The organism is Enterococcus cecorum DSM 20682 = ATCC 43198 (genome assembly GCF_000407565.1).
GTDB lineage: Bacteria > Bacillota > Bacilli > Lactobacillales > Enterococcaceae > Enterococcus_E > Enterococcus_E cecorum.
In genome coordinates this window covers 390001-851373 of record NZ_ASWI01000004.1, presented here as the reverse complement: position 1 = coordinate 851373, position 461373 = coordinate 390001, and the positions used below count along the sequence as shown (strand labels likewise).

At 35.8% G+C, this 461373-nt stretch carries 454 protein-coding genes, 13 tRNA genes, 13 pseudogenes, 1 riboswitch and 2 other annotated features (2 of these 483 cut by a window edge); of the genes and pseudogenes, 70 read left to right on the top strand and 410 right to left on the bottom strand.

Translation table 11 applies throughout. The features are described from left to right. From nrdR to nagA, 59 genes and pseudogenes are all read right to left on the bottom strand, one after another. On the bottom strand, positions 1 to 242 hold the 5' portion of the coding sequence (gene nrdR, locus I567_RS10200) for a transcriptional regulator NrdR (protein WP_016252140.1). The gene continues 232 nt to the left of window position 1, outside the view; the window shows 242 of its 474 coding nt (coding positions 1-242); its start codon is at positions 240 to 242; its stop codon lies beyond the left edge, outside the window. 116 nt (positions 243 to 358) lie between these two features. Next, entirely contained in the window at positions 359 to 1093 is a 735-nt protein-coding gene (locus tag I567_RS10195; RefSeq protein ID WP_016252139.1) for an NADPH-dependent oxidoreductase, read from the bottom strand. 16 nt (positions 1094 to 1109) lie between these two features. After that, the gene (gene coaE, locus I567_RS10190; RefSeq protein ID WP_016252138.1) at positions 1110 to 1706 is read right to left on the bottom strand and encodes a dephospho-CoA kinase; all 597 of its coding nucleotides are present in this window, start codon (positions 1704 to 1706) and stop codon (positions 1110 to 1112) included. Next, positions 1706 to 2539 carry a DNA-formamidopyrimidine glycosylase gene (gene mutM / locus I567_RS10185; protein ID WP_016252137.1) on the bottom strand — a complete coding sequence of 278 codons (834 nt, stop codon included), beginning with the start codon at positions 2537 to 2539 and terminating at the stop codon, positions 1706 to 1708. Before mutM ends, coaE begins: the two co-directional genes overlap by 1 nt. 8 nt (positions 2540 to 2547) lie before the next feature. Beyond that, the gene (gene polA, locus I567_RS10180; RefSeq protein ID WP_016252136.1) at positions 2548 to 5193 is read right to left on the bottom strand and encodes a DNA polymerase I; all 2646 of its coding nucleotides are present in this window, start codon (positions 5191 to 5193) and stop codon (positions 2548 to 2550) included. Between the two features lie 80 nt (positions 5194 to 5273). After that, entirely contained in the window at positions 5274 to 5648 is a 375-nt protein-coding gene (locus tag I567_RS10175; protein WP_016252135.1) for a MarR family winged helix-turn-helix transcriptional regulator, read from the bottom strand. Between the two features lie 358 nt (positions 5649 to 6006). Further along, the gene (locus I567_RS10170; RefSeq protein ID WP_197711235.1) at positions 6007 to 7800 is read right to left on the bottom strand and encodes an oleate hydratase; all 1794 of its coding nucleotides are present in this window, start codon (positions 7798 to 7800) and stop codon (positions 6007 to 6009) included. A 328-nt stretch (positions 7801 to 8128) separates the two neighbouring features. Further along, positions 8129 to 8683, bottom strand: coding sequence for a TetR-like C-terminal domain-containing protein (locus I567_RS10165; protein WP_016252133.1), 555 nt, complete (start codon positions 8681 to 8683; stop codon positions 8129 to 8131). 68 nt (positions 8684 to 8751) lie between these two features. Then, positions 8752 to 9423 (bottom strand): Bax inhibitor-1/YccA family protein, encoded by a 672-nt coding sequence (locus tag I567_RS10160; RefSeq protein WP_016252132.1) that lies wholly within the window; start codon positions 9421 to 9423, stop codon positions 8752 to 8754. Between the two features lie 25 nt (positions 9424 to 9448). Next, a complete protein-coding gene (locus tag I567_RS10155; protein WP_016252131.1) occupies positions 9449 to 9931 on the bottom strand; it encodes a MaoC/PaaZ C-terminal domain-containing protein in 483 nt (160 codons plus the stop codon). 206 nt (positions 9932 to 10137) lie between these two features. Then, entirely contained in the window at positions 10138 to 13056 is a 2919-nt protein-coding gene (locus I567_RS10150) for a Tn3 family transposase (protein ID WP_001240982.1), read from the bottom strand. 3 nt (positions 13057 to 13059) lie between these two features. Continuing rightward, positions 13060 to 13614 (bottom strand): recombinase family protein, encoded by a 555-nt coding sequence (locus I567_RS10145; protein ID WP_000576156.1) that lies wholly within the window; start codon positions 13612 to 13614, stop codon positions 13060 to 13062. Positions 13615 to 13968: 354 nt separating this feature from the next. Next, entirely contained in the window at positions 13969 to 14706 is a 738-nt protein-coding gene (erm(B), locus tag I567_RS10140; protein ID WP_001038795.1) for a 23S rRNA (adenine(2058)-N(6))-methyltransferase Erm(B), read from the bottom strand. Positions 14707 to 14830: 124 nt separating this feature from the next. Further along, positions 14831 to 14914, bottom strand: coding sequence for a 23S rRNA methyltransferase attenuation leader peptide (locus tag I567_RS10135; RefSeq protein ID WP_001814874.1), 84 nt, complete (start codon positions 14912 to 14914; stop codon positions 14831 to 14833). Between the two features lie 48 nt (positions 14915 to 14962). Continuing rightward, positions 14963 to 15046, bottom strand: a pseudogene (locus I567_RS13055) (MLS leader peptide); the annotation flags it as partial. Positions 15047 to 15330: 284 nt separating this feature from the next. Then, positions 15331 to 16665, bottom strand: a complete 1335-nt coding sequence (gene murC / locus I567_RS10130; RefSeq protein ID WP_016252130.1) for a UDP-N-acetylmuramate--L-alanine ligase — start codon at positions 16663 to 16665, stop codon at positions 15331 to 15333. A gap of 152 nt (positions 16666 to 16817) precedes the next feature. After that, complete coding sequence (locus I567_RS10125; protein ID WP_018345352.1) at positions 16818 to 17255, bottom strand: SprT family protein; 438 nt, start codon at positions 17253 to 17255, stop codon at positions 16818 to 16820. Then, a pseudogene (locus I567_RS10120) lies at positions 17248 to 18939 on the bottom strand (helix-hairpin-helix domain-containing protein); the annotation flags it as partial. The pseudogene I567_RS10120 and the gene I567_RS10125, both read right to left, overlap by 8 nt. Before the next feature lie 95 nt (positions 18940 to 19034). Beyond that, positions 19035 to 19416, bottom strand: a pseudogene (locus I567_RS13135) (Tex-like N-terminal domain-containing protein); the annotation flags it as partial. Positions 19417 to 19500: 84 nt separating this feature from the next. Beyond that, complete coding sequence (locus tag I567_RS10115; RefSeq protein WP_016252127.1) at positions 19501 to 19875, bottom strand: VOC family protein; 375 nt, start codon at positions 19873 to 19875, stop codon at positions 19501 to 19503. A 2-nt stretch (positions 19876 to 19877) separates the two neighbouring features. Continuing rightward, a complete protein-coding gene (locus I567_RS10110) occupies positions 19878 to 20279 on the bottom strand; it encodes a DUF1149 family protein (protein WP_016252126.1) in 402 nt (133 codons plus the stop codon). Between the two features lie 9 nt (positions 20280 to 20288). Then, positions 20289 to 21305, bottom strand: coding sequence for a SepM family pheromone-processing serine protease (locus I567_RS10105; RefSeq protein WP_016252125.1), 1017 nt, complete (start codon positions 21303 to 21305; stop codon positions 20289 to 20291). Beyond that, positions 21295 to 21786, bottom strand: coding sequence for a pantetheine-phosphate adenylyltransferase (coaD, locus tag I567_RS10100; RefSeq protein WP_016252124.1), 492 nt, complete (start codon positions 21784 to 21786; stop codon positions 21295 to 21297). The genes I567_RS10105 and coaD overlap by 11 nt, the downstream gene beginning before the upstream one ends. Continuing rightward, entirely contained in the window at positions 21779 to 22342 is a 564-nt protein-coding gene (rsmD, locus tag I567_RS10095; protein ID WP_016252123.1) for a 16S rRNA (guanine(966)-N(2))-methyltransferase RsmD, read from the bottom strand. The genes coaD and rsmD overlap by 8 nt, the downstream gene beginning before the upstream one ends. Before the next feature lie 8 nt (positions 22343 to 22350). Continuing rightward, on the bottom strand, positions 22351 to 22698 hold the full coding sequence (locus tag I567_RS10090) for a YlbG family protein (protein WP_016252122.1): 348 nt from the start codon (positions 22696 to 22698) through the stop codon (positions 22351 to 22353). Next, a complete protein-coding gene (locus I567_RS10085; protein WP_016252121.1) occupies positions 22691 to 23119 on the bottom strand; it encodes a YlbF family regulator in 429 nt (142 codons plus the stop codon). The genes I567_RS10090 and I567_RS10085 overlap by 8 nt, the downstream gene beginning before the upstream one ends. 22 nt (positions 23120 to 23141) lie before the next feature. Then, on the bottom strand, positions 23142 to 24230 hold the full coding sequence (locus I567_RS10080) for a CAP-associated domain-containing protein (RefSeq protein ID WP_016252120.1): 1089 nt from the start codon (positions 24228 to 24230) through the stop codon (positions 23142 to 23144). A 21-nt stretch (positions 24231 to 24251) separates the two neighbouring features. Further along, positions 24252 to 27677: a pyruvate carboxylase gene (locus tag I567_RS10075; protein WP_016252119.1), complete on the bottom strand. Its 3426-nt coding sequence runs from the start codon at positions 27675 to 27677 to the stop codon at positions 24252 to 24254. A gap of 25 nt (positions 27678 to 27702) precedes the next feature. After that, the gene (locus I567_RS10070; protein WP_016252118.1) at positions 27703 to 28863 is read right to left on the bottom strand and encodes an FtsW/RodA/SpoVE family cell cycle protein; all 1161 of its coding nucleotides are present in this window, start codon (positions 28861 to 28863) and stop codon (positions 27703 to 27705) included. A gap of 104 nt (positions 28864 to 28967) precedes the next feature. Then, positions 28968 to 29279, bottom strand: a complete 312-nt coding sequence (locus I567_RS10065; RefSeq protein WP_016252117.1) for a DUF1507 family protein — start codon at positions 29277 to 29279, stop codon at positions 28968 to 28970. A gap of 89 nt (positions 29280 to 29368) precedes the next feature. After that, positions 29369 to 30400, bottom strand: coding sequence for a M42 family metallopeptidase (locus I567_RS10060; protein ID WP_016252116.1), 1032 nt, complete (start codon positions 30398 to 30400; stop codon positions 29369 to 29371). Positions 30401 to 30477: 77 nt separating this feature from the next. Beyond that, positions 30478 to 32319: a translational GTPase TypA gene (gene typA, locus I567_RS10055; RefSeq protein WP_016252115.1), complete on the bottom strand. Its 1842-nt coding sequence runs from the start codon at positions 32317 to 32319 to the stop codon at positions 30478 to 30480. A gap of 100 nt (positions 32320 to 32419) precedes the next feature. Next, a complete protein-coding gene (locus I567_RS10050; protein ID WP_016252114.1) occupies positions 32420 to 33190 on the bottom strand; it encodes an inositol monophosphatase family protein in 771 nt (256 codons plus the stop codon). 9 nt (positions 33191 to 33199) lie between these two features. Further along, positions 33200 to 33469, bottom strand: coding sequence for a UPF0223 family protein (locus I567_RS10045; protein ID WP_016252113.1), 270 nt, complete (start codon positions 33467 to 33469; stop codon positions 33200 to 33202). A gap of 101 nt (positions 33470 to 33570) precedes the next feature. After that, positions 33571 to 33999 (bottom strand): hypothetical protein, encoded by a 429-nt coding sequence (locus I567_RS10040; RefSeq protein ID WP_016252112.1) that lies wholly within the window; start codon positions 33997 to 33999, stop codon positions 33571 to 33573. A 108-nt stretch (positions 34000 to 34107) separates the two neighbouring features. Then, positions 34108 to 35514, bottom strand: coding sequence for a dihydrolipoyl dehydrogenase (gene lpdA / locus I567_RS10035; protein WP_016252111.1), 1407 nt, complete (start codon positions 35512 to 35514; stop codon positions 34108 to 34110). 7 nt (positions 35515 to 35521) lie between these two features. Further along, a complete protein-coding gene (locus I567_RS10030; protein WP_016252110.1) occupies positions 35522 to 37129 on the bottom strand; it encodes a dihydrolipoyllysine-residue acetyltransferase in 1608 nt (535 codons plus the stop codon). A gap of 68 nt (positions 37130 to 37197) precedes the next feature. Then, the gene (locus I567_RS10025) at positions 37198 to 38175 is read right to left on the bottom strand and encodes an alpha-ketoacid dehydrogenase subunit beta (RefSeq protein WP_016252109.1); all 978 of its coding nucleotides are present in this window, start codon (positions 38173 to 38175) and stop codon (positions 37198 to 37200) included. 2 nt (positions 38176 to 38177) lie between these two features. Then, positions 38178 to 39284 carry a pyruvate dehydrogenase (acetyl-transferring) E1 component subunit alpha gene (pdhA, locus tag I567_RS10020; RefSeq protein ID WP_016252108.1) on the bottom strand — a complete coding sequence of 369 codons (1107 nt, stop codon included), beginning with the start codon at positions 39282 to 39284 and terminating at the stop codon, positions 38178 to 38180. Between the two features lie 450 nt (positions 39285 to 39734). Next, positions 39735 to 40712: a GMP reductase gene (guaC, locus tag I567_RS10015; RefSeq protein WP_026209961.1), complete on the bottom strand. Its 978-nt coding sequence runs from the start codon at positions 40710 to 40712 to the stop codon at positions 39735 to 39737. Between the two features lie 169 nt (positions 40713 to 40881). Next, on the bottom strand, positions 40882 to 41796 hold the full coding sequence (locus I567_RS10010; protein ID WP_018345351.1) for an aldo/keto reductase: 915 nt from the start codon (positions 41794 to 41796) through the stop codon (positions 40882 to 40884). Positions 41797 to 41911: 115 nt separating this feature from the next. Then, positions 41912 to 43168, bottom strand: coding sequence for a phosphoribosylamine--glycine ligase (purD, locus tag I567_RS10005; protein ID WP_016252105.1), 1257 nt, complete (start codon positions 43166 to 43168; stop codon positions 41912 to 41914). Between the two features lie 15 nt (positions 43169 to 43183). After that, a complete protein-coding gene (purH, locus tag I567_RS10000; protein ID WP_016252104.1) occupies positions 43184 to 44725 on the bottom strand; it encodes a bifunctional phosphoribosylaminoimidazolecarboxamide formyltransferase/IMP cyclohydrolase in 1542 nt (513 codons plus the stop codon). A gap of 7 nt (positions 44726 to 44732) precedes the next feature. Beyond that, a complete protein-coding gene (gene purN, locus I567_RS09995; RefSeq protein ID WP_016252103.1) occupies positions 44733 to 45323 on the bottom strand; it encodes a phosphoribosylglycinamide formyltransferase in 591 nt (196 codons plus the stop codon). Then, positions 45320 to 46363 (bottom strand): phosphoribosylformylglycinamidine cyclo-ligase, encoded by a 1044-nt coding sequence (gene purM, locus I567_RS09990; protein ID WP_016252102.1) that lies wholly within the window; start codon positions 46361 to 46363, stop codon positions 45320 to 45322. The genes purN and purM overlap by 4 nt, the downstream gene beginning before the upstream one ends. Before the next feature lie 11 nt (positions 46364 to 46374). Next, positions 46375 to 47820, bottom strand: coding sequence for an amidophosphoribosyltransferase (gene purF, locus I567_RS09985; RefSeq protein WP_016252101.1), 1446 nt, complete (start codon positions 47818 to 47820; stop codon positions 46375 to 46377). Next, on the bottom strand, positions 47805 to 50024 hold the full coding sequence (gene purL, locus I567_RS09980; protein ID WP_016252100.1) for a phosphoribosylformylglycinamidine synthase subunit PurL: 2220 nt from the start codon (positions 50022 to 50024) through the stop codon (positions 47805 to 47807). Before purL ends, purF begins: the two co-directional genes overlap by 16 nt. Next, positions 50024 to 50701, bottom strand: a complete 678-nt coding sequence (gene purQ, locus I567_RS09975; protein ID WP_016252099.1) for a phosphoribosylformylglycinamidine synthase subunit PurQ — start codon at positions 50699 to 50701, stop codon at positions 50024 to 50026. The genes purL and purQ overlap by 1 nt, the downstream gene beginning before the upstream one ends. A gap of 1 nt (position 50702) precedes the next feature. Further along, positions 50703 to 50957, bottom strand: coding sequence for a phosphoribosylformylglycinamidine synthase subunit PurS (purS, locus tag I567_RS09970; protein WP_016252098.1), 255 nt, complete (start codon positions 50955 to 50957; stop codon positions 50703 to 50705). A gap of 15 nt (positions 50958 to 50972) precedes the next feature. Continuing rightward, positions 50973 to 51683, bottom strand: a complete 711-nt coding sequence (gene purC, locus I567_RS09965) for a phosphoribosylaminoimidazolesuccinocarboxamide synthase (protein ID WP_016252097.1) — start codon at positions 51681 to 51683, stop codon at positions 50973 to 50975. A 211-nt stretch (positions 51684 to 51894) separates the two neighbouring features. Then, positions 51895 to 53193: an adenylosuccinate lyase gene (gene purB / locus I567_RS09960; protein WP_016252096.1), complete on the bottom strand. Its 1299-nt coding sequence runs from the start codon at positions 53191 to 53193 to the stop codon at positions 51895 to 51897. A gap of 12 nt (positions 53194 to 53205) precedes the next feature. Next, the gene (purK, locus tag I567_RS09955) at positions 53206 to 54333 is read right to left on the bottom strand and encodes a 5-(carboxyamino)imidazole ribonucleotide synthase (protein ID WP_026209960.1); all 1128 of its coding nucleotides are present in this window, start codon (positions 54331 to 54333) and stop codon (positions 53206 to 53208) included. After that, positions 54317 to 54805, bottom strand: coding sequence for a 5-(carboxyamino)imidazole ribonucleotide mutase (purE, locus tag I567_RS09950; RefSeq protein ID WP_016252094.1), 489 nt, complete (start codon positions 54803 to 54805; stop codon positions 54317 to 54319). The genes purK and purE overlap by 17 nt, the downstream gene beginning before the upstream one ends. Before the next feature lie 148 nt (positions 54806 to 54953). Then, entirely contained in the window at positions 54954 to 56231 is a 1278-nt protein-coding gene (locus I567_RS09945; protein WP_016252093.1) for a nucleobase:cation symporter-2 family protein, read from the bottom strand. 4 nt (positions 56232 to 56235) lie between these two features. Next, entirely contained in the window at positions 56236 to 56817 is a 582-nt protein-coding gene (locus I567_RS09940; protein WP_016252092.1) for a xanthine phosphoribosyltransferase, read from the bottom strand. A 99-nt stretch (positions 56818 to 56916) separates the two neighbouring features. After that, a riboswitch (purine riboswitch) is annotated at positions 56917 to 57014 on the bottom strand. A gap of 149 nt (positions 57015 to 57163) precedes the next feature. Further along, positions 57164 to 57775 (bottom strand): glycoside hydrolase family 73 protein, encoded by a 612-nt coding sequence (locus I567_RS09935; RefSeq protein WP_026209959.1) that lies wholly within the window; start codon positions 57773 to 57775, stop codon positions 57164 to 57166. A 10-nt stretch (positions 57776 to 57785) separates the two neighbouring features. Beyond that, positions 57786 to 58289: a hypothetical protein gene (locus tag I567_RS09930; RefSeq protein ID WP_016252090.1), complete on the bottom strand. Its 504-nt coding sequence runs from the start codon at positions 58287 to 58289 to the stop codon at positions 57786 to 57788. Between the two features lie 76 nt (positions 58290 to 58365). Beyond that, positions 58366 to 59322 carry an aromatic acid exporter family protein gene (locus I567_RS09925; protein ID WP_016252089.1) on the bottom strand — a complete coding sequence of 319 codons (957 nt, stop codon included), beginning with the start codon at positions 59320 to 59322 and terminating at the stop codon, positions 58366 to 58368. A 110-nt stretch (positions 59323 to 59432) separates the two neighbouring features. Beyond that, on the bottom strand, positions 59433 to 60578 hold the full coding sequence (gene nagA, locus I567_RS09920) for an N-acetylglucosamine-6-phosphate deacetylase (protein ID WP_016252088.1): 1146 nt from the start codon (positions 60576 to 60578) through the stop codon (positions 59433 to 59435). A 156-nt stretch (positions 60579 to 60734) separates the two neighbouring features. Here nagA and proC point away from each other — a divergent pair, with 156 nt between their 5' ends. Further along, on the top strand, positions 60735 to 61550 hold the full coding sequence (gene proC / locus I567_RS09915; RefSeq protein WP_016252087.1) for a pyrroline-5-carboxylate reductase: 816 nt from the start codon (positions 60735 to 60737) through the stop codon (positions 61548 to 61550). 63 nt (positions 61551 to 61613) lie between these two features. Here proC and I567_RS09910 read toward each other — a convergent pair. The 31 genes and pseudogenes from I567_RS09910 to I567_RS09755 form a co-directional block, all read right to left on the bottom strand. Continuing rightward, positions 61614 to 61696: transfer RNA gene (locus I567_RS09910), tRNA-Leu, on the bottom strand. A gap of 125 nt (positions 61697 to 61821) precedes the next feature. After that, positions 61822 to 63147, bottom strand: coding sequence for a C1 family peptidase (locus tag I567_RS09905; protein ID WP_016252086.1), 1326 nt, complete (start codon positions 63145 to 63147; stop codon positions 61822 to 61824). Positions 63148 to 63242: 95 nt separating this feature from the next. Beyond that, complete coding sequence (locus I567_RS09900; RefSeq protein WP_016252085.1) at positions 63243 to 64256, bottom strand: YdgA family protein; 1014 nt, start codon at positions 64254 to 64256, stop codon at positions 63243 to 63245. A 225-nt stretch (positions 64257 to 64481) separates the two neighbouring features. Next, positions 64482 to 65699, bottom strand: coding sequence for a pyridoxal phosphate-dependent aminotransferase (locus I567_RS09895; protein WP_016252084.1), 1218 nt, complete (start codon positions 65697 to 65699; stop codon positions 64482 to 64484). A 142-nt stretch (positions 65700 to 65841) separates the two neighbouring features. Next, positions 65842 to 66588: a hypothetical protein gene (locus tag I567_RS09890; RefSeq protein WP_016252083.1), complete on the bottom strand. Its 747-nt coding sequence runs from the start codon at positions 66586 to 66588 to the stop codon at positions 65842 to 65844. 122 nt (positions 66589 to 66710) lie between these two features. Then, positions 66711 to 67265 (bottom strand): annotated as a pseudogene (locus I567_RS12970) (cysteine hydrolase family protein). A 253-nt stretch (positions 67266 to 67518) separates the two neighbouring features. Further along, complete coding sequence (locus I567_RS09875; RefSeq protein WP_016252081.1) at positions 67519 to 68103, bottom strand: DJ-1/PfpI family protein; 585 nt, start codon at positions 68101 to 68103, stop codon at positions 67519 to 67521. A gap of 116 nt (positions 68104 to 68219) precedes the next feature. Further along, complete coding sequence (locus I567_RS09870) at positions 68220 to 68711, bottom strand: P-loop NTPase family protein (protein WP_016252080.1); 492 nt, start codon at positions 68709 to 68711, stop codon at positions 68220 to 68222. Positions 68712 to 68800: 89 nt separating this feature from the next. Beyond that, positions 68801 to 69259, bottom strand: a complete 459-nt coding sequence (locus I567_RS09865) for an HIT family protein (protein ID WP_016252079.1) — start codon at positions 69257 to 69259, stop codon at positions 68801 to 68803. Further along, positions 69250 to 69714: a DUF3791 domain-containing protein gene (locus tag I567_RS09860; RefSeq protein WP_016252078.1), complete on the bottom strand. Its 465-nt coding sequence runs from the start codon at positions 69712 to 69714 to the stop codon at positions 69250 to 69252. Before I567_RS09860 ends, I567_RS09865 begins: the two co-directional genes overlap by 10 nt. Before the next feature lie 26 nt (positions 69715 to 69740). Continuing rightward, positions 69741 to 70634 (bottom strand): PfkB family carbohydrate kinase, encoded by an 894-nt coding sequence (locus I567_RS09855; protein WP_016252077.1) that lies wholly within the window; start codon positions 70632 to 70634, stop codon positions 69741 to 69743. A 127-nt stretch (positions 70635 to 70761) separates the two neighbouring features. After that, a complete protein-coding gene (locus I567_RS09850) occupies positions 70762 to 71271 on the bottom strand; it encodes a GNAT family N-acetyltransferase (RefSeq protein ID WP_018345345.1) in 510 nt (169 codons plus the stop codon). A gap of 146 nt (positions 71272 to 71417) precedes the next feature. Then, a complete protein-coding gene (locus I567_RS09845; RefSeq protein ID WP_016252075.1) occupies positions 71418 to 72041 on the bottom strand; it encodes a GNAT family N-acetyltransferase in 624 nt (207 codons plus the stop codon). Positions 72042 to 72124: 83 nt separating this feature from the next. Then, positions 72125 to 73687, bottom strand: coding sequence for a cardiolipin synthase (gene cls / locus I567_RS09840; protein ID WP_016252074.1), 1563 nt, complete (start codon positions 73685 to 73687; stop codon positions 72125 to 72127). A 59-nt stretch (positions 73688 to 73746) separates the two neighbouring features. Beyond that, positions 73747 to 74199, bottom strand: coding sequence for an ASCH domain-containing protein (locus I567_RS09835; RefSeq protein WP_016252073.1), 453 nt, complete (start codon positions 74197 to 74199; stop codon positions 73747 to 73749). A 24-nt stretch (positions 74200 to 74223) separates the two neighbouring features. Continuing rightward, positions 74224 to 74982: an ATP-grasp domain-containing protein gene (locus I567_RS09830; RefSeq protein ID WP_016252072.1), complete on the bottom strand. Its 759-nt coding sequence runs from the start codon at positions 74980 to 74982 to the stop codon at positions 74224 to 74226. Positions 74983 to 75033: 51 nt separating this feature from the next. Beyond that, positions 75034 to 75222 carry a hypothetical protein gene (locus I567_RS09825; RefSeq protein WP_016252071.1) on the bottom strand — a complete coding sequence of 63 codons (189 nt, stop codon included), beginning with the start codon at positions 75220 to 75222 and terminating at the stop codon, positions 75034 to 75036. Between the two features lie 89 nt (positions 75223 to 75311). Next, complete coding sequence (locus tag I567_RS09820) at positions 75312 to 75938, bottom strand: DUF3885 domain-containing protein (protein WP_016252070.1); 627 nt, start codon at positions 75936 to 75938, stop codon at positions 75312 to 75314. Between the two features lie 12 nt (positions 75939 to 75950). Continuing rightward, positions 75951 to 76337, bottom strand: coding sequence for an 8-oxo-dGTP diphosphatase MutT (mutT, locus tag I567_RS09815; RefSeq protein WP_016252069.1), 387 nt, complete (start codon positions 76335 to 76337; stop codon positions 75951 to 75953). Positions 76338 to 76343: 6 nt separating this feature from the next. Further along, complete coding sequence (locus I567_RS09810; protein WP_231940230.1) at positions 76344 to 79400, bottom strand: DUF3427 domain-containing protein; 3057 nt, start codon at positions 79398 to 79400, stop codon at positions 76344 to 76346. Positions 79401 to 79444: 44 nt separating this feature from the next. Beyond that, complete coding sequence (locus tag I567_RS09805) at positions 79445 to 79912, bottom strand: hypothetical protein (protein WP_016252067.1); 468 nt, start codon at positions 79910 to 79912, stop codon at positions 79445 to 79447. A gap of 15 nt (positions 79913 to 79927) precedes the next feature. Continuing rightward, entirely contained in the window at positions 79928 to 80230 is a 303-nt protein-coding gene (locus tag I567_RS09800; protein ID WP_026209958.1) for a DUF7226 domain-containing protein, read from the bottom strand. A gap of 16 nt (positions 80231 to 80246) precedes the next feature. Next, the gene (locus I567_RS09795; RefSeq protein WP_248622582.1) at positions 80247 to 80942 is read right to left on the bottom strand and encodes an ATP-grasp domain-containing protein; all 696 of its coding nucleotides are present in this window, start codon (positions 80940 to 80942) and stop codon (positions 80247 to 80249) included. A 143-nt stretch (positions 80943 to 81085) separates the two neighbouring features. Next, positions 81086 to 81280, bottom strand: coding sequence for a hypothetical protein (locus tag I567_RS09790; protein WP_016252065.1), 195 nt, complete (start codon positions 81278 to 81280; stop codon positions 81086 to 81088). A 1-nt stretch (position 81281) separates the two neighbouring features. Then, positions 81282 to 81830 (bottom strand): GNAT family N-acetyltransferase, encoded by a 549-nt coding sequence (locus I567_RS09785; RefSeq protein ID WP_016252064.1) that lies wholly within the window; start codon positions 81828 to 81830, stop codon positions 81282 to 81284. A gap of 175 nt (positions 81831 to 82005) precedes the next feature. Then, complete coding sequence (locus tag I567_RS09780; protein ID WP_016252063.1) at positions 82006 to 82242, bottom strand: hypothetical protein; 237 nt, start codon at positions 82240 to 82242, stop codon at positions 82006 to 82008. Positions 82243 to 82258: 16 nt separating this feature from the next. Then, on the bottom strand, positions 82259 to 82750 hold the full coding sequence (locus tag I567_RS09775; protein WP_016252062.1) for a hypothetical protein: 492 nt from the start codon (positions 82748 to 82750) through the stop codon (positions 82259 to 82261). A gap of 23 nt (positions 82751 to 82773) precedes the next feature. Next, positions 82774 to 84276, bottom strand: coding sequence for a tetratricopeptide repeat protein (locus I567_RS09770; protein WP_016252061.1), 1503 nt, complete (start codon positions 84274 to 84276; stop codon positions 82774 to 82776). Positions 84277 to 84368: 92 nt separating this feature from the next. Beyond that, complete coding sequence (locus tag I567_RS09765) at positions 84369 to 86357, bottom strand: hypothetical protein (RefSeq protein ID WP_016252060.1); 1989 nt, start codon at positions 86355 to 86357, stop codon at positions 84369 to 84371. Beyond that, positions 86338 to 88413 carry a hypothetical protein gene (locus I567_RS09760; RefSeq protein ID WP_114975558.1) on the bottom strand — a complete coding sequence of 692 codons (2076 nt, stop codon included), beginning with the start codon at positions 88411 to 88413 and terminating at the stop codon, positions 86338 to 86340. Before I567_RS09760 ends, I567_RS09765 begins: the two co-directional genes overlap by 20 nt. Before the next feature lie 405 nt (positions 88414 to 88818). Further along, on the bottom strand, positions 88819 to 89883 hold the full coding sequence (locus I567_RS09755) for an IS30 family transposase (RefSeq protein ID WP_016252058.1): 1065 nt from the start codon (positions 89881 to 89883) through the stop codon (positions 88819 to 88821). Positions 89884 to 89949: 66 nt separating this feature from the next. On the opposite strand from I567_RS09755, the gene I567_RS12500 reads away from it, so the two are divergent. Further along, positions 89950 to 91370 (top strand): IS3 family transposase gene (locus I567_RS12500; RefSeq protein WP_155237647.1). Its coding sequence is split into 2 segments (ribosomal slippage): positions 89950 to 90517 and positions 90517 to 91370, totalling 1422 coding nucleotides; the frame shifts between segments, so codons are not numbered across the junction. Between the two features lie 964 nt (positions 91371 to 92334). Here the strand turns inward: I567_RS12500 and I567_RS12495 are convergent. From I567_RS12495 to I567_RS09675, 15 genes and pseudogenes are all read right to left on the bottom strand, one after another. Next, positions 92335 to 92574: pseudogene (locus I567_RS12495) on the bottom strand (hypothetical protein). Between the two features lie 23 nt (positions 92575 to 92597). Continuing rightward, positions 92598 to 94121, bottom strand: a complete 1524-nt coding sequence (locus tag I567_RS09740) for a zinc ABC transporter substrate-binding protein AdcA (protein WP_016252056.1) — start codon at positions 94119 to 94121, stop codon at positions 92598 to 92600. A gap of 17 nt (positions 94122 to 94138) precedes the next feature. Further along, positions 94139 to 94261 (bottom strand): putative metal homeostasis protein, encoded by a 123-nt coding sequence (locus tag I567_RS12680; RefSeq protein WP_111736139.1) that lies wholly within the window; start codon positions 94259 to 94261, stop codon positions 94139 to 94141. A 29-nt stretch (positions 94262 to 94290) separates the two neighbouring features. Beyond that, the gene (locus I567_RS09735) at positions 94291 to 95274 is read right to left on the bottom strand and encodes a CobW family GTP-binding protein (protein ID WP_016252055.1); all 984 of its coding nucleotides are present in this window, start codon (positions 95272 to 95274) and stop codon (positions 94291 to 94293) included. 23 nt (positions 95275 to 95297) lie between these two features. Further along, positions 95298 to 95447, bottom strand: a complete 150-nt coding sequence (gene rpmG / locus I567_RS09730; RefSeq protein ID WP_002297320.1) for a 50S ribosomal protein L33 — start codon at positions 95445 to 95447, stop codon at positions 95298 to 95300. A gap of 41 nt (positions 95448 to 95488) precedes the next feature. Continuing rightward, positions 95489 to 95845 (bottom strand): hypothetical protein, encoded by a 357-nt coding sequence (locus I567_RS09725; protein WP_016252054.1) that lies wholly within the window; start codon positions 95843 to 95845, stop codon positions 95489 to 95491. Positions 95846 to 95876: 31 nt separating this feature from the next. Beyond that, positions 95877 to 96056: a 50S ribosomal protein L32 gene (gene rpmF, locus I567_RS09720; RefSeq protein ID WP_002297318.1), complete on the bottom strand. Its 180-nt coding sequence runs from the start codon at positions 96054 to 96056 to the stop codon at positions 95877 to 95879. A gap of 14 nt (positions 96057 to 96070) precedes the next feature. After that, positions 96071 to 96340 carry a 30S ribosomal protein S14 gene (gene rpsN, locus I567_RS09715; RefSeq protein ID WP_034863808.1) on the bottom strand — a complete coding sequence of 90 codons (270 nt, stop codon included), beginning with the start codon at positions 96338 to 96340 and terminating at the stop codon, positions 96071 to 96073. Positions 96341 to 96610: 270 nt separating this feature from the next. Next, positions 96611 to 97966: pseudogene (locus I567_RS09710) on the bottom strand (IS66-like element short variant transposase). Continuing rightward, complete coding sequence (locus I567_RS09705) at positions 97923 to 98150, bottom strand: IS66 family transposase (RefSeq protein WP_016183445.1); 228 nt, start codon at positions 98148 to 98150, stop codon at positions 97923 to 97925. Before I567_RS09705 ends, I567_RS09710 begins: the two are co-directional and overlap by 44 nt. Positions 98151 to 98204: 54 nt before the next feature. Beyond that, positions 98205 to 98543: an IS66 family insertion sequence element accessory protein TnpB gene (tnpB, locus tag I567_RS09700; protein WP_231940229.1), complete on the bottom strand. Its 339-nt coding sequence runs from the start codon at positions 98541 to 98543 to the stop codon at positions 98205 to 98207. Next, positions 98536 to 98730 carry a hypothetical protein gene (locus I567_RS09695; RefSeq protein WP_016252049.1) on the bottom strand — a complete coding sequence of 65 codons (195 nt, stop codon included), beginning with the start codon at positions 98728 to 98730 and terminating at the stop codon, positions 98536 to 98538. Before I567_RS09695 ends, tnpB (I567_RS09700) begins: the two co-directional genes overlap by 8 nt. 198 nt (positions 98731 to 98928) lie before the next feature. After that, the gene (ltrA, locus tag I567_RS09690) at positions 98929 to 100317 is read right to left on the bottom strand and encodes a group II intron reverse transcriptase/maturase (RefSeq protein WP_016252048.1); all 1389 of its coding nucleotides are present in this window, start codon (positions 100315 to 100317) and stop codon (positions 98929 to 98931) included. A 677-nt stretch (positions 100318 to 100994) separates the two neighbouring features. Next, positions 100995 to 104450: an LPXTG cell wall anchor domain-containing protein gene (locus I567_RS12965; RefSeq protein ID WP_016252047.1), complete on the bottom strand. Its 3456-nt coding sequence runs from the start codon at positions 104448 to 104450 to the stop codon at positions 100995 to 100997. Between the two features lie 288 nt (positions 104451 to 104738). Continuing rightward, positions 104739 to 105711 (bottom strand): annotated as a pseudogene (locus I567_RS09675) (IS30 family transposase). A gap of 150 nt (positions 105712 to 105861) precedes the next feature. On the opposite strand from I567_RS09675, the gene I567_RS09670 reads away from it, so the two are divergent. Next, entirely contained in the window at positions 105862 to 106884 is a 1023-nt protein-coding gene (locus I567_RS09670; protein ID WP_016252045.1) for a hypothetical protein, read from the top strand. Between the two features lie 70 nt (positions 106885 to 106954). On the opposite strand, the gene I567_RS09665 is transcribed toward I567_RS09670, so the two are convergent. The 8 genes from I567_RS09665 to I567_RS09630 all read right to left on the bottom strand — a co-directional run bounded on the left by I567_RS09665 (position 106955) and on the right by I567_RS09630 (position 112572). Then, positions 106955 to 107410: an 8-oxo-dGTP diphosphatase gene (locus tag I567_RS09665; RefSeq protein ID WP_016252044.1), complete on the bottom strand. Its 456-nt coding sequence runs from the start codon at positions 107408 to 107410 to the stop codon at positions 106955 to 106957. Next, positions 107403 to 107615: a hypothetical protein gene (locus tag I567_RS09660; protein WP_016252043.1), complete on the bottom strand. Its 213-nt coding sequence runs from the start codon at positions 107613 to 107615 to the stop codon at positions 107403 to 107405. Before I567_RS09660 ends, I567_RS09665 begins: the two co-directional genes overlap by 8 nt. A gap of 1 nt (position 107616) precedes the next feature. Further along, positions 107617 to 108243, bottom strand: a complete 627-nt coding sequence (locus tag I567_RS09655; RefSeq protein WP_016252042.1) for a DUF3267 domain-containing protein — start codon at positions 108241 to 108243, stop codon at positions 107617 to 107619. A 96-nt stretch (positions 108244 to 108339) separates the two neighbouring features. After that, complete coding sequence (locus I567_RS09650; RefSeq protein ID WP_016252041.1) at positions 108340 to 109080, bottom strand: arginase family protein; 741 nt, start codon at positions 109078 to 109080, stop codon at positions 108340 to 108342. 60 nt (positions 109081 to 109140) lie between these two features. Continuing rightward, positions 109141 to 110100, bottom strand: a complete 960-nt coding sequence (gene mmuM / locus I567_RS09645; protein ID WP_016252040.1) for a homocysteine S-methyltransferase — start codon at positions 110098 to 110100, stop codon at positions 109141 to 109143. Between the two features lie 11 nt (positions 110101 to 110111). Then, positions 110112 to 111488 carry an amino acid permease gene (locus tag I567_RS09640; protein WP_016252039.1) on the bottom strand — a complete coding sequence of 459 codons (1377 nt, stop codon included), beginning with the start codon at positions 111486 to 111488 and terminating at the stop codon, positions 110112 to 110114. Between the two features lie 111 nt (positions 111489 to 111599). Continuing rightward, complete coding sequence (locus tag I567_RS09635) at positions 111600 to 112226, bottom strand: hypothetical protein (RefSeq protein ID WP_016252038.1); 627 nt, start codon at positions 112224 to 112226, stop codon at positions 111600 to 111602. After that, positions 112219 to 112572: an HIRAN domain-containing protein gene (locus I567_RS09630; RefSeq protein WP_016252037.1), complete on the bottom strand. Its 354-nt coding sequence runs from the start codon at positions 112570 to 112572 to the stop codon at positions 112219 to 112221. Before I567_RS09630 ends, I567_RS09635 begins: the two co-directional genes overlap by 8 nt. Positions 112573 to 113050: 478 nt before the next feature. Here I567_RS09630 and I567_RS09620 point away from each other — a divergent pair, with 478 nt between their 5' ends. Beyond that, positions 113051 to 113446: a MerR family transcriptional regulator gene (locus I567_RS09620; protein ID WP_016252036.1), complete on the top strand. Its 396-nt coding sequence runs from the start codon at positions 113051 to 113053 to the stop codon at positions 113444 to 113446. A 50-nt stretch (positions 113447 to 113496) separates the two neighbouring features. On the opposite strand, the gene I567_RS09615 is transcribed toward I567_RS09620, so the two are convergent. The 5 genes from I567_RS09615 to I567_RS09600 all read right to left on the bottom strand — a co-directional run bounded on the left by I567_RS09615 (position 113497) and on the right by I567_RS09600 (position 116990). After that, the gene (locus I567_RS09615; RefSeq protein WP_016252035.1) at positions 113497 to 114138 is read right to left on the bottom strand and encodes an alpha/beta fold hydrolase; all 642 of its coding nucleotides are present in this window, start codon (positions 114136 to 114138) and stop codon (positions 113497 to 113499) included. Continuing rightward, the gene (gene arr / locus I567_RS12960) at positions 114138 to 114557 is read right to left on the bottom strand and encodes an NAD(+)--rifampin ADP-ribosyltransferase (RefSeq protein WP_373994579.1); all 420 of its coding nucleotides are present in this window, start codon (positions 114555 to 114557) and stop codon (positions 114138 to 114140) included. Before arr ends, I567_RS09615 begins: the two co-directional genes overlap by 1 nt. A gap of 658 nt (positions 114558 to 115215) precedes the next feature. Next, positions 115216 to 115365, bottom strand: a complete 150-nt coding sequence (locus I567_RS12675; RefSeq protein WP_016252033.1) for a helix-turn-helix domain-containing protein — start codon at positions 115363 to 115365, stop codon at positions 115216 to 115218. 27 nt (positions 115366 to 115392) lie between these two features. Further along, positions 115393 to 116196: a Cof-type HAD-IIB family hydrolase gene (locus I567_RS09605; RefSeq protein ID WP_016252032.1), complete on the bottom strand. Its 804-nt coding sequence runs from the start codon at positions 116194 to 116196 to the stop codon at positions 115393 to 115395. A gap of 14 nt (positions 116197 to 116210) precedes the next feature. Next, positions 116211 to 116990: an HAD family hydrolase gene (locus I567_RS09600; RefSeq protein WP_016252031.1), complete on the bottom strand. Its 780-nt coding sequence runs from the start codon at positions 116988 to 116990 to the stop codon at positions 116211 to 116213. Between the two features lie 292 nt (positions 116991 to 117282). Between I567_RS09600 and I567_RS09595 the strand changes: the two genes are divergently transcribed. Then, positions 117283 to 117861, top strand: coding sequence for a GDSL-type esterase/lipase family protein (locus I567_RS09595; protein ID WP_016252030.1), 579 nt, complete (start codon positions 117283 to 117285; stop codon positions 117859 to 117861). Positions 117862 to 117895: 34 nt separating this feature from the next. Here I567_RS09595 and I567_RS09590 read toward each other — a convergent pair whose 3' ends face one another. Together I567_RS09590 and I567_RS09585 are read right to left on the bottom strand one after the other, a co-directional pair. Beyond that, positions 117896 to 118954 carry a hypothetical protein gene (locus I567_RS09590; protein WP_016252029.1) on the bottom strand — a complete coding sequence of 353 codons (1059 nt, stop codon included), beginning with the start codon at positions 118952 to 118954 and terminating at the stop codon, positions 117896 to 117898. Positions 118955 to 118978: 24 nt separating this feature from the next. Then, complete coding sequence (locus I567_RS09585) at positions 118979 to 119422, bottom strand: hypothetical protein (protein ID WP_016252028.1); 444 nt, start codon at positions 119420 to 119422, stop codon at positions 118979 to 118981. 133 nt (positions 119423 to 119555) lie between these two features. Between I567_RS09585 and I567_RS09580 the strand changes: the two genes are divergently transcribed. Further along, positions 119556 to 120182: a ribonuclease H1 domain-containing protein gene (locus I567_RS09580; protein ID WP_034863643.1), complete on the top strand. Its 627-nt coding sequence runs from the start codon at positions 119556 to 119558 to the stop codon at positions 120180 to 120182. Between the two features lie 51 nt (positions 120183 to 120233). On the opposite strand, the gene I567_RS09575 is transcribed toward I567_RS09580, so the two are convergent. The 23 genes from I567_RS09575 to I567_RS09465 form a co-directional block, all read right to left on the bottom strand. Next, complete coding sequence (locus tag I567_RS09575; RefSeq protein ID WP_016252026.1) at positions 120234 to 120674, bottom strand: OsmC family protein; 441 nt, start codon at positions 120672 to 120674, stop codon at positions 120234 to 120236. Positions 120675 to 121041: 367 nt separating this feature from the next. Next, a complete protein-coding gene (locus I567_RS09570) occupies positions 121042 to 121488 on the bottom strand; it encodes a GNAT family N-acetyltransferase (protein ID WP_016252025.1) in 447 nt (148 codons plus the stop codon). 34 nt (positions 121489 to 121522) lie between these two features. Further along, on the bottom strand, positions 121523 to 121936 hold the full coding sequence (locus I567_RS09565; RefSeq protein WP_016252024.1) for an acyl-CoA thioesterase: 414 nt from the start codon (positions 121934 to 121936) through the stop codon (positions 121523 to 121525). Further along, the gene (locus I567_RS09560) at positions 121933 to 122262 is read right to left on the bottom strand and encodes a YunG family protein (RefSeq protein ID WP_114975563.1); all 330 of its coding nucleotides are present in this window, start codon (positions 122260 to 122262) and stop codon (positions 121933 to 121935) included. The genes I567_RS09565 and I567_RS09560 overlap by 4 nt, the downstream gene beginning before the upstream one ends. A gap of 5 nt (positions 122263 to 122267) precedes the next feature. After that, positions 122268 to 122840: a hypothetical protein gene (locus tag I567_RS09555; protein WP_016252022.1), complete on the bottom strand. Its 573-nt coding sequence runs from the start codon at positions 122838 to 122840 to the stop codon at positions 122268 to 122270. Between the two features lie 8 nt (positions 122841 to 122848). After that, positions 122849 to 123352 carry a kinase gene (locus I567_RS09550; RefSeq protein WP_016252021.1) on the bottom strand — a complete coding sequence of 168 codons (504 nt, stop codon included), beginning with the start codon at positions 123350 to 123352 and terminating at the stop codon, positions 122849 to 122851. A gap of 102 nt (positions 123353 to 123454) precedes the next feature. After that, the gene (locus tag I567_RS09545) at positions 123455 to 123679 is read right to left on the bottom strand and encodes a VOC family protein (RefSeq protein WP_016252020.1); all 225 of its coding nucleotides are present in this window, start codon (positions 123677 to 123679) and stop codon (positions 123455 to 123457) included. 135 nt (positions 123680 to 123814) lie between these two features. Further along, positions 123815 to 123994 carry a hypothetical protein gene (locus I567_RS09540; RefSeq protein WP_026209901.1) on the bottom strand — a complete coding sequence of 60 codons (180 nt, stop codon included), beginning with the start codon at positions 123992 to 123994 and terminating at the stop codon, positions 123815 to 123817. Positions 123995 to 124064: 70 nt separating this feature from the next. Further along, positions 124065 to 124580: an NUDIX hydrolase gene (locus tag I567_RS09535; protein WP_231940227.1), complete on the bottom strand. Its 516-nt coding sequence runs from the start codon at positions 124578 to 124580 to the stop codon at positions 124065 to 124067. Further along, positions 124577 to 125239 carry a DNA alkylation repair protein gene (locus tag I567_RS09530; RefSeq protein WP_016252018.1) on the bottom strand — a complete coding sequence of 221 codons (663 nt, stop codon included), beginning with the start codon at positions 125237 to 125239 and terminating at the stop codon, positions 124577 to 124579. The genes I567_RS09535 and I567_RS09530 overlap by 4 nt, the downstream gene beginning before the upstream one ends. Next, complete coding sequence (locus I567_RS09525) at positions 125239 to 125700, bottom strand: GNAT family N-acetyltransferase (RefSeq protein WP_016252017.1); 462 nt, start codon at positions 125698 to 125700, stop codon at positions 125239 to 125241. The genes I567_RS09530 and I567_RS09525 overlap by 1 nt, the downstream gene beginning before the upstream one ends. Before the next feature lie 237 nt (positions 125701 to 125937). After that, entirely contained in the window at positions 125938 to 126324 is a 387-nt protein-coding gene (locus I567_RS09520) for a hypothetical protein (RefSeq protein WP_016252016.1), read from the bottom strand. Between the two features lie 89 nt (positions 126325 to 126413). Further along, on the bottom strand, positions 126414 to 127205 hold the full coding sequence (locus tag I567_RS09515) for a nucleotidyltransferase domain-containing protein (RefSeq protein WP_016252015.1): 792 nt from the start codon (positions 127203 to 127205) through the stop codon (positions 126414 to 126416). A gap of 82 nt (positions 127206 to 127287) precedes the next feature. Beyond that, positions 127288 to 127896, bottom strand: a complete 609-nt coding sequence (locus I567_RS09510; RefSeq protein WP_016252014.1) for a DUF1349 domain-containing protein — start codon at positions 127894 to 127896, stop codon at positions 127288 to 127290. A 38-nt stretch (positions 127897 to 127934) separates the two neighbouring features. Beyond that, positions 127935 to 128279, bottom strand: coding sequence for a hypothetical protein (locus tag I567_RS09505; RefSeq protein ID WP_016252013.1), 345 nt, complete (start codon positions 128277 to 128279; stop codon positions 127935 to 127937). Positions 128280 to 128288: 9 nt separating this feature from the next. Further along, entirely contained in the window at positions 128289 to 128489 is a 201-nt protein-coding gene (locus I567_RS09500) for a hypothetical protein (RefSeq protein ID WP_018345219.1), read from the bottom strand. Positions 128490 to 128580: 91 nt separating this feature from the next. Next, positions 128581 to 129048, bottom strand: coding sequence for a Mov34/MPN/PAD-1 family protein (locus I567_RS09495; RefSeq protein WP_016252011.1), 468 nt, complete (start codon positions 129046 to 129048; stop codon positions 128581 to 128583). A 1-nt stretch (position 129049) separates the two neighbouring features. After that, positions 129050 to 130870: a HesA/MoeB/ThiF family protein gene (locus I567_RS09490; protein ID WP_016252010.1), complete on the bottom strand. Its 1821-nt coding sequence runs from the start codon at positions 130868 to 130870 to the stop codon at positions 129050 to 129052. After that, positions 130871 to 131980, bottom strand: coding sequence for an SMODS domain-containing nucleotidyltransferase (locus I567_RS09485; protein ID WP_016252009.1), 1110 nt, complete (start codon positions 131978 to 131980; stop codon positions 130871 to 130873). Positions 131981 to 131993: 13 nt separating this feature from the next. After that, positions 131994 to 133385, bottom strand: coding sequence for an SAVED domain-containing protein (locus I567_RS09480; RefSeq protein WP_016252008.1), 1392 nt, complete (start codon positions 133383 to 133385; stop codon positions 131994 to 131996). 68 nt (positions 133386 to 133453) lie between these two features. Beyond that, positions 133454 to 133663: a hypothetical protein gene (locus I567_RS12840; protein WP_018345220.1), complete on the bottom strand. Its 210-nt coding sequence runs from the start codon at positions 133661 to 133663 to the stop codon at positions 133454 to 133456. 217 nt (positions 133664 to 133880) lie between these two features. Further along, positions 133881 to 134648 carry a hypothetical protein gene (locus I567_RS09470; protein ID WP_016252007.1) on the bottom strand — a complete coding sequence of 256 codons (768 nt, stop codon included), beginning with the start codon at positions 134646 to 134648 and terminating at the stop codon, positions 133881 to 133883. Positions 134649 to 134738: 90 nt separating this feature from the next. After that, positions 134739 to 136310 carry a recombinase family protein gene (locus I567_RS09465; protein ID WP_016252006.1) on the bottom strand — a complete coding sequence of 524 codons (1572 nt, stop codon included), beginning with the start codon at positions 136308 to 136310 and terminating at the stop codon, positions 134739 to 134741. Positions 136311 to 136476: 166 nt separating this feature from the next. Between I567_RS09465 and I567_RS09460 the strand changes: the two genes are divergently transcribed. Together I567_RS09460 and I567_RS09455 are read left to right on the top strand one after the other, a co-directional pair. After that, positions 136477 to 136881 (top strand): hypothetical protein, encoded by a 405-nt coding sequence (locus I567_RS09460; RefSeq protein ID WP_016252005.1) that lies wholly within the window; start codon positions 136477 to 136479, stop codon positions 136879 to 136881. Positions 136882 to 136887: 6 nt separating this feature from the next. Beyond that, a complete protein-coding gene (locus I567_RS09455) occupies positions 136888 to 137157 on the top strand; it encodes a DUF2326 domain-containing protein (protein ID WP_016252004.1) in 270 nt (89 codons plus the stop codon). On the opposite strand, the gene tnpB (I567_RS09450) is transcribed toward I567_RS09455, so the two are convergent. Further along, a complete protein-coding gene (tnpB, locus tag I567_RS09450; protein ID WP_016252003.1) occupies positions 137152 to 137520 on the bottom strand; it encodes an IS66 family insertion sequence element accessory protein TnpB in 369 nt (122 codons plus the stop codon). The genes I567_RS09455 and tnpB (I567_RS09450) overlap by 6 nt on opposite strands. Then, positions 137501 to 137695, bottom strand: coding sequence for a hypothetical protein (locus tag I567_RS09445; protein ID WP_016252002.1), 195 nt, complete (start codon positions 137693 to 137695; stop codon positions 137501 to 137503). Before I567_RS09445 ends, tnpB (I567_RS09450) begins: the two co-directional genes overlap by 20 nt. A 158-nt stretch (positions 137696 to 137853) precedes the next feature. Between I567_RS09445 and I567_RS09440 the strand changes: the two are divergent. Further along, positions 137854 to 138114: pseudogene (locus I567_RS09440) on the top strand (transposase domain-containing protein); the annotation flags it as partial. A gap of 143 nt (positions 138115 to 138257) precedes the next feature. Here I567_RS09440 and I567_RS09435 read toward each other — a convergent pair. From I567_RS09435 to I567_RS09335, 22 genes and pseudogenes are all read right to left on the bottom strand, one after another. Further along, positions 138258 to 139391 (bottom strand): GIY-YIG nuclease family protein, encoded by a 1134-nt coding sequence (locus I567_RS09435; protein WP_016252000.1) that lies wholly within the window; start codon positions 139389 to 139391, stop codon positions 138258 to 138260. Further along, on the bottom strand, positions 139381 to 141336 hold the full coding sequence (locus I567_RS09430; RefSeq protein ID WP_016251999.1) for a DEAD/DEAH box helicase: 1956 nt from the start codon (positions 141334 to 141336) through the stop codon (positions 139381 to 139383). Before I567_RS09430 ends, I567_RS09435 begins: the two co-directional genes overlap by 11 nt. Then, positions 141329 to 142033 carry a hypothetical protein gene (locus I567_RS09425; RefSeq protein ID WP_016251998.1) on the bottom strand — a complete coding sequence of 235 codons (705 nt, stop codon included), beginning with the start codon at positions 142031 to 142033 and terminating at the stop codon, positions 141329 to 141331. The genes I567_RS09430 and I567_RS09425 overlap by 8 nt, the downstream gene beginning before the upstream one ends. Further along, positions 142030 to 144747 (bottom strand): class I SAM-dependent DNA methyltransferase, encoded by a 2718-nt coding sequence (locus I567_RS12955; protein WP_016251997.1) that lies wholly within the window; start codon positions 144745 to 144747, stop codon positions 142030 to 142032. The genes I567_RS09425 and I567_RS12955 overlap by 4 nt, the downstream gene beginning before the upstream one ends. Continuing rightward, a complete protein-coding gene (locus I567_RS09415) occupies positions 144748 to 144969 on the bottom strand; it encodes a helix-turn-helix domain-containing protein (RefSeq protein WP_016251996.1) in 222 nt (73 codons plus the stop codon). It abuts the gene before it with no gap. A gap of 148 nt (positions 144970 to 145117) precedes the next feature. Then, positions 145118 to 145953: pseudogene (locus I567_RS09410) on the bottom strand (GIY-YIG nuclease family protein). A 383-nt stretch (positions 145954 to 146336) separates the two neighbouring features. Further along, positions 146337 to 146993, bottom strand: coding sequence for a hypothetical protein (locus I567_RS09405; RefSeq protein WP_016251993.1), 657 nt, complete (start codon positions 146991 to 146993; stop codon positions 146337 to 146339). 34 nt (positions 146994 to 147027) lie between these two features. Continuing rightward, complete coding sequence (locus I567_RS09400; RefSeq protein WP_016251992.1) at positions 147028 to 148137, bottom strand: hypothetical protein; 1110 nt, start codon at positions 148135 to 148137, stop codon at positions 147028 to 147030. After that, positions 148138 to 149601 (bottom strand): hypothetical protein, encoded by a 1464-nt coding sequence (locus tag I567_RS09395; RefSeq protein ID WP_016251991.1) that lies wholly within the window; start codon positions 149599 to 149601, stop codon positions 148138 to 148140. Positions 149602 to 149805: 204 nt separating this feature from the next. Further along, the gene (gene rlmD / locus I567_RS09390) at positions 149806 to 151179 is read right to left on the bottom strand and encodes a 23S rRNA (uracil(1939)-C(5))-methyltransferase RlmD (protein ID WP_016251990.1); all 1374 of its coding nucleotides are present in this window, start codon (positions 151177 to 151179) and stop codon (positions 149806 to 149808) included. 15 nt (positions 151180 to 151194) lie between these two features. Then, positions 151195 to 151950, bottom strand: coding sequence for a hypothetical protein (locus I567_RS09385; protein WP_231940226.1), 756 nt, complete (start codon positions 151948 to 151950; stop codon positions 151195 to 151197). A gap of 37 nt (positions 151951 to 151987) precedes the next feature. Continuing rightward, on the bottom strand, positions 151988 to 152641 hold the full coding sequence (locus I567_RS09380) for a GntR family transcriptional regulator (RefSeq protein ID WP_016251988.1): 654 nt from the start codon (positions 152639 to 152641) through the stop codon (positions 151988 to 151990). 168 nt (positions 152642 to 152809) lie between these two features. Then, positions 152810 to 153835 (bottom strand): diacylglycerol kinase, encoded by a 1026-nt coding sequence (locus I567_RS09375; protein ID WP_016251987.1) that lies wholly within the window; start codon positions 153833 to 153835, stop codon positions 152810 to 152812. Positions 153836 to 153845: 10 nt separating this feature from the next. Beyond that, complete coding sequence (gene gatB / locus I567_RS09370) at positions 153846 to 155276, bottom strand: Asp-tRNA(Asn)/Glu-tRNA(Gln) amidotransferase subunit GatB (RefSeq protein ID WP_016251986.1); 1431 nt, start codon at positions 155274 to 155276, stop codon at positions 153846 to 153848. Further along, entirely contained in the window at positions 155276 to 156745 is a 1470-nt protein-coding gene (gene gatA, locus I567_RS09365; RefSeq protein ID WP_016251985.1) for an Asp-tRNA(Asn)/Glu-tRNA(Gln) amidotransferase subunit GatA, read from the bottom strand. Before gatA ends, gatB begins: the two co-directional genes overlap by 1 nt. After that, complete coding sequence (gene gatC / locus I567_RS09360) at positions 156745 to 157050, bottom strand: Asp-tRNA(Asn)/Glu-tRNA(Gln) amidotransferase subunit GatC (RefSeq protein WP_016251984.1); 306 nt, start codon at positions 157048 to 157050, stop codon at positions 156745 to 156747. Before gatC ends, gatA begins: the two co-directional genes overlap by 1 nt. Before the next feature lie 181 nt (positions 157051 to 157231). Further along, a complete protein-coding gene (gene ligA / locus I567_RS09355) occupies positions 157232 to 159241 on the bottom strand; it encodes an NAD-dependent DNA ligase LigA (RefSeq protein WP_016251983.1) in 2010 nt (669 codons plus the stop codon). 15 nt (positions 159242 to 159256) lie between these two features. After that, positions 159257 to 161617, bottom strand: a complete 2361-nt coding sequence (gene pcrA, locus I567_RS09350) for a DNA helicase PcrA (protein WP_016251982.1) — start codon at positions 161615 to 161617, stop codon at positions 159257 to 159259. A gap of 325 nt (positions 161618 to 161942) precedes the next feature. Further along, the gene (locus I567_RS13050; protein ID WP_016251981.1) at positions 161943 to 162077 is read right to left on the bottom strand and encodes a hypothetical protein; all 135 of its coding nucleotides are present in this window, start codon (positions 162075 to 162077) and stop codon (positions 161943 to 161945) included. Between the two features lie 128 nt (positions 162078 to 162205). After that, positions 162206 to 164152, bottom strand: coding sequence for a PTS fructose transporter subunit IIABC (locus I567_RS09345; RefSeq protein ID WP_016251980.1), 1947 nt, complete (start codon positions 164150 to 164152; stop codon positions 162206 to 162208). A gap of 25 nt (positions 164153 to 164177) precedes the next feature. Further along, positions 164178 to 165089 (bottom strand): 1-phosphofructokinase, encoded by a 912-nt coding sequence (gene pfkB, locus I567_RS09340; protein WP_016251979.1) that lies wholly within the window; start codon positions 165087 to 165089, stop codon positions 164178 to 164180. Further along, positions 165086 to 165841 carry a DeoR/GlpR family DNA-binding transcription regulator gene (locus I567_RS09335; protein ID WP_016251978.1) on the bottom strand — a complete coding sequence of 252 codons (756 nt, stop codon included), beginning with the start codon at positions 165839 to 165841 and terminating at the stop codon, positions 165086 to 165088. The genes pfkB and I567_RS09335 overlap by 4 nt, the downstream gene beginning before the upstream one ends. Before the next feature lie 240 nt (positions 165842 to 166081). Here I567_RS09335 and I567_RS09330 point away from each other — a divergent pair, with 240 nt between their 5' ends. Then, a complete protein-coding gene (locus tag I567_RS09330) occupies positions 166082 to 166990 on the top strand; it encodes a magnesium transporter CorA family protein (RefSeq protein ID WP_016251977.1) in 909 nt (302 codons plus the stop codon). Positions 166991 to 167044: 54 nt separating this feature from the next. Beyond that, positions 167045 to 167203, top strand: a complete 159-nt coding sequence (locus I567_RS12790) for an SPJ_0845 family protein (RefSeq protein WP_016251976.1) — start codon at positions 167045 to 167047, stop codon at positions 167201 to 167203. Positions 167204 to 167561: 358 nt separating this feature from the next. Here the strand turns inward: I567_RS12790 and yihA are convergent, their stop codons facing one another. The 8 genes from yihA to I567_RS09290 form a co-directional block, all read right to left on the bottom strand. Beyond that, positions 167562 to 168155 carry a ribosome biogenesis GTP-binding protein YihA/YsxC gene (gene yihA, locus I567_RS09325; RefSeq protein ID WP_016251974.1) on the bottom strand — a complete coding sequence of 198 codons (594 nt, stop codon included), beginning with the start codon at positions 168153 to 168155 and terminating at the stop codon, positions 167562 to 167564. Between the two features lie 72 nt (positions 168156 to 168227). Next, positions 168228 to 169469, bottom strand: coding sequence for an ATP-dependent Clp protease ATP-binding subunit ClpX (clpX, locus tag I567_RS09320; protein WP_016251973.1), 1242 nt, complete (start codon positions 169467 to 169469; stop codon positions 168228 to 168230). A gap of 131 nt (positions 169470 to 169600) precedes the next feature. Beyond that, positions 169601 to 170104 (bottom strand): COG2426 family protein, encoded by a 504-nt coding sequence (locus tag I567_RS09315; protein ID WP_016251972.1) that lies wholly within the window; start codon positions 170102 to 170104, stop codon positions 169601 to 169603. A 160-nt stretch (positions 170105 to 170264) separates the two neighbouring features. Next, positions 170265 to 171545, bottom strand: a complete 1281-nt coding sequence (gene tig / locus I567_RS09310; protein ID WP_016251971.1) for a trigger factor — start codon at positions 171543 to 171545, stop codon at positions 170265 to 170267. Between the two features lie 133 nt (positions 171546 to 171678). Then, on the bottom strand, positions 171679 to 172611 hold the full coding sequence (locus I567_RS09305) for a hypothetical protein (RefSeq protein WP_016251970.1): 933 nt from the start codon (positions 172609 to 172611) through the stop codon (positions 171679 to 171681). Further along, the gene (locus I567_RS09300; RefSeq protein ID WP_016251969.1) at positions 172592 to 173143 is read right to left on the bottom strand and encodes an RDD family protein; all 552 of its coding nucleotides are present in this window, start codon (positions 173141 to 173143) and stop codon (positions 172592 to 172594) included. The genes I567_RS09305 and I567_RS09300 overlap by 20 nt, the downstream gene beginning before the upstream one ends. Before the next feature lie 8 nt (positions 173144 to 173151). Then, a complete protein-coding gene (sppA, locus tag I567_RS09295) occupies positions 173152 to 174168 on the bottom strand; it encodes a signal peptide peptidase SppA (RefSeq protein WP_016251968.1) in 1017 nt (338 codons plus the stop codon). Positions 174169 to 174177: 9 nt separating this feature from the next. After that, entirely contained in the window at positions 174178 to 174432 is a 255-nt protein-coding gene (locus tag I567_RS09290) for a hypothetical protein (protein ID WP_016251967.1), read from the bottom strand. A gap of 237 nt (positions 174433 to 174669) precedes the next feature. Here I567_RS09290 and glmS point away from each other — a divergent pair, with 237 nt between their 5' ends. Further along, positions 174670 to 176481 carry a glutamine--fructose-6-phosphate transaminase (isomerizing) gene (glmS, locus tag I567_RS09285; RefSeq protein ID WP_016251966.1) on the top strand — a complete coding sequence of 604 codons (1812 nt, stop codon included), beginning with the start codon at positions 174670 to 174672 and terminating at the stop codon, positions 176479 to 176481. 48 nt (positions 176482 to 176529) lie between these two features. On the opposite strand, the gene I567_RS09280 is transcribed toward glmS, so the two are convergent. The 5 genes from I567_RS09280 to nifJ all read right to left on the bottom strand — a co-directional run bounded on the left by I567_RS09280 (position 176530) and on the right by nifJ (position 184505). Then, entirely contained in the window at positions 176530 to 177249 is a 720-nt protein-coding gene (locus I567_RS09280; protein WP_407644017.1) for a lipoate--protein ligase, read from the bottom strand. Between the two features lie 12 nt (positions 177250 to 177261). Further along, the gene (gene glmM, locus I567_RS09275; RefSeq protein ID WP_016251964.1) at positions 177262 to 178623 is read right to left on the bottom strand and encodes a phosphoglucosamine mutase; all 1362 of its coding nucleotides are present in this window, start codon (positions 178621 to 178623) and stop codon (positions 177262 to 177264) included. 26 nt (positions 178624 to 178649) lie between these two features. Then, positions 178650 to 179765, bottom strand: a complete 1116-nt coding sequence (locus tag I567_RS09270; RefSeq protein ID WP_016251963.1) for a CdaR family protein — start codon at positions 179763 to 179765, stop codon at positions 178650 to 178652. After that, the gene (gene cdaA / locus I567_RS09265; RefSeq protein ID WP_016251962.1) at positions 179766 to 180659 is read right to left on the bottom strand and encodes a diadenylate cyclase CdaA; all 894 of its coding nucleotides are present in this window, start codon (positions 180657 to 180659) and stop codon (positions 179766 to 179768) included. Positions 180660 to 180812: 153 nt separating this feature from the next. Continuing rightward, a complete protein-coding gene (gene nifJ, locus I567_RS09260; protein ID WP_016251961.1) occupies positions 180813 to 184505 on the bottom strand; it encodes a pyruvate:ferredoxin (flavodoxin) oxidoreductase in 3693 nt (1230 codons plus the stop codon). 213 nt (positions 184506 to 184718) lie between these two features. Here nifJ and I567_RS09255 point away from each other — a divergent pair, with 213 nt between their 5' ends. Then, positions 184719 to 185216 carry a thioredoxin domain-containing protein gene (locus I567_RS09255; RefSeq protein WP_016251960.1) on the top strand — a complete coding sequence of 166 codons (498 nt, stop codon included), beginning with the start codon at positions 184719 to 184721 and terminating at the stop codon, positions 185214 to 185216. A gap of 47 nt (positions 185217 to 185263) precedes the next feature. Here the strand turns inward: I567_RS09255 and whiA are convergent, their stop codons facing one another. From whiA to uvrB, 7 genes are all read right to left on the bottom strand, one after another. Next, on the bottom strand, positions 185264 to 186196 hold the full coding sequence (whiA, locus tag I567_RS09250) for a DNA-binding protein WhiA (protein WP_016251959.1): 933 nt from the start codon (positions 186194 to 186196) through the stop codon (positions 185264 to 185266). Positions 186197 to 186198: 2 nt separating this feature from the next. Further along, positions 186199 to 187209: a gluconeogenesis factor YvcK family protein gene (locus I567_RS09245; protein ID WP_016251958.1), complete on the bottom strand. Its 1011-nt coding sequence runs from the start codon at positions 187207 to 187209 to the stop codon at positions 186199 to 186201. After that, positions 187206 to 188093, bottom strand: coding sequence for an RNase adapter RapZ (gene rapZ / locus I567_RS09240; RefSeq protein WP_016251957.1), 888 nt, complete (start codon positions 188091 to 188093; stop codon positions 187206 to 187208). The genes I567_RS09245 and rapZ overlap by 4 nt, the downstream gene beginning before the upstream one ends. A gap of 131 nt (positions 188094 to 188224) precedes the next feature. Beyond that, entirely contained in the window at positions 188225 to 188932 is a 708-nt protein-coding gene (locus I567_RS09235) for an amino acid racemase (protein WP_016251956.1), read from the bottom strand. A gap of 2 nt (positions 188933 to 188934) precedes the next feature. Beyond that, a complete protein-coding gene (locus I567_RS09230) occupies positions 188935 to 190188 on the bottom strand; it encodes a carboxylate--amine ligase (protein ID WP_016251955.1) in 1254 nt (417 codons plus the stop codon). 142 nt (positions 190189 to 190330) lie between these two features. After that, complete coding sequence (uvrA, locus tag I567_RS09225; RefSeq protein WP_016251954.1) at positions 190331 to 193153, bottom strand: excinuclease ABC subunit UvrA; 2823 nt, start codon at positions 193151 to 193153, stop codon at positions 190331 to 190333. 17 nt (positions 193154 to 193170) lie between these two features. Beyond that, positions 193171 to 195162, bottom strand: coding sequence for an excinuclease ABC subunit UvrB (gene uvrB, locus I567_RS09220; protein WP_016251953.1), 1992 nt, complete (start codon positions 195160 to 195162; stop codon positions 193171 to 193173). A 238-nt stretch (positions 195163 to 195400) separates the two neighbouring features. Between uvrB and I567_RS09215 the strand changes: the two genes are divergently transcribed. The 3 genes from I567_RS09215 (at position 195401) to I567_RS09205 (ending at position 198928) form a co-directional block, all read left to right on the top strand. After that, the gene (locus I567_RS09215) at positions 195401 to 197560 is read left to right on the top strand and encodes an amino acid ABC transporter substrate-binding protein/permease (RefSeq protein ID WP_016251952.1); all 2160 of its coding nucleotides are present in this window, start codon (positions 195401 to 195403) and stop codon (positions 197558 to 197560) included. A 3-nt stretch (positions 197561 to 197563) separates the two neighbouring features. Next, positions 197564 to 198301: an amino acid ABC transporter ATP-binding protein gene (locus I567_RS09210; protein ID WP_016251951.1), complete on the top strand. Its 738-nt coding sequence runs from the start codon at positions 197564 to 197566 to the stop codon at positions 198299 to 198301. Between the two features lie 105 nt (positions 198302 to 198406). Continuing rightward, a complete protein-coding gene (locus tag I567_RS09205; protein WP_016251950.1) occupies positions 198407 to 198928 on the top strand; it encodes a hypothetical protein in 522 nt (173 codons plus the stop codon). 24 nt (positions 198929 to 198952) lie between these two features. On the opposite strand, the gene I567_RS09200 is transcribed toward I567_RS09205, so the two are convergent. Beyond that, positions 198953 to 200134, bottom strand: a complete 1182-nt coding sequence (locus tag I567_RS09200) for an MFS transporter (protein ID WP_016251949.1) — start codon at positions 200132 to 200134, stop codon at positions 198953 to 198955. Positions 200135 to 200279: 145 nt separating this feature from the next. Here I567_RS09200 and I567_RS09195 point away from each other — a divergent pair, with 145 nt between their 5' ends. Continuing rightward, a complete protein-coding gene (locus I567_RS09195; RefSeq protein ID WP_016251948.1) occupies positions 200280 to 201491 on the top strand; it encodes a YdcF family protein in 1212 nt (403 codons plus the stop codon). Positions 201492 to 201534: 43 nt separating this feature from the next. On the opposite strand, the gene ppc is transcribed toward I567_RS09195, so the two are convergent. Continuing rightward, a complete protein-coding gene (ppc, locus tag I567_RS09190) occupies positions 201535 to 204228 on the bottom strand; it encodes a phosphoenolpyruvate carboxylase (RefSeq protein WP_016251947.1) in 2694 nt (897 codons plus the stop codon). Positions 204229 to 204806: 578 nt separating this feature from the next. Between ppc and I567_RS09185 the strand changes: the two genes are divergently transcribed. From I567_RS09185 to I567_RS09180, 3 genes and pseudogenes are all read left to right on the top strand, one after another. Next, positions 204807 to 205085 carry a helix-turn-helix domain-containing protein gene (locus tag I567_RS09185; RefSeq protein ID WP_018345223.1) on the top strand — a complete coding sequence of 93 codons (279 nt, stop codon included), beginning with the start codon at positions 204807 to 204809 and terminating at the stop codon, positions 205083 to 205085. 15 nt (positions 205086 to 205100) lie between these two features. Next, a pseudogene (locus tag I567_RS13130) lies at positions 205101 to 205271 on the top strand (helix-turn-helix domain-containing protein); the annotation flags it as partial. A gap of 156 nt (positions 205272 to 205427) precedes the next feature. Further along, the gene (locus I567_RS09180; protein WP_147278245.1) at positions 205428 to 206306 is read left to right on the top strand and encodes a hypothetical protein; all 879 of its coding nucleotides are present in this window, start codon (positions 205428 to 205430) and stop codon (positions 206304 to 206306) included. Between the two features lie 72 nt (positions 206307 to 206378). Here I567_RS09180 and dnaJ read toward each other — a convergent pair whose 3' ends face one another. From dnaJ to I567_RS09085, 19 genes and pseudogenes are all read right to left on the bottom strand, one after another. Continuing rightward, positions 206379 to 207530 carry a molecular chaperone DnaJ gene (dnaJ, locus tag I567_RS09175; protein ID WP_016251944.1) on the bottom strand — a complete coding sequence of 384 codons (1152 nt, stop codon included), beginning with the start codon at positions 207528 to 207530 and terminating at the stop codon, positions 206379 to 206381. 102 nt (positions 207531 to 207632) lie between these two features. Then, positions 207633 to 209468, bottom strand: a complete 1836-nt coding sequence (gene dnaK / locus I567_RS09170; RefSeq protein WP_016251943.1) for a molecular chaperone DnaK — start codon at positions 209466 to 209468, stop codon at positions 207633 to 207635. Between the two features lie 28 nt (positions 209469 to 209496). After that, the gene (grpE, locus tag I567_RS09165) at positions 209497 to 210057 is read right to left on the bottom strand and encodes a nucleotide exchange factor GrpE (protein WP_016251942.1); all 561 of its coding nucleotides are present in this window, start codon (positions 210055 to 210057) and stop codon (positions 209497 to 209499) included. A gap of 29 nt (positions 210058 to 210086) precedes the next feature. After that, complete coding sequence (hrcA, locus tag I567_RS09160) at positions 210087 to 211127, bottom strand: heat-inducible transcriptional repressor HrcA (RefSeq protein WP_016251941.1); 1041 nt, start codon at positions 211125 to 211127, stop codon at positions 210087 to 210089. Positions 211128 to 211271: 144 nt separating this feature from the next. After that, a pseudogene (locus tag I567_RS12945) lies at positions 211272 to 211457 on the bottom strand (DUF6506 family protein); the annotation flags it as partial. 131 nt (positions 211458 to 211588) lie between these two features. Continuing rightward, positions 211589 to 212788, bottom strand: a complete 1200-nt coding sequence (locus I567_RS09150) for a dihydrolipoamide acetyltransferase family protein (RefSeq protein WP_016251940.1) — start codon at positions 212786 to 212788, stop codon at positions 211589 to 211591. Positions 212789 to 212802: 14 nt separating this feature from the next. Next, entirely contained in the window at positions 212803 to 213834 is a 1032-nt protein-coding gene (locus I567_RS09145) for an alpha-ketoacid dehydrogenase subunit beta (protein ID WP_016251939.1), read from the bottom strand. A gap of 19 nt (positions 213835 to 213853) precedes the next feature. After that, positions 213854 to 214822 carry a thiamine pyrophosphate-dependent dehydrogenase E1 component subunit alpha gene (locus I567_RS09140; RefSeq protein ID WP_016251938.1) on the bottom strand — a complete coding sequence of 323 codons (969 nt, stop codon included), beginning with the start codon at positions 214820 to 214822 and terminating at the stop codon, positions 213854 to 213856. 28 nt (positions 214823 to 214850) lie between these two features. Next, positions 214851 to 216179, bottom strand: coding sequence for a dihydrolipoyl dehydrogenase (lpdA, locus tag I567_RS09135; protein WP_016251937.1), 1329 nt, complete (start codon positions 216177 to 216179; stop codon positions 214851 to 214853). Between the two features lie 323 nt (positions 216180 to 216502). Then, entirely contained in the window at positions 216503 to 218272 is a 1770-nt protein-coding gene (locus tag I567_RS09130) for a sigma-54-dependent Fis family transcriptional regulator (protein ID WP_016251936.1), read from the bottom strand. A 127-nt stretch (positions 218273 to 218399) separates the two neighbouring features. After that, positions 218400 to 218801: a YolD-like family protein gene (locus tag I567_RS09125; RefSeq protein ID WP_016251935.1), complete on the bottom strand. Its 402-nt coding sequence runs from the start codon at positions 218799 to 218801 to the stop codon at positions 218400 to 218402. After that, positions 218798 to 220249, bottom strand: coding sequence for a Y-family DNA polymerase (locus I567_RS09120; RefSeq protein ID WP_016251934.1), 1452 nt, complete (start codon positions 220247 to 220249; stop codon positions 218798 to 218800). The genes I567_RS09125 and I567_RS09120 overlap by 4 nt, the downstream gene beginning before the upstream one ends. Before the next feature lie 146 nt (positions 220250 to 220395). Further along, positions 220396 to 220941: a signal peptidase I gene (gene lepB, locus I567_RS09115; protein ID WP_016251933.1), complete on the bottom strand. Its 546-nt coding sequence runs from the start codon at positions 220939 to 220941 to the stop codon at positions 220396 to 220398. Next, positions 220928 to 222340, bottom strand: a complete 1413-nt coding sequence (locus I567_RS09110; protein WP_016251932.1) for a S41 family peptidase — start codon at positions 222338 to 222340, stop codon at positions 220928 to 220930. Before I567_RS09110 ends, lepB begins: the two co-directional genes overlap by 14 nt. A 90-nt stretch (positions 222341 to 222430) precedes the next feature. Continuing rightward, entirely contained in the window at positions 222431 to 222652 is a 222-nt protein-coding gene (locus I567_RS09105; protein ID WP_016251931.1) for a YozE family protein, read from the bottom strand. Continuing rightward, positions 222645 to 223157: a peptide-methionine (S)-S-oxide reductase MsrA gene (gene msrA / locus I567_RS09100; RefSeq protein ID WP_016251930.1), complete on the bottom strand. Its 513-nt coding sequence runs from the start codon at positions 223155 to 223157 to the stop codon at positions 222645 to 222647. The genes I567_RS09105 and msrA overlap by 8 nt, the downstream gene beginning before the upstream one ends. A 62-nt stretch (positions 223158 to 223219) precedes the next feature. Beyond that, positions 223220 to 223834: a YpmS family protein gene (locus I567_RS09095; RefSeq protein WP_016251929.1), complete on the bottom strand. Its 615-nt coding sequence runs from the start codon at positions 223832 to 223834 to the stop codon at positions 223220 to 223222. Position 223835: 1 nt separating this feature from the next. Next, on the bottom strand, positions 223836 to 224747 hold the full coding sequence (locus I567_RS09090; RefSeq protein ID WP_016251928.1) for an SGNH/GDSL hydrolase family protein: 912 nt from the start codon (positions 224745 to 224747) through the stop codon (positions 223836 to 223838). Positions 224748 to 224808: 61 nt separating this feature from the next. Next, positions 224809 to 225651: a DegV family protein gene (locus tag I567_RS09085; protein WP_016251927.1), complete on the bottom strand. Its 843-nt coding sequence runs from the start codon at positions 225649 to 225651 to the stop codon at positions 224809 to 224811. Between the two features lie 131 nt (positions 225652 to 225782). On the opposite strand from I567_RS09085, the gene trhA reads away from it, so the two are divergent. Beyond that, positions 225783 to 226436 (top strand): PAQR family membrane homeostasis protein TrhA, encoded by a 654-nt coding sequence (gene trhA, locus I567_RS09080; RefSeq protein WP_016251926.1) that lies wholly within the window; start codon positions 225783 to 225785, stop codon positions 226434 to 226436. 32 nt (positions 226437 to 226468) lie between these two features. On the opposite strand, the gene I567_RS09075 is transcribed toward trhA, so the two are convergent. The 7 genes from I567_RS09075 to I567_RS09045 form a co-directional block, all read right to left on the bottom strand. Next, complete coding sequence (locus I567_RS09075) at positions 226469 to 227413, bottom strand: thymidylate synthase (RefSeq protein WP_016251925.1); 945 nt, start codon at positions 227411 to 227413, stop codon at positions 226469 to 226471. 12 nt (positions 227414 to 227425) lie between these two features. Beyond that, positions 227426 to 229321, bottom strand: coding sequence for an ABC-F family ATP-binding cassette domain-containing protein (locus I567_RS09070; protein WP_016251924.1), 1896 nt, complete (start codon positions 229319 to 229321; stop codon positions 227426 to 227428). 10 nt (positions 229322 to 229331) lie between these two features. Beyond that, positions 229332 to 231395, bottom strand: a complete 2064-nt coding sequence (locus I567_RS09065; protein WP_016251923.1) for a peptidoglycan D,D-transpeptidase FtsI family protein — start codon at positions 231393 to 231395, stop codon at positions 229332 to 229334. A gap of 233 nt (positions 231396 to 231628) precedes the next feature. Then, positions 231629 to 232786, bottom strand: a complete 1158-nt coding sequence (locus I567_RS09060) for an LCP family glycopolymer transferase (protein WP_016251922.1) — start codon at positions 232784 to 232786, stop codon at positions 231629 to 231631. Positions 232787 to 233063: 277 nt separating this feature from the next. Continuing rightward, positions 233064 to 233264, bottom strand: a complete 201-nt coding sequence (locus tag I567_RS09055; protein WP_016251921.1) for a cold-shock protein — start codon at positions 233262 to 233264, stop codon at positions 233064 to 233066. Positions 233265 to 233350: 86 nt separating this feature from the next. Then, positions 233351 to 234850, bottom strand: a complete 1500-nt coding sequence (locus I567_RS09050; protein WP_016251920.1) for a phosphohexomutase domain-containing protein — start codon at positions 234848 to 234850, stop codon at positions 233351 to 233353. A gap of 159 nt (positions 234851 to 235009) precedes the next feature. Further along, positions 235010 to 235618: a superoxide dismutase gene (locus I567_RS09045; protein WP_016251919.1), complete on the bottom strand. Its 609-nt coding sequence runs from the start codon at positions 235616 to 235618 to the stop codon at positions 235010 to 235012. 185 nt (positions 235619 to 235803) lie between these two features. On the opposite strand from I567_RS09045, the gene I567_RS09040 reads away from it, so the two are divergent. After that, positions 235804 to 236607, top strand: coding sequence for a DUF1189 family protein (locus I567_RS09040; protein WP_016251918.1), 804 nt, complete (start codon positions 235804 to 235806; stop codon positions 236605 to 236607). Between the two features lie 46 nt (positions 236608 to 236653). Here the strand turns inward: I567_RS09040 and I567_RS09035 are convergent, their stop codons facing one another. The 13 genes from I567_RS09035 to I567_RS08975 all read right to left on the bottom strand — a co-directional run bounded on the left by I567_RS09035 (position 236654) and on the right by I567_RS08975 (position 248512). Further along, complete coding sequence (locus I567_RS09035) at positions 236654 to 236944, bottom strand: HesB/YadR/YfhF family protein (RefSeq protein WP_016251917.1); 291 nt, start codon at positions 236942 to 236944, stop codon at positions 236654 to 236656. Positions 236945 to 236955: 11 nt separating this feature from the next. Further along, on the bottom strand, positions 236956 to 237621 hold the full coding sequence (locus I567_RS09030; RefSeq protein ID WP_016251916.1) for a potassium channel family protein: 666 nt from the start codon (positions 237619 to 237621) through the stop codon (positions 236956 to 236958). 19 nt (positions 237622 to 237640) lie between these two features. Next, positions 237641 to 238270, bottom strand: a complete 630-nt coding sequence (locus I567_RS09025; RefSeq protein ID WP_016251915.1) for a response regulator transcription factor — start codon at positions 238268 to 238270, stop codon at positions 237641 to 237643. Next, positions 238267 to 239343: a sensor histidine kinase gene (locus tag I567_RS09020; protein ID WP_016251914.1), complete on the bottom strand. Its 1077-nt coding sequence runs from the start codon at positions 239341 to 239343 to the stop codon at positions 238267 to 238269. Before I567_RS09020 ends, I567_RS09025 begins: the two co-directional genes overlap by 4 nt. Further along, positions 239340 to 240080 (bottom strand): cell wall-active antibiotics response protein LiaF, encoded by a 741-nt coding sequence (gene liaF / locus I567_RS09015; RefSeq protein WP_034863642.1) that lies wholly within the window; start codon positions 240078 to 240080, stop codon positions 239340 to 239342. The genes I567_RS09020 and liaF overlap by 4 nt, the downstream gene beginning before the upstream one ends. A 57-nt stretch (positions 240081 to 240137) precedes the next feature. After that, positions 240138 to 240611: a transcription elongation factor GreA gene (gene greA, locus I567_RS09010; protein ID WP_016251912.1), complete on the bottom strand. Its 474-nt coding sequence runs from the start codon at positions 240609 to 240611 to the stop codon at positions 240138 to 240140. A 36-nt stretch (positions 240612 to 240647) separates the two neighbouring features. Then, a complete protein-coding gene (mltG, locus tag I567_RS09005; protein ID WP_026209907.1) occupies positions 240648 to 241778 on the bottom strand; it encodes an endolytic transglycosylase MltG in 1131 nt (376 codons plus the stop codon). 135 nt (positions 241779 to 241913) lie between these two features. Continuing rightward, positions 241914 to 242345 carry a GtrA family protein gene (locus I567_RS09000; RefSeq protein WP_016251910.1) on the bottom strand — a complete coding sequence of 144 codons (432 nt, stop codon included), beginning with the start codon at positions 242343 to 242345 and terminating at the stop codon, positions 241914 to 241916. A 140-nt stretch (positions 242346 to 242485) separates the two neighbouring features. Continuing rightward, on the bottom strand, positions 242486 to 243784 hold the full coding sequence (gene asnS / locus I567_RS08995) for an asparagine--tRNA ligase (RefSeq protein WP_016251909.1): 1299 nt from the start codon (positions 243782 to 243784) through the stop codon (positions 242486 to 242488). Between the two features lie 43 nt (positions 243785 to 243827). After that, positions 243828 to 245015: a pyridoxal phosphate-dependent aminotransferase gene (locus I567_RS08990; protein ID WP_016251908.1), complete on the bottom strand. Its 1188-nt coding sequence runs from the start codon at positions 245013 to 245015 to the stop codon at positions 243828 to 243830. A 48-nt stretch (positions 245016 to 245063) separates the two neighbouring features. Beyond that, complete coding sequence (locus tag I567_RS08985; RefSeq protein WP_016251907.1) at positions 245064 to 245546, bottom strand: cell wall elongation regulator TseB-like domain-containing protein; 483 nt, start codon at positions 245544 to 245546, stop codon at positions 245064 to 245066. 95 nt (positions 245547 to 245641) lie between these two features. Then, the gene (locus I567_RS08980) at positions 245642 to 248182 is read right to left on the bottom strand and encodes an exonuclease domain-containing protein (RefSeq protein ID WP_016251906.1); all 2541 of its coding nucleotides are present in this window, start codon (positions 248180 to 248182) and stop codon (positions 245642 to 245644) included. Positions 248183 to 248311: 129 nt separating this feature from the next. Then, complete coding sequence (locus I567_RS08975) at positions 248312 to 248512, bottom strand: cold-shock protein (RefSeq protein ID WP_016251905.1); 201 nt, start codon at positions 248510 to 248512, stop codon at positions 248312 to 248314. Between the two features lie 377 nt (positions 248513 to 248889). Here I567_RS08975 and I567_RS08970 point away from each other — a divergent pair. Next, positions 248890 to 248963 (top strand) — tRNA-Arg (locus I567_RS08970). Positions 248964 to 249004: 41 nt separating this feature from the next. On the opposite strand, the gene I567_RS08965 is transcribed toward I567_RS08970, so the two are convergent. Continuing rightward, on the bottom strand, positions 249005 to 250129 hold the full coding sequence (locus I567_RS08965) for a DEAD/DEAH box helicase (RefSeq protein WP_016251904.1): 1125 nt from the start codon (positions 250127 to 250129) through the stop codon (positions 249005 to 249007). Between the two features lie 130 nt (positions 250130 to 250259). Between I567_RS08965 and I567_RS08960 the strand changes: the two genes are divergently transcribed. Further along, entirely contained in the window at positions 250260 to 251591 is a 1332-nt protein-coding gene (locus I567_RS08960) for a serine hydrolase (protein WP_016251903.1), read from the top strand. Between the two features lie 65 nt (positions 251592 to 251656). Here the strand turns inward: I567_RS08960 and I567_RS08955 are convergent, their stop codons facing one another. The 3 genes from I567_RS08955 to I567_RS08945 all read right to left on the bottom strand — a co-directional run bounded on the left by I567_RS08955 (position 251657) and on the right by I567_RS08945 (position 253829). Next, positions 251657 to 252349, bottom strand: coding sequence for a DUF5105 domain-containing protein (locus tag I567_RS08955; protein WP_016251902.1), 693 nt, complete (start codon positions 252347 to 252349; stop codon positions 251657 to 251659). A 128-nt stretch (positions 252350 to 252477) separates the two neighbouring features. Then, a complete protein-coding gene (locus I567_RS08950) occupies positions 252478 to 252972 on the bottom strand; it encodes an HD domain-containing protein (RefSeq protein ID WP_016251901.1) in 495 nt (164 codons plus the stop codon). An 89-nt stretch (positions 252973 to 253061) separates the two neighbouring features. After that, positions 253062 to 253829, bottom strand: coding sequence for a TrmH family RNA methyltransferase (locus tag I567_RS08945; protein WP_016251900.1), 768 nt, complete (start codon positions 253827 to 253829; stop codon positions 253062 to 253064). 102 nt (positions 253830 to 253931) lie between these two features. On the opposite strand from I567_RS08945, the gene I567_RS08940 reads away from it, so the two are divergent. The 4 genes from I567_RS08940 to I567_RS08925 all read left to right on the top strand — a co-directional run bounded on the left by I567_RS08940 (position 253932) and on the right by I567_RS08925 (position 257057). Further along, positions 253932 to 254219, top strand: a complete 288-nt coding sequence (locus tag I567_RS08940) for an acylphosphatase (protein WP_016251899.1) — start codon at positions 253932 to 253934, stop codon at positions 254217 to 254219. 85 nt (positions 254220 to 254304) lie between these two features. After that, on the top strand, positions 254305 to 255267 hold the full coding sequence (yidC, locus tag I567_RS08935) for a membrane protein insertase YidC (protein WP_016251898.1): 963 nt from the start codon (positions 254305 to 254307) through the stop codon (positions 255265 to 255267). A gap of 98 nt (positions 255268 to 255365) precedes the next feature. Then, on the top strand, positions 255366 to 256313 hold the full coding sequence (locus tag I567_RS08930; protein WP_016251897.1) for an AEC family transporter: 948 nt from the start codon (positions 255366 to 255368) through the stop codon (positions 256311 to 256313). Positions 256314 to 256367: 54 nt separating this feature from the next. Beyond that, positions 256368 to 257057, top strand: coding sequence for a metal-dependent hydrolase (locus tag I567_RS08925; protein WP_018345228.1), 690 nt, complete (start codon positions 256368 to 256370; stop codon positions 257055 to 257057). Between the two features lie 240 nt (positions 257058 to 257297). On the opposite strand, the gene glyS is transcribed toward I567_RS08925, so the two are convergent. The 19 genes from glyS to I567_RS08830 form a co-directional block, all read right to left on the bottom strand. After that, the gene (glyS, locus tag I567_RS08920; protein WP_016251895.1) at positions 257298 to 259364 is read right to left on the bottom strand and encodes a glycine--tRNA ligase subunit beta; all 2067 of its coding nucleotides are present in this window, start codon (positions 259362 to 259364) and stop codon (positions 257298 to 257300) included. A gap of 4 nt (positions 259365 to 259368) precedes the next feature. Beyond that, on the bottom strand, positions 259369 to 260277 hold the full coding sequence (glyQ, locus tag I567_RS08915) for a glycine--tRNA ligase subunit alpha (RefSeq protein WP_016251894.1): 909 nt from the start codon (positions 260275 to 260277) through the stop codon (positions 259369 to 259371). A gap of 793 nt (positions 260278 to 261070) precedes the next feature. Further along, positions 261071 to 261709: a bifunctional phosphoribosyl-AMP cyclohydrolase/phosphoribosyl-ATP diphosphatase HisIE gene (hisIE, locus tag I567_RS08910; protein WP_174362043.1), complete on the bottom strand. Its 639-nt coding sequence runs from the start codon at positions 261707 to 261709 to the stop codon at positions 261071 to 261073. Between the two features lie 12 nt (positions 261710 to 261721). Then, on the bottom strand, positions 261722 to 262480 hold the full coding sequence (gene hisF, locus I567_RS08905) for an imidazole glycerol phosphate synthase subunit HisF (protein WP_016251892.1): 759 nt from the start codon (positions 262478 to 262480) through the stop codon (positions 261722 to 261724). Continuing rightward, positions 262477 to 263193, bottom strand: coding sequence for a 1-(5-phosphoribosyl)-5-[(5-phosphoribosylamino)methylideneamino]imidazole-4-carboxamide isomerase (hisA, locus tag I567_RS08900; RefSeq protein ID WP_016251891.1), 717 nt, complete (start codon positions 263191 to 263193; stop codon positions 262477 to 262479). Before hisA ends, hisF begins: the two co-directional genes overlap by 4 nt. Then, on the bottom strand, positions 263190 to 263813 hold the full coding sequence (gene hisH / locus I567_RS08895; RefSeq protein WP_016251890.1) for an imidazole glycerol phosphate synthase subunit HisH: 624 nt from the start codon (positions 263811 to 263813) through the stop codon (positions 263190 to 263192). The genes hisA and hisH overlap by 4 nt, the downstream gene beginning before the upstream one ends. A gap of 15 nt (positions 263814 to 263828) precedes the next feature. Next, on the bottom strand, positions 263829 to 264422 hold the full coding sequence (gene hisB / locus I567_RS08890; RefSeq protein WP_016251889.1) for an imidazoleglycerol-phosphate dehydratase HisB: 594 nt from the start codon (positions 264420 to 264422) through the stop codon (positions 263829 to 263831). Next, complete coding sequence (hisC, locus tag I567_RS08885; RefSeq protein ID WP_016251888.1) at positions 264423 to 265478, bottom strand: histidinol-phosphate transaminase; 1056 nt, start codon at positions 265476 to 265478, stop codon at positions 264423 to 264425. 1 nt (position 265479) lies between these two features. Then, positions 265480 to 266748: a histidinol dehydrogenase gene (gene hisD / locus I567_RS08880; RefSeq protein WP_026209909.1), complete on the bottom strand. Its 1269-nt coding sequence runs from the start codon at positions 266746 to 266748 to the stop codon at positions 265480 to 265482. After that, positions 266748 to 268286: an ATP phosphoribosyltransferase gene (gene hisG / locus I567_RS08875; protein ID WP_016251886.1), complete on the bottom strand. Its 1539-nt coding sequence runs from the start codon at positions 268284 to 268286 to the stop codon at positions 266748 to 266750. The genes hisD and hisG overlap by 1 nt, the downstream gene beginning before the upstream one ends. A gap of 128 nt (positions 268287 to 268414) precedes the next feature. Continuing rightward, complete coding sequence (recO, locus tag I567_RS08870) at positions 268415 to 269212, bottom strand: DNA repair protein RecO (protein ID WP_016251885.1); 798 nt, start codon at positions 269210 to 269212, stop codon at positions 268415 to 268417. A gap of 12 nt (positions 269213 to 269224) precedes the next feature. Then, the gene (gene era, locus I567_RS08865; protein WP_016251884.1) at positions 269225 to 270124 is read right to left on the bottom strand and encodes a GTPase Era; all 900 of its coding nucleotides are present in this window, start codon (positions 270122 to 270124) and stop codon (positions 269225 to 269227) included. An 18-nt stretch (positions 270125 to 270142) separates the two neighbouring features. Then, on the bottom strand, positions 270143 to 270553 hold the full coding sequence (locus I567_RS08860) for a diacylglycerol kinase family protein (RefSeq protein ID WP_016251883.1): 411 nt from the start codon (positions 270551 to 270553) through the stop codon (positions 270143 to 270145). Further along, the gene (gene ybeY / locus I567_RS08855) at positions 270537 to 271016 is read right to left on the bottom strand and encodes an rRNA maturation RNase YbeY (RefSeq protein ID WP_016251882.1); all 480 of its coding nucleotides are present in this window, start codon (positions 271014 to 271016) and stop codon (positions 270537 to 270539) included. Before ybeY ends, I567_RS08860 begins: the two co-directional genes overlap by 17 nt. Then, positions 271016 to 273217, bottom strand: coding sequence for an HD family phosphohydrolase (locus I567_RS08850; protein ID WP_016251881.1), 2202 nt, complete (start codon positions 273215 to 273217; stop codon positions 271016 to 271018). The genes ybeY and I567_RS08850 overlap by 1 nt, the downstream gene beginning before the upstream one ends. A gap of 29 nt (positions 273218 to 273246) precedes the next feature. Next, a complete protein-coding gene (locus I567_RS08845; protein ID WP_016251880.1) occupies positions 273247 to 274203 on the bottom strand; it encodes a PhoH family protein in 957 nt (318 codons plus the stop codon). Positions 274204 to 274353: 150 nt separating this feature from the next. Next, the gene (locus I567_RS08840; protein ID WP_016251879.1) at positions 274354 to 274800 is read right to left on the bottom strand and encodes a GatB/YqeY domain-containing protein; all 447 of its coding nucleotides are present in this window, start codon (positions 274798 to 274800) and stop codon (positions 274354 to 274356) included. A gap of 29 nt (positions 274801 to 274829) precedes the next feature. Next, on the bottom strand, positions 274830 to 275006 hold the full coding sequence (rpsU, locus tag I567_RS08835; protein WP_016251878.1) for a 30S ribosomal protein S21: 177 nt from the start codon (positions 275004 to 275006) through the stop codon (positions 274830 to 274832). A gap of 143 nt (positions 275007 to 275149) precedes the next feature. Next, on the bottom strand, positions 275150 to 275608 hold the full coding sequence (locus tag I567_RS08830) for a Fur family transcriptional regulator (protein WP_016251877.1): 459 nt from the start codon (positions 275606 to 275608) through the stop codon (positions 275150 to 275152). Between the two features lie 152 nt (positions 275609 to 275760). Here I567_RS08830 and I567_RS08825 point away from each other — a divergent pair, with 152 nt between their 5' ends. Next, positions 275761 to 276627, top strand: a complete 867-nt coding sequence (locus tag I567_RS08825) for a pyruvate, water dikinase regulatory protein (RefSeq protein WP_016251876.1) — start codon at positions 275761 to 275763, stop codon at positions 276625 to 276627. 47 nt (positions 276628 to 276674) lie between these two features. Here I567_RS08825 and I567_RS08820 read toward each other — a convergent pair whose 3' ends face one another. From I567_RS08820 to trxB, 6 genes are all read right to left on the bottom strand, one after another. After that, the gene (locus I567_RS08820; protein WP_016251875.1) at positions 276675 to 277607 is read right to left on the bottom strand and encodes a homoserine O-succinyltransferase; all 933 of its coding nucleotides are present in this window, start codon (positions 277605 to 277607) and stop codon (positions 276675 to 276677) included. A 50-nt stretch (positions 277608 to 277657) separates the two neighbouring features. Then, positions 277658 to 278527: a homoserine kinase gene (thrB, locus tag I567_RS08815; protein ID WP_016251874.1), complete on the bottom strand. Its 870-nt coding sequence runs from the start codon at positions 278525 to 278527 to the stop codon at positions 277658 to 277660. After that, a complete protein-coding gene (thrC, locus tag I567_RS08810) occupies positions 278524 to 279588 on the bottom strand; it encodes a threonine synthase (RefSeq protein ID WP_016251873.1) in 1065 nt (354 codons plus the stop codon). The genes thrB and thrC overlap by 4 nt, the downstream gene beginning before the upstream one ends. Before the next feature lie 21 nt (positions 279589 to 279609). Next, complete coding sequence (locus I567_RS08805) at positions 279610 to 280863, bottom strand: homoserine dehydrogenase (protein ID WP_016251872.1); 1254 nt, start codon at positions 280861 to 280863, stop codon at positions 279610 to 279612. 164 nt (positions 280864 to 281027) lie between these two features. Then, positions 281028 to 282752 carry a phospho-sugar mutase gene (locus I567_RS08800; RefSeq protein ID WP_016251871.1) on the bottom strand — a complete coding sequence of 575 codons (1725 nt, stop codon included), beginning with the start codon at positions 282750 to 282752 and terminating at the stop codon, positions 281028 to 281030. A 176-nt stretch (positions 282753 to 282928) separates the two neighbouring features. Then, entirely contained in the window at positions 282929 to 283846 is a 918-nt protein-coding gene (trxB, locus tag I567_RS08795; RefSeq protein WP_016251870.1) for a thioredoxin-disulfide reductase, read from the bottom strand. A gap of 91 nt (positions 283847 to 283937) precedes the next feature. Here trxB and I567_RS08790 point away from each other — a divergent pair, with 91 nt between their 5' ends. Further along, on the top strand, positions 283938 to 285290 hold the full coding sequence (locus I567_RS08790; RefSeq protein WP_016251869.1) for an MATE family efflux transporter: 1353 nt from the start codon (positions 283938 to 283940) through the stop codon (positions 285288 to 285290). Between the two features lie 86 nt (positions 285291 to 285376). Here I567_RS08790 and I567_RS08785 read toward each other — a convergent pair. Then, a pseudogene (locus tag I567_RS08785) lies at positions 285377 to 286804 on the bottom strand (6-phospho-beta-glucosidase). A gap of 172 nt (positions 286805 to 286976) precedes the next feature. Here I567_RS08785 and I567_RS08780 point away from each other — a divergent pair. Further along, on the top strand, positions 286977 to 287897 hold the full coding sequence (locus I567_RS08780) for a MurR/RpiR family transcriptional regulator (protein ID WP_016251867.1): 921 nt from the start codon (positions 286977 to 286979) through the stop codon (positions 287895 to 287897). Positions 287898 to 287966: 69 nt separating this feature from the next. Here the strand turns inward: I567_RS08780 and I567_RS08775 are convergent, their stop codons facing one another. From I567_RS08775 to tyrS, 8 genes are all read right to left on the bottom strand, one after another. Then, on the bottom strand, positions 287967 to 289751 hold the full coding sequence (locus I567_RS08775) for an ABC transporter ATP-binding protein (RefSeq protein WP_016251866.1): 1785 nt from the start codon (positions 289749 to 289751) through the stop codon (positions 287967 to 287969). Continuing rightward, entirely contained in the window at positions 289751 to 291505 is a 1755-nt protein-coding gene (locus I567_RS08770; RefSeq protein ID WP_016251865.1) for an ABC transporter ATP-binding protein, read from the bottom strand. Before I567_RS08770 ends, I567_RS08775 begins: the two co-directional genes overlap by 1 nt. Positions 291506 to 291823: 318 nt before the next feature. Continuing rightward, positions 291824 to 292045 carry a YneF family protein gene (locus tag I567_RS08765; RefSeq protein WP_016251863.1) on the bottom strand — a complete coding sequence of 74 codons (222 nt, stop codon included), beginning with the start codon at positions 292043 to 292045 and terminating at the stop codon, positions 291824 to 291826. 84 nt (positions 292046 to 292129) lie between these two features. Beyond that, a complete protein-coding gene (locus I567_RS08760) occupies positions 292130 to 293014 on the bottom strand; it encodes a deoxyribonuclease IV (protein WP_018345230.1) in 885 nt (294 codons plus the stop codon). Between the two features lie 71 nt (positions 293015 to 293085). Then, the gene (locus I567_RS08755; RefSeq protein ID WP_016251861.1) at positions 293086 to 293991 is read right to left on the bottom strand and encodes an AEC family transporter; all 906 of its coding nucleotides are present in this window, start codon (positions 293989 to 293991) and stop codon (positions 293086 to 293088) included. A 73-nt stretch (positions 293992 to 294064) separates the two neighbouring features. Continuing rightward, positions 294065 to 294592, bottom strand: coding sequence for a hypothetical protein (locus tag I567_RS08750; RefSeq protein WP_016251860.1), 528 nt, complete (start codon positions 294590 to 294592; stop codon positions 294065 to 294067). 215 nt (positions 294593 to 294807) lie between these two features. Continuing rightward, a protein-coding gene (locus I567_RS12480) for an IS3 family transposase (protein WP_111736135.1) occupies positions 294808 to 296228 on the bottom strand; the annotation gives its coding sequence in 2 pieces (ribosomal slippage) (positions 294808 to 295661 and positions 295661 to 296228; 1422 coding nt in all). 78 nt (positions 296229 to 296306) lie between these two features. After that, positions 296307 to 297566, bottom strand: a complete 1260-nt coding sequence (gene tyrS / locus I567_RS08735; protein ID WP_016251859.1) for a tyrosine--tRNA ligase — start codon at positions 297564 to 297566, stop codon at positions 296307 to 296309. Positions 297567 to 297786: 220 nt separating this feature from the next. Here tyrS and I567_RS08730 point away from each other — a divergent pair, with 220 nt between their 5' ends. Further along, entirely contained in the window at positions 297787 to 300228 is a 2442-nt protein-coding gene (locus I567_RS08730; protein ID WP_016251858.1) for a transglycosylase domain-containing protein, read from the top strand. A gap of 53 nt (positions 300229 to 300281) precedes the next feature. Here I567_RS08730 and ccpA read toward each other — a convergent pair whose 3' ends face one another. Next, positions 300282 to 301283, bottom strand: a complete 1002-nt coding sequence (gene ccpA / locus I567_RS08725) for a catabolite control protein A (protein ID WP_016251857.1) — start codon at positions 301281 to 301283, stop codon at positions 300282 to 300284. Between the two features lie 181 nt (positions 301284 to 301464). Between ccpA and I567_RS08720 the strand changes: the two genes are divergently transcribed. After that, on the top strand, positions 301465 to 302562 hold the full coding sequence (locus I567_RS08720; RefSeq protein ID WP_016251856.1) for a M24 family metallopeptidase: 1098 nt from the start codon (positions 301465 to 301467) through the stop codon (positions 302560 to 302562). 37 nt (positions 302563 to 302599) lie between these two features. On the opposite strand, the gene I567_RS08715 is transcribed toward I567_RS08720, so the two are convergent. From I567_RS08715 to I567_RS08605, 23 genes are all read right to left on the bottom strand, one after another. Then, on the bottom strand, positions 302600 to 303202 hold the full coding sequence (locus tag I567_RS08715; RefSeq protein WP_016251855.1) for a YtxH domain-containing protein: 603 nt from the start codon (positions 303200 to 303202) through the stop codon (positions 302600 to 302602). 2 nt (positions 303203 to 303204) lie between these two features. Continuing rightward, a complete protein-coding gene (locus I567_RS08710; RefSeq protein ID WP_016251854.1) occupies positions 303205 to 303636 on the bottom strand; it encodes a DUF948 domain-containing protein in 432 nt (143 codons plus the stop codon). A 13-nt stretch (positions 303637 to 303649) separates the two neighbouring features. Continuing rightward, the gene (galU, locus tag I567_RS08705; protein WP_016251853.1) at positions 303650 to 304540 is read right to left on the bottom strand and encodes a UTP--glucose-1-phosphate uridylyltransferase GalU; all 891 of its coding nucleotides are present in this window, start codon (positions 304538 to 304540) and stop codon (positions 303650 to 303652) included. A gap of 8 nt (positions 304541 to 304548) precedes the next feature. Then, a complete protein-coding gene (locus tag I567_RS08700) occupies positions 304549 to 305577 on the bottom strand; it encodes an NAD(P)H-dependent glycerol-3-phosphate dehydrogenase (RefSeq protein ID WP_016251852.1) in 1029 nt (342 codons plus the stop codon). A 14-nt stretch (positions 305578 to 305591) separates the two neighbouring features. Next, positions 305592 to 306422 carry a prolipoprotein diacylglyceryl transferase gene (gene lgt / locus I567_RS08695; RefSeq protein WP_026209982.1) on the bottom strand — a complete coding sequence of 277 codons (831 nt, stop codon included), beginning with the start codon at positions 306420 to 306422 and terminating at the stop codon, positions 305592 to 305594. 13 nt (positions 306423 to 306435) lie between these two features. Next, positions 306436 to 307371 carry an HPr(Ser) kinase/phosphatase gene (hprK, locus tag I567_RS08690; RefSeq protein ID WP_016251850.1) on the bottom strand — a complete coding sequence of 312 codons (936 nt, stop codon included), beginning with the start codon at positions 307369 to 307371 and terminating at the stop codon, positions 306436 to 306438. Positions 307372 to 307543: 172 nt separating this feature from the next. Then, positions 307544 to 307891, bottom strand: coding sequence for a phage holin family protein (locus I567_RS08685; protein WP_016251849.1), 348 nt, complete (start codon positions 307889 to 307891; stop codon positions 307544 to 307546). After that, positions 307891 to 308187, bottom strand: coding sequence for a PspC domain-containing protein (locus tag I567_RS08680; protein WP_016251848.1), 297 nt, complete (start codon positions 308185 to 308187; stop codon positions 307891 to 307893). The genes I567_RS08685 and I567_RS08680 overlap by 1 nt, the downstream gene beginning before the upstream one ends. 21 nt (positions 308188 to 308208) lie before the next feature. Further along, entirely contained in the window at positions 308209 to 309606 is a 1398-nt protein-coding gene (gene liaX, locus I567_RS08675; RefSeq protein WP_016251847.1) for a daptomycin-sensing surface protein LiaX, read from the bottom strand. Positions 309607 to 309754: 148 nt separating this feature from the next. Beyond that, on the bottom strand, positions 309755 to 310429 hold the full coding sequence (gene phoU / locus I567_RS08670; RefSeq protein WP_016251846.1) for a phosphate signaling complex protein PhoU: 675 nt from the start codon (positions 310427 to 310429) through the stop codon (positions 309755 to 309757). A 21-nt stretch (positions 310430 to 310450) separates the two neighbouring features. Then, on the bottom strand, positions 310451 to 311209 hold the full coding sequence (gene pstB / locus I567_RS08665) for a phosphate ABC transporter ATP-binding protein PstB (protein WP_016251845.1): 759 nt from the start codon (positions 311207 to 311209) through the stop codon (positions 310451 to 310453). A 17-nt stretch (positions 311210 to 311226) separates the two neighbouring features. Then, a complete protein-coding gene (pstB, locus tag I567_RS08660) occupies positions 311227 to 312033 on the bottom strand; it encodes a phosphate ABC transporter ATP-binding protein PstB (RefSeq protein WP_016251844.1) in 807 nt (268 codons plus the stop codon). Between the two features lie 13 nt (positions 312034 to 312046). Then, the gene (pstA, locus tag I567_RS08655; RefSeq protein WP_016251843.1) at positions 312047 to 312931 is read right to left on the bottom strand and encodes a phosphate ABC transporter permease PstA; all 885 of its coding nucleotides are present in this window, start codon (positions 312929 to 312931) and stop codon (positions 312047 to 312049) included. A 1-nt stretch (position 312932) separates the two neighbouring features. Beyond that, the gene (gene pstC / locus I567_RS08650) at positions 312933 to 313853 is read right to left on the bottom strand and encodes a phosphate ABC transporter permease subunit PstC (RefSeq protein WP_018345394.1); all 921 of its coding nucleotides are present in this window, start codon (positions 313851 to 313853) and stop codon (positions 312933 to 312935) included. 108 nt (positions 313854 to 313961) lie between these two features. Next, the gene (locus I567_RS08645) at positions 313962 to 314816 is read right to left on the bottom strand and encodes a phosphate ABC transporter substrate-binding protein PstS (protein WP_016251841.1); all 855 of its coding nucleotides are present in this window, start codon (positions 314814 to 314816) and stop codon (positions 313962 to 313964) included. Positions 314817 to 314982: 166 nt separating this feature from the next. Beyond that, entirely contained in the window at positions 314983 to 315870 is an 888-nt protein-coding gene (gene ftsX, locus I567_RS08640) for a permease-like cell division protein FtsX (protein WP_016251840.1), read from the bottom strand. Continuing rightward, on the bottom strand, positions 315863 to 316549 hold the full coding sequence (gene ftsE, locus I567_RS08635; protein WP_016251839.1) for a cell division ATP-binding protein FtsE: 687 nt from the start codon (positions 316547 to 316549) through the stop codon (positions 315863 to 315865). The genes ftsX and ftsE overlap by 8 nt, the downstream gene beginning before the upstream one ends. A 100-nt stretch (positions 316550 to 316649) precedes the next feature. Next, positions 316650 to 317763 (bottom strand): peptide chain release factor 2 gene (prfB, locus tag I567_RS08630; protein ID WP_111736137.1). Its coding sequence is split into 2 segments (ribosomal slippage): positions 316650 to 317690 and positions 317692 to 317763, totalling 1113 coding nucleotides; the frame shifts between segments, so codons are not numbered across the junction. A gap of 75 nt (positions 317764 to 317838) precedes the next feature. Beyond that, positions 317839 to 320355, bottom strand: a complete 2517-nt coding sequence (gene secA, locus I567_RS08625) for a preprotein translocase subunit SecA (protein WP_016251837.1) — start codon at positions 320353 to 320355, stop codon at positions 317839 to 317841. A 215-nt stretch (positions 320356 to 320570) separates the two neighbouring features. Then, positions 320571 to 321119: a ribosome hibernation-promoting factor, HPF/YfiA family gene (gene hpf, locus I567_RS08620; protein ID WP_016251836.1), complete on the bottom strand. Its 549-nt coding sequence runs from the start codon at positions 321117 to 321119 to the stop codon at positions 320571 to 320573. Between the two features lie 144 nt (positions 321120 to 321263). After that, positions 321264 to 321941 (bottom strand): ComF family protein, encoded by a 678-nt coding sequence (locus I567_RS08615; protein WP_016251835.1) that lies wholly within the window; start codon positions 321939 to 321941, stop codon positions 321264 to 321266. Then, positions 321931 to 323238, bottom strand: coding sequence for a DEAD/DEAH box helicase family protein (locus tag I567_RS08610; protein WP_016251834.1), 1308 nt, complete (start codon positions 323236 to 323238; stop codon positions 321931 to 321933). The genes I567_RS08615 and I567_RS08610 overlap by 11 nt, the downstream gene beginning before the upstream one ends. Before the next feature lie 80 nt (positions 323239 to 323318). Beyond that, positions 323319 to 323645 carry a PTS sugar transporter subunit IIB gene (locus I567_RS08605; protein WP_216365281.1) on the bottom strand — a complete coding sequence of 109 codons (327 nt, stop codon included), beginning with the start codon at positions 323643 to 323645 and terminating at the stop codon, positions 323319 to 323321. A gap of 149 nt (positions 323646 to 323794) precedes the next feature. On the opposite strand from I567_RS08605, the gene I567_RS08600 reads away from it, so the two are divergent. After that, positions 323795 to 324427: a YigZ family protein gene (locus I567_RS08600; protein WP_016251832.1), complete on the top strand. Its 633-nt coding sequence runs from the start codon at positions 323795 to 323797 to the stop codon at positions 324425 to 324427. 43 nt (positions 324428 to 324470) lie between these two features. Here I567_RS08600 and I567_RS08595 read toward each other — a convergent pair whose 3' ends face one another. From I567_RS08595 to I567_RS08515, 18 genes are all read right to left on the bottom strand, one after another. Beyond that, positions 324471 to 325178: a GntR family transcriptional regulator gene (locus I567_RS08595; protein ID WP_016251831.1), complete on the bottom strand. Its 708-nt coding sequence runs from the start codon at positions 325176 to 325178 to the stop codon at positions 324471 to 324473. Between the two features lie 122 nt (positions 325179 to 325300). Next, positions 325301 to 325372: transfer RNA gene (locus I567_RS08590), tRNA-Gln, on the bottom strand. A 7-nt stretch (positions 325373 to 325379) separates the two neighbouring features. Continuing rightward, positions 325380 to 325460, bottom strand: a tRNA-Tyr gene (locus tag I567_RS08585). A 23-nt stretch (positions 325461 to 325483) separates the two neighbouring features. After that, positions 325484 to 325555 (bottom strand) — tRNA-Gln (locus I567_RS08580). Between the two features lie 6 nt (positions 325556 to 325561). Further along, positions 325562 to 325642, bottom strand: a tRNA-Tyr gene (locus I567_RS08575). Between the two features lie 23 nt (positions 325643 to 325665). After that, positions 325666 to 325737: transfer RNA gene (locus I567_RS08570), tRNA-Gln, on the bottom strand. 7 nt (positions 325738 to 325744) lie between these two features. Beyond that, a tRNA-Tyr gene (locus I567_RS08565) sits at positions 325745 to 325825 on the bottom strand. 97 nt (positions 325826 to 325922) lie between these two features. Further along, complete coding sequence (locus I567_RS08560; protein WP_016251830.1) at positions 325923 to 326153, bottom strand: DUF2969 domain-containing protein; 231 nt, start codon at positions 326151 to 326153, stop codon at positions 325923 to 325925. Between the two features lie 108 nt (positions 326154 to 326261). After that, entirely contained in the window at positions 326262 to 326912 is a 651-nt protein-coding gene (locus I567_RS08555) for a CBS domain-containing protein (RefSeq protein WP_016251829.1), read from the bottom strand. A gap of 3 nt (positions 326913 to 326915) precedes the next feature. Continuing rightward, a complete protein-coding gene (locus I567_RS08550) occupies positions 326916 to 327617 on the bottom strand; it encodes an ABC transporter ATP-binding protein (RefSeq protein ID WP_016251828.1) in 702 nt (233 codons plus the stop codon). Then, complete coding sequence (locus I567_RS08545) at positions 327617 to 328393, bottom strand: ABC transporter ATP-binding protein (protein WP_016251827.1); 777 nt, start codon at positions 328391 to 328393, stop codon at positions 327617 to 327619. The genes I567_RS08550 and I567_RS08545 overlap by 1 nt, the downstream gene beginning before the upstream one ends. Continuing rightward, positions 328374 to 329351: a branched-chain amino acid ABC transporter permease gene (locus I567_RS08540; protein ID WP_016251826.1), complete on the bottom strand. Its 978-nt coding sequence runs from the start codon at positions 329349 to 329351 to the stop codon at positions 328374 to 328376. The genes I567_RS08545 and I567_RS08540 overlap by 20 nt, the downstream gene beginning before the upstream one ends. Before the next feature lie 9 nt (positions 329352 to 329360). Further along, positions 329361 to 330239: a branched-chain amino acid ABC transporter permease gene (locus tag I567_RS08535; RefSeq protein WP_016251825.1), complete on the bottom strand. Its 879-nt coding sequence runs from the start codon at positions 330237 to 330239 to the stop codon at positions 329361 to 329363. Between the two features lie 69 nt (positions 330240 to 330308). Continuing rightward, entirely contained in the window at positions 330309 to 331490 is a 1182-nt protein-coding gene (locus I567_RS08530) for an ABC transporter substrate-binding protein (RefSeq protein ID WP_016251824.1), read from the bottom strand. Positions 331491 to 331656: 166 nt separating this feature from the next. Further along, positions 331657 to 331923: a membrane protein insertion efficiency factor YidD gene (gene yidD, locus I567_RS08525; RefSeq protein ID WP_016251823.1), complete on the bottom strand. Its 267-nt coding sequence runs from the start codon at positions 331921 to 331923 to the stop codon at positions 331657 to 331659. A gap of 62 nt (positions 331924 to 331985) precedes the next feature. Further along, entirely contained in the window at positions 331986 to 332162 is a 177-nt protein-coding gene (locus I567_RS12475) for a DNA-directed RNA polymerase subunit beta (RefSeq protein ID WP_016251822.1), read from the bottom strand. 12 nt (positions 332163 to 332174) lie between these two features. Next, on the bottom strand, positions 332175 to 333473 hold the full coding sequence (gene murA / locus I567_RS08520) for a UDP-N-acetylglucosamine 1-carboxyvinyltransferase (protein ID WP_016251821.1): 1299 nt from the start codon (positions 333471 to 333473) through the stop codon (positions 332175 to 332177). A 32-nt stretch (positions 333474 to 333505) separates the two neighbouring features. Then, positions 333506 to 333742, bottom strand: coding sequence for a DUF1146 family protein (locus tag I567_RS08515; RefSeq protein WP_016251820.1), 237 nt, complete (start codon positions 333740 to 333742; stop codon positions 333506 to 333508). 215 nt (positions 333743 to 333957) lie between these two features. Here I567_RS08515 and I567_RS08510 point away from each other — a divergent pair, with 215 nt between their 5' ends. Next, positions 333958 to 334302, top strand: coding sequence for a metal-sulfur cluster assembly factor (locus tag I567_RS08510; RefSeq protein WP_016251819.1), 345 nt, complete (start codon positions 333958 to 333960; stop codon positions 334300 to 334302). Positions 334303 to 334354: 52 nt separating this feature from the next. Here the strand turns inward: I567_RS08510 and I567_RS08505 are convergent, their stop codons facing one another. From I567_RS08505 to rpoN, 18 genes are all read right to left on the bottom strand, one after another. Then, a complete protein-coding gene (locus I567_RS08505; protein ID WP_016251818.1) occupies positions 334355 to 334777 on the bottom strand; it encodes a F0F1 ATP synthase subunit epsilon in 423 nt (140 codons plus the stop codon). 13 nt (positions 334778 to 334790) lie between these two features. Next, positions 334791 to 336197 (bottom strand): F0F1 ATP synthase subunit beta, encoded by a 1407-nt coding sequence (gene atpD / locus I567_RS08500; protein WP_016251817.1) that lies wholly within the window; start codon positions 336195 to 336197, stop codon positions 334791 to 334793. A gap of 26 nt (positions 336198 to 336223) precedes the next feature. Next, positions 336224 to 337126: a F0F1 ATP synthase subunit gamma gene (locus tag I567_RS08495; protein ID WP_016251816.1), complete on the bottom strand. Its 903-nt coding sequence runs from the start codon at positions 337124 to 337126 to the stop codon at positions 336224 to 336226. An 11-nt stretch (positions 337127 to 337137) separates the two neighbouring features. After that, positions 337138 to 338703, bottom strand: a complete 1566-nt coding sequence (gene atpA / locus I567_RS08490) for a F0F1 ATP synthase subunit alpha (RefSeq protein WP_016251815.1) — start codon at positions 338701 to 338703, stop codon at positions 337138 to 337140. Between the two features lie 23 nt (positions 338704 to 338726). After that, on the bottom strand, positions 338727 to 339266 hold the full coding sequence (locus I567_RS08485) for a F0F1 ATP synthase subunit delta (RefSeq protein ID WP_016251814.1): 540 nt from the start codon (positions 339264 to 339266) through the stop codon (positions 338727 to 338729). After that, positions 339253 to 339780, bottom strand: coding sequence for a F0F1 ATP synthase subunit B (atpF, locus tag I567_RS08480; RefSeq protein WP_016251813.1), 528 nt, complete (start codon positions 339778 to 339780; stop codon positions 339253 to 339255). The genes I567_RS08485 and atpF overlap by 14 nt, the downstream gene beginning before the upstream one ends. 49 nt (positions 339781 to 339829) lie before the next feature. Further along, positions 339830 to 340042 carry an ATP synthase F0 subunit C gene (gene atpE, locus I567_RS08475; RefSeq protein ID WP_016251812.1) on the bottom strand — a complete coding sequence of 71 codons (213 nt, stop codon included), beginning with the start codon at positions 340040 to 340042 and terminating at the stop codon, positions 339830 to 339832. 32 nt (positions 340043 to 340074) lie between these two features. Then, complete coding sequence (gene atpB, locus I567_RS08470) at positions 340075 to 340803, bottom strand: F0F1 ATP synthase subunit A (protein WP_016251811.1); 729 nt, start codon at positions 340801 to 340803, stop codon at positions 340075 to 340077. A gap of 276 nt (positions 340804 to 341079) precedes the next feature. Continuing rightward, entirely contained in the window at positions 341080 to 341541 is a 462-nt protein-coding gene (smpB, locus tag I567_RS08465; RefSeq protein WP_016251810.1) for an SsrA-binding protein SmpB, read from the bottom strand. A 21-nt stretch (positions 341542 to 341562) separates the two neighbouring features. Further along, entirely contained in the window at positions 341563 to 343893 is a 2331-nt protein-coding gene (gene rnr, locus I567_RS08460; protein WP_016251809.1) for a ribonuclease R, read from the bottom strand. After that, positions 343894 to 344655 (bottom strand): alpha/beta hydrolase, encoded by a 762-nt coding sequence (locus I567_RS08455; RefSeq protein WP_016251808.1) that lies wholly within the window; start codon positions 344653 to 344655, stop codon positions 343894 to 343896. 111 nt (positions 344656 to 344766) lie between these two features. Next, positions 344767 to 345003, bottom strand: coding sequence for a preprotein translocase subunit SecG (secG, locus tag I567_RS08450; protein ID WP_018345396.1), 237 nt, complete (start codon positions 345001 to 345003; stop codon positions 344767 to 344769). 168 nt (positions 345004 to 345171) lie between these two features. Further along, the gene (gene eno, locus I567_RS08445; protein WP_016251806.1) at positions 345172 to 346470 is read right to left on the bottom strand and encodes a surface-displayed alpha-enolase; all 1299 of its coding nucleotides are present in this window, start codon (positions 346468 to 346470) and stop codon (positions 345172 to 345174) included. 117 nt (positions 346471 to 346587) lie between these two features. Further along, positions 346588 to 347343 (bottom strand): triose-phosphate isomerase, encoded by a 756-nt coding sequence (tpiA, locus tag I567_RS08440; RefSeq protein WP_016251805.1) that lies wholly within the window; start codon positions 347341 to 347343, stop codon positions 346588 to 346590. Positions 347344 to 347411: 68 nt separating this feature from the next. Continuing rightward, positions 347412 to 348602, bottom strand: coding sequence for a phosphoglycerate kinase (locus tag I567_RS08435; protein ID WP_016251804.1), 1191 nt, complete (start codon positions 348600 to 348602; stop codon positions 347412 to 347414). A gap of 90 nt (positions 348603 to 348692) precedes the next feature. Next, positions 348693 to 349694: a type I glyceraldehyde-3-phosphate dehydrogenase gene (gap, locus tag I567_RS08430; protein WP_016251803.1), complete on the bottom strand. Its 1002-nt coding sequence runs from the start codon at positions 349692 to 349694 to the stop codon at positions 348693 to 348695. A gap of 40 nt (positions 349695 to 349734) precedes the next feature. After that, positions 349735 to 350772 (bottom strand): sugar-binding transcriptional regulator, encoded by a 1038-nt coding sequence (locus tag I567_RS08425; protein WP_016251802.1) that lies wholly within the window; start codon positions 350770 to 350772, stop codon positions 349735 to 349737. Between the two features lie 218 nt (positions 350773 to 350990). Continuing rightward, positions 350991 to 352304 (bottom strand): RNA polymerase factor sigma-54, encoded by a 1314-nt coding sequence (gene rpoN / locus I567_RS08420; protein WP_016251801.1) that lies wholly within the window; start codon positions 352302 to 352304, stop codon positions 350991 to 350993. 50 nt (positions 352305 to 352354) lie between these two features. On the opposite strand from rpoN, the gene I567_RS08415 reads away from it, so the two are divergent. After that, a tRNA-Arg gene (locus tag I567_RS08415) sits at positions 352355 to 352426 on the top strand. 238 nt (positions 352427 to 352664) lie between these two features. Continuing rightward, positions 352665 to 353810 (top strand): cobalamin-independent methionine synthase II family protein, encoded by a 1146-nt coding sequence (locus I567_RS08410; RefSeq protein ID WP_016251800.1) that lies wholly within the window; start codon positions 352665 to 352667, stop codon positions 353808 to 353810. An 81-nt stretch (positions 353811 to 353891) separates the two neighbouring features. Here the strand turns inward: I567_RS08410 and rpoE are convergent, their stop codons facing one another. Both rpoE and I567_RS08400 read right to left on the bottom strand, forming a co-directional pair. Beyond that, a complete protein-coding gene (gene rpoE, locus I567_RS08405) occupies positions 353892 to 354494 on the bottom strand; it encodes a DNA-directed RNA polymerase subunit delta (RefSeq protein WP_016251799.1) in 603 nt (200 codons plus the stop codon). A 91-nt stretch (positions 354495 to 354585) separates the two neighbouring features. Beyond that, positions 354586 to 355029: a YwiB family protein gene (locus tag I567_RS08400; protein WP_016251798.1), complete on the bottom strand. Its 444-nt coding sequence runs from the start codon at positions 355027 to 355029 to the stop codon at positions 354586 to 354588. A gap of 117 nt (positions 355030 to 355146) precedes the next feature. Here I567_RS08400 and I567_RS08395 point away from each other — a divergent pair, with 117 nt between their 5' ends. From I567_RS08395 to yidA, 3 genes are read left to right on the top strand one after another with little or no spacing between them, the layout of a single operon-like run. After that, positions 355147 to 355950, top strand: a complete 804-nt coding sequence (locus I567_RS08395; protein WP_016251797.1) for a lipoate--protein ligase family protein — start codon at positions 355147 to 355149, stop codon at positions 355948 to 355950. After that, entirely contained in the window at positions 355947 to 357308 is a 1362-nt protein-coding gene (locus tag I567_RS08390; protein WP_016251796.1) for an HD domain-containing protein, read from the top strand. Before I567_RS08395 ends, I567_RS08390 begins: the two co-directional genes overlap by 4 nt. A gap of 20 nt (positions 357309 to 357328) precedes the next feature. Then, positions 357329 to 358141, top strand: a complete 813-nt coding sequence (gene yidA / locus I567_RS08385) for a sugar-phosphatase (RefSeq protein ID WP_016251795.1) — start codon at positions 357329 to 357331, stop codon at positions 358139 to 358141. 42 nt (positions 358142 to 358183) lie between these two features. Here the strand turns inward: yidA and I567_RS08380 are convergent, their stop codons facing one another. Further along, a complete protein-coding gene (locus I567_RS08380) occupies positions 358184 to 358630 on the bottom strand; it encodes an NUDIX hydrolase (protein WP_016251794.1) in 447 nt (148 codons plus the stop codon). Between the two features lie 195 nt (positions 358631 to 358825). Between I567_RS08380 and gloA the strand changes: the two genes are divergently transcribed. Beyond that, positions 358826 to 359197, top strand: a complete 372-nt coding sequence (gene gloA / locus I567_RS08375; protein ID WP_016251793.1) for a lactoylglutathione lyase — start codon at positions 358826 to 358828, stop codon at positions 359195 to 359197. Positions 359198 to 359225: 28 nt separating this feature from the next. Here gloA and uvrC read toward each other — a convergent pair whose 3' ends face one another. From uvrC to I567_RS08335, 8 genes are all read right to left on the bottom strand, one after another. Next, a complete protein-coding gene (gene uvrC / locus I567_RS08370) occupies positions 359226 to 361010 on the bottom strand; it encodes an excinuclease ABC subunit UvrC (protein ID WP_016251792.1) in 1785 nt (594 codons plus the stop codon). A 46-nt stretch (positions 361011 to 361056) separates the two neighbouring features. Continuing rightward, positions 361057 to 361371 (bottom strand): thioredoxin, encoded by a 315-nt coding sequence (gene trxA, locus I567_RS08365; protein WP_016251791.1) that lies wholly within the window; start codon positions 361369 to 361371, stop codon positions 361057 to 361059. Positions 361372 to 361444: 73 nt separating this feature from the next. Further along, a complete protein-coding gene (locus I567_RS08360) occupies positions 361445 to 363808 on the bottom strand; it encodes an endonuclease MutS2 (RefSeq protein ID WP_016251790.1) in 2364 nt (787 codons plus the stop codon). 71 nt (positions 363809 to 363879) lie between these two features. Next, positions 363880 to 364416, bottom strand: a complete 537-nt coding sequence (locus I567_RS08355) for a CvpA family protein (protein ID WP_016251789.1) — start codon at positions 364414 to 364416, stop codon at positions 363880 to 363882. A 3-nt stretch (positions 364417 to 364419) separates the two neighbouring features. Next, positions 364420 to 364869, bottom strand: coding sequence for a cell division protein ZapA (locus I567_RS08350; RefSeq protein ID WP_016251788.1), 450 nt, complete (start codon positions 364867 to 364869; stop codon positions 364420 to 364422). Positions 364870 to 365048: 179 nt separating this feature from the next. Further along, a complete protein-coding gene (locus I567_RS08345) occupies positions 365049 to 365897 on the bottom strand; it encodes a MetQ/NlpA family ABC transporter substrate-binding protein (RefSeq protein ID WP_016251787.1) in 849 nt (282 codons plus the stop codon). Positions 365898 to 365909: 12 nt separating this feature from the next. Beyond that, the gene (locus tag I567_RS08340) at positions 365910 to 366572 is read right to left on the bottom strand and encodes a methionine ABC transporter permease (protein ID WP_016251786.1); all 663 of its coding nucleotides are present in this window, start codon (positions 366570 to 366572) and stop codon (positions 365910 to 365912) included. Then, positions 366544 to 367557, bottom strand: coding sequence for a methionine ABC transporter ATP-binding protein (locus I567_RS08335; RefSeq protein ID WP_016251785.1), 1014 nt, complete (start codon positions 367555 to 367557; stop codon positions 366544 to 366546). The genes I567_RS08340 and I567_RS08335 overlap by 29 nt, the downstream gene beginning before the upstream one ends. Before the next feature lie 84 nt (positions 367558 to 367641). Next, positions 367642 to 367875: a binding site (T-box leader), on the bottom strand. A 175-nt stretch (positions 367876 to 368050) separates the two neighbouring features. On the opposite strand from I567_RS08335, the gene I567_RS08330 reads away from it, so the two are divergent. Next, a complete protein-coding gene (locus tag I567_RS08330) occupies positions 368051 to 368809 on the top strand; it encodes an epoxyqueuosine reductase QueH (RefSeq protein ID WP_016251784.1) in 759 nt (252 codons plus the stop codon). Positions 368810 to 368954: 145 nt separating this feature from the next. Continuing rightward, the gene (locus tag I567_RS12665; RefSeq protein ID WP_154647262.1) at positions 368955 to 369131 is read left to right on the top strand and encodes a hypothetical protein; all 177 of its coding nucleotides are present in this window, start codon (positions 368955 to 368957) and stop codon (positions 369129 to 369131) included. 29 nt (positions 369132 to 369160) lie between these two features. Here the strand turns inward: I567_RS12665 and I567_RS08320 are convergent, their stop codons facing one another. The 12 genes from I567_RS08320 to I567_RS08270 all read right to left on the bottom strand — a co-directional run bounded on the left by I567_RS08320 (position 369161) and on the right by I567_RS08270 (position 375404). Beyond that, positions 369161 to 369346, bottom strand: coding sequence for a hypothetical protein (locus I567_RS08320; RefSeq protein ID WP_016251783.1), 186 nt, complete (start codon positions 369344 to 369346; stop codon positions 369161 to 369163). Between the two features lie 13 nt (positions 369347 to 369359). Beyond that, entirely contained in the window at positions 369360 to 370238 is an 879-nt protein-coding gene (locus tag I567_RS08315; RefSeq protein ID WP_016251782.1) for a DMT family transporter, read from the bottom strand. A 155-nt stretch (positions 370239 to 370393) separates the two neighbouring features. Beyond that, positions 370394 to 370702, bottom strand: a complete 309-nt coding sequence (locus tag I567_RS08310; protein WP_016251781.1) for a DUF1292 domain-containing protein — start codon at positions 370700 to 370702, stop codon at positions 370394 to 370396. A gap of 26 nt (positions 370703 to 370728) precedes the next feature. Continuing rightward, entirely contained in the window at positions 370729 to 371157 is a 429-nt protein-coding gene (ruvX, locus tag I567_RS08305; RefSeq protein WP_016251780.1) for a Holliday junction resolvase RuvX, read from the bottom strand. Further along, positions 371154 to 371423: an IreB family regulatory phosphoprotein gene (locus I567_RS08300; protein ID WP_016251779.1), complete on the bottom strand. Its 270-nt coding sequence runs from the start codon at positions 371421 to 371423 to the stop codon at positions 371154 to 371156. Before I567_RS08300 ends, ruvX begins: the two co-directional genes overlap by 4 nt. Before the next feature lie 104 nt (positions 371424 to 371527). Continuing rightward, positions 371528 to 372361 carry a TIGR03943 family putative permease subunit gene (locus I567_RS08295; protein WP_016251778.1) on the bottom strand — a complete coding sequence of 278 codons (834 nt, stop codon included), beginning with the start codon at positions 372359 to 372361 and terminating at the stop codon, positions 371528 to 371530. A 2-nt stretch (positions 372362 to 372363) separates the two neighbouring features. After that, positions 372364 to 373272, bottom strand: a complete 909-nt coding sequence (locus I567_RS08290) for a permease (RefSeq protein WP_016251777.1) — start codon at positions 373270 to 373272, stop codon at positions 372364 to 372366. Positions 373273 to 373369: 97 nt separating this feature from the next. Continuing rightward, on the bottom strand, positions 373370 to 373771 hold the full coding sequence (locus I567_RS08285; protein WP_016251776.1) for a NusG domain II-containing protein: 402 nt from the start codon (positions 373769 to 373771) through the stop codon (positions 373370 to 373372). A gap of 126 nt (positions 373772 to 373897) precedes the next feature. Then, positions 373898 to 374020 (bottom strand): putative metal homeostasis protein, encoded by a 123-nt coding sequence (locus tag I567_RS12660; protein WP_087214932.1) that lies wholly within the window; start codon positions 374018 to 374020, stop codon positions 373898 to 373900. 50 nt (positions 374021 to 374070) lie between these two features. Continuing rightward, complete coding sequence (rpmG, locus tag I567_RS08280; protein WP_016251775.1) at positions 374071 to 374220, bottom strand: 50S ribosomal protein L33; 150 nt, start codon at positions 374218 to 374220, stop codon at positions 374071 to 374073. 116 nt (positions 374221 to 374336) lie between these two features. Continuing rightward, on the bottom strand, positions 374337 to 374606 hold the full coding sequence (rpsN, locus tag I567_RS08275; protein WP_016251774.1) for a 30S ribosomal protein S14: 270 nt from the start codon (positions 374604 to 374606) through the stop codon (positions 374337 to 374339). Between the two features lie 141 nt (positions 374607 to 374747). Continuing rightward, complete coding sequence (locus tag I567_RS08270) at positions 374748 to 375404, bottom strand: redox-sensing transcriptional repressor Rex (RefSeq protein ID WP_016251773.1); 657 nt, start codon at positions 375402 to 375404, stop codon at positions 374748 to 374750. A gap of 255 nt (positions 375405 to 375659) precedes the next feature. Here I567_RS08270 and I567_RS08265 point away from each other — a divergent pair, with 255 nt between their 5' ends. The 3 genes from I567_RS08265 to I567_RS08255 all read left to right on the top strand — a co-directional run bounded on the left by I567_RS08265 (position 375660) and on the right by I567_RS08255 (position 378978). After that, positions 375660 to 377597, top strand: a complete 1938-nt coding sequence (locus I567_RS08265; RefSeq protein ID WP_016251772.1) for an ABC-F family ATP-binding cassette domain-containing protein — start codon at positions 375660 to 375662, stop codon at positions 377595 to 377597. Beyond that, positions 377598 to 378101, top strand: a complete 504-nt coding sequence (locus I567_RS08260; RefSeq protein ID WP_016251771.1) for a methylated-DNA--[protein]-cysteine S-methyltransferase — start codon at positions 377598 to 377600, stop codon at positions 378099 to 378101. A gap of 76 nt (positions 378102 to 378177) precedes the next feature. After that, positions 378178 to 378978, top strand: a complete 801-nt coding sequence (locus tag I567_RS08255) for an alpha/beta hydrolase (protein WP_016251770.1) — start codon at positions 378178 to 378180, stop codon at positions 378976 to 378978. A 53-nt stretch (positions 378979 to 379031) separates the two neighbouring features. Here I567_RS08255 and I567_RS08250 read toward each other — a convergent pair whose 3' ends face one another. Genes I567_RS08250 through I567_RS08235 form a run of 4 tightly spaced genes read right to left on the bottom strand, consistent with a single transcriptional unit; the run spans position 379032 to position 382863 of the window. Then, on the bottom strand, positions 379032 to 380105 hold the full coding sequence (locus I567_RS08250) for an ABC transporter substrate-binding protein (RefSeq protein ID WP_016251769.1): 1074 nt from the start codon (positions 380103 to 380105) through the stop codon (positions 379032 to 379034). Beyond that, on the bottom strand, positions 380102 to 380941 hold the full coding sequence (locus tag I567_RS08245) for an ABC transporter permease (protein WP_016251768.1): 840 nt from the start codon (positions 380939 to 380941) through the stop codon (positions 380102 to 380104). Before I567_RS08245 ends, I567_RS08250 begins: the two co-directional genes overlap by 4 nt. Beyond that, complete coding sequence (locus tag I567_RS08240; RefSeq protein WP_016251767.1) at positions 380938 to 381747, bottom strand: ABC transporter permease; 810 nt, start codon at positions 381745 to 381747, stop codon at positions 380938 to 380940. The genes I567_RS08245 and I567_RS08240 overlap by 4 nt, the downstream gene beginning before the upstream one ends. A 12-nt stretch (positions 381748 to 381759) precedes the next feature. Next, complete coding sequence (locus tag I567_RS08235; RefSeq protein ID WP_034863641.1) at positions 381760 to 382863, bottom strand: ABC transporter ATP-binding protein; 1104 nt, start codon at positions 382861 to 382863, stop codon at positions 381760 to 381762. Between the two features lie 239 nt (positions 382864 to 383102). On the opposite strand from I567_RS08235, the gene I567_RS08230 reads away from it, so the two are divergent. The 5 genes from I567_RS08230 (at position 383103) to I567_RS08210 (ending at position 386907) form a co-directional block, all read left to right on the top strand. Continuing rightward, positions 383103 to 384092: an acrylyl-CoA reductase family protein gene (locus I567_RS08230; protein WP_016251765.1), complete on the top strand. Its 990-nt coding sequence runs from the start codon at positions 383103 to 383105 to the stop codon at positions 384090 to 384092. Beyond that, the gene (coaB, locus tag I567_RS08225; RefSeq protein ID WP_016251764.1) at positions 384093 to 384851 is read left to right on the top strand and encodes a phosphopantothenate--cysteine ligase; all 759 of its coding nucleotides are present in this window, start codon (positions 384093 to 384095) and stop codon (positions 384849 to 384851) included. It abuts the gene before it with no gap. A 3-nt stretch (positions 384852 to 384854) separates the two neighbouring features. After that, positions 384855 to 385400 (top strand): phosphopantothenoylcysteine decarboxylase, encoded by a 546-nt coding sequence (gene coaC / locus I567_RS08220; RefSeq protein ID WP_016251763.1) that lies wholly within the window; start codon positions 384855 to 384857, stop codon positions 385398 to 385400. A gap of 23 nt (positions 385401 to 385423) precedes the next feature. Then, entirely contained in the window at positions 385424 to 386056 is a 633-nt protein-coding gene (locus I567_RS08215; RefSeq protein ID WP_016251762.1) for an ECF transporter S component, read from the top strand. 206 nt (positions 386057 to 386262) lie between these two features. Beyond that, positions 386263 to 386907, top strand: a complete 645-nt coding sequence (locus I567_RS08210) for a FusB/FusC family EF-G-binding protein (protein ID WP_016251761.1) — start codon at positions 386263 to 386265, stop codon at positions 386905 to 386907. Between the two features lie 51 nt (positions 386908 to 386958). Here I567_RS08210 and murB read toward each other — a convergent pair whose 3' ends face one another. Then, on the bottom strand, positions 386959 to 387858 hold the full coding sequence (gene murB, locus I567_RS08205; RefSeq protein ID WP_026209984.1) for a UDP-N-acetylmuramate dehydrogenase: 900 nt from the start codon (positions 387856 to 387858) through the stop codon (positions 386959 to 386961). A 74-nt stretch (positions 387859 to 387932) separates the two neighbouring features. Beyond that, positions 387933 to 388841: a Gfo/Idh/MocA family protein gene (locus tag I567_RS08200; RefSeq protein WP_016251759.1), complete on the bottom strand. Its 909-nt coding sequence runs from the start codon at positions 388839 to 388841 to the stop codon at positions 387933 to 387935. Between the two features lie 84 nt (positions 388842 to 388925). On the opposite strand from I567_RS08200, the gene I567_RS08195 reads away from it, so the two are divergent. Next, positions 388926 to 389678, top strand: coding sequence for an exodeoxyribonuclease III (locus I567_RS08195; protein ID WP_016251758.1), 753 nt, complete (start codon positions 388926 to 388928; stop codon positions 389676 to 389678). Positions 389679 to 389724: 46 nt separating this feature from the next. Here I567_RS08195 and I567_RS08190 read toward each other — a convergent pair whose 3' ends face one another. The 9 genes from I567_RS08190 to I567_RS08150 all read right to left on the bottom strand — a co-directional run bounded on the left by I567_RS08190 (position 389725) and on the right by I567_RS08150 (position 398209). Continuing rightward, the gene (locus tag I567_RS08190) at positions 389725 to 391758 is read right to left on the bottom strand and encodes an ABC transporter permease (protein WP_016251757.1); all 2034 of its coding nucleotides are present in this window, start codon (positions 391756 to 391758) and stop codon (positions 389725 to 389727) included. After that, on the bottom strand, positions 391745 to 392512 hold the full coding sequence (locus tag I567_RS08185; RefSeq protein ID WP_016251756.1) for an ABC transporter ATP-binding protein: 768 nt from the start codon (positions 392510 to 392512) through the stop codon (positions 391745 to 391747). Before I567_RS08185 ends, I567_RS08190 begins: the two co-directional genes overlap by 14 nt. A gap of 137 nt (positions 392513 to 392649) precedes the next feature. Next, a complete protein-coding gene (locus I567_RS08180; RefSeq protein WP_016251755.1) occupies positions 392650 to 393687 on the bottom strand; it encodes a sensor histidine kinase in 1038 nt (345 codons plus the stop codon). Between the two features lie 3 nt (positions 393688 to 393690). Beyond that, positions 393691 to 394359, bottom strand: coding sequence for a response regulator transcription factor (locus tag I567_RS08175; protein ID WP_016251754.1), 669 nt, complete (start codon positions 394357 to 394359; stop codon positions 393691 to 393693). After that, a complete protein-coding gene (locus I567_RS08170; protein ID WP_016251753.1) occupies positions 394360 to 394893 on the bottom strand; it encodes a GNAT family N-acetyltransferase in 534 nt (177 codons plus the stop codon). It lies immediately after the preceding gene. Next, complete coding sequence (tsaE, locus tag I567_RS08165; protein ID WP_231940239.1) at positions 394886 to 395326, bottom strand: tRNA (adenosine(37)-N6)-threonylcarbamoyltransferase complex ATPase subunit type 1 TsaE; 441 nt, start codon at positions 395324 to 395326, stop codon at positions 394886 to 394888. Before tsaE ends, I567_RS08170 begins: the two co-directional genes overlap by 8 nt. 189 nt (positions 395327 to 395515) lie before the next feature. Further along, positions 395516 to 396379 carry a DMT family transporter gene (locus I567_RS08160; protein ID WP_016251751.1) on the bottom strand — a complete coding sequence of 288 codons (864 nt, stop codon included), beginning with the start codon at positions 396377 to 396379 and terminating at the stop codon, positions 395516 to 395518. Positions 396380 to 396386: 7 nt separating this feature from the next. Further along, entirely contained in the window at positions 396387 to 397367 is a 981-nt protein-coding gene (gene pta / locus I567_RS08155) for a phosphate acetyltransferase (protein ID WP_016251750.1), read from the bottom strand. A 146-nt stretch (positions 397368 to 397513) separates the two neighbouring features. Then, entirely contained in the window at positions 397514 to 398209 is a 696-nt protein-coding gene (locus tag I567_RS08150) for a uracil-DNA glycosylase (protein ID WP_018345401.1), read from the bottom strand. A 153-nt stretch (positions 398210 to 398362) separates the two neighbouring features. On the opposite strand from I567_RS08150, the gene I567_RS08145 reads away from it, so the two are divergent. The 4 genes from I567_RS08145 to I567_RS08130 all read left to right on the top strand — a co-directional run bounded on the left by I567_RS08145 (position 398363) and on the right by I567_RS08130 (position 401172). Further along, complete coding sequence (locus tag I567_RS08145; RefSeq protein ID WP_016251748.1) at positions 398363 to 399235, top strand: Cof-type HAD-IIB family hydrolase; 873 nt, start codon at positions 398363 to 398365, stop codon at positions 399233 to 399235. A 12-nt stretch (positions 399236 to 399247) separates the two neighbouring features. After that, complete coding sequence (locus tag I567_RS08140) at positions 399248 to 399775, top strand: LURP-one-related/scramblase family protein (protein WP_016251747.1); 528 nt, start codon at positions 399248 to 399250, stop codon at positions 399773 to 399775. A 94-nt stretch (positions 399776 to 399869) separates the two neighbouring features. Next, complete coding sequence (nrdI, locus tag I567_RS08135; RefSeq protein ID WP_016251746.1) at positions 399870 to 400319, top strand: class Ib ribonucleoside-diphosphate reductase assembly flavoprotein NrdI; 450 nt, start codon at positions 399870 to 399872, stop codon at positions 400317 to 400319. 31 nt (positions 400320 to 400350) lie between these two features. Further along, the gene (locus I567_RS08130) at positions 400351 to 401172 is read left to right on the top strand and encodes a LysR family transcriptional regulator (protein WP_016251745.1); all 822 of its coding nucleotides are present in this window, start codon (positions 400351 to 400353) and stop codon (positions 401170 to 401172) included. Between the two features lie 58 nt (positions 401173 to 401230). Here the strand turns inward: I567_RS08130 and nadE are convergent, their stop codons facing one another. The 3 genes from nadE to I567_RS08115 form a co-directional block, all read right to left on the bottom strand. After that, the gene (gene nadE / locus I567_RS08125; RefSeq protein ID WP_016251744.1) at positions 401231 to 402055 is read right to left on the bottom strand and encodes an ammonia-dependent NAD(+) synthetase; all 825 of its coding nucleotides are present in this window, start codon (positions 402053 to 402055) and stop codon (positions 401231 to 401233) included. A 13-nt stretch (positions 402056 to 402068) separates the two neighbouring features. Beyond that, complete coding sequence (locus I567_RS08120) at positions 402069 to 403544, bottom strand: nicotinate phosphoribosyltransferase (RefSeq protein ID WP_016251743.1); 1476 nt, start codon at positions 403542 to 403544, stop codon at positions 402069 to 402071. A 133-nt stretch (positions 403545 to 403677) separates the two neighbouring features. After that, complete coding sequence (locus I567_RS08115) at positions 403678 to 404550, bottom strand: CPBP family intramembrane glutamic endopeptidase (protein WP_016251742.1); 873 nt, start codon at positions 404548 to 404550, stop codon at positions 403678 to 403680. 200 nt (positions 404551 to 404750) lie between these two features. On the opposite strand from I567_RS08115, the gene I567_RS08110 reads away from it, so the two are divergent. Next, complete coding sequence (locus tag I567_RS08110; RefSeq protein WP_016251741.1) at positions 404751 to 405515, top strand: MerR family transcriptional regulator; 765 nt, start codon at positions 404751 to 404753, stop codon at positions 405513 to 405515. An 89-nt stretch (positions 405516 to 405604) separates the two neighbouring features. Here I567_RS08110 and groL read toward each other — a convergent pair whose 3' ends face one another. The 8 genes from groL to I567_RS08070 all read right to left on the bottom strand — a co-directional run bounded on the left by groL (position 405605) and on the right by I567_RS08070 (position 413549). After that, complete coding sequence (gene groL, locus I567_RS08105) at positions 405605 to 407236, bottom strand: chaperonin GroEL (RefSeq protein ID WP_016251740.1); 1632 nt, start codon at positions 407234 to 407236, stop codon at positions 405605 to 405607. 17 nt (positions 407237 to 407253) lie between these two features. Next, entirely contained in the window at positions 407254 to 407538 is a 285-nt protein-coding gene (gene groES / locus I567_RS08100; protein ID WP_016251739.1) for a co-chaperone GroES, read from the bottom strand. A gap of 178 nt (positions 407539 to 407716) precedes the next feature. Further along, a complete protein-coding gene (locus I567_RS08095; RefSeq protein WP_016251738.1) occupies positions 407717 to 408523 on the bottom strand; it encodes an MBL fold metallo-hydrolase in 807 nt (268 codons plus the stop codon). A 42-nt stretch (positions 408524 to 408565) separates the two neighbouring features. Next, positions 408566 to 409426 (bottom strand): two-component system regulatory protein YycI, encoded by an 861-nt coding sequence (locus I567_RS08090; protein ID WP_016251737.1) that lies wholly within the window; start codon positions 409424 to 409426, stop codon positions 408566 to 408568. 3 nt (positions 409427 to 409429) lie between these two features. Next, entirely contained in the window at positions 409430 to 410740 is a 1311-nt protein-coding gene (locus I567_RS08085; RefSeq protein WP_111736136.1) for a YycH family regulatory protein, read from the bottom strand. Continuing rightward, positions 410728 to 412560 carry a cell wall metabolism sensor histidine kinase WalK gene (gene walK / locus I567_RS08080; RefSeq protein WP_016251735.1) on the bottom strand — a complete coding sequence of 611 codons (1833 nt, stop codon included), beginning with the start codon at positions 412558 to 412560 and terminating at the stop codon, positions 410728 to 410730. The genes I567_RS08085 and walK overlap by 13 nt, the downstream gene beginning before the upstream one ends. Before the next feature lie 3 nt (positions 412561 to 412563). After that, positions 412564 to 413268: a response regulator YycF gene (yycF, locus tag I567_RS08075; protein WP_016251734.1), complete on the bottom strand. Its 705-nt coding sequence runs from the start codon at positions 413266 to 413268 to the stop codon at positions 412564 to 412566. Between the two features lie 208 nt (positions 413269 to 413476). After that, positions 413477 to 413549: transfer RNA gene (locus I567_RS08070), tRNA-Lys, on the bottom strand. A gap of 194 nt (positions 413550 to 413743) precedes the next feature. Here I567_RS08070 and I567_RS08065 point away from each other — a divergent pair. Then, positions 413744 to 414307, top strand: a complete 564-nt coding sequence (locus I567_RS08065; protein ID WP_016251733.1) for a DUF1836 domain-containing protein — start codon at positions 413744 to 413746, stop codon at positions 414305 to 414307. Then, on the top strand, positions 414297 to 415157 hold the full coding sequence (locus I567_RS08060) for a DegV family protein (protein ID WP_016251732.1): 861 nt from the start codon (positions 414297 to 414299) through the stop codon (positions 415155 to 415157). Before I567_RS08065 ends, I567_RS08060 begins: the two co-directional genes overlap by 11 nt. Positions 415158 to 415240: 83 nt before the next feature. Here the strand turns inward: I567_RS08060 and I567_RS12470 are convergent. From I567_RS12470 to I567_RS08040, 4 genes are all read right to left on the bottom strand, one after another. After that, positions 415241 to 416661 (bottom strand): IS3 family transposase gene (locus I567_RS12470; RefSeq protein ID WP_111736135.1). Its coding sequence is split into 2 segments (ribosomal slippage): positions 415241 to 416094 and positions 416094 to 416661, totalling 1422 coding nucleotides; the frame shifts between segments, so codons are not numbered across the junction. A 106-nt stretch (positions 416662 to 416767) separates the two neighbouring features. Then, complete coding sequence (locus I567_RS12655; protein WP_016251731.1) at positions 416768 to 416923, bottom strand: hypothetical protein; 156 nt, start codon at positions 416921 to 416923, stop codon at positions 416768 to 416770. After that, positions 416920 to 419070: a ferrous iron transport protein B gene (gene feoB / locus I567_RS08045; protein ID WP_016251730.1), complete on the bottom strand. Its 2151-nt coding sequence runs from the start codon at positions 419068 to 419070 to the stop codon at positions 416920 to 416922. The genes I567_RS12655 and feoB overlap by 4 nt, the downstream gene beginning before the upstream one ends. Beyond that, the gene (locus I567_RS08040) at positions 419063 to 419536 is read right to left on the bottom strand and encodes a FeoA family protein (protein WP_016251729.1); all 474 of its coding nucleotides are present in this window, start codon (positions 419534 to 419536) and stop codon (positions 419063 to 419065) included. Before I567_RS08040 ends, feoB begins: the two co-directional genes overlap by 8 nt. 217 nt (positions 419537 to 419753) lie before the next feature. Here I567_RS08040 and I567_RS12940 point away from each other — a divergent pair. From I567_RS12940 to I567_RS08015, 6 genes and pseudogenes are all read left to right on the top strand, one after another. Beyond that, a pseudogene (locus I567_RS12940) lies at positions 419754 to 419962 on the top strand (TMEM175 family protein); the annotation flags it as partial. 45 nt (positions 419963 to 420007) lie between these two features. Continuing rightward, positions 420008 to 420193 (top strand): hypothetical protein, encoded by a 186-nt coding sequence (locus I567_RS12930; RefSeq protein ID WP_018345364.1) that lies wholly within the window; start codon positions 420008 to 420010, stop codon positions 420191 to 420193. Between the two features lie 619 nt (positions 420194 to 420812). Then, on the top strand, positions 420813 to 421034 hold the full coding sequence (nrdH, locus tag I567_RS08030) for a glutaredoxin-like protein NrdH (RefSeq protein WP_016251727.1): 222 nt from the start codon (positions 420813 to 420815) through the stop codon (positions 421032 to 421034). A 115-nt stretch (positions 421035 to 421149) separates the two neighbouring features. Next, complete coding sequence (nrdE, locus tag I567_RS08025) at positions 421150 to 423309, top strand: class 1b ribonucleoside-diphosphate reductase subunit alpha (RefSeq protein WP_016251726.1); 2160 nt, start codon at positions 421150 to 421152, stop codon at positions 423307 to 423309. 15 nt (positions 423310 to 423324) lie between these two features. Further along, the gene (gene nrdF / locus I567_RS08020; RefSeq protein WP_016251725.1) at positions 423325 to 424287 is read left to right on the top strand and encodes a class 1b ribonucleoside-diphosphate reductase subunit beta; all 963 of its coding nucleotides are present in this window, start codon (positions 423325 to 423327) and stop codon (positions 424285 to 424287) included. Between the two features lie 128 nt (positions 424288 to 424415). After that, a complete protein-coding gene (locus I567_RS08015) occupies positions 424416 to 424796 on the top strand; it encodes a PH domain-containing protein (RefSeq protein WP_016251724.1) in 381 nt (126 codons plus the stop codon). Between the two features lie 53 nt (positions 424797 to 424849). On the opposite strand, the gene I567_RS08010 is transcribed toward I567_RS08015, so the two are convergent. Continuing rightward, positions 424850 to 425194 (bottom strand): hypothetical protein, encoded by a 345-nt coding sequence (locus tag I567_RS08010; protein WP_016251723.1) that lies wholly within the window; start codon positions 425192 to 425194, stop codon positions 424850 to 424852. A gap of 197 nt (positions 425195 to 425391) precedes the next feature. On the opposite strand from I567_RS08010, the gene I567_RS08005 reads away from it, so the two are divergent. Continuing rightward, complete coding sequence (locus tag I567_RS08005) at positions 425392 to 425694, top strand: DUF898 family protein (protein WP_016251722.1); 303 nt, start codon at positions 425392 to 425394, stop codon at positions 425692 to 425694. A gap of 352 nt (positions 425695 to 426046) precedes the next feature. On the opposite strand, the gene tnpB (I567_RS08000) is transcribed toward I567_RS08005, so the two are convergent. The 13 genes from tnpB (I567_RS08000) to I567_RS07935 all read right to left on the bottom strand — a co-directional run bounded on the left by tnpB (I567_RS08000) (position 426047) and on the right by I567_RS07935 (position 440216). Beyond that, positions 426047 to 427189, bottom strand: a complete 1143-nt coding sequence (tnpB, locus tag I567_RS08000; protein ID WP_016251721.1) for an IS200/IS605 family element RNA-guided endonuclease TnpB — start codon at positions 427187 to 427189, stop codon at positions 426047 to 426049. Between the two features lie 16 nt (positions 427190 to 427205). Continuing rightward, positions 427206 to 427592, bottom strand: coding sequence for an IS200/IS605 family transposase (gene tnpA / locus I567_RS07995; protein ID WP_034863639.1), 387 nt, complete (start codon positions 427590 to 427592; stop codon positions 427206 to 427208). Between the two features lie 594 nt (positions 427593 to 428186). After that, the gene (locus tag I567_RS07985; protein ID WP_016251719.1) at positions 428187 to 428435 is read right to left on the bottom strand and encodes a type B 50S ribosomal protein L31; all 249 of its coding nucleotides are present in this window, start codon (positions 428433 to 428435) and stop codon (positions 428187 to 428189) included. A 107-nt stretch (positions 428436 to 428542) separates the two neighbouring features. Continuing rightward, the gene (rho, locus tag I567_RS07980) at positions 428543 to 429856 is read right to left on the bottom strand and encodes a transcription termination factor Rho (RefSeq protein ID WP_016251718.1); all 1314 of its coding nucleotides are present in this window, start codon (positions 429854 to 429856) and stop codon (positions 428543 to 428545) included. Between the two features lie 7 nt (positions 429857 to 429863). After that, positions 429864 to 431123: a UDP-N-acetylglucosamine 1-carboxyvinyltransferase gene (locus I567_RS07975; protein ID WP_016251717.1), complete on the bottom strand. Its 1260-nt coding sequence runs from the start codon at positions 431121 to 431123 to the stop codon at positions 429864 to 429866. 183 nt (positions 431124 to 431306) lie between these two features. Continuing rightward, positions 431307 to 432029, bottom strand: a complete 723-nt coding sequence (locus tag I567_RS07970; RefSeq protein WP_016251716.1) for a GntR family transcriptional regulator — start codon at positions 432027 to 432029, stop codon at positions 431307 to 431309. A 224-nt stretch (positions 432030 to 432253) separates the two neighbouring features. Next, positions 432254 to 433123 (bottom strand): class II fructose-bisphosphate aldolase, encoded by an 870-nt coding sequence (locus I567_RS07965; protein WP_016251715.1) that lies wholly within the window; start codon positions 433121 to 433123, stop codon positions 432254 to 432256. A gap of 215 nt (positions 433124 to 433338) precedes the next feature. Further along, a complete protein-coding gene (locus I567_RS07960; RefSeq protein ID WP_016251714.1) occupies positions 433339 to 434943 on the bottom strand; it encodes a CTP synthase in 1605 nt (534 codons plus the stop codon). 521 nt (positions 434944 to 435464) lie between these two features. After that, complete coding sequence (glnA, locus tag I567_RS07955) at positions 435465 to 436805, bottom strand: type I glutamate--ammonia ligase (RefSeq protein WP_016251713.1); 1341 nt, start codon at positions 436803 to 436805, stop codon at positions 435465 to 435467. A gap of 43 nt (positions 436806 to 436848) precedes the next feature. Then, complete coding sequence (locus I567_RS07950; RefSeq protein WP_016251712.1) at positions 436849 to 437229, bottom strand: MerR family transcriptional regulator; 381 nt, start codon at positions 437227 to 437229, stop codon at positions 436849 to 436851. Between the two features lie 292 nt (positions 437230 to 437521). Further along, positions 437522 to 438736, bottom strand: coding sequence for a GTPase HflX (gene hflX, locus I567_RS07945; protein WP_016251711.1), 1215 nt, complete (start codon positions 438734 to 438736; stop codon positions 437522 to 437524). Between the two features lie 23 nt (positions 438737 to 438759). Then, positions 438760 to 439671: a tRNA (adenosine(37)-N6)-dimethylallyltransferase MiaA gene (gene miaA, locus I567_RS07940; RefSeq protein ID WP_016251710.1), complete on the bottom strand. Its 912-nt coding sequence runs from the start codon at positions 439669 to 439671 to the stop codon at positions 438760 to 438762. 11 nt (positions 439672 to 439682) lie between these two features. After that, positions 439683 to 440216, bottom strand: coding sequence for a hypothetical protein (locus tag I567_RS07935; RefSeq protein ID WP_016251709.1), 534 nt, complete (start codon positions 440214 to 440216; stop codon positions 439683 to 439685). A 179-nt stretch (positions 440217 to 440395) separates the two neighbouring features. Between I567_RS07935 and clpP the strand changes: the two genes are divergently transcribed. The 3 genes from clpP to rnjA all read left to right on the top strand — a co-directional run bounded on the left by clpP (position 440396) and on the right by rnjA (position 443169). Next, positions 440396 to 441007 carry an ATP-dependent Clp endopeptidase proteolytic subunit ClpP gene (gene clpP / locus I567_RS07930; RefSeq protein WP_256998668.1) on the top strand — a complete coding sequence of 204 codons (612 nt, stop codon included), beginning with the start codon at positions 440396 to 440398 and terminating at the stop codon, positions 441005 to 441007. A gap of 268 nt (positions 441008 to 441275) precedes the next feature. Further along, positions 441276 to 441488, top strand: a complete 213-nt coding sequence (locus I567_RS07925; RefSeq protein WP_016251707.1) for a DNA-directed RNA polymerase subunit epsilon — start codon at positions 441276 to 441278, stop codon at positions 441486 to 441488. A 1-nt stretch (position 441489) separates the two neighbouring features. Then, positions 441490 to 443169 carry a ribonuclease J1 gene (rnjA, locus tag I567_RS07920; protein ID WP_016251706.1) on the top strand — a complete coding sequence of 560 codons (1680 nt, stop codon included), beginning with the start codon at positions 441490 to 441492 and terminating at the stop codon, positions 443167 to 443169. Between the two features lie 83 nt (positions 443170 to 443252). Here the strand turns inward: rnjA and I567_RS12455 are convergent. From I567_RS12455 to I567_RS07865, 10 genes are all read right to left on the bottom strand, one after another. Beyond that, positions 443253 to 444673, bottom strand: a protein-coding gene (locus tag I567_RS12455; protein WP_111736134.1) for an IS3 family transposase whose coding sequence is annotated in 2 segments (ribosomal slippage) — positions 443253 to 444106 and positions 444106 to 444673 — 1422 coding nt in all. Because the reading frame shifts where the segments join, the coding sequence is not laid out codon by codon here. Between the two features lie 73 nt (positions 444674 to 444746). After that, positions 444747 to 445415, bottom strand: a complete 669-nt coding sequence (gene radC / locus I567_RS07905; protein ID WP_016251704.1) for a RadC family protein — start codon at positions 445413 to 445415, stop codon at positions 444747 to 444749. A gap of 109 nt (positions 445416 to 445524) precedes the next feature. Then, on the bottom strand, positions 445525 to 446181 hold the full coding sequence (locus I567_RS07900) for an HAD family hydrolase (RefSeq protein WP_016251703.1): 657 nt from the start codon (positions 446179 to 446181) through the stop codon (positions 445525 to 445527). Between the two features lie 9 nt (positions 446182 to 446190). Then, the gene (locus I567_RS07895) at positions 446191 to 447495 is read right to left on the bottom strand and encodes a bifunctional folylpolyglutamate synthase/dihydrofolate synthase (protein WP_016251702.1); all 1305 of its coding nucleotides are present in this window, start codon (positions 447493 to 447495) and stop codon (positions 446191 to 446193) included. A gap of 71 nt (positions 447496 to 447566) precedes the next feature. Continuing rightward, positions 447567 to 450209: a valine--tRNA ligase gene (locus I567_RS07890; protein WP_174362042.1), complete on the bottom strand. Its 2643-nt coding sequence runs from the start codon at positions 450207 to 450209 to the stop codon at positions 447567 to 447569. 271 nt (positions 450210 to 450480) lie between these two features. Further along, positions 450481 to 450694: a binding site (T-box leader), on the bottom strand. 41 nt (positions 450695 to 450735) lie between these two features. After that, positions 450736 to 451224, bottom strand: a complete 489-nt coding sequence (tpx, locus tag I567_RS07885) for a thiol peroxidase (protein WP_018345337.1) — start codon at positions 451222 to 451224, stop codon at positions 450736 to 450738. Between the two features lie 68 nt (positions 451225 to 451292). Further along, positions 451293 to 451928, bottom strand: coding sequence for a redox-sensing transcriptional repressor Rex (locus I567_RS07880; RefSeq protein WP_016251699.1), 636 nt, complete (start codon positions 451926 to 451928; stop codon positions 451293 to 451295). Between the two features lie 174 nt (positions 451929 to 452102). Further along, a complete protein-coding gene (gene thiI / locus I567_RS07875) occupies positions 452103 to 453311 on the bottom strand; it encodes a tRNA uracil 4-sulfurtransferase ThiI (RefSeq protein ID WP_016251698.1) in 1209 nt (402 codons plus the stop codon). Between the two features lie 15 nt (positions 453312 to 453326). Next, the gene (locus I567_RS07870; protein WP_016251697.1) at positions 453327 to 454469 is read right to left on the bottom strand and encodes a cysteine desulfurase family protein; all 1143 of its coding nucleotides are present in this window, start codon (positions 454467 to 454469) and stop codon (positions 453327 to 453329) included. Positions 454470 to 454598: 129 nt separating this feature from the next. Then, a complete protein-coding gene (locus I567_RS07865) occupies positions 454599 to 456320 on the bottom strand; it encodes a septation ring formation regulator EzrA (protein WP_016251696.1) in 1722 nt (573 codons plus the stop codon). A gap of 383 nt (positions 456321 to 456703) precedes the next feature. Between I567_RS07865 and I567_RS07860 the strand changes: the two genes are divergently transcribed. Next, positions 456704 to 458053, top strand: coding sequence for an aspartate kinase (locus tag I567_RS07860; RefSeq protein ID WP_016251695.1), 1350 nt, complete (start codon positions 456704 to 456706; stop codon positions 458051 to 458053). A 59-nt stretch (positions 458054 to 458112) separates the two neighbouring features. Here the strand turns inward: I567_RS07860 and I567_RS07855 are convergent, their stop codons facing one another. The 7 genes from I567_RS07855 to I567_RS07825 all read right to left on the bottom strand — a co-directional run. Beyond that, on the bottom strand, positions 458113 to 458622 hold the full coding sequence (locus tag I567_RS07855) for a pyrophosphohydrolase domain-containing protein (RefSeq protein ID WP_018345338.1): 510 nt from the start codon (positions 458620 to 458622) through the stop codon (positions 458113 to 458115). A 15-nt stretch (positions 458623 to 458637) separates the two neighbouring features. Continuing rightward, entirely contained in the window at positions 458638 to 459477 is an 840-nt protein-coding gene (locus I567_RS07850; protein ID WP_016251693.1) for a Cof-type HAD-IIB family hydrolase, read from the bottom strand. Positions 459478 to 459591: 114 nt separating this feature from the next. Next, positions 459592 to 460344, bottom strand: coding sequence for an acyl-[acyl-carrier-protein] thioesterase (locus I567_RS07845; protein ID WP_016251692.1), 753 nt, complete (start codon positions 460342 to 460344; stop codon positions 459592 to 459594). 106 nt (positions 460345 to 460450) lie between these two features. After that, positions 460451 to 460524 (bottom strand) — tRNA-Asn (locus I567_RS07840). A gap of 32 nt (positions 460525 to 460556) precedes the next feature. Next, positions 460557 to 460630, bottom strand: a tRNA-Asn gene (locus I567_RS07835). A 71-nt stretch (positions 460631 to 460701) separates the two neighbouring features. After that, positions 460702 to 460774: transfer RNA gene (locus tag I567_RS07830), tRNA-Thr, on the bottom strand. A 164-nt stretch (positions 460775 to 460938) separates the two neighbouring features. After that, positions 460939 to 461373 carry the 3' portion of an HAD hydrolase-like protein gene (locus I567_RS07825; protein ID WP_016251691.1) on the bottom strand. Its footprint extends 213 nt past the window's final position, so only the last 435 of its 648 coding nucleotides appear in the window; the start codon falls outside the window, past its right edge — the gene reads right to left on this strand; the stop codon is at positions 460939 to 460941.

Genomic DNA, 461373 nt, shown 5'->3' with positions numbered 1-461373 from the left:
ATGCCTACTGGTCGCTTTTCAGCCGAACGAATAATTCCTCTTAATATTTTTTCACGGTTAAATTCTTCACGTACCCCATTTTTTTTGATGACTAATAAAGGTGCTTCTTCTATTCTTTCAAAAGTGGTAAAACGTTGATCACAATTTTCACATTCTCTTCTACGTCGAATCGCCCGACCATCATCAGCTTGACGACTATCAACAACTCGGGAATTTTGGTGATGACATTTTGGACATTGCATATTATTCACCTCATCTATTTTCTGATTTGATTAAATTATAACATGTTTCGCTTAAAAAGTGTGTAAAAAAAGCAATCTAATAAACGGAATTCTCGCTTATTAGATTGCAAATAAGTTTATTTTAAAGTAAAACCTTGGTCTAGTAAAAATTGCGCAAATTCTGGTCGTCTAACTATGCTGAAGAAGTCGACATTTTTTTGCGTCCATGTCGTATCAGCCTGTTGATTATTACGATTTTGGTAATAACTACGGATTTGTTCATCATAATTAGTTAGATCAGTCAGTGATGTTTGATAAGTATCTGTAGCGAGCACATTTTCTAGTGGCATACATGGTTTCATATCATTTTTACTTGCAGGGTAACCAATTGTCATCGCAAATAACGGAACAGTTAATTCAGGAAGATGCAATAATTCCTTCACGCGATATAAATCATTGCGAATGCCACCAATATAGCAAATACCTAAATCAAAACTTTCAGCAGCAATGGCCATATTTTGAGCAGCCAAAGTCGCATCAACCATTGAAACAACCATTGATTCCATATTTCTTAAACCATCTAAAGGAACATCATTTTTCTTTAATTGAACAGCGTGACGATAAAGGTCAGCTACAAAAACATAAACCACCGGCGCATTTGCCAAATGTCCTGAAAACTGCGTGATTTCAGCCAATTCATCCTTCACTTTTGGATCTTTCATTTCGATGATAGAATAAGCTTGGACGAAATTTGAAGTAGAAGCACTCTGGGCACTTTTCACTAATTCATTTTTAATTTCTTCACTGACTAAACGATTCGCATAATCTCTAACAGAAACATGATTTTGCAGTAATTCTATCATTTCATTCACTAAATTTTCCTCTTTTTCAAATATATTTTCGATTGCTTAACCAAGTATCCACTTGTTGTATCGTTTGTGTTAAATCATTGGAATTATCAAATACGACTTCAGCCAATAATTTTTTCATTTCTATGGGTAGTTGACTATCAATACGCTGTTTCGCTTCTTTTTCTGTCAATTGGTTCCTTTGCATCAGACGTTTTAATTGCTGATTCGGTGTACAGTAAACCACAGCAACTTGATCCATCCATTCATCATACCCTTTTTCATACATCAAGGGCACATCAACGATTACTAAATTTTGGTTTTGGCTTGCTTGTTTGATTGCTGCAAGGATACTTTCTTGCAAAAAGGGCGCCATTAATTCATCTAGTTGCTTTAATTTATCTGGATGATTGAAAACAAGCGCGCCTAATGCTTGACGGTTAATTTCGCCATTTTCTTGTAAGATTTCTGAGCCAAATACATTCACTACCTCATTGTAGGCTTGTTCATTTTGATCTAATAGATGACGCGCAATAATATCAGCATCAACTACAGGAAAGCCAAGATCGATAAAATGTTGAACGACACTACTTTTTCCCGTAGCAATACCGCCAGTGATTCCTAATACAAAAGCCATTATTTTCCTCTTTTCTTTTGACACTTTGGACAAAAATGCGTGCCACGTTGCGCAACTTTTATTTTTTGAATGGGCGAGCCACATCGCGGACAGGGTAATCCTTCTTGACCATAGGCATTTAATTCAACTTGGAAATTCCCAGCATCGCCTAAAGCATTGACATAGCTGCGAATCGTTGTCCCTCCCGCTTGAATAGCCTTATCTAACACTTCAATAATCGCTCGGTGCAACTCTTTTATTTCTTTAGGCTTCAATTCATTAGCGGGGGTTTCGGGATGAATTTTTGCTTGCCAAAGTGCTTCATCTACATATATATTTCCCAATCCTGTTACTAATTTTTGATCAAGTAACAGGGGCTTTATCGCTTTGCTAGATTTTTTTAACTGTTGTTGAAATGTTTTCAAGTCAAAAGTTTCGTTAAATGGTTCTGGACCCAATTTGGCAATTCCAGGATATTCTTCCACGTGATTTTTATGATACGCACACATACGACCAAATTTACGCACATCTTGATAATGTAATTGACTACCATCTGAAAAGGTGAATACTACATGGACATGCTTATTTGGCTTTGTTACCTCTGGAAAATAATGATACTTACCTTCCATGCGTAAATGTGAAATAATGACATCTTGATCCAAACAAAAAATTAAAAACTTCCCTCTGCGTTTGATTTCATGAATGGTCTGATTGCTAACACGGTGATTGAAATCGCTTGGAGATAATTGTTCAATAATTTTTGGCCAAAAGACTTCTACCTTGGATATCGTTTTGCCAATTACTAATTGACTTAACCCTTTACGAACGGTTTCTACTTCTGGTAATTCTGGCATATTCTCACCTACTTTGCATCATACCAAGTGTCTCCCCAACTACTATCCGTAATCAAGGGTACATGAAGGTCTACCACGTGTTCCATCACTTCTTTTACTAAGGCGTCTAGTTGCTCGACTTGATCTCTTTTCACTTCAAATACCAATTCATCGTGGACTTGAAGGAGCATATTCGTTTGGATATTACTTGCTTGCAATCGTTTATCTAGTTCAATCATTGCCATCTTTAGAATATCCGCTGCCGTTCCTTGAATTGGGGAATTAATGGCAGTTCTTTCAGCAAATGAACGCACATTAAAGTTTTTAGCATGGATATCAGGTAAATAACGACGACGATGATATAATGTTTCAACATAACCATCTTCTTTAGCCTTTGCGACGATATCTTGCATATATTTTTTAACATTCGGATAGCGTTCAAAATACGTATCAATATATTTTTTCGCAGCTTGTCTCGAAATACCCAAGTTTTGAGATAGGCCAAAATCAGAAATACCATAGACAATACCAAAGTTTACCGCTTTAGCATCCCGGCGCATATTGCTTGTTACTTTACTAGGATCATCAATACCAAAAACCCGCATAGCAGTAGAAGTATGAATATCTTGACCATGGATAAATGCCTCTTTTAAGTGTTCATCATCAGAAATATGTGCGAGTACACGTAATTCAATTTGTGAATAATCGGATGAATACATAACCCAATCTTCATGACTAGGTACAAAGGCTTGACGTATTTTTCGCCCTTCTTCTAAGCGGATTGGAATATTTTGTAGATTAGGATCGACGGAACTTAAGCGACCTGTTTGCGTTAAAGTCTGAATATAGCGCGTATGAATCTTTCCGTCTAATTGAATCACTTTAAGCAAACCTTCAATATAAGTTGATTGTAATTTAGCTAATTGTCGATAACTTAATATTTGCTCGATTATGGGATGCGCTGATTTTAACTGTTCCAACACATCGACAGCCGTAGAATAACCAGTCTTCGTTTTCTTAATGACCGGTAAACTTAATTCTTCAAATAAAATCACGCCTAATTGTTTTGGAGAATTAATATTAAATTCTTTACCTGCATAGTCATAAATTTTTTGTTCAATTTCAGCTAAACGAACAGCAAAATCTTGTTTCATTTGCTGTAATCTTAAAGGGTCGACACTGATACCGGTCATTTCCATTTTGGCTAAAACATCGGCTAATGGCATCTCCATATCGGTGAATAGTTGCCATTGATTTTTATTTTCCAACTCTTTCGTTAAAATAGGCACTAAACGATGTAAGGTGTCGATTTTACGAGCTAAATGTTCATAAAATTCATCTGGATGAGTAGGCAGTCCTTTTTTCGCACCTTTACCATAAACTTGCTCATCACTTAAAATTTCTGTCAAACCATAATTATGGGCCACACTGCTAATATCACTACTATTATCGGTGGTATCCAATAAATAGGCAGCCAATAAAGTATCAAAAGTAAACGAAACATTCTTTGCCCCAAATCGTGATAGCGCAATTTTTTGGCACTTCATGTCAAAAGTAATCAATTGCTCAGCCTTTTGCACATAATCAATAAATTCTGGGCTACTTAAAATATCAAGATTATCACTCACATAGATTTTTTCTGAAGTACCAAAGGCAAATCCCACAATATCTTCTAAATGATAATTTTCCCCAAGCATTTCAACATATAATGCTAACTTTTCAGCTTCTGGTAAATCATTTGGCCATTCTTGAATGTATTCATAAGTGATTTCTTCCATTTCATGATCATCCATGACCACATTCATCTTATCTAAAAATGATTGAAAATTTAATTTTCGATAGAGTTCAATTAACTCGTTTTCATTCATACCTTGATAAGCTAAATCTGCCAAAGTAATCTCAACCGGTGCTTGCACATTAATGGTCGCTAATTGTTTAGACATGAAGGCTTGTTCTTTATCATTGATCAAGTTTTCCTTCATCTTACTTGGCTTAAATTCGTCAATATGTTCATAAATGCCTTCAATAGACTCATATTGTTTTAATAATTTAATCGCTGTTTTTTCACCAACTTTAGTAACACCAGGTAAGTTATCGGATTTATCACCTGCTAGCCCCTTTAAGTCAATAATTTGCTTTGGTGTAAGGCCATCATATTTTTCGGCGATAAAAGCGGGGGTACAAATTTCTAACTCTGTCATTCCTTTGACGGTAATGTACACCGTAATCTTGTCACTTGCTAACTGTGTTAAGTCACGATCTCCAGAAACAACAATGACATCAAATCCTTCATGACTAGCTTTTGTCGCTAAGGTGCCGATAATATCATCCGCTTCATAGTTAGGAAGCTCGTATTCTTTGACACCAAATCCATGAATTAGCTGTCTAATGAAAGGCATTTGTTCTCTAAATTCACTTGGCGTTTTGGCACGTCCAGCTTTATAATCTTTAAAAATCTCCGTTCGAAATGTCGTCTTGCCAGCGTCAAAAGCCACTAAAGCATGGGTTGGTTGTTCTTGTAATAAGATCTTTTCAAACATGTTTTTGAAAGTAAAAATTGCATTTGTATATAAGCCATCTGCATTTTTAAAATTATCCATGACATTATATAGCGCATAAAATGCTCGAAATGCCACACTATTGCCATCGACTAAAAGAATTTTTTTCTGACTCACAATCACACCTCTTTTAATTGTTATTCATTTCTTCCTTTCCTATTGTAGCAGAAAATGAAATTCTTGTAGTGTGATTTTACTTATTTTTCGATAATTATTTCCATTTTATTTAATTGATAATGTGATAAGACGTCTTCAATTAGGCTAACTCCTTCACTTAATAAATCTTTGCCTTTATCAGTCAAGATAACCTGTACTTCTCGTTTATCTTCGCCTGCTTTTCGCTCAATTACGCGACAACTTTCTTCAAATTTCACGAGCATTCTGGAAGTTGCACTAATACTTAAACCAATTTTCTTACTTAAATCACTCACTGTTAAACTTTGACCTTGAGATTGATTCAAAAAATATAATTCGTCCAATAAGATGGCTTCAGGAATCGTCTTTAAGGCTTGAGATAATTCTTGATTGATTTCTCTTTGAATTGCTTGTAATTTCATCCATTGCTCAATCATTGCTTTGCCTCCATTAATAAAAGGATGGTTTTGCATAATGGATATTTGGTCGCCCTACTCCAAATCCTTTACGTGTATACTTTTCTTGATTTTCGTCAGTGACAATATCATAAATTGCTTAAACCACAGCCTCACGTGAAACTTCAGCATCTTTAAAACTTTCTAAAAGTAACTTAGTTGTTAGTTTTCGAGCGATTTGTCCAGCAGCTCCTAAAATTAAAATATGATGATATTTAATTGTTGATACCTCTCTCAGGTTATATTTGTTTGCGCGAACAAATGAATGATAAGGTTAACTTTTTGCAAATGAAACAAAAAAGCTTGGAGATATTTCCCCAAGCTTTTTTGTTTATACTATTTATTCGAGCATATCCTTTCGCAATACACCGTATTTAAGGAATAGGTCTTCCAAAATGGTCCCTTGAACTTTCTTAATTATCGGTTTCTTCAAAGCGTTTAATCCAAATGGTAATTCAATATCAAGTGGTGATTTACCATCCATTAAGCAGACACTGCTATTTAATAGCGCACGAACATCATAGACACTACCCCAAACCTCAGGGACACCTCGTTCAATAGCAAATAAACCATAGACAGCTTCCATTGCCGTACGAACAGAGTATTCTGTAGTAAAGATTGTATCACGTGGTGTTTGAGCAAATTGACCTAAGAAAGCAAAGTTTACACAGCCATCAGGAATGACATCAGGACGGTCCCCTTTGGCACGTGGCATGAAGAATGCTGTAATATAAGGCATCATTGTTGGTACACAGACTGCATGATTGGTTGCTAATTCATTAATCATTTCAATAGGCACACCTAAATGATATAGCCATTCTTCTGTAATTTCTTTACCAGTACATTCTTTCATTGGTTTTTGGATATAATCACCTTTCACATCAGTAAATAAGCTATATACCCAAACACAGACTTCATCTTTTGGTTGATCTTTGAATTGACCTTGACGATTAATGGTCCAGCTTAACAACCACGAAGAATCTTTACAGCTGACAATACCACCAGTTACCACTTTTCCTGTTCGTGGATCGCGTTTACAAATATTGGTAATATAAGGAATAATACGATCATCTTTTAATGTAATCGTAGCGGACTCCCAATTGGTTTTAGAGATATCTGAGCAGAATTTTTCTGGATGGCCAAAACTAGGATCTTGTTTCGCAATATTTTTCCATAATTGCCAACAACCACTTTCACGAATTTCAGCGTCTCCTGTTGGTACTTGATCTTGACTACCATAAATCGTGCTTTCTGTACAGCTTCCATTCGTTACAAATACATAATCATCTGTTGTAAGTTCAATTGTTTGAGCTTCATCATTTACTAAACATTCAATACGTGAAGCAATCTTTTGACCATTTTCAAATTTGAAGACGACATTAGTTACCTTCGTATTGAATTGGAAAGTCACCCCATGATCTTCCAAGTATTTTTGCATTGGTAAAATTAAAGATTCATATTGATTGTATTTCGTAAATTTTAAAGCAGAAAAATCAGGTAAACCAGCAATGTGATGAATGAAACGTTGGAAGTATAATTTCATTTCTAAAGCTGAATGCCAATTTTCAAACGCAAACATCGTACGCCAATATAACCAGAAATTAGAGTTAAAGACTTCATCATCAAAGACTTCATCAATTCGTTTGTCATATAAATCTTCGTCTTTTGTGAAGAAGAGCTTCATAATTTGCATAATGCCTTCTTGACTTAGCTTAAACTTACCATCTGTATGTGCATCTTGGCCACGATTTTCTGTTGCACGGCACAAAGAATAGTTTGGATCTTCTTTGTTTAAGCGATAATATTCATCCAATACAGATAATCCTGGTTTTTCAAGCGATGGAACACTTCTAAATAAATCCCATAAACATTCAAAGTGATTTTCCATTTCACGTCCACCACGCATAATATAACCGCGTGTGGAATCTAAAATACCGTCACAAGCACCACCAGCAATATCCATTGCTTCTAAAATATGGATATTTTCGCCAGGCATTTGGGCATCGCGTACCAAGAAACAAGCAGCGGCTAACGAGGCAAGTCCACTACCAACTAGATAAGCATGTTTTTCTTCGATGCCTTTTGGTTTTTCAGGAGTGACGAAAGCTTCATAGTTCCCACTTGTATAATAAATACCCTTGCTGTTGCGTCCATCTAGCCCTCTTTCAGTATTACGATATTCAGCTAGTCGTTTGGCTTCAGCTTTTTTGGCATCAGCATTTTTTGTCACGTTTGTTTGTCTTTTTTTGGCTAACTGATAAGCTGCCACACTACTTCCTGCAATTAAGGCACTAGTAAGACCAAGTTTGAATTTTTTTGACATATCCATGACCTCTTTTCTAATCATTTCACAAGTTCATTATAACGCGATTAAAAAAGAGAAACCATTTACAATTTAGCTTGAATGATAAAATTTTTTGAACTAAATAGTTTACAATATAACAAGATTGATAAAATTTTTGCTATTTTTCAAATTTGTTGATGGCTGTATCGATGGCCCCTTCCATTAAGGTAATCATTTTTTCAGCTAAGGGACGATAATCTGCAGTCATTCCCTGATTAATCCATTCAAGAACTAAACCAACAAAACTATATTTGTAAAATTGGGCGATGAATTCTTGATCACTTTTTGAAATTTGATGATCTTTCACTTGTGACTCGACAACATCATAAAGTAATTCAAATGTACGCTGATATAGAAACGTTTCTAATTGCTCGCGATTAATGGAGTGGTAAGCATTCATGATAAACGGCTTATTTTCATAAATCGTAGCAAAGATATCTAGTAGGCCTGCTTGCCAAGTATCTTTCGTTTTCTTCCCGTTAAGCGCACGTTTGGCATCTTCTATACAAGCCCATTCTACTAAATCATAAATATCTTTAAAGTGATAATAAAAAGCCATGCGACTAATCCCGCATTCTTCGGTTAAATCATGAATGGTAATTTTATCTAATGGCTTCTTTAATAAATATTTTTTTAAGGCAGCTTCTAACTGGTATTTAGTTGAAGTCGTCATCCTATCCCTCCAAAAAAAAAGCATCAAAACAAATTGTCTTGATGCTTAAATTTTTTATTGACTAAATATTAATCCCTAGCAAAAATGCGAATAAATGCTAAGAATAAATTGATGAAGTCAAGATATAGATTTAATGCCATAAAAGTAGCAATACCAAAATCATTTTCCATTTGATAGCTAAAATAAGCTTCACGAATACGTTGATTATCATAAGCAGTCAAACCACTAAAGATAATGACAAGTACAAAAGAAATAAAATAGTCAACGGCACTACTTTGCATAAAAATATTGACTAAGATGACCACCAATGCACCAATTAAAAAAGAATATAACGCACGTGCAATGCCGGATAAATCTCTCTTAGTAAAGATACCAAAGACAGCCATTGTAATAAAGGTTAAAGAACTAGCTGCAAATGCCGACGTCACTGTACCAAAGTCATACACCAATAAAGTAACAGAGAGCGTCACTCCATTTAATAGTGAATAAACAATAAAACCGGCTAACGTCAAAGCTGGATTTTTAAAAGCTTGACGACCAATTACTAAGACCAAGACAATTTCAAAAACCCAAAATAAGATAAAAGTCATTTGGTTGACAGTAGCTAGAAACTGATTGACAAAAACAGTTGAACAAAGATAAGCAGCAAGTGCACTAATGGCAAGTCCTACACCAAAAATGCCATATACTTTTGCAAAAAATCGATTTAATCCAGTAGTTGTAGTAAATTCCTGATTCATAATTTCACCCTCATTTCATAAATTATTATTCATTAACCATTTCCGCTTGATTTTCTAGATCTGGATGAATAATCAATGGCGGCTGAACCATAACGACTGAATCGAGTACGCGATTACCTTCTTGATTATTTCCTTCAACAGAAATGGTTACGACATTTTTCATCTTGTCCACCTTGATTACCTCAAAATTAAAGGTCAAAGTTTCATAATGATAAATAGGCTCGATTAAATTCATTGAGAAATTCACAATATGTGATCCCGGACCAGGCAAATGCTTAGAAATCGCACTCGCAATAATGCCGCTTAACATCACCATAGGCACGATTGGTCTTTCAAATTCCGTTTGTTGTGCATAGTCATGTTGAATAAACAATGGATTCGCATCATTTGTAAGTCCTAAGTATAGTAAGAGTTGCTGGTCTTCGATAGATTCGGTTAATGATAACGAATCGCCCTCTTCTATCTCCTCAATTGTTTTACCAAGCTTTCTAGGTTTACCAATATTCAAATTTCATTCCTCCAAATATTTCATTACAATTATTTTAATCAAATCTAGAGAAAAGTGCAAGTTTGATACTTGAATTTAAAATAAAAAATACCAGCTCAAAATCAAACTCAAGCTGGTAAAAATTTTTCTTATAGGGGTCCCGAGCGCTTAGTGGGAATTTGTATCGATAAGGGGTACAAATTCCCACTAAACCAATGTTTCAAGGCCTATTTATTTTTTATATTCAATTCTCTTAAGTGTTTAGGAATAGATAACAAGTCAAATTTATACTCTCCAAGAAAAGTGATATGCTCCCAATTAATAGGAGATACATGCTTCATATACTTAGTTACTTCGGGATCTATTTTGACGAGATAATTATAAGCTGCTTGTAAGTAGACGGCGTTCCATATACTTATTGCATTTATTAACACATTAAGCGCACTAGCACTTTGAAGTTGTCGGCGAATATCGCGCTCCATAAATTTTCCGCGTCGCCCAAAAAATAGTTCTCTAGCTAAAGCATTAATCGCTTCTGTCTTATTTAGTCCATGAGTGATCCTTCGCCGTAGCTCACTATCTGTAATATAATCTATCATAAAAATGCTCTTTTCAATGCGACCTAGTTCTCTCAGTGCAAGAGCTACTCTATTCTTACGTGCGTATGAGCCTAGCTTTCCTAATAGTAAAGAACTAGATACTTTTCCTGTTTGAATCGAATAGGCGATTCGTTTAATTTCATCATAGTTTTCTTCAATAATTTTTACATTGATTTTTCCGCTTATATCTTCTGATAAGTTAGGGTAGTAGGAAGGTGATTTGATAGAAAATAATTGTGATTTTTTTATATTTCTGATGCGAGGTTCAAAATCAAAGCCTAGTAATGCGGTCATTCCAAACACCTGATCAGAATACCCATTTGTATCAGTAAAATGTTCCTCAATATCTAGATCTGTTTCATGATAAAGTAGGCCATCAAGGGTATGAGTAGCTTCCCTTGTATTAGTTGAAGCAACCTCGATATGATGAGTCGTATGCCTATCATTTATTGATCGAATCATTGTAGCTCCTTTTTCCATACTTTTGTAATGTGGATTAACATCGGATTTTAGAGCTGAGACGCCCACTGGGACGCGCATTCCGTCTGAAGCAGTGGTTTTTCCTTCACCCCAAAAGTCTGCAACAGGAAGCTTTAACTGATAATTAACCAAAACAGATTGAGCACGAGTCAGAGCTTCTTTATAAAAGCGCCATTGTTTGGCATTGGCTAACTGAGAATAAGAAATTCCAGGAGTTGATTGGGCCATTTTTTCAAGACCAATATTCATCCCTAAACCCAGCAAAGCAGCAAAAATAATTTTTCTTTCTTGTTCACTCGGCGGTTTCCCTGTAGAATCATGACTAAATTCTTGTGAAAAGTTGGTCCAACTGTCCACCTCAATTAAAAGATCACTAAGCCTTATCTTAGGAATTATTGAATAAAGTTTTTTTCTATATATTTCTGCTTCGCTAGGTGTAACTTTTTCCAACTTTTTAAGGTTTGCTCTTGAAATTCTCTTATCAACTGTCGAATAAAATTGAAGCTGTAAATCTAAAATTATTTCCCGATCCTTTAAATAGTCCTCAAACGTGTCTGGAATAGTTTCTGAATCAATACAAGCAGATAAATCAACTAAGTAATCATCAATATTTCGATGGATCATACTTCCTTCAACTGAAATATCTCCTGATCGAATATTGTTCTTTAGCTCGGTGAAAGCTACTAACTCATAGTAAGACCGATCTATTTTCCCCTCTTCTGGCCGAACAAGGCTTTTCCATTTTTTACTCACAAAATCAGTAGAAGTATCTGCCGGTATTTTTCTTTTACCACTATTGTGTAAATCAGTTAGTTGAGTTAGGGCCATGAGGACTGGATTTGCTGCCGGAGTTGCTTTGAACGAAAGGGTCCTCAATAACATTGGCGTGTATCTTCGGAGGTAATTAGCTTTATTTCGAACCATTTCTAAATAGCCATGATTTTTATTACCTGTAATTTTTTTAGCTTCTTCTCCATCTTGTACTAAATCTTCCCAAGGCATGATTCGTTCAATTTCGTCAAAAGGATTACTATCATTATCTTTTGCAAAGTGAAGAGCATCAATTAAAGAAGCATAATGTTCCAATTTTTTAGTAGCCAATTTTCCTTTTTCTTTTAACTGTTCTTGTGAATCACGTGTCCCTTTGCGTTTAATACTTGCTAAAATGCGGTCATTAATCTCAATCAGTTGATCGATCAGATATTGATGATGATTGACTAAAAAAGCAATAAGTAAAGAGTATCTTTTTTCAAGCTCAAAACGGGAGAAGTCATATGCATCATAATTTTCCCCTAGTCTAGCTAGCTGAAGAAACCTGTTCCGATTAATATGGGAGACATTAATTGTCCCGAGTCCCATGGAAGCAATCACTTCCACTTTTTTACAAATACTCATAAAGCTTTCTGGATTTGCCTTACCTGGAATGTCTTTTAGCCAAGCGAGTTTAGTTATTTTCGTCTCTTCATAAATTTGAAACAAACTCTCTAGTTTTTCAATTTGTATATCTGTTAATGAACAGAGCAATATTGAAAATAAGTTGTTTTCTGCTTTATCTCGACAGCGGCTTATAATGTCTTCAAGTGTAGCTATAGATGGAAAAATAATTCTTTTTCGAGTTAAGAAATCAATTGTTTTTTTCATTAGATAGATAGAGTCATCATTTTCTAAAGCTAGTTCAATTAAATATTCTATTAACTGTTTTTGTGTATTAGCACTACCGAATCGATGATAGTTGAATACTTCTAAGATCTCGTTGAAGTGATTTGCACGTGTATTTCTATGATCATATGAATTTAAATCAATTGCATCAAGATGGAGCTGTCGACTCACATAAGAAGTTAGTCTGGTTGATTTAATCGGCCAATTACTTAAAGAACACCCAGGATACCGGGCCAAACAAAGTTGTATCGCAAATCCTAGTTTATTGACCTTTCCACGGTGTTGATTAATAACCTCCAGATCATAATCAGAAAAACTAAAATACGCTTTAAAATCCTCTTCTGATAAGTGGTCTACAGAAAGAAGTTGTTCACGCTGTGAAGTAGTTAAAATTCTTTTCATAGCCATATCTTAAGCATTCCTTTTATTGAGGTAACGGTAAAAGGTTGTTTTGCTTAATTTAGAGGCATCAAGAATTTGACGAATAGAATACTCTTTGCTGTCATACATTTTTAAAGCTAAATCAATTGATAGCTTACCTTTACTTGGACGGCCCCCTTTTTTTCCTCGGACTCTGGCTGCCTTAAGACCAGAGTTAGTTCGTTCAATAATAATATCCCGTTCCAGTTCTGCTAAACTAGCCATAACTCGGAAAAAGAATCTTCCCATAGACGTTGAAGTATCTACGTTATCTTGAATAGATATAAAATTGACACTAAGTTCTTCAAATAATTCAGAAAGTTCAATCAAATGTTTAGTTGATCGTGAAATTCGATCTAACTTGTAAATGACAACAGAATCTCCTTCACGTAGTAGGTTGATCATTTCTTCTAATTGCGGTCGGTCTTTTTTCGCACCAGTTACTTTTTCTTGAAATAATTTATCAATTCCATAATGAGTAAGTGCATCAATTTGTAAACTAAGATTTTGATCATCCGTACTCACTCGAGCATAGCCAAAAATCATAAAAAAACCTCCTTAATTTTATAATTTAAATGTACCATAACTCATTAAGTATAACTATATAGGAACTATGAAAAAGGAACGGATTTTGGTACTTGATTTACTTAAAAAACATTTAGAAAAAGCAGGAAAATGAAAAGGTACCATAAACGGTCGTTTATGGTACCATTCAAATTTATCCTTATTGTACAAAATAACAGCGAAATTTTTAAATCTATTCCTTATCGATACAAATTCCCCGTAGGCGCTAGGGACCTCTTTAGCTCCTTGGAAGCTGTCAGTAGTATACCTAATAATTTATCTACATTCCCTTTAGTAACGTGTAACTTTCCAAATTTAAAAAAGCGACTCATAGAATTATTTCCTCCCGTTAAATAATAGATAACTATTAAAAATAGACAATACTTGCTCATAAGTAATGGTACTTAAATTGTTTACTTTGGCGTGTTTCATTGCTTGATGAAACTGATTTTTAGTAAACAGTTGACGATATTCTCGATTGACCCATTTTGAAACAAAGTACGTATATAGCTTCCAATATTTATCTGGAACATCTGTGGTATGGCGGGTAAGTTTTATTAAGACACTGTTTACTTTTGGTTTAGGATGAAAGCATTCCGCTGGCAGCTTAAGCAATTGCTGAATCGAGACTTGAGTGTGCAAGAGCAACCCTAGTGTTCGGTGAATATCCAAGGTACGCTTGTAGAATCCTTCTTCAACAATCAGATAGATGTCAGACGCACGGCTTTCAAAAACCACTTTTTTAATAATTTGTGTGCTTAAATGGTAAGGAATATTCCCAACAATTTTATACCTCTGTTTGTTAGGGAATTGAAACTGTAGAATATCTTGGTGAATTAAAGTGACACGAGTATTCAGTTTTAATTTTTCTGACGATAAGTTGAATAGATGACTGTCTAATTCAATAGACGTTACCTGTTTACTTATTTTAGCCAGTTTCGTCGTTAAATGCCCTTTACCTGTTCCAATTTCGTAAACGGTATCGGTTTCTTTTAAATTCAATTGTTTTATTATTTGGTTGAGTACTTTTTCACTCGTTAAAAAGTTTTGAGAATATTTTATATTTTTGTTCATGTAATCTCTCCTGAAGTGATTACATCTATAAACAAATACAGAAGTTAAACGATTTGTTTGTAATTTTAGTTATCTGTTTAAAAAGTCATAAGATTAGTCACTGGTAGGAATTAATCTAACGTATTTATTTATCTGCGTAATCACTGTTTTTAGTCTGTTTCAAAACGGTAGATGTTTTATCTACATTACGCATTTGGAATACCAACATGACGAATCCCTCCTTCTTAATTACAAATTTTTAGCATCTAATTTAACTTCAATTCCTATTATACAAAATTTTAAGATAATGCACTATCAACACACTCTTAAGTTTGCTTCTAAGTCTTATTTCCATAACTTTAGGGTTAACCATACGCAAGACCAATCACTCTCGGACAATACTCATGATTTTAATGATAAAATCCATGTTAAACCCATAGATAAGAAATACACCTGCAATAACCGTTACCTGTTTGTGCCAATTTAAAAATGCACCACTTTTTTATAATTAAAACGGTTGAAAACTGTACCACTAATAACTTACAATAGAGAGATGTCACCGTCAAGTTAAATGTACAAAATAACAGCGAAATTTTTAAATCTATTTCTTATCGATACAAATTCCTCGTAGGCGCTCGGGACCCCTTATAAAACATTTCTCGTTGTTTTGCTTAATAGGTTTTCATAGGCGATTTCAAATTTTTGTACATCGCCTGCGCCCATAAAGATAATGACGCTATCTTCATGATTTAATAAAGGGGACATATTTTCTTCTTTTAAGACTGTTCCACCTTTTTTCACTTTTGCAGATAAGTCTTCAATACTTACTTGACCTGATTTTTCACGTGCTGAACCAAAGATATCACATAGGTAAACTTCATCAGCTAAATCAAGTGCTTGAGCAAATTCGTCAAGTAAAGCAATTGTACGTGTAAAAGTATGTGGTTGGAAGACAGCGACAATTTGCTTATCTGGATATTTTTGACGCGCGCCATCAATCGTAGCTGCAATTTCTGCTGGATGATGCGCATAATCATCCACGATTGTCATATCCGCCACTTTCTTCTCACTAAAACGTCTTTTGACACCTGCAAATGATTTTAACTCATCAGCAATTAATTTCATATCAAAACCTTCAACAAAACATACTGCAATAACACCTAACGCATTTTTAATATTATGTTCACCAAAAGCAGGAATAGCAAAATGACCAACAAATTCAGTACCGTGATACACATCAAATTGTGAACCAGTCGTTGTGCGTTCAATATTTTTAGCTTGGAAATCATCGGTATCTTTAAGACCATAGTAATAAATTGGTACTTCAGCTTGTAATTTCCGTAAATAGACATCATCACCATAAGCGAAAATCGCTTTTTTAACTTGATGAGCTAAACTTTGGAAAGCCGTAAACACATCTTCAATACTTTCATAATAGTCTGGATGATCAAAATCAATATTCGTCATAATCGCATAATCAGGTGAATAGGCTAAGAAATGACGTCGATATTCACAGGCTTCAAAAACAAAATGAGTAGCATCGGGTTCACCATGGCCAGTACCATCACCAATTAAATAGCTTGTAGGTACCACACCAGACATTGCATGAGCAAGTAACCCAGTTGTGCTTGTTTTTCCATGAGATCCCGTAATGGCAATACTTGTAAATTGTTCAATAAATTTACCGATAAAATCATGATAACGAATCACAGTAGCACCAATTTCTTTAGCACGTGCGATTTCAGGATGAGTATCAGGAAATGCGTTCCCAGCAATCACAATATATTCTTTTTTTACATTATCAGCGTTGAATGGCAAAATTAAAATGTTTGCTTTTTCTAAATCACGTTGGGTAAAGAAATATTGCTCCACGTCAGAACCTTGGACATGATAGCCTTTTTGATGAAGAACTAAAGCTAAAGAGCTCATTCCAGAACCTTTAAGCCCAACAAAGTGATAAATTTGATCTTTATTAATCATTCAGTTGCCTCTTTTCGTATTTTCAATATAGGAATTTTATAATCTTTCACGTGTTTTTTGTCAAATAATTGATATTACAAGGGAAAAGACAATTCATTATCTAACAAAACACATGAAATATCAATTCTTTTCACAGCACTTTAAAAAGCTTTTTAATAGTCTTTTGCTAATTTCAAACGACCAGCACACTTCCCACATGCATATTTACGCACATCCAAACATCTTATTCGGAAATAATCTTGCTGACAAACTATGCATTGATAGTGGAATTTTGGCTGTTGTAACCTTGGTGTATAGCGTAATCCACCTACTGCTTGTAATAGCTTTTTAAAGTCTTGATCTGCATGGCGATAACCTTTGCCTTCTAAATGCAGATGATAATGACACAATTCATGTTTAATGACACCATATAATATTGCTTTATCTACATTTAAAAGTAAAGGATTGATATCAATATGATGATCGTTCAAGTGATAGCGTCCACCTGTTGTTTTCAATCTTTTATTAAATAGCACGCAATGCAGGAAAGGTCTTTTAAAAAACTCAAGCGAAATTTGTTGAACAAGATGCGTTAATTCTTGATTATTCATGTCCGTCACTCGCAAGCATAGATAAGCCGATACGACCTTTTTGGGTATCAACACTGGTAATCCATACTTGAACAATATCTCCTACTGCAACGACTTCACTTGGATGTTTAACAAAACGATCACTTAGTTTAGAAATATGCACTAAGCCATCTTGTTTCACACCAATATCGACAAATGCTCCAAAATCTATCACATTACGCACAGTACCTTGAAGCTTCATCCCAACTTTTAAATCCTCAATTGATAACACATCCGAACGTAAAATAGGCGCTGTCATATCTTCCCGCAAATCGCGACCTGGTTTAAGCAAGGAATCTATAATATCCTGTAAGGTTTCACGACCAATGGATAATTTTTCCGATAATTGTTTGATATCTATTTTTTGTAATTGACTCTTTGCTTCCGGTGTATCAAGCATAGTAAGATTAATATTCAAAGCATCAAGCAAATCCTTAGTTGCCTGGTAGCTTTCTGGGTGAATTGGTGTATTATCAAGAATATTTTTCCCATTTGGAATACGTAAAAATCCAATTGCTTGTTCAAAAGCTTTAGGACCCAAACGTGGCACTTTCTTCAATTGATTTCTTTGACTAAATGCGCCATTTTCTTCCCGATAATTGACAATATTTTGTGCCGTTTTCTTATTTAGACCAGCGATTCTTGCAAGCAATTGGCTAGAAGCGGTATTGACATTGACACCGACTTGGTTAACGACGGTCTCAACTACAAAGTCTAATTGCTGCGCTAGTTGTTTTTGGGATACATCATGCTGATATTGACCAACTCCCACCGCCTTTGGATCGATTTTCACTAATTCTGCTAATGGATCTTGTAAACGACGACCAATACTTACAGCACTTCTTTGCTCAACTTGTAAATCTGGAAATTCTGCTCGGGCAACTTCACTGGCTGAATAAACGGAGGCCCCTGCTTCATTTACGATGATGTAATAGACTTTACGATTGATTTTTTTCAATTGTTCAGCAACAAATTGTTCAGATTCTCTTGAGGCTGTTCCATTCCCGATTGCTACCATTTCTACTTGATAGTCCTCAATTAATTGAATGAACTTTTTAGCTGCTTCTTTTAATTGCTTTTCTGAGCCCATCGTAGCATAAATCACATCAATAGCTAAGACCTTACCAGTTGGGTCCATAATGGCTAATTTACAACCGGTTCGATAAGCAGGATCAAATCCCATGACAACTTTTCCTTTTAATGGCGATTGTAGTAATAGATTTCTAAGATTTTCACCAAAGACTTCAATCGCTTGTTCATCCGCTTTGGCTGTCAGTTCATTTCTGATTTCTCGTTCAATAGCAGGCTGAATAAAACGCTTATAGGCATCTTCATAAGCAGTGGTTAATTTTTCAACAACCCATTCATTGGCCTTTTTCGGAATAATATGTTTAGCCAGATATTCATGGATTTTATTTGTATCTACTTCTAGATTAACTTTTAAGACGCCTTCTTTTTCACCGCGATTGGTCGCTAAGATACGATGTGAAACCATAGATTTGATTGGTTGGGTAAATTCATAATAGATTTCATATACTTTTCTTTCATCTAATGACTCATCTTTTACTTGGCAGGTATACTGACCATTTTTATAGGTAAAGTTGCGAATCCATTCACGATATTTTGCTTCATCCGCAATTTTTTCAGCCAAAATTTCATGTACACCGTTCCACACATCATCTAGCGTAGGTACTGCTTCATTCGTGCTTAATTGCGCCATCTTTTCCAAAACAGCCTGATCTTGATTTTGAAATACTGCTTCTGATAATGGTTCTAACCCATTTTCTTTAGCAATGGTCGCTTTTGTTCTTTTCTTTTGTTTGTAAGGACGATATAAGTCTTCAAGTTTTTGTAAAACATTAGCAGCTAATATTTCTGCGCGCAATTCTTCTGTTAGTTTTCCTTGATTTGAAATATTTTCAATGATTTCTTCTTTACGTTTTTGTAGATTTTCTAAATATTGATAGCGGTCTTGAATATTTTTGATTTGCACCTCATCTAGACTGCCCGTTTTTTCTTTTCGATAGCGTGCAATAAAAGGAATTGTTGCACCATCAGCCAATAGATTTAAAACAGCTTCAATCTGTACCTTAGTAATTGGTGCAAGTTCTGTCACTAATTGTTGAATAATAAATTGCTCCATTTTTATACTCCTTTAATATCGTTTTAAATAAAAAGAGTGAACCACAAAACTGTGCTCACTCTTGAAAGGATTAGCAAGCGCAAATTAATTGCCAGTGACTGCAAAATAATTGCCTTCTAAATCGACAAAATTAAAGATATAACGATTTTCATCTAGTTGCATTAATTGTCCGACTTCCACCTGATTTTCTTGCATCTTTTGATATAATTTTACAATATCTTCTGCAAAAAACATAATTTGCGGTGCATTTGTATTCACTTGATGCGCATGTTCTTCCACAAATTGGCGATCATACAAACTGAAGGTCAATGGACTACCCTTGCAAGGCGTAATTTCAGCAACTAAACTGCCATCCATTTCTTCAATTGTCAAAATCTCAAAGCCAACTGACTGCCAAAAATCTGCAGCCTTTTTCACATCAGAAACATACAAAACAAATTGTGCTTGATTGGTAAACATTATTACTCTCCTTGTTGTCTGTCACTTTCAAACTCAGAATTAAATTCAAGGTTGATACCAGGTTCATCAGTGATAATTTCTGTTACTTCATAAGTTAAACGTCGTAAAACATCAAATATTGGTTCAACTAATTCTTCAGATTCCTCATGCGATAAATCATCAGGAGACGTAATTTTACGATCTTTAATATGATTAACCTGACGAATTTGACCTGAAATTTTAAATGAACCTAGCACAAGTTTATATTGCACTTGAGCACCTAATAGCGTATTATTTTCTGTAAATTCTGGGTTGTTAGCTGCTAGTGGAACAAAAGCAACTTGGATTTGTGTTTGTTCCCCTTCTTCTACATTATTATCAAAGTGGTAAGCATCCACAATCGGTAATTCTCTCATAATTTCCATTTTGATTCCTCATTTCTGATTTTTTAAGTAAGTCAGTGCCTCATTAAAGGTAGCAACAGGCACAATCTTCATCTTTGTATGAATTTGTTTCGCTACTTTTTTGGCGATTTTTTCATTGTCATCTTCTTTTTGTTGATCTTTTGGTACGAAGAAAAGTTCAACACCAGCCTTATCAGCACTCACTATTTTTTTATCTATACCACCAATTTGGCCAACATTGCCGAGTTCATCCATCGTACCAGTTCCGGCGATTTTTTGACCATGGCGAATATTTTCTTTGGTTAATTGTTCATAAATTTCGAGCGTAAACATTAAACCTGCAGAAGGTCCACCAAACCCTTCTGCATCAAATGCGACTTTTTGACTTGTTTTCAAATCAATATCACTACCAATAATAATTCCTAACTTCGCTTGATTTTGGTCATCTTTCATTAACGTGATGTCCATAGTTAATGTTTTATTTCCTCTTTTAACAGTTAGTTTTAGTTGATTGCCAGGTTTTTCGTTCTTTAAAAATTGAAATAAAGTAAGACTGTTCTCAAGTTTTTGACCATTAACATGAGTGATGATATCGCCCACTTTTAGTTGTTTTTTTGCCTTTGAGCCATCCACGAAATCTAAGACGTATAACCCCTTAAATTGAATCGTTGCTTTTTCGTTGGCAGCTTTAAAGGCATTATATACCGCCATTTGTTGGGCATTCTCAAAATAATAGTTTTGTAAAAAATCATAGCTTTCTTGATTCGTTGAGCCACCCAGCACTTGTTCATAAGATAAAACATCCCAGTATGGTTCAAAATGTGATCTGAGTAATTGATAGCAGCTCGCTTGTTGGAAAGTCACATAAGTCAGTGAAAATGAACCTTTTTCTTTATCTTTATGATTATTAATTTTGACTAGCGTACTCAAATCTACAATACCACCGGGTTTTTCCACATAACGATTGACAGGATAAAAGAAGAAAGCTAACAAAAGAATTAGAAAAACGAGTATACTGACAATCTTTTTCAATCTTTTAGCTTTCATTTTGTTTCCTCCGAATCGCCTCATCAATATTTTTAGGTAAATAATCAGAGACATCGCCACCAAAATAAACGACTTCTTTAATTAAACTAGAGCTGATATGGGTGTACTTAGACTTTGCTAAAAAGAAAACTGTTTCAATTGTATCATCCAGATGATAGTTCATTTCCATGATTTCATGTTCGTATTCATAATCTTTCATATTACGAATGCCACGTACCAGATATTTTGCTCCTAATTCCTGAGCAATATTAACAGTTAAATCAGCCTGTTTAGCAATAACTCGTACGTTTGGAAGATAGGCGCATGCTTCACGAATTAAGTCAACCTTTTCTTCGATTGTAAAAAAAGATTGTTTTGAAGTATTCGTAAATATACCTACAATCACTTCATCAAATAAATGACTCGCCCTTTCAATTGTATCCAGGTGTCCTAATGTTAATGGATCAAAACTACCTGGAAACAAGGCAATTTTCTTAGTCATGATTATTGTCCATTTCAAAAATAGTTACTTTACAAATGCCATAACTTTGTTTACGAACTTGTTTTAGTTGACCAATTTCATCGGCTAATTCAACCTGATGATCCGTTTCGCAAACGATGATGGCATCCTTGCTTAAAAGCGTATATTCTTGAAGCCTTTCTAATTGTTTTTCAATTTCTTGTTTTGCATAAGGTGGATCTAAAAAAACATAATCAAATTGAAGTCCTTCTTGTCTAAAACGTTCAATCGCTTTATTGGCATCAGCTTTAATCACCGAAAATAATTCTGTTTCTTTCGTGAGAGCAATATTTTCTTTAATAATTTTGATTGCTGAAAAATTTCGATCCACACAATAAGCATGTGAACACCCTCGAGAGATTGCCTCAATCGCTAATGCACCACTGCCAGAAAATAAATCTAAAACGACGCCCCCTTCAAAGTATGGTCCAATCATATTAAACATGGATTCTTTTACTTTGTCGGTAGTTGGTCGAGTATTATCACCACTCAAACTTTTTAATCTTCTTGAGCGGTATTTTCCAGAAATAACTCGCATAACTCCCCCTAAAACACCTCATCTGCTAAACGAATGGTTGTATTTAACTCTTCTACTTCATAACCATCGTCATCGACTTGATACGCTTTTTGGGTACCAATTCGTTCGGCAAAATTCATTTCAATATCCGGACGATAAGAAGGTTCAACATGACGTACAAAATGTAGCTTCTCAATTCTTTTTATCACTTCTTCTACCTTCTCTTCGTTTACATAAAGACAAACATATTTCGATTTTTTAGAAATATAATGAACTAACCCAAAACGTTTTAAGCTTTTTAATTGTCTAAGTGAGTAAACCCAGACAATAATCCCCCGTCTTTTGGTTATTTCAAATGCTGATTCATTTTCAGACATGACAACTTCCTCCACACCCATGATGATTTTGACGAATAAAAAAAGGATTTCCTGCGTCAACTTTAATATCATTAGAAATAACTGTACTCATTTCAAGACAAATTTCATCTAATATTCCTTGCAAAGCTGTTTCAGACTGACGATAAGCAATCATTTGAGGTTGCATATCCATCTTGCGCTTGGCACGTTGTAATTCTCGACGGATTTGTTTATATTCTGGCAAATAAGTACCAAAACGTTCCACTTCTTCAAAGTGATTTTTTTTATGCTGAAATTCAAGAATATCCTTTTGTAAATCGTTATCTTGATTTAAGGCATCTTGTGCTTTGATATATTGCTGAAAGGTATCAGAATGTACAATATTAGCGAGCAATTCATCGACTTTTTCATCTAATGCGATTAATTCCTCATTAATAATCACACAAAATTCCCCCTTTACTTTATCATTCATCCAGTATTAAGACTAACATATCTTGTTTATGAAATGCAATACTTAATACTTTTGACTGATTATTTATTAATTTGTTATGTAAGATAGGATTGGTTTGTAATTGCATAGCGACATCCATACAATCAATACTTGGTGCCAAAAAGATACCGCGAACATTTTCCGATTGAAGTGAATCTGTTAAATGTTTCATCTCATCCGTTGTAAACGTAAAAAATGGCTCCGTTCTTTGTGTGCGTATCTCTTTTAACTGAAGTATCCTTGCAGTACTTAATATTTTTTCAGGACTTTGCTCAAACTGTGCTAATGCTTCATTGGCAACACTCGCTGACTCAGAATCATCTATTTGATATTTCTTTTCATCAAGACGACTGAATAAAGTCAAGAAATAATTCGCTTTTTGAACACTTAACGCTTCCCAATTTGCTAGTCGATTTTCATTATCATAAGTTTCATACTGACCTTTTATAAGTTGGTAAGGAGCTACTTTTAACAGATAATGTGCGTCTAGGTATCGAATAGCAAACAATTTCCCAGTAATTGGATGAAAATAGCAGATAGCATAGACTTGATTATTGTAGCTAATAAAGGGCCGATAATTCATATCTTCTTCTGATAATTCGAATTGGTATTCTTTATCTTGCATTTTAATGGACAAAGAACTAGAGATGACAGCTTGCGATATTAAGTCTTCTAAGTCCATCCCCAAATGAAAATGATTTCCTACTTTCCCTTTGTTACCGAAGACTGTTAATTCTTGAATTTTACCATTATGATTCGTTAATAAATCAAAATTTTGATGTTGATTGGCAAATAAATATTCAGTATACCCATAGCCTGTATCAACATTTTGTAATTCTTTTGGTAATTTTTCACGTATTGTGTTAATATCTTGACCAATCATCTGAGCATAAATATCAGCTGCAATGTTTTCAGCATTTTGTTGCGGCCTAGGCTGTTTGAGTTTAATTGTATTGGATTGAGAGTTTATTTCCGTCTTAATCGGATAAAAAATCGGCTGCAAATATACAGCAAGAAGGACTGAAATAAAAATAATCATAAATGATAATTTACGATATTTCATTTCAATCCCTCCCGTTTCATTCTATTTTAATTCGATAAGCAAATCACCTGATTGAATGATTTCACCAGGTTGAACATATAAATGATCGACTACCCCATCAAAACGTGCTTCAATGGCTGTTTCCATTTTCATCGCTTCAGTAATCATCAAGACATCGCCTTTTTTCACATGATCGCCTTTTTTCACTAATACTTGTAATACAGAGCCAGACATTGTCGCACCATATTGATTTTTATCTGTTGGTTCAGCTTTTTTACGATGAACAATGGTACTTTGAATAGATTTATCATTTACCACAATTTCACGTCTTTGACCATTTAAGTTAAAGAACAAAATACGATTGCCTTCTTCGTCTGCTTCACCAATTTCATCTAACCGAATAATTAATACTTTTCCTTTTTCGATTTCAACATTAATTTTTTCGCCTAAACGCATACCATAAAAGAAGGTTGGTGTATCTAATAGCTTGACTTCACCAAATTGATCATAGGCTTTACAGTAATCTAAAAAGACCTGTGGATACATCAAGTAACTCAAAACTTGTTCGTCTTTAGGAGTAAAGCCAACTTTTTCAGCTAATTCATTACGTACCTTTTCAAAATCAACAGCAGGTGCTAACTGGCCGGGACGCACAGTTATAGCTGGACGGCCTTTCAAAATAATTTTTTGTAGTTTTTCAGGGAAACCGCCAACTGGTTGTCCAAGCTGTCCTTCAAAGAAAGAAACCACTGAATCAGGGAAACTTAAAGTATCGCCTTTTTCGTAAAGATCCTCTTCAGTTAATTGATTTTGAACCATAAATAAGGCCATATCCCCTACCACTTTAGAAGAAGGTGTCACTTTCACAATGTCCCCAAACATCATGTTCACTTTACGATACATTTGCTTGACTTCATCCCATTTATCACTTAGGCCAACCGCTTTTGCTTGTTGTTGTAAATTAGAATATTGCCCACCAGGCATTTCATGTAAATAGACTTCAGTTTGAGGCGCGTTCATGCCATTTTCAAAACTTTGATAATATGGGCGCACATCTTCCCAATAATGATTCAATGCTTGGGCTTTTTGAATATCCATTTGTGGTGCGCGTTTATCCCCTAATAAAGCATAGTATAGACTTGACATGCTTGGTTGACTCGTATGGGCACTCATTGCAGAAATAGCCACATCGACAATATCTACACCTGCTTGAATTGCTTTTTCATAAGTCATAATCGCATTACCGGAAGTATCATGCGTATGAAGATGAATTGGCACATCCACAGTATCCTTCAATTCAGAAATTAAACGATAAGCAGCTTGTGGTTTTAATAAGCCTGCCATATCTTTAATCGCGATAATATGCGCACCTAAACTTTCCAAATCTTTAGCCATTTGTTTATAGTAATGTATATCATATTTACTACGAAGCGGATCATTAATATCACCTGTGTAACAAATCGCCGCTTCAGCAATTTTACCAGTATCTAAGACTGCTTGAATACTTGGTTCCATTTGAGCAGTCCAATTCAAACTATCAAAAATACGGAATACATCAATACCCTGCTTGGCTGACTCTTTAATAAAAGCTTGAATTACATTATCAGGATAATTCGAATATCCCACCGCATTGGATCCTCTAAATAACATTTGCATCAAAGTATTCGGCATTTGTTGACGAATTTTACGTAATCTTTCCCACGGATCTTCATTCAAGAATCGATACGCCACATCAAAAGTTGCCCCTCCCCACATTTCACTTGAGAACAACTGTGGAATGGCTAGTTGCGTTTGAGCTGCAATTTTTTCAATATCATGTGTTCGGACTCGAGTAGCTAGTAAACTTTGATGCGCATCACGGAAAGTCGTATCTGTTAAAAGTACAGACTGTTGTTGCTGAACCCATTTGGAAACAGCTTTTGGTCCTTCTTTATCTAAAATATCTTTCGCTGTGACAATTTTTTGATTCGATCTTTCTATTTTGTTTGGTACACGAGGCACTTCAAAGAATGGTTTTTCTTTTTTATCAATTCCAGGGAAGCCGTTAATCGTAATTTCACCAATATATTTCATGGTTTTATTTCCACGATCTCGCGTACTAGAAAACTCAAATAAACTTGGTGTGTTGTCAATAAAGGTAGTCTTGGCATTTCCTGATTGGAAGACTTCATTATGAATGACATTTTGCATAAATGGGATGTTTGTCTTTACCCCACGAATTCTAAACTCTTTTAAGCAACGTTGCATCTTTTGAACTGCTGCTTGGAAAGTTGCACCATGCGTACAAACTTTTACTAATAAAGAGTCAAAATAAGGAGTAACAACGGCGCCAGCATAAGCATTACCTACATCTAAGCGGACACCAAAGCCACCAGGTGAACGATAGGTATCGATTTTACCAGTATCAGGCATGAAATTATTCAATGGATCTTCGGTTGTAATGCGACATTGAATTGCTGCGCCTTTAAGATAAATATTTTCTTGATGTGGAATATGAATATCTTTATGTAAATCTTTACCTTGAGCGATTAAAAGTTGACTAGTCACAATGTCAATATCTGTAATTAATTCAGTAATCGTATGTTCTACTTGTACACGTGGATTCACTTCAATAAAGTAGAAATCATCGCCACTAACTAAAAACTCTACAGTTCCAGCATTAACATATCCGACATGTTTCATTAATTGAACAGCCGCACCACAGATTTTTTCACGTAATTCAGTTGATAATGATACACAAGGTGCAACTTCAACTACTTTCTGATGACGTCTTTGTACTGAGCAATCACGTTCAAATAAATGTACAACATTGCCATGCATATCACCTAAAATCTGCACTTCAATATGTTTTGGATCAGCAATATATTTTTCTACATAGACTTCATCACTACCAAATGCAGCTTTAGCTTCACTCTTTGCACGGTTGTAGCCTTCTAAAGCTTGAGCATCATCAAAGGCTACACGCATCCCACGACCACCACCGCCAAGAGCGGCTTTAATCATAATTGGATAACCATAATCTTTTGCAAAATCAAGCACTTCATCTACTGAGTCTACTGGACCGTCACTTCCTGGAATAGATTGAATCCCTGCTTTCACGGCCGCTTCTTTTGCTTTAATCTTATCACCAAAAATATCTAGATGTTCAAGTTTTGGTCCGATGAATGTCAGGCCTTCTTCTTGACAACGTTTTGCAAACTGTAAATTTTCAGATAAAAATCCATAACCTGGGTGAATCGCATCTGCACCAGCTTCTTTGGCGACTTGAATGATTCCTTCAATATCCAAATACGCTTCAATTGGCTTTTTACCTTCACCGATTAAGTAGGCTTCATCTGCTTTAAAACGGTGAACAGAATATTCATCTTCAGCTGCATAAATACCGACTGTTGCAATTCCTAATTCCGCACATGCACGAAAAACACGTATTGCGATTTCACCACGATTTGCGACTAATACTTTTTTCATCGAACCACTCCTTAAATTTATTTATTCAATACAACATCAATTTTTTCTTCTTTTCATCAGCACTTATATTTAAAACTAAACCAACGCAGGCTGATAAAACAATCAAACTGGAACCACCTTGACTAAAGAATGGAAAAGTAATCCCTGTTAATGGAATCAAACCAGTAATTCCACCTAAATTGATGAAGATTTGAATCAAAAATAATGAACCGACGCCTAAACAAATCATTGAATTAAAAGCATCATTTGAACGAATACCAATTAAAATAATTCGTCCAACTAAAAACAACAATAAACCTAAAATGAAAATAGCACCAATTAATCCTAATTCTTCTACAACAATCGCAAAAATAAAGTCTGTTGAAGCAGCAAAACTCAGGAAGCCTTTCTTCTGAATACTATTACCTAAACCTAAACCAAATAATCGACCATTAAACATTGCATAATAGCCATTTACCAATTGATGACCGTTGCCAAATTCATCTTTAAATGGATTTAGGAATACTGCGAAACGAGAGGCAACGTGAGAAGGTAAAAAACTACCATTAGTGATACGAATAATAAACATCGTAAGGATACTAAATGCAAAAGTGCCAAACGCTATGATATAACCATAAAGATAATTGATCCCACTAATCATCAACATTACGATTAGCAGTAAGGCAATAATCGCTGCGTTCCCAAAATCGGGATATAATGCTAGAATTCCCATAGACAACGTACAAAGCCCTACAGGAACTTTTACAGCATCAACCATCTTATCAGGTATCAATACTTGTCGATCTGAAATTTGTGCAGCCAACATCCAAATCATCACAAACTTCCAAAACTCAACTGGCTGAATCGTTCCCAGTCCAGGAATTTGAATCCAACCATGGGCACCATTAACAGTTTTAAAAGCAAACGCAATCACCATCAAACCTAGTACAAGTGCGACAAATATCCGCACAAACTTCAAATTTTTCATCATGCTAAGCTTCATTTTATATAAGATACCCATTAAAATAATACTTAAAAATAAAAAGATAGCTTGCTTGACCATATCGGTTATGGGATTTTTCCCTTGTGATATAAGTGAGTATGATGATGCACTATATACCATCATCAAACCAATAACGTTCAAAATTAAATAGGGAATTAAAATACTATAATCTAATAAATGTCTTTTCTTAACTTTCTTTGACAATGGATCATCCTTGGGTCGCCCCATTTCCTTTCTAATTACATAAACTATGAATAAAAAAGGGAATAACTCACAAAGCTATTTCGTTATCCCCCCATTATATTTAACTACTTTAAAGTTATATCTTCATCTTTTTGTTCTGCAACATGCTGTTCTTTATAAACTTCTTGATACAATAAATCTAAGTTTTTTTCTAAGTCACTTAAAATTTGTTGACCTTCTGTACTATCTAAAATACCTAACTGAATCGCATAAGCAACTTGTCGTGATAAACCATACATTTGTGTATCCACCACTTCTTCAAAAGCTTTACAATGTGCGACACATAAACTATTCTTTTGATTTGCTATTAAGCGGCGAATGCGTTGGGCTTCATTTTGTAATAACTCTACAGCATGTTCTCTAGAAACCTCTTTCATCTTACTCACTCCAATTTTGTCATGGTATGTTTTATTATAGCACAATTTTTAAGTAAAAAAACAGCTTGAATCAATTTTGTAGAGAATCTTTAAACTAATGGGCTAAATAAATAAGCATGTACTAATTGCTCCGTCGCTTGTACAGATTCAATGTGGGTACGTTCATAGGCATGACTAGATTCAATTCCTGCTCCGAATAAGGCGTGTTTAACTTCGGCACCAGCTGAAAGCGCCGCAGATGCATCACTGGCATAATACGGATAGATATCAAGCTTATAATCAATCGCATTTTCTTTACATAATTGTACTAAATGTTGACGGAAAGCAAAATGATACGGACCTGAACCATCTTTCACACAAATAGAAACACTATATTCATCTGTCTGTTGATCATCGCCCATCGCCCCCATGTCCACTGCTAAATATTCAACCACTTCACTTGGAATATTGCTGTTCATGCCATGTCCGACTTCTTCAAATGTACTAAAAGCGAAATGTGTAGTAAAAGGCAGTGTTAAACCATCTTCTTTGATTTGACGCAATTGGTTCATTAAAATAGCTGCAGAAACTTTATCATCTAAATGACGACTCTTAATAAATCCTAAATCAGTAACTTGTGTGCGGGCATCAAAAGAAATAAAATCTCCTACTTCGATACCTAATTGACGGACATCTTCTTCATTAAAGACTTTCGCATCCAAGCGTACTTCCATATTCTCTTGGTTTCTTTCAGCTGTACGTGCATCCTTATACACATGAACACTAGTTTGGTGCATTAAAATCGTACCTGAAATCGTTCGCTCGCTTCCGGAAAGGTGAACCAAACAGTTTTCACCTTCAATGGATGAATAACCAAAACCACCGATTAAATCAATTTTTAAACGTCCATTTGGTTTGATGGCACGCACCATGGCCCCAAGTGTATCTACATGGGCTGTGACAAATCGTTGTTGCTTATCATTTTCACCCTTCACTGTAACTAATAAACCACCTTTAGCAGTGATTTGTGGCTTATAACCAAATGATTGCAGCGTTTCATTTACATATTGAATCACTTTTTGTGTATAGCCTGTTGGTGATGGAATTGCTGTTAATTTTTGGATATATTCGACTGTTTGCATCTCAGTCAGTCCTTTCTAGTAATTACTATTATAATAAAAGGCGAAAACCTATTGATTAGTTCTCGCCTTAAAATTAACTACGCTTGTTCAGCCATTTTACGTTTTTTAGCGGCTTTTTCACGTTCATTTTTATTTAAGATTTGTTTACGTAGACGAATACTTTCAGGTGTCACTTCACAATATTCATCATCATTTAAAAATTCTAATGATTCTTCAAGCGTTAGAATTTTTGGCTTTTTAATAACTGCGGTTTGGTCTTTTGTAGCAGAACGGACATTGGTCATTTGTTTTGCTTTAGTGATATTTACGGTCAAATCATTATCGCGTGAATTTTCACCAACAATCATCCCTTCATAAACTTCAGTCCCTGGTTCAACAAAGACAGTCCCACGCTCTTCAATACTCATAATTGAATAAGTCGTTGCCTTGCCTGTATCAATAGAAACTAAAGCGCCATGGTGACGGCCACCAATTTGGCCTTGAATCATTGGTAGATACTGATCAAAGGTGTGGTGCATAATACCATAACCTCGAGTCATAGATAAGAATTCTGTAGTATAACCAATCAAACCACGAGCAGGTGCTAAGAAGATAATACGAACTTGACCATTTCCAGTATTAATCATATCTTGCATTTCAGCTTTACGCATACCTAATGACTCGATAACTGCACCCATATATTCTTCTGGTGTATCAATTTGGACACGCTCAAACGGTTCACACTTCACACCATCAATTTCGCGCTCGATAACTTCTGGACGAGACACTTGCAATTCGTAACCTTCACGACGCATATTTTCAATTAAGATGGATAAGTGTAATTCCCCACGACCTGAAACAATCCATGAATCCGGACCAATTGGATCAACTCGTAAAGATACATCGGTTTGTAATTGTGCCATCAAACGTTCTTCAATTTTACGTGCAGTGACAAATTTACCTTCACGTCCCGCAAATGGTGAATTATTCACTAGGAAAGTCATTTGTAAAGTAGGCTCATCAATATGTAAAATTGGTAAAGCTTCTTGATGATCAGCAGGGGTTACAGTTTCACCAACGAAGATATCTTCCATACCAGATACGGCAATTAAATCTCCCGCCTTCGCTTCTTCAATTTCTAAACGTTTTAAGCCAAAGAAACCAAAAATCTTCGTCACGCGGAATTTCTTCACATCGCCATCTAGTTTCATTAAAGCAACTTGGTCTCCTACACGAATCGTACCACGGAAGACACGTCCGATACCAATACGGCCAACATATTCATTATAATCTAACAATGATACTTGGAATTGCAAAGGTTCATCAGAATTATCAATTGGCGCAGGAATATGCTCTAAAATCGTATCGAAAACGGGCGCCATGGTTTTTTCTTGGTCTGCTGGGTCACTAGATAGACTAGAGGTACCATTTAATGCAGAAGTATAAACAACTGGGAAATCCAATTGATCATCATCGGCACCTAACTCGATAAATAATTCTAATACTTCATCTACTACATGTTCAGGACGAGCAGATGGCTTATCAATTTTATTGACAACTACAATTGGCGTTACTTTTTGTTCTAAAGCTTTTTTCAATACAAAACGAGTTTGTGGCATGGTTCCTTCATACGCATCGACAACTAAAAGTACCCCATCTACCATTTTCATGATACGTTCTACTTCTCCACCAAAGTCGGCGTGTCCAGGAGTATCCATGATATTGATTTTGGTACCGTTATATTCTACAGCAGTGTTTTTCGCTAAAATGGTAATTCCGCGTTCTTTTTCTAAAGCATTTGAGTCCATCGCACGTTCTTGTAATTGTGTACGTGCATCTAATGTATGTGACTGTTTTAATAATTCATCTACCAAAGTGGTTTTACCATGGTCGACGTGGGCAATAATCGCGATATTACGAATATCTTCTCTATAATTCAATTTAATGACTCCTTTAATATTTAATTGACTTCACTCAAAATGAAATTATACCAAAAAATTTTCAGAAAAAAAAGCAAAACACTCGATTTTTCATGATACTTTATGCATGACCGATACGTTCTAATATTTCTTGATATGCTTTTGGTGTAGCCGCAATCATTAATTCTCTGCCATTTAAAGACAATGATTTACCCGAAATCGTTCTCACTTTCATTCCTAACGCTTCAAGAATGATTTGTCCAGCGGCGTAATCCCATGGTTGTAGATTTGAAATATAGGCTACGCGATTTCCTAAAGCGATATCCATCATTTCTAAACCTGCACATCCTGTCATACGTATCCCTAATGCGCGTTGACTTAATTCATGTGATTTCAGCATATTTTCACGAAAAATCTTACTATTAAAACTAATCAATCCATCTTCTAAACTCAAATCCTTTTGCATTTGCCAAGGTTGGTCATCATAGAAAACACCAATCTCAGGACCACCCCATAATAAATGATTGCCCATTACTTCATAAATAAAACCACAGCGGCCCATTTTTTCTTCATATAGTCCAAGCAAAATACAAAAATCTTTTTGCTGCAAGACCATATTATTCGTTCCATCGATTGGATCAATGACTGCAACTTTACCACTAAAATCCGATAATTCAGTTAAGCCATTTTCTTCAGCTAAAAATTTTAGGTTAGGAATTAATACGTTTAAAGATGACATCAAATAATTTTGAACCAGCTTATCAATATTTGTTACTAAATCACTTCGACTAGACTTAGTGCTTACTACCACATCTTGTTGTGCCAACTCTTCTTTCACTAATTCTCCAGCTTGATGCAACAAATGAATAATTTCTCGATATATCTTTTCCATTGTCAAACCTCACATCTTAATCCGTTTATTTTGACTTGCTTTTGCTTGTTTTACAGCATGGTAAAGCGAATAACCCGATAATTCTTCAAACTCTCGACCCAATTTACGCTCTTCACCAATACTTTTGACAACTGATTTAAAAGACTGATAGCTATCTAAAAAAGCTTGGCGATCCATGCCTTGTTCATAAACTTTTTCTAAATCAGCCCAAAAATTTACGACTAAAATCATTTCTTCTGTAGACCAGTTCAAATCTAAAGGATATTGATAATTCTCCATCTTTTTCCTCCTCATCCTTACTTTACTATTATATACAGGTTATCCGTTCGCTTGCAACTGAAAAAAGACCAAGACACTGGAAGTATCTTGATCTTAAACATTTAAGGTGCAAAACCATAAAATAACATCACATGAACAATCAATCCGAAATAGCCGATCCCTACCACGGTAATAATATAGCTAATGGTTAAGATGATCTGTAAAGCAAGATGGAGTCGCTGCCTAATCCAAATAAGCAAACGATAAGCAGCCAATACGACGAGCGGTATATAAAAGACAAACCACGAAACAATCACAATATTATAAAACTGCTCGAAAATTGGTATTCTTGAAACAGTACTCGGTTGCGATAATTGAAAACAGAAAAATAACAACGACAAGATAAAGATAATTTCTGTAACAACCCCATAAATGATACCGGCTTTAACGAATTTAGTTTTTCGGCATATCAGATAGATAAGTGCGACATACATAAATGCAAATACTAAAGCATACCAACGATAAATGAGAAATAATTTCAAAAATTGCATAATCCTCCCACCTTTCAACTCAATTATAGCAAAAATAAAAATCGATGAAAACAAAAAAGAGCCCCAACCACTTGTGATTGAGTCTCTTTAAATTTATCTTTAATGATTTTAGATATGAATTGGTAAGCCTAATGCTAATTCGGCAGTATCCATTACAATTTCACCCAATGATGGATGTGGATGGATAGTTAATGCGATATCTTCAGCATTCATACCAGATTCAACAGCTAATGATAATTCAGAAATCATATCAGAAGCGCCAACCCCAGCAACTTGTGCACCGACAATCACATTATCTTCCACTGTAGTTACTAAACGAACAAATCCTTCAGTCTTACCTAAAGAAATCGCACGTCCATTACCTGATAATGGGAATTTGTATGATTTAGCATTTAAGCCAGCTTCTTTCGCTTCAGCAATTGTCATTCCGACTGTAGCTAATTCAGGGTCAGTAAAGGCAACAGCTGGCATAGCTTTATAGTCAACAGCAACTTTCTTACCTGAAATCGCTTCGGCAGCAATCTTAGCTTCATAGCTAGCTTTGTGAGCCAAGGCAGCACCAGGAACGATATCACCAATCGCGTAGATGTTCTTCACATTTGTACGTCCTTGCGCATCTACTGGAATTAAACCACGTTCACCAATTTCAACACCAGCTTGTTCTAATCCCATATCATCAGTGTTAGGGCGACGACCAACTGTAACCATGACATAATCAGCCACAACAGATTGTTCTTTACCGTCAACTTCATATTTCACAGTTACGCTATCACCATTATCAATAGCTTCTTTTGCCATAGCTTTAGTAATAACAGTAATACCTTTTTTCTTAAAGTCATCTTCTACTAATTTCACCATATCTTTTTCAAATGTAGGTAAAATTTGTGGAGAACCTTCTAAAATTGTTACTTCAGCACCAAGGTTTGCATAAGCGCCACCTAATTCAGCACCGATTACCCCACCACCGATAATAACAAATTTCTTAGGCACTTCTTTTAATGCAAGACCGCCAGTAGAATCTAAAATACGGCCGCCAAACTTGAAGCCTTTAATTTCAATTGGACGAGAACCAGTTGCAATAATGGCATTATTAAATGAATAAGTTTGCGCTGAATCACCATTGATTACACGTAAGGTATGATCGTCTACAAAGAACGCAGAACCCGTAATGACTTCAACTTTATTTTTCTTTAATAAGAATGACACACCTGTTGTCAATTTTTTAACAACGCCATTGTCTTTCCAATCTTGTGTTTTAGCAAAATCTAAAGTAACTCCATCTGTATTCACACCAAACATTTGTGAATCTAGAGCTTCTTGATAGTGATGTCCTGCTGCAATCAATGCTTTAGAAGGAATACATCCAACGTTTAAACAAACACCACCAATGTATTCACGTTCAATTACAGCAACTTTTTGACCTAATTGAGCCGCACGAATCGCAGCCACATATCCACCAGGGCCAGCTCCAATTACGACTGTATCTAATTCAATAGCAAAATCTCCTACTACCATCGATTAATCATCCTTCCATTAATAATAATTCTGGATCAGCTAATAAGCGTTTGATATTATTCATCGCTTGTTGTGCAGTAGCGCCGTCAACAATACGGTGGTCAAAACTTAATGATAGTTTCATCACGCGACCAATAGCTAATTCACCTTCTGCATTTACGATAGGTTGTTGAGAAATTGTACCTACACCTAAGATAGCAACTTCTGGATAGTTGATAACTGGTGTGAACCAACCACCACCAACTGAACCGATGTTACTAATTGTGATAGAACCATTACGCATATCTTCTGCAGATAATTTTCCTTCATGAGCTAATTTTGCTTTAGCGTTGATTTCATCTGCAATTGCAAATAAACCTTTACGATCTGCATCTTTTACGTTAGGTACATATAATCCGTGATCAGTATCAGTTGCAATACCGATGTTGTAGTAGTGTTTATACACGATTTCTTGTGTTGCATCATCAATAGAAGCATTCAAGATTGGGTATTTCTTCACTGTAGTTGTCAAAGCCTTAACAATATATGGCAAGAATGTTAATTTAGTACCATTTGCTGCAGCCACTTCTTTGAATTTCTTACGTTGATCCCAAAGTTTAGATACTTCCACTTCATCATGTAATGTAACATGAGGTGCAGTATGTTTACTATTAACCATCGCTTTAGAAATAGCTTTACGTGTAGCAGACATTTTTTCACGAGTTTCTAATTCACCTAAGTTTGAAGTGAATGGTTTCTTAGCTTCTGGAGCTTTAGCAGGAGCAGCAGCTGTTTTAGCAGGAGCAGCAACTTCTGATGTTGAAGCAACTGGTGTAGCGGCTTGACTTGGTGCGCCACCAGCTAAGAATTGATCGATATCTTCTTTCACCACACGGCCACCTTTACCTGTTGGTGTTACCAAGGTAATATCAACATCTTTTTCACGTGCATATTGACGCACAGATGGCATTGCTAAAACGCGTTTATTAGGATTTGAAGCTGTTACAACCGTTGCAGCGCTTGGACTAGCAGCAGGAGCAGCTTCTTGAGCTGGTGCACTAGCTGGTGCAGCGGCAGGACCATTATGACCTGGTGCATCAATTTCAACCAAGACATCGCCAACTGTAGCAACAGTACCTTCTGAAACTAAAATATTTTTAACTACACCTGTTACAGGAGATGGGATTTCTTCTACTGATTTATCATTTTGTACTTCTAATAAAGTATCGTCTTCATTGATAGTATCGCCAACTTTAACGAACCATTTTACGATTTCGCCTTCAGCAATTCCTTCACCGATATCTGGTAATTTGAATTGGAAATATCCGCCTGCTGCAGCAGGAGCAGCTTCTTGAGCTGGTGCGCTAGCTGGTGCTGGTGCATCATTATCTTCATGACCTGGTGCATCAATTTCAACTAATACGTCACCTACGCTAGCAACAGTACCTTCTGAAACTAAAATATTTTTAACCACACCTGTAACTGGAGATGGAATTTCTTCTACTGATTTATCATTTTGTACTTCTAATAAAGTATCATCTTCATTGATTGTATCGCCAACTTTAACGAACCATTTTACGATTTCGCCTTCAGCAATCCCTTCACCAATATCTGGTAATTTAAATTGAAATGCCATTAAAATTCTTCCTTTCTTTAATAAGGGTAAGTATAAAGACCAGCTTTATACTTACCGTCTGAGATCAATTAGAAATTAACGATTTCTTTGACTTTTTCTTCAATATCTTTTGCGTTTGGTAACCAGATATTTTCAGCTTGACCGAATGGGAAGACTGTATCTGGTGCACTTACACGACCAATAGGAGCTTCTAATGAAAGAATTGCACGTTCCGCAATTTCTGAAGCAACCATAGCACCAACACCGGCTTGACGTTGTGCTTCTTGAACGATAACTACGCGACCTGTTTTTTCAACAGAAGCAATAATTGTTTCGATATCTAAAGGAGCAACTGTACGTAAGTCAATAATTTCAGCATCAATACCTTCTTTTGCTAAGTTATCAGCAGCTTTGATTGCTTCACGAACCATTGCACCGTAAGTAATAATAGAAACATCTTTACCTTCACGTGTCACTGCTGCTTTATCTAGAGGTACTTCATAAGCTTCATCTGGCACTTCTTCACGGAATGAACGATATAGTTTCATATGTTCCAAGAATACCACGGGGTCATTGCTACGAATTGAAGCAATTAATAACCCTTTTGCATCATATGGATTTGAAGGAATAACAACACGAATACCAGGAGATTGCGCGATTAAACCTTCTAAGTTATCTGAGTGTAATTCTGGCGTGTGAACCCCACCACCAAATGGAGAACGGATAGTCACTGGCATATTACGAGTGCCACCCATACGATAACGAGTACGAGCGATTTGCGCAACAACTTCATCCATTGCTTCGAATACGAAACCAAAGAATTGTAATTCAGGTACTGGACGATATCCTTCTAAAGCTAAACCAAAAGCCATACCAGCAATTCCTGATTCTGCTAATGGTGTATCAAATACGCGATCTTCACCAAATTTTTCTTGTAAGCCTTCAGTAGCACGGAATACTCCTCCGTTTTTACCTACGTCTTCACCAAAAACTAATACATTTTCATCATTTGCCAATTCTAGGGCTAAGGCGTCAGTAATCGCTTGAATCATTGTTTTTTGTGCCATAATTATTTCGACTCCTTCGCTTCGTAGATTTCAATTTGTTCTTTAATTAATTGTGGTTGAACTTCAAACATGTTCTTTAAGAATTCAGATACTTTTTGTTTTGGAACACGGTCAGCTTCAGCGATTGCGTTCTTAATATCTTCTTTCGCTTGTTCGATAACTGCTTCTTCTTTTTCTTCAGACCATAAGCCTTTAGCAGTTAAGAAATTACGGAAACGAATCAATGGGTCTTTTGCTTCCCATTCGCTATCCATTTCTTTAGAACGATAACGAGTTGGATCGTCACCTGATAATGTATGTGGACCATAACGGTATGTTAAAGTTTCAATTAATACAGGACCATTACCAGCTACTGACCAATCACGCGCTAATTTAGAAACAGCGTAAACTGCTAGTGGATCCATACCATCAACTTGAATACCAGGAATACCTGCAGCAACAGCTTTTTGAGCTAAAGTCATCGCACTTGATTGTTTGTCGCGAGGTGTAGAAATCGCAAAACCATTATTTTGAATGTAAAATACAGCATTTGCTTTATACGCACCTGCGATATTGATTGCTTCATAAAAGTCCCCTTGTGATGAACCGCCATCACCAGTATAAGTGAAGACCACATTTTTCTTATTACGTTTTTTAAGACCTAAAGCCACACCAGCAGCTTGCACATATTGCGCACCGATAATAATTTGTGGTGGTAAAGCTTTTAAGTCTTCTGGATATAGGTTACCAGCTACGTGTCCACGTGACCATAAGAAAGCTTCAGCTAAAGGTAAACCATGTTGTACTAATTGAGGTACATCACGGTAACCTGGTAATAATACATCTTCTTTTTCAAATGCAAAGTGACTTGCTAATTGACTTGCTTCTTGACCAGCTGTTGGTGCATAGAAACCGAGACGACCTTGACGATTTAAAGCAGTTGAACGTTGGTGTAACACACGAGACCATACCATTTGAGTCATTAATTCTACTAATTCATCATCACTTAATTCAGGCATCAAATCAGGATTAACAACGTTTCCATCTTTGTCTAGCACTTGATAAGTTGGAAAATCAGCATTTACTTTTTCTAACAAAGCTTCAAAGTCAATTGTTGTTTTCTTTGTCATCTAATCACACTTCCCTTTTATTACTTTTTAATTGTAACAGCTAAACTTTCTGTATTACTTATACAATCGTTTACATGTATAAGCTATCATTTTTCAAAAAGAAATACAAGTAATTTGCACTAAAATATTTTAAAAAATGTCTAGACCTATCAATCTTTTTAGTGAAATTAATCACTATTTGCAAACGTTTACGAAAACAGATGATATAAAAAAGCTTTCAAAATTAATGATTAGTACAGATAGTCTAACTGTTCAGCAATACACAATGATAGAAATTAAATCCTTTTAATTCATCAAAAATTAATTCATCTTTAAGAATCCAAGTATTGCTTGTTACAAATTCACGATATTTCAATAAGCTTTCACAAATTGTAATATAACAGAATTTTAAATAGATACAAAAAAATACAACAGAACTATTAAATAAATAGAACTGTTGTATTTTCCATTTTATATTGTGTCACCATTAAAGATTGAGTTTTTAACAATGACGTAATCCACTTTGCGAATCGCTTCTAAATCTTTTCCGCCTGCATAAGAAATAGATGATTGTAAGTCTTGTTGCATTTCAATTAATGTGTCTTTTAATGAACCTTTATGTTGAATCCAAATTTTCTTTCCTTCAACATTTTTACGTTCGCCCTTTTGGAATTCAGAAGCTGAACCAAAGTATTCTTTATAAACAATACCATTTTCTACTTTCGTTTCACCTGGAGATTCTTCATGACCAGCAAATAATGAACCAATCATCACCATTGCAGCACCAAAACGAACAGATTTAGCAATATCGCCATGGGTACGGATTCCCCCATCGGCAATAATTGGTTTACGAGCCGCCTTAGCACACCAACGTAGAGCTGCTAATTGCCAACCACCAGTACCAAATCCGGTTTTAATTTTCGTGATACAAACTTTACCTGGTCCGATTCCTACTTTTGTTGCATCCGCGCCAGCATTTTCTAACTCACGAACAGCTTCAGGCGTACCAACATTGCCGGCAATAACAAAAGAATCTGGCAAATGTTTTTTGATATGTTGAATCATGTTAATGACCGAGTTTGAGTGACCATGAGCAATATCAATCGTAATATAGTCAGGAATAAGCTTTTCTTTTGCCAAGGTTTCAATAAAAGTATACTCGCCTGGTTTAACCCCTACAGAAATAGAAGTAATCAGACCTTTTGCTTGCATTTTTTTAATAAATGGAATGCGTGCTTCTTCATCAAAGCGATGCATAATATAGAAATAGCCATTTTCTGCTAAAAACTCTGCAATATTATCATCAATAATAGTCTGCATATTCGCTGGAACGACTGGCATTCTAAAAGTATGTTTGCCTAGAGTCACGCTCGTATCACATTCTGAACGACTATTGACAATACACTTATTAGGTATTAATTGGATATCCTCATAATCAAAAACTTTCATTTCAAACATAGTATTTCATCCTCTCAGATAATGAAAATATTCGGTATGATTCACACACCAATAGCTAGTTTACCCATAAATACTAAGATATTGCAATCATTTTTATTGTTTTTTTAGACAAAAATAGCCGAATGTTCGGTTTTTAAACATTCGGCTATCTCTATATATTCTATGGTAGTATATTTCCAGCTGCCATATATAATTTATACCAATCTTCTTTAGATAATTGTACTTCACTCGCTTTGGCAATTTCTTCTAAACGAGAGGGTGTCATAGTACCAGCGATGACTTGCATATTCGCCGGATGGCTTAAAATCCAAGCACTCGCTAAACCAGTTGGCGTAATGCCGTATTTTTCCGCCATTTCATCCATTGCTTGATTTAACTCTGGGAATTTTTCATTACCGATAAAGACCCCTTCAAAGAATCCGTATTGGTAAGGTGACCAAGCCTGAATGGTCATCTCATGTAAACGAGAATAAAGTAAAATCCCACCATCATGATCATAACTACCTTTTGATGTCATATTAACTTGCAATTCTTGATCAATCATCTCAGTGTGTTTTAAACCAAATTGTAATTGGTTCGCTACAAGTGGTTGTTTGACCGCTTTTTTCAAAAATTCGATGTGATTAGGATTTTGATTACTTACACCAAAGTAACGTACTTTACCTTCTTTATGTAATTGTTCGAAAGCTTCATTCACTTCAAACGGATCCATCCAAGTATCTGGACGATGTAATAATAATGAATCCAAATGATCTGTCTTTAAGCGTTGCAAACTTCCTTCAACAGCTTCAATGATATGTTTTTTAGAAAGGTCGAACATAACTCCTGGCACAATGCCGCATTTTGATTGAATAAATAAATTTTCTCGATTAATTGAAGTTTTTGCTAAAGATTCAGCAAAAATCGTTTCGCATTCACCTTTACCGTAAATATCTGCGTGATCGATAAATGTAATCCCATTTTCATAGGCAGTTTCGAGCACTTTAACGGGATCCTTTGCGCCATTTAATCGCATACAGCCCAAAACAACTGCAGATACTTCTTCATTTGTGGTTCCAAATTTCATTTTTTTCATCATAGACACCTCCAAATCAAAATTGTAAAGCAAGTTAACAAATATGTAAAGCGCTTTATTTTAACTGGTAAAAATTCACAAATGAAAAAGGCAGCACAGTGGCCACCTTAAACATTTATTTTAAAGCTTTAAATCCTATATCTTTGCGGTAAAAGAATTGTGACAAATCATACTGACTTAAATACGCATACGCTTTTTGTTGGGCATCAGCTAAATTTGTTCCCTGAGAAGTAACTAAAAATACGCGACCGCCACTTGAAACCAATTGCTCTTTCTTGGCTGTAACCCCTGCATAATACACTGTTTGCTCCTCAGTATTTTGCATTTCAGGTAATGCAATATTTTTTTCATAATCAGCTGGATACCCTGGAGCCGCAACTACTACGCCAAGTGTTGCAAAATCATACCAAGTTATATCTGGTTGGCGATTGTTTAATAAATCATCAATAATTTGTGCTAAACTTGTTTTTAATCGCGGTAAAACAACTTGAGTCTCAGGATCACCAAATCGAGCATTAAATTCGATGACTTTCGGACCTTCGTTAGTAGCAATCAACCCAGCATACAAGATACCAGTAAATGGCGTCTTGCGGTCAACCATGCCATCTGCTGCCTTTTGTACAATTTCTTTAATCGCTGTTTGGACCATGGATTCAGGAATCTGAGGAACAGGTGAATACGCGCCCATTCCACCCGTGTTTGGACCTTTATCCCCATCAAAAATCCGTTTATGATCTTGAGCAATGACCATTGGATAGACTTCATTTCCCTTTACAAAAGAAAGTAACGAAAATTCTTCACCGGATAAAAACTCTTCAACGACCACTTTAGCAGAACTGGCACCAAATTTGTGATCTAACAACATATCTTCTAATGCTTCAAGTGCTTCTTGTTCAGTCATCGCGACGACCACACCTTTACCAGCTGCCAGACCATCTGCTTTTATCACAATCGGCGCTCCATTTTCTAGAACATAGGATTTAGCAGCTTCAAAATCAGAAAATGTTTGATATTTAGCAGTTGGAATGTGATAATCACGCATTAATTGTTTCGCGAAATCTTTTGAACCCTCAATCATCGCCGCTTGTTGATTAGGACCGAAAATCTTTAGACCAGCTGCTTGAAAATCATCGACAATCCCATTTAATAAAGGAATTTCAGGTCCAACAAAAGTCCAGTCAATCTGATTTTCTTTGACGAACTGAATCAAAGCCGGATGATCATCTTCAGCAATATCAACAAGTTGAACCCCATCTTTTTGCATACCAGGATTTCCTTTTGCGCAAAAAACAGCATCCACTTGAGGATCTTCTAATAATTTACGACAAATCGCATGTTCGCGACCTCCGCTACCAATGACTAATAATTTCATCGCTAAAGTCCTTTCTTAATGTCTAAAGTGACGAACATTGGTAAATACCATAGCAATACCATATTTATCCGCCATATCAATTGAATCTTGGTCTTTAATACTTCCGCCAGGTTGCACGATTGCTTTAATGCCATTTTGTGCAGCAAATTCAACTGAGTCACTCATTGGGAAGAATGCATCAGAACTCATCACGGCACCTTCAAGCTTACCGGCTGCCTTCGCTTGTTCCACAGCAATTTTCACTGAGCCCACACGATTCATTTGACCTGCACCGACACCGACTGTTTGATTGTCTTTTGCAAGTAAAATCGCATTAGACTTCACATGTTTAACAGCCTTCCAAGCAAAGGTTAACGCTTCTAATTCGTCTTTGGTTGGTTGACGTTTTGTAACCACTTGCCAATTTTCAGGATTTTCTTCGATGACATCTTGGTTTTGAACTAATAAACCACCAAGAACAGAAACAAATTCATTTTCTTCGGTATTCTTTTCTGAAAAGTCCAATGTTAATAGACGTAGGTTTTTCTTTTGAGAAAGTATCGCTAAAGCATCGTCATCAAAACTTGGCGCAATGATTAATTCAAGGAAGATTGGACGCATCACTTCAGCAGTTTTTAAATCAACTGGACGATTTAATACAATAATGCCTCCAAAGATAGAAACTGGATCGGCATCAAAACAACGATCAAAAGCTTCCTTAATCGTTGAACCTGTACCAATACCACATGGATTCATATGTTTTAAAGCCACAGCAGTTGGTTCATCAAATTCACGAATAATACGAATAGCCGCATCCGCATCCTTAATATTGTTATAAGACAATTCTTTCCCATTCAATTGTTTTGCGCTAGCCATCGAATACGCCTTTGGTAAAGCGCAACGGTAGAACGAAGCCTGTTGATGACTATTTTCACCATATCGTAAAGTTTGACGTAAATCATAAGTAAGTGTTAATTTTTCAGGTGTCGTCACGCCTACAATTTCACTGAAATACTGAGCAATTAAGGCATCGTAGCTAGCTGTATGGCGGAAAGTTTTCGCTGCTAGAGCTTTACGTGTTTCAAGACTTGTTTGACCTTCTGCTTTAAGTTCTGCAGCTACTTTTTCATAATCACTAGGGTCTACAATAACTGTTACACTTGCAAAGTTTTTCGCTGCTGAACGTAACATACTTGGTCCACCGATATCAATATTTTCAATCGCATCTGCTTCATTCACATCAGGTTTTAAAATAGTTTCTTTAAATGGATATAAATTCACAACAACAAAATCAATTGGTGTAATATCATGAGCTTTCATCGCATCCATATGAGTGGCTAAATCACGACGACCAAGTAATCCGCCATGAATTTTTGGATGTAAAGTCTTCACTCGGCCATCCATCATTTCAGGAAAACCAGTCACTTCTTCAATCCCAATTGTTGGCACGCCATGTTCATCTAAAGCTTTTTTGGTACCACCAGTTGAGATGATTTCGATACCAGCATCAACCAACACTTTCGCAAAATCTACTAAGCCAGTTTTATCAGATACACTTAACAATGCACGTCTTTTCATGAGTTATTTATTCCCCTTTTGATTTATTTTTATCACTTTGAAGCAATACGTCTCTTAATACTTTTGGATACAGACGATGTTCTGTTTGATGAATTTTTTCTTCCAGAGATTCCAAGCTATCTTCTGGTAAAATCATCACGGGTTCTTGGGCGATTATCGGACCGGTATCGACGCCATCATCTACTAAATGGACTGTGACTCCAGTAACTTTTACACCATATTCATATGCATCTTTAATCCCATGCAAACCAGGAAAGCTAGGTAAAAGGGAGGGATGAATATTTAAAATACGGTTACTATAATGAGAAAGTAGCGTTTGACCGATAATACGCATATAGCCTGCCAAGACAATCAAATCGATTTCTTGTTCTTGCAATAACTGTAATAACGCTTTTTCATAGGCAGCTTTATTTGCAAATTCTTTAACCTCAAAACTAAAAGCACAAACATTCAATCGTCGCGCACGTTCAAGAACATAAGCGTTATGATGATCACTAAATACAAAGATAAGCTCCCCAGGTAGTAAGCCTGCTTGAAATTGGTGGGCTAAAGCTTCAAAATTGCTACCATTACCAGAAGCTAAAATAGCAACTCTCATCGACCTGCCTCCACTATTTCAACACTATTGTTTGTTTTTTCAACCATTTTTCCAACAATATAAGCCGCCTCTTGGTTTTCTTTTAGGATTTGCATGACTTCAGACACTTTATCTTCACTAACTGCTAAAATCATGCCTAAGCCCATGTTGAAGATTTCAAACATTTCTTCATGTTTAAGCTGTCCATATTTTTCAAGACATTCAAAGATTGGTAATACCGGCCAAGTCCCCACTTGAATTTGTGCAGCTACGTCTTCGTTGAACATTCTAGGCACATTTTCAATAAAGCCACCACCAGTAATATGTGCAACACCATTTACTAATTGCTTCTTAATGAGTGGTAGAAGCGCTTTGACATAAATGCGAGTTGGCGTTAATAAAACATTTTTTAATGGTTGATTTAATTCTGGAAGGACTGTTTCACCGTTAAAGTCATTTTGCTCAAAGAAAATTTTACGTACAAGTGAATAGCCATTGGAATGAATACCTGAAGACGGCAAACCAATTAATACATCCCCAGCTTGGACATTGGCTTTTTGAATTAAGGCTGATTTTTCCGCGATACCAACTGCAAAGCCTGCCAAGTCATAATCATTTTCACCATACATGCCAGGCATTTCTGCAGTCTCACCACCGATTAAAGCAGCATTTGCTTGGACACACCCATCAGCTACACCAGCTACGACTTTTTCTAAACGCTCAGGAACATTTTTACCCGTTGCAATATAATCTAAAAAGTACAATGGTTCAGCACCTTGCGCGATAATATCATTGACACACATCGCCACACAATCAATGCCAATGGTATCGTGCATATCTTCTTGAATAGCAATCATCAATTTCGTACCTACACCATCAGTTCCGGAGACTAAGACAGGCTCTTTTACATTCAAGCTACTTAAATCAAAGCAACCTCCAAAGCCACCTATAGCACTCATTACTCCGAGGCGTTTAGTTTTTTGTACATGCTTTTGGATTCTTTTTACAACTTCATAGCCAGCTTCTACATCGACACCAGCTTTAGCATAAGCATTGCCCATTTGATTACTCCTTATCCTTTAAAAAATTCTGTCTTTTCTTTTAACGATTTACGATATTGTTCTTCATAATCATACAATGGTGTTGGATAATCACCATTAAAGTATGCCATACACAAACCTGTATATGGGGCATCAAAATTCAAGCCAATCGCATCAATTAAGCCTTGTTCACTTAAAAAGCTCAAAGTGTCACAGCCAATCATTTCTCGCATTTGTTCAATCGTATAATTAGCCGCAATCAATTCTTTACGCGTTTGGATATCAATCCCGTAAAAACAAGGATATTTTAACGGCGGTGAAGCAATTCTTAAATGTACTTCTTTCGCTCCGGCTTCTTTTAATAATTGCACGATGCGACGACTGGTAGTCCCACGTACGATTGAATCATCCACTAATACCAATCTTTTCCCTTCAACCACACCGCGAACCGCAGATAATTTCATTCTAACGCCTTGTTCGCGTAATTCTTGTGTTGGCTGAATAAAGGTTCTAGCAACATATTGATTTTTGACTAAACCCATTTCATACGGAATCCCTGAACTTTCGGCATATCCGCTCGCAGCAGAAAGGGAAGAATTCGGAACTCCGATAACCATATCTGCTTCTACTGGTGCTTCTTTTGCTAATAAGCGTCCCATGTTTTTGCGCGCGGTATGCACATTAACCCCAGCAATATTCGAATCAGGACGGGCAAAATAGATAAATTCCATCGAACAAATCGCATATTGCGTATCTGTGGTGTATTGATCAATTTGAATACCCTCATCATTGATAATAATGATTTCACCCGGTTTCACATCACGTACAAACTTTGCGCCGATTACTTCTAAAGCACAAGTTTCTGAGGCAATCACATAGGCCCCATTTTTCATTTGTCCAATCGCTAGTGGTCGGAAACCATTTGGATCAAGCGCGGCAATCATGGCTTCTTCTGTCAGTAACAAGTAAGCAAAACCACCTTTGACTTGATTCAACGCCTCTTTTAATTGATCCACCAAAGTAGGACGATGGCTTTTACGAATTAAATGCATCAAGATTTCGGTATCTGAATTTGAGTGGAAAATCGCCCCTTCTTGTTCTAGGCGTTTACGTAAACTTTTGGCATTGGTTAAATTTCCATTATGCGCCAAACCATAGCTACCATTATAAAACTTAAATAAAAATGGTTGAATATTGTCCACACTGCCATTACCGGCCGTTGCATAACGAACATGCCCAATCGCAGCATTACCTACCAAGCGATTTAATTGACGTTCATCTGCAAAAACTTCAGCCAATAAACCTAAATCGCGATGTCCATATAATTTTTCGCCATCAGTTGAAACAATCCCAGCCCCTTCTTGGCCACGATGTTGTAAACTGTGAAGTCCGAAATAGGTCACCTTGCTAGCATCTGGATGTCCCCAAACGCCAAAGATACCACATTCTTCATTTAGACTTTTTACTTCATAAGACACGTAATCGCATCCTCCCATAATTGTTTGGCTTGTTTGACAGAAGTAGAGATTGCCCCATCTGTCCCCTTCATTTCTAATTGATCTTGCGCAACAACTTTACCTACAAATTGTGCTTTATCTCCCATTAACTTTTCAAAAGCTGCTTGATTCTCAGGTCTTACAGATAAAACAAAACGTGATTGAGTTTCAGCAAATAATAAAGCTTGTTCAAAGTCAAAACTTACTTTGGCACCCAATTCATTCTTAAAACAACTTTCCGCAATGGCTACAGCTAAACCACCTTCGCTACAATCATGACAACTTGCAACTAAACCAGCTTGAATTGCTCGTAACACTATATCTTGATTGGCTTTTTCAGTAGCTAAATCAAAATTCATTAAGCGACCCTCAATTTTTCCTAGTAACATTTTTTGTAACTCAGAGCCATTGAAATCTGGTGCAGTTTGACCGACAACATATATTAAATCATCCGCTTGTTTGAAGTCTTGGGTCGTGATATGTTCTAATTTTTCAACTAAACCTACCATCCCAATCATCGGTGTTGGATAAATGGACTTGCCATTTGTTTCGTTGTACATAGATACATTTCCTGAAATAACTGGCGTATCTAACACTTCACATGCTTTAGCAATTCCATCGGCTGAAGTCCACAATTCCCAGAAGCCCTCTGGTTTATCCGGTGAGCCATAGTTTAGACAGTCTGTAATCGCTAAAGGACGACCCCCGCTAGCAACGATATTACGAGCGGCTTCACTCACCGCAATTTGACCACCAATTTCAGGATTCAAATATAGATATCGTGCATTACAATCTGTCGTCATGGCCAAAGCTTTTTGCGTGCCACGAATGCGAAGTACCGCTGCATCGCTACCTGGCGTAACTACAGTATTTGTACGCACTTGATAATCATAGGTTTCATAAATTGATTTTTTAGAAGCGATGGTTGGTTGTTGTAATAAATCTAGGAAAGTTTGCGTAGGATCTTTCAGCTCTGGTACAAAATCAGCCATTTGCGCAAATTCTTGGATTCTAGCCGGTTCTTGATAAGGTTTATGATAAACAGGCGCATCCTCAGCAAGTGCATCAACTGGAATATTCGCGACTTCTTTCCCATGATGATACAAACGATACAGCCCATCATCCGTTACTTCACCAATAGAAACAGCGTCTAAATCATATTTTTTGAAAAGCGCCACTACTTGATCTTCACAACCTTGTTTGACACAGATAAGCATGCGTTCTTGAGATTCTGAAAGCATCATTTCATAAGGGGTCATTTGACTTTCACGTTGCGGCACATCATCAAGATATAATTTCAAGCCTGAACCAGCTTTTGAAGCCATTTCTGAACTTGAAGAAACCAAACCAGCGGCTCCCATATCTTGAATCCCAACTAAAATATCTGAATGCTCTAAAATCAATTCTAAACAAGCTTCTAATAATAGTTTTTCCATAAAAGGATCGCCTACTTGGACAGCTGAACGTTGTTGTTCTTCACCTTCTACAAACTCTTCTGAAGCAAAGGTAGCCCCATGAATCCCATCACGTCCAGTTTTCGCACCGACATACATAATTTTATTGCCGACACCTTTTGCTTGGCCTTTTTGAATATCTTTATGATCAATTAAGCCGACACACATTGCGTTGACTAACGGATTCCCTTCATAACATGGATCAAAAGCAACTTCCCCACCAACAGTTGGAATACCGATACAGTTACCATAGCCGCTAATCCCCGCAACAACCTCTTCTAATAAGTATTTTGTACGGTTATTATCTAGTTCACCAAAGCGTAAAGAGTCTAAAATCGCAATTGGACGAGCTCCCATACTGAAGATATCACGGATAATACCGCCGACACCAGTTGCTGCACCTTCATATGGCTCTACTGCAGATGGATGGTTATGACTTTCTGCTTTGAAAACGACTGCTTGTCCATCGCCAATATCGACAATCCCTGCACCTTCACCAGGACCTTGTAATACTTGTTTACCTGATGTTGGGAATTTCTTTAATACTGGTTTTGAATTCTTGTAAGAGCAATGTTCACTCCACATGACAGAGAATAAACCTGTTTCCGTATAGTTAGGCATGCGATTTAAGATGTTTTCAATCATCGCATATTCTTCATCAGTTAAACCCCATTGCGTATATATTTTTTGATCTTTAATTTCTTGAGGAGTCGGTTCGATAAATTTCTTCATTAGTTTTGCGTCACCTTTCCGAAGTTTTTCAAAATAGAAGCAAAGAAACGCTTGCCATCTGCACTACCTAATAATTCTTCCATCGCACGTTCTGGATGGGGCATCATTCCTAAGACATTCCCTTTTTCATTACAAATTCCAGCAATATTTTCAACTGAGCCATTAATATCTTCTTCATATGTAAAGACGATTTGATTATTGGCTTTTAATTTTGCTAAAGTTTCTTCATCACAATAATAATTGCCTTCACCGTGAGCGACAGGAATTTGAATCACTTCATCTTTTTGATATTCGCTCGTAAATTTCGTTTCATTATTGACAACTTTTAAGCCGACTGTTTTACAAACAAAATGTAAAGAACGATTGCGAATCAAGCTACCAGGAAGTAACCCAGCCTCAGTTAACACTTGAAATCCATTACATGTTCCAAAAACCATCTTGCCTTCATTAGCAAAACGAATCACTTCAGACATAATATTTGAAAAACGAGCAATCGCACCACATCTTAACGCATCACCGTAAGAAAAGCCTCCAGGTAAAAAAACCCCGTCAAATCCTTCTAAACTTGTTGCATCATGTCGGACATATTCTGCCTCTGCCCCACAGACATTTTTGATTGCCCATAACATATCCAAATCACAGTTGGACCCAGGAAATACAATCACTGCAAATTTCATGTTAAGCTTCCTCCACATCCATGATTTCGAATCGATAAGTTTCCATGTTGACATTTGCTAATAATTTATCACAAGCTTCTTCAATGACTTCTTCAACAGGACGAGTTCCAGGGTTGACTTGCATTTCGAAATATTTACCAATTCTAACCTCTTCAATTTCGCTATAACCCATGCGATGTAACGCTCCTTTAACCGCCTCACCTTGAGGATCTAAAACAGACTCTTTATAAGTAACATAAACTTTTACAAAAACCATGATTGTACTCCTTTATTAATTATTTTCAATTCTTCGTAAAACTTCTTGGTAAACTGGGACTAAATCACCTAAATCACGACGATAGATATCTTTGTCTAAATGATCGTTGGTATGAACATCCCACAAACGACAAGTATCTGGTGAAATTTCGTCAGCTAATAAAATTTTGCCTTCTTTTGTACGTCCTACTTCAATTTTAAAATCAATTAATTGAATATCTAAAGTTAAGAACCATGCCTTTAAGACTTCATTGACTTTTAATGCCAAAGCTTTGATTTGATCAATCTCTTCTTGAGTCGCAATATCTAGTACTAAGACATGTTGATCATTTATAAATGGATCATCTAGACGGTCTTCTTTATAATAAAATTCAACAATTGGAAAACTTAGAGGTGTTCCTTCCTTAATATCTAAACGTTTTGAAAAACTTCCAGCAGCCACATTCCGAACGACGACTTCTAACGGAATAATCTTCACTTTTTGAATCAATTGTTCGGTTTCAGAAATTTTACGAATAAAGTGACTGGGTACACCATTTTCTGCTAATTTATCAAAAATAAGCGAAGTAATCTGGTTGTTCATCGCTCCTTTACCTGAAATTGCATCCTTCTTCAAACCATTCAGTGCCGTTGCTTGATCCATATACTCCGCTAATATTACATCTTCTTCATCTGTACTATACAATTTTTTAGCCTTGCCTTCATAAAGCAGTTCTAGCTTTTCCATTTCGCACCTCGAAAATCATCATATTTATGAACGTATTATTCATCTATTCACATTCTATGTTACTTTCAAAAGATTTTCAATAATTTGTTTATATTTTACGCTTATTTTCTATAAATTGTTCGTGTTTTGTTTGATATCATTCAGTAAAACACTTTACATAAACTAACAAAATAGACGAATGATTTCTGGAAATCATTCGTCTATTTTTAAGTTATTCGCCTAAACCAACTCGTTCGAAGATGGTATCAACATTTTTCAGATGATAATGGTAATCAAAAGCATCATCCAAATCTTCTTTGGTTAAATGAGACATAATCGTTTCATCCGCTTCGATAAGTGGACGGAAATCACGTTGTTCATCCCATGATTTTGCTGTATTTGGTTGAACTAAATCATAAGCCTGTTCACGCGTTAAGCCTTTATCGATTAATTTCAGCATCACGCGTTGGCTGTAAATCAATCCAAATGTCGCATTCATGTTACGTTTCATATTTTCTGGGAATACTGTTAATTTTTCAACAATATTACTAAAGCGATGTAACATATAATCCAATAATATCGTTGTATCTGGAATAATGATACGTTCGGCTGATGAATGAGAAATATCGCGTTCATGCCATAAAGAAACATTTTCATAGGCAGTAATCATATGACCACGGATCACACGAGCAAGACCTGCCATATTTTCTGAACCGATTGGATTACGTTTGTGCGGCATAGCAGAAGAACCTTTTTGCCCTTTAGCAAAGAATTCTTCCACTTCACGAGTTTCAGATTTTTGTAAGCCACGGATTTCAGTTGCAAATTTTTCGATACTTGTCGCAATTAAAGCCATTGTCGCTAAATATTCTGCGTGTAAATCACGAGGTAAGACTTGTGTTGAGATTTCTTGCGGACGAATTTGTAGCTTTTCACAGACATAACTTTCAACAAATGGTGGGATATTGGCAAAAGTACCTACCGCGCCACTGATTTTACCAGCTTCAACCCCTTTAGCTGCATGTTCAAAACGTTCGATATTGCGTTTCATTTCAGAATACCATAAAGCTAGTTTTAACCCAAAAGTTGTTGGCTCTGCGTGAACACCATGGGTACGCCCCATCATCACTGTATATTTGTGTTCTTTGGCTTTTTTAGCAATTACATCTGTTAAACGTTGTAAGCCCACACGTAAAATATCATTTGCTTGACGAATAAGGTAACCATAAGCAGTATCCACGACATCCGTAGAAGTTAAACCATAGTGTACCCATTTACGTTCTTCGCCTAATGATTCTGAAACCGCACGTGTAAAAGCAACCACATCATGACGAGTTTGTTCTTCAATTTCTAAAATACGATCAATATCAAAAGTAGCATGAGCACGAATCTTTTGCACATCTTCTTTTGGAATTTCACCAAGTTCGGCCCAGGCTTCATCAGCCAAAATCTCCACTTCTAACCATGCTTGATAACGATTTTGATCAGTCCAAATACGACCCATTTCTTCTCTAGTATAACGTGGTAACATTACTCTTCTCCTTTAATCCCAAATATTGGTTTGTTGAATTTCTTTTAATGTATCTTCTATATTTTCAGTCAAGATGGTAATATGCCCCATTTTTCGACCGGTTTTCACTTCTTTTTTGCCATAATCATGAAATTGCCAAGATGGTTTTTCCAAAATTAATTGACGACATTTTTCATGATGTTGTCCTAAAATATTTACCATCACAGCTGGGGATAATAATTTCACATCAGCTAAAGGCCATCCGCAAATACCTCGAATATGCATATCAAACTGACTCATATCACAAGCTTCGATGGAATAATGTCCTGAATTATGTGGACGAGGGGCTAATTCATTGACATAAATGCTGCCAGTTTCAGTTAAAAACATCTCAATTCCTAGTACCCCATGTAAATTTAAGGCTTGAGCAATTTCTAAAGCAATACGCTGTGCTTCTTTTGCCACCTCTGGATCAATACGAGCAGGTGCAATCGTCTCATGTAAAATATTATTATGATGAATATTTTCAACCACTGGAAATGGAATATATTCCTTTCCATTGCCAGCCACCATCACAGAAATTTCTTTTTCAAAAGGAATCCAAGCCTCTAATTCACAAGTTCCTTCACGTAATAAATCCATTGACGGTGCTAAATCCTTCATCCCGTACAAGACATATTGCCCTTTGCCATCATATCCACCGCGAGTCGTTTTAAGCACACATGGATAACCAATCCCTTCAATTGCATCTGGAATATCACTTGGGTGGATAATTGTTGCATAGGGTGCAATGACGACATTATTTGCTTCTAAAAAGGCTTTTTCTAATAGACGGTCTTGGGTAATCGCTAAAAGATCTGTCCCTTGTGGAATATAGCTAATTGGTAAAATGGCATTTAAACTTTCCACACTAACATTTTCAAATTCATAGGTAATCACGGCACAACGACGAGCCATTTCTTCTAACGCCACGGTATCGTCATAACTTGCCACAATATGCCAATCTGCCACCTGTGCAGCCGGACAATCAGCAGTTGGGTCTAACACGCCTACACGAAAGCCCATTTTTTTCGCACTTAAGCTCATCATCCGCCCTAATTGACCACCACCAACAATTCCGATGGTCTCTCCAGGCATAATCGGTTTAAACAAGCTGATCACTACTTTCTTTGACTATTTTTTCAGAATTCAAACGTTTTTCCTGAATTTTTTCTGCTATCTTTAAATCATACATGGAAAGCATCTCAACTGCAAGTATTCCTGCATTGGTTGCCCCAGCTTTTCCAATAGCAGTCGTCGCAACAGGTACGCCAGCTGGCATCTGTACAATGGATAAAAGCGAATCTAATCCATTCAAGGCACGCGATTGTACGGGTACACCAATCACTGGCAATGTACATTTCGCTGCAATCATCCCTGGCAAATGAGCCGCTCCCCCAGCACCAGCAATAATCACTTTGATACCGCGCTGTCTAGCATTTTCAGCGAATTCAAACATCAAATCCGGTGTACGATGCGCAGAAACAACTCTTTTCTCATACGCTACACCATATTCGACCAATACCTCACACGCATTTTTCATTGTTTCCCAATCGGAAGTACTCCCCATGACAACAGCTACAACAGGTTCCATTGATTTTGCTCCTTTTAATAAAGATTTCACATATATTCTAACAAGCAAAAACAGTTAAGTCAAAACAAATTCGAATAATATCTTATATTTCTTAAAAATAGTTCGGAAATAAAAAGACCCACTGTAAACACAATGAGTCTTCAAACAATTAAGCTTTTTCTTTTAATCCATGAAAGAGTAGATTTAAAATAATTGCGGTAATACTACTCATCACAATCCCATTTTCGGTAAACATTTGTACGGTTTGTGGTAAATGTTGGAATAAGGTTGGTAAGCTATTAAACCCTAGACCTAAACCAATAGATAAAGCTACGATTAATAAATTCTTATCATCTTCAAAATTCACTTTAGACAACATACGCATCCCTTGCACAGCCACCATACCAAACATGACTAACATCCCACCACCAAGTACTGGTTCTGGAATAATTTGGGCCACAGCACCCACTTTCGGGAATAAACCTAAAATAATTAAGAAGAAAGCCGAGAAGTAAATTGGGCGTGTGGATTTAATTCCTGATAATTGTACTAACCCAACATTTTGTGAAAATCCCGTATATGGGAAAGTATTAAAGATACCACCTAAGATAACTGCTAAACCTTCCGCACGATACCCGCGTTTTAAATCTTCTTTACCAATATTTTTTCCAGTAATGTCGCCAAGTGCGAAATATACACCCGTTGATTCAACCATACTAATCGTTGAAATAATAATCATCAAAAGAATCGACCATACATCAAATTTTGGCATACCAAAGTAAAATGGTTGCGGAACGTGGAAAATCGGTGCATGACTAATGGCTGAAAAACTCACATTGCCCATCAAACAAGCTAAAATCGTGCCACCAACTAAACCAATTAAAACTGAAATCGAACGTAAAAATCCTTTGGCAAAGGCTTGTAAACCTAAAATTAAAAGAATCGTTACGGCAGCTTGAATTAAACTTGCTGGATCACCAAAAGTTTTGGCACTTGCATCGCCACCGCCCATCTTAGTAATCGCCACTGGAATCAAGGTTAAGCCAATGACCGTAATGACAGTTCCCGTAACAATTGGTGGAAATAATACTTTCACTTTTGAGAATAAACCAGCAATCAATACGACATAAATGCCCGCTGCAATAATTGAACCATAAATGGCCCCAACACCATTTTTAGAACCAATAATGATTAATGGCGAAACGGCTTGAATCGCACAGCCTAAAACGACCGGCAAACCAATCCCAAAAAACTTTGTCACCGTTAATTGTAATAAAGTTGCCACCCCACACATAAAAATATCAATCGAGATTAAATATGTCATTTGTGCTTCATCAAATCCTAAGCCCATCCCGATTAATAAAGGCACTGCGACGGCACCCGCATACATCGCAAGTAAATGTTGTAACCCTAAAATTGCTGCTTTTCCATTTTGCACTTGATTCATTTGTCTAAGCGTCTCCTTCAATAAATGCAATTTTACCATTTTCAAGCGATGAAATACGAGCAAGGGAAACGACTTTAACCCCTATCTCTTCTAATAATTTGCGTCCAGGTTGGAAAGATTTTTCAATTAATATTCCAATTCCTTCAACACTCGCATCGGCTTGACGACATAATTCAATCAGCCCTTTTGCCGCTTGACCATTTGCAAGAAAATCATCAATAATTAATACTTTATCTTCTTTTGATAAGAATTTACGAGAAATCGAAACTGTACTAGTCACTTGTTTCGTAAATGAATAAACTTCTGTCGTTAGTAATTCTTCATTCATTGTTAAACTTTTTGACTTGCGCGCATAAATCATTGGAACACCAAATTTTTGGGCAGTATACACCGCTGGTACAATCCCTGAAGCTTCAATCGTCACTACCTTGGTAATTCCTGCTTCTTTAAACGCTTGATAAAAACTCTCGGCAATCTCTTCCATCAATACAGGATCAACTTGGTGGGTGATAAAAGCATCCACTTTCAAGACATCTCCATTTAAAATATTGCCATCTTTTTGAATACGATCAACTAATGCTTGCATGCTATAACTCCTTTATCTTTTCATCCACCATTCAACGCATTGAGAAATAAAAATAAAACAGCACCCTTTTACCTAAAAGCAAAAAAGCGCTGTTTTATCAACAAACGTTTATTTGCTTATAGTCCAATATTTACGGCATTGGGTAGAAACTGTTGTCCTTATTACAACTTTATATAAGCGTTAAATTATGAAAAACTTGTACATCATTATGAACCATTTTCATGAAATATTCAATCGATTTGCATGAATTTCTTTAAAAATGATAAAATTCTAATCAAGGAGCTTCATAAATGTTCGTGTTTTCAAAAAAAGCCTCCCTGATAAATTCAGGAAGACTTTAGCATTATTAATCATATTGTTGCAAATCATGAGCCTCAATGACTTGAATAATTTTTTCCGCATAAGTTGGATCAGTCGCATAACCTGCTTGTTGTAAGGCATAGGCAGCTGTTTTATAGTCTTGTGCTTGTAACACGGGCTGGTATTTATTCTTATCCCAATCAACGCCATTCACAAAAAGCAGCGCATGGTCATCCATCGAAGCTTGATCGGATTCATATACTTTAAAATCTCCTTGAATCGTAACCCATTGTTCATTCACATACTCTTTGGTAGATAAAGTCACCTTGTTTTGATCACCAAAAGCTTTAATCCCAAATAAATTATGATACTTACTCGCAAGTTCACTTTTACCCCAATTTGACTCTAAGATAGCCTGCCCTAAAGTAATACTTGGCAAGACCCCATATTGTTTTTGTAATTCCTTAGCATGCGGAGCTAGACGGTCAATGAATGCCTGTCTAGCCACATCAGGATCTTCGGGTTGTGCTTGCGTTTCTGGCGTCGGTGTCGTTAATTGAGATAAGGCAAACGTAAAGGTTAAAAAAATGATAATACAGGCCAACAAAATGACAGGCACCATATTTTGTTTTCTCTTTTTTAACTTTTTCTTCTTCATCTGACCCCCATTAATTTTCTTCGATTTGCTCATCAAACCAGTCCAATAATTTTATTTGATCACTTGCAAGTTGTTTTTGTAAACGTGCAGGAACTCTGAAGGTTAAAATATCATCATAACCCCATTCTTGATAATCTAAATGAACCGCAAGAAGTAAAGCTTGTTTTTCTTGATTTTGGTTGCTTTCTTCAACGATTTCAACTTTTGCTAATTGGTGATTCATCCATTTACTAGCAATTAAATATTTCATTTTGCGATATTCTTTGACGGCAATTCCGCGTTTTTCAGGATAAACCACCGTTTGTCGCAACACTTTTTGGAATAACATCCATTCGTAATCGGTAAACAAGTTCTTTAACTTTTGCGTATTTTCTGCGCTTAATGAACGCTTTCCTTGTTTGAAATCGTTCCAAGCCTCTTCATCAATTCCTAGTTGCGTTTGATAAAAGACTTTCTCAGAATAATATTTTTCCTTAATTACATCTAATAATATCATTAAATAAACATCGCTCATATTATCACGTCCTCATCTTCTATTGTAATCTATTTTAATAAAATTGCGAATAATTACACTCATCTTTAATAAAGCTTTAGATTTTTTGTTCATTTTGGTAAAAGATGGCTTTGATTTCTACAAAACTACGAAATGACTGTAAAAATTGAAATAACAAGGCACGGTTTTCAAATTCTTCGCGCGTTTGTGGCAATGGTTTTTGACGATAATTTTGATAGACGGCTTCAATTTGCCATAAAATCAACTTGCCGTCATTTTCTTCAGCAAAGTTTTCAGCTGTCGAAATTAATACTTTGCGTAACTCATCTACAAATAAACCATCAATATCAATTTCGATTAATAAATTGACCATATCCCGTAAAATTCTAAGTTGGGCCAAACGCATTGAAAAATATTCCGAATAATAATCTTCTTCACTGATCCATTGGTTTTTCTGATGAATGTGTGCCTGATTAAGTGCTGCCCGTAATTTTGACCGCAAATCCAAGCAAGCATCATCTAATGGGGCAATTTTTTCAAGATTTAAATGGGCCGCCATCGCAAAAATAATCGTCCGAAAATCTTCTTCAATTGCTTTGATATCTTCTTTTAATTGTTTTTCATTATCCGGCATATATAGATTCAATAATAATGCCAAACCGACACCAATGGTCATAAGCAGCGTTTCATTTAAAATCATTTGCCACGAAAAGCTCTTCTCTACTAGAAAATGCGTAATAAGGACCGAATTCACCACAATCGCATCCGCTAGATTAAAACGTACAGACAAAGGAATAAATACGAGTAAAAAGACACCAAATGCCCATGTATGAAACCCTAGTGTCGTAAAACAAATAAAAGATAAAATAATGGCTAAACCTAAAGAAAGTACACGTCCTAACCCGGATTTCAGTGATGTTTTTTTCGTATTTCCGACACTTAATATCGCAATAATTCCTGCAGCTGTTGCATATAATAAATGAAGTTGTGTAGCTATTAGAATTGCTAAGACACTCGCAATCACCGTTTTAATTGTTCGTAAACCAATTTTCATAACTATCCTCCGAACTCTTTTTGTTCATCATAGACGATAATTAAGATTTTTTCAATTCACAATGTCAACAAAAAAAGGCGGAGGAAAATTCCCCACCTAAGCAAGACAACTTATTTTTCAAAACGTTTTTGACCATCTAAATAAGTAGCCACTAAATTCATTTCCTTATCTAACACGATAAAGTCAGCTGCGCGTCCTTTTTGAATTGAACCACATTGATCAGCAATATTACAACTTACCGCAGGAATATAACTTGCCATCATCACTGCTTGATATGGAGTAGCCACACCCCATTTCACCACATTGCGCATACCTTCATACAATTTCAAGATACTACCGGCAAGATTTCCTTCTTTCATGCGTGCCGTTCCATTAGCCACCACAACTGGGAATTCACCAAGGATATAATCCCCATCAGGCATTCCACCAGCCATCATACAGTCAGTAATTAAAGCCACTTTATCATAACCGATTGTTTGTACTAATAATTCCACGGCTTTAGGATGCACATGATGACCATCCGCAATCAATTCCGCAAAGATTTCCTTCACAGTTAACATCGCACCGACCATCCCAGGTTCACGATGATTTAATCCACGCATTCCGTTAAATGCATGAACAAAGACACTAGCGCCAGCATCCACTGCTTTTGTTGCTTCTTTTAAGGTCGCATTACTATGACCTAAAGCAACCACGACCCCTTCATTCGTAATTGTTTCAACAAATTCTTCGACACCTTCACGTTCAGGCGCTAAAGCAATTTTCTTAATTAAATGACCACTTGCTTCTTGCCATTCATGGAACACTTCAAGCGATGGATCTGAGAAATAACTTGGATTTTGCGCCCCTTTATGTTCTTCTGTGAAAAATGGTCCTTCAAAGTAAATCCCTTGAATCTTTGCACCATCGACTTCATCTTTCACCGCACGAATTGTCTTAGAAACGGCTAACAAACGTTCACGGCTAGAAGTTAAAGTCGTTGGCAAGAATGAAGTCACCCCACATTCCAATAAAGCAGAAGACATGACTTTAATACCTTCTGGATCATTATCCATCACATCATGATTCTTATACCCGTGAATATGCGTATCTACCAAACCTGGCGCAATCCACTTATCAGCATAATCAATAATTGTCGCCTTGGCCGGTTTTTCTTCTAAGTAAGCACCAAACTTACCATTCTTAATTTCTAAGTAACCGCCTTCTTTTACACCTGTTGTAAAGAAAAATTTTTGAGCATGAATGTATTCTGTCACTTGTCGCACTTCCCTTTTAATCAAATTACACTTATAACATACGCCTTTTTAGCTAAAATGTCAATACTGGTATATACCACTTTTTATGTAGCTTTCTTACAATTTTTGGTGTAACATAAAAACACGTATGAAAGAAAAAAATTGGAGTGAAACGTTATGAAAATTGGTTTTATCGGTGTTGGTAATATGGCCAGTGCAATCATTAAAGGAATTATTACCCATGGCTTTATTGCAGGTAATCAAATTATCGCCTATGATCATCATCTAGAAAAATTAACCAATATGGTAAACGAATATCAAATACATCTAGCGCAAAATGAAGACGAAGTAATTGAATTAGCTGATTACGTCCTATTTGCAGTGAAACCAAATGTCTTATTACCTTTGATTGAAAAACATCAAAAACAATTGGTTGCAAATCATAGCGTCGTTTTATCCATCGCCGCAGGAACTACACTTGCGCAATTAGAACACGCCTTAGGAGAAAATCAACAACTGCCCGTTATTCGCATTATGCCAAATGTCAATGCGATGGTCGGATTAGGTGCTGCTGCCATTTGTGGAAATACACATGCCACTAAAGAACAATTAGACGTTGTTTTAGATATGTTTAATGCCGTTGGGAAAGCATGGTTCGTGGCGGAAAAAGACTTTTCAAACTTTACCGCTATTGCCGGCAGCTCCCCTGCTTATGCTTATCTTTTCATCGATACTTTGGCCAGAGCAGCTGTCAAACACGGCTTACCCAAACAATTAAGCACTGAGATTGCTGCCCAAGCGGTTTTAGGTAGCGCCAAAATGATTTTAGAATCTGAAGAAAACCCATGGGGATTAATAGATAAAGTTTGCTCGCCTGGTGGGACTACCGTTGCTGGTTTATTGGCGATGGAAGAAAACAACTTTATGACTAGCATCATCAAGGGCATTGATGCTACGATTCAAAAAGACCAAGAAATGCAAAATAAAAAATAATACAAGCAATAGAAAAAACACAAGGTATGAAAAACAACTTTCAAACCTTGTGTTTTATTTTTATGCAGACGATGGGACTCGAACCCACACGAGCTGTGCTCACACGCCCCTCAAGCGTGCGTGTCTGCCAATTCCACCACATCTGCTTCATCTGTTTTTTATTTTATCGTGCTTAAAATAAAAAGTCAATAAAATTCACTTAAAATGAATACAGCAGCTCACAAGTATTGCGAACTGCTGTGAATAGCTTAGATTTAATTTAAAACCAATCTTAGTCTGCCAAAGTACCGAATGGATCCCAAGGTTTTAATAATGTTGGTTGGCCTTCTAAAGCTTTTAGGGCTTTTTCTGATAAATATTTCTTGTTGATAGCCACAACATACACATATTTATCAAACCAAGTATCACTGGCAACATAGTAACCCTTGTGCCCTACTTTATCGCCCCAAGAATTTTCGATTTTCCAACGATTAGGTTCGCCGTCGACTAAGTTTACCCCAGTTAAGACCATCGCATGGTTCATGGCACTTTCCTTCACGTTTAACATTTCTTCTTTCGTTAAAGCCAAGTCTAAGTCAAAAGCTTTTTCGTATTGGAAGTATTCATCATTCCACATACCTCCTTCACGATCAGCATCTTGAGAACAATCACAACCAAACCATACCAATTCACCTGCTTGCATTTGTTTGATTGTTGCTTCTTTGAACTCGTCTAATGGTAAGTTTAATAATTGAACAGGTTGACCATCGACGACATTCCCTAAATGTTCTACAGTGAATGTTTGATAGAAAGGTTTGTCTGCTGTAGGACCATTAATCACATTCACATAGTCACTTAAGTTTAAGTTAGTTAATTTGTATAGTTCATGTGGTGTTAATTCTTTGGCATGCGCTTTATGATCTTCATCATAATATTCAAAAACAAATTCTTTTGGAGGTAGACCAAAGTTTGTTGCTAATAATTGATAGACTTCTTTAAGGGTTTCTTGTTGAAGTTTATCAATTACTTCTTTATTTCCTGCATCAAAGGCGGCTTTAGCTTCCAGTGCGAATTTGCGTAAACGACGATTCATCAAACTGTTTAGTTTACGAGTATGTCCAGCTTGGAAACTTTCAGGATACGCATCTTTCGGACAAACCCCGTATTTTTCAACCAATGAAACCAACATATTCCATTGACCCCCATCGCTGACTGCTCCTTCTAATAAGAAACGCATTTTTTCCGCATCTAAATCAGTAGCTAATTCTTTTTTGACACATTCCATAAACCAATTTGCTTTTTCTAATTTATCATAAAATGCAATGTAATTTTGAGAAAGTTCAAAATCGCCTTCAATCTTCAACTCTTTAATCAAAGCTTCACGCAAAACATTCATCGCTGAGAAAATCCAGCAACGACCAGATTGAAATTGGTTGGTAATTCCATGTGTTTTCAAGTCAATTGAAAAAATAAATGGTTGCGCTGCTTTTGCTTGTTGATTAGAAGCAATTTTGGTTAAATCATTGCTAAATAAAGCATTTTGAAGCACATTTAACTTATCATTTTTTAAATATGCATTTTCTAAGTTTTCTAATTGATTTAATGTAATTTCTGACATATACAACACCTCTGTTTCTTATCCTACACCTGTTATCCATGAAGTGCAAGGGATAGAGCCATTCATTTGGAAATTTTTGAACTCCTCAAAAAAGATTACTCCCTTGCAGCTAAATCGCGTAACAAACTTTCCAATACCATTTTTTGATAGCCTTTTGGAATTTGATTTAAATGTACTTGCAACTCTTGCGTATAACTTTGCACGGTAGGAATGGCTTTTTGGGCTTTCAATGTTTTTTGCATGGCCATTCTGAGGCTGCGGGGTAAACTGATAAAGAAATTCAAACGAAAACCATATTGCAAATATTTTTCCAATACATATGCTAAACAATTTTTCTCAAACATTGCTAATGGTAAATGCAAGGTTTGTGTTTGAAAACTGGCACGTTTTTGAGAAATATCCTCAAGGCCATCCAATTGTCGCAATCGTTCTATCAATTCACTCATCAGTTGTTCGCGCGTGAATGATTGATTCTTTAGATATTTCTTGCCTTGCGCTGAAAAAATCCGTTTACTATCATAATTAAAGTCAAATGTTAAAATATCTTGCGCTAAATCTTGGGCAAAAGCTTCAAAATGTTCTCGCTGATAAATTTGCTTTAACTGGTTGCCTTCCACATGTAGCTGCTTATTAACCAAAGCAATCTCACGCAAAACCAGCTGAAAATCTACCGTATAAATCGGTAAATCCACTTGTCTAAAACTCGCCAATCGCTTGAGTAATTGCCGGTTAAGCTTGACTGGTTGCTTCATCAAACTATTCCGATAATGCGCAAAACAATACCGTCGCCATAGTTCATTAGGAAATTGATACTTTTGATGATGCAACCACAAAATCTCATCAATGCCAAAATCCACTTGTGACAAACCCTTTTTAATCTCATTAGCCACCTTTTGCGATACACCTAGATGATCAGAAAAGTGCTGCATGCCTAAATACATTTTCTTTTGCTTATTTTTGGAAATTAAGACAAACTGATATTTCAACTTTTTACCACACTTACAGCGCAATCCCGGCTCACTCTTTGGATAATTGTAGTCCACCCGGTATTCATCAAACTGCCATTGGGTATCTTTTAAATAATCAAAAGTAGTAAATTTCGAGCGCAATTCATATTTGCGGTGTAACTCCAGTTGTTGCTGCTGATTTAACTCAAGTGCTTGATAATACTGACTACGCTCATCACTAGATAAAGTCGTATGAAAATCTTGGGGTAATGTTCTATTTTACTATTCGGATACCAAGTCAAATAAGTCTCTAAGTAATCCGCCATGCGTTCACCTCTTTTACTTCAAAATAAATCAGCCCGGGGAGAAGACCGAGCTGAAGAATGTTTATTTTTGACGATAAGTAGCTAAAAACTTGCGCATCTTATCCATTGTTAATTTCAAATCATCCAAATTAGGTAAATACACAATTCGGAAATGATCCGGCTGCATCCAGTTGAAACCACCGCCATGCACCATTAAGACATGATGCTCATGAAGAAAGTCTAATACAAATTGCTCATCATTGGTAATATTGAACTTCTTCACATCAATTTTTGGAAACATATAAAAAGCAGCTTTAGGTTTAACTGCCGAAAGTCCGGGAATATCATTCACGGCTTTATAGACAAATTCGCGTTGTTCATAAATGCGGCCACCTGGTAAAAGTAGTTCATCCACACTTTGAATGCCCCCAAGTGCGGTTTGAATGACTTGTTGGGACAAAACATTTGAACACAAACGCATGGAAGATAACATATTTAAACCTTCAATATAATCTTTAGCAATTGATTTCTTCCCGGTTAACACCATCCAACCTACACGGAAACCTGCCACACGATGAGATTTCGATAAGCCACCAAACGTCACTACAAAGCAATCCGGTGCCAAAGTCGCAATTGGGATATGTTTGTAATCATCCATCACCAAACGATCATAAATTTCATCAGAGAAAATCATCAATTCAAATTCACGCGCGATATCAACAATTTGCTCTAAAATCTCTTTTGGATATACTGCCCCTGTTGGATTATTCGGATTAATTAAAACAATTGCTTTCGTTTTGGCAGTAATCTTAGAACGAATATCCGCAATATCTGGATACCATTCACTTTCTTCATCACAAATGTAATGAACAGGTTTTCCGCCAGCCAACGATACAGAAGCCGTCCATAAAGGATAATCCGGCATCGGCACAAGCACTTCATCGCCATCATTACACAAAGCTTGCATCGACATGGTGATTAATTCACTGACGCCATTACCAGTATAAATATCATTAATCGACAAATTTGGAAACTTTAATAATTGATAATATTGCTCGATTGCCTTTCTCGCTGAAAAAATCCCCTTTGAATCTGAATACCCTTCTGATTGGCGGACATTCATAATCAAGTCGCGAACAATCTCATTTGGCGCTTCAAATCCAAATGGCGCAGGATTTCCTGTATTTAGCTTTAAGATGGAAATGCCATTTTCTTGCATGCGTTCAGCTTCTTCTAAGACTGGACCACGAACATCGTAGCTAACATGATCTAATTTATGTGATTTTTCAAACCTTCTCATTTGTTTTCCTCTTTTCTTTTCTACTAGCCAAGTAGCCTTTTATCCATTATATCAATTTGTCAGAAAATTTATAGTGAAAACGCAAAATATTTCGAAAAATTAAGAAAAAAGTCTGGCCGTAAAAAATAGCCAGACATAATTATTATTCAAAATATTTGGTATTGCGTTTTTCTTTCGCACCCTCTTCAATCATCGTATCTAATGAACCTAAGACTGATTTTTTCTTTGCAATCATTTCTTGTGTTGCTTTCGGTAAATTATTACGATCTTTTGTAGCACTTGGAACTTTGAACTTCTTCACAGTGGGTTCATTTTCCTCTTGTTTTACTTGATAAGGCGCTGGCTCGGTATCGAAAAGCATATAGCTGTCCTTGCTCTTTTGCATCGAGTTCAACAACTCAGATTGGTCTACCTCTTCCTTTTTATCAGGGATTAATGAAGCAGGTACATAAGTTGGTTCGAAAACCGACTTTTTAAACACATCTGTCTTAGGTGGTTTGGCATGAATGGCAGGCGTTTCCTTTTCATTTCGCACCTTATAAGTCGCATGCAAATGACTGCTACCGAATAAGTTTTTCTTGCCAGTTGGCGTCACTTCCACTTTTGGATGACGTGAATAAGTAGGTAAGTTTTCGCGATGTTTTTTCAACTCTTCCATCTGCTTCACACTATGACCAGCTTTATGCGCAATTGTCTTATTTCCACGACGAGAAGTATTTACTTTATTTTGTCTATTTGCTTTTCGATCAATATCTTCATCCGTTAAAATCCAATCCTCTTCAAATGAGAAAGGTTTACGAAAAGTACCATCTTGAAGTTTTACTCCATCTTCATCTGAAAAAGCAGGAAAACGGAAATGATTTCGTTTGATGTCTGTATAATCATTCATGATAAATCATCCTTATTTTTTCGTTCTTTTCTCATCATAACACATTACAGAGAAAATAAAAACTAGGAAAAAGTGAAATAGTGTTAAACAGAACTACTTTCTTGTTCCTGTATTATTCTATTTCATTCTCTTTTTTTATCAATGACTCGTAAAAACTCTTCACAGCTCATCACTTTTGCGAATTCTTCGTTCAACGCTGCCAAATGAGACTGATGCAACTCCTCTGCATTTATCCAATTACCCATAATGTCTCTTAATGCAAATGTAGCGGTGGCATCACTAATTAATGTCGTCTCAAAGCCAAGATTTCCAGCCATCCGAGTCGTTGTAGAAACACAATGAGGCAAAGTTAGACCAGTAATAACGAGTCGACAAATCCCTTCTTCATGTAAATATCCTTATAAATTCGTTCCAATAAATGCACTATTGACGTGTTTTTGAAAAACTTTCTCCCCAGGATGCGGCTCAAAACCTTCCATGAACTGATAACCTTCTTCAGTGAAAAAGGCTGAGTGAGGATCAGTACTCAAGTGTTGAATATGAATGATTAGTTGTTTCGTTTCACGGAAATAATCCATTAATTTCAAAATATTTTTCTCTGCATCAGGATTATTTCGCTCAGATCTATCCGCGTTCATAAATCCCTGCTCCATATCAATAACTAATAAAGCTTGCATAAGGCCCCTCCCAAAAACATTTTCTAAATTATACCATATTCGTTGTCTTATCTTCTATATGTAGCCGAATACAAAACAGCTAAATAAACAAGTAATAGAGTGCACATTATATCAAAAAAATTAGTTTTTCCACAAAAATAAGCAACCCAAATTGAGCTGCTATAAAAAGAATCAGATACAAAAATAAATTTCAAATAGATTCATTCTATTTCTCAAAAGTTTTAACTTCATTGACAAAATTTAAATAATCTTCCTACGAATAATAAAAAAGCAAATCTTTCTCAGTGTATTTCAGGCTTGGATTTAAAAAGGTTTCATCAATTGGATAATCTAAATATTTCAAAACAGCCTTAGCAAAATCAACAAAATACATCCCTATCCCGGTGATTAATCCATCCTCTATCTCAATTGATTTATGAGTAAAATTATCAATTTCCATAAAGTCAAAATAATCCAATTGCTGAACGAATAATCCTCCAGTATACTTTTTCCCTTTTAATAATCCTGCTTTTCCCAATAAAAGAGGTGCTGATGATATTGCCGCAAAAACAATATTGCTTGAAATACCTTGATGTAAAAAATGAATTAATTCATCATCATATAACCCTACTAATGGATTAATTGACCCCGGGATGATAATACAATCATAATCTGTAATATTTACTTCATGAATAAGCTTAGTTGGATATGTGGGTAATCCCTCTTCTGTAAAATAGCAAATATTCTCACTAGCAATATAATCAATTTCTTCATTAAACCAGATTGATAGTGTAGACGTTATGCATGTAATTTCCTGCAAAGAGTAATTAGGATATAATACAACTCCAAATTTTGTCATTTAACTCACCCGTTTCTAAAACAAAATTAATATGTAGCTTGCTTATTAAAATCAAATAATCAAAATAAACTATAGATTAAATAAGTTTATCTGTTATTTACCACTTTCTAAGAGGTTTATTGATGATCAAAATACGCCTCAACATCTTTTCGAGTATGAAAGACGATGATTTGCTTACCTTCTTTATATTTCTTCAACAATTCAATTATCTCTGGTCGTTGTTTAGTTGGGAAATCCAATATCCATTGTTGGAACTCCTCATCAAACGTCTCTTCCACCCAAGGCATATCCTCGCGCACTTGACCGATTCGCTTTCTAACACTTTCGAAGCAAACGTCATTCGGTAAATCTAAAAAGAATACCGTATCGCAAGCTGCCAATCTTAATTCTAAAGTGGTGAGATAATTTCCATCAATTATCCATTCTTCCTGCTTTATCATTTCTTTTTGACGCTGAATAAATTCCTCTTTCGAAATATTCGTCTGATCTGGTTTATGCCAAATTTGGTCTAAATAATAGAGTGGAAGTTGGCGTTGATCCCTTAACTTACGCGCAAAAGTACTCTTCCCAGAACCAGGACAACCGATGATTAAGATTTTATTATTCATAGCCAAAAATTTTCCCTTTCAACATTCTTCAAATTTCATTATATCAAAATAAAAACGCCTGAACCATAGACAATTCAAGCGCTATTCATTCAACTAATTTTATTAATCTCATCAATTAATTTTACTTTCAATTCTTGTAATTTTTCGTTACCAGGTCTTACATTTTCATCATACATTTCATCAAAAGGTAACCACCAAACAGGCCCTTTCCCATTATGCCCATATTTACCTAAATCGGCATTTTTGCGTGGAAAGAGATGCCAATGAACATGACTTTCACCATTACCTAATAACTCAATATTCATTTTATCAGCTTGGAACGCTTGTGAGACCGCCTGGGAAACCAAACTCATTTCATCTAAAAATTTCAATTTATATTCGTGTGATAATTCATGTAATTCGTTGACGTGTCGCTTACACAAAAATAGTGTATAACCTTCAAAATATTGATGATCCCCAATCACTACATATCCTGTGGTCATTTCTTTTACAAAATACGGATTCTTGTTTTCAGTAATTTCTCTGATTCTCTCACAAATTAAACACATAATACTTTTCCTTCAACATGTATATCAATTTTTTCTTCTCTGCTATTCACTTTTTGTTCTTCTATTACTAACTTAGCTAAATCAAGATGAGAATAAGTAAAATAGCCAGTATCTTCATCAGATAATAATTCAGCTGTAATGGATTGATAGAATAAATCCATGGCATCCATATAACTAATATTTAAACGACGCATAATTTCACCAATTGTTAAACGAACCAAGGCAACGTTGTCTCTCAAGTAATCATTCTGACAAATATCACTTTGAAGAATGATTTCACCAACTTCTTTTAGTAGTACTTCCTTACTCAAAGTATGTTGTACATCATAGAATTCATCGTTAAAGGCAAGTAGCCCACTATCATTTAGTGTTCTATATCCTTTTTTTAAATCATCAGCAAAATAATGATTACTTACAATATTAATTAGGTAAACAAGATAATCCATTTTTCTCATTATATAAATCTCCATATTTCAGCTATTTATGTTTCGTTTAGCCGCAATTCCAGATATTTTTCTTTTGGCAATAATGCGCCTGAGACTTGTACGACTTCCCCAGCGACTCGATTGGCTAATTGTAAACTATCCCTGAGATTATGATCTGCTAATAATCCAGCTAGCATCCCAGCTACATGACTATCCCCAGCCCCGACAGTATCTTTGACCTCAACTTTTTCAGAAAGACATTCTGCCCATTCACCATCATAGGCAAGCACACCTTTGGAACCTAATGTAACCACGACTGGTGCATGCGTTTGGGCATACAGATATTCAATCGCAGCGGATAATTCCTGTTGACCGCTCATCAAATAGACTTCTTGTTCATTTAAGTGTAGTATTGGTTCATAAGATAACAATTGTGTAATTCGTTCTGAGGAGATTTCACAAACTCTTGGTCCAGGACAAAAAACAATTTTACCTTTAAAATCAGTGAGTGCATCAACTAATTCTTCGCCAGTCGCTTCCTCCACTTCTAATCCGCAAAGATAGAGATAGGCATATTCATTTAAATCAAAGTTTTCTAACCAAGATATTTGGAAGCTATATTCGACGCCATGATAAGAAAGAAAAGTTCGTTCGCCATCTGCTTCGATAAAACAATAGCAACACCCATTTTCACCCTCAACACGAAATATAGGTAATTGTAATTTAGCCAACTCACTGGCAACAAAATCACCATACATTCCTTGGCCAACGGGAGATAAAAAATCAAAATCCACACCTAATCCCTTTAAAGTTACAGCAACATTTAATGCACAACCACCAATTTGCATTTTCTGGTTACTAATGTGTGCATCCCCTTCACGACTAGGTAACACATCCGTATAAATTAAACAATCACAAACTGAAGAACCAATCACTAAACATTTGCTCATTACCAACCCTCATTTTCGTATATTCTACAAAAATTATAGATTGTCCATTCGTTTCAATCAACAAAACAGCAATATTTTAGTGTCAATTTCTATTTATCGTTCGTGTTTAAAATGTATCACGTAAAGTTTACTGACGATTAAGTTGTAATTGCATCATGATAAAATCCATATAATCATTACCTAGTTTAAAAAATTTAGGTAGATTTCCGATTTTCTTAAATCCAAATTTTTCATATAAATAAATAGCTACCTTATTTTCAGAGGCAACTTCTAATTCTACTAATTCGATTTGTTTTTGTTGCTCTAAATACCCAATCATTGAAGCAAGTAGTTGTTTACCAATACCTTTGTTTTGATAATCAGCTAATACACTTATTCCTATTTTTGCACGATGCGACATCTTAGTTCTAGAATCCACCCGATAATTGGCAATACCAACAATATTTCCATTAACTTTATAACAAAAATATTTAATATTCGGATTGGATAACTGAGAAAGAAATACTTTAGAAAAGGCGTCTAAACTAACTTTTAATCCATCTGAATCAAAGGTTAGATACTGCGTCTGTGTAGATATCGTATTTAAATAATCATAAATTTTAGAAATATCCTCTTCATTTGCAAAAACAATAGACATACGCTCACCTACAATCTCACTACTCGCCATTGTCCGACGCGTTCATAGCCTAGACTCTCATATATTCTCGCTGCAACTGGATTTTCGTAAAAGAGACAAGGTTCCTTTCCTTCAGCGAGTAAATCTGCGGTTAGTTTGGCTACCGTTTAGCGTGCATACCCAAGACTTCTAAAAGATTCTAACGTAGCAACACCCACTAACATTGCTAAACCAGGACATTCAGCGGTACTTCTAGCAATCGATACAATTTTTCCATCTACTCTGACACCATAGACACGATCTAGTTTTTTCGCTAGACTTTCTTGGATTTCATCAGGTTTCGCTGAAAAATTTTTAAAAACACTTTTAAAAACCTCTGAAATTTCTTGCGCATCTTCAGGGCCAAACGATTCAACTAATGTCATCTCAGGTGCATTTTTTAGTTCTTTGCATTGCGAGAAGTAACATAATACATTCTCTCTTGCAGTAAAGTCATATTTTTCCACTAAACTCGCTTCCCCATTAATATGTGTAATCTGGTGACGTTCAACTAACTCTGCGACAAATTCAGGATAAATCCTACCTTCATAGCTTTGCACCAAAATGCTGTTGCGATAACGTAAAACCAAACCATGAATACCTTGATAATCTTCATCGATATATAAGTCTTGAATGTCCGAATCAAAACCGTAATTATACAAGTCACCGATAATAAATAAATTCAACACGGGATTTTGATAAAGATAATCGGTCAATCGTTTCCGGTCTTGCTCACTACATTTTTTCAACATCCGCACCACTCCTTTTTCATTTCGTACATTATAACAAAAAAAGAGCATCTTGTAAGCAATTTTCACAAGATACTCGATAAATTTTATAACAATTGTGCAAACAAACGTAAGAATAATTCTTTCAATGACAAATGAGCTTTACTTCCCTTTTGATATTCTTGCGTCACTTCACGACATTCTTCAAAAGTAGCGTCGAAATCTGCTTTAATATCAAGCACTGACTGCGTGTCAACCATAAAACAGCCATTTTCAAAATGATGATACAAACTACGATAATCTAAATTAATCGTCCCACAAGTTGCCATCACATCATCGACCACACTCATTTTCGCATGACAGAAACCTGGCGTCCATTCATAAATACGAACCCCATGCTTAACCAAATCAGGATAGAAGGAACGCGTCACCCCATAAACCATCTTTTTATCCGGAATTCCTGGGGTAATAATTCGCACATCTACGCCCCGTTTTGCAGCAAGAGCAATCGCATGCACCATTTCATCCGTTAATATCAAATAAGGCGTCATAAAGTAACAATATTTTTCCGCCTTATTGGCCATACTGATGTACACTTCTTCCCCGACCCGTTCACTAGACATTGGAATAAAGGCATAAGGTTGGACAAAGCCAGTCTCACTTGCTTCATAGCTGTCCACAGGCAAAAAGCGCATAAAGTTTTCATCATGTTTATCCGTTTCTTTGACGGCATTCCACATTTCCAAAAAGGCAATCGTTAAGGAACGCACAGCAGGACCTTCCAACCGAATTCCCGTATCCTTCCACATGCCATAAGGATGCGTTACATTGAAATACTCATTGGCCAAATTATAGCCACCAGTAAAGCCAACCTCACCATCAATGACCGTAATTTTGCGATGATCACGGTTATTCAAAAACACATTTAGCCCAGGCATAAACGGATTAAACACCCGACAAGCAATTCCTAGACCTTCCATCTTTTGTACAAAATCCGTATTGATAAAACCAATCGAACCCATATCATCATAGAATACCCGAACTTCTAGCCCTTCATTGACTTTTTCAACTAAGATTTCCTCAATTCGTTGCCAGGATTCTTTATCTTCAATCGCATGATATTCCATAAAAATAAAATGTTTGGCTTGCTTTAAAGCTTCAAGTTGTGCTTCTAATCCTTTGACCGCTTCGTTATAATATGTCACATCCGTATTTTGATAGAGTGGATATTTCGCATAAGTCTGCAAATAATGAGAAATACTCGCGGCTTTGGGCTGTGTTTGCTTTAAATTTTCGATTAAATCAGACGAATCAGGTAAGAGCGGTAATAGCACCTCGTCAATTGCCTGATATCGGGCGCGCATCTTTCTAGTCCCTTTATTCAAACCTACTAAAAGATAAATCGTCACACCGACAATTGGGAATAACATAATTAGTATAATCCACGGCATCTTCATCGTCGCAGTCTTGTCTTCGCTATAAATATAGAGCACTAAAATTGCTGCAAGTGTACGCGTTAATAAGTTCAACCATTCGGCATAATCATTTAGTGAAGTAAATAAAAGAACAATCAGCGTCACTTCGAGCAAAATGGAAAGCACTACGAAAATCAATCGTTTCACACCATTTTTGGTTTTCTGACGGCTTTCCAAAGTAGTCTGCTCATTCATCCTAACCACTTCCTTCAATTTTCTAAACAAATTATAACACACATTTAGCCCATGTGAAATTAGCGTGGAAAGCTTTTCGGATATAGACATACAAATTCTTCGCACACAACAAGCATCTCAGGTGAAAATTTTGTCCCCATTTCATGACATACAGATTGGAAAAATGCTTCATGCACCACTTGCCAATAGTGAAGCGACAAATCTCCTTCGCCTTCTTTTTTTGCAAACTCAGCAGTAATTTCATTATATGGACATAGGTATACTTTCTTGGTCTGAGTAATGCAAACGGGCTGTTCCTGACTATCCAAAATCATATTGTACGCACCAACTTGAGGCAACGGTTCATTTTCAAACTCATAAGCCAAATAAAGTGAGGAGGTTGCAGTCTTTTTTCCTGATAATACTAACTGTGCTAATTCATCTTCATCTACCCCAAATGCATAAGCCGCATAACTGTCTGTCTCAATTGCATATTCCTTTTTAAATCCTTGCCAAAACTCTGATATTTTCATGTTACTCACCTCGAATCTAAAAGACTAATAATTTAGAGCCTCTTCTGGAAAAGAAAACACCTCATGTTCATTAAAATAAGCAGCAGTAATCTCATGCCACCTTGCCTTTTGAAACTTCAAGGCTCTCAGCGGCGTCAACCCATAATGCCCAAGTGCAAAACCATCATTGACTTCAACAACAAGCGTCCGACCATCTTTCGTAACACCAATATCCAAACTATAAGCACACGGCGCATCTTGCCAAAGTTTAATTGCTTGGTCGATCACCGCAGCATCATATTGTGCATGATAATCTCCTATATAAGGACGAACATCAAGTACTGCACCATGTAAAATAAAACAGCGCCACTCTCTGATGAAATCGACAGGCTCACTAGCCCATACCGGATAATCCATCGGTAAACCAATTCCAATCAAATCCCTAATCGAGGATACCACACGTCCTGTAAAAACTTTGGAGCCATCTTTGGGTTTGATAAATACTGGCCATGTACTTGGATTATTTACGATTTCACCAATTTTACACGTTCTGATTTTTCTACCATATAAGGATTGTAAGGCGTCTGGATAATCTAGAAGAGGTACTGTTAATCCCATCCATTCAAATAATTGATATGACTGTTGGACATAATCAAAAACATAATCATCTACAGTTAACTTACCAATTTCTGTAAAAGACTGATAAAACTGTACTTCTTCTCCCCGCAAATGAGCACCTACCATTAAATTATATTTATTCATCGCAATTTCATCTAAAAACTGTGCTTCTCTGATGTATATCATACTCCCACCTCTTTCACTAGTGTTACACCATATGCTAAAAAAAGCTGCGATCTATTTTTTCGAATAAATCGCCCCCATGATATCGTCAAAATGGTCAACTGTTTGTAATAAGAGTTCAATAATTTGGGATTTAGTCAAACGCATCCCACGTCTATCTCGCGCATCCTCAACAAGATATTCTAACTTTTCTAAACTCTTATCATCAAAACTAATCATTACTCTTTTTTTATCCGTTGCCATAAGTTCATCACCCCACACAAAATTAACACAAGTGTAACACCAGTGTCAAGAAAAATCGAGCCCCAAAACTGAGACTCGATGTAAAATTTTTATTCAAATACTTTTTTCATTGCTTCTCGATCATAATCTAACAACCATGTATGATAGTTTTGATAAATCGGCTGCAAGGTCATTTTATCTGTAGCCACTACATCCAAGCCACGATCATCATATAAGTGGTAAAGTATTTCAGCTTTCGTATTTAAGAAGAAAACATTACTCGCCAAAAAGTGTGGTTCCTTGAAATCTGTATATACAATATCACGAAACAACTTCTTCCAATTAAAGGTAAGCTTTCGTAAATCCCAATAACACGCCTTTATCTGATATTCATAACCATCTGAATAGTGCGTTTCAATATATGATTCATCCCATTCAGGCAAGCCAAGACTAGTGAAGTAGTTAGGTATTCCAGATTCATGTTCAGAATCCAACCATACGTTTATACGTAAAATATCATATGGCCCGGTTGCTTGATAAATGCATAGCGCACGATGGATAGCTTCTTCAAAATGAGTTGGTATGATCCTAAACCTTTCATCAGTCGGATCCCCAACGCCCATTTCAAAACGCAATCCATACTTTGCTTGATAAAACATGGGGCCAGGTATCCTATGAATGCCCATATTATTGATTATTTGAGTAAATTGATGATGAAAAGACTTTCTTAATTTCATTCATACCTCGCTTTATAATATCTCTTTTAATTTATTGACCACCGCTATATCCGCAGGCAGCCAGTCTACTGAATCAAGTGTCGCTTTAGTTAACCATTTCGCTGCACTATGTTCTAACAAATCCAGCTGCCCAGAAACACGTTGACACAAGTAACAATACATTTTTAAGTGGAAGGTAGGATAATCATATTCAACCGTTTCAATCAATTCGCCAACTTCAATTGTTGTATTTAGCTCTTCTTGAATTTCGCGAACAAGAGCATGCTCAGGTGATTCGCCTTTTTCTAGTTTACCGCCAGGAAATTCCCAACCACCTTTTAAATCACCGTAACCACGCTGAGTCGCGAAAATCTTTCCCTCTTCTTGAATAATAGCTGCTACAACTTCTATCTCTTTCATCTCACTCTACCTTTCAACAATATAGTCATAAATATCTTCTCGCACCTGAGTTTCAAGCTGCCAACCAATCTCAACTGCGGTTTTGTTCGTATCTTTCATTTGAAACTCTTCCGCAAAACCAGTGGGCTTCATCCGACCAAGATAATAAAATTCCTTTGAAGTCTTGTCATCTTTATTTTTACGAACAAATAAATCTACTTTAATTCCCCTTTCTTCTGCATTGATAAAATTCTGCACATCATTTGAGCTTAAATTGCGACCTGATTTTGAGATTGCAATCAGTTGGTTTTCATTAATAAAACGATCTTCATAATTTATCGTCGCATCAATATCCTCGGATTTGTGATAGTTGATGAATACCGGGAAAGTGTTCGTATCTTTATCAAATTTATAACCACCAATATTTTGAGCAACTGAATTTTCTTGCCAGTTTAATAAGCGACACACATCTTCATAAGTATATTTTTGATATAAAACAAAATTAGTATCTTGATATCTGTCCTGATAACTTTGTTCATAACGGTGTAACCCAAATTCGATCACCGCCTTGAGTTGATGGACGAATTCTTCATCCGTTAATGCTTGCTTAAATGAATCAGAAATCAACCATTCACCTGAAGAATCATCCATAAAGATACAATCCTTGAATGTTACTTTTTCGCCACCAGTAATAAATCTGCCTGTTAAGATATTAGCCACATTTACTTTTGCTTTCAAATCAATAGTAATTCCGTAACGACTAGCCATTTCAGACTCCCAAAGTGGATAAATGTCTTGTGCTGAATTTTGCATTAATAATCGAAAAGCAAGTAACTCATGTGCACGTTTACCACTCGCAAACTTGCGTGAAATAAACTTCAACATTTGTTCATTCGATTCCGAAAGCTCGAAATGATACTCTGATTCATAATTATTTAAAAAGCGATAGTATGAACCCAATTTCGGATTTCCTAAAATACGCATGACATCAAGTTCACCATATTTTTCAAATTCCATCAATTCTGGAATTCGACCTAATTTTTGTCGTAATCCTTTATAGGCATCCTTAATCAATTGAATGGAGTCGAAATTTGCTCCGTCAATCGATTCAAAGATTTTTTTACGTGAAACTTCATCAAAGTGAATCGTTGACGCACCTGGAATCGTACGGTCAGATTCTGAAATGAACTTGCGAATATTATCTTTGTTATAACTACGGTCTCCAGATAAAGCAATCGGTATCATGTAGTTATTCTTATAGTTTCCAATAAAATCAAGCACAACTAGATATTCTTTATCCTTATCCTTTCGCAAGCTACGTCCTAATTGCTGAACAAAAACGATTGGCGATTGCGTCGGTCTAAGTAGAACCACTTGATTAACTTCTGGAATATCCACACCTTCATTAAAAATATCGACTGTAAAAATATAATCTAGATAATCGATTTGCTGATCATCTACCAAATAAGAAATCATTTTTTCACGCTTTTCTTGAGAATCTGAACCAGTCAAATAATCCGTGCGATATCCTCGTTGATTAAAAGCCTCACTTAATAATTGGCACTCCTCTTTTGAACGACAGAAAATTAAACCCTTAACCCTGTCACCCGAATAACCAAAATACTCTATTTTCTCGATAATATGGTTGATCCGCTCACTAGAAGAAAGGCGCGTAAAATCTTTTGTTTCATCTAGTAGTTGATTATTGACCTGGATATCGCTAATACCAAAATAATGGAATGGACAAAGCAACTCTTCTTCCAATGCTTGCTTTAAACGAATTTCATAAGCAATATTATGATCAAATGCTTTAAACACATCAAAATTATCGGTACGTTCTGGTGTTGCAGTCATCCCTAAAAGTAATTCAGGTTCAAAATAATCTAAAATTCGTTGATAAGAACCAGCTCCTACACGATGTGCTTCATCAATCACTACTACATCAAAGTAATCTTTAGGGAACTGTTGACGAATCTCTTCTTTTGCCATCATTTGCATTGTTGAAAAAAGGTAATCAACACTTGTATCGGCTTTATGATTACCTGATAGCAACCCAAAAGTCCGTGTTGGTCCGAAAACTTTTTTATAACTTGCAATGGCTTGTTTGGCAATTTGCTCACGGTGAACTAAAAATAGCGCACGTTTGTATTTGATATTTCTTAACGCAAAAGCCGAGGCATAGGTTTTCCCAGTACCAGTCGCTGAAATAAGTAATGCACGCTTAGCCCCATTAGCTATCAGCGCTTTTAACTCATCTATGAATCCACTTTGCATCGAATTTGGCTGTAATTTATACATTTCCATTTCAGGAACAGCCATTTGTCGAGTCACATCACGTTGTTCTTGAACAATTTCATATTGTGTATCATAACTATCCGCTACTTGCTCATATTGTACAGTATGAGAATCCTGCCAAATCGCTTCGAACTCTTGCTGAATTTTTTGTTTTTGAATTGCTTTTTGGCGTTGATAATTTTCTTCATAGATTTTTGCTAAATGTTCATCATATTGCTGCGAATTATCACTCCAAAGTGCTTCAAACTCATCGACTAAGTCCTTATAAACCGCACCATCTTTAGTAGAAATCAACTTTGTATTCCACTCTTTATTCTTTGTTAAAGCATTCATGGTCAAGTTGGAACTACCAATAATCATGCGGTATAAGTTATCTTTTTCAAAAATATAGCCCTTTGTATGGAAACCAGATGACTGATTTTGGGTCCGATACATTCTAACTTCAATATTCTTTAACTCAGCTAACTTTTTCAAAGCTCTAGGTTCGCTAAAGGTTAAATAATCAGTAGTTAAAATACGCCCTGGAACACCTCTTTGCTCTAACTCTTTAAAGACCTGCAACAAAGGCGTAATCCCGCTCATCGTAATAAAAGCCACACTTATGAAGAATGCATCGCAGTTTTGCAATTCATATTCGATTTCCGTTAATACTTTATGGAATTTTCGCTGATTATTTGATACAAATTTAGGATGAAAAGCTAAATTACCAGCTGTTTCACTTTCTTGCACAAAAGCATGATATAACCCTTTATGCATCACCTCTAAAGATTTATCATCCAAGACTAACACCTACATTTCATTCATAACTAATATCATTATACTAAGGAAAAGAATTAGATGAAAGATGCCAAACGCACAATTTCTATCCTTTTCATTTCCGGATGTAATGCAAACAAATTTTCTTCGCTAATTACTCCATCCGTAAGCTGCGTGACTTCATCATAATCTATCCAATTTGTACATGTAATCCAATCATCAAAAGAACACGAACGCAAATTGTAAATGATCTCATCCACCGAAGTCTCTTTCACGCAGATAACAGTTAATTTCTCATTTGATAGCTGATAGATCTCCTCACAATTTTGAATATCAACCTTGGCCGCAACTTCATAGCGAAAACGTCCAAAACTATCCTCCACTTCATCCGTATAGGCAATATCAATCATTTGCGGAAAAACTTCTCGAGAAATCATTTGAACTGGTTGCGAAAAATCAACTAGAGGTTCTACCTGTCCATATTCATATTCGCAAAAATCAATATAAGCATTATTTAAATCAATCAACTGTTTAAAAGTAAGCATAGGACCTCCGATTAGTTACTTAATATTTGTAAATGAAAAAATCCATTCTATCCATGACTTTATTGTATTAAATCTTCTTTGTGCTGTTGTATCATTTATTTTGTAAAGTTCCATCAATTTTCTAACTGTTTTGTTCTTATTAATTTCTTCATACAACAAATATTCAATAAAAGCATCTCTAAATATTCTTTTTTTCAAAATAGATTTTATTAGTAAGATATTTTTTAGATAAATATCTTCTTCAGCTTTTACCGTTTTTCCAAAAGATGTAAGTCGGCTATTGTTATCATACTTTTCAACTAAACCCAAATATTCCATAGCTCGCATTATGAATTTAATTACACAAACTCGACATAAACGCTGCTCTATCTTGATGGTCGCTCAATCCTGATACTTGACCATCGCCAGCTTCAATGACAATCCACGAGCCATCAGCCAACTCGGCATAGTCCACAGTATAAAATGGACTTGGTAAATGTTGGTATTTTTCGACTAATTCTCTCGGTGGCTGTGTGGTAAACTCATCATTTGCTTCTGATTCTGCAATACAAAACATTTTCCCATTCGCATAAAAAACTCGATATTCATTATGTCGACCATTTAATGTTTTTAACTCAACATATTCTTTGATACAGATTCCACCTGTTAGTAAATCCCCGCGATAACGATAAAAAATTTCAAGATACTCATCTAATTGTTGCTGGGAAATCGCACTAGAGATACGGCTTGGTAATTCAGTTCCTTTTGCTGATTTCACGTAGTCCTTAATCATAAATACCGACATCTGAGAACGAATTTTTTCTATATCTACCCTAGTCCCTAATGGAAAGGTCAACATTTTGGGTGTATCTTCTATCAATTCTGGATAAATGTTTGGAAATAAATGAAATTGTTCGTACTGCTCAGATGAAGTTAATAATTCAATCTGATATTTATCTCTTAATTGCGAATAAAAAGATTGGTATTGTTTTGGTGTCATCATCCAACCACGATAAATAGCACTACCAGGCGTAAAATTTACTTGATTCAAGATTAGTCGGTTTTCTTCAAAAAATTTTTCATAATTAAAAATCAAAGTTTGAGTTTCTGTCTGACAAGCTTGATATTCGCTAAGGTATTCTGTTTCAACTTGCTTTCCATCAAAATAATCAGATGGGAAAATGATATAGTCTATTATTCATCCACCAATCCATATTGCTTATATAGTCCTATTATTCGCGTGTACATTAAGCGGTTGGCCATCAGTTGTCGATAAGTCGCACTTTTTTCTTTGCCGGCTAATTTGAGTGCATCCATTTGTTGTTTTTCTTTTGCAGCTGTGGTCATGATTTCATTTAACATCGCTTCAAATTTTGTGAGTCGGTCCATTTTATTTTCCTCTTTTCACATGCCATTCTTCTTTGGTTAATCGAGTGAAATGCTCGGTACGGACTTCCTTTAGTAGAGGCACATCGACATTTTCGAGTGTATGGTGGTAGGTAAAGCCACATTTTTCTTGTGCGCGTTTGGATTGTTCATTTCCTTCATAGTAGCCACACCAAATCGTATTAAGTAGGAGTTCTTCAAACCCAAAAGCCAACATCGCCTCGATTGCTTCTGGCATGAGTCCTTGTCCCCAAAACGGTACGCCTAACCAGTATCCTAACTCTTTTTCATGATTTTCAGGATGAATGTGTGGCGAATGCGAGTCATGAAATCCAATGGCACCAATCATTTCTTCGCTTTCCTTTAGACATACAGCAAAAGAATATGGATCACGCAGCACAGTCTGAATGATTGCTAAACTTTGGACTTGGCTTTCATGTGGTGGCCAACCCGCTCGCGGTCCAACTTGTGGATCTTTGGCATATTGATATAGATTAGCCGCATCGCTATCTTCCCATGGTCTAAGCAGTAATCTTTCAGTCGTTATTTTCATGCAGAAACACCTCAATTAGTTCATTCATAATTGTTATTTTTAATTTATTTTATCAAGTTTGTAACGGTTACACAACAGTATCTATTAAAAAAGCCAGGCAAAAGGTACCTGACTTTAGATTTTCAAAAAATTGATGATTTTGAGTCTAAATTTGTCTCATAATTTATACTTAAGATTACTGTATATAAAAAAACGGCCCACCAATACCTGTGTGAGTCGTTCTTATTAGTCGGTTTATTCTGGTGTCTGCCACCATTTGACCCTTATGTTCAAGAGCAATATCGGATTTAGTTCCGGTGTCCGCCACCACTTGACCATTACGTTCAAGATTAATATCAGATTGACCATGAGCTGACCACTCATCTATAAATTTATTATGCTCATTTGTTGAATCTATTTCAAGTAAAATCACTCATTTCCATACCTTTTCACTCGAAATATCCTTGTCGCAACATCTGTTTGAAATTTACAGCAGAAAAGCTATTGTCAGTAAGATTGTGAATTTCAAAATAATATTTTTTATCCGCTTGAACCATAATTTCATATCCGCCTTCACCAATAAATCTACTCTTTATCGGTTTGACTTGTAACGATTGGATATTTTTTCGAGACAATCGCACCAAATGTTTGTTATCTAAATGCGCTGGTAGGCTCTCTTTGCCAAATAACTTCACACGCTTTATCAAAATTTCATCTTTGGTAAAAATGAGCAAATCACAGCGCAATATCATTTGGATAATTGGGGATACGGTCGTCGTAGTGATTCCTGTCCAACGATCCATTAGATGAAAGATTCTCGCCCAACCATATGACCAGCAACAAAAATAATGCGCAACGCCTGAGAATTTCATCCGCTCGAGGTAGTTTAATATCTCTTGATTTAATTGGTCTTCTTGATTCATAAATAAGTCGGTACGCATCGAATCCCTCATTTCGCAACATGTTAATAACTGTCCCAAAAACGCTCAAGCAAACAATAATAGTGTACATCTTTTCGGTCATCCACAAAAGGTAATTTTTCAGAAGGCTCTGATTTAAAGCCGTTTTTACGTAAAAATTCAAGTCTCGTTTCATCATCCTTCAAAGTACCTATCCAAACCTTTTTAGCATCTAATCGATAAAAGGCATAACTCAGCATTTTCTCAAAGATTTCTTCAGTGTAACTTCGAGCAATCTCTTCATTTTCAAAATAATAATGCAGACGGTATTCTTTATTTTTCGTTTTCATCAAGGGTTCAAAATGCACAAAACCAATCGTATTGAGAACATCGGACGTAAACTCGCGATTTTTTATATAATGAGTGATTTTATTTTCATCAAAATCTAACGGTGCTTCAACTAAAGGAAATTGGCGCTGATCGTCTTCATTTTGATATTTGAACTGGCTATCTCTCACACGAATTGCAAATATATTTTGGTCAAGCAGTTTGGTTTGAATCAAATTTAATGCTTCCCACTGATTGTTTGGACATTGGAATGGCACTGCTTTTTGGAAGTATTCACTCTTGGATAGTCGCAATAAATCTTCAATATCGCCTTCGTGCCACAGACTGGCTTCTAATTCATGTAGCGAAGTGTGCACATTTATCCATCGTAAGCCAGAAATTCCCCTTCTTTGCTTGATGGCTTGTTTCACAATGGTTAATTCTTGATTGATTTCCTCCTCTAGACTTTCATCGATGCCGGCTGTTTGTTGGCCTAACTCGAAATATATTTGCTCAGCCTTGTGCAACAATCTAATATTATCCAAAAATCTTTCCTCAGCCTCTGCCACCATCCGCTTATACTGAGAAAGGCGAATCATCGCACGCACCTTTGCTTCACTATCCTCTAGTTGCTTTTGGACTTCTTGATAAAGTTTATTAGCCAAAAATAAATCTTGTTCTACTCCTTCGCCATGCCAATAGAGTTCGGCTAATTGATATTTTGCTTCCGAATCACCTAGCATACTCGCCTTTAACAAAAATGGATAAGCCTTTTTTAGCCGATGTTGTCGATAGTATAGGATACCTAAACGCGCCATCGCATTTGATAGTCCTTCTTTCGCCGCAACGGTGTAGTACTTGATGGCTTTTTTCTCATTCAAATGTCGAAATCTTGACAAATAGAATAAATCCCCGAGAAAATCCGCCGCTAACGGATCTAAAAGCAAATAGAGCTGATCACGAAAAGCTTTTTCCATGAATATAAATATTTCTTTAGGACAATACTGATTTTCATCCGCCCAGTACAAACGACGCACTACCTCAAATGGATTGAGATAATACAAGGTGTCATTGTCGTGATCTAATGCATTTTGTATTATCTGATAGGTTTTGGGATAATCCTTTTCATTCACAAAGCAACGAAACAACCACTGATAGGCCAATTCATTATCCATCCGTTCTCGATATTTTAGCTTAGGCATGCGATTGATTTCTTCTGCAGTCATATCTTCAATATACATTACGTTTACCTGATTTCCGTTTTTTCTTTATTTTATCAAGTTTATAGCGGTTACACAATGTAAAATATCCTTGTTTTTTAGGTGGAGATGGTTTATTTATATTTCTTTGCATATTCACGTAAATATTTAAATGGAAACGGCAGCACGGTTAATGAACCTAAACGCACAAAATCCACATCCATTAAAGGTAAGAGTTCATCAAAAAATACTGGAGCATCACCTATTGCTTGAACTTCACGAATGATCACACCTTTGTCCATCTTCTGCTTAGGATTCTTACTTTTTTCCCCTACACAGTATTGAGCTCGCTTCTCATCAATCTGCCAATAATGAATATCTAAGCTGCCTCTGTATATTTCTGATTTGTTTTGCTGATTTCTAAAATAAGGAAATAGATGCTTTTGATAATTCATCACAAAATAATCATTCACTTTCTGTTTCAATGTTTTGTGGTGTAATTTTTGGACAAAATATTGTTGACTAATTTCCGGTTCGTTCACACTATCCAAATATTCTTTTATATCAGAAACTTCTGAAATGATACTTTGACTCTTTGTTTGAGTTGAAATATGATCTAGTAAATCAGCCAATTCATCTTTGAAATATTTCTGATTTTCCTTTGTTTGTTTGAATATTCGCCGGATTTGATGCATTTCTTGTAGTGAATACAATTTAGTTTGCACAATCACATTTATATTTTTATGATGGTCAATAATCAATCCCTCTGCTTTACTTGACGCTAAAATATCTGCATATTGATTATATTCGTGACTTCTAGATAATGTATTTTCAAATTCCGTAAAAACAAAATGCCCATTTGGATAAATTTTCATCCCTAAATATCTGTTCTCTTCACCTGAAATTTTATTAATAAAAATCCATTCGTGCTCAAATTGAAAGTCGGACCAATCCAAAAGAGAGATCTGCTGCTTTTCTAAATCCTTTTTAATCAGCAACTCTTTAAGAATTACTTCAATCGTTAACTCTTCATTTTCTAGAAAACCTTCTACTGTCAAATGATGTGTTATAAATGCCTTGTCATTGATATAAGGGTCTACTAATTGCTGCTTTTCATAGTATTCTCTTTCATGTACATACACAATATTCATCGCATCTTTTTGTGGATGTTTGACAATGCGACTTTTTAATCCATATTTATCTAGCAAGATATGCTGAATACGTTTTAACTCTACTTTCGAATGTTCATCACAAATCTTGTCAATGATATATAGTGCAGTACCCAATTCATGATTGACCAGTTCAAACCTCTCCGATTGAATCAAAGCTTGTCGTACATCTGTATATTCTACAAATTCTAAATGGACATATTCACCAAAATATATTTCAAATCGTTCTAACAAATCCGACATCATCCCCATTTTAGACGCATTAAACTTTTCAAAACTTGAAATATCCAAAAATGGAATTGAAGCTTTTTCATTATCAATGGCTCTTTGAACAAATAATTGCTTTGCTTCTCCTTTATGATGTCGTTTAAGCGTACCATTGGAAAGCAATTCATATTTAGGTAAAGATCTAAATTTTTTGTCCTCTATTTTCATCTTATTTCTATATTTCACAGAATTAAATCTATTGGCTGAAAAATTTAATGTCTCTTCTTTATCTACTTTTACTTGCAATGCGTCCAACTGCATAGGTTGATCTTTTACTTTTTTGACAATCAACGCTGGATGTGTGATAAAAAGATTACCTGTTAAATTATTATACTTTAAATCATCTGAACTATAATTACTTAACGCATTCAAAAATAGTTGTAGCAACCCATTATTTTCAACTAGATCTTTACAGGAGACATCCATTGCACGATAGGAATCCATGTAAGGACTATTTCTAAAATACTCATTAAATGTATAGCTAGAATGCTTATTTTTTCGGTACATCAACACGAGTGAATGTCCATTTTCAAATACAATAGCGTCAACTTTGACAAAATCCAAGTCGAGAATGTGCGCACCGTATATTGTTTTGTCTTCCCTAATAATTTTAATAAAATCATAGTCTCGCTGAATTTTTTCCAAATCATACTTTATTTTTAATTTATTAGTTAGAATTGTCGTCACTAGCTATCGTCTCCTTTATAAAATCTTCTAATTGTTTTAGCTTTATAGCATCTAATTGCTTCTTATGAAATAGATAAGGAATCTCAATAATTTGGTTTTGATACGATGTACTATAGTTATACGCTCGATTGGCAAAAATATTAATAATAATTGCCCGCTTGCCACCAACACGCATTAATTTTTCATGAATTCGCTCTAAATATTCTGTTGCACGCTGTTTATTTGATTCTTTCCAATACTTCAAATCGATATAAACTTGATTTTGAATATGATAATCAAATAATTCATAGTATTCTGCAGGCATTTCCTCTAGCTGTATATCTAAGTGCGTCTCTAATACTTTCTTACCTATTGTTTCTCCTAATGCACCTTTATAAATGTTTTGATAGGCAACCGGGGACAACATGTAATCTTGTCTTTCAAAACTTAAAGCATATCCTTGCTGTTCAAAATAATTACTTAATTCAGTGATTTGCTGAATTTTATTTAACTTAACATCCTCAGCTGAAACATTGCTTTTACCTTGTATACCAAAATATATTTGTAAATAGCTAAAATCCTGTTCTTGAGTATAAGTATAACTATTTCTTAGGGTTGGCATTTGAATATAAAAAGATTGGTAGTTATCCTCCAATTCAAGAAATGCTTCAGTTGATAACGTTGGATATTTTAACAAATGTTGACGCATCGCCTGCCAATAAGCTATTTGTTCACTTGTCCATTGTTTGTTGTTATAGACAAAATGATAAAGTTTATTTTTAAATCGCAAAGTATGGTTGACCGCCTGATTTTGTAAAGATTCGATTTCAGCTTTTTCAAACGAATGATTCTTATAGCTTGTTTCAATGATTTTTTGAAACTCGGGATTATTGATTTTGTTCTTAAAATCAGAAAAATCACAGGTTTGGAATACTTTATCATCTATATATAGCTTAATCACTGCATTTTTATTACTTGTTCGGCAAATTCTACCTACTGCTTGCTGTATAATCGCAATCGCTTTATTATTCATCGATCTTGTTTTATCGGTATCTAAATGGATATTTCCATCGGTAAAATACTGAGAGATAAAATATTTACATTGTGCAGGCGATATTTCTCCTCTTACAGATAAATATTCCATCTGAAAAATACCACGATATATAGTCTCCATGGAGTTACTATCTTTTTCTTTACGCGCAATCAAGTGTGTTGGAAGATCTAAATAAATACAATCAATATCCTTTGAATGACTATTACGATTATTCACTTGGATGACTGGAGTATTTTCTGGAATGTCATACTGAAGATTTTGCCCCACACCTACAGTCTTATACGATGTAAAAATAACTATTTTTTCACCTTTGCTTAGTTTTTTAAGTAATTGTGTTTTTTGCTTTTCAAAATTTTGACTATTTAATGTGACAAAAAGACTATCCACGTCATATGAGTGCTCAAAATATTGTTGATTTAAAAGCTGAACCGCACGTTTAAACAAATGAATATTAGGTTTAGAATGATTATTAATCAATTGGTTCGAAAAAATGAGCATAGACTGTACACTACTATCAGTTAAAAAATCAAATATTGCGCTCAACATTTTTGTTAACCGTTCTAAGTAAAACGCATCTATAGAGCCCACAAAGTCGGTAATATAACTTGTAATAACTTTGTCATCGAGAAAACCACCAAATAGATACTCTAAAGGTTGATTTTCTACTTTTATTAAATCCATTTTGACTTGAGGATATCCTTGAATGAGTTGATTAGATTTTTCCTTTAAATGCTCATGGTGATAATCTTTAAGTTGATAAAATTTGTCTTTAAGCATCATTTGTAAATAATTCAAATCGTAATTACTTAATACAGATGGCACAGTTGCAGTAGCTGAAATACCGATGACTAAACTTTTTGAACATAATTCATAGAGAAAATACTCTGGAAAAAAAGGAACTTGATAAAACATAATATCAGTATTTAACGCATTATCATCGCCATCGAATAATGAATAGAGTTTGAAGCCAGTACTATATAAATTTCTAACTGCTAGACTTTGACTCTTTAACCTATTTTTCACCCTACCTTCTGTTTGCAATGACAAAATCCTATTGAACAAATATTCAGCACTATAATTGTCCAAATGCATCACTTTTAAAATCGAATGCAGACAATTACTATATGTTAAATTTCGGCTATTAGCTACAGATTTATAATAAACACTGGTGATATATGCCATTCCTTTTACAAAGTACTCAATTGCACATTTATATTTCCGAACACCTCTGTTAATGTCTTATTTTGCTCATTGTCATGATTCGTTGTAATCCAATTTACTTTTGATTGTTCATCGACGTAATAATATAATTTGTTTTCTTTGATTTGTAAATATTCCCTAATTGTCAAGAACAAGTTGGACACTTTTTTTCATAGCCCAAAATTCATGTTATATTAACTTTTATATCAATTTTAAACTAGTTATTGATTAGCAGCAGCTACTACTTATTAGGAGACATTCTTGCTGGAATGCTTCTCTAGGACGTTGATAGTTCAAGATTTTCCGTGGTAGCTCATTCATGATATCCGCAATCGACTCTAGTGTCCTTCTATCTTTAGAATCGATACTTTCACCTTTAGCTAGGAATCTCCTAATGATACCGTTGTGGTTTTCGTTTGTGCCACGTTCGGAGGAAGCGTAAGGATGTGTGTAGTAAACTTTCATTCTTCCATTTAAGACAGTGGCTAAATTAGCAAATTCAGAACCGTTGTCAGCGGTGATAGATTGAAAGATGTTCTCACCGTATTCGTTGATTATCTGATTGATTGCATAAGTAACAGAATCCGTGTCCTTTCCATCAATCACTTTAATGATTTCATAGCGTGTTTTACGCTCCGTAAGGGTAAGTAAGACACTTTCACTACCTGCTTTCTTACCGATGACGGTATCAATCTCAAAATGCCCAAATTCTTCACGCGATTCTACAGTATCTGGGCGATTTTCGATACTTTCGCCATAGAGACGCTTATTAGGAGCTTTTGAAGCTTTTTTACGTTTCTTGATAGAAGTTTTTCTAACTAGATCGATATTCTTCACTTCAAGTAAGTTTTGGTCAATATACTTGTAGAGCGTAGTAGTACACACCCTTTCATCCTTGAAGAAGGATTGATTACGCTTAGCTTCACCAACGAAGGCATCAGGGGAAAACTTAAATCTTTTAAAAGCTTCAACGAATTCAGCGAGAAATGAGCGCACTGTTTGGAATTTAATGGGACGATGACAAAGTAGACGCTTTTGTTTATAACGTTCATGAGCGTATGTGGGATCATAGACCTCAAAGTAGCTGGTTTTCCCGTTCATTTTCTTTTTTTGACGAACGGTTCCACGGTTCACTTCATTTACAACTGTTTGAGGAGAAAGGCCGATATAATTAGCGATTTTTCTGTAAGAATAACCTTGATTCAGTAAAGCGTTAATCGTTTCACGCTCTTCTTTTGATAAATGTTTGCCTTTTTGACGCGCTGTTTTTGTGTTAAAATTAACTTCAGTCATAGTGAAAAATGTACCGACCCCCAAAAGTTAGACCATAAAATCTAACAATTGGAGGTCGGTATTTTTATGTCCAAATATTCTTTTGAGTTTAAAAAGCAAGTTGTAAATGCTTATCTTAATGGCGAAGGTGGTTATACTTATCTTGCAAATAAGTTCGGCATTCCATCTGATAATACAGTTAAACTATGGGTGGATAATTACAATGCATTTGGTGATGAAGGATTAAAACGTTCTAGAAAAAAAGATTTTTATTCTTTTGAAAAGAAGCTTTCTATAGTAGAGTTATATTTATCAAGTGAAATCTCATATCAAGATTTAGCTCTGCAAGAAGGAATTACTAATCCAAGTATGATCACAAATTGGGTGAGTCGCTTTCGTGCAGCTGGTCCTGATGCCCTAAGACCACGCAAGAAGGGACGAAAGAAAACATTGAATACAACTAATGGCAATACACAAAACAAACCAGTTGAAGAATCTTCTGTTGATACAAGTGCAGAACATGTAAAAGAGCTAGAAGATGAACTTCTTAAATTGAGAATTGAGAATGCCTTTTTAAAAGAACTGAGGAGGCTGCGTTTAGAGGACGAGGAAAAAATGAGAGAACGGCACTCGTCATCAACAGTCTCCGACGAGAATTTAAACTAAAAGACCTTCTCTCTTATACAGGCATGCCTAAAGCAACATATATGTATTGGCAAAAACGATTTGATAGAGAAAATCCTGACAAAGAACTTGAAGAAAAAATCCAAGAAATCCGTAAGAATAATAAGGATTACGGATATCGTAGAATACATGGAGAGCTTCATAATCAGGGATATCTCATCAACAAAAAGAAGGTTCAGCGAATAGTTCAAAAACTTGGCTTGCAGGTGACATCCTACACACGCAAAAGTAGGAAATATAGTTCCTATAGGGGCAGGACTGGTACCATTGCACCCAACAGAATTCGCAGACGCTTTAATACGCACATACCCCATCAAAAAATCACAACGGATACGACTGAATTTAAGTATTATGAAGTTGATGTCAAAGGACATATGACAATGCATAAGCTGTATTTAGATCCATTTATGGATATGTGTAATGGAGAAATACTAAGTTACAGCATCGATAAGAAACCTTCAGCAAAGAATGTAATGAATGCCTTGGATAAAGCCATTGAAATCACTTCAGACTGCCCTTATAGACGAACATTCCATTCTGACCAGGGTTGGGCATACCAGATGAAGGCGTACTCTCACAGGCTAAAAGAAGAACGAATATTTCAAAGCATGTCTCGAAAGGGCAACTGTCTAGATAATTCCGTAATGGAGAATTTCTTCGGTCTGCTTAAGCAAGAGATATACTATGGCGTTATTTACTATAGCTATGAGGAATTAAAAATGGAAATAGAACGATTTATAAAGTATTATAATGAACAACGAATAAAAGAAAAGTTAGGATGGATGAGTCCTGTTCAATATAGGCTCCATCTTTTAGCTGCATAATGAAAACGAGACGACCGGAGTCGTCTCGTAAAAAAGTCTAACTTTTGGGGGTCACCTCAAAATCTCCCTATATTATTTTTTGTCAAATTAATGATACACGATTTTTTCACTATGATTATTTTTTGTCAAAAGTGTCCAACTTGATTATAAAACTCGCCTTTCTATTATTCTTTTACTTTCGGCGTAGTAATTATCGCTAATTCCTCACCACTTTAGATATTGTGGCTACTTAATTTTCAACTCAGTTTTGATAACATTAGAATCACTAGTTTTGATTTTAGTTTTTGAAATTGTACCATTCGATAGATTAATTAGTATGGTTGTAGTCTTTGAAATACCAATAATGGTCTAGGATTAAAAATATAAACTATTATCCAATCTTGTTCTATTTGATTAAACATACTATTTTAATACTTTAATTATTAGTAATTAGCTAAACAGAATCACTTGCTTTGATAGTGTAGCCAGTTTCTCTTTATTTAAATTATTCACTATTAGGCGAAAGGATGTTATTTCAGAATTTCTATTCGAAGAAACTTCTTTTTTTTGTTTTTTGTGCATTTGATTATGCATCTTATTACTTTGTTAAGTTCCCTTTAACAATCTATCAAAGAAGACTATTTATTAATTCTCTAAAGAATTCACCATAGTAGTAACACTTAATACGAGAAACTAAAATACTGTAAATAACATATTTGTACTTACACCAATTTAAAATATTTTTTCTACATATTGCTTCCTCCTCTCTATTTTTCAATCATTTAAAAATCACAATTAATAGTACAAAAACTTTTATTAACAGATACAATAAAATATTATCATCAATTTTAGCATTGTAAAATAATTAATTATAAATAATAGCATTATAATTTTGTAATATTTTTTCGAATATGTTAATTCCAATACATAATAAAGAGCAGATCAAATCCTAATAAAAGAAAATTAATCTGCTCTACTGTTACAACTAATTAATCAAACTATTATATCGTTTTGCTAAACGTCTACTTCTTCCAGTATTGACCTTGATAAAACAACAATCCGGGTCTTGTTTTAACACTCTACGAACTGTATCAACACTAACATGTAAAGTTGCAGCAATATCAGCTAATGTACTCCCATTTAATCTCATTTGCTTTGCAAATCAATAACGCCGATAAGCATCAATATTCTTGGAATCCATAGACAATAATACTTTTCTTACCATGTATTTCCTCCAAAGATTGGATTTTAATGGGCCATCATTTCTTGAGCAATCTCATGCTCAGATAATGAAGCTGGATAGAAAGTAGGCCAATTATGCATTTCATTATAAAGTTTTTCTTGACTTTCTCCACCAAAGAAAATATGAAAATGCTCTGCCTTACTTGGTGCAATTCCATGATCGCTAAATTGAATATATTTAAAACGACCAGCACCTGCATCATCAGTTTCAAAATTAAAACGAACACCACGGTTTCCTTTTTCATAATTCAAAATTTTGTATCCAACATATTTGTATGTGTATTGATGATGTTCACCGTTGACTACAAAATCAATGGTGTTGTCTTTAATGTTGATAGTATCAATATCTGTCTTATAGCCAGTAGTATAATAATCTTTGTACTCGGCAGCTGTCATGTCTTTATTGAGTTTTGCTTTGTAATCGAAAACTTCATCCAAAATTCCATCTTTTAACAACGGATAAACAGATTGCCATTCACCTGTATAATCACTCAATTCGCGATCCTTCACATCGGCATCTTTAAAGTACCCATTAGCAACTGTCTTTTCATCCTTCGCTTCTTTTTCTGGAACTACCTCTTCACCAGCAACCATAGTTGTTTTCTCTAACGCTTTTAGATTGTCTTCCATTACTGAAACATAATCTTCATCATTATCCATTTGTTCTTTTGTAAGACTTTCAAGAGGATTCAATACTTCCAACTTTATCCCAGCTTCATTAGCCAAAGTTTTTGCGATTTTATCATTAGCATTCTTTTCAAAGTAAATATAATTGATCTTATTTTTTTTAACATACTCTTTTAATTCAGCTAATCGACCAGAAGATGGCTCTTCTTCAGGACTTAGTCCAGCAATAGGAACTTGTATCAATCCATAATCCAAAGCTAAATATCCAAAGGCTGCATGTTGTGTCACAAAACTTTTTTGTTTCGCTTCTTTAAGACTAGTGGTATAGTCAGCATCCAACCGTTTCAGTTTAGTCAAATACTTTTCAGCATTTGTCTCAAATACTTTTGCTTTTTTCGGATACAATTTAACTAACTGATCCTTGATATTTGAAACTTCCTTAATTGCCATTTTGGGTGAAACCCACGTATGAGGATCTAGTTCATGATGGTGACCTTCTTCTCCGTGATCATGATCTTCTTCTTCACTACCTGGCAATAAAATCATGTCTTTTGTTCCTTCTACTACATTAGGCCCAGCTTTCTTCCAACTTTCTTTAGCTTTTGGTACCCATGATTCCATGTTTTCGTTATGATATACAAAAACATCCGCATCATGAGCTTTTGCCATATCCTTAGCAGAAGGCTCATAGTCATGAGGTTCTGATCCTGCCGGAACCATTAAATCCACGTTCGCTTCATCGCCGACGATGTTTTTGGTGAAATCATACATTGGATAGAATGTTGTTACAATTTCTAATTTTCCATCTTTATCATTCGATACTTTTGCATCATTAGTGCTGGAGCAAGCTCCCAATAATCCTAGAGCTGCTATCCCAATAAGTCCTACACTGATTTTCTTCATTCTTTTTCCTTCCTTAATTATGCTAATTTCTTCATTTTATTTCGTTTATGTTCTTTGATAATTTTTAATGCCCTTTTTCTAGTTTTAATATTCGGGCTTTTAAGTCGTCGATATGCACTAGACATATCCGTTTTCTCCATTAGAAATTACCCCCAATCAATACTTATCATTATTTGCTTTCCGCCAGTAATTTATCAAAACTCTGTTTGATCCTTTCTTCATCCAACATTTTTCCGATTAGAATAATAGTGGTTTGGTCTTTTTGTCGAGTGGTGTATTGAAAATTAACCTGTTCGTTTACCCCTTGCATGGCAACTATAAAATCCTGCTCTTGTAAAGCAATCAATCCTTTAAAACGATACAGGCTCCCTTGGTTGGTTAAAATCAGCCAGTCAATCCATTGGAGTAAAAAATCTTTTTTTATGTCTTGATCTGAAGTTAAGAGAATTGATTTAAACTCATGTACTTGATGGTGTTGATGATAGCGTTTGCCATTATAGTGATTTTCTGATGAATCACTTTCAAAAACTAAGGGATGATTAAATTTTTTCAAATTATAAAAATCCTTTTTTTGAATCGTTTCACTATGTGTGAACATTCGAATATCGGATAAAGGGTTAATACTTTTGATTTCTCTCTGTAATTTTTTTAGTGCAGATAAATTCAAGTTTTGTTTTCTAGACACAAAAATGCGATCTGCCATGACAAGTTGCTTAAGGGCTTGTGGTTCTCTTTCAATAAGTTCAAAACTGTCACTATCAATAACAGTCAATAAACTATCGATATATACTCTTCCTCTTAGTTGAGGCGCTGTTAAAAGTGTTTGAATGATTGGTTGGGGATCTGCTATACCTGTAGTTTCAATGATGATTTGTGAAATTGGTTGTTGATGTTCTTCTATTGTTTCCAGTAAAGAAATCAATATTGCTAATAAATCACTGCGAAGACTGCAACACATACATCCATTATTTAGTTGTAACACCCGTTCCTCGCTATGAACTAATAATTTGTGATCAATCCCAACTTCACCAAACTCATTTTCAATTATAATAATTTCTTCCCTGGGGTAGGGTGAGACTTGCAAGGCTTGATTGATTAGCGTTGTTTTTCCAGCCCCTAAAAACCCAGAAACGATTGTAACTGGTATGCCCATTTTGTCACCTTTTTACCACTTAGCTATTTCACTTCTTTGAAAATTGCCCGTCTGCGCAATTTTGGTGAATACTTTTTTAATTCTAACCGTTCAGGGTTATTACGTTTATTTTTGCTGGTGAGATACAGACGTTCTCCAGTTTCGACACATTCCAAAATAATATTTTGACGCATAAATCTTCCTCCTTCAATACTTATCGATCTTCAAGATATGCTTAAATTTGTTGTGCATCTTCAAAAGTTAACTCGCCAGATTCCAATTGTGAAACTAAATTTTCTTTCATATCAACAGGTATCTCCCAATAACCATCGATACATTGAAATAACTCCTCGTCATACTCTTCAAAAATTGGATAGATTCTTAAAAAATCATCAAATGATAAGCCTTGGTCCTCATAGTAATCTTTGACTAATCCATTTTCAATTGCCTGTTGGGTCGGTAAACCCGTTTCAGTAATAATTCCTCTCTCTACCATCGAACGATAAAAAGTGCATTTATCTAGAGATTGCTGGGTCGTTTCAAGATAATACTTTAATCCTTCTTCAACTAAAGGTGGGTAAATAATTTCCATTTTGATTCCCTCCTAAAAGTTATATATTAAACTATTTTGAAGCTCCTTTAATTACTTTCTTTCCATTATAGTACCCTTTTAAAGATACATGATGGCTACGTCTATAATCACCATTCGCTTCGTCAAATGAAATTTCTGGTTTTACTACAGTTTGATGAGTTCTTCTTAACCGTTTCTTCGCCTTAGATGTTTTTCTTGCTGGTACTGCCATGATATTTCCTCCTTTTACCAACTTGCTTTTTTTACTCCAGGAATCAACCCTTGATGGGCAAGTTCTCTAAACTTAATACGGGACATACCGAACTTTCGCATATACCCTCTTGGACGACCATCCGTCTGATCACGAAGCCTCAGACGATTCGGATTTGAATCTCTTGGCAATTTAGCGAGAGCGGTGCGATCTCCTATGGCTTTTAATTCCTGACGTTTGTCTGCATATTTTTCAATCATTTCCATTTGTTTCTTTGCTTTAGCAATTTTAGACTTTTTTGCCATATACATTTATAATCCTTTCGTTTTGATTTAGATGTCGCAAATCGTAATCATTACGTTTTGCCATTAACACTATACCAACAAAAATTTCTCTTGTCAACAATAAATGACATGAAATAAAACTCATATGAATAGATAACTATTTGAAAACGAATTTATCGGTACATAGAGATAATCAAATCATTTAAAAGAATATTCAGTTTAAGCGTAAGCGCCCAATAACGAGGTATATTGAAAATCTCCAAAGTCACTCGACTTTGGAGATTCTTTTCTTTATTTACAATCTGCTTGCACAGTTTCTGACCATGGCAAATAAGCTTCTAGAACTGCTTTTTTTGCGAAAGACTCTTCATTTGGCAACTTCTCCAAAAGATAGGTAAGATATTTCTCTGAGTCTAAGCCATTTCGTTTGGCAGTTTCTAAAAGTGACAGAATGATTGCGCTAGATTTGGCTCCTTCAAAACTTTGAGAGAAAAGCCAATTCTTACGTCCCATGACTAATCCTTTAATCGCACGCTCAGCCAGATTATTGGATAATACTAAGGAACCAGCTGTTAAAACTGTTTTAAATGTTTCCTCATATTTCAAGGCATAGGTGATTGCACGGCCTAACTTCGATCCTGGAAGCACTGATTGATTGCGACACCAATCAAAGAACGTTGTCATCAATGGCGCTAATCTTTCTTTGCACTTGCACAATCTTTCAGCTGAAGACAACTCAGCCCAAGATGCTTCTAGTGAAAACATCTGATCACAATAATCTAATCCCTTGCGCCCCAATGACTTCTTATCTGCCTGTTTAGGCGTTGCTTCAAAAAATTTTCGGTACACATGTGCCCAACAACCTACTAACTTTGTCTTAGGTAGTTGGCGATACGCTGACCACATATCACAGTGAACATAGCCATCATATTCGCCAAGAAATTCTTGAACTACTAAGCCGCTTCGCCGTTGATCATGATGATAAAGCGTAATTGGCTATGTTGCTTGTTTTCCTGAAAGGAATGTCCAGTAATAGGTCAAAGAGGTATCATTTTCTAAAACTCTATAGGCTGTCTCGTCCACATGAAGAAGGCTTTGTGTTAATAACTTTTCACGCAATAATTCATAGAGTGGTTCGAAATAATACTGACCAAACTTGATATGCCAATTAGCCATCTCTTTACGGCTAATCGGTAGCCCCATTTTCTGCCAATCCTCTTCTTGTCGATAGTTTGGCACTTTCAGTGTGAATTTCTGATGAATGGTATGCGCGATAATAGAGGCTGAACCCAGACTATGCGCCAAGGGCGCCTTGGGTATAGGGGCCTTGATGATTTTATCTGTCGCATTTTTCTTGCTACAAGCAACACATTTATAGGCGTGCTGAATATGATCCACTCGTTTTAACTGTGCAGGAACATAGACTAATTCTTGTCGTTGCACACACGAACCGATCTCTTTTAGCTTTTCATGACAATCTGGACAAGTACAAGCTTCTCCCGTCAATTCATGGTGGATGACTTCTGGTTTAAATTGTTGAAAAATGGCTTGCCGTTTGCCTTTCGCTTTTTTCCGGCGATAAGTAATGGTTTCTTCTTCTGGTTTACCTGGGACAGTCACTTTCTTCTTCAGGAAGTTCCATGTCATCAAACAGGCTCAATTGATTCTGATTATAGTCACGCTTTTCAGAGGATTTACCATAAAGTTTTTTGGTAAGGTAAGCGACTTGTTCGCGCAAAAGCGCAAGTTCATTAGACATTGCTTCAATTGTTTTTACTTGTGTTTCAATTGTTTTTGTCAGTCTTTCAATCGTTTTTTCTGATGATGACATCTTCGTTAACTCCTCAAGATTTTTCTTTATTATACGCGAAAAAAAGCCGATATTTCAATAGAAATGTCGACTTTGACTCTCTAAAATTTTCGGTGTAATAGAAAATCCTTTCATTAACCATTCGACTTGTTCAGGCGTTAAAGCCTGAACCTCCGTAGTACTTCTTGGCCAAGTTAACCGTCCATTTTCAAAACGTTTATAAAGCAACCAGAAACCTTCACCATCCCAGTAGAGGGCTTTAAATCGATCACTTTTTCCACCACAAAAAAGAAAGACGGATTTTGAAAAAGGGTCTAAATCAAATTGTGATTGAATAAGGTAAGCCAGTGAATCGATTCCTTTTCGTAAATCCGTTTTTCCACAAACAATGTAGACAGGACCCAGCTCACTCAAGTTTATCCCCATAAGAGAACACCTTTTCTAAAATTTCATTTAGTTGAGATGCATCAAGTGATGAGAAAAAGCTGAGTTCAAGTGACCCCACTTTACAACGAAGCAAGAGCTCATTTTTGCTTCGTTGCTTGAAGTGATTCCTTTCATTTTTGGACATCTCTAAAGGGACAATTGGTTGTTTCGTCATAAAAAATCCTCTCCAATCTTCTGTTTGAATACAGTATAACTGGAGGACTGGAGGGATGCTATACACCTTGTTATTGGACGCTTACTTTGAAAGTACCCTTATAGTAAGTAGTTTTCAAAACAATCGAGTAGGAGGTTAGTCATTAATTGACTAACCGACCTCTCACACCACCGTACGTACGGTTCCGTATACGGCGGTTCAATAACTTAAGTAGACTTTTTGGGCTAGTTCTGTCATGGAGACTAGCCCCCATTTATGTATTCTTTCGTTACTCATGGCTTTATGAACTTCTTTTGTCTTAGACAGTCTCCAGTATTTCTTGCGTGAATACGCGATACATTTTGCTTCGTCCTCGCTTAGTCCATATTTTATCAGCCAGTTGATTTTCGTTGAACACTTCTTCCATCTCTTGAGTACTAGCTGTCTGAGTCTTCGTCTCAACCATGCCTCAGTTCTCTTTATAAAGCCTTTTATGTGACCTATACCAAAGTAGTTTATCCATCCCCTAATCCTCAGATTAAGTTCTTTAATGATTTCTTTCATTGTTCCAGGTCTATTTCTTCTTGTCGTATATCTCAACGAATCTAGAAATGACTTTTGCTTTTCTTTGGTAGCTGTAAAACGACAGGTCTTGTTTACTCTTCTCATCAGACAGCCTAAGAATTTTAAACGTGTTGGGCTTCCAACTTTACTCTTGTCTCTATTGACCGTGAGTTTTAGTTCTTTCTCTAGAAATTTCGTAATGCTTTCCATTACTCTCTCTCCAGCTCTTTGTGATTTAACACAGACGACAAAATCGTCCGCATACCGCACGAATTTATGCCCTCTTCGTTCTAATTCTTCATCAAGTTGATGTAGATAAATGTTACTCAATAGAGGTGAGATAACGCCACCTTGTGGCGCTCCTTTTCGTGTCATTTCAAACCCATTTTTCATATCTATAGCGCCACATGTAAGGAATTTCCTGATGATAGTAAGTACCCTTTTATCTGTAATATGTTTTCCTAGTAGGTACATCAGTTTATCATGATTAATTGTGTCAAAGTATTGCTTTAAATCACAATCTACAACATAAGTATATCCTTCTTCATAGTACTTAGTGACTTGCTTCATAGCTGTTTTTGGGCTTTTTCCTGGTCTAAATCCATGGCTTGACCTTGAGAATGTTGGGTTTATGAATGGTTCTATTACCTGTCTAATTGCTTGTTGGATAACCCTATCCCTCACAACAGGAATCCCTAAACTTCTTGTACCCCCATTGTGTTTTGGGATATGTACCCTTCTTACTGGCTGAGGCTTATATGTTCCATCCATCAACTTTCTTTGGATGTGTGGATGATATTGTCGGATATGTCCCTCAATTTCTTCCACTGTCATCCCATCAATTCCTGGTTGACCTTTGTTCTTTTTGACCCTTTCACATGCTAGTAATAAATTATCTAGCGTTGTGATTTCTTCCATAAATGGGTGTCCACCACTTACTTTCTTCGCATTGCCTAGGAGCATGCTCAACGCATTCTCATATCTTTTAGGTTCCGCCTTATTCTTCTGAGATTTGCTAGCTTGTTTGCTATTTTCTGTTGTCATCGTATCTCCTAACCTCCTTTCAGTTGTAAGTTGATTATTGTTCGGTCCTTCGAGTTCCCTCTACTATGACCTCTGCTGACTTCTCACTATTTGTTGTTACTACGGTGTTACCGCTAGTGAGACCTCCCTGGGTAAGAGTGCAGACCTTCTACTCATGTCACCGCTTCATTTACCATGCAGAACCCGGGCAGTATTGGACTTTGCTTTGTTTTGCAAGCTCATCCATTCTACATGGCCTTGTATGAAATTTCTGTTCGTCGGTGCAAGTATTTGCCTCGAGCTTCCTTCAGATTCCCCGTCGCCGAGGACACTCTTGCTGTCAGCTAACAGTTCCTACTGCCAAGCCTGTAGTGGACTTTCACCACCAAGTCTAACACCCATGACAGGCGCACAAAAAAAGAGTGTTCTCTAATGAGAACACTCTCCTAAAAGTACTTTATTTGCATACAAAAGAATTAGACTTGAAGTGGATAGGGAGCTAAATCTGTTTATAAGCATCAAGACATTCTCTTCTAGAAATGAAAAGTAGGTTATTTATCTTTCGTAACATGTTAGGCTTATTCAACTATGCTTCCAATCGAAATTTAATTTACTTAACAACTTAAAACTTTCTCTTTATTGATTTTCATATTTTAAATTGCTCAAATAGAATTAGAGAAATAATAATACTTCCCACATTAAAATTTATTTTTTTTCAGCCCTATAATACTTGCAATCGCCGTGAGTAACCCTACATACACAGGAAGACCATTATATTTTTCTCCAGTTTTCGGTAATTCCATAGTATTTTTATTTCGATTGCCTTCTTTATTTTTTTCTTGATTCATTAGTTCCCTTTTTTTATTGCTATTATAATTTAGATTAGATGATCTTTTGTTGTTGTTAAAAAAAGTAGAAGGATGATTAAAGCTAGCTTTACTATCCGAACTTTGTTTAGAATTTGTATTTTTCGTTACTCCGGGTAATTTGACTGCTATGTCTTTCTCTTTTTCTCCACCAAGATCGTATCTTACTGTATAGCCATTTCTTACTCCATCTGTTTCGATGCCATAATTTACTTCTTTTTTGATGCCATCTTGTTCGGTAAATGTTACCTCTCCATTAGCGTCTACCTGTTTCTTAAGTACTTCCGTTGATCCATCTGTTAAGTTTCTTAACCGTACTTCTTTTCCCGCTTCAAGTGGTAATCCATTTGTATAATGTGCTTTTACCTTTAAACTAAGTGGTAACTCGGCTCCTGGCAAATTCACTGTTATGTCCTTCTCTTTTTCTCCACCAAGATCGTATCTTACTGTATAGCCATTTCTTACTCCATCTGTTTCGATGCCATAATTTACTTCTTTTTTGATGCCATCTTGTTCGGTAAATGTTACCTCTCCATTAGCGTCTACCTGTTTCTTAAGTACTTCCGTTGATCCATCTGTTAAGTTTCTTAACCGTACTTCTTTTCCCGCTTCAAGTGGTAATCCATTTGTATAATGTGCTTTTACCTTTAAACTAAGTGGTAACTCGGCTCCTGGCAAATTCACTGTTATGTCCTTCTCTTTTTCTCCACCAAGATCGTATCTTACTGTATAGCCATTTCTTACTCCATCTGTTTCGATGCCATAATTTACTTCTTTTTTGATGCCATCTTGTTCGGTAAATGTTACCTCTCCATTAGCGTCTACCTGTTTCTTAAGTACTTCCGTTGATCCATCTGTTAAGTTTCTTAACCGTACTTCTTTTCCCGCTTCAAGTGGTAATCCATTTGTATAATGTGCTTTTACCTTTAAACTAAGTGGTAACTCGGCTCCTGGCAAATTCACTGTTATGTCCTTCTCTTTTTCTCCACCAAGATCGTATCTTACTGTATAGCCATTTCTTACTCCATCTGTTTCGATGCCATAATTTACTTCTTTTTTGATGCCATCTTGTTCGGTAAATGTTACCTCTCCATTAGCGTCTACCTGTTTCTTAAGTACTTCCGTTGATCCATCTGTTAAGTTTCTTAACCGTACTTCTTTTCCCGCTTCAAGTGGTAATCCATTTGTATAATGTGCTTTTACCTTTAAACTAAGTGGTAACTCGGCTCCTGGCAAATTCACTGTTATGTCCTTCTCTTTTTCTCCACCAAGATCGTATCTTACTGTATAGCCATTTCTTACTCCATCTGTTTCGATGCCATAATTTACTTCTTTTTTGATGCCATCTTGTTCGGTAAATGTTACCTCTCCATTAGCGTCTACCTGTTTCTTAAGTACTTCCGTTGATCCATCTGTTAAGTTTCTTAACCGTACTTCTTTTCCCGCTTCAAGTGGTAATCCATTTGTATAATGTGCTTTTACCTTTAAACTAAGTGGTAACTCGGCTCCTGGCAAATTCACTGTTATGTCCTTCTCTTTTTCTCCACCAAGATCGTATCTTACTGTATAGCCATTTCTTACTCCATCTGTTTCGATGCCATAATTTACTTCTTTTTTGATGCCATCTTGTTCGGTAAATGTTACCTCTCCATTAGCGTCTACCTGTTTCTTAAGTACTTCCGTTGATCCATCTGTTAAGTTTCTTAACCGTACTTCTTTTCCCGCTTCAAGTGGTAATCCATTTGTATAATGTGCTTTTACCTTTAAACTAAGTGGTAACTCGGCTCCTGGCAAATTCACTGTTATGTCCTTCTCTTTTTCTCCACCAAGATCGTATCTTACTGTATAGCCATTTCTTACTCCATCTGTTTCGATGCCATAATTTACTTCTTTTTTGATGCCATCTTGTTCGGTAAATGTTACCTCTCCATTAGCGTCTACCTGTTTCTTAAGTACTTCCGTTGATCCATCTGTTAAGTTTCTTAACCGTACTTCTTTTCCCGCTTCAAGTGGTAATCCATTTGTATAATGTGCTTTTACCTTTAAACTAAGTGGTAACTCGGCTCCTGGCAAATTCACTGTTATGTCCTTCTCTTTTTCTCCACCAAGATCGTATCTTACTGTATAGCCATTTCTTACTCCATCTGTTTCGATGCCATAATTTACTTCTTTTTTGATGCCATCTTGTTCGGTAAATGTTACCTCTCCATTAGCGTCTACCTGTTTCTTAAGTACTTCCGTTGATCCATCTGTTAAGTTTCTTAACCGTACTTCTTTTCCCGCTTCAAGTGGTAATCCATTTGTATAATGTGCTTTTACCTTTAAACTAAGTGGTAACTCGGCTCCTGGCAAATTCACTGTTATGTCCTTCTCTTTTTCTCCACCAAGATCGTATCTTACTGTATAGCCATTTCTTACTCCATCTGTTTCGATGCCATAATTTACTTCTTTTTTGATGCCATCTTGTTCGGTAAATGTTACCTCTCCATTAGCGTCTACCTGTTTCTTAAGTACTTCCGTTGATCCATCTGTTAAGTTTCTTAACCGTACTTCTTTTCCCGCTTCAAGTGGTAATCCATTTGTATAATGTGCTTTTACCTTTAAACTAAGTGGTAACTCGGCTCCTGGCAAATTCACTGTTATGTCCTTCTCTTTTTCTCCACCAAGATCGTATCTTACTGTATAGCCATTTCTTACTCCATCTGTTTCGATGCCATAATTTACTTCTTTTTTGATGCCATCTTGTTCGGTAAATGTTACCTCTCCATTAGCGTCTACCTGTTTCTTAAGTACTTCCGTTGATCCATCTGTTAAGTTTCTTAACCGTACTTCTTTTCCCGCTTCAAGTGGTAATCCATTTGTATAATGTGCTTTTACCTTTAAACTAAGTGGTAACTCGGCTCCTGGCAAATTCACTGTTATGTCCTTCTCTTTTTCTCCACCAAGATCGTATCTTACTGTATAGCCATTTCTTACTCCATCTGTTTCGATGCCATAATTTACTTCTTTTTTGATGCCATCTTGTTCGGTAAATGTTACCTCTCCATTAGCGTCTACCTGTTTCTTAAGTACTTCCGTTGATCCATCTGTTAAGTTTCTTAACCGTACTTCTTTTCCCGCTTCAAGTGGTAATCCATTTGTATAATGTGCTTTTACCTTTAAATTAAGCGGTACTATAATTTCTGCTGAATTTGTTAAACTTTCTGCACTAGTAATTTGTGGGGATTGTAGTGAAACGAAAGCTGTCGTAGATAGTAGCAAACCGCCAAGAATTATCTTTGATTTCATAATATCATTCTCCTTAAATTCTATTTATTAAGCTCAAAAAATAGTTTTTATGTTAATATTCTAGCTATTTAAATTCTTAATACTACAAAAGGAAACCATTGTTTTATTGAATAGAAACATGTCCCTATCTCCTCTCTAATTAGTTTTTATAAATCGTAACTATTACGTTTTATAAAAACGATTTTACAAATTTATTTCCTAAATGTCAAGAACAAGTTGGACACTTTTTTTCATAGCCCAAAATTCATGTTATATTAACTTTTATATCAATTTTAAACTAGTTATTGATTAGCAGCAGCTACTACTTATTAGGAGACATTCTTGCTGGATCGATACTTTCACCTTTAGCTAGGAATCTCCTAATGATACCGTTGTGGTTTTCGTTTGTGCCACGTTCGGAGGAAGCGTAAGGATGTGTGTAGTAAACTTTCATTCTTCCATTTAAGACAGTGGCTAAATTAGCAAATTCAGAACCGTTGTCAGCGGTGATAGATTGAAAGATGTTCTCACCGTATTCGTTGATTATCTGATTGATTGAATAAGTGACAGAATCCGTGTCCTTTCCATCAATCACTTTAATGATTTCATAGCGTGTTTTACGCTCCGTAAGGGTAAGTAAGACACTTTCACTACCTGCTTTCTTACCGATGACGGTATCAATCTCAAAATGCCCAAATTCTTCACGCGATTCTACAGTATCTGGGCGATTTTCGATACTTTCGCCATAGAGACGCTTATTAGGAGCTTTTGAAGCTTTTTTACGTTTCTTGATAGAAGTTTTTCTAACTAGATCGATATTCTTCACTTCAAGTAAGTTTTGGTCAATATACTTGTAGAGCGTAGTAGTACACACCCTTTCATCCTTGAAGAAGGATTGATTACGCTTAGCTTCACCAACGAAGGCATCAGGGGAAAACTTAAATCTTTTAAAAGCTTCAATGAATTCAGTGAGAAATGAGCGCACTGTTTGGAATTTAATGGGACGATGACAAAGTAGACGCTTTTGTTTATAACGTTCATGAGCGTATGTGGGATCATAGACCTCAAAGTAGCTGGTTTTCCCGTTCATTTTCTTTTTTTGACGAACGGTTCCACGGTTCACTTCATTTACAACTGTTTGAGGAGAAACGCCGATATAATTAGCGATTTTTCTGTAAGAATAACCTTGATTCAGTAAAGCGTTAATCGTTTCACGCTCTTCTTTTGATAAATGTTTGCCTTTTTGACGCGCTGTTTTTGTGTTAAAATTAACTTCAGTCATAGTGAAAAAATCTCCTTATATTATTTTTTGTCAAATTAATGATACACGATTTTTTCACTATGATTATTTTTTGTCAAAAGTGTCCAACTTGATTATAAAACTCGCCATCTACAAAATTTTCTCAATCATCCTGAAGTTGTACTCCAAATCATGACCAGTTTACCCTATTATGCTGCTTTAAAACGAGAAGATTTTAATCATCCAGAACTAAAGGATGCCATCAATAAAATTTGTCACTTGCTGCTACTGGTTGATGCAGAGGATAAGCGTGAATTTTTGAAGCAATTATTTAAACCTTTTTCAAAGTGGATGAATAACGATGCTTTTTTACAAGTGAAAGATGTAGAAGAAGTCAGAAAATTTGCAGCGATTCGGCGTTTATTGAAAAATTTACTTTTGCGCACAACGATTGATGAGTCAGGAAAGTGGATGTACACACTAGGTTTAGACTGGTTGACAGAAAGTGATATCAAACGAAACGGAACTCAAAAGCTACCTCTTGCCCATCATTGGCTAAAAAAATACATTGGCTATATAAATCATGAGTATTATCGTTTGACCGAACTTGAGGATATCCAAACATTAAAAAGAATTGGCGAAGAATGTATCTCATTAACTGAACGAGTGCAGTCATTTTATGATATCAATCCTATCACCCAATACGCGGCTCAACTTACAAATGTACGATATAATCTTATTCGAATGATTCCGGATTACTTTTCAAAAGAAGACTTTGAACAATTGAATTGGGAGGTCATCGTGCAAACCAAAGAAGAGTTGCGGCCCGTGATAGAAAAACGAGGAAATTTGAACGCCTATGCCTCTAGTCGTCGATTATTACGTTGTCTTGAAAATGTTGAGAAATATGATTTAGTGCTTGGTGAGCTTTGTTATGGAGTGATGAAAAGTATGGATATCTTCCGTCCGCTTGGATTTAAACCCTTACTGCGATTTGTCAGATGTTGTTTGGCAAGTCAGCAAGAATCTTTGGCAAGAAGCGAAATGGCATATACGCTTGAAAATAAAGACTTGACGAGTGAACCTGAAGAAATCCAACAACAAATTCACGAGATAATTAACGCAGATTGGTATCAAAATGCAGCAAGCATCGATACCACTAAAATAAAGCAAGATAAGATGAACTCTTTTCTTACTTTTATCAATCAAAAATAATAATAAGGGAAAGCAAAGTGCAGAGATGCTTTCCCTTATGTTTTATCTTACAAGCGTAATTTATTAAAAGTTATTTATTCTCTACCTGCCATTTGCCATCAATTTTTTGATGGAAATTTTCGGATAGATTTGGATTTTCAAAGATTGGAATCATCGTATCAAAACCATGTGCCAATGTTTGCTTTTCTAATTCATCGCGATTTAGCCAGTAAACCTCGCCTTCATTTGAAGATTGGAGCTCCCCAGAAAAATCATCACTACGATATAAAAAGACCAAATACCTAGTTTGTTTATCGGCCATATAGAATTGCTTCACACCACAAAGCGTGACACTATGCAAGGTCAATCCAGTTTCTTCTTTGATTTCGCGGATAACTGAATCGACCAAACTTTCCGCTTCCTCAACATGACCACCAGGAAACACGATGCCTGGCCAATTTGGATTCAAACGATTTTGCACCAAGACTTGATTGCCTTTTTGAATCATACACATATTCGTTAATGTACATTTTTCAACTCTACTCATGAATCGGTTCACCTGCCATTTCTCTTTCAATTAATTCATTCGCAATAGTAAAAGCTTGGATGCGGCGTTTAGCCAATGTGATTTGCGATTGATAGCGTTTGGAATTTTCCTTTTGTTCAAAGGTTTTGACTACTTCTCCTAATTTATGTAAGATCGAATCAATTTGACGTTTTGCTTCTTTTAATTCATCCATTGAATAATCCATGTTACTCCTCCTCAATCCAAAAACTGTGAAAGCCATAATTAAAAATTATCGCCTGTTTAGGCACTTGACGGATGGAATGATACACATTGACAAAATCACCAACGGCACTAGCAGTCATCGTAAAGCTCATTAACGCCCAACATACCGATACTTCGACGCTGAGAAATGGAGCGACGACATACCAAATCAGAAATGGAAGGATGCCTAAAATAAGTGCTGGCGCCAATGACATCAAGATAAAGCGTAACTTACTGACCTTTTCCTCACAATAAACAAACATCGCACCTTGCTCCAGATAATTCCAAATTTCTTTTCTCGCCTGAATTGGAAAACATAATGCGTGAATGACTTCGTGAATGATCATCAACGGATACATCAGAAAAAAATACACAATCCCCGCCGTCAGCCAATGAAAATTCAAAATCCACTGGTAATCTATGGAAGAAATCCGGTAAATCCCTGCCGCAAACATAACAATAAATAACGGAAGTCCAATGAGTAAACCTTGCAGAAAGATTTTATTCAGATTGTCACTTTCCTTAAATTGCGTGGCTTGATAAGGATATGGCTGATTTTTAATTAATTGCGATTCGTCTTTATACTTTCCCATATAATGTATTTGAAACATGACCTCACCTCGTAATCTAATCATACTATGAAGTCCGTCATTTTACTAGCCATAGAAAAACAAAAAAGCTGCCCTATAGACAACTTTTTGCGTCAATTATGAAACCTTTAGATAAGGCTGAATCGTTTGGACTATTTTTTCATCAGATTGATGATTAATTTGTTCGGCTTTTAATTGTTCGGCAAGTGAGGGGCATTCTTCAGGCATTCCACAAATATCGGCCCCAATTAAACGTTGATGACTTAGAACCTGACGAAGACTTTGCTGCAAGGTAGATAAATCGAGCTGGCCTTGATTCCAGTTCGTCACTGCATCCTTTTTTGTTAAAATATCCTTATCCACGGACAAATACATAGGTAAATCTGACTGATAATAAGCAAGTTTAGCCATCGCTTTGTGACTCATAAAATCTTCTTCGGTAATAGCTTTTAGCTTTTGGCTATGAAAGTCTACTTGTTGAAAAGCTTTTTGACTCGGACCAGCAACAATGACTTGATGGAGCCGCGAATTTTCCTCAATACAATTTCTGACCCAATCGCCACAAGTGAGCATCTCGCCAAAAACCGCATCTTTCATATCGGTATGATGATCAAATAAGACCAAATCAAACGGCTCATGTATCTGGTCACACATCAATTTCGTGATATAGTGATAATCGCCAGAATCCAAGAAATGTACGCCAGAAATGCCATGATGTGCAATCAATTGGTTTAATTTTTCCTGCGCTTCATCCGAACAAATCAAACGGCTTCCTAAAACTTGACTACAATTAAAATGAGTAAAATTTGGATAATCCTCATAGTCTCCATTAAAATCCAATATATAATTTTCACTCATTGTATCGCCTTCTTATATAAGATTACATCTATTATATCACTTTGAAAAAATCCGACAAGCTTACTCATTTTGTTTGCGGACAGCTTGAGCGAGTGCGGCAATCTCTGCAGGTCTTGTACGACAACATCCCCCAACAATTTGCGCACCTAAATGAATCCAATTTAATGATTGCTCAACTAAAGAACCTTCCCCTTCATGACTGTAATGCCAAGTTTGAGTCGCGCCATCATAGGTTTCACCAGAGTTGGGATAAGTAACCAGTGGCTTCGTCGTTAAAGTGCGGAGTTCCTGTAATAATTCATCATATAATCGTGGTTGCGTACAGTTAAAACCAACTGCTAAAATTTGTGTACAATCCTCAACCAAAGTAATCACGTCTTTTAATGAGGTGCCATCCGTGATCTTACCTGTTTCTTGAGCTGTGAAACTCATGTACGCTTCAACTTGCGGGAATTCTTCACTTAATAGTTCCGTCAATGCTTGGACTTCTAACCTATTCGGAATGGTTTCTAAAGCCAACATATCCACTTCTTGTTCTAAAAAGAGTTGGATGCGCGGACGATGGAAATCCTTCAATTCTTGTAAGGACACTTTTCCATATTGACCGTTATACTCTGAACCATCGGCTAAGTAAGCGGCATAAGGTCCCACATCTCCTGAAATTAATGGATAAATGGTTTGGGTCTTTTGTTCATCTGACAAATTTTGCCAATAATTATCGCGAGCTTGATGCGCTAATTGAACTGTTAAGCAAATAATATCAGCCGCTTGTTCTGGATTTAGTCCTGCTGCTTCGAGTCCAGGAATCGTCGCTTGATAAGTCGAAGTAGTTAAGATATTACTGCCATTATTGAGGTAAATTTCGTGTAATTCTTGAATCACTTCTGGCTTTTCTAACAGATATTTAGCCGACCAGAGTTTCCCTGAGACATCATAACCCATCGCTTCTAACTCAGTGCCAAGCGGTCCGTGTAAAACCAATATTTGCTTTTGTGCTAATAATTCCTTTAATCGTCCCATCTCATTCACCTCTAAAACTTTCTAAACTTCCAATAGTGGTAAGCATAACACAAAATAATAAATGGAATGCCAAAATACAATCCTGCTCTTTGTGATGCATCCCAGGCAATACCGATGATAGAAATACCAAGTAAAATAACCGTGATATAAGGTAAAACCGGGGTAAATGGTGTTTGATAGCTCAATTCGCTGAGATCATGCGTTTTTAAAAATTCTTTGCGGAATCGAATCTGCGCAATTGGAATGGAAAGCCACACAGCTACTACGGCAAAACCAGCAATCGACACTAAAGCTAAAAAGACCGTATCCGCCGCATAAACGCTCGCAAATAATGCTAACAAGGCGCCAATCATTGATAGTAATAAAGCACGCATGGGTACACCATGTTCATTGATACGCACGATTTTTTTCGATAACATTCCTTCATTGGCTAGTGACCATAACATGCGGCTAGAAGCATATAATCCAGAATTCCCTGCGGATAATATCGCTGTTAAGATTACGAAATTCATGATATCCGCTGCAAAAGGAATGCCAATTTTATCAAAGACTAACACAAAAGGCGCATCTGTTACACCTGCTTCTTTCATTGGTAGTAAACTTGCTAAAACAACAATCGTTAATACAAAGAAAATTACCAAACGACCAATTGTGGTGTGAATCGCACGCGGGACTGCTTCTTTGGGATTTTCTGTCTCACCAGCTGCAATCCCTATTAATTCCGTTCCTGAAAATGCATAATTGACACTTAACATCACCGAAACAAGTGCAACCATCCCATTTGGAAATAAACCTTGAGCTGTCAAATTATGAAAATATGGTGCTTTATGACTGCCTTCATATGGTAAGACACCAAAAATGGCTAATGTTCCTAAAACTATGAAAATAATGATTGTAATCACTTTAATACTTGAAAAATAAAATTCCGCTTCAGCAAATAAGCGCACGGATAAAGCATTTAAACCAAAGATAATCGTCGCAAATATCGCGGCGAAAATCCAAGCGGGAATATGTGGGAACCAGCGTCCCATCAACATTCCTGCTCCTAAAAATTCCGTTCCAAGTGCCACCGTCCAACAAATCCAATAAAGCCAGGCGACTGTAAAACCGGTACCAGGACTAATAAATTTTGTAGCATAAGTATGAAAGGAACCCGTGACAGGCATCGCAACCGCTAATTCGCCAAGGGAAAGCATGACCAAATAGACAACAATCGCACCAACTAAATAAGATAGTATCGCACCAAATGGCCCTGCTTGTGAGATGGTATATCCTGAACTCAAAAATAAACCAGTCCCAATAACGCCACCTAATGAAAGCATGAATAGATGTCGGCTGGTCATTTTGCGTTGAAATTGTCCTTCTTCTTGATAATGATGATTTTCCATTCAAACACCTCTCGTCAAATTGATGTGATTATCATAACACGAGTTTATTTAAGAATGTAATAGAAAAAAACAGCTGATAGTTATAGCTAGAAACTATAACTGCCAGCCCTACTAAACAATCATAAACTCACCATTTTCAAAGCGCATGATCCGTCCAATTCCTTCTTCTACTACTTGTCCTTTTGCATTTTTAACTACATAAGCTAGACGACGTGGAAGGGATTCATCTGCTAACCACTTCGAGAAATAGTAATAATCGCCTTCCTGACATTCAAAACTCTCATCTTCTAACAAGGGCAAAGCGAAACGTTTCGGATAATAGATTTCTAATTGCTCATTTAGAGAATCTTCATTAGCCAAGATCACTGGTGAGACATAGAGATGTAGACGTGCAAAAGGCGCACTCTCAGCTGAAATTCGTGCCTCTTCTCTTACTTCCTGTGTAAGCAAAGTATAACTCATTAACAAAATTTGATTTACTACTTGATCCAAGACTAAAAAATACAGCTTTTCTCCATCAAATTCTGGCGTCGCAACATTCGAAATGACTTGCTGCTCACTCGCTTCATACACCGTAAAAATTTCTTTTGTCTTGGCATGGAATAAGACTAATTTTTTTGCATAAGGCTCAGCTTTTGATTGATTGTCAAATAGATTTACATCATAATCAAAGTACCAATTAGCCATTCCAGGTACATTTGGCAAATATTCATGGTAAAGGTCAGTTATTTTACGCACCTACATCACCTCTAGCATCCGTTACTTTCACAACCACTCTGAATTGACGTTCGGGATGGGTTTCTAAATTGACCATTTGAATCCGTGCTTCCAAAATATCCCCATGACCATAATACAATAACGTACTGAATAAACCGTTATATTGCGCTGGCACATAGCCAATTTTCGTATTTTTGTAAAGTACCGCTACGGCATCTGGATCATGTGGATTGCCTTCTTCACGGACTAATTGCACAGCTTGTCCTAATCTTAATTCTTCAATGACATCTAAGCCATCGCAGTAAGCAAAGCCCGCCAAATGAAAATCCATAATATGGCGGCTTGGTTGATATTGCATTGTATTCATGATACTCCTCCTAATCATATTTATAAAAATAGCGCACTGCCCCTATTAATTCCTCACTAAAACCTTCTAAATCACTTTCTGTAATCGCACCTTCGCGTAATAAATTTAATAGCATCAAATCCATGTCTGAGGACGACAATTCGACGATTACACCTGTTTTTTTCTATCTTCCTTGATCATTTTATCTAATTGCCAAAACCGCTCAGAAGCTAATTTAGTCTCATCGCTCAAAAGCTTGGTATATTCCTTAATGCTGGACGCCATGAAAGCTTCTTGCCAACCAGGAAGACGTTTTTTTTAACAACTGCCAATCCTGTTTGTTTCTAACTCTTTGCATTCTTATCACCTTCAACTATTATTTTACCAAATCCGATAAGCGCTAACAATAACTAAGTGTATCTATTCTTAAATGCTTGCTAAATAGATAAAATTCCAGTAACATTAAAGCTGAATTTAAAGTTAGAAAGGGTATTGTTATATGTCTACTTATACAATTAAAGATGCAGCGAAATTAATGAATGTCCCACCTAGCACGATTCGCTACTATGATAAAGAAGGGCTGATTCCTTTTATTGAACGAAAAGAATCTGGTTATCGAATCTTCACGGAAGAAGCTATCGCGACATTGAAGATTATCGATTGTCTAAAGAAAACAGGCATGTCGATTAAGGATATTCGCCAATTTTGTCAATGGGTCAATGAAGGAGATGCCTCACTAGAAGAACGCTACGAAATGTTTCTCGAACGCAAAGCAGCCGTAGAAGCACAAATGGCAGAGTTACAACAAATTATGGATACGATTAATTACAAATGTTTGTACTATGAGACAGCACTGAAAGCTGGGACTGAAGCTATTCATAAAAAAAGAAAATAAGCATAAAAACGCCTATTACACTCACTTTTGAGCATACTAGGCGTTTTTTGTTAAAGAAAATGTTGGATTTCTTGGGCCACTTTCTCAGGATATTCTGCCAACAATTGATGAGTACTTTGTTCAATCGTACAATGTGTGATATTTGGCTGACTGAGTTGCGCTAATCTTCGTTGTTTGATTGCAAGAACCTCTTTTTGTGAACTATTGACAATCAAAATTGGTATTTTTAAATTAGCCTGCATGATTCCTAGACGTATTTTATCTGTAAATCTAAGTAGTGATGCAATACTTTCTGAGTTTAATGAAGTGATTTGATTTTCTTCAATTATTACTAATGTTTGCGCAATATCTTCTTCAATCGATATACCAAAATCTTCTCCACAAACAAGACCACCGTCAATTAAAATGATTTTTTCAATATTAGGTAGATGTTGAGCCAAAAAGACTGCTATTTCAGCACCAATCGAATAGCCAATCAAGATACAAGAAGCATTACCAATCAAAGGACGATAATAATGTATAAATTCATCTTGAGTAATTAAATTGACTAATTTTTCACTTTCATGACCAGGTAAAGATAAATATTCCACATCAATTTGACAAAGATGTAAGGCTTGAAAAAATGGGAGTATCTCTTCTTTTGTACCACCTAGACCATTTAAGAAGAAAATCTGTCTGGCTTTTTCAGTCATTAATTAATAATCTCTCCTTCATTCTTTTGGACTTTGGCTTGCCATTCTTGTTTTTGTTGCTGAGATAAAGCTTGCCAGTCCTCAATTTCTGCGACAATCTTTAAGGGTTGGGCTGAACGATAAGAACGCGTCAAATTGCCAGGGAATTTTTTGTCTGTGACATTGGGATCATTTTCAAATTCTCCTGTTGGCACGATTTTATAAACTCGCTCTTTCCCTGTTCCTTTTGCTAAAGTCGCCGCTAAACCAGCCCCATTTAAATTAGCCGTAAAATAGATATGATTCATCACCAAATCTTCTTGATAATTAGATAAGCCACCCGGTACAAGTAAATCGCCTACTTTCAAATCCGCTTTGGTGCCATGATAAAACGGTCCTTGATCTGCAGGCGTCGTGGGTTCAGCCTCAGCCAATTCCAAATATTTCTTCTCGTAATCATGATTGCCTAACGCTTTATAGGCTTCTGCTAAATCTCGGAATAACGTCACATAAGCACTTTTGACATCTTCATCATCGACTTTTTGGGCAGACTCTAATGAAACTGACAACCATTTCACTCGTTCAAAAATATCCGTAGTCACTTTCGAAAATTGATAAGCCAATAAAAATTTTTCATAATCGTCATCAGTTTGTCGATACATTCTATCTAAAATTGCTTCTGCCTGAGCTAAGTTGCCTTGTTCAGTCTGAATAATGGCTTGCATTAGCTGCTGAATAAATGGACTCGTTGGATTAAACTTCATATCACTCAACCTTTCTATTTCAGATACTTTCACGAACTTTTATTGTACACGATACTAGAAAGAATGCAAGTAGCAACCCTTTTCAATTTTTTGTTTGTGAAAATTGACTAAGTGACCATTTTATATTACAATAATGTTGTCAGTATGATTATTTCCCTACTTTTTCATCCATTTCATGTAGCGGAAATAAAAAAGATAAAGTGAAATATTCTTACGCTACTGGCAAACATCATTCTCACTTTATCCCCCTCCCAATTAAGTTGTAAAAGTAAAACCATGAGTAAGAGGATTGCTCATGGTTTTACTTTTGTCCTCATGAAGCTATTTTTGAATTTTATGGTAGTTTCGCATTTATTGGAATCTGCCATCGATTATCAATCTTTTTGGCACCAAGAATTTGCCCATTTCTACAATATTTCTGCACGACACTCTTGGATAAACCATATTTCTCAGAGAATTGACTGACAGTAACATAATCGCTCATTTTTCTACTAAACCTTTCTTTATACGGTTAAAACAACTCATCCAAAACTTCAAGCACGCCATCTTCTTCATTGGATGGACAGACAAATTTAGCCGCTTCTTTTACATTTTCGGGCGCATTTTGCATAGCATAACTTCGTCCACAATATTGTAACATTTCAATATCATTACCACCATCCCCAAATGACACACATTGCTCAGGAGTTATCCGCCATCTTTGGACCAATTTCGCTAACCCTGATGCTTTATGACAACCGGGCATAATCAAATCTACCCAGCCATGTCCACTAGTTGTTACGTCCACTATGCCATTCAATTGTTGACATAACAAGTTGTAAAAGTAACTTGTTTTTTCATCTGGGACTAAAAGCGAAACTTTCAAGAATTGATCGTCAATCTGTGATAAATCATCTACCCGCTTTAAGCGATGATAGTAAACTTTAGCCAACTCAAAAAATTCTGATGAAACATTCGCTCTTTGACAGTAAGCACATTCTACCCCACTAATAATCGCTTGAACTTCAGGATAGTTATAGCAGAGTTCAGCAATTCTTTTCACGACTTCACGAGGCATATCGACAGCAAAAACCAAGTGCCCTTCGTCAACAATATAGGCTCCATTTTCAGCAACAAAAGCAAATTCATGATGTTGCTCTGGAAATAAATCGCGTAACTGATAGTATTGATTCCCACTTGCGACAACAAAACGACACCCAACAGCGTTCATTCTGGACAAAATTCTCTCAAAACGTGGACGATCAAAGCTATAATCCGCCCTTACAAACGTACCATCTACGTCCACTGCAACTAACTTTATCTCGTGCTGACTCATATGAAACCTCCCATTTAGATTAACCCTTTTTCTAAACAATAATGATAAATACCATCTTCTGCCACATGACCACAAACATCATCGGCAATGGCTTTGACATGGTCTAGTGCATTCCCCATCGCTACACCCGTCCCTACTGTCTGTAACATCTCAATATCGTTGCCACCATCACCAAAGGCCAGCGCTTCTTCTTTGCTAAAGCCATAAAAATCCAAAATGGACGCCACACCTACACCTTTGCCGCCAGTTTTTGGAATTAAATCAAAAGCTTTGTCCCACCAAGCTGCAATCTTTGAATCATGAACACCGTCTAAAACAATTGGATAATCATCCTTAGTCCCGCTCATCATTATTTGGTAAACGACATGATCTCGTACCAATTCATCAAAATTATCGGCAACATTCACTTTAAAACCACCCACATTAAAGTAGGCCACCAATTCTTCATCTGCATCATTAGCCACGATAAAATCCTTAGTCGCAATCGATAAGGCGCGATTGACTTTAGTACTATTTTTGATAACAGTATGTACATCTTCTTTACTCAATGGATTGCTGTGGATATCGCAATCTTTAGTATAACAATATGAACCATTAAAAGTTAAAAAAGCATCAAAGTCTACACCCTCAAAATGTGGGATTTGAATCGGTGCACGACCACTTGCTAGACAGAGTTTAATTCCTTTTTCTTGCAAGCGAATTAAGGTTTCTAACATTTTTTCTGAAATTTTCTTTCTATTCATATCGATAAGCGTGCCATCAATATCGAAAAAAATAATTTTGGTCTGAGTCATATACAACATCCTAACTTTAAAATTCATACACATCAAGTATAACATAACTAGCATATGAAAACAGTATCATTTTACAAATTCAAAAAACCCCAGAAATGCATGCTACACTCCTGGCTTTGCTTTGCTATTTTTGTTGGATTACTAGCTTGCGGTCTTGGATATTATCTTCTAACATGCCTTTGAAAATGACTACTGTTTGTTGATCTGCACGTTTTAACCTATTTATTCTATTTGATATGTTCAGACAATATTGTTCATATGTGCTATACTAAAAAAAGAAAAGGTGATAAAAATGCATATTTATTTGTCTGGAGATAGCCTTATTGCTCGACACGAAGGCTATCAACAACCCATATTGAACCATCTATTAAAAGAAAAAGATGCTTCAATCAAAATTACAAATACTGCTGTGCCAGGAATTAATTCACAACAATTCCTACATCAATACAACAAACTTGGTCCCAACCAAAATTTTGACTATCTTGTAGTATTGTTAGGAACCAATGATTTAGCCACCCATAAACAAATTTCCTTAGAACAATTTAAAATAAATATCAATGAAATTATAACAAGGTTGCTAAAAAGATATCATTCACAACAAATTATTCTGGTTTCTCCTCCACCTGTAGATGAAAATAAACAACAATTTCGGACAAATCACTTGGTTTTAACTTATTCAAAAATTTTAGAGGAAGAATGTATAGCTTATAATCTGAAATTCTTATCCTTATATCAATTATTATCAAATCAAGAAGTGCCTGTTACACAACTTTTACAAGGGACATTGGATGATGGCCTACATTTTGGCGAAACTGCATATTCTATTTTTTCAGATGCACTTTATGAATTATTTGTAGAATGTAAATATTAAATACATGACAATCAATAAAAATAGAAAAATATCCCTACGTTAATGCAAAATCGATGGACAAATCTTCAATAGAAACAAACTTTTTCCAAGCAATCATAAAGCCATAATAATCGGAATTTCGATTATACATTTCTGTACGCCAATATTCGTAAAAAGGTAAGTGATGTTCAGAATTAGTAATTTCACCACCATCAAAATTAGTAACTATGCCTGTTGCTCCAAAAGTAAGTCCACCTTTTTCCCATTGCCAACCTTTACTGAATTCATCACTTAGCACATTAACCTCATTCCAAGTTGTTAAATCAATATTAGATAAGAGTTTTAATGTCTTGATTTTATCTGGCGTTACACCAATCGGCTGCATTTTAAGTACACAATCGACTGAATACTCGTCATCAACAAAGTGATATTGGGTAATTTTCATCGGAATTGGTTGCTGATTTAGCTCAATCCAAAAATAGCCCATCGGTGTTTCTAACAAATGATAAATGCCTTCTTTAAAGTTAGGATCTACTGTTGAAAAATCTAATACTTTTTTATCCATTAAAGTTAGCACTCGTTCAATTGCATGTTCTTCATTAAATGTTGAATATAACTTCGCAACGGTTTTTAATTTTGTAAGTGGAAAGTTTAGATGTAGCGTTTCAGGAAAGCTCTCATAAATATTGATTATTTGCGCTTCTTTTAGCACATTTTCTTTTCCAACTAGCACCATCACCCAATCATCTTCTGTCATCGAGCGGTCAGGGCAAGCATAAGTATATAATTTGCCATACCCCTCAAAAGCAACTTCAGCTAAACGTAATTTACCCGACTGTTTGAACGGTACCACTTTAATTGATGGTAATAAGGGATCACACTTTGGCAAAACCCAGTAACTAATCTGATCAGCAGTAAACCATTGATGATATTCCGTTATTTGTGACCCATCAGCTAAATCCTCGTCCACCAAGTAATACCGATTATCTCGAATCAGCAAACTGCAATCTTTCCAATAAAAATCATAGTCAATATTTTGCGTATAATGAAAACTTGGATTGCCTGCAAAACTCAAAATAATTTTACAGCCCCAGACACCATCAAATGTAACCAATAATTTATTTTCTCGAAGGACGATTTATTCAATATAAGCATCATGTAGGTGACGTGAAATAGTCAAAAAGTTTTGAATTTCTTGTTCATTTGAGATATGTCGATAATTTGTCTGCTTTAATTTACTATCCAAATCCACACATTTTAGAACAAGCGAATGCGGCACTTGATTATCTCTTAAATTTTCCAGTATCTCAGACGAAATCAATTGTTGAATGCCGCCTTCCCCGATTTCATTTACTTGCCAATCACTTTGATCTGCATCTAAAAACAATAGCATCGGTTCATAAGATTTATTATTAGGTAAAAATTCATGTTGTAGGATTAATTTTGTTTTCGTTTTGTCCAGTATGAGGTAAGCATAATCGTACCAAACATCATTGGCTAGTTGATGTTTTTTCGTACAAATACAACCAAAAACCATTGAATAATAAAAACTTCCATCTAGACATCGCACAATGGCCTGCACCTGGTTCACCTCAAATCTTTTTTCTTTTATTATAGCAAAATTCATCTTAAAAAGGCAGACAAGTTGTCATTTTAAGTCTAGCTTTTCTTCTTAATCAATGCTAGAATACTTTAAGTAAATTTTAGTGAAAGGAATGGATGATTTGGCAAAGACAAAATTTTACGCGGTAAAAAAAGGACGTCAAACAGGGATTTTTCTTACTTGGGCGCAATGTCAAGAACAAGTCAAAGGTTACCCAGGAGCCATTTTTAAAAGTTTTCCAACCAAAGAAGAAGCACTTGCCTATTTAGGTGGCCAAGAAGTAAAGGTAGCAACGCCCCAATCAGCCACTTCAAATTTAAAAACACCTTATGCTTTTGTTGATGGTTCGTATAATATTACCACTAAAGATTACGGATATGGTGGTTTTTTACAAATAGATGAAGAAACGAGAATCACCCTACAAGGAAAAGGGAATGATACTGAAAAAGCAAGCATGCGCAATGTTGCCGGTGAAATTGATGGGGCGATGGCTGCAGTAAAAGCCGCACTTGACCACGATTTATCGCAAATCACTATTCTTTACGATTATCAAGGTATTGAAAGCTGGGCGACTGGTGATTGGCAAGCCAAAAATATTTTTACTCAGCAATATCGTGATACCATGCAGATCTTAATGAGACATATTCAAATCCGTTTCGTAAAAGTCAAAGGCCATAGTGGTATTCCGGGAAATGAGTTGGCCGATCAGTTAGCCAAAGAAGCCGTTGGAATCAAGTAAAATGCATGAAAAAGCTGCGAGTCCGAAACTAGATTCGCAGCTTTTTTTGCTCTATTCCGTAATGATTTTACTTTCGAAGACGGGTGAATTAGTAATTGTATCGTGAACAGGACATGTAGCTTCAACAAATTCGATAAAGTCTTTAATTTCTTGCTCCGTATTATCCGCTTTTACATGGAAAGTAACAGATATTTTTGAAAACCCTTTTTTCGCATTAGGATTGATATAGCGGAAACCATCTGGATCAAGTTCACCTTCCAAGTTTACCTTGAATGATTTCAAATTGATTTTCTTCACTCTAGCATAGGACTGCGCCACAATGACTAGACAAGCACCTAGTGAATTTAATAATGCTTCTACAGGATTCATGCCAGTATTCGTACCACCTAGATTTTTCGGTTCATCTAAAGTAAATTCGAATTCTCGAGATTTACAATTCACCTTCAATCCACCTAATGCTGTTGTTTCTGCCTTAAATACTTCAATTGCCATCAAAATCTCCTCCTCATTGATTCTACTTCAAATCATTGTAAGTGGAGCAACAACAAAACTTGCAGCGCTTACATTACTAGTATAACAGTTTTTATATAAACATGTTCAATTATGAGCAAAATCTTACGCATGTTTTACTAAGCTCTCATACAAAGTTAGATTCAAATAGTTCTTTTGTCAACTTATCAGAATCATTGGCAAGGTTTTATTTAAATATGTTATCAAACTTTTATTTTGTTACACTTTCATTTATGATTGAAAATGGATTATGACTGCCCGCTATCTTCCGCGATAAAAGGATAAACTAAATATAAGGAGATTGTAATTTTATTTTAAAAAAGAGCCGCTACCTGTTGAAGATAGTGACTCATTTCTCATACTGTAATTTTAACTCAAACCACTCTTCAGATACTTGAACAAAGCCTAATTTAGTAAACATCCGCTGACTTTGGTGATTAAACGAATAAATTTGCGCTTTGACTTTTGGTAACTTTTTCGCTATGGCCATTTGAATCAGGGCCTTAACACAATTTTGACCGATATGGCGATTTTGAAAAGGTTTGGCAATCACAATGGCTATTTCTCCGTCTGAAAGTAACGTACAATCACCTACTAACTGCTCTTTATATTGAATGTAATAGCAATCTCCATGGGTAGATAAATATTGATACATCCTCTTTAGCCGCGGCAAATCATAAACAAAATCGATATTATCTACCTGGTTACATAGTTCTAAATCTTGATACCATTCAAGCGCTACTTTTCCATTGGGATAATATGAGACAAGCGTAATATCTTCATTAATCTGATACATTGAATGACCTCCACTTTACTCATTAAACTTACTCTTACTCTTTCGCTTCCTCATCACATAACGCTTGATAAAACGCAGGAAATTGCTTTGCCAGACGTAGCATTTTGCCATCCTTATCTAAAAAACAATGGGCCGATTCAGCAAGGGCCACAATTTTTCCTGCTTCATTTTTCATCTCGTATTGTAAGATTAACTTTATACCACTAAATTTTTTCACGGTGGTTTCAATCATGACTTTATCAGCAAAAGTCGTCGTGTTTTTGTACTGACATTGAACATCGATAACCGGAGAAATAATCCCCATCTCTTCTAACTTCGAATAATCCCAACCAATCTCTTTTAAAAAAGAGACACGGGCTTCTTCCATCCAGCGAATGTAATTAGAATGATGTGTGATGCCCATACGATCTGTTTCATAATATTGGACTTCATGTTGATATAGACTCATTTATTTTCCTCCAAATGTTTTAGCACTTTGTTTTTTAACCGTTGATAACGATATTGCGTATTTTGATTTAATTTTTCAAAGTTGTCTGGCATGAATTCAGCATTTTTATAAGATACGTGTAGATTGTATAAACGAAACTGGTCAATCGTAAAATCAACCAATGTATCCTCTATAAAATTAAAATAATGGGTCATCCCACTCTCTGTTCGAATCCGATAGACATCACCGCCAACTAGTTCTCTGACTAACATCGCAGTTACCGCACATTGTCCATAACTTGGATCTACTGCTAAATCAAACGAAGCATCTTCTCGACAAACAGGCAAAGTCGTCAATTCATCCAAGCATTGAGACAAGCCGTGAACAGTTTATCTAACTTTTGATGTAATTCAGGATTATCTTGATGCGCTTTATTATAATAGCGGTAAGAAATCGGTCTGCCTGACGCGGTATACCATGTTTTGTGGTCATCATTTGCATTGAGACAATAATCAAGAAAATAACGAAATTGCACTAACTTAGACACTTCAATCATTAATGAATAATATTCACCCGTATATTCAGATAAGTGCAAATATAAACGCATCTCGATATAAGGTTCTTCATTTTCTGCTAGCTCTGGATAAATAAATAATAAATCTGGTTCAGCAAAGCCTATGTATTGTCCTTCAGTTAGTTTGTCATTTATCGCTTGGTCCATCCAATCACGCAATTCTATAACATTTGGATATTCAAAAATCGCATGAGTGGATTCAATATGTACAAATCGGTTCTCAATCTTCACAAAAGAGCCTACAAATTGACTATCTTGTTGGTTTTGATATTTTTTCAATGGTTCTAAAAAGAAGGTTACCGTGGTTTCGCCTAACTTTATAGAACAATGTAGATAATTTTCCTCTGACATAGTTATCCCTACTTTCCATGAGTTTTGATATCTGACAAAATGAAATCAACTGCCTGCTGCAAGGAAATCTCTGCACGAAAATTCTTTTCATTTAAAACGTCAGAAATATCGCTATCCTTCCACCAACGTGCCATTTTCTCTGCACCAAATTTTTGACTTTGACTTCTAGTTTGATGGCGTTTTAATGTTTCTTCAAAAGGCAAATCATAATAATATGCAAAAATAGCATCATCGAACAACTCTTTGACAAATTGAACAACCGGCCGATACCAAGTTGCATTTAAAATTCCTTCTAAAATGACGTAATTTTCATGTTGATGGGCATATTCTAGCAAATGAATAATGAATGGAATCGTCTGAGAATAAGGACCGTCTTTGGTATGAAGCATTTCACGACGTACAACATCTTGAGAAATTAGCATCGTCTTAGGTCCTAATTTTTCTTGCAATTTTTTAGCCACACTGGTTTTCCCACTACCAGAATTTCCTCGTAAAATAATCAAAACCGCCATTTTCCCTCAGCATCCTTGTCATTTTTCTACATTATACTACCTATTTTTGGATAAAAAAAGATAACGACACCGCCAAAATTGCAGCATCGTTAGCCAATAGAGTTAAATTAGTTTTTCGATTTGAGCGATTTCGATTTTTTTCATTGTTAGGATTTGTTGATTGATTTTTTGATAGGCCGTAGGGGACAATTTTTGAGCAAAATCTAGAAACATCCGTGGAACAATCTGCCAAGAAATACCCTTTTTATCAACAAGCCAACCACACTGTTCACTTTCAACCTCTGCAGAAAATCCCTGATAAAACGAGTCGATTTCTTTTTGTTTCATCTTGACCTTCACTTTTTATGTATCCTAAAAATTTTGAACGATTTGCGTCACTTCATCCACAAATCGTGTATGATTAATATCTGCACGAACTTCACACTGATTCAATAAATCTGATAAGTGCTCTTTTTTGACTAATCAACCAGACATGCCATTGATCCGATGGGGAAATTCTTTAGGTAAACTTTCTGAAAAGGTAAGTTGCGTTATTTGTTCGTTTACAGTAATCTCAAAAGTTACCAAGCCTTCCGCCCATTCATAGCTAATTTTTTCAGTTGGTTGATAAGTGAGCCTTCTACCTGCCAAGATAATTGCCAATCTGTGCCATCTTTTGTGATTTGATAGACCATTCTCATCGTTCCCCGATATATAGTAATAGCTAACCAACTTAGTTAATGTTAGTATTTTTATCTATCCGGATTTCTAAACTATCCGGCAAATGATGTATTTCCGTCTTAATAAATTCAGGATAAAAATAAGTCTCTTTTAAATCTTCAAAATTTAACCAAGAAAAATGATGGGTATGAACCCCTTCGATATGCGTGAATTCATTTCCACGAGTGAATAAATCTGTCTGTGTAACATCTAATAAAAAATATAAACATAACTCATGATAATGCTTTTGATTCACATCTTCAGTAAAAAATGACTGATCTAACCACAATGGACGAATAATCTTTGGTAAAATCTGCAATTCTTCTAGCATTTCTCTTTGAATAGCTTTCTCGGCAGTTTCTCCTAATTTGACACGCCCACCTGGCAAATAATAATAAGGTGAACACTCATCGCGCATTGCTAATATTTTTTGATTATCAATGATGATTCCGCATACCCGATAATTAAATTTCTGATTTTCAACTTCAAAAGTAACGTCCATTTTATCTCCTTTTTCTTGAATAGTCACGAAAGATATTTACTCGCTTCTCGAATGCTCAAATTAGCCATTTGCTCCCGATATTTTTTTAAAAAATCTCGCACCCAGTCTGGATTCGTTTTAGAATATTCACGCAAGGCCCAACCAATTGCTTTATTGATGAAAAATTCATTTGTACCAAGACAATTTAAAAGGATTTGTTCAAGTTGTGTCGTATTGGTTTTTTCTTTGAATCGTAATTGATACAAAATTGCAATACGTTGAACCCAAATATTTTCCTCCCGGGACCAGGCTAACATCTCTTCATCTACGCGTGAATCCTTCAAAGCAATATTACCGACTACTTGTGACAGAAAATCCACGGTATCCCACCAAGATTTTTTCTTTACAAGTGCTTTAACGGACGAAATATCTTCAAAACTCAGCTGCTTTTTCATCGCCAAAAGATACTCATAAGCCAAATACTGAAATTCGCGATGATCATCCGCATAACATTGTTCAAGAAACGCCCAATCCAATGTTCCTTGCTTTTTCTCAGTTTTCAAAAAGTCTTTATAAAGATTCTTTCTATCCGCTGCAGCAATCCCATAAAAGCTAAACTGGTCTTTCATATACTTAGACATTGAAATGGCACGTTCTGGATTGCTATGATTTTCAAAAATTTTTTTAATCGTTTCGTACTTGCTCATCACTTATCCATTCCATTCTGTTTTCTCATTATATAATTTGTCAAGAGTATTCCTTGACGCTCAACTTGTTGCATTTTAACAACCTGATAGCCTCTTTTTTCAAAAAATGGTTTGGCTGTGATTGAAGCATGGGTCGTAATGGGATGCTTAACTCGCTCTTCCAACAAATCACAAATTTGCGAGGCCACACCCATTCTTTGATAACTCGGAGAAACATATAAACGATCTAAGTAGCCTGTTTTATCCATATCTCCAAAACCAATTATCTGATTATCCATCACTGCTACGAGACAATCATTCTTCATTAAAGACGACTGCCATTTTTCTAAATCAGGATTTTTCGGTGCCCAAACAGCTAATTGTTCGGCTGAATAATCCTTGGCGTTGGACGTATGTACGGTATGAAAAAACAACTGAACTACCTGTCGTAAATCGTCTTTGTTATACTTCCTAATTTTCATGTGTGATTTACTCCCAAATTCTAAAAATATACTTTAAACATACATCAACAACTAGTGTCATGCAAATTATCACGAATGAATGAACAACCAAATTTCCATCTTCGCTTGTAGTTTCATTCCAACAATAATTTGCTAACATTTCGGCAATCATTCCAGTAAAAATTCATTAGGGACTCTTACTCTCCAACTCCCTATTATTTATCAATTCTTTGCTGATTATATTTCTCCAGTTTTATTTCATTTCTTTGAATTTATTTGCGCTATCTGTTTACTATCCACAAAATGTGTCGCATACTTTCGCTCTACTTCAAGTCCACCACTTTTACTAAATCGGAGTTCTTTCCCTTTTTTCTTACCCCATAGCTGATATTGACTCATTGAGGGTTTCAAGCCATTTATTTGTGCATACTTATAGATTTGCTTCAAAATTTTGGTAAGCTTGTTAAGATTACAAGTACATACCTTTTCAAAATAAGATACTTTGCCAAATCGCCAATCTTCATAATTTTGCTTAGTCAGTACACCAATTTCCATTAATACATCCACTGGAGCAATATACCCTCGTTGCTGACGTTGATTTACAGCCGCTTCATTTATCTTTTTGATTAATTGTTGAGCATTCACTTTGCTCTCTTCCTTTGTCTATTATCAATGATTTGAGTTTCCATATTTTGGCAAAAGGCGTATTTTTTAAATATGACCTTATATGAGATTTATTTATTATTATTCTCTGATATGCCAATTTCTTGCAAGAAGAATGCATTTAACGCTTGCCAATCGACCTTGTGTGTGATGGTTTGATTGTTAAGATAAGTCTCAATTTCAGGGATGGTCTCTTCAATATAGGTATGAATATCCATAATTGGGGCGATTTCTGCTAATTCTGGACTCGCCATTTTGATACTTAACAAATTGTCCACTGAAGACTTGAGTTCTGAGGGCAAGCAGGATTGGACTAATTCATCAAATAAAACTGGTGGTGCCGTATGGTATTTTTGCAGCCAGCGACACGCTAAAATAGGTCGCAACGCATAGAAATATTTTTTCGGTTGCACCATATCTCCACTTAAATACTTGGTAAGATGACCTTTAGCAATCGATAAATAATGATACATCATGCGTTCTTCGGATAGGCACATTGTCAAAAGAGGCGCGAATCTTGCTGCAAAATCCGTGTGAACATACACAACTGGCGAGTTTATCCATTCAAACAGCGTTGGATTAGACTTTGCTAGTAATTTCAAGGTCTTATCCAAATCCCAGCCACTCACATCCCACGTCTCATCAATTGGCAACTCAATGACATCACGATCTGGCGTCAATTTAAGATAATCTTGGGCTTTGCGTTTGTAGATAAAGCGCACATCAAAATCGCTATCCGGCGAGGCAAATCCCCAGGCACGACTACCGGACTCCACTGCCCATAGCACTTCAACACCATAGATTTCTTCAATTTCCTTTAACTTTTGCGGCACTAAAGCCATCATTTCCGCTTGTGTTTTCATAGGTGGTCCTTTCTGAGATTATTTTAAAATGGGAATGAGCAACTTTTCTTTAACATTTATTAGCAACATTTTCTATTTTTCATTACGCTTCATCTGGCGCCTGTCCATCATGTGCCTGCCACTTACATTCTGTGATTTCAATGTTAGTAAATATGGCTTTAAAAGACGAATTTTCAGGACTGCAAGCATAAATTCCAAACTGTATCTCATCTGTCGCCTTATGCATGTGGCAAATTCTCATCTGCTTATACTTGATACCATCCTCAGAACATTCAATACAATAATCATCTTCTCTTCTACTAAACCTATACCACATCATTCTGATATTTGCATCAATTTCTGTCGTAGCCCAATCTGAGTAACCATTATTCGTAGCTACACTACCAAGATGCTGAAATTTTTCATTTTCAAACTCAATAGACGCTTTCAACCAGTTTTCAGCATCAAGATACATAACCACGCCACACTGGTCAAAACGCACTTTACTATCAAATTCTGTTTTCACAATAAAAGAGAAGAACTTTTCTGAAGACTTAATCTGTAAAACAGGTGCATTATCATTTCTAAAATGATAATATGTTCGTTGCCATAAGTCAGTATATGGATTAGTTACAATTTCGATTCTATCATCGGTGATAATATATTCCTTAGGTTTTCTTGTCCAATTCCATTCATTTTTATTAATCTTCATATTATATTAACTCCTTCCCTAAAAATAAATATGTATATCTATTTTACTGGCTCTAAATAAGTAATTGGATTTTGAGCAGATTGATTTACTTTGAGTCTAGCTATTGACTTTCTTAGATAAAACTGTTCATTATCATCCATTGACAATCCTTTTTCAAAATTCTCATCCTCGAAAAACAATCTATTTTCAAGTTTCGGTGTAAGGACAATATCTTTTCGAGGCAACTTATCTGGCGCATCCTTAGAAACATACCATCGAGACGGCTTAAATACGGCTACAATTAAAGAGTTATAGACGCCAAAAACATATTCGACGGTTTTCACTCTTTCTTTAGATGCCCGCCAAATCCCTCGAACACTGTTATAAAGTATCTTTTCATCCATTCCCTCTATTCAGCAGCTTATAAGCACTGAATGAAAAAAATCCAGTGCTTTCTCTAGATAGGATACTTTGCCATATCGCCAAGCTTCATAATTTTGTTCAGTCAATACACCAATTTCCATTAATACATCCACTGGGGCAATATACCCTCGTTGCTGCCGTTTATTTTCAGCCACTTCATTTACATTTTTGATTAATTGTTGATCATTCACTTCGCTTTCTTCCTCGTAATAATTCTTCCCCACTCGACAAGTACAGCTTATACTTTGACACAAAAATCTGCGTCTTATCAAATGGCTAGTGCTACCGCTTATTGAGAATAATTTCTTGCTCATTAACAAATAGCCGAGCATTTATATTCCAACTTTCTTGGTAACCTCCAACAATAATTAATATAGGTTCTGGACATTTTAGTTTTTGGTCTTGAGATAAAACTATCATTTGATTTTTATCAATATTACTTGGTGCCGACGATGCATTTGGATGATAGTGCCACTCTCCTAAATAATACTGACCTTGGTCCCATGCCAAGTCTAAAATTCTTTTCAATCCATCTATCCCCCTATGAAAAGTACACTTTGAATGTCTAGAATTTTGGGGTGGTGGTGTTATTTGCAAAATATTAGCTATTGCTTGATTGGAAGAATAATTTCCAATTAAAATGCCCCCTGTTTCATAAGGATTAGAAATAGCACAATAATAAAGCATTTGTTCATAAGACTTTGTGTCGAACTTTACACTATATGATTGATTCTTATCTTGAAAAAGCAAATTAACCCTCCTCTCTTTTCTCCACCACCTCATAGCTTTCAAATATCCCATCGCTCTCTTTTTGCTCGTAAATGAGTGAAAGCGTCTTTTGAGATTTTGATATAATGTAATTTTCAATTACCTTCACGGAAGTTGCAGCAGCAATCCAAATATCATCACTTCTTCCAGGAAAAGTCGGATGCCAGCAACCAATTCCATCCCTTGGCAAGTCGTAATCATCATATAAGACTTTTTCTGCCTGTAGGTAAGGGGAAATCAAATCATAAAAAGCATTAAAATTAAAAGTGTTACCATTCATCAGTGTAACATATAATCGTTTTGCACCCAATCCAACAGAGACTGAAGCTATAATATGGGTTCTCTTAAAATTAGTACTTTGAAGAATATCAAGTACATTATTTTCCCCAGTACAATCAACGATAACATCATATCTATCCAAATCAATATTTGTTTTAAAAGAGTCATCATTTGAAAGAGTATTATTTATAACTTTAACATTTGCGTGTGGATTTAGGGAGTTAAGATAATTACATACCGATAATTCTTTAAATTCACCAATATTATTTAGATTTAAGATATGACGGGATAAGTTCCCGACTTCAAATATATCTGAATCTGCAATAGTAATATTATATACTCCTGCTCTTACAAATATTTCTGCGATTGATGCTCCAATGCAACCTGCTCCAATGAGCAATATACTTTTTCTTAGTAACAGGTCGCTCATTTTACCTCGTTGAGATATTTCGTGTTGGTTCCAATTTTCTGAAACAATCCAATCCAATTTTGCATTTTTAGTGAATACCTCACATCTATCACGCATCCACCATCCCTGTTGATTATTTCTGAATCCTTTTGCTGTCCTTTTGCCATATGATACAGTCGGTAAATACAGAGCTTTCCAAGAAATTATCTCGGGGTCTCCACCAAAAATTCGGGGAACAGGGAAACCAATTAAAAGCAAATGCCGTTTTCCGTCCCGAATTTTTGAGACAATATTTTGAAGGATACACATTATATCAATATGTTGTTTTTCACAGGCAACTAACAATTCGCCAAATGTTTCTGGTGCTTGCCACTCATTAACAACTGGGATCTGATTCATAAGTATCCACGGGGCAATAATTGGAGGTGATATAGTTGTTTTTGAAAGATATTTTCCCCATTCTGTATAATGCTGAATGTTGTTACTTAGCGATTTAAACACCTTAACATAATATACAAATGGTTTACTTTTATACACATCTAATTCTGCTATTCCATACCGACATTCGACACTCTCCCATTGCATGAAGGTAACCACATCTTCCGAGAAAGCAAACTGCATTTCTAAAATATTGCTCATAGAAAATTCGGGCAGCTCAAATGTCTCGCTTTCTGTAACTAATTTTCCTTTTGCCGCTAACTCGAGCCAACAAATTGCTCGTTTTGCATGATACAACAAGCGTTCATCTACACTATATGGTTCCGATTGATAATTAGGTATTGTATTCACCTCAAGGCATAACGCTCCTTTTCTCCACAAACCGTTTCTTTCAATTTTGGAGTTGTTGGCTTGATGATACAATGTAACCGTTATACTGTTTTCGACGTCTGGATATACTTTAATTTTTCCCTTTGGGTATTCCGATCCAACAACGAAAAACCATTGAGATTTCTGAGGGAAATATGGTGTTTCACATTCAATCACAATACTTAAGTGTAAATACCAAACATTTAATTCATTATCAAATTGCCACTCATCCATTATCTCAACTTGCGATAATGAATCTAAAGCCCTTCGAGCCTGATTTAATTTATCAAGGATTTGTTTTGACTCCATCTATGCAAATCTTCCTTCTGGAATGGCTGCTGATTTTTCAGTACGGGTTGTAAATCCCGTTGAAGAATTAGATTTTGATGGCTTTGGAGCTGGTGGGAATTCATTACCAAATAGCTCTCTCCATTTGCAAACACTATCATATAATTCTTCACAATCAAAAGCTTCACGAGCTATTTTAGCAGCATCACAAACCGTATCGTAGAAATCAGAATATTCTTCATCTGTAATTCGTGCAAAAACATCGTGTTCAGAAACACCTCTATCAGCTAAAAAAGGTTTATTAGTGTATTGGGAAACGATATTTTCAAGAGTTAATACAACACCTTCGGCAACACTTTTAATATCATCTGGACAACAATCACCAATAAAATGTTCCAGCGGATAACTCTTGGGATGTTTCATATCTGGATATTGTGTTTTACGCCACCACTTCAATGCCTTAACAACATTTATATAGTGGGTATTGCAATTCTTGTTTTTTTCAACCGTCCATCGAATTTGCTCAAGTGGATGTGTTTTATCCCATTTTTCCGCTTCACGGTCAGGAATTAGCAATGGTTCGGATTTCCATTGAGGCTGGCTATCTGATCTACAAAATATGTTATATGTACTTTCAAGTAAGGCATTACTAAACGATTTTGTAAGTAACTTTTGTTGAAAATCTTCAATTGTGTATTCTGAAATAATAGCCTCATCTTGAAGTACTCCTGTTTCGCTCTCACTAGGTGCAGAAGTAAGAACGATATCCAAATCAACATAACTTAAACTTATACCAATTGATCTCCCTTGAATTCTATATTTGTCTTTGTAATGCTTTTCTAAAAATGGGACAAATAAATTCAAAGCCTCCTCCGGTGTATACTCTTCAGAGTCTAATTTCGTTACAACAATTACATCGACATCCGATTTGTTGCCGTTTTTTGGTTTTACTGCTGTAGAACGTCGGTAGCTTCCCTGTAAAAAAGTACTAATAATAATCTTAGATAAGGTTTCATCTTCCTCTAATCGTTTTCTTAACGTGGTATGCCCTGTTTTCAAATCATTCACCTGATTATCAGATAAGCGAATATTAGATAAAAAATCTTTAAAATATGACGGTACAATAGACATAAACAATCCTCCTTTAATTAGTAAAACTTATTGATTGTGAATAGGTACAAGAATTCCTTTGCTCAAAATCATATTCATATAGAATACATTTGCCAAATCCAACTGAATTTTGACCTAAGAAAAACATAAATGCATTTGGAGCAGCAGCAAAAATATGTAGTGTTGCACGCCGTTCCACAGTGCTTCTTCTTCCAATAGCGTTATAAACTGAATTAGCTAAAGCAGTTGCATGTGTTCCTTCTTCTATCGAAAAATTTGTAGCACCAACATCACTTAGCGTACAATTAATGATACGTCCAATTGATAGATTGTTTTCTTTTATGAATTTTACCACGTCATCGTAAATGTTGCGAGTGACATTTAATACTAATGCAGAATCATATTGATTCTCATCAAACTTTTCGTGTGAAATATCCCAATTAGTATAGTTCCTTTTAGATGGCAGTTTCACATCCCATAATACAGTGCCATTGGTCGACGATTTTTGTATCGGAAATACGTTGATACCTGATTTACTATCAAGAATTCTTCCTACTGCAAAGGCTATAGATGCATGTGTATCTAAAAATATTTGATAGGCATGCTGGTTGCTTGTATTTGTGAGCAAAAAATTCTCCAAATTTCTATAAATATCTTTGTTCCAATCGTATTCACCCTTTAAATTGCGACCATCAAACTTATTAATGAATGATAAACAACTCTCTGTGTCTTCTTCCAAGTTTTCTGCACCACGGGTAAAGCTTTTCACACCAATAGATATTCTTTTAGGGGAATATTTATCGGCAACAAGAAGAATGCGTTTTTCCATTTCTTCATCAAAGTCTTTTCTATCAATACCTTTACCATGTGTTGAAGAAATCATCTGGTCATTTACAGTCGCTGAAGCAATAAACCTAATTTGATCAAACGTCATCATTTGATTGCTATCTGAAATATACTGATGCAACGAATCTCTTACAATTTTTTCTAAAACTTCTATTTTAAACGGCAAAATAGAAAACCGTATTCTCTTATTATCAAACAAATCTGTATCAAACCCATTTAGCAACGATCTTGCTTCTTTATCAAGCACTTTCCCATAATACTTTTCGATTGACTTTATAAATGTGTTGGCGGACTTATCACATTGCCCGACTAAAAATAATTCATATTCAGGACTTTCTATATCCTTTATAAGGTCATCTAGCCATGTTTGGATGTCTGATTTGGTAAAAGTATTTATCGTTGATTTTACTTGTATGCATTTAACAATTTGATTTTGCTGCTCTAATGCTATATCAACCTTATCGTTTGATGTTGGAAATTCGACATATATCTTATCCCAATTACCTTTATCAGTTAAGGCCTCTAATACTGAAGCAAACCCCTGGTATAAAAATCCCCGTGATGCTTCTTTTCCACCCATAATCCTCACCCTTTCCATCATTTATTTGCTTTACTAATCCATGTGATATTCTATAAACAGGCTACCTATTAAATAACCCCAAAATATTTCAAAGCATCTTTGATTGCTTCCACTTTCTCTGCTGTCGGATGTTTCCTCGGCAGTTTCAATTCTTCTACCGCATTAGGAGCATCGTACAAAGGCAAGCCCAAATCTCTTTTTACCTCTCCTATATATGCGATATGTACTTTGAAGCCGTATTTAGCTTCTATGTACTCCTTTATCATTTTGTATGTCACGCGTTCTTTGGGCTTGTAGCTTTCCGCTCTTTTAGCAATATTATCAAGCGGAACATTTCCCTCACCCTCGTCAAACTCAACTTTTATGTTGATATGTCCGTCTGCCTTTTGTGGGAAAGCAGTACAACCGTCTCAACATGGCTTGAGATAACAAATAGTATACTTGCCGCGAGAAGGGAAGATTTAACGATTACTATTTAAACCGTTAATTCTTAGCCTACTTCATATTTAAAAGTTTTTCATTGATTAATTTAGTTCTGGTATCAATTATTTCATTAACATGTTCCAAATACTTAGTATATTCTTTTATAGAAGATATTGAGTTTAGAAATTTATCAAGAGATTCATACTTCTCAAAATTACAATTAAAGTCTTGATTAAATTTATCCAAGTATGCAAAATCACCCGTTAAATCCAATAACACATTGTACCATTCACGATATTTTGCAAAAAACAACTCCGGAATATCAAAAACACCACTTTTTCCTTTAAGTTCATTTCCTCCAGGCCATATTGGAATTACATTACCAACAGAAGAATAATTGCTAATAAATCTTTGTAGTTCATCATTTTTATTTAATGTATCAACATTAATTTCTAACGACTTAATTGCAGACACACGTCCTTCAACAACATCATTGAAGATCTCATCATTTTCGCCGATATCTTGAATTGCTAATTGGAAAAGAGTAGAATAAAAATGTTGATTAATTCCTTCATTCATACGCTTTCTCAGCTTCTTTCTTATTTCACTTTGAAAATCATTAATATCCTGATTTTTCTTTTTATTATATACCCATACTCCTAGTGCATATATTCCTAAAAATGAATATAAAACGTCTGCCTGACTCGAACCACCACATATTTCGCTATATCTAGGATTCTCTTTTTCTACACTTTTTCTTTTTTTCAATTTCGACTTCAACATTTTAACTATATCACTTGAGGATATTTTAGTTTCATTTTTAGCAGTCACATTTTTCATCTCCAATACCTCTAAAACAATTTTTCTCTTATTATATCACGCATCTATCCTTCAAAACAAAAAAGATCCAAGCAAAATGATGCTTAGACCTTACTTTTCTATATTCACATTGATACCTGACTTAAATCTTACTTCGAATTTATCGTCAAATATTTTTATCTCTTGTATGTACTTTCTCACAAGTACTTCATCGTAATGTGTTAAGAGATGATCCTGATTCTCTATAAATTGCTTCATCTCATAGATTCTCTTTTTATGAGTCTCGTTATTAGCTTGATTAACTAATAACTCATTCTCTTTTGCCTTAAGGAGGTCAATTTCATTAAGTAAATTGTCATAGTTTTGATTTGATTGAATTAATTCCAGAAGTAACTCTTGTTTCGATGTAAGAAGAACTTGAATTTCTTTTATCTCATTAGCATAATCTTTGGAAATAACTTTTTGGATATTTTGAAGAAGTATATGAATGGTTTTATCAGAAATTTGTACGACTTGATTAATTGCTGAGACAACTGCTTCTTGGAGTACTTCTTCACCTATCGTTGCTGCATCGCAAGCTTTAGGACCATATTTAACTCTAGTGCAACATCGCCAAACAATCGATTTCTTTCCTCTATTGTTCCATGCGATTCTCCGATAAACATCCCCACATTTTTCACAAGTACACATTCCAGAAAGTGCATACTTACTTGAATAATTCCTTTTCCTACCTTCAGATGATCCATTGGCTAAATTGCTTCTCCTCAACAATTCCTCTTGCGTTCTGATAAAAGTTTCTCTGGAGATAATTGCTGGATGACTATTCTTTACATAATACTGTGGTTCTGTCCCATCGTTCTTTTTCCTTGTCTTTTCAATGAAATCAGTGGTGATTGTTTTTTGAAGTAATGCATCACCCATGTATTTTTCATTTTGTAGAATTCCCTTAATATTACTTGCGTGCCATTTTTTATGATTGGCACCATTCAGTATTCCATCGCGTTCCAATCCTTTCTTTATTTCATGAAAACTCAAACCTTCAAGATATTCTTTAAATATACGTTTCACAACATTTGCCTGCTGCTCATTAATGACAAGATTCCCTTCTTCATCTTTATCATATCCTAAAAATCGTTTATGATTTACCTGAATCTTTCCTTGTTGAAATCTAAACTGATAACCCATTTTTACGTTTTTAGAAATTGATTCAGACTCTTGTTGAGCTAATGAAGCCATTATTGTCAATAAAAGTTCTCCACTGGCATCCATTGTATTAATGTTTTCTTTTTCAAAAATGATGGGTACCCTTTTATCTCGAAGTAACCGAACATACTTTAAACAATCTATGGTATTTCTCGCAAATCTACTAATGGATTTAGTAACAATCATATCCACTTTTCCATTTAAACAGGCTTCAATCATTTCGTTGAATCCATCTCTTCTTTTCGTATTTGTACCAGAAATTCCATCATCTGCAAATATTCCAGCAAATTGCCAATCTGTATTATTAGAAATAAATTCTCGGTAGTGTTGAACTTGTGCTTCATAACTTGTTGATTGCTCTTCACTATCTGTACTAACCCTACAATAGGCAGCAACTTTTAATTTAGGATTCTCATTATTTTGTGATTTACTCTGTCCAATTTTTCTTCTTGCTGGAATCAATGTAATATCCTTACTCATAAATTTACCTCCTTAATCAACGTGTATATATATTGAGCTTGTTGATAAGGATCTTCAAACTGATTGCTTATACACTCTACTTTAAATACTACCGGAAAATATTTCTTTTCTATTTTTCGTGCTCGAAATTTGTGATATTTTTCTCCAATAGAGGTCCTTAATTTCTTTGTTCTATCATATACTTCTTGTTCCACAATTTGAAGAAATCACAGCAGAGCTTTCAAAGCACAAAGTGAAGAATCAGTTTTCCAGAGAATTCCTCAGACGATACTCTGAGTTAGACGGTGAAATAATAGCTCTCAAAAATCAAAACAATGCATTTATAGAAGAAAACAGTCTAAAAGAGTCTAAGGATAAAGCGAAGAGTTTGCTGGACAAAAACCTAGAGAAAATTTTGGCAAGTATAAATTTAATCCTAAATAACAAAATGCGTGAATTTAATGATAAGCTATACAAAATAAAACGAAATGCCCCTGTCATAAATATAACAGCTTCTAGTAGTTATATATTTTTTACCCCTAATGTTACAGGTACAGGCACAAACTTCAAAGGTCTTATTTTGCTTGATTAATCGTTGATGTATCTTTCCTATCTACCAGTCATTGCACATGATTCACTACTTTTCAAGAATGTTGATGATGAAGGTGTGAATGGCATTATAAGAATTTATGATGATGTCAAAAATTTAGGAAAACAAATATTCATTGCTTTTGACAAGCAGTGTTCTTACTCACAAGAAACTTATGAGATTCTTCAAGACAGCTGTGTATTGCAACTAGATGGCGATGGACATGAACTATATGATAAGTCTTGGAATAGAGAGGCAACTAATGAAACTCAGTTATAACAAACTATAGAAATTGCTAATTGATAAAGGATGGAATAATTCAAAACTTCGAGAGATAGAAAATCCTTTCATTAACCATTCAACTTGTTCAGGCCTTAAAGCGCGAACCTCCGCAGTACTTCTTGGCCAAGTTAGTTGTCCGTTTTTAAAACTCTTACAAAGCAGCCAGAAGCCTTCACCCTCCCAGTAGAGGGCTTTAAATCGATCACTTTTTCCACTACAAAAAAGGAAGGCGGATTTTGAAAAAGGGTCTAAATCAAATTGTGACTGAATAAGGTAAGCCAGTGAATCGATTCCTTTTCGTAAATCCGTTTTCCCACAAACAATGTAGACGGGCCCCAGATCACTTAAGTTTAGTACCATAAGCGAGCACCTTCTCTAAAATTTCATTTCGTTGAGAGGCATCAAGTGATGAGAAAAAGCTGAGCTCAATCGATCCCACTTTGCAACGAAGCAATAGCTCGTTTTTGGTTCGTTGCTTGCAATGTTGCGTGCCAGTTTTGGACATCTCTAGAGGGACAATGGGTTGTTTCATCATGAAAAATCCTCCAATCTTCTGTTTGAATACAGTATAACTGGAGGATTAGAGAGATGCGATACACCTCGTTATTGGGCGCTTACCCAAGATATGGATATAGACGTAACTCCACGTATGGCTCCTCATCAGAATTAAGTTTTGGAAACGCAAACTCTAAATCTGGCTCTGTAGCTGAGCGTGCAATTAAAGGGCTAGTCATGGGACGTAAGAATTGGCTTTTCTCTCAAAGTGTTGAAGTAGCTAAGTCTAATGCAAGCATCCTGTCACTTTTAGAAACTGCCAAACGAAATGACATAGACTCGGAGAAATATCTTACCTATCTTTTGGAGAAATTGCCTAACGAGGAGTCTTTCGCAAAAAAAGCAGTTCTAGAAGCTTATTTGCCAAAGTCAGAAACTGTACAAGCAAATTGTAAATAAAGAAAAGAATCTCCAGAGTCGAGTGACTTTGGAGATTTTCAATATATATCATTATTGGGTGCTAACGGATATTGTTGAAATCGTTCGTGATTAAATATAAAAATGCACTGTATTCGATTTATGAGTACAGTGCATTTTCATATCTATTTTTGTAATCCAGCGATTACTTCATTGATTTTAGATTCAATATCATTCAATGGAACCATGTACCATTCAGTAGCTTTTTTGAAGTTTCCATCTTGGAAGACAACCTGTTTGTCCTGGAATGCATGATGAAGGGTGCGCTCAAGCAGCTGAGCGTTCACATTTTGCACTTCAGCAGAAAGCATAATTTTTACAGGCGCATTTAAATACGTTACATCATTTTCTGCATTCGCAATTCTGCTTTCCACATCATTCCGAGTGAAGCCAATTTTATAAAGATTAGTCCATTTACTAATATCCGGATTCGTACTTAATGACTTCAGCACGTAGATATAACCTGTCGTAAACTCTTCTCCAAAACTTTCAGCCAACGTTTCCTCATCCACTGGTTCTGTCACCATACGGCCATGACGTTCCGTAGCGTAAAGTGAAGACGCGAGTGACCTGAATAACAAGGATTTATTTTCAGTTCCATTTTCGTAAACAACATGCATCTTAGCATTCTTATCACCATTTACATCTTCGTAAAAATCACCAATTGATACAACGTAAAGCATTACGCCATTTTGAACATAAAACCGGTTTGCTTGAATATCATACTGTTCAAATGGGATAATTTTTCGTCTCCCAGAAGCAATATCTGCGTGGACCTGATCAAATAAGCTCTTATACTTCTCAAAATGCCTTGCATGTTTTCTGCGACCAATTTTATCGGCGGCATTTACAGTTCTGCGATATCGGGAAACATCTAACAAATCGGAAAAATCGTCAATCATATCGTCTGACCCTAAGATATCATCCAGATTTAACTCGTCATCAATTTCAACTGAATCAGCAAGAAACTCTCCATCCTGATCGAATTCCTTCTCCAATAAGCCAAGAGTGTCATACTTCTTCACCTTCTCAGCTCTTTCAGGTTTTCCTCGAAATCCGCTAAGGCGAGCCCACAATGCACGTTCGCTAGACCATTCAGGAGTTTTTTCCGGCTCCCGTCCGTTTTCATTCACAAAGTCTATAATCTCCTGAAATTTAGTAACTTCTGGGTCTTGTTTTACAACTTTCTTTTTTTCAAATTGCTTGGTTAAATCATAAAAAGCGTCATCTTCAAAGATGCTATCTAAACTATTCGCCATCTTCTTTCGCTGCCTCTCTTTCACGTTTTATCTCAGCAAGTCGTAGCAAAGCAAAGGCCAAGTATTTTTCACCATCATCTTTACTATTTCTGTCAGGATTTCGACCATTTTCTGCACGGAATTTTTTAGCTGCTTGATAAGCCGCAACCAATTGTTCGTCAGTAAAATCGTATTTATTTGATGACAGATAATCTTGAATGAAACGAAGCGTTGGTGCGTCGATATCGCGACTAATCACTTCATACGCACGTTGGAACGGATTTACTTGATCAATTAAATCAATATTCAATTCATCGATGTTAATGAAACGGTCGGCCATCTTAATAATTTCTCGGCTACCATCTTCTGAAGTTGTTGTTCGGCCAGCTGCGATATTAATATCCGCAACCGTATGTTGGCGAACAGTTTCTAACTCTTCATTCGTTAAATCTGGATAACGTTCAATGATAACACGCGGAATCAACGTCTTATTAATCATTTTTGCATCTGCACCTGATACAATTGCTTTTTGGATATCTTGGCTTTGTAAAATACTAGATTTCAAATCTTCCATATCATTTTCGATGATTTTTTTCGTGCGTTCCGTGGTATCTGCAGGTTTCAATCCTCTAATTGAAAGATCTCCTGGTTTGTCTGGCTTATCATCTTTTGGTTTAAATTTGTAAACTGGTGCCAACACTTGTTCCATAAGCAGAGATGCAGAAATTGCCTTCATGATGCTGTTAACTGCAAAGAGTACTTCGTCGTCTTGTGCATCTGGCTGTGCAATAAGATTCGTAAATTGAGCATGGGTCTTATTAGGACTGTCACGCGTAACGCGACCAATGATTTGAATCACTTCAGTTAATGAGTTACGATAACCAATTGTCAGTGCATATTCCGCAAATGGCCAGTCAAACCCTTCTTTTGCCATCCCCAAAGCAATGATGATATCAAGCTTATCAAGATCTTTAATGTCATCCGTAATACTTGCTAGGTATGCTGAGACTTTTTCACGTCCTTCTTCATTCACGAGGTCGGCCACTAATAGTTTTTTACCATCTGGACGCTCGATTTCATAAATACCATCCTCGTTCTGTGTGATATTACCACCGTCCGTTAATAAATCAAGTATTTCATCCACTTCCGAATACTTGTCTTTAGTAGATTCACCAGAATTAACATTAGGAATATGGATAATTGATTTTTTGTTGACATCAATTACTTTATCCAAAGCATCTGTATATTTTCCACGGTAGAAACTATACCCCATTGCGAAGGATTTCAGATATTTATATCCTTCCAGTTGCTCATAATAAGTGTAAGTGACCTTATCAAATTTATCCTCATCAGCAGGTTCTAAAATCTGTACAGAATCGCCACGGAAATATGAACCAGTCATTGCCAAGATATGGGCATTAGAGTTTGACATGATGCTACGCAAGGCATTACCTAGTACTGAATTATCGTCGCGGCTCACATGGTGGAATTCATCAACTGCTAAAAGAGTATTGTCAAACAGCGAATCATCCAACTCTTCAAAAGCAAATCGCAATGTAGCATGTGTGGCAATCAGGATATTATCACTTGGGTCGGTCGAGTTCATGAATTTAACAAAGTGTTGAACCTTTGATTTTTCACCGCCACCAATAGTTAAATTATTGCTTGGCTTTACTTCCCAATCCCAATAAAAACCAAACTTCGATAATTCAGTATCTTTGAATGATTTTCCAATTGAGCGTTCAGGAACCGCAATAACCACTTTTTTAATTCCTTGATTATGAAGCTTATCCAAACCAACAAACATCAACGCACGAGATTTTCCAGAAGCAGGTGGGGATTTCACAAGCAAGTATTGTGATGCGCGTTTTTCATAGACACGTTCTTGCATCTCACGCATCCCGAGGTCGTTTGTTGTTTTCGATTGATTTTTATCAAAATTAATTTCAAATAAATTACTAGTCATGTGATTTCCTTTCCATATAATCCATGATGAGATAGGTAGTATTCAATATATATCTTATTTCATCTTCTCTTAAATTATCAGGAAGATTATGTTTAAACTGTTGGTTTTGCAGCCTTTCATATGAAGAAATTTGTGACATAATTAGTTCTCGAAATTCCTTAGGTTGCTCTGAAAGAAAACTACCAATGTTTGGTTTTTGATTTTCAAGAGACTTATTATTTTGAAAAATAGCTTTAAAAAACAATTCCATTGCCAATCGACCATTATCAACCGACTCACGAAAATGTTTCATTGCAAGATTTCTTTGAGCCTTAGACCAAGCTTCAGGCACACCTTCGTATTCTGAAAATTTTTCTTTAATCTTTTCAATAGTTTTTGTATCTTGTAAATTTGCTTCATTCGGAAACTTCTCAATTGTTTCTTGTAACAAGTCGGAAAGTTCTTCAGGCATTATTCCCGTGCCACTCTCAACAATATCAGTGAGAAACTGAATGACTTGATTCACTGAAAACATTGATAAATTTTGTTGAGCGACGTTTTGTTTATTCATCATCTTTGGGGCTTGAGAATATTTGATATCAATGTCATTCGTAGCACCAAAGCTATTAGTCAATGACAATATATCTGCCATTGTATAATTGTCTTTCAAAACGGATGCAATTTTCATTGCCCAGGCTCCTGGAATTTGTTCACTCATTTATTTGTCATCTCCTGATATAGTTTTAGTAGAGTTCCAAGTCGATCTTCATCTGATTCAAATGGACGTTGTTGATAAGCTCTATCAACAATTCCATCCAGTTCCTCGTGTTTCTTACGTAAAGATTCTGGCATAGTGTCTTTATTATACAAATCAGCTAATGTGCCGCCTTCGTATTCACGTAAATCTAATATTTCAGTCATTACTCGTGCCATTTCATTTTTACGTTGAGTAGATAAATTTTGAATTGGGAATGTGTTGTAAACTAAGCCTGCCGAATACCGATAGTCTGTTTTTAACTTTCCACCAATTGAACGAAGCCACACCATGTGCATGCGAGATTCTAAAAGACCGAGAAGCCACATTGGTGCATTGTAAATAGCCATAGCAGAGTCGGAAATTATAGTATCGCTTCCAACTATTCCCATAGGTACATAATCTCTTTTTTCTGACGATACACGAGGAATTAGAATGCTATTTTCACTAAATTCATCATGCCGTACTTCACCAAATGACCATGGTTTCTCAGCTAATGCTCTTGTTTCTTTTCTCTTGCTTTTTTCCCTGTAACCTTTTACATTTTTTAGTGTTTCTTTAATAAGATGATTTTCTCTGTATTTGTTTACGTCACCTTCCTTCAACCATAAGGTGTATCTCAAATCTCCATTTATTAGCCCTGTCGACCCCAAATATTTCTTAAATAAATGTTTTACATCTGGATATTTTTGGATCAAATCCTGATAATCTTCCACAGAAAATACTAGATTACCTCCATCATTTGCCATGCTACCAAATTTCAACGCTGGTAAGTTTGAAATACTTTTTCTTGATTCATCTACAAATACATTTTCTCCATTTGCCAGATAAGCATTAATATTTGAAACACTCATTACAGTGCCATTTTGCAAATATAATTTAGGCTGAATATTAACGTCATTTGTCATACCAATAATAACAACAGTTACCCCTGCGTTGTTTTTTGCATTATTGTTCCATTTAAAACTCTGGTAGGCAAATGAAATTCTTACTTCATCATTTAAAAGATATGGCCAAAGGATACTTACTTGTTCGCCTTGACAGATTGAATTGGTAGTAACAAAAGCAAATGAACCATGAGAAGTTTCAATATATTGCTTAGCTTTCCAAAACCAACCAAAAATATAATCGAGTAATTTATATTTTCGAATATCCCCAACAAGATTCTTCATATCTTCACGTTGTTCAGCATTTTGAAGACTTTTCCCAAGATATGGAGGATTACCCATTATATATATTTCGTCATTTTCTTTTAATCGCAAAACATCATTCCAATCAATGCGAAGCGAGTTAGCACACACTATATTCCCGGCATCTTTCAACGGTAACAACTTGGCAATGGTCCCTGGGATTGCTTCTTCAAGTTCCTTGTTCATTTGGTGTTCAGCAATCCACAAAGAAAGTCGCGCTACCTCATGAGCAAAATCATCCAATTCAATCCCGTTAAAATTGCCCAGATGGATAACTGATAATGGCATGGAATCATTATTTTGTAAGTCGCCCAACAACTGTAAAATCTTAATTTCAAGTCGGCGAATTTCTTTGTAAGCAATAATAAGGAAATTTCCCGAACCACTGGCAGGATCCAAAAATTTAATATTAGAAATTCTCGTCAACAAAGCACTCAGGTCATTGATGATTGTTCTCTTATTATCGTTTCTTGTTTTTTCAGTAATATCCTTCAGTTCGTTTTCTTCACTGCGAAGTTTTAAAGTTTCAAACGCCTCTGTCAAATCATCTAAGAATAACGGTTTGATGACTTTCATGATATTCGGCACGCTTGTATAATGCATACCAGCAACATGGCGGTCCTCCGCTGAAGCTACTGATTGAATCATTGCTCCAAGAATATCTGGGTTGATTTCATTCCAATTTAGCAATTCCCCAGCTTCGATAAGCAGTTCTCTTGAGACTTTTGAAAAGTTCAAATCCACATGTGGTTCACCGAATAATTTTCCATTAACATATGGAAATTCAAGTAACCACTCATCTTTACCGTTGCGAGCTAACTCATTAATATCCAAGATTGCAAAGAGTTCTTTGATTACTTCGTTAAAATTCGAACCATCTTCAGCTGTTCTTGTTTTTAGAACATTTGTAAAGGAACCCTTATTCATAATTCCTGTGTCTTCTGCAAACAGCAAGAACAACACTCGAATCAAGAACAAGTTAAATGCATGTTCGTTTGCATCAGGATTATCTTTAGCCACCACATCATATAGCTTTGCAAAGCGTTCAGCCGCTTTACGATCGGCTGGATTTTCGGCTTGATAATCAGCCTTCTCAATTCCATTCCAAGCTAAGAAAAAGTCAGCATTTGCCGGCAACTCTTCAATTGGGATGTTTAGCGTTTCATGTGTTTTCGTATCAATCGCAGCGATATCAGAATAATCATTTACCAAGATGTATCGTGGTTTAGATTTTTGTTCTTTGATTGATTGAGCAATCGCATCAATCGTAATGACAACATCACCTTCGATTTCTTCATAGTGAAGCTTGTTCTTAATCACAAATGGCTCACCATTGTCAAATTTTGATTTTGCTCGTGTAATTGATGTTTTAGGAATATCATACAACGCCAAAAATTGAGTGATGAAGTCATCCCCACTATTATTCGAAAGTATTTTTTTTACACCATCTTCAATTTCAGTGATGTTTAAAACTTTATTTTTTGCCATTTACTTAACATCCTCCGCGTCTAGAACATCATAACTAATTATTTCACTAACATCACCATTCAAAGAAGCAGCAATTTTCAATAATGATTCCATTGCCACTAACTCATTTTTTCCAAGTTTTGCTATAACATTAGGCCTGACACCTGAGATTTCACGGAGTTGAGTTTTGTTCATATTCAAATCAATCAATAACTTCCATAATTTATTATAAGAAATTGACATACTGCACCTCTATTCTACTGTTACATTCTATTATATCATTTATGAGCTATCAATATTACACGAAACATGAAATATTTTCGCGAACGCAAACTTTTCATGAAAACTAAAATCCTTCAGCATAGTTCTACTAAAGGCGAGATAATAATTATTAGTTCCACTTTATTTTAACTAGAATCCCTAGCTGACGAGCTAGCTTCTCAATTTTGATTCTGACATTCTTCTTGTTGAAATTTGCATAAACCCATACACCTTCAGCAACATTTGCAGAATTAGGCTTACCATGTAAGTTGACAGTTTCCGACCTAGAATCATAGCAAACGAAGGCGTCTCATCAACAATCAACTCTTGTAATTGATCAGTGTACTTTTCATCAGTAAATAGCTGCGAAACAAAATCAACCAATAAACCTCTGGCTGATTTCGAAGATAACTGTTTCCCATCATATTCAATTTCATATTGTCCAGAAGAGCTATATTCATAAGTTGGATCCTCACTGTCTTCAGAAATGCCAAACAAATCAATGTTTGCAATCTCATCAATGATTTCAAACACTGTGTCATATAACTGATCTGACTTAGCCTTTTGAAGTTTATCAATGAATGAATCATTTCCTGATGTGTAATTCATCATTTCATAGTCAGATTTTTCAATGAAATCCTGTATGAGTCTTTTCTCCAAATAATCAGTATCAGCTTTTGACAGATTACCATCCGTTCTTGAAAAGAATAATACAGAATCCATCCAGTCCTTTTTCTCATTTGTAAAATGCTGAGATAAACGTGTCGAAATAGACTGACCAGCAGCTTGTCCCACATACCGTTAATTTCCTCCAATTAGTACGTAAACGGCTGGATAATTTGAAAACTCTTGTTCTTTCAAATATGGAAAATCACCCTTAGTCATTGATATCAAAAAAACCGGCTCACGTTCAAAATATGAAATATTGTCTTTCTGTGCATCTGAGAATATAAAAATCTGCTTCATGATCATGTCTCCCTTGAAAGTTCGATAATATATTATATCACGTAATCGTTATCAAAATCATCTACGCTATCAACTCCACGGTGTAAAACCTGTCAACTCAAAGCTTTAAAGCATTTCTGTCAACTCTACGGTTATCCCCAAAATTGTCATTTTTGCACCAAAAAAGAGCAACTCAGGCATTACCCCAAGTTACTCGAAACCTTATTATATCAACGTTCCACTCGTGTCAGCAGACCTACACACTCACAATGGGTTGACACGAGCCGATGTACGTCGGGGAACATATTATCAACCCAGCCTGTTCGTGGAAACAAGTCCACGACAGTTTTTAACAATAACTTTTCTATCGTTAAAACTTATTATCCCGACAAACTGGAAGTTGTTTATCCAAAATGAAATGGAATAACCATATCAAGTAAAGCCGCAAGAACTATACTAATCGTTCCCATTAGCGCAGAACTCCTCAATGTGTCTCTCCTCAAAACAATAAGTCCAATAATAAAGACTATCACTTCCAAAACAGATTTTGCATTAAAATACCAGCATCCATATACAAAGCACATATTGAACAATACTGCCAAAATCAGCGCTGATAGTATAAATGCCAGTTTGCTTTTCCCCTTTGCATACCAACAGACAAAAGCCAATAATGGAGAAACAGCTGTAAATCCAAACCAAATCATCGCATAACTTCTTGGGAAAAATCCTGCAATATAGTTTGAATACAAATAGTAGCTTGCAACCATACCAACAAAGAATACAAAAACATTGATGCTTGCTCTTATTGCAGAATTGCTATAAATAGAAATACACAGTGCAATCAATATCCAGATTGCAAAATGCCCAAGAAAATTACCAATATCTAAGACTACATTTATTGCCATAAGCACACCTGGAAGTTCAGTTTGACGAAAATCCAGATATTTTGAGAAAGCTCCCAAAGCTATTCCGAGAAACAATATTGCTATGGTATTTATAAGTTTTCTATTATTGGATATTGGATTTTCTGCATTCCTTATATCATTCAAAAAATTTATCATAATTACCCTCACAAATTCAAATTTAGTAATATCGTTACTTACTCTGATATTTGTACTTCAATGCTTCAAGGATTGCATTCATAATATCCATATCGAATTCTTTCTTTGAGATATCCATTGACTTAAGCATCTTCTTGTTTTTTCTAAGTGACTTCCACAAGAGCTTCTTATCCTTGTCGTCTAAATCGATCTTGTAAAGCAGATTGGCAAGAGAAACAATGAAGTCTTTATATTCTTCACAAGTACTTTTCTTTGCCTTTCTATCCTTCCAAGCCATAAATTCCTCAAAATCCTCCACTGAGAATTTTGGCATTAAGCCTTTAATCGGATTTATCAAAAGCTGTGTTGATGACAACATTAAATTCACATAAGAGCCCAGTGCGTATTGCTGTTCTTCTGTCATCAAATTGTAGTCTAGGCCAAACGTCCGAATGTTCTCAATTGCCTCATTCAGCATTCCACTCTCATCGATAATACGAGATATACGTTCTTTAAGTTCTACAATTGCAAGCTCATAGGATTTCACATCTCTATGACTAATGGCAGCGAATACATTCTCCAAATGCTTTTTGTCACTGCTACTCTTCCAGAAGAGCAGACCACTTGCCACAAGAGACACTCCAGCAATAGCCCATCCAACCGGATCTGCTAAAGCAAGAAAAGCCTCACCAGCAGCCATTCCTCCGCCACCAGCAGCAAGAGCGCCACCTCCGAGCCAAGCCAATGCAGCATTTGTAGCTGCTGCACCACTAAGTGCAGATATTGCTGTTCCTGTTGACGCAACACCAAATGTAGTTGCAACTCCCATCGCCACTGTCGGCCCCATCGTTACAACTGCAACACCGAGACCAGCTCCTGCGGCACCTGCACCTGCATTTTTGATAGCAGCTTCCTGATAATCTTTCTCAATCTTCTCCGCCTGCTGTTTCCAGTTTAATCTGATCTGTTTAAGCTCTTCATATTGAAGTTTCTTATCGCTAGGAACATTTCGAATCTTATCAAATAATTCCTGTATACTTGTCAACGACTCATATAATCCACTTGTATGGATACCAAGCTCTTCAATCGTTTTATTTGTAAGATTGATTGCAGCTTGCGCCTTATCCTGGGCCTGTTGAAGTTTAGATTTCTTTTTACTTTTCATCTATGCGTTCCCTCCTTTGAGGTAAGAATCAATATCCGCTTTGTTACGTAATATCTGATCCTTTGGAACATTTCTTTTCTCTGCCAACAATGTGGATTTTTCAAAAGCCTTGATGTACATGTTACTTTCTTTTAATTCTTGTGTGAACAAAAGCAAGTCTTTATCGTCATACGCTTCAGCAAGGAACTTTAACCCCTCAACATAACCAGCAAGAATAATCTTCTCTCGTCTCAAAACTACGACCTCGTCCTTTAGTGAATGCCGTTTTATTCCTCTGCTAGCTTCTCCATACAATGAAATAGTGAATCGTCCTACGCCAACTATATTCAATCGCATGAAAAACTCAGCAACATTAAATGATCCGCCACCAGTAATAAACCCACGTGCAACTGCATCACCCGCATCAACGAGACAGAATGTACCATGAGCTACAGTAAGCATACGTTTTACGGTTGCATTGCTAAACGGCTCACAAGACTTCCATAATGATGAAAACGTCCTGCCTGCTTTTTCTGTTGTAGTAAAAAATCTTATCAGTCGTCTAATCGAATACATCGATCTAACTAAGATTTCATTTACAAATACAGGTATCGCCTGCGCAGCTTGAAATCTAACATCGTATCCCTGCTTATATATCTCCAGCGCTAGCTCATTAAATGACTTATCAAATTCACTTACTGGTATATTCAACTTTCTCTTAATTGCAATTATGTCATTTGTCCAGATCCAGAATGGTGATGGAATACCCATACCACGTCCTTTGCTACTTGAAGATCCAGACATATCTGAAATCAGATGGCCAAACCAATTTATAAATCCACAAAACAATTTGCTAGGAACATTATTTCCCTGCAGTTCAAATTTTCCATCGGCACCCTGTAATGAGATTAATTCACCACCAGACACAAAATGAGAAGTATTCGTAAACTGATCAAGAATTGAGAAAAACAAACCTAACAATGTTGGATTGTGTCCTAGCGATTTGAAGTGATGGTTCTTAGGGCTGAGATCAAATACCCAGCTAGCCGCATCACCTGCGCCTCTCTGATCATATGGAATTTTGAATTTCTTTTCTAAATGTTTTATAGCAGCAGACAACGAATTATTATTCGAATCCTCCCAGCCACACATCTTCGCAAAATCCATAGTGCGATTTTCAAACCATTTATCTGTAACGTCCCCAACAGGAGACTCTCCAGGTTTTCCTACAAGGAATATATCCATCACACCACAGATTGCTCCACTGCATGCTGCCAAGATATAATCTGTCTTATCACACTCTGGCGTTAACTTTTTTAGAGTGCTAGTGCTCTCATTCAGTTTTGAAGCGATTGCTGATAGTTCCACTTCAGCACTCGCCAGCGCAGTCTTTATGTCAGAAGCAAATTCATAACCGTCTTCGCTTATGCCAAGCTCTAACAGCATTATTGCATCTCTTGTATTATCTTTAATTGAGATAGCCATTTGCTTCCCTCCATTCTTTAAATCACTCATTCAAATTGGGGTTGTATCTCGAATAACATTTTAACAAGTGGCATATAAATCTAAAACCAAAATCTAAAATATCATTTTAATAATGAGTAGATATGTTTCAATATAAGAAATACGGACTTTCATGAGCTATTGCCTAATCTCAAAAAAGCCCGTAAATACGCTACTTTTCGCTATTTATTTATCTTTTCTTGACATCCACACCACGCACTCCACATGGTTCGTCATTGGGAAGAGGTCCACGGGTTGGACTTGTTGTGCTTGGTAACCTAGTGCTGCGAAGTGGACCAAATCACGCGCCATGGTAGCTGGGCTGCAGGATATATAGACAATCTTTTGCGGATTCATTTGGCAGCTTGCCTCGATAAAGCTTGGGGTTAAGCCTTTACGTGGTGGGTCAACGAAAATTACATCTGGCTGGATGCCCTCTTTTGCCCATTGTGCCATAACTTTTTCAGCGCTACCGGCGACATAAGTGGTATTGGTGAAGCCGTTGAGTTTCGCATTGGCAATCGCATCTTGCACAGCTTCCTCTACAACTTCCATCCCATAGACTTGTTTAACCTTGTCCGCCACTGATAAGCCAATGGTCCCAATTCCTGAGTAAGCATCAATAATGATATCTTCAGGCGATAATTGAGCAAAGTCATAGGCAGTTTGGTAGAGTTTTTCGGCCTGAAGTGTGTTGACTTGGTAGAATGATTTGGCAGAAATATGATAGGTCTTGCCTAGTAATTGATCATTAATATACCCTGGGCCAAACAACACTTTTTCTTGTTTACCCAAAATGACATTGGTTTTGTCTTCATTAATATTTTGCACAATGGTCACGACATTTGGTAATGCTTGGGTGATTTGCGCAAGAATTTGATCGACTTGGAAGAATTTTTCTTTGCGCGTCACAAAGACAACCATCATTTCACCGGTATAGTGACCTTTGCGAATGATGAGGTGTCTTAAAAAGCCTTCGTTTGTTTCTTCATTATAAGGTTTGACATGGAATCGGCGTAAAATATCACGAATCTGGATAATTGCCGTATCAATGGCTGGATCTTGAATGTAAAAATGCTCAATTGGCACTAGGTCATGACTATTTTTACGATAAAAACCAGTTTGTAATTGATTCTCCACACGACGAACTGGTATTTGGGCTTTATTTCGATAGCCAGTTGGATCAGTCATACCGATTGTTGGTAGTACGGGTACTTCTGGCATTTTCGCCACTTTTTTCATGACATTGGCGACTTGTTCTTGTTTGAAAATCAGTTGTTGGTCATAACTTAGATGGGCAAGTGGGGCAATACCGGTACGAATCAATTTTTCATCTGCATTTTCGACACGGTGTGCTGACTTTTTGATAAAGTTTTTCACCTTCGCAAAGCCAAATTTATTGCCTACTTTTAGCACATGAACTTCAACCGTTTCTCCGGGCAAAGCATTTTCGATAAATAAAGGATAACCCTCTACTTTAGCAATGCCCATTCCTTCATGCGTTAAGTCAATGATATCAACTGTTAAATCTTGATTTTTTGTTACTGGGTATGTTTTCATAAAATCTCCTTCATATTAATGATACTCAATAAAGAAACCTTCCATATCTCCCTGAATGACGTAGACTGGCAATGTTTGGCTATCTTCAGGAATCAAGCCATAAGAATACAACCGCAACTCTTCAGGCATTGAAGATATTGGTGTACCAGGAAGATAGATTGCCATGCGATGATTCTTACTAATTCCATAGGCTTCGGAATATTCGTACTTTCTATTCTCTTTTATTTCTGAGCTGCCCACTGGTTTTTCATATTGTAAGTTTTCTATGTCGACTTCATAAAGCGTTGGACTGACTTGATGGGGTCTTGTAAATTGTCCAGAAACCTTACTTTCAGAAATCGTACCACCTGGATAGCCCGGTCCAGTTGAGCCCATATCAGAATCATGATAGACATCAGAAAACGTGCCATTTGGTCCAATAGATAGTGATGAACCCCAACCACCTGCACCACTTGAGAAGACAAAATTCTTGCCAACTAAGGTATCTAGAATCGTTGGTTGCGCAGCGGGTTTGGCTGGTGTCGATGTTTTTGTTTTCTCAGCTTGTGGTGCTTGACTGGTCGTTGTTTTAGATTGCGTCGTTTGATCTTTGGTTGTACTTGTTTGTTTCGTGGTTGACTCAGTCGTGCTTGAAGATGTCTTGGTCTTTTTCTTCTTGTCTTTAGATTGACTGGTGCCTTTCTTTTTGATAACTTTGCTGCTGGTGGTTGTTTTGCTTTCGGTCTTTTTAGTTTGGTGACAGCCGGCTAGACCTAAACTGGTGACTAACAAAGCTACAAACATCCCATTTAAAACACTTTTTTTATGTTTATCCCTCTTTTCCAGTCTCTCCTGTAAATAATAATTCCATCATTTGTTTTGCTTGATCATCACCAATATAATAAACGATATCTCCCACTTCAATCGTTAATACTGGTCCCGGGGATAAAATCATTTCCTCACCACGTTTGACAGCCATAATGGTCGCTTTGGTACGATGCCATAGATTTAACTGTCCGACTGTTTGTCCTAATTCTTTAAAAGCCTCTGTGACAACTAATTCAAACGGTACTAAGGTCAAACTATCCTGCGTGCGGCGTGATTCAGTTTCCAATTTACCGATTAATTCAAGAGTCGTTTGTAATTCTTCTTGTTGACGCTTAATACTTTCTCGCAATTCCTGTTTGGTTTGCGTTAATTGTTTGAGGTTTTGTGAACGAGCAATGAAGGCACTGGCTTTTTCCTTTGATCGTACATAAACACCACTCCCATGAATCACTTCGACAATCTCCAAGTCTGCCAATAGATTCACCGCTTTACGGGCAGTTTCTGGTGAGACCCCAAAGTTTGAAGCAATTGTCGTGCGTGATCGAATTTTTTCGCCAAGTGGATATTTTCCATCGACAATCCTTTGTGCTACCATTAAAGCAATTTCATGGTATCTTGATTCAGTACGTTTAGGCTTATTTTTTGTTGTTTGCATAATTACATCCTTCAGTTCTATTACTAATATTATGTCTTTATTTTACCATTTTTAAAACTAAAAAAAAACATCCACTATGACAATTCATTTAAAGCCAATTCAAAAATTCAAATAAAAAAACTCTTCCAAATATGCCCTAAGTAATGCATGCTTGAAAGAGTGCTTTTTTTATCCAATTTTATTGTCGCCATCGATATCTTCGTCATTTAATTTCTCGACTTCTTTGATAAAGTCTTGGCTAATTTCTTCATATGCTTCCTCTTCACCAATCACGGCTTTATCAGGAATATCATCAAGGTTGGCAAAGAATTCGATATGATTTTTTAGATTTCTAAAGGTCATCGGCGCATCGCCACCATATTCCCCATCTAAATTAATCATCAATTGTTTGCCATCTTCAGATGTATGTACCTTTAAATAACTTGTTTTGGCATAAATGATTCGTGGGTCATCGACATGTTTTCCCCCATTTAAGACCAAACCGATTAAATGCAGAATTTCTAAAATGTTAGCGGTTTTAACGATAATCAAGGTGAAATTGCCATCATCTAGCTTAGCATCTGGGACGATTTGTTCAAAACCACCTACCGAATTGGTTAAGGCTAAGAAAAACATCGAAGCATTTCCTTGATATTCACCACCATCATATTCTAAATGCATTTTAATTGGTTTAATTTGTGGCAAGAGTTCGGCCCCTTTGACTAAATAAGCCAAATAACCAAAAATGCTCTTTAATTCAGAAGGTACCTCATAAGTTAATTCAGTTAAGTGCCCTCCTGCTGCAATATTGATAAAATAGTCACGATCTGTTTGACCGATATCCATTTTGACTGTTTGGTTTTTGATAATCACTTCAGCTGCGGCCTTGATGTTGCCTCGAGGGATTTTCAGTGCTCGGGCATAATCATTGGTCGTACCTGCAGGGATAATTGCCATTTTCGGACGATTTTCCAAAGGAGCAATCCCATTGACCACTTCATTAATTGTACCATCGCCACCAGCAGCGACCACTAAATCGAAGCCAGACTCACCTGCGCGTCTGGCTTCGTTTTTTGCAGAGTCTGGCTCTGGAGTGGTTGCATAGGCACTTGCTTCATATCCCGCTTGCTCTAAACATTCTAAAATATCCGCTAAATTGCGTTTTAGAGTTTCTTTTCCGGAAGTTGGATTATATATCACACGTGCTCTTTTCATAACTTTTCCTCTAACGTTTACCTAATTCTTGTTTTAATAATTGGTTAACCACACCTGGGTTGGCTTGACCTTTCGTTGCTTTCATAATTTGACCAACTAAGAAACCAACGGCACGATCTTTACCATTCTTGAAGTCTTCAATAGATTGTGCGTTGTTATCTAATACTTCATTGATGATTGGTAATAATTGTGCTGGGTCAGATAATTGAATCAACCCTTTTTCTTTCACAATAACCTTAGGATCGCCACCATTTTTCATTAACTCTTGGAAGACTTTCTTCGCAATCTTAGAAGAAATCGTGCCATCCACAATTAATTGAATCATGCCGGCTAAGCTTTCTGGCGTTAGTTTGCTTTGATTTAATTCTAGTTTTTCACTATTTAAGTAAGCAGATACTTCACCCATTAACCAGTTAGAAGCTAATTTCGCATCAGCACCATTTTCAATCGTTGCGTCAAAGAAATCAGACATTTCCTTCGTTTGCGTTAAGACCATCGCATCATATTCTGGTAATTCCAATTCATTGATGTAACGTTCACGGCGTTTAGCTGGCATTTCTGGCAAGCTTTGACGCACACGTTCAATCCATGCATCGTCAATTTCAAAACGAGGAATATCTGGCTCTGGGAAATAACGATAATCAGATGAACCTTCTTTGACACGCATTAAAATGGTAGTATTTGTTTTTTCATCAAAGCGACGAGTTTCTTGTTTAATTTCGCCACCTGATAATAAGACTTTAGCTTGGCGTTTTTCTTCATAAGCTAAACCTTTTTTAACAAAGGTCATAGAGTTTAAGTTCTTCAATTCTGTCTTGGTACCGAATTCTTCTTGACCATATGGACGTAAGGAGATATTGGCATCACAACGCATCGAACCTTCTTCCATCTTCACATCAGATACTTCAGTAAATTGGATGATCGAACGCAAGGCTTCAAGATAGGCATAGGCTTCTTCTGGTGAACGCATATCCGCTTCAGACACAATTTCAATTAATGGGGTGCCTTGACGGTTTAAGTCAACATAAGAATACCCTTCGTTACCGTGCATGTTTTTACCCGCATCTTCTTCTAAATGCACACGTTCAATGCGGATTTTTTTCTTTTTCCCTTCGACTTCGATTTCAATCCATCCATCATGGCCGATTGGTTGGTCGAACTGAGAAATTTGGTAAGCTTTTGGATTATCAGGATAGAAATAGTTTTTGCGGTCAAAATGTGTATGTTGACTAATTTCACAGTTTAACGCTAAAGCAGCTTTCATCCCGAATTCCAAAGCACGTTTATTCATTACTGGTAACACACCTGGATAGCCCCAGTCAATGACGTTGGTATTGCTATTTGGTTCTGCCCCGAAATGCGCTGGAGCAGGTGAGAAAATTTTAGAGTCCGTTTTTAATTCAACGTGGACTTCAAGCCCGATGACTGTTTCAAAATTCATTAGTTCGCGCCTCCTAAAATGACTGGTTTTTTCGTATGGAAGTCAGTTGCTTGCTCAAATGCTGCCGCTGCTTGATACATGGTTGCTTCGTCGAAATGTTTACCAATAATTTGTAAGCCGACTGGTAATCCTTCGCTAAAGCCACATGGCACTGACATACCAGGTAGACCCGCTAAGTTCACAGGAATGGTTAGGACGTCACTTAAATACATGGTAATTGGGTCATTGATATTTTCACCCAAACCATAAGCAACGGTAGGTGAAGCTGGACCAATGATTAAATCATAGTTCGCAAAAACATTCTCAAAATCTTGTTTGATTAATGTACGAACTTGTCCGGCTTTTTTGAAGTATGCATCGTAATAACCTGCTGAAAGTGAGAAAGTCCCTAACATGATACGGCGTTTGACTTCTGTACCAAAACCTTCACTTCTTGAGTTAACATAAACATCTTCTAAGTTTGAGATATTTTCAGAACGGTAACCATAACGAATACCATCAAAACGTTGTAAGTTTGAACTCGCTTCAGATGAGGCAATAATATAGTAAACAGCTACTCCATATTTTGAGTGTGGTAAGCTGACTTCTTCTACCGTCGCACCTAATGCACGGAAAGTATCAGCTGCTTTTAAGATAGCTTCTTTAACACCCGGTTGGATTCCTTCCCCTAAGTATTCTTTTGGTAAAGCAATCTTCATGCCTTTGACAGACTGACCAATTTTCGCTGTAAAGTCAGGCACAGAAACCCCAGCAGAAGTGCCGTCTTTTGGATCATAACCACTAATCGCATTTAAAGTTAAGGCATTATCTTTTACATTACGAGTCAATGGTCCAATTTGGTCTAGAGATGACGCAAAGGCAATCAAACCAAAACGAGACACGCGACCATAAGTTGGTTTCATACCGACGATTCCGTTAAAGGCTGCTGGTTGACGGATAGAACCACCTGTATCAGAACCTAATGAAACAGGAACTTGACCGGCTGCGACACTAGCTGCAGAACCACCTGAAGAACCTCCAGGAACTTTGGTGTGATCCCAGGCATTGGTTGTTTTCTTGAAATGAGAAGTTTCGGTACTACCACCCATCGCAAATTCATCCATGTTTAATTTACCCACAGGAATCATATCTGCTTGGTATACTTTTTCCATGACAGTCGCATCATAAATTGGATCAAAGTTGTAAAGAATTTTAGAAGCTGCAGTTGTGCGCAAATCTTTCGTTACAATATTATCTTTAATCCCGATTGGAAGTCCTGCTAAAACATTGCCTTCACTGATGCCTTTTTCGTCTAACGCTTTGGCCATTTCTAAAGCTTTTTCTTCGTTTAAAGTAATGAATGAACCCATGGTGTCTTCCGTTTCTTTAATACGGTCAAAAGTCGCTTGGGTTAAATCTTGCGCTGAAATTTCTTTTGAGACTAATAGGGCATGTAATTGTTCTAATGATTGATCATATAATTTCGTCATTATGCACCGGCCTCCCCGTTATCAATAATTGCTGGCACCTTGATAAAGCCATTTTCACTTTCAGGTACATTTCGTAATAATTCTTCACGGTCAAAACCTGGTTGTGCCACATCTTCACGCATCACATTGACAGTTTCGATGACGTTAGAAGTAAAAGGAACACCCGTAGTATCCACTTCTTCTAATAACTCAACCATATCGATAATCTTCCCTAATTGAGTCGTAAATTCATGTAATTCTTCATCTGGAAAGGCTAGTTTCGCCAACTTAGCGACATGTTTTACTTGTTCTTCACTAATCGCCATAATCTTCCTCCTATTTTTCACAGACCTTTTGTTAGTTCCGTTCATTTTCTATCTATACTTGGATATTGTAACATTTAATTGAAAATCATCCTAGTTAATTCAGAAATCTTTTTAAACATTTTTTCAAAAAAGTCACATTTTCTGAAAATAATTTGTAAAATAGCACAATTTCTTCACTCTTTTAGTCTGCGAGTGCTTCAACCATTTGTTCTTCGCTCCAAACTTCAATGCCTAAACTTTGAGCTTTGGTTAATTTACTACCAGCATCTGCCCCGGCAATCACTAAATCTGTTTTTTTCGATACCGAACCCGTGACTTTGCCCCCTAAGCTTTCAATTTTGGCTTTGGCTTCATCGCGCGTATAAGTTGTTAATTTACCGGTTAAGACAATGGTTTTATCTTTAAATGGTGACTCGACACTGGCTAACTGCGCTTGGGTAACACCAAGATAGCGCAAGTTCACGCCCGCTGCTTTTAGTTCTGCTAATAGTTCATGGACTTCATCATTGGCAAAGTAAGTCGTTAAGCTATTGGCAATCGTTTCACCCATGGTATGCAAGTTTAAGATATCTTCGGCTTTGGCTTGGCTTAAGTTTTCAATGGTTTCATAGTGCTCTAACAAGATTTTTGCAGCTTTAGCCCCAACATGTCGGATGCCTAAGCCAAATAATAAACGCTCTGCAGAATTCGCCTTACTTGCTTCAATCGCATGTAGTAAATTATTGGCTGATTTTTCTTTGACTTTATCTAAAGTTAATAACTGTTCTTGGGTTAAATAATATAAATCCGCGACATCTTTCACCAATTCTTTTTCATACATTTGCTCAATAACTTTCGGACCTAAGCCATCGATATTCATCGCCTGTCTAGAAACAAAGTGACTCAAACCTTCTTTCATTTGGGCACTACATTTAGGATTGATACAGCGCAGCGCCACTTCCTCTTCTAAGTGGACCAATTCACTGCCACATACTGGACAATGCGTTGGTTTAGGATAAGCGGTACTTGATGCCTCACGCTTTTCGACAATGGCATGGTCGACTTCTGGAATGATATCGCCCGCTTTGTAAATAAGCACATGGTCATTTATGCGTAAATCTTTTGCCTCGATATAATCCATATTATGCAGACTTGCTCGACTGACAGTAGTCCCTGCCACTACCACGGGATCCATCACTGCAGTTGGTGTCACAACGCCAGTACGTCCCACCGTCCACTCAATTTCACGAATCACCGTTTCAGCTTCTTCAGGTGGAAATTTATAAGCAATGGCCCAACGTGGAGCTTTAACAGTAAAGCCTAATTCATCTTGTAAGTTTAAATCGTTGACCTTAATGACAATCCCATCAATTTCATAAGGTAAGTCCGCACGCTTTTCATGATATTCCGTAATATATTCCCAAATTTCATCGACAGTTTGGCAGATACGACGGTTTGGATTAATCTTAAAACCTAAACGATCCAACGCTTGCAAGGCCTCTTCTTGCGTGGCGACTTCTAAAGGACCAAATTCCGCTACTGTATATAAAAAAGTACTTAAATTGCGTTGTGCAGTAACTTTGGTATCCAATTGACGGAGACTTCCTGCCGCAGCGTTTCTAGGATTAGCAAATGTATCTAATCCCTCTTGTTCACGTGCTTCATTTAATTTCATAAAGCTTTCTTTTGGCATATAGCATTCGCCACGGACTTCAATTGAGATAGGTTCTGGTAAAGTCATCGGAATGGAGCGAACAGTTTTCAGATTTTCGGTAATATTTTCACCGACACTACCATCCCCACGAGTGGCACCACGTACAAAGCGGCCATTTTCATAGCGCAAAGAAATAGACAAGCCATCAATCTTTAGCTCACATTCGTAACTATAATTGTGGTGGCCTAGTGCTTTTGCCACCCGTGCATCAAAGGCTTCAAGCTCTTCCTTACTGAACGCATCATTTAAGCTATAAAGCGGCACCTCATGCACAGCTTTTTCAAATCCGTCTAAGATTACGCCGCCAACACGCTGAGTAGGCGAATCTGGCGTAATACTTTCAGGATATTGGGTTTCTAATTGGACAAGTTCTTGATAAAGTTTGTCATATTCACTATCTAACACTTTTGGTTGATCTTTGACATAATAGAAATAAGCATATTCATTCAACGTTTTTTGCAAGTTTTTGATTTTTGCTAATGCTTGGTCTTTTTCCATGATTTTCTTCCATTCTTATATTTTTTCAATTGGGGCAAAACTAGCTAAAAGTCGTTTAATTCCTTGACCAGTAAAGGCAATATCTAATTCATAATCCCCATTATTTTCATGTACCTTCACCACAGTTCCAACTCCCCATTTTTTATGATTGACTTTATCACCAGCTTGCCAAGAAACATTGGCTTTTGGTGTAGCCGTATTGGGGAAGGTCTTTTTCGCAATTGTTTGGTACTGTGGTTTTTGGTAACTAGGACGATTTTGCGTTTGACCATAAGTACGATTACCATAAGTACTGCTTGATTTGGCACTACTTTGGTTTTGACGACTCTTCATAAAATCAGCAGCCGACATTCCTTGGCCAAAGGAGGCTTTAAACTCGTCACCTGATTGTAATTGACGTTTGGCATAAGTACCAATTGGCTCAAGTAATCCTTCCTCAATCTCATCGACAAAGCGTGAAGGTCGATTAAATTGGGTACGACCATAAATCGTTCGTGAAATTGCATTGGTAATATACAACTCTTCTTCAGCTCGGGTAATTCCTACATAGGCTAAGCGACGTTCTTCTTCCATGTCTGCTTCATCATCATTGGCACGCAATAACGGGAATAACCCTTCTTCCATTCCCACTAAAAAGACAATCGGAAATTCCAATCCTTTTGCTGCATGAAGTGTCATGAGTGTCACTTGACTTGTCTCTTCTTCTAAACTATCAATATCAGACACTAAAGCCAAATCATTTAAGAATAAACTTAATTTTTCATCATCTTCTACATTTTCGTATTCTGGTGACTGCGCAAATTGTTGATCAAAGGCTTGTGTTACGGTTAAGAATTCATTTAAGTTGTCAATTCTGGCATTGGCTTCAATCGTGTTTTCATTTTTCAAAGCTTCTAGATAACCAGTTTTCGCTAAAATTTCTTCCGTGAGTTCGGTAATCGATAAGTACGATTGCATCTTCGCAAAGCCATCCATCATTTCCCCAAACTTAGCTAATTCTTTGGCAGCTTTTCCTGAAACATTGGATAAAGCCACACTTTCGCAAGCCTCTAGCATCGACATCCCATGTAATTGCGCAAAGTCTCGAAATTTTTCCACTGATGTCGCACCAATCCCTCGTTTTGGCACATTAACCACACGTGCAAAGCTAATCGAATCTTGTGGGTTAGCAATCATCGCTAAGTAAGCTAAAATATCACGAATTTCTTTACGCTCATAGAATTTTTGACCGCCAACCATTTTATAAGGAATACTTGATTTCAATAACATTTCTTCGACCACACGTGACTGTGCATTGGTTCGATATAAAATCGCAAAATCGCCATAGTTTTTCCCTTGCCTTTGGATATGGTCATTGATTTCTTTGACGATAAACTGAGCTTCATGACGTTCATTATCACCACGGTAATATTGGATTTTCTCACCAGTTTCATTTTCGGTCCATAAGTTTTTCTTCTTGCGGTTTACATTGTTTTCGATAACTTGATTAGCCGCTTTTAGAATATTTTTTGTTGAGCGATAATTTTGTTCCAGTAGTATCACTTGGGCATCAGGGTAATCTTTTTCAAAATCCAAAATATTTTGCATATCGGCCCCACGCCAACCATAAATACTTTGGTCTGCATCCCCAACGACACAAATATTTTGAAAGCCACGCGCCAACATATTCACCAATAAATATTGTGCATGGTTGGTATCTTGATACTCATCGACATGAATATATTGGAATTTATTTTGATAGTGACGTAGCGTATCTGGTGATTGACGGAATAACTCAATGGTATTCATAATTAAATCATCAAAGTCCATACATTGATTTTCACGCAATACATCTTGATAGCGGGCATAACATTTGGCCACCGTCTGTTTGAAATAATCGGTCCCAGCTAAACTTGCGTAATCATCTGCTGTTTGCATGGCATTTTTCGCGTTACTAATCGCTGCGATAATCCCACGCGGCTCATGTTTTTTCGGATCTAGGTTTAACTCTTTAACAATCCGCTTCATCAAGGCAAGCTGTTCTGAACTATCTAAAATCGTAAAATTACGCGAATAGCCAATCGTTTCAACTTCTCGGCGTAAAATACGTACACACATCGAGTGGAATGTTGAAATCCAAACACTTTCAGCTACATCTCCTAATAACTGATGAATACGTTCTTTCATTTCACGTGCGGCCTTATTGGTAAAGGTAATCGCTAAAATATTCCAAGGATTTACGTAACATTCTTCAATTAAATAAGCCACGCGATGAGTCAACACCCGTGTCTTCCCACTTCCTGCACCAGCCATTAATAATAGTGGGCCTTGAGTAGTCGTCACGGCTTGGCTCTGACGTGGATTCATTCCATTAAGTAACGGGCTATTTACTGACATTGACAACATCCTTTTCATTTAGTTTCAATCTTTTTCATTATACCACGAATACACGTTCTATTAAATGCGAACACCAAAAAAAGCCCACGAATTTTCCGCGGGCTGGGATAATAACTATACAAAACATACTATCTAAAAGTAATCTCGTCAAAACAATATCAAAATCCGATGTCCGGACATTAATGGGATTTTATTTTGTCGTTGAGTAACCGTTCATATTTTTTGATTAAATCTAGAATCTGATTAAAATAATCCATCTTTGAATGAAAGAAAGAAACAGTCATCTGCGCTAAAAAAGAATCGCTAATGCCGCAATGGACTTCACTTATAAGCTGGCCTCTTTATGAATGAATTGGTTAATAATCACACCTTCTGCATAAGGTGTTAAAATTTCAAAACTTCCCATACACAAAAATAAAAACACTTGCAACCCAACAACCTTTTTATCAATTAATTTCATTTTCCATCTCCTAATTTTTGTTATCTTTAAATTATCATCTAAACCTAAACCAGTCAATAAAAAATGCCTAGCGCAGGGAAAGGCTAGGCATAAGGTGAAATATATATTATTTTTTGGCTAAACGTAAATTAGTCGACTTTCTTTTTCAATGCACCGAATAGTAAACCTGAAACGATTGCACCGATTAAGATAAAGGCTAAGTATAATAATGGTTTAGATACTAACAAGATTACGAAGATACCACCGTGTGGGGCCATTAATTTAATACCAGTTAAACCAACTAAAGCACCCGCAACTGCAGAACCTGCCATGAAACTTGGAATCGCGCGAATTGGGTCAGCAGCCGCAAATGGAATAGCACCTTCTGTAATGAATGAAAGACCCATAACGATATTTGATAAACCAGCTTCTCGTTCTTGTTTTGTAAATTTGTCTTTAAATAATAATGTTGCGATAAATACGGCAATTGGAGGAACCATACCACCAGCCATAACAGCCGCCATAATTACTGAACCACCTGTAGCCACAGAAGCAGCTAAGGTACCAGTACCAAAGACATAAGCCGCTTTGTTGAAAGGACCACCCATATCGATAGCCATCATACCACCTAAGACAAGTCCCATCAAGACAGCTGAACTACCAGATAAACCTTCAAGGAAGTTATTTAAGCCTGTGTTGATAGCAGCCATTGGAATGTTTACGAATAGCATCAAGAATCCAGTGATACATACACCAAATAATGGATATAAAAGAATTGATTTGATACCATCAAGTGAACGAGGTAGACCTGCTAATAGTTTTCTCAAGACTAAGATTACACCACCAGCTAAGAAACCACCGACTAATGCACCTAAGAATCCAGAAGGCACACCTGCTAGAGCTAAAGTTTTTTCACCACCAGCAGCAAATGGTACTTTACCCCAAGCTAAACCACTTGAAGCGATTGAACCAGCAACGAAACCTGCGACTAAACCTGGTTTTTCAGCAATAGAAAATGCGATATATCCAGCTAAGATTGGTAGCATGAAACCAAATGCCACGCCCCCAATATTTTTAAATAGAGAGGAAATTTCATGATAAGTACCTAAATTACTTAATTGATCTTTTGGCACACCCATGATGTTATCAAGTAAGAAGGCAATCGCAATCATGATACCGCCACCGATAACGAACGGAAGCATTTGTGATACACCGGCCATTAAGTGTTTATAAAACGCAGCACCTAAGCCTTGTTTTGAATCACTTGCAGTTTCAACGGCACCTTCACCGTTTGATTGATAAACTTCAGCTTTTTCATCTAAAATAATTTGAATTAATTCTTCTGATTTTTTGATTCCATCAGCTACTGGACGGCTTAAAACACGTTTACCAGCAAAACGAGGCATTTCTACTGATTTATCAGCTGCAATAATTACCCCTTTCGCACGAGCAATCTCATCAGCAGTCAAACGGTTTGCAACCCCTGAAGCACCATTTGTTTCAACTTTGATATCAACACCCATTTTTTCAGCAGTTTGTTTTAATTTATCTTCTGCCATGTATGTATGAGCGATACCTGTAGGACAAGCTGTTACCGCGACGATAAATGGACGATCTTCGCTTACTTTTTCTTCATGTTTTTCTTCTGATTCTTCAGCAAATAAAGCACGTACTTCATCAGGTGTAGAGGCTTGTTTTAAGCTTGCAACAAAATCAGCATCGACTAACTTACGTGAAAGTGCGGCTAACGCTTGTAAGTGAGTATCATTTGCTCCATCTGGTGCCGCAATCATAAAGAATAGATAAGTTGGTTGACCATCTAATGCTTCATAATCCACACCTGCTTGGCTTTTAGCAAACAATACCGTTGCTTCCTTAACCGCTGCATTTTTGGCATGAGGCATTGCAATTCCATCACCTAGACCCGTAGATGTTTGGGCTTCACGAGCTAAGATACCATCTTTAAAAGTTTTAACATCAGAGATACGGCCAACTTGGTATAATTTTTCGACCATTTCATCAATCGCAGCCTGTTTCGTAGTTGCTTTTAAATCCATGATCATTGCGTCTTTAATCAATAAATCCGTAATTTTCATTTTAATCCTCCTAGATTTTTATAGATTATAGTTTTGTAATATTTACTTCTGGCAATAATTCTTGAATAAATTCACCGGTTGCTAAATCATCTGAAAAAGCCGTAGCACTTCCGCATGCAACGCCCCATTTGAAACTTTCAACGGGATCTTGCGTTTTAGAATATTCGCCAATAAAACCTGCAATCATTGAATCTCCTGCACCTACAGAGTTTTTCAATTCACGTTTTAAGACATTGGTTTGATAGACGCCTTGTTGGGTAAATAATAAAGCACCATCGCCAGCCATTGAAATAATTACGTTTTGGGCACCATCAGCTAACATTTTCTTACCATAAGTAATGATGTCATCCAATCCGCTGAATGTTGTATTGTATAATTCAGCTAATTCATGATTGTTTGGCTTCACTAATAATGGTTTTTTAGGAAGTGCGGCTAAAAGGTCTGCACCTGTCGTATCAATGACGAAATCAGCTTCTTTATCTTTAATAATTTCAATAAGTTCTTGATAAAATCCTTGTGATAATCCTGCAGGTAAACTACCAGCTAAAACAACAATATCCCCTTTGCCCACCTTAGATAAAGAGGCTTTTAACTCGCTAATTTCTTCATCAGTTAAAACAGGACCTTGACCATTAATTTCAGTTTCTTCACCTGCCTTCAATTTAATGTTGATTCGAGTGTCTGATTGAATAGTTGTGAAATTTGTCGAAATCTCTTCTTCATTCAAGCAATCCTCGATAAATTTACCAGTAAATCCACCTAAGAAACCTAATGCTGTACTTTGTGCATCAATACGCTTTAAAATACGCGAAACATTAATCCCTTTACCACCGGGAAATTTATCATCACTTGTCATACGGTTCACACTACCAATTTCAAGTGAATCAACTCGTACAATATAGTCAATGGATGGATTTAAAGTCATTGTGTAAATCATGATGAAACCTCCGTAATTCTTGTTTGCAATTGCATTTTTTTGATGATTTCTTTTGGTGCTTTACTTGTAATAATTTCTGCTTGCGTTAAATCTGCAACATGCGTAAAAGCTGTTTGCTGAAATTTTGAACCATCAAGTAAAACAAAAGACATCTGACTTTGCGCAATTGCAAGTTTCTTAATTATCGCTTCTTCTGGATCGGGTGTCGTAAAGCCATTTTCTAGATGCGCCCCATTCATCCCCATGAAAGCTTTATTAAAACGAAATTGCTGTAACTGAGTTGCTGTAGAGAAACCTGTGATGGCATTGGTTGATAATTTTATCGTGCCACCTAAAATAACTGTTTCGATATTTTTTTCAACTAACAAGGCTGCATGCTTAACTGAATTCGCAACGACTTTAATCCCTAAATCTGGCTCAATAAATGGGATCATCGCCATTGTAGAAGTGCCAGCATCCAAGTAAATGACATCTTTTGGTTTGATCAAATTCGCAGCATAACGTCCAATCGCTAACTTCTCATCATGGAACTTTGCTTCTTTTTCCATCATGTTGGCTTCGAAGTTTAATTGTTGCTTCTTCTTAGCCCCACCATGTACCCGAATTAATAGTCCTTGATTCTCCAAATGTTGTAAATCACGACGAATTGTTGACTCAGAGGCTTCTAAAGGTTCAATTAATTCAGCAATAGTGATGATGTCATTTTCTTCCAAAGTGGATAGAATCCTTTGTTGGCGTTCATCTGTAAGCATTTACACTCACCTCCCACGAATGTATAGTATCATACTCATATCAATAAATCAATCATAAACGAGCAAAAAACTCCAAAAATAATCATATTGGAAGCGGTTTTAAGATAGACTTCTTTCAAAATCAAGCATTTTTACTTCGATTTCCGTCAAATAAATAATAAAAATTTTTATGATTAGTTGTCAAAGTAGCTTTCTCGTGCTAAATTAATGTAGGAATTTTTTAAACGCGAGGTGACAATCATGATTGAAACAATAGAATTTGGAAAAAACTATCATTGGATTATCTTGCACGCTGATTTTTTAACCAATGATACTACCGATTATCAAACGCTAGGCTTAGATGAGGAAACAATCACCTATGCTCTTGACCGCTATGAACGTGCACATACCGAATATCAAACGGATACAGATACTTTCACGATTATTTATAATGTTTTGAAACGCACCAAAGAAGAAAATCACTATGAAACTATTCCTATTACATTTATCGCGAAGAAACAGCAATTATTTACCATTTATAATGATGATAATGCGTATATTATTGATTTGATGAAAAAATATTTAGCCTATAATAATCAAATAAGCGTGGTAAAATTTTTATTTGTCGGATTATTTTTAATTTCTGAATCATACTTTCCATATATTGAAGCTTTAGATAAAAAACAAGAAGAGGTCAGTCGTAAATTACGCGAAAAGATTACCAAATCTGATTTATTAACACTTTCTGATATTGCGACTGGTATGATTTATCTTGTCGCCGCAACGAATCAAAATACGATTTTACTAGAGCAAATCAAAGGACAAATCATCTATAAACAATTTGATAAGATTGAACGCGAACAATATGTTGATTCCTTAATCGAGGCCAAACAGCTATCCAGTATGACACAATTAAATTCCGAAATCATCCAACAATTATATAGTACGTATGATAATATTTTGAATAATAATTTAAATGATCATATGTCCGTTTTAACTGTGCTCTCCATCTTTTTAGCGATTAGTGCTACCGTTACTGGATTTTTTGGAATGAATGTGACTTTACCGATTAAGAATTCACCGTATGCTTGGTTAGTGATTATCGGCATCTGTCTTGTTCTTTGTCTAATTTATGCCTTGATTTTACGTATTATTTTATGGAAAAAATGATGCACTTTGCAAAAAGGTTTGATACAATAAAGGAAATGAGTCGAGGTGAGGAAAATGGGCTTAAAATTTCAAAAAGATGATTTTTTAGAAAAGAAGTTAGAAGAATTTATTGTTTTTCCAAATGATTTTAAAGAAAAGAAAGAAGAAGTCGATATCGAACGCTTTTTAAATCCTAAACCTAAAACTGAGAAAAAAGAAAAAGCAGACAAATAAACGAAACGAGGAAGCCTAAATTGGATTGGCTTCCTCGTTTTAAATATTTGATACGGTAGGCGACTTAAATGTGTTTTTTCGGTAATTGCACCAACTTCTTGCTCACAAGGAAATTCAAACATTGCTTAAATCAGCTCTTGACGTATTTCATCCCCAATAGCCGCAAGTAAATCCGCTAAATCTGTAAATTCTTGTTGTATTCTATGTAACTCTGTTTGTTTGTCCATACGATCTACCCCTTATTCTTTCGTTGAATAAATTAAACCATAAACCGTTTAAAATGCAACGAAAAGCGTGATTGGGAAAGAAAATCGAGACGAATAAAAAAGAGCATGGATAGATCCACACTCTTAGATACTTATTCACTTAAACCGCTTAATGCTTCGATAGCCTGCCAAGCTTCTTCTTTTCCTTGTTTCGTCACTGATGAGAAAACAATAAAGGTATCCTCTTTTTCAAATTCCAGTGCTTTTTTAATCATGCTTTCGTGTTTATTCCATTTACCACGAGGAATTTTATCGGCCTTTGTCGCAACCACGATAACTGGAATTTCATAATACTTCAAAAATTGATACATTTGAATATCATCTTGTGTCGGTTCATGACGCATATCGATTAATGATACCACCGCTCTTAACTGTTCTCGTTGTGTTAAGTAGGTTTCGATCATTTTTCCCCATTTTGCACGTTCAGTTTTTGAAACTTTTGCATACCCATAGCCTGGTACATCGACAAAATGCAAGCAATTTTCAATCAAATAAAAATTAAGTGTCTGGGTTTTCCCTGGTTTAGAGGACGTTCTTGCTAAGTTTTTGCGGTCAATTAGCGTATTAATAAATGAACTCTTTCCCACATTGGAACGTCCTGCCAAAGCGATTTCTGGTAGGTTGGTATCCGGATATTGTTTGGGCGCCACTGCACTAATAACAATTTCAGCTGAATGAACTTTCATCACTTCATCCCTTTCTAAATTACATCTCTAAAAAATAGAGGCTGACAGTCTTGCCAACCTCATATTGCACATTTATCCAGCTTTTTGTTTGGAATAAATGATCTTTGGTTTTCCTTCTTCTAGAGCAGCTTCTTTGGTGATAATCACTTTTTCAATCGTATCATCAGAAGGAATCTCAAACATGACATCAAGCATAATGCCTTCAATAATCGAACGTAAGCCACGTGCGCCAGTATTACGTTCAATCGCTTTTTTGGCAATGGCTTCTAGCGCTTCGTGTTCGAATTCTAATTCTGTATGATCTAGTGCAAGTAATTTTTGATATTGCTTCACTAAGGCATTTTTTGGCTCAGTTAAGATACGAACCAAATCATCCACCGTAAGTTTTTCCAATGCTGTCATGACTGGTAAACGTCCGATAAATTCAGGAATCAAACCGAATTTTAGCAAATCTTCTGGAATAATATGTTGCATGATACTTTCATTTTCATTGAATTTCTTGTTTGAAGTACCAAATCCAATCGTCTTTTCACCCATTCGATTTTTGACTATTGTTTCAATGCCATCAAAAGCACCACCAACGATGAACAAAATATTTGTCGTATCAATTTGAATCATTTCCTGATGAGGATGTTTACGACCACCTTGAGGAGGAACAGAAGCAACTGTCCCTTCTAAAATTTTAAGCAAGGCCTGTTGTACCCCTTCACCAGAAACATCACGGGTAATTGAGACATTTTCGCTCTTTCTGGCAATTTTATCAATTTCATCAATATAGATAATCCCACGTTGGGCACGCTCAACATTAAAATCTGCTGCTTGTAATAATTTTAGCAGGATATTTTCAACATCTTCACCGACATATCCAGCTTCTGTTAGACTTGTCGCATCAGCAATAGCAAATGGCACATCGATGGTACGTGCTAAAGTTTGCGCTAAGAAAGTCTTACCTGATCCAGTTGGGCCGATTAAACAGATATTGCTCTTTTGTAATTCCACTTCATCATCATAGCTTTCCATCGCATTGATTCGTTTATAATGATTGTATACAGCAACTGATAAAGCACGTTTGGCAAAATCTTGACCCACAACATACTCATTTAATACTTCCAAGATTTCCTTTGGTTTAGGTACATCTGTAAATTCGCGTACTACTTCTTCATAAAAATCTTCGTCGATAATTTCTTTACATAATTCGACACATTCGTTACATATATATACTCCTGGTCCAGCTACAATTTTGCGTACTTCATCTTGTGATTTTCCACAAAAAGAACACCGAACCGTATCGTGACTATGTTGGTTATCACTCATGGATTAACAACACCCCTTTAAAAAACTATGTAGCATTAAATGGCTATATAAAAATATTATCATAAATGCTTTGAAATAAAAAGTAAGAGTACTTATATTTCAAAGCATTTAGCCATTTATCGATATTTAAATTAGAATCCAAACACTCCTGGCAATAGATAAGTTAGACTAAGCATAATACAGCAAGCCGTTATAATTCCTAGGCCAATAGGTAGTATACATTTTTTAGGAGATAAACCTAAAAGTGCAGCAATTAATGCACCTGTCCATGCACCTGTACCTGGCAGAGGAATCGCAACAAATAAGTAAATCCCTAACAACACACTATTTGGATATTTTTCGGTTAACTCTTTTCCTTTACGTCGTCCTTTTTCAGTAATCGCTTTGGCAAACTTTTTAATCGGACCTTTTACTGAAAGATAATCTAAAATCTTTTCAATAAATAAAATGATAAAAGGAATAGGAATAAAATTAGCGATTACACAAATTATACTTGCTTTTAACCAAGGAACACCAAGTAATGAGGCTGCAATTAAGCCCCCACGTAATTCTAAAATCGGTAAAAGCGAGATAATAAAGATAATGATTTCCGGACTTAAGACATGTTTTAACGTATCGATAACTGATTGTACCATTTGATCCCCCAAATAATAAAGATAATCCTATTATGCTTGATATACTTAAAAAAGCGAATGAAAGAAACCTGTTTTAAATAAATCTTAAAATTTACATGAAGAAGGCGGAAAAATACTGATAAACCCTCTTACCGTATTTTCCGCCTAACGAGTCTTATGATTAAGCTTCAACAGCTGTAGAAGTTACTAAATCAATAGCTTTCTTCATAGTAATATCGTGTGAAAGCATATCAGTAGTTAATAAACGTTTTACTTGATCTACAGGCATATTGTAAGTTTCTGCTAATTCAGCAATTTCTTTTTCAATTTCTTCTTCTGTAGCTTCTAAGTTTTCAGCTTTCACGATTGCTTCGATTACAAGATTTGTTTTCACACGTAATTCAGCATCTTGTTCGAATTGTTTGTGAAGGTCAGCTTCAGTAGAGTTAGTTAATTGATAGTACATTTCTGGAGAGATTCCTTGACGTTGCATATTGTTTAAGAATTCATCCATTGCACGATGTACTTCATCATGAACCATAACGTGTGGTAACTCAACCACTTCTGCATTTTCAACAGCTTTACGTAAAGCTTCATCATGAACAGCTTCTTGCGCTTGGCTTGCTTTAGTTGCAGTTAATTCTTCACGGATTTTAGCTTTTAATTCGTCTAAAGTTTCAACTTCATCGTCGACATCTTTAGCAAATTCGTCATCTAATTCTGGTAATTCTTTTTCTTTAACTTCGTGTACTTTTACTTTGAAGATAGCTTCTTGACCAGCTAAATCTACAGCTTGGTAATCTTCAGGGAATGTTACTTTCACTTCCACATCATCACCAGCTTTAGCACCAACTAATTGATCTTCAAAACTAGGAATGAATGAACCTGAACCTAATTCAAGTGAGTAGTTTTCACCTTTTCCGCCTTCAAAAGCAACACCGTCCTTGAATCCTTCAAAGTCGATAACTACTGTGTCACCTTCTTTAGCAGCTTCTTCAACAACTACTAATTCAGCTTGTTGATTACGTTTTTGATTTAAACGTTCTTCAACGTCAGCATCAGTTACTTCACGTTCTTGTTTAGCAACTGTTAAGTTTTTGTATTCACCTAATTTTACTTCAGGTTTTACTGTTACTTCAGCAGTGATTACCCAATCTTGACCTTTTTCCATGCTTTTTACATCGATTTTTGGTTGCGCAACAACGTCTAAACCAGCTTCAGCCACAGCAGCATCGTAAGCTTTTGGTAAAACAGCATTTAAAGCATCTTCATAAAGCGCTTCTTCACCAAACATACGGTTAAATACTTGACGAGTCACTTTCCCTTTACGGAATCCAGGTACATTTAGATTCCCTTTTACTTTGTTAAATGCGATTGTTAATCCTTGTTGAATTTCTTCTTGAGGAATTGAAAACGTTAGCACACCTTCGTTAGTGGCTGTTTTTTCAAATGTTGCAGTCATATATTTCCCTCCGATTTTATCTTTACATTTTTGATGAATATGATTCATGCATACCTTTAAATATTACACTAACCACGCAAAATTGTAAACCATTTTCATCTTAGTTCCGTGTTTTTTTCAATATTTTTAGAGATTAAAGCAAGTTTTGAATGATTTTTTGGTATTTTTCCTGAATGAGTTGGAATTGCTTGATAGTTGCGATATCTTCTTTTTCAGATATCTGCCCTGTTTGATAAAGCTGAATGGTCAAGCGTATATAGTCCTTTGCAGAAATAGGTGGTGTAAACGGATAAGTCAACGTCAATTGTTGCATCATATGCTCATGTAACATCTCATACAGTGCAGCATCTTCATTGGCCAAGCTTTGTGCTAAGATTTGCTCACATGTTTTCATAAAAGGCTGTTCATTCGGTGTTGTTAACGCAGAGCTTGCTATCTTTATATTTTCCTCAGTAAATACATCTTTTAAATAGATATCCATCGACAGCTCAAGTTGATTCATAAGCTCACATGTTTTAGCAATCAGAAATGGATTCTGCGCGTTGGGCAATAACTCTTGGATAATTGTTTCAAAAGTAGCAAGTGGCAATTGACTAATCAAAAGTTGAAACTCATCATTAAAAATTGGTCGAACATTTGTAAAAGCTGCTTGCCATTGCTCATATTTTTCTTGCAATTTATGGACATAGATACTTGCATAAAATTCTTCCGCACTTGTTAATTGTTTGTTCAGACTATCTAACGCATCATCTGGAAAATTGTTGCGTAACAATAATCGCCGAGCATATAAGAATGCATAATTCATAATGGTCAGGTGTGTATATTGAGGTAAATACTTTGCTGAACGTTCATAATTGTCTTGTTCTTCCAATGCTACTTCATAGGCTTTTTGTTGAAAATCTTGCATGAGATATAAATCAACTAGCCGATAATGATTATCTAATGAAGGATATTTTTGATAGATCTTTTGTGCCAACTGTTCTGCAAGTAAGAAGTTGCGCGCTTGTTTGGCTTCTTCAAAAGCTGTAAATAAAGCTTCATCTTGATTAAATATTTGTTTGTTCATACTTCACCTGTTTGGCTAAATGATATTTTTTAGGTTGCCGAATCATTTTTAAAGTAACGACACCGGTTTGAGCAAAAAAGTCGCCGATATGCGTTTTATCCGGTGTAAAGGCGCAGACAAGATACCCTAACAAGAAAAGGGGATTCACACTAAAAATAAAACGCATTGCCCCTTCACGAATTAAGATTGTACTCCAAGTTAGCTCTTTTTCAGTAAAACTAACTACCTTAATGCCAAAGATCATTTTTCCAATCGTCTGACCATCATTGTATCTAGTTAACAAAATGAAGTAAGCAAGATAGATACACGAACCACCAATAAAATTGACATAAGGATTCTCCATTGGTAAATTGAAACGTGCCAACCAAGTAAAGATTAACCCTTTCATACAAGCAATCAAAAAAACATCTACTAAGAAAGCCCAAAAACGAATCCAAAATCCGGCATAGTAGTCAGCTGGATACTGATTTGGATGTTTTGGTTTCTTGTTAGTAGCTACGTTTTTCAAGGTTTTGGTTTGACTAAAAAGCATCGTATCACCTACCCTCCATAATAATACATCGCTTTAGGAGCTTGCGGTGTACCAATCGCTTGAACAATCGCCTTCACTGCGTCTTCCGTACTCGCTTGTGGCTTAAGTAAATTCGTTTTAGCTTGTTTTAACCAACTAGCAAGGAAATTGGGCGTATTGGTTGTATATTCAATGACTTGCGCGTCTTTTAAATCATATTTATTTTGTAAATCAGCTAGGCAATCTTCTTCAAAACCAATTTCATCGACCAAGCCATTTTCCTTTGCTTGTAAACCATCATAAATACGACCATCTGCTAGTTTTTTCACCGTATCGATATCCATTTTACGCCCTTTACTTACCACATCAACAAAACGACTATAGGCACGATCGACATGTTCTTGCATGACTTTTGCTTCTTCAGGTGTGGTGGCACGTGTTGACGAACCCATATCTTTTAAGGCACCACTCTTATACGTTTGATCTTTTACCCCTAATTTGTCTAAAAGTGAGGCATAATTCATTCCGGACATGATTACCCCGATGGAACCGGTCACTGTCTCTTCACTGGCATAAATCTTATCTGCCGCAGCTGAGATATAATAACCGCCACTTGCTGCCATATTTTTCATATTGACATAGATTGGTTTATGGTGCGCTTGTAATTTTTGTAAGGCTTTTGCTAATTCGCTACTTTCATACACACCACCGCCTGGAGAGTTCACTTCTAATAGTACGGCTTTCACTGTATCATCATTATCAATCTTTTTAATCATTTCTAAGGTTTGTTGATGATTATAGCCGCTACTTGAAAATATACTACTATCTTGTGTATCAGCGATTACCCCGTCAATGGTAATTTTAGCAATTTTTTGACTACTATCACCTGGCGTAATAATACTTTCCTTTAAACTTTCCTGACTAGATAATAAACTTGATAATGCTTCCTCTTGACTGTCATTGACACTATTGATTGCAATGCCAGTTAAACTAATCAATGCTACACCTATCGCAATTAATACTGCAATCCATCTTCTTTTATTCATAAGTCACCTCTATAATTCTTGTTTGATGATTACTGCTTTTTGATCAGTATCTACAGCTTGCTTAAAACCTGAAAATTTTTCACCACTGATTATATCCTCGATTTCAAATGGTTCTATACTTTCAACTTGAATCAACTCCGCTTCAATTTCTTGCAAACTATCCCACCCAGTATCTAGAAATATCGGTGTATCCTCTGTCAGTTGATATTTGATAGATAATTGATTGATTCGTTCTTTTAAATCTCTTAATCGTATCGTCTTCATCAATTTTCCCCTTTCTCGCTATTTATCTAAAGCGTTTTTTCTTATTGTACCACAGATTGATTATAAGACAAAATAAAGCTCACATACATCTATACCAATTTCAACATTTAAAAAAGTGTTGACAAATTTTCTCGATTAAGTTATGATTGCATTAGCTTTTGTTAATAGCTAAACAAAACAAAAATCATCTATACCAATTTATTATAAATAAAAAAATCAAAGGTAGGTTTCTAAATTATGTGTGGTATTGTAGGAATTGTAGGAAAAAATCAAGCAGAACGCGTCATCTTAAATGGTTTACATCGCTTAGAATATCGTGGTTATGATTCAGCCGGCTTATTTGTTTGCGATGAAACTCATGATTATCTTGTAAAATCACCAGGACGTATTAAAAACTTAGAAGAGAAACTAACACCTGAAGTGACAGGGAATATCGGAATTGGTCATACACGTTGGGCAACACATGGTGAGCCAACTGAAGCCAACGCCCACCCTCACACTTCCCAATCTGGTCAATTAGTTCTTGTACACAATGGCGTTATCGAAAACTTTGAAGAAATTCATCAAACTTACTTAAGTGAGCATACTTTCTTAGGTCAAACCGATACAGAAATTGCTGTACATCTAGTGGAAGAATTAAAGAACCACGACAACTTAACGACTAAAGAAGCGTTCCGTAAAGCTTTAGGGATTATTAAAGGATCTTATGCTTTTGGTTTAATCGATAAAAATGACCGCGAAACCATTTACGTTGCCAAAAACAAAAGTCCCTTATTAATTGGTTTAGGCGATGGCTTTAATGTAATCTGTTCAGATGCTTTAGCTGTTTTAGACCAAACAGACACTTTTGTAGAAATTGAAGATGGCGAAATGGTTACTGTTACTGCTGATTCAGTAGCAATTGAAAAACAAGATGGGCAAAAAGTAGTACGTGATAGTTTTAAGACCCAAGTCGATATTACAGATATTGAAAAAGGAACTTATCCTTTCTATATGTTAAAAGAAATCGACGAACAACCAACTGTTATGCGTCGTCTTGTACAAGAATACCAAGGTGAAAATCATCAAGTAAACATCGACGAAAACCTAGTGAAAGAATTTGCGCAAAGTGACCGAATTTATATCGTTGCTTGCGGTACAAGTAATAACGCTGGTTGGAGTGCCAAAACATTAATTGAAAAACTAACCAATATCCCAGTTGAAGTTCATTTATCTAGTGAGTTTGCTTATGATATGCCTTTATTATCTGAAAAACCATTCTTTATTTACCTAAGTCAAAGTGGTGAAACAGCGGATAGTCGTCAAGTCTTAGTGACCACAAATAAACTAGGTCATCCAGCTTTAACGATTACCAACGTGGCAGGGTCAACTTTATCTCGTGAAGCGAAATATACTTTATTATTATATGCTGGACCTGAAATTGCCGTGGCTTCAACAAAAGCTTATACTGGGCAAATCGCTGTCATGGCTATCTTAGCAAAAGCTGTCGGCGAATATAAACAACTTCAAGCAGCCAAAGATTTTGATGTATTCCACGAATTATCAATTGTTGCTAGTGCGATGGATAGTTTAATCAATGATAAACAACATATCAAAGACTTAGCAGATGAGTTTTTAGCAACAACACGTAACGCCTTTTATATCGGACGTTCTAATGACTACTATGTTGCAATGGAAGCAGCCTTAAAGTTAAAAGAAATCTCCTATGTGCAAGCTGAAGGTTTTGCAGCTGGTGAATTAAAACATGGTACAATTGCTTTAATCGAAGAAGGTACACCAGTAATAGCGATTATTACCGAAGAAGTAACAGGTTCACATACACGAGGTAACATTAAAGAAGTTGAAAGTCGCGGGGCTAAGAGTTTAGTGATTGTAACTGAAAAATTAGCTAAACCTACGGATCAAATCATCTTACCTACTGTGCATCCGTTCTTAACTAGCTTAGTTTCAGTGGTACCTACACAGTTATTAGCTTATAACGCAACTATCCAACGCGGATATGATGTAGATAAACCTCGTAACTTAGCAAAATCTGTCACTGTTGAATAAGACAATTGACAAAAAGGCGCAAGAATAAAAACAACTTGCGCCTTTTTGCTATTCAAATATACAAGCTAATATTTCTTCAATGGTTATTTGATAAAAGAGTTGATTCGCTTTTTGTTCAATCAAAATTTGTTTGACAGTTTCGTAGGTAAAGGTTTGATTTGCTAAAGCTTGCTCTAAATGATTCAAATCACCATAACTGAAGAAATCACCATGAAATGCACAATTTTGGATAATACCATGCTGAATATTTAATGAAACTTTCAGGAAACCCGCTGGAAATTTTTTCGCTTTAACCATCGTAAAAGCAGGATTCTTTCCAAAGGTCCAATCCCAACTTCTAAATTTATCTTGGGCCAACTGTTCAACTATCAGTTCTTCTTTTACAGTCAATTGGTAAGGCTGGTAATCTTTTTTCAATATTTCATTAATTAATTTTTGCCTAAATGTCGCAATATCCCATTTTTTAGATAGGCAATCACTGATATTTCCTGTACGATCGCGCACCGATTTAATACCCTTTGATTCGATTTTATATTTTGGTGGATTCAGATACTTTGCCATTTTCGAAAAATCCATATCATATAAAAGCGAACCATGGTGAATGGTATATTCCCCTTTATTACATTGCGCATTTCCTGAAATTTTCTTCCCATTAATGGCTAAATCATTACGACTATTATATGCAACTTCTACCCCTAATGTATGCAAAGCTTCAATAATTTTATCCATATAGCTTTTAAAAAAACTCTGAAGCGAACTACACTTCAGAGTTATTCAAAATTATTCTTCTAATAAACCAATTCTTTGTTTAACCACTTGGGCAATTTTATCGACATAGGTTTCTACTAATTCATCGGTTGGCGCTTCTGCCATGATGCGTAATAAAGGCTCTGTTCCTGATGGGCGAACCAAGACGCGACCACTATCTCCCATTTCATTTTCAACTTCTTCAATGACAGCTAATACTTCAGGATCAGTTAATGCTTTATTCTTATCAGTCACACGTAAATTCACTAACTTTTGAGGATAAATGGCTACTTCACTTGCTAATTCAGAGAGTTTTTTACCAGTTTCCTTCATAATATTTAGCAGTTGAATACCTGATAGCATGCCATCACCTGTTGTATTGAAATCTAAAAAGACCATATGACCAGATTGTTCACCGCCGAAATTATAACCATTTTTGCGCATTTCTTCGACTACATAACGGTCACCCACTTGTGTAATCACATCTTTCAAACCAATATTTTCAATGGCTTTTCTAAAACCTAAATTACTCATGACTGTAGTAACAACTGTATCATTTTTTAGACGACGTTTTTCAGATAGATATTTTGCACAGATGTACATAATCTTATCACCATCCACAATATTACCTAATTCATCTACAGCGATAATACGGTCACCATCACCATCAAAAGCTAATCCTGCATCTGCTTGTTTTTCCACGACAAATTTAGCCAAACTATCAGGATGAGTGGAGCCAACACCGTCATTAATATTTAATCCATCTGGTGAAGTTCCCATTGTATAAAAATCAGCTTCTAAATCAGCAAATAAGCGATTCACAATCGGCGAAGTAGCCCCATTAGCCCCATCTAAACAAATCGTTAAACCGGATAAATCTCCAGGAATTGTATCTGCCAAAAAGCCAGCATAGCGAATCAAACCTTCAGGAAATTCTTCAACCGTTCCTAAACCTTGAGCTGAAGGACGAGGTAAAGTATCTTCTGGTGCATCTAATAAAGCTTCAATTTCAAGTTCTTGCGCATCATCCAATTTAAAACCATCATTTCCAAAAAATTTGATGCCATTATCTTGAGCTGGATTATGTGAAGCAGAAATCATTACCCCTGCACTGGCTTCTTGCACTCGTGTTAGATAAGCAACACCCGGAGTAGTGATCACCCCTAATTGAAATACTTCAATTCCAACAGATAATAATCCTGCCACTAATGCACTTTCTAATAACTGACCAGAAATACGTGTATCACGGCCCACTAAAACTCTTGGTCGTCTTTTGCCTTGCTCATGTTGGCTAAGCACATAACCCCCACAGCGTCCTAATTTAAATGCTAATTCAGGTGTTAATTCAACATTGGCTTCTCCTCGTACACCATCTGTTCCAAAATATTTACCCATAAAAATTCTCCTTAAAACTTTAAAAATTAATCATTATTCTTCTTTTCGTTTTCATTTTTTGTATCATCGGTAGTCTGTGTAGTTTCTTGTTTGTCAGAATCTTTTTGTGTACTACTTTCAGACTTTTCCGGTAAATTTTGCGTTGCGTTTTCTGCACCATTTGTTTGCGTGTTTTGCTCAGTAAGATTTTGGTTACGATTGACCTGTGTATATATTGGTTCAATCCGTATCGTTACATTGCTTTGCGGACTATAAAACGCACTATCAACTGGTATATTATAAACCTTTGTTGTAGTCTGAGCAATACCTGAAATATCCACTGGAATGGTAATCTCATCAATTTTATCTAAATCACCACCATTGGATGATAACATGATTGTTTCGGGATTTAAATGGAATTGATAGCCGCTGACACCACTTGGCAAATTACCAAATTGTTTAGGTGTTAATTTCACTTGTTTATTCACACGATTAACTGCTAAATGGACCTCTACTTCTTCCTTATCAAAAGTGACATCAAGTTTCTCACCTTTGGCATTTAATGCTTCAAGTTTCACGGTTTTGGTGATATTTTGCGTGATAGGATTACTTGAAGTAAATAAAGCCTGCACAATTGCAATTTCTTTCATCGTTTGTGCACCGGTAGTCACGATGACAGATTTCGGTGTACTAGAGATGCTTATCAAAGTCACTCCATCCAATTGATGTTCATCAGCCAGAATCGGTTTAACCGCAAATTCTTTAGTAATTTTCTTTTCAATCGTTACAGTAGACTTATTCGTACTTAACTTAGCTTTCACACCAGATTTTAAATTTTCGACTTTTAATTTCACTTCATGCGTTCCTGGAGATAGCTCATTCAAATCAGCAACCACTTTAAATGTTCTAGTATCTGCATTGCTCTCGGCTAATAGTTGCACACGATTGGCACTACTCAATTTAACATCAACATTTGGCTCATATCCTTGAATATAATATTTCTTTTCATTGTATTCAAAAACAATCGGGACTTGCTTTACCGTCTCTTCATAATTATAGGCTGGTTTTTGCTGATTAGGCGTATTCGCATTGGTAAATAGAATTAAAGTTAGCAACAATGCAAACAATGCCGTTATCATTTTGCTCTTTCCATTCAATTCCATCTACTTGCCTCCTTTCTTTCTAGCTGATTTTTTTGAGCTAGTTAAGAAATTCAGTACATTCCGGCGTTTCTTTTCCTGTTCTTTTGCAGATAATTCCTTCGTTAAGATAGCTAAATAATCTTCTTTCGTTAAATCAGGGATTAACTGATTATTGATGGTAATACTCACACCTCCTGTTTCTTCTGAGACAACTAGTGTCACAGCATCACTTACCTCAGAAATACCAACAGCAGCACGGTGTCTTGTACCATATTCTTTAGGGATTAAGATACTGTCTGACAAAGGTAAATACGCACAGGCAACAGCTACTTTACCATCGCGTATAATTACCGCACCATCATGTAAAGGTGTGTTTGGAATAAAAATATTCGTCAGTAGTTCTCCTGAGATATCCGCATCTAAAGGTATCCCAGTTTCAATATATTCTTCTAGACCTGTGTTGCGTTCGATTGTAATTAATGCACCAATTTTCCGTTTGGACATATATTGAACGGCTTTATCCAAGGCTTTAATAATCTGTTCTTCCTCGCGTTCTTTCACACTATTTGTGGCAAAAAACTTAGTACGCCCAAGATGCTCAAGTCCTCGACGTATTTCTGGTTGAAAAATGACGACAGCTGCAATCACCCCATAGGTAATTACCTGGTCCATCAACCAAGAAAGTGTATGTAATCCTAAAAATTCAGCAACAAAACGAATAACTAGAAAAACTAGTACCCCTTTCAAGAGCTGAATAGCCTTTGTTCCACGGACTAATTGAAGCAACTTGTATAACAGATACCAAACAACAATAATATCAACAATGTTAATCAAAAAGGAATAAGACAAGATGTTTTCTGAAAACAATTGCTTCCAATAATCCAATTGGAAAATATCTCCATTTTGAAAAGACATAAACAGACTTCCTTTCATTTATTTCTTGATTCAAGTATATCATAAGTTTGAATGCGCATGAAAAAAAATAAAGATTTTTACTATTTTTTAAAATAATGAAAAAGCCGCACTAGTAATCGTATAAAATTACTAGTACGCCTGTTTCAAAAAAGTTTACTCGCTTTTTTCCTCATTTTTGGCTTCACGTCTTGCTTTACGTTCAGCTCTTCTTTGTAAGCGACGTGCTTCTCTTTCTGGATCAACAGTACGCTCTTTCTTTTCCCGTCGAACAGTTGCTTTATTATCTTCAACTGGAGAATCCTTTTTGCCTTCTAAACGCTGACGAATTTTTTCTTCTTGACCAGCTAGACGAGCATAATTATAAAAGCGTGTTTTAGCATCATTAACGGTCTTATCAAATAACGCTGTAGCATGTTCTGGGTGCACTGTTTCTAACGCTCTAAATCTCACTTGAGTACGCATGAAATCAGGCATCTTAGAAAAATCAGGTTTCTTAAAGTCAAGACTCATTGGCTCTTTACCTTGCGCTTTAAGGCTTGGGTTATATCGATAAAGGGACCAATAACCTGAACTTACTGCATCTTTTGCTTCTTGGATCGATTGACGCATGCCACCTGACAAGCCATGAACGATACATGGTGTATAGGCGATAATCACGGATGGTCCAGGGAATTTTTCCGCTTCTTCAAACGCTCGCATGGTTTGGATGGCATTAGCTCCAGAAGCGATTTGGGCAACATAGACATTACCATATGTCATGGCCATCATACCTAAATCTTTCTTCGCAGCATTTTTTCCACTAGCAGCAAATTTAACAATCGCAGCTGCTGGCGTGGCTTTAGAAATTTGACCACCGGTATTTGAGTACACTTCATTATCCAAGACTAAAATATTGACATCTGCGCCAGTAGAAATAACATGGTCAATTCCGCCATATCCAATATCATAGGCCCAGCCATCGCCACCAATCATCCATTGACTTGGTTTTACGAATAAATCATCATGCGCTAAAATTTCAGCTAATTCAGGGACTTGATGGACTTCACTTTGTAAGGCAGCTTTCAGTTTTTTCGCTCTTTGTTGGGTTCCTTCACTAGTATTTAAATGCTTCGTCCAATCTTGCATTAGTTCCTTAAGCTCTGGAGAAACTTTATCTAGCATGGATGTCATTTGGTTGGCTAAAGCTTCACGTCGAGTGGTATTGGCAATCATCATACCATAACCAAATTCAGCATTATCTTCTAACAATGAGTTTGACCAAGTTGGACCTTGCCCTTGATCATTAGTTGTATAAGGCGTCACTGGTGCAGCTGCTCCCCAAATGGAAGAACATCCCGTCGCGTTGGCAATCATCATTCGGTCACCAAACATTTGCGTCAATAATTTCACATATGGCGTTTCTCCACATCCTGAACATGCACCTGAGAATTCTAGTAAAGGTTTATTAAATTGACTGTGTAAAATGGTTCCTGGTTTCGCCGGATTTTCTTTTTGGCGTAAAGTCATTGAAAAGGCCCAATTGATAGCTTCTTCTTTCATTTCTTCGTAAGGACGCATTTTTAGAGCCTTGCCTTTTGCAGGACATGCTTCCACACATAAACCACATCCAGTACAGTCTTCCACTGATACTTGAATGCGATATTTCAAGCCATCAGGTCCACGCATATCACGAACGATATAGCCTTCAGGTGCTTCTTGCATTTCTTCTTCATCGGCTAAAAACGGACGGATTGCTGCATGCGGACAGACAAACGCACATTCATTACACATGGTACAACGATCAGCTATCCACTCAGGAACTTCAAGGGCAATTCCTCGTTTTTCAACCGCGGCAGTACCTAGTGGCATATCTCCAGCAACCATCCCATTATTTACAAAAGCGCTGACTGGGATATGATCCCCTTTTTGGGCATTCACTGGCTCAACAATTTCTTCAACAAACTTACTTTGACGACTCAAACGTTTTTCAGTAGGATCTAAGTCCGCCCATTCTTTTGGTACTTCAAAACGATGCAAGTGCGTTAAGGTTTGATCAATTGCTGCATGGTTTTGTTCCACTATTTTCGCTGATTTGTGGCCGTAAATTTTTTGCACTTGTTCTTTTAATAATTTCACAACTGTATCGAAATCCATGACATTTGTTAACTTGAAGAAAGCTGTCTGCATGATGGTGTTGATACGATTACGTAAACCTATTTCTTGGGCTAATTGCATCGCGTTAATGGTATAAAACTGGATATCATTTTCAGCCAAATATTTTTTCAGATGTTTCGGCAAGAATTTATGCAATTGTTCATCTGACCATGTTGTATTTAATAGGAATGTGCCACCTTTTTTCAAGCCTTGAACTAATTCATATTTATGAACATACGCAGGGGTATGACAAGCAATAAAATCAGCATGCTCTACTAAATAAGTGGAGCGAATTTCTTGATCCCCAAATCTTAAATGAGAAACGGTTAAACCACCCGATTTTTTGGAATCATAATAAAAGTAACCTTGGACAAATTTATCGGTATTGTCGCCAATGATTTTAATCGTTGACTTATTTGCACCAACCGTACCATCTGAACCAAATCCCCAGAATTTTGCTTGGAAAGTACCTGGTCGAGTTAAATCTAATGTTGGTCCTAATGGCAAGGATAAATGCGTCACATCATCGGTAATACCAATTGTAAATCTTCTTTTTTGTTCTTTACGTGGTTTTTGTAATTCATCAAAAACAGCTAAGATCTGCGCAGGTGTCACATCTTTTGAGCCTAAGCCATAGCGGCCACCAATGACACTTGGACGAATATCTGCTTCATAAAGCGCTGATTGAACATCTAAAAATAGTGGTTCGCCATTTGCCCCAGGTTCTTTTGTACGGTCTAACACCGCGATAGATTGGACAGTTGCGGGGATTTTACTTAAGAAATTCTCTGTTGGAAATGGACGGTATAAATGGATATTGATAAATCCAACTTTGCGTCCTTGTTCATTCAGAAAATCAACCGTTTGTTCAATCGCTTGGGCCGCTGAACCCATTACGACAACGACTTCTTGTGCTTCGGGATGACCATAATAATTGACTAAATCGTAATTTGTTCCACGCAATTCATTGATTTTGCCCATATATTCTTGGATAATTGCTGGAATATCATCATAGTACGTATTAATTGTTTCGCGTTGTTGGAAATGAATATCAGGATTTTGGTTCATTCCGCTCACTGTTGGATGATTCGGATTCATGCCACGTTGACGAAATTCAGCCAATTCTTTTTCTGGCAATAACTTTTTCAAATCATCATATTCAATGACTTCTATTTTTTGCAGCTCATGACTGGTTCGAAAGCCATCAAAGAAATTTAAGAATGGTAATCGTCCTTTAATGCTTGCTAAATGAGCTACAGCAGCCAAATCCATCACTTCTTGGACACCGCTTTCTGCCAACATCACAAATCCTGTTTGACGTGTTGCCATCACATCGGTTTGATCACCAAAAATATTTAAAGCATTGGTTGTAACAGAACGACTTGCAACATGAAAGACGGTTGGCAATAGTTCCCCTGCAATCTTATACATATTAGGAATCATTAATAAAAGACCTTGTGAGGCCGTGTATGTACTTGTTAAGGCACCTGTTTTTAACGAGCCATGAACAGCACCAGCGGCACCAGCTTCTGATTGCATTTCGATGACTTTGACAGGTTCTCCAAATAGATTCTTTTTGCCCATTGCTGACCATGCATCCACTAATTCAGCCATTGGTGAGCTAGGCGTAATTGGATAGATGGCTGCTACTTCAGAAAAAGCATAAGAAATATGGGCTGCAGCGGTATTTCCATCCATTGTTTTTTTATTCATAGTTAACACCTCAGTGATTTTGCAATTTTTTGACGTGGGAGATCAAAAATTGGACTGTTCACTATTTATTATATCGAAAAAAACTACATAAGTAACCCTTTTTGCCTGATTTTTTTGTGAAATTCAAAAAAACGTCTACAAGCGTAATAGTTGCATTTTTTCACAAAACCGATAAACTTAAAACTGTAATCAATTATATTTGAGGTGATACTTATGGATATTTCAGTGATTAAAGCTGAACAAACAAATGCCAAAAACGGTCTTGTCATTGGCAATGGTAAACATATTATGAAAGAATTTATGAACCTTCGTTGTCCATATTGCCGTCAATGGTTTAATGAATCTAAAGCATTATTAGCTGATGCCGACGTAACGCGTGTCATTAAGCTATTCGATAAAGAAAAACCTAGTCTTCAACGTGGAAATGTCATGCATCGTTTCGTGGATACTACGAATGAATCAACTATTTTAGCAAGTATTCAAAAGATTTTCGATACACAAGAAGAATGGGGCAACCTTGAACTAGATGAAGTCGCTACATTTGCCAAAGAAAAATTGGGCTTAAGTGAAAATAACCATTCCACCTATAGCCAACTAATTGTCGATGAAGCCAATGCCGCCAACATCCAATTTGTACCAACCATTATAGTTGAAGAACATATTTTTGATGAAAGCATTTCTGAAGCCGAGTTAAAAGAAATATTAAAATAAACAAAAAAGCGCAGAATCAACCTCTTTTGGAAGATTCTGCGCTTGTGTTATTCAGCTTGTCTTAATTTTTCAGCATAATCATTAATTTTTCGAATACGATGATTAATACCAGATTTTGAGATTGGCCCACTTGGTACCATTTCAGCTAGTTCTTTTAAACTTACTTCTGGATGTTGTAATCTTAACTCGGCGATTTCCTGTAATTTCTCCGGTAAAGACTTAATCCCAACTTTTGACTCGATATATTCAATGTTTTCAATTTGTTTTGTAGCTGCATCTACAATTCGTGACATATTGGCCGTTTCACAATTGACTAAACGATTGACCGAATTACGCATATCGCGAACAATGCGTACATCTTCAAATTTTAGCATTGAATTCGTTGCACCAATCAAAGTTAAAAAGTCAGCAATTTTCTCTGCCCCTTTGAGATAAGTAATATAGCCATTTCTTCTTTCAAGTGTTCTTGCATTTAAATCAAAGAAATTAAGCATACTGCATATATCTTCATTATGCTCTTCATAAACTGAAAAAATTTCCAAATGGTAGCGACTGGTTTCTGGATTATTGATTGAACCAGATGCCATAAACGCACCACGCAGATAAGAACGCATTTTTTGCGCATTTCCCATTAACTCATCTGATGCATGGATATCAAACATTAAACCATCCATAATTCCTAAATCATTTAATACATCCATAGTGTCATTTTTTAGCCGTACAATATAGACATTATTCTTTTTCAACTTCATTTTCCGACGAACTAACAATTCACTTCGAACATCATAATGATCTTTTAAAAGTGAATAAATTCTACGTGCAATTGCCGCATTTTCAGTTTGAACATTGAGTATAAACTGTTGATTGGCAATACTTAAAGAACCATTCATCCTGATTAAGGCAGCTAACTCAGCTTTGGCATGTTCGCGGTGCACTTCTAAAGTCGTCAATTCTTTTTTGACTTCCGCAGCAAATGACAAAATTATCGCTCCCTTTCTGTATTCCTTACGCCATAGACAATCCGTAATAATTCATTCACAACTTTTTCGCCATCATGAAAGACCCCACCATCGCGTAATTCTAGAAAATCACTAGAGACCACACGACAGCCTTCTTCACGTAATCCATTAAAATCATGTGTCACTTGGACTAAATATTCATCGTATTTTTCGACATCCATGTAATCTTCGGGCACATGTTCGATATTAACTAGCACTGTATCTACAAAAGGTGTCTTTAAATGGCGATGTAAGACTTTCACGTGTTGGGCATCGGTAAAATGTTCCGTCTCGCCTTTTTGTGTCATAATATTACAAATATATACCACTTCTGCCTTGGTCTTTAACATAGCTTCAGAGATTTCAGGAATCATTAAATTGGGTAAGATACTCGTAAATAAGCTTCCTGGGCCTAAAACAATCATATCTGCTTCTATGATGGCTTTCACTACATTACGACTAGCTTTAGGGGTTTCATCAGAGTCTTGACGCGACACATGGACGTGACGAATTGTTTTACGCTCTAGGGCAATCTTTGACTCACCCACTGCAGTCGAACCATCCATAAATTCCGCATGTAAAACCAGAGGCTCTTCTGATGAGGGATAGACATTACCTTCCACATGCATCATCTTATTTAAAATGCGAATCGCCTCATAAGTACTACCACGCATTTCTGCAATCGCTGCGATAATCAAGTTACCAAGTGCATGATTCGCTAAAAATTTATCTCCTTTGTTAAAGCGATACTGGAAAATATCTGAATACAACTTTGGCATATCAGAGAGCGCCACTAAGACATTACGTAGATCTCCTGGTGGGACCATCGTTTTAACTGAGTCTCGTAAAACCCCACTACTTCCACCATCATCAGCCACCGTGACAATTGCTGTGATATCTACGCCCTGATTTCTCAGACTTTTTAATATAACTGGTAAGCCTGTACCACCGCCCATGACTACAACTTTAGGTTTTCTAATGCGATAGGTTTTCATGAGCGATTAACCGTCTCTTTTCGTTTATCTTTATCACGGTGGGTGGTATTAACAGTATAGCCATTTTCTTTTAGGCATTCACCTACACGATTAGTTAAAGCAACAGAGCGATGTTGACCACCTGTACAACCAATCGCAATCGTTAAACTACTTTTACCTTCTTTAATGTAACCAGGCATAATTTGTAGTAAAAGTTGGCTAAATGATTGATAGAATTTTTCAGTTTGTTCAAAACTCATGACATAATCATACACGGGTTTATCACAACCTGTAAGTGGGCGAAGTTCTGGAATATAATGTGGATTTGGTAAGAAACGTACATCCATTACGATATCTGCATCGATTGGTAGGCCATATTTAAAGCCAAATGAGACCATCTCCACACGAAAACCCGATTCATTATTATGACGGAATTCTTGATTGATTTTTTCACGTAATTGACGCGGTGTTAAAGTAGTCGTATCAATCACCAAAGAAGCTTTTACTTTCAAATCTTCTAAAATGGCACGCTCTTTGCGAATTCCTTCAGTAACCAAACCATCCATTGCCATTGGATGCACACGTCTAGTTTCTTTATAACGTGAAACCAGCTCTACATCTGAAGCATCTAAAAATAAAATCTTCGTATCAATCAAATGCGTGTTTTCAATTTCAGCTAACATATTTTGAATTTCATCAAAAAATGAGCGTGAACGTAAATCAACGACTAAAGCAATTTTGGTTACTTTGCCTGATTCACGAATGAGTTCCCAAAATTTTGGAATTAAACTTGGGGGCATGTTGTCAACGCAAAAATAACCCATATCTTCAAAACTTTGGATGGCAACTGTTTTTCCTGCACCGCTCATCCCGGTAATAATGACTAAACTTAATTGATCAGCCATGATGAATTCCTCCTTTAAAAAAGCAATCATGTTTCACTTTTTATTGTCTTATTTATTATATCATGCCGGGCGTATCTTATACAACAAAATGGATATACGCAATTTCAAAAAATCACGTATATCCGTAAAACTTATTTATTTCTTAAAGATAATGCTCGGTCTATCGTGCGGTCTACTAAAATAGATTGTGCATCAAAAATTTTATACTCATGTTCACAATCAATATATTCAGCAACTAATGAAAGTTCTGTACATCCTAAAATAACGGCTTCACATCCAAGTTTTTTTGTATCGGCTAGAATTTCAAAAAACAACTCAAGATTAATATAATCATTTTCTTTGACATCCTGATAAATTAAATGATTAATTTTAGCTTGTAATTCTTGACTTGGAATCAAATAATCAATCCCTTGTTCTTTTAATTCATTTTCGTAAACGCCCGCCTTCACACTGCCTTCCGTACCTAAAAATGCCACTTTACCAGTAATTTGCTCACGCCGAATCTGTTTGACGGCTTCTTTTGGCATATGTAAAATCGGAATTTTGGTCTCTTTTTGTAAGTCATCAAAGAAATAATGAGCCGTATTACAGGTCAAAACAATAAAGCTTGGTTGCAAAATATTTTGTTGGCGAATATCTTCTTGCAATAAAGGAATTGGATTAGGTTTACTACGATCAAGAATATAAGCCGTACGATCAGGAATTGTCGCATGATTATATAAAATATAATTTAAATAATCCTGATCAGCATGTGTTGGTGTGCGTTTATTTAACTGTCGAACAAAGCTTTCTGTCGCCATCGTTCCCATTCCACCTAGAATGGTAAAAAAATCGCGCATGATTAACCTTCTTTCACTTTAAAATATTTTTCATAATCTTCTTCATACTTTTTATAAACATACTTCATTAATAAATAGTGTCTTAAAGAACGATCTTTCTTATAAAATAATGTTGAACCGTATTTGCCTTGCGCTAATAAATCTAAGCCTCTTTGTTTATCTGGACCGTCTTTAGCATATTTTTTAAAAATAGACAATGGCACATTCAACCATAATTTAGCATGGTCTCCGTGAGCGCGCCCATAAATTGTCTTTTCAAATGGTTTGTTGAAAATCAAATCTTCTGTAATAAATTTGGCTAAATTTAAACCATTTAAAGTTACAAAGAAGCTACTACGGCCTTGACGTAAATTAATTTCAAATAATTTGAATATCCCATCGCGGCTATCATATTTCATATCAAAATTCGCAAAACCAACATAGTTAATACGTTTTAAAAATTGTGCAACATCATGATAGATTTGCTCATTTTCATCTGGTAAAATCACGGTGTAATTTCCCACTGAACCAGGCGCAGGATCTTCTAATAACGGATGACCTAAACACATCATACGAACATTATGCTCATGATCGACATAGACATTTAGCACACGCATATTACTATCATCGCCTGGAATGAAGTCTTGCACAATCATCTCACTGGTATAGCCAGCTTGATAAATTCGTTCAACAATAATTTCGAATTCTTCCCGGTTATCAATAATAAATGCTTTTTTACGTCCTTCAAAGTCAATTGACAACCATTCGACACTATTTGCCGGTTTCAGCGCCACTGGAAAATCAAATGGTAAAGATTGTTTGAATTGACCATTTTCTAAATGTGCTGGTGTTAAAATGAAGGTTTTTGGATAAGGCAAACCATATTTTTCACAAGTTTCATAAAAAGTAACTTTATTAATCAACACTTTAAATAACTCATAATCATTGGCGATAAAAGTATAATAGGGTGCTAATTTTTCCTTATTTTGAGATAACAACTCGGCATAACCATCCCCACAAGGAATCAATAAATATTTAATGTCTGCTTGGTTAAAAGTTGATTTTGCTAACTCGATTAACTTTTCAGAGAAGACAGGATCTTTATCAAAACCTTCAAACAAATGGATATCGGCAATTTTAGTAAATCTAGTTGGAGCTAATTGATGTTCTCCAATCGCAATGGGTTTTATACCATACTCTTCATTGAATGCACGCGCCATGCCATAGACATTCATATCTGTCCCAAGTAATATAGGTATAAAATTATTTTTTTGCATATTTTCACTCTTTTCTGAAACAATTCACATTCAACATCATACCACAAAGGTTCAGACAAGCAAAGAGACTTTTCTGTAAAGCAATGATAATTTTACAAAATCGTAATTAACTTTTCACTTTCAACAAAAAAGTCTCCCATTATTATTTATTTAATATTTTTTGTAAGTATTGACCAGTAAAACTTGTAGACACTTTGGCAACTGCTTCAGGTGTACCTGTAGCCAAAATAGTACCTCCACCTGCACCACCTTCAGGCCCTAAATCAATCAGATAATCCGCACATTTAATGACGTCTAAATTATGTTCGATGACTAAAACTGTATTTCCATTATCGACTAAACGTTGTAGTACTTTTAACAAACGAGCAATATCTTCAGCATGTAACCCTGTCGTTGGTTCATCCAAGATATAGAAGTTGCGCCCATTGCTACTTCGATGCAATTCAGAAGCAAGTTTCATGCGTTGCGCTTCCCCACCTGATAAAGTCGTAGCTGATTGCCCTAATGTGACATAGCCTAAACCAACATCAACAATTGTTTGTAATTTGCGTTTTATTTTAGGAATATGTTTAAAGAACTCTAAGGCATCCTCTACAGTCATTTCTAATATTTCAGCAATGTTTTTGCCTTTATAGTGAACTTCTAAGGTTTCAGAATTATAACGTTTACCGTGACAAACTTCGCAAGGAACATAAACATCTGGTAGAAAGTGCATCTCAATCTTGATAATGCCATCCCCCTTACATGCTTCACAGCGTCCACCCTTTACATTGAAACTAAAGCGTCCCTTTTTATAACCGTGGACTTTAGCTTCGTTGGTTTGAGCAAATAAATCGCGAATATCATCAAAAACACTTGTATAAGTTGCCGGATTGCTACGCGGGGTACGGCCAATTGGACTTTGATCAATATCAATCACTTTTTCAATTGATTCAAAACCGGTAATTTTTTTATGTTTTCCTGGTTTCGCATGAGAGCGGCTCACTTTTTGTTGTAAGGCTTTTTTCAGAATTTCATTCACTAATGTCGATTTACCTGATCCAGAAATCCCGGTTACAGCTGTAAATGTGGCCAAAGGAAAATCAACCGTAATATTTTGCAAGTTATTTTCACTGGCTTCTACAACCGTAATCTTCTTACCATTTCCTTTTCTTCTTTCTTTCGGCACTGGAATTTTACGTTTACCAGATAGATACTGCCCCGTTAAGGAATTCGGATTTTCGCTGACTTCTTGTGGGGTGCCGTATGCAACTACTTCTCCTCCATGTTGACCAGCGCCTGGACCGATATCAATCAAATAATCAGCTGCTCGCATCGTATCTTCATCATGTTCGACAACGATTAAAGTATTTCCTAAATCACGCATTTTTCTTAAGGAATCCAACAATCGATCATTATCTCTTTGATGTAAACCAATCGATGGTTCGTCTAATATGTATAAAACACCAGATAAATTTGAACCTATTTGAGTAGCTAGACGAATCCGTTGTGCTTCTCCTCCAGACAAAGTTCCAGCAGCTCGACTCAAAGTAAGATAGCCTAAACCGACATTTTGTAAGAAAGTTAAACGGTCTTTTATCTCTTTTAAAATTGGTTTAGCAATCATCGTTTCTTGTTCAGTCAAACTTAATTGTTCAAGAAAAGCTAAAGCATCTTGAATTGACTTTTCGCTCAATTCCCCTAGATGAATGCCCCCAACTTTAACAGCTAAGGCTTGCTCATTCAATCGATAGCCATGGCAGTGAGAACAAGTTAATTCTGTCATGTATAAGCGCATTTGATCACGAGTAAAATCACTATTGGTTTCATGATAACGACGATAGATATTATTTAAGACTCCTTCAAAAGGCACCTCCACATCGCGAACGCCTCCAAAATCATTCTCATAATGAAAATGGAAAGTTTTGCCATTGGAGCCATGTAAGATTAACTGCTGCTCTTCTTTACTTAGTTTTTCAAATGGTGTATCCATATCAATACCAAAACTCAAACAAAATTGTTCAAGCATTTGGGGATAATATTGCGAACTAATTGGATTCCAAGGTACCAATGCCCCTTCTCTTAAAGTTAAGTTCCGGTCTGGAATAACTAAATCTTCATCAACTGCCAACTTAATACCTAAACCATCACACTCTGGACAAGCACCAAATGGAGCGTTAAATGAGAACAGGCGCGGTTCTAATTCTCCCACGGTAAAGCCACAATAAGGACAAGCATAGTGTTCACTAAAGAGCATTTCTTCTTGACCAATCACATCCACCACAGCATAACCATCTGCTAGACGCAAAGCCGCTTCAAATGAATCAAACAGCCGCGAACGAATACCTTCTTTAATAATTATACGGTCAATCACAATAGCAATATCATGTTTTTTATTTTTCTCAAGTTCAGGAACTTCGCTGATATCATAAATTTCACCATCTACACGAACACGCACGTAACCTTCTTTTTGGATATGTTCAAAAACTTTTTTATGCTGGCCTTTCTTTTGATAAATAACTGGCGATAAAATTTGAATTTTACTTCTCTCTGGTAATTCTAAAACTTGATCAACCATTTGTTCTACAGACTGGCTAGTAATTTCCACATGATCATTGGGGCAAATTGGGTGACCACATCTAGCATACAGCAACCGTAAATAGTCATTAATTTCCGTCACCGTCCCTACAGTTGAACGCGGATTTTTGCTTGTTGTTTTTTGGTCAATCGAAATTGCTGGTGATAAACCATCAATACTATCAACATCTGGCTTATCCATTTGTCCTAAAAACTGACGAGCATAAGCACTTAAGCTTTCTACATATCTTCTTTGCCCTTCTGCATATAAAGTATCAAACGCTAAAGAACTTTTTCCTGAACCGGACAATCCAGTCACAACAACTAATTGATCGCGCGGGATCGTTACATCAATATTTTTTAAATTATGCGCACGGGCACCATGAATCACAATTTTATCATTTGCCATAAAAAAACTCCTATTTATTACTCACTTTTTAGCTCTAGAATCGTATCACGTAAAGTTGCTGCTCGTTCAAAATCTAAGGCTTTGGCAGCATCCTTCATTTCTTTTTCTAGTTTTGCTAACATTAATTCTTTTTCTTCTTTACTATATTCATGATAATGTTTAAAATCAAATGGCTCTTCAGATACTTTAGCCGTCTTGGTAATTGAAATTAATTCACGAATTTCTTTTTTAATGGTTTTTGGTACAATATGATGTTCTTTGTTGTAAGCTTCTTGGATACTGCGACGACGCATCGTTTCGTCAATCGCTTTTTGCATCGATTCAGTCCTATTGTCTGCATACATAATTACTTTACCAGAAGCATTTCTTGCGGCCCGGCCAATTGTTTGCACCAAGGAACGTTCACTCCGTAAGAAACCTTCTTTATCTGCATCTAAAATAGCAACTAAAGAAACTTCCGGAACATCTAATCCTTCACGTAATAAATTAATCCCGACTAAAACATCAAACTCACCTAAGCGCAAATCACGGATAATTTCTGTACGTTCAAGTGTTTTGATATCACTATGAAGATACTTCACTTTGATGCCTAATTCCTTCAAGTAATCCGTTAAGTCCTCAGCCATTTTCTTAGTCAAAGTCGTCACAAAAACACGCTCATCTTTTTCAATCCGTTCATTGATTTCACCCACTAAATCATCAATTTGTCCCATAATCGGACGTACTTCAATCATCGGGTCTAATAATCCAGTTGGACGAATGATTTGCTCTACAATATGATCCGTTCTCCCCATTTCATAAGGTCCTGGGGTCGCAGAAATATAAATAATTTGATGGACGTGGGTTTCAAATTCTTCCAACCTTAAAGGACGGTTATCTAAAGCTGAAGGGAGGCGAAATCCATAGTCTACCAACATTTGCTTACGAGCTCTATCTCCATTATACATTCCTCTTATTTGCGGCATTGTCACGTGTGATTCATCAATAACCAACAAATAATCCTCGGGAAAGAAATCAAGTAAAGTATAAGGCGGTTCCCCTTCTTTACGACCATCCATATGTCGAGAATAATTTTCAATTCCTGAGGTATATCCCATCTCTTTCATCATTTCAATATCATAATTAGTTCTTTGTTCTAAACGTTGGGCTTCTAATAACTGATCATTGGCTCTGAGAACTGCTAATCTTTGGGCCAATTCCTTTTCAATTCCACGAATCGCTTCATCTAAAGTGTGTTCATTGGTTACGAAGTGCGTAGCTGGGAAGATTGAGACATGCTCCGTTTCAGCTAACACTTCTCCTGTTAAAGCATCAATTTCTCTAATCCGCTCCACTTCATCACCAAAAAACTCAATGCGCAAAGCCCGCTCATCACGAGAAGCTGGGAAAATTTCAACTACATCACCACGTACCCGAAACCTGCCCCGTTGAAAATCTATATCGTTACGTTCAAATTGAATATCGATTAAACTACGCAAAAGATTATCACGGCTAATTTCCATGCCTACACGAATAGAAACGACTTGTTTTTGGTATTCCATCGGTGAACCTAACCCAAAAATACAAGAAACAGAAGCAACCACAATCACATCATTTCGCTCAAGCAAAGCACTTGTGGCACTATGACGCAACTTATCGATTTCATCATTAATACTTGCATCTTTTTCAATATAGGTATCACTGGACGGTACATAAGCTTCTGGTTGATAATAATCATAATAGGAAACAAAATATTCCACCGCATTATTAGGGAAAAATTCTTTAAACTCGCCATACAATTGGCCAGCTAACGTTTTATTATGTGCGATCACTAATGTGGGTTTATTCACTCTTTGGATGACCTGAGAAATAGTATAGGTTTTCCCTGTTCCTGTAGCTCCTAATAAGATTTGTTCTTTTACTCCTGATTGAATTCCTTGAACCAAACCTTCAATTGCTGTTGGTTGATCCCCAGCTGGTTGATATTTAGAGACTAATTCAAATTGATTATCTGTTGTTCGTTCAATCATACTATACCCTCGATTCTTCATAACTAGATCTATTGTACCACACCGAACATACTTTCCCTAACTAATTCGCTCAAAAAAAAAGCGAAAGACATTTGTATTCGATTTCAGTGTTACTTAATAAAATTAGTGAAAAACTGACAATTCTTCATCTTTATTATATTTTCACTTATTTTCTTGCATTTCATGAAAATATTGATATATAATTTTATTAAAATTTAATTTTAGGAGGAAGTATTTAATGAAAAAGAAATTAAGTCTTATTCCTTTCATTGCACTACTTTTTAGTTTGTTCGTAATTGGCAAATCAACTGTTGCTGCAGATGAAACAACTTATGAAATTGGAACGGATATTACTTTTGCGCCATTTGAATTTCAAAATGAAGATAAAGAATATGTAGGTATTGATATTGACTTATTAAAAGCGATTGCCAAAGATCAAGGCTTTCAAGTGAATTTACGCCCACTTGGTTTTGACACTTCCATTCAAGCAGTACAATCTGGCCAAGTCGCAGGAATGATTGCTGGTATGAGTATCACGGATGAACGCAAGCAAAGTTTTGATTTCTCCGACCCTTATTTTGAAAGTGGCATTCAAATGGCTGTGAAAGCTGATGATAATAGTATAAAGAGTTATAAAGATTTAAAAGACAAAACAGTAGCTGCAAAGGTCTCAACTGAAAGTGCCGCCTTCCTTGAAAAAAATCAAAAGAAATATGGTTATACAATTAAAACATATGATGATGCTAACGGTGTTTATGGCGCTTTAAAGAATGGTACAGTACAAGCTATTTTTGATGACTACCCAGTTATTGGTTATGCTGTGACTAAAGGTGAAGACTTGAAATTAGTCGGCGAACCTAAAAAAGGGAGTGCCTATGGATTTGCTGTGAAAAAAGGAAAAAATCAAGAACTATTAAAGAAATTCAATGCCGGATTAAAAAAATTAAAAGACAACGGTGAATACCAAGCGATTCTTGATCGTTATATTGCCTCTTCTTCAAATACAGCAAGTGACCAAATGAAAAAGGTCACCCCTAAAAAAGATAAATATGTTATCGCGAGTGATACAGCCTTTGCACCATTTGAATTTCAAAATAGCAATAACGAGTTTACAGGTATTGATGTGGACTTATTAAAAGAAGCAGCAAAAATGCAAGGTTTTAACATTGAAATGAAATTTATTGGTTTTTCTGCTGCTGTTCAAGCGGTGGAAAATCATCAAGCTGATGCGATGATTGCTGGTATGACGATTACGCCAGAACGTGAGAAAAGTTTTGACTTCTCTACGCCTTATTTCGAAAGCGGCATTCAACTAGCTGTGAAAAAAGGAAACGATAAGATTCAATCTTATAAAGACTTAAAAGGTAAAAAAGTCGGCGTGAAAGTTGGTACTGAAAGTGCTGATTATATTATGAACCATAAAGATGAATATGGTTATACAGTAAAACAATTTGATACTGCTGACCAACTTTATGATGCAGTAAAAGTCAATGCGGTGGATGCAATTATGGATGATTATCCAGTAATTGGTTATGCGATTAGCCAAGGACAAGCGCTACAAACACCGATTGAACGAGTGACTGGTGGAAAATATGGATTTGCTGTGAAAAAAGGACAAAATCCAGAACTAATCGAAATGTTTAACGAAGCATTAGCCGAAATGAAACGTACTGGCAAATATGATCAGATTGTTAATAAATATATTAAAGATGGCTCCACTACTGCAGAAAAGGCTGATTCAGTTTCAGAAAAAGGCATTATTGGTATTTTGAAAAACAATTATGGTGTGTTGCTTTCAGGTTTACTTAGAACCATCGGACTCGCATTATTATCTTTTGCTTTTGCATTGATTCTTGGAGTAATTATTGGTTTGATGGCTGTCTCACATATCAAAGGTTTACGCGTCTTTGCTTCTGTTTATGTTGATATCATTCGTGGTATTCCGATGATGGTTTTAGCTTTCTTTATTTTCTTTGGTCTACCACAATTAATTGGTTTTACGATTCCTGACTTTACCGCGGGTGTCATCACCTTAACCTTAAATGCAAGTGCCTATCTCGCGGAAATCGTTCGTGGTGGGATTAATGCCGTACCAACTGGCCAAATGGAAGCTGCTCGTAGTTTAGGTTTACCATATAGTAAGACCATGCAAAAAATTATCTTACCACAAGCGATTAAGATTATGTTACCTTCTTTCGTAAATCAATTTGTCATTTCGTTGAAAGATACAACCTTAATTTCAGTAATTGGTGTGGTAGAATTATTACAAACAGGTAAGATTATCGTTGCTCGTACTTTACAAAGTGCCGATGTTTACTTCATTATTGCTGTGATGTACTTAATCGTGATTACATCCCTAACAAAATTTGCTAAAGTATTAGAAAAGAAGGTGAAATAATTCATGGCTGAAAAAATTTCTGTTCAAAACCTTGTCAAAAAATATGGTAATAATACTGTCTTAAATGATATCTCTATTTCAATTAAAGAAGGAGATGTGGTTTGTATCATCGGTCCTTCTGGTTCTGGTAAATCAACCTTTTTACGATGCTTGAATAAATTAGAGGAACCAACAAGCGGGGATATTGTCATTGATGGTGCCCATTTAATGGATAAAAATACCGATATTAATTTGGTCCGTCAACATATTGGGATGGTATTCCAACATTTTAATCTCTTCCCTCACCTAACTGTCCTTGAAAATATAATTTTAGCACCAATGGATGTGAAAAAAGCAAGTCGTGATGAGGCCGAAAAAAATGCAATCCGTCTGCTTGATATGGTTGGTTTGGCTGATAAAAAAGATATGAAACCAGATAATCTTTCTGGCGGGCAAAAACAACGTGTCGCAATCGCCCGTGCCCTTGCAATGAATCCTGATATCATGCTGTTTGATGAACCAACTTCAGCGCTCGACCCCGAAATGGTTGGCGATGTATTAAACGTAATGAAAGACTTAGCGAAACAGGGAATGACCATGGTAATTGTGACACATGAAATGGGATTTGCCAAAGAAGTAGCTAACCGTGTACTTTTCACTGACGGTGGGAAAATCCTAGAAGATGGCACGCCGCAACAAATTTTTGAAAATCCACAAAACGAACGTACCAAAGATTTCTTAAACAAAGTCTTAAATATTTAATCCTATAGCTGGCTCAATTTGGGTCAGCTATTTTTTGACTATCTTTTCATTAAAATACTTGCTATAATAAAAAGCGAAATGATTGAAAGGAACTATGAAATTATCATGAATTATAAAGATTTAATCCTTAAAGATATTAAAAAAGGAATCTTACTTGTAGGAAGCTGTATATTATTAATTATCTGCTGTGTGATTACAATGATATCTTATTCTAATCATCGCCTACTTGACGCCAGCAACCAAGAAAAAATCACATTTAGTTATGTCATTCCTAATGCTGCGGCTGAAACAAAGGATAATCACCTTTTCCATATTAGCGCCTATATTACTTTAGAAGGAACCAGAAAAGAATTGCTGACAGCGACAAATAAAAATGATGCACCACTTTTATTGATGCATCCAATTCCTACAGATGAACTCTTTAACAATCAATTAAACGATCAAATGAAAACCAAACTTTTTAAAAGCTTTGAAAAAACCGTAAAAGTGAATTTAGCAGATTATACCACTATGTCTGTCATTAGTAGTTTTGATGAGATTTCCTATAGTTTTAAAACGGATTTAAAAGACAGTTTAGCCAAAGATCATATTAAAGTAAAACATGTTCAATTCAGTTATAGCGAATAAAAAATACGCGAAGATTTCGAGTACTTACTCAAAATCTTCGCGTTTATTATTTTTTTGAATCGAGACAAACAGGATACTCATTGCAATGAGAAGTACTCCTAAACCAAAGAAACTAGACATAAAACCAAAACGTTCAATTAACGCTCCCATGAACGGAAATAAGATAATCATTGCAAAACTACCCAACATGGCATAGACACTTAACATTGTCGCCCGCACTTTAGAATCAAAGGCTGCTTGGAGTTCAGTTTCATACAGCGGATAAAAAAGAACGACTAATGCATCTGACACTAGAAATATTACAGCATATACAAAATGATTATTCAAAATGGTGAATAAGAAAAGCACCCCTGAGCATCCTAATATACTCCATAAAACCAACTGCGTCTTGATTTTTTGACCGATTTTATTTGCCAAGTAGATAGCCAAAATATTACAGCCGCTTGATAAAAGCATCATCAAACTAATTTGCCAAGACTGAAGGTAAGGTAACTGAGATTGGTAATAAAAATAATACATCGTAATCAAAGTCAACATAACCTGAACCATCAACATTTGGTAGAATAGTCGACTTTGCTTTCTAAATAGCTGATAAACTGTCTGGATAATTTTCAAAACAGTCGGACTTTCTTCTTTTTTCATTTTGATAGAAGGCTCTTTTATCCCCCAAATACAAAGAATTCCCAACAAAGAGCAAACAATTTGAATATGATAGGTATAAATGAGCCAACCATGAACTAAAAATCCGGCAACAACCATCCCTAACGTACGAGTGGCTTCTGAGATACCATTAAGATAGCTTATGAACGTTAGATATCTTGATTCTTGCTTAAGTTCTTTGGCTGTTTCATATAAAAGTGCCTGACTTGTGCCAGAATCAAAGTTATAGCCCCAAGCACTAAAAATCATTCCCAGAGCATAAAGAAAAAAATTACCATTGCCAAAAATCATAAATAAGGCCGAAATAATCGTAACGAATCGTCCAAGGAAGAGATTACGTCGATACGTAAAGCGGTCTGCTAATACGCCTGATGGGACTTCAGATAGTAAGCTGGTTAAATGAAAAAGACTTTCCAGAATACCAATTTGCCATAGAGACATCCCTTGCTGACTTAAAAACAACAGCCAAAATGCAGTAATGCCAAAAAAGCTGAAAAATTCAGTGATACCTAATAAAGGTAAATTTCGTTTATATATTTGTTTCATCTTGTACCTTCTTTCCTAATAGAAATGACTATCAATTTAATAATAGAGAATTGTACATTCTGTCAGTGACTATGAAAAGCTTGTAATCTTGCAACTTCATTTAGTTTTGTTATAATGTAGAAAGTTATGAATTAGGAGTGAAAAAATGAATCTAACAACCCTTGATATTATCGTGAGTATTATCTATTTTGTCACTGCTTTTGGTTATGCAATTAATTTATTTAGAAAAAAACAAAATCAAAAACTGCTTAAAATCATTTATTTATCGCTAGGTTTTCTACTTCCATATTGTCTATTTTTAGAAATCATCAATCACAGTGTTTGGTTCTTAATTCCAACTAGTTTTTTTGCTTTATTTTATTGGCAGTTTCATAAACGCCCCGCTAGACTAATCAATGGTTGGTTATTTATGTTATTTTGGCTTGTTTTTGCTGGATACTTAACTCTTATCGGGATTACCACAAAATCTCTCATTCCTTTTGGCGTCTTGGGGTTATTTCTGATTATCTTTATCTTACTCGTTGCATTCGGCATTTACGGCTTAATCATTTTTCTACTGTGGAATAGTTATGTTGTCTTTAAAAAAGAATCGCGCAGTTTAGCCAATATGCTTACCTTTATCTGTGCAATCGGTCTAATTTTATACTTATTCTTACAAATTTTTAGAGACCATTTACCACATTGGCTATTAAGTTTCTTAGCCTTACCTACCGTGATAACCGGATACTTCATGTTTGTTTTATTCAATTTTTTAATCTGTGTTTGGATTTACCAATTTTTACGTCCAAAACTTAACCAAGATTATCTTATTGTGCTTGGTGCAGGTTTGATTAATGGTGAACGAGTGACCCCATTACTTGCTCAACGTATTAATCGAGCAATCGAATTTTTCCACTTACAAAAAGCTAAGACAAATCATCCAGCAAAATTTATCATGTCTGGTGGTCAAGGGCCGGATGAAAAGATTTCAGAAGCACAAGCAATGAAAAATTATGCTTTAGAACAAGGAATGAATGAAGAAGATATTTTATTAGAAGATCAATCAACGACTACTTTAGAAAATATGCGTTTTAGTAAACAATTAATGGATAACCGACGAATCAAACCTTATCACGTCGTATTCTTTTCTAATAATTATCATATCTTTCGGGCAGGAATTTTTGCCGAGCAAGTGGGCCTCACTGCACAAGGTTTAGGCGCTCATACAGCACGCTACTTTCTACCCAATGCCTTACTAAGAGAATTTGCTGCCATTATCATGATGAACAAACGACGCCATATGATCATTTGTGGCATCATTAGTGTATTCTATCTACTCACTTGGCTTGTGGAGTTATATATAAATTTCCATCAATAAAAAGAAGTTGCTAGCAGGAATGTTAGCAACTTCTTTTTTATCATCAACCAGAGTTTCGTAAGCCCGTTGCAATACCATTAATCGTAATATGAATTAATTTTTCGGTATTTTCACTATGTTTACCACTACGCAGACGTTTAATTAATTCGATTTGAACATAATTTAATACATTGAAATAAGGTAATCGATAGTCTAAGCTAGAACGTAAATATGGATTATCTGCTAATAGGCCTTCTTGTTCTTCAATGGCTAAAATCACTTCTTTGGTTAATTTCCATTCTTTTAGGAGTAAATCATAAACTTCTTTTGATTCTGCCGTTTCGCATAATTGCGCATATTGATGAGCAATATACATATTTGATTTTGATAATACCATATCGACATTTGAAAGTAAGGAATGAAAGAATGGCCAGGTTTGATACATTTGTTGTAAAATCTTCAAATTACCTGGTGCTTGATCAATAAAATCTTTAAAACTTGAACCTACACCATACCACCCTGGCAACATTACACGGTTTTGTGACCATGAGAAGACCCATGGGATAGCCCGTAGCCCACCAATTTCAGTAATGGTTTTACGTGCGGCTGGACGAGACCCAATATTTAAACTTGAAACTTCTTTAATCGGACTAGCCGCAAAGAAATAGTCATAAAATCCCGGATGATCAAAAACTAATTGGCGATAGAAATGATAACTCTTTTCCGCAATGCCATCCATCAATTGTCTAAACTCAGCTAGAAGATTTGTATCAGTGACGCGTTGAGTGACCATACGTCCTAAAGTAGATGAAATCAGCATTTCTAGATTATAGTAAGCGGCATCTTTATTACCGTACTTATTCCCAATCACTTCGCCTTGTTCAGTTACACGAATTCTATCTTTAATTGAATCAAAAGGTTGAGAAGTAATCGCATCATAGCTTGAACCACCTCCACGACCAACTGTTCCACCACGTCCATGGAAGAAAGTAATCTTGACACCTAGCTCTTCGCCTAAATCTTTTAATTCATTTTGCGCTTTATATAATGTCCAACCTGATGCAAGGTAGCCGCCATCTTTATTACTATCTGAATAGCCAAGCATGATTTCTTGATAATTCTTCTTAGAGGCTAACCAACGTTTTACAATTGGCATAGTTAAATATTGGCGCATAATTGGTTCAGATTTATCTAAGTCTTCAATTGTTTCAAATAATGGCACGATTTGTACACGAGCAGAGTGACGATCAATCAACCCCACTTCTTTTAACATGATTGCCAATTCTAATAAGTCTGAAACACTTTCAGAATGAGAAATAATATGTTGCTTAATGATTTCTTCGCCCATTTTATCTTTTAATTTACGAGCCATTTTAAAGATTGCTAATTCTTTTGTTAAGGTCTCTGATTTCTCAACATTTGTAGCTGATAAAATTCGTGGGTCTTCTTCTAATTCCTTCAAGAGTACAGCGATTTTAGCTTCTTCATCTAATGCGGAATAGTCTTCTTCAATGTTGGCACTTTTAAGCAATTCAGCCACACAAGCTTCTAAGACACTAGAATCTTGACGCATATCAATACTCGCTAAATAGAATCCAAAAATTTCAGTAGCTTGAACCAATTCATTAAAATCACCTTTTAAAAGTGCTTCACCATGATTTTGCAATAATGAATTTTGGATTTTTTGTAAATCGTTTTGGAATTCACTTACTCGGTTATATCTAGGTTGCAAATCTTGATCTTCAACCACATAAGCCAAGGTATTTCTCAAACGTTCTTCAATATAACTAAATGCTTTGCGGTACAATTCTTTTTCACGGAATACAGACTGATCCTTTGACGCTTCAGCCATTAAAACAACCTCTTCACTGACTTGCGCTTGAGCAGTAGAAATAGAAAATGCAAAGTAAAGTTCTTGAATTTTTTTAATATAATAATTAAAAATGACCTCGCCTTGGGTAGTTGCAGAAATCTGTAAAGTATCCGCAGTCACATAAGGATTGCCGTCACGGTCGCCACCAATCCACATTCCCATCGTAATTGGCGTAGGCTGGTTCAACTGAATTCCTTTTTTGGCAGCTAATGTCTTATACTCATTCACTAAATTGCTAATTGCCGTAATCAAAGAACGATCATAATACTCAGTGACATTGGTAATTTCATTTCTAACTTTTAATTTCTTTTCGCGAATCATATCCGTTTGCATAATCAATTCAATATGACGTCTTAAATCATCATACCATTTTTCTTTGTTGATTAAGCCTAATTTCACGTCACGGTGTTTTCTTAGTAACACATGGATTTGTTGGGTTAAACCAAGCATAGTCTTACGCTGAACTTGTGTTGGGTGTGCTGTTAATACTGGTACAACATTTAGATTTTGCAAGATTTCACGTGCCTGAGATGACGCTGCAACTTGTTCAATTGTATCTGATAATTTACCCACATAATCTTGATTGGTATTATTTAAATAGTTTACTTGATATGCCAAATCAACATCTTCAGAAATATTGATAAGCAATGGTAAGACAGAGAAATAGCGAGAAATAACTTCCATCTTTTCATTCGAGATACCAGCAATTTTTTCTTCCAATTGACGATAATCTTTTTGAACTGATAAATTGGTTAAGTCTTCAATCAAAGTAAACTCTTCTTCTCCAATCATCTTTTTCGTTGTCTCAGCTAATAAAGTCGTCAATATGGCTACTTCTTCTTGAATGACATCTTTATTATTACTATTTTCTAATTTCACTCGCACATTATACCCCCTAATAAGCTTTCTTTGTTACAAATATATCATACCTTATTTTTAGAAAATGTAAATATGAGAATCTTCTAATTTTGCAATTTTCTTGAAAATTTTTCGTGTTTTCCCTAGTTTTCAGTTTACTCATTCAAAAAAATATTCGATTTTACGTTAGGAATCCCCTTTTCTGTTTGTCTATCATTCATTTCTCCATCATATACAATAGACAATCTATTTTCAGCAAATGACAAACTTAAAGAAGCAACGCACAATCTTTCATAAGACCCGTATTGCTTTCAACGAATACTTCACAAATCATGATTTAAATATACATTTACTGATTTTATCATTACACACGCAAAAAATATTATTAAAATTAAAATAATTTGCTATTCAGTAACTTTCATCAAAATAGTTGAAACCCATGAGCTACTTGGTATTAAAATAAATTCTCAAATATTTTTAAAATACAATCGGCTTTTTGATAAAAATTTATTAGTGATTTTTTCATTATTTCTGCTAAAATTAGACGTACCCATGATAATTTATGGGAAAAATGGATAGTTTATATGAATGTGAAAGGGAAAAGAATGATGCTTGACAATTTATTAGAAAGCAAAGTCAGGAACAAAGTCTTGATTTTTATGATTTTGTTCAACAATAATGTCCTTCATTTAGATAAAATGTCGACTTATTTAAATATCAGTGACGTTTATCTCAAGTACTTAGTTACCGAATTGAATCAATTACTTCGGGGAAAGGCACGGATTCAATTTCAAAAAAATAAACACTTGAAGCTCATCATGGCCGAAAATGTTAATTATCTTGAAATAATACATCAAATATATGGTGAATCGATTATTTTATAATATTTTGAATTTTTAATTAATAATCTTGAACAATTACCTTTTAGTGCCTTCATCGAAAAAAATTACCATTCTATTGCAAACGCTTATCGTATTAGAAATAAAGCTGAAAAATATTTAAAACAGATTGGTTTAAAAACGTATAAGCATCAAATTGCTGGTCCAGAGTATAGAATCCGATTTTTTATTGCAGTGCTCTATTCACAATATGAGGTGAAATATTATTCCCTATCAGATGACGATATACGAATCGCACATCAATTTATTCTAGCATTTAATCATGCTATTCAGCCAAAACTATTGGAAACAACGACGGATGATTTTTTGTTTTTCGAAGTCTTATTGATGTTAACTTGGGTGCGACGAGAAAATAATATTGAACTGCAAGATTGGGAAGATCTCGCTGCGCTAAAACAATTATTCATTTACCAGCAATTAGTTGATTATGTCCATTTAAATTTAGAGCCATCTCTCAATACGTTCTTCAATCAAACAGAACTTGACTATATCTTTTTATGTTACTGCACAACGAACAATTTTCTCTTTTCTGACCAATGGCAAAACGAAGATATTAAAGCTTTACACCAAATCATTTTTACAAATAAACAAATCAAAAGCCTTTTGCAACATCTTGCACAAAAGTTACGCTTAGGCAAAGAAGTAATCTTTACTCGGAACTTCCGGGTGGCAATTGTTTACTTTTATAAAAAATGTATTCTAAACTTGCACCCATTACTTCCTGAAAGTAATCCATTTCTTTTTAATACATTGAATACAAACCAAAAAGTGCTCTTTAACCAAGTACAACGAATGATTGATGTTTGGCGAACAGCTAATAATATTCCCTACTTCTTTACCAAAGAGCAAATCTATTTTTTAACGAATCAAATCGAAGTGATCTATCAATTATTTATTCCTGAAATTGATATTACGATTGTGACAAATACGATTAGCGAATATGAAAGTATCGCACTTAAATTGACCACTACTTTTAATCATTATAAGTTAAACCCAAAAGTTTTTATGATTAATGCTGAAAACATCGAACAATTATATCAAAATAAAAATACCATTGTGTTGATTCATCCAAAATTTGCAACTTTTATGGATGAAACGAAACTACTTGCTAGCTCGCCTATCATAAAACTTGCCATCGACTATTTACCTACCTATCAAGAACAACTGATTCAACTTTTCAAACAATTCAACAATCGGTCTTTCTAGCACTATTAAATTAAAAAAAACGGTTTACCCAATCAAATTTGGTTAGGTAAACCGTTGTGTCGTTCTATTCATTTATTTTTTCTTAAAGGCATCCTTCATTTTATCAAAGAAACCTTCTCCTTGTTGTTCAGTCACTTTATGTCCACTTGCTTGAGCGAACTGACGTAATGCCGCTTTTTGTTCTTCGTTTAGGTTTTTCGGTGTAATGATTTTCACTTTAACGTGTTGGTCTCCATTTCCGCCGCCACGCAATCTTGGTGCACCTTTTCCACGAAGTCTGAAGTTTGTACCAGTTTGTGTTCCAGCTGGGACTTTTAATTTCACTTCACCATGAACAGTTGGCACATTGATTTCATCACCTAAAGCTGCTTGCACAAAGTTAAGTGGTAATTCGTAGTAAATTTCTGCACCATCTCGATCAAAGATATCGCTTTGTTCAACTCTAAAGACGACATATAAATCACCATAAGGGCCGCCATTATAACCAGCTTCCCCTTGATTTGCTAAGCGCATTTGTTGACCATCTTCCACACCTGCAGGCACATTTACTTTCACAGTGTGACTACGTTTTTCACGTCCAGTACCGTGACAAGTTGTACATGGATCACTAATCGTCTTACCTGTACCATTACATTGATCACAAGCACTGCGCGTCATTACACGACCAAGTGGTGTTTGACGTTCGACATTAATGACACCAGATCCATGACATTTGCTACATGTTTGTGGATGTGTTCCTGGTTTAGCTCCACTACCGCCACATGTATGACATAATTCATCACGATTATATTTAATACTCTTTTCTACACCGAAGATTGCTTCTTCAAACCCTAGATTAATGACATATTGTAAATCCGAACCTTGTCTAGGTGCATTTGGGTTACTTCGTGATGCACCACCGCTAAAGAAGGACTCAAAAATATCTTCAAATCCTCCGAAACCAGCGCCGCCACCGAAGCTACCAAAACCTCCGTCGAATCCGCCAGCTCCAAAATTAGGATCATTTGCAGCATGACCATATTGATCATAGGCAGCACGTTTTTGACTATCGCTTAAAACTTCATATGCTTCAGAGATTTCTTTAAACTTTTCTTCAGCATCGGGCGCTTTATTAATATCTGGGTGATACTTCTTTGATAGCTTACGATAAGCCTTTTTTATTTCATCATCAGAAGCACTTTTAGATACACCAAGTACTTCATAATAATCTCTTTTATCAGCCATTAGCTTACCTCCAAAAATCAGTTTCCCTAGTATTTTATCATAACTAGTTGCTATCAGTAAACAAAGAGTGTGACAAAGCTGCCACACTCTTTTTGTTTACGATTATTTGTCGTCGTCTACTTCTTCAAAGTCAGCATCTACGACATCGTCTGCGCTACCTTGTGCTGCATTTGGATCTTGTTGTTGGGCAGCTTGTTGAGCTTGAGCCGCTTGTTCGTATAGTTTAACCGTTAAGTTTTGTACGATTTCATTTAAAGCATCACGTTTTGCTTTCATTTCTTCAATGTTGTTTGCTTCTACAGCTGCTTTCAATTCATCACGTGCAGTTTCAGCTTTCTTCACTTCGTCCGCATCTACTTTACCTTCTAATTCTTTCAATGTCTTATCAACAGTGAATAATAAAGTATCTACATCGTTACGTAAATCTGCTTCTTCTTTACGTGCTTTATCCGCTTCGGCATTAGCTTCAGCATCTTTCACCATACGTTCGATTTCTTCATCTGATAAACCTGAAGAAGATTTAATGGTAATCTTTTGTTCTTTTTGAGTTCCTAAATCTTTAGCAGAAACATTTACAATACCGTTCTTGTCGATATCAAATGTTACTTCGATTTGAGGAATACCACGAGGTGCAGGTGGAATATCCGTTAATTGGAATCTTCCTAATGTCTTGTTATCCGCAGCCATTGGACGTTCACCTTGTAAAACATGAATGTCTACAGCAGGTTGGTTATCAGCAGCTGTTGAGAAGACTTGTGATTTACTTGTTGGGATAGTTGTATTACGGTCGATTAATTTGGTAAATACACCACCCATTGTTTCAATACCTAATGATAATGGGGTTACGTCTAGCAATACGATATCTTTCACATCACCAGTAATTACCCCACCTTGGATAGCAGCACCCATCGCAACTACTTCATCAGGGTTTACTGATTTATTTGGTTCTTTACCAGTTTCTTTACGTACAGCTTCAACAACTGCAGGAATACGAGTTGAACCACCAACTAAGATAACTTCGTCGATTTCTGATTGACTTAAACCAGCATCTTGTAAAGCTTGACGTACTGGAATTTTTGTACGTTCAACTAAGTCAACAGTTAATTCGTCAAATTTCGCACGAGTTAAAGTCATTTCTAAGTGTAATGGACCTGATTGGCTTGCAGTGATGAATGGTAAGCTAATCTGCGTACTTGTCACACCAGATAAATCTTTCTTCGCTTTTTCAGCTGCATCTTTTAGACGTTGTAATGCCATTTTATCTGTTGAAAGATCAATGCCATTTTCTTTCTTGAATTCAGCAACTAAGTAATCGATAATCTTGTTATCAAAATCATCCCCACCTAGATGGTTATCACCAGCTGTTGATAATACATCAAATACACCGTCACCTAATTCAAGGATAGATACGTCAAATGTACCACCACCAAGGTCGAATACTAAGATTTTTTCATCTTTATCTGTCTTGTCTAAACCATAAGCTAAAGCCGCTGCTGTTGGTTCGTTGACAATACGTTCTACTTCTAAACCAGCAATTTTACCAGCGTCTTTCGTAGCTTGACGTTGTGCATCGTTGAAGTAAGCTGGTACTGTGATAACTGCTTTTTCTACTTTTTCTCCTAGATAATCTTCAGCAAAGCCTTTGATATATTGTAAAATCATTGCAGAAATTTCTTGTGGTGTGTATTGTTTACCTTCCACATCTACTTTATATCCTGCTTCACCCATATGACGTTTAATAGATGAAATTGTGTTCGGGTTCGTAACTGCTTGACGTTTGGCTACTTCCCCTACTTGGATTTCGCCATTTTTAAATGAAACCACAGATGGTGTTGTACGATTTCCTTCTGGGTTTGTAATAATTTTTGCCTCGCCGCCTTCTAAGACAGCAACTGCAGAGTTTGTTGTACCTAAGTCAATACCAATAATTTTACTCATATTAAAAATCTCCTTTAACTAATCTATTTTATTGAGCGACAACAACCATACTTGGTCGTAACACGCGATCATGCAATTTATAGCCTTTTTGTAGGACTTGTACAATTGAATCAGCCGGATACTCATCATTAGCAGGAATTGTTTGTACTGCTTGATGCAACGTTGGATCAAAAGTAACCCCTTCTGCAGGTATCTCTTCAATACCTTCTTCTTTAAAGGCATGGCGCATACTTTCAAGCACCATCTCAATTCCTTTTTTCAATCTAGCTCCTTGCTCATCGCTTACTTCAATTGCCATCGCACGCTCTAAATTATCAAGCGAAGTTAATAATTTTTTACCTAAATCTTGTGAACGATATTTTTGTAATTGCTCTCGTTCATTACGATTGCGGTTAGTGACATTTGCAATTTCCGCTGAAGCACGTAAAAATTTGTCTTCCATTTCCTCTAATTTTTCTTGGAGGACTTCTACATCACTTTTGACTTCTTCTTGAACTTCTTCATCTGTATCTGCAGACGTTTCCAATGTTTCTTCCACTTCAACAGTCTCTTGTTCAAGTTCTTCCGTCTTTTTCTCCTTTTCAGACAATTGCCATTCGTCCTTTCTGTGTATATTTACTATCGGTATTGATCCAATGACCGATAATACTCACCTAATTTTTCACTTAACTCTTGGCGGAAAGCATCCAGTAGTCCAAACATTTTAGAATACTGCATACTGCTTGGTCCAAGTAAAGCAATTATACCTTGACCATGACCGTCAACTTGATAAGTAGCTTGAATTAAACTCATATTTTGAAATAAATCATGACCTATTTCTGAACCAATCCTAATTTGAATGGATTGATCAGATGGCGTAATTAACTGATTTAAACCATCCGTATCACTCATCAAATCATACACGAGTTTGAAATGCTGTAAGTCTTGCGTAGGTTCGTAGTTTAATAGATTCATTCGACCGCTAACATAAACTTTCTCTTCAAAAAGCTGAGTCAACATTCTATTAAACAAATCCAAGATCCCTTCTGTACTCTGATAATACTTATGCAAAGTAATCGGAATCTCAGTACGCAATCGATGATAAACGGTTAATAACTCTTCTCCGACAAGGCGATCATTAATAATTTGAACCATTTTCTCTAAATCACTACTTTGAATACTGTAGGGAATCGAAAAAATACGACTTTGAACATTTCCTTTGTCAGTTACTAAGATGGCTACGACTTGATGATTGTTTAGCGGAATCAGTCGAAAGCCAGTTAATTTACGTGTTTTCACATCCGGTCCTAACGAGAGGGCCGTATAACTAGTTAATTCTGATAAAATATCCGCAGACTCCTGAATGATTTCATTAATTTCATGAAACTCTCTCCTGAAACCTTGACGAATCTTCAGTCGTTCTTTTTCATCGACAGTCGTAGGTTTTAATAAATAATCTACATAGTAGCGATAACCAGCAATCGAAGGAATACGTCCAGAAGAGGAATGGGGTTTGGCTAATAGTCCGTGTTCTTCTAAACTTTTCATCTCATTACGAATGGTGGCTGAACTCGAATCTATGCCGTCATTCATTAACTTTTTAGAACCAACAGGCTGATTATTTTTTGTGTAATTTTGGATGATCAATCGTAGTATATCTTTTTGTCTTTGTGTTAACATTGTCTCACCCCTTATTAGCACTCTATATTCTTAAGTGCTAATACAATTATAAATATACCACACTTCTAGTAATTGTCAAGAAAAATAACCAAAAAAAATTAGCACTCTCGATTAAAGAGTGCTAATTTTAACATTTCTTAAGATTTAGAACAACTCATCGCCACTCTTGAACTCTAATCCAGGATGATTATCAAAACGAACCACACCGATTGCAACTTCAGGTCCAACAGCTTTTTTCACTTGAGCTACCCCCTCGATACCAAAACCGCCACATAATTCAATTGCATTGACACCATTGGCCACTAAATCTTTGGCAGCTAAAATAGCATCGGCATAATCTTTAGCACCGACAGTTGTTAAGTCAACCGCTTCTGTTTGGACACACTGCGATTTTTCTTATAGTCTGCATTAGGCGCTAAAAAGATAAACGCCGCATTCAGTTTCATTTCAATCACCTCATCTTATAATACAAGTGCATATGGATGTTCTAAGTAGAAGATGACACGAGCTAAGAAATCAGCTGCAGGAGCGCCATCGATTACTTGATGATCAAATGTTAAACTTAATGGTAATTTTTGTTTTTGAACCACTTGACCATCTTCTAAAGCCAACTCGCTCATTAATGTACCTACACCTAAGATACCAACTTCAGGCGTATTCAAGATTGGTGTGAAGTATTCTACACCAGTTTTACCAATATTAGTAATTGTAAAGGTTGAGCTAGCATAATGTTCACCAGATAACGTACCATCTTGGGCTTTGCTGATACGATCTTGTAATGTCTTAGCTAAAGTTGTTAAAGTCATCTTATCGGCATCTTCAACAACTGGTACAACTAAACCATCATCTAGCGCAACAGCCATACCTAAATGAACAGCCTCTACTTCTTCTAATTGACCATTGCCATACCAAGCATTCATCGCTGGTTTGTCTTTCAAAGCAAGAATGACAGCTCTTGATAATAAGGTCGTAATACTTGTTTGACCATCATTTAATGGAATATCGGCTTTTTCCTTCAAATCTTTTCTGAAGGCCATTAAACTTGTAATATCAGCTTTTTGATGAATGGTAAGTTGTGCGCTTTGATGTAAACTATTCATCATACGTTGCGCAATCGTCTTACGCATACCCTTCAAGCCTTCACCATAGCTTGCAGGTGCTGCTGATGCTTGAGTAGCTACTTGTGGTTGATACATTTCTACGTCGCGACGTGTAATACGACCATTACCACCAGTACCATTAATTAATGAAATATCATATCCTTTGCTTGCAGCGATTTTACGTGCAAGTGGTGTAATAAAGATTCTATCACCACTACGAGCAACTTTAGCTTCTGGTGCTGGAGCTGCTTTTGGTGCACTTTCTTCTTTTGCTGGAGCCGGTGTTTCTTCTTTAGGTGTTGGTGCTGCTGATTGAACAACTTCGCCTGCTGCGCCAATTACTGCAATTGGTTCTTTACATGGTACTTCTTGTCCAACAGCTACCAAATTAGAGATAACCCCAGCTTCAGGTGCTTCTACATCGTGGGTTAATTTTTCTGAGCTAATAGTACATACGACTTCTCCTTTTTCCACGGTATCCCCTTCATTTTTGAACCATTGATCGACGGTTCCTTCTGTCATTGTCAAACCTAATTTTGGCATTAATACTTCTGTTGCCATGCGCACTCACCCCCTTATTTCTTTAAGTCGTCAATAATTTCTGCGGCTTCTTCCATTACGCGTTTTGCATTTGGTAAGTATAATTGTTCTAGATTTGTTGCAAATGGAACAGGTGTATTTGGAGCAGTGACACATTTAATTGGTCCATCTAGATAATCAAATGCTTTGTTTCCGATAACTGCTGCAATATCAGTAGCTGTATTATTGTGTGGGTTTGCTTCATCGATAACAATTAAGCGACCTGTTTTCTTCACAGAATTGATAATTGTTTCTTGATCCCAAGGGGCAACAGTTACAAGGTCAATAACTTCAACTGAAACGCCTTCTTTTTCTAATTTTTCAGCAACTTCTAAAGCTACATAAAGCATCTTACCAATTGTAACAATCGTTAAATCAGTACCTTCACGTTTTACTTTAGCTTTACCGATTTCTACAGTATAGTATTCTTCTGGCACTTCATCTTTTAAGCCATATAAAGTTTTATCTTCAAAGTATACCACAATATTATCGTCAGCAATTGCAGCATTTAATAATCCTTTGGCATCATATGGATTTGAAGGTACAACAACTTTCAAACCAGGAATTGAACCAAACATGCCATAGTATGAACCAGAGTGTTGCGCAGCGGCACTTGCACCGGCACCATGACAAGTACGAATAGTCATAGGAATTTTTGCTTTACCACCGAACATATAACGCATCTTAGAACCTTGTGCTAAAATCGTATCAAAACAGAATCCTAAGAAGTCGTTGAACATTAATTCAGGTACTGGACGTAATCCAGTTGCAGCAGCCCCAACAGCCGCACCCATATAACCCATTTCAGAAATAGGGGTATCAATCACACGTTCGCGACCAAATTTTTGCATCAAGCCTTTGGTTACACCGAATACACCGCCCCATGCATCTTCATTTTCTTCTTCTAAGTGTTTAACTGTCACACCACCAGCGATATCTTCACCAAGTAAGATGACGCGATCATCTTTTTCCATTGATTGTTCTAATGCTTCGTTGATGGCGTTCATAAATGTAATTCTTCTAGTCATGATATAATACTCCTTTCAATTAATTCACGTAAACATCTTCAAAGAGTGCTTCAGGACGTGGAACTGGACTATCTTGAGCAAATTTAATCGCATGTGCAATATCTTCATTTGATTGTTCTTCGATAGCTTTAATTTCTTTTGCAGTTAAGATTTTTTCTTTCTTCAAGTAGTTTGCGAAATCTTCAATACAATCGCGATCTGCAAAGGCTTTTTCATCTCCACTTGGAGCTTTATATTTTTGTTCGTCACCTTCGAAGTGTCCATAATTACGATAAGTTACGCATTCTAAGATAGTAGGTCCTTCGCCTTTACGTGCACGTTCAATTGCACGACCAGCTGCTTCGTAAACGGCAACTAAATCTTTTCCATCGACGCGTTCACCAGGAATACCATAAGCTGCTGCACGTTCTGCAATTGTCTTAGAACCTGAAGAATAAGTTTGTGGTGTTGATTCAGCGAATTGGTTATTTTCATTAACGAAAATTACTGGTAAATCCCAAATTGAAGCTAAGTTAATTCCTTCGTGGAAAGTACCTTCGTTAGCGGCACCATCACCAAAGAAGCATACAGCAACACTATCTGTTTTTAGATATTTATTACGTAAACCAGCACCTACTGCAATTGGGAAGCCCCCACCTACCATACCGTTGGCACCAAGCATACCTTTATCTACGTCGGCAATGTGCATTGAACCACCTTTACCTTTACATAGACCAGTTTCTTTACCATAAATTTCAGCCATCATGCCATCTAAATCACAGCCTTTAGCAATACAGTGACCATGACCACGGTGCGTACTTGTAATATAGTCTGCATCAGTTAAATGTGCACATACACCAGTTGCAATTGCTTCTTCACCAGCATATAAGTGTACGAATCCAGGAATTTCACCGGAAGTAAAGATGCGGTGTACTTCATCTTCAAAATGACGGATATCGTACATTTTCTTTAAGATCCATTCTGCTTTTTCCTTGCTAATTTTAGTCATGAAAAATTCCTCCTCATCTATTCATGATTTAAAAACTTTTTGCCACATCGCTAATGGTTTCAGATAAGGTTGGGTGAGCAAAAACCATTCGCGCGATTTCATCAATTGTACCTTCTGATTCTTTCACTGCTAAAATTGTATGAATCATTTCGGTTGCATGAGCGCCAATAATCACTGCGCCTAGAATTTGTTGATATTTACCTTCAATAATAATTTTGACAAAGCCATTTGTTTCTTCGCTAGCAATTGCCTTACCATTACTCGCATAGGCCATTTTCTTCACTTGAACATTTTCATAGCGTTCTTTTGCTTGTTCTAAACTTAAACCAAAACTTGCGACTTCCGGTTGAGTATAAAGACAACGTGGAATACTTGTTTGGTCAAGTGTATGTTTATCTTTATCGCAAATTGCTGCCACTGCACATAAACCTTCCGCACTAGCTGCATGTGCTAATTGATAACCACCTACTAAATCACCAATGGCATAAACATGAGGTTGGCTTGTTTGATAATGGCGATCTACTTTGACAAAGTGTTGACGTTCATCTAATTCAAGTCCTAACTGTTTGGCAAGTGTTAAATCAGCTCGCCGTCCAGTTGCTACCAATAATTTTTCAAATGGAACAACGACTTCATCTAAAACAACTGCATCTTTTTTCACTTCTTGAATTTTCGCTTGTGTATAAATCTTAATTCCCATCTTTTGTAATTGAGACTTGATGACTTTGCGCGCTTCTTCGTCTTCGGTTAATAAGATGTCTGGTGCTACTTCAACCAAGGTAACTTCACTACCTAATGGACGCATCGCAAAAGCTAATTCTACTGCGATAACCCCACCACCGATAATGGTTAATTGTTTAGGAAATTCTGTTTGTTTGAAGAAAGTATCGGTTGTAAGATAATCTGCTTGATCTACGCCATTAATTGGTGGCACAAAAGGTGAGCTACCTGTTGCTAATAGTAAATCTTGATAACCAATTTCCTTGCCATTCACCATTAATTTGCCATTTTCAAAGCTTGCTTCGCCTTCGATATAGTCTACGTGATTTGCTTTAAATAGTCCGTGAATGCCACCTTGTAATTTCTTTACTACTTGATCTTTTCTAGCAACTAATTTTGGAAATTCAAAGCTTATTTCTTGTTTTGCAAATCCAAATTTTGCTGCTTCTTGACCTGCTAGTACCCAATGTGCATGTTGGATATAAGATTTGGATGGAATACAACCTACATTTAAGCACGTTCCACCGATTTGGTTTCGTTCAATAACTGCGGTCTTCTTTCCATTTTGGGCTGCTTTGACTGCCGCTACATAGCCTCCAGGTCCAGAGCCTATCACGACTAAATCATAACTGGTCATTTAAAATCCCCCTTTCAGTTGACACTTGCATGTCGCAACACCCCTTTCTTCTCTTTACACTTTAATATAAGCAAACACCATTCCAACTTTTATTAAACGCTTACATTTTCACAATATTTTAAGTCGTATATACTGAAATATAGGTAAATAAACGTTTTTTTAAAGTATATTTTTCACAATGTTTCGTTCGGGTTCTAAGCGTTTTCATTTTGTATCATCCATTTGATACAAAATGTCTCAAATTGTATCAAAATGATTCTCAACCATCACTTTATATAGACAAAAAAACAGGAGCACCTACACAGCGCTCCTGTTTTTAATTCTCAATATTCTATATGATATTCTTTTATTTTACGATAAAGTGTTGCTCTTGAAATTCCTAAACTTTTTGCAGCATTCGTTACATGATAATGTTGAGATTTTAAAGCTTTCAATATTTCTTCTCGCTCTTGATTTTCAATTGATTCTTGCGCCTTCGTTTCTTTTTCCGAGAGTATACCTAACGTAATTAATTCTAAAATTTGTTCATTTGTAGGTTCTTCCTCTGCATAAAAAATATAGAGTCTTTCTAAAAAATTATTAAACTCACGGATATTACCAGGCCAATGATAAGTTCGCGCTATTTGCAGCAATCGTCCTTTCCAAGCAATCTGCCATTGGCGCTTTTCACAGAAACGATCTACTAAAGGAAGCAAATCTTCTAAACGCTCCCGTAATGGTGGAATGCTTAGTTTTCCTACATAAATCCGATAAAATAAGTCTTCACGAAATTCCTTAGCAAGGACACGTTTCCTTAAATCCTGATTACTTGCGCTGACGAGTCTGAAATCAACTGGTTGTGGTTGCCCATTCAATGGCACTACTTGCTTTTCTTCTAAAACGCGTAGTAAAGCCGTCTGCATCTTCCAAGGCATACTATCAATTTCATCTAAAAACAATGTTCCACCATTCGCTTGTAATATTTTTCCTACATGGCCTTCTTGATTTGCACCGGTAAAAGCGCCTGGTGCATAACCAAACAACTCACTTTCAAGCAAGGTATCACTAATCGAGCCACAGTTTACGGTAATTAACGGTCCTTGACGATATGGACTATTCATATGTAATGTTTTGGCAATCACTTCTTTCCCACTTCCGGATTCACCATATACGTGAACAGGCACTTTACTTTGCGCTAATTTTTGCACTTTTTTCAAAAATTGTTGGTACGCTGTATTGCTGCTCGGCACACCTACATAATGAAATTCGTTTTCCTCCGATAGTTTTTTATACAACTTGTAGCGATAACCCACCAATGCATTGTTAAAGATAACTTCTCTTTCTTCATATAACAAATCACGTGGTAACTGGCCTTGGATTCCTTGATTCATTTCGAAATAATCTTGATATTCATCGGGAACGTAAACAATCTGCTTATGTAAGTCACAAAGAATTTCATGGTCCAAATTTTTACCGGCATATTGTAATAAAGCCATTTTTTGATTGAGCTCTTCACGAATATAAGCATTACTAATCCGTTGTGTAATCGTCGTTAAAAACAGCATCGCTTCTTGAACTGAATTATTATTATAAGTAGAAATATCTAAAATACCAATCAAATCTTGATTTGAATCGAAAATTGGCGCTGCAGCACAACTCCATCGTCTAGAAGCAATCGCATAATGATCATCTAGAGACATAAACTCTGCTTGTTTATTATCTAAAACCATACCAATTGCATTAGTTCCTACATCTAATTCAGACCAACGACTGCCTACATTAAAATAAATTTCATTAGCATAACTTCTAGCTTGATAGTTTCCTTCTCGCCACAGAATAGTCCCATTTTCATCTGTTAATATAAAAATAGGTTGTTTAATATGCATGATTTCTTTAAAATGCTTACTCTCATTCTTTACAAGATGTATCAAAATTTGATGTTGGCGTTGACATGATTTTAACTCATTTTCTGTTAAAACAGTTTTAGGCTTTACCAAGTATGGATCGACTTGTTCGTTATAGCATTTACGCCATGAAGAAGCTATTTTATCTGGTAAGGATGTTAAAATTTCTTTATCGCCATTAACAAATCTTCTCCAAGTATCTACTTGCATGAAACCCACCTTCTTAAAACGCTTTCAATTATCTTTTAAAAACATCATTCCTACGTCTAGCATAATACAACTTTGTGAAAAAATCAATGCATACACTAAACGAAAAAGGAATGAAAAAGTTATGCTACTATTTATAAAAATCTATATCTATTATATTTTTAAAAGGAATACTTGTTTGATTAGCTAACAAAATACGTTTTCTTTTAAAATCTATTTTTGATATTTTTTCACATAATTCATTGATCTTCCCTTTATCTTTACCATCCTCTTCTTTAAAATAGTTTATTTTAATTGCTTGATTCTTATCATCTAATTGCGACAATAGATTTATCTTAAAATTCAACTCAAATAATTGATCTTCTGCAAGAAATGGTCGTAAATCATATTGTTTCCCTTTCATAGCAATCGTCTCAGCAAAACCATTTAAAGCTGCAAAGGGAGCAAATTGTGCCGCTCGATGATCTAAAGACATTGGAAAAACTGGAAAGTATTTTTGATAAGGCATTTGATTATTACATATACTACTCATTTTTTATGTCCTCCTATTTGATCATTGCGCATTCTCGCGGTGGAATAATCAAGTAAGGATGATGCCTTTAAAACAGCATTATCTCCATAACGCAAACATACATCTAATAATGCCGTCGTTAGCCGCTCTTCTCTTGCTAATTTTTCAGTCTGTCCATCTTCATAAGCCTCTAACGAATCATTCACAAATAATGAAAGTTGTTGCGCAGCTTGTTCCTGGGATTTTGGAAAAACCTCATGAAACTGAACAGAAACCCTACGAATATATACGTTAGGCTGAATGATTTGAGAAAATAATTGGCTAGCCGCTCGAACTAGCTGTTGACTAGATTGAGTCGCACAAGGTAAAGCAATCGTTCCTTTGGCTCCTTTAGGCATTTGTATTTCTTTACCCATTGCTTGATATCTTAAACTAAGGGAAAGATGCGTTGTCACTAATTGCTCTTTGACTAACTGAGCACTCAACTTATCAACCATTTCCTTCATGATTAAGTAAGTTTCTCCTATTTCATAGGCACGAAATAATACTTGTGAGCTACTAATACTATGATTTTTTGCTTGATAATTTTTGATGGCTGCCATGGTACACGTTTCAATTCCAAAAGCATGATCAATGAGTAATTCTGCTTGAATCCCAAATTCCTTAAATAAACGCTTGGCATTCAGTGCTTGGTCATCTTTAGCGAGTGCACACTTTGCAATATCTGCCATCGTATATAATCCTAACTTGGCTAAACGCTGACTAATCCCATGTCCAATCCGCCAAAAATCAGTCAATGGTTGATGATGCCATAACTGTTGTTGATATCTTTCTTCATCAAGGAAAGCAATCCTCACGCCATGCTCATCAGCTGGTGCTTTTTTAGCTAAAATATCCATCGCTACTTTTGCTAAATATAGATTTGTTCCTATACCCACCGTAGCAGTTATTCCAGTCGTTTGAACAATATCCTTAACAATTGTTTCAGCTAAAATATGAGGATTATCCTGATATTGATGCAAGTAAGGCGTCACATCCATAAAAACCTCATCAATGGAATACACATGGATATCTTCTGGTGCAACATATTTTAAATAAATTTGATAAATGCGTGCACTATAATCAATATACAGCTGCATCCTAGGTGGCACGACCATATAATCCAGTTTCAGATAGATATTCTTAGTTAACTCCTTTAAACTAACTGAATGATTGGCAAAACGATGATTTGGCGCTAATTTTTGTCTTTGTTGATTCATCTTTGCTACTTGCTCTTCAACCATAAATAATCGTGGACGTCCACCAATCCCAAAACTCTTTAATGCTGGCGTGACTGCTAAACAAATAGTCTTAGAAGATCTAGAAGTATCCGCTACTACTAAGTTAATATCTAATGGATCTAAATGACGCTCTACACACTCTACAGACGCATAAAACGACTTTAAATCAATGGCTAAATAATAATTCATTTCTCTCACCGCTTATACGAATGTTTGTTCTCTATTAAATAGAATAGCGTATTTTAGACGATTTGACTAGCATTATTTCTTTTTAAAACAAATGAAATAGGACAAAAATGATAAAAATACCAAAATTGTCCTATTTATCTCTTATATTAAATAATTTTTATATGTGTAAATGGATAGTATATACCGCATGCTTTTCCTAAAATTTGTTCACTAGAAACTGTACCGAATGAGCGGCTATCTTTAGAAATACGACGGTTATCCCCTAAGACAAAATAGCTATCCCTACCTAGTTTCTCTACTCCAAGCAAATCATCTAAACTAAAATCATTCATATCATAGTATAAGGATTGCTCTTTTTTAGAAAGATGGCTGTCTTTAAAATATTCTTTTACCGGTTTATCATTAATATACAATTGTTGCTTTTTATAGGCTAACTTTTCTCCAGGTAAGGCAATCACCCGTTTAATATAAGTGGTTCCTCCTTCTTGAAAAACAATCACATCAAAACGTTTAATTTTAGTCAAGCGTTCTACTAAAATCATATCACGATTATCTAACAGCGGATTCATTGAATTACCTTCCACCATCATGGGAATAAAAATAAACCCTCTTAAAACTAAGGCTATCCCTAAACTAATAAGTAAGTATTTAACTAGTAGCCAAAAAGAATCAAGATATTTAGTTGGTATCATTTTTTAATTCCTCTTTTAACTGTGTCAGTGCTTTTTGATAGCTCAAGTCTTCTTGTAAGTATTTGCTAAAAATAAGTGAATTAATTTTTTCCAACGTTTCTTGATCTAGTTTGCCAGATACCGGTAGTTTTTCTTCTGTTTGGATTTTCTTCAACGCCTGAATATAAGAGGCATCAAAGTCCTTACTATCTATTTTGATACCTAAAAATGCAAATAAATCACAAATTTCTTGTTGCTCTTTAGAAGATAATGGTTCTTGATTATTAAGCTGGTTATTAAAAGTATTCAATTGCTGAGCCGTTGGTAATGCAACCAAAATATCAGGTAGCAAACCTTTTTTATGCACCCAGTTTCCTTTAGGGGTTAACCATTTTTGCGTACTTAGCTTAATCTCAGAGTCTTCATCTAGGCTACTTACTAGTTGAACGGTTCCTTTACCAAATGTTTTTTGTCCAATGATTGGAATATGGGCACTTTCTTTTAAAGCTGCTGCCACTAATTCAGCAGCTGAGGCCGTCTGTCCGTCTACTAAAACAACAACCGGCTCTGCTACTTTAAACCCATGATCTAGTTTAGCATTGGCCTTATCTACTTGAGTCACTTGATTTTTTTCAGCAAATTTTACGATTGTCTGGCCATTTTTTAAAAACATGCTAGCTACTTTTTCCCCTTCGTCAAGCAAGCCACCGCCATTTTGACGTAAATCAAGAATAAAAGCCTTCACGTGTTGTTTGCGTAATGTTTTTATTTCATCTTGCAAATCACGGCTAGTCTGCACCCCAAATGTATCAATATGAATGAATGCGATTTGGGGATTATTAGCATCGATTTGACTCTTCACAGCAGATAAATGGACTGCCTTTCGAGTAATTGCTTTTTGAAAGACTTGTTGCCCACGTTTTAATTGCAAATGAACAACCGTATTTTCCTTCCCTTTAATTTGTGAAACAACTTCATCAATGCTCAAATCTTTGACTGGTTTTTCATCTACTTTTTCAATAATATCCCCTTTTTGCAATCCTGCTTGTGCGGCTGGTGTACCTTTTTTCGGTTGTTCGACAATGGTTACTTGGTTATCTAAAATACTCACCACTGCGCCAATCCCCACAATTTGATTACTTAATTTATCATTCAAAGCGGTTTTTTGCTCACCATCTAAAAGTGTCGTATAAGGGTCATCCAGTGAATCTAGCATGCCTTTGATGGCCCCCTGGGCTAATGTTTTGCGATTCACCTTATCATAATAGTTATCTTGAATTTGTTGATAAACATGATTCACCTTAGCCAACTGCGGATCGGTTTGTTGTTTTTCTAAAAAATAAACCACACTTCCCCCAATGGCTGCTGAAATAATGGCTACAACTCCTAATGATATGACCTGTTTTTTTAGAAATTTCATAAGTATACTCTCTTAATTTTATTTTGTTGAATCAATTATAACATAATTTCTATCTGCATGAAAAAAAGGAGAATAACTCATTCCCCTTTTTTATTGGCATTCTTCTTCATACTGTGCCCAAAACGCATCAAATAGGCTCATATTAGATAAGTAATCAGCATTCATTTCTAAATAAGATGACACCTCATGATAGTCTTGGCTATGTTTAGGAAACTGGATATCTTCACTCACCGATGTTGCAAATAGTTGTAACTCATCTAGATGACTAGGGCCTTTTTTACTCATTAAAAACTGATAAAAACTTTTAGTCATCCCAGTGCTCCTTTAAAAAGACCGCACGTCTAGCATGATTTCGAGCAAAGTTAGCCGGATTTTTCTTATAATATTCTTGATGGTAAAGCTCAGCCACATAAAATTCCTGAGCAGGTTCAATTTGGGTGACAATTGGTCGATCAAAAATACCACTGTCTTGTAACGCTTGTTTACTCTCTTGGGCAATTCTCTTTTGTTCTTCATCAAAATAAAAAATGACTGGGCGATAATTATCCCCGCGATCTTCAAATTGACCAAAAGCATCAGTTGGATCAGTTTGTTGCCAATATATTTCAACTAATTCCTTAAAACTAATGATTTCTGGGTCAAAAATAATTTCGACTGCTTCTGTATGTCCGGTGGTTTTCGAACAGACTTGCTCATAAGTTGGATTTGGCACATGTCCACCTGTATAGCCAGATAAGACAGAATGAATACCTGGTAACTCATCAAATGGCTGAACCATACACCAAAAACAACCGCCCGCAAATATCGCACGTTGCATAGAATCACTCCTTTATGATTGATAATTTTTATTGTAACGAATTCTACCATTAAAGAAAAGGATTATTTCTTCAAATAGGAAACTAGCTGAATCTCATCATTTACTAAATCAATTTTTTTAGCTTTTACATAGAGATGATCACCGAGTTCTAACTTGTTTAACTGAATCAAAACATATTTATCACTAGGATAGATTTCCACAAATTTTGGTAAATCATAACTGCGTTTCACCATTTTTAAAACTTCTTTGATGGGCACACCTAATGAACCAATCGACAAACTTTTTGCTTTCAATTGAATATTGCCATCTTCGGTTACAAATGGATCAAAATAGAGATAAAAAGTCATTGGAAAATTCAATACTTCAAATTTTCCTGTCAGCAAGGCTTGATTTTTCAACGTGAACTGATAATCGATTTTATTTTTTTGATTTACTTGTTTTAAATAATGTGATATCAAGGTATTTAGTTCTTTTTTCGTTGTTGAGACGGTAAAAATATCGCTTCCCTTAACTGCGATACTGGGGGCTGTTGGGATTTTTTCCCGGTCTTGACTCAAGCGGACACCAACAACAAAACAAAAGGCCAAAATAATCGCCATTAAAGCTAAGGTTGCCCATTTCCAATAATTGATTTGCTTTTGCTCTTTACGAAATTCAATTTTTCCAGGTTTTTCCATACTAATCACCTACCTCAGGATACCAGAGTGTTTTGGTTTTGCTAAGTTCATCCATCACAGCTTTAGCCATTAATTGATACCCCACATTATTTGGATGAAAGCGATCTTCATCTGATAACAACTCATTAACAATCACTGCTTTAGGCTTCGATGTTTGAGTCTTATTTTCATCTGCAGTCGAACTCGTTGTGCCAGTTTGGTCTTGCTGATTATCCACAATTCCTACTTGTGAATCATCCCCTTTAAATAAAACATCATTAATAGGAATGAAATAGACTTTCTTAAATGTAGCTACCGTTTGTTGACTTGCATCATTCCAATTTGTCACAATCTCTTGCATTTGTGTAAATTCAGGGAAATTCAAATAAAATGGATTATAGATTCCTAAAAGATAGATAGGAGCTTTAGGATTGTACTTGCGAATTTCTTGAATCAGTTGTGTCAATTGTTTTTGATATTGCTTTTGAGGCTTAACAAAAGTCTTTTCTTTCAAACTAAAAATATGCTCGCGAATCACTTTTAATAGATCATTACCACCACAAGTCAGTGTAATGATATTGGCCGAGCTTAGCGTTTTTTGCATTTTCTCATTCTTTCTTAAACGTTTAAGAATCTGATCACTTCGATCGCCAGCTTTACCAAAATTATCAAATTCAATACTGGTTAACTGATACTTATTTTGTAACAAATCAGCCACAATTGGAACAAAGCCGCCTTTATGTGTGTCATCCCCGACTCCTTCTGTAAGAGAATCCCCTAAAGCAACATAATTCAATCTGCGTATTTCTTGATTTGTTGGTGTTGCATCATTTTTTAGCATCGCCGGCTGTTTAGGAATCAATTTAAAAAAGCAGACACTTGCAAATAAGAAAATGATTCCCATAAAAAGAAAATATTTTACTGAATTTTTCATGCTGATTTTCACCTAATTCTGTTAAAAAGATGAGGCACTTGAAAGCAACCTCATCTTAAAACTATTCATAATAATACATAATTGCAAATGCTCCAGGACCAGTATGCGTGGCAATAATTGGGGTAGTATGCAAAAATGGTATATGCATTTTAGGAAATCTAGCTTGCAACTCTTCTTTAAAACGTGCGATTTGCTCATGACTTCCTGCATAGGAAATACCAATTTGTTTGATATTTGGAATTTGAGCGATTTCTGACAAAAAGTCTTCGAACCACTTACTAAAAGTTTTGGCACCGCGACCTTTAATGACTGGCTTGAGCTCACCATGTTCAAAACTCATAACGATGCGCACATTTAAAAAGCTTGAAATTAAACCCTTCGCGCGCGAAATACGGCCACCTTTAACCAGATTATCCAATGTTGAAACACCAATATATAATTTGGTTTTACTTTGGATATCTTCTACAATTGGCAATACTTCATCTAAAGTTTTACCTTCTTTAGCTAATTGAGCTGCACGAATCACTTGGAAAGATAAACCTTGGTCTGTGGTATCAGAATCAAGTACCACAACATTAGCCTTTGAAAGTTGACTAGCTTGTCTAGCAGCTTCAACTGTTCCACTCAGTCCTTTTGACATGTGAATTGATAAAATATCCGAACCATCAGCACCTAACTGATCATATAATTCTACAAATTGTCCAATTGGCGGTTGGCTAGTTTTAGGTAATTCGTGACTTGCAGCCATTTTTTCCATGAAGACTTCTCCAGGTAATTGGTCGTCATCTGCATAAATCACTCCATCAATCATAACTGACAATGGCATTACGTGAATATCTAAATCATCACGTGTTGAAATCTCCATCGTACATGAAGAATCCGTAACAATTTTTAATTTTTTCATGAATCCATCCACTCTCTTTTAAATACTACTATTATTTTGACAGCAATTAGGGTAAAATAATAACTATACGAATAGTATAACAGAAAATTTTATTGTTTTCATCTATTTCATGATAAGGAGAGTGAATTTTGATGGAAAATAAAAATTTTAGCAAAAGATATTTAATTGTTAACGAAATCTTCAATGCTATCACCCATGGAATAGGTTTTGGCCTAAGCATTGCAGGTTTAGTCATTCTGTTAGTAAAAGGTGCAAAGTTAGGTTCGGCCATTCATATCGTGAGTTATGCTATCTATGGTTCGACCATGATTTTACTCTTTTTATTTTCTACCCTTTTTCATAGCTTGATTTTTACGAAAGCACGGAAAGTTTTTCAAGTATTTGATCATGATTCGATTTTTCTACTGATTGCTGGCAGTTATACACCGTTTTGTTTATTAAGCATTAAAGGTTGGCTGGGTTGGTTACTGTTTGCCTTGATTTGGCTTATCGCAATCATCGGTATCGTATATAAGTCAATTACTTTGCATAAAGTAAAACAGCTTTCACACTTTTCAACCATAGTTTATATTATCATGGGTTGGCTTTGTGTCATTGCCTTTAAACCGCTCGTAAATAGTCTTGGAACCATCGGCACGTGGTTATTAGCATTAGGTGGTATTTCCTATACAATCGGTGCTTTCTTCTATAGCCTAAAGAATGTTAGATTTATGCATGTAGTTTGGCATCTTTTTGTCATGTTAGGCGCAATTTTAATATACTTTTCCGTTTTGTACTACACATAAAAAACATCTAGGAGACGTCCTAGATGTTTTTTCTATACAGCAATTGGTGCTTTGATGGTTGGATAAGGATCATAACCTTCTATTTTGATGTCCTCCATCGTAAAATCAAAAATATCTTTCTTATCTGGATTTAACCACAATTTAGGCAAAGCACGTGGCGTACGTGAAAGTTGCTCTTGCATTTGCTCAAAATGATTACTATAAAGATGGGCATCTCCCAGCGTATGAATAAATTCACCGACTTGTAATCCGGTTTGGTGAGCAATCAAATGGGTCAGTAAAGCATAACTAGCAATATTAAATGGCACACCTAGAAAAACATCCCCACTTCTTTGATATAATTGGCAACTCAATTTACCATCTGCCACATAAAATTGGAATAATGTATGACAAGGTGGTAAAGCCATCGAAGGAATATCTTCAGGATTCCAAGCTGATACAATCAATCTTCTAGAATCTGGTGTATTTTTAATTTGTTCGATTACGTCGCTGATTTGGTCAATGACTTCCCCACGACTTGTTTGCCAGTGACGCCATTGATAGCCATATACCTTCCCTAAATCACCAAATTTTTGTGCAAAAGCATCGTCCGTTAAAATGCGTTGGTAAAAATCTGCAAGTTGCGCTTGATAGACTTGATTAAATGCTTCATCAACTAAACAACGACGCCCAAAATCAGTCATATCAGGTCCTTGATAATCTGGACTTTCAACATAATTTTTAAAGGCCCATTCATCCCAAATATGATTATTATGCGCTAAAAGAAAACGAATATTGGTATCGCCTTTTAAAAACCATAATAATTCACTTTTAATCAATCCAAAAGGAACACGCTTCGTTGTTAATAAAGGAAAACCAGCAGCTAGATCAAACCGCATTTGATAACCAAAAATGCTCTTAGTTCCTGTGTTGGTACGGTCATTTTTGATATGTCCTTCATTTAATATTTTATGTCCTAAATCCAGATATTGTTTCACTTTCTCCACCTCTTAATCATTGGCAAATTCACTTAAATATTCCCAACGTTCATATTTTTCATCTAATTGGCTTTGATTTTCATCTAACTGTTTTTGCAAATCTTGCAGACGAGTAAAATCATCACCACAAGTAAGCATTTCAGATTCTATTAGACGAATGGTTTCTTCTAGAGTAGCGATTTCTTCTTCAATTGTCTCCCACTCTTTTTGCTCCATATAAGTTAGTTTCTTTTTCACCTTTTCCTTTTGAGGAGATGGTGTAGCCTCTTGTTTGATAGTTAGTTGATTTTTAGCTGCGACAGTTTGTGTTTGTTCATCCAAATAATCTGAAATTTTACCATAATAAAATTCAAGCTGACCCTCACCATTAAAAATTAATTGCTTTTCGGCTACTTTATCTAGGAAGTAGCGATCATGAGAAACAGTAATTACAGCTCCTGGAAATTGTTGTAAATAATCTTCCAAAATAGTTAATGTTTCAATATCTAAATCATTGGTTGGTTCATCAAGCAAAAGTACATTAGGCTGTTGCAATAACAAGCGCAGCAAGTACAGACGTCGTTTTTCTCCACCAGATAGCTTGCCAATAAGTGTCCCATGCGTATAACGAGGGAATAAAAACCGTTCTAATAATTCAGCGACACTCATACTACTACCATTGGCTAAGCGCGCTTCTTCAGCGTATTCTTGTAAATAGGCAATCATCCGTTTGTTAGGATCCATTTCCTCATTTTGCTGTGTATAATAAGCTAAGCGGACGGTCTCTCCAACAATCAATTCCCCATTCGTTAAAGCTAAGCGACTAGCCAACACATTTAAAAGACTTGATTTACCCGCACCATTTTTTCCCGTAATTCCTAGACGTTCTTTTGACTGAATCAATAAATCTAAATCTGAGAATAATGTCTGTTCGCCAAGTGTAAGACTCGCATGTTTGAGTTCCAATACCTTTTTGCCTAAACGAGTTGTCGCTAAATTCATTTCAATCGATTCTTTTGTTTGTACTTGATGTAGATTTTCTTTCAAGTTTTCAAAACGATTGATTCGGGCTTGCTGTTTAGTTGTTCTAGCTTTGGCCCCAGCTCGCATCCAAGCCAGTTCTTGCTTATACAATTGTATTCGTTTATTTTCTTGGTCTTGCGCAATACGGTCTAATTCTGCACGTTGGCTCACATAAGACTCATAATTACCGATATACTCCGTTAATTGACCATGAGCTAATTCAAAAATACGATTGGCTACGCGATCTAAAAAGTACCTGTCATGGGTAATCACAACAAGAGCCCCTTTATATTGCGCTAAATAATTTTCTAACCAGGAAATAACCTCATAATCAAGATGGTTCGTTGGTTCATCTAGAAGTAACAAGTCAGGTTCATCGATTAAGACTTGGGCTAATCCAACGCGTTTTTGTTGTCCCCCTGATAATGAGCCAAATGTTTGCTGTAAATCATAAATGCCAAGTTTACTTAAGACAATCTTCGCATTCGTATCTACTTGCCAGGCGTCTAATTCATTCATCTTTTGTTCAGCCTGGGTAAAACGTTGTTGCGCACTGGCTAGATTAGGCTGCTGATTGAGTAAGAACAAGGAATTTTCATACTCCTTAACCGCCTGAACTTGTTTACTATCCCCTTTAAAAATTACATCCAACACTGTTAATTCATCTGGAAAACTCGTTTCTTGAGATAAATAACCAATCGTATAATCATTAGGCTTAGTAAAAACTTCTTGATCACCATCAGCAAAATCTATCCCTGCTAGAATCGATAACAAACTACTTTTACCAGTACCATTTACCCCAATGAGTCCGATTCGATCTTTTTCATGTATCAAAAAGGATAGTTGATTGAATAAAATCTTTTCGCCATAAGTTTTCGTTAGACCTTCAACTTTTAACTCTTTCAAAAAATCACTCCTACTTCACATGATAGGTATCAACATATGCATCAATAATTTCCTTGGCTACTGTTAAGTTCGGATGTCCAGCTTTTTCATCTAATTGCGGAATCATTACCGCCAAACAAACTTGAGCATCATCGGTTGGCCCATAAGCAACCACATTTAAGTTCACGACATCAATCAATTTACCATTATCAGTAACCGTTGTTTCAGCTGTCCCTGTCTTAGCCGCTAAATCCATTTTAGCACTTCTTAAAGCCGTTGCCGTAGTGAAAGCATTTGTCCCGTGAACAGCATCATAAAATCCACTACGAATAATATTTAATTGTTCATCTGTAATATCGACTTTATTTAAGACTTTACCTTTAATCTCTTTCACTTTATCGCCTAGTTCACCTTCTGCATTATTGTTATAGATTGCTTCGACGATATGCGGTTCAATACGATTTCCACCATTAGCAATCGTTGCGACATATTGTGCCAATTGCATCGTAGTATAAGTATCAAACTGACCAAAAGCCAAGTCTAGAATTTTACCACCGTCATTATTTTTTTCAGATAATTGATCAATGCTTGGTTGAATCCCACTACTTTCTTTTGGTAAATCAATACCAGTCTTCACGCCCATTCCATAAGAGGCAAAGGCATTACGCAAAGCTTCATAGGCTGAGGCTTGGTTTTTAATGAGCGGTAAACTGATATTATATTGATATTCAATGCCCATTAATTTTAAAGCAACTTTCATCATATAACTGTTAGATGAAATTTCTAAAGCTTTTTCAGCAGTTAAATTCATATTTGCATAGCCAGAACGGTTGAAAATAGAGGTTTTAGGTGCCGTACCTTGAATATAAATAGGCTCATCCAGTAAAGTCTGATTTCCAGAAATAACCCCTTTTTGCCATCCCGCTGTTAGAGTACCTGCTTTGACGACAGATCCTGGTACAAAAGCATTCATGTACGTTCCAATGGCGTTCTCTTCAATTGATTTAGAAGCAATTTCATGATAATACCCACTCATGGCCAAAATGCCACCGTTATTTGGATTCATTACAACAGCATAAATCCCTGGGGAATAAGTTGCAAAACCACTGTCTACCAATGATTGATAGTTACGTTTTAAGATTTCATCCACTTTTTCCTGGAATTTAGCATTAATGGATAGAACAACATTATCCCCTTTCGCACCGGTTGAAACCTCTTTTTTACTGGTGATATTTCCTTTACCGTCAACAGAAATTTCATATTTTGATTTTTTACCCTGTAAGTACTCTTCGTAGCTTTTTTCAATAAAACTAGTTCCTACACGGTCATTACGAGCATACCCTTTTTTCAGATAGCTATCGACTTCTTCAGCTGGTAACCCTTGTTTTTCTGTAGAGACTTTACCAATCAAACTCTTTAAACTACTTTGTGCAAGAATTTCACGGTTCCAGTCATTTCCTGTAGATATTCCTGGTAAATCAGTCGCATGTTCCGCCACCACAGCTAATTCTTGATCAGTCACTCCTTCATTTTTAACATAAACCGTGCTAAGTGATTGGGATGCATTCATCTTTTTAAAAATAGTAGCAATTTTAAGTTGAGTATCATCAAAATTCAGCTGATCAGCAGGGACTAAATCAACCATTCGTGCATATTGCTTGCTGTTATCCAACCCTTTTTCCTTTTTTGTTAATTGGTTTTGAATCTGCTTTAAATGATTTTTATCAGCTAAATAAAAATCTCTTTTATCACGATCTGTCAAATTAACATCAATCGGCATATCTATATATTGGCTAAGTTTTGTAGCCAAATTTAAAATCTCAGCCGCAGACATATTAACACCACGTGTAAAAGTGATTGAAGGAGAAGCAGAATTAGTCACTAATAACGTCTTTTCAGAGTCATAGATACTGCCTCTAGGCGCACTTTCGGAAACTTCGATTGTACTTAAAGCATTAATTTTACCCGTATATTTATCATTATTCGCCAATTGAAGCACACCTAGGCGAGAAATCAATGCAACAAAAAGAATAAAAATTAAAAAGTATAAAAAATTTAATCTAAAAGGAATATGAGATTTCTTTATGTTTTTCAAAATAAAACGCTCCTTGAAATGAACTTGCTCTTCTATTCTACCCTAAAATATATTCGGATAGCCAAATGTCACACAACTTTTAAAAAAAGTTTACAACATTCGTTTCATATCTTTATATTCTATCATATTTACAGCAAAAAAGATGAAAATCAGCTAAAATATTAGCAAAAATTGTTATCTAGAGTTAAAGCAAAATAAAAGCAACCTAGAGATTAATCTAGATTGCTTTTTAATCATTCGTTTGTTGCAATGTTTTGTGCTTCTACTTGATAATCACTGCCATCCTCTTGATAACCATTGCTATCATAAACTTCATCAGTCGTTTGCTCTGAAGAATCTGAAGAACTTTCAGTTGAACTTTTTTTAGCAGTATCATCATCGACTAAAGGCTCATCTTCATCATCATATAATTGTTTTTCAATATAACCATCCGAATATCCATCAGAAATCGGTAATTCTGATCTAGTTGGTAGTCCAAGCTCAGATTTGATTAAATTTTGAATATTTAATAAACGGTGTTTTCCGACCACTTGATAATAGACATCACTCATCCAGTCAGGCTCAATCCCACTCAATTGATAACTCTTAATATTATCTAAGGCTGGCACATAGTTTTTAGAAATATCCATCAATTGGTCCCAAGATAGATTCGTTGAACAATTATCTTCAACTGCTTTTAGAATCTTTTTATACTTAGTAACACCATCTAAACCAATGACTTTATTAACAATTTTAGTTACGACTTCACGTTGACGACGCTGACGACCAATATCCCCTTCTGGATCTTCATAACGCATCCGAGCATAGGCTAATCCAGATTCACCATTTAAATGATGTTTGCCTTTAGGAACGTGCACACCATCAAGTGTAAAATCAATCTTATTGTCTACAGTGATACCACCCACTGCATCGATTAAATCACTTAAACCAGTAAAGTTAATGGCAATATAATGATCAATTGGGACATCTAATAAATATTCAATGGAATTTAAAGACATCTTTACGCCACCAAAAGCATAAGCATGATTTAATTTATCATAAGTATCGTAGCCAACGATTTTAGTATAAATATCACGGTCAATACTTACTACTGTAGTTTTTTTCTGTCTGGGATTAAGCGTAACAATCATCATCGTGTCACTACGACCTTGTTCAGTACGTCCTAGCCCACCAGTATCAAGTCCAAGTAAAGCAATCGTAATTGGATCACGATCTTCATAACTAATGGCCTTTTCTCGTTTTGGCGAAGTTGCACGTTCAATCTTTTTACTAATTGCATTAAAAGTAGCATTGGCATCTTTGTAGGCAAAAGTAGCCCAAACCGTCGCACTAGTTACAACAACTGCAATCACTCCTAATATTGCAATAATAATTTTTTGATATAATTTCATAATACACCTCTAAAATAAAAATACCTTAAAAATTGGTATTTAATAAAAGAAAACTACGGGATTTTCTTGATATCTCCCTACAATATTTAAGGTACACATCACATAGATTTTGCCATAACTTACATAGTTGAGCAATACCTCACAAATTTTATTACAAAAATTTAAAGAAAAAGAAATATTCGCAATGTTTTTAAATAAAGCTGACCACTTAAAAACGAGAATGATAGATAAGCCATCATTAACTTATCCACCATTCTCATTAAAAAAATAGTAATAATTATAATTTAACAACTTCGGCTGCTTGCGGACCACGCGCACCTTCAACAATTGTAAAAGATACTTCTTGTCCTTCTTCTAATGATTTATAGCCTTCTGATTGAATCGCAGAAAAGTGTACAAAAACGTCTTCTCCTTGATCGTTTGTAATAAAGCCAAAACCTTTTTCATTATTGAACCATTTTACTGTTCCGTGTTCCATGAAAGAAAAACCTCCAAAATTTCATTCAGACAAAAAAACTGTCTCGGTAAGATTATACCACAACTGAAAACGTTCGCAAGTTAAATTTATAGATGTGCTAATAATTTATCTTGATTCACCTTTGGAAAGTGATTCATTAGTTCATGAATTTGTTTCAATACAACAGGCATCAAACCAGCAACATCATTTTCTATCTGCAAGACAAGTAATGGTTCATGTAAACTAAGACGAAGTAAAAACCAACCATCTCCATAACTATCTCTTAAATTAAAACGAACGCCTTCATGATTTTCTAAGTCAATTATAAAGCCTGGAATCTTAATCTCTTGGAAATATTGAATGACTTCTAGTCCTAGCTGTTTAAAATCTGCAACTTCTAGTTTAAAGCGTACTTCTAGCGTTTCTGCAGGTTGTTTTAAATCTGTAATCAAATCATCTAGAGCGCGATTTTCTGCTACTAATTTAGGTAAAAGCATTAATACTTTAGCAATCACATAGGCACCATCATCTAAGAAATAATTTTCTTTGAATGCTGCATGTCCGCTTGTCTCAATTGCGAGTTGACAATCAATCCCTTCTTTATTTAAATCAATCGCCTTATTAATCACATTGCGATAACCTGAAATGTAGCGTACTTGATGGCCACCGAGTGATTCAATAAAAACTTTTAAATGACTGCTAGTCGGTGAGTTTGTGACAATACTAGTACCGGGATGTTCTTGAATAATCATTTGACTTAAAACAGCAATCAAATTATTACGATTTAAAAAAGTCCCATTCTTTGTAACTAGTGCACTGCGGTCAACATCGGTATCAAAAATAACTCCTAAATCTGCATGATTTGCTAATACAGCTTGACGAATACTAGTCATTGCTTCTTTATTATCAGGATTTGGAATATGGTTAGGAAAATGACCATCTGGATTTAAGAACTGTGAACCCGAAGTATCAGCACCTAAAATTTGTAGCACCTTTTCTGCAAAGAAGCCACCTGCACCATTTCCTGCATCTACTAAAATATGTAAACCTGAAAGCGGCTGTTCTTGCTTCGTTGCGTTTTGAATTTTTTGCACTAAAAATCTGGCATATGGTGTGATCAAATCTTCTAAGCGAGTAGTACCTTGACTTAGACTATAGGAAACCTTTGATTGACTAAGCGCTAGAATATTTTGAATATCTGCTTTTTCCACGCCCCCTTGGTTGGTAAAAATTTTAATTCCATTATAATAATAAGGTAAATGGCTAGCCGTCAACATCACTGAAACATCACATGCAAACTGTTCAAATTGAGTCGCCATAAACATCGCGGGTGTCGTAGCCATACCAAAATCAATCACTTCTACTCCATAATCAATAAAGGTATCAATCATGGCTTGTTTGAGACTTGGACCAGTTAAACGACTGTCACACCCAAGACCAATTGTTAATTTTGTAGGAATTTGACCAATTTTATCAGCATACCAATTTAATATTCCTTGTGCAACCATCATGGCTTGAATTGGTGTTAGGTTCGCTTTTAATTCATCTGTTGACATCGCAATGCCGCGAATATCAGAACCATTTTGTAAAGCTAAGATATCATCCATTCTAATCACTCCAAATCGATTAATACAATTTTAATAGCGGTTTCATTTTAACATAAGCCAAAACATTTGAACAGCCTATTTTAGTACAATTTACTTAAATAGAAATAAAAAAGTGAGAGGCTACTTTTGCTTAGCCTCCCACTTAGTATTTCAAATCAATTATTTTGCAGCTAAATAATTTTCGTTGGCTTGTTCCCAGTTTACAACATTCCAAAAGGCATCGATGTAGTTAGGACGAACATTATGATAATTTAAGTAATAAGCATGTTCCCAAACGTCAAGCCCAACAACTGGTGTTTTGCCTTCCATTAATGGTGAATCTTGGTTCGCAGTAGAAATAATAGCTAATTTACCATTGTCGACAACTAACCAAGCCCAACCTGAACCAAAACGACTAGCCGCAGCAGCTTTAAATTGTGCCTTGAATTCATCGAAGCTACCAAAAGTTTCGTCAATAGCAGCTTTTAATTCACCCACAGGCGCACCTTGACCGTTTGGCGTCATAATTTTCCAGAAGAATGAATGGTTTGCGTGTCCACCACCATTATTAATAACAGCTTGGCGAATATCAGCAGGCACTTCATTGATACCAGCTAATAAGTCTTCAATAGATTTTTCTGGCAACTCTGGATGTTTTTCTAAAGCCGCATTTAAATTTGTTAAATAGGTTTTATGATGTTTTTCATGATGTAGATGCATTGTTTCTTCATCGATTGTAGGTACTAATGCATCATAAGCGTAAGGTAATTTTGGTAATTGATAAGTCATATTCAAGACCTCCTAGAATTGTTTACATACTAAGCGTATCAAAACTTGTGAAATAGCGCAAAACATATGCTCATAAAACTTAATTTTATATTGTATTTATTGATTTTAAGCAGCTAATGCTTGTTAATTTGGATAAACTTAGGTAAAATATTAACAATAAATTAATTGAGGAGTTTTTATACAGAATGATTCAAATATTGAAAGATTCAATGATTCATTTCAATCAAATAAAAGAGGTTAAAAAATTACCCTTTGGCAAGCTTATTAGCTATTTACTTCTATTAAGTCTAGTAATGGCCTTACCTTTAGCCGCTCAGGTAAAAGAAGTTTTCCATTCAATTAAACAAGATAGCCTAACAATTGTTTCACACTTGCCTGATTTCAGTATTAAAAATGGTGAGCTGCAACTACACAATGAAAATGAAAAAGGCTTTATCTATCAAACAGATACCGTCATCTTTACATTTGATCCTGAGGCTAAACGAACCAAAAAGGAAATCATCAATGATCGCCTGGGAAATTTTATTAGTGCTGGATTAACCAAAGATGAACTATTAATTGGATTTCCTAGTACAGAGCTAACAAGTAATTTATTAGGCGGTAACAAGTTAGCCATTTCCTACAACAATCCAATATTAGATGGTATCACCAGTCAACAAATCAAACAAGAAGTAAAAAACAGTCAATTTCCAATCTGGATGTATGGATTGATTATCTTACTTGTTTTATATCCAGCTTTTGTCAATTTAGCAATTAATATCTTTATAGTTGCACTGATTGGCAACATTTACAGTCATATGATTCGTTGTAAAAATGGTTTTCTCGACAATTTAAAAATGATGATTGCTTGTGCTAGTCTGCCAGTCTTATTGTCACTTATCATCAGTTTTATTTATCCTGAATTTGATACAGGATTGTTTATTACCTTGGGAAGTTTCTTTATTTTTACGCAAGCTTTAAAGGATGAAACAAAAATAAAGCTAAAATAAAAATCGTTTCTATTCTTCTAAATAAGAGGAATAGAAACGATTTTTTTTAATTAATAAACTCATAGGATGGCTCATCTAATTTTTCATCATAATTCACGACTAACTGATAGCCATCAAAAAACCACTGATCATCTTCTTCAACAAAATAAGTGAAATCATCTACAGTAACTTGAACTAAAGGTCGACTTGGTGTATCGACACTCATCCCAACTGAAAACCCTTCATGAACCGGGGTACTACCATAGACTTTTCCAAAAAAACGGATGCCTTGTCCAGGATTTAGGATAATCTCCTTTTTAAACCATTCATGTGCTTTTGGTGAAATCGTTAATTCCATCAAAAAACCTCCTAATCATTAAGTTTTTCATCAAGATTATCAACGTTTACAGTACTACCGATGACTAACAAATTATCATTTTCGCAGACAATTTCGTTAGCAGGCGGTGAAACAACCACTTGACCATCCGCACGACGAATAGCAACAACTGTTAAGCCAAATCGTTGACGGAAATTCACTTCGATAAGGGATTTATTAAAGAATTTAGGATTAGATACTTTAATCTCTGCCAACGAAAACTCATCAGATAGTTCAATAAAATCTAAAATATTTCTTGAGACTAAGTTATGCGCAATTCTTACCCCCATATCACGTTCAGGATGGACCACACGATCAGCTCCAACACGCTCTAGTACTTTTGCGTGATATTCATTTTGTGCTTTAGCCAAAACATTGGGAACGCCCATTTCTTTAACCATTAATGTCACTAAAATACTAGCTTGGATATCCTCACCAATAGCAACTATGACATGATCAAAGTTACGAATCCCTAAAGAACGCAATGTACTTTCATCTTGCGCATTTCCTACAACTGCATGCGTTGCGATATTCATATATTCATTTACACGTTCTTCATTGGAATCGATGGCTAAAACTTCTTGACCTGATTCTACCAAAGTACGACAAATACTGCCACCAAAACGACCTAACCCAATGATTGCATAATTTTGTTTCACCTTTATGATACCTTCTTTCTTACTTTACCAAGCCATGTTTAAATGCATAGATTGCTGCTTGTGTGCGATCTTCCACACCTAATTTAGCTAAAATATTCGATACATGTGTTTTAACAGTTTTCAATGTAATAAACAGTATTTCTGCGATTTCTTGATTACTTTTACCTTGCGCAATCAAATCCAAGACTTCACGTTCCCGATTGGTTAACTCTTCATATAAAAAGTATTGATTGGCATAATCTTGGTTTTGAATTTTTTCACTGACTTCTTCTTCAATTACCCTTTCGCCAACAATCGTTTTACGAACTGCTTCAGCAATTTCCTGTGCTGAAGATGTTTTTAATAAGTAACCACTCGCCCCGGCTTGAATGGCAGGAAATACTTTTTCATCATCAATGTAGCTCGTGACAATCAATATTTTTGCTTGCGGCCATTGTGCTAAAATTTCTTTCGTTGCTGTAATACCGTCCATATTATCCATGACTAAATCCATCAGAATAACATCAGGACGAAGTGATAGGGCTTTTTCTACCCCTTCTTGCCCATCGCTTGCTTCCCCAACAACTTCAATATCAGGTTGAATACTCAAATAAGTCGAAACACCTAGACGAACCATTTCATGATCATCAACTAGTAATACTTTAATCATTTCCTCACCTCATTATCAATTAAAGGTATTTTTATTTCAATGCTTGTACCTTGATTTGGAATACTAATAATTTTAACTGTACCGCCGACACTCGAAATACGCTCCTTCACGTTTAACAAGCCATAACTCCCAGCTTTTTTCTTGGAAGTATCAAAGCCTACGCCATCATCTTGTATTCTTAAAACCAATTGATTTGCTGATTGATTTAAATAAAGTTCAAGTTCAGAAGCTTTAGCATGGCGCAAAGTATTAGATAATAGCTCTTGCACCACACGGAATAACTCGTTTTCAATAGAAGGTTGAATGGACACTTCCTCTACATCATAGATTATCTTCAATTCAACTTTTGATTGAAGCTCTACTAATAATTGTTCAATCCCTTGTTTTAAGCTACGTCCTTCCAAATTAATCGGTCTTAAATGTAATAACAAAGCTCGCATCTCAGATTGAGCCATGGATAATATTTTAGCAACCATTTGAATCTGTTTAGAAAAGTTCGTGATACTTTCTCCTCGATCAATGGTTTCATTTAATGCAGACATAATCATCATCGCAGCAAATAATTGTTGTGAAACAGAATCATGAAGTTCTCTAGCCAAGCGATGACGTTCATTTTCAAGAATTTCCTCTTTACTTTCGCCATCGAGTAATTCTTGTTTTTGATGCTCTGTCTGCAAATCCAACGTCATTGTCTGAATTTGCTTTTGAATTTCGTTTAAGCCTTCAATAATCTCTTTTTGATGATAATTTTCAACTTTAGTTAATTTATTAAAAGCTAAAGGTTGAAATTCATCAACACGTGCTTCCTTTATTTTTTTGACTTGTTGTTCAATTGGGTCTAATAAACCTTTTTGCTTAAAAAAATAGATTAAACACATTGCGATTGCTAATAGAATGGCTAATAACGCAATATAAACAATAATAGGCACAAATAATATCTTTGCAGACAATATCCTTAACATCCATTGCTTATTCCCTTGAGCAAAAAAATAAGCAAATAGAACAAAAATGAAGCTCAAAAAGAAAGTTAATGAAAGGTAAGCAACCCAGCGAAGAATTTTAGATCTATTCATACGCGAATCACCTCTAAATCACCCATAATTACATTAGAAATAATTTTAATCTTTCGTTCACTTTCAGCATATTTCATATCATGGATTTTTACTTCCTCAGCATTTAGCGAATAATGATATTGTTGGAAATGAAATTCACCACGGAATGCCTCATGTAAAATATCAATTTGGATGCCATGCGGTACTAAAATCCGAGTACGACCAAAGCCTTTGCGCAATACGATGACATTTTTGCCCTTAGGTAAAATCGTATTTCCTAAATCAATAATTGAATCACCGACAAAAATCGTTAAATTAATGTCATCAAATTCAAAAACTTCATTACCAATCATTTGAGTCCCAATGTAGCTTTTTTTACTGATAAATTCCTTTTCTTCACTTGGTTCTTTTGTTTGGACCATAATGATATTTTTTTTTCGCCAAAACAATAGATTCTCATAATCCAGGTCAATGATTTCAAAGCCTTTAATCCCGATAAATAAGACAATAAAGACTAACATTAACCAAAAGGCATAACTATTAATCAGGCTAATAAAGATGAGAACAATTCCCAACCATAATAGCAAGTTTGTATTTTTCCCTTTTTTCCGACGTAAGTAGTGTAAAAATAAGCTTAAAGTTCCTAAAATTAAGATTACAGTCAAACCGGAATCTTCCACAATTTGCCAGATAGAAAGAATCAATAGTAAAATATTGACAATAAAGAAAAAACGCCAGGCACTAAGTTTCAACTGCATACCTCCTTATAATATAGAAAGGTACCATCGACTAGCGATAGTACCCTTTAATCATTACTATTTCACAGAAACAATTTTAACCAAGAAGTCGCCACCTGGTGTTGAAATATTTACTTCATCATTCACTTTTTTACCGATTAAAGCTTGTGCAATAGGTGAATCATTGGAAATTTTACCAGCAAAAGGATCAGATTCAGCACTTCCGACAATAGTGTATTCTTCTTCTTCTCCGTCAGGCAACTCTTTAAAGACAACTGTTTTACCAATTGAAACTTCATCTTGAGCAACATTATCATTATCAATAATTTGTGCAAAACGAATCATATTTTCTAAAGTAGTGATGCGGCCTTCCACAAAAGCTTGTTCGTCTTTTGCAGATTCATACTCAGAGTTTTCAGATAAGTCGCCAAAACTACGCGCAATTTTAATACGTTCAATGATTTCGCCGCGTTTCACTGTTTTTAGTTCTTCTAATTCACGCTCTAATTTTTCTTTTCCTTCTTGTGTCATTGGATATACTTTTTCTACCATCTATAATTCTCCTTTATTATACATCATTGGATATTATTAATTCACATATTTTTCAACTAAAACATTATGTTCTTCTAATGTTTTAGCAAAATATACTTGGCCTGTTTTCACATCAGCAACAAAGTATAGATAATCATTTTGAATCGGATTTAAGACTGCTTGAATCGCCTTTTCTCCTGGGTTATTAAATGGTCCAGGTCCATATCCTGTATTCAAATATAAATTATATGGTGAATCTGTTTGAGTGTCCTTAATTGTAACAGTTTCTTTCGTTTCGTTCAATGCATATAGCACAGAAATATCAGATTGTAATGGCATATTTTGTGCTAGACGATTATAAAATACTTGTGCAATATTTTTACGATCAACATCACTGACACCTTCTTTTTCGACTAAAGAAGCTAAGGTTAACACTTGTTGAACCGTCATATTTTTTGCCGCAATAGTATCATAATAATTTTGCATGACCGAATCTGTCTTGGCAATCATTTGTGCCACTAAATCTTTCAAAGTCATTTTATTGAGATAATCATAAGTTGCAGGGAATAAATAACCCTCTAAACGATAACGAACATCCGTAGCACTAGCCGCAGATTCTAATAATTTAGGATATTTGGCTTGCATCTCTTGGAAGAATTGATCATCTTTCATCAAAGCGAGAAAGTCTTTTTTATCTAATTTCGTTTTATCCGCCAACTTATCTGCTATTTGTTCAATTGTAAAACCTTCAGGAATCGTCAACTTCGCATCGGCCACACTTAAACCATTACCACCTTGTAACTTCTTACTAATCCCATCGAGCGTCATACTTGGACTTAATTTATAAGTTCCAGCTTGAAAACCAGTTAAATTATTAAACTTAGTATAGTAATTAAAAACTAAACCACTCTTAATAATGTGACCCTTTTCTAATATTTCACCAATTTGTTTATTAGATGAGCCTGTTGGAATCGTAATTTCTATCTTTTTATTACTTTGTGGATCTAGCGGATTTAGACTCGATTGGATATAGCGGAAGACTGTAAATCCTAAAATCGATATAATCAAGACTAATACAACAACAACGATCGTAACTATTTTATTTACGATGCGGTCTTCTGTATTGCGTCGATTCATTCGGCGTTCCTTCTTCTGTTTTGCACGAGCAGTCGCAGAAGTTCTACTCATCTGCGAGCGATTATCCTGATTCGTAGATGGATTGTTAGACGTCGGCTTCTCTGGTTGATTTGTTGAATTCAAATCTACGCCTCCTTCATATACTTAACTTGTTTTATTATACACGATACATTTTGATTTTAAAACCTATTTTGATTTTTTAAAAATAATCATTTTACTAAAGATATAATTTGATAAAATCACAATAAACTGAGAAACAAATTTTGCAATGAAATCATTTGTCTTTAACACTTCTAAACAAAAAGATAATGAACCCATATCAAAACCTAATGTTAAAATTCGTGCAGCAAAAAATAAAAATAATTCTTTTAAATTTTGTGCAAAGGTTTTTCCTCTAGATTCAAAAACGTATAGCTTGTTCGTAATATAAGCAAAAAGCACCGATAGTATCCAAGCAATTAAATTTGCCAAAATATAGTTAAAATGCAATAAATCTTTGAATAAAAAATAGGTAATAAAGTTGACGACAAAGGTACAACCGCCAAAGAATAGGTAAGAAAAAACTTCCCAAAGATTTTTTTCTTCTAGATATTGCTTTATTTTTTTTGTATAAGTCATATCAAAACTCCATTTTATTCGTACCAGACTATTGTAGCGAATGAATAAAGAAAAGGCAATCATAATTTAGAAAGTTTTAATCTTTCCGCCTTTATTCTACAAAAAACCGACCTACATCGTGTAAGTCGGTAATTACTATTTTATGGATAAATACGATTTAATAAACGTGGGAATGGAATAGCTTCACGCACATGGTCAATCCCTGCAATCCATGTAACCGTACGTTCTAAACCTAAACCAAAACCGGAGTGTGGTACAGTTCCATATTTACGTAAATCTAGATACCATGAATATTCTTCTTCATTTAAGCCAGCTTGACGAATTTGCTCTAACAAGTAATCATAATCCGTTGCTCTTTCAGAACCACCGATAATTTCACCATAACCTTCTGGCGCAATTAAATCGGCACACACAACAACATCATCTCTTGTTGGATGTGGCTTCATATAAAATGGTTTGATTGCTTTAGGATAGTTCATGATAAATACTGGTTGTTCAAATGAATTTGCGATAAAGGTTTCATGTGGTGAACCAAAATCATCACCCCACTTGATGTCATCAAAACCATTTGCTTGTAATCGTTCAATCGCTTCATCATAGCTAATACGTGCATATGGTAATTTGGTATATTTTTCTAATACGCTACGATCACGACCTAAAACATGTAAAGCATAATCACAATGATCTAAAACATTTTGTACTAAGTATGCAACATATTGTTCTTGAATCTCTAAACTTTCTTCTTGATGCATAAAGGCCATTTCTGGTTCAATCATCCAGAATTCAATCAAATGACGACGTGTTTTTGATTTCTCGGCACGGAAAGTTGGGCCAAATGAGAAGACTTTCCCCATTGCCATTGCTGCAGCTTCCATATATAGCTGACCTGATTGAGATAGATAGGCTTTATGATCAAAGTAGTTGGTTTCAAACAAGTCTGTCGTTCCTTCAGGTGCAGAACCTGTTAAAATTGGTGGGTCTACTTTTACAAAACCATGATTATTGAAAAATTCATAAGAGGCACGAATAATTTCATTACGGATTTGCATAATGGCATGTTGTCTAGAAGAACGAAGCCATAAATGACGGTGATCCATTAAAAAGTCTGTTCCGTGTTCTTTCGGTGTAATTGGATATTCATGACTTTCTCCGATCACTTCAATATCTGTAATCCCAATTTCATAACCAAATTTAGAACGAGAATCTTCTCTAATTTCACCAATAACCCAGACAGAAGTTTCCTGATTTAATCCTTTTGCTAATTGAAATACTTCTTCAGGCACTTCACTTTTAACTACTACTCCTTGAAAATAAGCAGTTCCGTCTCTTAGTTGTAAGAAAGCAATTTTACCACTTGAGCGTTTATTTGCTACCCAAGCACCAATCTTGACAACTTCCCCAACGTGCTCTTTTGAATCAACAATTTGAATTTGTTTCACGAGAGTCTCTCCAATCTATACTAACAATTATATATTAACGCATCTATTGCATTTTACTTTCGACAAATGCTTTGATACGTTGTGCACTTTTTTCTAAAGTAGCCCAGTCTGTTGCATAACTGATACGAATATATTGGTCCATTCCAAATCCCGCACCCGTCACAACAGCAACATGTGCTTCGTTTAATAAATCTTCTACAAAACTGGTAGCTTCTTGATACCCACAATTTTGTAAGGTTTCACTTATATTAATGAAGAAATAAAAGGCTGCTTGTGGTTTTTGAACCTTAAATCCTGGAATTTCACACAATAATGGATATAAGCGATTTAATCTTTCTTCAAAAACCAAACGCATTTCTTCTACGGAGGCTTGACTGCCAGTTAAAGCCTCGACAGCCGCGTATTGACTCACAGCTGTTGGATTACTTGTTGATTGACTAGCTAGGCGAATCATTCCTTGAATAATTTCTTCATCACCTACTGCAAAACCAATGCGCCAACCCGTCATAGCATAAGTTTTAGATACACCATTGATCACAATTGTATTTTGACGGATTTCTGGTGTTAGCATCGCCATGGAAGTGAATTGATTATCACCATAAATCAAGCGGCCATAGATATCGTCTGCAACAATTAATACTTTATTTTTAACCGCCCATTGTCCAATCGCTAATAATTCTTCTTTTGAATAAATCATTCCTGTTGGATTAGAAGGCGAATTAATGATAATCGCTTTTGTACGTTTCGTCAAGACTTCATCCAAGTGCTCAACGGTAACTTTAAAGCCATTTTCTTCATCAGTCTTAGCAAAAACAGGGACACCAGAAGCCAAACGTACTTGTTCTGCATAACTTACCCAATAAGGAACAGGGATAATCACTTCATCCCCTTCATCCAAAATCGTTTGGAAGAGCAAATATAACGCAAACTTTGCGCCATCAGTTACAATTGTTTGATTAATTGAATAATCTAAGCCATAATTTTCCTTCATGTAAGTGACGATAGCTTGACGCAGTTCAGGAATACCTGCAGACTGGGTGTAAAAACTAGCCTCACCTGATTGAATCGCAGCAATGGCAGCCTCTTCAATATTTTTTGGTGTGACAAAATCAGGCTGCCCAACCGTTAAGCTTAGAACATCTAGACCTTGTGCTTTTAATTCCTTTGCTCTTGCCGCCGCCTGCAAAGTTACTGACGGAGCTAAATTTTGAACCTTTGTTGATAATTTCATTTTCTTCATCCTTTTTATTATATATTTTTCTCCAACAATTTATTAACCTTAAATATTTTCAATTGCTTGACCAGATTTAAAGTCAAAAAAATAATACTGATTTTGTTTAGAAACGATTTCCCATACAATGTGTTTTTTGTAAAAACCAAGAGTGGTTTTTAATATCGTCTGATTTGGATGGACTTTTGCAAAGACTTGGCGAATTTCATCTTCATTATAACCATCTTTTTGATTCACCACTTGTACTTTACCACCTTTTTGCGCAATGATGACATATTTTTCGTCACCCTTTGCATCTTTTCCACCCACTGAGAAATAAGTATTTTTACGATTGAACCAATAAAAGTCATCAACTTGATCTAATTTGCCATATTGTGTTGCAATTTGTATCGCTTCATTTCTGGCGTGTCGATAAGATTTGGTTGCTTTTAAGTAAAATATGCTCGTAAATAATATAACACCCAGCATAATATATATACCTATCATCAATATTTGATTTATACGTTTTTCACGTGCATCTTCATTATGCAACTTGTGCCCACCTCTAACCTACATTTCATTTTAATGTTTTTATTATAGCAGATTCTTTGCATAAGTTTTACAAAAAAATAGGAATTTACAAATTTTTAAGTCTTTGCCTCGTACGTCCAAGGTTTCGGTAAGATTTTTTGTAGCTTTTTCCCATAAGTAGTTGAGATGAGACGCTTATCTAAAATGAGTAGTTTTGCATCGGGTTGATTCGCTACTAAATCTAGACATCTCGCTAAACGAATCCCCGCCGTTGGTAAAGCCTCTCGTTGAAAAGCATCGATATCAAGTTTTTCCAAATACTTTTGATAAGCAAGTGTTAAAGGCGCGCTAGGATTATGAAAAGGTAAACGCGTTAGTATCACACGTTTAAAATGAAAATCAGCTAAAAAAGAATCATCTAAATATGGATTTAATAAAAATACAAATTGATTATCATTTGCTTCATAACGCTTCTTTATTTTGGACAAACTGGTATTTTGGCCGAGTGCAAACAACTCTATACCCGCTTGATTCATCGTTTCACTAATGGTTTCAAACACATAACGTAAGACCTCTTTTGAATTAAAAAGTACCAGTGTCGATTCTTGTTGATTCAAAATTTCATGCATAATGATGTTTGCAATATACTGACCAAATGCTTCATTCGTTACTTCTGGAATGGATATCCCTTTTTGAGCCACTTCAATCCGTGGCAAAAAAGTACGCTCTTTTTCTTTTAGTTGCTTTACTTTGACATTGTTTAAAGACAATTTTTCTGCAAAATAATTCTTTTGATACGGTAAACTTAAATGATTTCCAATAAATATTTTGGCTGCATCTGTAGAAAGCGTATCTATCGTATTGGTGAAGTCATAACGAATAAAAAGCAAATGATTTTTTTCTAAAAACCAACTATGCACGGTTGTTTCTTGAAAATCGCGAAACCATGCAAGTAATAACTGAAATTGTTGTACAATATTCAAAATTACATGGTCACTTTCTTGATTATTTGAAGATGAAACGTATGCAATAAATTCTTCATAATAGTTCATTAATTGATTTAATTGACGCTGAAAACTTTGAGGTAAAGCGGCAAATTCACTTTCATTAAATAGCTTGACTGACACAATTGATACCCATTGATCAAACACTTGCCGTTGAAAGTCGTTGATTAATGACAAGATACTGACCATTAATGGATGAGGTTCAGCTTTTAATGTTTGATTGATTAATTTTTGTAAGTTTTGGATATCTACGCGTTGGTGATTAAATTTTTGTAATGGCAGCAAATATTGCGCCTCTTCGAATATCACTTGACGATAAGCAAAATCTTGAAACACTTCATCAAAGTTAGCGAGTAAAACATCTTTTTGGCGAAATAAAACGACCTGTGCGCATTGCATTTCACTATTACGACGCTTTAAATAATAAGAATCTGGATAAAAGTCTGCTGATTGATAATTCACTTGTTGAAAAAAGCTATGCGATTGTTGATACAGTCCTAATTCAACAAGTGAGCCGGTCTGAGTTTGAGTGAGCCATACTAGTATCATCATTTGTAAAATAGAGGTAAATTTTTGATCTGGTATTTGACTTAACATCTGGGAAAATCGATGTAAATCAATATATTGTTTATCTGGATAATAATGCATAGCTAATAGCGTACGAGAAGTAGACGCGTTAGTCACCTTTTGCCAATTTTGCCACCAATTATCCGATTCATAACCTAAAAGAACCGGAAAATCAGCTGGGGTAAAATAACTCAGCGGCAAGAAAACATTTTCTGGATGCGACAACTCTCGATTGACGTCAATGGTGACTTCTTCTTGTAAGTGCTCTTTTTTCAAGGAATAGCGATTTTGATAAATAAGATTCATTAATTTAGCTTGTTCATTGCTCAAGCTTTTGCCAAGTATTTTTTCTTTTGCTTTTTTTGATTTTGGATAACTCACTGCATGAGAATTTTTGATAGGATGGACACGAGATTTTTTCACCCAAATATCTTCTACCAATTCTAAATCATCTGTTTTTGTAGCTACTTTTCCTTCAAGTTGTCTTAATTCCTGACATTTTTTAATAAAATTCCCCGTCTGCATACTTAGTAAATCGCATCTTTGACAAATTTGTGTCAGGGTCTTGATGGGTAAATTTTCAATGATTTGTCCTAAATATAAAAATAATTCTGCCGTTACTTTTGCATCACTATCTGCTTGGTGAGGATTTTCATGACTGATTCCTAGGTTCGTCACTAAATCATTCAAACGATAACTAGACTGCATTGGCAAAAAAATTTGTGCTAAATCTACCGTATCTATCGCCGGTATCGTTAACGGATCAAAACCATATTTCACAAATGTATTTGACAAAAATTGATAATCAAAGTGTACATTGTGTGCAACAAAAACTGTGTCTTGCAAAATATTTTCAATCATCAAGGCAACATCTTCAAAATAAGGTGCTTTCACTAAACGACGATTGGTTAATCCGGTTAAATGTTGAATATTTTTAGGAACAGCAAAACCAGGATTAATGTCGGTTGAAAATGTATGTAAAATCTGATTATCCTGAACCAAGGTACAAGCAAACTGAATAATTTGATCTTTTAAAACGTCTGTACCCGTGGTTTCTAAATCAACAATGGCATAAATCGTTGACAATTCAGCACCTTCTTTCCATTCAATTTCTATTTTTCCAACAAATAGTATAACGAATTTTTACAAGAAAAACAAAATAAAAAAGACCTACTAACAAGTTTGCTAGTAGATCTTGGACATTATTATTAACGATTAAGCTTTCACAACATTTGTTGCTTGAGGGCCACGTTGTCCTTCTCCAACATTAAAGGTAACACTTTGACCTTCTTCTAAAGTTTTGAAACCATCACTTTGGATAGCTGAAAAATGTACGAATACATCTTTACCATCTTCACCTGTAATGAAGCCAAAACCTTTTTCGGCATTAAACCATTTCACTGTACCTGTTTGCATAAATAAAATCCTCCTTGTGTATTTAACACATTCATTAATATTGCAATTCATTGTGTTTGGAAACTTGTGGAAGATGTTTATTTATATTGAAACGAACTACCATAAATCACCGTTACAAAAACTACTTCTATATAGTAACACACTTTAGACTAAAATGATAGGATTTTTTTGAAATATTTTGTCTTTTTCCAAGTTAACTTAGACATTTTTTAATTTTATATCGAATTTTTCCGCTTATTTTAGCAATAAATGTATGTTGTTCTTTTGATTTTACTTCATTGTGTTTTGTTATAATAGCAAACAATTAATACATTTTTTCGAAAATGTCGCTTGCAAAACCAACTCATTGATTGTAAAATAACAATTGGTTAAAATTGGTCCGCGTAGCTCAGTAGGATAGAGCGCACGCCTCCTAAGCGTAAGGTCGGCGGTTCAATTCCGCCCGTGGACGTTAAAAAGCTGCTTTTGAGAGAAATCTAAAGCAGCTTTTTCTTATTTTTTATGATTACTTAATTGGCCAGCATATAAATAGTATTCTTTTGCTACTAAATGCTGTTTAGCTAAAAATTTCTGGAATTCTTTTACTTCACGTTCTTCTAATAGTGTCAACACTAGTCCCTTTCTCCCCATGCGTCCTACACGTCCTGAACGATGTAAATAGGTTTTTTCATCATAAACAAAATCCATATTGACAACTAAGGATAAGTCATCAATATCTAGACCACGAGTAGCAATATCCGTGCACAATAATAATTTAGCTTGATGATTTGAAAAAGCATGAAGGGCAATTTTGCGTAATTGGGCACTTTGGTCAGAAGCTAAAGAAGCAACTGAGATATGATGATATAAAAGCTTATCTTCCATGACACCTAATTCACTTAAACGATTGAAAAAAACTAAGGCTGAAAGCTGATCAATATTACCTAAACGACGTAAAAAGCCTAAGCGATTACGTTTTGGCCAAATAACATAACCGTGCGTGATTTCACCTTTACTTGTATCTTCATTTGTAACATCAATTAAAGTCAATTTTAATCGGTACATTTGCTGAAATTGTTCTGGAAGTTGCGTGCCACTTGCTGAAAATGCGAGTACTTGTACTTGATTATCCATGGCTTTTAGTATAGGGCTTAGTAACGCACTCTCTTGATTACTTTTCAATAGTTGGTCAGCTTCATCTAGTATCAATGTTTTGACTTGATGTAATTTTAATTTCTTTTGTTGATTTAATTCATTGATACGACCTGCAGTACCAACAACAATTTCTGGTCTTTGCTTTAACTTTTCGATTTGGCGTTTGATATTTGCTCCTCCAATTAGACTTTGTACTTTTAAGCCTAAATCTTTTGCCCAAGGACGTGCTACCTCTGTTACTTGCATAGCTAATTCCTGAGTCGCAGTAATCACAACAAGTTGTACTCCTTGATTTACAGAAATATTTAACATTGTCGGTAGTAAGTAGGCGATGGTTTTTCCTGATCCAGTCGGTGAAACGCCTACAATTGATTGTCCTTCTTTAATGGGTTCAAATACTTTCTCTTGAATTTTGGTTGGTGTTTGAAACTTTTCTAATTGCCATCTTGCTTGCCATATCTCAGGCAGTTGATTTATATCCATATCTTCCTCCAAAAATATTTGATAGCTAAATTATAACACAATACGAGATGTTTTCTAAGCCTTCGATGCTCTTGATAAAAATCTTTTTGTTTGATACACTCAACTTTAGAAAATTTAAGGAGGGTATCCTTTGAAAAAAGCTATCAATCCACTTTATCTCATTACAATGACGCTATTATGCTGCTTTCTTTCAACAGTTCCACTTTGGGCCGATGAAACAGAAAATAATTTCTCCATCGATGCCAAAGCGGCAATTGCTGTAGATGCTGATACAGGAAAAATCTTCTATGCACAAGATAGTACAACACCTATGCCGATTGCCTCGATAACTAAAGTACTAAGCATATATGTTGTATATGACAAAATCAAAAATGAAGAATTAGATTTGCTAGACCAAGTAGTTATTTCTCCTCAGCTAGCTGAATTAAGTACAAAACCCGAACTATCCAATGTCGCACTGGTAGCCAATCAAGCTTATACTGTTGAATCGCTCATACATGCTAGTTTAATTCAATCAGCCAATGCCGCGGTTATGGCCTTAGGGGAAAAAGTCGCCGGCAGCCAAGAGCAATTTGTCAATCTGATGCGACAAAAGGCGGAAAGTTTAGGCATAACAGATGCAAAAATCATTTCAGTTTCTGGTTTAAATAATCGCGACCTCGGAGATTTTAGATATCCTGGTACCGGTGATGATGAAGAAAATGAAATGTCGGCTCAAGATGTAGCTATCATTGCCAAACATTTTATTGCTGACTATCCTGAAGTACTGAATATTACAAGTACCGTGCAAGAAAACTTCGGCGAAAACACCGCACAACCTAGTATCATGCAAAACTGGAATCAATTATTGCCAGGTTTACCACTTCAAAAAGAAGGAGTTATCGGCTTAAAAACCGGAACGACCGATTTAGCCGGTGCCTGCTTTGTTGGCGTTATTCGACAAAATAGCCGCGAAGTCATCACCGTGGTCCTACATGCCAATAATCAAGCCAACGATAGTAATGCTCGTTTTGTCGAAACAAGCAAATTAATGGATTACGCCTTAAATCAATGGCAAGAAATCACTTTATCAGCTACAGATTTAACGAATGCGATTCAATCAAAGCTGGCTGTTATAGATGGGAAACAAGCTTCTGTAAGTTTAAAAGTTATTGATCCATATAAATTATGGGTACCCGTACCATTTGATATCAAGCAACTTAAATATGAAGAACAATTAGAAGTTCAATCCATTCAAGCACCCGTACAAATGCATAGAGAAATCGGTACCTTAATAATTAATAATCCAACTGACAACTACGGCTACTTACCAGACTCCCAAACACCAGAAAGTCAAATTAAAATAGTAACTGCTAATAGTGTAGAAAAAGAAAACTTCTTTTTCTTATGGTTGCGACAAGTAAAAAATGTCGCACAAAATGCGTGGATGCATACAAAGCAATTCTTTCAAAACATATTTTAAAGTGGAACAATAAAAGAAACGAATATCTCAAGCATTCACCTTGCTTAGATATTCGTTTCTATTTTTTAATATAAATCTGCAACGGCCTGGCTTAAAGCTGTGGCTACATCCTTTTCATCACTAAAGCCAACCCAAAAGGCTGTGATTAAAGACTGAATATTTTTTTCTTGTGAAGATGGAATATCCCATTTGCCATCTTTTTGAACCAAGTCTATTTTTACTTCAACTGGATCTTTTATTTTTTGCGCCTTTTTAATTTCTTCATTCATTGCGTTAAATAAAAGTTCCTGAGCTTTTTCTTCATTATCCGCATATGTTGGATCATTGGCAATTTTTTCAAAACTAACTTTTAAAGCTTTGCCTACTGCCCCAATAAAATCAACCCCATAAATTTCATAAGTCACCCGATAATGATTATCTTTTTGAGACTTAATATTTTTAATCTTGTAGGAAGTCTGTGTCTTCAACGCCTGTTTTAAAGAATCAGTTAATTTTTCAGCTTGCTCATTAGACATCGCCGCAGCCTGACTCATTTGTGCCACCAACGCTTTAGAAAACTCCCCATCTTTTGAGTGTTCCATTTCATTAACAATGGCACTTCCATCCACAAAGTTTTCTTCAAAGGAATTTTGTGATTTGTTGTAAATGACACTTTCTACAAATACCTTGGCCGCCTGTTTTTCAGAAAGAGGTTGGCTTGACTCTCCGCATCCACCCAAAATAAATAAACCTAACAATAAGATTAGCCATTTTTTCATATCCATTCCTCCAATTCGTACTAGTTAATTTTATTATACGCAAGCTGAACATATATTTCTAAGGATAGAAAGTGACTGCAATAAAAAAAGCCTGGCATGCCAAGCTTTTCAATGTCAAACAGTATGGTTTAAGCACTCACACTTTGACGTCGTGTTCTAAGTTTTAATTTTTGAATCAAAGGGAACAATGCTTCTTTTACCGCACAATATTTGTCTACCATCGTCACAACATATCCTTCTTTATATCTAGGCGGTGCAATGGTTGCTCCCCACATATGCTTAATGATAATATCTTTTTCTAAATCTGATAATTCAGTGATTTTTTCAGCATTTTTTACGGCGATTCTAGGATGCATATAAGCATGCGTTCCCTCATCAAATTTAGTTGTACGCCAATCATAAAAGAATAAATCATGTAACACACCCGCTCTAGCAGTTGCCTTGGCATTCCAACCAAACTTCTTAGTGATCTTATAACTATAATAGGATACGCTGATGGAATGATCTAATCTAGTAGAGTGAAAATGTTGCGTGAATTCAGCTAATTTTTGTACTTCTTCTGTTGCCAATAAATCACCAACATAAGATAAATACTCTAAATCATACTTCCAATTATTTGTCATTCATTCATGCCACCTTAAGTAAAATCTGAGAAAAGTATACCACTAAACAACCTAATTGAAATCGATTTTCAGCGTTCTTAAGATTTTATTTACTTTTTCCGAATCAAGCCATACATCATAATTCCTGCAGCAACACCAACATTCAATGATTCCGCTTGACCATAAATAGGAATATAGACACTTTCATCCGCTAATTTTAAAATTTCTGAACGAACCCCTTGCCCCTCATTTCCCATGATAATCGCCACATTTTCATGATAAGGTAACTCTTGATATTGTTTAGCTTCTTTATTTAATTCAGTAGCGTAAACTTTCACCTGCGCTGCTTTTAATTGCTGAATCACTTGGGACAAATCAGCTTGGATAACTTTTAAATGAAATTGACTCCCTTGCATGCTGCGTAGGGTCTTCGTAGCATATACATCGGCACACCCTTCACCTAAAATGACACCATCAAATCCTGCGGCATCGGCTGTTCTGATCATGGTCCCTACATTACCTGGATCTTGCACATAATCAAGCAATAGCCACTTTCCTTGATGCAAATCTAAGTCAGTCTTGCTCATTTCAGCAACGGCAATCATTCCTTGAGGCGTAGGTAAATCAGAGAGTTTGTCGATGATTTCTTTACTCACAAGGATAACCTGTTCGCTTAACGGTTCAAAAAATGCGAGATATTGTTGATAAGCTTTATGGGTTACAAAAATATATTTCATCTTTGCACCATTTTGATAGGCCTCCTCAATCAAATGAAAACCTTCCATAATATATAAATTTTCTTTTTGACGTTCTTTACGACGATGTAATTTAGCTACTTTTTTTATTAATTCATTTTTGGTTGATAAGATTTCCTTCATTGTCCACCTCAAAAATTCTAAGTTCTGCACAATATTATACCATAGTTTTCTAGCATTTTTTTGATATAATAGAGTTGAAAAAAAATTAAAGAAGGTGATTCGATGTCACAAGCAGTCGTAAAATATCGGATGAATGTCGCTGGTGTGGTCCAAGGTGTCGGATTTCGCTATATGACTAAAATTTTAGCAGATGAATTAGGAATCAATGGCACCGTCAAAAATGAAATGGACGGCTCAGTAACCATTGAAGCAGTTGGCAATTATCAAGATATGTCGCTCTTCATTGAAAGAGTTAAAGCTTCTCCAGCACCGTATGGTAGAGTCGATAAATTTCAAATTGAAAAAGATACAACCATTCCAGATTATACAAAATTTAAAGTGACCTATTGAGTAATTTCTCACTTGTACAATTGAAATTCTAGTCTAAATTTAGTATAGTATTTCTTGTGTAAATTAAATGCAAAGGAAGAAACAAATGAAATTAAAAAAATACCTTTATAGTGCGAGTTTACTTTCACTCATCTTTTTCTTATCTGGTTGTGTGAAAATGGACAAACACGGAAACCCAGATCCTAATGGATGGATTTATCGCTTTTTAGTTGTCCCATTAGGTAACTGCATCCAATACATGGTTGATAATTGGCATTGGAACTATGGTTGGGCGATTATCTTTATTACAATTATTGTGCGATTGATTATTTTACCTTTAAATATTTATCAATCCCATAAAATGATGGTTCAATCTGAAAAAATGCAATTTTTGAAACCACAGCTTGATATTATCCAAGCAAAAATGAAAGAAGCAACCACAATTGAGCAACAACAAAAAGCCCAACGTGATATGCAACGAATTTATTCTGAAAATGGTACGAGCATGTTTGGAAGTTTTGGTGCAGGATGTTTACCAATTTTAATTCAAATGCCTATTTTCGCTGCCCTTTTCGCAACGGCTCGTTATACTCCGGGGATTTCAAGTGCAACATTCTATGGCATCAATCTTGGAAAAACAAGTTTTGCTTTAGTCATCATTACTGGTGCTTTATATCTTTTACAAAGTTATTTAAGCATGTTTAATATTCCAGAAGATCAAAAGAAACAAATGCAAATGATGATGTACATGTCCCCTATTATGATGATTTTCTTCTCTTTCAGTTCACCTGCTGGGGTCGCACTTTATTGGGCAGTTGGTGGGGTCGTTGCCTGCATTCAAACAGTCATTACCAATATCATTATGCGTCCAAGATTGAAAGCTAAAATTGCTGAAGAAATGAAATTGCATCCACCAAAAATTGTCGTTTCTAAAGATTATAGTTTAGGTGGCGAAAAGAAAACTTCCACAAAAACTGCTAGTACTTATCGCCCACCAGTGAAAAATCAATCACCTAAAGCGAATAAAAATGGTGGTCGCAATGCTGGTAAACAAAATCGTCGTAAATAAACATTTTAACTGTCAGTAAGTTTTTACTGGCAGTTTTTTATATCTATTGTTTTTCTTTCCACTCATCCGTGCTAAAATCATAACAAAGGAGGCTTTCGATGCTACAATCTTATCTTAATATCCTAGTGATTTTTGTCTTAATGTTTTTAGGCTATTTTTTCTCATATCGCCAATGGTTTAGCAATGAGACTGCTGACACCTTTTCTAAAATGGTTTTAAATCTAGGACTCCCTTGCAGTATGTTTTTAAATATTACCGCAAACTTTACCAAAGAAGAATTTCTAACCTTAATTTCAGGGACACTTATTCCCATTGTTTCGATGTTTTTAACTTTTTTTATTAGTAAAGCAATCATTCACCTATTCAAGTTACCCAAAAAACATCACGGTACTTTTTCAACCATGTTCACTTGCTCGAATACTATTTTTATTGGCTTGCCGATTAATTTAGCCATCTTTGGTGAAAAAGCTGTTCCCTATGTCTTGCTCTACTACATCGTCAATACCAGTTTTTTCTGGACAATTGGCGTTTTCGAAATTGCCAAGGATAGTGTGATTCGCAAACAAGCTACACTGTCCTTTCATCCACTCATTTTCCTAAAAAAACTATTTACTCCTGCTTTACTTGGTTTTATGATTGGGATTTTTTGGGTGTTTCTCAATTGGCCAGTTCCTAATAGCCTTCAAACATTGGGCAATCATTTAGGAAATTTAACTACCCCGCTTTCAATGTTAGCTATTGGTATCATGTTGTATTATCAAGGAATTGCTAACTTAAGGCTGACTAAAGAATCCTTATTCGTTTTGTTTGGACGTTTTATTCTTTCACCAATCATTGTTTATGTGCTAGCTCAGATTATCCCAGTGCCACATTTAATGATGCTAGTCTTTATGGTGCAATCAAGTATGCCCGTTCAAAACTCAGTACCTATTTTAGCTAGAAGTTATCATGCAGATGAAATTTTTGCGGCAACCACGATGAGTTTATCCGTTTTTGTCTATTTATTTTTCATTCCTGTACTCTTATTTATCATGCAATTTATTTAATTGAGATTTGCTAATGGTACTATTGAGGAATATAATAAAAGAAAACACTTTGAGGTGAAGAAAACGAAAATTGCACATTTAGGACATTCCACCATTTATTTAGAATTAGCAGATAACATCAAAATCATTATTGACCCCTATATTGATGCCAATCTTCCAGAAATGTGGCAAGCCAATCATTTAAAAGTTGATTATATTATTTTAACGCATGGTCATGGAGATCATGTTGCCGGTGTCTTTGATTTAATCAAACATCAACAACCGACAATTATTGCAGTCGCGGAAATCGCCAACTTCTTTGCTAAATTAGGGCAAAAAGTACACGGTATGAATATTGGCGGTGGTTTTGATTTTCCGTTTGGTCGTGTCACAATGACTCATGCGCTACATACTTCTAGTTTAGAATACGAGGGACAGGTCCATTATCTAGGTAACCCGGCTGGTATTATCATCGAAGCAGATGGAAAAACCTTCTATCATGCAGGTGATACCGCCGAATTCATGGAAATGGATTTATTAGGTGAAGATTATGAGATTGATTTTGCTTGCTTACCTATTGGCGATAATTACACAATGGGACCAAAACAAGCCGCAAGATGCGCCAAACGTATTCAAGCCAAAAAGGTCTTACCTATCCACTACAATACTTTCCCAGTGATTAAACAAGATCCCCAAAAATTTATTGATTTATTAACGGATGCTAAAGGAATTGTTTTACCATTTGGCAAAATTTATGAAATTTAATTAAAAATTAGCACCTATGGATATTCAGTATTATTACTCAAAGAAAGAGAAATACTGAACATCTTTTTTGAGTAAAACAGGAAGATAATTTTTTACAAGATAAAAATTTCAGTTATAAAAGAATTGAAAAATATAAAAATAGGAGAGAAAGCCTCAAAAACTTTCTCTCCTAAAAATATCTTTGTCAACAATCACTTTGACCAAGAACAAGAACCAGTGTTGGAATCTACAACTTGCTAATTATTTTGTGACTAAGACATCTAGTTTTGCCAATTTTTCAATGGATTGTGCTAATTGTTTTAATAAACTCAAACGATTATTGCGAAGTGCTTCATCTTCAGCCATAATCATAGTGTCTTCAAAGTACTTCACAATTACTGGTTCAAGTGCTACTAAAGCTTGATAATTTTCTTTCAAATCATCTGAAAGACTTGCCAAGGTTGTTTGCACTTGATTTGCAAATTCACGTTCAACATCACTTTCAAACAATGCTTCATCCACTTCCACAATGGTATCTGCTTTTTTCGCTAAGTTCACTACACGTGTCAAAGCCTCCATCGCTGGTTTAAAGCTTTCTGTTTGACTATGTTCTTGAAGCAATTGCGCAGTTAAATATTGAGCAGCTAAATCTTCTTGTGTTGCTTGTAAGGCTGCATCAATAATATCATAGCGAATTTCTGCTAAAGATAGATATTGTTTCATACGCGCAGCAAAGAAATCTAATACTTCAACATCAATATTATTTAAATCAAAGCCATATGTTGCAACCATTGGATTTAATAAAGCTTTCACCTCTGCTAAAAGACTTGCTAGCGGGAAGCTCATTTGGTTTTCTAAAACAATACGTACAATACCGTAAGCTTGACGACGTAATGCATATGGATCATTGGAACCACTTGGTACCATACCAGCCGCAAAGAAAGTCACGATAGAATCCAACTTATCGGCAATGGCTAATAAAGCACCAACTTGAGTTTCCGGAATTTCGCCAGTACTTGAAATTGGTAAATAATGTTCACGAATGGCTTGGCTGACAGCTTTATTTTCACCTTGTAATAAAGCATATTTTTCACCCATAATTCCTTGTAGTTCAGGAAATTCTCCAACCATATTGGTCACTAAATCAAACTTATAAATTTGACTCGCACGGGCTAAATCAGCCGTTTGTTGAGCATCTAAACCATATGTTTTCGCTAAAAGTTCACTAATTTTAGTTACACGTTGCATTTTTTCATAGATGCTACCTATTTTTTCATGGAACGCCACATTTTTTAGTTTATTGACACAGAAATCAATGGTTAATTTTTGGTCTTCCGCATAGAAGAATTCTGCATCTTCTAAACGGGCAGTTAATACTTTTTGATTTCCTTTGATCACATTTTCTAGATGTTCACTATTTCCATTACGAACGGAGATAAAGTGAGGTAATAATTCGCCAGCTTGATTCATCACATCAAAGTAGCGTTGATGCTCTTTCATTGATGTAATTAAGACTTCTTTTGGTACAGCTAAATATTTTTCATCAAAATCACCCACAAAAGCTGTTGGGTATTCGACAAGGTTGACTACTTCTTCTAATAATTCAGGATCAAGATTCACTTGATAATTATTTTCTTGAGCGATTTGTGCGATTTGTTCTTCAATCATTGCTTGACGTTGCACTTGATCAGCAATCACAAATTCAGCAGCCAATTTTTCTAGATATTCATCCGCATGATTAAAGGTTGTTTCATGACCTAAGAAACGATGACCGCGACTTTTACGACCCGTTTGAACATCTAAAATACTGAAATCAACCACTTCTTCACCAAACAAAGCGACTAACCAATGAATTGGGCGAATATATTCAAAATCATATTTATTCCAATGCATTGTTACTGGGAAAGTCAAACTTTGGATCACTTGTGGTAATTCTTTTAAGACTTCTGTGGTTGGTTTACCTGCAATATGTTTTTCGACATAAACATATTCTACACCTTTTAATTCTTTAAAGATAATATCGTCAGTCGTTAAGCCTTGTCCACGAACAAAACCTTGCGCTGCTTTGCTCCAGTTTCCTTCATTGTCTAAAGCAATTTTTTTCGCAGGTCCTTTTACTTCTTCATGAATATCGGCCTGTTTTTCTGCTAGTCCTTCTACAACTAAAGCCAAACGTCGAGGGGTAGAATAGGCTTTAATTGTTTGAAATTCTAGATGTTGTTCATTTAAAAACTTTTCACACTTTTCTTTTAATTGATTCATACTTGGCAAAACTACATGTGCCGGCATTTCTTCTAAACCAATTTCTAATAAAAAATTCTTAGCCATTCTCTTACTCCTCATCTAAATATTTTTGGGCTTCTTCACGTGATAATAATGGGAAACCTAATTTTTTACGTTCTTCCACAAAACGTTTCGCTACTTCTCTAGCCATATTACGAATACGTGCTAAATAGCCTGCACGTTCAGTTACTGATACCGCACCACGGGCATCTAGTAAGTTGAAATTATGTGAACATTTTAAAATATAATCATAAGCTGGATGTACTAAGTTTTCTTCAATACAGCGTTTGGCTTCAGCTTCAAAATGATTAAAGTTAGAAAGTAATAATTCTTGGTCACTTAATTCAAATGAGTATTTAGAATGTTCATATTCAGGATGACGGAAAATTTCGCCATATTTTACGCCATTGGTCCACTCTAAATCATAAACACTCTCAACTTCTTGAATGTATGAAGCAAGACGTTCCAAACCATAAGTAATTTCAGCAGTTACCGGATGACAAGCTAGTCCCCCTACTTGTTGGAAATATGTAAATTGCGTAATTTCCATACCGTCTAACCAAACTTCCCAACCAAGACCTGCACAGCCCATTGAAGGGTTTTCCCAGTTATCTTCCACAAAACGGATATCATGCGCTAATGGATCAATTCCTAATAGTTTCAAACTTTCAAGATATAGTTCTTGAATATTTTCAGGAGATGGTTTCATAACAACTTGGAATTGATGGTGTTGGTATAAACGGTTAGGGTTTTCCCCATATCGACCATCAGCAGGACGACGCGATGGTTCAACATATGCCGCATTCCATGGTTCTGGCCCGATTGCTCTTAAAAAGGTATAAGGGCTCATGGTTCCTGCTCCTTTTTCTGTGTCATAGGCTTGCATTAACATACAGCCATTGTCTGACCAGAATTTTTGCAAGGTTAAAATCATTTCTTGTACAGTTAATTTTGACATGCAAATGCTCCTTTACTTTACATTTAGTAGACTATGGGTTTTTGATAAATTCGGATGTTAGACCATCAAGTGAAATCGCCAAACACAGAATTTTCCTGACATTCCGGACAACCTTAGCTTTCTCGGTATCAATCAACTAAATACTCGGAAAATTCACCCTTCTGCTTAAGAAAATCTCCTTTCATCCGATTTTCTCAGCGTGAGGTAAACACACGAATTTCTTCATGTCTGAGCGAGCTGCTTCACATCCTTGGTAATCTGTGTTCGGCGACTAGCTACTTCGGCGTATAAGCCACCCCGTCTGGGAAAGTCTTTACTTCTCGGACTTTCCCGACGTGTTGGACAAACTTATCCGCTCGTAGCTGATCGAGTCGCCTCACATCCTTGGTAATCTGTGTTCAGCGGGTAGCTCCTGTGCATCTAAGCCGGCCTGTCTAGGAAAATCTTAAAACATAATGGATTTTCCTGCCATCCCGGAAACCTTAGCTGCTTGGAGCTGACCAACCCGCTTCACATCCTTGATGCAAAAAGTCCCCATAGTCACCTTTGTTTTTGGTAACTATAGGGACGAAAAATTTTATTTCGCGGTTCCACCCTACTTCCGAATAGATTCGGCAGCTTCATTTGAATAAATTTATGCTCCCAATCGCCGCAAATAAAAATATATATCTGGCTTGCACCTTCCCAGACTCGCTATCATAGGGATTTTTATTCTTTAATTGTTCATCGCATGTATTAAATTTATCTACAGTTTACTCGTTTTTCTTTTAGTTTGTCAATAGTTTTCGAAAATTTACTGCATGGTTTCTTGCTTCACCTTATGATCGACAATATGACGTTTGGCTAATTCTTTTTGGACATCTTGGAGGGAAATTTTTTGATTAATCATTAAAACTAATAAATGATAAGTTAAATCAGCTAATTCAAAAGTAGTTTCCGCTTTGTCTTCTTTCATCGCCCCAATGATGACTTCTGTACTCTCCTCGCCCACTTTTTTCAAAATTTTCTCTAAGCCTTTTTCGAATAAATAGGAAGTATAGCTCCCTTCTTTTGGTTCTGTTTGGCGTGTGGCAATTAATTTGGCTAATTCATCCAAACTAAATTCCACTGCTTCATCTTTACAATAGAGATAATCGTTAAAACAACTGTCGGTATCTAAATGACAAGCAGGACCATCTTTGCTGACAATCGCAACGAGGCTATCACGATCACAATCTGCCTTTAAATTTACAAGGTGTTGATAATTCCCACTAGTTTCGCCTTTTTTCCAAAGTTCTTGACGACTACGGGAATAATACGTCATGAAACCTGTTTTTAATGTAAGTGCAAGGCTTTCTTGATTCATATAAGCAACGGTTAAGACTTTTTTACTATCTACGTCTTGAACTACAACTGGAATTAATCCTTTTTCATCAAATTTTAAATCTGCAATTTCTAACAATGGTTACACCTCTCTCACTGGAATTTGTGCTTGTTGTAAAGCTTGTTTAAGATCAAGTATTTTGACTTCACCATAATGGAAAATCGAAGCAGCTAATCCAGCTTCAATCTTAGGTAATTGGAAAAGTTCAACAAAATCTGCTACTTTTCCAGCCCCGCCTGATGCAACAATCGGGACATCTACTAAGTCGCTAATCGCTTTTAGCAGTGGTATATCAAAACCTTGCTTGACACCATCTGTATCCATACTATTCACGACGATTTCACCACAGCCCAACTGTACGCCTTGCACAATCCAAGCTAAAGCGTCTAAGCCGGTATCTTCTCTACCACCTTTTGCAAATACATGCCACTGATTAGCTACTTTTTTGATATCAACAGACAGCACCACACATTGATTGCCATATTTTTGAGCAGCATCACGAATAAGCTGAGGATTTTTTAAAGCTCCTGAATTCACACTTACTTTATCCGCCCCACAACGTAATACCCGCTCAAAATCATCTAAGCTATTTATCCCACCACCAACCGTTAATGGAATAAATACATTTTCAGCGACTTTTTCCAGGATATCCGTAAATAATTCTCTTTCTTCACTAGAGGCAGTGATATCATAAAAGACTAGTTCATCGGCACCTTGCTCATTATAAAATTTGGCAAGTGTCACGGGATCATTGACATCCTTTAAAGAAGCAAACTGAACACCTTTCACGACACGACCATGTTTGACATCCAAACAAGGAATGATACGTTTTGAAATCATGCCTCAGCCTCCTTTAAAATATCACTTAATTTCAACGATTGATCATAGAGTGCTTTACCAACAATCACCCCATGCATACCAATTTCTTTTAAAGCTACGATATCTTCAATACTTGCCACACCACCAGAAGCTACAAATACTACGCCTGGAATTGTTAATAATTTCTGATAAAGTGGTATATTCAATCCTTGACCAGTTCCATCGCGCGAGATTTCAGTAAAAATAATGGTTTTTGCCTGCCAATTGGCTAACTGCTGGCAAAATTCAAAAGCATCTGTTTCAGTTGTTTCAAGCCAACCCTCAACAGCCACTTTTCCCTCTTTTGCATCGACACCAATGGCAATTTTCTCTTGATACTTTGCTAACATTTTTTGGGTGAAGGCTGGATCTTTTTGGGCGATTGTGCCTAAAATGACCCGTTTGACACCTGCAGCAAGGCAAGCTTCTATTGTCTTTTCATCGCGAATCCCACCGCCTAGTTCAACAAAAAGATTCGTATTAGCTGCTATTTTTTGAGCAACATTAAAATGTCTGGATTGCCCATCCTTTGCCCCATCTAAATCAACTAAGTGTAAGTATTTGGCTCCTTGCTTTTCAAAATCTTGCGCAAACTTCAATGGGTCCTCACCAAAAATCGTTTGTTGCTCATAATCTCCTTGATATAAACGCACCACTTTTTCATTCAATACATCAATTGCTGGATATACTTTCATGCCTTCACCTCCGCAAATGCTTTTAAAATCGCCAAACCGACATCTCCACTTTTTTCTGGATGGAATTGGGCACCGTAAATATTTTTATTTTGTACCATACCCGTCACTTCAATCCCATATTCACTCGTTGCCAAAATATATTCTTTAGGACAATCTGCATAAAAACTATGCACATAATAGACTTGATCTTTGGGTTTCAAGTTAGCCGTTAATGGACTGTTTTTTTGAATATCAAGTGCATTCCAACCAATATGTGGAACTTTTAAATCAATATTTTGTTCATTTAGAGCATCTTTTAAGGAGACGACTTTACCTGGAATAAGCCCTAAACCTGGATGTACCCCGAATTCATGACTTTCTTCAAATAATAGCTGCATCCCTAAACAGATTCCTAAAAGAGGCATCCCTTGTTGCGCTAATTCACAAACAACATTTGTTAATGCTACTTCTTCTAATTGCTTTTTCGCATCAGCAAAAGCACCGACACCAGGTAATAAAATTTGTTGACAGGCTGCTAATTGACTAGCTTCTTTCGTAATGAGGCTTTTAACACCTAAATAATCTAAAGAACGCTGAATACTAAAAAGATTGCCCACACCATAATCAATAATACCAATCAAAGTTCATTCTCCTTTTTATAAAATAGTCCCTTTTGTCGATGGAATTTCATCTGCTGTTTCAGGATTGATTGCTACAGCTTGTGATAATGCACGCCCGAAGCCTTTAAAACAAGCTTCAACAATATGGTGACTATTTTTGCCTGCCAATTGATGGAAATGAATACTTGCGCCAAGCTCTCTAGCAAACACAATGAAAAATTCTTCCACAAGTTCTGTATCAAATTGACTACCGATTTTTTCACTTGGAATATCCAAATTGACAACGGCCATTCCTCTGCCACTAATATCTATGGCACAAACGACTAATGCTTCATCCATCGGTAAAATCATCTGGCCATAACGATAAATCCCTTTACGATCAGCCAAACTTTCTGAAAAAGCCCGACCTAGACAAATGGCCACATCTTCAACCGTGTGATGACTATCTACTTGTACATCTCCATCGCAAGTTAATTCCAAGTCAAATCTGCCATGACGAGTAAATAACTCTAACATATGATCTAAAAAGCCTACTTTAGTCGTAATTTGATGTTGGCCCGTACCATCTAGATTCAACACTAAATGAATTTTTGTTTCGGACGTACAACGTGTAATCTCAGCTGTTCTCATTTAGTTCACCCTTTCCAAAAGTGCTGTAGTGACATTTAAAAACTTATGCATCTCTTCATCTGTACCAATCGAAACCCGACAAAAATCGCGAATACGCTCTTGATCAAACCAACGAATCAGAATATTTTTTTCCTTTAATTGTTGATAAAAGTCTTGTCCTGCTAACTTAGGATGGCGCACAAAGATAAAATTCGTATGACTAGGCAACACTTCAAATCCTAAATCTGTTAATTGTTGAGAGATCCAAGTTCTAGTCGCAATCACTTTTTGAACACATTCATCGACATACGCTTGATTGGCTAAACTGGCCTTTCCACAAGCAATCGTCATGCTGTTGACATTGTATGGATTAGTACTAAATTTTAAGCGATTGAGTTCATTGATTCGTTGTGCATTGGACACCGCAAACCCCAAACGTGCCCCAGCCATATGGCGTGATTTTGAAAATGTGCCAACAACCACGACATTTTCATACTTGACCGCTTCTTTAATAATCGATTCATTGGCAAAGTCTCCATAAGCCTCATCTACAATAAATAAACGCTCAGGATGCTTTTGAATAAAATCTAATAATTCTTCTTTAGGGGTGACTAAACCAGTTGGTGCATTTGGATTTGCCAATATGATGGTTCCTTTTGTTTGATTAAAATCAGCTAAATTCAAAGTAAAATCTTTTTGCAAAGGAATCGTTTCACCTTTACACTGATAATATTGACGATAAACTTCATAAAAACCATAAGTTAAATCAGCAAAATTGATACCTTCTTCAGCAAATCCTTGGAATAATAAAGAAAGCACTTCATCACTTCCATTGCCGACAAAAACTTCCTCAGGTTTCACACCAAAATGAGCAGCTAAGGGTTCAATAACTTCACGAGCTGTGGGATCACTATAACGAGAAAGAGTTGCCGCCACTTTGGTTGCCGCCTCAATCACGTTTGCTGGTGTAGGATAAGGATTTTCATTAGTATTTAATTTTATAACTTCTGGATTGTTTAATTGCTCTCCTGGGGTATAAGGCTTAATATTTTGAAATTTTGAATGTAAAAAACGCATCTTATTCCTCCCTTACTTCAGCTGAATGCGCATGGCCATGTAACCCTTCAGCTTGGGCAAAAATTTGCACTTGTTGATTAAATTCAGCAAAATGCTCTTTAGAAAAATACAGATAACTACTGCGTTTAACAAAATCATCGACACTTAATGCAGAGTAAAAACGAGCGGTTCCTTCTGTAGGCAAAGTATGATTTGGTCCAGCTAAATAATCTCCTAAAACTTCTGGTGTATAGTGTCCTAAAAAGATACTGCCTGCATTTTGAATGGACCCTAAATAATCAAAAGGATGATCCACTGCAATTTCTAGATGTTCCGGTGCGATTGTATTAGCAATTTGACAAGCCTCTTGTAAATCTTGAGCTAGGATTAATTTGCCATTATTTTCTAATGATTTTTGGGCAATTTCTTTTCTTGGTAGTTTTTCTAATTGTTGGATCACTTCTTGTTTGACCTGCTCAAGTAATTTTTCATCATCCGTTATCAACACGGCTTGCGCTAAAGCATCATGCTCAGCCTGGGCTAATAAATCAGCGGCTAGCCATTTAGGATTGGCGCTTTGATCAGCAATAATCAAGACATCACTAGGACCGGCAATCATATCTATATCTACTTGACCGTATACTAAACGTTTAGCTGTTGCCACATAAATATTTCCGGGTCCAACAATCTTGTCTACCCGTGGAATAGTCTGTGTTCCGTAAGCTAATGCCGCTATCCCGTGAGCCCCACCTACTTTAAAGATTTGATCAACACCTGCTATATCAGCCGCAACTAATACCGATGGATTAACCTTTCCTTCTTTATTTGGTGGCGTAATTAAGACAATTTCTTTTACACCTGCCACTTTTGCCGGTGCCACATCCATTAAAACGGTACTTGGATAACTAGCAGTCCCCCCTGGAACATAAACACCGACTTTAGCTAGGGGTAAAATACGTTGTCCCATGACTTCTCCATTATTGGTGGAAACAAAGCCTTCCCGTTTTTGCTTTCGATGGAAGTCTAAAATACGTTGCCATGCTAACTTCATGACAGACAATAACTCATCAGAAACCTCTTGATAAGCTGCCGATAACTCCTCTTGACTGACTTTTAAATGCTTTAAATGGGCTTGATCAAATCTAGCCGTATATTCAAAAAGTGCCTCATCTTTTCTAGCTTGCACATTTTGAATAATCTCAAGTACACTTTGCGTGACGTCTAAACTTTCGCCGTATTTTCGTGATAAAATTTGTGATAAATCATTTTTATTTGTTGCATATTCTTTCATCATAGTTGTTGTGCCACCTTTTTTATTATTTCATTCATTTGTGCCTGTTTGAAACGATAAGCTGCTTGATTGGTAACGAGTCTAGCTGATGAGTGAGCAATGACCTTCAATACTTCTAAATGATTTTCCTTTAAGGTACGCCCTGTCTCGACAATATCCACGATGACATCGCTTAAACCAAGTAATGGTGCAACTTCAATTGACCCGTGCAAGGAAATTAGTTCTACAGCCTGCCCAATTGAAGCAAAGTAATCGCGTGTTTGATTCGCATACTTAGTAGCAACTTTTAATGGTCGATTAAAATCTTGCTGAAAATCTTTAAAACCAGCGATTGCTAACACACATTTTCCAAAATTTAAATCTAGTAGCTCTAGTACATCCGGTTGACTTTCCATCAATACATCTTTGCCTACAACCCCGATATCAGCCACACCATGCTCCACATAAATGGCCACATCACTAGGTTTCACTAAATAAAATTGTAATTTGTGTTCTTCATCCGTAAAAATGAGTTGACGATTATCTTTCAAAGTATCTTTTGCACATAAATCTGATTTTTCAAATATTTCAATCACTTTTTGGGCCATTCGTCCTTTGGGTAGTGCTATTTTAAGATATTCATTTTCAATTGGTAAACTTGCTGTCTGGCGTTCAGATAAAAAGGCTTTATCTAAGTAGATGGCAAATCCCATACCTGATTGATTCATTCCTTGATTTTTTAATAATTGGTCATATCGTCCCCCTAAAAGAACCGGCTTGGCAACATCTTTTAAATATCCTGTAAACATCAATCCACTATAATAAGTTTCTGAGCTCGCTATAGATAAATCAACAAAACAATTATGTAAATCAAAATAGGATAAATATTCCTGTAATTTCACCAATGCTTTTTGGCTAGCAGTGGTTTGGAAAAGTTGATGCATTTTGTCAAAGTCAGCAGTTGTTGCGAATAGTAAGTCTTTTAATAATTGCCAACGTTGCTCCGATAATTTTTCTACACATCGATAGCTTTCAAGTTCATGTACTGATTTTTGGTTGATTGCTTGAATGACTGCAGTTCTCTTTTCTTCAGCAAACCATGAAAGTAACTCATCGACCAATGCTTGATGAGATAAATGTAGCCGGTTGGTCCCTAAAATATTTAAACTTTCCAAAGCTAATTCAAGGATTTCTCGTTCATCTGTGTGTGTTAAACGACCTATATGTTCAATACCTAATTGATGAATACGCACATATTCTTCATTATGAAAATCATGGCGATAAACATCTTCATCGTAAAACACTTTTTTCTCTTCTGTACTTCCAGTATTCTTTATGATAGAAAGAGTGATATCTGGTTTTAATGCCATTACTTGACCTTTAGCACCTACAAAGGTAATCACCGATTGAGGCGTTGCAAATTCACGACTTTTAGCATATAAATCATAACTTTCAAAGGCGCTCAAACGATAATTCTGGAAATGATGTCGACTAAAAAGCGCCTTTAATTGAATAGATTTTTGTTCTTCCATTGATAAAAAATCAACATACTCTTCCATCCTTTCCCTCCTATCTTTCATTAAAATTTGAATATGATTATTAAAGTAATATTAAACTTAAATGAATAAATAGTCAATGATTTTCATTTATATTGAAAATCTAAAAAAAAAACTCAGCAACAAAGTCGTCATTCATTTGACTCTGTTGCTGAGTTAGTTTCTGGTTTGATTAAAATATCTTGCCAATTTTTCATCTGATCAATAAATTTTTTACTTTTTAAATGAATACCCACATATTCATCGTATAAAAAATCAATAAATTGTCGTAATCGCTGTTTTGTTTCAGGCTTTAAATCAAGTTGATTAATTTGCTCATAACGGATTTGCGAAAAAATTCTTACAAGTTGCATCATTTTGTAATCAGTTGGATAATGACGCGCATCCAAATATTGATGTTTTTCGCATAAGATGCCATGGTACTTGCTCGAATAAACATACTTTCCATGACTTTCTCCACAAATCGCACAATGTTGCCAATCAAACAATACCCCAAAACGTTGTAAAATTTGGATTTCAAAAATATTTGTAATGATTTCGGCATCATAGCCTTGATCAATAAATAATAGCGACTGGGTTAAAAAATGATAAAGATTCGGGTCGTACACACGATCTTCTATAGCTGCATCAGCTAAATTTAATAAATAAGTCGCATAACCAGCCAAAAAGATATCTTGTTGAATATTTAAAAACGGTTGAATATCTTTAGCACTGTTCAAAAATGAAAGATCTTCACTATTAAAGGTTCCAATATAAACTGCCTGAGTAAAAGGTTGAACAGCTGCCTTTAAAGGTTGGTTTTTGCGTTGGATTCCTTTAGCATAAAACATCTGCTTACCTGCTGATTCAGTGAAAATTTTAACCAACATATCATTTTCACGATGATTTTTTGTAAAGAGAATCAGCCCTTTTGACTCTGCTAAGGCCATTACTTCACCCTCTTAATAATCTTCTTTTCGATAGCCAAAATCAGTTAAATAAACTTGCTTGTCACGCCAATCTTTCTGCACTTTAACCCATAATTCAAGGTAGACTTTATCTCCAAGCAGTTTTTCAATATCTTTTCTAGCTTGTGTGCCAATTTTCTTCAACATGGAGCCACCTTTACCGATAATAATACCTTTTTGACTGTCGCGCTCAATAATAATCGTTGCTTGAATTTGTACTTTTTCATCAGGTTTACGCTTCATAGAGTCAATAACCACTGCTACTGAATGCGGAACTTCATCACGAGTAAGTTGTAATATTTTTTCACGAATTAATTCAGATACAACAAAGTATTCTGGATGGTCGGTAATTTGATCTTCCGGAAAATATTGTGGTCCTGATGGCATGCTCTTTTCTAATTCTGACATTAAAGTTTCAAAATTATTTCCTTGCGTTGCTGAAATTGGAATAATTTGTGCAAAATCCATTTGCGCCTTAAAATCATCAATTTGTTCTAATAAATCATTAGGATGAATTTTATCAATTTTATTAATGACCAAATAAACTGGAACACTTAATTTCTTCAGGCGTTCAATAATCATATCATCGCCTTTTCCTCGCTTTTGGTCAGCAGCAACCATGAATAACACCACTTCGACCTCATGTAAGGCACTATAAGCAGCTTCAACCATATAATCACCAAGACGATGTTTAGGTTTATGAATTCCTGGTGTGTCAATAAATACAATTTGTGTCGTATCTGTTGTGTATACTCCTTGAATTTTATTTCTTGTTGTTTGGGCTTTATCACTCATAATAGCAATTTTTTGACCAACAATGCGATTCAATAAGGTAGACTTTCCTACATTTGGTCGACCAACAATCGCCACAAAGCCAGATTTTTCGATTGTCATACTAACTTCCTTTCTTCATTAATGAAATATCAAATCATAAAATTTTGGCCCAAAGATTAATAATCCAACAATTAATGCAAAAATTGATTGCACTAAAACTAGGCCCGCACCCATATCCTTTACCTTTTTACCTAAAGGATGAAAATGGTAATTAGTTATCATATCAACTAAATTTTCTAAAGAGGTATTCACCAGTTCCATTACAATCACTAGTGTGGCACTCAATAAAATCCAAATCCATTCAATGACACTCAAACGCATGACAACGCCTAACATACAAACAGCCACTAAAGCAAAACAGTGAAACCGGAAATTACGTTCATCTTTAAAAGCAGTTTTTAAACCTGTAATTGCAAAATCAAGGGAATAGATAAAATGCTTATTTTTAGAAATATTTTTTTCTTTTCTTTCTTTATCTTTTAAGTCCATAGGCAGTCAATATATCCTCTTGTAAAGTAAACATTTCTTTTTCATCTTCTGGAGTCATATGATCATAACCATTGAGATGTAAGAAACCATGCACCGCTAAAAACCCTAATTCACGATCAAAACTATGTCCATATTCTTGCGCTTGCTCTTTTGCTCGCTCGACAGAAATCATGATATCACCAATGTTTCTAGGTAAATCAAAGGCTTCATCTTCATCAAAAATGATAGCTAATTCGCCTTCTCCTTCATCTTCTAAAGCGAAACTAATCACATCTGTAGCTTGATCTTTATTTCGATAATCACGATTGATTTCTCTAATTTCTGCATTATTCATGAAGGTTACCGACATCTCTGTATCAGGGCTTAATTTCAAATAATCTCCTGCGAAGTCTAATAAATCAGCAATTTCATTTAATTTTTCCTCTGTTAATAAATGTTGTTCATCAATAAAGGTAATCTCCATTAATTCTCTCTTCTTTCTTGTTCTTCTTTCATGCTTTTGGCTTCAGATTCCATCTTAGGATATTTAATTCTTGAGTGGAACGTACTACATAAACCATTAACAATAGATTTTTCGATAATGGCTAATTCATTTAATGTCACACCTGATTCGTTCAATTGACCATCTAAAATTCGTGATTCAATTAATTGATGAACAAATTTTTGAATCTTTTCATTACTTGGATGATCCATCGCACGGACAGCCGCCTCACAACTATCGGCAATACTTACAACGGCAGCCTCCTTAGTCTGAGGTTTAGGCCCAGGATAACGATAATCACTTTCCTTTGTTTGAGGATCACGTTCTTTGGCTTTCACATAGAAAAACTTCATCAAGGTAGTCCCATGGTGTTGGTTACAAATGTCAATAACCATTTGTGGCATATGATATTGCTCTAATATTTTAGCACCATCGATGACATGGCCAAAAATAATTTGCTTACTGTCTTCAGGGAGTAAGAAATTATGGGGATTTTCTGCACCATGTGGTAAATTTTCAACAAAAAAGTTCGCATGTTTTAACTTACCAATATCATGATAGTAACAAGCAACTCGCGTAAGCAAACTACGACCATTAATCGCAGCCACAGCATTAGCACTCAAATTAGCTACCATCATACTGTGATGATACGTACCGGGTGCTTCTTCTAGGAGTTGTTTTAATAATGGATGATTTGGATTACTTAGCTCATTTAGTACAATCATACTATCATCAGAGACTAACAGTTCAATATAAGGGAATAAGCCGACCATTAATAAGAGTGAAATGACATTTCCAATAAAGCCACAAATAAGTGTTAAATAGGTTTTCGTATCAGAAAAGCTCATTCCTTGCATGATAACAACAATCACATTCATAAAGAACGGAAAGCCTAAAGCTAAAAGCATCGCCTGTAGTCTTTGGTTATATAGATTATGTCGTTTCATCAGCGTACCCATTAAACCAGCAAATAGATAAGCAATCACAATAATGGTTACTACACTTGTCCCAATCGCATCATAGAAAATGAAATTCACTAATATGACTTGGAATAAAGCTGCGACAATAGCTAGACGTCGTTCAAGCAATACATTGACAGCAAATGGGGTAAACATCGCTGGATAAAGGAGTGATAAATAGGATATCGACTCATCTTGAATTACTTGAATCGTCTTCATAACAACAATTGAAACAAACATCATTAAAAGATAAAAAACAATTTTGATAATACGACGTTTTAAATCTTTTTCCTGACGAGTAATGCTATATAACACAATAAGCTGTAAAACAATAGCCAAAATTAAGGCAACCATCGGGAAGATTGATCCACGTTGATTGGTTAAACCTAATAATTTTAGTTTTTCCATTGCAGCGGCATCGATTTGTGAACCTTCACGTACAATAATTTCCCCTTGATAAATCATCACGGGTTGCACATCATCACGCGCTTTTTGTCGTAATTGTTCTGTTTTTTTCTCATTTAAAAAAGAGTTAGGCACAATTGCTTTAGATAAAATGGTCTTCACTAAATTTTTGGAAGTTTCAGTTGTTTTCAGTTCATTCACTTGCTGATTTAATTCTTTTAAAATTGCCGTTACATCTGCTTCTTTAATTTGCTTCTTAAATTCTTGATCAATATATTTTAAACTTAGAGACTGTATTTCATTTAGCTCCTCGCTTGAAATGGAGAATAGCTCTTTATAAAATGTATCGTCAAAATTTTGATAAAAGGTCAAACTATCAGCATCCAATGATTCAAAATGCTTTTTCAAATCGACTATTTCATCAGTAACCGAGATACTTGGCGCAACATCATCTGCTTTTTGATTATCTAAAGCCTCTTGATATTTTTCTTGCGCATTTTTTTCAACTTTTTTTACCAATTCAAACAAACGATTCACATATTGATATTGTTGTTTGGCAATATCTTCTTGAAATGTATATTCAGGGGTAACTGCTTCAGCCGCAATTTGTCTACGTTTTTTTGTTGCCTCTGTATTCTCAATGGTTTTATTGGCGCGAATGCTTTCTTCTACTACTTGCCCTTCATAATAATGGATACTCTTTGTCCTCACACTTGTAAAAATCACTAAAAAAGAGCAGATGAAGAATAGTAAGAATAGAAGTGGTAAAAAGAACTTCCCAATTTTTTGATAGACTTTCCAAAACGGTTCAACTAGCATGGCCTCACCTCCATAGATAAAGAATTGACTTATTTTTGCTCATATGCCTTAATGATCTTGGCAACAATTGGATGACGAACCACATCGCTTGCATCAAAATATACAAATTGAATCTGCTCAATTTCCGCAAGAGTCTTTTGTGCATGTAATAATCCACTTGTAACACCACGTGGTAAATCAATTTGTGAAGTATCACCATTTATAATCATTTTTGAATGAAAACCTAAACGTGTTAAAAACATCTTCATTTGTGAAATAGTCGTATTTTGTGCTTCATCTAAAATGACAAAAGCATCATCTAATGTTCGACCACGCATATAGGCTAATGGCGCGATTTCAATCACGCCACGTTCAATTAAGCGAGTAGTATGTTCAATGCCAAATATTTGGTGTAAAGCATCATAAACTGGACGCAGATAAGGATCCACTTTTTCTTTTAAGTCTCCAGGTAAAAAGCCTAAACTTTCTCCAGCTTCTACCGCAGGACGGGTTAAGATAATTCTTTGTACTTCACCTTTTTTTAGCGCTAGCACGGCCAAAACAACTGCCAGAAACGTCTTTCCCGTACCAGCCGGACCAATACCAAAAACAACATCATGATTTTTCACAGCCTCTACATAATGATGTTGGCCACGATTTTTCACCCGAACAACTTGACCTTTACGTGTTTTAATCAATTCTTGTTCATATAGTTGAATAAATTCATCAAGATTCCCTCTTCTAAGCATATTCAACGCTGTCACAACATCTGGGGTATGAATCGGTAAACCACGGCGGATTAATTCAACCAAAGAATCAATCACTAACTTTGCTTCATCAACAGCTAATTCTTCCCCTTCAATTTGTAACATTTCACCACGGGTACGTATAATAACAGGGAGTTGTTCCTCAATTAATTGCATATGCTTGTCATGTGTACCATAAAGTAAACCCAAGTCAATTTGGTCATCAAAATTCAAATCTAGTGTTTTTTTGTACTCTGCCAAACAAACTCCTCCTATCCAATTCATGATTATCCATAATTATAGCATACAATAAAAAAAATTTCGATAATCCCCCATTGGACTCCCTATCCCAAAAATGTAAATAAAATAAAAAACAGCTAGATTATCTCTAGCTGTCAATGACATTGAGTATTACTTATTCAGCAATTCTTTAACAATTGCATTCACTTGATTACCGTCTGCTTTTCCCTTAACTAAAGGCATCACAGCACCCATAACCTTACCAAACTCTTTTGCAGAAGTTGCCTGAACTTTTTCAATTGCTTCTGAAACAATTTTGCGAATTTCTTCTTCTGTTAATTGTTTTGGTAAATATTTTTCAACAATTGCAATCTCAACTTTAACTTTTTCAACTAAATCTTCACGGCCTGCTTGTACAAATTCAGAAAGAGCATCACGTCGTTGTTTCATTTCACGAGACAACACAGTAAGTTCTTCATCTGCATTTAATTCATGCCCAGCCTTGATTTGTTCATTTTGAATCGATGCTTTCAACATGCGAATCACTTGCAAAGCTTCTTTATCTTTTGCTTTCATCGCCGTCTTCATGTCATCGTTCAAAGTACTTAGTAGTGACACACTACCAGCTCCATTTCTTTACCACTAGATTAGTATTTTTTACGTTTTCTAGCAGCTTCAGATTTTTTCTTGCGTCGAACACTTGGTTTTTCATAGAATTCACGTTTACGAGATTCTTGCAAAGTACCAGCTTTAGACACGGAACGTTTGAAGCGACGAAGAGCATCGTCAAGAGATTCATTTTTGCGAACCACTGTTTTTGACATGTAAATCCCTCCCTCCGAGCTTAAAAAGTAACCGTTTTTGTTATCGAAATTTACTTTCTTAAAAAAACATTGTCCTTTTGGAATTATAGCTAAGTTCCAAACCAATGTCAAGTGAATTTAGAAAGATTCAATCACTTTTACAACTATTTTTCAGCCTCAGGTAAGCGGATTTTGCTACACTCTTCGCACATGCCATATATTTCAAAACGATGTCCTTCAATTTTACAACCAGCTAGTTGCTCTTCAAAGAAATCCATCGGACACATTTTCAATTCTTTTGTTTTACCACAATATTTGCAGATAAAATGATGATGGTGATGGTCGGCCCCCATTAATGAACAATGTAATCTAAACTTCATTTCAGCATTAAAATCAGTTTCTTCAAAAATTCCCAATTCCGAAAAATCATGTAAATTACGATAAACGGTATCATAACTCAAACCTGGGAATAATTCATTCATATATTCATGTACTTCGCGAGCAGAAACATAGCGATTTTTATCTGCTAAAAAGCGAATTAATGACTCTCGCTTTTTCGTGTATTTTAAACCATTTTCCTTTGTAACTGCTAATGCTTTTTGAACCACATCTTGATTTTGCATTTTTATCCTCCAAATTTCTAATCAACTTATTATAGCATACTCTTTCAAGTATTTCGACGAACAAATATTATGAATACTTTCTTACAAAATACTGACTTTCCGACTATAAAATATGATATAATTTAGAAAAATATGCGAAAAGAGGTTAACATATGAGCGAAAACAATAAAAATATTACCATCTTCGTCATTTCTGATTCAGCCGGTGAAACCGCTTCAAAATTAGCGCAAGCAACTATGGCACAATACCCAACCGTTGATTTTGAATTAATTCGTCGTACTTTCATACAAAATCAAGAGGCTTTAAATTTAGCCTTAAACGATGCGAAGTCACTAAATGCTATGGTTATCTACACCATCATTAATCCGGATTTAGTACAATTAACGCAGGATTTTTGTGAAGAGAACCAACTGTACAGTATGAATGTACTGACACCACCAGTTGAAGAAGTGGCTAAACGAACAGGGGTTAAACCTACCGGAGAACCTGGTGCCCTTCATCATTTAAATAAAAATTACTTTAAACGTATTAAAGCAATGGAATTTGCTGTTAAATATGATGATGGTAAAGATCCAAAAGGTTTCCTAAAAGCCGATATCGTTTTGCTAGGGGTATCAAGAACTTCAAAAACCCCACTTTCACTTTTCTTAGCAAATAAAAACTTAAAAGTTGCGAACCTACCACTCGTTCCGCATGCACAAATTCCAGAACAGCTATGGCAAGTTGATTCAAAGAAAATTGTTGGATTAACAAATGATCCGGCTGTATTAAATGGTATTCGCAAAGAAAGAATGCGCGCATATGGGCTTGATCCAGATACTGCTTATTCAGATATCAACAAAATCAAAGAAGAATTAGAATTTGCAAATAAACTATATGAAAAATTAGGTTGTATCGTCATCAATGTTGCAACATTATCTATTGAAGAAACTGCCTCAATGATACTAAATGAACTTAATCTGGAAGACCATAGTTACTTTATTACTGACAGTGATTCACAAGGTAATCAATATATGTAACTTAAAAGAGCCTCAAAGCTGATGAAATCTGAGGCTCTTTTTCTTCTTTATTTTCTTCTCTGTGCTAAAACATTTGGTATCTCTGAAAGTTCAAAAGGTGTCATTTGATACACGTCATTCATCCAATTATGGTAAAGTAAATAGGCATTCCCTCGCCAACAATTATAGATGCGATTCTCAACTTGATCATTTTTAAAATAGTTCACTGGTAGTGCCGTATCTAACCCTTTTTCTTGATCACGCAAATATTCTTCTTTTAATGATTCCGTATCATATTCAAAATGGCCCAGTAAAAAAATATCATGATCATCTTGAGAAATTAATATGGTTGCACCAATTTCTTCATCCGCCGCTACAATGCAAAGTTGTTTCTCATCAATCTGTGCTTCATTAATTCCGGTATAACGTGATTGCGGGCCATAAAATATGTCATCAAAACCACGAAATAAGCGATGATTTAACAATAATTCTTGAGGATATATACCAAAAAGCTTTTTGTCATATAAGGTTTTTTCTACCCCATAATGATAATATAATCCCGCCTGTGCCCCCCAGCATATATGTATGACAGAAGTTACATGATCTTTACTCCATTCCATGATTTGCGTCAATTCATTCCAATAGTCTACCTCTTCAAAAGGCATTTTTTCAACTGGCGTACCGGTGATAATCATCCCATCATAACAAGAATCTTCAATTTCTGGAAATGACAAATAATACTTATCTAAATGGTTAGGACTCACATTTTTCGACTCATGAGTAGCCATCTTTAAAAAGTCTAAATCAATTTGTAACGGACTTTGACTGATTAATCGTAAAAATTGTAACTCAGTTTTTATTTTATTAGGCATTAAATTTAATAATAATAGTTTTAGTGGCCGAATATCTTGGTGAGTCGCTCTTTGATATTCTATTGCAAAGATATCCTCTTTGGCCAATTGCTCAGCCGCTGGAAATCCTTTGGTTAACTTAATCGGCATTTTGCTCCCCCTTAAAAAACGGACTAACCAAATTGATTAGTCCGTTAAGATTAGTACACTTGAACACCTTCACGATCAATAGATAATAATTCCACTTGCGCATTGGTGTCCATTGATTGTAAATGTGTCATAATACGACTACTATTTTCCTGTGGTGTTAGAACTAATACTGTAGGTCCCGCACCACTTAAGAAACAACCATAGGCATTTTCTTCCAGACATATTTGACGAATTGTAGATAGATGAGGCACTAATTTTTCCCGATAATGTTCATGGAATAAATCACGTCCCATCAATTCTCCAGCTAAATCAAGATTACCATTAATAATCGCACCAATCATCACATTGCTAATAGCACTTGCCTTTACAGCGTTTTTAAATGAAAAAGTTTCAGGTAAAACACTGCGCGATTGTTTTGTCGCTAACTCGCTTTCTGGAATATAGGCAATAATATCACATTCCGGGAAATAATGTTTGACTGACAAAACTTGTTCTTTTTGCTCATCGTAACAAGCAACCACAAAATCGCCATAAATAGCCGGAGCCACATTATCCGGATGTCCTTCTATTTTGGTTGCGATATTTAATTTTTCTTCTTCAGATAAGTTCAAATTTGCTAGACGATTAGCCAATTCAATTCCTGCGATAATGACCGAAGAACTGCTACCTAATCCACGGGTTAAAGGAATATCAGATATCATCTTTAACTTATGAGGAACGAGGTAAGGTGCAATACTTAAGGCTGTTTGAATCAATAAATTACTTTCATCACTTGGAATTTCAGGACCTAAATGATGGACAATTTCCCACTTATCTTGAGGTTTTATCACTTCGATGACTAAATATTTAGCAAGTGCAATCCCGCAAGAGTCAAAACCTGGCCCTAGATTTGCTGATGTGGCTGGCACCTGAATTTTCATAGTTTTTCCACCCCAGCACGCATATGAAGACGCATTTCCTCTACATCTGCCATCTTATGAATATCAGCATGTACTTCATGAATTGCTGTATCTGGGTCTTTTAAGCCGTTTCCAGTAAAGATAGTCACTACAGTTTCACCAGGTTTTATTTTACCTGCTTTTACATGTTTAATCACACCAGCTAATGATGCTGCTGAGCCTGGTTCTACAAATACACCATCCATCGCAGCAACTTTTCTATAAGCATTTAGAATTTCTTCATCAGTGACTTCATCAATATAGCCATTCGATTCATCACGTGCCGCTGTAGCAAGATGCCAACTTGCTGGATTACCAATTCGAATCGCAGTTGCAATTGTTTCAGGGTTTTCAATCACTTGATCTCGAACGATTGCTGCTGCTCCTTGTGCTTCAAAGCCATGCATTCTTGGTAGTGAAGTGCCTTTAACTTCATGCCATTCTTTAAATCCTTTCCAATAAGCAGAAATATTTCCTGCATTTCCCACTGGAATAGCTAAGACATCTGGTGCAAAGCCCAACTGTTCACAAATTTCAAAAGCCGCTGTTTTTTGACCTTCTAAGCGATATGGGTTGACCGAGTTGACTAAAGCCACTTTTTCAGTTTTAGCAATGTCACGAACAGCCTTCAATGCTTCGTCAAAGTTACCTGGAATGGAAATGATATCTGCACCATATGCAATAGCTTGAGCAAGTTTACCCATCGCAATCTTACCATTAGGAATCACCACATACACTTTGATACCTGCACGTGTACCATATGCAGCCGCTGCAGCACTCGTATTACCAGTTGAAGCACAAACAATCGCTTTAGCTCCTTCTTCAACAGCTTTCGCTACTGCCATTACCATACCACGGTCTTTAAAGGAACCGGTTGGATTTAGACCTTCATATTTTCCATATAGTGTAATTCCTAATTCTTTAGATAAATTTTGAAGGGGAATTAATGGTGTGTTTCCTTCACATAAAGAAATCATTGGCGTTTTGTCAGTGATTGGTAAATATTCCTTATATCGTTTTAGTAATCCTTCATAGCGATTCATTCTTATTTTCCTCCTCAAGGGTTAATTATTTTCAATTACTTTCATCACACGTATCATTTTAGCATCTTCAGTCAATTGATTCACTAATTCTTTTAGCTGATCTTTAGCAATTTTTTCAAGAATTACCTGATACGCATCAGTTGTCGCATGCTGGTTACAAATCGTGTATCCAGATAGTTTTTCTTTTATTTTCTCTAAATGAGTCGTCTGGATATCCATATAGTAACAATCAATGCTATGTGTGTCATCCAATAATTGTGTTTTTCGGTGATAATTATTAAACAATGGTGCCGGTAAATTTTTTTGACAATTATTGGCAATAGCTACCAAATCAGAAACTACACTTGTCGCTGTTGGTAAAGCACCCGCCCCCGGTCCATAAAACATTGAACGATGAATACCCGTACTTTCAATATAGACGCCATTAAATTCATTTTTTATCGAGGCTAAGGGGTGCGCATTTGCTACAAAACATGGTCCAACACTTACCTCAATAGCGCCATTTACATATTTGCTTCGACCAATTAATTTAATTTTATAACCAGCTTTTTGTGCAAAAAAGACATCATCAGGCGTTACTTGGCGAATCCCCTCAATCGTTAAATCATCCATACTAACATCCATACCATAGGCAAATTGTGAAAGAATCACCATCTTATAAGCAGCATCAATGCCATCAACGTCATTCGTAGGGTCTGATTCTGCAAATCCTAATGCTTGTGCCTTACTTAATGCCTCATCATAACTCAGACCTTCTTCAAGCATTTTTGTCAACATGTAATTGGTTGTACCATTCACGATTCCCAGCACATTTGTAATATCATCAGCTAAATAGTTATTAGTTATTGTACGTAAAATAGGAATACCGCCTGCTACACTTGCTTCATAGAACAAAGAGACTTGATTTGTTGCAGCACATTCATTTAATTCCACACCATGTTGGGCAATTAAGTCTTTATTCGCAGTTACAACATGTTTTTTACTATTAAGTGCTTGCGTAATAAAATCTTTTGCTGGATGAACCTTACCAATCAATTCTACTACGACATCAATCGTTGAATCGATCATTATTTCATTAATGTCTGTTACTAATTGAAAACCATATTTTTGGGCTATTTGTGATTTATCTTCCCCTACACGGACTAAACATTTGGTAATCTGAATCTTGGCACCAGTTTCTCTTTGTATTTTTTCTTGTTGCCTAGCTAGTACTTCAACGACACCGCCACCCACGACGCCTAAGCCTAGTAAGCCAACATTTAACGTCTTATCCATAATTTCTCCTTACTCGAATTAGAATTTATTCATGCATTTCTCATAATTTTTTATTCTAGTCTATCAAAATTTGACAAGGAAAGCAATAGTCTATTTTGAGGCAAGTTGCTATAAAATGTATAAAAAAAGACCCACCTATGATAGATGAGTCTTTCAGTCAAAGATTATGCAGTCAATTCTTCAATAGCTGCTTGTAAATCTTTAATTTTTTGGGCTGCTGCTTCACTAGATTCTGCTTTAACCCCAATATAGAATTTAATCTTAGGTTCAGTACCAGATGGACGTACGGCAATCCAGCTTTCATCAGCCAAAATATATTTCAATACATTAGATGGCGGAGTAGTTAATTTTTCAACCGTACCATCGACATGTGTTTTTGTTAATGCTTGGAAATCTTCTGTTACTTCAACGGCAACATCAGCAAAATGAGTTGGTGCCTTTTCACGGAAAGTAGCCATCAACGCTTTAATCTTAGCAGCACCTTCTAAACCACTCATAGTCACAGAGATTGTTTTTTCTGCATAGTAGCCAAATTCAGCAAAAATTTCTTGAAGTGCATCATATAATGTCTTACCTTGCTTCTTATAAAAGGCTGCTACTTCGGCTAATAATACTAAGGCTTGAATGGCATCTTTATCACGTACAAATGATTTTACAAGATAGCCATAACTTTCTTCAAATCCAAACATAAAGGTATTTGACCCAGTATCTTCAAACAACTGAATCTTTTCAGCAATAAATTTGAAACCAGTTAAAACATTAAATGTCGTCACACCAAAGCTCTTAGCAATCGTTGCAGGTAATTCACTTGATACGATTGACTTCACAATAGCCGCATTTTCTTTTAATGTACCTGCATTTTTATGAGCAGTTAAAATATATTGAGTCATAATCGCGCCAATTTGATTACCAGTCAACACTTGATATTCGCCATTTGGCATTCTTACAGCTGCACCTAGTCGATCGGCATCAGGGTCAGTCGCAATCAATAAGTCCGCATCTTCTTTTTTACCTAGTTTCATTGCATATTCAAATGCAGAATGTTCTTCAGGATTTGGTGATTTAACTGTACTAAAGTTAGGGTCAGCAACGGCTTGTGAAGGTTCAATGACAAATTTTTCAAAGCCAGCTTGTTTCAAGGCTTTTTCACCTAGCATCTTACCAGTACCATGTAATGGCGTGAAAACTAGTTTTAATTCTTTGCCCATTTCAGCTACCAATTCATGATTGATAGTTACTTTACTTACCTCTTTTAGATAAGCATTATCAACTTCTTCACCAATAATATTAATTAAACCACTGTGTTTTGCTTCTTCTTCTGATAATACAACTACTTCAAGTGGATCTTCTACCTCACGAACAAATTTTGTTACTGCATCTGCATCTTGTGGTGGCATTTGTCCGCCGTCTTCACCATATACTTTATATCCATTATAATTTGCTGGATTATGTGAAGCAGTAATCATGATACCAGTAAAGGTTTTTAAGTAACGTACTGCAAATGAAAGTTCAGGTGTTGGACGTAAACTTTCGAAGACGTAAGATTTGATACCATGCTTTGCTAGAGTTTTGGCAGCTTCCATTGCAAATTCAGGAGAGTAGTGACGGCAATCATATGAAATAGCTACCCCACGATTGCGCGTTTCAGGGTCTTGTGTGTCCATAAATCTTGCGAGACCTTCTGTTGCTTGACGGACAGTATAAATATTCATACGGTTAATCCCAGGCCCTAAAATTCCACGCATACCTGCTGTACCAAATTCTAAAGGTGCATAAAAAGCATCTTCCAATTCTTTTGGATTATCTGCTAACTCAGCTAATTGTTCGCTTAAATGAGCTTCTAAATCCTCTTTTTTCTTCCATTGTTCATAGACTTGTTCCCAAGACATGCAAAACACCTCTTTTTAAGATTCAAGATTTCGAGAGGAACTTCTCGGTAATATTATAACATTATTACAAAAAGATGAACAGACAAAAAAGCAAAAGTTATAAAAATGAAAATGCTAAATATTTTCCGAAAACAAAAACTTCTAGCATCATAAACTAGAAGTTTCAAATTTAGTCATTATTTGTTTTCTTCAATATATTGGTACGCTTGTTGACCTGCAATTCCACCGTCACCAACTGCAGTGGTAATTTGTCGTAAGTGTTTTTGACGCGCATCCCCACAAGCTAAAAGACCAGGAATTTTCGTTTGCATGCGTTCATCAGTTACAATCCAACCGGCATCATCGGTAATCCCTAAAGAAGTGAATGCTTGTGTTAAAGGAATTAATCCAACATAAATGAACACGCCATCTGCAGCTTCTTCATAAGTTTCACCAGTCTTAACATTTTTGATTTGAACACCGGTAACTTTTTGATCATCACCTTTAATTTCTTCAACAACACTATCCCAAATAAATGAAATTTTTTCATTTGCAAAGGCACGGTCTTGAATGATTTTTTGAGCACGCAAAGCATCTCTACGGTGAACAATCTTCACTTCATCCGCAAATTGGGTTAAATAAATGGCTTCTTCAACTGCAGAATCACCACCACCAACAACAATTAATTTTTTATTTCGGAAAAATGCCCCATCACATACTGCACAATAAGAAACCCCACGACCAGAATATTCTGCTTCTCCAGGAACTTCTAGATTTCGATGCTCACAACCAGTTGCAATGATCACAACTTTGGCTTCATAAGTTGCATCATCAGTGATAACTTCCTTATAATCTTGATGATCTTTCACTTCTACTACATTACCATAGCCGTGTTCAACACCAAATTGATTGATACCATCATACATCTTCAATGCTAGATCAGGACCTAAAATTGAATCAAAGCCTGGATAATTTTCCACCTCGGCAGTGTTGTTCATTTGTCCTCCAGGAATTCCTCTTTCCAATAATAATGTTTTAAGGTTTGCACGTGCAGCATATAAAGCAGCCGTCATGCCAGCCGGTCCTGCACCAATAATTATACAATCGTATTTCATTTAAAGAAACCCCTTTACTTTCTAATATATAGTAGTATAATCTTATTCAGTTTATAAGAAACTATATCCACTATAAAGGAGGGAAAATATTTTGACAAGTAAAATGAATTTTCATGCTTCGGACCGTGAATTAATCTTTTTAAGTTGGCCTATATTCGTGGAATTATTAATGGTTGTTATTATTGGAAATATTAATGTCTGGATGATTTCACAATTCAATGAAGTTGCCGTTGCCAGTGTAGGGGCTACCAACCAATTATTGAGTTTATCTGTCTATATTTATGGATTTGTCACAATTGGTACACAAATAATGATTGCTCAATTTATTGGCGCTAAAAAGAATCGAGAAATTCCCGAAATCATCAATACTGCTATTTTTGCTGGATTAGCGATTGGGTTAATTCTAAGCATTTGTTTTTATTTTTTTCCTGAAAAATTATTAGGATTTATGAATTTACCTGCTGAAGTCATTCAAATTGGTCTACCTTATGCAAAGATTTATGGTGGTGGTGTATTTATCGCAGCTGTCAATGCCATAATGGTAGCAAGTTTGAGAACACATGGATACACCAAACAAGCATTGTTAATTCCAATGTCTGCTAGTTTTTTAGCAGTTATCGGAAATTATCTTGCCCTATTTTCACCATTTGGACTACCACATCTTGGTGTTGAAGGTTTGGCTTTTTCGGCATTATTCAGTAATTTTATTGCTTTTAATGTCGCCCATCGCTTACTAAAAAAACATGTGGGTTATGAGCTATTTTCTTCACGTATCCATAAGATTTCTATCACTAAACTAAAACAAATATTAAAATTGGGCTTACCTTCTTCTGGTGAATCAGTTTCCTATCAAGGGGCACAAGTAGTGGTTACGATGATAGTTGCTTCTTTAGGGGCAAATGTCTTAATTGCTAAATCCTATGTTGCTGCTATTACGCAATTCGTTTTTTTAACAGCAGCGGCTTTAAGTCAAGGAAATCAGATTATTATCGGTCGACGTGTAGGAGCGCAAGAATTTGATCGTGCTTATCAACGTGGCATGCGTTCAACATGGCAAAATGTCGCGATTTCTATTTTGATTTGTGTCATTACTTTTCTTTTCATTCAGCCAATTATGCATATCTTTACCAATAATCAAGAAATTATCGATATCGCACGTTGGGTCTTTTTAGTTGAAATTGTTCTTGAAGCAGCCCGGGCCGTCAATATGACACTAGTCGGCTCGCTAAATGCTAGTGGTGATGTCAAGTTTCCACTGTTTTGTAGTTTGACCGTCCTATGGCTAATCAGTTTACCATTTTCCTATTTGTTAGCTATCGTGGTAAATTTTGGTTTAGTAGGTGTTTGGATTGCTTATGCGATAGACGAATCCTTACGCGCAATATTAATGATTCATCGTTGGCGTCATGGAACTTGGCGTAAAAAATCGATTATGAATACATAAAAATAAAGGAGTGGCCCAATTAACGAGTGAGGTGACCCCCAAAAGTTAGACTTTTGGGGGTCACCTCAGAGCCGCTCCTTTTTATATTATTCATTACTTAAGTCTTCACCATTGGATGCAATCACTTTTTTGTACCAGTCAAAGGATTTCTTCTTCGTACGTTTTAATGTACCGTTTCCTTCATTATCACGATCCACATAGATAAAGCCGTAACGTTTTTTCATTTCCCCAGTACCAGCAGAAACTAAGTCGATACAACCCCATGTCGTATAACCTAATAAATCAACACCATCAATTTCAACGGCATCTTTCATCGCTTGAATATGTTTAGCTAAATAATCAATTCGATAATCATCTTTAACATAGCCATTTTCATCAGGTGTATCAACCGCCCCTAAACCATTTTCAACGATAAATAATGGTTTTTGATAACGGTCATAAATATCATTCATAGTCGTGCGCAAGCCTAATGGGTCGATTTGCCATCCCCATTCACTTGCTTTCAGATATGGATTCTTAACTGAAGCAAAGATATTTCCTTGTGTTTCTTCTAATTTATCAGAAGTTGCTACACGTGTGGAATAATAAGAGAATGAAACGAAATCAACCGTATGTGCTTGTAATAATTCTTCATCACCTGGTTGCATTTCAATCTTAATGCCTTTACGTTCTAATTCTTTAAGGACATAATTTGGATATTTACCTCTTGCTTGCACATCTATAAAGAAGTAATTTTCACGATCAGATTTACGAGATTCCCAAACATCTTCAGGTTTACAAGTATATGGATAATAAGCCCCTGCAGCTAACATACATCCTACTTTATTTTCTGGATCAACTTCATGTGCAATCTTGGTTGCAATGGCTGAAGCGACTAATTCATGGTGAGCCGCTTGGTACTTGACTTGCTCTTGATTATCGCCTTCTTCAAAATAAAGTCCAGCTCCCATAAATGGTGCATGTAAAATCATATTAATTTCGTTAAATGTTAACCAGTATTTTACTAAGCCTTTATAGCGATTAAAGATAACAGTACATAAGCGTTCATAAAATTCAACTAATTTACGATTTCGCCATGCGCCATATTCTTTAATCAAATGCATTGGGCAATCAAAGTGCGTAATGGTGACTAAAGGTTCGATACCATATTTTTGACATTCTTTAAATAAATCTTCGTAATATTGCAAGCCCTCTTCATTTGGTTCTAATTCGTCCCCTTTTGGAAAAATGCGGCTCCATGCGATAGATAAACGATAAACTTTAAATCCCATTTCAGCAAATAAAGCAATATCTTCCTTATAGCGATGATACATGTCAATTGCCACTTTAGCTGGATAAAAATGTTGATCATCAAAATCAAACATCTTCATTTGCCCTGTGATGACCGGAAAACGATCTGGCCCAATTGGTACAACATCGACATTTGCTAATCCACGTCCACCTTCGTTGTATCCTCCTTCACATTAATTCGCAGCCGTTGCGCCACCCCATAAGAAATCTTTTCTAAATCCCATTGATATTCCTACTTTCTTCATCATAATATTTACAATCTTATTATCCTATTTGTAAATAAAACTACAACTAAATTCATAAAATCTGCAATAATATTTACAAAATACGTTTTCAATCGTGCATTTTTTGTAAATATCATTTAAAATAGACTTATGAAAAACAAAGGAGGAAGCTATGTTATTATCCGAAAAAATGAAACAGGTCAAATTATCACCTGCTGAACAAAATATTATTCAATTCATGCAAGAACACCCTTTTGACCTGGATCAATATGCCATCTCACAGCTAGCCAATCAATTATATGTCCATCCTTCTACCTTTATTCGTTTAGCCAAAAAATTAGAATTTGATGGTTGGCTCAGTTTACGTCAGGCATTTAAAGAAGAACAACAATATCTAAATGCCCGGTTTCAACAAATCGATCCCAATCTTCCTTTTTCAGCCAATGACAACGAAATGTTAATTGCTAGTAATATTGCTCAATTAGAAAGTGCCACCTTGATGGACTCTTTTGAATTACTGACACCACAAAAATTAAAAACAGCCAAAAAGCTTTTAAAAAATGCCAAACAGATTAAAATCTTTGGTAGCAGTGGCAACTTAATGGTGGCTAAAGATTTTATGCTCAAAATGCAGCGATTGAATTGTCCGGTAGAAATGTCGGATGTAATCGGTGAAACGCTATATCAAGCCTACAACACTGGTCCGGATACCTGTGCTATCTTAATTTCTTATACAGGGGAAAATTCAGCCATCATTAATATCGCCAAAATGCTCAAAAAGAAAAATACGCCTATCATTGCTTTGACCAGTATCGGGGATAATCAATTGTCTAAGCATAGCGACTGTAACCTCTTTTTAACGACGCGAGAAAAACTTTATTCGAAAATTGCTAGTTTCACAATTAATACTTCTATCTCCTATTTATTGGATATCTTATATAGTTTATATTTTTCAATCAATTATCAGCAAAACTTAAATCATGTACTCGAAATGGGCGAAATGATTGATACGCGTCAAAGCAGCTCAAGTATTATGCAAGAAGAAAAACAAAAAATTCATTATCAAATTCAAGATTCCTTCAGACCGAATTAAAAAAGCGACTACCACAAGCTATTTTAAAACTTATGGTAGTCGTTATTATTTGTTATGTGTTAAGAAACTTTATATTTCCTCACCACTAGCTTGTAAGGCATACATTTGTGCATATAAGCCATCTTTGGCAAGCAATTCTTCATGATTACCGCGTTCGACAATTCGACCTTTATCTAAAACCAAAATCAAATCAGCATCGCGAATAGTAGATAGACGGTGGGCAATGGCAATTGTGGTACGATTTTGGCGCATATTTTGTAAACCTTGTTGAATATGACTTTCTGTTTCTGTATCAATATTAGCCGTTGCTTCATCTAAAATTAAGATTTTCGGATTTGTAACCACGGTACGCGCAAAGGAAATTAATTGACGTTGCCCACTCGAATACGCCGCCCCTTTTTCAATCACTTTGGCTTGATAATCACCGTCTAATTCTTCAATAAATTGATCAGCTTGAACAAACTTAGCCGCATGAATCATTTCTTCATCTGTAATATCCGGATTTAACAAACGAATATTATCGGCAATTGTTCCATAAAACATAAATGGATCTTGTAAAACCAATCCGATTTTTTCACGCAATTCTTTATAGGTATAGTCACGAATGTCACGACCATCAATGAGAATTTGCCCCTCTTCAAATTCATAGAAGCGCATCAGTACATTAATAATCGAGCTCTTACCGCTACCTGTATGACCAACTAAGGCTACAGTTTGATTTTCATCAGCCACAAAACTAATATCTTTCAAGACTTGGTTTTTACCATCATATGAGAAACTTACATGTTTAAATTCGATTTTACCGCGTGTAATTTTAGCATCTTCAAGATTTTTTTGTTCAGGAATTAATTCTTGCGTATCCATTAATTTTAAGATTCGACTCGCAGCAACTAAACCGTCTGCGTAAGTACTCAATGAATCCATTACCTGCGTCATTGGTCTAAAGAAATTTTGCACATAAGTTGTAAAAGCATAAATCATCCCGACCTCTAAGACTGTATGCGTAGCCTGAAAACCAAACATGGTCAAACTAATACTCAATCCGATTGCGTATAAGAAGTTAATAATCGGTGCAAGCAATAACGTGTTGGTTTTAATCATGGCATAGCGCGTGCGCAAATATTTGGTATTAGTCTTCTCAAAACTTTTTTTCAAACGATTTTCTTGACGGAATTGCTGGATAATATGCATTCCCGAAATGTATTCGTTCAATTTTGTATTCAACTCACTCAAACGTTCACGCATTTGTCGATAAATCTTAGAAGATAGTCTTTGATACGTAACAATGATTAAGATTAGTAGTGGTAAAAAAGCTAAGTTTACTAAGGCGATTTTCTTATCCAAAGCATACATCGCTACAAATGAACTAACTAACGATAAGATTCCAGTTAACACCATCATAAAGACATTCCAAAAATCATACAAGGTTTCAGTATCATTGGTTACCCGTGAGACAATAGAACCTGCGGGCGTTTGATCGAAATAGCGAATCCCTAGTTGCTGTAACTTTTCAAATAAAATGACGCGAATACGATTTAACGTCTTAATGGAAGCAACAGCATATAAATACCACTGGCCAAACCAAATAAATGCCTTAATGATTGAGGTTGCAAAATACAAACCAGCAAAGAGGTATAAAATTCGCATAGTCGCTGATTTGGTTTGTAAATAGTGGTCCATAAAATATTGTAGAATTTGTGGCATATAAACATTGATTACCGCTAAAGCAATCGAGAAAATCACCGCAAAGAAAAAGGTAGCTGCAAACGGACGCGCAAATTTAAAGGTTCTCTTTAAAATTGATGCTTGTTCTTTTATGGTAAATGATTTTGACCATTCTGATTGTTGTTCCATTATTCAGCCCCCCTTTGATCTAAATTACTTTCTAATTGTTGTTTATGCCACATTTTTGCATACCAAGCTTGATTATCTAATAATTGTTGATGCGTACCGCGTTCAGCAATTTGACCATCTTCTAATACAATAATTTCATCCGCATGCATCACACTACTCAAGCGATGCGCCACAATAATCATAGATGAATGATTTTCTTTTTGACGAATTTGCTCTAAGATAGCTTCTTCGGTTTTGGCATCCACAGCAGATAACGCATCATCTAAAATTAATAGATTTGGATCTGTGATAAAGGCCCGCGCAATAGAAATACGTTGTTTTTGCCCACCTGATAATGAGATACCACGTTCACCCACCAAAGTTTCATATCCATGAGGCATTTGCATAATATCTTCATGAATGGCTGCTTGTTTGGCTGCTTGAATCATTTTCTCTTCTCCAAAATTTGGATTAGCAAAACAAATATTTTCAGCAATCGTTGTTGAAAATAGAAAATGATCTTGTGGAACATACCCAATTGCAGGCAAATAGGCATCTAATCGGTAATCTTTAATACTATAATCACCAAAATAGATACTTCCTTGATAGTCATCATAAGTTCTTAGTAACAAACTCAATAAAGTTGTTTTTCCTGAACCCGTTTTTCCCACGATTCCTAGCGTCTTACCTTGAGGAATCGTCACATGAATATTTTGTAAAACCGGATTTTGCCCATCAGGATAGGTGAACGAATCCAAATCGATACTTAAATCGCCGTTTGCTTTTTGTGAAATACCTGTTTGTTTTTCAATAATATGGCTTTTTTCTCTGAATAGTTCAAAGACACGATCATAACTTGCATTCCCTCGTTCAAGTACATTAAATAGTTGACCGACTGCAAACATTGGCCATACTAACATGCCGATATAACTCATAAAAGAAACTAATTGACCAATCGAAATGGTTCCTTTTACCACATATCCACCACCAATGATAATGGTTACCACATAAGTTAAACCAATAATCAGTGTAATTAATGGATCATATAAAGAATCGTATAGCGCTACTTTCTTGTTTTTTTCAATTACAAAATCGACCTTATCTTTAAAATCTTCTACATCTTCTTTTTCTTGGCCAAATGTTTTGATGACTTTAATCCCGGTGACACTTTCTTGGACTTTATCATTCAAATCAGAAAAGGCGTCTTGGGATTTACGAAAAGCATTATGTAATTTATCGCCTAACACTTTGGCCATTAATGATAACAGTGGTAACGGTAATAATGCTAAAATTGTCAATCGAATATCAACAAAAATCATCATTGCAATAATCGTAATACCACCTGTGATAAATGAATCAATAAATGTTAAAATTCCTGCGCCTGCAACATTTTGAATCGCATTTAAATTCATAGTTGCATAAGCCATTAAATCTCCGGTACGATATTTATGATAAAAAATTTGGTCCATCAATGTAAAATGATCAAATAATCGTTCTCGTAATATTTTTTCCAAACGAGCTGCACTTCCCCAAATATTGGTACGCCACACATAACGAAAGGCGTATTGGCTAATTGCAGAAAAAACAAGTAGACCTATGTAATAAAAAATCTTTTGTAGATCAATCTGCTTACTGGCAATTTCATCAATTACTTTACCAATTACCCATGGTGGAATTAATTGAACCAAAGCTACCACAATCAATGCGGTTATACCAATTAAGTAATGTTTCTTTTCTTGTTTAAAAAACCACCATAACTTTTTAAATATCGCCATTTTTTCACTCCTATTCTTCAATATTTTTCTGTATTTTTACAAAATAAACCAATCAACCTTGATGAAATTTTGGACAACCTCAGCTGCTCGTAGCTGACCGAGCTGCTTTGCGACCTTAATATAATCTGTGCTCGGCGGATAGCTACTTCGGCGTATAAGCCAGCTCGTCTGGGAAAGTCTTTACTTCTCGGACTTTCCCGACGTTCTGGACAACCTTATCCGCTCGTAGCTGACCGACCCGCCTCACATCCTTAATATAAAAAGGATAGCTGTATCTTGTGTGATACATGCTATCCTTTACCTATTCAAAATCAATTATTATTTCATTTGATTTTTCATTTGTTGCATCATTTGGCGAACTTTTTTCTCAGATGGTTTTTGACCCATTTGCGCCATCATTGTACGCAACATTTCCTCGTTAATTGGAGGGTTTTGTTTTAGGTAATCTTGCATGTATTTTCGCGCTAAGAAGAAGCCTCCTACTGCACCCACAGCAAGGGCAATCACAATGCATAATACTAAAATTCCTGTAGATACCATAATTACTTTCCTTTCTTTAATGTACTCTCAGTTATTCATTGTACTAAAAATTATTTCAAAAAGAAAGCCTTCCAAATAAATTTCCTACAATAATTCAGCAAAAACTTCCGGATTAAATGCTTGTTTACGTAACATTTCTATTTCTTTGCCATAAGGAGCTTTGGCAGTTTTCTTATCCGCACCAACATAAGGTGTTTCCAAAATAATTGGAATTCCCTCTAATTGTGGATGATGCGCGATATAGTTCAATGCTTCAAAGCCAATCTCACCAAAACCAATATTGGCATGTCGGTCTTTATGCGCACCACATACATTTTTAGAATCATTTAAGTGCAAGACTTTTAGGCGATCTAAACCTATAATATGATCAAATTCGTTTAATACACCATCAAAATCTTCCTTGATGTTATAGCCTGCATCATGGGTATGACAAGTATCAAAGGTCACTGATAATTTTTCGTTCAAGATAACCCCATCAATAATTCGGGCTAACTCTTCAAAAGTACGACCAAGCTCAGTCCCTTTACCGGCCATCGTTTCTAAAGCAATTTGCGCAGTTTGCTCTTTGGATAGCACTTCATTTAACCCTTCAATAATCTTTGCCAACCCTGCATCTACACCTGCGCCTACATGTGCTCCTGGATGTAAGGTAATCTGTTTTGCACCTAATGCTTGGGCACGCATGATTTCTGCACGTAAAAATTCAATCGCAAAGCCAAAATTTTCAGGCTTAATCGTATTTCCTAAATTGATAATATAGGGTGCGTGTACGATAAACTCATCAATGCCATTTGCAGCCATCAAAGCCTTACCTTCCGCAATTTTCATCTCTTCGATAGGTTTTCTGCGTGTATTTTGAGGTGCACCAGTATAAATCATAAAAGTATTTGCTCCATAAGATAGACTTTCTTTTACAGCACCTTCTAGCATTGCTTTCCCACTCATTGAGACATGTGATCCTATTAACATTTCACTACCCCTTTCTAATTACTAAGGATAGTATTACGAAAAATGAGCAAGATTGCAAGGATAATGCCTAGCTAATTCATAACTAAAATAATTAATGTCATAAAGACGAGACTGAACAAAAAACTTAGTGAAGAAGCAAAACCGACATATTCTTCTTTTGCTCCTACAATAACAGCATTCATAACGCCAAATAAAGGGATTGGGGAAACACATAGCAAACTTATAACCATTTTTTCTGCCATTGAAATCGGTAAAATATGTATAACAAAAATGAGTAAGAAACCCACCAAATAGCGCAAGGAAAATAACTTTACTAGCGCCTTAAAACCGCCTTTTGGTAAAGAAAAATCTAAGTATAAGCCAATCATAAACATGGACAAAAATACATTGGCATTAGCAAGTGGTACAAAAAATGTATGTATAAACGACGGTAACGAAACCTGAAAATATCGCAAGCCAAACATAATTAAGTAACACATAAATGGAATCGAACTTAAAAGTTGCCTCAACATATTACGAAAAGAAAAACGTTGATTGGTTGCAACCAAAGTATCCACTACCGCTTGCGTTCCACCGGTCAACATAATGGAGTTACCAATATCAAACATTGAAATCATGGGAACAAAGGCTGGTTGAATGTTTTGAATAAATGGTAAGAGAAAATTTCCAATATTAAATCCTGATCCTAGATACATCATTGTAGCCTTTTGCTTATTTTCTTGTTTGAATGTCGTAAAATAAGCAAGTAATACTTGGAATATAGACCAAATAAGGGCGACTACGATAAATAAAAGTAATTGATTTTGAATTCGTAAATCAGATAAATTGACAATAATGGCGGCAGGAAGCGTCACATAGACAATCATTCGCGACAATACATCGCCGTCTTTTTTGGTTAAGATATGCCACCTTTTTAATAAATAACCTAAAATAATAATGCCAAATAAACTTCCTGCTTGTAATAACACTTGCTGCATAAATTCACCTCTAAAAAAAAACACCTATGGACATTACGCCCCGATAGGTGTCATTTTGCTTGATGTTTTCATTCTATTCTTCTGTTTTATCCTTTTTAAGCACTTTTTCGTGTTTTTGTTTCATTTCTTTAACTTCTTCTTGGATATCGTCGTAATCAAAACGCGTAATCGCACCATGTAATTCATTCATTACAATTGTATTTAGCATTTCATTATCTTTCTCTTCGTAATACATTAAGAGTCCAGTCTGTCCTGCAGTGATTTGCTTAGAAATTTCATCAAAAATGGTTTGTGTGTCTTTTTGCTCACTTGCAGAAATACCTGCAGCAACTAAATCACCTAAAATCCAACCAAATAAAACGCCTAATGGTCCGCCTAAAATTCCTACAAGCATACCAATGAAACCACCACGATTCAACGTACTTGCCGTTTGTAAATCTATTAAATCTTTAATGGAAAAATGTTTGTCATCCTCACTTTTTTCTACAACTGCCAATTGATTAATCTGATAAGCACTACCTTGGCTATTTTTGATTTTTGAAAAAGCTTCATAAGCGATACTATTTTGATCAAACACCATTACCGCTACTCTTTTTGTCATTGTAAACATCCTCTCGTTTTATTACTGAAAAGATTTCTATTTGTATCATCCTTCACAATATCTTGCGAAAAAATTTTTCTTCGTATATCTAGCAATCTTTTCAGCTAATAGTATATCACAACATTCATTTGTATTCAAAAAAAGGTAGGCTTATATTGAGGTGACCCCCAAAAGTTAGACTTTTTTACGAGACGACTCCGGTCGTCTCGTTTTCATTATGCAGCTAAAAGATGGAGCCTATATTGAACAGGACTCATCCATCCTAACTTTTCTTTTATTCGTTGTTCATTATAATACTTTATAAATCGTTCTATTTCCATTTTTAATTCCTCATAGCTATAGTAATTAACGCCATAGTATATCTCTTGCTTAAGCAGACCGAAGAAATTCTCCATTACGGAATTATCTAGACAGTTGCCCTTTCGAGACATGCTTTGAAATATTCGTTCTTCTTTTAGCCTGTGAGAGTATGCCTTCATCTGGTATGCCCAACCCTGGTCAGAATGGAATGTTCGTCTATAAGGGCAGTCTGAAGTGATTTCAATGGCTTTATCCAAGGCATTCATTACATTCTTTGCTGAAGGTTTCTTATCGATACCGTAACTTAGTATTTCTCCATTACACATATCCATAAATGGATCTAAATACAGCTTATGCATTGTCATATGTCCTTTGACATCAACTTCATAATACTTAAATTCAGTCGTATCCGTTGTGATTTTTTGATGGGGTATGTGCGTATTAAAGCGTCTGCGAATTCTGTTGGGTGCAATGGTACCAGTCCTGCCCCTATAGGAACTATATTTCCTACTTTTGCGTGTGTAGGATGTCACCTGCAAGCCAAGTTTTTGAACTATTCGCTGAACCTTCTTTTTGTTGATGAGATATCCCTGATTATGAAGCTCTCCATGTATTCTACGATATCCGTAATCCTTATTATTCTTACGGATTTCTTGGATTTTTTCTTCAAGTTCTTTGTCAGGATTTTCTCTATCAAATCGTTTTTGCCAATACATATATGTTGCTTTAGGCATGCCTGTATAAGAGAGAAGGTCTTTTAGTTTGAATTCTCGTCGGAGACTGTTGATGACGAGTGCCGTTCTCTCATTTTTTCCTCGTCCTCTAAACGCAGCCTCCTCAGTTCTTTTAAAAAGGCATTCTCAATTCTCAATTTAAGAAGTTCCTCTTCTAGCTCTTTTACATGTTCTGCACTTGTATCAACAGAAGATTCTTCAACTGGTTTGTTTTGTGTATTGCCATTAGTTGTATTCAATGTTTTCTTTCGTCCCTTCTTGCGTGGTCTTAGGGCATCAGGACCAGCTGCACGAAAGCGACTCACCCAATTTGCGATCATACTTGGATTAGTAATTCCTTCTTGCAGAGCTAAATCTTGATATGAGATTTCACTTGATAAATATAACTCTACTATAGAAAGCTTCTTTTCAAAAGAATAAAAATCTTTTTTTCTAGAACGTTTTAATCCTTCATCGCCAAATGCATTGTAATTATCCACCCATAGTTTAACTTTATTATCAGATGGAATGCCGAACTTATTTGCAAGATAAGTATAACCACCTTCGCCATTAAGATAAGCATTTACAACTTGCTTTTTAAACTCAAAAGAATATTTGGACATAAAAATACCGACCTCCAATTGTTAGATTTTATGGTCTAACTTTTGGGGGTCGGTACATATACCAACCTACCTATTGTATTAAAATTGTAATAAGAAATATTTTTTCTTTCCACGACGTAATACGACTATATCACCAATCTTATCCTCGTCAGAAAGTTGGTATTCTAAATCCTGAACACGGTCGCCATTAATGTAAATCGCACCATTTTGTAAATCTTCTCGCGCTTGACGTTTAGATTGGACAAGTCTAGATGCTACTAACACTTCTAATAATTTCAAATCAGCATCTTGTGGGACTGTATAGCTAGGCACACCTTTGAAACCTTGCTTGATTTCAGAAACGGATAATTCTTTAATATTGCCGCTGAATAAAGCTTGTGAAATGTGCACTGCTTGCTCGTAAGCTTCTTTTCCATGTACTAAAGTCGTCACTTCTTTGGCTAAAGCTTTTTGAGCTACACGTGTTTCTGGTGCAGCAGTAAATTCTTTTTCAATTTCTGCGATTTCATCTAGACTCAAGAAAGTAAAGTATTTCAAGAATTTAATCACATCACGGTCATCGGTATTAATCCAGAATTGGTAGAACTCGTATGGGGTTGTTTTTTCAGCATCCAACCATACTGCATTCCCTTCAGATTTACCAAATTTAGTACCATCAGCTTTTGTAATTAAAGGCATGGTTAAAGCAAAACCTTGGACATCACGTTCTCTACGCATTAACTCAATACCAGAAGTAATATTTCCCCATTGATCGGAACCACCTAATTGTAATAAGCAACCGTAATTATCATATAACTTTAAGAAATCATAAGCTTGTAGTAATTGGTAAGCAAATTCGGTGTATGAAATCCCTGTTTCAATACGGCGTTTGACACTTTCTTTGCTCATCATATAGTTAATTGTAAAGTTTTTACCAACATCACGAAGAAAGTCAATCATGCTTAACTTTCCTAACCACTCATAATTGTTTGCGATAATGGCAGGATTTTCTTCATTATCAAAATCAATAAAGCGTGAAAGTTGGTTTTTAATACTTTGAGACCAATTTTGGACGGTTTCTAAAGTGTTTAATTGACGTTCTTGATCTTTAAATGAAGGATCCCCAATCATTCCTGTTCCCCCACCAACTAAGGCAATCGGTACATGACCATGTTGTTGGAAGCGACGTAACATTAAGATAGGTAACAAATGACCAATATGCAAACTATCTGCAGTTGGATCAAAGCCCACATATAATTTAACAGACTCTTCGTTTAAATGTTTCACTAGAGCATCTTCGTCTGTGGTTTGATAGACTAGACCTCTTTCCTTTAATTCTTGAAATAAGTCCGCTGTCATACTATTCACTCCTTCAAATTTTCCTTGTATTCAATCATTTCATGTATCAGCTTTAGTAAAAACATCTTACTAAAATACATAAACATATCATAACTTAAATTTGATAGAAAGAAAAGGTTTTTCCAATGATTTCACTGTTTTTTTCTTGAAAGAATAGATAATTATTATCCATTTACTTAAAACTTTGCTATAATAGTAGAAGATTTTAGGAGGTGTTGATATGGCTTCAAATAAACAACCCAAAAAGAAGAAAAAATCCAAAGAGAAAATCGATAATTATCAAATTTTTAATATTACAGTTCGTGTAACGCAATCATTATTTTTAGTCTTTATCTCATTTCTATTACTCCTTGCTGCTTTAGGTACCGGTATCGGGATGGGATATTTTGCTTTTTTAGTTGAGGATACCAAAATCCCTAGCAAAGTAGAACTCCAACAAGACTTAGGCGATATCACTCAAACATCTAAACTTGTTTATGCTAATGGAAATACTATCAGTAATATTCGTTCTGATTTACGTCGAACCAATGTTGCTTCAAACCAAATATCGCCACTATTGAAAAAAGCGGTTGTTGCTACTGAAGATGAATATTTTTATAAACATCATGGTGTTGTACCAAAAGCAGTTGTTAGAGCGCTACTATCCGAAGCAATTGGTGGCGGCGGTGGCGGTGGTTCTACGTTAACCCAACAATTGGTGAAACAACAAATTTTATCAAGCGAAACAACCTTTAAACGTAAAGCGAATGAAATCTTGTTGGCTTTAGAAGTCGAGAAAAACTTTTCTAAAGATGAAATTATTACGATGTATTTAAATGTTTCTCCTTTTGGACGCAATAATCATGGGCAAAATATTGCGGGTGTCCAAGAAGCTGCAATGGGAATTTTCGGGAAGAACGCCAGTGATTTAAACTTGCCACAGGCTGCCTTTATTGCTGGGCTACCACAAAGTCCGATCATCTATAGTCCTTATACGAATGATGGTCAGCTAAAAAATGATTTTACTTATGGTCTTAAGCGAAAAAATGTCGTCTTGTTTAGCATGTATCGCAACCATGATATTACTAAAAAAGAATATGAAGAAGCAAAGAACTACGATATTACGAAGGATTTCTTACCAGCAAGTCAAGTACAAAACACTTCATATGGTTTTTTATATGATACCGTGATGTCACAGGCAATTGATATTATCGTTAATCAGCTTGCTACAAAAGATGGTCTGACAGAATCACAATTGGCAGATGACGATGTATACAATGAGTATGCACGCACAGCCAAAGACACTTTAGCAAATGGCGGTTATACCATCCAAACAACAATCGATGAAGGAATCTATCAAGCGATGCAACAAGCGGTCAATGATTATGGTAGCTATCTTGATACGAATTACAATGATCCTGTTGAAGTTGGAAATGTCTTAATGGATAATGCAACCGGAAGAATTCTAGGCTTTGTTGGTGGTCGTAATTACAATCAAAATCAGTTTAATCACGCCTTTGATGCCAAACGCCAAGCTGGTTCTGCCATTAAACCGGTACTTGTATATGGTCCTGCAATTGACTTAGGCTTAATGGGGTCAGAAAGTCGCGTATCTGACTATGCAACCTCTTGGAAAACCGGTGATGATGCAGGTAAAGAAATTGTCAATGCTACAAATAAAGGAAGCAATACTTTCCAAACTGTACGAGAAGCTTTAAACTGGTCGAACAATATTCCTGCTTACAATATTTATCAAGAAGTATTAAATGAGACTGGTGATAAAAATTTTGTTTACAATAACTATTTAGCCAAAATGAACTATCCTGCTTCTGATATTTGGCAATATGAATCTGCACCATTGGGAGTAGCCACGCTTTCAGTAGTTTCTCAAACAAATGGCTTCCAGACTTTGGCCAATCACGGAATATATCAACAAGGCTATTTAATCGAAGCCATCACCAATTCAAAAGGTAAAAAAATCTATAAACATAAGCAAAATCCTGTTCGAGTATTTTCTGAAGCAAGTGCAAGTATCATGAATGATTTAATGCGTAGTGTCTTACAGGCGCAAATAACTACAAGCTATAAAACTGATTTAAGTAGTCTGAATGCATCTTTAGCTAATTTAGACTGGGTCGGTAAAACAGGATCTACGAATGATTGGGCTGATTCATGGTTAGTAGTCTCCACACCAAAAGTGACCATCAGCAGCTGGTCAGGATATGAAGATAATCGCCCTTCTGATAGTAATGCAGGTAGACGTACTTCTCTTTATTTGGCAAACTTAGTCAATCGTATTTATCAAGTGAGTCCGGAAGTTTTTGGCACAAATGAAAAATTCACTTTAGCTGATAGTGTCAAAAAGGAAAAAGTATCTAAGTTTACGGGGCAAAAGAATCAAGGAACCGTTAAAATTGGCAATACGGAATGGAAGAGCTTTGGTGAGGAAACCACTTCACTTTGGGCGAAAAATGGGCCAGTTGATACTAGCTTCAGATTCGGCATTGGTGGTACAGATGAAAATTACCAAGATTATTGGAAAAAACTTACTCCTGCCAAAAAAGAAGAAAATAATAAAGATAAAGAGTCTAAAGAAAAGACTGAAAAAGAAAATAAAGACGAAAATGCTAATCAAGAAGATAGCGAGCAAGAGGAAAAGAACGAGGATAAAAAGACTGATTAATATGCAAAAAAGACGACTTCAATTTGGAGTCGTCTTTTCGTCTATCCATTATTTTATTTTGTTGAACCTTTTTCGGAAATACCAAATGGTAAAATAATTGTTTTTTGTTCAACTTCTTCTTTGTTCATTAATTTAGTTAGTAAGCGCATTGCAACAGCACCCATATCATACAATGGCTGAGTAATCGTTGTTAGTTTAGGACGAACAACATCTGTAAGCAATGAGTTATTGCTTGTAATAATTTCGAATTCTTCAGGAACTTTTACTCCAGCATCTAATAAACCATCAAGGATACCAACAGCTAATTCATCATCTGAAATAAATGCGGCGGTTGCACCTGAGTTGCGTAGGCGCTCAACTAAACGTAAACCATCTCTAAATGAATAAGGTGCTTCAAAAATTAATCCTTCATTATAAGCAATACCAGCTTCTTCTAAGGCTTGTTTATAACCACCTAAACGTGCATGTCCATTAATTGGATCAATTAAAGCACCGCTAACAAAGGCAATATCTTTATGTCCGTTTTTTACTAGAATTTGAACAGCTTCTTTTGTAGCTGCTTGATAATCAATATTGACGCTACCTACTTGATTATCTGGATCAATAGAACCAGCCAATACTACTGGTGTTTTTGAACGTGAAAACTCACCACGAATTTCATCTGTGATATGATGTCCCATAAAGATAATACCGTCCACTTGTTTTGCTAACAAGTTGTTTAGTACGTGTACTTCTTTAAGATTATCACCATCAGAGTTAGCTAAAATAATATTATATTTATACATTGTGGCAATATCATCAATCCCACGAGCTAATGAGGCAAAAAACATATTGCTTACATCAGGGATGATTACACCAACTGTAGTCGTCTTTTTACTTGCTAAACCACGAGCCACAGCGTTTGGACGATAATCCAGGCGTTCGATGACCTCAAGTACTTTTTTACGTGTTGCAGGTTTCACATTTGGGTTACCATTGACAACACGAGAAACTGTTGCCATCGAAACATCTGCTTCACGTGCAACATCATAAATTGTAATTGTTTGTTTATCCATTCTCTATAAACCCCTTTATAATTTTCAGAAAATATCATTTACATTTCTTAGTTAGAATAGCAGAATTTTCACTGATTTGCAACCGTTTTTATATCATTTTCATTATTTTTCCGAAATTTCTTTTCACTTTATCAAAAATTAGATACAATAGAGGTAAGTTTGATGGAAAGAAGGTTTTTTGATGAATATCAAAAAAATAAATGAACTCCGAGAATGGATGCAAAACAATCAAGTAGAAGTTGCCTATGTTAGCAACCCAAGTTCAATTGCCTACTTAACTGGCTTTGAAAGTGATCCTCATGAACGTGTATTAGCACTCTTTATTCATGCTGACAAAGCACCTTTTTTATTCACTCCTGCAATGGAAGTTCCTGAAGCCAAAAAAGCTTTCAGTGAAGATGTCATTGGTTACTTAGACACCCAAAATCCTTGGCAGATTATTTTGAATGAATTAAAATCGCGCTTTGGTCAATTCAAAAAAATGGCTTTAGAAAAAAATCAATTAAGCGTCGAACGTTTCGAAATATTAAAAGACGGGTTAGCCACTGTTGATTTTTCTGCAGATATTACTCCTATCTTACAGCAAATTCAGCTTGTTAAAACGCCAGAAGAAATTCAAACACTCCTTGAAGCTGGACATTGGGCTGATGTCGCATTTGAAATTGGATTTAAGGCCTTAAAAGAAAAAGTAACTGAACAAGAAATTGTTGCCGAAATTGAATATCAATTGAAAAAACAAGGTGTAAGTAAAATGTCCTTTGATACCTTAATTTTATTTGGTGATAATGCAGCCAATCCACACGGGAATCCAGGCAGTCTACAGTTGCGCAATCATGATTTCGCCCTCTTTGACTTAGGTGTAGTCTGGAAAGGTTACTGCAGTGATGCTACTAGAACGGTTTCCTTTAAAGAACCTACCGCTAAACAACGCGAAGTTTATGAAGTTGTCTTACAAGCACAATTAGCTGCTCAAAATGCTGTAAAACCTGGAATTACAGCCCAAGAGTTAGATGCGATTGCACGTAATGTTATTACAGATGCTGGCTATGGCGAATACTTTACCCATCGTCTCGGTCATGGTATTGGTACGACTGTTCATGAATTTCCATCAATTGTCGAAGGTAATGCTATGGTGCTTAAAGAAGGTATGTGCTTCTCTATCGAACCTGGGATATATATTCCTAATGAAGTGGGTGTCCGAATTGAAGACTGTGTTTATGTCACAAAAGATGGTTGCCAAAGCTTCACGCAAACGCCAAAAGAATTAATTGTATTATAAACAAAATCAGGTTTTCCAAAATGGAAAACCTGATTTTTTATTTTTCTTCTAATTCGCTATCTTCAGAATCTAGGACATCAGTTTGCGTTTCATCATTCTGTTGTGACTCATTAACTGGTTCTTCACTAGCAACTTGTTCGATAAGATCCTCAATCTTGCCAACGACGATATCTTTTTCATCGTCCGTTTCATCTTCACTAGCTAAAGCCTCAAAGTCTAAAATAATATCTTCACCTTTTGGCTCAACATCCTCAGAAACAGCAACATCTGATAACTTGTTAGATAAGTCCAAATCTTGAACAGATTGTTTCACTTTATTGGTTAAATCTACTACTTGATCTTTTAAATCAGCATATAGTTCATTCGTAGCTACACCAGTTTTTTCTTTTAACAAATTAGCAATTTCTTCTGATTGTTTTGTTAATTGAATAGCCTTAGCTTGAGCTAATTTTTTTAAATCATCTGCCTTATCAACAACTTGATCATTATAATCTGCCGTTGAATCTAAAACATCATCCAATTGTTTAGCCAAACGAGCGCGTAATTCTTTTCCAGATTCAGGTGCTAATAATAAAGCTGTGATCGCTGCAGCACTACCACCAATTAATGCACCTAATAAAAAGCCGCTATTTTTACCCATGTCTATTCCTCCGTTTGTGTTTTATTTTTTTTCATATATTTTGCTGCTAACTGCCCAACACGTCCAACAATCGCAGTTTGTGCAGTCGCTTTTCCGATTGTTCCAACATGTGATACTAGATTACGACTAGCAAGATTCAAATCACTTACACTCTCGCTTAAATCAGCAACTGCCGTAAATAGTGGGTCAATAGTCGCTACTTTTTGACTAACATCTGCTAATAATTCATTGCTTTTAACTAGTAGTCCCTCTACTTCTCGAGACAAAATATCAGCATCTTTCGTAACGATTTGAATGGTGTGATTCGCCTCTTCCACCGTCTTTTCGACATTAGATATTACACGATTGACTTTTTGTACCAACCGAATTAAGAAAAACATTAATCCAGCAAAAGCAATCGCAGCGATTAATGCAGCAATTTCAATACCATTCATTGTCTTCACTCCCCTATTTTTCTTCTTTTTTAGATTCTAGTTCATGCGCTAAATCAATAATGTATTGACGTAAATTGTCTTTAACTTCTGGGTGTGTCAAACCATATTTAATACTTGTTTTTAAGAATCCAAATTTATCCCCCACATCATAACGTGTTCCTTTGAATTCTCGTGCAAAGACTCGTTGGGTTTGGTTTAAAGCATCGATGGCATCAGTTAGTTGAATTTCATTACCTGCACCTGGCTTTTGATTTTCTAGTATTTCAAATATTTCAGGTGTCAATAGATAACGACCAATAATCGCTAAATTACTTGGCGCTTCACTTGGCTGCGGTTTTTCCACAAAATTTTTAACATTGTATAAGCCAGTGACAACTTGATTACCTGGATTGATAATGCCATATTTAGACGTCTCTTCATGGTCTACTTCCATCACGGCAATCGTAGAAGCATGCGTACGTTCATAATCATCCATCAATTGCTTACTTAATGGTACTTTATCTTCCATCAAATCATCACCAAGCATGACTAAAAATGGTTCGTTACCAACAAAGGCTTTTGCTTGTAATACAGCATGACCAAGACCTTTTGGATGAGATTGACGAATAAAATGTAAGTTGACATCCGTTGTTTCTTCAACTAATTTTAGTAAATCATCTTTACCTTTTTCACGTAAATTTGTTTCTAATTCAATATTGGAATCAAAATGATCTTCAATTGGACGTTTGGCTTTTCCTGTCACAATTAAAATGTCTTCAATTCCTGATTTCAACGCTTCTTCTACAATAAATTGAATCGTTGGTTTATCGACAATTGGCAACATTTCTTTCGCCATCGCCTTTGTTGCAGGTAAAAATCGAGTTCCTAATCCTGCTGCGGGAATCACTGCTTTTCTTACTTTCATTTCAACCCCTACTTTCGATACAAATTTGAGAATTCATTTTCAACTTTACTATCACGTAGCATGATATCTTTAGCTACTGTTTTGATATCACGATTTTCATAAAGTACTTGATAAATCGCTTGCGTAATTGGCATTTCAACTCCCAATTGTTGTGAAAGTTCCATTGCCGCATTGGTCGTCGCAACCCCTTCGACAATCATCCCCATATTGTCTAGTACTTCATCTAATTGATGGCCTTTACCTAATAAGTTACCAGCGCGCCAATTTCTTGAGTGAACACTGGTACAAGTAACGATTAAATCACCTACACCACTTAAACCGATAAAAGTTAATGGGTCTGCTCCCATCGCCACGCCTAGACGAGAAATCTCAGCTAAACCACGGGTCATAATCGCCGCTTTGGCATCATCACCAAAGCCTAACCCATGTAAAGCTCCAGCACCAATCGCAATAATATTTTTCAAGGCCGCTCCTGTTTCAACACCGATGACATCGGTATTTGTATAGATACGGAAATATTCATTGGTAAATAACTGTTGCACATATTTGGCAGCCTGTTCATTTTCACTTGCTGCCGTGATTGTCGTAATATCATGTACGGATACTTCTTCAGCATGACTTGGACCAGATAGCACAACTACGGCCTGACGATGTGCTTCCTCTATTTCCTCTAATAAGATTTCAGAAATGCGTTTATGTGTTTTTTGTTCCAATCCTTTTGATGCATGAATAATCACAGGTTGATTTTGACACACTTGGTTAAATTGCTTCGCCACACTTCTCATTGCTTTTGTCGGTACAACAAACAAAACAGCATCTGCATCTTTCACAGCTGTGGCCAAATCTTTTTCTCCACGAATAGATGAAGGTAATTTTAGATTTGGTAAATAATGGCGATTCGTATGATAAGTATTGATTTCATCAATTTGAGCTGGGTTATTTCCCCAAATCACTACGTCATGACCATTTTCAGCCAATACTTGGGCAAGTGCACTCCCCCATGATCCTGGACCTAAAACTGTAATTTTCTGTTTCAAAAGAATTTCCCCCTTTAGATGATAAACTCGTTACTACCTAATGAACGTGTGTAATCTGAAATATTTTGTTTGCGACGATAATAACCAACCGCAAATGCCCCAAAGAATAATATAGCTGACAATAATTGTGATACACGAATTGAGCCAAATAAATATAGGCTGTCTGTACGCATACCTTCAATAAAGAAACGGCCAAAACTATACCAGATACAATAACTTAGAGCAATTTCACCTTGTTTGAACATGGAAGTACGATATTTTCTTAATAAAATAATAAGGATAAAGCCAGTAATACTCCACAATGATTCATATAAAAAGGTTGGTTGACGATAGAAACCATCAATATACATATTTTCGATGATAAATTTTGGAAGATGAAGCTGTTGTAAAAAGTCTAGTGTGGTTTTTCCACCAAAAGCTTCATGGTTCATAAAGTTTCCCCATCTACCAATCGCCTGCGCCAACAAGACATTTGGTGCAGCAATATCTAAGAACTTCCAAATATCAATATAATTTTTATAGCAAAAATAAATTAACCAAGCACCACCAGCAATTAAGCCGCCATAAATAGCTAATCCACCGGCACGAATATTAAAAATTTGGATAGGGTCTGCCAGATAGGGTTGGATATCGAAAATAATGTAGTAGATTCTTGCACCAACAAAAGCCAATGGTAAGCCAATAAGCATAAAATCATAGACATCATCAGCCTTCATGCCGACACGCTGGGCTTCACGTGAACTTAAATACATGGCTAAAATAATACTAGATACAATAATTAATGCATACCAATAAACAGGCAAGCCAAACAGTTCAAATGCAACACGATTCACTTGTGACAATATCAAAGACAACTCCCTACTTTCCTGAATTTTCAGCAATCAATAATGATAAACGTTCTTCAAATTTTTTCGTTGCATCAAATCCCATGGTCTTTGCTCTAAAGTTCATCGCAGCAACCTCAATAATAATTGCGACATTTCGACCAGTCTTAACAGGGATGCGAATTTGCGGAATAGCAACATCGCCAATTTCAACCGTGGCATTTTCAGAACCAAGGCGATCATATTGTTTATCTTTTTCCCATGCTTCTAAATAAACTGCTAATTGCACTTGCATCGAACCACGCACCGCACTCGCACCGAATAGATTCATGACATCAATAATGCCAATCCCACGAATTTCGATTAAATGCTCTAAAATTTTTGGTGGCTCACCAATTAATGTTAAGTCGTCTTGCTTGTAAACATCAACACGGTCATCTGCGATAAGTCGATGACCACGTTTAATCAATTCTAGGGCGGTTTCACTTTTACCAATACCGCTACTACCTTGAATTAAGACACCTAAACCATAAACATCTACTAATACGCCATGAATACTTTCTCTGACAGCTAATTTACTATCTAAAAAACTAGATAATTGACCTAATAAGCGGGAAGTTGACACACTAGAACGTAAGACAGGGATTCCTGCTTCATCACCAGCTTGTATCAATTCTTTAGGCACTTCTAAACCGCGAGAGATAACAAAGGCTGGAATTTCTGGTGCACACATCCTACGCATGACCATCAATCTCTCTTCTGGTAACATTCTTTGCGCAAAGGTAATTTCTTTACTACCAAATAGTTGAATTCGATTATATGAATAATATGTGAAGTAGCCAGTAAGCTCTAATCCAGGACGTGAAATATCACTAATTTTGATTTCTCTTTGTAAAGCTTCTTCATCACCAGTAATGATTTCTAATTGTAAGGCATTTACTAAATCAATCACTTTGACTGTTTCACTCATAAATAACACCCTCTTTTCAAAACAATCTATACTCTTCTATTTTACCATTTGTTTCAGCTAATGACTACTTTATTCACAAGATTATTGAATTTTTTTCAAGTTTTTGTAATCATTTGCAAAAAAGAAAAAAGTACAAAAGCCAATCTACCCTAACTGGCTTTTGTACTTTCATTTAATCGGCGTGGTAGCTGTTGATGATAGTATTCACCACAGACATTATCACTGCTACTATAACGGCAGCTGAAAAACTAGTAAATGAAAAATGGTTTTCACCTAAAATATTGGCAGTCATTACCAACATCATTGAATTAACAATAAAGGTAAATAACCCTAACGTTAAAATATTCAGTGGTAGTGTAAATAACAAAAGAATTGGTCTAACTATGATATTTAATATAGATAGTACAAAACTAGCTAACAGTGCTGTTTGAAAGGTATCTACATAAAGTAATTGAGGTAAAAACACTGTTATTCCAATAAAGGTGAGCATTGTTACAACTAGACGTGCAAAGTAACCCATTAAAAGTCACTCCAATCATCATCACTATCATCTTGTTCCAATGGCTTAACCTTTTTCACTGGTCTTTGGTGAATCACTTTTGTTTTTGATCTTTCGACTAATGTCATTTTACCACTTGAATCTGGGATGATTAGAAAAGCGACAAGATACACTGGAATTACCGTGCCATATCCAATAAATATCAAAATAACAAAAATTATCCGCAAAATTGTAGGATCAATATTAAAGAATTCACCAATACCACCTAGTACACCGGATACCACTCGATTATTGGCTGATTTCGTCAGTTTTTTCATTTATGTCCACACTCTCTGTTTCTATTTAATATATATGCTTCCTGTATTGCTGCTTAAAGTCACTTTTGCTGTTGTATCGGCAACACGTCGAAGAGACAATTGATGATTCATTTTTTCATTTACTTCTTCAACTAATTCAATATTTTCCAAACGACTTTGAATAGAGCCAAAATTTGTCTTAGCTGATAATTCATAGCCATTATTTTTCGGCATCGCAACCTTAATATCACCATTTACTGAATTAACATTTAAAGCTTGCAAGCCATCATTTACAAAAGTTAACTTCACATCACCATTGATTAAATTAATTCTAGCAGTTTCTGGCGTGCTACCTACACGTACATCCCCATTGACAGTTTCAACAACGATATCATTCACATTACTATCCGTTACTTTGATATCTCCATTGGTTCCTTCTAATTCTATCATAGTAGCTCTAACATCTTGAAATGCCATATCTCCGTTCGTTACTTTCACAAAGAAATCTTTTCCTTGCAAATGATCAAAGGTTACATCTCCATTTAAGACACGTGCACTGATATAATCATAAGTCTTTTCAGGTAAGTATACCACTAAATCAGCCTTAATGCGTTTATTAGGTAGATGATAAATCAACTTATCTGAAGTCAATTCGATAGTCGATCTTTTCATCACCGCAGCAAGTGGATCAGATTCATCAAACTTACCATAAATCTTGATATCGGCTTTAATCTTAATATAGTCTTGATCATAAGTTCTAAAATCAATTGAACCATTCGCTAATTTAAAATCTAAAATCGTTGGTTGGCTTTCTTGATATGAAAATTCATGTTCGAAACTGGTCACTGCTAAACCAGGAACCTTAATACTTAGCTCCTTCCATTCTACATTATCTTCCACTGTTTGTGACACATTTTTAATTGATTTTTTGAAGAAACGTCCCAATTGTGCAGTGACATCAGATAATTTATCACTTACTTGAGAGAAGGTATCACTTGCTTGTTCCTTCCATGAATCAGTTTCTGTTTGTGTATGTTGATTTGCTTTATGATAGAATTTTTCATCAATTTTTGCTTCTAAAACTTGTTTTTCAGCCATTAATTTTGCAAGCTCATCTTGTAATGTACGTTTTTGCTGTAATAATTCTGCAGATTCTTCAAGCTGTAAAGTTTCATTTAATTCAATCAACTGAATATTGATTTCATCGATTTGATGTTCTAAATTCTCTAATTGTGTTAATTCATCAATTGCGTCCATTGAAGATTCATCATCTAATGAACGATCACTTGATATAAACCAATCTTTTGGACTAATATCGTCTTCAGATGGTTTTACCCGTCCCCCAGTTTCTTTGGCAATATTTTCCAATAGAACTAATGCCTCTTCAGTAGAAATAACTCCTTGTTTCACTAAATCAAATATACGCTTTCTTTCGTTCATCGTTATTGCCTCCTAAATTTATATGTAGTCTCCTCTACATCTATTAGTATGCCAAAAACTTTGTAAATTTACATAGGGCTAAAGTACCAATTTGCATAAAAACTACAAAAAGAGGGGCCTCAAACCCCTCTTTTTCGCTTAACTCGACTTATTCTGCAGTACGGTTAGAATTTAATTCAGTAATTTTACCTGTTGCTAAGTAGACAATCCATTCACAAATGTTGGTTACATAGTCACCAATTCTTTCTAAATATTGGGCAACATTTAAATAATCTGTTCCTGAGATAACTGTATCTGGATTAGCTTTCATTGCTTCAATGGTATGATCATAGATATCTCGAAGATGTTGGTTCACTCTTTCATCCATTGCCGCAATCATTTTCGCATCTTTTTGATCCATTTTTACATAGGCTACCAATACATTATCAACCATCTTTTTCACAGAATCAGACATATCAGAGATTTCTTTTTCAATTTCTGGAATACGCGTTTGTCCTTTTACCAAGATTGTTGATTTTGAGATGGAAACGGCATGATCTCCCATGCGCTCCAAATCAGAACTAGCCTTCATCACGGTAATGATTCGACGTAAATCAGTAGTAACCGGTTGTTGTAAGGCAATCATCTCAAAACTTTTCTTCTCTAACTGAATTTCTAAGTTATTAATTTCTTCATCGTGTTCAATGACTTGTTTTGCTAATTCTTTATCATGATTGACATAAGCACGAACTGAACGATGAATGGCTTTGCTCACGAGCATACCCATCTCATAAAATTGATTGTGTAAATTAAGTAAATCTTCTTCAAACTGTGAACGTAGCATGTTTTTCTCTCCTCTTTTTTATTAACCAAAGCGCCCTGAGATATAATCATCTGTCTCTTGTCTTTGTGGACTTAAGAAAATATTTTTGGTTTTATCATATTCAATTAAATCACCATTCAAGAAAAATGCAGTGCGGTCTGAAATCCGTGTCGCTTGTGACATATTATGCGTCACAATTATCATCGTATATTTTTCCTTTAATTCTAACAGGGTATTTTCAATTTTACCAGAAGAAATTGGGTCTAAAGCACTGGTTGGTTCATCTAATAAAATAATATCAGGGTCAACCGCTAACACACGAGCGATACATACGCGCTGTTGTTGTCCACCGGAAAGAGATAAGGCGCTTTGATGTAATTTATCTTTCACATCATCCCAGACAGAGGCCGCTTTTAAACTTTCTTCCACAACTTTATCTAAAATTTGTTTATCATTTACCCCTTTAAGACGCAAACCATAGACCACATTTTCATAAATTGAAAACGGAAAAGGATTCGGTTGTTGAAAAACCATGCCAATCTCTTTGCGCAACTCAACAGTATCAGTTTTAGGACTATAGATATCTTTTCCTTTGTACATCACACTACCAGTGATTGTCACGTTGGGAATTAAGTCATTCATTCGGTTTAAAGAACGTAGATAAGTTGATTTCCCACAGCCTGAAGGACCAATCATCGCAGTGATTTCACCTTTATATATATCTAAATTGATTCCTTTGAGCGCTTCTTTTTTCCCGTAATACAAATGTAAATCGCGAGAAGAAATAATTGTTTCTGCCAAATTTATCTTTCCTTTCTTTATCCGAAATGACCAGATACATAATCTTCTGTTGCTTGAATTTTTGGCCGTGTGAAAATTTTATTGGTTTTATCATATTCAATTACATTACCCATATAAAAGAAGGCAGTATAATCACTAATTCGAGCAGCTTGTTGCATATTATGGGTCACGATAACGATACTAAATTGATCTTTCAGGTGAATTAATGTTTCTTCCACCGTCCCTGTTGAAATTGGATCCAGCGCACTTGCCGGTTCATCAAGTAGTAAAATATCTGGTTTCATCGCAATCGCACGAGCAATACATAATCGTTGCTGTTGCCCACCAGATAAAGCTAAAGCACTTTTATGTAGATTATCCTTCACTTGGTCCCAAAGTGCAGCTTGTTTTAATGAAGTTTCAACAATTTCATCTAACTCTTCTTTATTGGCCATCCCATGACGTTTTAAGGCAAAAGTAATATTTTCATAAATTGACTTACTAAATGGATTAGGTCTTTGAAACACCATACCAATATGTTTGCGTGCTTCATAAACATCCACTTGAGGTGAATTAATATCTACCCCACGATACATGATTTTACCAGTTACCTTAGTATTGGCAATACTGTCATTCATACGATTCAACGAGCGAAGATAAGTCGATTTTCCACAGCCAGACGGTCCGATTAAAGCAGTGATTTTATTTTTTTCAAATTGCATATCAACGCCTTTAATCGCTTCATTTTGCCCATACCACACATGTAAATCTTCTGTATATAAACCTAAATCTTTTTGACCATCAAAAGTAATTACGTGACGATCATTCAAATTATATTGTTTCATTATTTATCCTTTCTTACGCAGAGGTCAATTTTTGATGCAGTCTCTTACCTAATGCCCGTGCACCAAAGTTAAAAATTAAGACAGCCAGTATTAAGACTGCAGATGCCCCTGCTGAAACTTGAGCCCCATCAGGCATAGTCCCTTCTGAATTAATTTTCCAAATATGCACAGCTAAAGTTTCTGCTTGTCGAAAAATACTAATCGGACTAGAGACACTTAACGGATTCCAATTAGTAAAATCTAAAGCTGGCGCCGACTGACCGGCAGTATAAATCAAGGCCGCTGCTTCACCAAAGATACGTCCAGAGCTTAAAATTAATCCTGTTAAAATACCAGGAGATGCTTCAGGTAAAACGACATGGATAACCGTTTCCCAGCGTGATAAACCTAATGCTAATCCAGCTTCACGTTGCGTAAAATGAATCGCACGTAAGGACTCTTCAATATTTCTAGTTAATAGCGGCAAATTAAATAAGGTTAAGGCTAAGGCTCCAGAAAGAATAGAAAAGCCATATTGAAATTGAATGACAAAAACTAAGAAACCAAATAAACCAACAACTACTGATGGTAGAGAACTTAGAATTTCAATTGAAGTACGAATCAAATCAGTTAGCCAATTTTTCTTTGCATACTCAGATAGGTAAATTCCCGCACCTAAGGATAATGGAAAACTAATAATCATTGTAATGAGTAGTAAATACAATGAGTTAAATAATTGAATACCGATTCCGCCACCTGTTTGATAAGCTTTAGAGGGTGATGTTAAAAAATGCCAAGAAACATGTGGCAAGCCGCGTAATAGAATGTAAAGTAACATGGCAGCCAAGATAAATACGATGATTCCCGAGATAGCATATAACACGCCGGTAGCAATTTTATCGATTTTTTTTGCATTCATCTTACTTTAACACTCCCTTCTTACCAATCATTCGAATAATAATATTAAATACTAAAGACATAGCTAATAAGATTAATGCCAAGGACCATAAAACATTATTTTCAACGGTACCCATAATCGTGTTTCCGATTCCCATTGTAAGAATTGATGTCAAAGTAGCTGCTGGCGTCACTAAGCTTGTTGGCATCAAAGCAGCATTTCCCACAACCATCTGAATCGCAAGTGCTTCACCGAATGCACGTGCCATTCCGAAAACAACAGCCGTCAAAATTCCTGGTACAGCTGAACGTAACACCACTTTGTAAATGGTTTGAAATCTAGTGGCCCCCAATGCTAAGGAAGCTTCACGGTAATGACGCGGAACTGCTTTTAAGGCATCTACAGTCATGGTTGTAACTGTTGGCAAAATCATGACAAATAAAACAAACGTTCCCGCTAAAATACCAAAACCAGTCCCACCAAAGATCGAACGCACAGCCGGTACAATCACTGATAGACCAATAAAACCATAAACTACTGATGGAATTCCTACCAATAACTCAATAACTGGTTGCAAAATCTTTTGTCCTTGTTTTGGTGAAATCTCAACCATAAACACTGCTGCACCAATAGCGAATGGTGTTGCGATAATTGCCGATAGAAAAGTAACTAAAAACGAGCCCAAAATCATTGGTAAGGCGCCCACTTTTGGCTGCCCATTTGCCCCTAACTCGCTTGGATTCCATTCTTTTCCAAATAAAAAGTCAAAAACATTCACTTTATCTACAAAGAATGTGGCAAGCCCTTTACTTGCAACAAAATAAAAGATAGATAGCACAACCAATACGATAATTGCAATACAAATAAAGCTGATAAACTTACCGCGTTGTTCCATTCTTGCCCTTTTAGATTTTTTTATTAATACTTCTTTCATATCTTCCAAGAGGTCATCCCCCATTTCTATTCTATGCTCTCAGTTTAACGATTGAATATCAATTTTCGATAGATCTTATGTTAATTTTAAGCAAAGATTGTAAATTTTTTGTAAAGGCTACTGAATCACATTGCCTTGCCAATCACGCTTCACTTGCATATCAGTAATTGCAATATAGCCTAATTTAGCAACAATCTCTTTTTGGACTTTATCAGAAAGAACATAGTCTAAGAATTTTTTCGTTAACTTGGTAGGCTGTCCCTTGGTATACATATGTTCATAAGACCAAATAATCCACTTATTGGTTTTAACATTGTCATCATTTGGCGCAACACCATCAATTGATAAAGTAGCCACATCTTTTGTCACATATGAAAAGGCAACATAGCTAATTGCCCCAGGTGTATCTGCAACAATTTGGCGAACAGTACCACTAGAATCTTGCTCTTGTGCCGCTTTTGGTTCTTTACCATTTAACACCCAACGTTCAAATGTCCCACGTGTCCCGCTACCAGAAGCACGATTTAAGATTACGACATCCACATCATTACCACCAACTTGCTTCCAATTGGTAATTTCTCCGGTAAAGATTTTTTGTAAATTCTCCATTGAAATATTTTTTACACCAACTTTTTTATTTACAATTGGTGTGATACCCACAACGGCAACTTGATGATCGACTAATTTTTTCGCATCAATCCCACTTTTTTCTTCAGCAAATACATCCGAGTTACCAATGTTAACTGCACCAGACTGCACTTGACTTAAGCCAGTACCACTCCCTCCACCTTGGACGTTCACAAATTGTCCCGGATGAATATTTTGATACTCTTCAGCGACGGTCTCTACTAATGGTTGTAACGCCGTGGAACCAACCGCTGTGATTGATTGTCCTTTATCCACCCATTTACTACATCCTGTCAATAATACAATCGACAAAATACTCGTTAAGAATATTGTCATTTTCTTCATACTAAAAATAGCTCCTTAAAATATATCATTCATTTTTCATGTATGTATGAATTTAGCACATACATTTTTATTTTAACATGGAAAAATTCATAGGAAAATACTTACCTTGAATTAAAATAAAAACAATAAAAAAGAACCCAGCTTATCACTGAGCTCTTCAAATAAACTAAATTTTTAAGAATCGACGCATTGAAATCACTGAACCTAATGCACCGATTAAAATACCAATTACTACTAGCAATAGCATAATTTGAATTGAGAATGTTTCTGGTGTCAATAAACGATAACTTGCACCTAAAATTTGTGGTTGATTTAAAACTCGATAAGCAGCTCTATATCCAAAGAAGATAATTAAGCATGGTAAAATCGAACCAATGACACCAATCCAAGCACCTTCAAGGAAAAACGGCCAACGAATATAACCATTTTTGGCACCTACTAAACGCATAATTTGAATTTCGCGTTGACGAGACATAATCGTGATGCGGATGGTATTTGAGATTAAAAATACTGCAACAAATACTAATAATACCGCCGCACCTAAGCCCCAAGTACGCATTCCTTTAGTGATTTTTAAAATTTTATCAGATGCTAAACCACCATAATCTGCACGGTGTACATTTTTTAACTTTGCAGCTTGTTTGGCAATTTTTTTGATGGTTTGTGGATTTTTTGCTCTTACAATGAAATTATCATAAAGCGGATTACTATCGCCTTCAAACATGGACCATACAGAACCCATGCTTTCTTCTAATTTTTTTAACTCTTCATCTTTACTTGAAAATTCCACAGACTTCACATTTGGCAAATCTTCAAGTTCTTTTTTTAATTTATCAATATCTTCTTGCTTTGTACCAATATCAACTAAGACTGAAATATCAACATTGTTTTCGATGTCTTCAGCTAATTTGGTTGCATTCATAATTAATGCTAAAAAGATTCCAAGTAAGGTTAAACTGATTGCTACAGCCGTCGCCGAAGCAACAGTCATCCAACCATTACGCTTTAAACTCTTTAAGCTTTCCAATAAATGGCGGAAAAATGTTCTAATCATCGTAGCCATACTCTCCTTCCACTTGGTCACGCATGATGCGACCATTTTCAATCGCAATGACTCGATGACGAATCGTATTTACAATTGTACTATTATGGGTAGCCATTACTACAGTTGTACCTTGAGCATTAATACGTTCCAATAATTTCATAATTTCCCATGAATTTTCTGGGTCTAAGTTTCCTGTTGGTTCATCAGCAATTAAAACTTTTGGCATATTAACAATCGCTCGAGCAATTGAAACACGTTGTTGTTCCCCACCAGAAAGTTCACTTGGAAAGACACGTACTTTGTGTTTTAAACCAACTAAGTCTAGAACTTCCATAACACGCTTACGAATTTCACGTGGTTTTTTTCCAATTACTTGCATGGCATAGGCAACATTTTCATAGACCGTTTTCTTAGGCAATAATTTATAATCTTGGAAAACGACACCAATTTCTCGACGTAAATAAGGCACTTCGCGATTTTTAATTTTTAATAAATCATAACCAGCTACTTGTAATAAACCTTTTGTAGCTTTTTCTTCACGGTACATCAATTTGATAAAAGTAGATTTACCCGCTCCAGATGGGCCAACTACATATACAAACTCACCTTGATCAATGCTCACAGAAACATTACGAATGGCGGTTGTACCGTTTGGATATTTCTTCATAACATCCTTCATTTCTATCATGTGAATCTCTCCAAATCTTCATTCATACTGAAACATTATAACATGTCTTTGTTGCAAATTGCTTTCATTAAGTTACATTTTTATTTCATTACAATAACTTTTATTCAGATTTTTGATTCAAGCGATATTTTAAGTAGGCATCAATGAAACCGTCCAAATCGCCATCCATCACTGCTTGTACATTTCCTGTCTCAAAATTTGTACGATGATCTTTTACCATAGAGTATGGATGAAAAACATAAGAGCGAATTTGACTGCCCCAACCTATCTCCATTTGATCTCCTCTTAAGGCTAATGCTTCTTGCTCTTGTTTTTCTAATTCGAGTTGATATAGTTTGGCCTTTAACATATTCATCGCTTGTTCTCTATTTTTGAGTTGTGAACGCTGGGTTTGGCAAGAAACCACAATTCCTGTTGGTAAATGCGTAATCCGTACCGCTGATTCAGTTTTATTGATATGTTGTCCTCCAGCACCACTTGCTCTGAAAGTATCGATTTTCAATTCATCTGGACTTATCTCAATATCAATTGTATCATCTAACTCTGGCATAATATCAACAGAACAAAAAGAAGTATGACGGCGTTTAGCTGAATCAAATGGCGAAATCCGTACCAAACGATGAACACCTTTTTCTGATTTTAAATAACCATAAGCATTATACCCTTTAATTAATAAGGTCACACTCTTAATTCCCGCTTCATCACCTGCTTGATAATCGAGCGTTTCGACTTGGAATTGATGCTGTTCTGCCCAACGTGTATACATACGTAAAAGCATGCTACCCCAGTCTTGTGATTCTGTTCCACCTGCACCTGGATGTAACTCTAAAATGGCATTGTTATGATCATAAGGTTCATCTAAAAGCATTTGCAATTCATAAGTTTCTAAATTTTTTTGTAAAGAATCAATGTGCTGCGTTAATTCTGCCTCTAGTTGTGCATCAGGCTCTTCTAAAAGCAATTCAAACATAACCTCAATCTCATCATAACTTTCACTTAGCTGCATAAATTTTTCATAAATTGCTTTATTGGCGTTATTTGAATCAATCACTTTTTGTGCTTTCGTAGCATCATCCCAAAAGTTTGGTTCGGCCATCTTGGCTTGGGCTTCAGCAATTTGTTCTTCTAAGCCATCTAAGTCAAAGAGACCCCCTAAAGCTTTTTATTTTTTCAGACATTTGTGCTAATTGAGTTTTTATTTCTGCAATTTCCATTTACTTTCCTCTTTTCGTTCATTATTAATAAATGAAAACACGGGGCTGCCTAACTAGACACCCTCGTGAGTAATGCTATTTGACATTTTTTCCGTGACAATTCTTATATTTTTTGCCACTTCCACATGGACATGGATCATTACGACCGACTTTTTCCACACGGACAGGTTTACGCCCAGCTGAATTCGTATCTTCAGTTAAGTTCGTTTGTTGTGGTGTTTGTGTTTGCTCACGTTGAACATTTTGACGAATTTCGGCTTTCATAAATAATCGAGTGACTTCAAATTCAATTGCGCCAATCATTTCTTCAAACATCGTGAAGCCTTCTGTTTGATAAGCAACTAATGGATTATTTTGTCCATACGCACGTAAACCAATGGATTGACGTAATTGGTCCATCGCATCAATATGCTCTGTCCAGTTCGCATCAACGACACGTAAAATCACGACCTTTTCAAATTCAAGCATTTGTTCTGGACTATTAATATGTGCTTTCTTTTCATCAAAAACTCCTTGTGCACGATGGTATAGATAATCTTTAATTTCTTGTTGAGATTTGCCTGCTAAATCAGCCGTTTGAATTGTATCTTCATGGACTAAAGCATTTTTCGCAAAGTCCACAATTGCTTCTAAGTTCCAGTCTTTCTGTTCAACTTGGGTGTGCGCCTCTACCATACGATCGATTGTACGTCTAACCATATTCATCAACACTTCATCTAGACTATCTTCAGCCATAATAATTTGTTGACGTTGACCATAAATCACTTCACGTTGTTCACGCATCACATCATCATATTGCAAGACATTTTTACGTGTATCATAGTTATTTCCTTCAACACGTTTTTGGGCCGCTTCAACTTGACGGGTAATCATCTTACTTTGAATCACTGTATCCTCATCAGCTAACTTCATACGATCGAATAATTGTTTCACACGATCTGAACCAAAACGTTTCATCAAATCATCTTCAAGAGATAGGTAAAATTGTGAAACACCAGGATCTCCTTGACGACCAGAACGACCTCGCAACTGATTATCAATGCGGCGGGATTCATGACGTTCTGTTCCAATAACCGCTAAACCGCCTAATTCAGCTACTCCTAACCCTAATTTAATATCCGTACCACGACCAGCCATGTTTGTAGCAATGGTTACCGCACCTTTTTGACCAGCGTTTAAAACAATCTCAGCTTCTTTAAAATGGTTTTTCGCATTTAACACTTCATGTGGAATACGTTCTTTTGTTAATAAATTAGATAACAATTCAGAAGTTTCAACCGCAACCGTACCTACCAAGACTGGTTGTCCTTTGCGATAGCGTTCTTTAATATCTTGTACCACTGCTTTAAATTTGCTATTTAATGTTGTATACAAGATATCTGGACGGTCATCACGAATAACAGGTTTATTGGTTGGAATTTGGATAACCTGAATATTATAAATTTCGCGGAATTCTTCTTCTTCTGTTTTAGCTGTCCCCGTCATCCCCGCTAACTTCTTATACATTCTAAAGAAGTTTTGGAATGTAACAGTTGCCATTGTTTTCGTTTCGTCTTCGATATCAACATTTTCTTTAGCTTCAATCGCTTGGTGTAATCCATCAGAATAACGACGGCCATCCATAATACGACCTGTAAATTGGTCAACGATTAAAACTTTACCTTCTTGCACTACATAATCGATATCGCGTAGCATAATATAATTTGCCCGTAAAGCTTGATCTAAATGGTGCGTTAATGCAGTATTTTCAATATCATATAGGTTATCTAAGTCAAAATATTCTTCTGCCTTTTCAATTCCAGTTTCTGTTAAACTAATAGTCTTTGATTGAATATCAATTTTATAGTCGATTTCTTCTTTCAGTTTCTTAACAAACATATCCGTCCGTGTATAAAGGGCAGTGGATTTTTCCGCTTGTCCTGAAATAATTAATGGTGTACGGGCTTCATCAATTAAAATTGAATCTACTTCATCGACAATTGCATAATTTAACGGTCTTTGTACCATTTGATGACGATATACCACCATATTGTCTCTTAAATAGTCAAACCCTAATTCATTATTTGTACTATATGTAATATCACAAGCATAGGCTGCACGTTTTTCTTCTGGACTCTTAGAATTAATGTTTAATCCCACAGTTAAGCCTAACCAATTATATAATTCACCCATTTCAGTAGAGTCACGAGTTGCTAAATATTCATTAACAGTAACCACATGAACCCCTTCTCCAGTTAAGGCATTTAGGTATACCGGCATGGTAGCAGTTAAAGTTTTACCTTCCCCTGTACGCATTTCAGGGATATTACCATCGTGTAAAACAATCCCTCCCATTAACTGTACATGATATGGGTATAAACCTAAGACACGTTTCGATGCTTCACGAACAACTGCAAAAGCTTCTGGTAATAATTGGTCTAAAGTTTCTCCATTTTGATATCTTGCTTTAAATTCATCTGTTTTAGCTTGCAAATCTTCATCGCTTAAAGCCGCCATCGTATCTGCATAGCTTTCCACTTGATTTGCAATCTTATCAAGACGTTTTAATTCTTTTTTATCATTCTCAATCATTTTACGAATAATATTTGCCATCTATTTAAAAACTCCTTTAATAATTTCTGCTCTAAGAACAATCTCCCTACCATTTTATCACTATTTTTAAAGAATTGAAATATTTTCAGTGTATTATCTTTTCATTATTCGATGATTTTTAGTTGAACTTTGTCTCATGGTGAAGATTTTTCTATTATTTTATCGAGTATATTAAAAAAACGTCAAGGAAAATCTCCTTGACGCCCAAAGCTCATTTAATTTGTTTCGATTAAGCCATATTTACCATCTTTACGACGATATACAATACTAATGCCATTTGTTTCAGCATCTTCAAAGATAAAGAAATTATGACCTAACATATTCATTTGTAATACAGCTTCTTCACTATCCATTGGTTTTAATGAAAGGCGTTTTGTACGGACGATATCAGTTTCAGCTGCTTCTTCGTCAGCACTTTCATCTAATGTAAATACTGGTGCTTGATCGATCAGTGCCGTTTCGCGCGTACGACGATTAATTTTTGTCTTGAACTTGCGAATTTGACGTTCTAATTTATCAACTACCAAATCTACACTGGCATATAAATCAGGTGAAGTTTCTTCTGCACGCAATACTAAATATGGAAGCGGAATGGTCACTTCTACTTTTGCAGTCTTTTCAGTATACACTTTTAAATTCACATGTGCAGTTGCATCAGGTGCATTATCAAAGTAGCGTTCCAATTTTCCTACTTTCTTTTCCACGTAATTGCGGATTGCCTCAGTAACTTCGATATTTTCTCCACGAACATTGTATCTAAACATAACAATTGCCCCTTTCATCTGCCACTAAAGAATGATAAAGGACCACTCTTTATCTTCTTCTTGACTTTATTATATCATAGTTTTGTAGAATTGCAATTAAACCGTTACCAAAAATACTTGTTTTTATAAAAAATCTAGTTATTTTTATCTTGCTAAGGTAAAGGTCCTAATCTTTTTAGGTCGATAAGGTAATAAACACTCCGCTGCATAAAACATTGTCCTACCCGTTGTATATACGTCATCCACCAAAATGATTTCTTGATTCATAATCTTATTTTTATCTAAATTTACTTCAAAAGGTTGCGGCATTAACAATCTTTCTTCCCTGGTTTTCTTCGCTTGAGCAGTCGTATCGAGTTTCCTTTTTAATAAACATTCATAGGCAATATCCGCCTCAGATAAGATTGCTTCTACTTGGTTAAATCCTCTAGTCTGTTGGCGCTTTTCACTTAATGGAATGGGACAGACAATTGCATTTGAATCGTGTTTTAGTAATTTTTTTACCCTTGGTGCAAAGGTTTTTCGTAATTCAAAATGCCCTAAATACTTATATTGTTCAATCCACTCTGCAAACCCATCATTATATTTAAAAATCGCCTCTTGATGAAAATCATAACTAGGATATAACTTTTGCCATCTTTTACACTCATGACAGACTCCTGTTATTACTTCTTTTTGACATTTTTCACACCCAGCTTTTATTGGTTGAAACATTTTCTGACATAATGGACATAATTCACTACTTTCTAAAAGAAAAGGAAATAACAATTCTTTTACTGTAAGATTACGAATAATTGCTTGCTGACAATAACTACACTTCATTTTCAATCAATTCCCTTGCTAAGCGATTCATTTCTTTAATTTCCAAACATGCTTGCTTAATTGCTGGGGTATATTCATTTAACAAAAAATAGACATCACCATTTACGTTTTGCCCTTTACGATCTGCTCGGCCAGCAATTTGCACCAAAGCGGACTTACTATAAACTTTATGATGTGCTGCAATGACTATCACTGCAACTTCATCAATCGTAACCCCACGCTCTAGTATAGTTGTTGTAAAAAAGAGTTCATATTCATGTTGCCGCAATTTTTGAACCTTGATTTGTCTATTCGGATCAACAGCTGAAACATCGGTCATCGCAATTTGTGGTAAATGTTTTTTAGTAAATTGGCATAATTCACTCGTATACGCGATACTAGGACAAAAGATTAAAACATGCCACTTTTTCACTAATTGCGAAATCAACTGAAGATATCGCCTTGCAGCTATTGGATGTTGCGTTAATTTATCACAATGTTCATTATAGACTAATTTAGGTACGATCAAAGGTCTTTGGTGAAAACGAATGGGTAATTTGATTATTTCATAATTATCTAATGTTGTTAAACGTCTGAGCAAATGATTCGGAGGTGTGGCTGTAAGTAAAACATTCATGCCTCCTTCTTTCAAACATTGCACACTTGCAAAATGTAATATCTCATCACCTTCATAAGGAAAAGCATCAATTTCATCAATAATCAATAAATCAAAAGCCTGATAAAAATGAATCAGCTGATGGGTTGTACAGACGAGCAATGAGTGTTCGCGATAAGGTTCTTTAGCGTCACCATACATTAAATAAACATCTTCATCTGAAAAAGCCTGACATATCCGGGGATAAAGTTCAAGACAGACATCTATCCTCGGTGATGAAATAGCCACTCGTTTGCCACTTTTTAAAAAGGTTAGTATTAATTCAAAAAGCATTTCCGTTTTGCCTGCTCCTGTCACGGCCCAAACTAAGGCATGGTGATGTTGCTCTAAACATTTACGCAATTGATTCGCCACTGTTTGCTGATTTTTCGTTAATTTACCAGTCCAAGTGCAGATAGCTTTTCTAGGCGAAGTTGGACGAGCTTTTTTCGAACACAACACCTCATTTTGCGTTAGTCTACCAAATTGAATACAATATGGACAATAAAGGGTGTTATTTGGTAAAGTATAACGACTATCTATCCTTTGATTACACCGTTGACAGCGATTTTCTAATATTGCCGGTCGAATCCACCACTCATTCTCATCTAACTGTGCACTTCGCTCCATACTCAAAACCTGCACATAACCATCTTCATACATATCATCACCTACTATACTATTTTACTTCACTTATTAAATACGCAAAAAAAGCAAGATAGCGTGTTGCTAATCTTGCTTTTTTAAATTTTTTGATGCACTTTTAATAAATCTAATGCATGTTGTAAAATATTTTGACTATTTAGCATACCATAATCAGTCATATCAAGCACTTCAACAAGCGTCTGTTTATCTGATAAAAGCAATTGAAATTTATCTTTCATAAATCGAACTTGTGGACTCAAATACACCAAATCAGTTGGATGCTGCGCCACATAATCCAGCGCTTCTTGTGTAGAGATGGCAGTCACTTTAACAGGTAAATCTTGTTCATAAATCACTTGTTGCATCTTTGAGATTAACATACTTGAACTCATGCCAATTGTACAAACAAGTACCACATTTTTCATTTTCACTATCAAGACCCCTATTCAATATTCTTAAAACATATTATGTCTTTTTCTGATAATTTTGTCAATTTAATTGTAAAAAATCATATTTACTTGCGCGAAAAAATTTTTTAAATATACTACATTTGTATGTATAAAAGGAGATTAATATGAAAGAAGCTTACTTTACAATTTACCAAAATGGTGAACACCAAATTGAAATTAAAAAATCAAAATTTATTTGTCACTTATTCCGCATCGAAAACGAAGAACAAGCCAAAGAATATATTGCAAAAATCAAAAAAGAACACTACAAGGCCAATCATAATTGTAGTGCCTATATGCTTGGTGAAAACTTCGAAATCCAACGAAGCTCTGATGATGGCGAACCTAGTGGAACAGCTGGTGTCCCCATGCTAGAAGTTCTGAAAAAGAATCAATTACAAAATACGCTTGCCATTGTCACAAGATATTTCGGGGGAATTAAACTTGGTGCAGGTGGCTTAATTCGTGCCTACTCTACAAGCGTGAGTGAAGCACTAAAAGAAATCGGCATTGTACAAGGAAAGCTACAACAAATTCTTGATATCATCATCGATTATCCTCAATTAGGAAAACTACAAAATTATCTAGAAAATGAACAAATTGCAATTCAAGAAATCGATTATTTAGAGCAAATCACGGTTAAAGTGGCCATCGATATCAATCAATGCGAATCTTTCCAGAATGCGCTCATCGATTTATTTAACAACCAACTTTCCATCCAAATATTAGATCAAAAATACGTTGAAAATTTAATCTAAATAAAAAGATGAGCAGATTGATGTTTTATCTACTCATCTTTTACTATTTTTCAAGATAAAATTCAAAGCGACTTCCCACATACTGACTACGCACATATTCAAATGGCGTACCATCATCAAAAAATGAAATTTGTCTCATCCGCAGAATCGCTTCCCCTTTTTTAACATCAAGATACTCAGCTACTTGTTCAGATGCTAAAATTGCGGTAATGGTCTGATTCGCCGCTCCAATTTGATAACCACCTTTTTCTTCAAAAGTAGCATATAAAGATGCAGTAATTTCTTCTTTACTAAATGGTCGAATAAGCCGTTCTGGAATCGAAGCTACCTCGAAACAAATAGGAATACCGTCAGCAAAACGAATCCGCTCCATCCTTAAAATCATTTCATCGTCAGCTAGTTTTAATTTTTCTTTTTCACTTTTACTTGGTGTCACAATCAAATAGGCCAAAACCTTACTGGATGGTACTCGACCTTGATTTAACATGATTTCAGTAAAACTGGTGGTCCCCTTCATTTGCTCTTGAACTTTTTGGCGTGCAACATAAGTACCTGAACCTATTTTACGTTCTAAAATCCCTTCATCAGCTAAAGTCTGTATCGCTTGCCGTAAAGTCATCCTACTTACACCAAACTGAATGGATAAATCTCTTTCAGAAGGCAGACGATCCCCAATTTTCCAATGATTTGCTTCGATTTTTTCTTTTATCTCATCATGGATCCGAATATAAACCGGTACATTATCACCCATAAAAAAAATCTCCTTCATTACTTTGCATTCATTTTAGCATACTTGAAAATCTTCATGCAATATACGATTCAAAAAGATAATAAAAAAACAAGGGCCACTACCCTTGCTAAACGAATATATAACTGGGGTAGCTGGATTCGAACCAACGTATGAGGGAGTCAAAGTCCCTTGCCTTACCGCTTGGCTATACCCCAAGAAAAGTGGAGGAGAGTGGATTCGAACCACTGAACCAAAAGGAACGGATTTACAGTCCGCCGCGTTTAGCCACTTCGCTACTCCTCCATATGATTATAGGAAAAACCTAACTGGGGTAGCTGGATTCGAACCAACGCATGAGGGAGTCAAAGTCCCTTGCCTTACCGCTTGGCTATACCCCAAGAAAGTGGAGGAGAGTGGATTCGAACCACTGAACCAAAAGGAACGGATTTACAGTCCGCCGCGTTTAGCCACTTCGCTACTCCTCCATATGATTATAGGAAAAACCTAACTGGGGTAGCTGGATTCGAACCAACGCATGAGGGAGTCAAAGTCCCTTGCCTTACCGCTTGGCTATACCCCAAGAAAAGTGGAGGAGAGTGGATTCGAACCACTGAACCAAAAGGAACGGATTTACAGTCCGCCGCGTTTAGCCACTTCGCTACTCCTCCATATGTTTTTCAAGTCAACTATTAAATAGTACTATAAAATAATAATTATTTCAAGAGAAAAACATAATTTTTTTGAATAAATAATGCGTAAAGCTATTTATTCTTGTAAATTCCAACGCATTAAAATCGTTTCAATTGCAGCATCTAAACTACGATCTGTTTGAATTTCTTCTTCATTCATAAAACTAACAAAAGATTTAGGCCCATAATGTAATACTTCACCAATAGTCTTTTTACCAATTGCAAGCTGGGTAACATCATAATTTGTACCATCTATTTGTTTCGTTGTTTCTACGACTTGTACTTGAATATCTTTATTTTTCTTCAATGTTCATCCCTCTTTTCTTAACATATCTATTCTAATCAAACCATCTAGATACTGTCAATAAAAAAATATGGCCAATCCTCACTTGAATTGGCCATCAAAATGCTTTTATTACATAATCGTATTCGTTAGCACAACATCAACTAACTCATAATCATCGCTAGTCAATACTGCTTTCACCTTTTCAACATCCTTAGTTGCTAATTGAATTTCCACAAAGATTCCTTTAGATAAACGATTAACCACTATCGTTTCAATATTCATTTGAGCATCTGCTAGTTCCTTAGCAATCACCGCTAAAATACCATGGTGTTCCTTAGTGATTTTTAGTGTAACTCTGACGCCACCATTTTCATAACCAGAAATCTTTAAAAAGGCATCAAAAATATCGTTATTCGTGATAATGCCCACCAATTGATTCTTTTCCATTACAGGTAAGACACCAATTGATTTTGTGCGCATTACTTTTATGGCATCTTCCAACAACGCATCAGCCTTAATTGTGGTAACATCTGTTAACATGACATCGCCAACCTTAGTTTTATTAATCAAATAATTCAGTTCAAATACACTTAAACTAGTTGCTTTTGAAGGCATCGACTCTTGAATAACCCCTTGCGTAATCAAGCCAACCAATTTATGATCTTCCATCACCGGTAAGCGATGAATATCGTGCTTTTTCATCAAGTCAATCGCATCAAATATAGGTGTTTGTGGTGTTACGGTAATTAACTTTTCCGTCATAAAATCTCTTACAGTCATGGTTTACCCCCCTAGATATGCTTTACGTACAGCTTCACTTGCCAATAGCTCTTTTCCTGTACCTTCTAATACAATTTTTCCAGTTTCTAATACGTAGCCACGATTGGCGATTGATAATGCCATTTTTGCATTTTGCTCAATCAATAAGACTGTTGTACCTTGCGCTTGAATTTCTTGAATGATAGAAAAAATTTCCTTGATAAAAATCGGTGCAAGTCCCATTGAAGGTTCATCTAATAATAATAATTTTGGCTTCGACATCAAAGCTCGTCCCATTGCAAGCATCTGTTGTTCTCCACCGGATAAAGTCGCAGCATCTTGATTACGACGTTCCTTTAAAATTGGAAACTTCGCAAAAATCTGTTCAAAATCCTCTTTAAGTGTACTATCTTTTCGTAAAAAAGCACCCATATCTAAATTTTCTTGTACAGTTAAGCCACTAAAAACATGCCGCCCTTCAGGAACTTGAGATAAGCCATCAGCAACAATTTTTTGCGGCGCAGCTTTCTCAATATTTTTTCCCTCAAAGATAATATGACCATTAGAAGGACGAACTAGACCAGATATTGTTCTTAAAATCGTAGTCTTGCCTGCACCATTGGCACCAATCAGGGAAACAATTTCGCCTTGTTTGACTTCAAAGCTGACATTATGGACAGCTTGAATCATGCCATAATGAACAGATAGATCTTGTACTTTTAGCATTACATTTCCCCTCCTAGATACGCTTCAATAACTTTTGGATTATTCTTTATTTCCATCGGTGTACCATGGGCAATGACACGTCCATATTCCAACACATAAATTCGTTCACATACATCCATAACCAGACTCATATCATGTTCAATTAAGATAATGGTTAAACCAAATTCACGTTGGATTTTTCTGATTAATTCGGTTAATTCAGCAGTTTCTTGTGGATTCATCCCAGCAGCTGGCTCATCTAAAAATAAAATTTTCGGCTCAGTAGCTAATGCCCGCACAATTTCCAAACGTCTTTGTTCACCATACGGCAAGTTTTTGGCTAAGGTATTAACTTTTTGATCCAAATCAAAAATTGCTAATAAATCTTTGGCTTTTTGTCGCATCTCTTCATCATTTTTATAAAACTGTGGTAAACGTAGAATGCTTGAAAACACCCCTTTTGCATGTTTGGTATTCATCGCAATCAAAACATTATCCATTACTGTTAATTCTTTAAATAGCCGAATATTTTGAAAAGTACGTGATAAGCCTAAATCTGCAATCTTGTATGGTTTCATGCCATTTAAGCGATTTTCCTTACCTTCAACAGTAAATAAAACATCACCTTCAGAAGGTACATACACGCCAGTCAATAAATTGAACAAGGTCGTTTTGCCGGCCCCATTTGGACCAATTAACCCAACTAGTTCATTTTCTTCTAAAGTTAGATTCACACGTGAGACAGCAGTAAGCCCACCAAAATTTTTAGTTAAATTTTTAACGTCCAACAGAGGCATTGACATCGTCTCCTTTCTTCGTGAATTTATCAATGATACGTTTCACTGAAAATTCCCATGTACCTAATAAGCCACTTGGTTTAAAGATCATGATAATAATCAAAGTAAGCGCGTAAAGAATCATTCGTAAGTAGCCAAAATCTTGTAAATACATATTTAAAATCCCTAAAACAACAGCAGAAAGCACTGCACCCGTTGTACTACCGATTCCACCAAATACAACAATAATCAAAATATCAATGGTCTTCATAAATTGGTAGTCTTTAGGGAAAACAGATTGTTGGTAACTTGCAAACAAAGTTCCGGCAATACTTGCTAAAACTGCACCAATCACAAAAGCGAGTACTTTATATTTCGTCGTATTAATTCCCATCGCTTCAGCAGCAATTTCATCTTCACGTACCGATAGTATGGCACGACCTGGCGCACTATTCATCAAGTTAGAGACTAAGATAATCGAAATTAAAGCAAAAACAAAAACGACTTCCCATGTGGTAACTTGTGGTAACCCGAAAATTCCTGAAGGTCCATTTGTGATATCTCTAAAGTTCACAATCAAAATACGGATAATTTCTGCGATCCCTAAAGTAGCAATGGCCAAATAGTCTCCTTTTAAGCGTAAAGTAGGTAGACCAACTACATAGGCAACAATACCAGAAACAAGCATACCTACGAATAAGCCCATAATAAAACCACCATATGTCGGATTGCTAGAAGTAATGATAGCACAAGAATATGCTCCAATTGCCATAAAACCAGCATGTCCCAAAGAGAATTGTCCTGAAAAACCAATAATCAAATTTAACCCAACTGCAGCAATAATATTAATACCAATATTAACAATAATCGCATCGGTAAATAACGTGATGAACCCGCCATTATATAAAGCAAGCAATACCCCATAAACAACTGCGGCAATAGCTACCCAGGCGATATTATATTTTATATTTTTCTTCATCTTGGGCACCTACACTTTCTCTTTAACATTTTTACCAAGGATACCAGCCGGACGTACGAAAAGAATAATTATTAAAATCAAGTACACCAAAGCATCCTTATAATCAGAAAATCCAAAAGCAGTGGAAATTGTTTCAATCAAGCCAATCACAAATCCACCTAAAGCCGCACCAGGAATAATCCCAATACCACCTAAAACCGCAGCAATAAACGCTTTAAGTCCTGGAGCAACCCCCATCATTGGATCAATTGAATTATAATACAAACCAATTAACATACCACCGGCAGCAGCTAATGCAGATCCAAGCGCAAAGGTAAAGGAAATGGTTCGGTTGACACTAATTCCCATTAATTGGGCAGCATCTGCATCCACACTCACAGCCCGCATTGCTTTACCCATCTTAGTCTTCTGAATAATTAATTGTAACAATACCATTAAAACAATAGATACAACTAAGATTAATACTTGAATATTGCTTACTTCAATAAAGCCAAGATGATAAGTTTTCCGAGTGATATCTTGTGGAAATGGTCGTACATCTGGCGAAAAGAAATAAATCATAATGTTTTGTAAAAAGAAGGATACACCAATTGCTGTAATCAAAGCAGAAATACGTGTTGATTTTCTCAAAGGACGATAAGCTAAAAATTCAATGGTTACACCTAATAAAGCACAGGCAATCATTGAAATAATCATTGCTGGGAAAAAACCAATTCCCGTATTATTTAATAGGAAATAGCCAATAAAACTACCAATCATATAAATCTCACCATGGGCAAAGTTAATCAACTTGATGATTCCATATACCATGGTGTAACCTAATGCTAATAAGGCATAGATACTTCCCAGGAACAAACCATTTATTAACTGTTGAATGATTGCTTCCATATTGCAAATCTCTCTTTCTATATAAAGTTTAAAAGAAGGAGGCTGACCTGAGCCAGACCTCCACTTTCATTATTTTGCATTGATGGTTTCTGCAGATGATTCTTTACCATCTGTTAAGCCAAGAATTACAAGTGATTTTTCAGGATTGTGGTTCTTATCAATAGTCATCGTACCAGTAACACCTTCAAAATCCTTCAAGTTTGCTAAGCCTTTTTGAATGGCTGCAGAGTCTGCTGATTTTTGATCTTCAATTGCTTGTTTAATCATGTATAGTGAATCATAGGCTAAAGCGTTAAATGTTGAAGGTTCAGCATTGTATTTTGCTTTATAAGCTTCAATAAACGCAGGTACCTTATCAGTTGCAGGTGCCTTTGTAGAGAAGTGGGTACTATAAAATACATTGTTTACATTTTGTGCTCCAGCTGTTTGTACCATCTTTTCATCACCAAAACCATCTGCACCGATGATTGGTTGCGTAATTCCTAATTCACGAGCTTGCTTAATGATTAAACCTGCTTGTGTGTAATAACCTGGAACATAGATAGCATCAAAATCTTTTCCTTTAAGTTTTGTTAATACTGCTTGAAAATCCTTATCATCTTGTGTAAAGTTTTCTTCTAGAACAATTTCACCTTTGTATTCTTTCTTGAAAGCTTTGGTTAATCCAATCGCATAATCACTTGAATTATCAGCCAAAATCGCTACTTTTTCAGCTTTTAATTTATTTGTTGCATAATCAGCTAACATAATTCCTTGGAAACTATCTTGGAAACATGAGCGGAAAACATATTTCTGAACGTCCTTGCCATTTAAAGTAATTGAGTCATCAGTTGCAGATGGTGAAATGACTGGCACCTGTGCTTTCGTCATATTTGGAATCACAGTTTTGGTTGCTCCTGATGTTGCTGGTCCAATAACTGCTACAACTTTATCATTAGTCACTAAGTTTGCTGCGACTGTGGCTGCTTCATTATTGTCAGATTTATTATCTTTGACAACCAACTTCACTTTTTTACCCAAAATACCGCCGTCTTTATTAATTTGTTCTGCAGCTAATTCCACACCATTTTTTTCAGCGCTACCATAGGCTGCTACACCACCAGATAATTCAAGGTTCACCCCAATTTTAATGGTGTCTCCAGATTGTTTGTTTCCACCACCGGCAGCTCCTTTACCACCACCTGGTGCAGCGCTACATGCTGAAAGTAATACTAAACCTGCTACTAAATAAGCTAATTTTTTCATTTTCATCCTAGTTGTCCTCCCTTAATACCATTTAGAATATGTCAACAATATACATAAAAATTTTCTAATTGTCAACAGAATTTTCAGAAAATTTATTATTTTAGGAAATATAATTCAATTCGGAAAAATATACACAATTTAAAAGCGTTTGCAAAAAAGGACCAACAAAATCCTAATCCTTATAATTAGGACGATGTTGATCCTTTGTATTTCGCTTCAATGAAAATGTTAAAGGCACATAATCGACACCCCCCTTTACAAATGGATGACATCTTAATATCCTTGCGATCCCCATTAATGTGCCTTTAAATGCCCCATGAACTTTAATCGCTTGAATCATATAGTTCGAACAGGTCGGATGATAGCGACAACTAGGCGGAAATAATGGAGAGATAAAACGTTGATAACCACGCACAATTGCAATCAGAAATTTTTTCATTTGTTTTTCCTCCAACTATAAAAATTGACTAGCAAGCTATCTTACTAGTCAACCTTCTTATTTTACTTCAAAAAATCAAAAATATGGTACCAGATAGCTGGATTTAACACTTCAAGTGGATGGCCATCACCAATAATACCATAACCAATCACTAAACCAACAAAGAATAACAGCACTGCTAAAATAAATACAAAAAATATTTTAAATAAAACATTTCTAATATAGCGAGTATTTTTCATAATGCTTTCCTTTTACGCATTCACTTTTTCTTTTTCAGCTAACTTTTCGTCAATATCTACACGGACAACATCGGCACCTAAAGCACGTAATTTCTCATGGAATTTATAATAGCCACGATCTAAATATTTCAAATTACGGACTCGTGTTCTCCCTTTTGCTTTTAAACCTGCAAGAATTAAAGCCGCTGCTGCACGCAAGTCAGTTGCATAGACTGTTGCCCCTTGCAATTCATGGCCACCTTCAATACATGCTACAGAGCCATCAATTTTCACATGCGCATTCATTCTACGCATTTCTTCCAAATGTTGGAAACGATTTTCAAAAACTGTTTCCGTTACAAAGCTATTTCCTTTTGCCACTAATTGAATGGCTGTCATCTGAGCTTGCATATCAGTTGGAAAACCTGGATGAGGTAAAGTCTTCACATCAGTAGGTTTCAATTCTTTTGGACCAATCACTCGTAAACCTTCTTCAACTTCAAATATTTTTGCACCCATCTCCATCAATTTAGAAATTAATGGACGATTGTGTTCTGAGATGGCATCATTAATAATGACATCGCCACCAGTCATCGCAGCAGCAACCATAAATGTGCCTGCTTCGATACGGTCTTGAACGATAGAATGCGTAACACCATGTAAATGTTCAACACCTTCAATACGCATGGTTTCTGTACCTGCGCCATAGATTTTCGCACCCATTTTATTTAAAATATTTGCTAAATCAACAATCTCAGGTTCACGAGCAACATTTTCGATAATAGTTGTACCTTTTGCTTTAACCGCAGCCATCATAATATTTTGTGTTGCGCCCACACTAGGAAAATCTAAATAGATATGAGCACCATGCAATTCATCCGCAATCGCTTCAATATATCCTTCTGCTTGATTAATTGTTGCGCCTAATGCTTGGAATCCCTTAAGATGTAAATCAATTGGACGCTTACCAATAGCACAACCACCAGGCATCGCAACTTTAGCATGACCATTTCTTGCCAACAAAGGGCCCATGACGACAATTGAAGCACGCATTTTGCTGACATATTCATAAGGTGCTTCAATAGCTAATTCATTTGTTGCATCAATTACTACTTGATTTATATCTTCATTAAAAGTTAATGCTACATTTAAATGACGTATCACTTCATTCATTGTAAACACATCTGAAAGAATTGGTACATTGTTTAATACTGTCTGCCCTTGATCCGCTAGAAGACTTGCAGCTAAAATGGGAAGAACCGCATTCTTAGCACCTTCTATTTTTACTGAACCTTTAAGAGCATTGCCTCCTTGAACGATAATTTCTTCCATTACATTCGTTCCCTCCAAAAATACACTACTCTTTACTGCAATCTAGCAATAAAAAGATTTTTCGACAATTGTAAAATCTCAAAGAAAAAACTACTTACCAGGTAACCGAGACCTATAGCGAGAAGTAACATGAATACCCTAATTTGGCTAGCCTTTTGCTTTTTAAATAGTGTTTGCAAATTTAGTGACTGCAAAGACCAAAATGCTAAATATATCCAAATGAGATGACTTGTAAAACGTACAATCTGTTCAATACTATTATTTAACATGTTACCTCCTAATTCTTTAACATTATTATGATACATTATTTTTTCATGAAAAGCAATCAAGACTTTTTCAAAAGGAAATGAAAGAGCTGGATAAGTACTTGATTTTAACGTACAAAATATCCTCCTAATTGAAAAACATGCTTTTAGAGTTTCAATAATTTACAAAACGTTCAAAATTCTGTATCATAAAGTATATAAATTTTGGAGGGATATTCATGTCTGATCAACAACATTCATATACAGAAGAACAAATCGAAGCGATTAAAGAAAAAATCTTAACGGCTTTAGAAACAGTTATTGACCCTGAATTAGGGATTGATATCGTAAACTTAGGATTGGTTTATGAAGTTGAATTTAATGGTTCAACCGGTGAAACGGTCATTAAAATGACTTTAACTACAATGGGCTGCCCATTAGCAGATATCTTAACTGATAATATTCATGATGCCTTAGAGGAAGTAGAAGAGGTCAAAAGTGTAGATGTCAAACTTGTATGGTATCCAGCTTGGACAACTGATCGAATGAGTCGATATGCTAGAATTGCCCTAGGTATTCGCTAATAAAACGAATAAAAAAGACTTGAGCCAAATACAGGGTCTCAAGTCTTTTTTTTTATTGGTGTTGTGATACTTTCAATCGATTCATAGCACGATGTAACATAACTTCGGCACGTTTCAATGTATCACTATCTTTATTTTCTTTTGCCTCTTGAATTAATCGTTCAGCGCGTTGTTTTGCTCTTTGTGCGCGTGGTACATCGATATCACGTTCACGCTCAGCACTATCCGCTAAAATGGTCACTACATTATCACGGACTTCCATAATTCCACTATTTACAGCAATCCAATCAACGTGCGTATCAGAGTCAGTTCGCTTAACCCTAACTTCATCAATAGTTAATGGAACGATAATTGGTGCATGGTTTGCCAAAATCCCAATTTCACCAGTTGGTGTCTTAGCAACAACAATAGCTGCATGATGGTCATAAACAAGTCCTGCTGGTGTGACAACTCGAACAGTTATACTATTTTCCATAGGACACCTCTTTCTAGTATCCTAGTGTTTTCGCTTTTTCAACAACGTCTTCAATACGACCAACACTACGGAAAGCTTCTTCTGGTAAGTGGTCATACTTACCTTCTAAAATTTCCTTAAAGCCTTTAATCGTTTCAGCAACTGGCACATATGAACCAGGTTGACCAGTAAATTGTTCAGCTACGTGGAAGTTTTGTGATAGGAAGAATTGAATACGACGAGCACGTGCAACTAACACTTTTTCGTCATCAGATAATTCATCCATCCCTAAAATAGCAATGATATCTTGTAATTCACGATAACGTTGTAAAACATGCTGTACTTCACTTGCAACTTCATAGTGTTCTTCACCAACAATCTCTGGTGATAAAGCACTTGAACTTGAAGCCAGTGGGTCAACGGCAGGATAAATCCCTTGTTCTGTCAATTTACGCTCTAAGTTAGTTGTAGCATCTAAGTGCGCAAAGGCAGTTGCTGGTGCAGGGTCAGTATAATCATCGGCTGGGACATAAATCGCTTGAATAGAAGTGATAGAGCCCTTCTTAGTTGAAGTGATACGTTCTTGTAATTGACCCATTTCTGTAGCCAATGTAGGTTGATAACCCACGGCAGATGGCATACGACCAAGCAAGGCTGATACTTCAGAACCCGCTTGAGTGAAACGGAAGATGTTATCAATAAATAGCAACACATCTTGTCCTTCTACATCACGGAAATATTCAGCAATCGTTAACCCAGTTAAAGCAACACGCATACGAGCTCCAGGTGGTTCGTTCATTTGACCAAACACCATGGCAGTTTTTTCAATAACTCCTGAATCACGCATTTCATGATACAAGTCATTTCCTTCACGTGTACGTTCACCAACACCGGTAAATACAGAAATCCCACCATGTTCTTGTGCAATATTATGGATTAATTCTTGGATTAAAACGGTTTTACCTACTCCGGCACCCCCGAATAGACCGACTTTACCACCTTTTAAATATGGTGCTAATAAGTCGATAACTTTAATCCCTGTTTCTAAAATTTCAGTACTTGTACTTAAGTCTTCAAATTTTGGTGCAGCTTTATGAATTGCAGAACGATCTGCATCTTGTGCAAATGGTTCTTGCATATCAATCGTATCCCCTAAAACGTTAAAGACACGTCCTAGCGTTTCTTTACCAACTGGAACTGAAATTGGTTTACCAGTATCGACAACTTCCATCCCACGTTGTAAACCATCCGTTGATTCCATGGCAATTGTACGAATGATGCCATCACCTAATTCTAAGGCAGCTTCTAGCACAATTTTACTTTTTTGTTCATCATTTTTATAGACCAATAAGGCGTTGTTGATATCAGGTAATTCTTGACTTTTAGAAAAATCTACGTCAACAACTGGCCCAATGACTTGAACAATTTTGCCTGAACTCATTTATTTTCCTCCACTCATTCTCGAAATTATTCTAAGGCAGCCGCGCCACCAACAATTTCGGTAATTTCTTGGGTAATAGCCCCTTGACGTGCACGGTTATATGCAATAGTTAAATCATCGATAATCTTCGTTGCGTTATCTGTCGCAGTCTTCATCGCAGTCATTCCTGCAGCGTGTTCTGCTGTTTTCGCATCCACAATTGCCCCATAAATCAAGCTTTCAGCGTATTGTGGTAAGAGTTGATTTAATATCGCGTCTTTCGAAGGTTCAAAGATGTATTCTTGTTCGTATTCTTTCTTTTGACCTGGATCCAAGTCTGAAATAGGTAACATTTTTTCAACACGGAACTGACTAGTTAATGAGTTTACATGATGATTGTAACAAACATATAATTCATCAAAGACTTCATTTTGATACATTGTCGTTGCCATATGAACAATCTTACGTACTTCTTCAAAGCTTGGTTGATCAGATAAGTTACGTAATTCGTAAGCTAGCGAAATGCCTCTAGATTTAAAAAACTCAGCCCCAGTTGCACCAATAGAAATCACGACATAATCTTCTTTATTCTCATGATCTTTTTCAAAAATAGCCATCATTTGTTTTAGAATCGAACTATTATAACCACCAACTAAACCACCATCAGAAGTAATGACGATATAGCCTGTTTTCTTAACCGGACGTGTAATCAACATACTATTGTAGTCAAATTTATTCGCATTCTTATTATCTTCAATAGCTAAGATTTGTTGCGCAGCTAAGTGCGTTACAACCTCACGCACTTTTTCCGCATAAATTTGAAACTGGCGAGAATGCGATTCCGATTTAGTTAATTTAGCTGCTGAAACCATGTGCATCGCTTTCGTAATTTGGCTTGTTTTTTTCGTAGAGGTAATTCTTTGCTTGATCTCGTTTAAAGATGCACCCATTTCAATTCACCTCAATAATTTTGTGCATTTACCATTTCTGCAATGCGTTCTTTTTTAGATTGTTGCGCATCTAAAGTTTCTTTATATGAATCTCTGAATTCACCAATTGCTTTTTTCAATTCGTCCTCATCAGGTAAGTCTTTTGTGGTACGAATCGTTTCGAACAAGTCATTATGGTTAGCTTCCATATATTCAAATAATTCACTTTCAAAACGTAAAATATGATCAACAGGAATCGCATCAAGAAATCCTTTAGTTAATGCATATAAAATCACAACTTGTTTTTCAACAGGTAGTGGCGCATGTAGTTTTTGTTTTAATATTTCGACCGTACGACGACCACGATTTAATTTTGCTTGTGTCGCTGCATCTAAATCAGAACCAAATTGGGTAAATGCTTCTAATTCACGATAACTTGCTAAGTCCAAACGTAATGTACCGGCAACTTTTTTCATCGCTTTAATTTGGGCAGAACCCCCAACACGAGAAACTGAAAGTCCTGCAGCAACCGCCGGACGAATACCAGAGTAGAATAAATCAGATTCTAAGAAAATTTGGCCATCAGTGATTGAAATCACGTTTGTTGGGATATATGCAGAAATGTCCCCTGCTTGTGTTTCAACAAATGGTAAAGCAGTCATTGAACCGCCACCTAATTCATCACTTAATTTTGCCGCACGTTCTAATAGACGAGAATGTAGATAGAAAACATCCCCTGGGTAAGCTTCACGACCTGGTGGACGACGTAATAGTAAAGATAATTCACGATAGGCAACGGCTTGTTTTGACAAGTCATCAAATACAATCAATACATGTTTGCCATTGTACATAAATTCTTCACCCATTGCAGTCCCAGCATAAGGTGCGATGTATAATAATGGTGCTGGTTGAGACGAACCTGCAGCTACAACAATTGTATAATCTAAAGCGCCGTATTTACGTAAAGTTTCTACTTGTGCACGCACAGTTGAGTCTTTTTGACCGATTGCTACATAGATACAAATCATACCTTGTCCTTTTTGATTGATAATTGTATCTATCGCAATGGAAGTTTTACCCGTTTTACGGTCACCGATAACTAATTCACGTTGTCCGCGTCCAATTGGTACTAAGGCATCAATCGCTTTTAAACCTGTTTGCATTGGTTCATGAACAGATTTACGTTGCATAACACCTGGTGCCATTGCTTCAACTGGGCGTGTTTTTGTCGTTTCGATAGGTCCTAAGCCATCAATTGGTTGACCTAATGGATTTACAACACGTCCAATTAACGCTTCACCAACTGGCACTTCCATAATACGACCAGTACGTTTTACTTTATCTCCTTCACGAATGGTTTCAAAATCACCTAAAATGATGATACCAACATCATTTGATTCTAAGTTTTGAGCCATCCCGAATGAGCCATTTGAAAATTGTAGAAGTTCACCACTCATGGCATTTTCTAAACCATGAGCACGAGCAATTCCGTCACCGACATAAGTAACAGTTCCCACTTCTTCAACAGAAAGTTCATTTTGATAATTTTTAATTTGCTCTTTGATTAAAGCACTAATTTCTTCTGCCTTAATGGCCATCGAATTCACCTCTTTAACTACTCTTATAGTAATTTTGCTTTAATATTTTCTAATTGTGTCTTCAAGCTACCATCGATGACTTGATGATTTGCCTCCACAATTACTCCACCAATAATTGATGGATCGACTATTTCTTTAAGTTCAGCCGATTTCAAGCCAAATTTTGCGAGTATTTTTTCTTCTAATTTTGCCTTTTGTTGTGCACTTAAAGGAACAGCAGTAATCACAGTACCTTCAAGAATTGCAAACTCTTCGTTGTATAATTTCGTAAAGGAATCAACAATGTATGGAAATTCAACAAATCTTGAATTTTCAAAAATCACTTGTGCGGATTCTTTTACTAAATTGGAGCAATCTTTGGTTAAAACATCAACAATAGCTTGTTTTTTTGTTGTATCCAAACGCACATCGGTTAACAAAAGACCAATTTCAGGCATTTTTTCAAAGATGCTTTTTAATTCTAATAATTCTTGATGGGTCTGCGCTAAGCAATCATTTTCGACCGCCAATTCAAAAATAGCTTTACCATAGCGTTTGCCAACTTCATACTTACTTAGTTTCATGATTTGCACTCAATCCTTCAATGTATTGATTGATTAAGGCTTCATGTGTTTCAGTAGAGATTTCTTTATTTAAGATTTTTTCAGCAATTTGAATACTTAATAATGCTACATCATCTTTAATTGCATTCATCGTATGTTCACGTTCTTGAGAAATATCCGCTTGAGCTTTTTCTTTTAAGCGAGAAACTTCTAATTGTGTTTCACGAAGAATGTTTTGACGGCTTTGTTCTCCACTGTCTTTGGCATTTTTGATAATATCTGCCGCTTCAGAGCGTGAATTCATCAATTGCTCTTGACGTTTTTGTTCTAACGCTTGAGCATTGACTCTTGATTTCTCCGCATTATCCAAGTCATCAGAAATCTTTTTCGCCCGCTTGTTCATCATATCAGCAACAGAATCCCAAGCAAATACTTTTAATAAGATTAACAAGATAAGGAATGATAATGTAACGATTAACATATCCCCAAATGTAGAACTTGGATGTTCAGCCGCTAAAATAATTGGATTGAACATAATTGATTCTCCTTTTCTCTAATTTTATCTTGCTTAGATCAAAGAAGTCTTATTTATTTACTAATAAGAAAGCAATAACGATACCTAAGATTGGCACAGCTTCGATTAAGGCAACCCCGATAAACATTGTTGAACGTAATTGTCCTGCCATTTCTGGTTGGCGAGCCATAGATTCTACTGTTTTTGAAATTACTTGTCCGTTACCTAAACCTGCCCCTAAAGCTGCTCCGATAACTGCTAAACCTGCTGCGATAAAATTCATAATTTTTTCCTCCTAATTTATGCGCCGTTAAATTAATGTTCGGCGGCAATTTTGTGATTTAAGAATACCATTGTTAGAGTGACAAATACATAGGCTTGGATGGCACCGATAAATAATGAAAATCCAATCCATGTCATTTCAATTGGAACTACCAATGGCAAAGTAATCCAACCGAATGCTTTGAAAAGTGAAGCAATCAACGTAAGCAATACTTCACCGGCATAGATATTACCATATAAACGTAACCCTAGCGTAATTACATTTGTAAATTCTTCAATAAATTTAATTGGCATTAAGAAGAAAACTGGTTCTAAATAAGAATTTTTGAAATATCCTTTAAAACCAAAACGCATTACACCAAAATAATGAGTTAATAATATGGACATCAATGCTAAACTCATTGTGATAATAGGATTTGCTGTTGGACTTTTCCAAAATGTTACTTCATTGCCATTCATTGGAAAGACTAGTTTCGTCATCAAACCAATTTCATTAGCAAAGAAAACAAATAGGAAAAGCGTAAATCCTAGAAGATGGAAATTGCCAACTTCTTTTGCGGGAAGCTGATCACTGAGAATGCCGCGAACAAAATCAATGACCCACTCAATAAAGTTCTGTTTCCCAGTTGGTTTTAATTGCGGATTTCTTGTGCAGATAAACACGATTAAAAAGATAATTGCACACACTAAAGCCGACATAATTGCCACCGTACCGTCGAACCAAATTGGTCCAATATGAAACAGAAGCGATTGTTCTTCCATAAGCTCACCTCACTTCTAAAATGTAAATACTCTTGCAAATCTTTTCACGCAATAGTAATGACAATTTGTATCGTACCACCACTAAAAAGAAATTTCAAAGTATTTTCATAAAAAGTTATCGGTTTATTCATTGAATATTTAAATCGAAAAAATGAATTTCTATCATTTTTTTCTATTAAATGAAATGATGAACAAACCTTATATTACAAATATTGAATAACCAATATTGTAAACGTAATAAAAACAAAATAAGATAAAAATTCATACAAAAAAAGATTAACGAATGTTTTTGACAATTCTTCTAATTTGTCGTTCCTGATCTTTTTGCTTAATACTTTCACGTTTATCATACTCTTTTTTCCCTTTGGCTAAACCAATGAGCACCTTCGCATAACCGTCTTTGATATAGACTTTTAAAGGAACAATAGTAATCCCCGCATTTTTACTTTCAGCTTCTAATTGTCTAATTTGACGTTTATGAAGTAAAAGTTTACGCGTACGCAAAGGATCATGATTAAAGATGTTTCCTTGTTCATATGGACTAATATGAACATTCACTAAAAATACTTCACCATTACGCACTCTGACAAAACCGTCTTTTAAATTGATACGGCTATTGCGGATGGATTTGATTTCTGTTCCTTGTAAGACCATTCCTGCTTCGAAAGTTTCTAAAATATGATAGTCATGACGCGCCTTTTTATTTTGCGCAATTAATTTTCCTTCCCCTTTAGGCATAGTCATATTCCTCTATTCTATTTAATGTTTTTTCTTCTTTTTCTTTTTAACCACTTCTTTATAAAAAGGTTTTTGTTTCTTATTTTTTCCTTTTTTCTTTCCTTTCGCTCGGTCATTTTTCTTTGTTTTTTGCTGTTTTGATGAATTTTTTGTTTTCACTTGATGAAGTGATTTTGGTACCTGTGCTTCTTCCAATACTTCTACCAACTGAAAATCAATTTCTCTTGTATCTGGATTAGCTTCCAAAACTTTTACTTTCACTTTTTGACCAACTTTTAATACTCTTCTTGTTCGTTCACCAACTAGAGCCAAATGATTTTCAATAAAATGATAATAATCATCTTCTAAAGATTGAATATGCACTAATCCCTCTACAGTATTTGGTAATTCAACAAAGAAACCAAATTTAACAACCGAACTGATAATCCCTTCAAATTCTTCTTCTAAAAATTGTTGCATGTATTCCGCTTTTTTCATCGCATCTACTTGTCGTTCTGCTTCAACTGCTCTTCTTTCCATTTGTGAAGAGTGATTGGCAATTTCAGGCAAACGCGCTTGCCAATATGCTTGATTTTTGGCACCACTGTCTTTTTGATAACTACGAATTAAACGATGAACAATTAAGTCAGGATAGCGTCTAATTGGCGATGTAAAATGTGTATAATAAGGAGCCGCCAACCCATAGTGACCAACATTTTCCGCAGCATATTTTGCTTGCTGCATACTCCTTAATAATAGCATATTTATGACAAAAGCTTCAGGTAAATCAGCCACTTCATCCATTAACTGTTGAATATCTTTTGACATCATATTGCCATTTGTCACTTTTGGTACGATACCTAGCGCAGCCACTGTTTCAAAAAAGCGACTCATTTTATCCTCATTAGGCTCTTCATGAATACGATAGATAAATGGTAACAATAATCGATGAAAATGCGTAGCTACGGTTTCATTAGCAATTAACATGAACGACTCGATTAAGCGTTCTGCCACACCACGAGTACGTAATTCAATTTTTAATGGGGTTCCTTCTTCATCAACAATTACTCGCGCTTCATGATCTTCAAAATTCACTGCCCCACGATTCAGGCGCATATTTTCTAAGATATGATGTAACTCTGCCATCAAATCAAATGTTGGAACTAATTCAGCGTATCTAGATAATACTTCTTCATTTTCTCTGGTTAAAATCTGATTGACTGCGGTATAAGTCATTCTCTCTTTTGTTTGGATTAAACTTTCAAAAATTTCATAATCTACCACTTGTCCTTGATGATTGATTTCCATTACACAACTCATCGCTAAACGTGGAACTTTAGGATTTAAGGAGCAAATACCATTAGACAGCTTATGTGGGAGCATCGGAATTACCCGGTCTGTTAAGTAAACACTCGTACCACGATCAAAAGCTTCTTGATCTAATGGTGAATTTTCTGTGACATAGTAGGATACATCTGCAATATGTACCCCTAATTGATAATTTCCATTTGCCAATTTTTTAAGCGAAACAGCATCATCTAAGTCTTTAGCATCTTCACCATCAATTGTGACTAAGATTTCATTACGCAAATCTCTACGGTACGAAAACTCATCAGGATTAATCTCATCTGGAATGTCATTGAGCTGCTGTTTTACTTCATCCGGAAAATCAGTTGGTATCCCATTAGCAATAACAATTGAAAGAATATCCATACCAGGGTCATTTTTATGTCCTAAAGTCTGAACAATGTTGCCTTCTAAACTCTTAGCATAGCCTTTTTCGGGATAATGCGTCACATCAAATAATACAATTTGCCCTTCAACAGGATGTAACCCAGTTGGCGCTACTAAAAAAGTGAAGTTCGCTAGTTTTTTATCTTTTGCAATGACCTGTCCTAATAATCCAGAACTAGCAATTTCTTCAGGTGGAAATGAAACAAATTCTCCTACTACTTTAGTAATTGCGCGTTGTTTAATCTCAACAATCTTGCCTTCAGCTGTCTTTTCTAAAAACGGATTTGCCGGACGAAGAATATCAATTGCCACGACATCCCCATCCATGGCATAGGCAGTATCTTCAGGAGCAATATAAACATCGGCTTCATCATCCGTAATCGTTACAAAGCCAAATCCACGCTCATTAGCACGAAAGACCCCTTCAACATAGACTGCTGCTTTAGGAAGGTAGATTTTGCCTTTGCGGTTAAAAGCAACTTTTTTATCACGTTCTAGTTGCGCAATCGCTTGTACCAATAGCTTGAAATCGGCACTCTTATTTAACGATAATTTTTGGGCTAACTCATCCAAAGACAGGCTTTTTTTAGTTGTGTTCTCTAGGGTTTGAATAATTTTTGTTTGTAATGTTTCTCGCATCTATACCTCATTCCATGATAACTTAGCCAAAAAAGCTAACAGATCATTAATTAATTCATTTTTTTGACAATCTACTGTAACGACATGCCCACTCTTTTCATACCATTGCAGTGTTATATGCGTCTGTGTTAATTTTTGGGCTGTTTGAAAGACACTTTCAGGTAAAATCATTTCATCTTTCCCGCCTTGTGCCAGAAAAACAGGAACCTGTACCTTGGATAACTGTTCAGCCGTAGCCACAGCAAACTGTTCAATTTCAGCTAATTGCAAAGGTTGGTCCACTTTCATGCGTTCAATTTTCTCTTCAATTTCTTGTTTCGAAAAATCTTGCATTTGCCAGACATTTTTAGCATAAATTAAAAAGTTTTGGGCTACCTGATTTTCGCCCATGACAACAGGCGAACAAAACGCACCTCCCCCAATCACTTCGGGTAAATTCTCTGTTAGTAAATCTAGGGCAAAAATACCTCCCATTGATAAGCCAAAGACAGCGATTTGTTCAATTCCATCTGCTTTCATCAGATTTACCGCTTCTGTCACTTCTCTTTGCCAATTTTTTGGATTAGACATTAATATATCAAAAGGCTCCAACGTACCATGACCAGAAAAAATAGGTAAATATACTGAATAATCATATTTTTCCAAATGTCTTGCTATATAACGTACGTCGTTGGAACTACCAGAATATGCATGTAATAATAAAACACCTTTTTTACTATGCTTCTCAAATAATGGCTTAGGCAAATTAAATGTTCTACTCATATTTTTCACCTCAATCATTATTCTACCATACTTTTCTCAATATATAGTATTTAAGCCTATTTTTAGTCAAAAAAAAAAAGAGGTCAACGAATAACCTCTGTCTGTTTTTTCTTATTTTGATGAAAGAAATGATAATACGAAAAGTAAAATCATCCAAATAGCACCTAAAACTGCGGTGGCACGTTGCATGACAGCTTCAAAACCACGAGCTTTTTGCTTACCAAACAACTGATCAGCGCCACCAGAAAAAGCACTTGCTGCACTATTTTGTTTACTTGGTTGCATCATAATGGTGAAAATTAATACAACTGATAAGACAATGACAATACCAAGGATTACGTTATACACAAAAAGGCCTCCTTCATTCATATAAACTCTATCTAACTTCTTTAATTTAACATAAATTATTGCGAAAAGCTAGTACTTCCCACACGAAACTTACAGGATAGCTCTTGAATTTCACATAAAAAAGGCTCTCCCATCAAATGACAGGAAAGCCAATCAATCATCTAATAATTATTTTTTCAAGTTATAGAATGATTTTAATCCTTTGTATTGAGCAACTTCGCCTAGTTGATCTTCAATACGTAATAATTGGTTGTACTTAGCAATACGGTCAGTACGTGATAATGAACCAGTCTTAATTTGACCAGCATTTGTAGCAACTGCAATGTCAGAGATTGTTGAATCTTCAGTTTCACCTGAACGGTGTGATACAACTGCAGTGTAACCAGCTTCTTTAGCCGTTTCGATAGCTTCAAATGTTTCAGTTAAAGTACCGATTTGGTTAACTTTGATTAAGATTGAGTTAGCTGCGCCTTCTTTAATACCACGTTCTAAGTAAGAAGTGTTAGTTACGAAGAAGTCATCACCAACTAATTGCACTTTATCACCAAGACGTTTAGTTAATTCTTTCCATCCATCCCAGTCGTTTTCATCCATACCATCTTCAATAGTGATGATTGGGTATTTGTTAACTAATTCTTCTAAGTAGTCAATTTGTTCAGCAGCAGTACGTTTAGCAGCACCTTCGCCTTCAAATTTAGTGTAGTCATAGATTCCATCTGAATAGAATTCTGATGAAGCACAGTCAAAGCCTAAGAACACATCTTTACCTGGTTCTAAACCTGCAGCTTTAATTGCTGAAAGAATAGTTTCAACAGCATCTTCAGTACCTTCAAAACGAGGAGCGAAACCACCTTCGTCACCAACAGAAGTTTCTAAACCACGATCTGCTAAAATTTTCTTCAAAGCATGGAATACTTCAGCACCCCAACGTAATGCTTCTTTGAATGTAGGTGCACCAGCAGGTACAATCATGAATTCTTGGAAAGCGATTGGCGCATCTGAGTGAGAGCCACCATTGATGATGTTCATCATTGGAGTAGGTAATACTTTAGTATTGAATCCACCTAAGTAGTGATATAAAGGAACATCTAAGTAATCTGCAGCAGCACGAGCAACAGCAATAGATACACCTAAAATAGCGTTCGCTCCTAATTTGCTCTTAGTTGGAGTTCCATCTAATTCGATCATTGCTTTATCGATAGCCATTTGGTCAGTTACATCGTAACCAATAATAGCTTCAGCAATAATGTTGTTTACGTTGTCAACAGCTTTAAGAACACCTTTACCACCGTAACGTCCTTTATCTCCATCACGTAATTCAACAGCTTCGTGTTCACCAGTTGAAGCTCCTGAAGGAACCATACCGCGACCGAATGCACCTGATTCAGTATAAACTTCTACTTCGATTGTTGGGTTACCACGTGAGTCTAAGACTTCGCGAGCGTAAACATCAGTAATAATTGACATGTTTGTGTCTCTCCTTTGAGTTTTTATCTTAAGGGAATTCCCTTAGTTACCTTTATTTTAGATAATTTTATTGAAAACTGCAATAATAATTTCAATGAAAACGTATTTATTATCGAATTATTTCACAGCTTCTAATAATTTTAAGAATGATTCTGGTTGTAAGCTTGCACCACCAACTAATGCACCATCAACGTTTTCTTTTGCCATGTATTCAGCAATATTTTCTGGTTTAACAGAACCACCATATTGAATACGTACTTTTTGAGCAACTTCGCTACCGTATAATTTTTCAACAGTGCTACGTACAACACCACAGATTTCATCAGCAATATTTGCATCAGCTGATTTACCAGTACCAATAGCCCAAATTGGTTCGTAAGCAATAACCATGCTGCTAACTTGTTCAGCAGAAAGATCAGCCAAACCTTTAGTAATTTGACCTTCAATCCATGCAGCAGTTTGACCAGCTTCGTATGTTTCTAAACTTTCACCACAGCATAAAATTGGCGTCATACCATTTGCAAAAATAGCTTTTGCTTTTTTATTGATTTCTTCATCAGTTTCGTGGAAGTAATCGCGACGTTCTGAGTGACCAATGATAACGTATTGTACACCTAAATCTGCTAAAGCTGCTGGAGAAGTTTCACCAGTAAAAGCACCAGCGTTTTCCCAGTAGCAGTTTTGGGCAGCAATTTGCAGTTCAGTACCTTTTGCTTCAGATACTAATGTTTCTAAGAATAAAGCAGGTGATCCAATCACTGAATCAACTTTTTCATTGCTTGGTAAGCTATTTTTTACTGCTTGTGCAAAAGCTTTAGCTTCTGAAGCAGTTTTGTTCATTTTCCAGTTTCCTGCGATAATTGGTTTACGCATGAATGACACTCCCTTAAAATTTTATAGCAAGGAAAGCTAGTATAACTAACTTTCCTCAATTGTTTTTATTATTTGTCGTTGATTGCTGCAAGTCCAGGTAAAACTTTACCTTCTAATAATTCTAAACTTGCACCACCACCTGTTGAGATATGAGTGAATTTATCAGCGAATCCTAATTGTTCAGCTGCAGCTGCAGAGTCACCGCCGCCGATAATTGTTGTAGCATCAGCAAGATTTGCAATAGCTTCACATACACCGATTGTTCCTCTAGCAAAGTTTGACATTTCAAATACACCCATAGGTCCGTTCCAAACAACAGTTTTCGCACCAGCTAATGTTTCAGCGAATAATGCAATTGTTGCAGGACCGATATCAAGACCCATTTGTCCATCAGGAACGTTACCTTCATGAACTTCTGTAGGTACATCATTTGAAAATTCTGCAGCAGTAACAGAATCGATTGGTAACACTAATTTATCACCAGCTTTTTCAATTAATGATTTTGCTAATTCTACTTTATCAGCTTCCACTAATGAATTACCAATTTCCATTCCTTTTGCTTTATAGAATGTGTAAGTCATTCCCCCACCGATTAAAATTTTATCAGCTTTAGGAATTAAGTTTTCGATAACACCAATTTTATCAGAAACTTTTGCACCACCAAGGATTGCAACCATTGGTCGTTTTGGTTCTTCAACCGCTTCACCGATAAATTTAATTTCTTTTTCCATTAAGAAACCAGCAACTGTAGGAATACCAGTTGAAGCAACACCTACGTTAGATGCATGTGCACGGTGTGCTGTACCAAATGCATCATTGACAAATACGTCACCTAAAGAAGCCCAATATTTACCTAATTCTGGATCATTTTTGCTTTCTTTTTTGCCGTCAACATCTTCAAAACGAGTGTTTTCAAAGACAACAACTTCGCCTTCTTTTAGATTGTTAATCGCAGCTTCTAATTCAGCACCACGAGTTTCTGGCACGAATGTAACATCTTGACCTAATAATTCGCCTAAACGTTTTGCAACTGGTGCTAATGATTTACCAGCTTTATCTTCTTCTGTTTTCACACGACCTAAATGTGAGAATAAAATAGCCTTACCGCCATTTTCTAAAACATATTTAATAGTAGGTAATGCTGCTTTGATACGAGTATCATCAGTGATTACACCATCTTTTAAAGGAACATTAAAGTCAACACGAACTAAAACTTTTTTACCTTTTAAATCGATATCACGAACTGTTTTTTTAGCCATGAGATAGCCTCCTAATTATTCTTAATAAAAAAAGCGAAGAAGCGCGTCGCTTCCCCGCTTTAAAACTGCATCTAGATTTAGAAATAAATCTTATAATTTAGCGAAGTATTCTAAAGTACGTACTAATTGAGCAGTGTACGACATTTCGTTATCGTACCAAGAAACAGTCTTAACTAATTGTTGGTCACCAACAGTCATTACTTTAGTTTGAGTAGCATCAAATAATGAACCATAAGTAATACCTACGATATCAGATGATACTAATTGTTCTTCAGTGTAACCAAATGATTCAGTTGAAGCTTCTTTCATAGCAGCGTTAACTTCATCAACAGTTACTTTAGTTGATAATACTGATACTAATTCAGTTAATGATCCAGTTGGAACAGGAACACGTTGAGCAGCACCATCTAATTTACCGTTTAATTCAGGAATTACTAAACCGATAGCTTTAGCAGCACCAGTTGAGTTAGGAACGATGTTAGCAGCAGCTGCACGAGCACGACGGAAGTCACCTTTAGGGTGTGGTCCATCTAGAGTCATTTGGTCACCTGTGTAGGCGTGGATTGTAGTCATTAATCCTTCTACAACACCAAATTTGTCGTTTAATGCTTTAGCCATAGGAGCTAAACAGTTTGTAGTACATGAAGCACCTGAAATAACTGTTTCTTTACCAGTTAATGTTTCATGGTTAACGTTGTAAACGATTGTTGGTACATCGTTACCACCAGGAGCTGAGATAACTACACGTTTTGCACCAGCTTTTAAGTGTAATTCAGCTTTTTCTTTTGAAGTGAAGAATCCAGTACATTCTAAGACGATATCAACACCTAGTTCACCCCATGGTAATTCTTCAGGGTTACGGTTAGCTAAAACTTTAACTTCTTTACCGTTTACGTTGAATGAACCATCGTGAACTTCAACAGTACCGTTGAAACGTCCTTGAGTTGTATCATATTTTAACAAGTGTGCTAACATTTTAGCATCTGTTAAGTCGTTGATAGCAACTACTTCGATTCCTTCTACATCTTGGATACGACGGAAAGCTAAACGTCCGATACGTCCGAATCCATTAATACCTACTTTAACTGTCATTTAAGATTTCCTCCTTATGAAAATCAAAAAAATTTTTATTTTAAAGGGTTACCCCTTTTAAAATCTCACTTGCGACGGCTTCATCAGTAATCAAGCAAGTTTGCTTAGGCGCATTTTTCATATACGCAGCAATTGCTTTTGCTTTACTTTTACCACCGGCAATTGCAAACATGTACGGAACATTTTGCAACTGACTTAATTTTAACCCAATTCTAGGTGTTTTGTAAACAATTTGTCCGTCCTGATTGAAAAAATACCCAAAAGATTCTGCAATAGCACCATTTTGTTTTAACATCAAAATTTCATCTTCTGTCATTTTTCTGCGAACCGCCATCGGAAGCGCGCGTCCGATACTATGAATGACACAATTTGCACCTTGTATCAAACTTAACACTTCAGCAATTGAAGGTTCCTGTAATAAACTTTCATATGTATTCACACTGAGTTGTTCAGGAACATAAATCGCTCGATAAGCTCCATTAGTTTTCATCGCCATCACAGCACTAATGGTATTCGCTTGAACATTCATCAATTCACCAATCCCACCTCTTGCGGGAACAAATAAATTGTGCCGATGTTCTGTTTCAAGATTTTCAAATTGTTCTGCAGCTTGAGCCATTGTCGTGCCGCCCATTACCGCTATGATATTTTCACCATTTGGCAGTTGCTCATCTAAGGTATGATATAAAACTTTCCCTAAACGAGAAATCACTTGACTCTGCTTATCACTATCACCCGATACAATGATACAGCGAGCAATTCCTAGATATTTAGCAAGTTTGGACTCGATTTGTTGTATTCCTAAAACTTGATCCATCAAACTAGCCAATTGATTATAAATATCTTCACCTTTATCAGTTAACCGCATCCCTGTTTTTGAGATAGAGATAAAGTCAAGACGTTTTAATTGTTCTGTCTCGGTTCTTAATGTTCTCTCTGTCAGTGATAACGCCTCTGATAAGGCCCGCCGACCAATTGGCTGCAACCAGTATAATCCTTGCAACACTTTATAGCGTTGTTGAAGCATTGGTATCACTTCAGGAACTACTGAACCAATCAATTTAAGATCATTTATCATTATTCCCTCCGTTGGACTAAATATGTCCTAATAAGACGATTCATGACCCGTGTCGGATAAAAAAATTTGTGGCAGGCTTCATTAACCTTCTCACAGAAAATATTATATCATCTTTTTTTTAATTAATCAAGATAATTCTATAGATATTTTCAAAATAGTTTTCAGAAAAAGATAAAAGCAAAACGAGTGGGGTAAATATCGTCCCACTCGTATATAAATCAATCAAATCTTTTTCGTTTTGAAGAGACTAAAATACCTAATTCATCACGATACTTCGCAACCGTTCTTCTAGAAATCTCCATTCCTTCATCCGCTAAAATCTCTGATAATTTTTGGTCAGATAAAGGTTTTCGCTTGTTTTCTTGATCAACCAATTCTTTCAATCGCGTTTTTACTTGCGAATTAGCCACTTCTTTGCCATCTGTTCCTACTATACTTTGCACAAAAAAATCACGCATTTCGACAATACCATTATCGGTTTCAATGTATTTTCCATTAACCGCACGTGAAACTGTTGATTCGTGAATATCAAGCGCATTGGCAACTTCTTTCATTGTTAGTGGCTTTAATGGACGTGTTGCATCCAAAAAATATTCCTGTTGCGCATCAATAATGTACTTTCCAACGGCTAATACAGTATCGCCTCTTTGCATAATTGCTTTTCGTAACGATTCAAATTCTTGGACCTTATTTTGCAAATATTTTTTTACCTCTATATCTTGGCTATCTTTGAATTGTTCAAAATAGTTTTGTTGAAAACGTAATTCTGGCATTCCTTGTCGATTCGGAATCACTTTTAACTTTCCTTCCTCAACTTTAACAGTAATGTCAGGTATCACATAGAGCCCCTCCACACTACCATACTGCGCACCAGGAGTTGGTGTAAGTGTCTGGATATAATCAAATATTAACTGAATTTCATTTAATCCGATGTTTAGCTTTTTAGCAATCACATCCCATTTGCGACCAACTAACTCATCGAAGAACTCTTCTAATACATAATAAGCTAACGACGGTGCCTTTTGATCGCGCTCAGTCTGTAACATTAAACACTCTTGTAAATTACGTGCACCTACCCCTGCTGGATCGAGTTGTTGAATCAAGGTCAGTGCATCAAGCATTTGAATAGGTTCAGCTTTAGTAATCTGTTGTGCTTCTTCTAAAGTAATTTTTAAATAGCCATTTAAATCTATATATTCGACTAAAAACAAGACTAATATACGTAAATAAGTATCACGATAATTTAAATGAATTTGCTGGATTAAATGTTCAAATAAAGATTCATGAATATCCGCCACTTGAGAAAATGAATCTAATTCTTGACCGGTTGAAGATTTAGGTTTGGCATAATTAGATGTATAATTTGCTTCTTTAATTTCAATCAGCGGATTTTCCATTGATTGTGATTTAATATACTGATTGAGTTCATCAATAGAAAAATGTAAAACTTGAAGAGACTGTTGCAAAGTTTGTGTCATTAATAACTTTTGTGTTTGTGTTTGTTTTTGAGAAACTTGTTGTTCAAATTTCATAGAATACCTCTTGTCATCTAAATCAAAATTGTGTAGAATATATTCGTTAAGCACCTTTAGTGTAGTGGATATCACGCAAGATTCCGGTTCTTGAGACAGGGGTTCGATTCCCTTAAGGTGCGTAGAGTACTATGTTGAATGACATGGTACTTTTTTTCATTAGCGTAATCGTTTTCTTTATATAACTTAAGATTAACTTACGAGGTCAAAATTGTCAAACAAGTTTCAATGCTCAAAATGGCGTAGTAAGATTTATTAGTTATAGTTATTAGCTATTATTTTATAAAGTTTATCAGTATTATCTATATTGTGGTTTTTCTGATACAATGACTTCAACTTAAAGTTTTGGAGGAATGAAAAATGACAGATAAATTTCAATTAGTTGGTTCACTATTACGACCAAAAGACTTATTAACCTATAAACAAGCAATCGAAAAAAGAGAAGATATTACTTATCCATTCTATGAAGATTTCGAGGGTTATCAACAAACAGAAGCCAATGCTATTAAACAAGTCATTCAAGACCAGTTAAATCATGGTATCACCGTCATTACAGATGGCGAATATGGACGTTCAATGTGGCATCTTGACTTTATTTGGGGCCTTCAAGGAATAGAAAGATTTATCGAAAAGCAAGGTTATTTCTTTGAAGATCATGATGGTGGCCATTTTGAAACACGTAAAGATATCGGAATCCGTATCACCCAACCACTTTCAGCCAAAAACCATCATTATTTAGATATCTACAAACAAACAAAAGAATTAGCTGGCGATGCAGACGTGAAATTAACTGTCTGGGGTGCTGCTCATGCCTACACAGAATTTGTAGTCTTTAAAAAATTATACGGTGAGGGACAAGTCTATCCAACAAAAGAAGCATTAAAAGATGGCTTATTGAATGCTTACAAAGAATTTTTAGTTGAATATCAAGCAATTGGTGGAAAAATTATTCAATTTGATGATTGTTTATGGGAATTATTTGCTGATGATAATGATAAAAGCTTCTTTGAACAAGGCCAAAAAGGTTTAGAAGATTTAGCAGATGAATTTGTTGCCATAAACAATGAAATTATTGATTTTGCTCATGATTTAGGTTTGAAAGTCTGGACACATAATTGCCGTGGAAACTATCAAAGCCGCCATGCTGCAGGTGGAAGTTATCAAGCTATTGCTAAAAAATTCCTTCGTGATCAACATTATGACCGTTTCTTCTTAGAGTGGGATGACGAACGGGCTGGCGATATTCAAGCTTTAGAAGTTTTGAAAGATCGTCCTGAAGTTGAAGTTGTGTTAGGTTTACTATCAAGTAAAACCAATACTTTAGATGATGAAAAACGCGTGCTGGATTTATTGGATAAAGCGAGCAGCATCCTTTCAAAAGAACAACTATTCTTATCACATCAATGTGGTTTTGCCTCATGTGATTGCGGAAATGAATTAAACATTGAACAACAGTGGGCTAAAATTGATCAAGGTCAAAAATTGGCTGAAAAATATTTTGGCTAATAGGCAACTTTTTTCAACTAAAAAACAAACAAAAAACTCAAGGTTTCCAAAATGGATTCCTTGAGTTTTTTTAAGGAAGAACTACATATCTTCATCCTCTTCAACGTAGTATTCATCTTCCTCTTCATTATCATCAATAATTGTCAAATCTTCTTCTATGCCAGATGGTAATTCTTCTTCATCATCTTCATTGGCACCAATTTCTTTCAAATCAGAATCATATTCAGCGATTTCTTCATCTTCGTCTTCATCATCGAATAAATCATCTTCATCATCATCTGATAAATCAGTATCTTCTGGATCATCATCATTATAGTCAATCGCATCTTCATCATCATTGATAAAGGCATTTACTTTCTTACGTTTACGACGTGGTTGATTTTCTTCGTCTTCATCATCTAAGCCATGATTTAATTCTTCATCAATTGAATCAATAGCATACCATGAACGTAATCCCCAACGATTTTCACCTAAAGAGATAAAGCTACCATCAATGTTTAAATCCGTATAGAATTGAGCTAAAGATTCGCGAATTTCCAAATCTGATTTTTCTAAAAAAACTTGGATTTGATTGACTAAATCAGTAAAGTCCATTACATCTTCACGTTGCTCTAAAATTGCATGAGCCACTTCAATCATTGAAAGCTCATTTTTGTTCATTCCTTCAAATACGCTTAATTCCACTCAAGACACGTCCTTTCAAAGTCTACGATTAATCATACAAAAACTTTTGCAAAATTGCAATTTAATCTTGAAAAAAATTTAAAAAAACTGACTATATTTCTTTAAATTCTAAGTGAAGCTGATATTTTCCAATCGAGTTTTCTTCACCAGAAAATAATTCATAATAAATATCTACTTTTCCACTTAGCGGATTCTCAGCGAAATGGACACTTAGCTGATGTGTTTGATTGGTTAACACCATGATACCATATGGCGTTTGGTAATTACTCTGAGTCACAAGCTTAGGATGAAAAATCAGTTTTGTTTTCTGAATACCATTTCTTGTTAAATGAATCGAACCCTCACTTGTCAACTTAATCATCACTGTAATTGGCTGTTGGTCTTCTCCATCTTCTTCATATCTGATATACCAATTTTCCCCTACTCGCACTGCTTGTCCCATACTTTCATGCAGAAAACTTTGATGATGATTATCTTGAGAGATTTTTGTTCTTAATTTGACACTGACTGGAATGCCGTTTTTTGCTAATTTCACTATATATATTCCTTTCATTCATTTATCTAATACTATTTTTACCACAATTCAAGAAATTTTTCTAACAATCAGGTATAATAAAACAAGAAGAATGTTATATCCAAAGGAAGTGTTAATGTGGATTATATCCAATTAAGTCATAACCATTATACAGAAGAAACTTTATTGCTACCTTTTGCATTTACTGATTTAGTGGCCAAAATTAGCGGCGAAACCAAGCAAGCTTATCTTCATACTTGGCAAACCGATCCACTTGTCATTTTAGGTATGCGCGACCAACAACTACCACAATTTTTTGAAGGGGCAAAATATCTGAATCAACAAGGCTATCTAACCGTCATTCGTAATGCAGGTGGTTTAGCTGTTTTAAGTGATCCAGGTATCTTAAATGTGACGTTGGCCTTTCCAAAAGATGGGATAGATTCTATTGATGCTGCTTATGATGTGATGCTTGCGTTAACCCAAAAAGCCTATCCCAATATAAAAGTAGAAGCTAAAGAAATAGTTGATTCCTATTGTCCAGGAAAATATGATTTAAGCGTCAATGGGCAAAAGATTGCGGGAATTGCCCAACGTCGGGTCAATCAAGGAATTGCAGTAATGATGTATCTAGGCTTAAATGGTGACCAAATCAAACGTGGTCAACTGATTCAAAATTTTTATGAAATTGCTGGCATAGCTAAGGTTCCTGAAAAAGAATTTCCACATGTTCGTCCGGCTTCTATGACCACTCTTGAAGCGCTAAATCAAACACCTTACACAACCCAAGAAGTCATCAACCACCTAAAAGAAACACTGCATATTCAACAAGAGATGCATGACGGTGCATTCATCGCGAGCTTTGGGTTAACCAACGAATTAAATCAACGTTTCCAATCTATGCGAACCAGAAACCAAAAATTACAGGAGGAACTTTTATGACAATACCTTATCGCAATCAAGTATTACCAAAAGAAAAAGTCTTTCGCGATCCTATCCATACGTATGTGCATGTGCAATCACAAGTTATCTGGGACTTAATCAATGCTAAAGAATTTCAACGATTAAGACGTATCAAGCAATTAGGTACTTCCTCATTTACCTTCCATGGTGCGGAACATAGTCGTTTCTCCCATTCTTTAGGCGTCTATGAAATTGCACGAAAAATTTGTGATATTTTTGAAAATCATTACACGATAGAGAAAATTGGCGCGAATGGTTGGAACCCAGAAGAAAGGCTCGTTACTTTATGTGCGGCTCTATTACATGATGTTGGTCATGGTCCCTATTCACATACCTTCGAACATATTTTCCATACCAATCATGAAGAAATCACAGTTGAAATCATTACCAACCCACAAACAGAAATCTATCAAATCTTAAAGCGAGTAGGTCCTGATTTTCCTGAAAAAGTAGCCAGCGTCATCCAAAAAACTTACCCAAATCCTCAAGTGGTACAGATGATTTCTAGCCAAATTGATGCTGATCGGATGGATTATTTATTGCGCGATGCTTACTATACAGGAACCGAGTATGGCACTTTTGACTTAACTCGAATTTTAAGAGATATTCGTCCATGTAAAGAAGGGATTACTTTTTCAATTAGTGGCATGCATGCGATTGAAGACTATATTATTAGTCGTTATCAAATGTATATGCAAATCTATTTTCACCCAGTCTCACGTGGAATGGAAGTGGTCTTAGAACATCTATTAAATCGTGCTAGTCAACTCTATCAAAGTAATCCTCATTATTTTGGTCGTGAAAACTGTTTATTATTGCCTTTTTTAAACGCACAATTTACCTTAGATGATTATTTACAATTAGATGATGGCGTTTTGACCACCTATTTCCATTATTGGAGCAATGATAAAGATCCAGTTTTAAGTGATTTAGCCAAACGTTTCTTAAATCGCAAACCTTTTAAATCTATTCAAGTTCAGGCTCAAAAACAAGAAAAATTAATCGAACAAATGAAAACTTATGTGGAACATGTCGGCTATTATGCCAAATATTATACTGCCATCCATTCAAGTTTTGACTTACCTTATGATTTATATCGCCCTGATAGTTCTAAAGTACGAACGCAAATCGAATTACAGCAGCCAGATGGTACACTTGTCGAATTAAGTCAAGTCAGCTCACTGGTACGGGCGCTTTCTGGACAAGGCCAAGGAGATGACCGCTTCTATTTTCCTAAAGAAATGGTTGACCAAACGCTGCAAGACAATTATGATTTATTTTATGAAACCTACAATCAGTTTAATCAACATATCCATAATAACAAACTGGTTGAATAACTTATAGATTGGAGATTATCATGGCAATTAAATTAATCGCAATTGATATCGATGGGACTTTAATTAATGACAAACATCAAATCACCCCAGAAGTACATGAGGCCTTACAAAAAGCGAGAAAACAAGGCGTAAAAGTGGTGCTATGTACGGGACGCCCTTTACCTGGTGTTACGAATTATCTAAATGAATTGGAATTATTCACTGGTGAAGATTATGTCATTTGTTATAATGGTTCCCTTGTCCAAAATACCTTAACCAAAGAAATTATTGTCGAATTTGGACTAACTTTAGAGGATTATTTAGAAATGGAATATTTAGCACGCAAAGTTGGCGTACACTTCCATGCGACTGGTTTAGAAACAATGTATACCGCCAATCGCAACATTAGTAGCCATACCGTCCGTGAAGCTTATTTAGTCAACATGGATTTATGCTATCGAACGCCTGAAGAAATGACTGAAGATATCAAAATTGTCAAAATGATGATGATTGACGATGCAGAAGTGTTAGATCAAGGAATCGCCCAAATACCAAAAGAATATTTCGAACGCTATACAATGGTTAAAAGCTCTCCTTACTTTTTTGAAATTTTGAATAAACAAGCAGATAAAGGAGCTGCTTTAAAACATTTAGCACATCATTTAGGTATTAAACAAGAAGAAGTGATGGCCATTGGGGATAATGAAAATGACTTACCAATGATTGAATTTGCTGGAATTGGAGTGGCCATGGGTAATGCGACCGAAAATGTAAAGAATATCGCAAATGTCATTACCGCAAGCAATAACGAACATGGCGTGGCTAAAGCTGTAGAAAAATATGTCTTAAATTAAGAAAATAGGAGTGAACCCACTGCCGGTCCACTCCTATATTTTTTATTTTTGATTCGCTTTCATCCATTTTTGTACTGCCCAACGATGACTCCCTCGTTTTAATAAAAGCATCGCATCATCAGCTGTTACCCATTCAATTTGATTATTATCTTCTAATGGTTTACCAATGGAACGATAAGCATCAATCACATAAAAGTATGCCGGATGTCTGAAATAAATATCGCGATGACTGGAGTAAAAATATTCCGTTGCCTCCCCAAGATATTCTCCGACTTTTACTTCAAAGCCTAACTCTTCAATCATTTCTCTTTTGATAGCTTCTTGATGATTTTCACCTTTTTCAATCCCACCACCTGGTAAGAAATAGGCCCCATTTGGCGCTTGAATGATGACCATCTCTTGATTTTCATTGACCACAATCCCATATGCCCCAAATCGGTCTTGATACTTTTTATTTGCTAATTTTACCCCAAAAACCGCTTCTTTCATTTTATTCATTCTCCTTAATTTCTAATCTCATTATAATTGCTTTGATTGTACTTGATATCGCGAATATGTGCAAGTTACATAACAATATTTGTAAATCATTATTGTTGTCATATCTGTTTTTTATATGCTATTATATACATGAAGATTTTACGAAAAACAACAAAATCTTAATTAAATTTGAAAGGATGATTCTTTATGAAAATGGCACATACTTGCGTGCGCGTCAAAGATTTAGAAGCTTCAGTTAAATTTTACCAAGAAGCATTTGGATTTGAGGAAAGTCGTCGTCGTGATTTTCCTGAACATAAATTCACCCTTGTCTATTTAACTTTACCAGGTGATGACTATGAATTGGAATTAACCTATAATTATGATCATGGTGCTTATAACTTAGGTGATGGATATGGTCATATCGCGATTAGTTCTGATGATTTAGAAGGATTACATAAAACGCATGAAGAAAAAGGGTTTGAAGTCACTCCATTAAAAGGTTTACCTGGAACTGAGCCTTCATACTACTTCATCATTGATCCAGATGGCTACAAAATCGAAGTCATTCGTGGATAAATCATAACAGAATCAAAAAGTGAGCCGTTTATTGCGACTCACTTTTTTTGAAAAAGGCAATAATATTTTCAGCTACATTCTGAGGTATGCCTGCTGCTTGAATGTCGGCTAAACTCGCCTCTTTTAAATTTTTCAAAGATCTAAAGTTCTTTAATAACTGTTGCTTACGTTTAGGTCCCAAGCCTTCAATCACATCCAATTGTGAAGCAAAACTATTTTTACTGCGCAATTGACGATGGAAGGTTATCGCAAATCGATGGACTTCATCTTGTATCCGCTGCAATAAAAAGAACGCTTGTGAATTATGCTCTAACGGTACGACTTCAAGTTTAGGTCCAAATAACATTTCACTAGTTTTATGCTTATCATTTTTAGCTAATCCGGCTATCGGTAAATCCAAACCGAGCTGATTTTCTAGTACATCTTTGGCCGCATCCACTTGCCCTTTACCACCATCAATAATAATCAAATCAGGTAAAGGCAGCCCTTCTTTTAACACCCTAGAATACCTCCGATAAATAACCTCACGCATTGACGCATAATCATCTGGACCAGTAACGGTTTTTATTTTGTATTTTCGGTATTCTTTTTTAGCAGGCTTCCCATCAATAAAGACAACCATTGCCGAAACTGGATTTGTCCCAGAAATATTGGAGTTATCGAAAGCTTCAATTCGTGTTGGTGCAACAATTCCCATTTTCTCACCTAATACTTGTACGGCGCCAATTGTTTTTTCTTGCTTTTTATCAATTAAAGCAAATTTCTCCTGTAAAGCAACTTGGGCATTTTTATTGGCTAAAAAGACTAATTTTCTTTTATCCCCACGTTTTGGTTGGGTTACTTTACAATCAACCAAAGATGCAACACTTTCATAATCAATTTCTTCGGGGATAAGTATTTCATTTGGGACGATATGCTCAGCCTTTTGATAAAACTGTCCAATAAAGGTTAAAAAGCTCTCTTCCGGCTCGTCATAGATAGGAAAACTTGTAACATCTCGTTGAATTAATTTACCTTGACGCACAAAAAAGACTTGTACACAAAGCCAACCACGTTCGACATAATAACCAAACACATCACGATTCACAAAGTCGGTTTGCGTCATCTTTTGGCGTGTCATAATCGTATCAATTGCCTTCACTTGATCACGATATTCAGCGGCTTTTTCAAACTGCAAATCTTCGGCTGCTTGCGTCATTTTTTCCACGATTTCTTGGCGGATTTCTTGATAGTCTCCCCCTAGAAAGCGTCGAATTGCTTGCACCATTTTTTCATACACTTCAGGATCGATTTGAAATACACAAGGTGCTAAACATTGATGCATATGATAGTATAGGCAGACCTCTTTAGGTAAAACCTGACACTTACGCAACGGAAAAAGTCGATCCAATAACTTTTTCGTCTCATTGGCAGCCCCAACATTTGGATAAGGACCAAAATAATAAGCCTTGTCTTTTAATACTTTACGCGTAATTAATAGTCGTGGATATTTTTCATTAGTTATTTTAATAAAAGGATAGGTTTTATCATCCTTTAATAAGATATTGTATTTTGGTTGGTTCTTCTTGATAAGATTAATTTCTAGTAGTAAAGCCTCAACATTCGATTCAGTCACAATATATTCAAAATCGGCAATTTCTGAAACTAATAATTCGGTTTTAGTATTATGACTACCAGTAAAGTAGCTCCGAACGCGATTCTTTAATATTTTAGCCTTTCCTACATAGATTATTTGACCTTGTGCATCTTTCATGAGATAGCAACCAGGCTGGTCAGGTAATAATGCTAATTTTTGCTTGATATGTTCTTTCATGTCTTCACCAAAAAAGGCCGGCTATCAAGTAGTCGACCCCCATCTATTAAGATAATTTTTCAACGATTTCCTCTAAAGCTGGTTTAGGCTGCACACCTACACGCTTTTCAACTAGTTCACCATCTTTGAAGAATAATAGCGTTGGAATACTCATTACACCAAAGCTAGCAGCTGTTTGAGGGTTATCATCGACATTTAATTTGGTAATTTTTAGCTCAGTTTCATCGTATTTTTGTGACAATTGATCCAAAATTGGTGCTTGCATACGACATGGTCCACACCATGGAGCCCAAAAGTCAACTAAGACTAAACCTTCGCTGATTTCTTGTGAAAAAGTAGCATCAGTAATTTCTTTTGCCATTTTTTACACCTCCTCTGTTCTTAATTGAATTATAACACGTCTTAACAATTTTACCAAAAAGCATGCTTATAGCCTATTTAAACTTTACAATCGTTGCGCCATTTCCTCCTTGATTGGCTGGAGCAAATTCAAAGGAAGCGACACTGCGATGATTTTGTAGATATTTGGTAATTCCTTGTCTTAATGCACCTGTTCCTTTACCATGAACAATACGTACTTGCGGATAACCGGCCAAAATCGCCGCATCAATATATTGATCAACCTCATTTAAGGCTTCCTCATAACGTTTTCCTCTTAAATCTAGCTGTGGATCGACATGACTCGTTTGACTGGAACGTACGGTATGAATCACGCGTTTTGGTTCTTCTTTTACAGGGTCCGTTGCTTGCAATTCATCTTCAGCTATTGTCATTTTCAAAATGCCCATTTGAACTTGCCAATGCTGATTATCCACTTTTTGAAGCAATGTTCCTCGTTGACCATATTGTGCCACTATTACTTCGTCACCAGGTTTAAGTGCTTTTTGTTTTTTCGCTTTTTGTAAAACTTTATTTTTCTTCAAATGATCTTCTTGGTGTAAATCGGCTAATTTCGTTTTAGCTTCGATTAATTGGTGTTCTTTCACATTGCCTTGTCCTTGAAGTAATTGCATTTTACGAATGTCCGCAATAATTGTATCAGCTTCTTCTTGCGCCTTTTCAACCAGTTTATTGGCTTGTTTACGGGCCTTAGCAAGTTCAACTTCGCGTTCTTCAAAAAAGGCTTCATAGGCAACCTTTAAATCATGATGCAATTGTTCGGCTTCAGTGACATGATGACGCAATTCAAGATATTCTGTTTCAGTCATTTTTCGACGATTTTCTAAGTCTGCAATCATTTCGTTTAAATCTTGAGTTTCACCATCTAAAATCTGTTTGGCTTGCTCAATAATCGGACTTGCTAAACCAAGACGACGTGAAATCTCAAAGGCATTACTTCGTCCAGGTACCCCAATTAACAGACGATACGTAGGACTTAAGGTATCAACATCAAATTCCATCGAAGCATTAATTGTACGCTTGCGATTATACCCATAAGCTTTTAACTCAGGATAATGGGTGGTTGCAACAACAAAACTATTTCTTTTTTGCAACTCATCTAAAATTGAAATGGCTAGTGCAGCCCCTTCTTGTGGGTCAGTGCCGGCACCAAGTTCGTCAAGTAAAATCAAACTCTTATCATTCGCTTTGTTTAAAATACTGACAATATTCGTCATGTGTGAAGAAAAAGTAGATAAATTTTGTTCAATACTTTGTTCATCCCCGATATCAGCAAAAACTTCATCAAATAAACCGACTTGACTCTCCTCATCTACGGGAATTGCTAAACCAGATTGCGCCATTAATTGTAATAAGCCCAGTGTTTTTAAGGTAATCGTCTTACCCCCAGTATTTGGGCCGGTAATGACAATCGTTTGGAAATCCTTGCCGATAAAGATATCATTAGCCACGACTTTTTTAGCATCAATTAATGGATGTCGGGCTTTTTTTAAACTAATTTCATTATGAGGGTGAATAACTGGCACACAAGCCTTTAATTCTTTGGCATGGCGTGCTTTGGCATTCATAAAATCATAAAAAGCCAGCACAGTCGCATTATGCGCAATTTCTTTACGATTTGGCACCAATTTTGCTGACAATTCCGCTAAAATGCGTTCTATTTCCGCTCGTTTAGCAATTTGTTGTTGACGTAAGCGATTATTTAACTCCAGCACTTGTTTTGGTTCGATAAATAAAGTTTGTCCTGAAGCACTTTGATCATGAACGACCCCACCGAAAATCCCCCGATATTCTTGTTTAACCGGAATTACATAGCGGTCATTACGCATCGTTACCAACGTATCACTTAAATAGCGAGCATTTTTCCCACGAATTAAGCCATCTAGTGTTTCGCGAATCGTTTGCTCACTTTGTCTAATTTGACGACGTAAATTACGCAATACTTCAGAAGCTTCATCATTCACACGCCCGTCTTCGTCAATCGCTAGCTTCAACTCCTTCGTCAAAGCTGGTAAGTAAGTGAGTTGTTCCGCCCAATGATACATACGATCTAAAGGCAAATCTGCTTCTTTTAATTCTTCAAAAAAGGTCACTAATTCTTGAGTGGTTGTTAATACTTTTGTGACCTGCGCGAGTTCTTGTCCATTTAAGTTGGCACCAATTTCAATGCGTTTCATATGTGGGGCAATGCTTTCTAAGCGTGGAATTGGGATGCCCCCTTTAAGTCTTAAAATTTCCATCGCTTCAAAAGTTTCGGCTAACCAATTATCCAGTTTTTCTTTTTTGGCAATCGGTTGTAATTTATCTAATATTTCCTGCCCTTGATCTGTGGTTAGATATTGGGCAATTTGCATTTTGACTTGCTGATATTCTAATACTTCTAAAATTCTCTTATTCAATCTAACCTTCCTCTCACAATTTATGATAAAGAAAACAAGGAAGGACTAAAGAATGGCCTTCCTCATCAAACTTATTTCAAAAACATCTGCTCAAACATATTTGAAAGTATCGGTGAATGCTTCACGACAAAACTTGCAAAATCAGGTTTAAAAAATAGATTCTGGATTGTTGCTAGGGGAATCATGCTCAAAATATAAAAGAATAAGCAAATAAACGTATAATATACACCCATGTTTAATAGCCCAGCTGGTAACCAATCTAATTCATCCAAAATACTCACAAAACGTAATTTCATAAAAAAGATACCGATAAATTTAGTCACTAACCAGCCAATTGCTAATATCAAAAAGAAAGAAACAGCTGCATAGTACGCCTTATCTAAATCTAGCGCTGCACTTTGAGAATAAAAGGCCAATTTACTATCCTCAGTAACCGACATGTAAGGAATATATAATTCTAATTTTTTTGCTAATCCTTGATACATCGATTTAGCCACTAAAAAAGAGAGCATAAAACCAATCGAATAAATTAATTGATAGGCTAAACCCCTTCTTCCGCCAGAATAAAACGAAAAAATGAGTAAAAAGAAAAACAAAATATTTAACATTCTTTATCCTTCCTGAGATTGACTACTTTTTTCTTGGATGCTTCGTTTGCGTTCTTCGTTTAAAATTTGTTGTGCTTGGACATGATTGTGAATTTCAATATCTGTTTGACCATTCTTTTCGAGCACTTCTTTTGCTTCTTTTTCCATCGCTTCAATCCGCTTGATACGATTTTCTAACTCAACTAATTTAATTGTTTTTTGACGTAATTCTTGATTTTCTTTCTCAAGTTCTAAAATCTTTGCTTGTTTTTTTAATTGATCTGAAATTGCGTTAACACATACTAAGATAGCAGCTTGTTCATTATCAATTTGCGTAGATAAACTTTTTATTTCATTTAATTGTTCATTGACTAGGCGAACAACTAAATCCATGTGTTCTTTACTTTCGTGTCCAATGATTGTATAAGTTTGACCATCGATATTTGCTTTATATCTTGTTTTAGGTGATGGCATCTTCATTTCTCCTTTAACCGACTCTCATCAATAGAGACAATTCTCATTTTGCCTACTTTATTAATAGACAAAATACCTTTACCTATTATAACCAAATTTCAATAAATGTAAAATAGCTGGCATGAGGAAGCATAAAAAAATCAGAGTGTCACAACCAACACTCTGATTTCTTTAGACAATTAGTTCACTGGTACAACTGCTCCATTGTACTTATCATCAATAAATTTCTTCACATCATCGCTTTGTAAAACTTTTACTAAGGCTTTCACTGATTTATTCTTTTCATCACCTTTACGTACAGAAATGACATTTGCATAAGTTTGCGCAGATTCAGATTGAGCAGATTCTACAAATAAAGCATCTTTTTTCACATCTAATTTAGCAGCAACCGCATAGTTACCATTAACTACAGCAATATCCGTATCTTGTAATGAACGGGCAGTTTGGGCAGCTTCAACTTCTTTAATATTTAAATTCAATGGGTTTTCAGCAATGTCTTGAATCGTTGCATTAATCCCTGCGCCATCTTTTAATTTAATTAAATCAGCTGCTTCTAATAATAATAAGGCACGTGCTTCATTCGATGGATCATTTGGAATCGCAACAGTTGCACCTTTTTGTAAATCTTTAATAGCTTTCGTTTTCCCTGGATAAATGCCAAGTGGTTCGAAATGCACCTTACCAACACTTACAATATGCGTTTTCTTTTCTTTATTGAAGTTATCCATGTATGGTACTGTTTGGAAATAGTTCGCATCGATTTGTTTATCTTCTAAAGAGGTATTTGGCATAATATAATCATTAAAGACTTTTACTTGTAAATCATAGCCTTGCTTTTTCATCGCATCCTTGGCATACTCTAAAATTTCAGCATGTGGGGTTGGACTTGCTCCGACGATTAAAGTTTTGTTATCTGCAGATTTGCTAGCCTCTTTTTCATTTCCTTTGCCAGCACCGCAAGCAGCTAAAGCAACCACTGCTAAACCAACTGTTAAAATTTGTGTAATCTTTTTAAAACCTTTCTTCATTTTTCATTTCTCCTATCTTTTATCTATTTTTGTTGCTAATTTCATTCCCAACACTTGAATCAGTTGGACAATAATGACAATTACTGCAACGGTAATAATCATTACATTATTATCATAGCGATAGTAACCATAGTTAATGGCAATTGTCCCTAGACCGCCGCCACCAACAAAGCCGGCCATCGCTGAATAACCTAAAACTGTAACAGAAGTAATCACGGCTCCTACTGCTAAAGATGGTTTTGCTTCAGGAAGTAAGACTTTAGTGATTAATTGCCACCAGTTAGATCCCATAGACAAAGCCGCTTCAATCACACCAGCATCCACTTCTTTTAAGGAAGATTCTACCATACGAGCAACAAATGGAATCGCTGAGACCACTAATGGCACAATTGTCGCGGTAGAACCTAGTGTTGTCCCTACAACAAAACGAGTAAATGGTAATAATAAAACCAATAAAATCAAAAATGGAATCGAACGAAAGACATTAACTAAAAATCCTAATATTAAATTGACGATACGATTAGGATAGAGCGACCCTTTATCAGTTACAAATAGTATAACGCCTAATGGTAGACCAAATACATATGTGACAATCATTGAAACAAAAACCATATAAATCGTTTCGATAATTCCAGTAGTTAACGTATTAATCATTGTTGCGTCCAAGATAAGCACTTCCTTCCTCAAAATCTAAGCCTTCTCGAACCAAGATTTCTTTAATTTTTTCAACTAAAACCTCTTTTTCGGGTAATTGTACAATCATTTGACCGAAAGCTTTTCCTTTAATTTCTTCCGTATCAGCTTTTAATATATTAATTGGGGCTTGCGATTCTAAAATTAATTTAGAAAGTAATGGTAAAGATGCTGCTTGCCCATCAAAACTGATGCGAATGATTGGTCCATTACTTGGAATAAATTCCGTATTTTGCTCTGTAAGTAACATTTTTCTAGTGATTGGCGATTGCGGATTTAAGAAGATTTGTTCCGTTGTCCCTGTTTCAACCACTTGACCTTGGTTCATTACGGCAACTTTATCACAGATTCTTTGTACGACTTCCATTTCATGGGTAATAATGATAACAGTCACACCAAGTTTTTCACGAACTTCTTGCAAAAGGTTTAAAATTTGCAAAGTTGTTCCAGGATCTAGTGCACTGGTTGCTTCATCACATAGCAATACTTTTGGATCAGTTGCTAAAGCACGGGCAATGGCCACTCGTTGTTTTTGCCCACCTGATAATTGTGAAGGATAGGCATTAGCTTTATCACCTAAACCAACCAATTCCAATAACTCTTGAGCCTTTTTGGTAGCTGCTTCTTTTTTTACACCTGCAATTTCTAAAGGATAACAGATATTTTTTAACACACTACGTTGACTAAATAAGTTAAAGCCTTGGAAAATCATCGAAATAGATTGGCGTTTTTGTAATAATTCTTTTTGACTAAGTTTTACTAAATCCACGCCGTCAAAAAGCACTTCCCCCGAGGTAGGGACTTCTAATAAATTCATACAACGCACTAAAGTAGATTTCCCAGCACCAGAAGCCCCAACAATACCAAAAATTTCGCCTTTTTCAACTTTTAAGGAAACATCTTTGACTGCTGTTACTTCTCTTGACTGTACTTGAAACGTTTTGCTCACATTTTTTAATTCAATCATTTTCTTTTCCTTTCTGATACAGCTTTGAATGATAACTTTCAAATAACTATTGTAAACAAAAAAGCCGTCCTTTGCCACTATCAGCAAAGGGACGACTGAAAAATCGTGTTACCACCCTAATTCGCATTATCCTTACAGACAATGCCTCCATAAGTTCCATTTGAAACCCGATGATATAACGGTCATTCCCGTCTAAATTGCGTGAACAATTTAGAAACTCCGAGCTCATCTTCACTTAATCAATTAGTATCCTTTCTCACCAGCCAGATTCTCTTTAACTAATTTCACATAAGCTACTCTTCTCATCAATGTCAAAACTATGAATATGAGGTAAGTATACAAGTAGTCTTTCAAAGTGTCAACTACTAATATCTATTTTTATGAATATTTTTTAACTGACTCTCATCACAATTTAAAGATAAAGAAATTGAATCGGGTTCTTTTTTCTATTTACATTTTTTAGTATAATAAGAGTTCAAGGAGGAATTTTTTGATGTTAAATGCAGATATGATTGTTGAAAAAATGAAAAATCAAAAAATCAATTATGATCGTGTGTTACGAAAAATGATTATTGAATGGGAGAAAAATGAAGAACGTCCACGAATTTTGCTACATTCTTGTTGTGCCCCTTGTTCGACTTATACGTTAGAATTTTTATGCCAATATGCTGATGTGACAATCTTCTTCTCTAATTCAAACATTCATCCTGAAAGTGAATACTTACGTCGAATGATTGTGCAAAAGAAATTTATTGAAGATTTCAATGCAAATACTGGCAATAATGTACAACTGATTGTCGATGAATATAAACCCAATGATTTTATTCAAATGATGGTGAAACAAAACTTACATAATGAAAAAGAAGGCGGTAAACGTTGTGATGCGTGCTTTAATCTACGCCTTGACTTAGTTGCTCAAAAAGCCCAAGAATTAGGTTATGATTATTTTGGAAGTGCCTTAACCATCTCTCCTAAGAAAAATAGCCAATTGATTAACCAGATTGGCATGGATATTCAAAAAATTTACAATACCAATTATCTACCAAGTGATTTCAAGAAAAACCAAGGCTACCAACGCTCAATTGAAATGTGTAAAGAATATGATGTGTTTCGCCAATGTTATTGTGGTTGTGTTTTCGCTGCCAAACAACAAGGGATAGATTTTAAAGCAATCAAAAAAGAAGCCCAAGAATATGTAGATAATTATGAAAAAGAAAATGGTAAGTTGGTGTTTACCTTCAATGCTGATTAGTATACTTAACCTGGCTTTCACTTTTTTAGTTAGTATTTATCTATGTATCTTTTTAAGTACGGGGCTATTGGTCTTAACCCTAATGTTGCGTGCCAAAAAAATGGTTCAAAAGATGCCAACTCCCCAAAAGGAGGTTCAAAGAAAAATGTTTATAACGCAAATGCTATATTTCTTTATCCTTTTAATTGTTGTTGCTTGTATCAACACGCTATTTATCTGGCAAGGCAATTTCTACTTTGGTATCGGACTCATCGTATTTGGCATCTTCCATATTCTCTTTAAATTCATAACCAAAAAAGAGCAATTGAAAAAAATTCTTTAAAAAAACTAGGCAGTTAAATTTTGAACTGCCTAGCTTTTTTTATTTTTTAAAATTGTAAGAATGGTCAAAGGAATGGTTAAAATCATATAGCCTAAAATGGCAAAAACAGCTATTCTCCCACCTGTAGCAAGATGTAATACATTACTTACACCCTCACAAATCAAGATTGCAACTAAATAAATAATAAATAATTGAAAAAAACGTTTAAAACTCATATCAAAATCCTTTCTATAATTGCTTTTGAATGAGTAGAATCGAACAAAAGACCATTAAAAATCCTACCCACTCAATCCAACCAAATGCCATTTGGAAGATGATAATTGAAAATACTAAAGATAAGAGTGGCTCTACCGCAGTTAATATTCCTGCAAGCGACGGTGAAATATAGCGTAAACTTTGGGAATAACAAAAGAAGGATAAAGCCGTTCCCACTATAGCGACAATTAAAAACTGACTCACTGAAAATAGCGTAAAAGTTCCTGTTGGATGCCAAAATGGATGAATAAGATTAGCAAAAGTCCCACCGATTAACATCCCCCAACCAACAACACTTAAACTGCCATAATCACTAATCAGTTGTCTTGGCAAGATGCTATAAATGGCAATGGCAAGTGCTGCAATCAATCCCATTATAATGGCCATCTTCGGAACAATTAATTGATGTAAATTTCCATGAGTTGCTAGTAATAATATACCAACAAATGTCAATAATAACAAAAATATTGTTTGAAAACTCGGCCAACGTCTTTGCCTAAATCCTTCATAAAAGATGATAAATACTGGACCTGTAAATTGGATAATCGTCGCAAAAGAAGCATTGCTAAAAGCGATTGTTTGGAAAAAACCAGCTTGAACTGCATACATCCCAAAAATTCCAAATAAAATTAATGCCAAAGCATCTTTGGGATTTTTAAAAATGGCAAATAGATTTCCTTTATGACTTCCTTGACTGATTAAAATTAATACGAATCCTGAGACAAGCATGCGTGCAGAAACTAACCAATTGGCAGTAAAGGAAAATTGTTGTAACAAAATTTGTCCGGAAATTCCTGAAATCGCCCAAAATGCCGCTGCACTAGCTGCATAAATCATTCCCTTAGTTTTCACTTTTTATCCTCCGCAAAAATTTCATAATACTTATACTATACATGAAAATTCTAAAAATAAAAGAGTTTATCTTACATTTCCCCCAAATTGCTCCTCCCAGCTGTTTTTAGCGTAAAAAAGTGTTGGTATCCTTGAAATACCAACACTTTGATTGATTATTCTTCCTCTTCAGCCATAAAGGTATTGAATACTTCTTCAATCATATCCCATTCGGCTTCCGTTTCGATTTGTTGTAATTCGCCTTCCGTGCCATCTTCATTTTCTAAGTAGGCATAGGCTTGTAATTCAACATCTTCATCCTCTGGCACACCAGCAGGATATAACAAGACGTAATTACGGCCAAATTCTTCTTGACCATCAATGGTTAAAAGAATTTCGTATAAAGTTTCATTTCCTTGGTCATCCACCAAAGTAATGTGTTCATGTCCTTCATGATCGTGATCATGGTCATGATGATGTGTCATGTTGCATTCCTCTTTTCTATTTATGTTCATAATGATTTACTTGTAATATCTAAATAATTTTGTAAAATCATTACGGCTGCTAATTTATCAATCACTTTCTTGCGTTTTGCTCGCGAAGTATTAGCTTCCTGTATTAGCATACGCTCTGCCTGCACAGTTGTCAAACGTTCATCTTGATAGTCAACTGGTAACTGAAATTTTTCAGCAATCATTTTCCCATAAGCTTGTGAAGCCAAGGCACGTGGTCCAATTGTATTATTCATATTTTTTGGTAAACCCACAACAAACTTTTCGACTTCGTATTCTTTCACTAATTCAGCCAAACGCTCTAAACCAAACTCTTCTTTTTCCTCATCGATTCGAATAATTTCTACACCTTGAGCCGTCCAGCCCATTAAATCACTGACTGCTACGCCCACTGTTTTCGAACCGACATCTAATCCCATAATTCTCATTGGACATTAATCCCGTGGTTCGTTAAGTAATAGCGAATTAACACTTCTAATACTTCATCACGTTCATGACGACGAATGAGATTACGAGCATCGCGATAACGAGGAATATAAGCTGGATCGCCGGATAATAAGTAACCCACGATTTGATTGATTGGGTTATATCCTTTTTCTTCAAGTGCGCGATAAACAATTTCTAAAGTTTCACTCACTTCTTTTTTACGGTTATCATCAAAACTAAAACGGACTGTTTCATCTGTAAAGCCCATAGTAAACACCTCTTTTTCTAAAATAGAATCGTACTACTTTCTAAGTTCTATTATAACTGATATTTTTATTTTTAGATATGATTTTAGCTTTTTTCATAAAATTTTTAAAAAGTCCGATAGACATACTCATTTTTCGGTGCTTGTATTTGTTTGACCTGGGATACTTTTACAACTGGTAATTCTCGTTTAAATGGTGCATAGTATTCCGAAACTAATTCACCTTCCACTAATAACCAATCATTATTCTTATATGAGGTTGGTTTATCAAAATCAAGTCTTAAGCCAAACACCCCAGAATCAGCAATACAGTGAATGACGCCAAATCTAAATAAGAAAATATCTTGCTGATTGGCAGTTGTTGAATGATACACAAAACCTTTAAATTGAATTTTTTTACCAATAAACTCACTTGGATAATTATAGATAATTTCCATCAACTCCAAGTAATTCGTATCAGTAATAACAATTTTTTGATCTTTAGTGTATTTATCTAAGAGTCGATTCATTTGTTTTTGATAATCCGAGGTATTAAAATAAATGCTAGTATCTGGACGTAAATACTGCGTTTGAAAGTACGGATCACCCGTAGATTCTTTACTTAGCGGAAACTGAAAACCTTTAGCCTCAACAATGGTCGTATCCAAACTAACTTTAGGAAAAGCTAACCCAACCACAATCGGCATCATTAATAAGGCATAACCAATCACTTTTTGATAGCCTTTTTGCATGCCATGATGATGATCGTCTTCGTGGTGTGTGTTATGCTTATCATTTTTCACCCATTTAAAAAGTTGCACAATCGCTAATAAAAAAGCGAGCCCCATAGATAAAAAGGCTAAATAACGATAATGGACGTTAATATATTGATTGAGCTTACCACTGATTTGCAAAAACATCATCAACCAAACATAACCGATCAAAATTAAAAATCTTATCATTCTTACACCACCCATGCATAGATAATGACTACAAGCGCAACTAAGCCAACCATTGAGGCAATAAAGCGCATATTAAAGTAGCGTTTCATCATTAACAAATTCTTGATATCCACCATTGGCCCAAAGACTAAAAAGGCAATCACCGGTGCTTGACCAAATAAACTTAATAAACTTGAACCGATAAATGCATCTGCTTCGGAACATAGCGATAAAATAACAGCTAAAATTATCATCACAAAAATAGCGAGTAATTTCGTAGAGCCCAAAGTGAGTATCCATTTCGTTGGTAAGTAAGTTTGCATGCTTGCTGATAAAAGTGCACCAATCATTAAGTAGCGTCCGGTATCAAAGAATTCATCCAAACTATGATCTAACACATGACCAATGGCGTGGATGCGACTTGTTTTTTCATGATGATTCTGTTGATGCACTGACACTTCTTGCATCGCGCGTAGACCTTCTTCATTTAAAATAGGTTGCTTATAAAAATAGGCCAACCAACTACCCACAACTACTGCTACAAGTAAACTCCCCACTGCTCTAAGCAAGGCAAATTTCCATGAATTTCCAAAAGCAATAAAGGTTGAAAATAAGACAATCGGATTAATAATGGGTGCGGTCAACATAAAAGCAAATGCCGTATAAGTCGGTACTTTTTTACGTACAAATTGATTCACAATCGGCACAATCCCACACTCACAAGACGGAAAAAAGATTCCCATGGTAGAACCAACTAAAATCGATAAAAACTTATTATTTGGTAAAAATTTCTTCACGCGCTCGGGAGTTAGGTATACATGAAGCGCACCAGAAATAATACATCCCAATAAGACAAATGGTAAAGCTTCTATGACAATGGATAAAAAAATCATACTCATTTGTAAAAACGAATGAGGTAGCTGTTGAAACATAACTTTCCTCCTAACGACTTATCTTTCAATTAATTAGAGTATAACGAAACGAAAGAAAGTACAACCATTCAAGCTTAATCTTAAGAAAAAAGCATACTCAATAAATATGATAATTATCTATACCCTCTTGTTCGATAGTAATGATTAATTGATGTGGTAGACAGATACTTGTTTGACCAACTGTATCAATCCAACCCGTTCTTACAGCAATTTGGTCAGGGCTATTATCTTCTTTCACACGTATTCGTCCATGATAAATTTCAATAATATTATATTGCTTTTTATTAGGATAATATGTTTTTAAAATATGTTGTTTCTTTGTTAAATCAAATCTTTCTACTTCTTTTCCTTTAATTTTTACAATAGCATATTTTGTGGTTACTACATTATTTTCATTTGATTGTTGAACATGAAAAAAAACTAATGGTAAAAATGAAGCAAAAAGAAATAATACAATCAAAATAAGATCGCCAAACTTCATTCTCATTAAGTGGTACATCTAACTACAAACTACTTGAAAATAGGTTTACCAATAATAAATTTAAGTAGTCTCTCCTTTCATAGAATTTAAAAATAGGCTTATTTATGAACAATGGTATCATAAATAAACCTAATTAAACTTTTACTATATAGAATTTTTTAATTTATTTTTTTTATGCAATTTTATTATCTTTAATGCTCGTTTTCTTGTTTTGATATTTGGACTTTTCAATCGTCTGTAAGCACTAGACAAATCATTCTTTTCCAATATTTCTTCCCTCTTTCCGTATATCTGATATCTTCACTTATTTGGATTATTTATTTTACTTCTTTAAAAACTACTTTTTTACGTAATTTGGGTGAATATTTCTTTAATTCTAGCCTTTCAGGCGTATTACGTGTATTTTTTGTTGTTAAATAAATTCTTTCCTTTGTTATCGTACATTCTAAAATAATATTTTTTCGCATAGTTCTTTCCCTCCCAGTAGATATTTTTTCTAAATTATCGTCTAATTCTCAACTTGAAAACCTATGAATCATATAATTTATCACACTACAATTCCCTATTCATTGATTTCCCGTTATTACCAACTTGCTTTTCTCACCCCAGGAAGTAACCCTTGATGAGCCAATTCCCTAAATTTAATGCGAGACATTCCAAATTTACGCATATACCCACGAGGACGACCATCAAGCTGGTCTCTTAATTTTAAACGATTTGGATTAGCATCTTTAGGTAATTTTGCTAAGGCTGCGTAATTTTTTTCCTGTTTGAGACGCCTTCTCAAATCAGCATATTGTTCAATTAACACTGCTTGTTTTTTTGCTTTTTCGATCTTTGCTTTTTTTGCCATAATACACCTCTACTCTTTTAAATCGTAATAATTTCGATTTGTAAATTATATTAACATCTCTTTAAATCATTGTCAATAAAAAAAGTGAAGAGCACTATTTTACTAGCCTCTCCACTCATTTATTGATAACCAAGAATAAATTTAATTATGTACAAAAATATCCATTGGTGGATTATCAGAATTTAAAAAGTAAATCAAAGTCTGTAACTCATTCGTTAAATCTACATTTTGGATAATCACATCTTTTGGTGCATTCAAACGAACTGGCGTAAAGTTCAGAATACCCTTCACCCCTGATTCAACCAATTCATTAACGACATCTTGTGATTTATCAGCAGGTACAGTTAAAATGGCGATATCAATCGCTTGAATCTTAATTTGTTCTTTCATATCGTGCATTGGATAAACAGGAATCCCATCAATAATCCGTCCTACTAGATTTTCATCCACATCAAAAGCTGCACTGATACGAATGGAATTACTATGATGGAACTTGTACTTCAACAAAGCACTTCCAAGATTACCGACCCCAATCAAGGCAACATTCGTCATCTTGTCTTCATTTAAAGTCACCGCAAAGAACAGCATGACTTCTTCAACATCGTAACCATATCCACGTTTCCCTAATTCCCCAAAATAAGAGAAATCACGACGAATCGTTGCGCTGTCAACTTGTACCGCTTCACTTAATTCAGTAGAAGATACTTTCTTTTTGCCTGCTTGATGGAGCATTTTTAAGTATCTATAGTAAATCGGTAAACGTTTGGCAGTAGCCTTTGGAATTTGTTTTTCTTTCACGTTTTTTCCCTCCAATTTGTGAACTATTCACTATTTCCATGGTTATCTTAACAGACTTCACACAAAAAAAGCAATTTATCTGCTCACAAATTAGCAACTATTTTTCAAATTCATTCATCATTTTAAAAGCGATTACAGACATCCACAAAATCCATGAGAAAGAAGCAAAATTTTTCTAAACTATCTTTTGCTTTTTTAGATTGAATTTCTATGATAGACTGAGAATGCAGTAAATTTTAAAGGATGAAAATAATTATGATTATCTTACAAGTCAATCAAGTGGCCCGCCTTTTTGGTGCTGAGGTCCTCTTTGAAAATATCCAAATGGAAATTGACAGCCAATCACGTATTGCCTTAGTTGGCCGTAATGGTGCTGGCAAATCAACCTTAATCAAAATTATCGCAGGAATTGAACAACCTGATCAAGGGCAAATTGTCCGCAATAAAAATATTCAACTCGGCTATCTTGCACAAAATACCGGATTAGAAAGCGAAAATACCGTTTGGGATGAAATGCTTTTAGCTTTTTCACAAGTCCGGCAAATGGAAAGTCGGATGCGCCAGTTAGAAATTCAAATGGGTGAATGCGACTTTACTTCTGCTGAGTATGAACGCTTATTAAAAGAATACGATGAATTACAACATCAATTTAAAGAGAAAAATGGTTACGGCTATGAAAATGAAATTCGTACCGTCCTTCATGGATTCCAAATTGGTCCAGAGTTTTATGAACAAGCCATTGATACTTTATCAGGTGGTCAAAAAACGCGGCTAGCCTTAGCGAAACTGCTTTTACAAAAACCTGACCTACTGATTTTAGACGAACCCACCAACCATTTAGATATCGAAACACTTTCTTGGTTAGAAGGCTATCTCCAAGGCTATCAAGGCGCGTTACTCATTGTCTCTCATGACCGCTATTTTCTTGATAAAGTCGCTACCGAAGTTTATGAATTAAGTCGTCGGAAAATGCGCTATTATAAAGGGAATTATAGTCAATACCTTGATTTAAAAGCCCAGCAACTTGCTAGCGAATGGAAAGCTTATGAAAAACAACAAGAAGAAATTCAAAAATTAGAAGATTTCGTGGCGCGTAATCTCGTGCGGGCATCCACTACGAAACGAGCCCAAAGTCGACGCAAACAGTTAGAAAAAATGGAACGACTAGATAAACCTCAAGGGGATGAAAAGTCAGCACACTTCCTCTTTAACATCCAAAAAGAATCTGGAAATGTCGTCTTGCAGCTGACAGATGGTGCTATTGGGTATGAAAATGTCATTTTGAGCGAACCGATTGAACTCGATATTCGTAAGCAAGAAGCGATTGCCTTAGTAGGTCCTAACGGGATTGGCAAGTCCACCCTTTTAAAATCGATTATTGGTCAAATTCCGCTGATTAAAGGTGATATCCACTTGGGAAGCAATGTTTCGATTGGTTATTACGATCAAGGACAAGCCGATTTACATTCTAATAAGACGATTTTACATGAACTTTGGGATGAACACGCGACTACCCCTGAAGGAGAAATTCGTACCATTTTGGGTAGTTTTCTTTTCTCAGGTGAAGACGTCGAAAAGCCGATTTCATTATTAAGCGGTGGTGAAAAAGCCCGAGTATCACTAGCAAAATTGTCGATGGATCAGGATAATTTCTTAATACTTGACGAACCGACCAACCATTTAGATATTGATAATAAAGAGGTTTTGGAAAATGCTTTGATTGATTATACAGGAACGATTTTATTTGTCTCACATGACCGCTATTTTATTAATCGGATTGCTACGAAAGTCATTGAACTTTCAGAACATGGCAGCAAGCTTTATTTAGGCGACTATGATTATTACTTGGAGAAAAAACGTGAAGAAGAAGAACTTAAAGCACTCCAAGCACAAACAGAAGAAAAAGTACCGGAAATCTCTTCTGGCAAACAAGCATTTATGCAAAGTAAAGAGCAACAAAAAGCACTGCGGAGTATTATCCGTCAAATCGAACAATTAGAAAAAGAAATGGAACAAATCGAAGCGCAAATTGCTCAATTAGAAACAGCGATGACCTTACCGGAAAATCTTGCGGACCACCAAGCGTTATTAGACTTAAATCATGAGTTAGAACAAGTGAGAAGCCAACAAGATCGCATTTTAGAACAATGGGAAACGGCCACTTTAGCATTAGAAGAAATGGAAAATGAATAGATGAAAGAAACGCTTTATACCCAAACCTTTGAAGTATCCGATATGCAGATTTCACTGGGGGTATCTGACAAAGGTCTCGTCTTTGCAGCGCCTAGTAGTGATTGTGAAAAAGAACGCGCAACTTATCAGTGGTTAGAAGACACACAAGTCACTATGCCATTTGTCCAATATTACCAACAATACTTTAACGGCCAGTTGCCAACTATCTCCTTTGCCCTTGACCTGAGAGGCACACCGTTTCAAAAGCAAGTCTGGGAAACGCTATTGACGATTGATTATGGTCAGGTCGTTACTTACAAAGACATTGCTCAAAAAATGAAGCGACCAAGTGCAGTTAGAGCTGTTGCCAATGCGATTGGAAAAAATCCAATTTTAATTATCGTCCCTTGTCATCGTGTCATTGGATCAAATGGGCAATTAACCGGATTTGGTTGGGGAATCCCGCTAAAGAAAAAACTCTTAACACTTGAAAAAAATATCCTCTCAACTCGTGCAAAAGGTTGAACGTTCAATCTTTTGCACTTTACTTTTATCTAAAAAAGGTAGACAATAAATCTATCATTACGAGAGGATGAAGCAAATGCAATTACTACACTATGATTTAACAAGCAAAAATCAGCGCCAAGCAAGTGTGGATGTTTACTTAAGAGAAATCGTCCAAGAAAACCCACAGCCTTTACCAATTGTGGTCATCTGTCCTGGTGGAGGCTATCGTTTTGTTTCTAATCGTGAATCAGAGCCACTTGCCTTAGCCTTTATGAACCAAGGCTATCACGCATTAGTTTTAAACTATACGACACGTGATACGTTTGCTAAAGGCACATTTTTAGAGGATTGCCTAGAACAAGTCGCCCTCACTTTTGAGTTGATTCATCAAAATGCTAAAAAATGGCAGGCCAATGTAGACGAAATCTTCTTATTAGGTTGTTCTGCTGGTGGTCATTTAGCTGCCTCTTATAGTAGTCAGTGGCATCAATTCCATCAAGAAGCTTCTTATCAACCAAAAGGCACGATTCTTTGCTATCCAGTCACTAGCTTTGATTTGGGATGGCCAAAAACAGTGGAGCATTTAGGCATCACTAAAGAAGATTGTCTGCGATATGATACGATTGCCCAGATTAATCCAATGACGGCACCAACTTATATTTGGCACACTTTTGCCGATGGTTCCGTACCTGTAGTCAATTCACTAAAATATTGTGAAGCGCTCTATCAACAACACATTCCTTTTGAAGCACATATTTTCGAAAATGGCAAGCACGGCTTAGCACTTGCAAATGAATCAAGCGCGAAGGCATTTGATGCAGAATATATACTCCCTGAAGTTGCACAATGGTTTGAAGAATGTAGTGCCTGGATGAAACGACAACGCCAAAAATAAACAAAAAAATACATGAGAAAATTGTTTCAACGACAACTTCTCATGTATTTTTATTAATTACGATACATCTTCAACTCAAGGAATAAATCATTGTAGATGCCCAAATATTTAGAACCTAAATTATCATAGACTTCCAAATGCTTCATTAATTCATCGGAAGGATAGAATTGCTTATCGCTAGTTATTTCTTTAGGTAAAAGCTTCATGGCCTTTTTATTTGGTGTCGAATAACCGATATATTCAGCATTTTGCGCTGCATTTTTTGGTTCGAGCATGAAATTCATAAAGTCATAGGCTCCCTGGATATTTTTCGCCGTTTTCGGAATGACCATATTATCAAACCAGAGATTCGATCCTTCTTTTGGAATCACATAATGCAGATGATCATTTTCATACATCATATCAGCCGCTTCCCCTGAGAATGTGACCGCTACTGCACTTTCTTCGTTGGCCATATACATTTTAATTTCATCGGCGACAATCGCTTTGACGTTAGGCGTGATTTTACGTAATTTATTGACCGCTTCTTGTAGTTGCGAATCATTTTTACTATTTAAAGAATAACCTAAACTATTTAACCCTAAACCAATGACTTCACGTGCCCCATCAATCAACATCACATTATTTCTTAGCTCTGGACGCCATAAATCATCCCAAGACTGGATATCTTTGCCATCAACGAATTTGTCATTATAGACAATTCCTAATGTTCCCCAAAAGTATGGGATGGAATATTTATTATTCTTATCAAAACTTAAATTCAAAAAACGCGAATCAATATTGTTTAAACCCTTAATTTTACTATGATCAATTGGGATTAAAAGGTTTTCTTCTTTCATTTTTTGAATCATATATTCACTAGGAATGGTAATGTCATAAGCCGTACCACCTTGTTGAATCTTGGTAAACATCGCTTCGTTGGAGTCAAAAGTTTCATAATTGACTTTATAACCATATTCTTTCTCAAACTTTTTAATCAAATCAGGATCGATATAATCTCCCCAGTTATAAACATTTAAGACTTTGGCTCCTGACATGCCACTTGACTTTTGTAAGTGATGGACGCCTAAAGCTAATACACCGATAATGACTAAAATACCAATAAATAGAGATTGCAATTTTTTCATCGGATATTTACCACCCCCGTTTGGATTGATCGACCTTTTTTACGACGCGGACGGTTATCTTTGCTAATGAAGTAATAACCGACAACTAAAAGCATCGAGAAGATAAAGACTAAGGTACTTAAAGCATTAATTTCTAAGCTAATCCCTTGACGTGCCCGTGAATAGATTTCTACGGACAATGTTGAAAATCCATTACCAGTCACAAAGAAAGTAACCGCAAAGTCATCTAAGGAATACGTAAAGGCCATAAAATAACCAGCAATAATCCCTGGTGATAGAAATGGCAGAATAATACGCATTAAGACTTGACGATAATTTGCACCCAAATCAAGGGCTGCCCGAATCATACTATCATTCATTTCTTGTAGCTTTGGCAAAACCATTAGCACCACGATTGGAATACTGAAAGCTACGTGTGAAAGTAAGACACTGATAAAGCCAAGACTAAAGTTACTGAACAAATTGCCAATCATCGTAAAGAAAATTAAGAAACTTGCACCAATAATAACGTCAGGAGAAACTAACAAGATATTATTTAAACTCAATAATGTCGTGCGGCTTTGACGTCTCTTCGTATAATAAATCGCCATTGCACCAAAAGTTCCAATCATTGTCGCAATCAAGGCAGATAAAAAGGCTAGTAAAAATGTGTTTAACACAATGATAATCAAACGCGTATCTGACCACAATGTTTGATAGTGTTCCCAGGTAAATCCCGTGAACTTATTCATGGTACCGCCTTTATTAAAAGAATAAAAAATCAAGTAAAAAATGGGCGCATACAAAATGATAAACACTATTGTTAAATAAATTTTCGAAAAGAGGTTTTTCTTCATTTTTTAGCCCCTCCTTTACGTTTTTCTGCGGTTAACATCATGACAATGAACATCGCTACAATCAAGACGACGCCAATGGTTGAACCCATTCCCCAGTTTTGCGTCACTAAGAAATGCTCTTCAATGGCTGTCCCTAGCGTAATCACTCGGTTTCCACCAATCAAACGCGTTAACATAAAGAGTGAGAGCGATGGAATAAAGACTGCTTGAATCCCACTTTTCACCCCATTTAAGGATAGAGGGAAAATCACGCGTCTAAATGTTTCGAAGTTATTAGCGCCTAAATCGCGACTCGCATTTAACAACGAAGGATTGATTTCTTCTAACGCATTAAAAATTGGCAAAATCATAAATGGCAATTCAATATAGGTTGCGACCGTCATAAAACTAAAATCGGTAAACATGATTTGGACCGGAGCAATACCAAAGAATGAAAGAAATTGATTAATACTACCATGAATCCCAAAAATACCAATAAATGCATAGGCTTTAAGCAATAAATTAATCCATGTTGGTAAAATAATCAAAAGTAGCAACAAATCTTTGTGCCGTAATTTCGTTAAAAAATACGCTGTTGGATAACTAATCAAAAGAGTGGTTAAGGTAATCAAAAAGGCATACCAAATCGAATTCAGCGTCATCATTAAATACTTGCCTGATGTAAAGTAAGTCGCATAATTAGCGAAGGTGAAATGCCCACTAATATCAAAAAAGGACTGATAAATAATTAATAATACTGGGGCAATGACAAATAAAAGCAACCAAGCAACATACGGAATCGCATAAATTTGTTTTAATTTGCTCAACTTATCTCCCCCCTACTCTTCATAGCTTTCTAAACGAGCGTCAAAGTCTTCTTCTGATTCGTTAAAACGCATGACATGGATATCTTCTGGCTCAAAGTATAATCCAATCTGGCTGCCGACTTTTGCCTTACGAGTAGAGTGAACCATCCATTCATTGCCATCTTCATCGTAACAAATGATCTCATAGTGAACACCTCTAAATAGCTGCGTATCTACTTTGACGACTAATTTTCCTTTGTCTGCTGTGGTCAAGGTCAAATCTTCCGGACGAATCACAATTTCAACAGGTTCATTAGGTCGCATCCCACCGTCAACACATTCAAATTCTTTACCGACAAATTCAACCTTGTAATCTTCAATCATCGTGCCATTAACAATATTACTTTCCCCGACAAAATCAGCCACAAAATGATTAATTGGTTCATCGTAAATATCTACTGGCGTACCACTTTGAACAATTTCCCCTTTATTCATGACAAAAATTTCATCACTCATCGCCAAAGCTTCTTCTTGGTCGTGGGTAACAAAGATAAAGGTAATGCCTAGTCGTTGTTGCAATTCGCGTAACTCATACTGCATATCTGTGCGCAACTTCAAATCAAGTGCCGAGAGTGGTTCATCCAGTAATAAGACTTTTGGTTCATTAACAATCGCTCGGGCAATCGCTACTCGTTGTCTTTGTCCACCAGACATTTCGCTAATTTCACGTTGTTCATAACCGGCTAATTGTACTAAACGTAAAGCCTCAGTTACTTTTTTGGCGATTTCATCTTTTGGTAATTTTTTAATTTTAAGTCCGAAAGCAACATTTTCAAATACATTCATATGTGGAAAAAGCGCATAATCTTGAAAGACGGTATTCACTTGACGCTGGTTCGCTGGAATATCATTGATGCGTTTACCTTCAAAGTAGACATCGCCTTCAGATGCTTCAGTAAACCCTGCAATAATGCGTAAAATAGTCGTTTTTCCACATCCAGAAGGACCAAGTAAGGTATAAAATTTACCCGCCTCAATTTCAAAGCTTATATCTTTTAAAATCGTTTCATCATCATAGCGTTTCACAATATTTTTAAACGTAATAATACTATTAGACAATCTCAAATCCTCCTTCATCTTCCTTGGCAAATTATTTTTCTTGCCCAGACATTCTTTTTCATCTCACTGCTTGAATCAAACAGCATACTCATTAAGTTTAGGGCTTTAAGTCAAAAAATACAAGCAAAAAAAGTAGATTCTAGCTATTTTTTTCAGATGAGCAAAAATCATTTTCTACAATATATTGACCAAAGATAGTTGCACGTTTTCTAAGCTGTGTTATGATAAAAAAAACGCATTACTTTGAGGTGAATGTCATGAATCCAAACTATTCATTTTTACAAGTCAAGCAAGTCAACGGACAAGTCGTATCTTCTATTGAACAAGCCTCCTTACGTGATTTAAACGAAGGCGAAGTAGCGGTAAAGGTCGCCTATTCAGATATCAATTATAAAGATGCTTTAGCGCTCAAAACTAATGGCGGTGTGATTCGTCAATATCCGATGACACCAGGTATTGATTTAGCAGGGACAGTCCTTGCTTCCAAAGATTCCCAATGGCAAGTTGGACAAAAAGTACTTCAAACCGGCTATAGTCTCGGAGTTAGCGTCCCAGGTGGCTTTAGTCAAATCCAAATTGTCAAAGGCGATGAACTGGTTACTTTGCCTGATAATTTAGATTTAAAACAAGCCATGCAATTTGGGACAGCTGGATTTACTGCTGCCCTAGCCGTTTTAGCTATCAAGGAACAAGTGACTGATTTAAACGCACCGATTATGATTACTGGTGCAAGTGGCGGTGTGGGGAGTATCGCTGTGGGTTTACTTGCTCGTCTAGGTTTTAAAAATCTTATCGCACTTTCTAGAAAAGAGGCTCCTTGGTTACTCAACTTAGGCGCTACAACCATCGAAAATCCCAATCTTTGGTTACCGGAAAAAATCAAGCCTTTAGCCAAACAAAAAATAGCCGGCGTCATTGATACAGTGGGCGGCGACTTATTAAGTGCTTTAATTCCTCAAGTACAATATGCAGGGGCTTTAGCTTTATGTGGAAATGCCGGTGGAATCAAGCTCCAAACAACTGTCTTGCCTTTTATTTTAAGGGGGATTAAAATAATAGGGATTGATTCGGTCAATGTACAGATGCCTAAACGACTCCAAGTTTGGGCGTTCTTATCAAGTCACCGTCAGCTTTTAGACAAGTTACCAATCAATGAAATCACTCTTGAACAAATTCCTGAAGTAGCGCAGCAATTATTAGCGGGTCAACATCAAGGAAGAACGATTATTCGTATAGGGGAAGCATAAATGAAAGTTTTAATTACAGCCGGTGGGACAAGTGAACCCATCGATCGAGTCCGTTCCATAACCAATCATGCAAGTGGCACCTTAGGAATTGAAATCGCTAAAGTGTTTTTACAAAATGGTGTAATGATTGACTATGTCGTAACTAAAAGTGCCAAAAAACCGGCAGCAGATGAACACCTGAAGATGCATTTAGTCAATAGCACGCAAGAAGTCTATGATTGTCTAAAGCAACTCTCAACAACCCAAAAATATAGCGCAGTGATTCATACCATGGCCATTAGTGATTTCACAACGCAAGCCAGCCTTTCAATTGAGGACTTAACCACTGCTTTAAACCAAGCTTATAAGGCTAAAGATCAGTTAAAAGAGGAAGATTTATTAGCACTTTTTTCATCCATGGCAAATCCTACAGCAAGTAAAATCTCTTCTAAAACAAAAGGCTTGGTTTTAAGTTTACAACCTACGCCAAAAATAATTCAGTCCATTAAGCATTGGCAGCACACAACCGTACTTTTTGGTTTTAAACTTTTAGCCAATGTCACACAGGAAAATTTACTACAAGTCGCCCGCACTAGTCTTGAGAAAAATCAGGCAGACTTTGTCATTGCGAATGATTTAAGCGAAATCGATACACAACAACATCACGCTTATCTATTAGATTCAACCGGTAAAGTCATTGCTCAAGGATATCAAAAGTCCGAAATCGCCCAAATGATTTTTAAGCAATGGCAACAAATTTATCAACAGAAAGAAGAATAGCTATTGAAGAAAAAAAGAATTATACTAGGCGTTTCAGGTAGTATCTCTGCTTATAAAGCTGCCGATATTACCAACGAACTAACCAAATTAAATATCGCAGTCGATGTTATTATGACGCACAGTGCGACTCAATTTATTACCCCACTAACCCTCCAATCCCTTGCTAAACGTCAAGTGCATACGGATGTTTTAGAAGAAGCTGATCCAAGTGTGATTAATCATATTGAATTAGCCAAACAAGCAGATTTATTTTTAGTCGCGCCAGCAAGTGCGAATATTATCGGGAAGTTTGCGAATGGGTTAGCCGATGATTTGCTCTCAACGGTTCAATTAGCTATCCCCCCAAAAACGCCTAAACTGATTGCTCCTGCGATGAATACGCAAATGTATCAACATCCAGCAGTCCAAAAAAATCTTGCCTATTTAAAAGAAATTGGCTATCATGAAATCACCCCTCGCGAAAGTTTACTTGCTTGTGGAGACTATGGCAAAGGCGCTTTAGCTACAGTTGAAACGATTGTAGATGCTGTAATTGAAACGCTCAAATAAAAAGGAAGAAAGGAAAAATAAAGTTGAAAAAAAGCAAAACTTTTCAATTTGTTTTAACTGCATTGTTTTTAGGAATTATGATTTTACTTGCATCGGTACCCTTTTTAGGATTTATTCCAATCGGCCCGTTAAATGCAACGACTATGCATATTCCGGTTATTATTGGTTCAATCGTCTTAGGTCCGAAAATTGGGGCCTTACTTGGAGGAAGCTTTGGGGTAATCAGCTTGATTCGTGCAACAACTATGCCTACTGCCCTTTCCTTTGTTTTTTCACCTTTCATTCCGGTCATTGGGACTGATCATGGAAGTTGGAAAGCCTTACTGGTTGTCTTTATTCCACGTATTTTGATTGGCATTGTTCCTTACTATGTGTATCGACTCTGTCAAAAAGGATTAAAGCAACAAGCCAATACGGTTGCCTTGTTTATTGCAGGTATATCCGGTGGTTTAGTCAATACGATTTTGGTGATGAATTTCATCTATTTTCTTTTCCAAAAAGAATATGCCCAACTCATCGGCAAAGGTGGTAAAGCGGTCTATGCTGCCATTAATGCGGTGATTCTAACCCAGGGCATTCCTGAAGCAATTGTCGCCGGTCTTTTTACAGCTGCGGTTGCGACCATTTTATTAAAATTAATGAAGCGCCAATCTTAAATTCAAACAATCTAGTCCTTGTGCTAGGTTGTTTTTTTATTGCTTGACAAGTGTTGAATTATCAGCTATCTTTGAAATGTTTCAAAATATAGGGGGTGGTCAGATGGTACGAAATGTATCTTCTACAAAAATTTTTCTTTTCAATTAATTCCCTTTTAGGATGTGCGTCTTAAAAGGGCCTAACACATTCACAAGGAGAGAATCAAATGAATCAGAAAATTTATCCACATCAATATCATGCACTACACCAACAAATAAATGACTTAATCAATGCTTACCAATCCGTCAATGACTTACAAACGATTCAAGTCTATCAAGCACTCATCTTTGAAAAAATCGATGAATTATTTTTTGATCGACCAACTGAAATTGAACAACTTAAAAGTGAATTGCTAGATAAGCGTTTAACTAAAGCAAGGGCACAACGTATTTTAGAACCCATTAAAGAATTAGTTATTCCCTTTGAAAAACCTAGTACCAAACAAGTCGAAAAAGCTTTTCGTAAAGTGAAAAGATTAAAAGCACCTGATTTTGATGCGTTGGATTTACGTGATTATTCCTATATTGGTTTTGACGATGCGGGTAGTCAGAAAAAATATTTACTCTACTATGACCGTCAAAATAAGCTACAAGGAATTGTCGGACAGATGTCACCCAATACAATCAAAAATGTTTGTAGTATTTGTAATCATATTGGGAATGTCGCCTTGTTTTTATCCACCACTAAAGCCACGGCTGAAGGAACCTATACTAAAAAAGGTAACTACATTTGTACCGACAGTCATCAATGCAATTGCCAATTACATGAATTAGAAAATATGCACCAGTTCATGGAAAAAACCAAAGCCTAAAATTAAAAATCAGCTTTTCTACACCGCAATGAGTATAGGAAAGCTGATTTTTTATTGCACTTCTTCACCAATAATTCGGACTTCTGTTTCAAGGGTGACATCAAATTTTTCTTTGATGACCTTTTGAATATACTGGATTAAATTCACATAATCAGTAGCCGTGGCATGGTTGATATTCACAATAAAGCCCGCATGTTTTTCTGAGACTTGCGCACCACCGATTGTCATCCCTTTCAGGCCCGCCTGTTCGATTAATGGACCGGTATAATGACCCACTGGACGTTTAAAGACACTGCCGCAAGATGGATATTCTAATGGTTGTTTGCTTGCTCTAAGATGGGTTAATTCATCCATTTTTGCTTTGATTTCATCATAGTTACCCACCTGTAAGTCAAATGTCGCACTCAATACAATACAGTGTTGCGCTTGAATGGCACTATGGCGATAACTAAAGGCCATCTCTTTGGCACTTAAGGTTTTGATTTGGCCATCTGGATATAAGACTTCACACGAAACAAAAACATCTTTAATCTCGCCACCATAAGCCCCCGCATTCATAAATACGGCGCCACCAATGCTTCCTGGAATGCCACAAGCAAATTCAAAACCAGTCAGATGATGCTCCAAAGCAACATACGTGGTATCGATTAACTTCGCCCCAGCTTGGGAAGTGATTTGATTGCCCTTGACTTCGATATGGTTTAATTTTTCTAACATAATCACTAATCCACGAATACCGCCATCACGCACAATTAAATTACTGGCATTCCCTAATACCATCCATGGAAGATTATTTTGACGACATTCCTCTAGTAAGGCTTTTACCTCCGTCACACTCTTTGGAAAGGCCAAAAAGTCAGCGGGTCCGCCAGTCTTCGTAAATGTATATTTATTTAAGGGTTCATTTTTTAAAATCGGAATCTCTTTTAAAGATGTAAACACCCTCAACATCCTCTCTAATCTATTTTTGTGTAACTATTCACCAAATTATTCTATCATTAATTGACTGAAAATACTATCGCTTCTCATGATTCTTGATAATTCTTAAGCATTTGGGCACAGAGTTCATGACTAAGCAAACTCTTCTCTTGTACATACTGAAAATTGCCTTGTTCTAATAAATCAATAAATTGGTTCACCGCTTGTTCAAAGCCACGTTTTTCAAGTGTCGTTTGCCAATCATTAAAGCCTGTCACTGTTATTCCAGACTGGTTGTATTGCGTCATTTCCGTCAAATTTTTCAAATGATAGGTACCATTTTTCGTGGTGATTTGGTAATTTTCCTGATTAGCCCCAGCAAACATATCCAACGTTAAATGTGCCAATGAATGAGCCGTTTCTAACGTCATTGAAGCAAATTCTAAATGCTGCTCGCAAGATTTGATGTGACTAGTCATCGCAATAATTTCTTCATCTAATAAATAATTGGCCGTATCCACTATATGTAAGAATAAATCATAAATCTCAAATTGAACGGATTGCACTTTGCCAATTCGATTCTTACTCAAAGTCAACACACGCTTTTCAGGTAATTGTTTTAACTGTTGCACAAATGGGGCTAAACGACGATTAAACCCTACGATAAGCAAACAATTTTTACGTTTCGCAAGCTCATACATGCGTCTGACTTCTGTAATGTCTTCACTGATTGGTTTATCGACATAGACATGAATGCCGTGTGAGAGACATTTTTCAATCATTTCAATATGGGTATTAGTCGCCGTGTGAATCATACAAACATCAATTTTTTGTTCAATTAAATCATCTAAAGTATCATAAATCTGGGGTAAACGATACTTTTCCGTTAATTGTGTCTGTACTTCTTGATTTCTTGTAGCATAGACAAAAGTTGCCCGTTGATTGCTTTTTACATAGACAGGTAAATAGGCTTTTTGCGCAATCGAACCTAAGCCTAATACACCGATTTTTAGCATTTTTCTCACCTAACCCTTTTTCTTCCATTCTACGACATCTTGGGTTAAAATAAAAGAACATAACAAAAGAAATGAGGAAGTGCTATGAAATTCATCTCATGGAATGTGAATGGACTAAGAGCCATCGTTAAGAAAAATTTTTTAGAAGACTTCAAGCAACTCGATGCGGACTTTTTCTGCCTACAAGAGACCAAATTACAAGAAGGTCAAATTGAGTTAGATTTGCCAGGGTATTATCAATATTGGAATTATGCCGAAAAGAAAGGTTATTCAGGTACTGCGATTTTTACCAAGCATGAGCCTTTATCGGTGCAATTAGGAATCGGTGTGGAAGAACACGATCATGAAGGCCGCGTCATCACTCTTGAATATCCGGATTATTATTTGGTCACTTGCTATACACCAAATTCTCAAAATGAATTGAAACGTTTGGACTATCGCATGACTTGGGAAGAGGCGTTTTTAGCGTATTTAAATGGACTTAAGGAGCAAAAAGGGGTTATCTTGTGTGGAGATTTAAATGTCGCCCATGAAAATATTGACTTAAAAAATTGGAAAACCAACCAACGCAATGCTGGTTTTACCATTGAAGAACGTGAAAAATTCAGTCAACTATTGAATAATGGCTATATCGATACTTTCCGTCATTTTTATCCTGATCAAGAAGGCATTTACTCTTGGTGGAGTTATCGTTTTAATGCTCGGAAAAATAATGCAGGATGGCGGATTGACTATTTTGTGGTTTCCGATGACTTAAAAGAGCGACTCGTTGATGCCAAAATTCATACCGAAATATTCGGCAGTGACCATTGTCCAGTTGAACTAGATTTAAAATAAAGACAAAGAACCACCCCTGCTTTCTGGCGTGGTTCTTTATTCGTTATTAAATTTCTTTGACTGCCATGCGATTCATCAAATAAGTAATCATTAAATAAATCGCATTAATCATAATCACAAAACCAATAACCCAGCCTGTTTGTTGCAGACTTAACTCAAAGCCGCCACCAATCATCATATAATCTTTCGTAAATTTCAAGCCAAAAATCATATGGAATAGCGCCCCAACTAGCGGCAAAATAAAGAAGATAGCCACTTGATTGAATAACGATTTTTGAATCATCTGCTCACTAGCACCTAATTGGCGTAAGATACGGTAATTTTGTTGATGCTTTTCAAAGTCTACTAAACTCTTCAAAGCTAAAATCCCAATTGCAGCAATCAGGAAGAAAATACCTAGATACATGCCAACAACGGTTACCATTAACGAATCAGAAGCTAGTGAAGTTTTTGCTGAATATTGTGATTCTGCCGAATAATTTAAGTGTAACTCTTTTTTCGACAACATTTTCTCCCAGTTCTTAGCCAACTCTTTTTCATGACGCTTTCCTTTTTCATTATATAAGGTGCTAATCACTTTACCAGCGAGTTGTAAAGGCAATTGCTTGAGGTCAGCATCATTTAAAATCACAAAAGTATCATAACCACTTGTTTGAATGGTCCCGTCGATAAATTTTGTTTGGCTTGGTGTAAAGGTTTGATTGGCTACCTTAATTTTAGGTAAATCCATTAATTTATCTTCAATCGCCTTATCAGAAAAACCATTAAACCGCATTAGAAAAGCATATTCCCCTGGTTTCACGTCTGCTTTTGCCAAATGATAATAAGGTGCCATTTGATTATATTGCGTTTGATTGATAATAATCGGAGGAGCAATTAAGCCTTTTTCTACAGATATGCCTAATAATTCGATTGTATTATCAATTTTGGGATCAATATAATACTCATATTGGACTTCTTTTTTCTTCATGCCTTTGAAATAAGCTTGATTCCGTGCAATCGCCGCATCCGCATTTTTCTCAATTAGAGCTAGTTGCCCTTCAACATTTTCATCAGCTGCCTGAGTCACACTAAACTGGAAATCAAACGGCACATTAGCTAGTCCTCTTTCTTCAATACCATTTTTGAAATTAAAGGAAGCAACTAAAATACCAATCGCAAAAAATTGTAATAAACAAATCGTTGCTAAAGAAAAGACACTTTTGGCTAATTGCGTACTAAATTGGCGAATTCCAAAGCTATGCAGTTTGCGATAATAAAATCCTTTAAACTTCGGCAAAACAACTGGAATAAAAGCAGCAATTCCCATAAAAGTGAAATACGTACCAATAATTCCGCCAAAAATAGAATATAAAATCATCTTTGGTCCCCATTGCAAATCAATAATAACATCCATTAAATGAGTCGCAATATAATAACTCCAAGTTAAGATGGCTAATCCCGAAATGAATAACAAGGTCCCAATCCAAGGTTTTTGCCACCAACTTTTTTCATTTTGCTGACTTGCTTTGAGTAAATCAATTAATTTGGCACGATTCATTAAAATGACACTAAAAACCATCGCTACCAGATAAATGATGCCAAAATTAATCAACGTTTGGATAATCGCATGCATGGAAATACTTAGTGTTAAACGTGAAATGTCAGCAACAAATAAATGACCCAAAAAGATATTAATTAATTGTGACAAACCAATTCCTAACACAATCCCCACCACTAACGAAAATAGACCGATAAAGAACGTTTCTAAAACTAGAATGGTCGAGATTTTTAGTTTATTCATTCCTAATATCATATACAGACCAAATTCTTTTTTACGTTTTCGCAATAAATAACTGGTTGCATATAGTATAATCAAGCCAAAGATAAAAGCGATAAATTTATTTAAACCGCCTAAAGTATCAAATAAAATACTTAATCTTTGGGCATAGGCTTCTTCAAAATATTTAAATAAGCTTTGATCTTGAAGCGCATTAAAAGCATAGAACATCGCCACACCTAATGCCAGCGTAACAAAATATACCAAGAAACTTCCTATGCTTTTCTTTACATTTCCAAAGGCCAACTTAACGGACATCATTGACATCACCACCTAATAAGGCTACCACTTCAATAACTTGATCAAAGAATTCTTTACGGCTAGATTCCCCACGATAAATTTCATTAAAGATTTGGCCATCTTTCACAAACAATACCCGATTCGTATAACTCGCCGTGAAAGCATCGTATGTCACCATCAAAATGGTCGAATTCAAGCATTCATTTAATAATTCAAATTGCTCCAACATTTGACGGGCAGATTTTGAGTCAAGAGCGCCAGTCGGTTCATCAGCTAATACGATTGCCGGATCAGCAACAATTGCTCGTGCTGCAGCTATTCTCTGCTTTTGTCCACCGGAAACCTCGTATGGAAATTTATACAAAATATCCGTAATGCCCAAATAACTCGCAACTTTTAATACCTTTTCTTCGACTTGTTTGGCAGGTACATTACGAATCGTTAAGGCAAGTGCAATATTTTCAAAAGCATTCATAGTATCTAGTAGGTTGAAATCCTGGAAGACAAAACCAATTTGCTTTTGTCTAAACTGATTCAATTTGCCGCCTTTTAATTTGGTAATATCTTGATTTGCAACAATGATTTGACCGCTAGAAACTTGGTCAATCGTCGCTATACAATTTAGCAAAGTCGTTTTCCCACTACCAGATGCTCCCATAATAGCCACAAATTCTCCTGGTTGGACTTCAAAACTAATCTGATTTAAAGCACGTGTTAAATTATTTGCACGTCCGAAATATTTTTCAACTTGTTTTACTTGTAATACTGGATTCATTTTCTTTTCCTCCTTCAATTCATTTGACATCTTAAGTATAAAATAGCCTTGTTTACTTGTCGTTGGTTTTATCTTACCGTACCTTACAATTTTGTAAGATTAGCAAAAAAGAGTCCTCTCTATTGAAAGAACTCCTTCTATTCTTTGTTATCACTTGTTTGAACGACTTCATAAAAGCTAGGTTTGGCAAAAATTAGCGTAACTGTGGTGCCAACTTGAACATTTGAAGTAATCGTAATTCCGTGTCCTAGTTTTGAAATCAGTTGTTTCACTAGATAAAGACCTAACCCCGTGGCCTTAGGATAAAGCCGACCATTTTCTCCAGTAAAAGATTTATCAAAAACACGTGGCAAATCACTGGCCGAAATCCCACAACCATTATCGCGAATATGCAATAAGATTTCCTTTTCTTGCTCTTCCACCGCGATTTCAATAGTCGCATTTTCAATCATTTGCACATATTTTATGGCGTTATCCATAATTTGATTCAAAATATAACCTAACCATTTTTGATCTGTCGTCACAATTAAATCGGTACTGGGTGCAATAAACTGAATATCCCCATTTAATAAACGTGCTTGATTTCGAATGGCTACTTGGCGAATAATTTGCTGTAAAGGCACTTGGCGAATAAGATAATCTTTTTGCGCATTTTCAGCACGAGTAAAATATAAAACTTGCTCGAGATAATCTTCTAACTGTTGCAACGCTTGTTTGATTTCTGCGGGTAAATGATGTTGGTTATACAAGCTTAACTGTAAGGTCGCAAGTGGGATTTTAGCTTCATGAATCCACAGCTCAATAAATTCCTTAAAGTCCTCTGTTTGTTTTTGACTGGCTCTTAATTGGGTCATAAAACCTTGATAAACCAATCTTAGTTCTTCATCCACCAGTTGTCCTTCATAAAACTTAGGCTGTGGCAGAATCGAATGAACCAATAAAGCTTGCTCTTCTAATTGATTGAGTTGCTGAAATAATTCCTGATAATAACTTTTCTTTTGATGAAATTCAACCAGTTCAACGACCAAAAAAGTTGTCCCCATCATCATGACAATCATCACTAAAAGCGTTGATGGCACTTTAAATACCCATAAAAGTGCTAAACACAATAAACTGACCGAAAACTTAAGTAGATATTGCCATAAGCGACTTTTGATATATTCACTTAACTTCATTTGTTACTCCATTAATAAATATCCTTGTTTTTTCTTTGTTTCGATTACATCAGCCAAATCTAAATCTGCAAACTTTTGCCGCAAGCGACTAATATTCACACTTAATGCATTGTCATTAATAAACTCGTCATTATTCCAAAGCTCGGTCATCAACATCTCCCGGGTGACAATTTTTCCACGATGTTGCCATAACATTTGAAAAATCAACTGTTCGTTTTTTGTTAAGTGAGTCGTTTGGCCTTCTTTGGCAATCGTCCATTTATTTAAGTCTATCTGCAACCCATGATATTGAATCAAACTAGTACTTTGGGGTTGCATCCGTTTAAACATCGCGGCGATATGCAGTAACAAGGCCGTTGGATTATAAGGCTTGGTAATGTAATTATCCGCTCCATAACTCATCGCCAATACCTCATCCATCTCATTGTCCCGACTTGTGACCATAATAATCGGAAATTGATATTTTTTTCGGATTTCTTGCAATAACTGATGACCATTTACACCAGGAAGTTGAATATCTAATAATAATAAATCTGGGAGTTGACTTTCGATTTCAAGTAAAGGATGAGCAAAATCTTGGACAATATAAGCTTGATAGCCTGCCTGTGTTAAGAGAAAAGCTAACTCTTGGGCCAAGGCTGCTTCATCTTCAATAATCATTATTTTTTGCATTCACTCACCTACTTCAAAATATCTTGCCATTAAATCAACATCCACAAACTCGCCATTATCCAAGCAAGCCCCATATTTTAAGGTCGCTTCTTTGCTAAAGCCAAACTTCTGATATAAGGCAATGGCTTTTTGATTACGCGTTTGCACCGTTAACTCCAAACGTTTAAAAATTTGAACTTGTTTGACATATTCGATTAATTCTTCCATCAATAGCGATCCAATCCCTAAAGACCAGTACTCCTTTAAGATAAAAATCCCTACTTCACCAATATGATGAATTCGATATTCGTCGTTTCCTTTAATTGAAGCCGCACCAATACATTGCGTCCCATCAAAAGCCAATAGCAATACTTGATTATCTGCCTGAGCTAACAAATCTAATTGTTCAGCAAGCAACTCTTCGCATAGGCCCATGCCATATTCATCCATAATTAAATAATCTGTTTCTTTTGCTACTCGTTGACTTAAAGCTAATAACTGGGCACTATCTTCACCGCTTGCTTGGCGAATCACCAACCTTATCTCTTCACTCATGAAACTTCCCCATTGCTTTCACTTTTGCTAACCAATCTGTTGCGAGTTTGCCGTGCGCCTTGAATGCCATTTCTCGCTTATCTTCCTCATCTGCTACTTTATGAATAGTAAGATGAAGGTAATCTTCTGGCAGTTCTGTGAGTAATTCGCCCCACTCAACTACACATAAACCATCCCCTTCAAAATACTCTTCTAAGCCCATGCCTTCCACATCACCATCGATGCGGTAAACATCCATATGATAAAAAGGTAATCTTCCTTCATCATATTCGCGAATCAAAGTATAAGTGGGACTTTTTATCATTTGTTGAATATCTAAACCTTTAGCAATACTTTTAGAGAGTGTTGTTTTTCCTGCACCTAAATCACCAGATAGAATCAATACATCCCCCCCTTGGGCAGTTTGACCAAGAAGTAAGCCCAATTGTTCCATCTCTTGCAGTCCATTGATTTGAATCAAGACGATTTCCTCACTTTCAAAAAATCTATTTGACCTTATATTAACATAAATTTCATCCATCCGTCATGCTATCCTGATGGAATCCTACACAAAAAAAGCTAGGACATTCAGCAAGCTACTGAACCACCCTAGCCTTGGTTATGAATGTCAAACACCCTAGTCTCATATTTTCCTTTTACCGTACACATACATCATATAGGCGGTAACAAAAATAATAAGATAACCAATGAAGGAATAGGTGTCTGGAATTTCACCGTATAATACAAATCCAAAGAATCCTACAAAGAGTACTTGTGAATAGTCAAAAATCGAGATTTCTTTTGCTGGTGCGTAACTATAAGCACTAGTTACCGAGAATTGTCCTCCACTTGCCATCACGCCAGCCATTAACAAATAAATGATTTGCTGGATACTCATTGGATGAAAATCGACAATCATCGATGGAATCATGGCCAAACAAGAAAACAATGAAAAATAAAAAACAATTGCAGGCCCCTTTATTGGTGTGAATGATAATTTACGTACCAACGTATAAGCTGTAGAAGCACAAAAAGAGCCAAGCAAAGCAATCGAATAACCTAACAATTGTGGATTGTCAAAGCTAGGTTTGACAATAAATAGCATCCCAACCATCGCAATCCCCATGGCAATATATTGAAAGCGGGCAGGTTTTTCTTTTAATATGACCAATGATAATAAAACGGTGAAAAAAGGCGTTAATTTTTGAATCATTGACGCATCAGTGAGTACCAAATGATCAACGGCATAAAAATTACATAAGAGCCCCACTGTTCCAAAAAAAGCTCTAAAAAAGAGTAAAGTCCGTGATTCCTTTGGCACATGAAACGCTATCCGCTGCTTTTTAAGTACATAAAAAGCAACGAATAGCGCGACTAAATTTCTGAAAAAACTCTTCTGCATCACTGGTAAATCCCCAGCTAATTTTACAAAGACATTCATCCCTGCAAAACAAAAAGCAGAAAGAATAATCATCAAAATCCCTAATTGTTTTTGATTTTGCTTCATTTATTCCTTAGTCCAATAAAGTTTGAACAGCAGTGATAATTGATAATTTATAAACATCTTCTTCGTTACATCCACGAGAAAGGTCAGAAACTGGTTGGTTTAATCCTTGTAAGATAGGTCCAATGGCTTCAAATCCACCAAAACGTTGGGCAATCTTATAGCCAATATTTCCGGCTTGTAAATCTGGGAATACAAAAACAGTAGCCTCACCAGCAACCTCAGAGTTTGGCGCTTTTTGAGCAGCTACACTTGGGACATAAGCAGCGTCAAATTGTAATTCCCCATCAATCGTGTAATCTGGTGCTAATTCTTGGGCAATTTTAGTAGCTTCAACGACTTTATCGACCATTTCAGCTTTAGCAGATCCTTTGGTTGAGAAGCTTAGCATAGCCACTTTAGGATCAATATCAAATAATTCAGCTGTTTTCGCAGAAGCAACAGCAATTTCAGCTAATTCTTGAGCATTTGGATTCACATTAATTGCACAATCGCTAAATAGATATTTTTCTTGGTCGCGACCACGAACCATTAAGAAAGCACCACTTGTACGGCTAACTCCTGGTTTTGTCTTAATGATTTGCAAGGCTGGACGAACCGTATCTCCTGTAGAGTGAACAGCCCCTGATACCATCCCTTGCGTGACACCCATGTAAGTTAACATTGTACCAAAGTAGTTGACATCTTTTAAGATTTGTTCTGCTTGTTCTTTAGTTGCTTTGCCTTTACGACGTTCAACAAAAGCAGCGACCATTTCATCCCAAGCAGGATAAGTATCTGGGTCTAAAATTTCAAAACCTTCTAAAGAAATCCCACGACTTTGGGCAGCTTTTTTCACTTCTTCTGTATGACCAATTAAGACAGGTTCCACTAACTCTTCTGATTTTAGACGAGCAGCCGCACCTAAAATACGTGGGTCTGTTGCTTCCGGAAAAGCGATTTTAATATGTTTTCTTACAATTTTGAATTTTAAACTATCAAATAGTTCCATTGATAAACAACCTCCAGTTTTTTAATACCCTTACATTGTACACTAAATCATTAAAAATGAACAGTTCTTTTTCCTGTCTAACTTTGAAAATACGCATGAAAATAATATTGTTAACATTTTCAAAATAAATGCATTAATACAGTCTTTTAAAATTTTTCCAACTGTTCTACTGGTGGGAGTTGCCAGTTGATTGGTTGATAACCCATTTTGACTAACGCTTGATTACATCTTGAAAATGGCCTTGACCCAAAGAAACCTCGATTAGCTGAAAATGGACTAGGATGGGGAGATTGGATGACCACATGACGCAAAGTATCAATAAATTCGATTTTCTTTTGTGCATGTCTTCCCCAGAGAATAAATACCATCGGCTCTGGTCTGTCATTTAATTTCTTTATGATTTCATCAGTTAAGATTTCCCAACCTTGTGAAGCATGTGAATTGGCTTGACCTGCTCGCACAGTCAGAACTGTATTTAACAATAGTACTCCCTGTTTAGCCCACGAAGTTAAGCATCCATGGTTAGCCGGCTGAATCCCTAAATCATTTTGCAATTCTTGATAGATATTACGTAATGAAGGTGGAATTCTGACACCTGGTTGCACAGAAAAAGAAAGCCCATGTGCTTGATTAAGGCCATGATAAGGGTCTTGACCTAAAATGACCACTTTCACTTCCTCAAAAGGGGTTAATTGTAAAGCCTCGAAAATGTGATACATATCGGGATAAATCGTTTGTGTGGCATATTCATTTTTAAGATATTGCCGCAAATGTTTATAATAATCTTTTTGAAATTCGTCTTGCAACACATCTTGCCAACTATTTTTGATAATTATCTTCAACACTTCTCACCTATCTTTCTATTTACTCTTATTGTAACTAAAATTTATAAAGATAAAAGAGTTTTTGTTATCATTCCAGATATTTTTCGTTTTGTAAGCCCTCTTTTTGTGTTAAACTAGAGATAAAGATTGAAGTAGTAAAGGATGAAGATTATGATTCAATTAATTGCCTCTGATATGGATGGCACACTTTTAGACGAACACATGCATATTAGTGAAGAAAATATTGCCGCCATTCGTTATGCCCAAGAAAAAGGCATTCATTTTATGGTATGTACTGGACGCAATATTACTGAAGCGCTCCCTGCCTTAAATGATGCTGATATTAAATGTCCAATGATCACTTTAAATGGGGCCCAAGCGTTTGATAAAGATCATCACGTCTTATTCACAATTGAAATTGCCAAAGAAAATGCCCTTGAAGTCATGCAGATACTTGAAAAACACAATGTTTACTATGAAGTATCGACCAATCAAGGAACTTTTTCAGAGAATTTAGCACGCAGAATTGAAACATTTGCCGCTTTTCTTTCTCAAAAATTGCCACACTTGACTTACCAAATGGCCATTGCAATGACTTCAGCTCGCTTTGAATCATTGCCAATTAGAATTGTGGACAATATGAAAGAATATATTTTAAGAGACGATATTAAAGTATTAAAAATTATTGGATTTAATAATACAGATCCCGATATTTTAGAGAAGGTTTCTGCGGAATTAATCGATAAACCTACGCTAAATGTTACCTCTTCTGGGACAAATAATATTGAAATCAACCACATCGATGCGCAAAAGGGAATTGCTGTGAAAAAAATTGCCGAGATGTTAAATATTCCATTATCACAAGCCATGACCATTGGTGATAACTTTAATGACTTGAGTATGATTCAAGAAGCTGGCGTAAGTTTTGCCATGGAAAATGCTGTGGATGAATTAAAACAGGCTGCCAAATATATAGCCGATACCAATATTAATAGTGGTGTGGGAAAAGCGATTCGTCGAGCCATTGATGAAAACTTATCATAAGAAGGGATTGCAATGCCTGAATTCTACATTCAACAGCATCAACTTTCAAAACGAACAAGAACCATTGTCAAAGATGAAAAAAATCATGATATATATTTGATGGTGGGTAATTGGGGCAGAAAGCGAGATGCCTTACTTCTTTATAAAATGAACGGTCAATTAGTTGCCAGTATTAAACAAGCGAGTTTCATCTTTGGTAGTAAATTTATCATTTACGAAAACTATCAAAAAGTCGGTGAAATGCGCAAAATATTTAACTGGCCGGGAGATTTTTATTACATCAAACAACTTCATTGGGCTGCGCATGGGGATATTTACCAACATAAATATCAAATTCACCATTTTAATGAGCGAATTATGACGATGGATAAAGCCAATTTTTTAACAGGTAATTATTATAGTTTAGACATACCTAACGAAAAAAATGCTCCGAAATGTATCTGTATCGCTGCAGTTATGGATTATTGGTTATATAATCGTTCTAAAAGAGAGGCTAAAAATGCTGAATTAAATTATCAAGCCTCACTAATTACTGATTAATCAAGCAAACCTTGAAGATATTTTTTCAATTCTTCAAGGTTTTTTTGTGCGTTGATTTGACATTGATGTTATAATATAGGTTGGAGGTATGAAAATGACAATAGATGTACGTTTTATCTCAATTTCAGGCAATACGCGTGCCTTTATCCAAAAATTAGTTGAATTTGCAAAAGCGCAACACGGGTTAGACGAAAACTATCCTTTAATTCAAGCCAAAGAAGTGCATTTACAAACGATTCCTGAAAATGAAACAAGTGACTTTTTCGCCTTTGTACCAACCTATTTAGAGGGAGGTAATGGCGTAGATAATGGCGATGTGGAAATTCTGACAGAGCCTTTTAGAGAATATATCCGTTTTGGTGAAAATGCGAAAAAATGTTTAGGCGTCATTGGCAGTGGAAATCGCAACTTTAATCATCAATATTGCTTAACGGCTAAACAATATGCTGAAGAATTCAAAGTTCCGTTTATCGCTGATTTTGAACTTCGTGGAACAACTCAAGATGTCCAAAATATCTATGAAAAATTAGTTCATTTCAAATGATTAATTGAAATAAATAAAGGGAGGCCAAATTTTGTTTCAACTACTTCGAACGTTTATCTCTGTTTACGAAACACATAATTTTACACGCTCGGCAGATTCATTGTTCTTATCCCAACCTACTGTATCTGCACAAATCAAGAAATTAGAAGAAATGTTGACCGTTCCATTATTTATCCGCAATGGCAAACAAGAAATTCTTCCCACGGCTGAGGCTGATTATATGTATCCTAAAATTTTGAAAATCTTAAACGAGTGGGATCATGCCGTAAAAAAAGTCAGTCAACAAAAAAATCTACGTGAAACCTGTGTCATTGCCAGTTCACATTTTTGTGCCGTTTATTATTTGCCTAAGCTAGTGAGCCACTTACTTACTGCTTTTCCAAGAGTGGATTTTGTCTTTAAGGTTTCAACCAGTGATGAAATTGCAGAATGGCTTGAAAATAGCAAAATCGATATTGGCTTAATCGAGCAAGTAGACCACCACAAAGAATTTAACAAAACAACTTTGGCGATGGATGAACTTGTATTAGCCGGAGATTTAAGTAGTGAATATTGGTTATTAGGGAATGATGATTTATCTTTACGTCAATTAAATCAACATTATCTACAAAATCATCCAATTGAGCCGAAAATTATTGAAATTGATACCGATGAAATGATTGGTTCCATGCTAAAAAATGGGGTTGGGCAATCCATCGTCCCTCGTTGTACTTTAGATCCATCTATTCACTTTAGTCAGCTACCCAAAGATAACAAACGCCACTTCTATTCGATCGTTCGTAGAGATAATTTGCGCGAAAATATTGTTGCCATTAATCAAAAATTACAACTATTGGCTGAAAAACTATTCTAAAAAAAACCACAACTTTGACAGTCGAAAGTTGTGGTTTTTTTGCATTTCTATTAACCGCCTATTTCCAAAAATCATCAAAAATGGTAATTGGTAAATGACGTTTATGTTCAGTCTTATGCCACCAATTTTCAATAGTGGTACGAGCTTTTTCACTGACAGATTTACCTTCAAGATAATCGTCAATTTCATCATAAGTCACGCCTAAAGCTACTTCATCTGCAATTAATGGTTTATCATCTTCTAAATCAGCAGTTGGCACTTTTTCATAGATGGCCGGTTCAGCACCTAAATAAGCGAGTAGTTGCTTCCCTTGACGTTTATTTAATCTAAAAATCGGTAAAATATCAGCGCCCCCATCGCCAAATTTTGTAAAGAAGCCTGTAATATTTTCTGCCGCATGATCGGTACCAATGACTGCACCTTTATTTTCTCCAGCAAGCGCATATTGCGTAATCATCCGTTGACGCGCCTTCATATTCCCTTTATTGAAGTCACTAACTGTCACACCAGCTTCTTCTAAGGCCGCTACTTGCCCATCAACTGGCGCTTTAATATTTACAGTATATACACGGTCTGCCTGAATAAATTCTAATGCCCGATTTGCATCCTCTTCATCCGCTTGATTGCCATAGGGTAAACGAACAGCAATAAATTGATAAGCGTCATCATTCAATTCCATTCTAAGTTCTTCCATGGCTAATTGTGCTAAACGTCCAGCTAGTGACGAATCTTGTCCCCCACTAATTCCTAAGACATAGGTTTTTAAAAATGGGTGTTTCTTCATATAATCTTTCAGAAATTCCACACTTTTTCTTACTTCTTCTTCTGGATTAATTGTTGGTTGCACACCTAAAGCTTGAATAATTTTTTCTTGTAAACTCATCGAACCATTCCTTTTATTTCATCAAATTATGTTGCTCAAAAGTTGCTTTTCTAACCTTATCTAATAAATTCATCTTATGGTTCCAACAATCCGTAGAAAGGTCTACAGGATATTTTTGCGGATTTAAATCACGTTTATATTCTTCCCATAATGAATCTAAGTTTTGTTGGGCATAATGTTTAATTTCTTCTAAGTTTGGTTTTTGATAAACAAGCTTGCCATCAACAAAAATATCTTGTAATAATGGTCGCGCGGTAAAATCAGTCACCGTCTTATTAATGAAAGTATGCACTGGGTGGAACATAAAGATTTCGTCTTCTTTGCGTGGATCTTCATCCCAAAGTGTAATATAATCCCCTTGTGACTTACCATCAGAATTACGAGTGATGCGCCAAACTTGTTTCTTACCTGGCGTAGTTACTTTTTCCGCATTGCTTGAAAGCTTAATCGTATCTACCATTTCTCCCTCTTCATTTTCAATTGAAACCATCTTATAGACAGCCCCTAATGAAGGCTGGTCATACGCAGTAATTAATTTCGTACCGACTCCCCAAACATCAATTTTTGCTTTTTGCATCTTCAAGCTTAAAATCGTACTTTCATCTAAATCATTTGAAGCATAAATTTTGGCATTAGGAAAACCGGCTTCATCTAATTGTTCGCGGACACGTTTTGAAATATAGGCCATATCGCCACTATCAATTCGCACACCTAAGAAATTAATCTTATCTCCTAATTCTTTTGCCACTCGAATCGCACTAGGTACACCTAAACGCAATGTATCATACGTATCAACCAAAAAGACACAATCTTTATGTGTTTTTGCATATGCCATGAAAGCATCATAATCATTACCATAAGATTGCACTAACGCATGCGCATGAGTCCCACTAGCTGGGATTCCAAAAATTTTACCAGCGCGGACATTACTTGTAGCATCTGCACCCCCAATGTAAGCTGCACGTGTTCCCCAAATCGCTGCATCCAAATCTTGTGCGCGACGTGTTCCAAATTCTAATAATGGATCTTGACCGATAACCGATTTAATGCGAGCCGCTTTAGTTGCAATTAATGTTTGGAAGTTAACAATATTTAACAAAGCTGTTTCGACGAGTTGAGCCTGTGCTAATGGACCTTCAATTTGTAAAATCGGCTCATTATTAAAGACCAAATCGCCCTCTAAAGCTGAACGCACCGTACAAGTAAACTTGAAATTTGCTAAATAATCTAAAAATTCTTCTGAGTAATTGTATTCATTACGTAAATATTCGATATCAGAATCGCTAAAAGTCAAATTGCTCAAATAATCAATAATTCTTTCAAGACCAGCAAAAATAGCATAACCATGCTTAAATGGCATATCTCTAAAATAACATTCAAAAACAACATTTAAATTATGGCGACCAAGTTCAAAGTAAGTTTGCATCATATTAATTTGATACATGTCGGTATGCAAGGTTAAACTATCATCTGGATATAACTTCTGCATAGTATACATTCCTTTCAATATCGGAATCATCAGACAATGATTACATAAAATTTTATTTGTTTTTCATTATACCACATCTGTCTATACAATAAAAAGCCAACGCCTCAAATTTGAGTATCATTGGCTTAAAAACTTATTTTCTTTTCTTTAATATGAGTTGAGATAATAATACACAGCAAAAAATGCCAAATACTGTTGTTAATATGCTACCTTCGATTCCAAAAGAACCACCATTAATGAAGTTTGCTTGCGGAATACTTGCTTTTAATACTGAAGTTATGGATTCCGTCCCACTTACTTGTACCCCGAAAAATGGACCTTGGAAAAAATTCCAAGCACTATGAACAGCACCTACAAATAAAATATTTTCGCTATACGCATATAATAAGCTAAAGACCAAGCCGAAAATAAATAAATTGATCAATGGTAATACTTGAATGCCAGGATTTGCGCCATGTAATACTGCAAAAAAGACCGCACTAATGATAATTGCCCACTTTTCATCCATCAATGCGCTTAAACTACCTTGTAAATAACCACGGCATAATACTTCCTCGGTTAAACCTTGAATGATAAACCCAAGTAACAATAATATAATTAAGCCAAAGTTCATATGCGAATTTAGCTTAAAGTGAATGCTCCCTAGAAACATCGCTACTACTGCTAAAAAGGCTAGTGAACTGGCACCAATTAGAAATCCCAAAGCATATTGACTGAACACATTTTCTTGGGTAAAGCCTAAAGATGCTATTGAGCGCTTATTCATACGTTTATTCCAATAGATAATGCCAATAAGTGCAAAACCAAAGCCAAATAAAGAACCTAATTCCCCACTGATACTGTTTTCGGTAACTTGCGATAAGGATTCCTTCGTAAAAATAGAAATAAAGATGGATATTGGAATAGATCCTACACCACCACAAAGGGCAAAAACCAAGAATGTCGCTACAATCGGACGCCACCAGGATTTCGGCGGATTCTCTTTAAAATAATGAATATTTTGCATACATGCACCTCCATATATTGATATATTGACTGTAACATAAATTATAAAATATTACATAGGTCTATGGTCGGAAAACCTATCAGGTAAATTCTCAAAAGAACGAAAAAAAAATAAAGTTAAATTGATAAAAAACACTTGACTCTACCGTAACGTCATTGCTTATGATAGAACTGTAATTAAGACGAGAAAGGATGAGCACAATGGAGTACACAGTCCAACAACTCGCTAAATTAAGCGGTGTGAGTAAACGAACCTTACACTATTATGATGAAATTGACTTACTCAAACCAAAAGCCATTCGCTCCAATGGTTATCGTATCTATGGCTCAGAGGAAGTTACCCGTCTTCAACAAATACTATTCTTTAAATCGTTTGGACTTAGCTTAATTGAAATTCAAACAATTATGGCACAAGATAAGGTTACTATTTACCAAACACTACAATCACAACAAATGAAATTAATCCAACAAAAAATTTCATTAGAGCAACAAATCCAAGCATTAGCAAAAACTTTACAAGAATACCAAGGAGAAATAACTATGACTGATCAAGAAAAATTCAACTACTTTAAACAACAAAAATTAGCTGAAAATGAAGAAAAATACGGCCAAGAAATACGGGAAAAATATGATGAAGAAGCCGTTCAAAAAAGTAATCAAAAATGGTTAGACTTAACCCCAGAGCAATTTGAAACCATGCAACAAGCTGAAGAAAAGTTAATTCAAGCTTTGGACAACTTACTTTCACATCCTCAAGAGCTACCAAATGATACAGCGCAAATGGCTTTTGAGGCTCATAAAACCTGGTTAACAACGGTTGCCCCCTATTATAATGCTACTTATCATCGAAATTTAGCTGAAATGTACCAAGCTGATGAGCGTTTTCGTGCGTATTATGATGAAAAAACGATTGCTCCTTCGACTGATTTATTAGCTGAAATCATTCAATATTACGCAGGAAATTAATAAAGTCATTCCTTCTATAATCATCTCGTAGAAGGAATGACTTTTACTTATAAAAAGAACCTTGATAAATCAAGGTTCTTCGTCTATTTTTACATCATACCGCCCATCATAGAAGGATCCATCGCAGGTGCTTGAGGTGCAGCTGGTTCTGGTTTATCAGCAACTACTGCTTCTGTTGTTAATAATAAGGCAGCCACACTAGCAGCATTTTGTAAAGCTGAACGAGTCACTTTTGTTGGATCCACAATACCAGCTTCAAGCATATTTACCCATTCACCAGTAGCAGCATTAAAACCAACACCTAGTTTTTCTTTCTTCAAACGATCAACGATAACTGAGCCTTCATAGCCAGCATTTTCAGCAATTTGACGAACTGGTTCTTCTAAAGCACGTAATACAATACGGACACCAGTTGCAACATCGCCTGTTTCTTTACTTTCAGCTTCAGCAACCTTATTGATTACATTCACTAAGGCAGTACCCCCACCTGAGACCATACCTTCTTCAACAGCCGCACGAGTCGCATTTAATGCATCTTCAATACGTAATTTCATTTCTTTTAATTCTGTTTCAGTAGGCGCACCAACTTTAATCACGGCAACTCCGCCAGCTAATTTTGCTAAACGTTCTTGTAATTTTTCACGATCAAAATCAGAAGTTGTTTCAGCAATTTGACCTTTAATAATTTGAACACGAGCGGCAATGTTTTCTGAATCGCCAGCACCTTCAACAATCGTCGTAGTATCTTTGTTTACTACCACTTTGCTTGCTTGACCTAAGCTTTGTAATGTAGCATCTTTTAATTCTAAGCCTAAATCTTCAGTAATCACTGTACCACCAGTTAAAATAGCAATATCTTCTAACATTGCTTTACGACGATCACCAAATCCAGGTGCTTTGACAGCAACTACATTGAAAGTACCACGGATTTTATTTAACACTAATGTAGGAAGGGCCTCACCATCTACATCATCCGCAATAATTAATAATGGTTTAGATTGTTGTAGGATTTGTTCTAATAATGGTAAGATTTCTTGAATGTTTGAAATCTTCTTATCAGTAATTAAAATATATGGATTTTCTAAAACAGCTTCCATTTTATCATTATCAGTAACCATGTATTGTGATAGATAGCCACGATCAAATTGCATTCCTTCAACTACTTCAAGTTCAGTTTCGATACCTTTTGATTCTTCAATAGTAATCACACCATCATTACCAACTTTTTCCATCGCATCGGCAATATAGTTACCTACTTGTTCACTACCTGAAGATACTGCACCTACTTGGGCAATTGCTTCTTTAGAGTCAACAATAGCTGAAATATTGTGTAATTCTTCAACCGCTGCTTTAGTTGCTAATTCAATCCCACGACGAATACCTAATGGGTTGGCACCCGCAGTCACATTTTTCAAACCTTCACGTACGATAGCTTGGGTTAAAACAGTAGCTGTAGTTGTACCATCACCAGCGATATCATTTGTTTTTGATGCGACTTCAGAAACTAATTTAGCTCCCATATTTTCAAAGTGGTCTTCTAATTCAATTTCTTTGGCAATGGTCACACCATCATTGGTAATTAATGGTGAGCCGAATGATTTTTCTAATACAACATTGCGTCCTTTTGGTCCTAATGTTACCTTAACTGTGTCCGCTAATTTATCTACCCCACGTAGCATGGCTGCACGTGCGTCTTCTGCAAATTTAATTTCTTTTGCCATTATTTTTCACCTCAATCTTATTCTACAACGGCCATAATATCTTTAGCCGCAACGATTAAATATTCTTTTCCTTCATATTTCACTTCAGATCCAGCATATTTTTCAAACATTACCGTTTCGCCAACTTTTACTGGAACTTCAACTTTTGTACCATCTTTTAATACTTCGCCACTTCCTACAGCAATGACTGTACCGGTTTGTGGTTTTTCTTTGGCAGCAGAGGCTAATACAATCCCGCCAATTGTTTTTTCTTCTTCTTGTGCAACTTCAATAATTACACGATTTCCTAAAGGTCTTAACACAATGAATCCCTCCAAAAAAGATAAATATCTAGATATTAGCACTCTAAACAGTTGAGTGCTAACTACAAGTATTATATTACTCATTTTACGCTCTATTTGCAAGTATTTTGTCTAAAAAACTAAAAAAAGAAGATGCTTGACTATCTGAATCCTCAAGATAATCAAACATCTTTTATCTCTATAATGTAAAGGGTTCACACGCTGTATCTGGATTTGTATCATAAATATCAAAAGTCTCACCAACACCAAAATCATAACGTTTTAAGGTATCTTCCATTGTCATATGGGCTAGTTCAACAAGATTATTTTCACGACTTAAATGACCAAGATAGACACGTTTGGTTTTATCAGTTAAAACATCAGTCATCACTAAAGCGCCATCTTCATTAGACAAATGGCCCTTATCTCCTAAGATTCTTTGCTTTAAAGTCCAAGGGTAACCGCCCATTCGTAACATTTCTAAATCATGATTACTTTCAATTAAATAAGCATCGGCCCCTTTGATGACTCCTCGGATATAATCGCTGCAATAACCAGTATCTGTCAACATGACAAAAGACTTATTATCCTTATAAAAACGATAAAATTGTGGCGCGGCGGCATCATGTGATACACCAAAGCTTTCAATATCCATATCACCAAAAGTAATCTTTTTACCCATTTCAAAGATTTTTTTCTTTTCAACGGGAATTTTACCCAAGTGTTTATCCATGGCTTTCCAAGTTAGTTCATTTGCGTAGACTTCTAAATCATAACGCCGTGCTAAGACTCCTACCCCTTGAATATGGTCGGAATGTTCATGCGTCACCAAAATAGCATCTAAGTCTGCTGGATTTTTACCGACTTGCTGCATTAAGGATTCGATTTTTTTACCACTTAAACCAGCATCGACTAAAATCTTTTTTTCAGCCGTCTCTAAATATAAGCTATTCCCTGTCGAACCACTAGCTAAAATACTAATTTCAAAAGCTTGTCCTGTTTCCAAAAGTTCACACCTCTTTTATCTAAGGTCATTATACTGTAAAATTTATTTATTTTCTACTTTACGAACTGCAGCATTCGTAATGATACGATTACGAAAAGCATTGACTATTTCGACTTGCTCTTTTTTGTCTTCATGCCGTATTGACACAAACCAAGCAGGTACATAAACATTTTTCCCTCTCACTTGTAGTACCAATGTGTAAGCTAATTTCGACCATAAAATTTCATCATTTTTACTCAATTTATTATTAATATAAAGCGTCGTTAAAGCATCTTCCTCAGAGACTAGCGGCATTTTTTCGCGTAAAGCCGTTAAATTGCTCAAATGCATTTGCTGAATCTTTTCAAGGCGATAATTCTCATCATTTTTCTTTAACGTAAATTTAATTTGAGCAGTAATATCATTTATTGGAATGCCTTCATATTTCTGACAAGCATAAGCATCCAAATAGCCATCACTTTGTTGATGAATTTCGTCTTGATAGCGATAATCTTTTCCGAGGATAATCTCTTTCTGATTTGTTAATGTTTCACGAACCAATGTCGGAATCTGTCCTTTTTTATTGACGGATAAATCTTTTTCTGGGGTTAAAGAAAGTAAATTATCTTTCACACTACTTCGCAAAACATCGGCATTTTCTAATTTCTTTGTCTTTTTCATATTTTGCAATTCCGTATTTAAATTTGTCTGGGTAGCACTAAGATAATAACCATCCGTATGCTCAGATGAAATTTTGCCCTCATACTTGATTTTATCTTCTTTTAAACGCTGCGTAATTTTGATGGTAGAGGAATTATTGATTGGTGTCTGCTCATTTTGTGATTGTCTATAAATCGAAAACAAGAAAATATCTAAACAAAGGAAAGCGACCAGAAAAATTGCTTCTATTCGTTTGAAATCCATTTTTTAAGCCCCTTTCCCGTTTGATAAAATTTGTACCAATTCATCGTATGGTAGCCATTGATTTTGATAATAAGCAAACCAAGTCGGTGTTAAATCCACCACTCCAGTATCTTGTATTTCCTCCCACAAATAACCAATCGTCATTTCTGGTAATGCTTTGATACCTAAGGATTGCAACTTTTCACAAATGGTTAAAGCACCTGGCAGTGTTTTTGTCTTATCAGAAGGAATTGGAACTTGTAATGTAGTTAAATTCCCACTAATCTCCATATTTCTAGTATTTTCTTGACCTAAATCACTAAAGGAAACTACAATTTTTCCGTTATCATCTTTTCTAAATAATGGATATCCTTCGACAAACGCACGATAAATAATCTTCTTATCTTCACGTTGAAAGAAACGCAATTGTCCTAGGTTCGTTCCTAAGCGAGAGACATAATCCGCACTTACACTATACATATTCTGATTATGAAAATCCACTTGATTCGCACGAAAATGCAGCATTTGATCATTCAATGAAATAGACAGCATATCGCCTTGATGATTACTTAAGACCAAAGCATCATTTGTATCATCATTCACTTTGATATCACGTGTATTTAAAAAGAATGCATCACGAAAAAGTGTATAAGGTTGATCCGTTGAGATATAAGAGTATAACTGTAATTTGATAGGATCTTTACTATAAACTTGTCCGGAAACCATCTTAATTTCACCTTCATGCAATTGAAATTGTTTTTGATGCTTTTTAAGATAGTTTTCAATCTGGGTTAAATCCATTTGTACATGAAATTTGAACACTTGCTGGTCTTCGTGATTAATAAAGACTAGTTGCTTTTGCTTTAAATTCAATCTCATTTCATCAAAATAAATACTTTTTAGTTTCTGTTTATCGTTATTTGACAATCGTAATTGATAAACAGATAAATATTCATTTAAATTCATTTTTGACAAATAATCAAAAGAAATATAATTTTCCTTTGATAAATTTTTTAATAAAGATTCTTCATTTTCATAGGCATAGATTTGTAGACGACGAATTTCTTGATCTTTAAAAAAATGATGTAAAGATAATAAGATACTTGGTGAATTACTTATGTTAATTTGTTTATCATCGTGATATGCAACACTTGTAGGTAAAAATAATTCCTCTTTAGAACGAATATCTGTAATTTTTTGACTCAACTCTTGCTCTTGGCTTTCATCATTTCGTTCAGGAGATAACCAAATGAGATATGAAAGATAGAAACTCAAAGCAATCAATGTGACCAAACCTAAACGAATCCCACGACTCAAATATTTCAATCCCACCATTCCTCCTCAAACGGTTCATAAGGTAAACTGATATAAAACGTCGAACCATAATTTTCAATACTAGTAGCCCAGATAGTTCCGCCTAATGCTTTGACCACTTCTTTTGAAATCGCCAATCCCAAACCAGTTCCACCTTGTTTGCGTGCACGAGCTTTATCCACACGATAAAAGCGTTCAAAAATACGTGAAATATCTTTTTTAGGAATTCCTAGCCCTTGGTCGGTAATCGATAATATCACGTTATTATGTGTTTCCATTAAGCGCACGGTTATTTTTCCACCATCTGGAGAATACTTAATCGCATTATTCATAATATTATCAATGACTTGAATCATCCGGTCAGTATCCACTTCGACAAAAAGCGGTCTTTGCGTAAACTCTCGAACAATACGATACTTTTTCTCACTATTTGCAATAATTACGTCAAAACGATCTAAGACAAAATTCACTAATTCGTTAAAATTAACCATTTCAATATTTAGTTTTAAATTGTCATTGTCCATACGAGATAAATCAAGTAAATCATTAATCATCCGAATCATACGGTCTGTTTCATCCAAAGTAATTTTTAAAAACCGAGGAGCCATTTCTTGATCTTGCCAAGCGCCTTCACTTAAAGTCTCGATATAACTACGCATACTTGTTAAAGGTGTACGTAGTTCATGAGAAACGTTAGAAACAAATTCACGACGATCACGTTCATTTTGCTCTTGTTCGGTAACATCGTGCATAACGGCAACTAAACCCGAGATAAAACCAGACTCACGCCGAATCATCGAAAATTCCACACGAATAATCTTGTTATCCCCATAATTAGATTCATTTCGCTCAATTAATAACTCTTCTGTACTTTCTAAAATTTTCCGAAGAGTATAATCTTTTTCAATATCCAATAGATTCAATATATTTTGCCCAATCGCTGCCTCTTTAGAAATTCCCAATAAAGAAAGGGCCATATCATTAATTGTAATTACTTTGCCGCGGCGATCAGTAGCAACGACTCCATCTGACATATGTGATAAGACGCTATTCAAACGGTTTCTTTCAGATTCCATCGCATCTTGCGTTTCTTCTATTTGTTCAGCCAGCTGATTAAAAGTTAAAGCTAATTGACCTAATTCATCTTTTCCATGAACGGTAACTTTTCGACTGTAATCTCCTCTAGCAATTCGCAAAGCTTGTTCTCGCATTTCACCAATTGGTTGAGTAATCGAATGGGCAATCAATATCGCAACGACCATCGAAATACCGACTGCTAAAAGTGATGCAGTGACAAAAATAACCGCAATATTTTTAATTTGCTGATACTGGTCTTCAATATCACTCTTTACATACAGGGCACCTAAAACCGTATCCCCTGTCATTGACTGAATCGGATGGACATTAATAAGTACGCGACTGTGGGTATCTTTATCTGCTACTTTCATACTTTTAATCGTAAAATCATCTAGCTCTTGGTAATCATTCTTCTTACCAATCGCAGACTTACCTGAAACATCGGTCGTAGCTAAAACAATTCCTTTTTCATCCACCACACGCATCTCAATCATTTCACTCGTACTACTATTATCTAATAGCCGCTGAATATTTGCTTGAATCGTTTCATCATCCGCTTGATCTCGATCTAGCTCCGAAGACAGTGTGTTTGCCAAGGCAGCCACTTGGGTATCCATCCCTTTGGTAAAATTATCGACAATTGATTTTTCTAATCCGCGAATAAAATATGCCCCGATTATCTCGATTGAAATAAGTAAAATCAAGATAAATGTCAGGGCAATCTTAAAGTTCACCGATTGAAAAAAGCGAACTCTTTCTCTCATAAACTACTCCTGTTCTGGATTACGTAAAAAATAGCCAACCCCACGACGAGTTACTAAATAATTTGGATGACTAGGTTTATCTTCAATCTTTTCACGTAAACGACGGACAGTCACATCCACGGTCCGCACATCTCCAAAATAGTCATAACCCCAAACCGTTTGAAGTAAATGTTCACGTGTCATCACTTGTCCTAAATGTTTTGCAAGGTAGTGTAGTAATTCAAATTCACGATGCGTTAAAATGATTTCTTCTTCTTTTTTGGTAACCATATAAGCATTTGGGTGTATCGTTAATTCGCCCACCACTAAGTCTGCGTTTTGGTTTTCTTCTGTTTCTTTAGCAACTTGACCACCACGACGCAAATTGGCTTTCACCCGGGCTACCAGTTCACGATTAGAAAATGGCTTGGTCACATAATCATCCGCTCCAATTTCAAGTCCTAACACTTTATCAATTTCAGAGTCCTTCGCAGTAACCATAATAATTGGCATATCATAATTTTTACGGACCTCTTTTGCAACTTCTAAGCCATCAATTTTTGGTAACATTAAATCTAGCAAAATTAAATCAGGATGAATTTCTTCCACTTTTTGTAAAGCTTCTTCACCATCATATGCACTAAACACTTCATAGCCTTCTTTTGCTAAATTAAATTTAACGATATCAGAAATTGGCTTCTCATCATCAACGACTAAAATCTTTTTCATCTAGTTTCACCTCTATATTTAAACAGTTATTATTTTATATTGTTGAATATATAAACCTATTGAACATCTCAAAGATTATTATAGCCTATTTTGTAAAGAGTTTCATTAAAAGCAATGGGTTTATTTCTATTTTTAACATATTTTTTCACTAATTAGTAATAAAAAAAATCTATCTAGTAAAATACCAGATAGATTTATCGTAATATAATGGGTTGTGAGGGGCTCGAACCCGCGACCCGCTGATTAAGAGTCAGCTGCTCTACCAACTGAGCTAACAACCCGTATCGATTACTTTTACATATTAGCACTCCATTAAATAAAAATCAAGAGTTATATAAAACTTTTTTTCTATTTTTTTGTATTTTTTTCTTCGTGACAAGATTATTTAGATATGCTAAAATATATCTAGTCTTAGAAACTAGATAAAATGATTAATATAATTAATTTTTGTATTATAGATATTGGAGTGATATTGATGGATGAATTAAAACATGAACTTGCCTTATGGGGAGAGTCTTTGAGAGATTTCCACCTACCAAGATGGCAAGAATTACCCGATTTAGATCTTTATATGGACCAAGTCATTCAACTGGTAGATCAATATCTGATGCCCGTCATTCAAACAGAAAAGCATCCATTGCTAACACCTGCAATGGTCAATAATTATGTTAAAAAAGGATTGATTCCAGCACCTATCAAAAAAAGATATCAACGAAAACATTTAGCTTTTTTAATCGCAATTACCTTATTGAAACAAGTCATTACGATTTCAGAAGTAAAAAGTGGCATCTTATTTCAGGGAAAAGTTAGTGGAATCAGGGAAGCTTATGATTTATTTTGCGATGAACAGGAAAAATCCATTCAATTTATTATTAATCAAGCGCAATTAAGTACAATGAATTTGGCTATTCCGATTGAACTAGATAGAATCGCAGTACAGGCGGCTACTAGAGCTTTTGCAAATAAATTACTCGCTGAAAAAATGATTATCCTTCAAGAAAAATATATATTAACAGGAGAAGAAAAATATGAACAATAAAAAGATTGCCTTAGTGATTGATTCTGGCTGCGATGTGCCAATGGATATTGTAACTAACAAATCAATGTATATGTTACCTTTACAAATTATTTATTCGAATCAAACCTATATTGATAAAATAGATATCACTCCTCAAGAAGTTTATGACCGCTTTAAAGAAGAAATTCCAAAAACTTCTTTACCAAGTATGCAAACGATTCATGAAGTCTTTGAGCAAGTAAAAAAAGACGGTTATCAACAAGTGGTTGCTGTCACAATCTCTAGTGGTTTAAGTGGTACTTTTAATGCCGTTCGTTTAGTGAGTGAAGAATATCCGGAGTTAGACACCTTTGTACTTGATACGAAAAATATTGGAATTGCTGCCGGACTTCAAGCGATTCGGGCTGCAGAATATATCGAACTTGGTCTAGATTTTCAAACTATTCAACAAAAACTTGCAGAAGAAGTCTATAAAAACCGAATCTACTTTAATGTAGCTACACTCGAATATTTACAAAAAGGTGGCCGGATTGGCTTAGTTGCTTCAATCGTCGGTAATATGCTGAAGTTAAATCCCACCATTTCTTGTAATGAAGATGGAATCTATTACACAGTAGCCAAGTCTCGTGGACGCAAAAAAAGCTTAGAAACAACCTTAAAATTAACAGCAGAATTTTTAAAGGATGCAAAAAGTTATCGTCTCGCTGTGGCACATGGCGATGCTTATGAAGAAGGTCAATGGTTAAAAGCAGAATTAGCGAAGAGATTACCTCATGCAACAGAAATTCTATTTGGAGATATTTCGCCTGCATTAGTTGTTCACACAGGACCGGGTCTGCTTGGATTAGGCATTCAAATTTTAGATAATTAATCTCAAAAAAAGCAGCCTTCCAAATGAGGTGACCCCCAAAAGTTAGACTTTTTTACGAGACGACTCCGGTCGTCTCGTTTTCATTATGCAGCTAAAAGATGGAGCCTATATTGAACAGGACTCATCCATCCTAACTTTTCTTTTATTCGTTGTTCATTATAATACTTTATAAATCGTTCTATTTCCATTTTTAATTCCTCATAGCTATAGTAATTAACGCCATAGTATATCTCTTGCTTAAGCAGACCGAAGAAATTCTCCATTACGGAATTATCTAGACAGTTGCCCTTTCGAGACATGCTTTGAAATATTCGTTCTTCTTTTAGCCTGTGAGAGTATGCCTTCATCTGGTATGCCCAACCCTGGTCAGAATGGAATGTTCGTCTATAAGGGCAGTCTGAAGTGATTTCAATGGCTTTATCCAAGGCATTCATTACATTCTTTGCTGAAGGTTTCTTATCGATGCCGTAACTTAGTATTTCTCCATTACACATATCCATAAATGGATCTAAATACAGCTTATGCATTGTCATATGTCCTTTGACATCAACTTCATAATACTTAAATTCAGTCGTATCCGTTGTGATTTTTTGATGGGGTATGTGCGTATTAAAGCGTCTGCGAATTCTGTTGGGTGCAATGGTACCAGTCCTGCCCCTATAGGAACTATATTTCCTACTTTTGCGTGTGTAGGATGTCACCTGCAAGCCAAGTTTTTGAACTATTCGCTGAACCTTCTTTTTGTTGATGAGATATCCCTGATTATGAAGCTCTCCATGTATTCTACGATATCCGTAATCCTTATTATTCTTACGGATTTCTTGGATTTTTTCTTCAAGTTCTTTGTCAGGATTTTCTCTATCAAATCGTTTTTGCCAATACATATATGTTGCTTTAGGCATGCCTGTATAAGAGAGAAGGTCTTTTAGTTTGAATTCTCGTCGGAGACTGTTGATGACGAGTGCCTTTCTCTCATTTTTTCCTCGTCCTCTAAACGCAGCCTCCTCAGTTCTTTTAAAAAGGCATTCTCAATTCTCAATTTAAGAAGTTCCTCTTCTAGCTCTTTTACATGTTCTGCACTTGTATCAACAGAAGATTCTTCAACTGGTTTGTTTTGTGTATTGCCATTAGTTGTATTCAATGTTTTCTTTCGTCCCTTCTTGCGTGGTCTTAGGGCATCAGGACCAGCTGCACGAAAGCGACTCACCCAATTTGCGATCATACTTGGATTAGTAATTCCTTCTTGCAGAGCTAAATCTTGATATGAGATTTCACTTGATAAATATAACTCTACTATAGAAAGCTTCTTTTCAAAAGAATAAAAATCTTTTTTTCTAGAACGTTTTAATCCTTCATCGCCAAATGCATTGTAATTATCCACCCATAGTTTAACTTTATTATCAGATGGAATGCCGAACTTATTTGCAAGATAAGTATAACCACCTTCGCCATTAAGATAAGCATTTACAACTTGCTTTTTAAACTCAAAAGAATATTTGGACATAAAAATACCGACCTCCAATTATTAGATTTTATGGTCTAACTTTTTGGGGTCGGTACACAACTATTTTGGGAGACTGCTTTTTTTTAAATGTTTAAATATTTAACAATTATTTAGTCGATGGGTCAGTTGATTTTAGCGAATGTTTGACGGCACATTCACTCTCACAATGATCACAATGCCCTTTTGTTTGAAATTGTCTATAAAAAATACGCACAACAGCAACCAAAATCAAGACAGCTAAAATGAAAGTCGGTAAATTCATCCTTTATGCACCACCATTTCTTTTGCTAAATTTAGTTTATTTTGATAAGTTGACTTGAAAATCAGTAAATAGACAAAATAAGCTGCAGCCATTAATGAAAGACAGGTCCAAACATTTAAACTTCCGCCTTCAAAGAACAAATGACCAAACTGATAAATCATCATACTGATCACATACGCAAACCCACATTGATATAAAATAGCTAGCCAGGTCCACTTCACACTCGTCATTTCCCGATGAATCGCTCCAATTGCCGCAAAACATGGTGCGCAAAGTAAATTAAAAGTTAAGAACGCATAGGCAGAAACAGCCGTAAAATCTAAATGCATTGCTTGCCAAAATTCTTTACCGGTTTCAGAGACTTCACTCGCATTTTTATATAAAATACCAAATGTGTTAATGACATTTTCTTTGGCAATTAAACCTGTCATTGAAGCCACGGCCCCTTGCCAATTGCCCCACCCAAGTGGAATAAATAAAGGAGCAAGTAGATGACCAAAACTAGCCAAAATACTTTGATTGGCAGCCACCATTTGTAAGCGGAAATTAAAGTTCATTGTAAACCAGATAAGCACACTGGTCGCAAAAATAATCGTTCCTGCTTTTTTCACAAAAGAATGTCCACGTTGCATCATTTGTAAAAAGACATTCTTCATTTGTGGAAAATGATAAGGTGGCAATTCCATAATAAATGGTGTCGCTTCTCCACTAAATAGTTTTGTCTTTTTCAAACTTATTGCCGATAAGATAATCGAAATGATACTAACAAAATACGCTGATGGTGCGACCCAACTATGATGAGGGAAAAAAGCACCAGCTACTAACCCAATAATTGGCAACTTAGCAGAACATGGCATAAAAGTGGTTACCATGATTGTTAAGCGGCGGTCTTTTTCGCTTTCAATGGTTCGTGTCGCCATCACACCCGGAACCCCACAACCAGTTGATACCAAGATTGGGATAAATGATTTTCCTGAAAGGCCAAAACGACGTAACATTCGGTCCATGACAAAAGCAATTCGAGCCATATAGCCACAATCTTCCAAAATAGCTAAACAGAAAAATAGCACTAATAATTGCGGTAAAAAGCCTAACACTGCTCCGACACCTGCGATAATTCCATCAACAATCAACCCCTGCATCCAAGGCGCTACTTGCCAACTTTCCAAAATTTTGGTTGTCAAATCAGGAACCCACTGACCAAAAAGCACCTCATTAATCCAATCAGTTCCCATTGTGCCGACAGTTTGAATGGATAAATAGTAAACAGCCCACATCACAAAGGCAAAAATTGGTAATGCTAGGAAGCGATTCGTTACTACTCGATCAATCTTGTCACTAAAACTTAACTCAAAACTCGTATGCTTAACTAGACACAGTGCAGTAATGCGACTAATTGCTTCATAACGCTCATTAATGATAATCGCTTCAGCTGTATCATCAAATATCTTTTCAGTGATTTCGATGATTTCTGCAATTTCTTTTTGCTCTGCTGGTGTTAGCGTTAGTCGGGCATTGACTAATTCATCACGTTCAAAAAGTTTAATCGTCACGAAACGCAAATGTTGTTTAGAAACTTTTCCTTCTATTATAGTAGCAATTTCATTTAAGGCTGCTTCCAAACGATCATCATAAGTGACAGTATTGCCAATTTGGGGATTAGCAATCATTTTTTCACACGCCTTAGTTAGTTCCTTCATCCCTTGCTTTTTTAAGGCACTCATCGCAACAGCTGGTAGACCTAAAGCATAACTTAATTTTTCAATATTCAATTTTTGGTCCGATTTTTTGACAATATCCATCATATTTAAGCCTAAAATCATCGGTAAGCCGAATTCCATCAATTGCAAAGTAAGATATAAATTGCGCTCTAAATTGGAAGCATCAATAATATTAATAATGCCACTTGCATCATTCGTATATAGATAATCTCTAGCAACGACTTCTTCAGGTGAATAAGAAGATAAAGAATAAATCCCAGGCAAGTCTTGAATACAGATAGTTTTATTTTGCTTTAACAATCCTGATTTACGTTCGACTGTGACTCCGGGCCAATTTCCTACAGATTGGTTAGAACCTGTTAATACATTAAAAGTACTCGTCTTACCACTATTCGGATTTCCTACTAAGGCAATCTGTTTATTCATCTTCACTCACCTGTCTTTCCACCAATATCAATGTTGCTTCAGCTTTTCGCAAACTTAAATTATAGCCGCGTAAAACCACTTCTATTGGATCTCCCAAAGGCGCAACTTTGCGTACTAATATTTCGACATTTTTCGTCACACCCATATCCATCAATCGGCGTTTTACTGCACCTTCTCCATGGATGCTAATCACTTTCACGCGTTCACCGATTTTCACTTCATCTAAAGGAATCCACTGCACACGCGTCTTTTTTTCAGTAATTTCAATTTGTGATAATATTTCCGTGGCCAATGCTAAGCGCGAATTTTTCAATACAATGACGCCACTTTCTTTTGATAATTGAATCAAGACGACTTCACTTTTAGGAACAATACCTAAATCTTGTAGACGCTTGGTTACTTTTTCATCCGTTTTAATCTTTGAAATTTCATATGTCTGATGCATGTTTGCTTGTAATATATTCATTTTGTTACCTAATTTCATTTCTATTTTTACAATTGAGAATTATTATCAATAGAATACGCCAAAAACATTGAAATGTCAATTATTTGTGATTTATTTCACAAAATAAGAATGATTCTAAATTGCTTCATTGCAAAAATCTTGCTTTTAGATAAAATATTTTGAAATATAATCAAGGAATTTGGAAAAGATAATTTTAATCATAAGGAAGTGTTTATTCATGCCAAAAAATCGAATGGAAGCTTTTAGCGATGGTGTGTTAGCAATTATCATTACAATTATGGCACTCGAATTACACACGCCAAAAGACTTTACTTTTGAAGCAATCAAAGAAGTTATCCCCACTTTTTTGCCTATATTTTAAGTTATTTATATATAGGTATTTATTGGAATAATCATCATCATCATCTAATCTCGACTTTAGAAAAGGTCTCAGGAAAAATTTTATGGTTAAATCTACATTGGCTATTTTGGATGTTGCTTTTACCAGTTACGACAAGTTGGTTAGGTGCACATTTATTTAAAACTGCCCCAACATTTATGCATGGCTTTGTTTTATTTATGTGTGCTATTTCTTATTACCTACTGCAAAATGCCATCCTCGATACCCATGAAGAACATTCATTAATTAAACAACTATTTTATTTGGACGCGATTTGAAGGCAAAGATTTCTATTACCTCTTACCTCCTATCCGCTTTATTGGCTTTTGTTGCACCGATTGCAAGTTACGTATTATTATTCTGTATCACACTATTATGGATTATACCGGATACACAAATTGAGAAAATATATAAATAATTATTACTTTGAATTAGATTGCATCATAGAATAACTAATTTGACTAGACAAGTTTTCTTCCTTATAAACACATAGGGATAACTTGTCTTTTTCTTTTGTCAATAGGATAGGCTAGATTTCCGGTAAATGTTTCATATCTTTCTTTTGTTTCATATTTCTTGTGCTTGACAAGTTGACACTATACTATATCTTGTGGATGACTCTTGCTTATTTTGTGAATCTAACTATACAAATTTTTGAATATCCACAGTTTAAAATCACAACTTAATATTCTGCAATAAAAATGAAAGCTTAAAATACTAGTCATTGAATTGCTTTCATGAAAATATACAAAACATTCATTTGTATACATTTTTATTGTGAAATACTATCTATTGTGTTTATTCACAAAATCAACCACTATATATTGTGTTTTTATAGTTGACATTTCGTCAAAGAGCATTATACTAATGATATAAAGATTAACGGAGGAAGCAGTCATGAGTATTAAACTATTTTCGAAAAATAATTGTATGCAATGTAAAATGGCAAAACGCTTTTTAACACAAAATCAAATCAGCTTTGAAGAAATCAATATTGATATTCAACCAGAAGCAATTGATTGGCTAAAAGAAAATGGATTTCAAACCGTTCCTGTGGTGACTTCTGACGTAGCTACGATTGTCGGTTTCCGTCCAGATCAATTGAAGTTATTAGCCTAGACAAAATGATTAAAATCATTTATATTCATATGTATAATTGAATGATTTGTATGTTACTAAATAACTACAAATCTTTTTTTATGTTTCATTAAAAAAACAAAAAGGTTGTGAGCGGATGAGTTTAAAAGCACTGAAAGATGTCAGTTACTTTAAATTAAATAATGAAATTAATCGACCAGTGAATGGCCAAATTCCTCTTCAAAAAGATCAAGAAGCACTGCAGGCATTTTTTGAAGAGAATGTAAAACCAAATACGATGACTTTTTCTACTATTAAAGAAAAGTTGGATTATTTAACTACACATGATTACCTTGAAACCGAATTTTTAGCAAAATATAATTTAGCATTTATTGAGAAACTATATACTTATTTATTTGAACAAAATTTCCGTTTCAAATCATTTATGGCAGCTTATAAGTTTTATTCTCAGTACGCCCTTAAAACCAATGATGGGACCACTTATCTAGAAACTTATGAAGATCGCGTCGCCTTTAATGCCCTTTATTTTGCAGATGGTAATGAAGAATTAGCCTTAGCTTTAGCCGATGAAATGATTCATCAACGTTATCAACCAGCAACACCTTCCTTTTTAAATGCCGGTCGTAAACGTCGTGGCGAATTAGTGAGTTGCTTTTTAATCCAAATTACCGATGATATGAACTCTATTGGACGTGGGATTAACTCTGCCTTGCAATTATCACGTATCGGTGGTGGTGTCGGAATTACACTGTCAAACCTACGTGAAGCCGGTGCCCCAATTAAGGGTTATGAAAATGCAGCTAGCGGTGTGATGCCAGTAATGAAATTATTTGAAGATAGTTTTAGTTACTCCAACCAGCTTGGTCAACGTCAAGGCGCTGGGGTGGTTTATCTAAATGTCTTTCATCCAGATATTATCCAATTTTTATCTGCTAAAAAAGAAAATGCTGATGAAAAAATTCGCGTAAAGACCCTTTCGCTAGGTGTATTAGTACCTGATAAATTCTATGAGCTTACACGCAAAAATGAAGATATGTACCTATTTAGTCCATATAGCATTGAACGAGAATACGGCGTCCCATTCTCTTATATCGATATTACAAAAGAATATGATAATCTAGTGGCTAATCCTAATATTCGTAAAACTAAGATTAAAGCCCGTGATTTAGAAAATGAAATCTCTAAATTACAACAAGAATCAGGTTATCCATATGTCGTAAACTTAGATACAGCCAATCGTGCCAATCCAATTGACGGAAAAATTATCATGAGCAATCTATGTTCAGAAATTTTACAAGTTCAACAACCTTCTATTTTAAATGGTAAACAAGAATTTGAGGTTTTAGGTACAGATATTAGCTGTAACTTAGGCTCAACCAATATCGTCAATTTAATGGAAAGTCCTGACTTTGGTAAATCTGTTCGTGTGATGACGCGTGCCTTAACCTATGTCACGGATGCTTCAGATATCGATGTAGTTCCTTCTATTAAAAATGGGAATGCTTTAAGTCATACAATCGGTTTAGGTGCCATGGGCTTACACACCTATTTTGCGAAACATCACATGGCATATGGTTCAAAAGAGTCCATTGAATTTACCGATATTTACTTTATGCTTTTAAATTACTGGACCATTTATGAAAGTATGCAAATTGCCAAGGAACGCAAACAAACTTTCCATCACTTCGAAAAATCAAAATATGCTGATGGTAGCTATTTTGAAAAATATGTAACTGGGCAATTCCAACCAAAATCTGAAAAAGTAAAGGCCTTATTTGAAGGTATCTTTATTCCAGATGGACAAGCCTGGACTGAATTAGCACAACTCGTACAAAAATATGGAATGTATCATCAAAATCGCCTAGCAGTTGCACCAAATGGTTCAATTTCTTATATTAACGATACCAGTGCCAGCTTACATCCAATCACCCGTTTAATTGAAGAACGTCAAGAAAAGAAAATTGGAAAGATTTATTATCCTGCCCCATTACTTTCTAATGACACAATTAAATATTACACTTCTGCTTATGATATGGATATGCGTAAAGTAATTGATGTGTATGCCACTGCGCAACAACATATCGACCAAGGCATGAGTTTAACACTATTTATGCGCTCAGAAATCCCAGCGGGTCTATATGAATGGAAAACAACAACCAAACAAACAACGCGTGATTTAAACATTTTACGTCACTACGCTTTCCACAAAGGAATTAAATCGATTTATTATATTCGTACTTTCACAGATGACGCAGAAGAAATCGGTAGCAACCAATGTGAAAGTTGTGTCATCTAAAAAGGAGTGAAGAAAATGGCAGAAACTTATTATGCAGCGATTAACTGGAATGAAATTGAAGATATTATCGATAAATCTACTTGGGAAAAATTAACAGAACAATTTTGGTTGGATACACGTATTCCCTTATCCAATGACTTAGATGACTGGCGTGGACTTTCTGAATTAGAAAAGACCACAGTGGGACATGTATTTGGTGGCCTAACCCTTTTAGATACAGTCCAATCAGAAAGTGGGATGGAGCATTTACGCAAAGATGCCCGCACGCCACATGAAGAAGCCGTGTTGAACAATATCCAGTTTATGGAATCTGTGCACGCAAAAAGTTACTCTTCTATTTTCAGTACTTTGAATACCAAGTCTGAAATTGAAGAAATATTCGAATGGACGAATACGAATCCCTATTTACAGAAAAAAGCCGAACGAATTAATGAAATCTATAAAAACGGCACGGCGCTAGAAAAGAAAGTAGCCAGCGTCTTTTTGGAAACTTTCCTTTTCTATTCAGGTTTTTATACGCCACTTTACTACTTAGGAAACAATAAATTAGCAAACGTAGCGGAAATTATTAAATTAATTATCCGTGATGAGTCCGTACATGGCACTTATATCGGCTATAAATTCCAATTAGGTTTTAATGAATTATCTGCTGAAGAGCAAGAAAACCTACGTGATTGGATGTATGATTTACTTTATGAATTATACGAAAACGAAGAACGCTACACGGAAGAACTTTATGATGAATTGGGCTGGACAGATGAGGTCAAAACTTTCCTACGTTATAACGCCAATAAAGCATTGATGAACTTAGGACAAGATCCACTCTTCCCAGATACTGCTAATGATGTCAATCCAATCGTAATGAATGGGATTTCAACAGGTACAAGTAATCATGATTTCTTCTCTCAAGTCGGCAATGGTTATCTTTTAGGTACCGTCGAAGCAATGAAAGACGAAGATTATCTCATCGGTATGTAAAAAATAGACAGCTTGAAGGAATACTTCTGGCTGTCTATTTTTTCATCTAAAATCAGTCTTTTGTACAATTGTCTAAGAAACTAATTCTTGATATAATCGAATTAAGAAAATTATTACGAGGTGATGATATGGGATTATTTAACGGTTTATTAGGTAATGCAAGTAAAATGAATATCGATGTAGCTCAAAAGGAGTTACAAGATGTCTTAATGCCTGAGGAAAAAGTTGATTTAGCCTTTAAACTTGTCCGCGATTTATTAGTTTTTACTGAAAAAAGACTAATTATTGTCGACAAACAAGGCATGACTGGCAAAAAAGCGGAATATAAGTCCATTCCTTATCGCTCTATTTCACGCTTTTCAGTGGAAACAAGTGGTCATTTTGACTTAGATGCTGAGTTAAAAATTTGGATTTCTAGTGCCGAACTACCTGCTGAAAGCTTACAATTCAGAAGTGATGATAGCATTGTGGCCATTCAAAAAGCATTGGCCCAAGCAGTCTTAAACTAAACTAAAAGAGAACTAGTCCTTTAATTGTTGCGACTAGTTCTCTTTTTTAATTCTCATAAAAATGCAATGGCTTGTCGATATTTTTCTGCTCTTTTGCGATCGATTTCTGTAACAGTAGTTAATCTTGAAAGATCAGAATTATGCTGCAAATCGGCCAACTTTACTTGTCTAGCTAAAGGATTTTGCTTTACACGTAATATATATTCTTCGTATTTTTCATTACGTTTCTTAGTTAGGATTCCAACGGCTTGAACAACCTCTTCAGGTAAACCCTTCTTGCGTAAATCCTCCAGTGTCCAATCCGAATCTTCTACTACATCATGCAACAATGCCACCGTTTTAGCCAGCTCACCTTCTACCAAACTTGCAACAAAGAGTGGAGGTTGGATATAATCCACCCCTGCTTTATCAACTTGACCTTTATGCGCATCCCTTGCTATTGCTAAAGCCTATTGATATAACACCATTTTCCCACCTCCTATTCTCCATTTCATCTTACACTTCTCATTCTAAATCTATTTTTTTTAAATTCCAATTGCTTTTTTCTAGAAAATAATATAAGATACATTTGTTATAAAAAGGAGGCAGCATTATTATGAATGAATCTTATTTTGATGGTGGTTTAGCTACCTATATCGGCACTTATCTACTGGCGGCAATAATTACAATTTGTACACTTGGCATCTGCACACCGTGGGGAATTTGCCTGCTGTATAATTGGAAAATCAAGCATACTGTCATCAATGGACGCAGACTTTATTTCGATGGAACCGCTATGCAATTATTTGGTAGCTGGATCAAATGGTTTCTACTCACCATTATTACTTTAGGTATTTATAGTTTTTGGCTCAATATCAAGCTAGAACAATGGAAAGTCAAACATACACACTTTATCTAATACGTTTACGGAGGACTTATGATAATGAAATACTTCTATATCCTGATGCTCCTCTTTAGTTTAATTTGCTTGTTTTTAGCAGTATCCAATTCACTCCCTTCATGGCTTGCTGCAATATATGCCATTTGCTTTGTGGGAATGATTATCAAGAGAATGAAAAATAAGAAGTAGTATCCATATCCAAACATACCAGAGTGAACTACTCACCACTTAGCTAAACCTAACGGTTCTTAACGCTTGAAGTGGGAGCTTCTTGGGAATAGAGCATACTTGATAGCTTATTTCTTCACTAACAGCGGTTTCTCTTATTTACCAAGCTATCCCCGTAGTTCCTACGGTTTTTTGATTGTGCCTAAGCTGAAGTTTGTATTCTTAGACCTTCGGTCAGTATATTGATACTAGCGTTGATATCTCGGTCATGATGAGTATGACAAATAGGGCAAGTCCATTCTCGAATATCGAGCGGTTTCTTACCGTCTTTATGTCCGCATCCTGAACAAATTTGACTAGATGGAAACCACATATCCACTTTGATGATTTCACGTCCATACCAGTCCGCTTTGTATTGCAACTTAGCCACAAAGCTAGACCAAGATACATCAGAAATACTTCTTGCTAATTTATGATTACGCAACATACCTTTTACGTTTAAGTCTTCAATACAGATAATATCGTGATTTTTGATAATTTCTGTACTTAACTTATTCAGAAAATCAGTACGTTGATTCATTACTTTTTCATGCAATCTAGCTACTTTGAGTTTTTGTTTTTGGTAATTTTTAGCTTCAGATAAAGGGATACCTTTTTTCTTAGCTAATAAGGCACGTCTAGATAACTTGCGTTGTTCACGTTTTAATTTCTTTTCCATTTTGGACGTGAATTTATTATTATCAATTTTTTGTCCATCTGAAAGAATCGCAAAGTCTGTAATACCTAAGTCAATACCAATGGCAGAATTGGTTTTAGGTAACTCGCTAATTTCTTCTTTACATAACAAAGAAATATAGTATTTACCACTAGAATGCCGTGATATTGTAGCAGATTTAATCATCCCTTTTGGTTGTCTATGAAGCTTAATTCTTATTAATGATTTCAATTTAGGAACTTTTATGAATTTATTATCAATCAAAGCAACTGTACCATTTTGATTATTCGTTGTATAACTCTGAATAGGATTTTTCTTACTTTTGAAACGTGGAAATCCAACGGATTTATTCCGAAAAAAATTCTTGTATGCTTTATCTAAATGAAGTTGGGCATTGGCCAAAGCAAGGCTATCCACTTCTTTCAGAAATGGAAATTCTTCCTTATATTTAGCCGGTGTTGGAAAAATCATTTTTTTAGAAGGAGCATTTTTAACTTCTTCATACGCCTTTTTTCGGTCATTAAGCATTAGATTGTAGACCTTACGAACGCAGCCGAAAGTTTTGGCAAAGAAGATTTCTTGTTCCTCTGTTGGATAGATTCTGAATTTGTACGCTTTTAGTCGTTCCACAAAGTTCACCTGCTTTCTATTTATGATTGTTTCCTTGATTTTGGATGTATTTCTTTATCACATCAATTGGTGCTCCACCAGTCGTCAACAGACAAAAACTTTTAGACCAAAACTGTTCTTTCCAAAGAAACTGTTTGACTCTTGGAAAATCGCGTTTTATCAATCTTGAACTAGCGCTTTTATAGGCGTTGATGAATTTTGTCAATTCTGTTTTAGGATGAGCTTTGAACATGACATGAATATGGTCTTTATCATGATTCCACTTAACTAAAGTAATATGATACGATTCTGAAATTCTTTCAAAAGTAGCTTTAGCATAATCAGATATGTCATCATCAATCACTTGTCTGCGATATTTAGTTACTAAAATAAGATGGTAATAAAGAAGGAACACTTCTAATATAGACTGATTTTAACATAGAACGAAATAAACAGACAATGTAATGTATTGTCGGTCTTCGAGTTACCAACAGTAACCCTCATACCGAATGGCATTCATCAACCACCTATAGAGGATGGGCGACTTCTGCCTGAATTACGTTAAAAAAATGAAACACAACGGATGTGAATAGTTAATGCTTAAGTTAATTATTGTAAGTTTTATTGCTATAATCGTTGTTCTTTTTGTCAGATTGTCATATTTAAAATATATCAAGCAAGATTTAGTGCAAGAATTAGATGAACTTGAACACAAACAGAAAATGAAAAAGGGTGAAACTAAAATCTGAAAAAAAGCCATACCATAATTAAATTAGAACGAATCCCTTTTGACTAGCAAGCACTTATTGTGTATATTTTACTTATTTCCATAATTATTTGGCTTATCATAAAATAAATAAACCAACGAGACTGCTGATATATTCGTAAAATACCTTCAAATTAATTAAAATTTCAAATGGCATTCAAACGCAAAAATCGACACTCCAGAGAAAAGCTAGAGTGCCGATAAACGTTGCTATAACAATGTTTTGAATGAAATTCTCGTGCAAAGACGAAATTAATTTGTGAAACCGTACTTTTTGTTGAAACGATCCACGCGTCCGTCTGCTTGAGTGAATTTTTGACGACCAGTGTAGAATGGGTGTGAATCTGATGTCACTTCGACACGGATTAATGGATAAGTGTTTCCATCTTCCCATTCAACTGTTTCGTTTGAAGTTTTAGTTGAACCTGATAAAAATTTGAATCCTGTTGTAGAATCCATAAATACTACTGGATGGTAATCTGGATGAATATTTGCTTTCATGTTTTTCTCTCCTTTGCCCTGGTCCATTTGCTGAGCCAGAGTTATTCTTCGTTGACATACAACAAATTTATCTTAGCAAAATCCATTTGTACTGTCAATCGTTTTAGCTAATTTTTCTTGATATAACGTCTGTTTGGTCGGATGGTTTTTTCTTCATTCTCAAAAGTAATATCTTGAAAGGCCTGGATAAATTCTTCATTATTCTTCGTTTTACGCAAAATCTGAATAAATTGCTCAGTATAATCCAACGAGTCACCGACCATATTCTTACGTAAGCGCCAAGTCTCTTCTAGTTGTTCTTCTGACATCAGTAAATCTTCTTTACGTGTACCTGATTTCTTCATATCAATAGCTGGGAAAATACGACGTTCAGCTAGTTGACGAGAAAGCTGTAATTCCATATTTCCTGTACCCTTGAACTCTTCATAAATGACATCATCCATGCGGCTCCCCGTATCCACTAAGGCTGTAGCTAAAATTGTTAAACTACCTCCTTCTTCAATATTACGGGCTGCCCCAAAGAATTTTTTAGGTTTATACAAAGCAGCCGGATCAATCCCACCACTTAAGGTACGACCACTTGGCGGAACAACCAAATTATAAGCACGAGCAAGACGGGTAATACTATCCATCAAAATCACAACATCGCGCTTATCTTCTACCAATCGCATCGCTCGCTCTAAAACTAACTCCGAAACGCGTGTATGGTTGCTTGGCTGTAAATCAAAGGTAGAATATACAACATCCCCTTTGACACTGCGTTCTAAATCGGTCACTTCTTCCGGGCGTTCGTCAATTAAAAGCACAATCAACTCGACCTCTGGATGATTTTCGGTAATCCCATTGGCAATTTCTTTTAAAATCGTGGTTTTTCCGGCCTTTGGAGGTGCCACAATCAAACCACGTTGTCCAAATCCAACGGGCGCAAACATATCAATCATTCGTGTAGTTAACATATTGCCTTTTGTTGATAATTGAATTTGTTTATTTGGATATAGAGGTGTCAATGCCGGAAAGTATGGTCGTTGTTTTGCTTCTTCAGGATCTTTTCCATTCACACTTTCAACATGCATCAAGCCATAATAACGTTCACTTTCCTTGGGTGGGCGAGCTTTTCCTGCCACTTTATCGCCAATTCGCAACCCGAAACGTCGAATTTGCGAAGAAGAAATATAAATATCTTCAGCACTCGGGCCATAGTTAATTGGTCGCAAAAATCCATAGCCGTCTTGATGGGTAATGTCTAAGATACCTTCCATATAGAAGAAACCTTGCTTTTCTGCCTGTGCACGGATAACTGCTAGTGAAAGTTCTTTTTTATTCATTTGACTGTAGTAAGGAATCTTAAACTCGCGTGCATATGTATAGATTTCTTTTAAAGTTTTGTTTTCTAACTCAGCCATTGTTAAATAATCACTCACGCCCGAATCACTCCTCAATCATTTGAATATCTGCCCCTAAAGCAGTTAGTTTTTCAATAATATGGTCATACCCACGTAAAATATTTTCTACTTTGGAAATCTTTGTCGTACCCTCTGCCATTAAGCCCGCAATCACAAGACAAGCCCCGGCACGTAAATCAGAAGCGGCTACCTCTGCCCCAGTTAAATGCGCTGTATGACCTAGGTACATGTAATTTCCTTCAACTCTTGCATCGCCACCCATACGCGCCAATTCCGGAATATGGCCAATACGTTTAGGATAAATGGTATCGATGATTTCTGATGTTCCTTGGGCTTTAAACAGTAATGGTGTAATTGGTTGTTGTAAATCCGTTGCAAATCCCGGATATGGGAAAGTTTTCACGCTGATTGGATTTAACTTTTCTGCAGGATGGACATAAATACTATCTTCAGAAATATCCATTCGCACACCCATTTCTTCTAATTTAGCAATAAAACTTTCTAAGTGTTCAAAAATCACATTTTTTACAGTCACACCTTGACCTACTGCAGCTGCCATTGAAAGATAGGTACCTGCTTCAATACGGTCTGGAATAATCATATGACGGCACCCATGTAAATGCTCGACCCCTTCAATTCGGATTTCATTGGTTCCAGCACCACGAATTTTCGCACCCATATTATTTAATAAAGTCGCTACATCGATAATTTCAGGTTCGCGAGCCGCATTTTCAATAATCGTCTTGCCTTTTGCCTTCACAGCTGCTAGCATCACATTAATTGTAGCCCCAATCGAAACCATATCCATATAAATACGTTCTCCTTGAAGCCCTTTTTCATCAGTACGTAAATACATCGCACCTTGTTCGTTGGTCACTGTAGCACCTAAAGTTTCAAATCCTTTAATATGCAAATCAATTGGACGAGGACCTAAATTACAGCCACCAGGTAAGCCAACAACTCCTTCACCAAACTTTGCTAATAATGCGCCCATAAAATAGTAGGAAGCACGTAAGCTATTGATTTTACCACTTGGCATCGGAATAGAGACAATTTCTCTTGGGTCAATTTCTAAAGTATTATTTTCAAACTTCACTTTTACACCCATAATTTCCAAGATTTCCATTAATGAGTGAACATCTTGAATATCCGGAACACCTTCTAAGGTTACTGGAGAATCCGCTAAAATAGCAGCCGGAATTAAGGCCACTGCACTATTTTTAGCTCCTGATATCGTTACTTCTCCTTTTAATGGACGATTTCCATTAATGACTATTTTTTTCATATATATTCACCTTTAACTAAAGAATTATTGCGAGATTTTTACTCATCCTTAATATTTTATCATAGAAAATCTTTAGAAAAAAGAAATAAGAATAAACTCTTAAAAAAACATTCGTCTATTTAATTTATCTATTAAAGCAAAAAAACAGATACCTTTACAATGATATCTGTCTATTATTATCTATTAATCTAGTTGATAGACGGAAATAATTTGCCCATTATCAGAACCGTATCGAATCTCAGCTAAAAAACAAGGAATACCACTATTAAAATAGGTAGTTTGTTCAATATTAAGAATTACCTGGTGATCATCCACACATAAATATTTTTGGTCATAAAAATCTGGAAAATCGGCGGTAATTTTTAATAATGATTTAGACAATTTCTGCTTCGTTTGAATATATATGTATTCGTAAAGTGAATCTTCCAAATCATCTATTTGTAATTCTGGAAAATATTTTTGAGGAATTAATAAATATTCTATACGTAAAGGTTCATTATTCACATATCTTAAACGAGTAATATCATATACCAATTCGTTTGGTTTAAGCAGTAATATCGCTGCTTCATCCTCATCAAGCGGACGGACATCAAAAGAAATCATCCGACTACTTACTTTATAATCTTTAGATGATACTAAATGCATATCAATGTCTTTGTTTTGATTTGTCATATAATCAGAATATAGGACTCCTGCATCTTTGACAATTGTCCCGACCCCTTTTTTTGACAATAAAAAGCCCTCCATCGATAAAACTCGTAAGGCTTTTTGTATCGTTATTCTACTCGTATGATACCGTTTAGCCAAGTCAAATTGTTTCGGTAAATAATCTCCAGCATGATAATAACCCGATTGAATTTTTTTTCGGATATCAGCGGAAATTGCCTTATATCCATAATCCCCCATATCAATCCCTCGTTCATAAAAAAACAAGAATATACAATTAAATATAATATTCACTTTTATCTACAATACTATTATACACCAAATAAATATAAAATGTATCAGTATAAATTAAATAATCATATTATCTTGACAATAATATGGAATAGTTAGATTGAAAGGTGTAAAAAAAACATCACCTACAAAAAATGTAGATGATGCTTTAATTTGCAATTTGCGTAAATTAATTAAGCTTTGTTAGCTGAACCGAACCAGTCAATGTGTTCTTCAGCATCTTTAACGATAGCTGCTTTACCAGGAGCTAATAATTTACGTGGGTCGAATCCTTTACCTTCTAAATCTTTACCAGCTTCGATATATTCACGAGTAGCTTTAGCAAATGATAATTGGAATTCAGTGTTAACGTTAACTTTAGAAACACCCATTTTAATTGCTTTTTCAATTTGTTCTTGAGGAATACCTGATCCACCATGTAATACTAATGGTACATCGTGACCTACAGCATCAGCAATTGCTTGTAAGTGATCAAAAGCAAGACCTTGCCAGTTTTCTGGGTATACACCGTGAATGTTACCAATACCACAAGCTAAGAAGTCGATACCTGTAGCAACGATTTGTTTACATTCTTCGATATCAGCTAATTCACCAGCACCGATAACGCCGTCTTCTTCACCACCAATTGAACCAACTTCACATTCAACAGAAACACCTTTAGCATGTGCTTTAGCTACAACGTCTTTTGCTTTTTCTAAGTTTTCTTCAAATGGTAAGTGAGAACCATCAAACATAACTGAAGTGTATCCAGCTTCGATACATTCTAAAGCTGCTTCGTATGTACCATGGTCTAAGTGTAAAACTACTGGCACAGTGATGTTCATTGATTCGATTAAGTTTTCTACTAAGTTTTTAACAACTTTATAGCCACCCATGTATTTAGCAGCACCCATAGAAGTTTGGATTAAAACTGGCGCATTCTTAGCTTGAGCAGCTTCTAAGAGCGCTTGAGTCCATTCTAAGTTATTTGTGTTGAACGCACCTACAGCGTATCCACCTTTACGTGCTGCCTTGAAAATTTCAGTACCTGATACTAATGGCATAATTAATTCCTCCTAAGTATTAGAAAAACTTTTATTTGTTAAGCTATACTTAACCAACATGTATATTTTAGCAAAATTTTTCACGAATTACTAGCATTATCGCTATAAAAATTTAACTTTTTTCAAAAATAACCGAAAAGAACAGCTTTTCATTTCGAAACATTTTCTGAAAATAAAATTAAGCACCCGACAATTGGCCGAGTGCTAAAAATAAATTATTGATGATTATCTAAAGAAGCTTTAACAAAGGCTTTAATTAAGCGTTGTGGACGGTTCGGACGAGAAATTAGTTCTGGATGGAATTGGCAACCAACGAAGAATTTTTTCTCTGGTAATTCCACGATTTCCACTAAGCGATTGTCTGGGGAAACCCCTGAAAAGACTAGACCGTGTGCTTCAAACATTTCACGGTATTTATTATTGAATTCATAGCGATGACGATGACGTTCTTGTACGACTTCTTGATTATCGTAAGCCGCGGCTGTTTTGGTGCCTTTTTTCAATTTGCAAGGATATAAACCTAAACGTAATGTACCACCTAAGTTTTCAACATTTTCTTGGTCAGCCATTAAGTCAATAATATTATTTTTAATCCCTGGATGATTTTCAGCGGTATGCGCATCTTCTAAACCGACGACATTGCGGGCAAATTCCACACACGCCATTTGCATCCCAAGACAAATACCAAGAAATGGAATATCATTTTCACGCGCATAACGAATGGCTTCAATCTTACCTTCTACCCCACGATCACCAAAACCACCTGGAACTAAGATACCGTCTACATCACTTAAGTAATCAGCCACATTTTCGCGGGTTAACTCATGTGATTTCACCCATTTCAAGTCAACATCAGCATCGAAAGCAAAACCTGAATGTTTCAAACTTTCAACCACTGAAATATAAGCATCTGGTAATTCGACATATTTACCGACTAAAGCGATTCTGACTGTTTTCTTCAAGTTCAAGACACGATTTTCTAATTCTTTCCATTCAGTCATATCCGCAGCAGGGACATCTAATTTAAGATGATCACAAACAATTTGGTCCATACCTTGTTTTTGTAAGTTCAATGGAATAGAGTATAAAGTTTCAACATCGCGTGACTCAATCACTGCTTCTGGTGCTACATCACAAAATTGTGCTAATTTATTCTTCGTTCCTTGTGAAATTGGTTGTTCTGTACGTACTACAAGGATGTTTGGTTGAATCCCTAACCCACGTAATTCTTTGACGCTGTGTTGTGTTGGTTTAGTTTTCATTTCACCAGCAGCTTTTAAATACGGAATCAAAGTAGTGTGAATATACATCACATTATCAGAACCTACATCTGCCTTCATTTGGCGTAATGCTTCTAAAAATGGTAATGATTCGATATCTCCAACCGTACCACCGACTTCTGTAATAATCACATCAGAATCAGTTAGACTCGCTGCACGCATAATTTTTTCTTTAATTTCATTGGTGATGTGAGGAATCACTTGAACAGTTGCCCCTAAGTATTCACCTTTACGTTCTTTACGTAGTACTTCTGAATAAATCTTACCTGTCGTAACGTTTGAGTATTTGTTTAAATTAATATCAATGAAACGTTCATAGTGTCCAAGGTCAAGGTCAGTTTCGGCACCATCATCGGTAACAAATACTTCCCCATGTTGATATGGGCTCATCGTACCAGGGTCCACATTAATATATGGGTCGAATTTTTGAATCGTTACTTTCAAGCCACGATTTTTGAGTAGTCGTCCTAATGATGCAGCGACAATTCCTTTACCAATTGAAGAAACAACGCCACCAGTTACAAAGATATATTTTGTCATTTCATTTCTCCTTTACGTGTTTTCAGGAAGATTCATAAAATAAAAGACGCCCCCTATCCAATCAAAATCAGAATGAATAGGGAGCAATTATTTACACGAATCTGACTCTTAAATTTTAAGAGTGCCCAAACAATATACTACAATCTCAAGCAAGAGATGTCAACTACTTACTGAAAATTTTCTTTATTAATTCCTCAGCTCTTTAGAAAATGATTCCTTCAAATTCTTCGACACTCATTTGTTTTAGTGATTGATGCATTTTCGACTGCCTCTTCAACTGTTTTAGTTGCACATTTGATAGCCTCTCTATACGAAAAGGCTGGATTATTTAGAAATTCGATACAACGTTGCAAGCTACCTTCACCAAAAATGCGCTCATATTCTTTACAAACATCATATAATCATCCAAAGTCACTTATTGTAGTATATCTTTTTTTCATTTTGCCCTCCATTGCCCTCTTAATAGCTAAAATCAAAATATAAACCGCTGGAAGCTTTGTGCCCAACGGTTTATTTTCATCTTAATATAATTCTAAGTATTGTTCTCTTTCCCATTCTGAAACAGTTTGTCTGAATGATGCCCATTCCATACGTTTTGCTTCAACAAAGTTAGAGAAGATGTGTTGACCTAAAGCATTTACCATTACAGGGTCTACACGCAATTCTTTAATCGCATTGTGTAATGTAGAAGGAAGATCTTTAATTAATGCTTCTGCGCGTTCTTCTTCATTCATGATGTAGATATTGCGGTCTACTGCTGGTGGTGGTGTTAATTCACGAGTGATACCATCTAAACCAGCTTCTAATAATACAGCCATTGCTAAATATGGGTTAGCAGCTGGGTCTACTGAACGTAATTCTAAACGAGTAGATAAACCACGTGATTCTGGCACACGAATTAATGGTGAACGGTTACGACCTGACCAAGCTACATATACTGGTGCTTCATAACCAGGAACTAAACGTTTGTATGAGTTAACTGTTGGGTTACATACTGCTGTGTAAGCACGAGCATGCTCGATTAATCCTCCTAGGAAATGATAAGCTGTTTGACTTAATTGTAATGGACCTTCTGGATCAAAAAAGACATTTTGATTATCTTTGAATAAGGACATATTACAGTGCATACCTGAACCATTGATACCAAATAAAGGTTTTGGCATAAACGTTGCATGTAAGCCATGTTTACGAGCAATTGTTTTCACCACTAATTTGAAGGTTTGGATATTATCACAAGCTTCGATAACATCAGCATATTTGAAGTCAATTTCATGTTGACCAGGTGCTACTTCGTGGTGAGATGCTTCTACTTCAAATCCTAAACTTTCTAACTCTAACACAATATCACGACGGCAATTTTCACCTAAATCGGTTGGTGCAAAGTCAAAATAACCACCTTTATCGTTCAATGTCTTCGTTACTTTTCCATCTTCATCAAGTTTGAATAAGAAGAATTCTGGTTCAGGACCTAAGTTAAATGCTGTGAAGCCCATTTCTTGCATGTGTTTTAAGGCACGTTTTAAGTTACCACGAGGGTCACCAGCAAACGGCGTACCATCTGGATTATAAATATCACAGATTAAACGAGCTACTTTTCCGTGTTCACTTTCCCATGGGAAGATCATCCATGTTGATAAATCTGGATATAAATACATATCACTTTCTTCAATACGTACGAAACCTTCAATAGATGAACCGTCGAACATCATTTTGTTTTCTAATACTTTGTTTAATTGACTTACTGGAACTTCAACGTTTTTGATTGTACCCATGATATCTGTAAACATCAAGCGTAAGAAACGTACATTTTCGTCTTTAGCGATGCGTTTGATATCTTCTACAGTATAATTTACTTTTGCCATAATATCCCGCCTTTATTTTTCTACTCATTTTATTTCCACAGCATCACAACATACGATTGTTCTGCCGATATGGATGTTGTTGATTTAAACGACTTTGTGTCATCATTTCATCATAAAAAATTCTTCTGACATCTTTATCAGTAAGTGGCTTCTTGACTTTTTCTGCTTGCTTTTCTTTTTGTTTTAGTTCATACATTCGCTTAATACCAGCCATATTTAAGCCATCTGCTAAGTAATCTTTAATTTCTAACAAAACATCGATGTCATTTAATGAAAACAAGCGACGGTTCCCCTCACTACGTTGTGGCTTAATTAGCCCTTGTTCTTCATAGTAACGAATTTGTCTAGCTGACAGATCCGTCAACTTCATCACTGTGCCAATCGGAAAAACAGACAGGCTCTTGCGTAATTCTTTTTCTCCCATCCAATTCCTCCTCGCTTTCGTTTTGTTAGTATATTCTGAAAACTTATCCATACTATACCAAGTTCGGAAATAGTTGTCAACCTCATATGTTAGAAAACCTTACATGTAATAAATTTTTTCAAAAAACTTAATAAGTATTGATTTATCAACATTTATCAACAAAGGAATTTTTAAAATAAAATAAATAAAAGCTTTAAATATTGAACATTATCTGTATATACCATTTAGAATGTTCATCAAATACAATAAAAAACCAGAAATCGGCTTACAGGTTCCGTTTCTGGTTAAGCAATTATTTGGGACTAAAACCACATATAATATATTTTCGTTTGGACTCATCATAATTTTGTGAAGTCACAATTGTTTCACGCTTATATTTATAAATTTCGCTTGCTTGATTATCTGCCAATTCAACCATATAAGGCTCGAATTGTTCCATTAACTGTTGCTTTATAGCTTGAATTAAGGCTTCTTTTCCCTTGCTGCTTTTTGCTGAGATACAAACATTTGGGAATAAGGTCGGTACAAAATCCTCTTCTTTCATCAAGTCGGCTTTATTATAGACGGTTAATACTGGGGTATCGATTATCTCTAGTTGTTGCATTAGATCAAACACTGTTTTTTCGTGTAATAAACGGTCTTTGGCATGTGCATCCACAACATGCAATAGAAAATCCATAGACTTACTTTCTTCAAGCGTTGATTGGAAGGCATCGATTAATTGCGTTGGTAAATCTTGAATAAAACCTACTGTATCTGTAATGGTCATTTCAAACCCTTCTGGAAGTCGCCATTTTTTTGTTAGTGGATCTAAAGTAGCGAAAAGTTGGTCTTGTTCGTACGTATTAGCTGTCGTTAGTATATTCATAATTGTTGATTTACCAGCGTTTGTATAACCTATCAAACCAATTTGATAGACTCGTTTATTTTTACGTTGTTCTCTTGTACGTTCCCGATGTTGCTCGACTTCTTTTAGTTCATTTCTAATTTGGGTAATTTTATTGCGAATATGCCTTCGATCGACTTCTAGTTTTGTTTCACCAGGACCACGCGTCCCAATCCCCCCGCCTAAACGTGACATGGAAGCACCCATCCCAGTTAAACGTGGTAATAAATACTCTAATTGAGCAAGAGAGACTTGTAATTTTCCTTCTTTTGAGCGTGCACGAATTGCAAAAATATCAAGAATCAATTGCACACGATCAAGGACTCTCACCCCTAGTTCTTCGGTCAGTATTTTTCCTTGACGTGGCGTTAACTCATGATTAAAGATGACTAAATTGGCTTCGTAAGCATCAATGAGTTGTTTGAGTTCTGCTAATTTTCCTTTACCTAGAATAGTTTGACGATCAACTTGTGGTCGTTTTTGTTTCAAAATAAAAACGATTTCGCCGTCTGCTGTTTTCGTTAAACCGCGTAATTCGTCCATCGATGTGTCAAAAATAGCAAAGTTTTCTTCCGTTTCCACACCGACTAAAATGACTTTATCTTTTTCTTGTTCAGGCATTTGATTCACCTCTCATATCTCTATTATTTACTTAACCAATCACTTATTGCTAATTCTAAGTCAGTTAAATTCTCTGGATGTAACACTAAGTCCATCCATTTTAAGTCCATGCGATTTCTAAACCAGGTTAATTGGCGCTTGGCATATCTTCTAGAATTTTGTTGGATAGTTGCAATCACTTCCTCTAAGCTAGCTTTACCATTAAAATACGGCAAAAACTCTTTATAGCCAATTCCTTTAGCAGCTTGACTATCTGGATAATCTAGAATAAAACGGGCTTCTTGCTCCAAACCTGACTGCATCATGATTTCGACTCGTTTATTGATTCGCTCATATAATAAAGTCCGCTCAGTATTTAAGCAAATGCCAAATGTATCAAAAATCGCTTCATTGTCTTGTTGCGCAAAAATACTATTATTAGTCAGTTCAAAAACTTCCAACGCACGAATCACCTTGCGCACATTATGGTAATCAATCTTTTCAGCAGCCAAAGAATCAACGCGCGCTAGTTCTTGCCATAATGCCTTATCCCCATATTGATCAGCAAACCCCTGATATTTTTGACGAATCGTACCATCTGTATCTTCCCTTGCTCCTAATTGATAATCTTCAATCAAAGCCTGTAGATAGAGTCCCGTGCCACCAACAACAATCGGTAAATGCCCACGAGCAGTAATCTCTTGAATTTTTTGTTTTGCCAAGGTAATGAATTCAGACACGTTAAAGCCTTCAGCCACCGTTTTAATATTCAACAAATGATGCATAATTCCTGCCATTTCTTCCCTGGTGACTTTAGCAGTACCAATATCTAGACCTTTATAAACTTGCATGGAATCGCCATTAATAATTTCCCCATTAAATTTTTGGGCTAACTCAATACTAAGTGCAGTTTTTCCCACCGCAGTAGGCCCTGCTATGACAATAATTTTTTCCATTCCACTTTCCTTTATAATGTTTTTGAAAAATAAGCGAGTGGTTTATCTGTCAATTGTTTCATTTGAATTTTGCGTTCATAAATTAATTCAGTTAATTCATCTGAAAATTGCTCTAAAACCACACGACCACCTTTATAAGCATAGGCGCCAAATTGGACAGTTTCTTCCGGTGTTAAAACCACTTTTCTAGTTGCAATCTTTTGGAAAAATTCATCTAAAATATGATTTGGTAAGTAAAAGCTATTAGATGAAGCAAACGATTGTAAATAAACATAATCATCAATGGTGATATAGCAATCATCAAAAGCATCAAAGCTAACATACTTATCCATCATCATTACACGTTTTTCAAGTAATTCGCAAATTTTTTTATTCAACAATACTAATAATTCAATTTCTTTGACTTTGTGTTCAAGCATCCGCATCTTGACTTGGCGCGCTTCGTCATATCTTACTCGTAAGCTATTGGTAATTAAGACAATCACCGCCCCTAAAATAACGCCAATAAAAGCAGAAATAACTTCATTAAAAGCAATCCATTTCATTTTATCTATCCTCTTTTTTCTGATTGATTCTAAAACTAATTATAGCATAAAGCGATAATTTCACCAAAAGCAATTTGTTTGACCTTTATTGACCAAAAGTGTATACTTCATATTAGCAATTTACCAAAAGATTTGCTAAAATAAGGTAAATGAATTTATGAACAACGATTTTTTTCGTTATGAAGGAGGATGCTAGGATGAATTTAATTCCTACAGTTATCGAACAATCATCTCGTGGCGAACGTGCTTATGATATTTACTCTCGCCTATTAAAAGACCGTATCATTATGTTAAGTGGACCGGTTACAGATGATTTAGCCAACTCAATTATCTCTCAATTATTATTCTTAGATGCCCAAGATTCTGAAAAAGATATCTACCTTTACATCAATTCACCTGGTGGTAGTGTAACTGCTGGTTTAGCTATTTACGATACCATGAACTTTGTTAAAGCAGATGTCCAAACCATCGTTATGGGTATGGCTGCCTCTATGGGTAGTTTCTTACTAACAGCTGGTACTAAAGGAAAACGTTTTGCTTTACCTAATGCAGAAATTATGATTCACCAACCACTAGGCGGAGCGCAAGGACAAGCAACTGAAATTGAAATTGCTGCCCGTCATATCTTAAAGACACGTGAACGCTTAAATAAAATTTTAGCAGAACGTACTGGTCAACCAATTGAGGTTATCGAAAAAGACACTGATCGCGACAACTTTATGACAGCACAAGAAGCCAAAGATTATGGTTTGATTGATGAAATTATGGTTAGCAGCAAAAACTTAAAATAATTGATTCGTTAAATAATTATTGAAGCGACTCCTATTGATTTTTCTGGAGTCGTTTTTCTTTTAAAGATTTTCAGACATTAAGCCTTAGTTCCTATACTTATTTTTATTTGTATGGTAAAATAATTATTAGTGCAAAACGAAACCAAAGTCTTTGTTGAAAGTGAATACGAGACTTTCAATTCTACTAGCCCCGTTGCTAGCAGATGGAACAATGACTTTCAGAAAAAAATAAAGCCTTGTGCTTAAAATAGAACAAAGGAGATTATTCATGATTTACAAAGTATTTTATCAAGAAACGAAAGATCGTAATCCAAAAAGAGAACAAACAAGAGCACTTTATCTTGAAGCTGATAGCGAAGTAACTGCTCGTCAACTAATTGAAGACCATACCCCATACAATATTGAATACATTCAATTATTAGAAGGCAATCATTTAGCTTACGAACAAGAAAATGCTGACTTCAAATTGATGGAGTTTTAAGATGAAAGTCAATCTTAAAAACAATGAAACAGGTGTTTTTGCGATTGGTGGCTTAGGTGAAATCGGAAAAAACTGTTATGGGGTGCAATTCCAAGATGAGATTCTTTTGATAGATGCCGGAATTAAATTCCCTGAAGATGAGCTTCTTGGCATTGATTATGTCATTTCTGATTACAGCTACATCGTTCAAAACATCCAAAAGGTAAAAGGTTTAATTATCACTCATGGTCACGAAGATCATATTGGCGGTATTCCTTACCTATTACGTCAAGCCAATATTCCTATTTATGCGGGACCACTGGCTTTAGCATTAATTACCAACAAACTCGAAGAACACGGCTTGTTAAGAGATGCCAAGTTAACTGAGATTAATGAAGATACTGTATTACGATTCAGAAAAACCTCTGTTAGCTTTTTTAGAACAACCCATAGTATCCCAGATGCGCTTGGTGTCGTTGTAAAAACACCGTCTGGAAACATTGTGGCTACAGGTGACTTTAAATTTGACTTTACGCCTGTGGGTGAACCTGCAAACTTACATCGCATGGCTAAAATTGGTGAAGAAGGTGTGCTTTGCCTACTTTCTGATAGCACCAACGCTGAAATCCCAGCTTTTACCAAATCAGAGCGTACCATTGGTGATTCAATTATTAAAATCGTTGAAAAAATTGAAGGTCGAATTATTTTCGCAAGTTTTGCTTCTAATATTTTCCGTTTACAACAAGCTGCTGATGCTGCAGTAGCCACTGGACGAAAAATTGCCGTTTTTGGTCGCAGTATGGAAAATGCCATCGTAAATGGTCAAAAATTAGGCTATATCAAAGTTCCTAAAGGTACCTTTATTGATGCGAGTGAATTAAATCAATTACCAGCCAATCAAACAATGATTTTATGTACCGGCTCTCAAGGTGAACCGATGGCAGCCTTAAGTCGTATCGCAAACGGTACACATCGCCAAATCAGTATTCATCCTGATGATACGGTCATCTTTTCTAGTTCTCCTATCCCAGGAAACACAACTAGCGTCAATCATTTAATTAATTTACTACTTGAAGCAGGTGCAAATGTCATCCATGGTAAATTAAGTAATATTCATACTTCTGGTCATGGTGGTCAAGAAGAGCAAAAATTAATGTTACGCTTGATGAAACCAAAATTCTTTATGCCTGTTCATGGTGAATTTCGTATGTTAAAAATTCATACACAATTAGCCCAAGCAACCGGCGTTCCAAAAGAGAATTGTTTCATTATGGAAAATGGCGATATGCTCGCTTTAACTAGTGATAGCGCACGACTTGCTGGTCACTTCCACGCAGGTGATGTCTATGTTGATGGTAGTGGGATTGGGGATATCGGTAATGTAGTTTTACGTGATCGTCAAATTCTCTCTGAAGAAGGATTAGTCCTTATAGTTGTAACGGTAGACTTAGAAAAACGTGAATTGCTAGCTGGACCAGATATCTTATCACGTGGCTTTATTTATATGCGTGAATCTGGAGAAATGATTAATGAGGCGCAAGGTATTCTGTATGATGCATTAATGGACGCCTTCAATCAAGAAGGTGAAATAAGTGAGCATCAATTACGTGAAATCCTAACTGATGCCATTGAGCCTTATTTATACGAAAAAACACGTCGTAGTCCGATGATTTTAGTAATGATTATGACACCAGATAAATAATAATAAGAGGTCAGGAATTTAACGTGAGGTGACCCCCAAAAGTTAGACTTTTTTACGAGACGACTCCGGTCGTCTCGTTTTCATTATGCAGCTAAAAGATGGAGCCTATATTGAACAGGACTCATCCATCCTAACTTTTCTTTTATTCGTTGTTCATTATAATACTTTATAAATCGTTCTATTTCCATTTTTAATTCCTCATAGCTATAGTAAGTAACACCATAGTATATCTCTTGCTTAAGCAGACCGAAGAAATTCTCCATTACGGAATTATCTAGACAGTTGCCCTTTCGAGACATGCTTTGAAATATTCGTTCTTCTTTTAGCCTGTGAGAGTATGCCTTCATCTGGTATGCCCAACCCTGGTCAGAATGGAATGTTCGTCTATAAGGGCAGTCTGAAGTGATTTCAATGGCTTTATCCAAGGCATTCATTACATTCTTTGCTGAAGGTTTCTTATCGATGCTGTAACTTAGTATTTCTCCATTACACATATCCATAAATGGATCTAAATACAGCTTATGCATTGTCATATGTCCTTTGACATCAACTTCATAATACTTAAATTCAGTCGTATCCGTTGTGATTTTTTGATGGGGTATGTGCGTATTAAAGCGTCTGCGAATTCTGTTGGGTGCAATGGTACCAATCCTGCCCTTATAGGAACTATATTTCCTACTTTTGCGTGTGTAGGATGTCACCTGCAAGCCAAGTTTTTGAACTATTCGCTGAACCTTCTTTTTGTTGATGAGATATCCCTGATTATGAAGCTCTCCATGTATTCTACGATATCCGTAATCCTTATTATTCTTACGGATTTCTTGGATTTTTTCTTCAAGTTCTTTGTCAGGATTTTCTCTATCAAATCGTTTTTGCCAATACATATATGTTGCTTTAGGCATGCCTGTATAAGAGAGAAGGTCTTTTAGTTTGAATTCTCGTCGGAGACTGTTGATGACGAGTGCCGTTCTCTCATTTTTTCCTCGTCCTCTAAACGCAGCCTCCTCAGTTCTTTTAAAAAGGCATTCTCAATTCTCAATTTAAGAAGTTCATCTTCTAGCTCTTTTACATGTTCTGCACTTGTATCAACAGAAGATTCTTCAACTGGTTTGTTTTGTGTATTGCCATTAGTTGTATTCAATGTTTTCTTTCGTCCCTTCTTGCGTGGTCTTAGGGCATCAGGACCAGCTGCGCGAAAGCGACTCACCCAATTTGTGATCATACTTGGATTAGTAATTCCTTCTTGCAGAGCTAAATCTTGATATGAGATTTCACTTGATAAATATAACTCTACTATAGAAAGCTTCTTTTCAAAAGAATAAAAATCTTTTTTTCTAGAACGTTTTAATCCTTCATCACCAAATGCATTGTAATTATCCACCCATAGTTTAACTTTATTAACAGATGGAATGCCGAACTTATTTGCAAGATAAGTATAACCACCTTCGCCATTAAGATAAGCATTTACAACTTGCTTTTTAAACTCATAAGAATATTTGGACATAAAAATACCGACCTCCAATTGTTAGATTTTATGGTCTAACTTTTGGGGGTCGGTACAACGCCTGATCTCCTTTTTATTGCCATAATCCTCTCTCTCTTAAACTCACATAACTTTCATGTCCAACTACAATATGATCTAAAACCTCGACACCCATCAATTCTCCACAACGAATCAAGCGTTTTGTAAAGACTTTATCATTTTCTGATGGTTCAGGATTGCCACTAGGATGATTATGGCAAACAATTATTCGTGCTGCACTACATCTAACAGCCGCTCTAAAAATCTCCCTAGGATGCGCAATAGACTGATCTAAAGAACCCGTAAATAAACTATTTTTCTGAATAATTTCGTTTTTAGTATTTAAATATAAACAAACGAGATGTTCTTGTGGCTCATCTTTCAGTTCAGCAATCATCTGGTGTGCCAACTGAAAACTACTTGATACGCGTCCAAATTTGGGTTGACAAGATTGATGGATGCGATATCCTAGTTCCATCGCCGCTTGTAATTCAACAGCTTTAATCTGACCAATGCCTTTTATTGATAATAATTCGGGTAAGTCTGCTTGTTTTAATTCAAATAAATTGGGAAAATGCGTTAATACTTTGCCAGCTAACTCAAGGACATTCATTTGTTTCGTCCCTGTACGTAATAAGATAGCTAACAGTTCTTGATCAGATAAAGCATGAACCCCACGCTCAACTAAACGTTCGCGCGGCATTGAACTTGTTGGAATTTCCATAACTATTCACCCCCTTCACTTATAAATTACGCAAAAAAATGCCAAAAGCTTTTCACTAAACAAAAAAACCTATCAAAAGTTAAACAACTCTTGATAGGATAGCCATTTATTAAAATTTTTCAACTACATCATTTAGGCTCTGATAAACACCTACTGTTTTTGCTTTTAAATCCTCCGTTGGCAAAATTAAATCAGGAATCATCACCACATCGATGCCAGCTTGATTCGCAGCCAGGATACCATTTTTAGAATCCTCAAAAATCAAGACTTCTTCTTTTTTGAGACCTAATTTTGCCAAAGCCTTTAAGAAAATTTCTGGATTTGGTTTGGCAAAATGGACGTCTTCTGCAGATACAATACTATCGAACTCATCTTTAATACTAGAATGAGCAAGTAAAATATGAATAAACTTTAAAGTATTACTTGAAGCAATGACCTTGGGAATGTGTAACTCATTCAGACGCGCCATTAAAGCCTCGACCCCTGGTTTCAATGCTACTTTGCCTTGAGAAAAATCAGCAAAAATTTGTTCGTGACTTTCATTTACTAGACGATCAACCACTTCTTTACCATATTGTTGATCATAATTTTTATGGTAAGCCGCAATCATCTCTTCATCAGAAATACCAATATATTGGCGGTAAACTTCAAAATCATAACTAATTCCTAGACGATCAGCAACAACTTGATTGGCATGATAATACGTCATTTCCGTATCAAACAACAGCCCATCCATATCAAAGATAATGCCTTTATATTTTTTCATCATACACCTCTACTCTTGTCCTAATAATAATTCACGAACTTGGGACACAAAATAAAGTGATCCTGTTACCAATAGCATATCCTCTTCTTGCATATTTTCCAAGATTTCAGCCAACCCAAATTGCCATAATGAAACAACTGATAATTTATCCGGAGCCATTTGTTCAAAATGCTCAGTCATTTGAATTGATTTGGGATGTTCAAAAGAAGAAACAACAATCTTCGTATGAGGTACTTCTAATAACATAGAAAGCATACCGTCTACATCTTTGGTTTGTAAGGCTGAAAATAAAACATACTTTTTAAAATCCTTAAATTCATCTAGATTTTCAACTAAACGTGCCATGGCATGATCATTATGTGCACCATCCAAAATGATTAATGGCTGCTGACTAATTCTTTCCATTCTTGCTGGCCAAAAAGTGGCTTTTAAGCCTTGCATAATCCATTTCTCTTGCAGTGGTAAACCAAGTAACTCACAATATTTTTTAAACAAGAAAATCGCCATGCCTGCATTTTCGATTTGATGATGTCCTAATAACGGTGCAAATAAATTTTTCATCTCGCCATCAGCATCTGCATAGTTAAATCGTTCGCCCCATTTGGCATCTGGACGTAGATAATTGACGGAATAATCCTTTTGATAGCTGAACATGGGCGCTTGTTTCTCTTTTGCCACTTGTTCGATAACACTCATAGCAGCCGTTTCAATATTGCCACAAACCACAGGCACTTTATCTTTAATGATACCTGCTTTTTGAAAGGCAATCTCTTCTAGCGTTTCTCCTAAGATATCTTGATGATCTAACCCAATTGTCGTGATGCCTACCAAATCAGGCGTAATCACATTAGTACAATCAAGTAAGCCGCCTAGTCCCACTTCAATAATCGCAACATCTACTTGTTGTTCATAAAAGTATAAAAATCCCATCGCTGTTAAAATTTCAAATTCAGTAGCCCCGCTTAAATGCGAATCCTCATCTAGCTTTTCTACCACTGCTTTTACACGCCAAGTTAAATCAGCTAATTGCTCTGCTTGAATCATTTGTTGATTAATGGCAATCCGTTCATTAAAACATTCAATATAGGGCGAAGTAAAGGTCCCCACAGTTAAGCCTGTCTGCATGAGCAAATGTTTCAAATAACTCACCGTTGAGCCTTTGCCATTCGTCCCTGCAATATGAATCATACGAACCTTTTTTTCTGGATTTCCAAGGGCTGATAATATTGCTTCAATGCGATCAAGTCCCGGTCTAGAACCAAATTTCAAACGACTATGAATCCAATCAATTGCTTCTTTTTCTGTAAAACTCACTTTATTACCTTCTTTTACTAAGCATAAAGGGACACTAGCAAATTACTATTTACAAATGTCCCCCTTTCTGATTATTGTAATTCTTTTAATTGAGCAATGCGTTGTGCCACTGCTTGTTGTTTTTCAAGATAATCGGCTTCTTTGGCACGTTCTTGGTCAACCACTGCTTGTGGCGCCTTACTTACAAAACGTTCATTTGCTAATTTACCTTGAACACGTTTCACTTCACCGTCTAGTTTGGCTAATTCTTTCTCTAGTCGGGCAATTTCTTCGGTTAAATTGATTAAATTCGCCAATGGTAAGTAAATTGTCGCTCCAGTAATCACTTGTGACATCGCCATATCTGGTACTGCTAATTCTGTTGCAATCACCAATTTATCTGGATTACAAAAACGCATAATATAATTTTGATTAGCCGTTAAGAAAGCTTGAACTTTTTCATCATTTGCTTGAATGAGAAGAGTGACAGCTTTTGATAATGGTGTATTCACTTCAGCACGGATATTACGAACCGCACGAATCACTTCTTTTAAGACTTCCATCCCTTCAGCAGCTGATTCATCGCTAAATTCATTTACTTCTGGATAACTTGCGACCACGATTGAGCCAGTTGTTGTTGACAATTTAGAGAATATTTCTTCGGTAACAAATGGCATAATCGGATGTAATAGACGAACAATATTATCTAGCACATAAACCAATACCGCTTGATTCATGCGTTTAGCTTCAGGATTATCGCCATATAAAGTTTCTTTACTCATTTCAATGTACCAATCACAGAAGTCATCCCAAATAAAGTTATACAGATTACGACCAGCTTCACCAAATTCAAAGCGATCAAATAAATGCGTTACTTTTTCAATTGTTTCATTTAGGCGAGTTAAAATCCAACGGTCAGCGACACTTTTTTGACCATCAAGATGCAAATCAGCCGCACTCATACCTTCTACATTCATTAAGACAAAACGTGAAGCATTCCAAATTTTATTAATGAAATTCCAAGCTGCATCCATTTTTTCATAGCTAAAGCGCACATCTTGTCCTGGTGCTGAACCATTTGATAAGAACCAACGTAAAGCATCCGCCCCGTATTTTTCGATGACTTCCATAGGATCAATCCCGTTACCTAAAGATTTACTCATCTTGCGTCCTTGTTCATCACGAATCAATCCATGAATTAATACATTCTTGAATGGACGACTATCCGTAAATTCCAAACTTTGGAAAATCATACGGCTTACCCAGAAGAAGATAATATCATAACCTGTGACTAATGTATTTGTTGGGAAGTACCGTTTGAAATCTTCATTCTCCGTATCAGGCCAGCCCATAGTTGAAAATGGCCATAATGCAGAACTAAACCAAGTATCTAATACATCGGAGTCTCGCACCCAGTTTTCACTATCTTCAGGTGCTTGCATTCCGACATACATTTCCCCAGTTTCTTTATGATACCAGGCTGGAATTTGATGTCCCCACCATAATTGACGTGAAATGACCCAATCATGTACATTTTCCATCCAACGTAAGAAAGTTTGGTTAAAACGTGGTGGATAAAATTCAACAGCATCCTCAGTCTCTTGATTTTCGATGGCGCGTTTGGCTAAAGGTGCCATCTTAACAAACCATTGTGTAGATAGACGTGGTTCAACGACTACCCCCGTACGTTCAGAATGACCCACACTATGGACCATTTTTTCAATCTTCACTAAACGACCCAACTCTTCCAATTCTTTAACAATTGCTTTACGAGCTTCAAAACGATCCATACCGGCATATTTTCCGGCTAGTTCGTTCATTGTGCCATCTTCATTCATGACATTTACACGTGGTAAATCATGACGATTACCCACTTCAAAGTCATTTGGATCATGTGCTGGTGTAATTTTCACAACCCCTGTTCCAAATTCCATATCAACATAAGTATCCGCCACAACCGGAATTTCTTTATTCACAATTGGTAAAATTACATTTTTGCCAATTAAATGTTGATAACGTTCATCATCAGGGTGCACAGCCACTGCAGTATCCCCTAGCATCGTTTCTGGACGAGTAGTCGCAATTTCTACGGCACCTGAACCATCTGCTAATTCATAAGTCATGTGGTAAAAAGCACCTTCCACATCTTTATGGATTACTTCAATATCAGAAAGGGCAGTTCTTGCTTTAGGGTCCCAGTTAATAATGTATTCGCCACGATAAATTAAGCCTTTTTCATACAAGGAAACAAAGACTTTACGTACCGCTTTAGATAATCCTTCATCTAAAGTAAAACGTTCACGAGAATAATCTACAGAAATGCCCAGTTTGCCCCATTGTTCACGAATATGAGTGGCATACTCTTCTTTCCAATCCCAAACTTGTTCCACAAATTTTTCACGACCTAAGTCATAGCGTGAAATTCCTTGCTCTTGTAATTTAGCTTCCACTTTGGCTTGAGTCGCAATCCCCGCATGGTCCATTCCTGGTAACCACAAAGTATCATAGCCTTGCATACGTTTTTGACGAATAATCATATCTTGTAAAGTCGTATCCCAAGCATGACCTAAGTGTAATTTACCTGTTACATTTGGTGGTGGAATCACAATTGAATAAGGTTTTGCCTTTTTATCGCCACTTGGCTTAAATAAATCTTTTTCTAGCCATTCTTGATAACGACCAGCTTCTACTTCTTGCGGATTATACTTGCTTGATAGTGTATTTTCTGCCATAATCTTCCTCCTCATTGGTTTCATTTTTATTTATCCGTTGCCTACAATTTATTTTAAGATACAAATTCTTTTCCGGGCGAACCACTTCACATCCTTGGAATAATCAGTGTTCAGTGGGTAGCTCCTGTGCATCTAAGCCGGACTGTCTTGGAAAATCTTAATACTCGATGGATTTTCCTGACATTCCGGACAACCTTAGCTGCTTGGAGCTAATCGACCCACTTCACATCCTTAGAATAAAAAAGTCCTAATGTACAAATGTTGGACTTTTGTACATTAGGACGTAAATTACGCGGTACCACCTAAATTGTAGTCAATACTACCTCTCAAAAGTGAGTTAACGATCACTACTCGCTTATCTCTACACATATTTTCAAGATAAGTACTCACAAACTACCTTCATAACGCTTGATTAAAAACCTCACAGCCAAGGGTCTTCTCTCTAAAAATCAATAAACGCTACTACTCCTCTTGATCAACGTAAGCATATTTTACAATGAAGTTGGCCATAAGTCAAACTGCAATGCAATTAACGATTGACAATGGCATCAATTGCGTTTTGATAATTAGGCTCTTGTGTTATTTCAGGGACAATTTCTTCATAAATGATTTTGCCATCACTATTAATCACAAAGACACTGCGCGCATACACATTTAATTCTGGAATCAAAACACCATAAGCTTGACCAAATGTATTTTCAGGATCATGCAACATCACTAAATCCAAACCTTCCGCTGCACACCAAGATTCCTGTTGTTCTCTCGTATTATTAGAAATTGTGACAAAATTTGCTTCTTCAAACTTAGCCATCATTTCATTAAATTTACGCGTCTGTATAGAACACACTGAAGTATTAATATCTGGCACCACACTGATAATCAAAGGTTTGTCTAATAACTGAGATAAATGAAAAACTTTATCTTTCAAATCCTTCAATTCAAAATCCACTGCTTGATTTCCTACCTTCAATGGTTCCTTTACTAATGAAAAAGCCTCTCCACGCTTAGTAATTTGCATGTTCATCCATCCCTTTGCTTTTTTCTTTTAGTTTAGCACGAGCAGTTTTTAAGAACAAATAAAATGCTTTATTTCTTGTATTCTCGATCAAAGAAAATTAAGGTTTGCAATTCTGTGGTTAAGTCAATATATTGAACTGTGACATCCTTAGGGACATTGACACGGTCAGGAGCAAAACTCAAAATAGCGGTAATATTTGCATCAACAATTTGATTCACTACTTCTTGTGAGAATTTACTAGGCACAGTCGTAATGGCCACAGTGATATTTTCTTGTAGTACCACTTGAGCTAACTCGTCAATACTGTATACGTAAAATCCTTCTACTTCTTGATGGATAAGTTCAGGATTATTATCGAATACTGCCACAATATTTAAATTGACGTTTCTTCTAAAATTATTCTTGGCTAAGGCTTTTCCCAGATTACCAAACCCGATTAATGCGATTCGTTTTTCTTCTTGCACATCTAGTAAATTGCTAAAAACTTCTATCAGATAAGGCACATCATAACCATAGCCACTTCGCCCTAACTCGCCTAGATACGAAAAATCTCGACGAATCGTAGCTGAAGGAATCTGGGTAATTTCTGCAAAACCTTTAGACTTGATTCTTGTCACACCGCTGTCTTGCAAAACATTTAGATAGCGTAAATAGACTGGTAGACGTTTAGCCGTTGCTTTGGGTAATTTTTTTTTGGCTTCCATATATATTTTTCCCTTTCATTTTTGTTCATCGTTTCACATTTTGAGTTTATCACGAATAGCACAAACTTACAAGTAGCCAAAAGTTTTTTATTGATTATTTGTGAAAGTGTTTACGATATAGTAAAAAACTGATTGAATCAGCAAAATACATTGCTAAGTCAATCAGTTGAATAATTATAATAAATCAGCAAACTCATCACGAACTTCACTAGAATGAGGCGTAATTACAGATATTTTCAATCCGGCAAGAGCTTCTTGGACTAAACCTTCGACATCAAATCTTTCTTCATACTCATGAACTTTTTCCAATTTTGGTCGTGTTTTCGGCTGGGGTGGTGCAAAAATTGTGCAACAATCTTCAAATGGTTGAATGGCTAACTCAAAAGTGTCAATTTCTTGGGCTACTTCAATAATTTCAAGCTTATCCATAGTCGCTACTGGTCGCACAACTGGTCGATTCGTTACTTCATTAATCGCAACCATACTTTGTAAGGTTTGTGAAGCAACTTGCCCTAAAGATTCACCATTTAAAATAATTAAACCATGTCGTAATTGACAGATTTCATCCGTGATTCTCAACATCATCCGTCTCGTTAAAGTCATCCAATAACCTTGAGGGACCACTTCTTTAATCGTTTCTTGAACCTTAGTAAACGGCACTTCAATAAATTGGATACTACCGACATAAGGCGCTAATTTAGCCGTTAAGTCTTTAGCTTTTTGCAAGGCTTGTTCACTCGTATAAGGTGGTGAAGCAAAATGCACGGCTTCAATTTCTACCCCACGTTTCATCGCAAAGTAACCCGCTACAGGTGAGTCAATCCCTCCAGATAACATCAACATCCCCTTACCTGAAGTTCCTACTGGTAAACCACCAGCACCTTGAATCGTTTCATAAGAGATATAAGCCGCATCTAAGCGAATTTCTACGCGTAAGTTAATATCTGGACGCTTCATTTGCACTTTAATATCTGGAAAAATATCGATGACCGCATTACCTAATGTTAAATTTAACTCTTCACTGGTTTGTTCAAAATCATGGTCACTTCTTTTGGCGGTAATTTTAAAACTTTCCGTCCCAGTATAAATTTCTTTCATCACGGCCTGTACTGCTATGATAAGTGCCGGAATTGATTTTTCTACCTTGATACTAGGTGAGAAATTTTGAATCCCAAATACTTTCTGTAGTTTTTCAATAACCGCATGACTATCTTCACCATTGAGTAATAAATGCATTCGGTCACGGTCAGCTTTAATCTTAATATTTGGAAAATCACTTAAAGCACTTCTCACATTTTGTGCCAGTTGCATAATAAATGATTTACGGTTCTTGCCTTTTGTGGATAATTCTCCATAGCGAACCATAATTTCACTATATTCCAATCTATTCATCCTTTCTTACATCACTTTGGTAAATTTTTGATATAGTTGGCGGAACACGATTAAAAATTGCTCTACTTCCGCCATCGTATTGTTCTCGTCTAAACTAATACGTACTGCACATTTAGCAATTTTATCCTCAACATTCATAGCATGTAAGGTTGAACTAGCCATTTTTTTACGACTGGAACAAGCACTGGTTGTAGAGATAAAGATTTCCTTTTCCTCCAATGCATGAACCAATACCTCGCCGCGAATCCCCTTTAAGGCAAAGCACAGAATATGAGGAGCAAAATGATCTACACCAGAAAAAACAACTACTTCTGGATACGCTACAAGTGCAGACTTCAATGAATCTTTTAATTGTACAACCTTGGTCATTTTTTGTGCTTGCTGATCGAGTTTTAGTCGTAAAGCTTTAGCCATCGCCACAATTGCAGGTAAATTTTCGGTACTTGAACGTTGATTTTGTTCTTGTCCGCCACCAGCTAATAAAGGCATAATTTTACGGCCTTGTTTCTTATAAATAAAGCCCACACCACGCGGACCATGAAACTTATGAGCAGAAAATGTTGCAAAATCCACCCGCTCTGTTAAAAAGTCAGAAAGCGGGATTTGCCCAATTGCTTGTACACTATCCATGTGAAAATGAATTTTTGGAAAGGCTGTAAGCACTTCACTGATTGCTTGAATCGGTTGAATGCTTCCCACTTCATTATTTACTGCCATGATAGAAACTAAAATAGTGTCTTTGCGAATCATTTTTTTCAGCTCATCTATTTTCACAAAACCTTGACTATCTACAGGCACAACACTAATTTCAAAACCTTGTGCAGCCAATTGTTGACAGGTTTCACTCACTGAAGGATGTTCAATAGCCGAAAGAATAATGTGCTTACCAAAATTTTGTTTTTCATAAGCCGTTCCTTTAATGATATAATTATTTCCTTCTGTTCCACCACTTGTAAAAACAATTTCATCTGTATGTACATCAAGTAAGCCTGCGATTTGTTTTCTTGCTTCTTGTAATAACCGATTGGCTTGTGTTCCTAAACGATGCAAGCTAGAAGGATTTCCCATGATGGTTTGACTGGTTCTTACATAAGCATCTAAAGCTAAACGATGAATACTCGTCGTTGCACTATTATCAAAATAGATCAAAAAAATTCCTCCTCATTTATAAACCTTTACCATTATAGCGACAATTCTTATGCGTTTCAAGTTGCCAATACCAAAAAAGAAGAGCAAGATAAACTCACTCTTCTTTCATAGACATAGTTATCAGTGGTTTTACACTAATTCGCGATGATTGAAATAGAAGTTTTCAATACGCGCAAATGCACCTGGTTCTACACGTTCTAATGCAGTGCCAATCTCATCAAGTGCCTCTTGATATTGATAAGTATTCGTAAATAAATCTAAGCTTCGATCAATTGAAGCTTTGATATCAGGATGAGAATGACGATAGCGATTTGCATATTGCATCATTTGTTCGGTTAGAGCCGCAGCATCTACTAAGTCATGTGTTTCCTTATCAAGCTTATCTAAATCATCTTGACAAGTATCTACATAACGATTGATGTCTTCCATATTAATGCGAATTTTATTTAATGCTCGATTTAAGCCTTCAACGTGGTCAGTCACCATAAAGAAGAATTCTAAGTAATCATTTGGTAACCCAGGTAAGCGTTGTTTTTCTACAAAACGTTTTAAATTACGCAATTGAAACTCGAAATTCTCCACCTTTTCTTGAGCAACTTTTTCACCGCGTCGTAGTTCTCGTAATTCTTCATCAATTTCAACTTGTTGATTCTGAATATCGTCTAAAATCTTATAGGCATATTTATAAAATTCTTGTACTTCAGAATACGGAATCTTATGTCCATCCATTTTTTCCATCATGTCTGTATTACGACGAACCAATTCATCAACTTCTGTTTGAAAACCGCGTACACGACCCAATTCGTTATGATTTAACGTATAACTTTGAGCAGTGTGATCAATTTCAATCAATAATTGACGATTGTTTTTCGTTGCAAACGCCACATAATCGGCAATAACTTCACGATTTTTCAAGACATATTTCTTCGCTTCAATCTCTCGCTCCATAATACTATATAAAGCGTCAATGTCGTTAGCTGTATCGCTATTGGCCGGCTCAACTAAGTTCACTTCAGTCTTGGCTAAATCACGCATAGAGTTTTCAATTCTTTCGCGTACACGACTGACTTCCGCTAAGAAATTATTTTCAGGGAAAACAAAGTGATCATCAATTAACTTTTGATAACCTTCTTTGATCTCTTTTAGTTGATCTGGGAAAGTCTTATTTAGATCTTCATACAATACCGGCAAGCGATTCATCACATCTTCTAATGTGTAAGTGTGATTTTCAGCTGTTTGTAAAACTTCACGAGCTTCGACGGGATCACCTGAGGTATTAAGAGTTACAAATTGAGTAAATTCAATTTCAATACTCTTTAACTGCTTTTGTAATTCAGAATAAGCAGGTCCAAAAGTATCAGACTCTTCACGCATTCTCTTCTTCAATTCTTGATACTTGTCTAAAGCATTTTGAACTTGTAGAGAATTACGTTCTTCACTTTCACGCAACTCTTTAAGACCATTACGAATCTCAGCAACATCTTCTTCCATATTCAGCAAAGCAACTTCTGCCTCTTCAACAGCTTGTTTTGCCTTCATAAAACGGAAGGTTTCATTTAAAGATTCGACTTCTAAAATTTGACTTTCCAAATCAGCAAATGCTGTCGTAGAAAGATCGGTCCATTTTTGATTCCATTCTCTAAAAGTATTCTGACTTTGGCCGACTAAGTGCATTTTCTTCACTTCATCGACCTCTTCAATCACCGGAAGATCAAATAATTGTTCCTTTCGTTGCTCCAATTCATCGAGCCTAGCCAATGTTTTCTTTCTTACAAAATATCCCACAAAGTAAACAATGGCCGCAGCCACAATTATTGCGACGACGATTCCAATAATCAGATTACTTCCCACAATCGATTCCTCCAGTTTCCTAAAAAATACATTTACACAGATGTTCATCAGGTACTACTACAAGAATACTAATTGAAATATAGATATATTTCTGGTCAAAAAGGCATCTGCAATGAATTATATCACAAACTGACCCATCATTCACTATTCTTACTGAAATAAAAGCAAAATTTTTTCAACTTTTTTACAAAGAATTAATATTTTCTTGATTTTCCTTTTAAGAGGAATAAAATGCACCCAAAAAAGCATCCTCTCTAAATAATTTTAATATTTTTCTCATTTTTATCGATAAATATTCATTTTTTTAATAAAAAAGGCTTGATTTATTAGTCTATAAACGTTACATTTTAAGAAAACCTTTCTAAAAGGAGGAGATTTAAAAAGTGAAAGTTGCAAAATTTGGAGGAAGTTCACTTGCCAGTTCAGATCAAGTGAGAAAGGTAGTGAACATTATTAAAGATGATCCTGCACGTAGATATATTGTTGTTTCGGCACCAGGAAAGCGTCACAGTGATGATATCAAAGTGACAGATTTATTAATTTCTCTACATGATAAGCTGATTGCCGGCAAAGACCCTTCTCGCTTAATAGAAGCTATTTATAATCGTTATGAAGAAATTGGCCAAGCTTTTCACGTCGATGCACATATTCTTACCGCTATTCGTGAAGATTTGGAAAAGTTACGTATGCTTGAAACAAAAGGAAATGAACACCTTTATGATATTATTTTATCTCGTGGGGAAGATAATAATGCACGCTTAATTGCTGGTGTGTTAAAAGCTGAGGGACTAAAAGCACGCTATATTTCCCCTAAAGAAATCGGAATGTATGTAACAGATGAGCCCAAGAATGCACGTATTTTGAATAAGGCTTACCCAATCATTCATAAGTGGGCAAAAAATCCTGATATCTTAGTTATTCCTGGTTTCTTTGGAATTACTGAAGAAGGAAATATTTGTACTTTTTCTCGTGGTGGCTCTGATATTACTGGCGCTATTATCGCTGCCGGCATGAATGCTGAATTATACGAAAACTTTACTGATGTGAATGGTATTTATTCCGCACACCCTGGTATTATTCATGAACCAGAATTAATTAAAGAAATCAGTTACCGAGAAATGCGTGAATTAGCTTATGCAGGTTTTTCTGTCTTCCACGATGAAGCTTTAATTCCTTCATTCCAAGCAAAAATTCCCGTGGTGATTAAAAACACGAATAACCCTACGCATCCAGGTACACAAATTGTCCATGAAAAACACAAACATGAAAAAACGGTTGTCGGAATTGCTAGCGATGGTGGGTTTAGCATGATTTATATCAGCAAATATCTCATGAACCGTGAAGTAGGCTTTACCTTACGTGTATTACAGATTCTCAAAGATTTCGATATCAAATATGAACATATGCCTTCTGGAATTGATGATATTTCCATTATTTTACGAGCAAACCAACTGACAGAAGAGACAGAAGAAGAACTCCTTCGAAAAATTGCCTATGAAATTGACCCTGATGAATTACGAATTAAGCACAATATTACGATGGTGGTTGTCGTTGGCGAAGGTATGCGTGAAAAAGTGGGTGTCACTGCTGAAAGTACGGCTGCGCTTGCTAGAAAGAAAATTAATATCGAAATGATTAATCAAGGCTCCTCAGAAGTAAGCATCATGTTTGGTATACAAGATAAAGATGAAAAAGCAGCGATTCGTTCACTTTATTACACCTTCTTTGACTAATTGATAAGCATAAAAAAGAAGGCAGGAAGACCTAAATAATAGTCTTTCCTGTCTTTTTTTTAATGATGTTTTTGCTTTTCAAGTTCTTCCCTAATTTTACCTTCAGGAGCATATTTTTCCGCCCAATCTTTAGGTTTTAATACTTTATGGGTGATTTCATCGTAATGTGGTTGGCCATCAGGGAAAAGCTTACCCATATTTGCTTGATGAACAATTTTCAGCATCGGATCAGGATCCACACCTAATAGCACAAACGAACCATAAACAAAATAAAGCAAATCAACTAAAGCATCTACTTGATTGACTAATATCTCCTCATCTGACTCATTTATCGGCTCACCTTTTGCTAACAATTTTTCTCTACTCTTTTCAATTGCTTGATGCATCGCCGCAACGCTTTGTTCAAACATTTGCTCATCACGACTTGTAGCATAAAGCAATTCAATAATCTCTTCTATCTTAAATCCTTGCCGAAAAATCGCTTCTTGGAGATTGAAGGCTGTCGGTTTTTTCGGTGCACGATCATCAAAAATTCGATGAAATTCGCTTGCCATTTGATAAGGTGTCAAAATAACCACTCTTTCCTAAATTATATTGAAATGCTTCAATGCAAGATATATGCCATCATGATTATTATCTGCAGTCACATAATCAGCAATTTCTTTCACTTGTTTTTTGGCATTTCCCATAGCCACTCCTAGCCCAACTGATTTTAACATATCGATATCATTAAAATGATCACCAAATGCAGCTACTTCATGCATGGTTAGGCCTAAATAATTCACTAGCGCAACAATTCCTTTATCCTTTGACCCACCTTTAGGGACAATGTCTACAGATTGCGAGGTCGAACGCTGTATATCGCACAATGTTAAACTCTCTTTTAAACAAGTTAATTCTGACCGAGAAGCCATTAATATACATTGATAGATTGGCTCTTTAAAATCAGAGGCTTGCGGATAGTGACGACGTTTACGACGAATAGCCAACCTTTTTAACAACTTTACACCTGTAGAGAGATGATTGCCTTTGGGTAGACGATATAATAATTTTGCAAAATGCTTTGATTGACCAACTAACATTGTTAAACTACCCGTCATTTTCTCTCCAGCACCAAATAAAATGTGTTTATGATGTAACTTAGCATAAGATATCACTTGATTTAAGGCTTCTTCATTAAAAGGATGCGCATGAATGACACGATTTTGATAAACAACGTATTGCCCATTATATGTCACATAAAAGTCTAAACCTAACTCACTAACTAAACTCAATACATTGGGATAACCACGCCCAGTCGCTACACCACAAAGAATGCCTTGTGCTTGAGCTAAAGCAATCGCGCGCTTAGTACTTGCTAATACAGAGCCATTCCCATTAAACAAAGTACCATCAATATCAAAAAAAATCGCTTTAATGTTCATATTTTAGGCGTATTGCCTTCCCTCCTTTTTTATTTTCAAGGTCATTCTATCATATTTTTTGTTATTTTAATACTATAAAAACTCTATTTGTAAATCTGTAAATTAACATAACTTTCATAGTTTATTCCATAATATTTCAGCTTCACAGCACAATTCTTCACTAACTTTGACCTGGTGTCTAGAAATAATTTGATCCTCGTTATCTGTTATTTCAGTTTCATAATAACTATCAACAACATTCCCAAATTCAATTTCCTTATCAAAACGAATATTCACATTTTTAATCGTATGTGTACTCAAAAATTCATAGCCTAAAACATCTAAAAGCCAATTGAAATAAATAGCATTATTCACGTGTTTGTTACTATCTATATCATAGAATCTTACTTTGAAAGGACTTGTTTTAGGATTTGAGAGTGGCTGCATTTTATTAAATCGTTTAATCTTTTTAATTTTTTCGCTTTCATATGGAGCAATAATTTCTTCATCTACAGCCTTAATTTTTCGCGTTGATAAATCCATTATGACAAAAACTGAAGAGACAGTCACCAATCGATTACCCGCCTCGTCTTCTATATAAAAATCACGATAGCAAAAGAATTTATTATAAGCAGTTGCTAAAGTTGAAAAAATGATTTTCTCACCTAAACGTGGCATCCGATCAACATCGATTTCATAGTTCGTAATCACCCAACCTAGATTCAGTTGATTGACATAACTGCTCCCACGATTTAAATGATCACTTTGTTCCTCAGATGCTTTAATCATTACCTGGATTAAAGATGGAAGCGTCATTTGTTGATTAATATCACATTCATAATAAGCAATTTCATGTTTGATTGAATATCTTTGTGCCAAATTGTTCATATCCTTCCTTAATTTATATAAAAGTATTATAACAATCTCAAACATAAATGTCTTCAATTAATAAAATTAAAATAAAAAAAACACCTATCATCTGATAAGTGTCTTACTCCGGCAGTAGGACTCGAACCTACGACATCATGATTAACAGTCATGCGCTACTACCAACTGAGCTATGCCGGAAAAATATGAAATTGTTTGATAAAATTCATCAACTCCGGCAGTAGGACTCGAACCTACGACATCATGATTAACAGTCATGCGCTACTACCAACTGAGCTATGCCGGAATAAGATGTTATTAATATAACAGATAATTCAATTTTTTTCAAGCTTTTTTTTAACTTTTTTAAAAATTGAAAGCCACCTGCCGGGCTTGAACCGGCGACCCCCACCTTACCATGGTGGTGCTCTACCTGCTGAGCTAAGGCGGCAACTCAAGACAAGATATAGAATAACAGAGAATTAAATCTTTGTCAATGAGTTTTTTACAACTTTTTTTAGTTTTTTTCTTTCTTATCGATAAGGCTAAAGATAACGTGCGCTAAAATGAAACAGAAAACCATTTAGCTTTTAAAAAAAGGTATCAGTTTCTTAGCTACAGTATTTCTAACAATTGTGTAGGACTTGTAACAATTTCTGTAGCACCTGCATCTTCTAGCTCCTCTTTACTACCAAAACCATAAGTAACACCAATGGATGCGATTTTATTTTCATTAGCTCCTAGACAATCATGACTGCGATCGCCAATCATTCTAATTGTACTTGGTTCTAAATTTGGATTTTCGCTTAAGGCATAGGCAATAACTTGAGATTTTTTTGCACGCTTTCCCTCTAAATCAGCACCATAAATGGCTGTAAAATATTGATCAACATCAATTAAGCGCGCGATTTTCTTAACAAAGACTTCTGGCTTGGAACTAGCAATATACAATTGGTAACTATCTTTTAATTGCGCTAAAACTTCTTTCATTTGAGGATAAAGCTGAACAAAATGCATATGATCTTGATAGTATTCACGATATTTTAATAC

Coding starts and splice junctions, on each gene's coding strand:
- I567_RS10045 (WP_016252113.1), bottom strand. CDS start 33,469: ATGGAGAATTATCAATATCCTTTAGATTTGAACTGGTCTACAGAAGAA.
- I567_RS10165 (WP_016252133.1), bottom strand. CDS start 8,683: ATGACGACTTCAACTAAATACCAGTTAGAAGCTGCCTTAAAAAAATAT.
- I567_RS08310 (WP_016251781.1), bottom strand. CDS start 370,702: ATGACACATCATCATGACCATGATCACGATCATGAAGGACATGAACAC.
- I567_RS09375 (WP_016251987.1), bottom strand. CDS start 153,835: ATGAAAAGAGCACGTGTGATATATAATCCAACTTCCGGAAAAGAAACT.
- I567_RS08720 (WP_016251856.1), top strand. CDS start 301,465: ATGAATATCAAAAAAATAAATGAACTCCGAGAATGGATGCAAAACAAT.
- walK (WP_016251735.1), bottom strand. CDS start 412,560: ATGAGAGAAAGAGTTCGCTTTTTTCAATCGGTGAACTTTAAGATTGCC.
- nrdH (WP_016251727.1), top strand. CDS start 420,813: ATGAGTATTAAACTATTTTCGAAAAATAATTGTATGCAATGTAAAATG.
- I567_RS07970 (WP_016251716.1), bottom strand. CDS start 432,029: ATGGGGGATTATGGATATAAGGCAATTTCCGCTGATATCCGAAAAAAA.
- I567_RS09515 (WP_016252015.1), bottom strand. CDS start 127,205: ATGAAAACACAAGCGGAAATGATGGCTTTAGTGCCGCAAAAGTTAAAG.
- I567_RS09210 (WP_016251951.1), top strand. CDS start 197,564: ATGGCTGAAAAAATTTCTGTTCAAAACCTTGTCAAAAAATATGGTAAT.
- yidA (WP_016251795.1), top strand. CDS start 357,329: ATGGCAATTAAATTAATCGCAATTGATATCGATGGGACTTTAATTAAT.
- I567_RS09050 (WP_016251920.1), bottom strand. CDS start 234,850: ATGGATGATATCTTAGCTTTACAAAATGGTTCTGATATTCGCGGCATT.
- I567_RS08955 (WP_016251902.1), bottom strand. CDS start 252,349: ATGAAAAAATGGCTAATCTTATTGTTAGGTTTATTTATTTTGGGTGGA.
- groL (WP_016251740.1), bottom strand. CDS start 407,236: ATGGCAAAAGAAATTAAATTTGCAGAAGACGCACGTGCAGCCATGCTA.
- atpA (WP_016251815.1), bottom strand. CDS start 338,703: ATGGCCATTAAGGCAGAAGAAATTAGTGCTTTAATCAAAGAGCAAATT.
- lpdA (WP_016251937.1), bottom strand. CDS start 216,179: ATGACCAGTTATGATTTAGTCGTGATAGGCTCTGGACCTGGAGGCTAT.
- I567_RS09545 (WP_016252020.1), bottom strand. CDS start 123,679: ATGAAACAAAAAGAAATCGACTCGTTTTATCAGGGATTTTCTGCAGAG.
- mutT (WP_016252069.1), bottom strand. CDS start 76,337: ATGAAAGAGATAGAAGTTGTAGCAGCTATTATTCAAGAAGAGGGAAAG.
- I567_RS12965 (WP_016252047.1), bottom strand. CDS start 104,450: ATGAAATCAAAGATAATTCTTGGCGGTTTGCTACTATCTACGACAGCT.
- I567_RS08335 (WP_016251785.1), bottom strand. CDS start 367,557: ATGATTGAATTAAAAAATGTGAGCAAAACGTTTCAAGTACAGTCAAGA.
- I567_RS08015 (WP_016251724.1), top strand. CDS start 424,416: ATGGGATTATTTAACGGTTTATTAGGTAATGCAAGTAAAATGAATATC.
- rsmD (WP_016252123.1), bottom strand. CDS start 22,342: ATGCGAGTTATTTCTGGAAAATACCGCTCAAGAAGATTAAAAAGTTTG.
- I567_RS12475 (WP_016251822.1), bottom strand. CDS start 332,162: ATGAAAAATACTCGCTATATTAGAAATGTTTTATTTAAAATATTTTTT.
- tpx (WP_018345337.1), bottom strand. CDS start 451,224: ATGCAAATTACTAAGCGTGGAGAGGCTTTTTCATTAGTAAAGGAACCA.
- ltrA (WP_016252048.1), bottom strand. CDS start 100,317: ATGACAACAGAAAATAGCAAACAAGCTAGCAAATCTCAGAAGAATAAG.
- proC (WP_016252087.1), top strand. CDS start 60,735: ATGAAAATTGGTTTTATCGGTGTTGGTAATATGGCCAGTGCAATCATT.
- uvrB (WP_016251953.1), bottom strand. CDS start 195,162: ATGATTGAACGAACAACAGATAATCAATTTGAATTAGTCTCTAAATAT.
- I567_RS12680 (WP_111736139.1), bottom strand. CDS start 94,261: ATGGAGAAAACGGATATGTCTAGTGCATATCGACGACTTAAAAGCCCG.
- greA (WP_016251912.1), bottom strand. CDS start 240,611: ATGGTAGAAAAAGTATATCCAATGACACAAGAAGGAAAAGAAAAATTA.
- coaB (WP_016251764.1), top strand. CDS start 384,093: ATGAAAGTTTTAATTACAGCCGGTGGGACAAGTGAACCCATCGATCGA.
- I567_RS08295 (WP_016251778.1), bottom strand. CDS start 372,361: ATGATAAGATTTTTAATTTTGATCGGTTATGTTTGGTTGATGATGTTT.
- miaA (WP_016251710.1), bottom strand. CDS start 439,671: ATGGAAAAAATTATTGTCATAGCAGGGCCTACTGCGGTGGGAAAAACT.
- I567_RS09470 (WP_016252007.1), bottom strand. CDS start 134,648: ATGAAAAATGTGACTGCTAAAAATGAAACTAAAATATCCTCAAGTGAT.
- ftsE (WP_016251839.1), bottom strand. CDS start 316,549: ATGATAGAAATGAAGGATGTTATGAAGAAATATCCAAACGGTACAACC.
- I567_RS08175 (WP_016251754.1), bottom strand. CDS start 394,359: ATGCAAAAAATAATGATTATTGAAGATGAAGCAGCCTTGGCCCAAGAG.
- I567_RS09105 (WP_016251931.1), bottom strand. CDS start 222,652: ATGACTAAAAGTTTTTATCAGTTTTTAATGAGTAAAAAAGGCCCTAGT.
- hpf (WP_016251836.1), bottom strand. CDS start 321,119: ATGTTTAGATACAATGTTCGTGGAGAAAATATCGAAGTTACTGAGGCA.
- I567_RS08065 (WP_016251733.1), top strand. CDS start 413,744: ATGGATGAATTAAAACATGAACTTGCCTTATGGGGAGAGTCTTTGAGA.
- trxA (WP_016251791.1), bottom strand. CDS start 361,371: ATGGCAAAAGAAATTACTGATGCTACTTTTTCACAAGAAATCAGCGAA.
- I567_RS09945 (WP_016252093.1), bottom strand. CDS start 56,231: ATGAATCAAGTGCAAAATGGAAAAGCAGCAATTTTAGGGTTACAACAT.
- I567_RS09705 (WP_016183445.1), bottom strand. CDS start 98,150: ATGTCATCATCAGAAAAAACGATTGAAAGACTGACAAAAACAATTGAA.
- I567_RS09180 (WP_147278245.1), top strand. CDS start 205,428: ATGTTAACTTGGGTGCGACGAGAAAATAATATTGAACTGCAAGATTGG.
- msrA (WP_016251930.1), bottom strand. CDS start 223,157: ATGCAACGTGCGATATTTGCGGGCGGTTGTTTTTGGTGTATGGTTCAG.
- rpoN (WP_016251801.1), bottom strand. CDS start 352,304: ATGAAATTTGAACAACAAGTTTCTCAAAAACAAACACAAACACAAAAG.
- I567_RS08945 (WP_016251900.1), bottom strand. CDS start 253,829: ATGAAGGAAATCTTATCAACCAAAAATGAATTAATAAAAAAAGTAGCT.
- I567_RS09035 (WP_016251917.1), bottom strand. CDS start 236,944: ATGGAATTAACGATTTCACCAAAAGCACATGAATGGTTTAAAAAGGAG.
- I567_RS09140 (WP_016251938.1), bottom strand. CDS start 214,822: ATGACTAAAATTAGCAAGGAAAAAGCAGAATGGATCTTAAAGAAAATG.
- eno (WP_016251806.1), bottom strand. CDS start 346,470: ATGTCAATTATTACTGATGTTTACGCTCGCGAAGTCTTAGACTCACGT.
- phoU (WP_016251846.1), bottom strand. CDS start 310,429: ATGCTACGTTCACAGTTTGAAGAAGATTTACTTAATTTACACAATCAA.
- I567_RS08085 (WP_111736136.1), bottom strand. CDS start 410,740: ATGGTGGGATTGAAATATTTGAGTCGTGGGATTCGTTTAGGTTTGGTC.
- I567_RS08680 (WP_016251848.1), bottom strand. CDS start 308,187: ATGAAAAAACTGACGAAATCAGCCAATAATCGAGTGGTATCCGGTGTA.
- I567_RS08170 (WP_016251753.1), bottom strand. CDS start 394,893: ATGAGTGAAGAGATAAGGTTGGTGATTCGCCAAGCAAGCGGTGAAGAT.
- purS (WP_016252098.1), bottom strand. CDS start 50,957: ATGGTTTTTGTAAAAGTTTATGTTACTTATAAAGAGTCTGTTTTAGAT.
- I567_RS10175 (WP_016252135.1), bottom strand. CDS start 5,648: ATGATTGAGCAATGGATGAAATTACAAGCAATTCAAAGAGAAATCAAT.
- I567_RS08600 (WP_016251832.1), top strand. CDS start 323,795: ATGAAAGAAGCTTACTTTACAATTTACCAAAATGGTGAACACCAAATT.
- rpsU (WP_016251878.1), bottom strand. CDS start 275,006: ATGTCAAAAACAGTGGTTCGCAAAAATGAATCTCTTGACGATGCTCTT.
- glmM (WP_016251964.1), bottom strand. CDS start 178,623: ATGGGTAAATATTTTGGAACAGATGGTGTACGAGGAGAAGCCAATGTT.
- era (WP_016251884.1), bottom strand. CDS start 270,124: ATGACAATCGAAAAATCTGGCTTTGTGGCGATTGTTGGTCGACCAAAT.
- I567_RS09670 (WP_016252045.1), top strand. CDS start 105,862: ATGACCAGTTTACCCTATTATGCTGCTTTAAAACGAGAAGATTTTAAT.
- tsaE (WP_231940239.1), bottom strand. CDS start 395,326: ATGGAACAATTGGGCTTACTTCTTGGTCAAACTGCCCAAGGGGGGGAT.
- I567_RS09245 (WP_016251958.1), bottom strand. CDS start 187,209: ATGAAAACCTATCGCATTAGAAAACCTAAAGTTGTAGTCATGGGCGGT.
- hisF (WP_016251892.1), bottom strand. CDS start 262,480: ATGATTTCAAAACGTATCATTCCTTGTTTGGATGTCAAACATGGTCGT.
- nifJ (WP_016251961.1), bottom strand. CDS start 184,505: ATGAATAAAAAAACAATGGATGGAAATACCGCTGCAGCCCATATTTCT.
- rpmF (WP_002297318.1), bottom strand. CDS start 96,056: ATGGCAGTACCAGCAAGAAAAACATCTAAGGCGAAGAAACGGTTAAGA.
- I567_RS09570 (WP_016252025.1), bottom strand. CDS start 121,488: ATGTATCAGATTAATGAAGATATTACGCTTGTCTCATATTATCCCAAT.
- trxB (WP_016251870.1), bottom strand. CDS start 283,846: ATGAAATACGATTGTATAATTATTGGTGCAGGACCGGCTGGCATGACG.
- I567_RS08145 (WP_016251748.1), top strand. CDS start 398,363: ATGATTCAATTAATTGCCTCTGATATGGATGGCACACTTTTAGACGAA.
- hrcA (WP_016251941.1), bottom strand. CDS start 211,127: ATGTTAACACAAAGACAAAAAGATATACTACGATTGATCATCCAAAAT.
- I567_RS09755 (WP_016252058.1), bottom strand. CDS start 89,883: ATGACTGAAGTTAATTTTAACACAAAAACAGCGCGTCAAAAAGGCAAA.
- radC (WP_016251704.1), bottom strand. CDS start 445,415: ATGGAAATTCCAACAAGTTCAATGCCGCGCGAACGTTTAGTTGAGCGT.
- I567_RS09575 (WP_016252026.1), bottom strand. CDS start 120,674: ATGGCAATTGAAGTATTTAAGGCAGAAACAACAGCATTAGGTGGATTG.
- I567_RS07950 (WP_016251712.1), bottom strand. CDS start 437,229: ATGGGAGAAAAAGAATTACGCAAGAGCCTGTCTGTTTTTCCGATTGGC.
- I567_RS10145 (WP_000576156.1), bottom strand. CDS start 13,614: ATGATTTTTGGCTATGCTCGAGTGAGTACGGATGATCAAAATCTTAGT.
- nadE (WP_016251744.1), bottom strand. CDS start 402,055: ATGAGTTTACAAGAAAAAATTATTCAAGCTTTAGGTGTGCAACCAACA.
- glyQ (WP_016251894.1), bottom strand. CDS start 260,277: ATGTCAAAATTAACTGTACAAGAAATGATTTTAACCTTGCAAAAATTC.
- I567_RS10150 (WP_001240982.1), bottom strand. CDS start 13,056: ATGGCTATGAAAAGAATTTTAACTACTTCACAGCGTGAACAACTTCTT.
- nrdI (WP_016251746.1), top strand. CDS start 399,870: ATGACAATAGATGTACGTTTTATCTCAATTTCAGGCAATACGCGTGCC.
- I567_RS09870 (WP_016252080.1), bottom strand. CDS start 68,711: ATGAATAATAAAATCTTAATCATCGGTTGTCCTGGTTCTGGGAAGAGT.
- gap (WP_016251803.1), bottom strand. CDS start 349,694: ATGACAGTTAAAGTAGGTATTAATGGATTCGGACGTATCGGACGTTTA.
- dnaK (WP_016251943.1), bottom strand. CDS start 209,468: ATGAGTAAAATTATTGGTATTGACTTAGGTACAACAAACTCTGCAGTT.
- I567_RS09430 (WP_016251999.1), bottom strand. CDS start 141,336: ATGACTAGTAATTTATTTGAAATTAATTTTGATAAAAATCAATCGAAA.
- I567_RS13050 (WP_016251981.1), bottom strand. CDS start 162,077: ATGAAATTAATTGATAAAAAGGTTGTTGGGTTGCAAGTGTTTTTATTT.
- purE (WP_016252094.1), bottom strand. CDS start 54,805: ATGGAACCTGTTGTAGCTGTTGTCATGGGGAGTACTTCCGATTGGGAA.
- I567_RS09740 (WP_016252056.1), bottom strand. CDS start 94,121: ATGAAGAAAATCAGTGTAGGACTTATTGGGATAGCAGCTCTAGGATTA.
- I567_RS09150 (WP_016251940.1), bottom strand. CDS start 212,788: ATGGCAACAGAAGTATTAATGCCAAAATTAGGTTTGACAATGACAGAA.
- tpiA (WP_016251805.1), bottom strand. CDS start 347,343: ATGCGTAAACCAATTATCGCAGGAAACTGGAAAATGAACAAAACTGCT.
- I567_RS08545 (WP_016251827.1), bottom strand. CDS start 328,393: ATGCCTCTGTTGGACGTTAAAAATTTAACTAAAAATTTTGGTGGGCTT.
- I567_RS08715 (WP_016251855.1), bottom strand. CDS start 303,202: ATGGGTAAAAATAGCGGCTTTTTATTAGGTGCATTAATTGGTGGTAGT.
- I567_RS09850 (WP_018345345.1), bottom strand. CDS start 71,271: ATGTCTATTGTTTTTGCAAATGAAGAGGATATTTCTAAAATTTATGAT.
- I567_RS09395 (WP_016251991.1), bottom strand. CDS start 149,601: ATGGCTATCTCAATTAAAGATAATACAAGAGATGCAATAATGCTGTTA.
- gatC (WP_016251984.1), bottom strand. CDS start 157,050: ATGGCGATTAGTGAAGAACAAGTAAAACATGTCGCTAAGTTGGCGAAA.
- I567_RS09405 (WP_016251993.1), bottom strand. CDS start 146,993: ATGATAAATTTTTTGAATGATATAAGGAATGCAGAAAATCCAATATCC.
- rlmD (WP_016251990.1), bottom strand. CDS start 151,179: ATGAAAACATACCCAGTAACAAAAAATCAAGATTTAACAGTTGATATC.
- purB (WP_016252096.1), bottom strand. CDS start 53,193: ATGTTACCACGTTATACTAGAGAAGAAATGGGTCGTATTTGGACTGAT.
- I567_RS09055 (WP_016251921.1), bottom strand. CDS start 233,264: ATGGAACACGGAACAGTAAAATGGTTCAATAATGAAAAAGGTTTTGGC.
- thrC (WP_016251873.1), bottom strand. CDS start 279,588: ATGAATCGCTATGAAGGATTACTAAAACGATATAAGGAATATTTACCA.
- uvrA (WP_016251954.1), bottom strand. CDS start 193,153: ATGGCAAATGATAAAATTGTGATTCATGGTGCCCGTGCGCATAATTTA.
- I567_RS09790 (WP_016252065.1), bottom strand. CDS start 81,280: ATGGACCGACTCACAAAATTTGAAGCGATGTTAAATGAAATCATGACC.
- I567_RS09185 (WP_018345223.1), top strand. CDS start 204,807: ATGATGCTTGACAATTTATTAGAAAGCAAAGTCAGGAACAAAGTCTTG.
- I567_RS09045 (WP_016251919.1), bottom strand. CDS start 235,618: ATGACTTATCAATTACCAAAATTACCTTACGCTTATGATGCATTAGTA.
- I567_RS09085 (WP_016251927.1), bottom strand. CDS start 225,651: ATGAAAAAATTAAAAATTGTTACGGATTCTTCATGTACGATGGAGATT.
- I567_RS09335 (WP_016251978.1), bottom strand. CDS start 165,841: ATGCTTACAGATGAACGCCAACAAAGGATTCTATCCACTTTGGAAGAA.
- I567_RS08930 (WP_016251897.1), top strand. CDS start 255,366: ATGCTACAATCTTATCTTAATATCCTAGTGATTTTTGTCTTAATGTTT.
- purL (WP_016252100.1), bottom strand. CDS start 50,024: ATGAAGAAATTTATCGAACCGACTCCTCAAGAAATTAAAGATCAAAAA.
- I567_RS09580 (WP_034863643.1), top strand. CDS start 119,556: ATGGATGATTTGGCAAAGACAAAATTTTACGCGGTAAAAAAAGGACGT.
- I567_RS08800 (WP_016251871.1), bottom strand. CDS start 282,752: ATGTCTTGGGAACAAGTCTATGAACAATGGAAGAAAAAAGAGGATTTA.
- I567_RS09770 (WP_016252061.1), bottom strand. CDS start 84,276: ATGTATATTGAAGATATGACTGCAGAAGAAATCAATCGCATGCCTAAG.
- I567_RS07935 (WP_016251709.1), bottom strand. CDS start 440,216: ATGAAATGGATTGCTTTTAATGAAGTTATTTCTGCTTTTATTGGCGTT.
- I567_RS08140 (WP_016251747.1), top strand. CDS start 399,248: ATGCCTGAATTCTACATTCAACAGCATCAACTTTCAAAACGAACAAGA.
- I567_RS09605 (WP_016252032.1), bottom strand. CDS start 116,196: ATGAGTCAGCACGAGATAAAGTTAGTTGCAGTGGACGTAGATGGTACG.
- I567_RS08380 (WP_016251794.1), bottom strand. CDS start 358,630: ATGAAAGAAGCGGTTTTTGGGGTAAAATTAGCAAATAAAAAGTATCAA.
- I567_RS08505 (WP_016251818.1), bottom strand. CDS start 334,777: ATGGAAAATAGTATAACTGTTCGAGTTGTCACACCAGCAGGACTTGTT.
- I567_RS08060 (WP_016251732.1), top strand. CDS start 414,297: ATGAACAATAAAAAGATTGCCTTAGTGATTGATTCTGGCTGCGATGTG.
- I567_RS09000 (WP_016251910.1), bottom strand. CDS start 242,345: ATGACTTATACAAAAAAAATAAAGCAATATCTAGAAGAAAAAAATCTT.
- I567_RS12675 (WP_016252033.1), bottom strand. CDS start 115,365: ATGAGCGATTATGTTACTGTCAGTCAATTCTCTGAGAAATATGGTTTA.
- I567_RS08285 (WP_016251776.1), bottom strand. CDS start 373,771: ATGTACCACTTAATGAGAATGAAGTTTGGCGATCTTATTTTGATTGTA.
- I567_RS08410 (WP_016251800.1), top strand. CDS start 352,665: ATGACAGATAAATTTCAATTAGTTGGTTCACTATTACGACCAAAAGAC.
- galU (WP_016251853.1), bottom strand. CDS start 304,540: ATGAAAGTAAGAAAAGCAGTGATTCCCGCAGCAGGATTAGGAACTCGA.
- I567_RS08180 (WP_016251755.1), bottom strand. CDS start 393,687: ATGAAGTTAAGTGAATATATCAAAAGTCGCTTATGGCAATATCTACTT.
- recO (WP_016251885.1), bottom strand. CDS start 269,212: ATGGCCTTAGCAGAGTCAAAAGGGCTGATTCTCTTTACAAAAAATCAT.
- I567_RS07965 (WP_016251715.1), bottom strand. CDS start 433,123: ATGCCATTAGTATCAGGTACTGAAATTTTCAAGGCAGCACGTAAAGGT.
- I567_RS07900 (WP_016251703.1), bottom strand. CDS start 446,181: ATGAAAAAATATAAAGGCATTATCTTTGATATGGATGGGCTGTTGTTT.
- I567_RS09615 (WP_016252035.1), bottom strand. CDS start 114,138: ATGACTGAAAAAGCCAGACAGATTTTCTTCTTAAATGGTCTAGGTGGT.
- rapZ (WP_016251957.1), bottom strand. CDS start 188,093: ATGGCTGATCAATTAAGTTTAGTCATTATTACCGGGATGAGCGGTGCA.
- I567_RS08550 (WP_016251828.1), bottom strand. CDS start 327,617: ATGCTAAAAGTACAAGATCTATCTGTTCATTATGGCATGATTCAAGCT.
- I567_RS09630 (WP_016252037.1), bottom strand. CDS start 112,572: ATGAATACAATGCAATATCAACCAAGCCGCCATATTATGGATTTTCAT.
- I567_RS09490 (WP_016252010.1), bottom strand. CDS start 130,870: ATGGAGTCAAAACAAATCCTTGATAAATTAAATCAGGCTCGAAGGGCT.
- I567_RS09400 (WP_016251992.1), bottom strand. CDS start 148,137: ATGAAAAGTAAAAAGAAATCTAAACTTCAACAGGCCCAGGATAAGGCG.
- pdhA (WP_016252108.1), bottom strand. CDS start 39,284: ATGACAAAGAAAACAACAATTGACTTTGAAGCTTTGTTAGAAAAAGTA.
- I567_RS09890 (WP_016252083.1), bottom strand. CDS start 66,588: ATGAATGATTATACAGACATCAAACGAAATCATTTCCGTTTTCCTGCT.
- coaE (WP_016252138.1), bottom strand. CDS start 1,706: ATGGCTTTTGTATTAGGAATCACTGGCGGTATTGCTACGGGAAAAAGT.
- I567_RS08850 (WP_016251881.1), bottom strand. CDS start 273,217: ATGCTAGTTGAACCGTTTTGGAAAGTCTATCAAAAAATTGGGAAGTTC.
- I567_RS09725 (WP_016252054.1), bottom strand. CDS start 95,845: ATGGAAATTATTTACCCACCTTTAGTTGAAGAAGGATTAAAGTATTAT.
- hisB (WP_016251889.1), bottom strand. CDS start 264,422: ATGAGAACAGCTGAGATTACACGTTGTACGTCCGAAACAAAAATTCAT.
- cls (WP_016252074.1), bottom strand. CDS start 73,687: ATGAATGAGCAGACTACTTTGGAAAGCCGTCAGAAAACCAAAAATGGT.
- I567_RS09290 (WP_016251967.1), bottom strand. CDS start 174,432: ATGAAGACGATACGATTAAGAGATTTAAAAGAACGAATCAATCAATTA.
- I567_RS09940 (WP_016252092.1), bottom strand. CDS start 56,817: ATGCAAGCATTAGTTGATCGTATTCAAAAAGATGGCAATATTTTAAAT.
- I567_RS08195 (WP_016251758.1), top strand. CDS start 388,926: ATGAAATTCATCTCATGGAATGTGAATGGACTAAGAGCCATCGTTAAG.
- I567_RS08860 (WP_016251883.1), bottom strand. CDS start 270,553: ATGGACTTAAAAGATAAAGAAAGAAAAGAAAAAAATATTTCTAAAAAT.
- rnjA (WP_016251706.1), top strand. CDS start 441,490: ATGAAAGTCAATCTTAAAAACAATGAAACAGGTGTTTTTGCGATTGGT.
- mutM (WP_016252137.1), bottom strand. CDS start 2,539: ATGCCAGAATTACCAGAAGTAGAAACCGTTCGTAAAGGGTTAAGTCAA.
- I567_RS09200 (WP_016251949.1), bottom strand. CDS start 200,134: ATGAAACAAATATATAAACGAAATTTACCTTTATTAGGTATCACTGAA.
- I567_RS09315 (WP_016251972.1), bottom strand. CDS start 170,104: ATGGTACAATCAGTTATCGATACGTTAAAACATGTCTTAAGTCCGGAA.
- I567_RS10160 (WP_016252132.1), bottom strand. CDS start 9,423: ATGAATCAGGAATTTACTACAACTACTGGATTAAATCGATTTTTTGCA.
- I567_RS09205 (WP_016251950.1), top strand. CDS start 198,407: ATGAATTATAAAGATTTAATCCTTAAAGATATTAAAAAAGGAATCTTA.
- I567_RS08555 (WP_016251829.1), bottom strand. CDS start 326,912: ATGACTGTAAGAGATTTTATGACGGAAAAGTTAATTACCGTAACACCA.
- I567_RS08765 (WP_016251863.1), bottom strand. CDS start 292,045: ATGGTATCTACAGGAATTTTAGTATTATGCATTGTGATTGCCCTTGCT.
- I567_RS08190 (WP_016251757.1), bottom strand. CDS start 391,758: ATGATGTCCGTTAAGTTGGCCTTTGGAAATGTAAAGAAAAGCATAGGA.
- gatA (WP_016251985.1), bottom strand. CDS start 156,745: ATGACGAAATTATATGATCAATCATTAGAACAATTACATGCCCTATTA.
- thrB (WP_016251874.1), bottom strand. CDS start 278,527: ATGAAAATTCAGGTGCCAGCCACATCAGCAAATCTAGGGCCAGGTTTT.
- I567_RS09530 (WP_016252018.1), bottom strand. CDS start 125,239: ATGAGCAAGTACGAAACGATTAAAAAAATTTTTGAAAATCATAGCAAT.
- I567_RS09655 (WP_016252042.1), bottom strand. CDS start 108,243: ATGTTTCAAATACATTATATGGGAAAGTATAAAGACGAATCGCAATTA.
- I567_RS09600 (WP_016252031.1), bottom strand. CDS start 116,990: ATGACTCAGACCAAAATTATTTTTTTCGATATTGATGGCACGCTTATC.
- ftsX (WP_016251840.1), bottom strand. CDS start 315,870: ATGATTAGAACATTTTTCCGCCATTTATTGGAAAGCTTAAAGAGTTTA.
- I567_RS08255 (WP_016251770.1), top strand. CDS start 378,178: ATGCAATTACTACACTATGATTTAACAAGCAAAAATCAGCGCCAAGCA.
- I567_RS10090 (WP_016252122.1), bottom strand. CDS start 22,698: ATGTCTGAAAATGAATCAGCATTTGAAATAACCAAAAGACGGGGGATT.
- cdaA (WP_016251962.1), bottom strand. CDS start 180,659: ATGTCTTTTCAAAATGGAGATATTTTCCAATTGGATTATTGGAAGCAA.
- I567_RS08120 (WP_016251743.1), bottom strand. CDS start 403,544: ATGCAGAAGTTATATCCAGATGATAGTTTAACCTTGCATACCGACATG.
- I567_RS08760 (WP_018345230.1), bottom strand. CDS start 293,014: ATGTTAATAGGATCACATGTCTCAATGAGTGGGAAAGCAATGCTAGAA.
- I567_RS09195 (WP_016251948.1), top strand. CDS start 200,280: ATGAATCTAACAACCCTTGATATTATCGTGAGTATTATCTATTTTGTC.
- I567_RS09480 (WP_016252008.1), bottom strand. CDS start 133,385: ATGGGTGGAAAAGAAGCATCACGGGGATTTTTATACCAGGGGTTTGCT.
- I567_RS08530 (WP_016251824.1), bottom strand. CDS start 331,490: ATGAAAATGAAAAAATTAGCTTATTTAGTAGCAGGTTTAGTATTACTT.
- I567_RS08830 (WP_016251877.1), bottom strand. CDS start 275,608: ATGCAAAATCAAGATGTGGTTCAAAAAGCATTAGCAGTTACAAAGGAA.
- I567_RS08260 (WP_016251771.1), top strand. CDS start 377,598: ATGAAAGAAACGCTTTATACCCAAACCTTTGAAGTATCCGATATGCAG.
- I567_RS08210 (WP_016251761.1), top strand. CDS start 386,263: ATGAATCAGAAAATTTATCCACATCAATATCATGCACTACACCAACAA.
- I567_RS09695 (WP_016252049.1), bottom strand. CDS start 98,730: ATGACGAAACAACCAATTGTCCCTTTAGAGATGTCCAAAAATGAAAGG.
- I567_RS09830 (WP_016252072.1), bottom strand. CDS start 74,982: ATGATATACATCAGAGAAGCACAGTTTTTAGATGAAATTGCGATGAAT.
- I567_RS09640 (WP_016252039.1), bottom strand. CDS start 111,488: ATGGAAAATCATCATTATCAAGAAGAAGGACAATTTCAACGCAAAATG.
- I567_RS07985 (WP_016251719.1), bottom strand. CDS start 428,435: ATGAAAGCAAATATTCATCCAGATTACCATCCAGTAGTATTTATGGAT.
- I567_RS08940 (WP_016251899.1), top strand. CDS start 253,932: ATGTCACAAGCAGTCGTAAAATATCGGATGAATGTCGCTGGTGTGGTC.
- rpsN (WP_016251774.1), bottom strand. CDS start 374,606: ATGGCAAAAAAAGCAAAGATCGAAAAAGCAAAAAAACAAGCAGTGTTA.
- I567_RS08250 (WP_016251769.1), bottom strand. CDS start 380,105: ATGAAAAAATTGCAATCTCTATTTATTGGTATTTTAGTCATTATCGGT.
- murC (WP_016252130.1), bottom strand. CDS start 16,665: ATGATTAATAAAGATCAAATTTATCACTTTGTTGGGCTTAAAGGTTCT.
- I567_RS09555 (WP_016252022.1), bottom strand. CDS start 122,840: ATGTCAGAGGAAAATTATCTACATTGTTCTATAAAGTTAGGCGAAACC.
- I567_RS08535 (WP_016251825.1), bottom strand. CDS start 330,239: ATGGAAGCAATCATTCAACAGTTAATAAATGGTTTGTTCCTGGGAAGT.
- I567_RS09665 (WP_016252044.1), bottom strand. CDS start 107,410: ATGAGTAGAGTTGAAAAATGTACATTAACGAATATGTGTATGATTCAA.
- atpB (WP_016251811.1), bottom strand. CDS start 340,803: ATGGAAGAACAATCGCTTCTGTTTCATATTGGACCAATTTGGTTCGAC.
- I567_RS08200 (WP_016251759.1), bottom strand. CDS start 388,841: ATGCTAAAAATCGGTGTATTAGGCTTAGGTTCGATTGCGCAAAAAGCC.
- I567_RS10010 (WP_018345351.1), bottom strand. CDS start 41,796: ATGAAAAAAATGAAATTTGGAACCACAAATGAAGAAGTATCTGCAGTT.
- I567_RS09775 (WP_016252062.1), bottom strand. CDS start 82,750: ATGCGTACCGACTTATTTATGAATCAAGAAGACCAATTAAATCAAGAG.
- I567_RS09020 (WP_016251914.1), bottom strand. CDS start 239,343: ATGAATAGATCTAAAATTCTTCGCTGGGTTGCTTACCTTTCATTAACT.
- mmuM (WP_016252040.1), bottom strand. CDS start 110,100: ATGGGACGATTAAAGGAATTATTAGCACAAAAGCAAATATTGGTTTTA.
- uvrC (WP_016251792.1), bottom strand. CDS start 361,010: ATGAAAGAACATATCAAGCAAAAATTAGCATTATTACCTGACCAGCCT.
- I567_RS09620 (WP_016252036.1), top strand. CDS start 113,051: ATGTCTACTTATACAATTAAAGATGCAGCGAAATTAATGAATGTCCCA.
- I567_RS09935 (WP_026209959.1), bottom strand. CDS start 57,775: ATGAAGAAGAAAAAGTTAAAAAAGAGAAAACAAAATATGGTGCCTGTC.
- pstA (WP_016251843.1), bottom strand. CDS start 312,931: ATGAATGCAAAAAAAATCGATAAAATTGCTACCGGCGTGTTATATGCT.
- purQ (WP_016252099.1), bottom strand. CDS start 50,701: ATGAAATTTGCAGTGATTGTATTTCCTGGGTCCAACTGTGATTTGGAT.
- I567_RS08230 (WP_016251765.1), top strand. CDS start 383,103: ATGAATCCAAACTATTCATTTTTACAAGTCAAGCAAGTCAACGGACAA.
- rnr (WP_016251809.1), bottom strand. CDS start 343,893: ATGCGAGAAACATTACAAACAAAAATTATTCAAACCCTAGAGAACACA.
- I567_RS08090 (WP_016251737.1), bottom strand. CDS start 409,426: ATGGATTTCAAACGAATAGAAGCAATTTTTCTGGTCGCTTTCCTTTGT.
- I567_RS07960 (WP_016251714.1), bottom strand. CDS start 434,943: ATGACAAAATATATCTTTGTAACTGGTGGCGTTGTTTCTTCAATTGGT.
- trhA (WP_016251926.1), top strand. CDS start 225,783: ATGGAAAATAAAAATTTTAGCAAAAGATATTTAATTGTTAACGAAATC.
- I567_RS09305 (WP_016251970.1), bottom strand. CDS start 172,611: ATGAACAAACAAATATTTAATCAAGATGAAGCTTTATTTACAGCTTTT.
- I567_RS10110 (WP_016252126.1), bottom strand. CDS start 20,279: ATGGAAATTATGAGAGAATTACCGATTGTGGATGCTTACCACTTTGAT.
- I567_RS09650 (WP_016252041.1), bottom strand. CDS start 109,080: ATGAGTGAAAATTATATATTGGATTTTAATGGAGACTATGAGGATTAT.
- hisD (WP_026209909.1), bottom strand. CDS start 266,748: ATGAAAGAATATGCAACAAATAAAAATGATTTATCACAAATTTTATCA.
- I567_RS09805 (WP_016252067.1), bottom strand. CDS start 79,912: ATGCTTACTTTTAAACAGTTGATTGATTTAAATAATGCTTATATTGAT.
- I567_RS08805 (WP_016251872.1), bottom strand. CDS start 280,863: ATGGATAAGACGTTAAATGTTGGCTTACTAGGCTTAGGCGTCGTGGGT.
- yidD (WP_016251823.1), bottom strand. CDS start 331,923: ATGAAAAAATTTCTGATTGCAATTGTGCGTGGTTATCAACGTTTTATC.
- I567_RS08320 (WP_016251783.1), bottom strand. CDS start 369,346: ATGAGTTTTAAACGTTTTTTTCAATTATTTATTATTTATTTAGTTGCA.
- ligA (WP_016251983.1), bottom strand. CDS start 159,241: ATGGAAAAAGACCAAGCATTAGCAAAAATCAAAAACTTGCAAAAAACG.
- I567_RS09525 (WP_016252017.1), bottom strand. CDS start 125,700: ATGAAAATTAGGAAGTATAACAAAGACGATTTACGACAGGTAGTTCAG.
- clpX (WP_016251973.1), bottom strand. CDS start 169,469: ATGAGTGATAACCAACATAGTCACGATACGGTTCGGTGTTCTTTTTGT.
- pcrA (WP_016251982.1), bottom strand. CDS start 161,617: ATGTCAGTAAATAGCCCGTTACTTAATGGAATGAATCCACGTCAGAGC.
- I567_RS09235 (WP_016251956.1), bottom strand. CDS start 188,932: ATGCGCGATTTTTTTACCATTCTAGGTGGAATGGGAACGATGGCGACA.
- I567_RS08485 (WP_016251814.1), bottom strand. CDS start 339,266: ATGAAACTAAGTAAGTATGAAGTTGGCAAACGCTATGGTAAAGCTATT.
- I567_RS09095 (WP_016251929.1), bottom strand. CDS start 223,834: ATGGAAAAACCTGGAAAAATTGAATTTCGTAAAGAGCAAAAGCAAATC.
- pstB (WP_016251844.1), bottom strand. CDS start 312,033: ATGAAACAATATAATTTGAATGATCGTCACGTAATTACTTTTGATGGT.
- I567_RS09110 (WP_016251932.1), bottom strand. CDS start 222,340: ATGAAATTTCTAAAAAAACAGGTCATATCATTAGGAGTTGTAGCCATT.
- feoB (WP_016251730.1), bottom strand. CDS start 419,070: ATGAATAAACAGATTGCCTTAGTAGGAAATCCGAATAGTGGTAAGACG.
- I567_RS08040 (WP_016251729.1), bottom strand. CDS start 419,536: ATGAATATATTACAAGCAAACATGCATCAGACATATGAAATTTCAAAG.
- I567_RS08540 (WP_016251826.1), bottom strand. CDS start 329,351: ATGAAGAAAAATATAAAATATAATATCGCCTGGGTAGCTATTGCCGCA.
- ccpA (WP_016251857.1), bottom strand. CDS start 301,283: ATGGATAAACAAACAATTACAATTTATGATGTTGCACGTGAAGCAGAT.
- I567_RS09735 (WP_016252055.1), bottom strand. CDS start 95,274: ATGGGCATACCAGTTACAATCGTTTCTGGGTTTTTAGGGGCTGGAAAA.
- secA (WP_016251837.1), bottom strand. CDS start 320,355: ATGGCAAATATTATTCGTAAAATGATTGAGAATGATAAAAAAGAATTA.
- I567_RS07975 (WP_016251717.1), bottom strand. CDS start 431,123: ATGAAAAAAATAGTCATTAATGGAAATCGTCCATTAAAAGGAGAAGTA.
- rpsN (WP_034863808.1), bottom strand. CDS start 96,340: ATGGCAAAAAAGTCTAAAATTGCTAAAGCAAAGAAACAAATGGAAATG.
- I567_RS10075 (WP_016252119.1), bottom strand. CDS start 27,677: ATGAAAAAAGTATTAGTCGCAAATCGTGGTGAAATCGCAATACGTGTT.
- I567_RS09120 (WP_016251934.1), bottom strand. CDS start 220,249: ATGAATTATTATTTAGCCATTGATTTAAAGTCGTTTTATGCGTCTGTA.
- I567_RS09550 (WP_016252021.1), bottom strand. CDS start 123,352: ATGGCGGTTTTGATTATTTTACGAGGAAATTCTGGTAGTGGGAAAACC.
- murA (WP_016251821.1), bottom strand. CDS start 333,473: ATGGAAGAAATTATCGTTCAAGGAGGCAATGCTCTTAAAGGTTCAGTA.
- clpP (WP_256998668.1), top strand. CDS start 440,396: ATGAAGGAGGATGCTAGGATGAATTTAATTCCTACAGTTATCGAACAA.
- liaX (WP_016251847.1), bottom strand. CDS start 309,606: ATGAACGAAAGAAAGCGTATATTTGATTTAGTGAAACAAGGAGTTATT.
- I567_RS09845 (WP_016252075.1), bottom strand. CDS start 72,041: ATGTTGAAAAAATGTAGTGAGCAAGACCGGAAACGATTGACCGATTAT.
- yihA (WP_016251974.1), bottom strand. CDS start 168,155: ATGAAAGTTCATTCAGCTGAAATTGTTATTAGTGCAGTGGCGCCCAAA.
- dnaJ (WP_016251944.1), bottom strand. CDS start 207,530: ATGGCTGATAAAAGAGATTATTATGAAGTACTTGGTGTATCTAAAAGT.
- tyrS (WP_016251859.1), bottom strand. CDS start 297,566: ATGACAGCGGACTTATTTCAAGAATTAAAGGAAAGAGGTCTAGTCTAT.
- I567_RS08115 (WP_016251742.1), bottom strand. CDS start 404,550: ATGCAAAATATTCATTATTTTAAAGAGAATCCGCCGAAATCCTGGTGG.
- I567_RS08005 (WP_016251722.1), top strand. CDS start 425,392: ATGAATGAATCTTATTTTGATGGTGGTTTAGCTACCTATATCGGCACT.
- I567_RS09785 (WP_016252064.1), bottom strand. CDS start 81,830: ATGAAAATAACGACTGAAAGATTACTGCTTAGACCATGGGAAGATAGC.
- I567_RS08610 (WP_016251834.1), bottom strand. CDS start 323,238: ATGTATGAAGATGGTTATGTGCAGGTTTTGAGTATGGAGCGAAGTGCA.
- I567_RS09270 (WP_016251963.1), bottom strand. CDS start 179,765: ATGGAATTGAATGGAAAGAGCAAAATGATAACGGCATTGTTTGCATTG.
- I567_RS07845 (WP_016251692.1), bottom strand. CDS start 460,344: ATGAACAATTTGGCACAAAGATATTCAATCAAACATGAAATTGCTTAT.
- I567_RS09510 (WP_016252014.1), bottom strand. CDS start 127,896: ATGAAGATTAATAAAAATGAATGGAATTGGACAAGAAAACCTAAGGAA.
- glnA (WP_016251713.1), bottom strand. CDS start 436,805: ATGGCAAAAGTAAATTATACTGTAGAAGATATCAAACGCATCGCTAAA.
- I567_RS09040 (WP_016251918.1), top strand. CDS start 235,804: ATGATTCAAATATTGAAAGATTCAATGATTCATTTCAATCAAATAAAA.
- I567_RS09865 (WP_016252079.1), bottom strand. CDS start 69,259: ATGTGTTTAATTTGTGAGAGAATCAGAGAAATTACTGAAAACAAGAAT.
- murB (WP_026209984.1), bottom strand. CDS start 387,858: ATGTTGAGGGTGTTTACATCTTTAAAAGAGATTCCGATTTTAAAAAAT.
- I567_RS09090 (WP_016251928.1), bottom strand. CDS start 224,747: ATGAAAAATTCAGTAAAATATTTTCTTTTTATGGGAATCATTTTCTTA.
- purC (WP_016252097.1), bottom strand. CDS start 51,683: ATGGAAAAGCTAGAACTGCTTTATGAAGGCAAGGCTAAAAAATTGTAT.
- I567_RS12655 (WP_016251731.1), bottom strand. CDS start 416,923: ATGAATTTACCGACTTTCATTTTAGCTGTCTTGATTTTGGTTGCTGTT.
- purM (WP_016252102.1), bottom strand. CDS start 46,363: ATGGGCAATGCTTATGCTAAAGCTGGTGTCGATGTAGAAGCTGGCTAT.
- I567_RS08160 (WP_016251751.1), bottom strand. CDS start 396,379: ATGAAGCAAAATCAAAAACAATTAGGGATTTTGATGATTATTCTTTCT.
- I567_RS09145 (WP_016251939.1), bottom strand. CDS start 213,834: ATGACTAGAAGAATTACATTTATGAACGCCATCAACGAAGCATTAGAA.
- I567_RS10040 (WP_016252112.1), bottom strand. CDS start 33,999: ATGCAATTTTTGAAATTATTTCTCATTTATCGTTGGTATGCTTTAGTA.
- I567_RS09230 (WP_016251955.1), bottom strand. CDS start 190,188: ATGCAAAAAAATAATTTTATACCTATATTACTTGGGACAGATATGAAT.
- I567_RS08965 (WP_016251904.1), bottom strand. CDS start 250,129: ATGGATATAAATCAACTGCCTGAGATATGGCAAGCAAGATGGCAATTA.
- I567_RS08185 (WP_016251756.1), bottom strand. CDS start 392,512: ATGAATCCAGTATTACAAGTAAAACAAGTTGAAAAATATTTCGGACGT.
- I567_RS09345 (WP_016251980.1), bottom strand. CDS start 164,152: ATGAAAATTACGGATTTATTGATTAAAGACGCAATGATCATGGATTTA.
- I567_RS09435 (WP_016252000.1), bottom strand. CDS start 139,391: ATGGCGAATAGTTTAGATAGCATCTTTGAAGATGACGCTTTTTATGAT.
- I567_RS10080 (WP_016252120.1), bottom strand. CDS start 24,230: ATGAAATATCGTAAATTATCATTTATGATTATTTTTATTTCAGTCCTT.
- I567_RS09485 (WP_016252009.1), bottom strand. CDS start 131,980: ATGTCTATTGTACCGTCATATTTTAAAGATTTTTTATCTAATATTCGC.
- purH (WP_016252104.1), bottom strand. CDS start 44,725: ATGAAAAGACGTGCATTGTTAAGTGTATCTGATAAAACTGGCTTAGTA.
- I567_RS09895 (WP_016252084.1), bottom strand. CDS start 65,699: ATGAGAAGGTTTGAAAAATCACATAAATTAGATCATGTTAGCTACGAT.
- gatB (WP_016251986.1), bottom strand. CDS start 155,276: ATGAATTTTGAAACAGTCATCGGGCTTGAAGTCCACGTTGAATTAAAA.
- I567_RS10050 (WP_016252114.1), bottom strand. CDS start 33,190: ATGGAAAAGATATATCGAGAAATTATTCATTTGTTGCATCAAGCTGGA.
- I567_RS10135 (WP_001814874.1), bottom strand. CDS start 14,914: ATGTTGGTATTCCAAATGCGTAATGTAGATAAAACATCTACCGTTTTG.
- I567_RS08595 (WP_016251831.1), bottom strand. CDS start 325,178: ATGGGTGATAATGTACCGGTTTATATTCGGATCCATGATGAGATAAAA.
- I567_RS08780 (WP_016251867.1), top strand. CDS start 286,977: ATGTTATTATCCGAAAAAATGAAACAGGTCAAATTATCACCTGCTGAA.
- I567_RS08775 (WP_016251866.1), bottom strand. CDS start 289,751: ATGGAACAACAATCAGAATGGTCAAAATCATTTACCATAAAAGAACAA.
- I567_RS08110 (WP_016251741.1), top strand. CDS start 404,751: ATGGAGTACACAGTCCAACAACTCGCTAAATTAAGCGGTGTGAGTAAA.
- yycF (WP_016251734.1), bottom strand. CDS start 413,268: ATGAAAAAGATTTTAGTCGTTGATGATGAGAAGCCAATTTCTGATATC.
- purN (WP_016252103.1), bottom strand. CDS start 45,323: ATGAGAGTTGCTATTTTAGCTTCTGGTAATGGTAGCAATTTTGAAGCT.
- I567_RS08975 (WP_016251905.1), bottom strand. CDS start 248,512: ATGCAAACAGGTACAGTGAAATGGTTTAATGCCGAAAAAGGTTTTGGC.
- I567_RS08990 (WP_016251908.1), bottom strand. CDS start 245,015: ATGAAATTATCAACAAAGGTTCAAAATTTAGCTCCGTCAGTAACTTTG.
- purD (WP_016252105.1), bottom strand. CDS start 43,168: ATGAAATTATTAGTCATTGGTAGCGGAGGTCGCGAACATGCGATTTGT.
- I567_RS08300 (WP_016251779.1), bottom strand. CDS start 371,423: ATGGGCTTTACAGATGAAACAGTCCGTTTTAGTTTTGATGATAACCGT.
- I567_RS10125 (WP_018345352.1), bottom strand. CDS start 17,255: ATGAATAATCAAGAATTAACGCATCTTGTTCAACAAATTTCGCTTGAG.
- I567_RS09855 (WP_016252077.1), bottom strand. CDS start 70,634: ATGAGCAAATGTTTAGTGATTGGTTCTTCAGTTTGTGATTGTTTAATT.
- I567_RS08425 (WP_016251802.1), bottom strand. CDS start 350,772: ATGATAAATGATCTTAAATTGATTGGTTCAGTAGTTCCTGAAGTGATA.
- hprK (WP_016251850.1), bottom strand. CDS start 307,371: ATGAGTGAAACAGTCAAAGTGATTGATTTAGTAAATGCCTTACAATTA.
- I567_RS08730 (WP_016251858.1), top strand. CDS start 297,787: ATGGCTTCAAATAAACAACCCAAAAAGAAGAAAAAATCCAAAGAGAAA.
- I567_RS09455 (WP_016252004.1), top strand. CDS start 136,888: ATGTATCTTTCCTATCTACCAGTCATTGCACATGATTCACTACTTTTC.
- I567_RS08390 (WP_016251796.1), top strand. CDS start 355,947: ATGACAATACCTTATCGCAATCAAGTATTACCAAAAGAAAAAGTCTTT.
- hflX (WP_016251711.1), bottom strand. CDS start 438,736: ATGCCTGAACAAGAAAAAGATAAAGTCATTTTAGTCGGTGTGGAAACG.
- I567_RS09380 (WP_016251988.1), bottom strand. CDS start 152,641: ATGCAAACAACAAAAAATAAGCCTAAACGTACTGAATCAAGATACCAT.
- I567_RS09130 (WP_016251936.1), bottom strand. CDS start 218,272: ATGCAAGTAGATACTTGGAGAAGATTTGTTAATGGCGATAAAGAAATT.
- I567_RS12955 (WP_016251997.1), bottom strand. CDS start 144,747: ATGGCAAAAAATAAAGTTTTAAACATCACTGAAATTGAAGATGGTGTA.
- glmS (WP_016251966.1), top strand. CDS start 174,670: ATGTGTGGTATTGTAGGAATTGTAGGAAAAAATCAAGCAGAACGCGTC.
- I567_RS10115 (WP_016252127.1), bottom strand. CDS start 19,875: ATGTTTACCAATCAAGCACAATTTGTTTTGTATGTTTCTGATGTGAAA.
- I567_RS09825 (WP_016252071.1), bottom strand. CDS start 75,222: ATGGCAACGGATAAAAAAAGAGTAATGATTAGTTTTGATGATAAGAGT.
- atpD (WP_016251817.1), bottom strand. CDS start 336,197: ATGAGTTCAGGCAAAATTGTTCAAGTCATTGGGCCAGTTGTTGACGTA.
- I567_RS09860 (WP_016252078.1), bottom strand. CDS start 69,714: ATGAGAAAAATGGATTATCTTGTTTACCTAATTAATATTGTAAGTAAT.
- I567_RS09835 (WP_016252073.1), bottom strand. CDS start 74,199: ATGAAAATATCAGAGTTTTGGCAAGGATTTAAAAAGGAATATGCAATT.
- guaC (WP_026209961.1), bottom strand. CDS start 40,712: ATGAAAGTTTTTGATTATGAGGATATCCAATTAATACCTAATAAGTGT.
- I567_RS07880 (WP_016251699.1), bottom strand. CDS start 451,928: ATGGAAGCCAAAAAAAAATTACCCAAAGCAACGGCTAAACGTCTACCA.
- I567_RS08615 (WP_016251835.1), bottom strand. CDS start 321,941: ATGAAGTGTAGTTATTGTCAGCAAGCAATTATTCGTAATCTTACAGTA.
- I567_RS09445 (WP_016252002.1), bottom strand. CDS start 137,695: ATGATGAAACAACCCATTGTCCCTCTAGAGATGTCCAAAACTGGCACG.
- pfkB (WP_016251979.1), bottom strand. CDS start 165,089: ATGATTTACACAATGACTTTAAATCCATCCATTGACTATATTGTACGA.
- I567_RS09875 (WP_016252081.1), bottom strand. CDS start 68,103: ATGACAAAATTTGGAGTTGTATTATATCCTAATTACTCTTTGCAGGAA.
- I567_RS09565 (WP_016252024.1), bottom strand. CDS start 121,936: ATGAGTCTATATCAACATGAAGTCCAATATTATGAAACAGATCGTATG.
- I567_RS09025 (WP_016251915.1), bottom strand. CDS start 238,270: ATGATTAAAGTATTACTAGTTGATGATCATGAAATGGTTCGTCTAGGT.
- pta (WP_016251750.1), bottom strand. CDS start 397,367: ATGGAACTATTTGATAGTTTAAAATTCAAAATTGTAAGAAAACATATT.
- I567_RS08820 (WP_016251875.1), bottom strand. CDS start 277,607: ATGCCGATTAAGTTAACCAAAGGATTTCCAGCGGCTGAGCAATTGGCC.
- I567_RS09905 (WP_016252086.1), bottom strand. CDS start 63,147: ATGTCAGAAATTACATTAAATCAATTAGAAAACTTAGAAAATGCATAT.
- I567_RS10105 (WP_016252125.1), bottom strand. CDS start 21,305: ATGAAAGCTAAAAGATTGAAAAAGATTGTCAGTATACTCGTTTTTCTA.
- ruvX (WP_016251780.1), bottom strand. CDS start 371,157: ATGAGAATTATGGGATTAGATGTCGGTTCGAAAACAGTGGGCGTAGCA.
- I567_RS08290 (WP_016251777.1), bottom strand. CDS start 373,272: ATGTTTCAACAGCTACCTCATTCGTTTTTACAAATGAGTATGATTTTT.
- I567_RS12930 (WP_018345364.1), top strand. CDS start 420,008: ATGTTGCTTTTACCAGTTACGACAAGTTGGTTAGGTGCACATTTATTT.
- hisG (WP_016251886.1), bottom strand. CDS start 268,286: ATGGAAGAGTATGTTGATTTTTTATCAATGGAAGAACAAAAATCTATT.
- I567_RS09595 (WP_016252030.1), top strand. CDS start 117,283: ATGCATATTTATTTGTCTGGAGATAGCCTTATTGCTCGACACGAAGGC.
- liaF (WP_034863642.1), bottom strand. CDS start 240,080: ATGCAGTTGAAACTTAGTGCCTGGCGTTTTTTCTTTATTGTCAATATT.
- I567_RS08330 (WP_016251784.1), top strand. CDS start 368,051: ATGTTAAATGCAGATATGATTGTTGAAAAAATGAAAAATCAAAAAATC.
- I567_RS12790 (WP_016251976.1), top strand. CDS start 167,045: ATGGGCTTAAAATTTCAAAAAGATGATTTTTTAGAAAAGAAGTTAGAA.
- I567_RS08950 (WP_016251901.1), bottom strand. CDS start 252,972: ATGACAAATAATTGGAAGTATGATTTAGAGTATTTATCTTATGTTGGT.
- I567_RS09425 (WP_016251998.1), bottom strand. CDS start 142,033: ATGAGTGAACAAATTCCAGGAGCCTGGGCAATGAAAATTGCATCCGTT.
- hisC (WP_016251888.1), bottom strand. CDS start 265,478: ATGCGTTTTTTACATTCAAAATTTCAAAATATTAAGCCTTATACCCCA.
- I567_RS08350 (WP_016251788.1), bottom strand. CDS start 364,869: ATGCCATCACCTAAAACAAGATATAAAGCAAATATCGATGGTCAAACT.
- I567_RS09820 (WP_016252070.1), bottom strand. CDS start 75,938: ATGAAATTAAGAAAGTCTTTTCATCATCAATTTACTCAAATAATCAAT.
- I567_RS08515 (WP_016251820.1), bottom strand. CDS start 333,742: ATGTTAAATAATAGTATTGAACAGATTGTACGTTTTACAAGTCATCTC.
- I567_RS08605 (WP_216365281.1), bottom strand. CDS start 323,645: ATGAAAAATGTGGTACTTGTTTGTACAATTGGCATGAGTTCAAGTATG.
- I567_RS09465 (WP_016252006.1), bottom strand. CDS start 136,310: ATGAGTAAGGATATTACATTGATTCCAGCAAGAAGAAAAATTGGACAG.
- rpmG (WP_002297320.1), bottom strand. CDS start 95,447: ATGCGTCAAAATATTATTTTGGAATGTGTCGAAACTGGAGAACGTCTG.
- I567_RS08755 (WP_016251861.1), bottom strand. CDS start 293,991: ATGCAGCAAGTGTTATTACAAGCAGGAAGTTTATTTGGCATTATTATT.
- lpdA (WP_016252111.1), bottom strand. CDS start 35,514: ATGGTAGTAGGAGATTTTGCTATTGAATTAGATACAGTCGTAATTGGA.
- I567_RS08455 (WP_016251808.1), bottom strand. CDS start 344,655: ATGAGTAGAACATTTAATTTGCCTAAGCCATTATTTGAGAAGCATAGT.
- I567_RS10060 (WP_016252116.1), bottom strand. CDS start 30,400: ATGCAAACAGTCGAATATATCCAAAAATTAACAGCAATTCCATCACCA.
- I567_RS09330 (WP_016251977.1), top strand. CDS start 166,082: ATGATTGAAACAATAGAATTTGGAAAAAACTATCATTGGATTATCTTG.
- I567_RS09060 (WP_016251922.1), bottom strand. CDS start 232,786: ATGAAATTATATCAAAAAATTATTATTGCAATATTAGGAGTGATTGCA.
- I567_RS08495 (WP_016251816.1), bottom strand. CDS start 337,126: ATGGGTGCATCTTTAAACGAGATCAAGCAAAGAATTACCTCTACGAAA.
- tnpB (WP_016252003.1), bottom strand. CDS start 137,520: ATGGTACTAAACTTAAGTGATCTGGGGCCCGTCTACATTGTTTGTGGG.
- I567_RS10030 (WP_016252110.1), bottom strand. CDS start 37,129: ATGGCATTTCAATTTAAATTACCAGATATTGGTGAAGGGATTGCTGAA.
- I567_RS08710 (WP_016251854.1), bottom strand. CDS start 303,636: ATGAATGGTATTGAAATTGCTGCATTAATCGCTGCGATTGCTTTTGCT.
- I567_RS09300 (WP_016251969.1), bottom strand. CDS start 173,143: ATGCTTTTTAGTCAAACCAAAACCTTGAAAAACGTAGCTACTAACAAG.
- I567_RS08750 (WP_016251860.1), bottom strand. CDS start 294,592: ATGACAAAAAGAGTAGCGGTAATGGTGTTTGATCAAAATAGTATCGCT.
- I567_RS09505 (WP_016252013.1), bottom strand. CDS start 128,279: ATGGATGAAAAGATACTTTATAACAGTGTTCGAGGGATTTGGCGGGCA.
- glyS (WP_016251895.1), bottom strand. CDS start 259,364: ATGGCTAAGAATTTTTTATTAGAAATTGGTTTAGAAGAAATGCCGGCA.
- lepB (WP_016251933.1), bottom strand. CDS start 220,941: ATGATACCAACTAAATATCTTGATTCTTTTTGGCTACTAGTTAAATAC.
- I567_RS08510 (WP_016251819.1), top strand. CDS start 333,958: ATGTCTGATCAACAACATTCATATACAGAAGAACAAATCGAAGCGATT.
- coaD (WP_016252124.1), bottom strand. CDS start 21,786: ATGACTAAGAAAATTGCCTTGTTTCCAGGTAGTTTTGATCCATTAACA.
- I567_RS12665 (WP_154647262.1), top strand. CDS start 368,955: ATGTTTATAACGCAAATGCTATATTTCTTTATCCTTTTAATTGTTGTT.
- sppA (WP_016251968.1), bottom strand. CDS start 174,168: ATGAATAAAAGAAGATGGATTGCAGTATTAATTGCGATAGGTGTAGCA.
- I567_RS09930 (WP_016252090.1), bottom strand. CDS start 58,289: ATGAGCGATGTTTATTTAATGATATTATTAGATGTAATTAAGGAAAAA.
- I567_RS08345 (WP_016251787.1), bottom strand. CDS start 365,897: ATGAAGAAAGGTTTTAAAAAGATTACACAAATTTTAACAGTTGGTTTA.
- I567_RS10025 (WP_016252109.1), bottom strand. CDS start 38,175: ATGGCACAAAAAACAATGATTCAAGCGATTACTGACGCCTTAGCCCTA.
- I567_RS08770 (WP_016251865.1), bottom strand. CDS start 291,505: ATGGCGATATTTAAAAAGTTATGGTGGTTTTTTAAACAAGAAAAGAAA.
- ybeY (WP_016251882.1), bottom strand. CDS start 271,016: ATGGAGATTACCTTTATTGATGAACAACATTTATTAACAGAGGAAAAA.
- I567_RS09660 (WP_016252043.1), bottom strand. CDS start 107,615: ATGGATTATTCAATGGATGAATTAAAAGAAGCAAAACGTCAAATTGAT.
- I567_RS08645 (WP_016251841.1), bottom strand. CDS start 314,816: ATGAAGAAAATGACAATATTCTTAACGAGTATTTTGTCGATTGTATTA.
- I567_RS08355 (WP_016251789.1), bottom strand. CDS start 364,416: ATGTTAAATATTTTGTTTTTCTTTTTACTCATTTTTTCGTTTTATTCT.
- I567_RS09415 (WP_016251996.1), bottom strand. CDS start 144,969: ATGTCAATTTCTTATAATAAATTATGGAAGTTATTGATTGATTTGAAT.
- I567_RS09925 (WP_016252089.1), bottom strand. CDS start 59,322: ATGAAAATTGGTTTACGAACAATTAAAACGGTGATTGCGAGTGTCTTA.
- I567_RS08825 (WP_016251876.1), top strand. CDS start 275,761: ATGAGCGAAAACAATAAAAATATTACCATCTTCGTCATTTCTGATTCA.
- tig (WP_016251971.1), bottom strand. CDS start 171,545: ATGACTGCAACATTTGAAAAAACAGCCACTAACGAAGGTGTGCTAACG.
- atpE (WP_016251812.1), bottom strand. CDS start 340,042: ATGAATTTTATCGCAGCAGGTTTAGCAGTTATCGGAGCAGCTTTAGGG.
- I567_RS09125 (WP_016251935.1), bottom strand. CDS start 218,801: ATGAGTAGTATATGTAATAATCAAATGCCTTATCAAAAATACTTTCCA.
- nrdE (WP_016251726.1), top strand. CDS start 421,150: ATGAGTTTAAAAGCACTGAAAGATGTCAGTTACTTTAAATTAAATAAT.
- I567_RS07925 (WP_016251707.1), top strand. CDS start 441,276: ATGATTTACAAAGTATTTTATCAAGAAACGAAAGATCGTAATCCAAAA.
- hisA (WP_016251891.1), bottom strand. CDS start 263,193: ATGAAAGTATATCCAGCAATTGATGTATTGAATGAAAAAGTGGTGCGT.
- I567_RS08435 (WP_016251804.1), bottom strand. CDS start 348,602: ATGGCTAAAAAAACAGTTCGTGATATCGATTTAAAAGGTAAAAAAGTT.
- I567_RS08235 (WP_034863641.1), bottom strand. CDS start 382,863: ATGAAGGAGGATTTGAGATTGTCTAATAGTATTATTACGTTTAAAAAT.
- atpF (WP_016251813.1), bottom strand. CDS start 339,780: ATGTTCAATCCAATTATTTTAGCGGCTGAACATCCAAGTTCTACATTT.
- rpmG (WP_016251775.1), bottom strand. CDS start 374,220: ATGCGAAAAAATATTATTTTAGAATGTACGATAACAAAGGAAAGAATT.
- yidC (WP_016251898.1), top strand. CDS start 254,305: ATGAAATTAAAAAAATACCTTTATAGTGCGAGTTTACTTTCACTCATC.
- I567_RS08265 (WP_016251772.1), top strand. CDS start 375,660: ATGATTATCTTACAAGTCAATCAAGTGGCCCGCCTTTTTGGTGCTGAG.
- mltG (WP_026209907.1), bottom strand. CDS start 241,778: ATGAGTAGAACTTCTGCGACTGCTCGTGCAAAACAGAAGAAGGAACGC.
- I567_RS09215 (WP_016251952.1), top strand. CDS start 195,401: ATGAAAAAGAAATTAAGTCTTATTCCTTTCATTGCACTACTTTTTAGT.
- smpB (WP_016251810.1), bottom strand. CDS start 341,541: ATGCCTAAAGGGGAAGGAAAATTAATTGCGCAAAATAAAAAGGCGCGT.
- I567_RS08245 (WP_016251768.1), bottom strand. CDS start 380,941: ATGAAGAAAAACCTCTTTTCGAAAATTTATTTAACAATAGTGTTTATC.
- I567_RS09255 (WP_016251960.1), top strand. CDS start 184,719: ATGGATATTTCAGTGATTAAAGCTGAACAAACAAATGCCAAAAACGGT.
- I567_RS10065 (WP_016252117.1), bottom strand. CDS start 29,279: ATGAAAGAGGTTTCTAGAGAACATGCTGTAGAGTTATTACAAAATGAA.
- I567_RS07850 (WP_016251693.1), bottom strand. CDS start 459,477: ATGAACATTAAAGCGATTTTTTTTGATATTGATGGTACTTTGTTTAAT.
- nrdF (WP_016251725.1), top strand. CDS start 423,325: ATGGCAGAAACTTATTATGCAGCGATTAACTGGAATGAAATTGAAGAT.
- gloA (WP_016251793.1), top strand. CDS start 358,826: ATGAAAATGGCACATACTTGCGTGCGCGTCAAAGATTTAGAAGCTTCA.
- I567_RS09800 (WP_026209958.1), bottom strand. CDS start 80,230: ATGGAATATTTGGGTTTAGTTGAAAAGTATGATAACAATAGCCGACTT.
- I567_RS08685 (WP_016251849.1), bottom strand. CDS start 307,891: ATGGGTTACTTTGCACGTCTAGTTGTAACAATGCTCACCTTTATTGGA.